Annotated in this window: 343 protein-coding genes and 7 pseudogenes (1 of these 350 only partly in view); 178 read left to right on the plus strand and 172 right to left on the minus strand. The window is 72.7% G+C overall.

The window, feature by feature from the left end; all coding sequences use genetic code 11:
- Positions 1-827, plus strand: the 3' portion of a protein-coding gene (locus ACZ6Q9_RS01800; protein WP_396826824.1) for an aminotransferase class I/II-fold pyridoxal phosphate-dependent enzyme. The gene continues 619 nt to the left of window position 1, outside the view; only the last 827 of its 1,446 coding nucleotides appear in the window; its start codon lies beyond the left edge, outside the window; the stop codon is at positions 825-827.
- Positions 828-917: 90 nt separating this feature from the next.
- Here the strand turns inward: ACZ6Q9_RS01800 and ACZ6Q9_RS01805 are convergent, their stop codons facing one another.
- Positions 918-1,265, minus strand: coding sequence for an alpha/beta hydrolase (locus ACZ6Q9_RS01805; RefSeq protein WP_396826822.1), 348 nt, complete (start codon positions 1,263-1,265; stop codon positions 918-920).
- A gap of 46 nt (positions 1,266-1,311) precedes the next feature.
- On the opposite strand from ACZ6Q9_RS01805, the pseudogene ACZ6Q9_RS01810 reads away from it, so the two are divergent.
- The 4 genes and pseudogenes from ACZ6Q9_RS01810 to ACZ6Q9_RS01825 all read left to right on the plus strand — a co-directional run.
- Positions 1,312-1,509: pseudogene (locus tag ACZ6Q9_RS01810) on the plus strand (helix-turn-helix domain-containing protein); the annotation flags it as partial.
- A 154-nt stretch (positions 1,510-1,663) separates the two neighbouring features.
- Positions 1,664-1,957: a hypothetical protein gene (locus tag ACZ6Q9_RS01815; RefSeq protein ID WP_466021387.1), complete on the plus strand. Its 294-nt coding sequence runs from the start codon at positions 1,664-1,666 to the stop codon at positions 1,955-1,957.
- A gap of 87 nt (positions 1,958-2,044) precedes the next feature.
- Positions 2,045-2,263, plus strand: a complete 219-nt coding sequence (locus ACZ6Q9_RS01820) for a hypothetical protein (RefSeq protein WP_393454437.1) — start codon at positions 2,045-2,047, stop codon at positions 2,261-2,263.
- 121 nt (positions 2,264-2,384) lie between these two features.
- Positions 2,385-2,708 carry a hypothetical protein gene (locus ACZ6Q9_RS01825; protein ID WP_393454018.1) on the plus strand — a complete coding sequence of 108 codons (324 nt, stop codon included), beginning with the start codon at positions 2,385-2,387 and terminating at the stop codon, positions 2,706-2,708.
- A gap of 112 nt (positions 2,709-2,820) precedes the next feature.
- Here the strand turns inward: ACZ6Q9_RS01825 and ACZ6Q9_RS01830 are convergent, their stop codons facing one another.
- The 10 genes from ACZ6Q9_RS01830 to ACZ6Q9_RS01875 all read right to left on the minus strand — a co-directional run bounded on the left by ACZ6Q9_RS01830 (position 2,821) and on the right by ACZ6Q9_RS01875 (position 13,784).
- Positions 2,821-3,240 carry an MmcQ/YjbR family DNA-binding protein gene (locus ACZ6Q9_RS01830; RefSeq protein ID WP_393454015.1) on the minus strand — a complete coding sequence of 140 codons (420 nt, stop codon included), beginning with the start codon at positions 3,238-3,240 and terminating at the stop codon, positions 2,821-2,823.
- A 97-nt stretch (positions 3,241-3,337) separates the two neighbouring features.
- Positions 3,338-4,003: an SMI1/KNR4 family protein gene (locus tag ACZ6Q9_RS01835; protein WP_396826819.1), complete on the minus strand. Its 666-nt coding sequence runs from the start codon at positions 4,001-4,003 to the stop codon at positions 3,338-3,340.
- An 85-nt stretch (positions 4,004-4,088) separates the two neighbouring features.
- Positions 4,089-5,018: an ROK family protein gene (locus ACZ6Q9_RS01840; RefSeq protein ID WP_393300040.1), complete on the minus strand. Its 930-nt coding sequence runs from the start codon at positions 5,016-5,018 to the stop codon at positions 4,089-4,091.
- Between the two features lie 37 nt (positions 5,019-5,055).
- Complete coding sequence (locus ACZ6Q9_RS01845; RefSeq protein ID WP_396826817.1) at positions 5,056-6,513, minus strand: argininosuccinate lyase; 1,458 nt, start codon at positions 6,511-6,513, stop codon at positions 5,056-5,058.
- A 65-nt stretch (positions 6,514-6,578) separates the two neighbouring features.
- Entirely contained in the window at positions 6,579-7,532 is a 954-nt protein-coding gene (locus ACZ6Q9_RS01850) for an amidohydrolase family protein (protein ID WP_393264255.1), read from the minus strand.
- Complete coding sequence (locus tag ACZ6Q9_RS01855; protein ID WP_396826815.1) at positions 7,529-8,485, minus strand: creatininase family protein; 957 nt, start codon at positions 8,483-8,485, stop codon at positions 7,529-7,531. The genes ACZ6Q9_RS01850 and ACZ6Q9_RS01855 overlap by 4 nt, the downstream gene beginning before the upstream one ends.
- Entirely contained in the window at positions 8,482-10,275 is a 1,794-nt protein-coding gene (locus ACZ6Q9_RS01860) for an ABC transporter permease (RefSeq protein ID WP_393264260.1), read from the minus strand. Before ACZ6Q9_RS01860 ends, ACZ6Q9_RS01855 begins: the two co-directional genes overlap by 4 nt.
- Positions 10,272-11,345, minus strand: coding sequence for an ABC transporter ATP-binding protein (locus ACZ6Q9_RS01865; protein WP_396826813.1), 1,074 nt, complete (start codon positions 11,343-11,345; stop codon positions 10,272-10,274). The genes ACZ6Q9_RS01860 and ACZ6Q9_RS01865 overlap by 4 nt, the downstream gene beginning before the upstream one ends.
- A gap of 181 nt (positions 11,346-11,526) precedes the next feature.
- The gene (locus ACZ6Q9_RS01870; protein ID WP_393264263.1) at positions 11,527-12,573 is read right to left on the minus strand and encodes an extracellular solute-binding protein; all 1,047 of its coding nucleotides are present in this window, start codon (positions 12,571-12,573) and stop codon (positions 11,527-11,529) included.
- 47 nt (positions 12,574-12,620) lie between these two features.
- Positions 12,621-13,784, minus strand: a complete 1,164-nt coding sequence (locus ACZ6Q9_RS01875) for an ROK family protein (RefSeq protein ID WP_350706160.1) — start codon at positions 13,782-13,784, stop codon at positions 12,621-12,623.
- Between the two features lie 425 nt (positions 13,785-14,209).
- On the opposite strand from ACZ6Q9_RS01875, the gene ACZ6Q9_RS01880 reads away from it, so the two are divergent.
- Positions 14,210-16,906: a sugar-binding protein gene (locus ACZ6Q9_RS01880; RefSeq protein WP_393454003.1), complete on the plus strand. Its 2,697-nt coding sequence runs from the start codon at positions 14,210-14,212 to the stop codon at positions 16,904-16,906.
- A 293-nt stretch (positions 16,907-17,199) separates the two neighbouring features.
- On the opposite strand, the gene ACZ6Q9_RS01885 is transcribed toward ACZ6Q9_RS01880, so the two are convergent.
- The gene (locus ACZ6Q9_RS01885; RefSeq protein ID WP_393454000.1) at positions 17,200-17,961 is read right to left on the minus strand and encodes a sulfite exporter TauE/SafE family protein; all 762 of its coding nucleotides are present in this window, start codon (positions 17,959-17,961) and stop codon (positions 17,200-17,202) included.
- Between the two features lie 218 nt (positions 17,962-18,179).
- On the opposite strand from ACZ6Q9_RS01885, the gene ACZ6Q9_RS01890 reads away from it, so the two are divergent.
- The 6 genes from ACZ6Q9_RS01890 to ACZ6Q9_RS01915 all read left to right on the plus strand — a co-directional run bounded on the left by ACZ6Q9_RS01890 (position 18,180) and on the right by ACZ6Q9_RS01915 (position 25,142).
- The gene (locus tag ACZ6Q9_RS01890; RefSeq protein ID WP_393453997.1) at positions 18,180-18,551 is read left to right on the plus strand and encodes a sterol-binding protein; all 372 of its coding nucleotides are present in this window, start codon (positions 18,180-18,182) and stop codon (positions 18,549-18,551) included.
- Positions 18,544-20,631 (plus strand): amylo-alpha-1,6-glucosidase, encoded by a 2,088-nt coding sequence (locus ACZ6Q9_RS01895; protein WP_393453994.1) that lies wholly within the window; start codon positions 18,544-18,546, stop codon positions 20,629-20,631. Before ACZ6Q9_RS01890 ends, ACZ6Q9_RS01895 begins: the two co-directional genes overlap by 8 nt.
- A gap of 11 nt (positions 20,632-20,642) precedes the next feature.
- Positions 20,643-21,245 (plus strand): cysteine hydrolase family protein, encoded by a 603-nt coding sequence (locus ACZ6Q9_RS01900; RefSeq protein WP_393453991.1) that lies wholly within the window; start codon positions 20,643-20,645, stop codon positions 21,243-21,245.
- A 179-nt stretch (positions 21,246-21,424) separates the two neighbouring features.
- Positions 21,425-21,922: a DUF523 domain-containing protein gene (locus ACZ6Q9_RS01905; protein WP_396826809.1), complete on the plus strand. Its 498-nt coding sequence runs from the start codon at positions 21,425-21,427 to the stop codon at positions 21,920-21,922.
- Positions 21,923-22,069: 147 nt separating this feature from the next.
- A complete protein-coding gene (locus ACZ6Q9_RS01910; RefSeq protein WP_393453986.1) occupies positions 22,070-22,624 on the plus strand; it encodes a DUF3592 domain-containing protein in 555 nt (184 codons plus the stop codon).
- Positions 22,625-23,588: 964 nt separating this feature from the next.
- A complete protein-coding gene (locus tag ACZ6Q9_RS01915) occupies positions 23,589-25,142 on the plus strand; it encodes a TROVE domain-containing protein (RefSeq protein WP_393453983.1) in 1,554 nt (517 codons plus the stop codon).
- 189 nt (positions 25,143-25,331) lie between these two features.
- On the opposite strand, the gene ACZ6Q9_RS01920 is transcribed toward ACZ6Q9_RS01915, so the two are convergent.
- The 3 genes from ACZ6Q9_RS01920 to ACZ6Q9_RS01930 all read right to left on the minus strand — a co-directional run bounded on the left by ACZ6Q9_RS01920 (position 25,332) and on the right by ACZ6Q9_RS01930 (position 31,145).
- The gene (locus ACZ6Q9_RS01920) at positions 25,332-27,497 is read right to left on the minus strand and encodes a peptidase domain-containing ABC transporter (protein WP_396826806.1); all 2,166 of its coding nucleotides are present in this window, start codon (positions 27,495-27,497) and stop codon (positions 25,332-25,334) included.
- A complete protein-coding gene (locus ACZ6Q9_RS01925) occupies positions 27,494-30,856 on the minus strand; it encodes a type 2 lanthipeptide synthetase LanM family protein (RefSeq protein ID WP_396826804.1) in 3,363 nt (1,120 codons plus the stop codon). The genes ACZ6Q9_RS01920 and ACZ6Q9_RS01925 overlap by 4 nt, the downstream gene beginning before the upstream one ends.
- Before the next feature lie 112 nt (positions 30,857-30,968).
- The gene (locus tag ACZ6Q9_RS01930; RefSeq protein WP_176737180.1) at positions 30,969-31,145 is read right to left on the minus strand and encodes a hypothetical protein; all 177 of its coding nucleotides are present in this window, start codon (positions 31,143-31,145) and stop codon (positions 30,969-30,971) included.
- 332 nt (positions 31,146-31,477) lie between these two features.
- On the opposite strand from ACZ6Q9_RS01930, the gene ACZ6Q9_RS01935 reads away from it, so the two are divergent.
- The 3 genes from ACZ6Q9_RS01935 to ACZ6Q9_RS01945 all read left to right on the plus strand — a co-directional run bounded on the left by ACZ6Q9_RS01935 (position 31,478) and on the right by ACZ6Q9_RS01945 (position 35,483).
- Positions 31,478-31,726: a mersacidin/lichenicidin family type 2 lantibiotic gene (locus ACZ6Q9_RS01935; RefSeq protein ID WP_393264291.1), complete on the plus strand. Its 249-nt coding sequence runs from the start codon at positions 31,478-31,480 to the stop codon at positions 31,724-31,726.
- On the plus strand, positions 31,726-31,974 hold the full coding sequence (locus ACZ6Q9_RS01940) for a mersacidin/lichenicidin family type 2 lantibiotic (protein WP_357464787.1): 249 nt from the start codon (positions 31,726-31,728) through the stop codon (positions 31,972-31,974). Before ACZ6Q9_RS01935 ends, ACZ6Q9_RS01940 begins: the two co-directional genes overlap by 1 nt.
- Before the next feature lie 152 nt (positions 31,975-32,126).
- A complete protein-coding gene (locus tag ACZ6Q9_RS01945; protein WP_393453974.1) occupies positions 32,127-35,483 on the plus strand; it encodes a type 2 lanthipeptide synthetase LanM family protein in 3,357 nt (1,118 codons plus the stop codon).
- A 79-nt stretch (positions 35,484-35,562) separates the two neighbouring features.
- On the opposite strand, the gene ACZ6Q9_RS01950 is transcribed toward ACZ6Q9_RS01945, so the two are convergent.
- Positions 35,563-36,369 carry an AfsR/SARP family transcriptional regulator gene (locus ACZ6Q9_RS01950; protein WP_393453971.1) on the minus strand — a complete coding sequence of 269 codons (807 nt, stop codon included), beginning with the start codon at positions 36,367-36,369 and terminating at the stop codon, positions 35,563-35,565.
- A 329-nt stretch (positions 36,370-36,698) separates the two neighbouring features.
- On the opposite strand from ACZ6Q9_RS01950, the gene ACZ6Q9_RS01955 reads away from it, so the two are divergent.
- From ACZ6Q9_RS01955 to ACZ6Q9_RS02000, 10 genes are all read left to right on the plus strand, one after another.
- Positions 36,699-37,691: an RICIN domain-containing protein gene (locus ACZ6Q9_RS01955; protein WP_393453968.1), complete on the plus strand. Its 993-nt coding sequence runs from the start codon at positions 36,699-36,701 to the stop codon at positions 37,689-37,691.
- A gap of 168 nt (positions 37,692-37,859) precedes the next feature.
- A complete protein-coding gene (locus tag ACZ6Q9_RS01960) occupies positions 37,860-39,197 on the plus strand; it encodes an SWIM zinc finger family protein (RefSeq protein ID WP_393264304.1) in 1,338 nt (445 codons plus the stop codon).
- Entirely contained in the window at positions 39,194-41,860 is a 2,667-nt protein-coding gene (locus ACZ6Q9_RS01965; protein ID WP_396826800.1) for a DUF6493 family protein, read from the plus strand. Before ACZ6Q9_RS01960 ends, ACZ6Q9_RS01965 begins: the two co-directional genes overlap by 4 nt.
- Positions 41,861-42,154: 294 nt before the next feature.
- Positions 42,155-42,727, plus strand: a complete 573-nt coding sequence (locus ACZ6Q9_RS01970) for a sigma-70 family RNA polymerase sigma factor (RefSeq protein WP_393264309.1) — start codon at positions 42,155-42,157, stop codon at positions 42,725-42,727.
- A gap of 90 nt (positions 42,728-42,817) precedes the next feature.
- Positions 42,818-43,594 (plus strand): zf-HC2 domain-containing protein, encoded by a 777-nt coding sequence (locus ACZ6Q9_RS01975; RefSeq protein ID WP_393453962.1) that lies wholly within the window; start codon positions 42,818-42,820, stop codon positions 43,592-43,594.
- Positions 43,595-43,689: 95 nt separating this feature from the next.
- Positions 43,690-44,292 (plus strand): copper chaperone PCu(A)C, encoded by a 603-nt coding sequence (locus ACZ6Q9_RS01980; RefSeq protein WP_396826798.1) that lies wholly within the window; start codon positions 43,690-43,692, stop codon positions 44,290-44,292.
- Positions 44,289-45,518, plus strand: a complete 1,230-nt coding sequence (locus ACZ6Q9_RS01985; RefSeq protein ID WP_396826796.1) for a Dyp-type peroxidase — start codon at positions 44,289-44,291, stop codon at positions 45,516-45,518. Before ACZ6Q9_RS01980 ends, ACZ6Q9_RS01985 begins: the two co-directional genes overlap by 4 nt.
- 28 nt (positions 45,519-45,546) lie before the next feature.
- Positions 45,547-46,143: a copper resistance CopC family protein gene (locus ACZ6Q9_RS01990; RefSeq protein ID WP_393453953.1), complete on the plus strand. Its 597-nt coding sequence runs from the start codon at positions 45,547-45,549 to the stop codon at positions 46,141-46,143.
- A 236-nt stretch (positions 46,144-46,379) separates the two neighbouring features.
- Complete coding sequence (locus tag ACZ6Q9_RS01995) at positions 46,380-48,359, plus strand: bifunctional copper resistance protein CopD/cytochrome c oxidase assembly protein (protein ID WP_396826794.1); 1,980 nt, start codon at positions 46,380-46,382, stop codon at positions 48,357-48,359.
- Between the two features lie 657 nt (positions 48,360-49,016).
- Positions 49,017-49,529, plus strand: coding sequence for a winged helix-turn-helix domain-containing protein (locus ACZ6Q9_RS02000; RefSeq protein WP_393453947.1), 513 nt, complete (start codon positions 49,017-49,019; stop codon positions 49,527-49,529).
- Positions 49,530-49,731: 202 nt separating this feature from the next.
- On the opposite strand, the gene ACZ6Q9_RS02005 is transcribed toward ACZ6Q9_RS02000, so the two are convergent.
- A complete protein-coding gene (locus ACZ6Q9_RS02005) occupies positions 49,732-54,099 on the minus strand; it encodes a S8 family serine peptidase (RefSeq protein WP_393453944.1) in 4,368 nt (1,455 codons plus the stop codon).
- A gap of 191 nt (positions 54,100-54,290) precedes the next feature.
- Between ACZ6Q9_RS02005 and ACZ6Q9_RS02010 the strand changes: the two genes are divergently transcribed.
- Positions 54,291-54,989: a winged helix-turn-helix domain-containing protein gene (locus ACZ6Q9_RS02010; protein WP_396826792.1), complete on the plus strand. Its 699-nt coding sequence runs from the start codon at positions 54,291-54,293 to the stop codon at positions 54,987-54,989.
- Between the two features lie 79 nt (positions 54,990-55,068).
- Here the strand turns inward: ACZ6Q9_RS02010 and ACZ6Q9_RS02015 are convergent.
- Positions 55,069-55,212, minus strand: a pseudogene (locus ACZ6Q9_RS02015) (IS5 family transposase); the annotation flags it as partial.
- Here ACZ6Q9_RS02015 and ACZ6Q9_RS02020 point away from each other — a divergent pair.
- The 4 genes from ACZ6Q9_RS02020 to ACZ6Q9_RS02035 all read left to right on the plus strand — a co-directional run bounded on the left by ACZ6Q9_RS02020 (position 55,186) and on the right by ACZ6Q9_RS02035 (position 59,233).
- Positions 55,186-56,124 carry an alpha/beta fold hydrolase gene (locus tag ACZ6Q9_RS02020; protein ID WP_396826790.1) on the plus strand — a complete coding sequence of 313 codons (939 nt, stop codon included), beginning with the start codon at positions 55,186-55,188 and terminating at the stop codon, positions 56,122-56,124. The pseudogene ACZ6Q9_RS02015 and the gene ACZ6Q9_RS02020 sit on opposite strands and share 27 nt — an antisense overlap.
- 9 nt (positions 56,125-56,133) lie before the next feature.
- The gene (locus ACZ6Q9_RS02025; protein ID WP_396826789.1) at positions 56,134-57,018 is read left to right on the plus strand and encodes a helix-turn-helix domain-containing protein; all 885 of its coding nucleotides are present in this window, start codon (positions 56,134-56,136) and stop codon (positions 57,016-57,018) included.
- 337 nt (positions 57,019-57,355) lie between these two features.
- Positions 57,356-58,231 (plus strand): alpha/beta fold hydrolase, encoded by an 876-nt coding sequence (locus tag ACZ6Q9_RS02030; protein ID WP_393264336.1) that lies wholly within the window; start codon positions 57,356-57,358, stop codon positions 58,229-58,231.
- Positions 58,232-58,642: 411 nt separating this feature from the next.
- Entirely contained in the window at positions 58,643-59,233 is a 591-nt protein-coding gene (locus ACZ6Q9_RS02035; protein ID WP_393453931.1) for a DinB family protein, read from the plus strand.
- A gap of 414 nt (positions 59,234-59,647) precedes the next feature.
- On the opposite strand, the gene ACZ6Q9_RS02040 is transcribed toward ACZ6Q9_RS02035, so the two are convergent.
- Positions 59,648-60,640 (minus strand): alpha/beta hydrolase, encoded by a 993-nt coding sequence (locus ACZ6Q9_RS02040; RefSeq protein ID WP_393264339.1) that lies wholly within the window; start codon positions 60,638-60,640, stop codon positions 59,648-59,650.
- Between the two features lie 77 nt (positions 60,641-60,717).
- Between ACZ6Q9_RS02040 and ACZ6Q9_RS02045 the strand changes: the two genes are divergently transcribed.
- Positions 60,718-61,311 (plus strand): TetR/AcrR family transcriptional regulator, encoded by a 594-nt coding sequence (locus tag ACZ6Q9_RS02045; RefSeq protein WP_393264342.1) that lies wholly within the window; start codon positions 60,718-60,720, stop codon positions 61,309-61,311.
- A 123-nt stretch (positions 61,312-61,434) separates the two neighbouring features.
- Here the strand turns inward: ACZ6Q9_RS02045 and ACZ6Q9_RS02050 are convergent, their stop codons facing one another.
- The 3 genes from ACZ6Q9_RS02050 to ACZ6Q9_RS02060 form a co-directional block, all read right to left on the minus strand.
- Positions 61,435-61,857, minus strand: coding sequence for a nitroreductase family deazaflavin-dependent oxidoreductase (locus ACZ6Q9_RS02050; RefSeq protein ID WP_393453922.1), 423 nt, complete (start codon positions 61,855-61,857; stop codon positions 61,435-61,437).
- Between the two features lie 242 nt (positions 61,858-62,099).
- On the minus strand, positions 62,100-63,029 hold the full coding sequence (locus tag ACZ6Q9_RS02055; protein ID WP_393453919.1) for a diacylglycerol/lipid kinase family protein: 930 nt from the start codon (positions 63,027-63,029) through the stop codon (positions 62,100-62,102).
- A gap of 122 nt (positions 63,030-63,151) precedes the next feature.
- Positions 63,152-63,895, minus strand: a complete 744-nt coding sequence (locus tag ACZ6Q9_RS02060) for a YqjF family protein (protein WP_393453916.1) — start codon at positions 63,893-63,895, stop codon at positions 63,152-63,154.
- 185 nt (positions 63,896-64,080) lie between these two features.
- Here ACZ6Q9_RS02060 and ACZ6Q9_RS02065 point away from each other — a divergent pair, with 185 nt between their 5' ends.
- The 4 genes from ACZ6Q9_RS02065 (at position 64,081) to ACZ6Q9_RS02080 (ending at position 68,902) form a co-directional block, all read left to right on the plus strand.
- Positions 64,081-65,052, plus strand: coding sequence for an SRPBCC family protein (locus ACZ6Q9_RS02065; RefSeq protein ID WP_393453913.1), 972 nt, complete (start codon positions 64,081-64,083; stop codon positions 65,050-65,052).
- 25 nt (positions 65,053-65,077) lie between these two features.
- Entirely contained in the window at positions 65,078-66,253 is a 1,176-nt protein-coding gene (locus ACZ6Q9_RS02070; RefSeq protein ID WP_393453910.1) for a zinc-dependent alcohol dehydrogenase, read from the plus strand.
- A gap of 448 nt (positions 66,254-66,701) precedes the next feature.
- On the plus strand, positions 66,702-67,277 hold the full coding sequence (locus ACZ6Q9_RS02075) for a TetR/AcrR family transcriptional regulator (RefSeq protein ID WP_396826785.1): 576 nt from the start codon (positions 66,702-66,704) through the stop codon (positions 67,275-67,277).
- Positions 67,274-68,902, plus strand: a complete 1,629-nt coding sequence (locus ACZ6Q9_RS02080) for an acyl-CoA dehydrogenase family protein (protein ID WP_393453904.1) — start codon at positions 67,274-67,276, stop codon at positions 68,900-68,902. The genes ACZ6Q9_RS02075 and ACZ6Q9_RS02080 overlap by 4 nt, the downstream gene beginning before the upstream one ends.
- Positions 68,903-68,941: 39 nt before the next feature.
- Here ACZ6Q9_RS02080 and ACZ6Q9_RS02085 read toward each other — a convergent pair whose 3' ends face one another.
- Both ACZ6Q9_RS02085 and ACZ6Q9_RS02090 read right to left on the minus strand, forming a co-directional pair.
- On the minus strand, positions 68,942-69,598 hold the full coding sequence (locus tag ACZ6Q9_RS02085) for a M23 family metallopeptidase (RefSeq protein ID WP_393453901.1): 657 nt from the start codon (positions 69,596-69,598) through the stop codon (positions 68,942-68,944).
- Positions 69,599-69,677: 79 nt separating this feature from the next.
- Entirely contained in the window at positions 69,678-70,241 is a 564-nt protein-coding gene (locus ACZ6Q9_RS02090) for a P-loop NTPase family protein (RefSeq protein WP_393264364.1), read from the minus strand.
- A gap of 105 nt (positions 70,242-70,346) precedes the next feature.
- On the opposite strand from ACZ6Q9_RS02090, the gene ACZ6Q9_RS02095 reads away from it, so the two are divergent.
- The 3 genes from ACZ6Q9_RS02095 to ACZ6Q9_RS02105 all read left to right on the plus strand — a co-directional run bounded on the left by ACZ6Q9_RS02095 (position 70,347) and on the right by ACZ6Q9_RS02105 (position 73,825).
- Complete coding sequence (locus ACZ6Q9_RS02095) at positions 70,347-71,624, plus strand: MFS transporter (protein WP_393453895.1); 1,278 nt, start codon at positions 70,347-70,349, stop codon at positions 71,622-71,624.
- A gap of 99 nt (positions 71,625-71,723) precedes the next feature.
- Positions 71,724-72,509 (plus strand): alpha/beta fold hydrolase, encoded by a 786-nt coding sequence (locus tag ACZ6Q9_RS02100; protein ID WP_393453892.1) that lies wholly within the window; start codon positions 71,724-71,726, stop codon positions 72,507-72,509.
- Positions 72,506-73,825 (plus strand): cytochrome P450, encoded by a 1,320-nt coding sequence (locus tag ACZ6Q9_RS02105; protein WP_396826781.1) that lies wholly within the window; start codon positions 72,506-72,508, stop codon positions 73,823-73,825. The genes ACZ6Q9_RS02100 and ACZ6Q9_RS02105 overlap by 4 nt, the downstream gene beginning before the upstream one ends.
- Before the next feature lie 71 nt (positions 73,826-73,896).
- Here ACZ6Q9_RS02105 and ACZ6Q9_RS02110 read toward each other — a convergent pair.
- From ACZ6Q9_RS02110 to ACZ6Q9_RS02140, 7 genes and pseudogenes are all read right to left on the minus strand, one after another.
- Positions 73,897-73,974, minus strand: a pseudogene (locus tag ACZ6Q9_RS02110) (GNAT family N-acetyltransferase); the annotation flags it as partial.
- A 22-nt stretch (positions 73,975-73,996) separates the two neighbouring features.
- Positions 73,997-74,866, minus strand: coding sequence for a MerR family transcriptional regulator (locus tag ACZ6Q9_RS02115; protein WP_393453886.1), 870 nt, complete (start codon positions 74,864-74,866; stop codon positions 73,997-73,999).
- 173 nt (positions 74,867-75,039) lie between these two features.
- The gene (locus tag ACZ6Q9_RS02120; RefSeq protein WP_393264375.1) at positions 75,040-75,228 is read right to left on the minus strand and encodes a hypothetical protein; all 189 of its coding nucleotides are present in this window, start codon (positions 75,226-75,228) and stop codon (positions 75,040-75,042) included.
- Positions 75,229-75,288: 60 nt separating this feature from the next.
- Positions 75,289-76,377, minus strand: a complete 1,089-nt coding sequence (locus tag ACZ6Q9_RS02125) for a hypothetical protein (protein ID WP_393453883.1) — start codon at positions 76,375-76,377, stop codon at positions 75,289-75,291.
- A complete protein-coding gene (locus ACZ6Q9_RS02130; RefSeq protein ID WP_350706191.1) occupies positions 76,347-76,676 on the minus strand; it encodes a PadR family transcriptional regulator in 330 nt (109 codons plus the stop codon). Before ACZ6Q9_RS02130 ends, ACZ6Q9_RS02125 begins: the two co-directional genes overlap by 31 nt.
- 139 nt (positions 76,677-76,815) lie before the next feature.
- Complete coding sequence (locus ACZ6Q9_RS02135; RefSeq protein WP_393453880.1) at positions 76,816-77,862, minus strand: NHL repeat-containing protein; 1,047 nt, start codon at positions 77,860-77,862, stop codon at positions 76,816-76,818.
- Between the two features lie 99 nt (positions 77,863-77,961).
- Positions 77,962-78,942: a DUF2804 domain-containing protein gene (locus ACZ6Q9_RS02140; protein WP_396826777.1), complete on the minus strand. Its 981-nt coding sequence runs from the start codon at positions 78,940-78,942 to the stop codon at positions 77,962-77,964.
- Positions 78,943-79,167: 225 nt separating this feature from the next.
- Here ACZ6Q9_RS02140 and ACZ6Q9_RS02145 point away from each other — a divergent pair, with 225 nt between their 5' ends.
- The 4 genes from ACZ6Q9_RS02145 to katG all read left to right on the plus strand — a co-directional run bounded on the left by ACZ6Q9_RS02145 (position 79,168) and on the right by katG (position 83,885).
- Positions 79,168-80,367 carry an RNA ligase RtcB family protein gene (locus ACZ6Q9_RS02145; protein ID WP_393453875.1) on the plus strand — a complete coding sequence of 400 codons (1,200 nt, stop codon included), beginning with the start codon at positions 79,168-79,170 and terminating at the stop codon, positions 80,365-80,367.
- On the plus strand, positions 80,364-81,059 hold the full coding sequence (gene prfH / locus ACZ6Q9_RS02150; protein ID WP_393264387.1) for a peptide chain release factor H: 696 nt from the start codon (positions 80,364-80,366) through the stop codon (positions 81,057-81,059). The genes ACZ6Q9_RS02145 and prfH overlap by 4 nt, the downstream gene beginning before the upstream one ends.
- Positions 81,060-81,156: 97 nt before the next feature.
- Entirely contained in the window at positions 81,157-81,585 is a 429-nt protein-coding gene (locus tag ACZ6Q9_RS02155; protein WP_393453872.1) for a Fur family transcriptional regulator, read from the plus strand.
- Between the two features lie 23 nt (positions 81,586-81,608).
- Entirely contained in the window at positions 81,609-83,885 is a 2,277-nt protein-coding gene (gene katG, locus ACZ6Q9_RS02160; RefSeq protein ID WP_393453870.1) for a catalase/peroxidase HPI, read from the plus strand.
- A 98-nt stretch (positions 83,886-83,983) separates the two neighbouring features.
- Here katG and ACZ6Q9_RS02165 read toward each other — a convergent pair whose 3' ends face one another.
- Complete coding sequence (locus ACZ6Q9_RS02165) at positions 83,984-84,898, minus strand: LysR family transcriptional regulator (protein WP_396826774.1); 915 nt, start codon at positions 84,896-84,898, stop codon at positions 83,984-83,986.
- A 116-nt stretch (positions 84,899-85,014) separates the two neighbouring features.
- Here ACZ6Q9_RS02165 and ACZ6Q9_RS02170 point away from each other — a divergent pair, with 116 nt between their 5' ends.
- Positions 85,015-86,097 carry a YeiH family protein gene (locus tag ACZ6Q9_RS02170; RefSeq protein ID WP_396826772.1) on the plus strand — a complete coding sequence of 361 codons (1,083 nt, stop codon included), beginning with the start codon at positions 85,015-85,017 and terminating at the stop codon, positions 86,095-86,097.
- Between the two features lie 218 nt (positions 86,098-86,315).
- The gene (locus ACZ6Q9_RS02175; RefSeq protein WP_393264462.1) at positions 86,316-87,143 is read left to right on the plus strand and encodes a DUF72 domain-containing protein; all 828 of its coding nucleotides are present in this window, start codon (positions 86,316-86,318) and stop codon (positions 87,141-87,143) included.
- 112 nt (positions 87,144-87,255) lie between these two features.
- Here the strand turns inward: ACZ6Q9_RS02175 and ACZ6Q9_RS02180 are convergent, their stop codons facing one another.
- Positions 87,256-87,441, minus strand: a complete 186-nt coding sequence (locus tag ACZ6Q9_RS02180; RefSeq protein ID WP_393453862.1) for a hypothetical protein — start codon at positions 87,439-87,441, stop codon at positions 87,256-87,258.
- A 251-nt stretch (positions 87,442-87,692) separates the two neighbouring features.
- Here ACZ6Q9_RS02180 and ACZ6Q9_RS02185 point away from each other — a divergent pair, with 251 nt between their 5' ends.
- The 3 genes from ACZ6Q9_RS02185 to ACZ6Q9_RS02195 all read left to right on the plus strand — a co-directional run bounded on the left by ACZ6Q9_RS02185 (position 87,693) and on the right by ACZ6Q9_RS02195 (position 90,821).
- Positions 87,693-88,466 carry an aminoglycoside adenylyltransferase domain-containing protein gene (locus tag ACZ6Q9_RS02185; protein ID WP_396826770.1) on the plus strand — a complete coding sequence of 258 codons (774 nt, stop codon included), beginning with the start codon at positions 87,693-87,695 and terminating at the stop codon, positions 88,464-88,466.
- A gap of 123 nt (positions 88,467-88,589) precedes the next feature.
- Complete coding sequence (locus ACZ6Q9_RS02190) at positions 88,590-89,855, plus strand: MFS transporter (RefSeq protein WP_393453856.1); 1,266 nt, start codon at positions 88,590-88,592, stop codon at positions 89,853-89,855.
- Positions 89,856-89,864: 9 nt separating this feature from the next.
- Complete coding sequence (locus ACZ6Q9_RS02195; RefSeq protein ID WP_396826767.1) at positions 89,865-90,821, plus strand: DUF1152 domain-containing protein; 957 nt, start codon at positions 89,865-89,867, stop codon at positions 90,819-90,821.
- 47 nt (positions 90,822-90,868) lie between these two features.
- Here ACZ6Q9_RS02195 and ACZ6Q9_RS02200 read toward each other — a convergent pair whose 3' ends face one another.
- Positions 90,869-91,228 carry a flavin reductase family protein gene (locus ACZ6Q9_RS02200; protein WP_393454409.1) on the minus strand — a complete coding sequence of 120 codons (360 nt, stop codon included), beginning with the start codon at positions 91,226-91,228 and terminating at the stop codon, positions 90,869-90,871.
- A gap of 453 nt (positions 91,229-91,681) precedes the next feature.
- Between ACZ6Q9_RS02200 and ACZ6Q9_RS02205 the strand changes: the two genes are divergently transcribed.
- Positions 91,682-92,164 carry a hypothetical protein gene (locus tag ACZ6Q9_RS02205; RefSeq protein ID WP_396826765.1) on the plus strand — a complete coding sequence of 161 codons (483 nt, stop codon included), beginning with the start codon at positions 91,682-91,684 and terminating at the stop codon, positions 92,162-92,164.
- A gap of 157 nt (positions 92,165-92,321) precedes the next feature.
- On the opposite strand, the gene ACZ6Q9_RS02210 is transcribed toward ACZ6Q9_RS02205, so the two are convergent.
- Positions 92,322-92,663, minus strand: a complete 342-nt coding sequence (locus tag ACZ6Q9_RS02210) for a hypothetical protein (RefSeq protein ID WP_393449349.1) — start codon at positions 92,661-92,663, stop codon at positions 92,322-92,324.
- Between the two features lie 335 nt (positions 92,664-92,998).
- On the opposite strand from ACZ6Q9_RS02210, the gene ACZ6Q9_RS02215 reads away from it, so the two are divergent.
- Genes ACZ6Q9_RS02215 through ACZ6Q9_RS02225 form a run of 3 tightly spaced genes read left to right on the plus strand, consistent with a single transcriptional unit; the run spans position 92,999 to position 96,100 of the window.
- A complete protein-coding gene (locus tag ACZ6Q9_RS02215; RefSeq protein ID WP_393265993.1) occupies positions 92,999-93,841 on the plus strand; it encodes a carbohydrate ABC transporter permease in 843 nt (280 codons plus the stop codon).
- Positions 93,838-94,668 (plus strand): carbohydrate ABC transporter permease, encoded by an 831-nt coding sequence (locus tag ACZ6Q9_RS02220; protein WP_393449343.1) that lies wholly within the window; start codon positions 93,838-93,840, stop codon positions 94,666-94,668. Before ACZ6Q9_RS02215 ends, ACZ6Q9_RS02220 begins: the two co-directional genes overlap by 4 nt.
- Before the next feature lie 22 nt (positions 94,669-94,690).
- Positions 94,691-96,100 (plus strand): ABC transporter substrate-binding protein, encoded by a 1,410-nt coding sequence (locus tag ACZ6Q9_RS02225; RefSeq protein WP_393449340.1) that lies wholly within the window; start codon positions 94,691-94,693, stop codon positions 96,098-96,100.
- Positions 96,101-96,245: 145 nt separating this feature from the next.
- Here ACZ6Q9_RS02225 and ACZ6Q9_RS02230 read toward each other — a convergent pair whose 3' ends face one another.
- Positions 96,246-96,947, minus strand: coding sequence for an N-acetylmannosamine-6-phosphate 2-epimerase (locus tag ACZ6Q9_RS02230; protein ID WP_393449337.1), 702 nt, complete (start codon positions 96,945-96,947; stop codon positions 96,246-96,248).
- The gene (locus tag ACZ6Q9_RS02235; protein WP_393265983.1) at positions 96,944-97,867 is read right to left on the minus strand and encodes an ROK family protein; all 924 of its coding nucleotides are present in this window, start codon (positions 97,865-97,867) and stop codon (positions 96,944-96,946) included. Before ACZ6Q9_RS02235 ends, ACZ6Q9_RS02230 begins: the two co-directional genes overlap by 4 nt.
- A 278-nt stretch (positions 97,868-98,145) precedes the next feature.
- On the opposite strand from ACZ6Q9_RS02235, the gene ACZ6Q9_RS02240 reads away from it, so the two are divergent.
- From ACZ6Q9_RS02240 to ACZ6Q9_RS02255, 4 genes are all read left to right on the plus strand, one after another.
- Entirely contained in the window at positions 98,146-100,593 is a 2,448-nt protein-coding gene (locus ACZ6Q9_RS02240; RefSeq protein ID WP_396826761.1) for a hypothetical protein, read from the plus strand.
- 231 nt (positions 100,594-100,824) lie between these two features.
- Positions 100,825-102,681 carry a GH39 family glycosyl hydrolase gene (locus tag ACZ6Q9_RS02245; RefSeq protein WP_393449328.1) on the plus strand — a complete coding sequence of 619 codons (1,857 nt, stop codon included), beginning with the start codon at positions 100,825-100,827 and terminating at the stop codon, positions 102,679-102,681.
- Between the two features lie 2 nt (positions 102,682-102,683).
- Positions 102,684-104,564, plus strand: coding sequence for a GH39 family glycosyl hydrolase (locus ACZ6Q9_RS02250; protein ID WP_396826759.1), 1,881 nt, complete (start codon positions 102,684-102,686; stop codon positions 104,562-104,564).
- Positions 104,561-106,099, plus strand: coding sequence for an alpha-amylase family glycosyl hydrolase (locus tag ACZ6Q9_RS02255; protein WP_396826757.1), 1,539 nt, complete (start codon positions 104,561-104,563; stop codon positions 106,097-106,099). Before ACZ6Q9_RS02250 ends, ACZ6Q9_RS02255 begins: the two co-directional genes overlap by 4 nt.
- An 82-nt stretch (positions 106,100-106,181) precedes the next feature.
- Here ACZ6Q9_RS02255 and ACZ6Q9_RS02260 read toward each other — a convergent pair whose 3' ends face one another.
- From ACZ6Q9_RS02260 to ACZ6Q9_RS02280, 5 genes are read right to left on the minus strand one after another with little or no spacing between them, the layout of a single operon-like run.
- Positions 106,182-108,068 carry an ABC transporter ATP-binding protein gene (locus tag ACZ6Q9_RS02260; protein ID WP_396826755.1) on the minus strand — a complete coding sequence of 629 codons (1,887 nt, stop codon included), beginning with the start codon at positions 108,066-108,068 and terminating at the stop codon, positions 106,182-106,184.
- Position 108,069: 1 nt separating this feature from the next.
- On the minus strand, positions 108,070-108,999 hold the full coding sequence (locus ACZ6Q9_RS02265) for an ABC transporter permease (RefSeq protein ID WP_393265968.1): 930 nt from the start codon (positions 108,997-108,999) through the stop codon (positions 108,070-108,072).
- A 31-nt stretch (positions 109,000-109,030) separates the two neighbouring features.
- Entirely contained in the window at positions 109,031-110,026 is a 996-nt protein-coding gene (locus tag ACZ6Q9_RS02270; RefSeq protein ID WP_396826753.1) for an ABC transporter permease, read from the minus strand.
- Positions 110,027-110,086: 60 nt separating this feature from the next.
- The gene (locus ACZ6Q9_RS02275) at positions 110,087-111,760 is read right to left on the minus strand and encodes an ABC transporter substrate-binding protein (RefSeq protein ID WP_396826751.1); all 1,674 of its coding nucleotides are present in this window, start codon (positions 111,758-111,760) and stop codon (positions 110,087-110,089) included.
- Complete coding sequence (locus tag ACZ6Q9_RS02280) at positions 111,757-112,788, minus strand: LacI family DNA-binding transcriptional regulator (RefSeq protein WP_393265962.1); 1,032 nt, start codon at positions 112,786-112,788, stop codon at positions 111,757-111,759. The genes ACZ6Q9_RS02275 and ACZ6Q9_RS02280 overlap by 4 nt, the downstream gene beginning before the upstream one ends.
- A 117-nt stretch (positions 112,789-112,905) precedes the next feature.
- Between ACZ6Q9_RS02280 and ACZ6Q9_RS02285 the strand changes: the two genes are divergently transcribed.
- From ACZ6Q9_RS02285 to ACZ6Q9_RS02305, 5 genes are all read left to right on the plus strand, one after another.
- The gene (locus tag ACZ6Q9_RS02285) at positions 112,906-115,305 is read left to right on the plus strand and encodes a beta-galactosidase (RefSeq protein ID WP_396826749.1); all 2,400 of its coding nucleotides are present in this window, start codon (positions 112,906-112,908) and stop codon (positions 115,303-115,305) included.
- Positions 115,306-115,477: 172 nt separating this feature from the next.
- The gene (locus tag ACZ6Q9_RS02290) at positions 115,478-116,410 is read left to right on the plus strand and encodes a hypothetical protein (protein WP_396826747.1); all 933 of its coding nucleotides are present in this window, start codon (positions 115,478-115,480) and stop codon (positions 116,408-116,410) included.
- Entirely contained in the window at positions 116,407-116,850 is a 444-nt protein-coding gene (locus tag ACZ6Q9_RS02295) for an ABA4-like family protein (RefSeq protein WP_393265954.1), read from the plus strand. The genes ACZ6Q9_RS02290 and ACZ6Q9_RS02295 overlap by 4 nt, the downstream gene beginning before the upstream one ends.
- A gap of 9 nt (positions 116,851-116,859) precedes the next feature.
- Positions 116,860-118,131 (plus strand): sensor histidine kinase, encoded by a 1,272-nt coding sequence (locus ACZ6Q9_RS02300; protein ID WP_396826745.1) that lies wholly within the window; start codon positions 116,860-116,862, stop codon positions 118,129-118,131.
- Complete coding sequence (locus ACZ6Q9_RS02305; RefSeq protein ID WP_393265949.1) at positions 118,128-118,754, plus strand: response regulator transcription factor; 627 nt, start codon at positions 118,128-118,130, stop codon at positions 118,752-118,754. The genes ACZ6Q9_RS02300 and ACZ6Q9_RS02305 overlap by 4 nt, the downstream gene beginning before the upstream one ends.
- A gap of 118 nt (positions 118,755-118,872) precedes the next feature.
- On the opposite strand, the gene ACZ6Q9_RS02310 is transcribed toward ACZ6Q9_RS02305, so the two are convergent.
- Entirely contained in the window at positions 118,873-119,856 is a 984-nt protein-coding gene (locus ACZ6Q9_RS02310) for an NAD(P)-dependent alcohol dehydrogenase (RefSeq protein WP_396826744.1), read from the minus strand.
- Positions 119,857-119,970: 114 nt separating this feature from the next.
- Here ACZ6Q9_RS02310 and ACZ6Q9_RS02315 point away from each other — a divergent pair, with 114 nt between their 5' ends.
- The 3 genes from ACZ6Q9_RS02315 (at position 119,971) to ACZ6Q9_RS02325 (ending at position 124,621) form a co-directional block, all read left to right on the plus strand.
- On the plus strand, positions 119,971-120,687 hold the full coding sequence (locus ACZ6Q9_RS02315; protein ID WP_396826743.1) for a TetR/AcrR family transcriptional regulator: 717 nt from the start codon (positions 119,971-119,973) through the stop codon (positions 120,685-120,687).
- Between the two features lie 185 nt (positions 120,688-120,872).
- On the plus strand, positions 120,873-122,198 hold the full coding sequence (locus ACZ6Q9_RS02320) for an alkaline phosphatase PhoX (RefSeq protein ID WP_396826740.1): 1,326 nt from the start codon (positions 120,873-120,875) through the stop codon (positions 122,196-122,198).
- 161 nt (positions 122,199-122,359) lie between these two features.
- On the plus strand, positions 122,360-124,621 hold the full coding sequence (locus tag ACZ6Q9_RS02325) for a hypothetical protein (protein WP_396826738.1): 2,262 nt from the start codon (positions 122,360-122,362) through the stop codon (positions 124,619-124,621).
- Positions 124,622-124,656: 35 nt separating this feature from the next.
- Here the strand turns inward: ACZ6Q9_RS02325 and ACZ6Q9_RS02330 are convergent, their stop codons facing one another.
- Both ACZ6Q9_RS02330 and ACZ6Q9_RS02335 read right to left on the minus strand, forming a co-directional pair.
- A complete protein-coding gene (locus ACZ6Q9_RS02330; RefSeq protein WP_396826736.1) occupies positions 124,657-125,136 on the minus strand; it encodes a cupin domain-containing protein in 480 nt (159 codons plus the stop codon).
- A 33-nt stretch (positions 125,137-125,169) separates the two neighbouring features.
- A complete protein-coding gene (locus tag ACZ6Q9_RS02335; RefSeq protein ID WP_396826735.1) occupies positions 125,170-125,760 on the minus strand; it encodes a dihydrofolate reductase family protein in 591 nt (196 codons plus the stop codon).
- Positions 125,761-125,929: 169 nt separating this feature from the next.
- On the opposite strand from ACZ6Q9_RS02335, the gene ACZ6Q9_RS02340 reads away from it, so the two are divergent.
- From ACZ6Q9_RS02340 to ACZ6Q9_RS02355, 4 genes are all read left to right on the plus strand, one after another.
- Positions 125,930-128,737: an ATP-binding protein gene (locus ACZ6Q9_RS02340; RefSeq protein ID WP_393265931.1), complete on the plus strand. Its 2,808-nt coding sequence runs from the start codon at positions 125,930-125,932 to the stop codon at positions 128,735-128,737.
- A gap of 296 nt (positions 128,738-129,033) precedes the next feature.
- The gene (locus tag ACZ6Q9_RS02345; protein ID WP_393265928.1) at positions 129,034-129,405 is read left to right on the plus strand and encodes an ArsR/SmtB family transcription factor; all 372 of its coding nucleotides are present in this window, start codon (positions 129,034-129,036) and stop codon (positions 129,403-129,405) included.
- Positions 129,406-129,605: 200 nt separating this feature from the next.
- The gene (locus tag ACZ6Q9_RS02350) at positions 129,606-129,764 is read left to right on the plus strand and encodes a hypothetical protein (protein ID WP_393265925.1); all 159 of its coding nucleotides are present in this window, start codon (positions 129,606-129,608) and stop codon (positions 129,762-129,764) included.
- A gap of 1,084 nt (positions 129,765-130,848) precedes the next feature.
- Positions 130,849-133,848: a 3-keto-alpha-glucoside-1,2-lyase-like domain-containing protein gene (locus ACZ6Q9_RS02355; protein WP_393449291.1), complete on the plus strand. Its 3,000-nt coding sequence runs from the start codon at positions 130,849-130,851 to the stop codon at positions 133,846-133,848.
- Positions 133,849-134,021: 173 nt separating this feature from the next.
- Here the strand turns inward: ACZ6Q9_RS02355 and ACZ6Q9_RS02360 are convergent, their stop codons facing one another.
- Entirely contained in the window at positions 134,022-135,584 is a 1,563-nt protein-coding gene (locus ACZ6Q9_RS02360; RefSeq protein ID WP_393265920.1) for an alkaline phosphatase D family protein, read from the minus strand.
- 333 nt (positions 135,585-135,917) lie between these two features.
- Between ACZ6Q9_RS02360 and ACZ6Q9_RS02365 the strand changes: the two genes are divergently transcribed.
- Both ACZ6Q9_RS02365 and ACZ6Q9_RS02370 read left to right on the plus strand, forming a co-directional pair.
- The gene (locus ACZ6Q9_RS02365; protein ID WP_393265918.1) at positions 135,918-136,289 is read left to right on the plus strand and encodes a hypothetical protein; all 372 of its coding nucleotides are present in this window, start codon (positions 135,918-135,920) and stop codon (positions 136,287-136,289) included.
- Positions 136,290-136,493: 204 nt separating this feature from the next.
- Positions 136,494-136,844, plus strand: a complete 351-nt coding sequence (locus ACZ6Q9_RS02370) for a hypothetical protein (RefSeq protein ID WP_393265916.1) — start codon at positions 136,494-136,496, stop codon at positions 136,842-136,844.
- Between the two features lie 38 nt (positions 136,845-136,882).
- Here the strand turns inward: ACZ6Q9_RS02370 and tnpA are convergent, their stop codons facing one another.
- The gene (gene tnpA / locus ACZ6Q9_RS02375) at positions 136,883-137,314 is read right to left on the minus strand and encodes an IS200/IS605 family transposase (protein ID WP_393265914.1); all 432 of its coding nucleotides are present in this window, start codon (positions 137,312-137,314) and stop codon (positions 136,883-136,885) included.
- A gap of 24 nt (positions 137,315-137,338) precedes the next feature.
- On the opposite strand from tnpA, the gene ACZ6Q9_RS02380 reads away from it, so the two are divergent.
- The gene (locus ACZ6Q9_RS02380; RefSeq protein ID WP_393265912.1) at positions 137,339-138,487 is read left to right on the plus strand and encodes an RNA-guided endonuclease InsQ/TnpB family protein; all 1,149 of its coding nucleotides are present in this window, start codon (positions 137,339-137,341) and stop codon (positions 138,485-138,487) included.
- 353 nt (positions 138,488-138,840) lie between these two features.
- On the opposite strand, the gene ACZ6Q9_RS02385 is transcribed toward ACZ6Q9_RS02380, so the two are convergent.
- Positions 138,841-139,185, minus strand: a complete 345-nt coding sequence (locus tag ACZ6Q9_RS02385) for an ArsR/SmtB family transcription factor (RefSeq protein WP_357458084.1) — start codon at positions 139,183-139,185, stop codon at positions 138,841-138,843.
- Between the two features lie 65 nt (positions 139,186-139,250).
- Between ACZ6Q9_RS02385 and ACZ6Q9_RS02390 the strand changes: the two genes are divergently transcribed.
- Positions 139,251-141,230 carry a heavy metal translocating P-type ATPase gene (locus tag ACZ6Q9_RS02390; RefSeq protein WP_393449285.1) on the plus strand — a complete coding sequence of 660 codons (1,980 nt, stop codon included), beginning with the start codon at positions 139,251-139,253 and terminating at the stop codon, positions 141,228-141,230.
- A 108-nt stretch (positions 141,231-141,338) separates the two neighbouring features.
- On the opposite strand, the gene ACZ6Q9_RS02395 is transcribed toward ACZ6Q9_RS02390, so the two are convergent.
- A complete protein-coding gene (locus tag ACZ6Q9_RS02395; RefSeq protein WP_357692942.1) occupies positions 141,339-141,989 on the minus strand; it encodes a response regulator transcription factor in 651 nt (216 codons plus the stop codon).
- Positions 141,986-143,428, minus strand: coding sequence for a type VII secretion protein EccB (eccB, locus tag ACZ6Q9_RS02400; protein WP_393449280.1), 1,443 nt, complete (start codon positions 143,426-143,428; stop codon positions 141,986-141,988). Before eccB ends, ACZ6Q9_RS02395 begins: the two co-directional genes overlap by 4 nt.
- A 164-nt stretch (positions 143,429-143,592) precedes the next feature.
- Here eccB and ACZ6Q9_RS02405 point away from each other — a divergent pair, with 164 nt between their 5' ends.
- Positions 143,593-144,633, plus strand: coding sequence for a type VII secretion protein EccE (locus ACZ6Q9_RS02405; RefSeq protein WP_396826729.1), 1,041 nt, complete (start codon positions 143,593-143,595; stop codon positions 144,631-144,633).
- Here the strand turns inward: ACZ6Q9_RS02405 and eccD are convergent.
- Genes eccD through ACZ6Q9_RS02430 form a run of 5 tightly spaced genes read right to left on the minus strand, consistent with a single transcriptional unit; the run spans position 144,630 to position 150,685 of the window.
- Positions 144,630-146,012, minus strand: coding sequence for a type VII secretion integral membrane protein EccD (gene eccD / locus ACZ6Q9_RS02410; RefSeq protein WP_466021378.1), 1,383 nt, complete (start codon positions 146,010-146,012; stop codon positions 144,630-144,632). The two genes, ACZ6Q9_RS02405 and eccD, sit on opposite strands and share 4 nt — an antisense overlap.
- Positions 146,009-146,311 carry a YbaB/EbfC family nucleoid-associated protein gene (locus ACZ6Q9_RS02415; protein ID WP_357692936.1) on the minus strand — a complete coding sequence of 101 codons (303 nt, stop codon included), beginning with the start codon at positions 146,309-146,311 and terminating at the stop codon, positions 146,009-146,011. Before ACZ6Q9_RS02415 ends, eccD begins: the two co-directional genes overlap by 4 nt.
- A 57-nt stretch (positions 146,312-146,368) precedes the next feature.
- Positions 146,369-148,777 carry a TPR repeat domain-containing protein gene (locus ACZ6Q9_RS02420; RefSeq protein WP_396826727.1) on the minus strand — a complete coding sequence of 803 codons (2,409 nt, stop codon included), beginning with the start codon at positions 148,775-148,777 and terminating at the stop codon, positions 146,369-146,371.
- Between the two features lie 3 nt (positions 148,778-148,780).
- Positions 148,781-149,899 carry a hypothetical protein gene (locus ACZ6Q9_RS02425; protein ID WP_393265898.1) on the minus strand — a complete coding sequence of 373 codons (1,119 nt, stop codon included), beginning with the start codon at positions 149,897-149,899 and terminating at the stop codon, positions 148,781-148,783.
- A 33-nt stretch (positions 149,900-149,932) separates the two neighbouring features.
- The gene (locus ACZ6Q9_RS02430; RefSeq protein WP_393265895.1) at positions 149,933-150,685 is read right to left on the minus strand and encodes a WXG100 family type VII secretion target; all 753 of its coding nucleotides are present in this window, start codon (positions 150,683-150,685) and stop codon (positions 149,933-149,935) included.
- Positions 150,686-150,873: 188 nt separating this feature from the next.
- On the opposite strand from ACZ6Q9_RS02430, the gene eccCa reads away from it, so the two are divergent.
- The 7 genes from eccCa (at position 150,874) to ACZ6Q9_RS02465 (ending at position 159,132) form a co-directional block, all read left to right on the plus strand.
- On the plus strand, positions 150,874-154,824 hold the full coding sequence (gene eccCa, locus ACZ6Q9_RS02435; protein ID WP_393449271.1) for a type VII secretion protein EccCa: 3,951 nt from the start codon (positions 150,874-150,876) through the stop codon (positions 154,822-154,824).
- A gap of 178 nt (positions 154,825-155,002) precedes the next feature.
- Complete coding sequence (locus ACZ6Q9_RS02440; RefSeq protein ID WP_393449268.1) at positions 155,003-155,353, plus strand: WXG100 family type VII secretion target; 351 nt, start codon at positions 155,003-155,005, stop codon at positions 155,351-155,353.
- 25 nt (positions 155,354-155,378) lie between these two features.
- The gene (locus ACZ6Q9_RS02445; RefSeq protein WP_350705957.1) at positions 155,379-155,681 is read left to right on the plus strand and encodes a WXG100 family type VII secretion target; all 303 of its coding nucleotides are present in this window, start codon (positions 155,379-155,381) and stop codon (positions 155,679-155,681) included.
- Positions 155,682-155,794: 113 nt separating this feature from the next.
- On the plus strand, positions 155,795-156,118 hold the full coding sequence (locus ACZ6Q9_RS02450; protein WP_393265888.1) for a hypothetical protein: 324 nt from the start codon (positions 155,795-155,797) through the stop codon (positions 156,116-156,118).
- Between the two features lie 64 nt (positions 156,119-156,182).
- Positions 156,183-157,421: a WXG100 family type VII secretion target gene (locus ACZ6Q9_RS02455; protein WP_396826724.1), complete on the plus strand. Its 1,239-nt coding sequence runs from the start codon at positions 156,183-156,185 to the stop codon at positions 157,419-157,421.
- Positions 157,412-158,731 (plus strand): alpha/beta hydrolase, encoded by a 1,320-nt coding sequence (locus ACZ6Q9_RS02460; protein WP_396826722.1) that lies wholly within the window; start codon positions 157,412-157,414, stop codon positions 158,729-158,731. Before ACZ6Q9_RS02455 ends, ACZ6Q9_RS02460 begins: the two co-directional genes overlap by 10 nt.
- Positions 158,728-159,132 (plus strand): hypothetical protein, encoded by a 405-nt coding sequence (locus tag ACZ6Q9_RS02465; RefSeq protein ID WP_393265880.1) that lies wholly within the window; start codon positions 158,728-158,730, stop codon positions 159,130-159,132. Before ACZ6Q9_RS02460 ends, ACZ6Q9_RS02465 begins: the two co-directional genes overlap by 4 nt.
- A gap of 27 nt (positions 159,133-159,159) precedes the next feature.
- Here ACZ6Q9_RS02465 and ACZ6Q9_RS02470 read toward each other — a convergent pair whose 3' ends face one another.
- The 3 genes from ACZ6Q9_RS02470 to ACZ6Q9_RS02480 form a co-directional block, all read right to left on the minus strand.
- Positions 159,160-160,404 (minus strand): S8 family serine peptidase, encoded by a 1,245-nt coding sequence (locus ACZ6Q9_RS02470; protein ID WP_396826720.1) that lies wholly within the window; start codon positions 160,402-160,404, stop codon positions 159,160-159,162.
- Positions 160,401-161,666, minus strand: a complete 1,266-nt coding sequence (locus ACZ6Q9_RS02475) for a sensor histidine kinase (RefSeq protein ID WP_393449256.1) — start codon at positions 161,664-161,666, stop codon at positions 160,401-160,403. The genes ACZ6Q9_RS02470 and ACZ6Q9_RS02475 overlap by 4 nt, the downstream gene beginning before the upstream one ends.
- 331 nt (positions 161,667-161,997) lie before the next feature.
- Entirely contained in the window at positions 161,998-162,804 is an 807-nt protein-coding gene (locus ACZ6Q9_RS02480) for a hypothetical protein (RefSeq protein WP_393265874.1), read from the minus strand.
- Positions 162,805-163,115: 311 nt separating this feature from the next.
- Between ACZ6Q9_RS02480 and ACZ6Q9_RS02485 the strand changes: the two genes are divergently transcribed.
- Positions 163,116-164,456, plus strand: a complete 1,341-nt coding sequence (locus ACZ6Q9_RS02485) for a sensor histidine kinase (RefSeq protein WP_396826717.1) — start codon at positions 163,116-163,118, stop codon at positions 164,454-164,456.
- A gap of 41 nt (positions 164,457-164,497) precedes the next feature.
- Positions 164,498-165,142, plus strand: coding sequence for a LuxR C-terminal-related transcriptional regulator (locus ACZ6Q9_RS02490; RefSeq protein ID WP_393450204.1), 645 nt, complete (start codon positions 164,498-164,500; stop codon positions 165,140-165,142).
- 79 nt (positions 165,143-165,221) lie between these two features.
- Here ACZ6Q9_RS02490 and ACZ6Q9_RS02495 read toward each other — a convergent pair whose 3' ends face one another.
- From ACZ6Q9_RS02495 to ACZ6Q9_RS02510, 4 genes are read right to left on the minus strand one after another with little or no spacing between them, the layout of a single operon-like run.
- Positions 165,222-166,046, minus strand: a complete 825-nt coding sequence (locus ACZ6Q9_RS02495) for an SDR family NAD(P)-dependent oxidoreductase (RefSeq protein ID WP_393265868.1) — start codon at positions 166,044-166,046, stop codon at positions 165,222-165,224.
- Entirely contained in the window at positions 166,043-166,885 is an 843-nt protein-coding gene (locus tag ACZ6Q9_RS02500) for an amidohydrolase family protein (protein ID WP_393265866.1), read from the minus strand. The genes ACZ6Q9_RS02495 and ACZ6Q9_RS02500 overlap by 4 nt, the downstream gene beginning before the upstream one ends.
- Positions 166,882-168,069, minus strand: coding sequence for a mandelate racemase/muconate lactonizing enzyme family protein (locus tag ACZ6Q9_RS02505; protein ID WP_396827108.1), 1,188 nt, complete (start codon positions 168,067-168,069; stop codon positions 166,882-166,884). Before ACZ6Q9_RS02505 ends, ACZ6Q9_RS02500 begins: the two co-directional genes overlap by 4 nt.
- Positions 168,069-169,451, minus strand: coding sequence for an aspartate aminotransferase family protein (locus tag ACZ6Q9_RS02510; protein ID WP_396826715.1), 1,383 nt, complete (start codon positions 169,449-169,451; stop codon positions 168,069-168,071). Before ACZ6Q9_RS02510 ends, ACZ6Q9_RS02505 begins: the two co-directional genes overlap by 1 nt.
- Before the next feature lie 240 nt (positions 169,452-169,691).
- Here ACZ6Q9_RS02510 and ACZ6Q9_RS02515 point away from each other — a divergent pair, with 240 nt between their 5' ends.
- From ACZ6Q9_RS02515 to ACZ6Q9_RS02575, 13 genes are all read left to right on the plus strand, one after another.
- Positions 169,692-170,507 (plus strand): IclR family transcriptional regulator, encoded by an 816-nt coding sequence (locus ACZ6Q9_RS02515; protein ID WP_393265863.1) that lies wholly within the window; start codon positions 169,692-169,694, stop codon positions 170,505-170,507.
- Positions 170,508-170,763: 256 nt separating this feature from the next.
- Positions 170,764-172,866: a hypothetical protein gene (locus ACZ6Q9_RS02520; protein WP_396826713.1), complete on the plus strand. Its 2,103-nt coding sequence runs from the start codon at positions 170,764-170,766 to the stop codon at positions 172,864-172,866.
- Between the two features lie 32 nt (positions 172,867-172,898).
- Positions 172,899-175,082: a hypothetical protein gene (locus ACZ6Q9_RS02525; protein ID WP_396826711.1), complete on the plus strand. Its 2,184-nt coding sequence runs from the start codon at positions 172,899-172,901 to the stop codon at positions 175,080-175,082.
- Between the two features lie 38 nt (positions 175,083-175,120).
- Positions 175,121-176,383 carry a Gfo/Idh/MocA family protein gene (locus ACZ6Q9_RS02530; RefSeq protein ID WP_396826709.1) on the plus strand — a complete coding sequence of 421 codons (1,263 nt, stop codon included), beginning with the start codon at positions 175,121-175,123 and terminating at the stop codon, positions 176,381-176,383.
- Between the two features lie 23 nt (positions 176,384-176,406).
- Positions 176,407-177,642, plus strand: coding sequence for an ABC transporter substrate-binding protein (locus tag ACZ6Q9_RS02535; protein WP_396826707.1), 1,236 nt, complete (start codon positions 176,407-176,409; stop codon positions 177,640-177,642).
- Between the two features lie 96 nt (positions 177,643-177,738).
- Positions 177,739-178,641, plus strand: a complete 903-nt coding sequence (locus ACZ6Q9_RS02540; RefSeq protein WP_396826705.1) for a carbohydrate ABC transporter permease — start codon at positions 177,739-177,741, stop codon at positions 178,639-178,641.
- Complete coding sequence (locus ACZ6Q9_RS02545) at positions 178,638-179,540, plus strand: carbohydrate ABC transporter permease (RefSeq protein WP_396826703.1); 903 nt, start codon at positions 178,638-178,640, stop codon at positions 179,538-179,540. The genes ACZ6Q9_RS02540 and ACZ6Q9_RS02545 overlap by 4 nt, the downstream gene beginning before the upstream one ends.
- Positions 179,537-180,571: an NAD-dependent epimerase/dehydratase family protein gene (locus tag ACZ6Q9_RS02550; protein WP_396826701.1), complete on the plus strand. Its 1,035-nt coding sequence runs from the start codon at positions 179,537-179,539 to the stop codon at positions 180,569-180,571. Before ACZ6Q9_RS02545 ends, ACZ6Q9_RS02550 begins: the two co-directional genes overlap by 4 nt.
- A gap of 2 nt (positions 180,572-180,573) precedes the next feature.
- A complete protein-coding gene (locus tag ACZ6Q9_RS02555; RefSeq protein ID WP_393449222.1) occupies positions 180,574-181,581 on the plus strand; it encodes a dihydrodipicolinate synthase family protein in 1,008 nt (335 codons plus the stop codon).
- The gene (locus tag ACZ6Q9_RS02560) at positions 181,565-182,653 is read left to right on the plus strand and encodes a hydroxyacid dehydrogenase (RefSeq protein ID WP_393449219.1); all 1,089 of its coding nucleotides are present in this window, start codon (positions 181,565-181,567) and stop codon (positions 182,651-182,653) included. The genes ACZ6Q9_RS02555 and ACZ6Q9_RS02560 overlap by 17 nt, the downstream gene beginning before the upstream one ends.
- A gap of 76 nt (positions 182,654-182,729) precedes the next feature.
- Positions 182,730-183,569: a fumarylacetoacetate hydrolase family protein gene (locus tag ACZ6Q9_RS02565; RefSeq protein ID WP_393449216.1), complete on the plus strand. Its 840-nt coding sequence runs from the start codon at positions 182,730-182,732 to the stop codon at positions 183,567-183,569.
- The gene (locus tag ACZ6Q9_RS02570; protein WP_396826698.1) at positions 183,566-184,504 is read left to right on the plus strand and encodes a GNAT family N-acetyltransferase; all 939 of its coding nucleotides are present in this window, start codon (positions 183,566-183,568) and stop codon (positions 184,502-184,504) included. The genes ACZ6Q9_RS02565 and ACZ6Q9_RS02570 overlap by 4 nt, the downstream gene beginning before the upstream one ends.
- 78 nt (positions 184,505-184,582) lie before the next feature.
- Entirely contained in the window at positions 184,583-185,437 is an 855-nt protein-coding gene (locus ACZ6Q9_RS02575) for an SMP-30/gluconolactonase/LRE family protein (protein ID WP_393449210.1), read from the plus strand.
- Positions 185,438-185,561: 124 nt separating this feature from the next.
- Here ACZ6Q9_RS02575 and ACZ6Q9_RS02580 read toward each other — a convergent pair whose 3' ends face one another.
- The 4 genes from ACZ6Q9_RS02580 to ACZ6Q9_RS02595 form a co-directional block, all read right to left on the minus strand.
- The gene (locus ACZ6Q9_RS02580; RefSeq protein WP_393265837.1) at positions 185,562-186,128 is read right to left on the minus strand and encodes a TetR family transcriptional regulator; all 567 of its coding nucleotides are present in this window, start codon (positions 186,126-186,128) and stop codon (positions 185,562-185,564) included.
- On the minus strand, positions 186,128-186,640 hold the full coding sequence (locus tag ACZ6Q9_RS02585) for an FBP domain-containing protein (RefSeq protein WP_393450201.1): 513 nt from the start codon (positions 186,638-186,640) through the stop codon (positions 186,128-186,130). Before ACZ6Q9_RS02585 ends, ACZ6Q9_RS02580 begins: the two co-directional genes overlap by 1 nt.
- A 293-nt stretch (positions 186,641-186,933) precedes the next feature.
- On the minus strand, positions 186,934-187,368 hold the full coding sequence (locus ACZ6Q9_RS02590; protein ID WP_393449207.1) for a hypothetical protein: 435 nt from the start codon (positions 187,366-187,368) through the stop codon (positions 186,934-186,936).
- Positions 187,361-188,701 carry a molybdopterin-dependent oxidoreductase gene (locus ACZ6Q9_RS02595; protein ID WP_393449204.1) on the minus strand — a complete coding sequence of 447 codons (1,341 nt, stop codon included), beginning with the start codon at positions 188,699-188,701 and terminating at the stop codon, positions 187,361-187,363. The genes ACZ6Q9_RS02590 and ACZ6Q9_RS02595 overlap by 8 nt, the downstream gene beginning before the upstream one ends.
- Positions 188,702-188,987: 286 nt before the next feature.
- Between ACZ6Q9_RS02595 and ACZ6Q9_RS02600 the strand changes: the two genes are divergently transcribed.
- Positions 188,988-190,049 (plus strand): NAD-dependent epimerase/dehydratase family protein, encoded by a 1,062-nt coding sequence (locus tag ACZ6Q9_RS02600; RefSeq protein ID WP_393449201.1) that lies wholly within the window; start codon positions 188,988-188,990, stop codon positions 190,047-190,049.
- 109 nt (positions 190,050-190,158) lie between these two features.
- Here the strand turns inward: ACZ6Q9_RS02600 and ACZ6Q9_RS02605 are convergent, their stop codons facing one another.
- Positions 190,159-191,628 (minus strand): hypothetical protein, encoded by a 1,470-nt coding sequence (locus ACZ6Q9_RS02605; protein WP_393449198.1) that lies wholly within the window; start codon positions 191,626-191,628, stop codon positions 190,159-190,161.
- 144 nt (positions 191,629-191,772) lie between these two features.
- Between ACZ6Q9_RS02605 and ACZ6Q9_RS02610 the strand changes: the two genes are divergently transcribed.
- From ACZ6Q9_RS02610 to ACZ6Q9_RS02620, 3 genes are read left to right on the plus strand one after another with little or no spacing between them, the layout of a single operon-like run.
- Positions 191,773-192,447, plus strand: coding sequence for a glycosyltransferase family 2 protein (locus ACZ6Q9_RS02610; protein ID WP_393265826.1), 675 nt, complete (start codon positions 191,773-191,775; stop codon positions 192,445-192,447).
- On the plus strand, positions 192,444-193,118 hold the full coding sequence (locus ACZ6Q9_RS02615; protein ID WP_393449195.1) for a TIGR04282 family arsenosugar biosynthesis glycosyltransferase: 675 nt from the start codon (positions 192,444-192,446) through the stop codon (positions 193,116-193,118). The genes ACZ6Q9_RS02610 and ACZ6Q9_RS02615 overlap by 4 nt, the downstream gene beginning before the upstream one ends.
- The gene (locus tag ACZ6Q9_RS02620) at positions 193,115-193,795 is read left to right on the plus strand and encodes a methyltransferase domain-containing protein (RefSeq protein WP_393265821.1); all 681 of its coding nucleotides are present in this window, start codon (positions 193,115-193,117) and stop codon (positions 193,793-193,795) included. Before ACZ6Q9_RS02615 ends, ACZ6Q9_RS02620 begins: the two co-directional genes overlap by 4 nt.
- A gap of 116 nt (positions 193,796-193,911) precedes the next feature.
- On the opposite strand, the gene ACZ6Q9_RS02625 is transcribed toward ACZ6Q9_RS02620, so the two are convergent.
- Both ACZ6Q9_RS02625 and ACZ6Q9_RS02630 read right to left on the minus strand, forming a co-directional pair.
- Positions 193,912-195,414, minus strand: a complete 1,503-nt coding sequence (locus ACZ6Q9_RS02625) for an IMP dehydrogenase (protein ID WP_466021379.1) — start codon at positions 195,412-195,414, stop codon at positions 193,912-193,914.
- A gap of 222 nt (positions 195,415-195,636) precedes the next feature.
- Positions 195,637-196,302: a maleylpyruvate isomerase family mycothiol-dependent enzyme gene (locus ACZ6Q9_RS02630; protein WP_396826694.1), complete on the minus strand. Its 666-nt coding sequence runs from the start codon at positions 196,300-196,302 to the stop codon at positions 195,637-195,639.
- Between the two features lie 171 nt (positions 196,303-196,473).
- On the opposite strand from ACZ6Q9_RS02630, the gene ACZ6Q9_RS02635 reads away from it, so the two are divergent.
- The gene (locus ACZ6Q9_RS02635) at positions 196,474-197,487 is read left to right on the plus strand and encodes a sigma-70 family RNA polymerase sigma factor (RefSeq protein ID WP_396826692.1); all 1,014 of its coding nucleotides are present in this window, start codon (positions 196,474-196,476) and stop codon (positions 197,485-197,487) included.
- Between the two features lie 399 nt (positions 197,488-197,886).
- On the opposite strand, the gene ACZ6Q9_RS02640 is transcribed toward ACZ6Q9_RS02635, so the two are convergent.
- Positions 197,887-198,555 (minus strand): TetR/AcrR family transcriptional regulator, encoded by a 669-nt coding sequence (locus tag ACZ6Q9_RS02640; protein WP_393449186.1) that lies wholly within the window; start codon positions 198,553-198,555, stop codon positions 197,887-197,889.
- Positions 198,556-198,645: 90 nt separating this feature from the next.
- On the opposite strand from ACZ6Q9_RS02640, the gene ACZ6Q9_RS02645 reads away from it, so the two are divergent.
- Positions 198,646-199,845, plus strand: coding sequence for an FAD-dependent oxidoreductase (locus ACZ6Q9_RS02645; protein WP_396826690.1), 1,200 nt, complete (start codon positions 198,646-198,648; stop codon positions 199,843-199,845).
- Positions 199,846-199,984: 139 nt separating this feature from the next.
- Here the strand turns inward: ACZ6Q9_RS02645 and ACZ6Q9_RS02650 are convergent, their stop codons facing one another.
- The 5 genes from ACZ6Q9_RS02650 to ACZ6Q9_RS02670 form a co-directional block, all read right to left on the minus strand.
- Positions 199,985-200,572, minus strand: coding sequence for a hypothetical protein (locus ACZ6Q9_RS02650; protein ID WP_396826688.1), 588 nt, complete (start codon positions 200,570-200,572; stop codon positions 199,985-199,987).
- 168 nt (positions 200,573-200,740) lie between these two features.
- Entirely contained in the window at positions 200,741-201,193 is a 453-nt protein-coding gene (locus ACZ6Q9_RS02655) for a hypothetical protein (RefSeq protein WP_393449177.1), read from the minus strand.
- 133 nt (positions 201,194-201,326) lie between these two features.
- A complete protein-coding gene (locus ACZ6Q9_RS02660) occupies positions 201,327-202,439 on the minus strand; it encodes a hypothetical protein (RefSeq protein WP_396826686.1) in 1,113 nt (370 codons plus the stop codon).
- A 289-nt stretch (positions 202,440-202,728) separates the two neighbouring features.
- On the minus strand, positions 202,729-203,553 hold the full coding sequence (locus tag ACZ6Q9_RS02665; RefSeq protein ID WP_396826684.1) for an ATP-grasp domain-containing protein: 825 nt from the start codon (positions 203,551-203,553) through the stop codon (positions 202,729-202,731).
- Between the two features lie 124 nt (positions 203,554-203,677).
- On the minus strand, positions 203,678-204,577 hold the full coding sequence (locus tag ACZ6Q9_RS02670) for a helix-turn-helix transcriptional regulator (protein ID WP_393449168.1): 900 nt from the start codon (positions 204,575-204,577) through the stop codon (positions 203,678-203,680).
- Between the two features lie 95 nt (positions 204,578-204,672).
- Between ACZ6Q9_RS02670 and ACZ6Q9_RS02675 the strand changes: the two genes are divergently transcribed.
- The 3 genes from ACZ6Q9_RS02675 (at position 204,673) to ACZ6Q9_RS02685 (ending at position 207,415) form a co-directional block, all read left to right on the plus strand.
- Positions 204,673-206,001, plus strand: coding sequence for an MFS transporter (locus ACZ6Q9_RS02675; protein ID WP_393265802.1), 1,329 nt, complete (start codon positions 204,673-204,675; stop codon positions 205,999-206,001).
- Between the two features lie 35 nt (positions 206,002-206,036).
- Positions 206,037-207,080, plus strand: a complete 1,044-nt coding sequence (locus tag ACZ6Q9_RS02680) for a zinc-dependent alcohol dehydrogenase family protein (RefSeq protein WP_393265799.1) — start codon at positions 206,037-206,039, stop codon at positions 207,078-207,080.
- A gap of 104 nt (positions 207,081-207,184) precedes the next feature.
- Entirely contained in the window at positions 207,185-207,415 is a 231-nt protein-coding gene (locus ACZ6Q9_RS02685) for a DUF6886 family protein (RefSeq protein ID WP_393265797.1), read from the plus strand.
- Here the strand turns inward: ACZ6Q9_RS02685 and ACZ6Q9_RS02690 are convergent.
- On the minus strand, positions 207,395-210,070 hold the full coding sequence (locus tag ACZ6Q9_RS02690; protein ID WP_393449159.1) for an AMP-binding protein: 2,676 nt from the start codon (positions 210,068-210,070) through the stop codon (positions 207,395-207,397). The genes ACZ6Q9_RS02685 and ACZ6Q9_RS02690 overlap by 21 nt on opposite strands.
- A 167-nt stretch (positions 210,071-210,237) precedes the next feature.
- Here ACZ6Q9_RS02690 and ACZ6Q9_RS02695 point away from each other — a divergent pair, with 167 nt between their 5' ends.
- The 3 genes from ACZ6Q9_RS02695 to ACZ6Q9_RS02705 all read left to right on the plus strand — a co-directional run bounded on the left by ACZ6Q9_RS02695 (position 210,238) and on the right by ACZ6Q9_RS02705 (position 213,904).
- Positions 210,238-211,260, plus strand: a complete 1,023-nt coding sequence (locus tag ACZ6Q9_RS02695; RefSeq protein ID WP_393265793.1) for an iron ABC transporter substrate-binding protein — start codon at positions 210,238-210,240, stop codon at positions 211,258-211,260.
- A gap of 86 nt (positions 211,261-211,346) precedes the next feature.
- Entirely contained in the window at positions 211,347-212,870 is a 1,524-nt protein-coding gene (locus tag ACZ6Q9_RS02700; protein ID WP_393450198.1) for an ABC transporter permease, read from the plus strand.
- Complete coding sequence (locus ACZ6Q9_RS02705; RefSeq protein ID WP_396826680.1) at positions 212,867-213,904, plus strand: ABC transporter ATP-binding protein; 1,038 nt, start codon at positions 212,867-212,869, stop codon at positions 213,902-213,904. The genes ACZ6Q9_RS02700 and ACZ6Q9_RS02705 overlap by 4 nt, the downstream gene beginning before the upstream one ends.
- A 105-nt stretch (positions 213,905-214,009) precedes the next feature.
- On the opposite strand, the gene ACZ6Q9_RS02710 is transcribed toward ACZ6Q9_RS02705, so the two are convergent.
- On the minus strand, positions 214,010-214,516 hold the full coding sequence (locus ACZ6Q9_RS02710; protein ID WP_396826678.1) for a MarR family winged helix-turn-helix transcriptional regulator: 507 nt from the start codon (positions 214,514-214,516) through the stop codon (positions 214,010-214,012).
- Positions 214,517-214,612: 96 nt separating this feature from the next.
- Here ACZ6Q9_RS02710 and ACZ6Q9_RS02715 point away from each other — a divergent pair, with 96 nt between their 5' ends.
- Genes ACZ6Q9_RS02715 through ACZ6Q9_RS02725 form a run of 3 tightly spaced genes read left to right on the plus strand, consistent with a single transcriptional unit; the run spans position 214,613 to position 216,122 of the window.
- Positions 214,613-215,251, plus strand: a complete 639-nt coding sequence (locus ACZ6Q9_RS02715) for an NADPH-dependent F420 reductase (protein WP_396826676.1) — start codon at positions 214,613-214,615, stop codon at positions 215,249-215,251.
- Complete coding sequence (locus tag ACZ6Q9_RS02720; protein WP_393449147.1) at positions 215,248-215,394, plus strand: hypothetical protein; 147 nt, start codon at positions 215,248-215,250, stop codon at positions 215,392-215,394. The genes ACZ6Q9_RS02715 and ACZ6Q9_RS02720 overlap by 4 nt, the downstream gene beginning before the upstream one ends.
- A complete protein-coding gene (locus ACZ6Q9_RS02725) occupies positions 215,391-216,122 on the plus strand; it encodes an alpha/beta hydrolase (RefSeq protein WP_393265781.1) in 732 nt (243 codons plus the stop codon). Before ACZ6Q9_RS02720 ends, ACZ6Q9_RS02725 begins: the two co-directional genes overlap by 4 nt.
- 358 nt (positions 216,123-216,480) lie before the next feature.
- Here ACZ6Q9_RS02725 and ACZ6Q9_RS02730 read toward each other — a convergent pair whose 3' ends face one another.
- From ACZ6Q9_RS02730 to ACZ6Q9_RS02760, 7 genes are all read right to left on the minus strand, one after another.
- A complete protein-coding gene (locus tag ACZ6Q9_RS02730) occupies positions 216,481-218,418 on the minus strand; it encodes a hypothetical protein (protein ID WP_396826674.1) in 1,938 nt (645 codons plus the stop codon).
- Positions 218,415-222,260, minus strand: a complete 3,846-nt coding sequence (locus ACZ6Q9_RS02735) for a vWA domain-containing protein (protein WP_396826672.1) — start codon at positions 222,258-222,260, stop codon at positions 218,415-218,417. The genes ACZ6Q9_RS02730 and ACZ6Q9_RS02735 overlap by 4 nt, the downstream gene beginning before the upstream one ends.
- The gene (locus tag ACZ6Q9_RS02740; protein WP_393449138.1) at positions 222,257-223,447 is read right to left on the minus strand and encodes an ATP-binding protein; all 1,191 of its coding nucleotides are present in this window, start codon (positions 223,445-223,447) and stop codon (positions 222,257-222,259) included. The genes ACZ6Q9_RS02735 and ACZ6Q9_RS02740 overlap by 4 nt, the downstream gene beginning before the upstream one ends.
- Positions 223,448-223,561: 114 nt before the next feature.
- Positions 223,562-228,595, minus strand: a complete 5,034-nt coding sequence (locus ACZ6Q9_RS02745; RefSeq protein ID WP_393449135.1) for a hypothetical protein — start codon at positions 228,593-228,595, stop codon at positions 223,562-223,564.
- A gap of 5 nt (positions 228,596-228,600) precedes the next feature.
- A complete protein-coding gene (locus ACZ6Q9_RS02750) occupies positions 228,601-229,458 on the minus strand; it encodes a DUF4132 domain-containing protein (protein WP_396826669.1) in 858 nt (285 codons plus the stop codon).
- Between the two features lie 525 nt (positions 229,459-229,983).
- Positions 229,984-230,484 carry a GyrI-like domain-containing protein gene (locus ACZ6Q9_RS02755; RefSeq protein ID WP_393265764.1) on the minus strand — a complete coding sequence of 167 codons (501 nt, stop codon included), beginning with the start codon at positions 230,482-230,484 and terminating at the stop codon, positions 229,984-229,986.
- Between the two features lie 30 nt (positions 230,485-230,514).
- Positions 230,515-231,114, minus strand: coding sequence for a TetR/AcrR family transcriptional regulator (locus ACZ6Q9_RS02760; RefSeq protein ID WP_393265761.1), 600 nt, complete (start codon positions 231,112-231,114; stop codon positions 230,515-230,517).
- A gap of 35 nt (positions 231,115-231,149) precedes the next feature.
- Here ACZ6Q9_RS02760 and ACZ6Q9_RS02765 point away from each other — a divergent pair, with 35 nt between their 5' ends.
- Both ACZ6Q9_RS02765 and ACZ6Q9_RS02770 read left to right on the plus strand, forming a co-directional pair.
- The gene (locus ACZ6Q9_RS02765) at positions 231,150-232,016 is read left to right on the plus strand and encodes a hypothetical protein (RefSeq protein ID WP_393265758.1); all 867 of its coding nucleotides are present in this window, start codon (positions 231,150-231,152) and stop codon (positions 232,014-232,016) included.
- A 163-nt stretch (positions 232,017-232,179) separates the two neighbouring features.
- Positions 232,180-233,232 carry a hypothetical protein gene (locus ACZ6Q9_RS02770; RefSeq protein ID WP_466021380.1) on the plus strand — a complete coding sequence of 351 codons (1,053 nt, stop codon included), beginning with the start codon at positions 232,180-232,182 and terminating at the stop codon, positions 233,230-233,232.
- A 152-nt stretch (positions 233,233-233,384) separates the two neighbouring features.
- Here ACZ6Q9_RS02770 and ACZ6Q9_RS02775 read toward each other — a convergent pair whose 3' ends face one another.
- Both ACZ6Q9_RS02775 and helR read right to left on the minus strand, forming a co-directional pair.
- Positions 233,385-234,176, minus strand: coding sequence for an SIR2 family NAD-dependent protein deacylase (locus ACZ6Q9_RS02775; RefSeq protein WP_393266048.1), 792 nt, complete (start codon positions 234,174-234,176; stop codon positions 233,385-233,387).
- 130 nt (positions 234,177-234,306) lie between these two features.
- Entirely contained in the window at positions 234,307-236,481 is a 2,175-nt protein-coding gene (gene helR / locus ACZ6Q9_RS02780) for an RNA polymerase recycling motor ATPase HelR (RefSeq protein WP_396827105.1), read from the minus strand.
- Positions 236,482-236,754: 273 nt separating this feature from the next.
- Between helR and ACZ6Q9_RS02785 the strand changes: the two genes are divergently transcribed.
- Together ACZ6Q9_RS02785 and ACZ6Q9_RS02790 are read left to right on the plus strand one after the other, a co-directional pair.
- Entirely contained in the window at positions 236,755-237,666 is a 912-nt protein-coding gene (locus ACZ6Q9_RS02785; RefSeq protein WP_393265752.1) for a GNAT family N-acetyltransferase, read from the plus strand.
- Positions 237,667-237,893: 227 nt separating this feature from the next.
- Positions 237,894-238,727: a DUF4328 domain-containing protein gene (locus ACZ6Q9_RS02790; protein ID WP_396826666.1), complete on the plus strand. Its 834-nt coding sequence runs from the start codon at positions 237,894-237,896 to the stop codon at positions 238,725-238,727.
- Positions 238,728-238,737: 10 nt separating this feature from the next.
- On the opposite strand, the gene ACZ6Q9_RS02795 is transcribed toward ACZ6Q9_RS02790, so the two are convergent.
- Entirely contained in the window at positions 238,738-239,736 is a 999-nt protein-coding gene (locus tag ACZ6Q9_RS02795; RefSeq protein ID WP_396826664.1) for an IS481 family transposase, read from the minus strand.
- A 183-nt stretch (positions 239,737-239,919) separates the two neighbouring features.
- On the opposite strand from ACZ6Q9_RS02795, the gene ACZ6Q9_RS02800 reads away from it, so the two are divergent.
- Positions 239,920-240,726 (plus strand): GNAT family N-acetyltransferase, encoded by an 807-nt coding sequence (locus ACZ6Q9_RS02800; RefSeq protein WP_396826662.1) that lies wholly within the window; start codon positions 239,920-239,922, stop codon positions 240,724-240,726.
- 60 nt (positions 240,727-240,786) lie between these two features.
- Here ACZ6Q9_RS02800 and ACZ6Q9_RS02805 read toward each other — a convergent pair whose 3' ends face one another.
- Positions 240,787-241,563: an alpha/beta fold hydrolase gene (locus ACZ6Q9_RS02805; protein ID WP_393449112.1), complete on the minus strand. Its 777-nt coding sequence runs from the start codon at positions 241,561-241,563 to the stop codon at positions 240,787-240,789.
- Positions 241,564-241,620: 57 nt separating this feature from the next.
- Between ACZ6Q9_RS02805 and ACZ6Q9_RS02810 the strand changes: the two genes are divergently transcribed.
- The gene (locus ACZ6Q9_RS02810; RefSeq protein ID WP_396826660.1) at positions 241,621-244,671 is read left to right on the plus strand and encodes an AfsR/SARP family transcriptional regulator; all 3,051 of its coding nucleotides are present in this window, start codon (positions 241,621-241,623) and stop codon (positions 244,669-244,671) included.
- Here ACZ6Q9_RS02810 and ACZ6Q9_RS02815 read toward each other — a convergent pair.
- Together ACZ6Q9_RS02815 and ACZ6Q9_RS02820 are read right to left on the minus strand one after the other, a co-directional pair.
- Positions 244,668-245,219 carry a dihydrofolate reductase family protein gene (locus ACZ6Q9_RS02815; RefSeq protein WP_396826658.1) on the minus strand — a complete coding sequence of 184 codons (552 nt, stop codon included), beginning with the start codon at positions 245,217-245,219 and terminating at the stop codon, positions 244,668-244,670. The two genes, ACZ6Q9_RS02810 and ACZ6Q9_RS02815, sit on opposite strands and share 4 nt — an antisense overlap.
- Positions 245,220-245,366: 147 nt before the next feature.
- Positions 245,367-245,699, minus strand: a complete 333-nt coding sequence (locus tag ACZ6Q9_RS02820; RefSeq protein WP_396826656.1) for a putative quinol monooxygenase — start codon at positions 245,697-245,699, stop codon at positions 245,367-245,369.
- A 113-nt stretch (positions 245,700-245,812) separates the two neighbouring features.
- Here ACZ6Q9_RS02820 and ACZ6Q9_RS02825 point away from each other — a divergent pair, with 113 nt between their 5' ends.
- Positions 245,813-246,274 (plus strand): hypothetical protein, encoded by a 462-nt coding sequence (locus ACZ6Q9_RS02825; protein WP_396826654.1) that lies wholly within the window; start codon positions 245,813-245,815, stop codon positions 246,272-246,274.
- Positions 246,271-249,132 (plus strand): M48 family metalloprotease, encoded by a 2,862-nt coding sequence (locus ACZ6Q9_RS02830; RefSeq protein ID WP_466021381.1) that lies wholly within the window; start codon positions 246,271-246,273, stop codon positions 249,130-249,132. Before ACZ6Q9_RS02825 ends, ACZ6Q9_RS02830 begins: the two co-directional genes overlap by 4 nt.
- Before the next feature lie 25 nt (positions 249,133-249,157).
- Here the strand turns inward: ACZ6Q9_RS02830 and ACZ6Q9_RS02835 are convergent, their stop codons facing one another.
- Complete coding sequence (locus tag ACZ6Q9_RS02835) at positions 249,158-250,264, minus strand: DUF418 domain-containing protein (protein WP_396826650.1); 1,107 nt, start codon at positions 250,262-250,264, stop codon at positions 249,158-249,160.
- Between the two features lie 82 nt (positions 250,265-250,346).
- Between ACZ6Q9_RS02835 and ACZ6Q9_RS02840 the strand changes: the two genes are divergently transcribed.
- The 3 genes from ACZ6Q9_RS02840 (at position 250,347) to ACZ6Q9_RS02850 (ending at position 253,192) form a co-directional block, all read left to right on the plus strand.
- On the plus strand, positions 250,347-251,483 hold the full coding sequence (locus ACZ6Q9_RS02840; RefSeq protein WP_393265730.1) for a sensor histidine kinase: 1,137 nt from the start codon (positions 250,347-250,349) through the stop codon (positions 251,481-251,483).
- Positions 251,480-252,169 (plus strand): response regulator, encoded by a 690-nt coding sequence (locus ACZ6Q9_RS02845; RefSeq protein ID WP_393265728.1) that lies wholly within the window; start codon positions 251,480-251,482, stop codon positions 252,167-252,169. The genes ACZ6Q9_RS02840 and ACZ6Q9_RS02845 overlap by 4 nt, the downstream gene beginning before the upstream one ends.
- Positions 252,170-252,562: 393 nt before the next feature.
- Positions 252,563-253,192, plus strand: a complete 630-nt coding sequence (locus ACZ6Q9_RS02850; protein ID WP_396826647.1) for a hypothetical protein — start codon at positions 252,563-252,565, stop codon at positions 253,190-253,192.
- A 117-nt stretch (positions 253,193-253,309) separates the two neighbouring features.
- Here ACZ6Q9_RS02850 and ACZ6Q9_RS02855 read toward each other — a convergent pair whose 3' ends face one another.
- From ACZ6Q9_RS02855 to ACZ6Q9_RS02885, 7 genes are read right to left on the minus strand one after another with little or no spacing between them, the layout of a single operon-like run.
- Positions 253,310-253,858, minus strand: coding sequence for an OsmC family protein (locus ACZ6Q9_RS02855; RefSeq protein ID WP_393449091.1), 549 nt, complete (start codon positions 253,856-253,858; stop codon positions 253,310-253,312).
- A gap of 37 nt (positions 253,859-253,895) precedes the next feature.
- Positions 253,896-254,522 (minus strand): VOC family protein, encoded by a 627-nt coding sequence (locus tag ACZ6Q9_RS02860; protein WP_393265721.1) that lies wholly within the window; start codon positions 254,520-254,522, stop codon positions 253,896-253,898.
- A 40-nt stretch (positions 254,523-254,562) separates the two neighbouring features.
- Complete coding sequence (locus ACZ6Q9_RS02865; RefSeq protein WP_393449088.1) at positions 254,563-255,171, minus strand: alkylhydroperoxidase domain protein; 609 nt, start codon at positions 255,169-255,171, stop codon at positions 254,563-254,565.
- Entirely contained in the window at positions 255,168-255,779 is a 612-nt protein-coding gene (locus ACZ6Q9_RS02870) for a CMD domain protein (protein ID WP_393265716.1), read from the minus strand. Before ACZ6Q9_RS02870 ends, ACZ6Q9_RS02865 begins: the two co-directional genes overlap by 4 nt.
- Complete coding sequence (locus tag ACZ6Q9_RS02875; protein ID WP_396826644.1) at positions 255,776-256,813, minus strand: putative FMN-dependent luciferase-like monooxygenase; 1,038 nt, start codon at positions 256,811-256,813, stop codon at positions 255,776-255,778. Before ACZ6Q9_RS02875 ends, ACZ6Q9_RS02870 begins: the two co-directional genes overlap by 4 nt.
- Positions 256,810-258,432, minus strand: a complete 1,623-nt coding sequence (locus tag ACZ6Q9_RS02880; RefSeq protein WP_393449082.1) for a dipeptide ABC transporter ATP-binding protein — start codon at positions 258,430-258,432, stop codon at positions 256,810-256,812. The genes ACZ6Q9_RS02875 and ACZ6Q9_RS02880 overlap by 4 nt, the downstream gene beginning before the upstream one ends.
- Positions 258,429-259,289: an ABC transporter permease gene (locus tag ACZ6Q9_RS02885; protein ID WP_393265711.1), complete on the minus strand. Its 861-nt coding sequence runs from the start codon at positions 259,287-259,289 to the stop codon at positions 258,429-258,431. Before ACZ6Q9_RS02885 ends, ACZ6Q9_RS02880 begins: the two co-directional genes overlap by 4 nt.
- Positions 259,290-259,390: 101 nt before the next feature.
- On the opposite strand from ACZ6Q9_RS02885, the gene ACZ6Q9_RS02890 reads away from it, so the two are divergent.
- Positions 259,391-260,500 (plus strand): RNA-guided endonuclease InsQ/TnpB family protein, encoded by a 1,110-nt coding sequence (locus ACZ6Q9_RS02890; protein WP_396826642.1) that lies wholly within the window; start codon positions 259,391-259,393, stop codon positions 260,498-260,500.
- Positions 260,501-260,620: 120 nt separating this feature from the next.
- Here ACZ6Q9_RS02890 and ACZ6Q9_RS02895 read toward each other — a convergent pair whose 3' ends face one another.
- Together ACZ6Q9_RS02895 and ACZ6Q9_RS02900 are read right to left on the minus strand one after the other, a co-directional pair.
- Entirely contained in the window at positions 260,621-261,565 is a 945-nt protein-coding gene (locus ACZ6Q9_RS02895) for an ABC transporter permease (RefSeq protein WP_396826640.1), read from the minus strand.
- Between the two features lie 15 nt (positions 261,566-261,580).
- Entirely contained in the window at positions 261,581-263,218 is a 1,638-nt protein-coding gene (locus ACZ6Q9_RS02900; RefSeq protein ID WP_396826638.1) for a TIGR04028 family ABC transporter substrate-binding protein, read from the minus strand.
- 480 nt (positions 263,219-263,698) lie between these two features.
- Between ACZ6Q9_RS02900 and ACZ6Q9_RS02905 the strand changes: the two genes are divergently transcribed.
- From ACZ6Q9_RS02905 to ACZ6Q9_RS02915, 3 genes are all read left to right on the plus strand, one after another.
- Positions 263,699-264,064 (plus strand): hypothetical protein, encoded by a 366-nt coding sequence (locus ACZ6Q9_RS02905; protein ID WP_393449070.1) that lies wholly within the window; start codon positions 263,699-263,701, stop codon positions 264,062-264,064.
- A gap of 285 nt (positions 264,065-264,349) precedes the next feature.
- Positions 264,350-264,817 (plus strand): hypothetical protein, encoded by a 468-nt coding sequence (locus ACZ6Q9_RS02910; RefSeq protein WP_393265702.1) that lies wholly within the window; start codon positions 264,350-264,352, stop codon positions 264,815-264,817.
- Complete coding sequence (locus ACZ6Q9_RS02915; protein ID WP_393449067.1) at positions 264,808-265,272, plus strand: hypothetical protein; 465 nt, start codon at positions 264,808-264,810, stop codon at positions 265,270-265,272. Before ACZ6Q9_RS02910 ends, ACZ6Q9_RS02915 begins: the two co-directional genes overlap by 10 nt.
- A 153-nt stretch (positions 265,273-265,425) precedes the next feature.
- Here the strand turns inward: ACZ6Q9_RS02915 and ACZ6Q9_RS02920 are convergent, their stop codons facing one another.
- The 3 genes from ACZ6Q9_RS02920 to ACZ6Q9_RS02930 form a co-directional block, all read right to left on the minus strand.
- Positions 265,426-267,393 carry a GTP-binding protein gene (locus ACZ6Q9_RS02920; protein WP_393449064.1) on the minus strand — a complete coding sequence of 656 codons (1,968 nt, stop codon included), beginning with the start codon at positions 267,391-267,393 and terminating at the stop codon, positions 265,426-265,428.
- Positions 267,394-267,552: 159 nt separating this feature from the next.
- The gene (locus ACZ6Q9_RS02925; RefSeq protein ID WP_393449061.1) at positions 267,553-268,227 is read right to left on the minus strand and encodes a dihydrofolate reductase family protein; all 675 of its coding nucleotides are present in this window, start codon (positions 268,225-268,227) and stop codon (positions 267,553-267,555) included.
- A 118-nt stretch (positions 268,228-268,345) separates the two neighbouring features.
- Positions 268,346-269,089: a GntR family transcriptional regulator gene (locus ACZ6Q9_RS02930; RefSeq protein WP_357703641.1), complete on the minus strand. Its 744-nt coding sequence runs from the start codon at positions 269,087-269,089 to the stop codon at positions 268,346-268,348.
- Between the two features lie 278 nt (positions 269,090-269,367).
- Here ACZ6Q9_RS02930 and ACZ6Q9_RS02935 point away from each other — a divergent pair, with 278 nt between their 5' ends.
- From ACZ6Q9_RS02935 to ACZ6Q9_RS02985, 11 genes are all read left to right on the plus strand, one after another.
- Entirely contained in the window at positions 269,368-270,468 is a 1,101-nt protein-coding gene (locus ACZ6Q9_RS02935) for an ABC transporter substrate-binding protein (RefSeq protein ID WP_393265692.1), read from the plus strand.
- 25 nt (positions 270,469-270,493) lie between these two features.
- Positions 270,494-272,029, plus strand: a complete 1,536-nt coding sequence (locus tag ACZ6Q9_RS02940; RefSeq protein WP_393449055.1) for a sugar ABC transporter ATP-binding protein — start codon at positions 270,494-270,496, stop codon at positions 272,027-272,029.
- The gene (locus tag ACZ6Q9_RS02945) at positions 272,026-272,985 is read left to right on the plus strand and encodes an ABC transporter permease (protein WP_357461172.1); all 960 of its coding nucleotides are present in this window, start codon (positions 272,026-272,028) and stop codon (positions 272,983-272,985) included. Before ACZ6Q9_RS02940 ends, ACZ6Q9_RS02945 begins: the two co-directional genes overlap by 4 nt.
- A complete protein-coding gene (locus ACZ6Q9_RS02950; protein WP_350705787.1) occupies positions 272,982-274,001 on the plus strand; it encodes an ABC transporter permease in 1,020 nt (339 codons plus the stop codon). Before ACZ6Q9_RS02945 ends, ACZ6Q9_RS02950 begins: the two co-directional genes overlap by 4 nt.
- Positions 273,994-274,878 carry a 3-hydroxy-5-phosphonooxypentane-2,4-dione thiolase gene (gene lsrF, locus ACZ6Q9_RS02955; RefSeq protein ID WP_393265683.1) on the plus strand — a complete coding sequence of 295 codons (885 nt, stop codon included), beginning with the start codon at positions 273,994-273,996 and terminating at the stop codon, positions 274,876-274,878. Before ACZ6Q9_RS02950 ends, lsrF begins: the two co-directional genes overlap by 8 nt.
- A 60-nt stretch (positions 274,879-274,938) precedes the next feature.
- Complete coding sequence (locus ACZ6Q9_RS02960; protein ID WP_393265682.1) at positions 274,939-276,600, plus strand: glycerol-3-phosphate dehydrogenase/oxidase; 1,662 nt, start codon at positions 274,939-274,941, stop codon at positions 276,598-276,600.
- Positions 276,597-278,126 carry an FGGY-family carbohydrate kinase gene (locus tag ACZ6Q9_RS02965; protein WP_393265680.1) on the plus strand — a complete coding sequence of 510 codons (1,530 nt, stop codon included), beginning with the start codon at positions 276,597-276,599 and terminating at the stop codon, positions 278,124-278,126. The genes ACZ6Q9_RS02960 and ACZ6Q9_RS02965 overlap by 4 nt, the downstream gene beginning before the upstream one ends.
- A gap of 238 nt (positions 278,127-278,364) precedes the next feature.
- A complete protein-coding gene (locus tag ACZ6Q9_RS02970; protein ID WP_393449052.1) occupies positions 278,365-279,207 on the plus strand; it encodes a PPOX class F420-dependent oxidoreductase in 843 nt (280 codons plus the stop codon).
- A 52-nt stretch (positions 279,208-279,259) separates the two neighbouring features.
- Positions 279,260-279,784: a PadR family transcriptional regulator gene (locus ACZ6Q9_RS02975; protein WP_363703329.1), complete on the plus strand. Its 525-nt coding sequence runs from the start codon at positions 279,260-279,262 to the stop codon at positions 279,782-279,784.
- Positions 279,781-280,452 (plus strand): ABC transporter ATP-binding protein, encoded by a 672-nt coding sequence (locus ACZ6Q9_RS02980; RefSeq protein ID WP_393449048.1) that lies wholly within the window; start codon positions 279,781-279,783, stop codon positions 280,450-280,452. Before ACZ6Q9_RS02975 ends, ACZ6Q9_RS02980 begins: the two co-directional genes overlap by 4 nt.
- Positions 280,449-282,647 carry an FtsX-like permease family protein gene (locus ACZ6Q9_RS02985; RefSeq protein WP_396826631.1) on the plus strand — a complete coding sequence of 733 codons (2,199 nt, stop codon included), beginning with the start codon at positions 280,449-280,451 and terminating at the stop codon, positions 282,645-282,647. The genes ACZ6Q9_RS02980 and ACZ6Q9_RS02985 overlap by 4 nt, the downstream gene beginning before the upstream one ends.
- A gap of 95 nt (positions 282,648-282,742) precedes the next feature.
- On the opposite strand, the gene ACZ6Q9_RS02990 is transcribed toward ACZ6Q9_RS02985, so the two are convergent.
- Both ACZ6Q9_RS02990 and ACZ6Q9_RS02995 read right to left on the minus strand, forming a co-directional pair.
- Positions 282,743-283,087: a nitroreductase/quinone reductase family protein gene (locus ACZ6Q9_RS02990; protein WP_393265669.1), complete on the minus strand. Its 345-nt coding sequence runs from the start codon at positions 283,085-283,087 to the stop codon at positions 282,743-282,745.
- Positions 283,088-283,346: 259 nt separating this feature from the next.
- Positions 283,347-284,309, minus strand: a complete 963-nt coding sequence (locus ACZ6Q9_RS02995) for an FAD-dependent oxidoreductase (protein ID WP_393449042.1) — start codon at positions 284,307-284,309, stop codon at positions 283,347-283,349.
- Positions 284,310-284,417: 108 nt separating this feature from the next.
- Here ACZ6Q9_RS02995 and ACZ6Q9_RS03000 point away from each other — a divergent pair, with 108 nt between their 5' ends.
- Entirely contained in the window at positions 284,418-285,320 is a 903-nt protein-coding gene (locus ACZ6Q9_RS03000) for a LysR family transcriptional regulator (RefSeq protein ID WP_393265664.1), read from the plus strand.
- Positions 285,321-285,387: 67 nt separating this feature from the next.
- Here ACZ6Q9_RS03000 and ACZ6Q9_RS03005 read toward each other — a convergent pair whose 3' ends face one another.
- The 7 genes from ACZ6Q9_RS03005 to ACZ6Q9_RS03035 form a co-directional block, all read right to left on the minus strand.
- Positions 285,388-286,353: a ribokinase gene (locus tag ACZ6Q9_RS03005; protein ID WP_393449039.1), complete on the minus strand. Its 966-nt coding sequence runs from the start codon at positions 286,351-286,353 to the stop codon at positions 285,388-285,390.
- On the minus strand, positions 286,320-287,222 hold the full coding sequence (locus ACZ6Q9_RS03010) for a nucleoside hydrolase (RefSeq protein ID WP_393449036.1): 903 nt from the start codon (positions 287,220-287,222) through the stop codon (positions 286,320-286,322). Before ACZ6Q9_RS03010 ends, ACZ6Q9_RS03005 begins: the two co-directional genes overlap by 34 nt.
- A 39-nt stretch (positions 287,223-287,261) precedes the next feature.
- Entirely contained in the window at positions 287,262-288,041 is a 780-nt protein-coding gene (locus tag ACZ6Q9_RS03015; RefSeq protein ID WP_393265660.1) for an ABC transporter permease, read from the minus strand.
- Positions 288,038-289,054 (minus strand): ABC transporter substrate-binding protein, encoded by a 1,017-nt coding sequence (locus ACZ6Q9_RS03020; RefSeq protein ID WP_393265658.1) that lies wholly within the window; start codon positions 289,052-289,054, stop codon positions 288,038-288,040. Before ACZ6Q9_RS03020 ends, ACZ6Q9_RS03015 begins: the two co-directional genes overlap by 4 nt.
- 67 nt (positions 289,055-289,121) lie before the next feature.
- Positions 289,122-289,877, minus strand: a complete 756-nt coding sequence (locus ACZ6Q9_RS03025) for an ABC transporter permease (RefSeq protein WP_396826627.1) — start codon at positions 289,875-289,877, stop codon at positions 289,122-289,124.
- 92 nt (positions 289,878-289,969) lie between these two features.
- Positions 289,970-290,770, minus strand: a complete 801-nt coding sequence (locus ACZ6Q9_RS03030; protein WP_396826625.1) for an ABC transporter ATP-binding protein — start codon at positions 290,768-290,770, stop codon at positions 289,970-289,972.
- A complete protein-coding gene (locus ACZ6Q9_RS03035; protein ID WP_396826623.1) occupies positions 290,767-291,774 on the minus strand; it encodes a LacI family DNA-binding transcriptional regulator in 1,008 nt (335 codons plus the stop codon). The genes ACZ6Q9_RS03030 and ACZ6Q9_RS03035 overlap by 4 nt, the downstream gene beginning before the upstream one ends.
- A 450-nt stretch (positions 291,775-292,224) precedes the next feature.
- Between ACZ6Q9_RS03035 and ACZ6Q9_RS03040 the strand changes: the two genes are divergently transcribed.
- From ACZ6Q9_RS03040 to ACZ6Q9_RS03070, 7 genes are all read left to right on the plus strand, one after another.
- Positions 292,225-293,235, plus strand: a complete 1,011-nt coding sequence (locus ACZ6Q9_RS03040) for a dihydroorotate dehydrogenase (protein WP_393449023.1) — start codon at positions 292,225-292,227, stop codon at positions 293,233-293,235.
- 29 nt (positions 293,236-293,264) lie between these two features.
- Positions 293,265-294,089, plus strand: coding sequence for an IclR family transcriptional regulator (locus tag ACZ6Q9_RS03045; protein ID WP_393449020.1), 825 nt, complete (start codon positions 293,265-293,267; stop codon positions 294,087-294,089).
- Positions 294,086-294,709 carry an orotate phosphoribosyltransferase gene (locus tag ACZ6Q9_RS03050; protein ID WP_393265644.1) on the plus strand — a complete coding sequence of 208 codons (624 nt, stop codon included), beginning with the start codon at positions 294,086-294,088 and terminating at the stop codon, positions 294,707-294,709. Before ACZ6Q9_RS03045 ends, ACZ6Q9_RS03050 begins: the two co-directional genes overlap by 4 nt.
- Before the next feature lie 79 nt (positions 294,710-294,788).
- Positions 294,789-295,298, plus strand: a complete 510-nt coding sequence (locus ACZ6Q9_RS03055) for a hypothetical protein (protein WP_393449017.1) — start codon at positions 294,789-294,791, stop codon at positions 295,296-295,298.
- Positions 295,295-296,593: a Zn-dependent hydrolase gene (locus tag ACZ6Q9_RS03060; protein WP_393449014.1), complete on the plus strand. Its 1,299-nt coding sequence runs from the start codon at positions 295,295-295,297 to the stop codon at positions 296,591-296,593. The genes ACZ6Q9_RS03055 and ACZ6Q9_RS03060 overlap by 4 nt, the downstream gene beginning before the upstream one ends.
- Entirely contained in the window at positions 296,587-297,438 is an 852-nt protein-coding gene (locus ACZ6Q9_RS03065; protein ID WP_396826619.1) for an iron-sulfur cluster-binding protein, read from the plus strand. The genes ACZ6Q9_RS03060 and ACZ6Q9_RS03065 overlap by 7 nt, the downstream gene beginning before the upstream one ends.
- Before the next feature lie 40 nt (positions 297,439-297,478).
- Positions 297,479-298,786 (plus strand): dihydroorotase, encoded by a 1,308-nt coding sequence (locus ACZ6Q9_RS03070; protein WP_396827103.1) that lies wholly within the window; start codon positions 297,479-297,481, stop codon positions 298,784-298,786.
- Between the two features lie 175 nt (positions 298,787-298,961).
- Here the strand turns inward: ACZ6Q9_RS03070 and ACZ6Q9_RS03075 are convergent, their stop codons facing one another.
- Together ACZ6Q9_RS03075 and ACZ6Q9_RS03080 are read right to left on the minus strand one after the other, a co-directional pair.
- The gene (locus ACZ6Q9_RS03075; RefSeq protein ID WP_393265636.1) at positions 298,962-299,636 is read right to left on the minus strand and encodes a DUF6891 domain-containing protein; all 675 of its coding nucleotides are present in this window, start codon (positions 299,634-299,636) and stop codon (positions 298,962-298,964) included.
- A 101-nt stretch (positions 299,637-299,737) separates the two neighbouring features.
- Positions 299,738-299,848 (minus strand): annotated as a pseudogene (locus tag ACZ6Q9_RS03080) (serine hydrolase); the annotation flags it as partial.
- A gap of 136 nt (positions 299,849-299,984) precedes the next feature.
- Between ACZ6Q9_RS03080 and ACZ6Q9_RS03085 the strand changes: the two are divergent.
- Positions 299,985-301,529: a hypothetical protein gene (locus tag ACZ6Q9_RS03085; protein WP_396826617.1), complete on the plus strand. Its 1,545-nt coding sequence runs from the start codon at positions 299,985-299,987 to the stop codon at positions 301,527-301,529.
- Positions 301,530-301,742: 213 nt separating this feature from the next.
- Here ACZ6Q9_RS03085 and ACZ6Q9_RS03090 read toward each other — a convergent pair whose 3' ends face one another.
- Positions 301,743-303,038 (minus strand): MFS transporter, encoded by a 1,296-nt coding sequence (locus ACZ6Q9_RS03090; protein WP_393449008.1) that lies wholly within the window; start codon positions 303,036-303,038, stop codon positions 301,743-301,745.
- Positions 303,039-303,554: 516 nt separating this feature from the next.
- Here ACZ6Q9_RS03090 and ACZ6Q9_RS03095 point away from each other — a divergent pair.
- Genes ACZ6Q9_RS03095 through ACZ6Q9_RS03105 form a run of 3 tightly spaced genes read left to right on the plus strand, consistent with a single transcriptional unit; the run spans position 303,555 to position 304,983 of the window.
- Complete coding sequence (locus tag ACZ6Q9_RS03095; RefSeq protein WP_393449005.1) at positions 303,555-303,929, plus strand: ArsR/SmtB family transcription factor; 375 nt, start codon at positions 303,555-303,557, stop codon at positions 303,927-303,929.
- Entirely contained in the window at positions 303,926-304,432 is a 507-nt protein-coding gene (locus ACZ6Q9_RS03100) for an SRPBCC domain-containing protein (RefSeq protein ID WP_396826615.1), read from the plus strand. The genes ACZ6Q9_RS03095 and ACZ6Q9_RS03100 overlap by 4 nt, the downstream gene beginning before the upstream one ends.
- Positions 304,420-304,983 (plus strand): dihydrofolate reductase family protein, encoded by a 564-nt coding sequence (locus ACZ6Q9_RS03105; RefSeq protein WP_393265625.1) that lies wholly within the window; start codon positions 304,420-304,422, stop codon positions 304,981-304,983. Before ACZ6Q9_RS03100 ends, ACZ6Q9_RS03105 begins: the two co-directional genes overlap by 13 nt.
- A gap of 447 nt (positions 304,984-305,430) precedes the next feature.
- Here ACZ6Q9_RS03105 and ACZ6Q9_RS03110 read toward each other — a convergent pair whose 3' ends face one another.
- From ACZ6Q9_RS03110 to ACZ6Q9_RS03125, 4 genes are all read right to left on the minus strand, one after another.
- On the minus strand, positions 305,431-305,925 hold the full coding sequence (locus ACZ6Q9_RS03110) for a DinB family protein (protein WP_396826613.1): 495 nt from the start codon (positions 305,923-305,925) through the stop codon (positions 305,431-305,433).
- A 286-nt stretch (positions 305,926-306,211) separates the two neighbouring features.
- Positions 306,212-307,402: a serine hydrolase domain-containing protein gene (locus ACZ6Q9_RS03115; protein WP_396826611.1), complete on the minus strand. Its 1,191-nt coding sequence runs from the start codon at positions 307,400-307,402 to the stop codon at positions 306,212-306,214.
- Positions 307,403-307,488: 86 nt separating this feature from the next.
- The gene (locus ACZ6Q9_RS03120; RefSeq protein WP_396826609.1) at positions 307,489-310,056 is read right to left on the minus strand and encodes an ABC transporter permease; all 2,568 of its coding nucleotides are present in this window, start codon (positions 310,054-310,056) and stop codon (positions 307,489-307,491) included.
- Positions 310,057-310,067: 11 nt separating this feature from the next.
- Positions 310,068-310,814: an ABC transporter ATP-binding protein gene (locus ACZ6Q9_RS03125; RefSeq protein ID WP_396826607.1), complete on the minus strand. Its 747-nt coding sequence runs from the start codon at positions 310,812-310,814 to the stop codon at positions 310,068-310,070.
- Positions 310,815-311,095: 281 nt separating this feature from the next.
- Here ACZ6Q9_RS03125 and ACZ6Q9_RS03130 point away from each other — a divergent pair, with 281 nt between their 5' ends.
- Complete coding sequence (locus ACZ6Q9_RS03130; RefSeq protein ID WP_396826605.1) at positions 311,096-312,256, plus strand: sensor histidine kinase; 1,161 nt, start codon at positions 311,096-311,098, stop codon at positions 312,254-312,256.
- Positions 312,244-312,903, plus strand: a complete 660-nt coding sequence (locus ACZ6Q9_RS03135) for a LuxR C-terminal-related transcriptional regulator (RefSeq protein WP_396826603.1) — start codon at positions 312,244-312,246, stop codon at positions 312,901-312,903. The genes ACZ6Q9_RS03130 and ACZ6Q9_RS03135 overlap by 13 nt, the downstream gene beginning before the upstream one ends.
- Before the next feature lie 200 nt (positions 312,904-313,103).
- Here the strand turns inward: ACZ6Q9_RS03135 and ACZ6Q9_RS03140 are convergent, their stop codons facing one another.
- Positions 313,104-313,829, minus strand: coding sequence for a TetR/AcrR family transcriptional regulator (locus ACZ6Q9_RS03140; protein ID WP_396826601.1), 726 nt, complete (start codon positions 313,827-313,829; stop codon positions 313,104-313,106).
- Between the two features lie 30 nt (positions 313,830-313,859).
- Between ACZ6Q9_RS03140 and ACZ6Q9_RS03145 the strand changes: the two genes are divergently transcribed.
- Entirely contained in the window at positions 313,860-314,984 is a 1,125-nt protein-coding gene (locus ACZ6Q9_RS03145; RefSeq protein ID WP_396826599.1) for an FAD-dependent oxidoreductase, read from the plus strand.
- A gap of 116 nt (positions 314,985-315,100) precedes the next feature.
- Here the strand turns inward: ACZ6Q9_RS03145 and ACZ6Q9_RS03150 are convergent, their stop codons facing one another.
- From ACZ6Q9_RS03150 to ACZ6Q9_RS03160, 3 genes are read right to left on the minus strand one after another with little or no spacing between them, the layout of a single operon-like run.
- Positions 315,101-315,700, minus strand: a complete 600-nt coding sequence (locus tag ACZ6Q9_RS03150; protein WP_396826597.1) for a winged helix-turn-helix domain-containing protein — start codon at positions 315,698-315,700, stop codon at positions 315,101-315,103.
- Positions 315,701-315,749: 49 nt separating this feature from the next.
- Positions 315,750-316,238: a rhodanese-like domain-containing protein gene (locus ACZ6Q9_RS03155; RefSeq protein ID WP_396826595.1), complete on the minus strand. Its 489-nt coding sequence runs from the start codon at positions 316,236-316,238 to the stop codon at positions 315,750-315,752.
- Positions 316,239-316,291: 53 nt separating this feature from the next.
- Positions 316,292-316,747: a cysteine dioxygenase gene (locus tag ACZ6Q9_RS03160; RefSeq protein ID WP_396826593.1), complete on the minus strand. Its 456-nt coding sequence runs from the start codon at positions 316,745-316,747 to the stop codon at positions 316,292-316,294.
- A gap of 399 nt (positions 316,748-317,146) precedes the next feature.
- On the opposite strand from ACZ6Q9_RS03160, the gene ACZ6Q9_RS03165 reads away from it, so the two are divergent.
- Entirely contained in the window at positions 317,147-317,302 is a 156-nt protein-coding gene (locus ACZ6Q9_RS03165) for a hypothetical protein (protein ID WP_466021388.1), read from the plus strand.
- 46 nt (positions 317,303-317,348) lie between these two features.
- The gene (locus ACZ6Q9_RS03170; RefSeq protein WP_393448966.1) at positions 317,349-318,305 is read left to right on the plus strand and encodes a DUF3500 domain-containing protein; all 957 of its coding nucleotides are present in this window, start codon (positions 317,349-317,351) and stop codon (positions 318,303-318,305) included.
- A gap of 206 nt (positions 318,306-318,511) precedes the next feature.
- Here the strand turns inward: ACZ6Q9_RS03170 and ACZ6Q9_RS03175 are convergent, their stop codons facing one another.
- From ACZ6Q9_RS03175 to ACZ6Q9_RS03200, 6 genes are all read right to left on the minus strand, one after another.
- Positions 318,512-319,015, minus strand: a complete 504-nt coding sequence (locus ACZ6Q9_RS03175) for a DUF2231 domain-containing protein (RefSeq protein WP_396826590.1) — start codon at positions 319,013-319,015, stop codon at positions 318,512-318,514.
- A 146-nt stretch (positions 319,016-319,161) separates the two neighbouring features.
- Positions 319,162-319,902 carry a GAF and ANTAR domain-containing protein gene (locus tag ACZ6Q9_RS03180; protein WP_393269930.1) on the minus strand — a complete coding sequence of 247 codons (741 nt, stop codon included), beginning with the start codon at positions 319,900-319,902 and terminating at the stop codon, positions 319,162-319,164.
- A gap of 184 nt (positions 319,903-320,086) precedes the next feature.
- Entirely contained in the window at positions 320,087-322,378 is a 2,292-nt protein-coding gene (gene secA2, locus ACZ6Q9_RS03185) for an accessory Sec system translocase SecA2 (RefSeq protein WP_393269927.1), read from the minus strand.
- 97 nt (positions 322,379-322,475) lie between these two features.
- Positions 322,476-324,308: an ABC transporter ATP-binding protein gene (locus ACZ6Q9_RS03190; RefSeq protein WP_396826587.1), complete on the minus strand. Its 1,833-nt coding sequence runs from the start codon at positions 324,306-324,308 to the stop codon at positions 322,476-322,478.
- Positions 324,309-324,378: 70 nt separating this feature from the next.
- Entirely contained in the window at positions 324,379-325,467 is a 1,089-nt protein-coding gene (locus tag ACZ6Q9_RS03195; protein WP_396826585.1) for a zinc-binding alcohol dehydrogenase, read from the minus strand.
- Positions 325,460-326,467 carry a Gfo/Idh/MocA family protein gene (locus ACZ6Q9_RS03200; RefSeq protein ID WP_396826583.1) on the minus strand — a complete coding sequence of 336 codons (1,008 nt, stop codon included), beginning with the start codon at positions 326,465-326,467 and terminating at the stop codon, positions 325,460-325,462. Before ACZ6Q9_RS03200 ends, ACZ6Q9_RS03195 begins: the two co-directional genes overlap by 8 nt.
- Positions 326,468-326,677: 210 nt before the next feature.
- Between ACZ6Q9_RS03200 and ACZ6Q9_RS03205 the strand changes: the two genes are divergently transcribed.
- A complete protein-coding gene (locus tag ACZ6Q9_RS03205) occupies positions 326,678-327,676 on the plus strand; it encodes a glucosyl-3-phosphoglycerate synthase (RefSeq protein WP_393269983.1) in 999 nt (332 codons plus the stop codon).
- A gap of 76 nt (positions 327,677-327,752) precedes the next feature.
- Entirely contained in the window at positions 327,753-328,910 is a 1,158-nt protein-coding gene (locus ACZ6Q9_RS03210) for a glycosyltransferase (RefSeq protein WP_396826581.1), read from the plus strand.
- Between the two features lie 205 nt (positions 328,911-329,115).
- Here the strand turns inward: ACZ6Q9_RS03210 and ACZ6Q9_RS03215 are convergent, their stop codons facing one another.
- Positions 329,116-330,402, minus strand: a complete 1,287-nt coding sequence (locus ACZ6Q9_RS03215) for an RNA-guided endonuclease InsQ/TnpB family protein (RefSeq protein ID WP_466021382.1) — start codon at positions 330,400-330,402, stop codon at positions 329,116-329,118.
- Between the two features lie 27 nt (positions 330,403-330,429).
- On the opposite strand from ACZ6Q9_RS03215, the gene ACZ6Q9_RS03220 reads away from it, so the two are divergent.
- From ACZ6Q9_RS03220 to ctaD, 3 genes are all read left to right on the plus strand, one after another.
- Positions 330,430-330,882: a DUF4383 domain-containing protein gene (locus ACZ6Q9_RS03220; protein WP_396827098.1), complete on the plus strand. Its 453-nt coding sequence runs from the start codon at positions 330,430-330,432 to the stop codon at positions 330,880-330,882.
- Between the two features lie 115 nt (positions 330,883-330,997).
- Positions 330,998-331,726, plus strand: a complete 729-nt coding sequence (locus ACZ6Q9_RS03225) for an ATP-binding protein (protein WP_396826577.1) — start codon at positions 330,998-331,000, stop codon at positions 331,724-331,726.
- Between the two features lie 106 nt (positions 331,727-331,832).
- Complete coding sequence (gene ctaD / locus ACZ6Q9_RS03230) at positions 331,833-333,836, plus strand: aa3-type cytochrome oxidase subunit I (RefSeq protein WP_393269910.1); 2,004 nt, start codon at positions 331,833-331,835, stop codon at positions 333,834-333,836.
- 78 nt (positions 333,837-333,914) lie between these two features.
- Here ctaD and ACZ6Q9_RS03235 read toward each other — a convergent pair whose 3' ends face one another.
- The gene (locus ACZ6Q9_RS03235; protein ID WP_393269908.1) at positions 333,915-335,054 is read right to left on the minus strand and encodes a SigB/SigF/SigG family RNA polymerase sigma factor; all 1,140 of its coding nucleotides are present in this window, start codon (positions 335,052-335,054) and stop codon (positions 333,915-333,917) included.
- Positions 335,055-335,282: 228 nt separating this feature from the next.
- Positions 335,283-336,704, minus strand: a complete 1,422-nt coding sequence (locus ACZ6Q9_RS03240) for a hypothetical protein (protein WP_396826575.1) — start codon at positions 336,702-336,704, stop codon at positions 335,283-335,285.
- Between the two features lie 179 nt (positions 336,705-336,883).
- On the opposite strand from ACZ6Q9_RS03240, the gene ACZ6Q9_RS03245 reads away from it, so the two are divergent.
- A complete protein-coding gene (locus tag ACZ6Q9_RS03245; RefSeq protein WP_396826573.1) occupies positions 336,884-337,114 on the plus strand; it encodes a CDGSH iron-sulfur domain-containing protein in 231 nt (76 codons plus the stop codon).
- 129 nt (positions 337,115-337,243) lie between these two features.
- On the opposite strand, the gene ACZ6Q9_RS03250 is transcribed toward ACZ6Q9_RS03245, so the two are convergent.
- From ACZ6Q9_RS03250 to ACZ6Q9_RS03260, 3 genes are read right to left on the minus strand one after another with little or no spacing between them, the layout of a single operon-like run.
- A complete protein-coding gene (locus tag ACZ6Q9_RS03250; RefSeq protein WP_396826571.1) occupies positions 337,244-338,341 on the minus strand; it encodes an iron-containing redox enzyme family protein in 1,098 nt (365 codons plus the stop codon).
- Between the two features lie 51 nt (positions 338,342-338,392).
- On the minus strand, positions 338,393-340,156 hold the full coding sequence (locus tag ACZ6Q9_RS03255; protein ID WP_393269898.1) for a thiamine pyrophosphate-binding protein: 1,764 nt from the start codon (positions 340,154-340,156) through the stop codon (positions 338,393-338,395).
- Positions 340,149-341,273, minus strand: coding sequence for a baeRF2 domain-containing protein (locus ACZ6Q9_RS03260; protein WP_393269896.1), 1,125 nt, complete (start codon positions 341,271-341,273; stop codon positions 340,149-340,151). Before ACZ6Q9_RS03260 ends, ACZ6Q9_RS03255 begins: the two co-directional genes overlap by 8 nt.
- 142 nt (positions 341,274-341,415) lie before the next feature.
- Between ACZ6Q9_RS03260 and ACZ6Q9_RS03265 the strand changes: the two genes are divergently transcribed.
- Together ACZ6Q9_RS03265 and ACZ6Q9_RS03270 are read left to right on the plus strand one after the other, a co-directional pair.
- Entirely contained in the window at positions 341,416-341,964 is a 549-nt protein-coding gene (locus tag ACZ6Q9_RS03265) for a hypothetical protein (protein ID WP_393269978.1), read from the plus strand.
- 110 nt (positions 341,965-342,074) lie between these two features.
- Positions 342,075-342,935, plus strand: a complete 861-nt coding sequence (locus ACZ6Q9_RS03270) for an alpha/beta fold hydrolase (RefSeq protein ID WP_393448949.1) — start codon at positions 342,075-342,077, stop codon at positions 342,933-342,935.
- A gap of 17 nt (positions 342,936-342,952) precedes the next feature.
- Here the strand turns inward: ACZ6Q9_RS03270 and ACZ6Q9_RS03275 are convergent, their stop codons facing one another.
- A complete protein-coding gene (locus ACZ6Q9_RS03275) occupies positions 342,953-343,291 on the minus strand; it encodes a DUF3817 domain-containing protein (RefSeq protein WP_393269890.1) in 339 nt (112 codons plus the stop codon).
- 183 nt (positions 343,292-343,474) lie between these two features.
- On the opposite strand from ACZ6Q9_RS03275, the gene ACZ6Q9_RS03280 reads away from it, so the two are divergent.
- Complete coding sequence (locus tag ACZ6Q9_RS03280) at positions 343,475-344,953, plus strand: glutamate-cysteine ligase family protein (RefSeq protein ID WP_393269888.1); 1,479 nt, start codon at positions 343,475-343,477, stop codon at positions 344,951-344,953.
- A gap of 272 nt (positions 344,954-345,225) precedes the next feature.
- Positions 345,226-346,224, plus strand: a complete 999-nt coding sequence (locus ACZ6Q9_RS03285; protein ID WP_393448946.1) for a hypothetical protein — start codon at positions 345,226-345,228, stop codon at positions 346,222-346,224.
- Between the two features lie 77 nt (positions 346,225-346,301).
- On the opposite strand, the gene ACZ6Q9_RS03290 is transcribed toward ACZ6Q9_RS03285, so the two are convergent.
- From ACZ6Q9_RS03290 to glgX, 9 genes are all read right to left on the minus strand, one after another.
- Entirely contained in the window at positions 346,302-347,852 is a 1,551-nt protein-coding gene (locus ACZ6Q9_RS03290; protein WP_393448943.1) for a pentapeptide repeat-containing protein, read from the minus strand.
- Between the two features lie 325 nt (positions 347,853-348,177).
- Positions 348,178-348,729 (minus strand): YciI family protein, encoded by a 552-nt coding sequence (locus tag ACZ6Q9_RS03295; RefSeq protein ID WP_393269973.1) that lies wholly within the window; start codon positions 348,727-348,729, stop codon positions 348,178-348,180.
- A gap of 150 nt (positions 348,730-348,879) precedes the next feature.
- A complete protein-coding gene (locus ACZ6Q9_RS03300) occupies positions 348,880-349,890 on the minus strand; it encodes a trypsin-like serine peptidase (protein ID WP_393448940.1) in 1,011 nt (336 codons plus the stop codon).
- 361 nt (positions 349,891-350,251) lie between these two features.
- Entirely contained in the window at positions 350,252-351,403 is a 1,152-nt protein-coding gene (locus ACZ6Q9_RS03305) for a helix-turn-helix domain-containing protein (protein WP_393448937.1), read from the minus strand.
- The gene (locus tag ACZ6Q9_RS03310; RefSeq protein WP_393296584.1) at positions 351,390-351,560 is read right to left on the minus strand and encodes a hypothetical protein; all 171 of its coding nucleotides are present in this window, start codon (positions 351,558-351,560) and stop codon (positions 351,390-351,392) included. The genes ACZ6Q9_RS03305 and ACZ6Q9_RS03310 overlap by 14 nt, the downstream gene beginning before the upstream one ends.
- A 114-nt stretch (positions 351,561-351,674) precedes the next feature.
- A complete protein-coding gene (locus tag ACZ6Q9_RS03315; protein WP_393448934.1) occupies positions 351,675-352,817 on the minus strand; it encodes a helix-turn-helix domain-containing protein in 1,143 nt (380 codons plus the stop codon).
- Between the two features lie 510 nt (positions 352,818-353,327).
- Positions 353,328-355,061, minus strand: a complete 1,734-nt coding sequence (gene treZ, locus ACZ6Q9_RS03320; protein WP_393448931.1) for a malto-oligosyltrehalose trehalohydrolase — start codon at positions 355,059-355,061, stop codon at positions 353,328-353,330.
- The gene (treY, locus tag ACZ6Q9_RS03325) at positions 355,058-357,382 is read right to left on the minus strand and encodes a malto-oligosyltrehalose synthase (protein WP_396826567.1); all 2,325 of its coding nucleotides are present in this window, start codon (positions 357,380-357,382) and stop codon (positions 355,058-355,060) included. Before treY ends, treZ begins: the two co-directional genes overlap by 4 nt.
- Before the next feature lies 1 nt (position 357,383).
- Positions 357,384-359,501: a glycogen debranching protein GlgX gene (glgX, locus tag ACZ6Q9_RS03330; RefSeq protein WP_393448925.1), complete on the minus strand. Its 2,118-nt coding sequence runs from the start codon at positions 359,499-359,501 to the stop codon at positions 357,384-357,386.
- A 271-nt stretch (positions 359,502-359,772) separates the two neighbouring features.
- On the opposite strand from glgX, the gene ACZ6Q9_RS03335 reads away from it, so the two are divergent.
- The 4 genes from ACZ6Q9_RS03335 to ACZ6Q9_RS03350 all read left to right on the plus strand — a co-directional run bounded on the left by ACZ6Q9_RS03335 (position 359,773) and on the right by ACZ6Q9_RS03350 (position 365,263).
- Positions 359,773-360,435, plus strand: a complete 663-nt coding sequence (locus tag ACZ6Q9_RS03335; RefSeq protein WP_393448922.1) for a response regulator transcription factor — start codon at positions 359,773-359,775, stop codon at positions 360,433-360,435.
- A gap of 165 nt (positions 360,436-360,600) precedes the next feature.
- Positions 360,601-362,712, plus strand: coding sequence for a M14 family metallopeptidase (locus tag ACZ6Q9_RS03340; RefSeq protein WP_466021383.1), 2,112 nt, complete (start codon positions 360,601-360,603; stop codon positions 362,710-362,712).
- A 92-nt stretch (positions 362,713-362,804) separates the two neighbouring features.
- A complete protein-coding gene (locus ACZ6Q9_RS03345) occupies positions 362,805-363,494 on the plus strand; it encodes a fasciclin domain-containing protein (RefSeq protein WP_396826562.1) in 690 nt (229 codons plus the stop codon).
- Between the two features lie 365 nt (positions 363,495-363,859).
- The gene (locus ACZ6Q9_RS03350; RefSeq protein ID WP_393269839.1) at positions 363,860-365,263 is read left to right on the plus strand and encodes a glycosyltransferase family 4 protein; all 1,404 of its coding nucleotides are present in this window, start codon (positions 363,860-363,862) and stop codon (positions 365,261-365,263) included.
- A gap of 151 nt (positions 365,264-365,414) precedes the next feature.
- On the opposite strand, the gene ACZ6Q9_RS03355 is transcribed toward ACZ6Q9_RS03350, so the two are convergent.
- The 4 genes from ACZ6Q9_RS03355 to ACZ6Q9_RS03370 form a co-directional block, all read right to left on the minus strand.
- Positions 365,415-366,698 (minus strand): citrate synthase, encoded by a 1,284-nt coding sequence (locus tag ACZ6Q9_RS03355; protein ID WP_393269835.1) that lies wholly within the window; start codon positions 366,696-366,698, stop codon positions 365,415-365,417.
- Between the two features lie 275 nt (positions 366,699-366,973).
- Entirely contained in the window at positions 366,974-368,977 is a 2,004-nt protein-coding gene (locus ACZ6Q9_RS03360) for a sulfatase-like hydrolase/transferase (protein ID WP_393450180.1), read from the minus strand.
- Positions 368,978-369,092: 115 nt separating this feature from the next.
- Positions 369,093-370,517 carry a class I SAM-dependent methyltransferase gene (locus tag ACZ6Q9_RS03365; RefSeq protein ID WP_393448913.1) on the minus strand — a complete coding sequence of 475 codons (1,425 nt, stop codon included), beginning with the start codon at positions 370,515-370,517 and terminating at the stop codon, positions 369,093-369,095.
- Positions 370,518-370,524: 7 nt separating this feature from the next.
- Positions 370,525-370,674 carry a hypothetical protein gene (locus ACZ6Q9_RS03370; protein ID WP_350685822.1) on the minus strand — a complete coding sequence of 50 codons (150 nt, stop codon included), beginning with the start codon at positions 370,672-370,674 and terminating at the stop codon, positions 370,525-370,527.
- 191 nt (positions 370,675-370,865) lie between these two features.
- Here ACZ6Q9_RS03370 and ACZ6Q9_RS03375 point away from each other — a divergent pair, with 191 nt between their 5' ends.
- Positions 370,866-371,261 carry a VOC family protein gene (locus tag ACZ6Q9_RS03375; protein ID WP_393448910.1) on the plus strand — a complete coding sequence of 132 codons (396 nt, stop codon included), beginning with the start codon at positions 370,866-370,868 and terminating at the stop codon, positions 371,259-371,261.
- Between the two features lie 72 nt (positions 371,262-371,333).
- Here ACZ6Q9_RS03375 and ACZ6Q9_RS03380 read toward each other — a convergent pair whose 3' ends face one another.
- On the minus strand, positions 371,334-372,020 hold the full coding sequence (locus ACZ6Q9_RS03380; RefSeq protein ID WP_393448907.1) for a helix-turn-helix domain-containing protein: 687 nt from the start codon (positions 372,018-372,020) through the stop codon (positions 371,334-371,336).
- Positions 372,021-372,057: 37 nt separating this feature from the next.
- Here ACZ6Q9_RS03380 and ACZ6Q9_RS03385 point away from each other — a divergent pair, with 37 nt between their 5' ends.
- Positions 372,058-372,912, plus strand: a complete 855-nt coding sequence (locus tag ACZ6Q9_RS03385; protein ID WP_393448904.1) for an arginase family protein — start codon at positions 372,058-372,060, stop codon at positions 372,910-372,912.
- 13 nt (positions 372,913-372,925) lie between these two features.
- Here the strand turns inward: ACZ6Q9_RS03385 and ACZ6Q9_RS03390 are convergent.
- The 3 genes and pseudogenes from ACZ6Q9_RS03390 to ACZ6Q9_RS03400 all read right to left on the minus strand — a co-directional run bounded on the left by ACZ6Q9_RS03390 (position 372,926) and on the right by ACZ6Q9_RS03400 (position 375,226).
- Positions 372,926-374,357 (minus strand): annotated as a pseudogene (locus tag ACZ6Q9_RS03390) (sensor histidine kinase).
- A 28-nt stretch (positions 374,358-374,385) separates the two neighbouring features.
- Positions 374,386-374,946: pseudogene (locus ACZ6Q9_RS03395) on the minus strand (response regulator transcription factor); the annotation flags it as partial.
- 52 nt (positions 374,947-374,998) lie between these two features.
- Positions 374,999-375,226 (minus strand): hypothetical protein, encoded by a 228-nt coding sequence (locus ACZ6Q9_RS03400; protein WP_393270934.1) that lies wholly within the window; start codon positions 375,224-375,226, stop codon positions 374,999-375,001.
- A 163-nt stretch (positions 375,227-375,389) separates the two neighbouring features.
- On the opposite strand from ACZ6Q9_RS03400, the gene ACZ6Q9_RS03405 reads away from it, so the two are divergent.
- From ACZ6Q9_RS03405 to ACZ6Q9_RS03415, 3 genes are all read left to right on the plus strand, one after another.
- Positions 375,390-376,337 carry a serine/threonine-protein kinase gene (locus tag ACZ6Q9_RS03405; protein ID WP_393270937.1) on the plus strand — a complete coding sequence of 316 codons (948 nt, stop codon included), beginning with the start codon at positions 375,390-375,392 and terminating at the stop codon, positions 376,335-376,337.
- Positions 376,338-376,509: 172 nt separating this feature from the next.
- On the plus strand, positions 376,510-376,938 hold the full coding sequence (locus ACZ6Q9_RS03410; protein ID WP_091106530.1) for an OsmC family protein: 429 nt from the start codon (positions 376,510-376,512) through the stop codon (positions 376,936-376,938).
- 391 nt (positions 376,939-377,329) lie between these two features.
- Positions 377,330-378,172 (plus strand): hypothetical protein, encoded by an 843-nt coding sequence (locus ACZ6Q9_RS03415; RefSeq protein ID WP_393270940.1) that lies wholly within the window; start codon positions 377,330-377,332, stop codon positions 378,170-378,172.
- Between the two features lie 14 nt (positions 378,173-378,186).
- On the opposite strand, the gene ACZ6Q9_RS03420 is transcribed toward ACZ6Q9_RS03415, so the two are convergent.
- The 5 genes from ACZ6Q9_RS03420 to ACZ6Q9_RS03440 form a co-directional block, all read right to left on the minus strand.
- Positions 378,187-378,735, minus strand: coding sequence for an ATPase (locus ACZ6Q9_RS03420; RefSeq protein WP_393270942.1), 549 nt, complete (start codon positions 378,733-378,735; stop codon positions 378,187-378,189).
- Positions 378,736-378,923: 188 nt separating this feature from the next.
- On the minus strand, positions 378,924-379,370 hold the full coding sequence (locus ACZ6Q9_RS03425) for a response regulator (protein WP_350712209.1): 447 nt from the start codon (positions 379,368-379,370) through the stop codon (positions 378,924-378,926).
- A 70-nt stretch (positions 379,371-379,440) separates the two neighbouring features.
- Entirely contained in the window at positions 379,441-379,788 is a 348-nt protein-coding gene (locus tag ACZ6Q9_RS03430; protein ID WP_396826555.1) for an STAS domain-containing protein, read from the minus strand.
- Positions 379,789-379,871: 83 nt separating this feature from the next.
- Positions 379,872-380,921: a B12-binding domain-containing protein gene (locus ACZ6Q9_RS03435; RefSeq protein ID WP_396826553.1), complete on the minus strand. Its 1,050-nt coding sequence runs from the start codon at positions 380,919-380,921 to the stop codon at positions 379,872-379,874.
- On the minus strand, positions 380,918-381,223 hold the full coding sequence (locus ACZ6Q9_RS03440; RefSeq protein ID WP_396826551.1) for a hypothetical protein: 306 nt from the start codon (positions 381,221-381,223) through the stop codon (positions 380,918-380,920). Before ACZ6Q9_RS03440 ends, ACZ6Q9_RS03435 begins: the two co-directional genes overlap by 4 nt.
- Before the next feature lie 244 nt (positions 381,224-381,467).
- On the opposite strand from ACZ6Q9_RS03440, the gene ACZ6Q9_RS03445 reads away from it, so the two are divergent.
- The gene (locus ACZ6Q9_RS03445; protein ID WP_393270991.1) at positions 381,468-381,824 is read left to right on the plus strand and encodes an STAS domain-containing protein; all 357 of its coding nucleotides are present in this window, start codon (positions 381,468-381,470) and stop codon (positions 381,822-381,824) included.
- A gap of 240 nt (positions 381,825-382,064) precedes the next feature.
- Here ACZ6Q9_RS03445 and ACZ6Q9_RS03450 read toward each other — a convergent pair whose 3' ends face one another.
- Positions 382,065-382,379 carry a hypothetical protein gene (locus ACZ6Q9_RS03450; protein WP_396826549.1) on the minus strand — a complete coding sequence of 105 codons (315 nt, stop codon included), beginning with the start codon at positions 382,377-382,379 and terminating at the stop codon, positions 382,065-382,067.
- 211 nt (positions 382,380-382,590) lie between these two features.
- Between ACZ6Q9_RS03450 and ACZ6Q9_RS03455 the strand changes: the two genes are divergently transcribed.
- Positions 382,591-383,583 (plus strand): DUF2267 domain-containing protein, encoded by a 993-nt coding sequence (locus ACZ6Q9_RS03455; protein WP_393270954.1) that lies wholly within the window; start codon positions 382,591-382,593, stop codon positions 383,581-383,583.
- A 65-nt stretch (positions 383,584-383,648) separates the two neighbouring features.
- On the plus strand, positions 383,649-384,464 hold the full coding sequence (locus ACZ6Q9_RS03460; protein ID WP_396826546.1) for a spermidine synthase: 816 nt from the start codon (positions 383,649-383,651) through the stop codon (positions 384,462-384,464).
- Between the two features lie 120 nt (positions 384,465-384,584).
- Here ACZ6Q9_RS03460 and ACZ6Q9_RS03465 read toward each other — a convergent pair whose 3' ends face one another.
- Positions 384,585-385,886, minus strand: coding sequence for an NAD(P)/FAD-dependent oxidoreductase (locus ACZ6Q9_RS03465; protein ID WP_393270959.1), 1,302 nt, complete (start codon positions 385,884-385,886; stop codon positions 384,585-384,587).
- 210 nt (positions 385,887-386,096) lie between these two features.
- Between ACZ6Q9_RS03465 and ACZ6Q9_RS03470 the strand changes: the two genes are divergently transcribed.
- Positions 386,097-386,258 carry a hypothetical protein gene (locus ACZ6Q9_RS03470; protein ID WP_350712201.1) on the plus strand — a complete coding sequence of 54 codons (162 nt, stop codon included), beginning with the start codon at positions 386,097-386,099 and terminating at the stop codon, positions 386,256-386,258.
- Positions 386,259-386,262: 4 nt separating this feature from the next.
- Here ACZ6Q9_RS03470 and ACZ6Q9_RS03475 read toward each other — a convergent pair whose 3' ends face one another.
- The 8 genes from ACZ6Q9_RS03475 to ACZ6Q9_RS03510 form a co-directional block, all read right to left on the minus strand.
- Positions 386,263-386,796: a GNAT family N-acetyltransferase gene (locus ACZ6Q9_RS03475; protein ID WP_396826544.1), complete on the minus strand. Its 534-nt coding sequence runs from the start codon at positions 386,794-386,796 to the stop codon at positions 386,263-386,265.
- A 67-nt stretch (positions 386,797-386,863) separates the two neighbouring features.
- Positions 386,864-387,235, minus strand: a complete 372-nt coding sequence (locus ACZ6Q9_RS03480) for a hypothetical protein (RefSeq protein WP_396826542.1) — start codon at positions 387,233-387,235, stop codon at positions 386,864-386,866.
- 62 nt (positions 387,236-387,297) lie between these two features.
- Positions 387,298-387,591, minus strand: a complete 294-nt coding sequence (locus ACZ6Q9_RS03485) for a DUF6510 family protein (RefSeq protein WP_393270967.1) — start codon at positions 387,589-387,591, stop codon at positions 387,298-387,300.
- A 20-nt stretch (positions 387,592-387,611) separates the two neighbouring features.
- The gene (locus tag ACZ6Q9_RS03490; protein WP_396826540.1) at positions 387,612-388,346 is read right to left on the minus strand and encodes a ferredoxin reductase; all 735 of its coding nucleotides are present in this window, start codon (positions 388,344-388,346) and stop codon (positions 387,612-387,614) included.
- A complete protein-coding gene (locus ACZ6Q9_RS03495) occupies positions 388,343-388,933 on the minus strand; it encodes a sulfite oxidase-like oxidoreductase (RefSeq protein WP_393270992.1) in 591 nt (196 codons plus the stop codon). Before ACZ6Q9_RS03495 ends, ACZ6Q9_RS03490 begins: the two co-directional genes overlap by 4 nt.
- An 80-nt stretch (positions 388,934-389,013) precedes the next feature.
- Positions 389,014-390,033, minus strand: a complete 1,020-nt coding sequence (locus ACZ6Q9_RS03500) for a TerC/Alx family metal homeostasis membrane protein (protein WP_393448883.1) — start codon at positions 390,031-390,033, stop codon at positions 389,014-389,016.
- Positions 390,034-390,223: 190 nt separating this feature from the next.
- Entirely contained in the window at positions 390,224-391,213 is a 990-nt protein-coding gene (locus ACZ6Q9_RS03505) for a glycosyltransferase family 9 protein (RefSeq protein ID WP_396826538.1), read from the minus strand.
- Entirely contained in the window at positions 391,206-392,384 is a 1,179-nt protein-coding gene (locus ACZ6Q9_RS03510; RefSeq protein ID WP_393448877.1) for a glycosyltransferase family 4 protein, read from the minus strand. The genes ACZ6Q9_RS03505 and ACZ6Q9_RS03510 overlap by 8 nt, the downstream gene beginning before the upstream one ends.
- Positions 392,385-392,457: 73 nt before the next feature.
- Here ACZ6Q9_RS03510 and ACZ6Q9_RS03515 point away from each other — a divergent pair, with 73 nt between their 5' ends.
- A complete protein-coding gene (locus tag ACZ6Q9_RS03515) occupies positions 392,458-393,624 on the plus strand; it encodes a CaiB/BaiF CoA transferase family protein (RefSeq protein WP_396826535.1) in 1,167 nt (388 codons plus the stop codon).
- A gap of 106 nt (positions 393,625-393,730) precedes the next feature.
- On the opposite strand, the gene ACZ6Q9_RS03520 is transcribed toward ACZ6Q9_RS03515, so the two are convergent.
- The gene (locus tag ACZ6Q9_RS03520; RefSeq protein ID WP_357704191.1) at positions 393,731-394,141 is read right to left on the minus strand and encodes a DUF2267 domain-containing protein; all 411 of its coding nucleotides are present in this window, start codon (positions 394,139-394,141) and stop codon (positions 393,731-393,733) included.
- 154 nt (positions 394,142-394,295) lie between these two features.
- Between ACZ6Q9_RS03520 and ACZ6Q9_RS03525 the strand changes: the two genes are divergently transcribed.
- Both ACZ6Q9_RS03525 and ACZ6Q9_RS03530 read left to right on the plus strand, forming a co-directional pair.
- The gene (locus tag ACZ6Q9_RS03525; protein WP_393270980.1) at positions 394,296-394,565 is read left to right on the plus strand and encodes a DUF2795 domain-containing protein; all 270 of its coding nucleotides are present in this window, start codon (positions 394,296-394,298) and stop codon (positions 394,563-394,565) included.
- Positions 394,566-394,618: 53 nt separating this feature from the next.
- Complete coding sequence (locus ACZ6Q9_RS03530) at positions 394,619-395,278, plus strand: DUF1345 domain-containing protein (protein ID WP_396826532.1); 660 nt, start codon at positions 394,619-394,621, stop codon at positions 395,276-395,278.
- 220 nt (positions 395,279-395,498) lie between these two features.
- On the opposite strand, the gene ACZ6Q9_RS03535 is transcribed toward ACZ6Q9_RS03530, so the two are convergent.
- The 3 genes and pseudogenes from ACZ6Q9_RS03535 to ACZ6Q9_RS03545 all read right to left on the minus strand — a co-directional run.
- Positions 395,499-396,158 (minus strand): hypothetical protein, encoded by a 660-nt coding sequence (locus tag ACZ6Q9_RS03535; protein WP_357463869.1) that lies wholly within the window; start codon positions 396,156-396,158, stop codon positions 395,499-395,501.
- A gap of 42 nt (positions 396,159-396,200) precedes the next feature.
- Positions 396,201-397,172, minus strand: coding sequence for a pirin family protein (locus tag ACZ6Q9_RS03540; RefSeq protein WP_350712187.1), 972 nt, complete (start codon positions 397,170-397,172; stop codon positions 396,201-396,203).
- Between the two features lie 225 nt (positions 397,173-397,397).
- A pseudogene (locus tag ACZ6Q9_RS03545) lies at positions 397,398-397,631 on the minus strand (hypothetical protein); the annotation flags it as partial.

The raw sequence follows: 397,631 nt of genomic DNA on the forward strand, positions 1-397,631 counted from the left end.
TCGGTGCCACCACGATCCCCATCGACTACCGACCAGGCGGCCCAGATCTTGATCAACTACGGGTTGCGCTGATCAGCAAACCAACCGCGATGATCTACCAGCCCAGCGGAAACGCGCCGTCCGGACTGACAGTCAGCGAAGCGTGGATCGACGGGGCGGCATCCCTGCTCCAGAATGAAGCATTTCCCATCTTCGAACTTTCGCAGACCGCCCTCATGCGGTCAGCACAGCGTTCTCTGGCGACCCACCTTCCGAGCCGTGTCGTGCACATGCAGGCCTACAACTTCTTCTTCGGCGCCGACCTGCGCGTCGCCGTGGTAGGCGGCTCGCCGGAGTACATCGACATGATGTGGCTGCGACTCACCTACTCATCACGCTGGGTCAGCCGCGTCCTGCAACTCGCGCTGGCGTTCCAGTTGACGGACGCGAATGCGATACGCCACACGAACGACTTCATCGCGGAGTGCAAGCGAAGGCATTCCGAATTCAGCCATGCCCTCACCAGACGCGGATTCAACCTCGAACCGACCGAAGGACCCCACATCTGGCTGCCGGTTCCCGACGAGCATTCGGTCTGCACCCGACTCAGTCGGCACGGCATCGTCGTTCATCCCGGCAGTTTCTTCCATGCCCACCCAGCCACACAACATCATGTGCACATCAACGGAACCGCACTGGTCCACGGCATCGACGAAATGGCCCAGACGATAGCCCAAGCCTGCCGGATGCCCACCAAGGCAAACGAAGACTCCCCCCTTCCTGCCAGATTCGATCCGAGTCGAGACCAGACCTCAACTCCCTGGGTGGCCGCCCGAACGCCGCGATGAGACACCCGCTGCTCCGCGCGAACGCCGGCAGCGCCAGGGTGGCCGCCGCAGTCCGGGCACGCAGCCAGCTCGTGGTCAGGATCAGCGGTGTCACCTCGGCAGAAGCTGGCTGACGAAGCCGTCGATGGCCTGCCGCATCTGGGAGAGGCCCGGTTCCTCGATCGGCAGGTGCCCGGCCTTGTCCAACAGCACAAGTCTCGTGCGTGCGGTGATACGTCCGAAGAAGGGCAGGCTCAGTTCCGGTGGGGTCCAGCGGTCGGCTGCCGGGTGGGCCATCAGCACCGGGCAGGCGGTGAACTGCTCTGGCTCCACCGGTGGTGCTGAGGACAGGAAGGTACGGAGGAACGTCAGCGAGACGCGATTGCCGCCGCCGGCGGGATCTGATGCGACCAGCGCCGTCAACGCGGAATCGTTGCTCATCGCGCCCATGTTCGCCACCCAGCACATGGGGATGTGAAGCCGGCCCAGCCAGCGCAGGTGGTGCTTGCCATCTCGGCCGTCACCGCATCAGCCCAGGAAAACGCCCCAACGGCAACGCTCCTGGCAGACCCGCCAGCGCATCCTCGACGCCGCGGCTCGCGTTTTCGCCGACTACGGGCATGCCGCGGGCACCACCGACCGCATCGCCGAGGCCGCAAGGCTCTCCGTCGGCTCGGTGTACCAGTACTTCCCGAACAAGGACTCGCTCCTGCTCACCCTCGCACTCGCACACATCGACGAGAGCGCCGCGACCGTGCGAGCGGCCCTCGCCGTCACCGCCACCCCTCCGACGCTGATGCATTGGCTACCCGCGACCGTCGCCGCGTACGCCGACCTGCACACACGCGACCCCACGCCTGCACAAGGTGCTGTTCGAGGAGTCCCCGCGCCCGCCCGAGCTGCTGGCCCGATTCCACCAGGCCGAACCCGACGCCGCCGACACCGTCGAGCAACTCCTGCGCCAGGACCCCGCCCTCGACCTCCCCGAACCGGCACGCAACGCCCGCATCGTGGTAGCGGTCATCGAGTCCCTGGTCCACCGGTACGTCAGCCAGCAACCAGACGACATCGACACCCCACAGCTGACCAACGAGATCGTCGACCTCCTGGTCGCCTACCTACGCGCCGCGCAGGGTCCCCCTCGGCCTTAGCCCCTCGGCGGTGCCTCGTCCCGACCAGCGTCACTCCCGCCACCGGCCCCGACCACTGGGCTGGCGGTGGACGGGCACGGTGTAGTGTTGACCAGCGTCCGGGACCACGACGGCCGTACCGAGGTGCGGATGGTCGCACAGACCGACCGCCACAACCCCGGTCGTCGGCACGGTGACGTCCGAGCAGCGTGGCGCGCGGACCGCCTCGGCCGACCCGGCGACCTGCTGACCACCGACGGTGACGGCGTGGTCCGACCGCCGATGCGGGCCTGGGAGACAGCCACCATGCGCCTCGACCTGAACTGACCGCGCGAGCCTCCCCGGGCGTCCGCCCGACACCTGCCACGCTGTGCCGGGGGTAGAGGTTTCACCGGCACGAAAAATGGAAAAGGTGGAAGTCGCACCTGCGCCCGAGGGGGGATCACTCGTGTCCGACACCAGCATCGACCGGTCCGACCGACAGGCCGACCGTCCTGACGAGGTGACCGATCCACTGCTGTGGAAGCTCGCCTTGGACGTGGCCGACGCCCACGAACCGGACGGGGAGGGCGGCTGCCGCAACCTGCTCTGCGCGGACCAGGCGTGGCCCTGCCCGGCCTGGAACAACGCCCAGCACGCGCTGCGCGTGGCCCGGGCCGACTCCGCCACGCAGCCGTCGTCGCCCGGCGTCCCGAGGCAGCCGGACCGTACCGACCGGCCGGCCGTGGCCGGGTCGGCGCGACGCCCCCGGCCGGCCGCGTCGGCCGCGTAGGGCGCCAACCTCGGGCCGAGCCGGACGTACGCGCCGGTCGGTGCCGAACGTCTTCGCCGCCGCACCCGCCCGCCGGGTGCGGCGGTCGTCGTGACCGGCGTGCTGCCGGGACTCAGGCCGGCCCAACCGGCCCGGTGATCCGGGCGGCCAGCTTCTTCGGGGCGAGCAGGCAGTAGCTCTCGGTGAGCAACTCGCCGACCTCGGCCCAGTCGACGCCGTCGTCGAGCACCATGCCCAGCACGTCGGCGCCCCAGTCCGGCTTGAAGAACGGGTGACCGCCGGCCACCAGCGCGTGGACCTCGTCGAGAGGCGAGCGGAACGTCAGCACGCAGGTTGGCTCGTCGGTCGCGGCGGCCCGGGCGTACGCCATCTGGTGGTCGGGGTCGACGGTGAGCACGTGGGCGAAGGTGCGCTTGCGGATCCGCCAGCGCACCCCCACCCAGGCCGGCTCCTCGTAGCTCTCCGGCAGCTCGCGACAGATCGGCCGCAGCCGGTCGAGGAACTCCGGCGGCACGTCTCCGGGGGCGGTCATGCCCCGCACCGTAGCCGGGCCCACCGACACTTCTGCCGCCCTCGCCGGCCGTCGGTTCGACGGAGCTGCCACGTGCGTACGCCGGCCGCGCTGACGGTCAGCCGACGGCGGCGTCGGCCTCGTCGAGCCAACGCCGGTACCAGCGGGCGAAGCCCAGCGGCGTGCCGTCGGCGTCGCGCAGCGGCCGGAATCCGCTCCCCTCGGCGGTGTCGTCGGCCCACATCTGGCCGCGCGCCGGGCCGCTGACCACCAGCGCCTCGCGCAGCGCGCAGCCGAGGTGGCACAGGTAGAGCAGCCCGATCGAGTGCTCGGGGGAGTAGACCAGCCTGTCGTGCCGTTCCCAGTAGGCGTCCTCGGCCTCGTTGAACGCCTCGACGGTGTCGTAGCCCTCCTCGTCGGGGGGCTCGGGCAGCCCGTCGGCCGGGTTGAAGGGCTCGGTGTGCGGGAACGGCTGGTGCAGCGTGTCCCGATCGGTGAGGTCGGCTCCGTCGCCCTCCCACGCCCAGCGGCCGTCCACCCTGCGCAGCGGGAACAGCCCGTAGGTCGGCCCGGCGCCGCCCCGGCCGGCGGCGAGCAGGAACGAGCGGTACTCCTCGGGGACCTCGACCCGCAGCTGCCCCTCCAGCTCGGTCATCTCCTCGGCGCGCAGCGGCGGCTCCAGCGTCCACCGGTGCGACTGGGCGCCGAAGACCTTGTCACCGTCGGGGTGGGCGGCCAGCCGGGCGAGCCGCCCGCGTACGTCTGACCAGTCGGTGTGCGTCACGGCCGGGACCCTATCGGCGGGCACCGACAAACGACGGGGCGGCCGGCCCCCGGTGCGGGAGCCGGCCGCCGGTCAGCGCCGGGTGTCACCGGGGTGTCGGGACCGCCTCGCGGGCGAGAATGACCGCGCCGAGCAGCGCGGCGTCGTCGGCGAACCGGGACAGGACCACCTCCGGCGGGTACGGCAGGACCGCGGCGAGCCGCTCCCCCAGCAGACCCCGGATCAGTCCGTTGCCGGCCACCCCGCCGACCAGCACCACCCGCTGCGGGTCGAGCAGCAGGCAGCAGGTGACCAGGTGTCGGGCCAGCTCGTCCACCCGGGCGGTCAGCGCGTCCCGGGCCGGGCCGGGGCGCTCGGCGGCGGCGGCCAGGGCAGGCGCGCCGCCCGGCAGCCCGAGCGAGTCCGCGAGCCCGTCCAGCGCCCGGCCGGAGAAGTCCAGCTCCAGCATGGTGCCCGGCCACGGGCCGCCGGCCACGGCGTAGCCGATCTCGCCGGCCGCCCCGTGGTGACCGGCCAGCACCGCCCCGCGGACCGTGGCCGCCGCCGCGACGCCCGTGCCGAGGCCGACCACCAGGCCGGGGTCGGCGTCGCGCAGCGCGCCGATCCGCAGCTCGGCCAGGGCGGCGGCGTTCAGGTCGTTGTCGACCGCCACCGCCGGCACCGCCAACCGGTCCCGGACCGCGTCGGCGAGCCGCAGCCGGTCCCAGCCGGGCACGTTCGGGGCCAGGTCGATCCCGTCCGGCCGCACCACGCCGGGCGAGGCGATGCCGGCCGCGACGACCGGCGAGCCGACCTCCCCCACCAGCTTCGCGGCCAGCTCCAACGCCCGGTCCAGGGCCTGCGGGGCGCCCCGTTCGGCGTACGTCGGGACCCGCTCGCGGGCCAGCAGCCGTCCCTGCCCGTCGGCCACCCCGACCGCCATCTTGGTGCCGCCGAAGTCGATGCCGAGCAGCACACCCGCGTCGCCGGCGGCCTCGGCGGCCTCGGCGGCCCGACCGGCCAACCGCACGCTCACCGTCCCGTCCCCGTGTCCACGACCTTCGCGCCGGCGCTCATCGGCCCGCCCGCTCGGCGGCGACCGCGTCCAACGCCTTTTCGGCGGCGGCCAGACGGTCCCGGACGGCGGCCAGCCGGCCGGCGACGGTGTCGAAGGTGCCGCGCAGCACCGCCACCTGGGCCCGGACGGCGTCCGCGCCGGGGCCGTCGACCTGGGCGCGGTCGAGCACCAGCTCGGGGCGTACGGCGGCGGCGATCAGGTCGGCGACGGCGGCGTCGGCCAGCCCGGCGGCGATCCCCTCGGCTGCCGCGCGGACGGTCTGCGCGGTCCAGGTGTCCGGGGCGCCGCCGCGCACCAGCCGGCCGACCACGGAATGGGCGGCCCGGAACGGCACCCCGTGCCGGGTCAGCGCGTCCGCCGCGGCGGTGGTGGTGGCGCCGGAGGCGACGATCTCCTCCCGCGACGGCGGCTCGAGCGGCTCGATCTCGGCGAGGAAGCCGCCGAGCAGGGCGAAGAACCGGTCGGTGCGGTCGTTGCTCTCCCAGAGCCGGACCTGCACGTCGGTGGTGGCGTTGTTGGAGTCCTCCCACCAGGCCGCGCCGACGTTGTTGAGCACGGAGGCGGCGTCGGCGGCGGTGGCGCCGGCCATCGAGACGAGGTGTTCCAGCACCACCGGGTTGCGCTTCTGCGGCATGATGCTGCTGCCCTGGGTGAAGTCGCCGGGGGTGGTCACCCAGCGCCAGCTCAGCCAGTCCATCAGGGTGCGGGCCAGCCGGGCGCCGGTCGCGAGGGCCTGGGCGTTGAGGGTGCCGACCCGGACGAGGTGGTCGGCGCCGGCCACCGCCTCGTAGGAGTTGGTGACCAGGCCACCGAAGCCGAGCAGCTCGGCCACGCGGGCCGGGGAGATGTCCAGGTCGGTGCCGGCGAACGCGCAGGAGCCCAGCGGCGAGGTGTTGAGGGTCTCGATCAGGTCGGCGTACGCGACGGCCTCGCCGGCGAGGGCCTCGGCGTAGCCGGCGAGGGCGTGCCCGATGGTGGTGGGCTGGGCCGGCCGGCGGTGGGTGTAGCCGGTGATGACCACGTCGGCGTACCGGTGCGCCGAGTCCAGGGCGGTCGCGCCGGCGGCCAGGACCCGGTCGAGGACCCCGAGCAGCTGGTCGCGCAGCAGCATCCGGAACACCCCGGCGTCGAGGTCGTTGCGGCTGCGGGCCATCTGCACGTCCAGCTCGGACGTGGGGATGCCGCACGCCTGCGCGAGCCGCTTCTCCATCAGGTAGTAGGTGTCCTCGAACGTGCCGTCGAACTCCGGCGCGCCGGCGGTGTCGGCGCGCAGTTCGGCCAGCCCGCGCAGCAGCCGGGCGCCCCGCTCGGCGGGGATGAGCCCCTGCTCGGTCAGCATCACCACGTGCGCCTGGCTGGCCCGCACCATGGCCGGGAACAGGTGCCCGACGTGGTGGTCGTAGGTCGGCCGGAGGTGGTGCCGCTGGTAGGTGGTCAGCGCGGGTGTGTTCATGACGGTTCTCTACTTCCTTCCGTGCCGGGCGCGCCGGTCACCCGCCGCGCCCGGTCGTCAGCCGGTCAGTGGTCGAGGCCGAGCAGACGCTCGGCGTTCCCGGCGAAGATCGCGCGCAGGTGGTCGTCGGGCAGGCCCAGCTCGCGGCAGATCCGCAGCTGGTCGTCGAGGTAGCGGGTGACGTAGCCGCGCGGGAACCACGACGAGTCGCTGCCGAACACGATCCGGTGCGGGCCGATGGTCTCGTAGCAGCGCCGGAACAGCTCGTCCAGCGTCAGCTTGTACGGCATCCAGCGCACCCACTGGTTCGAGCCGGAGGTGTCGACGTGGATGTTGGGGCAGCCCCAGGCGGCGAAGAGCAGGTCCTGCACGTGCTGGACGCCGAAGTGCGGCACCACCACGGCGAGTTCGGGGAAGCGGCGGGCCATCCGGGCCAGCTCGTCGGGGCCGCCGTACCGGCCGTGGGAGAGGCCGCCGGCGCTGCCGTAGTGACCGATGTGGATCAGCACCGGCACGCCGAGGCGCTGGGCGGTGCCCCAGAGCGGGTCGAGGGCCTCGTCGTCGAGCGGGCCGCGCAGCAGCGGGGCGAAGAGCTTCAGCCCGCGCAGGCCGCGTTCGACCACCGCGCGTTCCAGCTCGGCGGCGGCGTCCGGGCCGTACGGGTCGTGGTGGGCGAAGCCGAGCAGCAGGTCGGGGTGGCGGTCCACCACGTCGGCGACGGTGTCGTTGCCGCCGCCGGTGACGAAGACGGCCCGGCGGATGTCGACCGCGCGCAGCTCCTGCGCCCACCGGTCCGCCTCGTCCTGCCACCGCGGCGCGGGGGGCTCGGGGTCGGGGAAGCCCCACGCCTGCCGCCACTGCGCCGCGTACGGGGCGGAGCCGGCGGCGCGGACGGCGCGCTCGTGCTCGCCGCCGGGGTGCATGCCGGCGGCGTGCTCGCACGCCCGGATCGTCTCGTCGGCGCCGATGCGGAAATGCAGGTGGAAGTCGACGACGTCGAGTCCGCGGTCGACGGTCACGGTGCCTCCTCTGGCTCGGGTCCGCCGGCGGGCGGGGTGCCGGCGGGCGGAACGTCCGTGGGCGGCGGGGCGGCGCCGACCGGGGTGTCGGCGGGCAGCGGGGCGTCGGTGGGCGGGGCGGGAGGCGGGGCGGCCACCCAGGCGGCGACGACCTCCCGCAGCCGCGTCGCGGCCAGCTCCCGGACCCGCCGGCCGGTCTCCTCGCCGGCCAGCGAGACGTGCCCCGACCAGCCCTGCCACGGGTCGGGGCGGGACTCCACCAGCACGTACGGGTGGGTCACCGGCAGCTTCGGCCTCGGCGGCAGGTCGGCGACCGCGTCGAGGCGCACCGCGCCGGGGTCGAAGCCGAGCACCCCGTCGGTCTCGTACGCCCCGCCGTGGCCGCGCGCCGGCAGCGGCCCGTACAGCTCGGCGGTCTCGGCCGGGGTCACGAGCTGGAACCAGTTGACCAGCAGCAGGCTGGCCGTGCGCCGCCCGGAGACCCACTCCATGGCGGCCCGGACGGTGGACATGTTGGCGTCGTGCCCGTTGACGATCAGCAGCCGGGGGAACCCGGCCGCCACGATGCCCTCGATCACGTCGGCCAGGTAGCCGACCGCGATCTCCGGCCGGATCGCCACGGTGCCGGGCCACGGCCGGGTCTGGCCGGGGCACGCGGCGTACGGCACGGCGGGGAAGAGCACCCCGCGCGGACCCGCCGTCGTGCCGGGTGCGCCGGCCGGGGTCGCGGCGGCACCCGGGGTCCCGTCGCCGGCGCCGGGGACCGCGCTCTCGGCGGCGAAGCCCTGGGCGAGGATCAGGTCGGTGCCGAGCGGCAGGTGCGGGCCGTGCCACTCGACCGCGCCGACCGGCAGCACCGCGAAGTCCGCCGCCTCGGCCACCGCCGCCAGTTCCCCGCCGGGGATCCGGGCGGCGGGGACCAGCCCGCCGCCCGCCGGCCAGGCCTCGCTCACGCCGTCCACCGCGCCGCCTCGCGGCTGGAGCGCCGGCCGCCCTCCAGCCGGCCGGAGACCACCATCACCACGAAGATCAGGACCACCTGGAGCATGCCGTACGCGGCGGCGGTGCCGACCTCGAACGAGTACATCCGGTTGTTGATCTCCACGGAGATCGGCGCGGTGTCGGAGGTGTAGATGAGCACCGAGGCGACGAACTCGCCGACGCCGTGCACGAAGGCGAGCAGCGCGCCGGCCACCACGCCGGGCAGCATCAGCCGCAGGGTGACCGTGCCGAACGCCCGCCACCAGGACGCGCCCAGGTTGCGCGCGGCCTCCTCCAGCGACGGGTCGATCTGCGCCAGGGTGGCCGAGCTGGACCGGAACACCAGCGGCAGGAACCGCACGAAGTACGCCAGCGGCATGATCCAGAAGGTGCCGATCAGCACCTGCCCGAAGCTGAACGCGTTGCCGGTGCTGAACGCCGAGATCAGGTTGATCGCCACCACCGTGCCGGGCAGCGCCCAGGCCAGCATGACCGCCACGTCCAGCAGGCCCCGGCCGCGGAAGTCCAGCCGCCGCACCGCGTACGCGATGAGCACGCCGACCACGACGCAGCCGACGGTCGCGATCAGGCTCATCTGCAGCGAGTTGAGGATCGGCTGGAACGCCTCGGGGTCGGAGAAGATGGTGACGAAGTTCTGCGTGGTGTAGGCGGCCGGGATCACCTCGGTGGTCCAGGAGCCGTCGGCGGAGAACGCCACCAGGGCGATGGTCGCCACGGGGGCGAGCAGCACGGCGGTGGCCAGGATCGACGCGACCAGGGCCAGCCACTTGCCGAACGGGTTGGTGATCTCCCGCCGGTGCGCGGCGACCCCCTTCGACTGGGACCGGTAGCTGCGCCGCCCCTCGTACCAGCGCATGCCGAGCAGGAACAGCACCGACACCACGCCGAGCACCGAGGCGTACGTGGAGGCCATCGGCAGGTCGCCGTTGGTGCGGTTGATGTAGATCTGCATGGTCATGGTCTGGTCCACCCCGAACAGCAGCGGGGCGGTGTACGAGGCCAGCGAGGTCATGAAGACCAGCAGCGAGGCGGAGACCAGCGCCGGGGTGAGCATCGGCAGCAGCACCGTGCGCCACACCCGGACCCGACCGGCCCCCAGGTTGTACGCGGCCTCCTCCACCGAGGGGTCCATTCCGCCGAGCGCGGCGGAGGCGGACAGGTAGAAGTACGGGTACATGGTGAAGGTGTGCACCACCAGCACCCCGGCGATGCCGCTGAACGGCAGTACGGGGTTCTCGGTGCCGAAGAGCTGCTGGAGCCCGCGCGGGAGGATGCCCGTCTCGCTGTAGAGCAGCTGGAACGAGATCGCCCCGATCAGCGGCGGCAGGGCCGCCGGCACCAGGATGATCGCCTCGATCAGCCGGCGGCCGGGGAACGAGAACCGCTTGAGCAGGAAGGCCATCGCCACGCCGACGATGCCGCAGAGCAGCACACTGGCCGCGGAGATGATCAGCGAGGTGACCAGGGACGAGCGGGCCACCCCGTCGCCGGAGAGGAAGGCGCCGTAGTTCTCCACCCCGTCCACGCCGACGCTCTCGGCGAAGGTGGCGAACATCGGCTGCACCACGTACCCGAAGAGGATCAGCGCGAGCGGGAAGACCAGGACGTACGGGAACCAGCGGGAGCCGGTGCCGCCGGCGAACCGGTCGGCGAGCCGGCGGCGCGGCGCGCGCGGCGGCGTCGGCTCCTGGGTGACCGGGGCGACGGTGGCCGGGCTGGGGGTGGCGGGAATGGTGCTCACGGGCGCACCACCCACATCCGCTCGCGGTTGAGCCGCAGCCCGACCTGGTCGCCGGCGGCGATCCCGTCCGGCACGTCGATCGCGGCGACCTGCACCGACTCGCCGGCCACGTCGACCACGAGGTTGGTGGCCATCCCGGTGAACTCCACCTCGGTGACCCGGCCGGGCAGCGCGTCCGCGTCGGTGGCCGAGGTGAGGCCGATGTGCTCGGGGCGGACCGACACCAGCGCGGTGTCGCCCTGGCGCAGGCCGTGCCCGGTCGGGGCGGGGACGGCGATCTCGCCGCCGGCGGGCAGCTTCACCGTGACGGCCTGCTCGGAAGCGCCGGCCACCGGCAGGGAGAGCACGTTGCTGCGGCCGATGAAGCGGGCCACGAAGCTGGTCGCCGGGCGGTGGTAGATCTCCTGCGGGGCGCCGATCTGCTGCACCCGGCCGGACTGCATCACCGCGATCCGGTCCGACATGGCCATCGCCTCGGCCTGGTCGTGGGTGACGTAGATGGAGGTGGTGCCGGCCTCGCGCTGGATGCGGCGGATCTCCACCCGGGTCTCCTCGCGCAGCTTGGCGTCGAGGTTGGACAACGGCTCGTCGAGCAGCAGGGTGCGCGGCCGGATCACCAGGGCCCGGGCCAGGGCGACGCGCTGCTGCTGGCCGCCGGAGAGCTCGTCGATGCGGCGGTCGCCGTAGCCGGCGAGGTGCACCTGACCGAGCGCCTCCTCGACCCGGCGCCGCGACTCGGCCCGGCCGACCTTGCGGATCTTGAGTCCGTACGCGACGTTCTGCGCCACGCTCATGTGCGGGAAGAGCGCGTAGTTCTGGAACACCATGCCGGTGTCGCGCTTGTTCGGCGGTCGGCGGGTGACGTCCTCCGCGCCGAACCGGATCCGGCCGGAGGTGGGGAAGTAGAACCCGGCCACCATGCGCAGGGTCGTGGTCTTGCCGCAGCCGCTCGGGCCGAGCAGCGTGAAGAACTCCCCGGCGGCGATGGTGATGTCGACGTCGTCCACGGCCGCGGTGTCGCCGCCGCGCGCGAAGCGCTTGCTCACCGACTCCAGCGTGACATCGATCATGAGGTCCTCTCCTTCGTGCGGTACCGGACCTGTCGGTCGTGGGATGGGGGGCGGGAGACGGGAAGGGCACCTTCCTGACGCCTCCGGCGGAGAGGGGCTCCCCTCTCACACCTGCCGGCGCCCCGGGGGCGGGCGGCGGGGCGCCGGGGACGGGACGGGCCCGCCCCCGGCGCCCGGGCGATCAGCCCTTGTTCTTGATCTGGCTGTTCCAGTGGTTGATCCACTCGGTCTCGTTCTTGCCGATCACGTTCCAGTCGACGTCCAGCGGCTTGAGCTGGAGCTGGGCCAGCCACTCCGGCTTCTCGGCGATGTCCACGGCCGGGATCTGGTAGTAGTCCTTGGCCAGGTCGGCGCGGAGCTTGTCGTCGAAGAGGAACTCGATGAACTTCTGCGCGCCCTCGCTGTTGCCGCCCTTGACCGCGGCCAGGCCGTCGACCAGCACCGGGGCGCCGGAAGCCGGCATGACGTAGCCGAACGGCATGTTCGACTGGTGGGCCTGCAGCAGGATGTCCTGCAGGTTCCAGGCGCTGAGCGTGCCCTGCTGGCGGGACAGCTTCAGGTAGAGGTCGGTCGGGTTGGCCGCGTACGCGCCGGTGTTGGCGTCGAGCTTCTTGAGCCAGTCGTAGCCGGGCTGCGGGTTGCTGCCGTCCGCGGACTGGCGCACGATCATCGCGGCGTAGATCGACCGCATGGTGCCGGACGCGGCCACGTCCCGGATGATGATCTTGTCCTTCCACTCCGGCTTGAGCAGGTCGTCCCAGTCCTTCGGGGCCTGCTCCGGGGTGAGGGCCTTGTTGTTGTACATGATGACCTCGGGCAGCAGGATCTCCCCGAACCAGCGGCCCTCGGCGTCCTTGTACTTGGCGTCCATCTTGCTGGCGAAGGCCGGCTGCCAGGAGGTCAGCAGGTCCTCGGACGCGCCGGCCGCGAGGCCCTGCTGGGTGCCGCCCCACCAGACGTCGGCCTGCGGGTTGGCCTTCTCGGCCCGCACCCGCTCCAGGATCTCCTGGGCGCCGAGGTTGAGGATCTCGACCTTGCCCTTGTACTCGGGGTACTTGGCGGTGAACTGGTCCACGACGTAGTCGGAGACCTTCTTGTCGCGGGCGGTGTAGATGGTCAGCTTCTCGGCGCTGCCGCCGCTGGCCGTGTCGTCACCGCCGCCGCCACAGGCGGTGCCGGCGGCGAGCACGGTGGCGAGCGCGCCGGCGAGGAGAAGGCGACGTTTCATGGGGTACCTCCGAGGGTGAGGGGAACTACGTTGTTCGGGGTGTGAGGTCAGGGGGTCGGCAGCAGGGTGGGCAGGCCCGCGGCGGCCGCGGAGAGGGCGTAGCTGACGGCGCCGTGCAGCACCGCCCGGTCGCCGAGCACCGCCCGGCGGACGTCGGTGGCGCTCGGCGCGGCGGCGCTGACGAGCGCCTGGAGCCGGTCGACGGCGGCGTCGTCGAGCTGGGCGGCGGCGCCGCTGAGCAGCACCCGCCCGGGGTCGACGACGCAGACGCAGGAGACGATCAGCCGGGACCAGGCCGCGAGCAGCTCGTCGAGGTACGCGGCGGCCCGCCCGTCGGTGGCGGCCAGCTCCACCAGGGCGGCCACGGGCGAGTCCGGGCGCCGCCCGGGCGCCAGCGCCACCACCCGCTCGGCGATGGCGTTCTCCGACCAGCGGGCCTCGAACGGGCCGATCCCGTCGTGGCCCCGGTCGGCCGGGTCCAGCGGCAGGAAGCCGACCTCGCCGGCGGCCCCGCCGGCGCCCCGGCGGACCTGCCCGTCAAGCACGAGGCCGGCGCCGATGCCGTCGGCGACGTGCAGCAGCAGCAGGTCGGCGACGTCGCTGCCGGCGCCGACCGCGTGCTCACCGGCGGCCATCAGGTTCACGTCGTTGTCCACCAGCACGGGCACCCCGAGCCGGCGTTGCACCGACTCCCCCACCGGCCGCGCCTCGACGAGGCCGACCGAGGGGGCCAGGCGGACGGCGCCGCCGGTGGAGATGCCGGGCGCGGCGACGGCCACCCCGCGCAGCGCCGGCAGGCCGTCGCCGACCAGCTCGGGCACCGAGCGGCAGATGGTGTCGACGATGTCGCCGGCGAGTCGCACGGCACGGTGGGCGATCACGGTCCCGTCGCTGTCGGCGATCTCGCAGCTGAGCCGGGACGGCTCCAGCGAGACCGCGGCGACCAGCTCGGCCCGGGGGTTGAACTCCAGCATCGCCCGGGGACGGCCGGCGCGCGACGCGCCGGGACCACGCTCGATGAGGTAACCCTCGGCGATCAGCTCCCGCACGAGCGGGGTGAGCGTGGCGGGGCTCAGGCCGGTGAGCTCGGTCAGCTCGGCGCGGGAGAGCACCCGCACCTGGCGGGCGGTGGAGATCACGGAAAGCCGCTTGATCTCCTTCGACCGCTCCCGGCTCACCGGGCTCGTCGGTGGCGTCACCACGTCAGTCACACTTCCTTCCTACGGCGAACGAACTATTGAGTCAAGTAACGAAACCGTCTCGTTACCTTGTGGCCACCTTCACGAGCAGCAGAAACGCCCTTCGCGGGGTCCGCCGGGGCCGAGCACGCGCGCCGCCGACCGAGGCATGGAAGACCGCCTGACCCCTTGTTTGTTTCTTTCGCAAAGAAAGAAAGACCTTGCAAAGCATTGACGGGCCGCCGCGCCGGTCCCTAGCGTCACCGGGCGAAGGCCTTCCAGTGTGTACGGATCTCCGTGCCGCTGCGTACCCCGGTGCCGGGGCGCCCCCTCGCGCCCCGCACCCCTCACCCCCACCGCCGCCGTCTCGCCGTCCGACCACGACCCCGCGTCCGCGCCACCGCGCGCCCGACGTCGGTGGCCGCTGCGCGGACCTCGCGTGTCGCGAAAGGACCTGCATGCGACTCAAGTCGTTCCTGCTACCCACGGCGCTCGCCCTGGCCCTGTCCGGGGCGCCCGCCGCCGCCCTAGCCGCCCCCACCGACGCCCGGCCGACCGACACCGTCGACCTGGACGTCCTCTTCGTCAGCGCCCACCCCGACGACGAGGCCGGCAGCCTCGCCACCCTCGGCCAGTGGAAGGAGAAGCACGGCGCCAAGGCGGGCGTCGTGACCATCACCCGCGGCGAGGGCGGCGGCAACGCCGTCGGCCTCGAGGAGGGCCCGCCGCTGGGCATCATCCGCGAGCGCGAGGAGCGCACCGCGATCGGCCGGGCCGGCGTGGAGAACCTGTACAACCTCGACCGCGTCGACTTCTGGTACACCGCCTCCGCGCCGCTGTCCGAGCAGATCTGGGGGCACGACGACACCCTGGCCCAGATCGTCCGGGTGATCCGGCAGACCCGGCCCGAGATCGTCATGACGATGAACCCGTCGCCGACGCCCGGCAACCACGGCAACCACCAGCAGGCCGCCCGGTTCGCCGCCGAGGCGTTCCACGCCGCCGCCGACCCGGCCGCCTTCCCCGAGCAGCTCACCCAGGAGGGCCTGAAGCCGTTCCGGGCAGCGAAGTTCCTGCGTACCGGCGGGACCGGCAGCTCGGCAACCGGGGCGCAGTGCGCGTCCAGCTTCGTGCCGACCGTCCCGACCGACCAGGTGTTCGGCGTCTGGGAGGGCACCCCGAGCGCCGACGGCAGGACCTGGGCCGAGATCGAGGTCGACGCCCGCCGGGACTACGTCACCCAGGGCTGGGCCGGCACCGCCGCCGCCCCCACCGACCCCGCGAAGATCCGCTGCGACTTCTACACCCTGGTCGACAGCCGCGTCCCATACGACCCGGCGGACACCTCGCCGGAGGCCATCCTGCGCGGCTCGGTGCTGCCGACGACGGCCGGCGGGCTTCCCCAGGGCACCGAGCTCTACCTGACCGCCGACCGGTTCGATCTCGCCCCCGGCGAGACCGTCGAGGTCACCGCGCACGTCCGCGCCCCGCACAACCGGGCGCTCACCGCGCCGCGGGTCTCCCTGCGGCTGCCGCAGGGCTGGACCGCCACCGGCTCCGGCGCGCTGCCCGGCGCCGTCCCCGCCGGCACGGAGCGGACCGTCGCCTTCACCGTGACCGTTCCCGCCGGCGCCGACACCAACGAGCAGCACCTCGTCGGCGCGAGCCTGACCACCGGCCAGGGCACCGGCCGCACCGACCGCGCGGTCCGGGTGGTCGCCGACGTGCGCGGCACCCTGGAGCCACTGCCCGAGGTCGGGCTGTTCCGCACCTGGGCCGGCGACAGCGGCTACCCGCAGCTGGACACCCTGATCAAGCCGGTCCTCACCGTCGGCTCCGGCAAGAGCCGGACCGTCCGGGTCGACCTGCGCAACCACGGCGAGGCCCCCCAGGGCGGCACCGTCACCCTCGGCCTGCCGGCCGGCTTCACCGCCGACGCGGTGACCAAGAGCTACGCCGAGCTGGCGCCGGGCGCGACCGGGGCGGTCACCTTCACCGTCACCAACAGCGACGCCACCCTGCCGACCGCCAACGAGGGCGGCGACGGCGGCGACTACGGCATCACCATCACCACCACCAGCGCCGCCGGCAGCACCGTCGAGACCGGCGCACTGGAGATCGTGCCGACCAGCGAGGTGCCGCACGCCGGGCACGACCACGCCGTCGACGGGGTGGCCTCCCCGGACGAGTACCCCGGCGAGGCGCTGGACCTGTCCCGGATCTGGGAGGGGCAGGCCACCACGCCGCAGGACGCCTCGGCCACGGGTCGCGTCGCCTGGACCGAGGACGCGCTGAAGGTGTTCGTCCAGGTCACCGACGACGTGCTCGGCAAGAAGGTGGTGCCGCAGGACTGCAAGCGGCAGCGGCGTACCGACAGCGTCGAGATCATCGTCGACCCGAAGGGCAACTCGACGGACACCTCGACGGTGTTCAAGGCCGGCATCTTCCCGGTCACCGACGACCCCGCGGGCGGCGACCCGCCGTGCTGGCAGCGCGACGCCGACAACCGGCAGGGCCCGGGCGCCACGACCGCGCCGGGAATGACGGTGGTCAGCAAGGTCACCGCGCCGTACGCCGGCTACACCATCGAGGCGAGCATCCCGTTCGCGGTGCTGCCCGACGCCGTCGACCCGGCCCGGATGGGCTTCAACGTGCTGGTCTACGACTCGGACACCCAGGACCTGACCTCCCAGTCCCGGCTGGGCTGGTCCACCTTCACCGGCGTCCGTGCCGACCCGTACCGCTACGGCCTGGTGACCCTGCCCGGGTACACCCCGGCCCAGCGGCAGCCCAGCGCCCCGGTGTTCCCGGACACCGCCGCCCGCAGCGTGCACAGCCCGCAGACCATCGCGCAGTCCGCGGTCGACGGCGTCGCGCCGGCCGCCGTGGCCCGACTTCCCGAGCGGGCGCTGCGGCTGACCGGCCAGCGCCAGGTGGCCGGCGGGGTGCAGGTGACGGTCCTCGCCGACCGCGCGGGCACCGCGTACCTGCACGCCTGGGACGGTGACCGTTCGCTCGGTGAACGGTCCGTGCAGCTGAGCCCCGGCGACCCGGTGACCGTGCTGGTCCCGGTCACCGGCGGCACGGCCGACGGCCTGCTGGCCGCGTTCGAGGCCGGCGGCGCCGCGCTGGCCCGCCACGTTCCGCTGGCCTGACCGGCGACGGCCCGGCCCCGGTCATCCCATGGGATGACCGGGGCCGGGCCCGCCCGGCGGGTCCCCCGCGCCCGACGGACACCGGCCGCCGGGCCGTGCCGGTACGCGGTGGGCCGGCTCGCGGATCCACTGCTGCGTTCCCCGCACGCCGCCGGGGACATCGTTGCGGACGTGCGCGAACGCGGCGGGTGTCCCGGGTGCCGACCGGCCGGCCGCGGGTCCGGCCGGGTCATCGACCGGACCGGGACACCTCGCCGGCCGCCGAGCCGTCCCCGGCCGTCGACCGACCCGGTCTACCGCACGTTGCGCCAGAGCAGGACCAGGCCGAAGACCGCCCCGAACGTGACGATCACGGCTTTGAGGGGGGCAGCGGGGAGCCTGCGGAGCAGCCGCGCCCCGACGTAGCCGCCGACGACGGTCGCCGGGACCAGGATGGCCGCCCCCGCCCAGTTGACGGTGCCGAAGAAGACGTAGAGCGCCACCGCCGTGAACGAGATGACGGCCGACAGCAGGTTCTTCAGGGCGACCGTCCTGGTGAGCGGCTCGTGCTGCAGGAGAGCCAGGCTGGCGACCAGCACGATGCCGAACCCCGCGCCGATGTAGCCGCCGTAGACCCCGCCCAGGGCGACCAACGCCTGCAGCGTCGCCGGGTGTTTCTGTCGGCCACGCAGTGCGGAGCGCCTGACCAGCTCGTTCAGGCGGCCCTGAAGGCCGAGGACCGCGGAGGCGGCGAGCACCAGGAACGGCACGATCATGTCGAAGACGCGGCTGGGCGTCAGCAGCAGCAGCGCCGACCCGGCGACCCCGCCGAGCACGGCGGCGGGCAGGATCCGCCTGGTGTCTCGCCGGGGTGGCAGGTCCCGGTAGCCGCCCACGACGCTGGCCACGTTCCCGGGGAACACCGCGACCGTGCTGGTCAGCTTGGCGGTCAGCGGCGGTATGCCGGTGCCGAGCAGCGCCGAGAAGGCGATGAGGGAGCCGCCGCCCGCGACCGCGTTGAAGGCGCCCGTGGCGACACCGGCGGCGAGGAGCAGCGTTGCCTCGATGGGATCCATCGAGTCCCAGGCTAGTGGCGTCGCCCGCCGGTAGGGCCGGGGTCCGCCGGCCCGAGCCGGCGCGCCGCGACGCGGACGGCCTGACGGTGGCCGGCGGCGTGGCGGCGTCGAGGAGGCCGGGGTGGCAGCAGCGGCGGTTGGCGGTGGGGGAATTCACCTCTTTCGGGTGAGGCGGAAGCCGCGATTCGCGGGAATGGTGGCCCTGAGGAGGTGGCGCGATGGGGAATGCCACCCAGGATTTCTTCCGCAGCCTGGCGCAGCGTGGACACGACCGCCGTCTGACGGCGATCGACGAGGGCAGTGTCCGCTTCGAGATCAGCCGGGACGGGCGGGTCGACCGCTGGCTCGTCTCCATCGACAAGGGCGACATCAGGGTCTCGGAGCAGGCGACCGGCGGGGACGCGGTCGTCCAGGCGGACGGGGCGGTGTTCGACCGGATCGCCAGCGGCGAGGCGTACTTCCTGACCACCGTCCTGCGCGGCGAGGCGACCGTGGCGGGCAGCCCCCGGCTCTTCGCGAGCCTCCGTAGGTTGTTCCCGCCGCCACCCAGTTCGGCGGGGACGGAGCACCGAGGAGGTGACCATGAGTGAGAACCAGGTGGGCATCCTGGACGGCACCACCTTCATGGTGTGTAACCGCTCGGGCGACATCATCCCGTCACCCGACGCTCCCATGGGCCTGTTCGCCCACGACACCCGGCTGCTGTCGAAGTGGGTGCTGACGGTGAACGGGGAACGGCTGACCACCCTTTCCATCGACGACATCCACTACTTCGAGAACCGGTTCTTCCAGGTTCCCGGGCGTCAGGACGTCTACGTCAACAGCACTGTGGGGGTGCGTCGGCTGCACAGCCTGGACAGCGGCCTCCACGAGGACCTGACCGTCATCAACTACGCCAAAGAACCGGCCGACGTGACCCTCAGGATCGAGGCGGACGCCGACTTCGCGGACCTCTTCGAGGTCAAGGACGCGGCGGTGAGGAAGAAGGGCCGACACTACCGGCGGGTCGACGACGGGCGCCTCGTCCTCGGTTACGAACGGGAGCGGTTCCGACGGGAGACGATCATCACCGCGTCGGCGCCGGCCGCGTGGGACGACAACGGCCTGACGTTCGAGGTCCACCTCGAACCTCGCAGCCGATGGACCGTCAGACTCAGCGCCCTGCCGGACCTCCCGATGCCCAGAGGGCTGGAGCGCCTCGTGATCCCAGGGCGGGCAGCAGGCAAGGGCAGGGACAAGGCACAGGATCTCCTGGAGTGGTTGGACAACGCGCCGCGCCTGGAATCCGGCTGGGAGCCGCTGAGCGGCACGTACCGGCAGAGCCTGATCGACCTGGCCGCGCTGCGCTTCAGTCCCTTCCTCGCCGACGACAAGAGGGTCCCCGCCGCCGGCCTGCCCTGGTTCATGGCCATGTTCGGTCGGGACAGCATCTTCACCAGTCTGCAGGCGTTGCCGTTCACACCCGAACTCGCCGCCACCACCCTCCGGGTGCTCGCGCTCCGGCAGGGCAGCCGCGTCGACGACTTCCGGGAGGAGGAGCCCGGCCGGATCCTGCACGAGATGCGGTACGGCGAGATGAGCATCTTCGAGGAGACGCCACACACGCCCTACTTCGGCAGCGCCGACTCCACTCCCCTGTTCCTCGTGCTGCTCGACGAGTACGAGCGGTGGACCGGCGACGTCGACCTCGTGCGCTCGGTCGAGCACGAGGCGCGCGCGGCGATCGACTGGATCAACAACTACGCCGACCTGACCGGCATGGGCTACATCTCCTACGAGCGGCGAAACACCAGGAACGGTCTGGAGAACCAGTGCTGGAAGGACTCCTGGGACAGCATCTGCTACCGCGACGGTCGGCTGCCGGGCTTCCCCCGCGCGACCTGCGAGCTGCAGGGGTACGCGTACGACGCGAAGATGCGTACCGCGCGGCTCGCCCGCACCGTCTGGAACGACCCGCCGTACGCGGACCGACTGGAGCAGGAGGCCGCCGACCTCAAGGAGCGCTTCAACCGCGACTTCTGGGTGGCGGACGGCGAGTACATGGCGCTCGCCCTCGACGGCGACGGCCGCCAGGTGGACGCCCTGTCCTCCAACATCGGGCACCTGCTGTGGAGCGGCATCGTCGAGAAGCCGAAGGCGGAGGCCCTGGTGCGGCACCTGATGTCGCCCGCCCTGTTCAGCGGCTGGGGTGTCCGCACGCTGGCCGAGGGCCAGGGCCGCTACAACCCCATCGGCTACCACGTGGGCACCATCTGGCCGTTCGACAACTCCTTCATCGCCTGGGGGCTGCGGCGTTACGGGTACGCCGACGAGGCGGCGCGGATCGCCGCCGGGATCCTGGACGCCGCCGTCTTCTACGACGGCCGGCTGCCCGAAGCCTTCTCCGGATCCTTCCGCGCCGACACCAGGTATCCGGTCAACTATCCCACCGCCTGCAGCCCTCAGGCGTGGTCGGCCGGAGCGACCCTGCTCCTGCTGAGGACGATGCTCGGGCTCCACCCGGTGGGCGAAGACCTCGTCGTCAGGCCCGCCCTTCCCGCTAACCTCGACTTCGTGGCGTTGCACGGCATCCCCGGCCGGTGGGGGCGGTTCGACGCCTACGGCAGGGGGCCGGCCGCCGCAGGCAGGCAGGGCTACCAGGCGGCACCGCAGCAACTCTCCGCCCTGTGACGGGAGGAACAATGCGAGAGATCGACCCGGCGCGCACCGCGGTGGTCGGCGTCCACTGGCAGCACGAGGTCGTCAGCCCCGACGGGCTGTTCGGTCCCTTCTTCGCCGAGCAGGTCGCCCGCCACCGCGTCGCCTCGTACGCCGCCCAGGTCGCCGGGGCGGTACGCGCCAGCGGCGGGCTGGTCGTCTACACGCGGGTCGCCCACCGGCCCGGCTACCCCGACCTCATCCCCAACACGCCCAGCTTCGCCATGATCCCCGAGCGGCAGGCATTCCTGGAGGGCGCGCCGAAGTCCCGCATCATCGACGAGGTCGCGCCGGAGGCGGGCGACGTCGTCATCACCCACGTGCGGCTCACCGGCTTCTTCGGTACCGAACTCGACACGGTGCTGCGGCGCAGACAGGTCGAGACAATCCTGTTCACCGGCGTCGCCACCAACCTGTCCGTGGCGGGAACCGCCTTCGAGGCGGTCAACCACGGGTACCGACCCGTGATCGTCTCCGACGCCTGCACGGCCGCGACCGACGAGGCCCACCGGGCGAGCCTGGAGACGTGGGGCCAGCTCGGCGAGGTGGTCACGACCGCCGAGGTCGTCGAGCGGCTGTCGCGATGAGTCGCCCCTCGATCCGAGCTGGCTGCGTCGCGGTCTGGTCCGGCTGGTTCCGAGGTCACGGGCTCTGCTGACGTCGGTCTCGCTCTCGGTCCGGTACGGCCGGCGCGGTTGCCGTACTTCGCTGCCGTCCCGCCACCCCCGGCCCCGACGGCCCATCCGGCGGCGGTTACGGTGCTCCGGTGCGCAGGGTGCTGGTGAGCGGCTGTCTGGGGGGCAGTCCGGTCCGGTTCAACGCGACCGGGGTGGATGTCTGCTCGCCGATCTGGGACCGCTGGGCCGCCGAGGGTCGCCTGGTGTCGTTCTGTCCCGAACTGTCGGTGGGGTTGCCGGTGCCCCGGCCACCGGCCGAAATCGTCGGCGGCGTCGCGGCGGAGGTGCTCGACGGTGACGGCAGGGTGCGGGAGGTGACCGGGCGGGACGTCACAGACCTGTTCCGGGTGGCGGCGCGACGGGCCGTCGACCGGGCCCGGGCGGCCGGGGTGGTCCTCGCCGTTCTGGTGGACCGCAGTCCGACGTGCGGCACCAGCCAGGTGCACGACGGGTCGTTCACGGGCCGCACGATCCCCGGGCGCGGTCTGGCCGCCGAACTGCTGGTCCGCGCCGGGATCCCCGTCTTCCATCAAGGCCAGCTCACGCAGGCCGCCGCCCTGTTGGATGGGCTCGACCGGGACGGCTAGCCATCGGCCTTCTCCCACGCGGGAAACGGCGTTTGAGCTGCCTGGAGCTGAGCCATTTGAATGCCTGCCTCCCTCGATGCGAAGGAGGCGAAGAGGTCCCGCCGCCCGCTCCCGGTCGGGGTTGCGGGCGGCCGGCACGATGGCCGGGTGCGTACCGCGATCACACCGCGACGGTCCCCGGCCTGGGTGACCGCCGGCTGCGTGCTGCTGCTGGTGGTCGGCGGCGCGCTGCTCTGGCTGCCGTTCCACACCCAGTACGCGCTCGACGACTGGAAGACCGACCTGCGGGCGCAGGGTGTGCCGGCGCGGGCACTCGTCTACGACCGCGTGTCCAAGCGTGGCGGCACGTCGACCACGATGCACGTCCGGTACGAGCTGTCCGGCCGGACGTACACGCGGGAGGTCGCCTGCTTCGAGGTGTGCCGGTCCATCGGCGACGAGGTGCCGATCTGGGTCAACCGGCGCGATCCGAGCGACTTCGTCACCGACTTCGACCAGCTCAGCGGGCACCGGGGCCGCGTACAGGGAGGGCTGGGCGCCGTCGGGTTCGGGATCCTGGTCGTGGCGGTCCCCCTGACGCTGTCCCGCGCCCCGTTCGGGCGCTGGTTCCCCCGGCGTACGCCGCGGCGGTCGTCGGCCGCCCCGAAGCGGGACGGTGCCGCGTTCACAAGCCGTTCCAAGCACAAGCGCGGCGGCCGCTGACCTTCCGCCGTTCGGGCGGCAATTGCGGTTGGCTCACCTGTACGGGGTGGGTACCGTGGTCCGGCACCTCCCGGTGCGCAGGCAACGGCTACTTCCGCTTCCCACGGGGAGACGCGGGTTCGAATCCCGCCGCCGCCGATGCGCGGTGTCGACCAGCGGCCCAGGTCACCTTGGCCCGCGAGGGCCGGTCTCCGTTGCCGCTTCGACCTCGGGAGGCGCGTTCACGCCGCTTACCCGGTGCGATGGGGACGGTTACTTCTGGTAGAGGGCCCACAAAGAAGGGCCTTGCGGTTCGAACCCGCACACGCCGTGTCCGACCTCGATCTCGGGTGAGCGGCGTGAACGCCTACGGACGCGAAACCCCTTGCCGCTCCGGCGCCTCAGCCTGTACGTTCTCGTCGCACGTCCCGGTGCGAAGGTGACGGATACTTCTTTCCCGAACGAGCCCGTCGCCGTTGTCGGTCTCGGGACGTGCTCACGCCGCGTACCCGGTGCGCAGACGACGGATACTTCTAATCTATGGGTCGGGGGTTCGAGTCCCCTCCAGCCGTTGTGCTGGTAGCTCAGTCGGCAGAGCAATAGGCATTCCGTCGTCGACCTTCTGGTCTCGGGTACGCGGCGCGACCGTTCCAGCCACCCACCATCGTGGAACGGCAAACTCCGTTGCCCGGCCGCCGGTGCCGCCGCTACGGTCGGGTCCGCACTTCCCGGTGCGAAGGTGACGGTTACATCTGGAGGGGCGAACGCCCCGGCGAAGGACCCGTCCGTCGCCGGCTCCGATCTCGGGAGGCGCGACCACACCACACCCGGTGCGCAGGCGACGGTTACTTCACGGATCCGCAGGTTGGGGGTTCGAGTCCCCCCACGCCTTCGGGCGGGTAGCTCAATCGGACAGAGCGGCGGACAAGTCCGTCGCCGACTCTGGTCTCGGGTGTGCGTGTGGCCGCGTCCTCTCGTACGAAACATGGGGGACGTGATGGCCAAGTTCAACCTCAAGCTGCGCAGGAACCGGCACGAAGACGACTACGAGGTCGTCACCGCCGAGGGCGCCCCGGGTTTCGCCCGCGAGCCGCGGACGGAACTGTTCCTGCTCGGCGTGTCGAACATGGTCGGCGAGGACACCTTCTACGAGGGCGCCGCCGACCGGGACGCCCGGTTCCGTGAGCTGGTCGCCACCGTCGCCGTCGCCGACCCCGACTGGTTCGCCCGCTTCGTACCGTGGCTGCGCACCGGCGCGATGCTGCGTTCGGCGGCTGTCGTGGCCGCCCTCGAGGGCGCCCGCGCGCAGGTGGCGGCCGGCATTCCCGGATCGCGCTCCATCGTGGACTCGGCGTTGCAGCGCGCGGACGAACCGGGCGAGGCCCTCGCCTACTGGCTGGGTCGCCACGGCCGTGCGCTGCCGAAGCCGGTCAAGCGGGGCATCGCCGACGCGGCCGTGCGGCTGTACCACGAGCGGAGCCTGCTCAAGTACGACTCCGACCGCAACGCCGTCCGGTTCGGGGACGTCATCGACCTGACCCACCCGACGGCGAAGGACGAGCGGCAGGGTGACCTGTTCCGGCACGCGCTGGACCGGCGGCACCAGCGGGACAACCCGCTGCCGGCGTCGCTGACCGTGCTGGCGGCGCGGGCCGAGCTCATGGCGTTGCCGGTCGAGCGGCGTCAGGAGATCACCGACCCGGCGGTGCTGGGCGCGGCCGGAATGACGTGGGAGGCCCTCGCCGGCTGGCGGCAGACGGCGATGGACGCCCCGGCCTGGGAGGCGATCATCCCGACGATGGGCTACCTGGCGCTGCTGCGCAACCTGCGCAACTTCGACCAGGCCGGCGTCAGCGACGCCGTCGCCGAGACGGTGGCGGCCAAGCTGTCCGACCCGGGCGAGGTCGCCAGGTCGCGGGTGCTGCCGATGCGTTTCCTGTCGGCCTCCAACGCCGCGCCGAGCCTGCGGTGGGGGTACCCGCTGGAGAAGGCGTTGCAGCACGCGCTGGCGAACGTGCCCGCCCTGGACGGTCGGACGCTGGTCCTGATCGACACGTCGGGCTCGATGAACAGCGCCTTCAGCAAGGACGGCACGCTGCGCTGCTGGGACGCGGCCACCGTGTTCGGCCTGGCGCTGGCCGCCCGCGCGCAGGACGCGACGGTCGTGTCCTTCTCCCACGACGCCCGGGTGTTCCCGGCCGTCGCGGGCGAGTCGGTGCTGGCGGCGGTGCGCCGGTTCAAGGACGGCGGCTATTTCTACGGCGGCGGGACCGAGACCGAGAAGGCGGTGCGCCGGCACTACGCCGGGCACGACCGGGTGGTCATCCTCACCGACGAGCAGGCGCACTGGCACCGTTCGGTGGACGTGACGGCCGCGGTGCCCGGGCAGGTGCCGGTGTACACCTGGAACCTGGCCGGATACCGGGTCGGGCACGCCCCGACGGCCGGGAACCGGCACACGTTCGGCGGCCTGTCCGACGCGGCGTTCGCGATGATCCCGCTCATCGAGGCGGGGTCCCGCGGGCATTGGCCCTTCTGATCGCGCCACGGCGTCGGCCTCCCACCGGAGGCCGACGCCGCCGCTGATCTCGCCGTTGCCGCGCGGCACTCCCCGGGAGCGGGCCCACGACCGAGTGTCCGTGTCGGACACGGGCCGCTGGTTGAACATCAGCGCGGCGGTAGCAGAACGCGCTGACCGGATCGAAGCCACTGAGCAGGGGACCTTCGACTAGCCCCCGGCTGTCGCACGCTCCGTCAACCGACCCGTCTGCCGCCGCGCCAGCTCGGCGTACCGGCCGCCCAGTGTCATCAGCTCCTCGTGGGTGCCGCGCTCGACGATCTCGCCCTGATGCAGCACGACGATCTGGTCGGCGTCGCTGACCGTGCTGATCCGGTGTGCGATCACGATCCGGGTGCAGCCGAGCGCCGACAGTTCGGCGGCGATCGCCGCCTCGGTCAGGGTGTCCAGGTGGCTGGTCGCCTCGTCGAGCAGGAGCACGTTCGTCCTGGCCAGCAACGCCCGGGCGATCGCCAGCCGCTGCCGCTGGCCACCGGAGAGCGCGCCGCCGCCCTCACCGACGCCGGTGCTCAGGCCCATCGGCATGCGCTCCAGATCCGGCAGGAACTGCACCTTGCGCAACGCCTCGCGCAGCTCGTCGTCGGTGACGTCGAGCCGGCCGAGCGTCAGGTTGTCGCGGATGGAACCGCCGAAGATGTACGGGAACTGGGTGACCACGCCGAAGCGCTGGCGTAGCGGCTCCAGGTCGTACTCGTCGAGGGGCCGCCCGTCCACCAGGACGCTCCCGGCGCTCGCCCGCAGCAGCCCGGTGAGCAGCCGCACCAGGGTGGTCTTGCCGGAGCCGGTGGACCCGACGACCGCCACCTTCGACCCGGCCGCGACCCGCAGGTCGATGTTCTTGAGCACCAGCGGTGTGCCGAGGTCGTACCGGAAGTCGACCCCGCGCAGCTCGATCTCGCCGCGCAGCTCGACCGGCTGGTGGGCCTGCGGGCACGCCCGTTCCGGTTCCTCGTCCAGCACGTCGTAGATGCGCTCCAGGTGGGACCCGATCGTCTGGAGGTAACGCAACGCACCCATCACCTGCCCGACGGGTGCCAGCAGCAGCCCGGCGACGACGTTCAGGCCGAGCATCGTGCCGAGCGACATCCGGCCGGCCACCACCTGGACGACGCCGAACAGGAGGAGCACCAGCGGCGCCGCGACCTGGAACATCCCCATCGCCGACTCGTTGACGAGGTCCAGCCGCCGCCGCTCGAACCCGGCCCGCACCGACACGGTGAACCGGTCGGCCCACCGGCGCAACGCCCAGTTGGACAGCCCGGAACTCTTCAGGAACTCCGCCCCGGCCAGCGCGTCGATCGCGCTGCTCTGCGCCTTCGCGTCGGCGGCCAGCTCGCGCTGGGCACGCTCGTGGACCAGCCGGATGGTGCTCAGCACGATGCCGAACTGGGCAACCGCCAGGACCGCGACCACCGCCGCGTACGCCGGGCTCAGCGCCACCAGCAGGGCGGTGTAGATGAAGACGAAGACGGTGTCGAGCAGGAGCGTGGCCAGCTGCGAGGTCAGCATGTCCCGCACCGCCATGTTGCTGCTCAGCCGGCCCATCAGGTCGCCCGCGCCGCGGGTCTGGAAGTAGGCGTACGGCAGCCGCATCAGGTGGCCCATGAAACGCTCACCCAGGGTGCCGTCAAGCCGACGTTGGAGCACCAGCAGCGCCAGCCCCCGGGAGAGGGTGGCGAGGGTGTGCGTCACGATGTACGCGCCCACGCCGAGGGCGAAGAGGGACAGGGTGTCCGCCCGCTGCCCGATGAGGACGTCCACGCCGTACTTCGTCGCCCAGGCGGAGGCGAGCCCGAGCACCTGCACCACGGCCGAGAGCGCCACGGCCAACACCATGAGCAGCGGCGCCAGCCGGACCAGGTCGCGGAGGAACCGCAGGGCGAGGTGGTCGCGGATCGGGCGGCGCCGGCGCCGCATCGACTCTTCCGGCGTGAACTCCAGCACGGTGCCGGAGAACTCCGCGAAGAACTCCTCGTGCGTCAGCCGGCGCCGGCCGTGTCCGGGATCCACCATCCGGATCCGGCGCCGCCCGACCTTCTCCAGCACCGTGAAGTGGTCCTCGCCCCAGTGTGCGATGGCGGGCAGGCGGACGCCGGCCAGCCCGGCCTCGTTCACCCGCAGTCCCCGTGCGGCCAGCCCGTACTCGCGGGCCACCTCCAGGATGCGGCGGGCGCTGGTGCCGTCGCGTCCCACCCCGAAGTGGGCGCGCAACTCCCGGACCTCGGTGGCGCGTCCCAGCCCGCCGAGCACCATGGCCAGGCAGCTCGGCCCGCACTCGGTGCTGCTCATCTGGACGATCACCGGTACGCGGGTCACGCTTCCTCCTCGGCGACGGCACGGGCGGCGGTGGCCGGGCCGGGTGGTTGGCGGTCGCGGGGCGCCGCGCCGACCGGCGGAGCCAGCAACAGGACGTTCGGCGTGCGGTCGGGCCGAGCGGCCCGCAGCAGCCCGTAGCCGATGCCGGCGGCACCCATCAGCAGTCCCGGCACGTGCATCCCCTGCGGTACGCCGCAGAGCTCCTCGCCGGCGAGCACCGTCTCGGCGACCGCGCGCGTCGCCCTGCGCGCCGTCGCGACGAGAGTCCCGTCGCCGGTGGCCAGGCCGGCGGTGAGCAGGGCTTCCGCCAGGCCGAGGTCGCCGTGGCACAGGCAGTCGTTGCCGGTGCCGGTGAGCAGCTCGCCCGAGGTGAGGCTGCGCCGCACCGAGGCGACCGCCGCGTCGAGGTCGGCGCGCACCTCGGGGATGGGCACGGTGCCGAGCATGGCCGCGCGGGCCAACGCGACGCCGGCCGCACCGTGACACCACGCGTTCATGAACGTGCCCGGCGGGGTGACGTCACGGTGGTCGGGCCAGTTGCCCGCGGCGGCGTCGTACTGGAGGTGCTCGTACCGCACGGCACGCTCGGCCGCGTCGAGGTAGCGCTGCCCGCCCGTCACCCGGGCGATCTCGGCGAGTGCGTAGGCGATGCCGGACACCCCGTGCGAGAAGCCGAGCAGCGGCGATCGCGCGGGGATCGCGGACGGCCACGCCAACCCGGGGTCGTGGGCCGAGGCGGTGGCGAGCAGGTGGTCGCCGGCCGCCCGCAGCGCCACCGACGTCCGCTCGTCCGGATCGACCGAGTGCAGGGCGCGCAGCGCGAGCGCCGCCCCAGCGGTGCCCGCGACCACGTCGAGGTGGCGGTCGCCGTCGAACCGCCGGAGCAGTTCCGGGACGAGCCGACGTGCCTGGTCCAGCAGCGGTTGCGCTCGCCACAGCGCGCCGAGCTGGGTCAGCGCGTGGACGTAGCCGCCCAGTTCGCTGAAGCCCCCGATGCCAAGCAGGTCACGGTCGGTCTCCGGCCAGTCGAGCAGGGCGTCGACGTGTCCGCTGAGCATCGCGGCGATCGCCTCGGCCGCGGACCGGAACCGCGCCAGGCCGGTCCGCTCGCCGAGTTGGCCGAGGAACACCGCGATCCCGGACAGCCCGCTGTAGCTCTCGAACGCCGTGGGTACGACGCTCCAGTGCCGGTCGGTGACGAGCGCGAGGGTCAGCCACACCGGCCGGGCCGGGTCGCCGAGCGCGGTCTCGAGGAGTCGGTCGCCCAGGCGGACGGCGGCCCGCTCCGCGAGCGCCTGGTCGATCTCCTCGGCCGGCGCCGCGCGCGTCCGGGGTGCGATGGCCCCCTGGCCGTCGCCGAGTTGCAGCGCGGCCAGCGACGCCGACACGGCCCAGCTCTGTTGGCGCAGGTCGGCGGCGGAGAGCCCGGCGATCCGGTCCCGGACGAGGTCCAGTCCCCGGTGGGGGAAGAAGTCGCGTACGACGAGGCCGCGATCGTCGTACAAGTCCCGGGAGTCGGGTCGGGTCCGGAAGAACGGGATGTCCCGCCGGGCGAGCTGCCGGATCTCACTGGCGGCGACGGCTCGGTCAGCGACCAACTCGGGGTGGCGGGTGGCGAGGACCTCGAACAGGCACTCCCGGTCCAGGGCGTCGCCCAGCACCACCGGATGCCAGGATTCGCCGAGGATGCGGCCGTACACCATGGTGGGCAGCACGATGAACCGGATCTCGTCCGCGGCGAACGCGGCAACCGGCCCGTCGGGTGCGACCAGCTCGTCACGGTGCGCGAGCAGCAGCCGGTAGCAGGCTTCGAAGCCGGCGACCAGGTCAGCCTTGTACCGGGCGGGGTCCGCCGCGGTGCCGGCGACCGTGGGCAGGTTGTGCCCGCCGGGCATCTCCATGCGGGCCCGGGTCCGCCGCATCTGGTCGGTGCCGGTGTCCTGCCACCGCGGCACCTTCATCGGGCTCAGTTCTCCTCGCCCGCCGGCCATCCCGGACAGCTCGGTGGTCACCACCGCGTCGCCGTCCTGCTGGATCAGGCGCTGCGGCAGCAGGCCGATCGACAGCACGGACTCATCGATGCGCTGCATCGCCTCGGCGGGCAGCACCAGCGGCCGGGTGTCGGTGGTCGGCCGAGCCTGCTGGAAGATCGCTTCCAGGTCGACGATCACCGGGTGCTCGCCGGCGGCGATGACGTTCTCCAGGTGGATGTCCGAGGCGCGCAGCAGATACAGCAGGCTCAGGTACGCGCCCTGGCGCCAGTAGAAGCGGCGCAGCCCCTCCTCGTCGGCGCAGCTCTCGGGGTGGACGAACTCGACCCAGCCGTACCCCGTCCGCTCCACGATGGCCAGCCGGCGCAGTGAGCAGGCCATCCCCTTGGCGTTGAGCCAGTCGACCAGGGCGTAGAAGTGCGACTCGACGGCGAGCGGGCGCGGCTTGTAGACCACCTTGCCGCCGCCGGCGAAGGTGAGGATCGCGACGCTCCGCCCGCCGCGGTGCGTGTCGCCGGCACCGGTCTGCACCTCCACGAGATCGTCGAGCGAGGCGGCGGTCAGGCCGAACTCCGCGCGCAGCGCCGGCAGATCGGCCAGCACGCGTCGGGCCAGCTCGCTGCGTACCGTCAGCCACGTCTCCATCTCGTCGACGAGCTCCCGGGTGAGCGTCGGATACTCGGCGAGGATCCGCAGGGCGTACGCGGGCTGGCGAAGCTGCCGGGCGAAGTCGCCGAACCGTGCTGCCGGCGTGTCACCGGAGAGTGTCCCCGCGCTGCGTGCGCGCTGCAGGTGGACCGCGAGCACCGGACTGATCATCGCCAGGTGGACCTCGTGGTTCGGCCGCAGCAACGGATGGTGCGGCGGAACCTCGCCCCGGTGGCCGAGGTCACGGGCGAGCCGGCGCACCTCCTCGTGCAACCGCTGCTGATAGCGGTGCAACAACGGGTGCACCAGCGCGAGCAGGTCGGCGGTCGGTCCCAGGTCGGCCGTCGGCCCGGCGTCGAACGCGGGCAGGTCGGCGGGGTCGGTGGACCACGCCTGGGCCACGCTCGTCAGCCACGACGGTGGCTGCGGCACCCGGTCGCGCAGGCTGTCGGAGGACTCCCCGAGGAGCAGCTCCAACTCCTCCTCGCTGAGGCCCGCCTCGTGCCACCGGGCGAGGTTCGGCTCCAGTCCGCCGGTGGCGGCCCGGACGGTCCGCCAGGCGTCGAGCCGGCGCGCGCCCCGGCTGCGGGCGGCCTCGGTGTCGGGCACCGGCACACGCCGCCGTTCCTCCAGGGACAGGGCAGCCCACCAGGCTGGTCGGTCGAACACGTCGCTGCCGAGGTCGGCGCGATCGCTCGTTGCGGTGTTGCGTGGGGCCATCACGTCTCTCCGTTGCGGCTCGTCACGATGGAACGGGTTCCGGGTGGGCGGAGACGGCGGGCGTCTCCGCCCACCCGGTGACGCGACCGGAGTGCCGATCGCCGTCGCGAGATCAGCAGCAGCCGACGCTGAAGATGCCGCAGGTGCCACAGATGCTGTGCTTGAAGGTGGAGATCGTGACCGTGATGGTGAAGCACACCGCGCTGCTACCACCGTTGATCTCCTGGTCGAGGTCGGTCAGGTCCAGCTGACCGATCGGGTCCTCGACGAGTTCCGGTCGTTCCGTCATTTCTGTCACCTCCCCTCGTCAGATCGCGAACCGTCGCTGTTCTGGCCGAGCGGAATGAGCGTTTCAGACGCCGGTTGTTTTCCGGTCGACGCTCGGTTCGCTGCCGATTCAGTCGCGGTAGAGCCGGTCGCCGTCGGTCTTGACCGGTGAGCCGGCGGCGTCCAGTGTGGTTTCTGCCGCCATCGGGCGGCACCGGTTCCTGGCCGAGCCGAGTTTCCGATTCCGTCGCCTGTTCTGACCGCGGGCTCATCGCCGCCCGCCGCAATCTCCGCACCCGTCACCCGGGTGGAGTGGCAGGCGTGGCGACACTTCTTCTATCGATCGGAGAAATCATGGAAACTGCTGCGAGGGCGTGGAAGGACCCGGTTTTCCGGGCCACTCTCGACGACAGCGAGCTCGCCGTGCTGCCGGCCCACCCGGTCGGCCGGGTCGAGTTGGGTGAGATGGTCACGGACGGGACCCGGGGCGCCGGCACCGAGTCCACCGCGACGATGGGCTGCTGCAACGGGGAGCCCTACACCTTCCGCACCTGCCTCACCTGCTACCCGCTGTGGACCTGCCGCACCTGCTGGGGATGCTGATGAGCAACACGGTTGTGCGCGCATGGAAGGACCCCGCCTTCCGCACCACGCTCGACGACGCCGACATCGCCCTCCTGCCGGAGAGCCCGGTGGGCGCCGTCGGTGGCCTGGACTCGGATCTGGCGGACATCTTCGGCGGTGACCGGGCGTTCACCTTCTACACCTGCTTCACCTGCCAGTGGGGCAGCCTCGGCTGCACCAACACCTGCTGGATCATGACGGCCGGATGCACGTCGGGAAGCTGCTGACGGCGGTCGACAAACCGCATTCCAATACCGACGACTGACCGATTTCCACGCAGGCCGGGGTGGGCATCGTGGTGACGGTGTCCACCCCGGGCCGGAAGGCCGGGCCACGACAGCCGCGGCCGTTCCGGACGCGGATAGATGAGGGCGGAGACATGTTCGACGAGATTCTTCAGACGCCGAACTGGTGGCGTGGCCTGACCCGGTCCGAACGGGCCGGAGGCACGCCGTTGATCACGGAGGAGCAACGCGACTACGGTCGCCGCCGGCGGGACGCCTGGCGTGGCGGCCACATCCTGCGCGGCACCGACATCTCGCTCGACCGGTGGGAACGACTCGGGCTGGCCGAGGACGGGATCGTCGAGCTGCTGGCCGAACCGGCCGAGTCGCTCGCCGCCAGGATCCCCGACCGGCCGGCCTGGCTGGACGTGATCGCCGAGGCGTGGCGGCGGTTCGGGTCGACGCGCCTCGACGACCTCGCCGGTGGCGGCCCGGCGACCGGATGCGATCACGACGACCACGACCACGGGCACGACCAGGCCGGGAACGTGGTGTTCCTGAACCTGATCGCGCCGTTGCTGGCGTGGGGCCAGGAGGAGTTGGGCAGCCGGGTGGCCCGGCTGGCGGCCCGGCACGGCCACGGCGACACCCTGCCGGCGGACCACTCGCTGCTGCAACCGCCGCTCGACCGACTCCTGCAAATGATCATCTCCGTGATGATCCTCGAGGTGAACGTGGCCCGGGTGGAGGGCCGGCTGGCCGGGGCGACACCGGCCGAGCGGATGTCGTCGTTCATCGCGCAGATCCGTACGCCCGAGACGGCGCTCGGCATCCTGGCCGAGTACCCGGTGCTCGCCCGGGAGCTGGTCACCTGCCTGCGCACCACCGTCGACGTCCGGGCCCGGTTCGCCGAACGGCTCCTCACCGACCTGCCCGAGCTGCGGCAGACCTTCGGTGGGGACTGGCACGGACTGGCCGACCTGGCCCGGGTGAGCTTCGGCGCCGGGGACACCCACCGCGGCGGCCAGACCGTCGCGATCCTCACCTTCACCGACGGCCGCAAGCTGGTGTACAAGCCACGCAGCCTCAGCGTGGAGGTCCACTTCAACCAGGTCCTCGACTGGCTCAACGCCCACGGGCTCCGCCAACCGCTGCGGCCGCTGCTCGTCCTCGACCGGGGCGAGTACGGCTGGGTGGAGCACGTCGACGTCGCGTCGTGCGAGAACGAGGAGCAGGTGGACCGCTTCTTCTGGCGGCAGGGCGCGTTCCTGGCGCTGTTCCACGCCCTCTGCGGCTCGGACCTGCACCTGGAGAACGTCATCGCGGCCGGGGAGCACCCCGTCCCCGTGGACCTGGAGGCGATCTTCCAGGTGCTGCCCCGGGTCACCGGGGCGCAACTGGCGCCGCTCACCTTCGGCGAGGCGCCCCGCGTGGTGCGGGACTCGGTGCTCCGGGTCGGCCTCCTGCCCGAGCGCATCATCACCGCCGACGACGAGGGCATCTACGACGCGGAGGTGAGCGGCCTGGCCGGCTCCGGCGGCCAACTCTCACCCGCCCGCCTGCCCACCTTCGTCGCCGGCGGCACCGACGAGATGCGGGTCGTGCGGGACCGCCGGGAGATGCCGGAGACGCAGAACCGCGTACGGCTGGACGGCCGGCCCGTCAACGCGCTGGCCCACACCGACGCCCTCGCCGCCGGCTTCACCGACTGCTACCAGATCATCTCCGCCCACCGCGACGACCTGCTCGCCGCCGGCGGACCCGTCGCCCGGTTCCGCGACGACGAGGTGCGGTTCATCCCCCGCCCCACGATGACGTACGGCCGGGTCCAGTCGGAGTCCTGGCACCCGGACCTGCTGCGCGACTCGCTCGACCGGGAGATCTTCCACGAGGTGCTCTCCTCCGCGTTCGTCGACCTGCCGGACCGCGACGTGCTCTTCGGCAGCGAACATCGACAGCTCGCCGACCAGGACATCCCGGCGTTCCACACCACCCCCGGCTCGACGGACCTCTACGACGCGCAGGGAGTGGTGGCCCGCGATTTCCTGGAGACCAGCGGATTGGCGGCCGTGCGGGCGCGGATCGGCGCGATGTCCGAGGAGGACCTGCGGCGACAGCTCTGGTGCATCCGCGCCTCCATGTCCGGGCTCACGGTGGGTACGCCCCGCGCCGAGCGGGTCGACTCCAGGCCGCTGCCGGAGGCGCCGATCGACGTCGATCTCGCCGTGCGGGCCGCCCGGTCGATCGCGGACCTGCTGCTCGACGCCGCCCTGGCCGCCGACGGCGAGGCGCCGTCGTGGCTGTCGGTGAACTTCATCGGCGACCGGTACTGGAAGGTCGGCCACGCCGGCATCGACCTGTACAGCGGGGTCGCCGGAGTCGCCCTGTTCCTCGGCCAGCTCGGCGCGGCCACCGGCGACGCCCGGTTCCGCCGGCCCGCCGAACAGCTCGCCGCCCAGCTCGCCGAGGTGACCCGCCAACTCGCCGCCAGCCCGGACCGGGGGGCCGGGCTGCCGATCGGCGGCTTCGGCGAGCTGGGCGGCCTCGTCTACGTACTGGGCCAGCTCGCCGAGGTGTTGCGGGCGCCCGCGCTCGTCGACGCGGCCCGGCAGGCCGCGGCGCTGTGCCAGGAGCGGTTCGCCGAGGACAAGGTGCTCGACGTGATCAGCGGCACCGCCGGGGCGGCGCTGGCGATCCTCGCCCTGCACGACGCCCATCCCGACGAGCAGACCCTCGACGCCCTCAAGGCGGCCGGTAGGACGATCGCCGACCGCGCGATCGACGTGCCCGGCGGGACAGGATGGCAGGTCGAGTACGAGAACGCGCCGGCGCTGCTCGGGTTCTCCCACGGCGCCAGCGGCATCGGGTACGCACTGGCCCGGATCGCCCAGCTCACCGGCGACGACCAGCTCGCCGAGGTGTGCGGGCGGGCGTTGCGCTTCGAGCGGCACCACCTGTCGCCGGAACGCCGGAACTGGCCCGACCTGCGGGTGATCAGTGGTCCGGGCGCCTTCATGAACGCCTGGTGCCACGGCGCCGCCGGGATCGGACTGGCACGCGCGGCGATGCTGCGACTGCCCGTGCTGGCTCCCTGGCACGACCTGATCCGCGAGGACCTGCGCATCGCGACCGGCAAGGTCCGCGACGACCTGGTCGTCGACGGGCGGTACACGGGCATCGGCAACGACTCCATCTGCCACGGGGACCTCGGGTTGGTCGAGACCCTGCTGGCGGCCAGTTCGGCACTCGACGAGCCGGACGGCGCGGCGCTGGGTCTGCGGTGCGCGCGGGCGATCGCCGAGCAGGTCCTCGCCGGCACGCCCCGGGCCGGGGTCCCGGAGCAGGTCAGCACGCCCGGGCTGTTGATGGGGCTCGCCGGCATCGGCTACGGCCTGCTCCGGGTGGCGATGCCGCACCGGGTGGCGAACGTCCTGCTGCTGGACGCACCGGGGCACGGCGGCGATCCGGGTCGGCCGGCCGAGCGAGGGCACCACGTGGTGGTGGCCGCCTGAGCGTCCCGCCCCCGTCTGGACGGGGCGGTCCGGGGTGTCGGGCGGCGACACCCCGGATCGCCCCGTCGTGACCTGCCGGTCAGAAGTCGGTGGGCACGGCGAGCGGGCGCAGCAGCGACAGGTCCACGTCCTCCCCGAGCAGGATCGTCCGTTCCAGCCGCTGGATCTGGGCCCCCGGGTCGATGCCCAGCTCCTCCCTGAGCAGGCAGCGCAGGTGCCGGGCGACGCTGAGGGCGTCTGCCCGCCGGCCGGTCTCGTAGAGCGCGGTCATCAGCAGCTCCCGGAAGCGTTCCCGCAGCGGGTGCGCGACGACCAGGCATTCCAGCTCCGGTATCAGGACGTCGTGCCGGCCGCAGGCCAGCCCCGCGCGCAACCACAGCTCGGTCGCGGCGAGCCGGCGCTCGGTCATCCGGATCCGCTCGGCCGCGACCGCGGGGGCGTTCCCGACGTCCGCCATGGCCGTTCCGCGCCACAGCGCCATCGCCTGCCCGAAGTGCGCCATCGCCTCCTCGTACGCCGCCGTCGCGAGCGCCCGTCGGCCGTCCGCGCAGAGCGCGTCGAACCGGTCCACGTCCAGCTCGCCCGGGGACACCCGCAACTCGTACCCGGCGGGCCGCGTCCGCAGGACTTCGCCGTCGGGGTCGTCCAGGCTCCGGCGGAGCCGGTGGACGTACTGTTGCACCAGCTTGCGTTGGCTGCCCGGCGCCTCCTCCGGCCACAGCTGCCGCACCAACTCGCCGCAGGGCACGACGTGGTTCGACCGGACCAGCAGGACCGCGAGCAGCGTGCGCCACTTGTCCTGTCGAAAGTCCTGCCAGGTGCCGTCGGCCGACTTCGTCTGTACGGGACCGAGTATCCGGTATCGGATCGATTCGGGCAGGGCCACGCTTCCGCCTCCCACATCAGTGCGACATCCGTCTCGTTCACCGGGTCACCGCTCTCCGCCGTGCCCGAGCGGCGACGGGCGCACGAGCGGTGCCCGGACCGGCCGGACCGGGAGCGGTCTGCCGGGGCCTCCGCCGCCGCGCGCTCCTGCCGCGACGGGGAGGTCCCGTCAGCCTCGGGGGGACCGGGTGTGTCCGGCAAGGACAGTCGCCTGTCCCGGTCACGGCCGACATGTCCGGCCTGGTCAGCGCGGTGCCTCGGACCTGTCCGGACAGCTCACCGCCCGAACCCGGCCCCCGCCGATCGAGTTGTGGCGATAGCCTGTGGGCCATGTCGGCCGGGGCTACGGGGGACGAACGACCGGATGAGGCTGCCACCGTCGCTGAACTCGTCGCGCTCATGGCACGGCTCAAGCAGCGGTCCGGGTGCACGTACCGGCAGCTCGAACAACGGGCCGTCGCGGGCGGCGAAGCGCTGCCGCGCAGCACCATCGCCGACGTCCTGCGCCGGCCGGCGCTACCGCGCGCCGAGGTCCTCGCCGCGTTCGTCCGCGCCTGCGGAGGCGACCAGGAGGAAGTGGACGTCTGGCTGCGGGCACGGGATCGACTGGGCACCGCGACCGAGCCCACGGCACCGCCCCCGGACGCACCCGATCCGGGTGACGTCCCGGACGCACCCGATCCGGGTGACGCCCCACCGGTCCGACGCAGGTGGCCATGGCTGCGCCCTGCCTTCGCCCTGCTGGCTGCCACCGGCCTGGCGATCCCGCTTGCGGTGTGGGCGATGGACCAGCGTGACCAGCCAGACCGTCAGCCGGAGCGGCCCGTCGTCTCCGGCAGCCTGGACCTGCCCGAAGGGGGAGCGTGGGCACAGATCCATCCGGTCGGCTCGCCCACCTTGTGCCTCTCGGAAGGGCGCGAGCACACCGGCCGGTACCCGAGCTCGGTCGCGACCCTGCAGCCTTGCGACAAACCCGACCTGCCCCGCACCCGCATCGAACCCGTCCGGGACAACCTCGTCCACATCCAGTGGGATCATCCTCAGTTCGGCATCGGCTGCCTCACCGTCCTGAAGTCACCACCGGTCCAGGACATGCTCGAACCCTGGACGGACTGCAGCGCCAGCAGGAAGGAACAACTGTTCGCCGTCGAGCGGGTCGACGCGCCGGTCCCGGGTGGCTACCGGCTGCGGCCGGCGGCCAGCGGGCTGTGCGTCGGCATCCGGGACGACGCCCGCACGCCCATCGGCGCGGAGGCGATGCAGGGGCCGTGCACCGGCGAGGCCCACCAGGAGTTCCTCATCGAGCTGACCCCGGCGTCCTGACAAGGGCCGGGCGTCGCACGTCCAGCGCTCCTTGGCCCGCCTACCCGGTCCGGAGGCCACGCCCCGGACAGGTGGCCGCCACCGCGCGGGAGGCCGCACGGGTCCGGATCGCAGCCGACGGGAAACGAGCCTGGTTCCTGTCGGTGGGGTCCTCTACTGTCCGCGGACGTGAACGCAGTGCAGACGTACCGGTATCTGGGGTCCTCCGCGTTGGGACAGGATGGACTCGCCCTGCAGACGAGTGGGGGGCCCGCGCCGAACCCGCGGTTCTTCACCGGCTTCCTCACCACCCCGCACGCGGCGGCCGTCGGCCTGCTGGCGGTCGCGGAGGTGGCCCGGACCCGGTACCACCGGCCGGTCAGCCCGGCGAGCCTCGACCCCGTGGTGACCGGCAGTCGGGACCGGCTCCGGTTCGAGTCCTTCTCCGGCTGCTGCGGGGTCTACGCCCGCCTCGACGCCCTGCCCGACGGCCTGGACGGCGACGTGGTGGAGCACGGCACCACCAACGTCGACGTCAACAACCCGCTGCGGGAGGCCCTGGCCCGGGTCGGCGGCCTCGACCCGCTGCACCTGTCGGTCGGCCCGGAGGACCTGACCGTCTCCACCATGGACGGCGCGGTGGTGGAGAAGAAGGTCCCGCTGCCGGTGCGGTGGCTGCGCGGCTTCGCCGAGGTGCAGGTGCTGGCCGCGAGGTTCGAGCCCCGGGCGGAGGTCCCGGCGGCCGAGGCGGCGGCGTTCCTGCGCCGGCTGCCCACGACCGCCGACCGGTCGGTGCTCTGGGTGGTGCCGGCCGGGCGCTCGCTGCGGCTGACCTCCCGGCCCGTGCCCGGCGCGGTCTGCCTGGCCGGGGCGAGCCGGCTGGCCGCCCTGCGCCCGATGCTGCGGTTCGCCCGGACCCTGCGGGTGTACGGGCCGACCGTCGCGGCCGGGTCGGCACCCGTGCCGAGCACCTGGGAGCTGGACACGGGCGCGCTGCGCCTCTCCCTGACCCTCTCCCCCGAGCCGTACCGCGGGTTCTCCGGCGAAGGCGCGGCGCTCACCGCGCTGGCCGGGGACGAGGTCGTCGACGACGCCGACCTGGTCGCCGCCCTACTCTCCTGGGACCCGGCCATCGACGTGGATCGGCTGGCGGCGGAGGCCGGGATCGACGCGGCACGGGTCCGGGGCGCGCTGGCGCAGCTCGGCACCGCCGGGCGGGTCGGATACGACGTCTCCGAGGCCGCGTACTTCCACCGGGTGATGCCGTACGACGCGGGCCGGGCGGAGCGGGACAATCCGCGTCTGGTCGGCGCGCGGGCACTGCTCGACGCCGGGGCGGTCGAGTGGGACGGGACGTCCGCCACGATCCGCAGCGGCGACCAGGTGTACCGGGTCCGCCGGCTGCCGGACGGCGGGTTCACCTGCACCTGCCCATGGTGGGCGAAGCACCGGGGGCAGCGGGGACCGTGCCGGCACGCGCTGGCCGCCCGGATGCTGACCACCGACCAGGTCGAGGAGCGGGTGTGAGCCGGGCCCAGCAGACGCTGCTGATGAAGAGCACCGTACGGCGGCGCCGGGAGCTGGCCGCCGGCGGGACCAGCGATTTGTTCGACCTGGTCCAGAACGGCTCCGCCACGCTGGTCGCGGACGCCCTGGCCGGCCTGCCCGAGCAGCGCCGCAGGGAGATCGGCGTCGAGCTGACCGCCTGGTTCAAGGAGCGGAACCGGTCGACCTGGTGGCCGGTCGGATCGGGCACCGCCCTGGCGGTCGCCGTGGTGGGCTGCCTGCCCAGCGCGGCACAGGCGGCGGCGATCCTCGCCCGCAACTCGGTCAACCCGGACGGCGAGCGGGCCGCCGCCCTGCTGTCCGGCGTCGCCGAGGAGCGCGGCATCACCTGGCTGGGCGACCTGGCGCACCGGCTGGCCGCGAAGGTCAACCAGCAGACGTGGGTCGAGCGGTGGCGGTTCGTCGCCGCGCTCCTACGGGCGGAGGGGGTCGCCCCGCCGACCGACGACCGGTTCGTGGAGCTGTGGCTGGGGGCGGTGGAGCTGCCGGACCGACGCCGCTCCGGGCCGCCGACTCCCCTGGTGGACCGGTTGCGCAGCGACCCGTTCCTGGCCGCCATGCTGCCCCGCCTGTTCGAGGTGGACGGTCTCGGCTCGCGGATGATGTTCGACGAGGTCGCCACGACCTGGGAGGAGCGGGAGCGGCACGTCCTGCCGACCGCGCTGGCGCGGCTCGCCGCCGAGGGGGTCGTCGACCGGACGATGCTCATCGACGGCTCGCTCGGCCGGCTGCTGCGCGGCGACCGGGCGGCGGCGCTGCGCGCCTTCACCACCCTGCTCCACGAGCTGACCCCGACCACCGCCGAGGTCGCCGCCCGGGCCACCGACTACCTCCGCCTGCTCACCGACGCGCCGGCGCCGGTCGCCACGATGGCGCAGAAGGCGTTGCGGGATCTGCCCGACCTGGAGATCGAGGCGGTGCTCGACGCCTCGCGTGAGGTGCTGCTGCGGCCGGACAAGACGCTCGTACGGGCGCAACTGGCCTGGCTGGACCGGTTGGCCCGGCAACACCGGGACCGGGCGGTGGAGGTCGCCGAGGTGATCGGGGTGGCGCTCGGGCATCCCGCCGTCGAGCTGCGCGACCGGGCGAGCACGCTGGCCGCCCGGCACGGTCACGACCCGGCGACGGTCGGGACCGGCCCGGCGGTCAGCCGGCCGCGCGGGGACGACCTTCCCCCGCCCGCGCCGCCCGCGCCGGCGCCCGACCCGATCACCCACGTGGACGAGCTGGCCGAGGAGGTCGCCGCCCTGCTCGGCACGCCGTCGCACGGCGCACCGCTGGACCGGATCCTCGACGGGCTGGTCCGGGTCACCACGACCGAGGGTCCACGGGTGCACGCCGCCCTCGCCCCCGTCGTCGACCGCCGCCACTGGTCGTGGGGCAACGAGCACCGCTACGACCCGCTCTGCCTCTGCCAGGTGCTGGTCGACGTGCTCCTCACCGCTGGCTCCACCGAGCAGCAGCCCCGGCGCCGCAGCCGGTGGGCGGCGCTGCTGGCCGCCGTCCGCCGGACCGACCGGACGCCGTCGGCGCCGGAGCTGGCCACCACCGATCCCCGGGTGCCCCCGCCGCACCGGCTACTGCGGGCCCGGCTCGCCGAGATCGGCGCGCACGTCGACGAGCCGGGGCAGCCCGGTCTGCTGGCCGCCCCCACCTCCGCCAACGGCCTGCTCGACCCGCTGGCGCTGGTGGAACGGCTCGCGGCGTGGGGCGACCGGACGCCCTGGTACTGGGACCTGACCCAGGCCCTGCTGCGCCTGCCCGCCGACGCCGACGACGCGGTGGCGAACAAGGCGGCGGCGCTGGGCACGCCGGCCGGGGAGCGGCTCGCCGCCTGGCTGCGCGGCGGCGGACTGCCGCAGCCGGTCATGCGGGCCACAACCGTCACCCGGCGACCCCGCAAGGCCGGCTACGACTGGGAGTTCGACCAGCTGGCGCCGGAGCGGATCCTGGTCGAGCTGCGCCCGCCCGACGGGTACGAGGACCGGTACGGCCTGCTGACCGCCGACCCGGCACCGATCGGGGTCGAGTACTCCGGCTGGATGAAAATGTGGCCGTCGATCCTGCCGGGGCACCGGGGGGTGGTCGCCGCGTACACCCTCCCGTTGGTGGCCGGGGCGGCGGACATGGACCAGCGCGACGGCGCCGTGGTGCTGCCGCTACTCGCCGAGAGCAGCGGCACCGGCGGGGTGGCCCTCGACCTCGCCCTGGCCTACGGTCTCGGGGCCCGGCACGGCGCGGACCGGGTCGCCGCCCTGGACGCCCTGCTCGGGCTCGCCGGGGCGGGGCAGTTCGACGCCGGTGGGGCGGGTGAGCAGCTCGGCCGGCTGGTCGCCAGGCAGTTGGTGAAGCTGACCCGGGTGGTGGAGCCGCTGCGGGACGCCGCCCTGGCCGGGGCGCCGCTGACCGTGTGGCGGCTGGTCGCCGCCGCGTTGCCGGCGGTCCTCGCCGCACCCAGGCCGCCGCGCGGCCTGCCCGACCTGCTGACCCTGGCGACGGAGACGGCCACCGCGACCGGTGTCCGGATCGAGGTGCCCGGCCTGGGCGAGGTCGCCGGCCAGGGCGGGTCGTCCCGCCTGGTCACCGAGGCCCGACGCCTGCACCGGGCGCTCACCACGGCCTGACACCTGTCGATGGTCCGGCGGGTCTGCGATCCGCCGGACCATCCAGCGGTGGCCGTCGTGCGGCGCCAGGCCGATGATCCGACGCGGTCGCCGTGCCCGGGCCGCGCAGCGGCGTCGGCATGCCGACGTCCCTCGACCGCGGGGAGGCGGTCAACCGATCCGGTCCGGCGAACAACCGCAGGGAGAGATACGTCGCGTCGCCCGCGATACGGTACCGTCCGGTTACTACTACGACTTGTCGTGACCGCCGTGGGGGTGTCCGTCCTCCTCCGGTGGGCTGACGGGAGGTGCCGGATGGCCGACGACGACGCGGAGATCACCGCGTGGGCGCTGGCCGCCGGCCGGGGTGACCGGGACGCCGCCGCCCGGTTCGTCCGGGCGACGCAGCAGCAGGTCCGGCGCTTCCTCGCCGTGCTGGTCTCCCCCACGGAGGCGGACGACCTCGCGCAGGAGACCTTCCTGCGGGCGGTGCGGTCGTTGCGGTCGTTCGCCGGGCGGTCGTCGGCGCGGACGTGGCTGCTCGCGATCGCCCGCCGGGTCGCCGTCGACCACATCCGGAGCGCCACGTCCCGTCCGCGGACCGTGCCGCTGACCGACGGGCATGACACCGCTGACGCGTCGCGGAGCGCGTTCGATCGGCAGGTGGTGCTGGAGCAGCTGATCACGGCGCTGCCGGCGGACCGGCGTGAGGCGTTCGTCGCCACCCAGGTGCTCGGCCTGTCCTACGCCGAGGCGGCGGAGGTCTGCGGTTGCCCCGTCGGCACGATCCGCTCCCGGGTGGCCCGGGCCCGGGAGGACCTCGTGGCCGCCATGGACGGCGGCGGCCGGTCGACGGCCGCGCGGCCGGGCGGGAACGCGGCCGGCTGAGCGGGCCGCACCCCGGTTGAGCAGGGCCGCGGCGGCGGCCGGCGAAAAAACGTCGGGAACCGACGGCCGCATCGGAACGACTACCCGTGCATGGGGTGTGAGCAGTGGCGTGAGGTGCTGTCGGCGCAGCTGGACGGGGAGGAGTCCCCGGCCGAGCGGACGGCGGCCGAGGCGCACCTGGCCGGGTGCGGCGGCTGCCGGACGTGGTACGACCAGGCCGCGGCGGTGACCCGGCGGGCGCGGCTGTCGATCATGGCCGCCGGTGACGACCTCACGGACGTCGTCCTCGACGCACTGCCCGAGGTGCCGCCGCACCGGCGGCGGGGGCGGGCCGTGCTCAGCCTGCGGGGGCGGGCCGTGGTCAGCCTGCGGGCGGTGCTGGGGCTGATCGGGGCGCTGCAGCTGGTCTTGGGCCTGGCGCAGATCGGGCGGGGCGTCGCCGGCCCACACGTGCATCCGGCAGCCGACGGGCTGGCGGCGGGGCATCTGTGGCACGAGTCGGCGGCCTGGAACGTCGCGGTCGGCGCCGGGTTCCTCTTCGTCGCGGCCCGGCGCACTCCCCCGACGGGGCTGGTGCCGATGTTGAGCGCGTTCGTCGGCATGCTGGTGCTGCTGTCGGTCAACGACCTGGCGACGGGGCGGGTGGACACCACCCGGCTGGTCAGCCACGGTTTCCTGCTCGTGGGCTACGTGCTCGTCGTCGCGCTGTCCCGCCCCGGGCTGCGCCCCGACGGCCCGGTGCGGCGCAACCGCACCGACGAGCCTCGCTGGCACCTGCCCGCCGAGGAGCAGCCCGAGTCGCCGGGGCTACGGCTGCTGCCGCCGTACCCCGGTTCCGCCCGCGTCCCCGACCGCCGGGCGGCCTGATCAATTTCGGACAGGATCGGCTCCCGGTCGGAACTTTTCCGACTACCGAGCCGACCAACCGAACGTCGCGTCATCGTTCGAAGGGACCTGCCCGGATGCTCCACACCATGCTCGCCGGCTCGCGTCGCCGCCCGGCCGCACTCCTCGCCTGCGTCGCCCTCCTGCTCGGCGGAACGGTCGGCTGCGGCTCGTCCGACGGCTCGTCGGCCGGCGCGCCCAGCCCGTCACCGTCGGCCACGGCGAGCGCGGCGGGTGTGCTCGGCGTCCGCGACCCGTGGGTCAAGGCAGCCGACACGGGAATGACCGCGGCGTTCGGCAGCCTGGTCAACGACGGCGACACCGACGTCACGATCACCGGCGCCGCCAGCGACGTGTCGGCGATGGAACTGCACGAGATGGCCATGCGGGACGGCCAGATGGTCATGCGGGCCAAGCAGGGCGGCATCGTGGTCAAGGCCAGGAGCACGCACGTGCTGGAGCCCGGCGGCGACCACCTGATGCTGATGGACCTCAAACGGCCGGTGCGGGCCGGCGACCAGGTGAGCTTCACGCTGACCTTCGCCGACGGCCGGACCCAGACGTTCACCGCGGTGGCCAAGCCGTTCACCGGTGCGCAGGAGAGCTACGCCCCCGGCCACGGCGAACCCGCGCCCGACACGAGCGGCAGGCCCGCGACGACCACCGGCCCGGCGTCGTGACCGGAGTGCCCACCGCCCGCCCGGTAAGCAGGCGCGGCCTGCTCGCCGGCGGCGCCCTGGCCGCCGGAGGCACCCTGGCCGGCGCCGCCGCCGGCGCCGCCACCCGTTCGGACCCGGGAGTACGGCCCGTCGAGGCACTGCCCGTGGCCGAGGTCGGTGGTGCGGTCGAGCCGTTCCACGGGCCCCGGCAGGCTGGCGTCGCCACCGAGCCGCAGGCACACGCGTCGTTCGTGGCGTTCACCCTGAGGCCCGGCACCGACCGGGCGGCGCTGGGCCGGATGTTGCGGCTGCTCACCGACGACGCGGCCCGCCTCACCCAGGGGCGTCCCGCGCTGGCCGACACCGAGCCGGAACTCGGGCTGCTGCCCGCCCGGCTGACCGTCACCTTCGGCTTCGGCCCCGGCCTCTACGCCGCCGCCGGCCTGGCGGACCGGCGGCCGGCGTCGGTGGCGGCGCTGCCCTCGTTCCGCGTCGACCGGCTCCAGCCCCGCTGGTCGGGCGGGGACCTGCTGCTGCAGATCTGCGCCGACGACCCGGTCACCGTCGCCCACGCCCAACGGGTCCTGGTCAAGGACAGCCGGCCGTTCGCCGCCGTCCGGTGGGTGCAGCAGGGCTTCCGGCGCGGCGCCGGCGTCGAACCCGGCGGGCGTACCCAGCGCAACCTCTTCGGCCAACTCGACGGCACCGCCAACCCCAGGCCGGGTGGGCCGCTGGAGACCGCGGTGTGGGTGCCCGACGGGCCGGCGTGGCTGCGCGACAGCAGCACCCTGGTCGTCCGCCGGATCAGCATGAACCTGGAGACCTGGGACCTGCTCGGCCGCGCCGACCGGGAACTCGCCGTCGGCCGCCGCCTCGACACCGGCGCCCCGTTGACCGGAGCCGCCGAACACGACGTGCCCGACTTCGCCGCCACCGGCCCCGACGGGCTCGCCGTCATCCCCGACTTCTCCCACCTGACCCGCGCCCACGTCGGCGAGGACCGGCTGAAGATCCTGCGCCGCCCGTACAACTACGACGGGGTACCCACCGCCGACGGCACCGCCGACAGCGGATTGATCTTCGCCTCCTACCAGGCCGACATCGCCCGCCAGTTCCTCCCCATCCAGCGGCGCCTCGCCGAACGGGACCTGCTCAACGAGTGGACCACCCCGATCGGCTCCGCCGTCTTCGCCGTCCCGCCCGGCTGCCCCGACGGCGGCTGGATCGGCCAACAACTGCTCGGCTGACCACCACCCACCAGGAGAAGCACCAGAGATGCCCACCCGATTCCGCCGCCCGACCGCAGCCGGTCTCGTCACCGCCGCGCTGGCCGCCGCCGCGCTACTGCTCGTGCCGGCCGCTCCCGCCGCCGCGCACAACACGCTGCAGTCCGCCAGCCCCGCCAAGGAGGCCCAGCTGGCCACGGCGCCGACCCAGGTCAGGCTGACGTTCATGCAGAAGCTCGATCCGGCCTTCACCACCATCGCACTGACCGACGCCGCCCGAACGAAGGTCGCCACCGGCGAGCCCGTCGTCACCGGAACGACGGGGACGGTGACGATCGACCGCCCGCTGGCCAACGGCACCTACACCGTCGCCTACCGGGTCGTCTCCGCCGACGGGCACCCCGTGCAGGGTTCGTACCGGTTCACCGTCGCGGACCCCTCGGCGAGCGCCAGCCCGCAGGTGACCGCGGCGAGCAGCGCCCCACCGGCCGCCGGCCCGTCCACCCCGTCGGCCGGCCCCGCCGCCTCGGCGGGCGGCTCCGGCGGGGGGCCGGGCACCGCGACGCTGGTGGTGGCCGCCGGCGTCCTGGCCGCCGTCATCGGCGGTGCCGCCATGCTGTGGCGTCGTCGCCGCGCCGGCGCCTGACGAGGCCCAGCCGACCGGAAAGGTCGACGCCTTGTCGCGGCGGCCCCGCCGGGCAGCCCGACCGGGCGACCACCGCCCTCCCCACCAGCAAGGGAAGCGACGTGCCAGACACCAAGTCCCACCCGGCCCCCGTCCCGGACGCCGGGCGCGCGGCGGCGGATGCCGGCCCCACCGCAGGGGCGACCACCCGCGGGGTAGGTCCGGCGGCCAGCGGTCGCGGCGGGTGGCTCGTGCCGGTGGCAACCGTGGCGTCGGCGGTGGCCGTGCTCCTGCTCGGCCTGCGCGCCGGCGGCGCGCTCACCGCCGCGATCCCCGGCCTGCCCGATCCCGGGCCGGTCACGGCGTGGGCGCTGCCCGTGGTTCGGCTGCTCGCCGACGGCCTCGCCACCCTGACGGTGGGGATGGTGGTGACGGCCGCGTTCCTGCTGCCCGGCGACGGTCCGAGCGTGTCCCCGCACGGCTGGCTGCTGCTGCGCCGCGCCGGCGCGGCGGCCGCGGGCTGGGCCGTGGCCGCGTCCACGCTGATCGTGCTGACGGTCTCGGACCTGCTCGGCGTCCCCGTGGACGGGCTCAGCCTCGCCACCGTGGTCACCTTCGCCTCCTCGATCTCCCAGGGCCAGGCGCTGCTGCTGCAGGCGGGGCTCGCCCTGACGGCGGCGGTGCTGGCCCGGGCGGGGGTGTCACGCGGGCTCGCCGCCGTGGTGGCGTTGGTCGCCCTGGTCGCGGTGCTGCCGCCGGCGTTCACCGGGCACGCCGCCGGGGCGGGCAACCACCAGGTCGCGGTGACCAGCCTCGCCCTGCACGTGCTGGCCGCCGCGCTGTGGGTCGGCGGGCTGGCGGCGCTGCTGATGATCCGTCGCAGCCGGCAGCTCGCCGACACCGCCGGCCGGTACAGCCGCCTCGCCCTGGGCTGCTTCGCGGCCGTCGCCGTGAGCGGGGCGGCCAACGCCGCCGTGCGCCTCGGCTCCCTGGCGGAGCTGTGGCAGTCCCGCTACGGCTGGTTGGTCCTCGGCAAGCTCGTCACGCTGGCGATCCTGGGCGTCCTCGGCGCCCTGCACCGGTCGCGGACCCTGCCGGCCCTGCACGCGGGCCGCCCCGGCGCGTTCCGTCGGCTGGCCGCCGGCGAGCTGGTCGTGTTCGCCGCCACCGTCGGGCTGTCGGTGGCGTTGTCCCGCAGCCCCGCACCGGTGTCCGGGGACCCGCTCGACGCCGATCCGATCACCGAGCTGCTCGGCTTTCCGATGCCCGCCGCGCCGACCCCGGCACTCCTGGCGGGCCAGCCGCTGCCGGACATGTTCTTCCTGACCCTCACCGTCGCCGGGGTCGGCGGCTACCTGGCCGGCGTGTGGCGGCTGCACCGGGCCGGGCACCGCTGGCCGGTCGCCCGCACCGCGAGCTGGTTGGCCGGCATGCTGCTGCTGGCCGCGATCACCGACCTGGGCGTGGCCCGCTACGCGTACGTGCTGTTCAGCGCCCACATGGTGCAGCACATGGTGCTGTCGATGCTGGTGCCGATCCTGCTCGTCGGCGGCGCCCCGGTCACCCTCGCCCTCCGCACCCTGCGCCGGCCCACGGACCCGCAGGTCCGCGGCGCCCGGGAGTGGCTGCTGATGGCGCTGCACAGCCGACCGGCGAAGCTGCTCACCCATCCCGTGGTCGCGTTGGGCATCTACGCCGGCAGCCTCTTCGGCCTGTACTTCAGCGACCTGCTGGGCACGCTGATGCGGTCCCACGTCGGCCACCTGGCCATGCTCGTCCACTACGTGGCCGCCGGGTACCTGCTGTTCTGGGTGCTCATCGGGGTCGACCCCGGCCGGCCGAGGCTCGCCCCTCCCCTGCTGGTGATCCTCCACCTGGCCGCGATGATGGCCCACGGCTTCTTCGGCCTCGTCCTGATGCAGAGCACCACCGTCATCGCCCCGGACTGGTACTCCGCCGTCCACCCCGCGTGGGCGTCCTCCATGATCGACGACCAGAGGCTGGGCGCGGGGATCGCCTGGGCCTTCGGGGAGATACCGGCCGCGTTCGTCATGATCGTGCTGGTGCGCCAGTGGATCCGCGCCGACCAGCGCGAGCAGGGCCGGCTCGACCGGGCGGCCGACCGGGCCGAGGCCACCGGCGAGGAGGACGACCTCGCCCGGTACAACGCCTTCCTCGCCGCCGCCCGGCGTGCCGACACCGGCCCGCAGGACGGCCGCGACCCCGCGCGTCCGTGACCGGGCAGGCGGCCGGTACGGTGTCGCCATCTGCCTCGTCGGGGTGGCGGTCATGATGTACGCCCCGCTCAGCGGCTGACCCCGGCGGCACCGCCACCCGCCGGGCGGGGCAGCCCGGAGGCCCGTTCCAGCCCTGGCATGGTCATCCTGCCCGCCCACGCATGTCGAGCGCGGCAGTGTCATTGCGATACCGGAATTGTCCGCCAAGCAATTCAGGCCGATGCGTCGGGCGACGCGACATGGACCCGTGCCGAAATACCGTCGGCCCGTGACCGTAATTAGCATACGTGTGTTTCAGCAGGGTGTCGGCTGAAGCGGACAACGACCACGCCGCATACGAGACGTCGGCCGCCGCGACGCCCGAGCCGTCCGCCCGCGTCCCGCAACGACCAGCGGGCTGGACACGGCGGCCGGTACGCAGGCGTCGGGAGCCCTCGCCCGGTCGCCGGCGGAGCGCCCATGTCCGAAAGATCGGTCAACCCACCACCAAAGGCCTCGCCGCTTCCGTCCGGACCGGGAAGTCAACCCATTTATGGATGCCAAAATGTAACCGTCTTTGGCCGAGGCAGGATGACATCCTGTCAGGGTCACAAACCGATTGATCGGCGTCGTATAGCAACTGTCCCGGAACGGGTGGGGAGCCGGAAGGGGTGGGGCATGAGGAGGATCCCGGCCGTGTCCTTGGTCATCGGAATCGCTTCCTCGCCGGCCGAGCGCCGGCAGCTCGCGCGACTGCTCGGCGGGACGGAGGCGTTTCTGATCGTCTCGAGCGTCGACCAGGCACGGGAGTTCCTCGACGTGGTGGAGACCCCGCCGCCGGGGGCAGCGGCCCCAGCCGTCCAGACCGTGGTCACGGCGGCCGCCGGCGGCACCACTGCGCCACCACCCGACCTCAGCGTCGATTCCGACCGACGGGTGCTGCGCTGGCGGGACCGCGAGATCGAGCTGACCCGCCTGGAGCACGATCTCCTGCTGTGCCTGGTGGGAGCGCCCGGGCAGGTCTGGACGTACGAGCGGCTGCACCTCAAGGTCTGGGGCAACGAGCACCTCGGCCGCGGCTCCGACATGCATTCGGTCGTGCGGAGGGTGCGGCGCAAGCTGGCCGGGCTGAACGCCTCGGCGACGATCCACGCCGTCCGCGGGGTCGGCTTCCGCCTCGCCCCGGCCTGACCACGATCCGCCGCCGAGCGAGCCCGGAGACGCTGCCGGGCGACACCACGCACCGCTCGCACCCTCGGAACGCGCACCGCCAGCAGCCCTCGGACGCGCAATCCTGTGCCTTCGAACGCCGCACCGCCCGCCGCCCTCGAAACTGATCCGGCCCGCCTGGTCGATGACCAGGCGGGCCGGACTGTCAGCTAGCGGTCAACTGTCAACAACGGATGGGGGACAGAGCGAAGTCCTCCACCGTCGGGGTGGTGGTGTTGATCCTCGTCTGACGGGTCTGGGGCTTCCAGCCGTCCTTGGCGACGATCATCGTCATGGGGTTGTTCCGACGGTCCATCCAGTAGGCGTACTTGCCCTCGGCGTCGGTGGCGAACGTCCAGGACATCGCCCACGAGTCGATCTGGACGACGGCACCGGCAAGCGGCGAGCTGGCACCCTGGCAGCTCGTCCCGGTGACCGTACCCATCAACTTGCCCCAGGTGGTCGGCGGCTTCACGTTCATCGTCACGGCCACCGGCTCCACCGTGTACGGCGTGTTCTCCTTGATGGCGACCGAACCGGAGTAGGTGCCCGGCTGGTCGACGTTCGCCGTCATCCCGACGGTGACCGTGACCTGCTCGCCCGGCGCCAGCGTGACCGCCGTCTTGTCGATCGTCATCCAGCTGACGTCGGCGCCGCCCTCGGCGCACTCCTCGAACCCGGGCAGCGCCTCGCTGTCGGGCGTGGCGTTGAAGCTGCCGGAGGAGCCACCGACCTTGTAGAAGCCGCACGCCGCGGCACCGCGGTACCGCGGCGTGTTGGCGTTCGGCAGGTTGGACCACGAGTCGGTGGCCGGGTCGTAGGCGAAGCCGGCGTTCGTGATGGCCCCGCCCTGCACACCGCCGACGACCAGGAGCTTGCCGCTGGCGACAGCGAACGAGCTGGCCCAACTGTCGACCGGCGCGTCGGCGATCGCGGTCCAGGTGTTGGCCCCCGGGTCGAAGGCGTAGCTGGACTTCAGCACGGCGGAGCCGTCGTTGCCACCGGTGCAGTAGACGACGCCGTCGACCCCGCCGCAGGAGGCGAAGGCCACCGACTTCGGGTAGTCGGGCAGCGTCTCCCAGCTGTCGCTGCCCGGGTCGTACCGGACCACGTCGTTCGACATCGGCGTGCAGGACGACGTGGTGCAGCCACCGATGGCGTACAGCTTGCCGCCGACGACCGCCTGCCCGGCCGCGGAGCGCGGCGCGGGGTTGTCGGCCTTCTCCGTCCAGGTGTTGGCCGCCGGGTCGTACGACCAGGTGGTGCCGTCCGGGCCGGACGCCGCCCAGCCACCGGTCGCGACGATCTTCCCGTCCACGACGCCCACCGTCATGGCGTTGCGGGCGCCGGGAAGATCCGCGATCGGCGTCCAGATCTGCGCGATCGGGTCGTAGACGAAGTTCTTCGTCGTGGACGCCGACCCGTTGGTGCCGGCGATCGAGTACACCTTGCCGTCCAGGTTCACCACCCGGTTGTCCATCACGTTCGCCGGGTAGTCGGCGATGTCGGTCCAGGGCGCGGCCTGCGGCCCGACCGCAGCCGAGGCCGCCGTCGCCGCCTTGCCCGTCGCCGCCGCGGCGAACGACGTCGGGGCGGTGAGCCGCTGCTCCGGCGCGCCGGTGGAGCCGAGCACCTGCTGCTTGCTGATCCGGGAGCCGTCGGCACGCAGAAGGGTGAACCCGCCGTCGCGCTCGCTGAACTCCACGTCGACCGGGGCCCCGCCGGTGTTGGTCACCGTGAACGGCTTGTTGACCTTGCCGGTCGGCATCTGGACCGTTCCGCTCACCGCAGCCGGCGTGACCGACAGGCGGCCGGCCGCCAGCTGGAAGTTCGCGGCGGTCGCCCAGTCCTCCTGGACGTCGACCTGCTTGCTCTGGCTGACGTAGTTGCCGGCCTTCGCGGTGAACTTGTGGTTGCCCGTCAGCGACGAGAACAGCCAGTAGAAGCCGTCGGCCAGCCCGGCGTCGTCCGGCGTCGCCACGGTGGTGGCCTTCTCCGCCGGCCGCTCGTCGCTGGTGACGGTGGCACCGTTGACGTAGCCGTTGGTGTTCTTGTCACGGACGTGGCCGAGCACCAGGCCACCGTTGGTCGGCTCGCAGACGACCTGGCTGCCGATCAGCACGTTGTCGACCTGCCACCACCACTCGTACGAGGCGTCGTAGTAGTGGAACCGGACCCGGGTCTGCGCCTGGCCGGCGGCCTGCGGGATCGGAACCTCGGTCACCCGCGGCCCGCGGACGTCGGCTGCCTGCCGGAGCACGTTCGTCCAGGTGGTGCCGCCGTCGACGCTGAGGTCGACATCGGCGCGGTCGCTGCCCAACCAGTTGTAGTCCTGGTTGAACCGGATCACCGGAGCCGCGACGTCGGTCAGGTCGACGACCGGGCTGACGAGCGACGTGTCCTGCCGCCCACCGGAGCCGTACTCGTCACTGTCGACGATCGCGAAGTTGCCGGTGCCGCCGGTCAGGTTGCGGCGGCCGCCCTCGTCGGTGAACTTCCAGACCTGACCGGTGTTCGCGTGGTCCACCACGGACCAGCCAGCCGGCACGGTGGCGCCGTCGAACGTCTCGTACTCGCCGTCGGAGCCGAACCGGTAGCCGGGCGCCGTGGTGCACGAGTTGGTCTCCACCGGCACGGCGACGTTGGCGGTGACGTTGCCGCCGCCGACCACGACCTCCTTGGTGACGGCCTGGTAGCCCGGGTACTGCGACTCGACCTTGAGGTTGTACGTGGCCGAGGCCGGGAGCTTGATGCTGTATCGGCCGTTGACGGGCGTGGTGTAGTCGGACACACCGGACGGACCCTCGACGGTCACCTTGGCGTAGAGCGGCCAGCCGTGGCCCGACCCGTCGGTGACCGAGCCGCTGACGGTGACGCTGGGCACCGCCGTCAACGCGACGTTGATCGTCGTGGTCGCGTCGCGGGTGACGGTCGCCGGCGTCGTCTTGCCCTGGTAGCCGAACGCCGTCACGGCGACCTGGTAGTCACCGACCGGGAGCAGCGACGAGTACGTCCCGTTGGCGGCGGTGGTCAGCTCGCGGTCCGCCGCGCCCGTCAGGGCCACCTTGGCGCCCGCGATCGGGTCGCCGGTGGTCGCGTCCGTGACCGTGCCGGCCAGGGTGCCGGTGTCGCCGATCGGGGCCGCGTTGAGCAGCGCGAGCGCGTCCAGCCGACCCTCGCCGTACACGTTGTTGTCGTCGGTGGTGCCACCGCACTGGGTGTCGGCCTTGTCGACCGCCGCGTTGTCCAGCAGCGCGCGGGTCGGGTTGACCTCGCCGACCAGCGCCGGTGCCGCGGACCACAACAGCGCGATCGCGCCCGCGAGGTGCGGGGCGGCCATCGAGGTGCCGTTGTAGCTGGCGTAGCTGCCGCCCGGAACGCTCGACCGGACGTTCACGCCCGGCGCCGCGATGTTGGGTTTGATCTCGCCGTTCTGGCCTACGCCACGCGACGAGAAACCGGCGATGTTGTTGTTGATGTCGTAGGCGCCGGCCGAGTAGTTGCTGACCAGGCTGCCCGGGGAGCCGCTGGTCTGGCACGCCGACCCGTTGTTGCCGTTGGACCAGACACCGAAGATGCCCGACGCGGTCCAGGCCAGCGTCACGTCCTCCATGAACGGTTCGTTGGAGGGGCTCGTGGTCCCCCACGAGTTGTTGATGATGTTCGGCCGCTTGCTGACGTCCGGGTTCTGGCCGTTGAGGTCGGTCGGCTCGAGCATCCACTGGCCGGAGTTGACCAGCGCGGCGTCGCTGGGGCAGCAGCCGTTCGCGGCGATCCACTTGACCTCGGGTGCCACGCCGATCTGGTTCGCGCCCGCGGAGCCGGCCATCGTGCCCATGGTGTGGGTCCCGTGGCCGTTGCTGTCACAGGGCGCCGCGGCGCAGGTCCCGGCGGCGTTGTACCAGTTGTAGTTGTGGTCGAACGTGCCGTCGCCGTTGTTGCCGCGGTAGGAGTTCACCAGCGCCGGGTGGTCGAACTGGACCCCGGTGTCGATGTTCGCCACCGTGATGCCGGCGCCCTTGACGCCGTACTGGGACCAGACGTCGTCGGCGTTGATGTTGGCGATGCCCCACTCGAGGGCGTTGACCGTCTTCTCGTCGGTGCCCTTGGTGACCTCGGGCACCTGGTAGGCGACCGGGGCGTACAGGCCCTCGACCTCCGCGTGGGAGGCAATGCTCTCCGCCATCGCCAGCGAGCCGCCGCTGACCTTGATCGCGTTGGTGGCCCAGAAGGTCTCGTACTTCGCGCCCGCGCCGTCGAGCTCGGCACGGATCTTGGTCTGGCTCTCGGCGGCGGTTTTCTTCAACGCCGCCACGACCGCGGCGCCGCGCTTGTCCCAGTCCTTGATCGCTGCGGCCTGGTTCAGGTCCGCCCGGTCCTTGAAGCGGATCCAGAAGTCCCCTTCGGTCTTGCCCTGGAGCTGCTTGCTGAGCTCCGGCCGGATCTTGCCGTCTGCGGAGGCTGCTCCTGCCCCGGCCAGCGCGGCCTGTGCGCCGGAACCGAATGCGGCCAGGCCTGTCGCGGCGAGGACCAAGGCCGCGCCGGCACTCACCAGGGATCTGGCTGTGCGTCTCGTGAATGGACGTCTGAACATAGGTGGCGCCTCCTCCAGAACGACCCAGAGTGGAACGAGCCATGGTGGAGGGTGCGGGGAACACGCCTCCCCAAGTGGACGAAGCGGAACGCACCCTCCATGGCCCCCAGGCAACCGCGCGGGTCACGCCGGCTGCCCGTCTGGACACTATGATCGACATGAAAGGACGATCAAGAACTTGCCGTAAGCAATCTGTCACTAACAGTTGGCCAGCCGTCGGGAAGCTTGCCAATTTTTGTCACGATCATGACGAGGCTGGGCAGAAACTTGCCCATCGTTTCGGGGTGGGTGCTGTGGGGGCACACGACGAAGGCACGGCGTCGGACGGGCGCGATCCGGCCGAGGAACAATTTCCGCTGGTGATCGCGGTGGCACCGTCGCGGGCCGAGCGGATCCGACTCGCGGAGCGCCTCGAGGGCGTCGCACCGCTGCTGCTGGTCTCCGATCTCGACGAGCTGCGCAGGCTGATCGCGGCCCCGCAGCGGCTCCCCCCGGCGTCGTCCGGGCCGGCCCCTGCCGCCGCGCCCGAGGCGGCCGACGGCATGCTGCTGATCGACTCGGCCCGGTCGACCGCTCGCTGCCGGGATCGCGAGGTCGGCCTGACGCGGCTTGAGCACGACCTGCTGATCAGCCTGACCACCGAGCCGATCCGGGTGTGGAGCTACGCCGAGTTGCACCGGACGGTCTGGCGTGACGAGGGGCTGGAGCGCAGGGCCGACGTGCAGTCGCTGGTGAAGCGGCTGCGGCGCAAGCTCGCCGGGCTCGGCACCGGCGTGACCATCGACGCGGTACGCGGCGTCGGGTTCCGGCTGACCGACCACCAGCAGCCGCGGGTCAGCGGTTCCTGATGCCTGCCTGACTTGGGCAGCCCGCATCGTGGTCCATCACCTGCAGCCCGGCGCGAGGTGGGGTAATGAGGTGCGGGTCCGACGCGTACGCCGTGTCGGCCAGGACCCGGCCGGGGCGAGTTCTCGGGCGTCCGGTCGTCGGCCGTGGGACACGGATGGCGTCCAGGACCGGGATGAACCGCGGACTGTCGCCGCGGTGTCCGGCGGTCAGCACGATGGCGAGCAGCTCAGGGTCGGCCCCGGCCCCTTCCACGACGACATTTGTCCAAGACTGATAGCCGGCAGCCCATGCATCATCCCCCGCATGAGTCAGTACGACGTTGAGCACTCGCATGGGATGCACGTGGTCCACGACGGCCCGCTGCAGGCGCCGCCGTTGCTGCTCATCCACGGATCGGGAGCCTCGGGCGCTTCCTGGAGCCCGATGATCCCGACACTCGCCGCCAACCATCACGTCATCCGGGTCGATCTCCCCGGCTGTGGCCAGTCCCCGCCCGCGCTGTCGTACGACGTGCCCGCGCAGGCGGGCAGGGTGGCGGCGCTGCTCGACGACCTCGGCCTTCGGCACGTCGCCGTGGTCGGGCACTCCAGCGGCGGCTACGTCGCCACCGCGCTTGCCGAACAGCGCCCCAGCCTGGTGCGGTCGCTCGCCCTGGTCAGCACCGGCCCGAGTCCCGAGGCGCTCCTCCCACAGCCGGCCATCCTTCGGGTCCTGCTGGGCCCGATTTTCGGCCCGGTCGTCTGGTCGAGGCGTTCGGACGCAATGATCGGCAAGGGGATCAGGGCTACAACCGCACGGCCGGTGGACATCCCGGACGACGCGATCGCCGATCTCAAGGGCATCACCTACCGCGTGTTCAGGACGGTGCTGCGCCGCAACACCGAGTACATCGCCGAGCGGAGCGTGCCCGAGCGTCTCGCCGCCCTCGAGGTCCCTGTGCTGGTGATCTTCGGCGCCGCCGATCCCCGCTGGGACCCGTCGTCGGCGCACCAGTACGACGCGGCGCCGACCGCGCGGGTCGAACTGCTGCCCGGCGTCGGGCACATCCCCATGTTCGAGGCGCCCGAGGCGACCAGCGAACTGCTGCTGGGCTTCACGGCGACACCAACCCCGCCCGTGATCCCTCAGGCATAGGCTGGTCACGTGCTGTCGACCGGGACACAACCCGACTGGGCGTCGCTGGAGGTTGCAGTGCCGCGCCTGTCAGGTCGACTGCCGGGGATCAGCATGGCCGGGTTCCGCCAACGTGTCCCCACACCCGTGGACATCGCCATGGTGGCACACCCATCCGTAACCCTGCTCGTCGATCTGAGCGAGGGAGAAGGCCTCGTCTACGACACCCCTGGCCGGCACGAGCGCGGTAGCGTCGTCATCGGGCTTCTCCCCGGCGATCTTCGGGCAACTGGCCGGGGGGTCGGCGAGTGCCTCCAGATCCGGCTGGAGCCGTCCGTGGCGGCAGCGGTGCTCGGCACATCGACCGAGTTCAGCGGGACAGTCGTGTCCCTCGACGATGTCTGGGGCCACGACGCCGTGCGAGCCGAGCGCAGGCTGCGCGCCGCCGCCTCGTGGGACGAACGGTTCACGATCGCGGTGGAAATCCTCGGCCGACGGCTCGGCGCCCGCCCACCGATCGATCCGGAAGTCGCCTACACCTGGCGGCGGACGCTCACCAGCCGGGGGCGAGTGCGGGTCGATGGCCTGGCGGACGAGGTCGGCTGGAGCCGCAAGCGCCTGTGGTCCCGCTTCCGGTCCCAACTCGGCATCACACCCAAGCGCGCCGCCCAACTGGTTCGGTTCGACCACGCCGCCCACCTTCTCGCGGCGGGCCACTCCCCCGCCAGCGTTGCCATCGAGAGCGGCTACGTCGACCAGTCCCACCTTCACCGTGAGGTCAGGGCGTTTGCCGGGCTTACGCCCACGGCCGTGGCCGCCGCGCCGTGGCTCGCGATTGACGACGTTGCGTGGCCGGCTTCATCGCCAACCTCGAGCCCGATGACGGATGGCGAACGCATCCCCGAGCATCGTTGAACAACCTGCCCACCACGATCTGGCTTCCCCACGACGCGCGGATTGAGAAACACGCCGTGTCAGGGCAGTTTCCGTCCACGGCCGCTGCAACAGCGACCGCACAGCGCACTTCCATCGGCAGTTCAGGATGCCCCCTCGACTCAGGCCACCTACCGACCGCGACCGCTCTTGATCAGTCAGCACGCGGACGGCGGCAGATCCGGATGCGGGGTGTCGAAGCGAGTCGGGCGGTACGGGTTCGAGTTCCGGCACGATGGGCTGGTGAGTGATCTGGTCGACGGCGTACTGGCTGGCCCATCCGATCACGGCGGCGTGGACGTAGAGGGAGGAGGACGCAATGCAGGCGATCCAGAAGGTCCGCCATCGACAGGCTGACGTCAACGGTCTGGAGGTGTTTTTTCGCGAGGCCGGGCGTCCCGGCCGGTCGACGGTACTGCTGCTGCACGGGTTTCCGAGCTCGTCGCACACATTTCGGGAGGTCATGCCGACGCTGGCCGACGTCGCGTACGTGATCGCGCCTGATCTTCCCGGCTTCGGCATGTCCTCGTCGCCAACCCTCGACAAGTACGACTACACCTTCGAGAACCTCTCACGGACGATCGAGAACCTACTCGACCAGCTTGGGGTCGAGCGCTTCTTCGTCTACCTGCACGACTTCGGCGCAGCGGTGGGATACCACCTGGCCACTCGCGCCCCGAATCGCATCCGCGGCCTTGTTGTCCAGAGTGGCAACGCGCACGAGGACGGCCTCGGCGAGCAGTGGGACAGCGCCAAGGCGTACTGGGCCGACCCGACCGACGCCAGGCGCGCCGAACTGCCGGACTGGTTGAACTTCGCCGGCACCCGTGACCAGTACCTCGCCGGGCTGCCCGAGTACCTGCGCACGCTGCACTCTCCCGAGTCGTGGCACCTCGACTGGGAGCGCATGAGCCGCCCCGGCAACCTCGACGCGCAGTTCGCGCTGTTCAGTGACTACGCCAGCCACGTCGCGCGTTTCGGTGAGATCGCCGAGTACCACCGGGCTCACCAGCCGCCGGCGCTCGTGCTGTGGGGACGGCGCGACCCGTACTTCGACGTTGACGAGGTCCTCGCCTACCACCGCGCCCTCGATCGCATGGATGCGCACATCTACGACGGCGGGCACTTCTTGTTGGAGACGCACGCGGCCGAGTGCGCCAAGCTCATGCGGGCGTTCGTGCTCGACCACGCTTGAGCTTGCTTTGGCAGGGGCAGGGGCCAGGACGCGCTCTCCCTGTCGGTCGGCGCGCGTGACGAGAGCGGCGTTCCGCTGATCGGTTCGTCGATCCCCATCTGAGCCACGGCCCGGTCCCGCGCGGGCCGCCGGACCGCCAGCCACTCGCTGCGGAGGTCGCCGAAGCCAGCCTCGGCCCCAACAACCAGACCCAGGTCGGAGAGATCGACTGCGTACGCCAGCCAGCAGTAGCTCCCATGCCAGGATCGAACGCGCTGTCATCGGCACGAGCGGGTGGCGCCGCCCGCCTGGCGACCGTACGTAGCGCCCACTCGGCGGCTACGGACGAGGATGCCCGACCGCTCCAGCCGAGCGCTGATCTCGCAGGCGACACCTCGCACGATGCCCGGCGCATACGGAACACTGGCGGGCATGGCTGACTTGGGCGATGCGAAGGCTGCGCTACACCACTACCTGCAGGCGGCTCGCGAAGACCTGATCTGGAAGCTCGACGGGCTGAGCGAACGCGAGGCCAGACTGCCCCGCACCGCGACCGGCAACAACCTGCTGGGAGTCGTCAAGCATTGCCTCAATGTCGAAGCCGGCTACTTCGGGCCTACCTTCGGGCGCGAATTCCCGACGCCTGAGGAACTGGTCCCCATGCAGGCGTTCGAGGAGGACCCGCAGGCAGACTGGTACGCGCGGGAGGAGGAGACGAAGGATGGGCTGATCGATCTGTATCGCCGTGTCGGGGTGTTCGCGGATCAGACGATCGAACAGCTACCGCTCGACGCGCCGGGGCGGGTGTCGTGGTGGCGGCCAGGTGGACAGGACGTGACGCTTCAAAAAATCATCGTCCACGTAACCTGCGACCTCGCTCGTCACGCCGGTCACGCCGACATCATGCGCGAGCAGCACGACACGGCGATCGGCCTGCGGCGGGAGAACACCAACATCCCTCACGACTATGACTGGCCGGCGTACGTCACCAGGCTGACGAAGCTGGCTGACCGCTTCGGATAGCCGCCCGGTCCCGTCGGTGCAGTCGGTGACTTCAGCATCCGCTCTTCGGCGGGTGAGGACGCCACGGCTGGCCAGCGCGACAAGGAGCGGACCACCAACCCATCCGCCACGGCGGCTCAGCGGAGCCGACAAGCTGGCGGCGAAACTCCAGAGGTGCGGACGCAGCAGCCGCGTCACGGTCTGTTCCGCCGCGGGCTCGGCGTCCCTCATTGGTGGTGGGGCAGACCGCTCCCCCACCGGGGCAAGGTCCGAGGCGTTCATCGTTCTCCCGTCTTCATCGATCTCTCCTCACGACCAGGCCGGCGGTCGCGCCGATGGCCGTACCCCGGGTCGGCCAGCCGGTTGTGTCGATCGCCCGGGCCATGTGGGCCATGGCGGCGGTGACGTGGAACAGAAACCGGCCGGCCGAGGCGATCACCCGGTGAGGCCCCCGCGGAGGAACTCGGTGATCTCCGCTCGTGCGGCCTTGGCCTGGGGTACCACGCCCGGCATGCTGAGGAACGCGTGCGTGGCTCCGGGGTACTCGGTGAGCCGTGCGGCGGTCCCGGCCGCCCGCAGTCGTTCGGCGTAACGGCGGCCGTGATCGGCCACCGGATCCAGGGTCGGCACCACGACGAGCGCGGGGGCCAGCCCGCTCAGGTCGTCGGCATACAGCGGCGACAACGCGCGAGGATCCGTTCCCGGCGGCACGGCGAGCCGCTGGAACAGCCGCATCTGCGGCATGGTGAGGGTCGGGCTGTTGGCGTGTTCGTGCATCGAAGCGTGCTCGAACCCCGCCGCGGTGAGGTCAACGGCCGGGTTGACCAGCACCTGTGCCCGCAGGAGCGGGCCGGACTTCTTGGCCCGTATCGCGGCCAGGGCGGTGACCATCGAGCCGGTGCTCTCGCCGAAGACGGCGATCCGGGCCGGGTCGATGCCCCACTGCGCGGCGTGCTGTACCACGTGCAGAAGCACGTCCCAGCCGTCGTCGACGGCCGCCTGCAGCGGAGTCTGAGGATCGAGGAGCCGATGCTCGACCGACACGACGAGCCCGGGTAGCCGCGCGGCGAGGTGGCTGTTCACCCAGTCGCTCTGCACCGCCGTGCCCACGAATCCGCCTCCGTGAACATGGAGCACGAGTGGCAGGCCGGCCCGGGCGGCGCCTTCGCCCTCGCGCCCGGGCGACGGCCGGTACGTCCGGACGCGGAGCCTGCGTCCGGGAAGTGCGACCTCCTGCCACTGGATCGTGACGCCGCGGTCCGGGAACCCGGTGATCAGCCGCGCCAGGCGGGACGACCGCTTACGGTTCACCGCCTCCCGCAGCACCACCAGTTCCTCGGCCGTCATCGCCGACCAGTCCGGCTCCTTGCCCAGGGCCTGCATCAGCCGGATGCCCAGCGGCGCCCGCTCCGCGGTGACCTCGCTCATGGTTCTCCTCGACACTTTGTGGTTTCGATACCGAGAGTATCGATACCTAAGGTAGCGTAATCGGCTACCGTGTCAACATGACCCCTGGGACCACATCCGCCAGGCCGCCCGGCCGTCCGCGCACCGGCGTCAACGCCGCCGTCTTCACCGCGACGCTGAGCACCGTCCACGAGCTGGGCTACGCGCGCGCCACCGTCGACCGCATCGCCGCCACGGCCGGCGTCGCGAAGACGACGATCTACCGTCGCTGGCCGTCCAAGGGCGCGCTGGTCGTGGACTGCCTCCTCGACGCGTTCGGCCCGGTGCCGGTGGCGAGCGGCAGTCGAGCTCAGCTCGTTTCCTCGGCCATCCATTGGATCGCGGCGAAGATCGGCGAGCCCGGGGTGGGCGACGCGTTCGCCGGCGTGTTCAGTGACGCCGTCAGCGATCCGACCCTGCGCGAGATCCTGTCCGCGCGGCTGCAGGAGCCGTACCGGCTCGCGCTCCAGGAAGCCCTCGGCGAGCCGGAGAACCGGGTCCTGCTCCTCATCGACGTCGTCGTCGGGACCCTGCTCCACCGGATGGGCATGACCGGCGAGCCGATGACCGACGCTGACGTCGCGGCACTGGTCGAGATGGTCCTGCCGCACTTTGCCGACGACGGCGGTCGGCCCAGACCTGCCGTCGACTGACGGCGGCACCGGAAAGGAGACGCCGGCCGCCGACCGCGCCTGTGGACCGAGCAGGCGTAGGCCGCGCTCGACCGGCTGACAGGCGACGAGGCCGCGAGGCGCTGTCGCTCACTCGTCCACCTCTCACGTGGGGGCACGAACGGGGCATTCACGGATTCGGAACACGGGGTGACGAGGCGCGATCCGGCGGGACTCCGGCAAGGGGGCTGCCGGCCCCAGCCCCAGGTGCGCCCGTGCGCCAGGCGCGGCGGCGAGGTAGCGGCGCAGGATCTCGGCGCGACGCTCGGACGCGATCTCCTCGATCAGGATCGGGGTCTCGCGACCCCGACGGCGGAGCGCGGCCCTACCGCCCGCCGCCTGGACGTTCCGCACCCAGTTCGCATCCGGCCCGAGCATCGACACGAGGTATTCGGCACGGCGGTAGGCCGTGACGCGACCGGAAGCGAGGTGACGTTGCCGCTGTGATGCCCCAGCACCTTCAGCACGGCAGCGTGGCGCGGCGACAACCACCGAGCCCTCGTACACCAGGACATCGAGCTGGTTCATCAGCCGCATGAGCCCGTTCGGCCGTCCTCCCCGATACATCGCGCGCTTGACTGACGCGACCGCGCGTACGACAGCTCGCCCGAGGCTCCGCGCCCGCACGGCGCGTTCGGTCGCGACTGCTTGTTCACTTGCCCTATGACCGGTGTCTGGCGAGGCTCGGTCCAGGCGCCCGGGCTGTCGCTCTCTCATCGGCTGCCCACGCTGGTCGTGTGGTGTTTGGCCTGCGCGGTCCCGGGCGTCGCCTAGCGGTCCGGGCTGTCGGCGGCGGCCATGACGCGCAGCGCGTTGGGGTCCAGGCCGATCCGGATCGGGGTCTCGCCGTACGGCTCCCCGTCCACCTCCACGGGCGCCGGCCGGTCGGTCTCCAGCCAGAGTTCGCGTACGGCGAGGAACGGCTCGTCGACGAGGGTGCGGCGATGGCCGGTGGCCGCGTTACGCGCCGTGTCCCGCAGCAGTCCGCGGCGGGTCGGGCCACCCACCGGGTACGCGACCAACAGCCGGTCGTCGGCGTCCGCGTCCGCGGTGATGGGCCGCCCCGCGTGGAAGCCGCCGTTCGCGACGTACAGCTGGTGGGTGAGGAACTCGTGCCGCCGTCCCTCGGCGCGTACGGCGGCGCGCAACGGCCGGTGCCGGGTCAGCAGCGCCAGGGCGGTCATCGGGTACGCGATCCGGCCGATGACCCGCTTGAGCCGGGGCGGTGTCCTGAGCATCACGTCGGCGGAGAGGCCGATGCCGATGTGGTTGGTGAACCGCATGTTGCCCACGAGTCCGAGGTCGACGTCGATCACCTTGCCGTCGGTGAGGACCGCGACCGCCGCGTCGAGGTCGAGCGGGATGCCCACCGTACGCGCGAAGTTGTTGGTGGTGCCCAGCGGCAGCAGGCCGAGCGCGATGTCGCGGTGGGCGAGCAGGCGCGCGGCGGTGCCGATCGTGCCGTCGCCACCGCCGGCGACCAGGAGGTCCGGCCCGAGGTCGGCGGCGGCGGCGAGGCTCTGCTCGAGTTCGGCGGGCCGGTCGACCGGATAGGTGCCCAGCAGGGTGAAGCCGGCCGCGACCAGCCGCGACCGGGTCTCCTCGTAGAGCTGGCGGCCCCGGCGGGAGTGGGCGTTGACGACCAGCACCGCCCGCCGCTCCCGCCGGATGGCCGCGCTCAGCTCCTGCTTCGTCCGCATAGGGCCCGACCCTAGCGCCGGACGGCCGGCGGACGGCGCACGCCCGCCGGGTGTTCGGGTCGGCGGTGCCGTTCGCCACCCGGTTGATGGTGCGCGCCGCCCACAGCGATTCGGGCCGGTGATCAGCGAGACGGGCGCAGGGTGACTGGTGGGCCGAACCGGACCGGCACGCCGGGGGAATACAGCACGCTGGCCGGCGGTCCGGTCGGCGCCGGCAGCCCGGCGGCGGTGACCAGCTCGTCGTCCAGGTGCAGCAGTTCGGCCCGGTGCAGCGGCCAGCGGGGATGCCAGTTCGGCAGGTGCCGCGTGCGACCGTACGCCCGGGTGTGCAGCCCCCACCGGGCGGTGACGAAATGCTCCAGCGGGGTCGGCTCGGCGATCGCCCCACCCACCCGGACCACCATCCGGCTCGCCGCACAGGGCGGGCCGGGCCAGCGACGCCGGCACCGGTAGGTGCGGCGGTCGCCGTCCCGGTCCAGCCGCATCGCCGACCACATGTACGGCAGCCGCAGGGTCGCCCGGGCGACCAGCACCGGGACCAGCCGGGACGCGTCGAGCGAGCGGAACACCACGGCCCGCCGGCCGGCGCCGTCGACCGAGTAGAGCCGGACGTTGGTCTCCCAGAAGCTGCCGAGGTACGGCACCCCCGGCCCACGGCCGAGGCCCAGCCCCACCATGCGGAAGCCGACCAGGCCCACATAGCTGAGCCCGTCGAGGGTGTCCGGGCGGGTGCCGGCCGGCAGCAGCGGCGCGACGAGCTCCGGAGCGACCGCCCAGTGCAGGAAGGCGAGGTCCTCCCAGCGCTGCCGCAGGATCGCTCGCGGGAACGCCTGCTCGGGCGCGCAGTCGACCGGCTCGATGTACACGTGCCCATCCTGCCCGGCGGCACCGGGTGACGCTCCCCTCCCGGGCGTGATCTCGACATTTCCGGGAAGACGGGCGCGGCAGGGCGCTGCCCCGGGCGCCCGGGTGCGAGGCGAGCGGACATGACCCGTGCGCGGGCAGCGGGCTTATCGCCGCCTGGGACCGATCCGGAAGTGGAGCGAGGTAGATGGCAGGAAGAACCACCTTTGGCGTCCGATCGCTGACGGACAGCCTCGGCATCGAACGGGCGAGCCAGGGCCGCAGGTCCGAAAGGCTGGCGCGGCTCCTCGGCTGGGCCAGTGTCGGCCTCGGAGCAGCGGCGCTCGGCGCCCGGCCGCAGGTCAGCCGGATGTGCGGCATCGACGATTCGCGCACCGCCCGGACGGTGCTGCGGATCGCCGGCGTGCGGGAGTTCGGGCACGCCGCCGCGCTGCTGATTCCGCGCCGGGCGGGGTGGGGAGCGTGGACGCGGGTCGCCGGCGACATCATGGACCTCGCCGCCAGCGGCCGGGCGCTGCGGAACCGCCACGACGAGCGGCGACGGCGGCTGCGCTACACGACCTGGGCGCTCGCCGGCATCACCGCTGTCGACCTCTACACCGCGGTACGGGTCACCCGGGGCCGACGGATGACGGGCGACAACCAGGTGGAGGCGTCGATCACGGTCAACCGCAGCGTCGAGGACACCTACCGGTTCTGGCACGACTTCGAGAACCTGCCACGGTTCATGTACCACCTGAAGTCGGTGCGGATAGCCGGCAACCGGCGTTCCCGCTGGACGGCGAAGGCCCCGGCCGGCGGCAGCGTCGAGTGGGAGGCGGAGGTCGTCGACGACCGCCCCGGCGAGCTGATCAGGTGGCGCTCCGTGGCGGGGGCACAGGTGCCCAACTCCGGGTGTGTGCGGTTCAGGCCGACGGCGGGCGGACGCGGCACGGAGGTCCATGTCGAGCTGACGTACTCGGTGCCGGGCCGGCGGTTCGGCGCGATGGTGGCCAAGATGTTCGGCGAAAGCCCGCAGCAGCAGACCTGCGACGACCTGCGGCGGTTCAAGCAGGTCATCGAGACCGGCGAGATCACGAAGTCCGACGGCAGCCCGCAGGGCAGCAGCGTCCAGCAACAGGTGAAACAGCGCCCCGCCCAGCCGCTGCCGACCCGCTGACCGGTCGAGAGAAGGCAGGAAGCACATGAGAGCCACCTGTTGGGTCGCCCCGAACAAGGTATCCGTCGACGACGTGCCCGACCCGCAGATCATCAACCCCCGGGACGCGATCGTGCAGATCACGTCGTCCGCGATCTGCGGCTCGGACCTGCACCTGCTCCAGGGATATCTCCCGGCGATGAGGAAGGGCGACGTGCTCGGCCACGAGTTCATGGGCGAGATCGTGGAACTGGGCCACGGCGTCCGGGACGGGCTGGGTGTCGGCGACCGGGTCGTGGTGGCCTTCCCGATCGCCTGTGGCAACTGCGTCGCCTGCGCGAACGGCCTCTACTCCATCTGCGAGAACTCCAACCCCAACGCGGCCGTCGCCGAACTGGCGATGGGTCACTCGCCCGCGGGTGTCTTCGGCTACTCCCACCTGCTCGGCGGCTACGCCGGCGGTCAGGCGCAGTACGTACGCGTGCCGTACGCCGACGTCGGGGCGCTCAAGGTCGAGGACGACCTGCCGGACGAGAAGGTGCTGTTCCTGTCCGACGTCCTGCCGACCGGCTACATGGCCGCCGAGATGTGCGACATCGAGCGCGGCGACGTCATCGCCATCTGGGGGGCGGGGCCGGTCGGTCAGCTCGCCGCCGCCAGCGCCTTCCTCCTCGGCGCGGAACGGGTGATCGTCATCGACCGCTTCCCGTACCGCCTCGCGATGGCGCGGGAGAAGACGGGCGCGGAGACGATCAACTACGAGGAGACCGACGTCCTCGACGCCCTGCGGGACATGACCGCCGGGCGCGGGCCCGACGCCTGCATCGACGCGGTCGGCGTGGAGGGGCATCACGCCTCGGCGGCGCTGCACGCGTACGACAAGGCCAAGCAGGCGCTCAAGATGGAGACGGACCGACCGCACGCGCTTCGGGAAGCCGTCCTGAGCTGCCGCAACGGCGGCACGATCTCGGTGATCGGCGCGTACGGCGGCTTCATCGACAAGTTCCCGATGGGCTCGTTCACGAACCGGTCGCTGACCATGCGGTCGGGCCAGACCCACGTGCAGCGCTACATGCGGCCGCTGCTGGAACGCATCCGTAAGGGCGAGATCGACCCGAGCTTCATCATCACCCACACCATGCGGCTCGACGACACGCCCCACGGCTACGACATCTTCAAGAACAAGCAGGAGGACTGCGTGAAGGTCGTCCTCAAACCCTGACCCTCGCGGTCGTGCCGGTCTAGGACGACGGCGCTCCGGTCCTGCTCCTCGCTGCGGCCCGTCTCCCGCCGCGACATCGCCTTCGCCACCTCGATGGAGAACGGTGACCCCGGCGGCCCGCATCAGGACCGGCGGCCCCTCGGCGGTCAGCTCGCCGACGCCAGCCGCCCGCCGTCGGCCAGCACGTCCCGGGCCTGACGGGCGAGCAGGAGGTGCTCGGAGCGCCGGGCGAGTTCCTCGCCGAGGCGGGCGTGCCGCGCCGCCTCCGCCTCCCGCCCGGTGCGCCGTGGCCAGACCGATGTGGGCGCAGACCTCCGCGCGGCGGTAGCCGATCTCCCGGCTCAGCCGCAGGGCCCGGTGCAGGAGGTCCTCCACGCCTGCCGCCACCTTGTGACCAAGGTTTGAATGATGGTTCAATTCTTGCGTGGTCTACCGGAGCACCGACCGTGTGAAGGCTCGGCTGAGCGCGTCCCGCGACCGGATCATCGTCGCCGCCCTGGAGATCATGGCCGGGCACGGGTACGCCGGCTGTTCCGTCGCCGCCGTCGCCGAGCGGGCCGGCATGGCCACCGGCAGCGTCTACCGCCACTTCCCCACCAAGGCCGACCTGTTCGCCGAGGTGTTCCGCACCGCCTCCCAGCGGGAGGTGGACGCGGTCGCGCGCGCGGCAGCGCTGGAGCCCACGGTCGCCGCGCAGGTGTCCGCCGTCATCGAGACGTTCTCCGGCCGCGCGCTGCAGTCCCCGCGGTTGGCGTACGCCCTGCTCGTCGAGCCGGTCGACCCGGCGGTCGACGCCGAGCGGCTCGTCTTCCGCCGGGCGTACGCCGAACTGATCGCCGGCTACGTCGCGGCCGGCGTGGCGAGCGGTGAGCTGCCCCCGCAGGACCCGGAGCTGACCGCGACCGCTCTCGTCGGTGCCCTGGCCGAAGCGATGGTCGGCCCGCTGGCGGCCGGGGTCGCCGGCCCGAGCACCATCCCCAGCCTGATCACGTTCATCCACCGTGCGATTGGAGTGTCGCCTTGACGACGCACGAGGTTCGCAACCAGGTCCCCCCGCTGGCCGGCTACGACGCGGCGGACGACCCGGCGCTGCTCGACGGGCTCGCCCGGGAGGGTGCCGGGTGGGCCACCGCGGAGCTGCACGAGCTCGGCCGGATCGGCGGCGCCGAGCAGGCGATCGAGTACGGGCGGCTGGCGAACGAACACCCGCCGGTCCTGCGCACCCACGACCGCTACGGCCACCGGATCGACGAGGTGGAATTCCACCCGGCCTGGCACGAGCTGATGCGCACCGCGGTCACGCACGGGCTGCACGCCGCGCCGTGGGCGGACGACCGGCCCGGCGCGCACGTGGCCCGGGCCGCCAAGTTCTACACCTGGCGCCCCGACGCCGGGCACGGCTGCCCCATCTCCATGACGTACGCGGCGGTGCCGGCGCTGCGGCACGACCCGGAGCTGGCCGCACGGTACGAGCCGCTGCTCACCGCCGCGACGTACGACTTCGGGCTGCGCGCGCCGCTCGGCAAGCGGGGGCTGCTGGCCGGCATGTCGATGACGGAGAAGCAGGGCGGCTCGGACGTACGCGCCAACGCCACCACCGCCCGCCCGGAGCCGGACGGCACCTACCGGCTCCTCGGGCACAAGTGGTTCACCTCGGCGCCGATGTGCGACGTCTTCCTCACCCTCGCCCAGGCGCCGGGCGGGCTCACCTGCTTCCTCGTGCCGCGGGTCCTCCCGGACGGCACGCGCAACCCGATGCGGCTGATGCGCCTGAAGGACAAGCTCGGCAACCGGTCCAACGCCTCGGCGGAGGTCGAGTACGAGCACGCGCTGGCCTGGCGCGTCGGTGACGAGGGCCGTGGCGTGCGCACCATCATCGACATGGTCAACCTGACCCGCCTCGACTGCGTCATCGGCGCGGCGGCCGGGATGCGCCAGGGCGTGCTCACCGCCGTCCACCACGCCACCCACCGGCAGGCCTTCGGCCGGTACCTCGCCGACCAGCCGCTGATGCGCAACGTCCTCGCCGACCTCGCGGTCGAGTCCGAGGCCGCCACCGTCCTGATGATGCGGCTCGCCGGGGCGACCGACCGCTCCGCGCGCGGTGACGCCGGCGAGACCGCGTTCAAGCGGCTCGCCCTCGCCATCGGCAAGTACTGGGTCTGCAAGCGCTGGCCGACGCACGCCGCCGAGGCCCTGGAATGCCTGGGCGGCAACGGCTACGTCGAGGAGTCCGGCATGCCGCGGCTGTTCCGCGAGTCGCCCCTGAACTCGATCTGGGAGGGCTCCGGCAACGTCGCCGCGCTGGACGTCCTGCGCGCCCTCGCCAAGGAACCGCAGGTCATGGAGGCTTTCCAGGCCGAGGTGGCCACCGCCGCCGGCGCCGACCCGCGGCTCGACGCCGCCGTACGAGGGGTGCGGGCCGACCTGGCCGACCACGGCGACCTCGAGCTGCGGGCCCGCCGCGTCGTCGAACGGCTGGCGCTCGTCCTGCAGGGCTCGCTGTTGGTGCAGCACGGCCACCCCGCCGTCGCCGACGCCTTCTGCGCCTCGCGCCTCGGCGGGGACCACGGCCACGCGTTCGGCACCCTGCCGCCCGGAGTCGACTTCGCCACGATCATCTCCCGCGCCGTGCCCAAGGTGGGCTGAGGCCACCGCGGCACTCCCCCACGATCCGGACCCGGCGCGTCACACCGATTCGACGATCTCCGACTCGCGGGGGATGCCCTGCTCGACCACCACCGGCGGCCCGCCGGGTCGACGCCACGCCCGGTAGTCCCGGAAGGACATGGGGAGGCCGCGCGCGGCGAACGGATCCGCGGAGTCCATGACCTGGATGTGCAGGTGCGGCTGCGTGGAGTTGCCCGAGTTGCCGCAGTCGGCCAACTCCCGGCCGGCCGCCACGGGCTCGCCCTCGCCCACCCGGATCGAGCCGGCGCGCAGGTGGGCGAGCACGACGTACCCGCGACGGCCCGCCAGCTCGAGGATCACGTGGTTGCCGGCGAGCGCGCCCGCGCCCCCGCGAGCCCGGGACGCCTGGGTCAGGGCGTAGGGCACCCGCGCGAGCGGTGACCGCCGCGCCACGTGGTCCACCTCGCCGTCGTGGACCGACACCACCCTGCCGGCGGCGGGCGCGAGGATGGGCTGACCGAACGCGAAGAACCGCTCCGCCGGCTCCGTGGCCAACAGCGCGCGCCAGTCCCGCGTGGTCGCCGTGCGCCGGCCCCGCACCGCGACGAAGTCCATGGCGTACGTCGTGGCGAACAGGTGGGTGCCGTGGCTCGGCACGCGCCGGGCCGGGCTGTTGCGCGCGAGCCACGTGCCGCGAAACGGTAGCGTGAGCACGACGTGGTCGAGAGCGGAGATCGTGAACCTCCCGTGTCACCTGCTCGTCCCCGCCACGAACTCTACCGGTGGACCGCCGTCAACGACGTGAGCCGGGCGTGCCGGCCCCGTCTCCCAGGCGGGGCAGGCCGGCCAACCAGCGGTCCAGGGCTGCCGGCGAGCGGAACAGCAGCACCGGCGGCCCGGTCGGGTCGGCCTGCCAGGCCCGCATCCGTCGCCGGGCCCGGCCGAAGGCGGTGAGGTGCCACACCAGGATCGAGTCCCGGGACAGCACGCTGCCCAGCGACTCGCGGTTGCCGTTGCAGATCTCCTCCCCCGTCCGCAACCGGCGGACGGTGCGACGCAACAGGCGCCCGAAGGAGCACCAGCGCGGGTAGTCCAGGCCGACGACCAGGTCGGCGCGGGTCAGCACCACGTCCCGCCACCCGTGGTATGCGCCGTCGAGGATCCATCGGTCGCGTCGGCAGATCGCCTCGATCCGGCTGCGCTGCTGCGCGACCGGCACCTCGACCCAGCCGGGCTCCCAGAGCAGGTCGTCGACGGGGTACCACGGCAACCCCAGGTGCCGGGCCAGCCGCGCCGCCAGGGTGGACTTGCCGGCGCCGTACACCGCGTAGATGAGGATGCGCGAGGGAGCGCTCATCGCGGCAGCGTACGCCGGTGGCGCCACACCGCCCGGTCCACCGTGTCCCACCCCGCCGTCAGGCTCGCCAGCCTGGCCGGGGTGGCGGGACTATCCTCGCCGGGTATGAGCCAACGCGTCGGTCCGGCCCAGCCTCCCTTGTGGCGTGACCGCAACTTCGGCGCGTACTGGGCGGCGCAGTCGCTCTCCGCCGCCGGTGACTCGTTCGCCTACATCGCGGTGCCGCTGCTGGTGCTGCACGCGACCGGGTCGGTCGCCCAGATGGGCCTGCTCACGGCCGTGGCCGGCGCCGCCTCCGTCGGCGCGGGGGTCTTCGGCGGCGTCCTGGTCGACCGGTACGACCGGCGGACACTCATGGTCGCCGCAGACCTGGCCCGCCTGGTGCTCTACGCCCTCGTTCCCCTGGCCTGGCTCGCCGGCCCACAGATCTGGCTGCTCTTCGTCGTCCTGCCCATCTGCGAGGCGGCCGGCATGGTGTTCCAGGTCGCCGCGGTGACCGCGGTACGCAACCTCGTCGACCGACACCGGATCACCGAAGCCAACGGGCGGCTGCAGGCGACCTACGCGACGGCGGCCGTGGGCGGGCCACTGCTCGCGGGTGTGGTGTCCGCCCGATTCGGTCCCACGGCGGCCATCGCCATCAACGCGGCCAGTTTCGCCCTGTCAGCCGCCGGCCTCTGGCTGGTCCGGCTCCGGCAGCCCGCCGAGGGTGAAGGGACCGGCGGCGGGCTGGGGCGGGAGACGCGACTGGCCGAGTTCCTGGCCGGCGCCCGGTTCCTCTGGCGTCAGCCCGTGCTCCGCTCGCTGACCATCCTGCTGTCGGTCTTCATCTTCCTGACGTACGGATTCACCGACGTGCTCATCTACCACGTCAAGTACGACCTCGGCGGCTCCGACGGCACCGTCGGCACGGTGCTCGGGCTGGCGGCGCTGGGCACGATCGCCGGAGCGCTGCTGGCGGCGCCGTTACGCCGCAGGCGTGGCTTCGGAGTCACCTGGATCGGCGCGGTGTCGATGTGCGGTCTCGCCATCGCCGGCATCGGCGTCGTCGGAGACGTGCACGGCGTCACCGTGCTGACCGCGGTATACCTGTGCGGCGTCAGCGTGGGCGGGATCTGCTCGATGTCGCTGCGCCAGGAGATCACGCCCGATCACCTGCTCGGGCGGGTCACGTCGGCTTTCTGGAGCACGCACTACTCGCTCGGCCCGGCCGGTGCCGCGGTGCTGACCTGGGCCGCCGGCCGGTACGGCGTCACCGCGGTGGCTCTCGTCGCCGGAACAGGGTGTCTCCTGGTCGCGGTCGGCGGACTGTTCACGCCCATCCGCCGGGCCGGCGCCGAGCCGGTCGCCCACGAGCCGGAGCTTCAGCGGGCCACCACCTGAGGCGGGCTACGGTCGCCTTCACGACGACAGCCTTCACCTTGTCGGCTCCAGGTTGTTCACTTCGGTCGCAGCGCCGCAACAGCGAAAGGGGTCGCCGTCATGTCGATCAGCCACACCAGTGTCGGTGACTCCGACGCGAGCCCGGTCACCGTCGGGCACGGGCCGCGCAGGGTGCTGGCGCTACACGGCTGGTTCGGGTCGGCGCGGGGCTGGGGCTGGCTGCCGGAACTGATCGACGTCGAGCGCTTCACCTGGGCTTTCCTGGACTACCGGGGCTACGGTGCGCGCACCAGCGTCGCGGGCGACCACAGCATCGCCGAGATCTCCCGTGACGCCCTGGCCCTCGCCGACTCCCTCGGCTGGGACACGTTCTCGGTGGTCGGGCACTCCATGGGCGGCAGCGCCGCCCAGCGGGTGCTCGCCGACGCGCCGGAGCGGGTGGACCGGCTCGTCGGCATCAGCCCGGTCCCGGCCGGTGGTGTGCCCTTCGACCTGCAGGGCTGGGCCCTGTTCGACGGCGCCGCCGCCAACCCGGGCAACCGGCGCGCCATCATCGACCTCACCACCGGCAACCGGCTCTCCGGCCGCTGGCTGGACGAGATGGTGCGGTTCTCCCTCGACCACTGCACCCGGGAGGCGTTCGGCGCCTACCTCACGGCCTGGGCGCGTACCGACTTCACGGACGACGTGAAGGGCAACCAGGTGCCGGCGCTCGCCGTCGTCGGCGAGCACGACCCGGCGCTGGGCGCCGACACGATGCGCGAGACCTGGATGCGCCACTACCCGAACGCCCGGCTGGAGGTACTCGCCAACGCGGGGCACTACGCGATGTACGAGACCCCGGTGCGGTTGGTCACGGTGCTCGAGGAGTTCCTCGGGCAGTGAGCGTCGATCCGGCGCCCCTGGTCGATCCCCGCACCTACGTCGACGGCGTTCCGTACGACCTGCTCGCCACGCTGCGCGCGACCAGCCCGGTGGTGTGGGTCGAGGAGCCCCCGCTGCTCGGGCTGCCCGGCGGTCCGGGCTTCTGGCTGGTGCTCCGACACTCCGACGTGACGGCCGTGCTCAGGCAGCCAGGGCTCTTCTCGTCGGCGCTCGGCGCCACCCAGATCCGCGACCCGGCGACCCCGGAGGACCTGGGTTACGTCCGGCGGATGATGCTCAACATGGATCCGCCGGAGCACGGCCGGCTGCGCCGGCCGGTCGCCCGCTCGTTCACCCCGCGCGCGGTGGCCGCGCTGGAGGCGTCGATCCGCGCGAACGCGGCGGCGCTCGTCGAACGCGCGCTCGGCGACGCGGACGAGGGCAACTGCGACTTCGTCCGCGACCTCGCCGCCGACCTGCCGCTGCTCACCCTCGCGGACGTGCTCGGGGTGCCGGAGCGCGACCGCTGGCTGCTGTACGACTGGTCGAACCGGGTGATCGGCTTCCAGGATCCGGACTACGCCGTGTCCGCCGCCTTCGACCCGCAGGCCGGCACCGCCGCGGCCCGCGAGGCGCTGCGGCACCGGCCGGTGCCGGACGCCGACAGCCGGATGCCGGATCCGCGCGCCCGGGCCGGCATGGCCGACCTCTACGCGTACGCGCACCTGCTGGCCGGGTCGAAGCGCCGCAACCCGGGACAGGACGTCATGTCCATCCTGCTGGCGCACCGCGGCGACGACCGGCTCTCGGTGGACGAGTTCGAGAACATGTTCTGGCTGTTCGCCGTGGCCGGCAACGAGACCGTCCGCAACGGCCTGCCCGGCGCGATGATCGCCCTGCTGGAGCATCCGGCGGAGATGGCGCGGCTACGCCGGGACCCAACGCTGTTCGACACCGCCGTCGACGAGCTGCTGCGCTGGTGGACGCCGGTGATGGTGTTCCGGCGTACCGCCACGGTGGACACCGCCGTCGCCGGGGTGTCGGTGCGGGCCGGGGACAAGGTGGTGGTCTCGTTCGCGTCGGCCAACCGCGACGAACGGGTCTTCGCCGAGCCCGACCGACTCGACCTCGCCCGTCACCCCAACCCGCACCTCGTCTTCGGTCACGGGCCGCACTTCTGCCTCGGCGCGCACCTGGCCAGGTGCCAGCTCCGTGCGCTGCTCCAGGAACTGCTTGCCCGCACCGCCAGCGTCGCGTACGCGGGCCCACCCGACTACCTGCGCTCGAACTTCCAGCGCGGCGTCAAGCGCCTGCCGATCCGCTGGCGGCGCCGCTGATCACGCCCCCGACCCCGCCGAATCACCGGTGTGCCGTGCGGCCCAGGCAGGCGGAACCGGCCGGTTCCGGTGATGACGGGGCTGCGGCGCTCCAGCAGGACCACGTCGCGCCAGCGGCCGTGGTGGCGGCCGACCCGCTCGCGGATGCTATCCGCTCGGCGTCCTGTGGCGTCATGGGTCGGACGGTGATGCCGGCCATGTCGCGGCCTGTCGGGGTGTTGCCGGTTCGCAGGGGAAGGCGACGTCGACGCACGGTTCAGTGTCGGTCGCGGTGTCCCAGTTCTGGTAGTAGATCTCCCGCGCGGACGCACTCAGCCGCTGGTCGTGATCTCGGAGCCACGTGTCCAGCGCGTCGTAGGCCCGCAGGATCGCCGGATAGACCGCCTCCGCCTTCGTCAGCGACACGTACGCCTGCCGGTGGGCTCGCTCGATCCGGACCCCCACCGACCCCTCGGGCTCTACCGGATCACCCGTCGGGGCACACACCTCGACAGGCCCGTCGGAGTCCTCGGTGACCAGGCCGTGGTAGGCGACGAACACGGGCCCGGACAGCGTGCCGCCGGCGGCGGTCAGGTGGTCGAACAGCAGGCGCGTCGCTTCGGGCAGGAAGGACGGAAGGCGATCGGCGGTCACGTGTCGCTGGATGAAGATCACCTTCTGGGTGGGCACGTCGCGGCACCGGACCCCGGACGCGACCCCCGAGGCCGCTCGATCGTCGAGGAGATCCAGCAGGTGACGCACCAGCGGCCGACGGGCGTGGTGCGCGGCCTCGGCGTCCCGCCAGTACGCCTCCACCCTGTCGACCGCCTGCGGGCCGGGAAGGCCGAGCACCTCCGCGATGGCCGCCATGGGCATGCCGATCGCGCGCAGCAGGGTGACGCGGCGGGCCCGTTCCAGTTCCGCGTCGCCGTAGTACCGGTAGCCGGTCCGGGCGTCGACGTGGGCCGGGCACAGCAGTTGACGCTCCTCGTAGAGGCGCAACGCCTTCGCGCTCAGTCGGGACCGATTCAGGAACTCACCGCTCGTCAACCACCGTGGCATGGTCGCGAGTCTGCCCTCCGCCCCAGGGGCAGGGTCAAACAGGCAGGTGTCGATCATCGGCCGGCATGACGCACCGGTCGCGCCAGCCATCGCCCGCCGCCACCTACCGCAACGGCGGCTCCGGCCACTCTCCCGCCCAGGCACCACCGGCGCGATCGTGAGGAGGCTTCGCCTCAGTCACCGTCGCCGTCGCCGCCGCCACACCCCCCGGTGTCACCCGAGGTCGCCAGCCACAACAGGCCGGCCGGGGTCGCGGCCTGGGTGGTCACGACCTGGTCGAGGCGTACGCGTGCCGGCAACCGCCGGTACTTCTCCGCGCCGCCGGGATCCTGCGTCCTGCGCGGCTTGTCAGGCTCCGACATGAGGGGATCTCCTCTCGCACAACTCGATGGGTCGCTGGCCATCTGATGGCCCGTATCACGTCATCCCGACACGTCGGCGGGGTTCACGGAGAGTTCCCGGGTGGCCCGCAGCGCCAGCATCGCCAGCGGCGCGCACACCAGCAGCAGGATCGCTGCCTCGGCAGCGCACACCGCTGTCACGGCAGCAGATACGCCGCCCCGCAGGACGTAGTCGGCGACGGACACGCCGCGCAGCGCGAGGGCAGCAATCCCCAGGAACAGGAGAGTCAGCGGCCAGTGGGCTGCCCGGGCCACTGCCGACGCGCGCAGGACGAGGTAGCCGACACCCGCTGCGGACACCGACAACGCACACAGGCCCGGCCAGTCGAGTGCGGCGAGTCGCAGCTCCTGCTCCACGGGAAGTGTCCACATCCCGATGACGTACAGGGGGCTCAGGAGGACACCGGCGACGAAGGCACGGATCCAGGTCCGGGTGCGCACGGGCGGAGCCTCCCGATGGAACGCCACCAACGCCAGCACCAGGCCGGTGTTGACGAGCACGATGAGCCAGGTGGTGGGGGGCGTGCCGCCAGGCAGGAACATCGCCTCGTAGGTCCTGGCGACCCAGTCCGCGACGAGGGGCACCGCCGCCAGCCAGCGGGCCGGCCTGGGCTGATTCACCGCGAGCGCGACGAACGCGGCGATCGCGAACAGACCAAGGGGATTGAACGCCAGGCGCCACGGTGCACCGGGCAGGTCGAACACCGGCTCGGTGGGCGGCGTCGGCAGCGGCGGAAAGTCGCCGGCGAGCCAGGGCATGACGCCGATCTCCACCGCCGCCGTGACGGCATGGAAGAGCAGGCCGAGCAGCGCCACCGCGCGGATCGCATCGCCCCGGAGCCGCGGCCTCGGCTCGGCGCCGACGCCGCCGAGCCGAAGCCGCGTAGCAAGCGCCAGGACGCTGAGGACTTCGTCTCTGTCCGGCCGGCCGTGGTCCCGGAGGTACGCGGCGTCCTCGGTGTCTTCCTCAGCGCCGACGCACTCCAGGAAGGTGCGGACCATGTCGTCCTCCCACCTCCGGCGATAGGAGGCTGGCAGAAGCGTCAGCAGCCGGCGGTACCGCTGCTCCAGACTGCTCGTCATGCCGCACCGCCGGCGGCCGGCCGCCACACACCGAGTCTTTCAGCGGCCGCACGGGCATTGGCGGCTTGGCGGTCAGCTTCCTCCGCCAACGCCCGCCCGCCGGAGTTGGTCAGCCGGTAGTACCGCCGGAGCCGACCCTGCTGCACCTCCTCGCGGTCCAGTTCCACCAGACCGTCGGTGACGAGCCGGTCGAGCACGCCGTAGAGCGTGCCCACCCTCAGGTGCACCCGCCCCCGCGACAACTCCTTCACCTCGTTGACGACGCCGTAGCCGTGGCAGGGCCCACCGGCCAGCGCTGTCAGGACGAAGAACGCCGCCTCGGTCATCGGTCGAGTCACCATGGCCACAATATATCGGGAGACAGGATATGCGTCCAGGCGGACATATCTGGAGGAGCGCTGACGCGGCCGGCGAACGCCGGGTGAGGTCCGGGGTCCGCCGCCTCGACCGACCGGGCCAGGACGGTTAGCGCGACCTGGCCCGCCGGGAACGGGCCACCACGACCCCCGCCACGACGACCAGACCCAGCCCGAGTGCTCCGGCCGCCACGATCAACGTGGCCACGTCGTCGGGGTGGTCCGCCCTGTCGTCGTCCGCGGCGCGCGCGGTCGGCGCGGGGGTGGCAACCGGCGCTGTCGACGGGTCGGCCGCGGCCAGGGCGTAGCGGAGGAGGTCCGCCCTTGTTCCCGGCGGCCGGCCGGCGGTCTCGGACACGGTGAGCAGGGACCGCCCGTCGCGGCTGTAGGTGATCGACTCGCCCTGCGGCTCGTCGGGCAGCGGGATGACCCGTGGGGTCCCGCTGGTCAGCGCGGTGACCACGTCGCCGTCGGCGACGTCGAACTCGTACGCGTCGGCGTAGGTGCGCAGCACTATCCTGCGCCCGTCCGTCGCGGTGGCAGCGCCGGTGACCGCTGTCCGGCCGAGCACCGAGAACGGGTTGCTCGTCGTGGAGGCCGGCAACCGGACCTGTCCCACCTTCGCCAGTGGCACGGTCGTGCCCGGTCGCAGTGGGCCGCTCGGGGCGTACAGGTTGGCCGAGTACTTGGTCACGATCACCGGCCGGCCGTCGCCGGTCACGAGCATGGCCTCGGCGTCGTGCGGGCCGTCCGGATACGCCATGCGGTGCAGCACCGGACGGTCGGCGCCCGGCGGCAGCTTCCACACCGCGACCGTCTGCCGGGAGCGGTCGTTGTCGCCGATGTCCGCCACCCAGACCGTGCCGTCCACGCCGACGGCGAGGTCCTCGGTGTCGCGGGGCCGCGACGGATACGGCACCGTCCGCGTGACGGCGCACTCGTGATCGAGGAAGAAGATCCGGCGGCGGGCCTCGTCGTCCGCGCCGTCGTTGACCACCACGTACCCGTCGTCCGTGGCGGCCAGGCCGGAGATCTCGGTCAGCCGGTCGTCACGCACCTCGCACAGCGGCGTCCCCCGGACCGGAGCGGGCGACGGGTTCGCCACCGCGGCACCCGGCACCAGCAGGACGGCGAGGATGACGACCGCTCCCGCCACGCGCGGCAACCTCCGCGCGGTTCCCTTACTGCGTCGCATCACCGGCAATCCTCCCATTGCGGCACGCCGGCAGGTCCGCCGACGCCGGTCCGTGTCGGACTACCAGCGGTTGCGTGCTTCCTCCGCCCAGCCGACGAGGCCGTCGAGGTCCGTGCGCTCGCCGTCGTCGGTCTGCGCCCAGCCGGTAAAGTGCCCGAAGCACTGGTGGGTCTCGTTGGCCAGCACGCCGAGGTTGATGCGGGCGACCCGCTCGTGGAACGGATGGAACTCCACGTCCACCCGGTCGCCGGTGATCCGCCAGGGCCGTAGCCAGTCGGTGCGGTCGTAGCGCCAGGTCAGGTCGGCGCCGATCTTGTGCAGCCGCCCGTCGACGAAGAGGGCGTTCTCGGTGGAGCCGGTGCCGTCGGTCCATCGGCCGCCGAGTTGGATGGATCGGCCCGGGGCGCTGCCGGCCGCCCAGTTCCACCGGATGGCGTACGGCCATCTGCCACGGCCGTGGTCGAGCACGGCGAACGAGTCCTTCTCGCTGATCGGGTACGCCGTGTCGCCCACCCACAGGGTGCCGCGCACGGGCCGCCCGAGGTCCTTGACGGTGTACTGGAACCGGCGGGTGTCCCACGGCACCACGACGCCGAGCGATTCGTGTTCCGCGGGCAGCGGCGCCTCCAGGTCGACCTGGACGCCGGGCGTGGTGGCGCGGATCGTGCTGCCGTCCGGGCGCTGGTCGATGTCGATCGACAGGCCGCCGCCGACGGCGCGTACCCGGCCCGCGCCGCTGGCCGCCGGGAACAGCGCGCGGCGGGCGAACGGGACCACCGTCTCCTTGGTGGTCTCGACGCCGCTGCGGCGGTCGAGGACGTAGACGCTGTGCACGCCCGCGTAGTCCAGCGACGACGCGACGAGGCCGACGACGTGCGTGGGGGTGACGATTCCCCAGTACTCCCACCGCTTGGTCCGTCCCCAGCCGCGCAGGTTGGCCCGGTGCAGCGGTCTGCGGCTCCAGCCGACCGCCGCCGGGTTGAGCCGCCCGTCGGGCAGGCACAGGTCGACCGGTTCGGTGATCTCCCGCTCGCGCGTCACCGGGGCAGGGTACCGGTCGGCCGGCGGCCCGGTCGGCGGTCGGGCATGACGTCCAGCGGAGCACCGCCCGCGCCGCCAAAAGTCGCTTGCCGCCAACCGCGGGCTCCGGGAGGCTGGGTCCATGACGTTCTGACGGACAGCACCCCCGTTGCTCCCAGGCCCCACGGCGCCGACCGGTGCCGTCGTGCCGTCCGCCCGTCCCCTTTCAGCGAAAAGCGAGCGTCCTTGTCTCCGCACCAGTCGCGGCGGGAGTCCCTGCCGCAGTCCAACCCTGCCCCTGCCCCTGCCACCGTCACCGTGTTCGCCTCCCCCACGAGCTGGATCGAGTCCGACGCCCTGGCGCAGTGCCGGCAGGTGGCCGCCCTCGACGGCATGATCCACGTCGCCGCCATGCCGGACCTGCACCCGGGCAAGGGCGCCCCGATCGGCGCCGCCATGGCGTCGACCGTGCTGTACCCGTTCCTGGTGGGCTCCGACATCGGTTGCGGCATCGCCGTGTTTCCCATCAGGCTCAAGCGCCCCGTACCCGAGAGGCTCGCCGCCCGGTTCCCCGACCTCGACCGCGCGCTGGACCCCGAGCAGGACGCCGACGACCCGGCCTGGGCCGTCGTGGAGGGCGACGTTCCCGCCGGTCACGTCGAGGGCCTCGGCACGGTCGGCCGGGGTAACCACTTCGTCGAGCTGTCGCGGATCGAGACCGTCCTCGAGCCGGGCCACGCGAGCCGTCTCGGGCTCGCCGCCGGCGACCTCGTGCTCATCGTCCACAGCGGTTCCCGAGGGCTGGGCGAACGGATCCTGCGGGCGCACACCGAGGTCCACGGCGCGGGCCCCGCCCCTGACGCCGCCACCTACCTGGCCATGCACGACGACGCCGTACGCTGGGGATCACTCAACCGGCGGCTGTTGGCCGCCCGGGTCGCCCACGCGCTGGGGGCCGAGCCCACCGAGCCGATCGTCGACCAGTGCCACAACCTGGTCGAGGTCCGCGACGGCATCTACCTGCACCGCAAGGGCGCGGCGCCGGGCGACGGCCGCGACGTGCTCGTCGCCGGCACGCGCGGCACCCCCTCCTACCTCGTCGCCGGCCACGCCGGCCCGGAGGCCAACCATTCCGTGGCGCACGGCGCGGGCCGCAAGATGTCCCGCGCCGACGCCCTGCGCCGGGGCCGGGCCAAGCACACCGTCGAGGAACTGCGCCGCACCCCGGTCGGGTCGCTGGTGGTGTGCGGCGACCGCCAGTTGCTCTTCGAGGAGGCCCCGACGGCCTACAAGCGCATCGAGCAGGTCGTCAGCGACCTCGTCGACCACGGCCTGGCCACCCCCGTGGCCACCACGGTCCCGCTGGTCACCTACAAGACACCCGACGTCGGGCCCGCCTCCCGACCGGACCGGCGGGACAACCGCCGCAGGCGAGGCCGGCCATGAGCGTCCACCTGCTCGTCTCCGCCGGGCGCGGCCCGCAGGAGTGCGCCTGGGCGCTGGCCCGGCTGCTGCGTCGCCTGGAGGCCGACGCCACCCGGCACGGTCTGCCGACCCGCCGGGTGCAGACCGTGCCGGGTGATCGGCCCGACACCTACCGGTCGGTGCTGATCCGGATCTCCGGTGCCGGCGCCGAGGCGTTCGCCGCCTCGTGGACCGGGACCCTGTGCTGGCAGGCGCCCAGCCCCTACCGGGCGAGCACCGGCCGGAAGAACTGGTACGTCACCGCCCGACCGTGCCAGGTCGACACCCCGACCACGACGTTCGCGGAGGCGGACGTCGACATCGTCGCCTGCCGTACCGGCGGCCCCGGCGGTCAGCACCGGAACAAGGCCAGCACGGCCGTACGGGCGACCCACCGCCCCACGGGCCTCGTCGTCGTGGTCGACACCGAACGGCAGTTCAGCCTCAACCGCCGCATCGCCGTCCAACTGCTGCGGCAACGCGTCGAGCACGGCGACGAGACAGCGCGTAACGCCGCCACCACCGCCCGCTGGCGCGTCCACGACGAACTCGTCCGCGGCAACCCCACCCGCGTCGAACGCCCGAGCCCCTCGGGACAGGAGACGGTCCCACCGCAGCGGGCGCACCAGCGACGGGGACGGTCCACCGGGCCACGCCCGCCCCGCTCGTTGTAGTGCCACCGCCGCTGGGCGCCCAGGTCTGCGTCGAAGGTGTGCGGGTTGAGCCGAGCAAAACTAGATTCATTCCAAAAGAATGGACTATGTTCATCACATGGCGTCCGACTTCGAGACTCAGCTGCGGGCGGTCTCGTTGCGCGTGACGCGGCCCCGGTTGGCGGTGCTCGCAGCGCTGCGCGACCATCCGCACGTCGACACCGACACGGTGATCGCCCTGGTACGGGCGGATCAGCCCACGGTCTCCCACCAGGCGGTGTACGACGTGCTGCGCGCGCTCACCGACGCCGGTCTGGTGCGGCGCATCCAGCCTGCCGGTGCGACCGCCCGGTACGAGTCCCGGGTGGGCGACAACCACCACCATGTCGTGTGCCGCTCCTGCGGCGCGATCGCCGACGTCGACTGCGCTGTCGGCCACGCTCCCTGTCTCACCGCCTCCGACGACCACGGCTTCACAGTCGACGAGGCGGAGGTCGTCTACTGGGGCACCTGCCCCGACTGTGCGACCGAACGCACCTCCCAGTGATTCGCCAGTTCGGAAGGAAGCAGATGAGCGACAACCAGGACAACGGCCCCTCCAGCGCGCAGGGCGTGGACAAGAAGGCGGCGGCCGGCTGCCCGGTCGCGCACGACTCCGTGACCGCGCACGGCAGTGAGAGCGAGAACCCGGCGATCGACTCGCCGGCCCCGAAGACCGGAGGTCGTCCGCGCACCAACCGGGACTGGTGGCCCAACCAGCTCGACCTCTCGGTGTTGCGTGCCCACTCGTCCAAGAGCAACCCGTTGGGCGAGAGCTTCAGCTACGCCAAGGAGTTCGCCAAGCTCGACGTCGAGGCCCTCAAGCAGGACATCATCAAGGTCCTCACCACCTCGCAGGACTGGTGGCCGGCCGACTTCGGCCACTACGGCGGCCTGATGATCCGGATGAGTTGGCACGCCGCGGGCACCTACCGCATCCACGACGGTCGCGGTGGCGCCGGCGACGGTGGTCAGCGGTTCGCTCCGCTCAACAGCTGGCCGGACAACGCCAACCTCGACAAGGCCCGCCGGCTGCTGTGGCCGGTCAAGCAGAAGTACGGCCAGAAGATCTCGTGGGCCGACCTGCTCGTGCTCGCCGGCAACGTCGCCCTGGAGTCGATGGGCTTCAAGACCTTCGGATTCGGCTTCGGCCGGGAGGACGTCTGGGAGCCCGAGGAGATCTTCTGGGGTCCGGAGGACGCCTGGCTCGGCGACGAACGCTACGTCTCCGAGAAGGAGATGGCGGCCGGCGTCGGGGCGACCGAGATGGGGCTCATCTACGTCAACCCGGAGGGCCCCCGCGGCAACGCGGACCCGGCTGCGGCGGCGCATTTCATCCGGGAGACCTTCGCCCGGATGGCGATGAACGACGAGGAGACCGTCGCCCTCATCGCCGGTGGCCACACCTTCGGCAAGACCCACGGCGCCGGCGTCGCCGACGACCACGTGGGTCCCGAGCCCGAGGCCGCCCCGCTGGAGGCGCAGGGCCTGGGCTGGCTGAGCACCTACGGCAGCGGCAAGGGCGCGGACACGATCACCAGCGGTCTCGAGGTGACGTGGACCGACCGGCCGACGCAGTGGAGCAACCGCTTCTTCGAGATCCTCTTCGGCTACGAGTGGGAACTCACCACGAGCCCGGGCGGCGCGAAGCAGTGGGTCGCCAAGGACGCCGAGGCGATCATCCCGGACGCCCACGACCCGTCGAAGAAACACAAGCCGACGATGCTCACCACCGACCTGTCGCTGCGCGTCGACCCGACGTACGAGAAGATCTCGCGCCGCTTCCTGGAGAACCCCGACGAGTTCGCGCTGGCGTTCGCCAAGGCCTGGTACAAGCTGCTGCACCGCGACATGGGTCCGGTCAGCCGCTTCCTCGGACCGTGGGTCCCCGAGGCGCAGCTGTGGCAGGATCCGGTGCCGGCCGTCGACCACGAGCTCGTGGGTGACGCCGACGTCGCCGCCCTCAAGGCGAAGGTCCTGGAATCCGGCCTCACGACCGCCCAACTGGTCTCCACCGCCTGGGCCTCAGCCGCCAGCTTCCGGTCCACCGACAAGCGCGGCGGCGCCAACGGCGCACGGATCCGTCTCGAGCCGCAGCGCAGCTGGGCGGTCAACCAGCCGGAGCAGCTCGCGACGGTCCTCGAGACCCTCGAGGGCATCCAGCGCGAGTTCAACGAGGCCGGCGGCGCGAAGATCTCGCTCGCGGACCTCATCGTGCTGGCCGGCTCGGCCGCCGTCGAGAAGGCGGCGCGCGACGCCGGCGTCGAGGTGACCGTGCCGTTCCACCCGGGCCGCACCGACGCCACTGCCGAGCAGACCGACGTCGAGTCGTTCCGGGTCCTCGAGCCGCGCGCCGACGGGTTCCGCAACTACCTGCGCCCCGGCGAGAAGACCCAGCCGGAGGTACTGCTCCTCGACCGTGCCTACATGCTCAACCTGACCGCGCCCGAGATGACCGTCCTCATCGGCGGCCTGCGCTCCCTCGGGGCCAACGTCGGCGGTACGCGGCATGGCGTCCTCACCGACCAGCCCGGCGTGCTCACCAACGACTTCTTCACCAACCTGCTCTCCCCGGGCATCCGGTGGAAGGCATCGGAGTCCGACGAGCACGTGTACGAGATCCGGGACCTGGCCACCGATGAGGTGAAGTGGACCGCCACCGCGGTTGACCTCATCTTCGGCTCCAACTCCCAGCTGCGGGCACTCGCGGAGGTCTACGCCAGCCAGGACGCGCACGACAAGTTCGTGGCCGACTTCGTCGCGGCGTGGGTCAAGGTCATGAACCTGGACCGGTACGACATCGCCTGATGTGCAGAGGGCCCGGGTCACCGAGGACGTGACCCGGGCCCTCTGCGTCCCGCGGGGTGGCCGGCCGTGGCCCGCGTCATCGATGCGCCCGTGCCGGATCAGCCGGGCCCTCGACCGCGTCGAGCCGCGATGGCGAGCAGGTCCCGGGCCGGTCCGGTGGGTCGCTGACCGGCCGGCCAGACCGCGCGGAGCGGCCGGCTGAGATCCACGCCGGTCACCGGGACCCGGACGAGACGTCCGGCGGCCAGCTCGTCGTCGATGGCCAGGTTGCTCAGGACGGCGGGGCCGGCGCCGGCGGCGACCGCCGCTCGCATCGCGCTCGTGGTGGACAGCTCCAGCAGTGGCGGAGCGAGCGGCGCGTGGCTGCGCAGGGCTGTTTCCAGGGCATGCCGGGTGCCGGAGGTGGGCTCCCGCTGCACCAGTCGGGTCGCGGCGAGTTCGGCGGCGTCGACCGGCCGGCGCCGCCGTGCCCACGGGTGGCGGGGATGCGTCACGACGGTGAGTTCGTCGCGGGCGACGATGCGTGAGTCCAGCCCGGTGGGTACGCGCGGCCCCTCCACGAAGCCGAGGTCCGCCGTGCCGTCGCCGACCGCCCGTGCGACGTCCGTGGAGTTCATCGCGTGCAGGCTGACGGCGGTCTGCGGCCGCTGCGCGGCGAGCCGGACGAGCCACGTCGGCAACAGGTGCTCCGCCACGGTGAGACTCGCCGCGACCCGCAGCCGTACGTCCCGCTCCGCGCGCAACGAGCGGATGCCGGCGTCGAGTGTCGCGGCCGCCTGCAGCACGTCGCGTGCCCAGTCAGCCACCAGCCGCCCCTCAGGCGTGAGCGTGGATCCACGAGGACCCCGCTCGACCAGGGGGAAACCGACGAGCCGCTCCATGGTGCGGACCCGAGCCGTGACGGCCGGCTGCCCGATCCCCCGTGCCTGTGCCGCCCGGCCGAGGCTTCCGGTGGCATCCACCAGCAGCAACAGCTCGAGCGCGTCCAGATCCGGCACCCGCGACAACTCCACGCCCAGACACTACGCCGACCCATCAGCCGCCCTGATGAGCCCATCACACTGAGCCACCTACCGGCCCGACCGCCGCTGCTGCACTGTCAAGGAGATCTCACTTTTCGGGAGGCACGGTGGTCGACGAAGACCCGAGCAGACCCACCCTCACGGCACCCGGCGCTGGCCGTCGGTGCGGGAAGGGTCGAGCGCATCCACCCGGGTCGGAACCACGCCGGCCGCCGGGCGCCGTCCCCGGACTGCTCCTGGTCGCCGCGGCCACCGCGGTGGCGTTCGCCGTCACGCGCATGCTGCCGGCCGTGCCCGCGTCGACGGTCGCCGTGGCGCTCGGGATGGTCGTGGTCAATCTCGGCGTGCACCGCCCGATGTTTCATGCCGGCACCCGGGTCGCCGCCGGACCCCTGCTGCGGCTCGCGGTGGTGCTCCTCGGCCTGCAACTGAGCCTCGGCGACCTGGCGCAGATCGGCGTCCCCGGCCTCGCCGTGGTGGTGGGCACCGTCGCGGTCACCTTCGCCGGCACCCGGCTGCTCGGACGACTGCTCGGCGTGTCCCGCGCCCGCTCGCTGCTGGTCGCCACCGGCTTCAGCATCTGCGGCGCCTCCGCGATCGCGGCGATGGAGAAGGTGACGGACACCGAGGACGACGACGTCCCCGCCGCGGTGGCGCTGGTCACACTGTGCGGCACCCTCGCGATCGCCCTGCTGCCGCTGCTGCGCGGCCCGCTGGCCCTGGACCCGGTCGCGTTCGGCGAATGGGTCGGCGCCAGCGTCCACGACGTCGGGCAGACGGTAGCCACCGCCAACCAGGTGCCCGGTGCGCTCACCACCGCCGTCACGGTGAAGCTGGCGCGGGTCGCGCTCCTCGCGCCTCTCGTGGCCGCGGTGGCCGTCGCCGCGCGCCGCGCCGCGGGAGGGGCACTGGGCGGGTCGGGCCGCCGGCCACCCGCGGTGCCGCTGTTCGTCGTCGGGTTCCTGGTCGCGGTCGGCCTCGCCAGCACCCCACTGGTCCCGGACCCGCTGGCGGACGCCGCGCGTCACGTGCAGCACGTGCTCCTCGTCGCCGCGCTGTTCGGGCTCGGCACCGGCATCCACCTGCCGACCCTCCGGCGCACCGGCGGCCGCACCCTGGCACTGGGACTGGCGAGCTGGGTCCTGGTGGCCGCCGCCGCCTACGTCGGCGTGCGACTCCTCGGCCGCTGACGGCCGACCGCCCCCATACCGCTGCCCGGGGCGGCCGAGGGCGGGTCGGGGAACACGCGAGGGGCGGACGGCCCGACGTCGGGCGCGAGCCGAAGGCCGAGCCGGCGGGTGTGCGCGGAGCCGGGTCGCCCGGCCGGATACCGTACCCGGGCGCGGGCCTGCCCGCGCGGGCCGTCGAGCGGTGGGAGGATCGGATGCGCCTGCACGTGGGGTGCGCGATGTGGACGCACAAGTCCTGGCAGGGACGCTTTCTGGCGCATCCGCTGCCGGCCCACGAGCGGCTGCGCGCGTACGCCGGCTGGTGCACCGCGGTCGAGGGGAACACCACCTTCTACGCGACCCCGGCCCGGGAGACGGTGGCGTCCTGGGCGCGGCAGACCGACCCCGACTTCCGGTTCGTGCTCAAGCTGCCCAAGACGGTCACGCACGAACGCCGGCTCACCGGCGCCGACGAGGAACTCCGGGTCTTCCTGGACGCGATCGAACCCCTCGGCCCACGGGCCCACGCCCTCTGGATCCAGTTACCCGGCTCGTTCGGCCCCGCCGACGTGCCGGCGCTCGCCCGCTTCCTGCGTGGGCTGCCCACCACCCACCGGTACGCCGTGGAGGTCCGCCACCCCGCGTTCTTCGACGACCCGCGGGCGGCGCTGACCCTGGAGGACACGCTCGTCACGGTCGGCGCGGAGTGGATCCCGTTCGACACCACCGCGTTCTTCCGCCAGCCGCCAACCAGCGACGCGGAACGGGAGGCGTGGACCAGGAAGCCACGTACGCCGCTGCGCACCCGCGCGCTGACCGACCGGCCGATCGTCCGGTACCTCGGCCGGGACGACCCCGCCCGGACGGTCGAGGGCTGGCAACCGTGGCTCGACGTCGTGACCGGCTGGCTGCGCGAGGGCCGCTCCCCGACCATGTTCGTGCACACCCCGGACAACGCCGACGCGCCCGACCTCGCCCGCAGGTTCCACGACGAGATCCGGGCGCGCCTGCCGGAGGTCGAACCGCTGCCCGAGCCGATCCCGGTCGGACCGTCGACCCTGTTCTGAGCCGAGGCGGGCTGGTCGGGCGGCAGCGGCACCATGGCAACGGCTCGTGCCCGGTCGCCCGCGCCGGGCATGGCGACGCACCGACGATGCCGAGTGGGGCGCAGGACCCCGACTACATGTGGTCCAGGCGGATGAACACCCGGTCGTGGACCTCCCAGGTCGCCCGCACGTCCGGGTGACGCTCGTCGTACGTGTCGCCCCGCATGATGCCCTGGCCGAAGGTCGTGAAGGGTCCGTCCTCCAGGTGGAGACGACTGGTGTAGATGCCTCGGGTGCCGTTGTTCCACGCGATGGTCATCGAGAGTTGCTCGCCCGCGACGGTGCCCGTGACGTCGTCGCACCGGACATTTCCCGAGTGGTTCGCGGTCCATCCCCTCGGGGGGCGACAGCCGCATCGGGTGTCCGGCGCCAGGTAACCGCCGCCCAATACGGCGGACGGTATTGAACCGGCATTGCCGGGCCCAGCGTTCTGTCGTATCCCCGGCTCCGGCCGAAGCGGACGTACGCCGAGGCGATCGAGTTCCGTGCGGCACTGCTACGGTCGCCGGCATGATCCAGGATCTGACGCGGGCCTACCTGGCAAAGGTCGATCATGAGTTGCCGGGCTATGTGCGGGGCCTCTACGTCGTCGGCTCCGCCGCGCTCGGCGCCTGGCAGCCGCGCGCCAGTGACGTGGACACCGTGATCCTGACGTCGCGGCCGGCCACCGGTGACGATCTGACCCAGCTCGCGAGGATCCACCGCGAGATGCCGGGGTCGCCACGCCTGGACGGCGTCTACCTCGCGCCGGCCCTGGCGCAGGTCTGGCCGATCGACAACCGGATCGTGCCGTTCGTGGTGAACGGCCACTTCACGCCCGACCGGCCGTGCGGCGAGCTCACTCCGGTGCTGTGGTTGACGTTGCGGCGGTACGGCATCCCGGTGCGTGGACCGGCCGTCGCAGACCTGGGGATACGGGTCGACCCGGAGCAACTGCGCCGGTACAACCTCGACAACCTGCGGGAGTACTGGAAGGCGACGGCGGCGAGGATCCCGGCCGCGTTGGCCGACGTGCCACCCGACCAGGTCGTGGACGCCGACACCGTCGGCTGGTTCGTGCTCGGCCCCGCACGACTGCACTACACGCTGGCCCACCAGGACGTCATCTCGAAGGCGGCCGCCGCCGAGTACCTCGCGGAACTGTTCCCCGCGTACGCCGATCTCGCGCGACGAGCGGTTCGCCGGCGTGCGGGTGAGCCGGAACAGTTCACCGCAGCGGACCTGGCCTCGGCGGGCCGCAGCGTCGACGCGGTGGCCGACGACGCGTGGCGCCGCTTCGCATGACCAGGGGTCCGCGTGCGCCGCGAACGCCTGCACGGCGGCCAGCCGCCCGACGGCCAGCCGCGCAGGATCCGGTCCCCTAATCCGGTCGGAGAGAACCGGCAGCCGCTGGTAGGTTCGCTCGCCGTGACGGCGACCAGAAGCGAACGACTCGGCGGGCGCTTCGCCCGGCTCTTGGCGGCCAGCACCACGTCGGCGCTGGGCAGCGGGATGGCGACGGTGGCGGCTCCGCTGTACGTGGCGGCGCAGACCGACGACCCGTTGGTCGTGTCGGCGGGCGCCGCGGTGGCGTGGCTGCCGTGGTTGCTCTTCTCGCTGCCCGGCGGGGTCCTCGCGGACCGGGTCGACCGGCGCCGGCTGATGATCGCCGTCGACTGGGTACGGGTCGCCGCCCTGGCGGTGCTGGCCGCCGCGATCGTCACCGGTCGGGCCGGGGTGGCGCTGCTGTACGCGGTGCTGTTCGTGGTGAACGCCGGTGAGGTGGTGTTCCGCACGGCCGCCCAGGCGGTGCTGCCGGCGGTGGTGCCGCGGTCGCGGCTGGAACGGGCCAACGGCTGGCTGGGCGCGGGCACCACAGTCATGCACAACATGGTCGCCGGGCCGCTCGGCGGGTTCCTCTTCGTGGTGGCGGCCGCCATCCCGTTCGGTGTCAACGCCGGCACGTACGCCCTCAGCGCCCTCCTCGTGGGCCTGATGGCCGGGTCGTACCGCGGGACGGCGGAGACGGGCGGACGCCGCTCGGTGCGCGCGGAGGTCGCCGAGGGGTTCCGCTGGCTGCTCTCCCACCGGCTGCTGCGCACCATGACCCTGCTGATCGGGCTGCTCAACCTCACCCTCACCGCGGCCCTCGCGGTGCTGGTGCTGCTCGCCACGCAACGGCTGGGCCTCGGTTCGGTCGGGTACGGCGCCCTCTTCACCTGCCTCGCGGTCGGTGGGCTGCTCGGCTCGGTCGTCGGGGACCGGCTCGTCGCCGCGGTCACCGCGACGTGGACCATCCGGATCGGCCTGCTGATCGAGGCGGGGCTGCACCTGGCGCTGGCCGCGTCCCGCAGCGCGGTGGTCGTCGGGGTGGCGCTGTTCGCGTTCGGGGTGCACGGCGCGTTGTGGAACATGGTGGCCAACTCGCTGCGTCAGCGGTTGACCCCGTCCGCCCTGCAGGGCCGGGTGGGCAGCACGACGCTGTTCATCGCCGCCGGCGGCAACTGCCTCGGCGCGCTGCTCGGCGGGGTGGTCGCCGCCCGGTTCGGGCTGACCGCGCCGTACTGGGTGGGGCTCGTGGTGGCCCTGGCGGTCATCGCGGTGACCTGGCGGGTCTTCGACCGGGCCACGGTCGCCGCCGCGTACGCCGATCCTGCCCCGGCGGCCCCGGACGCTCCCGCCACGATCGCCTGAGGAGGCCCGATGCCGTCGCTGTGCGTACCACCGCTGTTCGCCGCGCTGGAGCCCGCCCGCACCGTGCTGATCGCCGGCGCGGGTGGCGGTTTCGACGTGTACGCCGCGATCCCGCTGGCCGTCGCGTTACGCGACACCGGCCGGACCGTGCACCTGGCCAACCTCTCCTTCACCCAGCTCGAACTGCTCGACCTGGACGCCTGGCAGGCGGAGAACGTCGCCGCCGTCACCCCGGACACCGCCGGCCCGGACGACTACTTCCCGGAACGCGCGCTGGCCCGCTGGCTCGCCGCCAGCGACCAACCGTGCACCGTGTACGCCTTCGCGAGGGTGGGCGTGCGTCCGCTGCGCGCCGCCTACCGACACCTGGTCGACACGCTCGGCGTGGACGCGGTGGTGCTGGTCGACGGCGGCACCGACATCCTGATGCGCGGCGACGAGGCCGGCCTCGGCACCCCCGTCGAGGACATGACCAGTCTCGCCGCGGTCGCCGGGCTCGACGTGCCGGTGAAGGTGGTGGTCTGCCTCGGGTTCGGCATCGACGCCTATCACGGGGTGAACCACACCCAGGTGCTGGAGAACATCGCCGCCCTCGACCGCGACGGCGCGTACCTGGGCGCACTGTCCATCCCGGGCACCAGCCGGGAGGCGGAGCTGTACCGGGACGCGGTGGCGTACGGGCAGGCGGCCACGCCGCTGCGGCCCAGCATCGTGCACGGACAGATCGCCGCCGCCACCCGTGGCGCTGACGGGGACGTACACGGGACCCGCCGCACCCGGGGCAGCACACTGTTCGTCAACCCGCTGATGGCGATCTACTTCAGCTTCGACCTCGACGGTCTGGCCCGCCGTTCGCTCTACCTCGACCGCCTGGAGCACACCGTGGGCATGCGGCAGGTGGCGTCTCGGATCGAGGAGTTCCGCGACGAGATCGAGCGGCGCGCGCCCCGGGTCTTCCCGCACTGACCCGAGTCCGCGATGTCGCGAGGGTCCAGGCCGGCGTCGGCAGCGACTCAAGCTGACGCTGCCGTAACGGACCCACGGTGGAACTGTCCGCAGTAGAACGGCAGCGGGGGCGGTCGTGGGGCGAAGTGCCGCGCGACCGCGTCCTGGTCAGCGGCGAGGACCGAGACCGCGAAGGTCCCGGCCGCCACGACGCCGTCAAGGGTGCGGGTGCTCTTCTCGAGGCAGATCAGGATGAGGGGCGGGTCGAGCGAGACGGAGGTGAAGGAGTTGGCTGTCATCCCGTGCGGGTCAGTCCCGCCGACGGTGACGATGGTGACCCCGGTGGCGAAGGTGCCCAGGACAGGACGCAGTTGCGGGGTGTCCAGCGGGGACACCTCGGCGCCGGGAGGCGGTGACGGCGGCGGCATCAGCACGGCAGGAGCGTGCCTTCACCGGTTCGGCGCGCGAGGTCGAGAAGGGCCAGCTCGGAGGGCGGTTTCTCGGGGTCGTCGCACCACGTGGTCGTGTTGATCAGGCGGCGAGTGGTTTCCGCAGGCGCTCGGCTGGGGTTTCCCCGCCGAGCGTTTTGCGTGGGCGGAAGGCGACCGAGGCGCGGCAGCGAGCTCCGTAAGGGGGCGGCACACAAGATCCAACCGGTCGGACCGTGGCGCCGGCGGATGAGTCGGTTGCCGCACTTCGGACTGCACGGCTCACCGCAACGGCCAGATTGGTGAGGACGGTGTAACAGGTACTCACGTTCGTTGCGCTTGTGCTGGCAGGGGTGGAAGTCGCGCCGGCCACGTAGCCGGGGGCCAGACCTGTGTACCAGGCGGGATCTTCATCACGCGCCAGAGCGGCACTCCGGGTGGAAGGGGCCAATTGTGCATGATCTTTCTGCGATCGCCCGAGAGCGGGAGGTGCTTTCCGCCGTCGCCGATGCGATCGCAGCCGCGGCGGCCGGCAGGAGTTTGCGTGTGGCGGTCACATGCCCCGATTCGCACCTCACCTTCGTCGGTCAGCTCACGCGGGCGCTGCACGCTCGTGGCCTGGCATGCCGCTGCGTGGTTTCGAAGCCGAATCCGTCCGTCGCCGGCTTGCCGTCCCAAGACGGAGAACCTGAGTCGGCGCTTGCCGTGATCACCAGCGAACCGTTCGCGCAGACCGACGCTGACGTGCAGCGCGTGAACATCGACGTGATCGCTGGCGCGTCGCCGGCACCCCGACGGGTCGTCGGTCACGGCCAGGCAGGTGGCGGGACCCCGGATGCCGACACGCAGCCCGACGTCGTTCTCGAATATCACGAGCCAGCTCGGCTGATCCTCCGCCACATGGCGCCCCACCTGTCTCGTGCCGTGGCCGCATAGGTTCGCCGGGTTAGGCGAAGCCCCTTCACCACACAGGCCGATGGAGCCCGGAGCGCATACGCAGGGTGCCTGGGTGGCGGCCATTCACCAAGGGCCGGGCGAAGGACCGCTGTGTCGGGGACGGATCGGGCACGAGCCTCGGCCTGCCTGACCACGCTCAATCGCTGTCGGCGCCTCCTGACCGTCGCCGCTCCTCGCGCCACAACTCGTGTCCTCGCATCAGCCACCCAACCCAGAAGACCGCGAACAGGATCAGGAAACACGCGAACGGCACGATGGCGAGCACTGCCGCGATCGGCTGGATGCGGCCTCCGTCACCGTTCCATCCGCTCGCGGCGACCGTGCCGAGACCAGCGCACACGATCATGAGGAGGACAGGACCCGGCCGGTCAACCGGGTGCGGCTCACGGGGCAGGCGCAACTCCGACTCCTTCGTGGCACAAGAGGCGTCCATCACCGGCTTTCGCCAGCAGTGTTGCAGCACGAAGGCAGAGATCAAAGACCAAGAATTCGGCGTACGGGTCGACTCATCCGTCGCTTACCACGTCAGGCGTCGCGGCCAGCGGAACGCCAACTCCCGGACACCGGCAACCGCTGGCGGGGTCCGCTGTAGCCCTCAACTTAAACCGCCGAGCGGGTGTGGGCCGACGAGGTCGCGGACATGGCTCAGCACTAATTTCCATCTTTCGATGATGTTGGTACTGTGCTGCGGTGTCTCCCCCTCGCACCGTCAGCACGCCACCGGGCGACCGCTCCCTGACCGTCGAATCCACGCGTTCCACATTCCGGCGATGGCAGCTCGCACGCTTCGGCGAACCCGGTCTCGCGTGGCTGATGCTGTTGCCTTCGGTGGCGATATTCGCCCTGTTCGTGTTCTGGCCACTCGGGCGAACCCTCTATCTGTCCGTGCACGGGAACGACATCTTCGGCGCCCCGTCCGAGTACGTCGGCGGGGAGCACTACCGGGAGATGCTGTCCGGGGAGTTCGGCAAGGTGCTGGCCACGACGGCGCTGTTCACGCTGTTCTCCGTGGTGCCGGCCGTCCTGGGCGCGCTCTTCGTGGTGCTGCTACTGGAGGCGCGCATACGCGGGGTACGGGTGCTGCGCACCGCGTTCGCGCTGCCGTTCGCGTTCTCGGTGGCGACCGCGTCGGTTGTCTTCGCCGTCATCTACAACCCGGCGATCGGAGTGGCGAACGGCCTGCTCGGATACCTCGGGATCGACCGGGTCAACTGGCTCACCGACCCGTCGATCGCGCTGCCCGCCGTCTGCGTCGCCACGGTGTGGATGAACTTCGGTTACAACATCCTCGTGCTCTCCGCCGGGGTATCGGCCATCTCGCCCGAGGTGGTCGAGGCGGCGCGGCTGGATGGCGCGACCGGTTGGCGGCTGGCGTCGCGGATAACCGTGCCGCTGCTCTCCCCGCAACTGTTCTTCCTCGTCGTGGTGTCCACGATCCACGCGTTGCAGAGCTTCGGGCAGATCCACATCCTGACCAAGGGCGGACCGGACCAGGCCACGACGACGCTGGTCTACTCGATCTACGAGAAGGCGTTCGCCTTCGGTTCCGCCGACTTCGGCGCGGCCAGCGCGCAGGCCGTCGTACTGCTGGTCATCATGCTCGGCTGCACGGCCGTCCAATTCGGCATCCTCGAACGGCGGGTCCACTACCGATGAAGAAGCCCAGCCTCGGGCAGGCCGCCGTCTACGTCGTGCTCGGCCTGGCCGCGATCCCCGTTCTGTTCCCGGTCTACTACGGCTTCGTCGGCGCCGTCATGGGCCCCGGTGACCTGGCGACCTACCCGCCCGCGCTGGTGCCGCAGGAGCTGCACTGGCAGAACATCAGGGACGTGTTCCGCTCGGTGCCGCTCGGCCGTTTCTACGTGAACTCCGCCGTCCAGGCCGGGGTCATCACGGTGGCACAGGTCGTCACCAGCATCTTCGCCGCGTACGCCTTCGCGTTTCTTCGCCTGCCCGCGAAGGCGGCGACCTTCGGCCTGTTCCTTGCCACCCTCATGGTGCCGTGGGAAGCGATCATCATTCCCAACTACCTGGCCATCTCCGGCTGGGGCCTGACGCGGGGTGGGCTGACGTACCTCGGCCTGGTGCTGCCCTTCCTCGCCTCGGCGTTCGGCACGTTCCTGCTGCGTCAGGCGTTCCTGCAGTTCCCGACCGAGCTGCGGGACGCCGCAGTGATCGACGGGTGCGGTCACTGGCGCCTGTTGTGGCGGGTCGTCGTGCCCCTCTCCAAGCCCTCGATCGCGGCGGTCGGGGTCTACGTCTTCCTCTCGGCGTGGAACCAGTACTTCTGGCCGCTGATCCTGATCCGCGACACCGAATTCCAGACGCTTCAGATCGGCATCTCCCAGCTCAACGACGCCGAGGCGGCGCAGCCGGGTCTCGTCCTCGCCGGCGTCGCGCTCTCCCTGCTCCCCACGCTGGCCGTCGTGATTCTCGGTCAGCGCCACATCGTCCGCGGCCTGACCGCCGGCGCGCTGCGTTGAACCTTCGAGAAGGAGAGAACCAATGAGAAGACCTCGGCTCCGCCGGACCACAGCGGCGCTCGTCGCCCTCGTGGCCGCCGCCGCGCTCACGGCCTGCGGCGACTCCGGATCCGGCACCGACAGCGGCAGTGACGCGCTCGACGCCCCCGGTGCCGAGGTGCTGGAGAAGGCCACGGAGAAGACCACGATCGAGTTCTGGCATGCGATGAAGGGGGCCAACGCCACCGCCGTCGACCAGCTCATCGCCGACTTCAACGCGCAGAGCGGGGGCAAGGTCGAGGTCAAGGCGGTCTTCCAGGGAAGCTACGACGAGACGATCGCGAAGTACAAGGCCTCGGTCCAGCAGAAGAGCACACCGGCCCTGGTGCAGATCTACGACATCGGCAGCCGCTTCATGGTCGACTCCAAGCAGGTCGTGCCGATGCACAAGTTCATCGAGAAGGACGGCTTCAACGCGGCCGACATCGAGCCGAACATCGCCAGCTACTACTCCGTCGACGGCAAGATGTGGTCGATGCCGTTCAACTCCTCGACGCCCCTGCTCTACCTCAACAAGGAGGCGTTCGAGCGCGTCGGCCTCGACCCGACGAAGCCACCGAGCAACCTCACCGAGATCGGCGACCTGGCGAAGAAGCTGACCGTCAAGGACGCCAGTGGCAAGACGGTCCAGTACGGCTTCGGCGCCGCCATCTACGGGTGGCTGCTGGAGCAGTTGCTCGCCACCGACGGCAAGGAGTACTGCGACAACGGCAACGGGCGTACGGGCCTGGCCTCGAAGGTGCAGTTCGACCAGGAGACGGCCGTGCGTGTCGCGCAGTGGTGGACGGACCTGGTGAAGGGCGGCTACGCGACGAACACCGGCCGCAAGACCGACGACGCCCAGGCGGCGTTCAAGGCGGGCACGGTCGCCATGCACCTGGAGTCCACCAGCGTGTTGCGCGGCTACGTCGACGCCGCGAAGGGCAGGTTCACCGTCCTCACGGCCCCGTACCCGAAGGTGAGCAGTTCGTCCACGGGTGGACCGATCATCGGTGGCGCCTCCCTGTGGATCAACGGCGTCGGTCACGGCGCCAAGGAGAAGCGCGCCGCGTGGGAGTTCGTGAAGTTCGCCTCCACCCCGGCCCAGCAGGCCAAGTGGCACACCAGCACCGGGTACGTGCCGATCAACGCCAAGGCGCTCGACGAACAGATCGACAAGGACTGGATGGCGAAGTTCCCCCAGTTCCGCACCGCGGTCGACCAGCTGCACGCGCTGCCGCCGTCGGTCGCGTCGGCCGGTTGCCTGCTGGGCGTGATGCCGCAGGCCCGCAAGGCGTCCGAGGACGGCCTGGAGGCGGCGATCGTCGGTAGCAAGCCGGCCGACCAGGCCATGAAGGACGCCGCGACGAGCGTGCAGGGCGCCATCGACAGTTACAACAGGTCGGTCAGCTGATCATCGCGTCACGACCGGGCCGGTCCGGTCACGGGGAAGGGCCAGCTCCGAGGGCACTGGCCCTTCTCGGTGCCGGTCGCCTGCGCGGCGGGGGGACGCTGGTGCCTCGCCGGGGCGGCACACCTGCTGCCGTCACCCGGCTGCGTTACCGCCCACGGCGCTCGGACGCAGGGGGCGTCGCCTCGACCAGACGCCGCGTGATCCACAGTGGTGAGGTGACGGCGTTGCCCATGACGACGGCGTGGGCCCCGGCCGCAAAGGCCTGCCGGACCTGCTGCGCCGTGCGGTAGCGACCCTCCGCTATCACCGGCACCTCCAGCCGCTCGGCGAGCTGGGCGACGAGTCGTAGGTCGGGGCCCTCCGTCGGCGGGCTGGTCGGCGTGTAGCCGGAGAGTGTCGTGGCCACCGCGTCGGCACCGGCGTCGACCGCGGCCAGGGCCTCGGCCAGGGTGGAGATGTCGGCCAGCACCAGGGCGGCGGTGCGCGAGTGCACCGCGCGTACCGTGTCGGCGAAGCTGCCCGCGTCCGGGCGGGGCCGGTCGGTGGCGTCGACGGCCACGACGTGCGCCCCGGCCGTGGCGGCCCGCACCGCGTGTGCCGGGGTCGGGGTGATCATCACTCCGGTGGTGCCGTGTTTGACCAGGCCGATCACGGGCACGTCGACGGCGGCGCGGATCGCCGCGATGTCGTCCGGCCCGTTGGCGCGGATCGCCACCGCACCGCCCGCCGCGGCCGAGGCGGCCACCCGGGCCTGCACGTAGGCGTCCCGCATCGGGTCGTCGGGCTCGTCGGGCAGCGGCTGGCAGGACACCACCAGACCACCCCGCATGACGTCGAAGACCGTCACCTGTCCTCCATCGCCATTCGGGCCGCGCCGATCGCCACGGCGTTGTCACCGAGCGCCGACGGCAGCAGCGGTACGTGGGACCAGGCCGGGAGCACTTCCGCCTGGTAGGCGCGGGTCGCCGCGGACAGCACCGCCGGCGCCGCGCCGCCGGCCAGGACGACCGCCGCCGGGTCGAGCAACGCGACGAGTCCGGCCAGGGCCGCGCCCAGCGTCTCGCCGGCATGATCCAGCACGCGCTGGGCGGCGGCTTCGCCGGCTGCGGCCCGGGCGGCGACCTCCCGCCCGCTCACCTGCTCACCGGCGGCCAGGGCGTAGGCGGCGGCGATCCCGCTGCCGGACGCCACGGCCTCCAGGTGCCCCCGGTGCCCACAGCCGCAGCGCAGCTGCCCCGCGCCGGGAACCGGCAGGTGGGCGACCTCGCCCGCCGCCCCCCGGGCGCCGCGTTCGAGGCCGCCGCGCCAGACCAGAGCCCCGCCGAGGCCGGTCCCGACGGCGAGCAGGAGCAGGTGCTCCCGGCCGCGCCCCGCGCCCGTCCACGCTTCCGCGAGCGCGGCGGCGTTCACGTCGTTGTCGACGTGCACCCGGCGGCCCAGTCGGGCGCCCAACTCGTCGGCGATCCTGGTGCCGGCCCAGCCGGGCAGGCTGTCCGTGGCGTACCGGACGGTGCCGGTGGCCGGATCCAGCGTGCCGGCGGCACCCACCCCGATGCCCGCGACCCGGCCGCCGTCCAGGAGCCGCCCGGCCAGTTCGGCGGCCGTGTCGAGCACCATCGCCGGCCCGTGTCGGGCGGGTGTGGGGGCCTGGACCCGGGCGGCCACCCGCCCGTCGGGGGTGAGCAGCAGGGCGATCGTCTTCGTGCCCCCGATGTCGATGCCGAGATACGCGACGTCCGCGTTCCCCGTGGCGAAGCTGTCGATCATGGTTCCGTTTCTCGGGGTGACCGGTGATTGTCGTGTAGTCCTGGTCGAACTCTCGCAGGCCTGGTTTCGGCCCAGACCGCAAGTTACGCTACGGCGGATCAGCGGCGTGTACCGGGATCGGGTGCCCGCCGCCCGCCCGCTGCAATCCGTCCGCGTCCGCCAGGGCGTCGCGTCGCCGCCGGCGCTGGTCGAGGTTCTTGGTCCGGGGCGACTCTGGGCAAGTTACGGCCCCGGCCGCAACAATCGAGCCACACTCCATCGATCAGTGAAGGAGACCGATGAAACGGACAGGACTGCGGTCCGCCGCCCTGCTCACCGCCGGCGGGCTGCTCGCCGGCTTGCTCGTCGCCACCGCCGGCGGCGCGGTGAACGCCGCCCCGCCGCCGGCTCCCGCCCCGATCGTCGGCGCGGAACAGGACCTGGGCCACGCCATCAATTCGCGGGTGCTCTCGCAGTACCAGGCGCAGGGCGTCGACCAGCAGGGGCGCCCACAGGCCTACTGGGTGACCGCCGGCAACAGCGAGGTCACGGCGATGTTCCAGGTCACGGACATCCGGTCGGGGAAGGTGGTCTTCGGCCAGCGACTGCCCTCCGGTACCGGTAGCTGGGCGGTCACCTTCGCCAGGCCGCAAGGTGCCGTCTACTTCGGCATGACCAACGGCGCCGTCTACACCTGGTCCCCCGGGGACACCTCGGTCACGTCCCTGGGCGTGCCGTACCCGGACGAGCAGATCTGGCGGATGGCCGCGGCGCCGGACGGTGTCGTCTACGGCGGGACGTACCCCAGCGGAAAGCTCTTCTCCTACGACCCCGCCACGAAGCGGTTCACCGATCACGGTCAGATCGTTCCCGGGGAGACCTACGGCCAGGCGCTCGCGATCGACGACCGGTACGTCTACTTCGGCACCAAGCCGAACGCGAAGCTGGCCCGCTTCGACCGCGCCACCGGCGAGGTGCGGCCGATCACGCTGCCCGCCCAGTACGCGGACGAGGAGGCCGTCTACGACCTCACCCTCGCCGGGGGATACCTGTTCATCCGGCTCGACCACTCCAGTGACCTGCTCGTCTACCGCCTCAGCGACGGGGTCGTCGTGAACATCGTCCCCGCGATCTCCGGTCGGATGGTCTCCGAAACCGATGCCACGGGCCGGTACGTCTACTTCCGCATGGTGGCCGACGGCATCGTCCGGTACGACCTCCAGACCCACACCTACACGCCGGTCGGCTGGAAGCCGAACGCGCTGCCGGGCAGTTGGGAATGGGTCGACCTGGCCGACCCGGCGTGGCCCGGACCGACCCTGTCGATGACGTACTACTACGGCCGCGTCTACCTGTGGAACCCGCAGACTCGGCTGACCCGGTACATCGGCGAGCAGGACCTGGAGGGCGCCCCCAACCCGATCCAGGCGATGGGGACCGGGCCGGACGGATCGGTCTACATCGGCGGGTTCCTGTCCCCACCCGGCATGGCGCGCTTCGACCCGGCCGACGACTCCATGACCCTGCTGTCCGGCGCCGGGCAGGTGGAGGGTTTCGGAACCCGCGGCGACCACCTGCTCTACGGTCGCTACCCGGACGGCAACCTGCTCTCCTACGACACCACCAGGCCGTGGGCGTACGGGTCCAACCCGGCTCCCAGGACAGTCCTGGGCGACGAACAGCAGCGGGCGCAGGCCTTCGTCGACCTGGGTGAGACGGTCGCCGTCGGCAGCATCCCCCGCGCGGGTCGCCTCGGCGGCGCCCTGAGCTTCTGGACGCCGTCGACCGGTGCCGTGCAGACCTACCGGGACATCGTGCCGCAGCAGAGCGTCGTCAGCCTGGTCGAGCACGACGGACTGCTCTACGGCGGCACCTCCGTCAACGGCGGGTACGGCATCGAGCCGACCGCCACCGAGGCCGAACTGTTCGTGTTCGATCCGCAGACCCGGCAGGTGGTCGAGCGCGTGGTCCCCGCGCCCGGCGGCTCGGCCGTGAACGCGCTGGTCGTCGACCCGTCCGGCACCATCTGGGGCCTGTCCGACGGCACGTTGTTCACCTTCGATCCGGCGACCCGCGCGGTCACCAGGTCGGAACGGCTCTTCCCGAACGAGACGACGATGTACGGCCACGAGCGGGGTCTCGTCCGCGCCGACGACGGCTTCTTCTACGCGTCGGTGTCCGACAGCCTCTGGCGGATCGACCCGGCGACGTGGGACGCCGTCGAGCTGGCCGCCGGCCGGGTGGCGTTCCTCACCAAGGGCGGCGACGGCAACCTCTACTACGGTCGGGTGTCCCGCCTGTACCGGTGGAACTTCACGCTCCCGGCGGTGTGCAGCCGCGTCGTCAGTGGCAGTTACGCGGGGCCGCTCGACATCACGACGGGGACCACCTGCCTGCGGGATGCCACGGTGTCCGGGCAGGTGTCGGTGGGCGACGGGGCGACGCTGGTGGTCCGGGACAGCACCGTCGAGGGACCGGTCGTGGCCCGACGGGCCGCCGGCGTGACCGTACGGGACAGCTCGGTGGTCGGGCCGCTCTCCGCCACCGGCACCACCGGTGACTTCAGGCTGGTCGACTCGTCGGTGGCGGGGCCGGTGACCGTGGTCGACGGACGAGGGCCGTCGGTTCTGGCGGGCAACGTCATCGAGGGCCCCCTGCGCTGCACCGGCAACGAGCCGGCGCCGCAGGACGACGGTCAGCCGAACGCGGTGACCGGCCCCGTGCAGGGGCAGTGCGCCACGCTCTGACCTCACATGCCCACGGCCGGCGCTCAGGATGCCATCCGGAGCGCCGGCCGCAGCGCGCCGGGCCAGGTGCGGAGGTCGGGGCTCGTCCCGCTCACCGCGCCGGGGCACCGGGGTGCGTCCGACGGAGCGAACCCGATCAGAGTCCGCAAGGGTGCGGGCGGAGGGGAGCGACTCGCACAGAAACCGGTTACAGTGCTCGGACCGGACCACACGACGACAGGAGGTGCCCCGGTGACGAGCATCAGCGACCACCAGCCGGCAGACGCCCGATCCGACTGGGAGTCACGGATCGCGTTGCGCAGCGACGAGGCGGGCACGACCGACGGCACGCCCGTCCTCGCCCCGCCGGAAGGTCTGGCGGCGGTCGCCGGAGTCCACCACGTCCGTCTCTCGTGGTCCCCGGTGCCCGGCGCGGTGGGTTACCTGGTGCACCGCGCGCCGGTGCGCGACGGCGCCGCCGACGGCGAGCTGACCCCGATCGACCACCTCGGCGGTGACGTCCTCGCCATCCCCGACACCTGGTACGTCGACACCACCGGCGAGCCCGGCCAGTCGTACGCCTACGCGGTCGCCGCCGTCCCCGAGGTCACCGTCACCGGCCCGCTCGGGGCACGGGTGACCTGCGCGTCACTGCCCGCCACCGGCGTCGCCCCGACCGTCGTCCTCCAGGTCGACGCGGCCGCGCACGGCGCCGCGCTGGCCCGGCCGTGGCAACCGATGATCGGTAGCGAGCGGCTGTCCCAGCTACTCTGCACGGACACCTCCGGCGGCCGGCAGATCGGCGGCGAACTGCTCGCCGCGCTGCGCCGCATCCGCGACGAGATCGGCGTCGAGACGGTGCGCGCGCACTCGATCCTCCACGACGACCTCGGCGTCTACCGGGAGGTCGACGGCGAGCCGGTGATCGACTTCTCCGGCGTCGACCGGGTCTACGACCTGCTCCTGTCCGTCGGGCTGCGACCGGTCGTCGAGATCGGCTTCATGCCCCGCGACCTGGCCAGCGACCCGGAGCGGACGGTCTTCGAGTACCGGGGGGTCATCTCCCCACCGAAGGACTGGGACCGCTGGGGCGAGTTGGTCCGCGCCCTCGTCGCGCACCTGCTCGACCGGTACGGCGAGGAGGTGCTGGGCTGGGACTTCGAGGTGTGGAACGAGGCCAACCTGGAGGTGTTCTGGTCGGGCACCCGTGAGGAGTGGATGCGGCTCTACGACGTGACCGCCAAGGCGGTCAAGGACGTCGACCCCCGGATCCCCGTCGGTGGGCCGTCGTCCGCCGCCGCCGGCTGGGTCGACGCGCTGCTGGAGCACGTCCGGCGCTCCGGCGCTCCGGTCGACTTCGTCTCCACACACACCTACGGCAGCCCGCCGCTGGACCTGCGCCCCACCCTGGAACGGCTCGGCTTCGGGCACGCCCGCATCCTGTGGACCGAGTGGGGCGTGACGCCCACCCACTTCCACCCGGTCAACGACGGCACCTCCGCGGCAACGTTCCTGCTCACCGGCATGCGCTCGGCAGCGGGCCGGGTGGACGCCCTGTCCTACTGGGTGGCCAGCGACCACTTCGAGGAGTTGGGCCGACCGCCGCGGCTGCTGCACGGCGGCTTCGGCCTGATCACCGTCGGCGGGATCGCCAAGCCCCGCTACCACGCGCTACGGATGCTCAGCCGGCTCGGCGAGACCGAGCTGCCGGTGCGCGCCGGCGGGGACGGCGCCGGCGGCCTCGTCCAGACCTGGGCCAGCCGGCGCGCGGACGGCAGCCTGGCCGTCCTCGTGTGGTCGTCCACGCTGGACCAGTCCAAGCGCGACGGCGACCCGGCGCTCGCCCGCCGGATCCGCCTGGTCGTCGACGGCGCGGCCGGCCGGGCCGTGACCGCCACCCGGCTCGACCGCGAGCACGGCGACATCACCACCCTGGCCGAGCAGCTCGGCATCACCGAGTGGCCGGTCGGGGAGCAGTGGGACGCGCTGCGCGCCGTCGACGCGCTACCGATCGAGGAGGTCGCCACCGCCGTCGAGGGCACGGCGGCGGTGGTGGAGCTGCACCTGCCGCAGCCGGGCGCGGTGCTCGTCGAGGTGGCCGGAGGCTGACCGTGCGGCCGAACCCTCCGCCGCCCGACGCCACGACGTCCGGCGCGGCCACGCCCACGGCCGGCGGCTCCACGTCCGCCGGCCTTCGGGCGGGCCGCGAGCCCCCGGGCCTGCCGGCGCGGGGACACGGTCACGGCATCCGGGTACGGGCAGGTCGCGGGCAGGTCGACGTCGACTGGGATCCGGTGCCCGGCGCCGCCGGCTACCTGGTGCACCGGGCCGACGGCGACGGCCCGTACCGGGTGGTCGACCATCGCGGCGGTGACCTGCTCGCGGTGCCCGGCCCGCCGTACGCCGACACGACCGTCGAGCCCGGGCGGCGCGTACGGTACGCGGTGCGCCCGGTGCTCGACCCGGACCGGCCCGGCGACGGTCCGCTGGGGCCGGGATCGGCGCCGGTCACGGCCCGCGACGGCGGTGACGCGGTGGTCGGGGTGACCGTCGACGCCGCCCGCCCGGTCGGGCCGGTGCCCCGCCCGTGGCGGGACATGGTCGGCTCGGAGCACCTGAGCCTGCTGCTCTGCACCGACCGGGTGGGCGGCGAGGAGATGGGGGCCGGGCTGGCCGCCGCGCTCGGCCGGGTGCGCCGCGAGCTGAGCGTCGAACGGGTCCGCGCGCACGGCATCCTCGGCGACGACCTGGGCGTCTACCAGGAGGTCGACGGCCGCGCGGTGCACGACTTCACCGGCGTCGACGCCGTGCTCGACGCACTCGCCCCGACCGGCCTACGGCCGGTGCTGGAGCTGTCGTTCGTGCCGCGGGCGCTGGCCCGCGACCCGTCCCGCGAGGTCACCGCGGCGGGCGTGTCCAGCCCGCCCCGCGACTGGGACCGGTGGGCGGCGTTGGTCGGCGGCCTCATCCGGCACCTGCGGGCCCGAGTCGGCGACGCAGAGCTGCGGCGGTGGGCGGTCGAGGTGTGGAACGAACCGGACCTGGACTGCTTCTGGACCGGCACCCGCGAGGACTACCTGCGGATGTACGACGTGACGGCCAGGGCGGTGCACGAGGCCTGCCCCGGCCTGCCGGTCGGCGGGCCGGCGACCGCCGCGACGAGATGGATAGAGCCGTTCCTCGACCACGTCGACGCCTCGGGCGCGCCGCTGGATTTCCTCTCCACCCATGTCTACGGCAGCCCGCCGCTGGACCTGCGACCGGCCCTGGAGCGGCACGGTCGGGCCGGCACCCCACTGCTCTGGACGGAGTGGGGCCCCTCCCCCACCCACTTCGCGCCGGTCAACGACTCGGTGCTCTCGGCCGCCTTCGTGGCCACCGGGATGCAGGAGGCGGCCGGCCGGGTCGCGGCGCTGGCCTGCTGGGTGGCGAGCGACCACTTCGAGGAACTGGGCCGTCCGCCCGCGCTGCTGCACGGCGGGTTCGGGCTGCTGTCGGTAGGCAACCTGGCCAAGCCCCGGTTCTGGGCACTGTGGATGCTGGAACAGCTCGCGCCCGTGCAGCTCGCCGCCCGGCTCGACGGGGACGGCGCGGGAACGCTGGTGCGGGCCTGGCCGTCCGTCGACCCGGACAGCGGGCGGGTCGCCGTGGTGCTCTGGAACGGCACGCTGGACCAGGGCGTGCTGGGCCGGCCCGACCAGCGCCGCCGGCTGAGCCGTACGGTGCGGCTGCGCATCGACGGGCTGCCCGCAGCTGGGTACGAACTCCGGCACCGCCGGCTGGACGAGCGGACGTCGAACCTCGCCGCGACCGCGCGCCGGCTCGGCGTCGACGGCTGGCCCACCGAGGAGCAGTGGGCCGGGCTGCGGGCCGCCGACACCCTCGCCGACGCGGGACCGCCGGTCACCGTCGCGCCGGACGGCGGCTGCCTGCGGCTGCCGCTGACCCTGCCCCTGCCGTCCCTCGCCCTGGTGGAGCTGACCCCGCGATGACCCACACCGGACCATGGTGGCGGGAAGCCGTCACCTACGAGGTGTATCTGCGTTCCTTCGCCGACGCCGACGGCGACGGCCTCGGGGACCTGCCCGGTCTGCGTTCCCGGCTGCCCTACCTGGCCGCGCTCGGCGTGGACGCCGTCTGGGTCACCCCGTTCTATCCCAGCCCCGACCGCGACGCCGGGTACGACGTCACCGACCACCGCGATGTCGACCCCCGGCTCGGCACCCTCGCGGACGTGGACCGCCTCGTCGCCGACGCGCACCGGCTCGGCCTGCGGGTGCTGGTCGACCTGGTGCTCAACCACGTCTCCTCGGCCCATCCGTGGTTCGTCACCGCCCGCGCCGCCGGCCCCGGCTCGCCGGAGCGGGCCCGGTTCCACGTCCGGCCCGGCCGCGGCCCGGCCGGTGCTGAGCCGCCGAACAACTGGCGGTCCATCTTCGGCGGCTCGGCGTGGACGCCGTTCGGCGACGGCGAGTGGTACCTGCACCTGTTCGACACCGAGCAGCCCGATCTGCGCCACGAGCACCCGGAGGTGGCGGCCGACGCGCTGGCCACGCTGCGGTTCTGGCTGGACCGCGGGGTCGACGGCGTCCGCTTCGACGCGGCCGGCTCGCTGTGGAAGGACCCCGACTACCCGGAGCTGCCGCCCGGCTGGCAGCCCGGTGACCCGGCGCCGTACAGCGACCGGGACGAGGTGCACGAGATCTACCGCCGGTGGGCGCGGGAGCTGGGGTCCTACCCGGGTGACCGGCTCGGCGTGGCGGAGACCTGGGGCGGGCCGGAGGTGCTCTCGCCCTACCTGCGCCCCGACGAGCTGGGGCAGGCGTTCGCGATGGACCCGCTCTACTGGCCGTTGCGGCCGCAGCCGTGGCGCGAGGGCGTCGAGGCGCTCCTGGCCGCCACCACCCGGCACGGGCGGCTGCCCACGTGGGTGCACGGCAGCCACGACGTACGGCGAGCGGCCGACCGGTGGGGACCGGACGGCGCGCGGGCGGTGCTGCTGATGATGCTGGCGCTGCCCGGCGCGGTCTACCTGTACGCCGGGGACGAACTCGGCCTGCCCGACGTCGCGCTGCCCGACGACGCGATCCGCGACCCGGTGTTCCGCCGCTCCGGCGGCGTGGACCGGGGACGCGACGGCGCCCGGGTGCCGCTGCCGTGGACCGCAGGCCCGGCGCCGTACGGTTTCGGCCCGGCCGGGTCCAGGCCGTGGCTGCCCCAGCCGTCGGGCTGGGGAGCGCGCTCGGTGGCCCGCCAACGCCACGACCGGACGTCGACGCTGGCCCTGGCCCGGGCGGCGCTGCCGCTGCGCGGTACCTGCTGGCGGGGTCGACCGGCGCGGCTGTCCTGGCGCGAGGCGCCGGCCGGCTGTCTCGCCTTCCGGCGCGGCGCCGGCGGGCCGACCTGCCTGGTGAACCTCGGTGACGGGCCGGTCGACTGGCGGCCCTACGGGGACCGGGTCCTACTCGCCAGCGGCGCGGCGGGGGCCGACAAGCTGCCGGCCCGCTCGACCGCCTGGCTGGCCTGACCGGCCGGCCTCCCCTCCCCCGTCACCGTGGGGAGGCCGGTCGGGGCCCGGGGGCCGCCGGGCAATGGCGGGCGCCCTGATGTCAGGCCGACGGCGTGCTCTCCCTGCCGGTGGCTTCCGCGAACGGGTTGGGGATCGAGTCGAGCAGCAACCTGGTGTAGTCGTCCCGGGGGGCGCCGATCACCTCGCGGGTCGGGCCGCGCTCCACCAGGATCCCCTGGTGGAGCACCAGCACCTCGTCGGCGAGCAGCCGGGCGCTGAGCAGGTCGTGGGTGATGTAGAGCATCGCCAGCCGCCGCTCTCGGACCAGCTCGCCGAGCAGCTCCAGGATCTCGGCGCGGATCGACACGTCCAGCATGGAGATCGGCTCGTCGGCGATCAGCACCTGCGGGTCGGGGGCGAGGGCCCGGGCGGTCACCACCCGCTGCCGCTGCCCGCCGGAGAGCTGGTGCGGCAGCTTGTCGAGGAACTGCCCGGCCGGGGCGAGCCCCACCCGCTCCAGCAGCTGGGCCGCGCGCTCCCGGACGGCGTCGCCGCGCAGCCCGGCGAAGTTGACCAGCGGCCGGGACAGGGCGTACGCCACCGTGCGGGTCGGGTTCAGCGCGCTGAACGGGTCCTGGAAGACCATCTGCACGTGCCGCCGGTAGTCACGCAGGGCCCGGCCGCGCAGCCGGTCCACCCGGATCCCGTTTCCGGAGCCGCCGGTGAACCGCACCTCGCCGGCGCTGGGGCGTTCCACCCCGGTGATGATCCGGGCGATCGTCGACTTGCCGCTGCCGCTCTGCCCGACCAGGGCGGTCACCGCGCCGGGGCGCAGCGCGAAGGACACCTCGCGGACGGCCTCGACGGTGCTGGTGCGCAACCCGCGCCGGCTCGGGTAGCGCTTGCTCACGTTCTCCACGGACAGCACCGCGTCGCCCTCGCCCGCGGGAGTGTCGGCCTGCCGGGTCAGGGTGCCGGCGGCCGGGAAGTGGCTGTCGAGGGTGGCGGCGGCGCCGAGGGTGACGACCGGCAGCCGGTCCTCCTGGGCGACCAGGCAGCGGACCAGCCCGCCGTGGTCGGGGAGCAGCTGCGGGTGCGTCGCCCGGCAGGCGTCCTCGGCGTGCGGACAGCGCGGGGTGAAGAGGCAGCCGGTGTGCGGCCGGGACAGGTCCGGTGGCCGGCCGGGAATGTAGGTGACCCGCACGTCCGGCAGCCGGGGGTCGGCGTACGAGCCGAGCAGGCCGCGCGTGTAGGGGTGCCGTGGCTCGTGGAGCATGTCGGCGGCCCGCCGGTCCTCCACGATCTCGCCGCCGTACATCACCATCACCCGGTCGGCCATGTCGAGGACGGTGCCCAGGTCGTGGCTGATGAACAGCACCGCGAAGCCGAGCTCGCGGCGCAGCTCGGCCAGCCGGGTGAGGATCTCGCGCTGCACCACCACGTCCAGCCCGGTGGTGGGCTCGTCGAGCAGCACCAGCTTGGGACGCAACGCGAGCGCGAGGGCCAGCGCCACGCGCTGTTTCATGCCGCCGGAGAGCTCGTGCGGGTACGCCCGGAGCACCCGCCGGTCCAGGGCCACCAGCTCGAGCAGCTCGATGGCCCGTTCAGTGACGTCGCCGGGCACCTTGTGCGCGGCGAAGGTGTCGGCGAACTGCGCCTGGACCCGGATCACCGGGTTGAGCGAGTTCATGCTGCTCTGGAAGACGGTGGACAGGTCCGCCCAGCGCAGCTCCCGCAACTGCTCCTCGCCGGCGGTGGTCAACTCGACGCCGTCGAAGGTGACCCGGCCACCGGTGATGCGGGCCGGCGGGGAGAGCAGCCGCAGCACGGCGTTGCCGAGCGTCGACTTGCCGCAGCCGGACTCGCCGAGCAGGCCGACGAACTCGCCCTCGGCGACGGTGAACGAGACGTCGTGCACGGCCCGGTTCGCCGGCAGGTCGCGGGGCGTGTACGTGACGGTGAGGTGGTCCACCTCGAGCAGGGTCATGTCAGTCCTCCCGCAGGTGGGGGTTGCTCAGCGCGTCGATGCCGAAGTTGATCAGCGTGAAGGAGGTGATCAGCAGGGACAGGGCCAGGCCGGGGGCGACCAGCCAGGCCCACTGGCCGGTGAGCAGGGCGCCGCCGAGGCTCGCCTGGTTGAGCATGGTGCCCCAGCTGACCGTCTGCGGGTCGCCGAGCCCGAGGAAGGCCAGACCCGCCTCGCCGCCGATCGCGCCGAGCGCCGCGCCCATGAAGCCGACCACGATCAGCGAGGTCATGTTCGGCACGATCTCCCGGGCGATGATGCGCGCGGTGCCGTCGCCGGCGAACCGGGCCGCGGTGATGTAGTCGCGGGTGCGCAGCGTGATGATCTGGGACCGCTTGATCCGGGCGCCGTACGCCCAGCCGGTCACGCTGATCACGAAGATGATCAGCCACAGCCCGCGGACCGGGGCGTACGCGGCGAGCGTCACCATCAGCGGCAGCGCGGGCACGACCAGCCCGAGGTTGATCAGGAAGGACAGCACCTCGTCGACCCAGCCCCGCAGGTAGCCGGCGGTCAACCCGATGACCAGCCCGATCAGGGTGGACAGGGCACCGGCCGCGAGGCCGACGACGAGCGAGGTGCGGGCGCCGACGACCAGTTGGGACAGGACGTCCTCGCCCTGGGCGGTGGTGCCGAGCCAGTGGCTGCCGGTCGGGCCGAGCGAGGTGGGGAAGGCGTCGTCGCGCGGGTCGTACGGCGCGACGAGCGGCGCGAAGACCGCGACCGCGATGAAGGCGGTCAGCATCAGCAGCCCGATGCGGCACTTGCGGTTGCGCCAGAGGATGACGAACCAGCCGGGCAGCCGGCTGTGGCGGGCGAGTTCGGTGGCGGCGGCCTGGACGCCTTCGGTGTCCGTGCCCCGGGCGGGTACGGCGGGGGCCGGCGTGCTCACGCGACCTCACCCCGCTCGTCGCGGGCGATTCTCATGCCGACTCCACCTTTCGCACCCGTGGGTCGAGGAAGCCGTACAGCAGGTCGGCCAGGAAGTTCGCCACCAGCACACCGATCGTGGTGAACAGGAAGATCGCCTGCATCAGCGGGTAGTCCCGGCTGGACACCGACTCGAGGAGCAGCCGGCCCATGCCGGGATAGTTGAAGACCGTCTCGACCAGCACGGTGCCGCCGAGTACGCTGCCCAGCGCGATGGCGAAGCCGGTGACGTTGGGCAGGATCGCGATGCGCGCACCGTAGGTGATGGCGACGCGTCGCCGGGGCAGGCCACGGGCGACGGCGAGGCGGGTGTGGTCCTCGCCCAGGCTCTGCACCATGTTGTTACGCATGCCGATGATCCAGCCGATCGGGCCGGTGATGAGCAGCGCCACGGCGGGCAGCACGCTGTGCTGGAAGGCGTCGGAGATGAAGATCCAGCTCCAACCGGGTGAGCTGCCGCCGCCGTACCCGCCGCGCTCGGGGAACCAGCGCAGGGTGATCGCGAACACGTAGATGAGCAGCAGGGCGAGCCAGAAGAACGGCAGCGTCCCGAGGAACGTCGAACCGAGGGTGATGACCGAGTCGACGCGGCTGTTGCGGCGGTACGCGGCCCAGGTGCCCAGCAGTGTGCCGACGACGAACGAGATGATCTGGGTGACCCCGACGAGGATCACGGTCCACGGCAGCGCCTGCCCGATCATGTGGGTCACGCTGTAGGGGAAGTAGGTGTACGACACCCCGAAGTCGCCCTGCACCACCGCGCCGAGGTACTGCAGGTACTGCTCGAAGAGATTGCCGTCGGGGGTGCCCAACATGATCCGGATGGCCTGCAGTTGGGCCGGGTCGACGCTCTCGCTCTGCCCGGCCAGCCGGGACACGATGGCCTCGGCCGGGTCCCCGGGCTGCAGTCGGGGGATCAGGAAGTTGAGGGTGACGGCGGCCCACAGGGTGCCGAGGAAGAAAGCGAAGCGTCTGGCGAAGTAGGCCACGGGAGCCATCCCTTCTCGGGGACGGGCCGGCCGGCGCGCGGGGCGCCGGCCGGCCATCGGCTACTTGGCGTCGGTCCCGGCGGGCTGCAGGTTGGTGATGATCAGCAGGTTGTCACTGGGCGCGGCGTACGGGTTCTGTTCGTTGGGCCAGCCGGTCGCCTTCGCGGTGCGGTACTGGAACCACTTGGCGCCGTACCAGAGCGGGATCATCGGCACCTGCTCGGTCATCACCTTGGTCAGGTCGGCGACCGCGGCCTTCTGCGCCGCCTCGTCGGTGGCGGTGCGCAGCCTGTCGATGAGTTCGTCGGTGCGCGGGTCGTTCCAGCGGACGAAGTTGCTGACCGCCTTCTTGCCCACCGGCGCGGACTGGTCGCTGGCCAGCGGCTCCTGGAAGTTGCGGAACATGTTGCAGCTGCCGCCGTGCACGCCGAGCAGCATGTCGTAGTTGCCGATCGCGCGGTCGTTCTCGTACGCCTCGGGGGTGGGGGTCTCGGCCCGGACGGCGAAGCCGAGCGCGGTCAGGTTCGCCACGATGATCCGCTGCGCCTGCACCCAGTCGGTCCAGGAGCCGGGCACCCGGAAGCTGAAGGAGATCGGCTTGCCGTCCTTGCCGACGCGCTTGCCGTCGCCGTTGCGGGGATAGCCGGCGGCGGTCAGGTCGGCGTCGGCCTTGGCCGCGTCGTAGCCGACCACGCCCTGGTTAGGGATGTCCTTGGGCAGCCAGTCGGCCTGGCCGGGCATCACGAGACCGGTCTGGCTCGCCGGCTTGACGTAGCCGAGCTGCGCCTTGTCGACGATCTCCTGCCGGTTGAACGCGGGCACCAGGGCCTTGCGGAAGGCGGTGTCGTTGAACGGCGCCCTGGTGAGGTTCATGTACACGCTGATCGAGCTGCCGGAGGGGTACCAGTACTTGTTGTGCTCCGGGTCCCGGTCGACGTACGCCTTCCTGACGTCCGGCACGAACATGGCGTTGGTGTCGTACTCGCCTCGGCTGAGCTTGAGTTGGTCGATCTGCCCGCCCCCGTCGGCCTTGTGGAACCGCAGCTCGTCGACCTTGACCTTGTCGGCCTGCCAGTAGTCGGCGTTGCGGCCGAGCGTCAACTGCTGCGGGTTGAACGCCTTGACGGTGAACGGTCCGGTGCCGACCGGCCGCTCGGCGTTGGTGAAGGTCACCGGGTCGCCGACGGTGGACCAGACGTGCTTCGGCACGACCTTGATCTCGCTGAACAGCGTGAACGCCGCCGCGCCGGGCTGGGTGAACCGCATGGTGACGGTGTCCGGGTCGGTCGCCTCGACCGCGCTGAGGTACCGCCAGATGCCCTTGACGTCCAGCGCCTTGTGCGCCTTGAGCATGTCGTAGGTGAAGGTGACGTCGTCGGCGGAGAACGGTTTGCCGTCGTTCCACTTCACCCCGTCGCGCAGCTTCCAGACGAGCGTCTGCGGGTCGGTCCACTTCCATTCGGTGGCGAGCCAGGGCTTGGCCTGGCACCCGTAGTTGTCGTAGGTGATCAGCTGCTCGAAGACGTACTCGGTGGCGCCGAGCCGGCTGGCCTCCAGGTACGGGTTGTAGTTGGCCTGCGGGTTGCTGCCGCCGCCGAAGTCACCGTAGTCGAGGAACGCGACCCGCCCGTCGGTGCCGGGGCCGGACTTCTGTTCGGTGCCGGTGCAGCCGCTGGCCGCGAGGGTGACGGCGGCCGCGATCGCGGCGATCCGGGCGAGCTTCGATCTCTTCATTGACCGATACCTCCAAGGGGGGCGCCCGTCGGGCAGCCGCAGCTGCGGCGCACGACGAGCTCGGTGGGGAGGACGATGCTGTCGGGAGCCGCCGCGCCCGGGGCTTCGACGGCGTTCAGGATCAGCCGGGCGGCCTCCGCGGCCAGGTCCCGCACCGGCTGCCGGACGGTGGTGAGCGGGGGCGAGACGAGCGCGGCCATGGGCGCGTCGTCGAACCCGGTGATCACGAGGTCCTCGGGCACCCGCAGGCCCCGGCCGAGGGCGCCGACGAGGACGCCGAGAGCGATCTCGTCGTTGGCGCAGACGACCGCCTGCGGCGCGGCCCCGTCACGCAGCAGCTGCTCGGCGGCGAGGACGCCGTCGGGCTGCTGCATGGCGACCCGGACCGGCTCGGCGGGCGGGGTGAGCGCCAGCTCCCGGTGGGCGGCGAGGAAACCGGCCCACCGCTCGCTGATGTCGGGCGACCCGTCCGGGTTGCCGACGAAGGCCAGGTCGCGCAGGCCGTGGTCGAGGAGCAGGTGCCGGGTCAGCCGGGTCATGGCGGGCGCGTTGTCGACGCTGACCGAGGGAACCGTCCCCGTCCCCCGGCCGGCCAGCACGACGACCTGGACCATCTCGGCGAGCCGGAGCAGGACCGGTTCGGAGATGGTGCCACCGATGACCGCGATTCCGTCGACCCGGCGGGCCATCTCCAGCACCTGCGCGTCGGAGTCCTCACGCATGTGCGTGCAGAGGATGTGCACGCTGGCCCGGGCCGGCACCGCCTCCGACTCGAAGCCCTGGATCAGCTCGGTGAAGTAGGGGCCGGACAGACCGGGGAAGACCAGGCCGAGCGCGCCGTGCCGGCCGGCGGCCAACGCTCGCCCGAGGTGGTCCGGTCGGTATCCGTGCTCCTCGATGGCTTCGAGGACGCGCCGGCGCATCTCCTCCGACACCTGGCCGGTGCCGTTCCAGACCCGGGACACCGTGGCGACGGAGACGCCGGCCAACCGGGCGATCTCCCGAACCGTGACCCGACTGTTGCCCATGGCCCCCTCGATCCGTAACGTGCGGTTAACAGAAACCGGTTTCAGGCACCATAAGCAGGTGCGAGCCAGATCACAAGTGGACGCCTGGGAAGTCCGGCGAGAGGAAGAGGGAAACTCATGTCGCGAGTTCTTCTCCACGACCGCAGGATCGTCGTCGACGGTCGACCCCGACTGCTGCTCGCCGGGGAGGTGCACTACTTCCGGCTGCCCCGGGCCCAGTGGACAGACCGGCTCGACCGGCTCCGCGAGTGCGGCGGCGACACCGTGGCGACCTACGTGCCGTGGCTCTGGCACGAACTACCGGACGGCACAGTGGACCTCACCGGCCGCACCCACGAACAGCGCGACCTCGGCGGCTTCCTGGACCTGGCCAACGCGCGGGGCCTGCGGGCGATCGTCCGGCCCGGCCCGTTCATCATGGCCGAGGTCAAGAACGAGGGCATCCCCTACCGGCTGTACGACGAGCACCCGCACCTGCTGCCGACCACCTGGGACGGCGCGCCGATCGACACCCGCACCATCGACTACCTGGCGCCGGAGTTCCTCGCCGCCGCCGACGGCTGGTACGCCGAGGTGATGCCGGTGATCGCCGAGCGGCTCGCCGACCGGGGCGGGCCGGTGGTCGCGGTCCAGTTGGACAACGAGATCGGGATGCTCTCCTGGGTGACGAACTCCCCCGACCTGACCGACGGGGTCTGCGAGGACCTGCGCCGGTGGGCGGTCGACCGATACGGCAAGGACGGCGCCGCCGAGCGGACCGGCGTCGACCCGGGCGACCCGATTGCCTGGTCGGCGGCGTTGCGGACGCCGGCCGAGCCGTGGTCCCTGGCGGTGCACGACGCCCTGGGTCGCTACATGCGCGACCGCTACCGGCGCTACGTCGCGGCGCTGCGCGCCTCCGCCGAGCGGCACGGAGTGACCGGGGTGCCCTTCCTGGTCAACGTCCACGGCACCGGCGGCGGGCGCGGGCGCACCTTCCCGATCGGAATCAGCCAGCTCTTCGAGGCCTACCGGGGCCAGCCGCAGCTCACCTCCGGCTCCGACTACTACCTGGGCGACCTGACCGTCACCAACGTCGCCGACCTGTACGTCGGCAACGCCTTCCTGGCCGCCGTGCACGACGCCGACCAGCCACTGACCTCGCTGGAGTTCGAGGCCGGCAACGGCGACTACGGGCAGGACCTGTCCACCCTCTACCCGCCAGAGGCGGTCGAGCTGAAGACCCGGCTCTGCGTGGCCCAGGGCAACCGGCTGCTCAACCTCTACCTCTTCGCCGGCGGCTACAACCCGCCGCTGGCCGAGCCGGTGGGCGACGGAAACGACCGGATCGCGTTCACCGGAGAGCGGCACGGGTTCGCCGCGCCGGTCGACCCCGAGGGGCGACTCAACCCGACCTTCGACGCGGCCCGGCGCGCGCTGCACGCCATCGGCGGGATCGCCGACCTGCTGGCCGACTCCGACGAGGAGCACGACGGGCTGGCGCTCGGCTTCGTGCCCGACCACTACCTGACCGAGTACCACCACCCGGCCTCGGCGTCCCGCGCCGAGCAGGTCGCCGACCTGGAACGGTTCCGCGGCATGGGCCCGCGCGACGTGCTGGCCCGGGCGTTGCTGCTCGCCGGCTTCTCGTTCCCCGCCGTCGACCTCCAGTCGGCCGACCCGGCGACCACTCCGCCGGTGATCGCCCTGGCCAGCGCCGCCACCCTCGGCCGAGACGTCCAGCAGCGGCTGGTCGCGCACCTGCGCCGCGGCGGCCGGCTGCTGCTGCACGGGGTGCTGCCGGACCGGGACCACGACGGCACCCCGTGCACCCTGCTGGCCGACGCGCTCGGGCTCACCGTCACCGGACGGTCCGACGGCGGACCGCACTACTTCCCCTCGGTCGTCGGGGTCGGCTGGACGGCCGAGGTCCGGGTCGGCTACGCCCAACGGCTCGCCGGCGCGACCGCCGAGCCGCTGCTGACCGAGGTGGGCTCCGGCGAGCCGTGCGCGGTGGAGGTCAGCGTCGGCGCCGGCCGGGCCCTGGTGGTCACCGCCGACGTCCCCTGCGACCTGGGCTTCTGGCGTACCGCCCTGGACCGGCTCGGGGTGCGTCCCCGACTCGCCCCCGACCCGGACGGCCCCGGGCTGGTGCTCACCTCGACCGTGGACCGCGCCGGGCAGCGGCTGTTGCACCTGGTCAACGTGGCCCCGTCGGCGGTGACCGTCGCGCTGGGCTGGCACGGTGAGCCGTTGCTGGCCGGCCGACGGCTGCGGGTGCCCGCGCGGACCGGGCTGGTCCTGCCGTACGGAATCAGGGTCGGCGCCGCGACGCTGGTGGAAACGACCTGCGACCTGGTCGCCCAGCACGGCGACGAGGTGCTGCTGCGCCCGACGCAGGGCGACGACGAGGTGGTGCTGACCACCGACCGGCCGGTCCACGCGAGCCGAGGCATCGTGACGGCGGCGGACGGGCGGGTGGTCGTCCGGCTGCCCGGCGGACCCGACGGCGAGCCGGTCCGCATCGGCGTGGGCTGACGGCGGCGCTCGACGGCAGCCGCCACGACGTCACCGAACGGGCTGCCGGGATGGGCCGGAGGCTCGGGAGGCGCGTCTCCTCCCCAGGGAGGAGACGCGCTCCGACCGTCGGCCGCAACCCGGGCTTGAGGTCGGGCGAAGTCAGCCAGGCCTCGCACCAGCATCTGCAGGTATGACAACCACACTTCGTCGGGCTGCACAGTGGAACCGCCCACTGATGATCTTCGTCTGGGCGATGGCCGTCCTCGCCGTCGTCTCCGCGGTCGGCATCGTCGCCGATCCGCGGGTCCTCACCGGCGTGCCGATCTGGCTCAAGCCGTTCAAGTTCTCGGTGTCCTTCGTGCTCTACGGCACCACCCTGGCCTGGATGCTCTCCCTGCTGCCGCGCCGCAGCCACATCGCGGAGTGGGCGGCCACCGTCGTCGTCGCCATGGGCGTGGTGGAGATGGCGATCATCGTCGGGCAGGTGCTGCGCGGCACGACCAGCCACTTCAACGAGACCAGTCCGCTGAGCGCCACCCTGTGGCAGCTGATGGGTGTGACGATCATGGTGCTGTTCGCCGCCCACGTCGTCATCGGGATCGTGCTGCTCCGGCAGCCGATCGCGAACCGGGCCGGCAAAACCGCGATCGGGTGGGCACTCGGCCTTACGCTGCTCGGCATGCTGGTGGCGATACCGATGGCGCTGCCCGACCAGGCCCAGAGCATCGAGGGGGTCGCCGGGGCGCACAGCGTGGGCGTGCCGGACGGCGGGCCGGGGCTGCCGCTGGTCGGGTGGAGCACCACCGGTGGGGACCTGCGGATCGGGCACTTCGTGGGGCTGCACGCCTTGCAGGCGCTGCCGATCCTGGCCATGCTGCTGGCCCGGTTCGCCGACACGCGACTCGACGAGCGCACCCGGGCGCGGCTGCTGGTCGTCGCCGGCGGCGCGTACGGCGCGCTCACGCTCCTGCTCACCTGGCAGGCGCTGCGCGGGCAGCCGCTGCTGCGGCCGGACGCGCTCACCCTGACCGCCGCGGCGGCCCTGGTGGTGGCCACCGCCGTGGCCAGCGCCGGCGTGGTGGCGGCCCGTCGGCGCCGACCGGAGCTGGTGCTGGCCGCATGACCGGGACGCTGTTCACCCTGACGTTCGCGGTGGCCGCGCCGTTCTGGGCGCTGATGATCCTGCTGCCGCACTGGTCCGTGACCGGCCGGGTCGTCAGGTCGCCGCTGATCGTGGCGCCGGTCCTGGCGATCTACGCGATCCTGGTGATCCCGGCGCTCGCCGAGGTGCTGCCGGCCGTCGCGTCCCCGACCCTGACCGGCATACGCGACCTGCTGGGCACCGACGACGGCGCGGCGGCGGCCTGGGCGCACATGATCGCATTCGACCTGTTCGTCGGCCGGTGGGCGTGGCTCGACAGCCGGGAACGCGGCGTCCCGTCACTGGTCATGGCGCCGGTGCTGGTGCTGACGATCCTGCTCGGGCCGCTCGGCCTGGCCGCCTACCTGGGCATCCGGACCAGGTGGACGAGCAATGTTCCCGCCCCGAGCCGCAGCGCCTAGGCTGACGCCGTGAGGTGGGTGGGGCGGCTGTTCGACGCGCGCGACACGCTCGTGCGGATGCTGCTACTCGACCTGAGCGGCGTCGGCTACCTGCTCCTCGGCAACCCGGCCAGCGGAAACACGCCCGCCATGCAGTGGGTCCTGGCCGTGGCCGCGTTCGCCGTCGCGCCGGTGCTGCACCGCCGGCCCCTGGTGAACCTGGTGGTGCAGACGGCGCTGCTGGCGGTGGCGATCGGCCTGATCGACGACGTTGTGATCAACCAGGTGGGCGCCAGCTGGGCGTTGCTCGAGCTGACCATGCGGGCGCGCCGACCGCGGACCATCTGGCTGGCCGCCGGGCTGCTGACCGTGGTCGACCTGACCGACTCGATCGGCGACCCGTTCCTACGGGTCCTCTCCGGCGTCTTCGGGCTGCTGGTGGAGGTCGGCGTGCCGCTGCTGCTCGGTCTGGTCATCCGGACCACCCGGGAGCTCGCCCGGCAGGCGCAGGAACGGGCGGCGGCGGAGCAGCGCCGGCGCGAGTCGGAGAGCCGCGCCGCGCGCGCCGACGAACGCAGCGCCATCGCCCGGGAACTGCACGACGTGGTCGCGCACCACGTGGCGTCGATGGTGCTGCGGGTCGGCGTCGCGCGGCACGTGCTGACCGATCTGGACCCACGGGTGCACGAGGTGTTCGACGACGTGCACGGCACGGGGAGCGCGGCCCTGGCCGACCTGCGCCGGCTGGTCGCGGTCCTGCGCGACCCCGAGGGCGTACGCGGCGATGCGGCCCTGACCGCGATCGAGCCGTCGGCGCTTCCGGCCGCCCTCGGCGCGGCCGTCGACCGGGCCCGCCAGGCCGGCGTCACCGTGGAGGCCGACATCGACCCGGCGATCGGTTCGCTCGACGCGGTTCGGGGTCTGGCGGTGTTGCGCCTGACCCAGGAGGCGCTGACCAACGTGGCCAAGCACGCCGGCACGTCCGCGCTGGCCCGGCTGTCGGTCGGCGTGGTCGACGGGGCCGTCCACTGGGAGGTGTCGGACGACGGTGGCGGGTGGGTGCCGGCGCCGGTGCCCTCCATCGGTGGCCACGGCATCACCGGCATGCGCGAACGCGTCGAGGTCCTCGGCGGCCAACTGGAGGCCGGGCCGGCGGGCGCGGGTTGGCGGGTGCGTACCATCCTCCCGGCCGCAGCCACCGCGCCGGCGCCCGCTCTCCACTCCCCCGCCGCCACGCCGGCCTCGTCGGTGCCGCACGAACGCGAGGCCCCGGCGGGGCCGCGCGCGGCGGAGCCGGCATGATCCGCGTCCTGCTGGTCGACGACCAGCACCTCATCCGCGCGGGTCTGCGCATGCTCTGCGACGCCCAGACCGACATCGAGGTCGTCGGCGAGGCCGACAACGGCCGCGACGCGATCCTCCTCGCCGCGCGGCTCATACCCGACGTCGTCGTCATGGACCTGCGCATGCCCGGCGTCGACGGGATCACCGCGACCAGCCGCATCCTCGCCGACCGCCCCGCCACCCGCGTCGTGGTACTGACCACGTTCGGCGACGACGACCACCTCTACCCGGCCCTGACCGCTGGCGCCTGCGGATTCCTGCTCAAGGACGCACCCCCGGCCGACCTGCTGGACGGCGTCCGCCGGGCCGCCGCCGGGGACAGCCCGTTCAGCCAGGAGGTGCTGCGGCGCCTCGTGCAACGCGCGGTGCACGCCCGCGCCGAGACGCCTCGGCCGGTCGACGGGCTGACCACCCGGGAGCAGGACGTGCTGAACCTGGTCGCCGAAGGTTTCTCCAACACGGAGATCGCCGAACGGCTCCACATCGGCGTCACCACGGTCAAGACCCACATCACCAGCCTGATGACCAAGACCGGCAGCCCCAACCGGGTACGCCTGGCCCTGTTCGCCCGCGACGCCTGAGTCAGGGCCGGCGCGCCTGACCTGCATGCGACGCCTGCGGCCCGAGGGCCCACTACGGCGTGGACGACCTCATTCCCTGGTGAGGGTCACAACCTGAAGCGACTCACCAGCCATCGAGTCAGATGGTGATGACCACTTTCGCCCGCGCGTGTTCACCTTCGAGGTACCGGATGGCTCGGGGCACCTCGTGGAGCGGATAGGTCCGGTCGATGACCGGGGTGAGGCGGCCGGTCTCGGCGTGGGCGCGGAGCGTGTCGAGGTGCTGCCGGCTGGGTGCCGTGGTGAGGGTGACGATGCGGTGTCGAACGAAGGGTGCCAGCAGCCGCCCGCGCGCGAGGAGCCAGACCGGTCCGATGAGACTGCCGCCGCGGTACACGCCGCCGCCGGAGAGCACCAGCGTCCCGGTCGGGGTCAGCGCCCGCCGGAGCGCGGTGAGTGAGCGGTTGCCGACCAGGTCGAACACGACCTCGTGGCGGCGAGCGTCGCGGGTGAAGTCGTCGCGGGTGTAGTCGACGACGTGGTCGGCACCGAGGGAGCGGACCAGGTCGGCATTGCGGGTGCTGCACACCCCGGTCACGGTCGCGCCGAGCGCCTTGGCCAGTTGGACGGCCAGGGTGCCGACGCCGCCGGAGGCGCCGTTGATGAGAACGCGGTGGCCGGGCTCGACCTGCCCGACGTCGCACAGTCCCATGAGCGCGGTGACACCGGCCAGCGGCAGGGCGGCTGCCTGCTGCGGCGTCAGGTTCGCCGGCTTCGGCGCGACCAGGGTCTCGGGCACGCACACGTACTCGGCGAACGCGCCGTTGGCGTCGCCGAGGTCACCGAAGACGGCGTCACCCGGGCGCACCTGTCGAACGTGGGCGCCAACGGCCTCGACCCGGCCGGCGAAGTCGCGGCCACGGATGCGCGCCCGGGGCCCCGGTCGGCCCATGGCCAACCGCGCCATCCGTGGATCGCCACGCATGACATGCCAGTCGTACGCGTTGAGCGCGGCAGCCTCGACCCGCACGAGCACCTCGTCGGCGGCAGGCACCGGCGCGTTGACGTCCGCGAGCGTGAGCGTCTCCGGCGGGCCGTATCGGTCCTGGACGATCGCCTTCATCTTCCCTCCCCTCCCGGTGTACGGCGTACACCCTTATGGAAGCAGCGTAGGTGTACGCCGTACACCCGTCAAGGCGGTTATGGTTTCAACCGTCGCCGGAAGACGAGGACCGAGATGGCTGAGCAGGCTGACACGCTGCGCCGGACGCCGCTGAGCAGGACCCGCGTCCTGCGCGCCGCCGTCGCGCTCGCCGACGAGGCCGGGATCGAGTCCCTCAGCATGCGCAACCTCGCCCAAGATCTGGGCGTCGTGCCGATGGCCCTCTACAAGCACGTGGCCAACAAAGACGAACTGCTCGACGGCATGATCGACGTGGTCGTCGGCGAGATCGATCCGCCGGTGCCCGACGGCGACTGGAAGCACGTGGTCCGCGGGCGCATCCTCTCGGCGCGGCAGGCGCTGCGGCGCCACCCCTGGGCGCCGCTCGCGATCGAGTCGCGGAACATGGCGACACCAGCCATCCTCGCCTACCTCGACTCGGTGGTCGGGACGTTGCGGGCCGGCGGGTTCTCCGCCGACCTCGCCCACCACGTGATGCACGCGATGGGCAGCCGGATCCTGGGGTTCAGCCAGGAACTGTTCGACGCCTCCCGGCGCGCCGGGCGGTCCGGCATCACCGACCCAGACCCGCCGGCGGGCCTACCACCGGAGGTCGCGGCCCGATTCCCGCACCTGGCCGAAATCGCCGGGGCGGCATCCCACGACGACGCGTCGGTCGTGGGGCAGGGCTGCGACGACCAGTTCGAGTTCGAGTTCGCGCTGGACCTGCTGCTGGACGGCATCGAACGGCTGCACCAGCAGGGCTGGACGTCGTCGCGCCGACCCCGGTGAGACGGTCAGCGGTTCTGGCTCGGCTGGCAGGGCCAGCAATTCACGCATGGTTCTCGACTTGTTGGGCGTGGGCGTGACCCGCCATCGATAGCGTGCTCGCGACTTGACCTGAGAGGGAGAGAACATCCATGACAGAGCACATCGATCCGGGTCTGGCCCGTCGCGGCCTTCTCAAGCGTAGCCTCGTGACCGCAGCCGCACTCGCCGCGCTCGGTCCCCTGGAGGCTCTCGGTGCGCGCACCGCCGGCGCGGCACCGATGAGCAAGCGCCCGTCCAGCCCCGACTACGGTCCGCTCTACCCGACCAAGGACCACACCACGGGGCTGGAGTTGCTGGCCCTGCCCAAGGGCTTCGAGTACATCAGCTACGGCTGGACCGGCGACCTGATGTCGGACGGCGTGGCAACCCCGGGTTCGCACGACGGGATGGCCGCATTCCGCCGCCCGGACGGCAAGATCGCGCTGGTCCGCAACCACGAGCGTGGCAGCTACACCGGTGCGTTCACCACACCGGCGTACAACCCGGCGGCTGGTGGCGGCACCTCCAACCTGGTGTTCGACCCGGACCAGGGCAAGTTCCTCGAGTCCTGGGGCAGCCTGTCCGGCACGATCCGCAACTGCGCCGGCGGGCCGACACCCTGGGGCACCTGGCTGACCTGCGAGGAGACCACCGAGATCGCCCCGGACGGCACTCGCCACGGGTACGTCTTCGAGGTCCCCTACGACCGCAAGGGTGACCCCCGTCCCATCAAGGCGATGGGGCGGTTCAGCCACGAGGCGGTCGCGGTCGACCCGAGGACCGGGATCGTGTACCTGACCGAGGACGCCACCCCGTCCGGGTTCTACCGCTACCTGCCCAACAAGGCGGGCGAACTGTCCGCCGGCGGCGAACTGCAGATGCTCGTCGTGCGGACCCCGGACGGATCGTCCTACTCGACCTACGCCGACGGCACCGGCGTGGAGTACCGGACCTCCTGGGTCACGGTGCCCAACCCCGACTACGCCCCGGGCGAGACCCGCCCCGCGGTGCAGGGCGCCGCACTCGGCGCCGCCGTGTTCAAGCGGCTCGAGGGCGCCTGGTACGGCAACGACCGGGTCTACATCGTGTCCACCAGTGGCGGGCCGAAGGGCCAGGGCCAGGTCTTCGAGTACGACCCGCAGGCCGAGACGATGCGAGTGCTCTTCGCGTCGCCGGATGCCAGCGTGTTGAACAACCCCGACAACATCTGCGTCAGCCCGCGCGGTGGCATCGTGCTCTGCGAGGACGGCAGCAAGGGCGAATACCTGCACGGCCTGACCACCGACGGCGAGATCTTCCCGTTCGCGCTGAACCAGGTCGTGATCCCGGCCGGCGGAGTCCCCGGCAAGTCGGTCGCCCCCGGCGACTACGCCGGTTCCGAGTGGGCCGGGTCGACCTTCGATCCGAAGAACGGCAACTGGATGTTCGTCAACGCGCAGAGTCCCGGTATCACGTTCGCCATCACGGGCCCCTGGCGCAACGGTTCGCTCTGATGCGCTGATCGCGCCGGAAGGGCGGGTAGCCGCACGGGGGTTGTCCGGGAACATCCCGGGCAACCCCCGCACGGATCTCCCAAGCCCGGAATCGTGGCCACCACCTTCCGGTGATCGATGTTCGGCAGCGGGCGGCGTCACTTTTTGTGACCCTGAACGGCGTGGGCACAGCACCCGGACACGAGACCGTTGAGCTGCGCGTGCACGGGGTGTCCGGCGCGTCGGCGGAGCAGATTCTCGACCACCCGATCGTGGTGCGCGTCGCCGGGGATCGGCACGCGGGGTTCTACCGGCCCCGGCCGGGAGCCGGCGCGGCCGGCGGCGCCACCGCCGGGGTTGCCGTCGAGGCGTACCGCTGGGGCACGCTGACGGCCGGCGCCGCGGTGCGCACGGCGTCCATGCTGCTGCTGTTGCCGTTCATGCTGTGCAACCTCGCGATCTGGCTGCGCCCGACGCCAACCGACCGGTTCGGTCTGCTCGGCGCGCTGTGCCGCCTGCTCGCCGGCACCCTCACCGCCGCCTTCACGCTCTCGATCATCGGCGTCACGCTGAACCTCGTCGGCTGGCAGTGCGTGCCGTACGTCGAGTGCCGGACCGGCCGGCCCTATCTGTCCTGGCTCGCCACGCTGCCGATGGGCCCGCGCCTGGCCGTGCTGTCGCTCATCCCACTGCTCGCACTCCGCCTGGTCTGGGCGATCGGCGCGCGCTCCGCCCGGGCGTTCGAGGGCTTCGGCCCGGCCTCGGCCGAGCCACCGGCCTCGGAGATGACCGAGAGCCTCACCACCCGCGGGTTCTGGGACGACGAGCGCGTCACCGCCTGGCTTCGCCAGATCCACGTCGGGATCAGCGCCGGCACGCTCGACGCCAGCCTGCTCGCCTCCCTGCCGGACGGCGGGCGGAATCGGCTGGGTCTGCTGCTGTTTGCCGCCGCCGCGGCCCTGGTGGCGTTCTGCGCGGTGCTGCTCTGCCTGCCCGTGCCGACCAGCCCCGCGCAGGCCCGTCGCCTCCTGCGCCCGCTGTGGGCAGCCATCGCCGGGGTGACCGTCCTGAGCCTCGGCTACGCCGCCCTCACCCGCACGGCCCAGCCCGTGATCAGGCAGTTGCCGGGCTACGAGGGCAGCACCGGCGGCCTGGTCGCGGCACAGGGCATCCTGCTCGTGGCGATCGCCGTCGTCACGTTCGCACGCCAGTGGACGCAGCCGACCGGGACCCGCCCGTTCCTGCGCGGACTCGGCACGCCCGTCGTGGCGGCATTGTCGGTCAGCGTCGCCGCAGCCTTCACCGCCACCCTGGTCTTCCGGGTCGCCGACTACCTCGACCGCGGTCACATGCCCAATCCGGTCCGGCCGAACCCACCCGTCCTCGGCCCCCTGGAGCCGCCCGTCGCGTACTGGTGGGCCGCCCTCGCCGGACTCACCGCGCTGCTGATCATCACCGGAATCACCACAGCTACGCTCCTGCTCAGTCGCCGCCGGCGGCGGGCCCTGGCCGAGCGCGTCGTCGCACAGGACTACCCGCAGGTGCCCCTCGACGCGGCGCCCCGGCTACGCCTCGTGCGGGAGACCGTCGCCAAGTCGCACGTGACCGAGGAACTGGCCCCGATACTGGTCACGTTCTTCCTGATCTCCTCGCTGGGCCTGGCCACCATCGCGCTGGACCTGATCGGGATCGGTCCCACCCAGCTTGCGGCAAAGCTCAGCGGCCAACGCGACGGAACCGGCCTGCTCGTCGCCCACGTCACCGACGTGGCGATCTGGGTCATCAGCCTGCTCGTGATCAGCCTCATGGTCCTCGGCTTCCGCTCGTACCGGTCGGCCGAGACCCGACGCCTCGTGGCGGTCCTATGGGATCTGGGCACCTTCTGGCCCCGCACCGTCCACCCCTTCGCGCCCCCCTGCTACGCCGCCCGGGCAGTACCCGAACTGACCAAGCGGGTCGCCGCGCTCGCCGCGCACGGCCCCGTGGTCATCTCCGGACACAGCCACGGCTCGGTCCTGGCCGCAGCCACCGTCCTGCAACTGCCGCCGGCCGCCCTGCCCAGGGTCTCCCTGCTGACCCACGGCTCCCCGCTGCGCCGCATCTACGCCCGCCTCTACCCGGCCTATCTCGGTCAGCAGGCGCTATGCGACCTGGGCGAGCGACTCGACTGGCGGTGGCGCAACCTCTGGCGGGACACTGACCCGATCGGTGGACCCATCTTCGACCGCGGGGGCACAGAGCCGCCATGCGACACCCCGGCAGCCGAATCGGTGGACCTGCGGCTCCGCGACCCCCACGCCGTGACCATCGACCCGGCCGACACCGTGCCACCGCCCGTCGAGCGCCACTGGCCGTACCACACGCAACCGCAATACCAGGCGGCCGTACGTGACCTCACCGATCGATCGGCCAGCAGCAGTCCCTCGCTACCAACATCCCCGTGAACGGAGTTTCGGGTGCATCGTGGAACTCTCTCCTCTCAGATCCAGTAGGTGTCGTGGCGCAGGAAGAACTCGGTCTGTTCCTCCTCACTCAGCGCCGCCAGCCCGGGCAGCCCCTCGAAGTAGCCCTCCCGGGGGGCGCCCGGCGCGAAGTGCAGCAACATCGACGCGGGCGAGCCGGACTCGTTGCGGAAGGCGTGCACCCCGCCCTCCGGCACGTGGACGAAATCGCCCGGCTCGGTGTCGATCCAGCGGCTGCCGTCGTAGATCCGTACCGAGCCGGCGAGGATGTAGAACGACTCGGAGATGCAGCGGTGGAAGTGCGGGGCCGGGCCGCTCGGTGTCGGGCCCATGTCCCAGCGGTAGAGGCCGAACTGACCGTTCGTCGTGGCGCCGGTAGCCAGGTAGTGCGCCGAGCCGCCGTTGGCGTAGCGCAGCTCTGGTGGGGCGTCGGCCGTGCGGTACGTCGCGCTGGCCTCACCCGTGGCGCCGAGGTACCGCGGTGGGGGGTGCGTCATGTCTCTCCTTCAACCGGTGGTGTGCGATGGGCGCTACCGCTTCTCCGCCGGCTGGTAGCGCAAGATGACGACGCCCGAGCTGAGCTCGGTCTGTCCGGCGAGCCTCAGGTTCGCCGCACCGCCGTCGCGGAACAGCAGGTCCCCGTTCTCCACCCGCCCGTCGCCCACGAAGACCGGGTGCAGCCAGAACCGCAGTTCGTCGAGCAGGTCGTTGTCGAGCAGGGTGCGGGCGAGCCGGCCGCACCCGTACATCAGGATGTCCTTGCCGGGCTGCCGCTTGAGCTCCGCGACCTCCTTGGCGACGTCGCCGGCGATGATGGTGGAGTTGTGCCAGTCGAGGCGTTGCAGGGTCGTCGAGACGACGTACTTCGGCAGGCTGTTCATCCGATCGGCGAAGCCGGCCTCGTCGCGCGGCATGCTCGGCCAGGCCTGGGCGAACCCCTCGTACGTGGCGCGCCCCAGCAGCAGGGCGTCGCTGCCGAACAGTTGCTCCAGGGCGTACCGCTGCCCCTCCTCGGTCATGTACGAAAGCATCCACAGGTGCGGGTTCGCGATGACCCCGTCGAGGGAGAGGTACGTCGAGGCGATCACCTTCCTCATGGGCGCGGCGCTCGTGTCAGTCATTGTTCCGGTCCTTCCGCTCGTTCCGGCCGGGCCTCTCGGCACCGGCTCGCTGTTTCCGGGGACCAGCGTGCGCCCGGCCCGGGCCGCCGGACATCCGTGGCGGCCACGGATTCGGGTACCGAAAGCCGGCACGGACGCCCCCGTGCCCGGGTGTGCGGGACAATGGCGCGTGTCCTCGACCGCAATCGACCGACCGTCCAAGCGCGAGGCGGAGGTACTCGCCCTGCTGAGGCTCCGCCTGTCGAACGCCGAGATCGCCGAGAGGCTGTTCATCTCGGTACGCACGGTGGAGAGCCACGTGTCGTCGCTGCTGCGCAAGTACGGCGTCGCCGACCGGTTCGACCTCGCGGCACTCGCCGAGCCGCCGCCGGGCGGCGCCGCGCCGACCGGCCCGCTCGCCGGGCTACCCGACCCGCGTACGGCGTTCGTCGGGCGCGGTCCCGAGCGGGACACGATCCTCGCCGCCCTCCAACACCACCGGCTGGTGACCCTGGTCGGCCCGGGCGGGGTCGGCAAGACCCGGCTGGCGTGCGTGGTGGCCGCGGCGGCGGCGCGGTCGTTCCCGCTCGGCACGGCGTTCGTCGATCTCGTACCGGTCCGGGACGACTTCGTGGCCCAGGCCGTGGCGACCGCGCTCGGGGTCACCGAACGGGCGCAGCAGCCACTGCTGGCCGCGATCGCGGAGCGCCTCGGCCAAGGCCGCACCCTGCTCGTGCTGGACAACTGCGAGCACCTGCTCGACCCGGTGGCCGGCTTCGTCGAGCGGATCCTCTCGGCCTGCCCGGACACGACCGTCCTGGCCACCAGTCGGGAGCGGCTCGCCGTACCCGGCGAACAGGTCGTCCCGGTGGCCCCGCTGCCGCCGGCGACCGACGCGGTGGCCCTGTTCCACGACCGGGCTCGGGCGGTCGACCCGGACTTCAGCGCGGACCCGGCGCTCGTCGCCGAACTCTGCACCCGGCTCGACGGGATGCCGCTGGCGATCGAGTTGGCCGCCGCTCGCAGCGCGTCGCTGGGCGCGGCGGGCCTGCTGGCCGCCCTGGACGACGTGCTGCGCCTGCTGGCCGGCGGGCGCGGGGCCGACGGGCGGCATCGCTCGCTGCGCGCGGTGATCGGCTGGAGCCACGACCTGCTGGACGACGAGGAACGTGCCCTGTTCCGGCGCCTGGCGGTGTTCGTCGGGAGCTTCGACCTGGCCGCTACGGCGGCGGTCAGCCAGACCGCCGAGCACAGTGCGGTCGCCGACCTGCTCGGCCGGCTGGTGGAAAAGAGCCTCGTCGTCCACCAGCGGGGGGCGGTGAGCAGGTGGCGGCTGCTGGAGATCGTCCGGGCTTTCGCCGCCGAGCGGCTCGCCGGGGCCGGCGAGGAGCCGGCGCTGCGCGAGCGGCACCTGCGTTGGGCCGCGGCGACGGCGGCGGGCCTGGAGCGGCGGCTGGCCGATCGGCCGCGTGGGCACCCACGAACGGGGGACCGGCCGCAGGCCCCGTCGGCGGGCCGGCCGGTCGGCGACTGGCGGGACGACTTCCACGCCGTCGCCGACGACCTCCGGGCCGCCCTGGCGAACTGCCCGCCGGGGCCGAGCCCGCTCGCCCACCAACTGGCCCGCGCACTCGGGCGCCTCGCGTACGCGCACCGGTTTCTGCTGGAAGCCGCCCGCCATTTCGAGCGCGCGGCCGCCCACGCTCCCTCTCCGGACGCCGCCGCGCGGGACCTGCGCAGCGCGGCCGACTGCGTCGTGATCGTCACCAACTCCAGCCCACGGGCCTTCCGACAGTTGCTGGCCGCGGCCGAACGGGCCGGCGCGGCCGGCGACGGCGACGCCCGGGCCGTCGCGCTGGCCCGGGCGGTGGAGTTGGCCAACCGGTTCAGCTCGGAGCCGGCCGCCGAGATACCCCAGCAGCGGCTACGCGACCTGCTCAACGAGGCGTCCGCCGACGGGGCACCGCACCGGCCGGCGGTGGCGGCCTGCCTCGCGCTGGCGACGGCATGGGCCGCTGGCGGGCAGTGGCGCGACCCGGATCCGGACCTCGCCGCGGCCGCGGTCGCGGCCGCCCGGGCCGTCGGCGACCCTGTGCTGGTCAGCGCCGGCCTGGAGGCGGTGAGCGCGGCCGCCACCAAGGCCCGACGGCTGCGCGAGGCGCATCGGGTGGCTGGTGAGCGGATCGCCCTGCTGCCCACGCTGCCGCGCGACGACCCGTACGCCGGTCCGGAGATCGTCGACGCGCTGCACATGGCGGCGACCTACGCGATCGCGGCCGGAGACCTGCGGGCCGCGCTGGCCGCGGCCCACCGCGTGCAGCAGGACGACCTGGTGAGCAACCACCCGTACGCCTCGGCGAGCAAGCTGATCCCGGCTCTCGCCCTCACCGGGCAGTTCGCGGCGGCGGTGCGACATGCCGGCGCGATGTGGGCCGGTTGGGAACGGGCGGGCAGCCCGCCCGCGCCCTGGCTGTCGCCGGTCATCCTGGCGGCCGCGCTCGCGCACGGTCTGCTCGGCGACGGCGAGAGCTTCAGCCGGTGGCGGGGCCGCGCGCTTCAGGTCACCGGCCTCGCCGACGCCGAGCACCTGCCCAGCCTGGTCCCGTTCCTCGCCTTCGTGGACGCGCGCGTCGCCGTGCACACCGGTCGGCTGGGCGAGGCGGCGGCGCTGACCGAGCGCGCCTTCGGCGACTACCCGCAGAGCAGGTACGAGCCGTACGCGCGGGCCGCCGCGGCCGAACTCGCCGTCGTCGCCGGACTGCCGGACGCGGCCGAACGCCTCGCCACGGCGGCAGCGGTGTGCGCGGAGAACGACTGGGCGGTGGCCTGCCTCACCCGTGCGGCGGGGCGGCTGCACCACGACGAGGACGTGCTGGCCGCCTCGGTCGAGGCCTGGGAGCGCAACGGCGCCCGGTTCGAACGCGCCTGCACCCTGCTGTTGCTGCCCGCCCGCGTGGCTGAGGGGCGTGCGGAACTGGCCGAGCTGACCCGCCGGTGAGCACGGCGCCGGCGCCGGCGATTCGCCGCCGACGAGATCGGCCAGGCGGTGGCGAGTCGAACAGGCCGATCAGCTCGGGCTGCTCCGCCCCGACGACGCGGACGCCGACGTCCGGGTCCGGCCGGATGGCCGCCCCGTCCAGGGGTTCGGCCAGCCCGGCAGCAGCGGCCCTTTCGCGCGGCTCCAGGACGGCACGCTCGCTGCCCCGCCCCCAGCTTCCCTCCCAACCGGTCTCGCGACCGCCATCGGGGTACTGATCGCGATTCCACCAGCCTATCGATGGTGTTGGTGGAACGATGGAAGGCGTGGGAACTGCGAAAACTGCCATGCCTGCTGTCTCGCCGCTTGCTGGTGAGCCGATCAAGCGTGCCGATGCCGAGCGGCTCGCGGGAGTGCTGAAGGCGTTCGCCGACCCGGCCCGACTGCGACTGCTCAGCCTGATCCAGTCCGCTCCGGAGGGCGAGGCGTCCGTCAGCGACCTCACCGCGCCGCTTGATCTCTCCCAGCCGACCGTGAGTCATCACCTTCGGATCCTCACCGAGGCCGGCCTGCTCGAGCGCGAGAAGCGCGGCGTCTGGGCGTACTACCGCCTGGTGCCGTCCGCGATCGCGGCGATAGCCGACCTGTTGACGCCGCCCCGCAAGCGGGCGACGAAGAAGGCCCGCTGACGGCACTGTCGAGGACCGTGCCGTCGTAGAACGCTGGCAGGACGATCCGGTGGGCATCACCCGCAGTGCCGTCGCAAGGCACCGGAGCATCCCGGCGGGCAGGGCACCGACTGAGGCCGTTTGCGCACGGCCGGCCCGGGAAGACGACGAGCGGAGTGGCGCGCGGAGCCGCCCGCGCCACGCACCACGGGGAGGCCGACATGGGTGACCGGGAACGGCTGCACGAACTCCGTCAGCAGGCGCACAACGCGGGCATCGAGGGTAACTCCAAGATGACCGAGGAGCAGCTGCGCGAGGCACTGCGGAAAGTCGGCAGGGGCGAACAGCCCCAGATGGCCAAACACCAGGCCAAGCGGTGACAGACGCGAGCGGTGCCGGCACCCGCTGAAAGGCGGGCCGGCACCGCTCGCGGTTCTCGACTGATCGTTTTCCGGATTCCCTACCGCCCCACCGAAGACTCCCGACACACACCTCACCGGCCACCCTCGGGCATGGTGCGGGCACGAGGGGGTACCGCCCCCGCGCGGTCAGTACGGGCGTCCGAACAGACGTGACCCGCCCGGCGGGGCCATGACCCAGCACCCGCCCCCGACGGCGCCCATCCGTCGCGGCAGGAACGTGAAGACGACGCCCGGCTCAACACCCGGCCCGCCCTGCGTGCCGCCCGCGGCACCGGCGTGGTCGCCGCCGCCGTCCGTGGCTCCCGTCCGGCCGGCGCCGTGGCGATCTTCGGCACCTCCGCCGACGCGGTCGGCGCGTTCTTCCTCAGCCGAACGCGACGAGGATCAGCCCGAACTTCCCGGTACGGTCCCGCCATGGACCTTCGATCTCGGCGGGCTGCCACCACGCGAGTGGTAGGCACTACCGCACTGCTGTCGGGCCTGCTGATCTCCGTGCTCACGATCTCCAGCGACTCAGGAATGGCCGAGCCGCACTTCCTCGCCGGGCTCCTTGTCCTCACAGGCATCGGACTGCGCATAGAGGCCGCGATCATGGCTCCCGGGGCGTAGCCGGAGCCCCGTTAGCCGCGAGCGGCCGGTGCCCGCCGGAGGCCGCCAGCGGGCCGAGCGCGGGCAGCTGGCGCCGCGCTTGTGCGGTGCCTTGATCCCGAAAAGACCGTTTCGGCGGCGGTGGGTGTGGACCTCCTGTCGGCGTCCGGGACGCCGGGAAAGTTCCGTTGCACGAGTGGGGCCGCGCTCCTGCGCGCGGCCCTGCGGCAACTCTGCGGCACCCAGATCATGACCACCCCGTTGAGCCGCAACCACGACCCGACGATCACGCCTGAGGCCGACTTTCACATCCTCCATTCAAAAGTTCCGATAAATCGATGGAAAGTGCTAACGTCACCCATCGATCTTCTGTCTCGCGGGAGCGCATCGACCGGCCCAGGGGAGAAAGTTGACCGCTCTTCCGGCAGGGGAGCCGCACCCACCAGGAGGAACCATGACCGCACCGAAACAACGGCGGCGTCGAGCCGCGCTCGCGGCCGCAGCTGCCGCGGTGGCGACCCTGCTCGCCGCGGCCCCCGTCACTCCGGCCACCGCCGCACCCGCCACCGCCGATCTCCCGCCGCAGGAACCCGGCGTCACCCTGCGCTCGTACGACATGGGTGTCCCGCTGTCGGCGCTGTGCACCCTGAAGCCCGCGCAGACGCCGAACGTCGACAAGCTCATGCCGCAGATCAACTGGACCGCTACGGACGAGTTCGGCCTGTCCGACCGGTTCATCAGCCACGTGATCGCCAACCTCGCCGTGCCCACCGACGGTGACTACACGTTCCGGCTCACCAGCGACGACGGGTCACGCCTGACGATCGGCGACCAGCTCGTCGTCGACCACGACGGCCTGCACGGCGAGACCTCCCAAGAGGGATCGATCAACTTGAGCGCCGGCCTGCACCCGTTGCTCGTCGAGTTCTTCGACAACGGCGGCGGGCAGGTGTTGCGGCTCGAGTGGCGGCGCCCCGGCGCCGACGGCTTCGAACTCGTGCCGACCTCCGCGCTGAGCACCGACGCAGGCGTCGTACGCGTCACCGCCCCTGGCTGGAAGTACTGCGAGGGGGCAACCGACTCGGCCGGCGACGGCCTGCCCCTCGACCGGGTGCACCCGGGGTACACCCTCACCGACCTGCGCCCCGAGGGCTTCCAGCCGCAGGTCACCGGCATGGACTTCATGCCCGACGGGGACCTGGTCATCTCCACCTGGGGCGGCACCGACAACACGACCGGCGAGGTCTACGTGGTCGAGGGCGTCACCGGGAAGAGCGGCCCGGAGCAGGTGACCTACCGCAAGTTCGCGGCGGGACTGCGCGAACCCCAGGGGGTGGCGGTGGTCGACGGGACCGTCTACGTCAGCCAGAAGCACGAGCTGACGGCCCTGCGCGACACCGACGGCGACGGCGTCGCGGATGACCACCGGACGGTTGCGACCTGGCCGTGGGGCCGCAACTTCCACGAGTTCGCGTTCGGCCTGCTCCACCGGGACGGGTACTTCTATCTCAACCTGTCGGTTGCCATCAACTATGGCGGCGCCACCACCGTGCCCCAGCCCGCGCCGGACCGCGGCACCTCGATCAAGGTGAACGCCGCGACGGGCGAGATCACGTATGTCGCCGGGGGGCTGCGCACTCCGAACGGGATCGGTTGGGGTCCACGCGGGGAGGTCTTCGTCACAGACAACCAGGGGGGCTGGCTGCCGGCGTCCAAGCTGGTCGAAATCCAGCAGGGAGCGTTCTACAACCACTACACGACGCCCACGGGTCGGTTCGACGACAAGCCGGTGACGCGTCCCGTCGTCTGGCTTCCGCAGAACGAGATCGGAAACTCGCCCTCCACTCCCGTACTGCTGAAGCAGGGCCCGTACGCGGGGCAACTGGTCGTCGGCGACGTGACCTACGGCGGCCTGCAGCGAGTGTTCCTCGAGAAGGTCGAGGGGCAGTACCAGGGTGCGGTGTTCCGGCACACGCAGGGACTGGAGTCCGGCATCAACGAGGTCACCCTCGGCCCCGACGGCGCGCTCTACGTGGGAGGCCTGGGCGCCGGCGGCAACTGGGGTCAGGAGGGCAAGCTGACGTACGGCCTGCAGAAGCTCACGCCCAACGGCACCTCGGTCTTCGAGGTCAAGCAGATGCGCGCGTCGCATGTCGGGTTCGAGCTGGAGTACACCAAGCCGCTGTCGGCCGAGACCGCGCAGAAGCTCGCCGACGCGTACCAGGTGACGCAGTGGCGCTACGGCGCGACGAGCCAGTACGGCGGGCCCAAGCTCGAGCTGGAGACGCTCAGGGTGGCCAAGGCCGAGCTGTCGGCCGACGGTCGCACCGTCAAGCTGCGGATCCCGGGCCTGAAGGAGGACCGCGTGGTGCACGTGCGCTCCCCGCGTCCGTTCTCCTCCGCCGGCGGCGAGGAGCTGTGGAACACTGAGGCCTGGTACACGCTCAACGAGATCCCGGGACGCGTGGTGCAGCCACAGACCTTCTTCGAGGCCGAGGAGGGCCGCACGGTCGCTGTCGCCATGGCGACCGACCACGCCGCCTACTCCGGCGCCGGCTTCGCTGCCGGGTTCGCCCAGAACGGCTCGTCGACCAGCATCTCCGCGGACGTGCGGGAGAGCGGGACGTACGACCTGGCGATGCGCTACAGCAACGGCCCGAACCCCTACTCCGGCGAGAAGCAGCTGAGCCTGTACGTCAACGGTGAACGGGTGGAGCAGACGGTCTTTCCCTCCACGGTGACCTGGAAGGAGTGGGGCACCGTCACCACCACCGTGCGCCTGGACAAGGGGCGCAACCTGGTCGAGTACCGCAAGGAGGCCGCGGACTCCGGGCACGTGAACCTCGACGTGCTCGCCGTCCGGCCGCACGGCGAGCGCATCACGCTGTTCAACGGCGGCGAGCTCACCGAGTGGCAACACAGCGACGGGCGCGAACCCGGATGGACGGTTGCCGACGGCGCCATGACGGTGCGCAACGGGGACCTGCGCACCTTGCAGGCCTTCGGCGACTTCCGCCTGCACGTCGAGTTCAACCTGCCGCTGTACCCGCCGGACGTGACCGGCCAGGCGCGCGCCAACAGCGGCGTGTACCTACAGGACCGCTACGAGATCCAGGTGCTGGACTCGTTCGGCATCGACCCGCCGAAGAACAACGACGCAGCGGCCATCTACAACCAGAAGGCCCCCGACGTGAACGCGGCGCTGCCGCCCCAGACCTGGCAGACGTACGACATCGTCTACCGGCAGGCCCGCTACGACGCGGCCGGCAACAAGGTCCAGAACGCGCGCGTCACCGTCGTGTGGAACGGCGTCACGGTGCACGACGACGTCGAGATTCTCGGACCGACAGGTGGCAACCGGCCGGAGGGCCCGGCGACGGGCGCGATCCGGTTGCAGGACCACGGCAACCCCGTCCAATACCGCAACATCTGGATCGAGCCGCTCGACCTGTAGTTCCAGCGGCCAGAATGCGGACGGCCGGGACCGGTTCGCCGGCCCGGCCGCCCGCCTGGCGGCCGCAGCAGCCACCTCGACGGCGCGGGTCGCCGTTCGCGTTGAAGCCCAGCGGCAGGCCGGTCCGACGACCCCGAGCCGTCGGCCCGGCCCGCCACGCTCGGATCACACCGTCACGCGGACACGTGCGCCACCCCGGGCCGTCCGCTCTGCACGTAGACGCTCGCCCGCGTCGACACCGGCGCGCCCGGCGCGTTGACGAACGGCACCACCCGGTAGTCGGTGCGCATCTCGTCACGGCCCAGGTGGCACATCTGGTACCCACGCTGGGAGTTGTGGAACTTCATGTGCGGGTTCTCGGCCAGCCAGGTCACGCCGAGGCTGTCGTGGTCGGTCCCGTTGCCGCCCGAGCTGATCGACGTGCCGAGGAACTCGGTGCCGATCGTCCGCGACCCCGGGTCGGAGAAGTCCAGCTTGAGATCGGCGGCCACGCTGCGGTGGGCGTCACCGGTGACGACGAGGAAGTTCTCGACGTTCCGCTCCGCCACGCCGTCGAAGAGCCGCTGGCGTGCGGCGGCGTACCCGTCCCAGGTGTCCATGCCGTACCGCTCGTCCGGGCCTGCGGTGTGGTCGGCCTCCATGGCGAAGATCTGGTTGCCGAGCACGTTCCACCGTGCGGTGGACGCGGCGAGCCCGGCCAGCAGCCATGCCTCCTGCTCGGCGCCGAGCATCTGCCGCTTCGGGTCCCAGCGCAGCGACGCGTCGGTGAGCTGCCGGTCACGGAACCGCCGGGTGTCGAGCACGTCGAGCTGCAGCAGGTCGCCGAACCGCAGGCGCCGGTAGACCTGCATCTCCGGGCCCTGCGGCATCGACGACGCCCGCAGGGGAAGGTTCTCGTAGTACGCCTGGTACGCGGCGGCCCGGCGGAGCCGGAACACGGCTGGGTCCTGGTCCGGCTCGGTGTCCGGCTGGGAGTGGTCGCCGGCCCAGTTGTTCTCCACGTCGTGGTCGTCCGGCGCCACCACCCAGGGCGCGGCGGCGTGCGCGGCCTGCAACGACGGGTCGAGCTTGTACTGGGCGTACCGGATCCGGTAGTCGGTCAGGGAGAACGTCTCGACGGCCGGGTAGTGGGCGCGGCCGATCGAGCCGGCGCCGCCGCCCTCATAGATGTAGTCGCCGAGATGGACAACGAGGTCCATGTTCTCGCGGGCCATGTGCTCGAACGCGGTGAAGTAGCCATCGGTGTAGGCCTGGCAGCTCGCGAACGCGAAGCTCAGCGACTGGAGCGCGGTCCCGGGGCGCGGTGCGGTGCGGGTACGGCCCACCGGGCTGACCTGGTCGGCGATCCGGAACCGGTACCAGTACCCGCGGTCCGGCCGCAGGCCGTGCACCTCGGCGTGCACCGAGTACCCCCAGTCGGCCGTGGCGCGTTCGACGCCGCGACGCACCACCCGGTGGAAGTTCTCGTCCTCCGCCATCTCCCACCGCACCAGGACGGGGCGATCAGGCATCCCGCCGAGCCCGTCGAGGGCGAGCGGGTCCGGTGCCAGGCGGGTCCAGAGCACAACACCGTCGGACGTCGGGTCGCCGGACGCCACACCGAGCGTGAACACGTAGCCCGGCAGGGCGACCCGGCTGTCCGAGGCGGTGGACGTCGCGGAAGCCGGCTCGGCGGCGAGGACCGCCGCGCCCGCGGCGATACCGCCCAGAGCGAGAAAGCGACGTCGGGGCAGCATGAGTGGGGACTGTGACATGAGGCGTTGCCTTCCGGACAGGTCGGGCATCTGTTCCTCGACATCCCAACGGCCCGGCCTGACGCTCCCGGGAACGAGTGGTGAACGGAACGCATTCTGATGTGGGGATTTCTGGTCACGTCGCTCGCCAAGCGGTGACAGCCGACAACGGTCGCGCAACGTTCTCGTGTCGGTGGTCGGTCGCCGCTGGAGGATCGAGGAATCGCTCCAAGCCGCGAAGACCTGCCCTCGGACGGGATTCGGGTCCGCCGTTCGGCTAGTGGGGCGCGCCGAGAGGGCCAGCGATCCTCGGCCGATTTCTGTATGGTGCCCGCCATGATCCGCACGCCCACACTTACCGCCGCCGCTGTCGTACTGCTCGTCCTGACCGGATGCGGCGAAGACGGAGACAGCAGCACCTCTCCTGCGTCGGCACCGAACACGCCCGCCCTGCTTGCGTGCAGCGACCTCTTCAAACCAGGTCAGAAGATCGAACAAGCGGAGGCCGAACGCGGATGTGTCGACCGTGCTGGCGGCGTCCACGTCGTCGGGGGATTCCGTTGCGACGACGGCCGCGACCTGTGGGTGACGGACTCCTCGACGGGCGCGCCGGCCGGGTGGGGGTTCGGTGACGGCGAGTTCGTTGCGGTGCAGGACGCGGCGAGCGAATCCGGCTTCCGGAAGGCATACCAAAGCTGCAAGCCGTAGCACCGCAAGCAACACCATGCATCCGCTGACCGAGGGCGTCACCGTCATGGTGACGCCCTCGGCACCCTGGTGGCGGTACGTGCCGCTGTCCATCGACCAACAGCTGGGGCCCGGCCGGGCCGGCCGGGCGGACTGCGCGGAGCTGAAGCTCTGGCGCCTTCGCGGTTACCGTGAGGGCTGTCGCCAAGAGAAGGAGGCACGGACATGACGGAGCGGCATCCCGCGCTCGCGCGACTCGACGCGCTCGTCGGCCGGTGGACGGTGCAGCCGAAGGTCCACGGCCTCGGTGCCGGGTGGACGAACTTCTCCTGGGTCGAGGACGGCAAGTTCCTGCGGCAGTTCTCCGACGCCGAGCCGCCGCCGGCCAGCGCACCGCAAGCCTGGCGAGAGAACAACCCGTTGCCCACGACGTCGCTGATCGGGCTCGACGACGCGGGCGAGGAGTTCACCATGCTGTACACCGACGCGCGCGGCGTGCATCGGGTCTACCGGATGTCCTTCGCCGACGGCGTCTGGCGGCTGACGCGGGACGCCCCCGGCTTCAACGTGGCCTAGCGAGGAATCCCGGTCCTTCAGGGCCAGGAGGAATCGCGTCACGAGCCTGGACGTTTCTGGTTTTCGATGTACTCGCGGATGACGGCTATGGGTGCCCCACCGCACGATCCAGCGAAGTACGACGGCGACCACAGGTGGCCGTGCATGATGTGCCGGTTGATCCGGCCGGTGAACTCCTGCCGAAGGTAGTGCGCGGAGACGCCCTTGAGCCTGTTGACCAGGGTCGATATCGGTAGCTTCGGCGGGTAGTGGACGAGGAGGTGGACGTGGTCGTCTTCGCCGTTGAACTCCCGCAGTTCCGCACCGAGCTTGGCGCACACGTCAGCCATGATGTGCCCGCACCGGGTGAGCATGGCGTCATCGAGCACGTCCCGCCGATACTTGGTGACGAAGACAAGATGCACGTGCAGGTTGTGCACGACGCTCCGACCGCGGCGGACATTCGGATCTGGGGTCCATCGGGGTGACATAGACAAGAATGCTAGGTTGTGGACGTGAAAATTGTTGTGCAGGTCCGCCTGTTCCCCAACGCTGGCCAGGAGGCGGCGTTGCGGAACACGCTGAGCCTGTGCAACAAGGCCGCCAATTTCGCCTCGATGGAGGCGTTCCAGCGGCGAATCCACGCGAAGCAGGCGCTCCAGCGGCTTACCTACGGCCGCTTGAAGGCCCTGGGCTTGTCGGCTCAGCCGGCGATCCATGTTGCCCGTAAGGTCGCCGGCGCGTACGCCACCCTGAACGCCAACATTCGTGCCGGTAATCTCGGTAAGCCCGGGTCGAAACGCCGCCGCAACGCCGAGGCGAAGCCGATCGGATTCCGTCGGGACGCCGCGCAGCCGTTCGACGACCGCTGTCTGTCCTGGCAGATGCGCTCCCGCACGGTCTCCATCTGGACCATCGCGGGGCGGCAGGCCGGTATCCGATTCGGCTGCTCCGCGCAGCAGTACGCGGTGCTGTCCGCCCACCGCAAGGGCGAATCCGATCTGGTGCACCGTGACGGCAAGTGGTACCTGTACGCCACCTGCGACATCCCTGATGTTGAGGTGAAGGAGCCTGACGGGTTCCTCGGCGTCGACCTGGGCATCGCGAACATCGCCACCACCAACGACGGGACCCGGCACTGCGGCAAGGGTTTGAACCGGGTGCGTCACCGTAACCAGCGGCTACGGGCCAAACTCCAGCGCATCGGCACCAAATCGGCCAAACGGCTGTTGAAGGCCCGCCGCCGCAAGGAAGCCCGGTTCGCGGCCGACACCAACCATCGCATCGCCAAGCAGATCGTGACCGAGGCCGAACGCACCGACCGCGGCATCGCCCTGGAGAACCTCACGGGCATCCGCGACCGGGTACGGCTCCGACGGCCCCAGCGGGTCACACTGCACACGTGGGCGTTCCACCAACTCGGCCAGTTCATCGCCTACAAAGCAGCCCGGGTCGGGCTGGCCCTCGTCCACGTCGACCCGGCGTACACCTCGCAGGGCTGCTCCACCTGCGGGCACACCACCAAAGCCAACCGCCCCAACCAATCCACCTTCCGATGCACGTCCTGCGGCTTCGCTGAGCACGCCGACGTGAACGCAGCCCGCAACATCGCCACACGCGGTGCTACGGACTGGGCAGCAGTCAGCCTGCCGAACGCGGCGTGACCGATACAGCCAGCATCGAACACGATCTGCAAGCTCGGCCCCTTCAAGGCCGAGAAGCTGACCCAACGCTTCACCTGCACGCTCAGCCCGGATGGCGACACCATCGACGGGCAATGGGAGACGTCCGAGAACGGTGTCGACTGGCGGCTCGACTTCGAGCTGACCTATCGCCGCTGACCGAGCCAGCCGAGCCCCCTCGCCTCCTGGCTCGGTTCGCCTCGACCTCGACCGACCGGGCTTCGTCAAGCTGGTCTTGTGCAGGTAGAGCGGTTCGCCGGCGTCCGAAGCCATCCGGCGGAAGCCACCGCCTCGGCTACTCGCGTGGCTACTCGGCTACTCGCGTGGCTACTCGGCTACGCGGTCGGCGCTTCGGACAGGTTGCGGTCGATGTGGTCGGCGTGGAACAGGGCCTGCCGAAGTAGCCGCCGAACGTGCTCGTCGGCGGCGGAGTAGTAGACGAACGTTCCCTCGCGACGTCCCTTGACCAGCCCGGCGAGGCGGAGCTTGGCCAGGTGCTGACTGACTGCCGTGGGGGCCGCTCCGGCCAGTTCAGCGAGGCAGGCGACGGACGATTCGCCCTGCAAGAGCGCCCAGAGGACCTTGATCCGGGTGGGGTCGGCCAGGAGCCGGAACGTCTCGGCCGCCAGATGCACCTGCTCCTCGTTGGGCATGTCGAAGTCGGGCAGCGACGTGTGCATGGCCTGAGCATACCGACCATCCCACTGCTTGCGTATCTGCGTAACTGCGCACATAAGATGCCTGGGTGACGACGAGCGTTGAGAACCCGTCTACCGCCCAGCCCGTGCATCCGGTCCCGACGCGTCGAGCTGGCCAGCGGCGGACTGCCCTGTGGTCGCTGCCGGAGGTCCGCTCGGCTGTCGCAGCGACCGGCCTGTTCGGGCTGGGTCTGCTGACCCAACTGTCCCCCGCTCCGAGCTGGGCGTGGTGGGCGTTGTACCTGGCCTGCTACGTCGCTGGCGGGTGGGAGCCGGGCTGGGCGGCCCTGCGGGCGCTGCGCGAGCGCAAGCTCGACGTTGACCTGCTGATGGTCCTGGCGGCGGTCGGCGCGGCGTCCATCGGGCAGGTTCTCGACGGGGCGTTGCTCATCGTCATCTTCGCCATCTCCGGCGCGCTGGAAGCTGTCGCCACCAAACGCACAGAGGACTCCGTCAGCGGCCTGCTCGACCTCGCGCCCGACACAGCCACCCGCCTCACCGCGACCGGTCAGGAGACCGTCGAAGCCGCCGACCTGCAGGTGGGAGACGTCATCCTGGTTCGCCCCGGCGAGCGGATCGGCGCCGACGGCGACGTCACCCACGGCGCGAGCGAGGTCGACCAGGCCACCATTACCGGCGAGCCGCTGCCCGTGGACAAGCATCCCGGTGACGAGGTGTTCGCCGGCACCCTCAACGGCACGGGTGCGCTCCGCGTCCGCGTGACCCGTCCGGCCGGCGACACGGTCATCGCCCGGATCGTCGCCATGGTCGCCGAGGCCAGCGCGACGAAAGCCCGCGTGCAGCTGTTCATCGAAAAGATCGAACAGCGCTACTCCGTGGGCATGGTCGCCGCCACGATCGCCCTGTTCGTGATCCCGTTGGCGCTGGGTGCCGAGCTCCAACCGACGCTGCTGCGCGCAATGACCTTCATGATCGTCGCCTCCCCGTGCGCGGTGGTGCTGGCCACCATGCCGCCGCTGCTGTCCGCGATCGCCAACGCCGGCCGGCACGGCGTGCTGGTCAAGTCCGCCGTGGTGATGGAACAACTCGCCACCGCCACGCGGATCGCTTTCGACAAGACCGGCACCCTCACCGAAGGCACCCCGCACCTGACCGACATCCGGCTCCTGCCCCACGCCAGCCTCACCGAAGACCAACTGCTGGCCCTGACCGCCGCTGCCGAAAGCTCGTCTGAGCATCCCCTCGCCCGCGCTGTGGTCGCAGCCGCCCGCGATGCGCAGCTCCCGCTACCCCCGTCGGACGCCTTCACCTCGACTCCCGGGCGCGGCGTCACCGCCCACGTCGATGGCTACCAGGTCGACGTCGGCAGCCCCGTCGGACTCCTCAAGAGCCATGACGACCCACTACGCGCCATCGTCGACGAGCTGGAGCAGGCGGGTCGAACAGCGGTCGTGGTCCAGGTCGATGGCGAACCGGTCGGCGTGTTGGGCCTCGCCGACAAGCTCCGCGCAGACGCCGCCGCAACGGTCGCGCAACTCACCGTTGTGACCGGGGCGCGCCCGCTGCTCCTGACCGGCGACAACGAACGCGCCGCCCGACGGCTCGCCGGCGAGGTCGGCATCACCGACGTTCGCGCCGGCCTGCTCCCCCAGGACAAGGTCACCGCGGTGCGCGAACTGGAAAACCACGGGGCCCGCGTGATCCTGGTGGGCGACGGCGTCAACGACGCCCCCGCCCTGGCCGCCGCCCACGCCGGCATCGCCATGGGACGCGCCGGCGCCGACCTCGCGCTCGACACCGCCGACACCGTCATCACCCGCGACGAACTCGCCACCCTGCCCGCCGTCATCCAACTGGCCCGCCGCGCCCGCCGGCTCGTCATCGCGAACCTCGCCATCGCCGGAACCTTCATCGCCGTCCTGGTCGCCTGGGACCTCATCGGCGCCCTGCCCCTGCCGCTCGGCGTGGCCGGCCATGAAGGCTCCACCATCATCGTCGGCCTCAACGGACTCCGCCTGCTCCGCCGCGCCGCCTGGGATCGGGCAGCAACCCCAGCAGCACCATGAGGAGAGGCATGTGGCCGGGACCGGAGGACGCCCACCGCCCGACACGCCGCAGCGTCAGGCGGGACGTCCGCCACCGATCACCCACCGCGCGGATGGTCAACCGCACCGTCAGCGGTTCTGTGCCGGTGCGGCGATACCCTCCTCGATGGCCAGCCGGGTCAGCTCCGGCCGCCGACGGCGCCCCGTCTTCTCCCGGATCCGGTCGAGGTGGGATCGGACGGTACGGACGCTGATCGCCAACGCCTCCGCGATGTCCTGGTCCCGTTCGCCGGCTGCCAGCAGCGACAGCACCTGACGTTCCCGGTCGGACAACGGCACCCGGTACAGCGGCTGCCGTCCCCGGGACGAGTCCAGCAGGATCGAGGCCAGGGTCGGCGACACGTAGGTGTTGCCGGCGGCGATCTCCCGTACCGCCCGGAGGATCTCGTCGGCGTCGGCGTCCTTGGTCAGGTAGCCACGGGCCCCGGCGGCGATCGCCCCGAGCACGTCGGACTGGTCACCGTGCGCGGACACCACCAGCACCCGGTGGCCCATCCCGGTGACCGCGACCACCGCCGCCGCGTCGCGTACCCCCGGCAGCCGCAGATCGAGGATCGCCACTCCCCCGCCGGGCTGCCGGTACGCCGCGAACTCCTCCACCGACTTGGCGGTCACCCTGACCTGGACATCCGGTGCGTCCCCGAGCGCCCGGACCAGCGCGGCCCGATAGAGGGGGTGGTCCTCCACCACCGACACCTCGATCGTCGGCACGCCGGTCACCGGGGCTCCCCCGCGCCGGCGGCCGGGGTGGTGACGCCCGGCGTGGCTGGCCGTCGGGCGGCGGCCGGGTCCAGCACGGGGCCGACGGGGAACAGCGCCAGCACGGTCGGTGGCACCGGCGTGGGCCGAACCGTCCCGTACCCGAGCGCCTTGAGCGCGTCGCCGTCCGGAACCGGATACCGTACGCCCTGGTCGGTGAGGAGGAAGACGGTGCCGAGGGCGGCCTGCGGCGTCGGTCGCTCGCGCACCACCGCGGCCCGGCCGGCCGGTACGAACACTCTGTCGGCCCGCGTGCCACCGCCGGCTGCCAACGGCTCCGCCCCGGCCGGCACGCCGGTGGTGGCGCCCAGCCTGACCATCGCCCGATCGCCGTCCACCGTCGCGCACACCGCGGCCCCTTCCTGGGGCGCCTCGGCGGGCGGGGCGAGTCGGGCCGGATAGTCGGCGGCCTTACCGGCCACCGCCCGCGACTGCGCCACGTCGGCCGGCGTCACCGGAATCTCGCGCGCCGCGCCACCCGGGTACGCCGCGCGGTTGGCCGGATTGCCGAGCACCAGCGCCGCCTCGGTCTGCCCGATCGGCAGCAGTCCGTCGGCGTGGACCAGGTAGTAGCGGGGTTCGGTGCCGACGGTCGTGGCGGCGAGCACCTGGCCGACCCGGGTGCTCCGGTCGCCGATCCGGGGCCCCGCGGCGCCTACCCCCGCCACCGTGATCAGTCGCAGGTCCGGGCCAGCGATCACCGCGCTCAGCCAGGCCGCGCTGACCGGCAGCGGGCGTACCGCGTCGTAGCCGAGGGCTACCGCCGTGGCCGGGTCGGTGATCCGGTGCCGGCGACCGGCCACCAACGCGTGCTCGGTGCCGTCCGGGCCAGCGACCAGCAACGCGGTCGCCGCGTCCACCTCGACGCCCACCGGCGGAACCCCGGCCAGCGCCGTGGTGACCGGCGCGGTGCCCGCCGGCCGGCCGTCGGCGGTCTGCGCACAGACGGTGAACGGCCCCGTCGTCAGCCGATCCCGGCCCGGCAACGACGGCGGCGCGCCGGGTATCCCGAGCGGGACGCCGCGCGGGGCACGCGCCAGCGACTTGCTCGACACCCGGCTGGTGGCGGTGCCGTCACCGCCCGCGAGCAGCCGCGCGGAGGCGTAGTTGAGCATCGGGTGCAGCAGCCCGTCGGTGCCCATCACGTACGCAGCTCCGGTGTCCTTGTCGAGCACCACCTGGCCGGGCTTGCGCCAGTCGGTGTTCGCCCCGGGCCGCAGAAAGCCGTACACACCGAAGCCGGCGGTCACCAACAGGGCGACCGCCGCGCCGAGCGCGCACCCGATGACCAGACGGCGACTCGGCGACACCGGGTGGTTGGCGTCACCGACCTGCAGCGCCGAGACGAGCCGGCGGCGAAGGAACTGGTACGCCTGTAGTTGGTCCCGCTGTGTCCACATCAGTTCGTCCCCGCCATGGTGCGGTGCACGCCCGGTGCACTAGAACTACGGATAGAAGGTACGGATCGCCGACGAGATCGAGCCCAAGGAGCCGAGCCATGCCGCCAGCCGCACCGGCCACCGCACCGCCCCTCGATTCCACACGGCAGCGGAGTGCGCCGCCGATGCCCGTACCACCGGTGGGACCGCGCACACTGCGCGGGCTCGGCGTCGGCCGGCTGATGCTCTGGCAGACCGCGGTGCTGGGTGCGGTCGCGGCCGGCGGGCCGTCCGACGCGGCCGGCGGCACGCTCACCGGGGTGGCGGCGGGCGTGGTGCTCGCTACCGGGGTGCGCTGGCGCGGCCGGTGGCTGTCCGACTGGGTGGTGGTCCGGCACCGGTTCCGGCGCCGCGCCGGAAGTGCCCTGCCGGCCCTGCCCGGCCTGCGGACCCGGACCGACGCGGACCGGGCGGGTAACCGGATCGGGTTGGCCGGTGACGGCACTTCGTGGAGCGCGCTGCTGCGCGTCGAACCCGACGGTGACCTCGACGACCTGCTGCGCCGGCTGCTGTCCCGCTACGACGACCCCGATCTGCCGCTGGCCGGCGCGCAACTGGTCGACTGGACCTCGCCCGGCACCGGCAACGCGGCGCGCTGGATCGCCATCCGGCTCGACCCCGAGACGGCCACCCGGGCGGTACGGGCCCGCGGTGGCGGCCGAATCGGCGCGGTACGTGCCGCGGGCACCGCCGCGCTGCGGCTCGCCGCCGAGCTGCGCGCCGGCGGGCACCAGGTCACCGCGCTCGACGGCGGTCAACTGCGCGACGCGTGGGCCGCCGTGCTCGGTGTCGATCCGCGGCGCGCGGACGATCCGGGCACCGAGACCTGGCACTACTGGTCGCTGGGCATGCTGCACCAGGTCTGCTTCCGGCCACGCCGAGCCGCCCGGAGCCTGAGCGAGACAGCCGCGCTGCTTCGCCGGCACGCCGCCACACCGGCGCTGGTCAGTGCCGTGTCGGTACGGTGGGACCGGCAACGCGGCGGCGGCACCCGCAGCACGGCGCTGATCCGGCTCGGGGTGCCCGCCGGACCAGCCCGGGAGGCGGTCGCCGAGGCGGTCGGGAAGGCCACCGCCGGCTTCGACCGGGATCTGGTCCCACTGGACGGGGCGCATGCCGAGGCGGCCTGGGCCACGCTGCCGCTGGCTGGCCTGCCAGTGGGTTAGCCGCCCCATGCGCGTGCCGCGCCGTAGATGTCGAGCACCGCGCCCGCCACCGGCACCAGACTGAGCAGCGCCAGGAACTCGACCACGTCGAGCAGCCGGCCCCAGTACGGCGACGGTGTCTTGGCGGCGGCCCGGACCGCGTACGTCCCGCAGACCACTCCGGTCACCAGGAGCAGCCCGGCGAGGAGCAACCGCGTTCCGGGCCCGCCGGCCAGGCTGGCCCGTGCCGTCAGGCCGAGCACCGACGCGGCACCGGCCAGCAACAGGGCGGCCCGCTGGCCGACGCCGACGTAGGCTCGGGCGCGGAGCAACAGCGCTACGCCGGCCAGACCGGCCAGCGCCCACGCCCAGCGACCACCGCTCCACAGGAGTATCCCGGCGCAACCGGCCACGATGACCGCCAAGCCGCAGAGCAGACCGGTCAGGATCCGTTCGGCGGCCTCGGTGTCCGCGACCACCTCGGGCCCGAGCGTGGGCCGCTCGTCCCCGCGGAACGCCTCCATGTCGGTGGGGACCCCGGGCAGCGGCAGCCGGCCGAGCCGAAGCGCGAGCATCGGCAGCGCCGGACTGGCCACCACGGCCACGCAACAGGTGACCGCCGCGACCGAAGCGGGCGAGGAGGCGGTGAGCAGGTCGGCGAGCGCGCCGAGACTACCCACCGCGGCAGCCACCGCGGCGGCGGCGAACCGCTGCTCCGCCACCACCACGGCGGCCACCGCCGTGTAGAGAGTGGCCGCCGCGCCGGCCAGCGCCAGTCGACTCGCGGTCAGCTCCATTGCCGTGCCCAGGCCACCGATCGCCGCCAGCCCGCCGATCATCGCGGCCGGTACGCCACCGGCGGCCACCGCCGCGCCCAGACCTCGCTCGCCGAACGCCCGCGACAACGCTCCGCTGGCGAGCAGCAGTATCAGGGCCAGGATGCCGGAGAGCAGCGCGACGGTCGACGCGGCGAGCCCGCTGAAGCCGACCGCGACCGCGACCGCGGTGAAGGCCAGCGTGGCGACCGCACCGCCGACCTTTCGGGACGCCGCCGCCCGCCACACTCCGGGCCGGTCCGCGGCGGCGCTCGCGATGGCGTCCACCACGTCGTCGAAGAGCATCGGGGTGGCCCGTCGGTCGACCGTGTCCAGGTAGAGCACCTCGCCGTCGCGCACCCCGGCGCCGCTGACGGTGACCGCACCGTCCAACGGCGGCGCGCCGAAACGACGCAGCTCCCAGCCGACCCCGCCGGCCCGATCGGCCCGGTCGGCGTTGGTCGCCAGCAGCCGGACCAGTTGCGGAAGCAGCTCCGCCACCGTGCTCTGGATCGGCAACGACACGTCGAGACGGGCGTGGGGAGCTACCACGGTGACCCGTCGAGGGGCAACCGCAGTGGTCACTGCTGCGCCTCGCCGAGCAGCGGAGCGTACCTCGCCTCGTTGGCCGCCGCCAGCTTGGCCAGGCCGTCGTTCACCGCCTCCAGCACGAGTTGACCGAGGGTGTGCGCGTCGTAGCGACGCAGCACCTGCGGGTCGATGGTCACCTCGGTGAACCGGCCGTCACCCTTGAGCTTCACGGTGACGTCGCCGTTGCCCGCGTACGCGGTCAGCTCCATCGTCGCCACCGAGCGCTGGATCTCCTCGATCCGCTGTTGCTGCTCACGCACCTGGGCGAGCAGATCCTCGATCGCCGGTTCCATCTGTCGTCTTCCCTCCGGTGTCACCGCTACCCGCCCGTGCCGTGGCCCGCCAGTGGACTACGGCCGCCGCCCCTGCACGTCGTATTGGATCGACTCACGGGTATGAGTCGCAAGGTTTGCGAGATACACGTACTGCGCGGCGGTGGTGTAGGCGTCCATGTAGTCGGCCCGGCCCGGGTCGGCCCGGGCCCACCGTACGGCCTCCTCCGCGGCCGCGCCATGCAGCGCGCCAACCGGTACGGTCGGGGCCGATCCGCCGTTGCGTAGCTCGAAACTGGCGAGGTCGCCGGCCGCCGTGTAGACGGTCCCGTTGCCGGTGAACTGCGGGTGGTGGAACACGTCGGTGGGCACGCTCTGTGGATGCACCGGGGCGGGTGCCTGCAGGGCACCGGTGACGACGTCGGCCGCCTGCCCGAAGGCGAAGCCGGCGAACTCGCCGACCTCCGGCAACTTGCCGACACCGAACCCGACCACGTCCTTGACCGCGTTGGCGATCGCCACCTGCCGGGCGTACGCCTCCTGCGCCGTACGGGTGGCCTGCTCGGCGTCCTGCACGTTGGCGTACCAGATCGCGTTGGCGGCCGCGGCGTTGGTCAGGCCGTCGACGTTGCCGGCGTACCGGCCCGCCTGTTCCATCGGGATCGTGCCGGCGTCGGCCTGGCGCAGCAGGTACTCCTGGTACAGGTCCGCCGCCGCGCTGATCTCGTCACGACCGTCCTGGGTGACCTGACCGAGCATCAGCATGTGCCGGGCGTCGGTGCTGCCCAGGCGCTGCGCCGCCGGATCGGTGTCCAACCCGTCGAGCGGCTGGGCGTACAGATCCAGGTTCGGCACGGTGGCTCGGGCGACCGCCTCGGCGAAGTGCGGGTTCTCCCGCATCGCGGCCAGGGTCTGCGGGTACGACGCCGGGTCGGTCATCGTCTGCGTGAGGTTGACGTAGGCACCGCGGGCCAGGTCGTGCTCGGCGGGATCGGCGGTTCCGGCGCCGATCCAGTCGACGACCCGGCCCGCGGTGCTGCCGTCGTCCGCCCACCCGAAGCCGGCCAGTCGGCGCAGTGTCTCGCCGTCGCTGGCCAGCGCCGCGTCGGCGACGTGGTTCCGGGTGGACACGTCGAGCAGCGTGGTCATCGTCGCATCCACCCGGGGCTTGTCCCAGAGCACCGCGTCGTCGGTCGACACGTAGTACCCAGGCTGGTCGGGGCTGTGCCGGGAGAGGTCGTCCAGCCGCTGGGTGACGTCGGCCATCTCGCCGACCCGACGGGTCACCGCGGCGGAGTAGTCGGCTCCGGCGACGAGATCCCGGTCGGCCGCGCCGGTCAGCTGCGACAGCGCCTCCCACTGGGCGTAGCGGGGCACGTCGAGCCGGTTGGTGTAGACCGTCTCGCCGAGCACCCCGGTCAACGGTGCGCGGCCCGGCGTCGCCGGCACCTCGTGCGTGAAGCCGAACGAGTTGGTGCCGATGTTGGTCTCGGTGGCCGCCGGGGTGTGCACGAGGTCGCGGACCGCGGCAGGCAGGTCGGCCGGGTCCTGCGACAGGGTGAGGATGCCGTTGCCGACGGTCCGCAGCATCTCCTGCCGGTCGGCGGGGGCGAAGCCCGGGGCGGTCTCGCCGAAAATGCCGAACAGACTGGTCTGGTAGCGGTGCTCCGTGGCGGTGACGTAGCCCGGGAGGTCGAACACCCGGTCGCCGAGCGCGCCGTAGAACGAGGTCAGGAAGGCCTTGTCCGCGGCGGACGGTGGTTGGCCGGTGCGTACCCGGTCGGTGATCACGGCGAGTTGCGCCATGCTCTGGCGGAACTGCGTTGGCGAGGCGTCTCCGGCGAGCGCGGCCCGCACCTTCTCTCCCGCCAGACGTCCGTCGGCGCCGGCCGCGGCGGCCGGACCGGCGGCCCCGACCGGGTGCGACCCGCCGAGCTCGGTGGCGACCTGCGCCAGCACCACGCCAAGCCGGTCCCACACCCCGCGCATCGCACCCAACGCCTGCTCACCGATGTTCCGGGCGTGCCCGAGCAGAACGGAGACCTGGCTGCTCGGCACCGCCCCGGCGGCGGCCACCAGAAGCTGGGCGTTGGCTCGGAACCGGGCGATGACCGTGTCGGCGGTGCTCGCGGCGGCCTCCAGGCCGCCGGCTGCGCGTTCCAGCGCGGCGGCGTGCCGGCGCAGCCGCGCCTCGGTGCCGTCGAGCCCGGTGGTGACCCGGCCGGCGGCGGCGCCGAACGCGTCGTACGCCGAGCCGTGCCACTGCGCCGAGAGCCCGGTCCGGCGCCGGACCAGCTCGCCGGAGACGCCCGCCGCCTGGTCGGCGATCGCCAGATATGAGTGGGCCACGGCCCGCAGCCCGGCCGGGTCGCCGGTCATCTGCCGGCGGTATTCGGCGAGCACCGTGGCGTACCGGGAGAGCAGCCAGGACAGCGCGCCCGACAGATTGACGGTGTGGCCGACCAGGGCGGGAGAGACGCCGGTCATCGGTCAGTCCACCTTGATCGAGCCGTCGGCGCCGACGCTGATGTCGGCGTTGACGCTCTGCCCACCGGAGCTGGCGGTGACCTCGATGTCGAACGCGCGTCCGGTGTCCACCGGCACCTCGACGGTCAACGTCATGTCACCCTTGCTGGCCGTGATCGTCACGTCGTCGTCGCCGTCGTCGTCGGGCCCGGACGGGGCGGACGACGCCGGCCCGTCAACCGGCGCGGCCGGTGGGATCGGCAGGGTCTGCACCGGGCCCTGTGGGGTCATCGTCACCGGCGCCGCACCGTTGGGGAGCGAGGGCTGACCGGGTTGGACCGCGATCCACTGGTCGGTGCCGAGCGCCGGCGGCAGGTAGTTGCTCATCGAACCGCCGGCCGGGTAGCCCGCGCCGGTGAACGACGGCATGCCGTAGCCGCTGGTGCCGTAGCTGCCGCCCAGGGCCACCTGTCCCGCGCCGGTGGCGACGCTGGCCATCGGTGGTGGCGCGAGCACGGGGTTGCCCGCGCTCCCGGCCGGCAGCGCCGGAGCGGGCACCGAGCCGCCGTCGTTGTTCTTCGAGAACAACTGCTCGACCTGGCCGACGATGGTGGCCAGACCGGTCAGGATCTGGCCGAGGTTGGTCACCCCGATGGCGGTGAGGATGCCACCGATACCGGTGAGGAACGCCTTGAGGATCCCGGTGGTGCTGACCGCCAGGGCCCGGCCGGCCGCCCGGGTGTACGGATTGGACATCAGCGCGGCCACCGTCGGGTTGACCGCGCTGACCACTGCCCGGTAGGCCGTCTGCGCGGTGGTCAACTGCGCGGCGGCACCCTCGAGTTCCCGAACGCCGGCGTACACGGTCTCGATGATCTGCTGGAAGCTGGCGAAGGACTTGTTCAGCTTCTGCACCACGGAGTCGCTCGCCGACCCGGCGGACCACACCTCACGCAGTTGCTCGCGGGCCCGCTCCAGGTCGGCCAACAGAGTGACCAGCCGGGCCACCCGCGCGGTCAACGCCGCGGAGTGGGCAAGGATGGCTTGCGGGTTACCGCCCACGATCGTGGGCAGTGCGACGGTGCCGGGCCCGCGACCGCCGGCGGCGGCGTCCATCGCGCCCGAGTTGGGGATGTCAAACACGACGCACCTCTCTCGGCTTCAGGCCGTCGGGGTTCACCACAGCGAGGTCGCATCCGTCATCGGACGGTAGACCCGGACGCGTCCGAACTCCGCCGCCGAGCCGACCGCTCCGTGGTTGTAGAGCTGGCCGCCCGCGCCGGCGACACCGATGACCGGGCCACCGTCACCGACGACGGGCTGAACGACCACCACGTCGCCGGGGTGCACCAGACCGGACACGTCCCGCCCACTGCCGGAGTAGACCGCCAACAGGCCGACCCGTTCCTGGTTGGCCGGGCTACGGTCGAGCCAGTCGGCGAAGTCCCGCGCGTCGCGGAAGGTCACCTCGGTCAGGGGCCGGGCCGAAAGCTCACCGAGCCCCGCCCGGCCCAGGTAGTCCAGGATGTTGCCGACCGACCCGGGCTCCCCCGCCGCGCCCGCGCTGTCGTTGATCGCGTAGCCGGCGAGGGCGGCGCTGGGCGCCGCACCGGTGCCGGAGGGCGCCCCGCCCAACGCGGCGGCGACCGCCCGGTCCGCGTCGTCGTAGTCGTTGGCGCTGCGGTGCACCAGGTCGTTGATCTCCTGCAGCAGTTGCAGCAGCGTCCGCATGGTGCCGACGACCTGCCCCTGCATCGCGATGTTCGCCGACGCGACCGGCGAGCCCAGCTTCGCGAATGACGTCGGCGCGAGGGTGAGCCGCTCCAACTCCATCACCGTGCTGTACGCCTGGAGCAGAATGCCGACGACGTTGCCGACCACTCCACGTACGGCATCCGGCCGCACGTTGTACGACGAGCCTGTCGTCATCGTTCGCACCTTCCCGCCAGATCGCCCACGCCGGGCCGGGCAACTCGGCCGCGCTGAGGCGGTTCCCGGATCGTTGCGGGTCATCGTAGGTTGGTGCGCGCGAGCCCTTAAACGGCAAAACTACCCACTACCTGCTCTGTCAAAGTGACCACGGGTCCTGATCCTTCGGGCCGAGGAGGCACCGCCGGATGTCCGCCGACACCTTCCGCCGCCGGGCTGTACTGCCCGAACCACCACGCGGCGAGATCATGCTGCAGTCCCCGCCCGCCCTGCCCCGCGGGTCCGGCCAGGCCGGCATGCAACTGATGTTCATGCTGCCGATGATGCTCGGCATGGGCGCCATGTCGTTCGTCTACATCGGGCGGTCCGGCGGGGCGATGACCTGGGTTTTCGGCGCCCTGTACATCAGCGCCATGGCCGGCATGCTGATCATGAGCCTGTCCCGTGGCGGAGCCTCGAAGAAGGCGCAGATCAACGACGAGCGACGCGACTACCTGCGCTACCTCGGCGGCCTGCGCGGCCAGGTCCGTGAGGTGGCGGTCCGCCAACGGGAGACGGCCCTGGCGGCGCTGCCCGACCCGGCCGACCTGTGGTCGTTCGCCGGCACCGAGCGGCTCTGGGAACGGGCCCGCACCGATCCCGACTTCGGCCGGGTCCGGGTCGGCACCGGGCCGCAGCGGCTGGCCACCGCGCTGCGGGCGCCGCAGACCGCCCCGCTGGAGGACCTCGATCCGGTGGCGTCCACCTCGCTGCGGCACTTCATCCGCACCTACGCGACCGTCGGCGGGCTGCCGGTGGCGGTGTCCCTACGTTCCTTCCAGCGGGTCACCCTGGCCGGCGACCGCCCCGAGATCCTGGCCCTCGCCCGGGCCCTGCTGGCCCACCTGGTCACCTTCCACTCCCCGGACAACCTGCGCGTCGCCGCCTGCGTCGGGCCGGACCGGCAGGACGGCTGGGACTGGCTGAAGTGGCTGCCCCACGCGGTGCATCCGGGCCGGGCCGACGCGAGTGGACCGACCCGGTTGGTCGCGCCCACCCTCAGTGAGTTGGCCGCGCTACTGGCCGACGATCCGGCCGACCCGGCGGCCCGCGGCCCGTTCAGACCCGGCGCCCGGCCCGAGGCACCGCACCTGCTGATCGTGCTCGACGGGGCCGGCACGCTGCCCGATGCCGGGCTGGCCCCACCCGACGGCCTGGCCGGCACCACCCTGCTGGAGATCGGCGGCGGGTCCGGTGGTGGCGCTGACGCGCTCGATCTGGTGATCTCCGAAGGTCGGCTCGGCATGCGCACCCCGGACGGCGTCTCGCTGGTCGGTGTGCCCGACCGGCTCAGCGTCGCCGGCGCCGAGGTGGTCGCGCGGCAGCTCACCGCGCTGCACACCGGCACGGCGGCGGCCAGCGAGCAACCGCTGTCCACCACCTTCGGCCTGGCCGACCTGCTCGGCATCGGCGACCCGCGCCGGCTCGACCCGACGGTCACCTGGCGCCCCCGGTCGGCCCGGGACCGGCTGCGCATCCCGATCGGGGTGGATCCCGACGGGCGCCCGGTCGACCTGGACCTCAAGGAGTCGGCCGAGGGGGGCATGGGCCCGCACGGGCTGGTCATCGGGGCCACCGGGTCCGGCAAGAGCGAGCTGCTGCGCACCCTGGTCACCGGGCTCGCCGCGACCCACTCCTCGGAGACGCTCAACCTCGCGTTGATCGACTTCAAGGGTGGCGCCACCTTCGCCGGCATGACCGGCCTGCCGCACACCTGCGCGGTGATCACCAACCTGGCGGCCGACCTGACCCTGGTCGACCGGATGGCCGACGCGCTCCGCGGCGAGCTGGTCCGCCGCCAGGAACTACTGCGGGCCGCCGGGAACTACGCCTCGGTACGCGACTACGAGCGGGCCCGAACCGAGGGCACGCCGCTGCAACCGCTGCCCTCGCTGCTGGTGATCATCGACGAGTTCAGCGAGCTGCTGTCCAGCCGGCCCGAGTTCATCGACCTGTTCGTGATGATCGGTCGGCTCGGCCGCAGTCTCGGCGTGCACCTGATGCTCGCCTCGCAACGGCTCGAGGAGGGGCGGCTACGCGGCCTGGACAGCCACCTGAGCTACCGGATCGGGCTGCGCACCTTCTCCGCGGCGGAGAGCCGGGCGGTGCTCGGGGTGTCCGACGCGTACGAGCTGCCGCCGGTACCGGGCTCGGCGTACCTGAAGTGGGACACCACCACCCTGCAACGGTTCAAGGCCGCGTACGTCTCCGGCGAACTGCCGCCCGAGCAGACCGCCGCCGTGGCCGAGGAGATCCCGTACGAGCGGCGGGTGCTGCCGTTCGGGCTCGCCCCGCTGGCGCTGGCCGAGCCGGTACGCGCACCGGCACCGGCGAACGGCCTCGACACCGCGGCGACCAAGGGCGAGACCGTGCTGAGCGCCATGGTCGGCCGGCTGCTCGGCAACGGGCCCGCCGCGCACCAGATCTGGCTGCCGCCGCTGGCCGAACCGCCCGCCCTGGACCAGCTGCTGCCGCCGCTGGGCGTCGATCCGCAGCGTGGTCTGACCCCGGTGGGCTGGGCCGGCAACGGGCAGCTCACCGTGCCACTGGCCATCGTGGACAAGCCGTTCGAGCAGCGTCGGGACCTGCTGTGGGCGGAGCTGTCCGGGGCGGCCGGGCACGCGCTCGTGCTCGGCGCACCGCAGAGCGGCAAGAGCACCCTGCTGCGTACCCTGGTGACCGCGCTGGCACTCACCCACACCCCGACCGAGGCGCAGTTCTTCCTGCTCGACTTCGGTGGCGGCGGCCTGGCCACCCTCGCCGGCCTGCCGCATGTCAGCGGCTACGCCAACCGGATGGACACCGAACGGGTCCGCCGGATCGTCGCCGAGCTGACCGGCCTGCTGTCCGAGCGGGAGCAGTCGTTCGCCGCGCACGGCATCGACTCGATCTCCGACTTCCGGCGCCGCCCACCGCCCAGCCCGGACGGGCGGACGTTCGGCGACGTGTTCCTCGTCGTCGACGGCTGGATGACCCTGCGCCAGGAGTTCGAGCCGCTGGACGAGTCGGTCACCACGCTCGCCGCCCGCGGCCTCGGGTTCGGCCTGCACGTCGTACTGTCGGCCAACCGGGCGATGGAGATCCGACCGGCCCTGCGCGACCTGATCGGCACCCACGTCGAGCTGCGCCTCGGCGACCCGGCCGACTCGGCGTACGACCGGCGGGCCGCGGCCGACGTGCCGAAGGGGGCTCCGGGACGCGGGCTCACCGCCGACAAGCTGCACTTCCTCGGCGGGCTGCCGCGCATCGACGGCCGTAACACGGTCAGCGACCTGCCCGACGGCGCGAGCGACCTGGTCAAGCAGGTGGACGCGAGCTGGCACGGCCCACGCGCTCCGCAGGTGCGGTTGCTGCCCAGGCTGGTGCCGGCCGCCGACCTGCCCGGGCCGGTTCCCGGTGACCGGCGGATCCCGATCGGGCTGGCCGAGGCGGACCTGGGACCGGCCTACGTGGACTTCGACGCCGACCCGCACTTCATCGCCTTCGGCGACGTGGAGTCCGGCAAGACCGGGCTGCTGCGGGTGCTCGCCCAGCAGATCGCGGCCCGCTATCCGGTGGCCGAGGCCGCGGTCATCGTCGCCGACTACCGGCGCGGGCTGGTGGACGCCCTCACCGGCCCGCACCTGCTCGGCTACGCCGGCAGTGAGCCGGTGCTCGAGCAGCTCGTCGCCGAGGCCGCGGAGGGACTGCGGCGACGCCTGCCCGGTCCGGAGGTGACCGCCACCGAGTTGCGCGAGCGCAGCTGGTGGAGCGGCCCCGAGCTGTTCGTCCTCGTCGACGACTACGACCTGGTGGTGTCACCGAGCCGCAACCCACTCGCGCCCCTACTGGACTTCCTGCCCCAGGCCAAGGACGTCGGCCTGCATCTGGTGCTCACCCGCCGGTCCGGCGGCGCCAGCCGAAGCCTGTTCGAGCCGGTCGTGCAGCGGCTACGCGACCTGGGCACACCGGGCCTGCTGCTCTCCGGTTCCCGCGACGAGGGCGCGCTGCTGGGCGACGTCAAGCCCAGCAAACAGCCGCCCGGACGTGGGCAGTTGGTGGACCGGCGGACCGGGGTGTCGCTGGTGCAGCTCGCCTGGGCGCAGACCGACCCGGCCTGATCCGAACCGGTCGACGCAGGGACCCGGCGGCCCCGGCCGCCGGGTTCCTGTGGGTAATAGTGCCGTGTCGGCGACGGGTACTTGTGCCGTACTACCAAGGGTGACGGATGCATAGCATCCCCAGCGTGTACGGCGCCGCGAGTCGGCGCGCGACCCTGCCAAGAGGAGGTGACCCGACGTGGCCAGTCCCGGATACCAGAGTGATGCCGCCGCGATGACGCGAGCGGTCAGCGGGTTCGACGAAGCCGCCACCAACACGGCTCGGAGCATGGCACAACTCGAGAGCGAACTCGTGTCGGTACTGAGCCGGTACGCCGGTAACCAGGCCACCGCTTTCTGGCAGCTGCAAGGCCGGCTGCAGGAGAGCATGCGGGTTGCGTCACGGGAGCTGCAGACCATGTCCGGTCTGGTCAACGAGAGTTTCCGCAACTACAACACCGGTGACACGGCGGCCGCCGACTCCCTGCGGGGCCTCACCGGCGCCGTGGGCGAGGGCAGCCCCGTACTCAGCCGGCTGGCCGGTGCCTAACCTGCCCGGAAAGGGGTGATGTGAGATGACCGCCGATGTAATCAATGTGGAATTTGGCGCGCTGCGGGCCGCCGCCGACTCGCTGCAGGTGAAGGCCCAGGCGTTGAACGGCCACGTGGAACAGCTGCAGAGCAGCCTGGCCCCGATCAAGCAGACCTGGTACGCCTCCGGCAGTGCCGCCGGTCAGGCCGCGGAGCAGTCCGAGACGCGGCTGCGCGCGGCCCTGGCCGACATCATCGCGGTGATCGGTCAGTTCTCCGGCAAGGTGAACGAGGCGCACGACACCCAGTTGGCGCTGGAGAACAGGAACACCAGCTTCTTCGCCTGAGCCGGTGCGATCAGCGGCGGCGTGGGGTGGGGCGGAATCCGCCTCCACCCGACGCCGCCGCCCCGCTGGCCGGCGTTGTTCTCAGCCGAGCTCCGAGACAGGAGAGCGCGACGATGTCCCACGAGGAGTCGTTCCGGGTCCACCTCGAATCGCTGCTGGCGTTCGCCCGCGAGCTGGAGGACCAACTGGAGGCGATGCGCAGACCGACGGACGGCCTCGGCCAGTTGCGCATCCGGCCGGTCCGGCTCGGCGATTTCGGCGAGGCGGCGTCGCTGGCCGAGCGGCACCGGGCCGCCGCCGAACAGATGCACGAACTGCTGCACACCGTGCGGGAGGCGATCGCCTTCGCCAACGACGTGACCCGCATGATCGCGGACGGGTACGCCGACTACGACATCGGCGTCGCCACGTCCTTCCGGGCACACGGAAGGGACTGACACGATGCCGCGTGGACACGGTCGGGCACGTAGCGACTTCAGCCAGTACAGCCATCACGAACTCATGCGAATGCTGCACGCCGGCGAACCGAAGTCGGTGACCGAGGCGGCGGAGGGCTGGGGAGCCGCCGGCACCGCGCTGCACGAGCGCGCCGGCGACATCGAGCGCCAGCTCCGCGAGTTCGAGCAGTGGTGGGACGGCGGCGCCGCCCGACAGTACAAGTTGATGATCAATGATCTGACCTCGGGTATCCGGCAGGTGGCCAGCACCGCCTTCACGGTGCGTGACCTGGCCTACTCCTCCGCCGAGGCGCTCACGACGGCCCAGAAGTCGATGCCCGCCCCGGTCGCCGTACCCGATCTCGCCCCCTCCGTGGTCGCCGCCGCGACCACGCCCCTGGTCGTACCCGCGGACACTCCGGCCAGCACGGTCGAAACGCTGCGCCAGCACCAGGCCGAGGCGGTCGCCGAGGTCCAGGCCCAGCAGCGGGCACAGGCCGCCTCGAACGCGGCCCACCAGCAGGCGGTGCAGGTGATGTCCACCCTCGCCACCGAGTACGTCACCACCGAGGACGCGATGCCGGTCACCCCGAGCGCCGCGTCCCGGCCGGCCACCGGCACACCGATCGAGGAGCCACCGCCGGTCACGCCAGCCCCACCGCTGGATCCGCAGACCGGCGGCGGCCTGCCGTCCGTACCGGCCGAGACACCGGTCGACCCGGACAAGACACCCGTCGACCCGGACGCGACACCACCGGCGACCCAACCCCGGCCGCTGTTCGGCACGATGTTCACCGCCGGGTTGGCCGCGGCCGCCGCCGCGCTCGGCGGGCGGTTCGCCACCGTGCCGCCTGGGCTGGGGGCCAAGCCGAAGGACGAGAAGAAGGACACCGCCCCCGCGGCCACGGCCAACGACAGGGCCGCCGGCAGCGGCGCCCGGATCTCCGCCGGCGGCGCGGGTGGCGGTGTGGGTGGCGGTGTGGGTGGCGGCGGAGGCGGCGTCGACATGTCGCCGGTGGCGAACCAGTCCTTGGCCGGTCAGGCCGGCGGCCCGACGGCGAGTGGACTCGCCGGAGCCGCCGGGGCCGCCGCCGGGGTAGCCGCGGCGAAGGGCATGGCCGGCGGCTTCATGCCGGCGATGCCCTTCGCCCCGATGGGCACGGGCGACGCCGCCGGCGGCCGACGCATCCCACCCTGGCTGGTCGAGACCGAAGACGTGTGGGGCGAGCAGTCGGTGGTGACGCCGGCGGTGATCGGCGAGGAGCCTGAGTCGGACCAGCCTGGGACCCGGTCATGGAGGTAACCAGCGCCGGATTCCGAGCCGTCCCGACCGCACTGGACGCCGCGGCGACCGAGCTCACCGGAAGCGCCGACCGGTTGAACACCATCCGCGGGCAGCTCACCGCGCAAGCCATCGACGGCCAGGCGTTCGGGTTGGTGCCGCAGTCGCAACGCGCCATGCAGGCACACGGCAACAGCCTGCAGCTCAGCAGCACCGAGCTGGAGTCGGCGGCGACGCAGACCCGGCGGTTGGCCACCGGGGTGACCGCCGCGGTGACCAACTACCGGCAGGGCGACACCCAGGTCAGCCAGGCATTCCGACAGCTACTGGGCGGTCTGGCCGGTGGCACCACCCTGGCCGCCGCCGGGGCCGCCGCGCCCGCCGGCACTGCCCCGTTCGGCACCCGGATCGCGGCCAACCGGTCGGCGATCACCGCCGAGTTGGCCGCCGAACGGCAGCGCCTCGCCGGCTATCAGGCCCAGCTCACCGGGGACCCGGTCGTCGACCACCGTCTACAGGAGACCATCACCCGGTCGCAGGCGCGCATCGAACTGTACGAGAACGTCATCGCCGAGAACCGCAAGATCCTCTCGTTCGACCCGTCCGGTGACGGATCGATGGTCGAGCTGGTCGGCGACATCGACGCCGGCACCCGCAACGTCGCCGTGTTCGTTCCGGGCACCTTCTCCGAGCTGGCCAACTTCGAGCGGTACCGCGACGCGGCGGCCGGTTTCGTCGACGCCGCCCCCCGGCGGGACCTGGCCATGGTCACCTGGATGGACGGCGACCTGCCCTCCAACCTGTTCCCGCAGGCCCCGTCGGCCAGCTACGCCGACGACCTCGGGCCCCGGCTCGCCGACTTCTCCCGTGAGCTGCGTGCCGAGATCGCCGGCTCCGCCGCGGCCGGCAACGACGTGCAGGTCACCTTCGCCGGCCACTCGTACGGCGGCGCCGTGGTCGGCACCGCCGAGCAGCACGGGTTGGACGCCAACCGGGTCCTGCACATCGAGTCGGCGGGCATGGGTCACCGCGTGGACGGCCCGGAGGACCTGCGCCCCGCCCAGCCCGATGTGCAGCGCTACTCGATGACCGCCCCGGGCGACCCGATCGCCTGGGTCCGGGACATCAACATCTTCAACTGGGGGCACGGGGCCGACCCCGACGAGTTCCCCGGTGTGGTCCGGCTGGAGACCGGCAACTACCCCGACGGCCGACCGCTGGAGGGCACCTCCGCGCACTCCGACGTGCTGACCTACCACAGTGACGCGTGGTGGAACATGTACCAGGTGTTCACCGGCGGCCCGGTGGTGACGGTACCGTCGACGCCATGACCAGCCCGATCGACTACGAGCCGCTGGCCGCCGTGGCGGGGCCGCTGCGGGCCGTGCTGCACGCGGTCGCCGCGCGGTTCGGCGCCGACGCCCGGATCAGCCGCGACGAGCAGCTCGACTGCGACCCGTTCCGGCCGGCCGGCGTACCGAGCGAGTCGGTGCGCTGGGAATACAACCTCCGGGTTCCCGTCCCGCCCGGCGCCGTCGAGATCCTCTTGACCGAGGTGGTGCCGGAGCTGAGCGCGGACGGTTGGCGAGCCACCGACCGCAGCGGCGAGTCCGAGGTGGCCTACCAGTTCCAGCGGGACGGGGCGAACCTCGGCGTACACATCTCCCGGGACGGCACCGGCGACGTGGTGGTCGGCGGCTCCAGCCGCTGCGTACCGACCGAGATGCCGTAGCGCCAGCCGCACCACGGGTGGGGCCGGTCAGTCGCCGGGACGCCAACCGCGGGCCCGGCCTCGACGCGCCACGGCCGTGCCGACCCCGAGCAGCAGCGCCGCCCCGAGTCCCGCCGACGCCAGCGGCAGCACCAACGGATCCACGCGGGGACCAGGGTTCGCACGGGCCGCGGCGACCGGCTGCGCGCTCGCGCCCACGGCTCCCGGCGGATCCTCGACACCCTCGGCGGCCACCGCCCGGTACGGGTCCACCATTCCCCAGCCGAGCTGCGGGTGTTGCCCGTCAACCGCGGTCCGGTGCGCGGTCGACTCGATCCGCCGCACCACCTCGGCGGCGCTGAGTTCCGGCCGGTAGGACCGCAGCAGCGCCGCCGTGCCCGCCACGTACGCCGCCGCGTAGGCCGGATCGTCGACCGTGGGTGAGTGTCCCAGCCGACCGTCCGCCCCGGCGGAGAGGCTCACCAGTTGTCTTCCCGGGGCGGCCACCCCGATGTGGTCACCGGATTCGGTAGAGGCCACCGCTCCGTCCGGCCCGAAGGCACCGACCGCCAGCACCCCGGGCAGGGCGGTCGGGTAGCTGGTCGCACCCTGGTTCCGCGCGCCGGAGGCGGCCGGCGACACCACCACGATGTCGGCCGCGATCGCCCGTGCGGTGGCGTCCCGCAACTGGGCGCTGTTCCTGGTCGCCGGCAGTACCACGTAGATCACTCGGGCGCGGGCGGTGACCGCGAAGTCGATGGCGGCGGCGAGCCGGCCGGGGTCGACGGCCCCGTCGCCATGCCTGGTGGTCTGGGTGTAGCGAACCGGGAGCACGGACACGCCGGGAGCCAGACCGGCGAAGGTGGTCTTGTCGTGTGGCCGGGCGGCGATCAGGCCGGCGGCGAAGGTACCTCGGCCGTCACAGTCGTCGGTGGCCCCGTCACGGTTGGCCAGGACGTCCCGACCTTCCTCGACCTGACCTGGGCGAAACTGTGCGTTACGGGCGTCGACGCCGGTCCCGAGCACCGCGACCCGGACCCCGGAACCCGTGCTCAGAGGCCACACCCGGCGCGGGCCGAGCAGTTCCATCGCCCACGGGGTGCCGGCGGTGTGCACTCCCACCGGGCTGGCGCAGCCGGCCGGCGCCCCGTAGCTGGCCGGTGCGGCTACCGGCAGCGCCCCGACCAGCGCGCCGACGACGCCCGCCAGCGCGCCGAGAGCGGGTCGCGAGCCAGCCGACCCCGGCCTGGCCGCCGTGCCGGCGCCGCGCCTGGGACCGCCCAACCGGATCATGCCGGCACCCGCAGGGTCACCCGGGTGCCGCGACCGGGCCAGGACTCCACGGTCGCCTTGCCGCCGACCTCGCGCAACCGGCCCACGATCGATTCCCGGATGCCGAACCCGGGTCGGCCGGCGACATCGAAGCCACAGCCGTGGTCACGGACCACCACGACCAGGGCGCTGCTCTCCTCGTCGGCGCGGACCACCGCGTCACTGATCCCGGCGTGCTTGGCCACGTTGCCCAGAGCCTCCCGCACCCCACCGAGGACCGCGTCCCGGTACGGGCCGGACATCCGGCTGCCGGCGCCGGCGGCCACCGCCAACTCCACCCGCAGCCCGCGCCCCGCGAGTTCCTCCACCAGTTCGGCCAACCCGTCGGCGAGCGGGTTGTCTCTGCCGCCACCGGGATCGTCGAGCGTCCTGCGCAGCCGAGCGGCCTGGACCCGGGCGGTGGCCCGCACCTGGGCGAGCTGCACCGCTGACGCCGTCTCATCCGCCGCGCTGTGCAGGGCGATCGCCTCCAGGGTCTGCAACACCGTGTCGTGCAGCGACCGCAGCCACCGGGCCTGCTCGGCCTCCCGACCGGCTTGGATCCCGTACGACATGGTCAGGTGCAGACTCAGCCCACAGATCACGAGCGCCGCCAACGCGACCACCACCGCCAATCCGAGCCACCCGGCCCGGCCGGCGAGCGCTTCCCTGCCCGCGGCGGCGCCGAACGCGGCCGTCGCCAACTGGACCGGCATCGACAGCAGCACCGCGAGCACGCCACCGACCAGCCCGTACGCGCCGGTCACCAGGACCACGGCACCGGCCAGGTACGACCAGAACACCTCGGTGTGGGGCACCACCGCACTTCCCACCACGTTCACCCCGTACGCCACGGCGAGGTCGACCAGCACGGCCCCGCGTACCCGTTCGAGGTCCACCGTCGACCGCCGGTGGACCGTGACGATCGCCGCGACGTTGGCGGCCAGCAGCAGGGCCGCAATCGGCAGCAGAGCAACCAGTGCCACCGGCTCCCCGCGCACCACGAGCAGGCCCATGGCGACGGGCAGGACGCACACCCGGTATGCCAGAGCACCGAGCAGCAGGCAACGCGAGGTCTGGCGATGCAGCACGGCAGCGGCGGTGCCGTCGACCGGGCCGAAACCCTCCGCTACGGTCGCCGGCGTCCACATCGGAGGCCGGCGCGGGAATGCGACCCCCGCCACGGCGGCGCGGGTCAGCAGCGTGAACACCATGGCCGGCATGGCGACACTGTCGACTGTCACGGACCCTCCCGCGCTGCGCCGACCAATGCCCACGTGTCAGCTCCTTGTCCACATCACGGACCGCGCGTCGCGACTGGCCCACGAGGATCATGGCCAGTTTTCCCGACATTTGACCTTCGGGGCAAGAGTTGGCCGCGCATTGATCCGGGCCGACCTCGAATGGCGCCCGGGCCCGTGATCGGACGAGATCAGCGAGCCGCGTTCGCCCCCCAGCCAAGGGCAGCTGAGCCGTGTAGTGGCAGAACTCCGACACCAGCCGAACCACCCGGCCAGCACACCCGAATCTCCACTTCTCGCGGAAGAGCGTGCGGCTGATCGCCCACGAGGTGCATCACCATCCGCCGTCGAAGAAGGCCAGGAGCGCCGGCGCCGGGTCCGCCGCGGTGGTCGTGTTCGCCACAATGACAACGATCACGACCAGCGACAACAACGCCGAGAGAACCCCGAAGGACCCCAACACACGCCTCGTTCGCCTGTCGGACGGCCCTGTTCTCGCAAACCTCCTCCACGACACCACGCTCGTGCCGACGAGGACGGCCGCCACGATCCCAGCAACCACGGCCATCGCCACGTGATATCGAGAAAAGTCGCTGATCATCACCTCGAGGGCCGGCGGGGTCCGATCACCCGCGCTCAGGGAGTCCGCCAGTCGCTGCCTGACCTGATCGAGCGTATCGGCGAGCTCTCCGTCGGTTCCGCCGGACGCCAGCATCGGCAACAGCGAGGCGTAGGGCGCTACCGCACCCTGCACGTTGGCCATCACCATCGCCAACGAGAACAGCGCGAGCATCGTGACAAGGACGCCGCCGGACGCGAGGGCGGCCCTCCTTCCCGCCCCGATACCGCCGGCCCTCAGGAATGCCTTCCAGAGAAGCAGGCCGAGTGCGACGAGCACGATCAGCAAGATCGCAGCGATCACGGCCTTGGCCAGGTGGTAACGGAACCAGTAATCGACAACCCTCTGCAAACCCGGGGAAAGGTCCCGTTCGCCGGAACGCCAATACTTGACGAATTCTTCGCCCAGGGCTTCGACGAGGTCGCGCCTCTCGGCGAAGCCGCCGCCCGACCCGCTCGCCGCCAGCGTGCGCGGGGCGACGACGAACGCGGCGACGAGCGCCACAGCGAGGGCGACGAGCACAGCGAGGGTGCGACCGGAGACGCCTACGGATCGCGACGGGTATGCGGGACTACGCAAGGAGATTCCTTCGGCTCGATTCATTGCGATCACCATTTCGCACCGGCGGTCGCCCGGTCACGGGGGCACGCCGGACACTTGGGGGTGGGGCCTGCCCCACCTCTCCGGGCAGGGCGGGACGGCCCCACACCGGTGCTCTGCGTCCTGGTCTTCGAGGACCACAGCCAGACCGGCACCGGGTCACCTCCATCGGGAAGATGGTCGACCTGAAGGCGGATCGGCGTGCGCTCGATGGTGGGGAATAGGCTGGGGCTATGACCGCGTCGTTCCCCTCCGCGGTCTGGCGTCGGTGGCGGTCGGGTGTCAGGTTCGTCTTCCGGATGGGGCATCGCACGGTCGTGGAGTCGCTGTACCTGCTCACCGCGCCGGTGACCGCCGCGGCTGGCCTGTTGCTGGTGCTCACTGGTCTGTGTGTCGGAGCGGTCGGCTTGCTGTTGCCGGGCCGGTCACCGGTCGTGGCCGGCGGTTTGGCGCTGGTGCGGTGGTTCGCCGACGTGGAACGGTGGCGGATCGCCAAGGTGCGTTCCCCGGCCGTCGGCGTGAAGGGCGTGGGCCAGCGGCGGAGACCGAAGGAGACAGCCACCGCCTCCGGCCCGGGGCTGTGGCTCGGCGTGGCGCACGCGGTGGCGGTGCTCCCTGTCGCCCTGGTCACCTCAGTGGTGACGGTGCTGTGGTGGTTCGTCGGACTCGGTGCCGGCACCTCCGCCCTGCGCAGCCCCTACTCGTCCGCCGGGCCGATGCGGCCCACGACCCTGACCGTGGGCAGCCCCCGGTCCCACATCGCCTTGACCCTGGGACTGACGTCGCCGACCGAGCGGCTCGCCTTCGGGACCGCGGTCGGCCTGCTGTTGCTGTTCACCCTGCCGCTGGTGACCCGGGCGTGCGTCGCCGCCCAGGCCGGACTGGGGCAGACGCTGCTGTCTGACGCGTCCGCGTCGCACCGCCGGATCAGCGGCCTGGAGCAGGAGCGGGACATCGCCCGCGCGCGGACCGTCGCCGCGGTGACGGCCGAGGCGACCGCGCTGCGACGGCTCGAACGCGACATCCACGACGGGCCCCAGCAGCGGCTGGTCCGCCTGGCGATGGAACTGGGTCGCGCCCAGCACCACCTCGACAGCAGGCCGGAGGCCGTCCGCGCGGCGCTCGCCGACGCGATCGTCCAGACCGAGGAGGCGCTGGACGAGCTACGGGCCCTGTCGCGTGGCATCGCCCCGCCGATCCTCGTCGACCGCGGCCTGCGCGCGGCGCTCACCGCCCTGGCCGCGCGCTCGACCGTACCGGTCGAGCTCGATGCCGACCCCCTGAACGACCGGCTGGCCGCTGCGGTCGAGACGGCCGCGTATTTCGTGATCGCCGAGGCCCTGACCAACGTGGCCAAGCACAGCCACGCCGACCGGTGTGCGATCGGACTGCGCCACAGTGCGGGAACCCTGCGGGTCTGGGTGACGGACGACGGGGTGGGCGGCGCCGCGCTGGACAAGGGACACGGGCTGTGCGGGTTGGAAGACCGGCTGCACGCGGTCGGCGGCCGGCTGTGGGTCACCAGTCCCTACGGCGGCCCGACGGCGATCACCGCGGAACTGCCGTGCTGCTGAACCCGCACGAACCACCACCGGGCCGCGCGGCCCGCGGTCCGCTGCGGATCGTCCTGGCCGACGACGCGGTACTGCTGCGCGAGGGCCTGGTCCGCCTGCTCGCCGAGGACGGTCACCAGGTGGTGGCCGCGATCGGTGATGGCCCGGCCCTGGTCGAGGCGGTGCTCAGACACCGCCCGGACGTGTCGATCGTCGATGTGCGGATGCCGCCGACCTACACGGACGAGGGCCTGCGCGCCGCGATCACCGCCCGCTCACAGTTGCCCGGCGCCCCCATGCTGGTGCTCAGCCAGTACGTGGAGGCGTCCTACGCCGGCGATCTGCTCGCGGACGGCTCCGGTGCGGTCGGGTACCTGCTGAAGAACCGGGTCGCCAGGGTCGAGGAGTTCCTGGATGCCCTGGATCGCGTCGCCCGGGGCGCGACGGTGCTCGACCCGCAGGTCGTTGCGCAGTTGCTGGCCGGGCAGCGCCGGAACGACGCCCTGGGGGCGCTGACCACGCGGGAACGGCAGCTCCTGGCGCTGATGGCCGAAGGTCATTCCAACACGGCCATCGCCGAGCGGCTGGTGGTCTCCGCCAGCACGGTGGAAAAGCACATCGGCAATGTCTTCGCCAAGCTCGGCCTGCCGCCTGACGACGCCCACCACCGCCGGGTGCTCGCTGTCCTCGCCTACCTCAGGGCCTGACGGCGGCCCGTCCGCACCCTCCTCGGTGCGGCCTGCCCCACCCCGTACGCCGGCCGGGCCCGCGAGCGTCTCGGCGCCCTCAGAGGGTGCTGCGGTACGGCGGCATGAACCGCAGTCGGGGCATCTGGTCAGCGAGCACTCCCCCGTCGACGACCAGGTGGGTGCCGTTGATGTAACGGCCGGCCTCGGAGGCGAGCAACAGGAGCGCGCCGACGCAGTCGGCCGGCGTACCGTAGCCGCCGCGCAGGGGGATCCGCTCCTCCCAGGCGGCCTCGAACGCCTGCCGGTCCAGGGAGAACTCACCGTCGATCGGGGTGGCGATCATCCCGGGAGCGATCGTGTTGGCGGTGATGCCGTGCGACCCCAGCTCGGCGGCGAGCGACCGGGTGAGCAGCTCGACGGCGCCCTTGGAGGCGTTGTAGTGGGCCAGTCCGGCCTCGGCCATCAGCCCGTTCTTCGAGGAGACGTTGACGATGCGGCCAGCCACCCCGTCGGCGATCATGTGCTCGGCGACCCGTTGCGCGAGGAAGAAGACGGCGTCCACGTTCACCCGCATCACCTCCCGCCAGTTGGCGACGGTGATCTCGTTGAAGTGCTCCAGCCGGGCCACCCCGGCGTTGTTGACCAGGACGTGCACCGGCCCGTGGGCGCGCCGCAGGTCGTCCACCCAGGGTGCGATCGCCTCGGTGTCGGCCAGGTCGAAGGCGTACGGGTGGCAGGCGCGGCCGCGGTCGGTGATCGCGGCGGCGACCGCGCCGAGGTCGACGCCGGGCCGGTCGACGACCACGACGTCGGCGCCGGCGGCGGCGAGCCCGGTGGCGAAGGCCGCCCCGAGCCCGCGCGCCGCACCGGTCACCACGGCCAGCCGGCCGGACAGGTCGAAGGAGGGCGGGACAGCGGTCATGTCAACCCCAGCAGGTCGAGCGACGGGCGGTGGATCAGCTGCTCGATCTGCTCGGTGTCGAGCGGGTCGAGGCCGGGGATGCCGGGCACCCGACCCACCGCCCGCAGCCCCTCGATCGAGGCGTCGACGGTGGTGAAGGGATAGTCGCTGCCGAACAGCAACTTGTGCCACACCCCGTAGTCCTGGACGAGCCGGAGGCTGTGCCAGAGCTGGAAGGGTCGGTAGTGCAGCGCGGAGACGTCGGCGTAGACGTGCCGGTGCTTGCGGATGACCGCGATGCACTCCCCCTCGTACGGGTGGCCGAGGTGGGCCAGCACCATCCGCAGCTCCGGATGGCGGATCGCCACCTCGTCGAGGTGCACCGGCAGGGCGAAGCGCAGCGGTGCGGTGGAGACGAAGGTGGTCCCGGTGTGCACGAGCAGCGGCAGTCCGTGCCGGACGGCGTACGTGTACAGGTCGTCGTAGGCCGGGTCGGCGGGGTCGAACCCGGCGTACATCGGCATCAGCTTGATGCCGCGCAGGCCGAGGTCGCGGTGCCCGTGCTCCAGCTCGTCGCGCCAGCCGGGCTGGGTGGGGTCCAGGGCGAGGTAGCCGAGCAGCCGGTCGGGCTGGGCGGCGACGTACGCGGCCACGGCGGCGTCGTCGACCCAGAGCCCGGAGCGGCGGGCCTTGCCGCCGACCACGATCGTCTTCGTGTCCTCCGGTGCGGTGGCCGCGTACTCCGACCACCGCACCGTCAGGTCGACCTCGCCGCCGTGCGCCCGGGCCGCCTCGGCGGCGAACGGGTCGCCGACGTGGTCCGGGCAGTCGAACAGGTGCGAGTGCACGTCGACGATCATCGGCGGTCCCGTTTCTCCCAACCCTCGGCGAACATGTTCCAGAAGCCGTGGCTCGGCGGGTGCTCGACGAACACCTCGTCGACCAGCTCGACGCCGAGGCCGGGCGCGGTGGGCAGGTCGATGTGCCCGTCGACCACGGGCAGGGCACCGCGCACGGCGTCGAAGACGTACTCCTCCAACAGGCCGTCGAACGTCTCGAGGATCTTGAAGTTCGGCATCCCGAGGACGGCGTGCACCGAGGCGGTGGTGCACAGCGGCGAGTTGGAGTTGTGCGGGGCGACCACCATGGCGTGCTGGTCGGCGATGGCGGCGAGCTTGCGCACCTCGGTGAACCCGCCGGCCATGGACAGGTCGGGTTGGATGATGTCGACCGCGTTGGTGGCGAACAGCCGGGCGTACTCGTAGCGGTTGTGGAAGTGCTCGCCGCCGGAGATCGGCATGGTGGCGCGGGCGCGCAGCTCGGCGTACCGCTCGATGTGGGTCCACGGCAGCGGTTCCTCGAACCAGCCGAGGTCGAACGGCTCCAGCTCCCGGACGAGCCGGGCGGCGGTGTGCATGGCGAAACGGGCGTGGCCCTCGACGAACAGCTCGGTCTCGGGCCCGACGGCGTCGCGGACGGCGGCGACGATGTCGACCGAGCGGCGCAGCTCGGCGCGGGACAGCTCGCCGAGACCGGCGCCGAACGGGTCGAACTTCAGCGCGGTGTACCCCTTGGCGACGGTGGCGACGGCCCGTTCGGCGAAGGCGGCGGGCTCCCGGTCGCCGGTGTACCAGCCGTTGGCGTAGACCCGGACGCGGTCGCGACAGGCCCCGCCGGTCAGCCGGTACGCGGGCACGCCGAGGGCCTTGCCCATGATGTCGTAGAGGGCCTGGTCGACACCGGAGACGACGATCCCGCCGACGTCGCCGCCGCGCAGGAAGTCGCCCTGGTACATACGCAGCCAGATCTCCTCGACGTCGAACGGGTCGGCGCCGATCAGGTGCCGCCCGGCCATCGCCTCGGCGAGCTGGCAGGTCTCCTGGGCCCGGTACGGGTGGGTGATCTCGCCGACGCCGGAGAGCCCGGCGTCGGTGTGCACCCGTACGTAGGAGAAGTCCCGCCAGGCGGTGCCGAGGGTGAGCGTCTCCACCCGGCTGATCCGCCCGGCCGGGCCGACCGGGCGCGTCTTGTCGACGGTCAGCATCACCGCCGCCCTCCCCCGGTGGGGGTCGCGCCACCCATGGTGGCGGTGCCGGCCAGCTCGGTCACCCCGCCGGCGGCGAGGGTGTCGCGGACGGCCGCCCGGGTGGCGTCGACGAGGTGGTCGATGTCGGCGTCGGTGTGGGCGTACGAGATGTGGTTGCGCTTGAGGTTCAGCGGCAGCTCGAAGATGCCGTGCTCGGGCATCCGCCGACGGTAGCCGATGAACATGCCGGCATCGTTGCGCAGCAGGTCGTCGTAGCTGCGCGGTGCCGGGCCGGGCATGAAGTACGTCACGAAGACGGAGCCGTGGCCGGTGACCACGGCGGGGATGCCGAGGTCGGCGAGGACCTCGGTGATGCCGGCGCGGGCCCGTTCGCCGAGCCGGTAGACGTGCTCGTGCACGGGCTCGGCGCGCAGCTTGCCGAGGGTGGCGATGGCGGCGGCGACCACGGCCGGGTGGCCGTTGTAGGTGCCGGCGAAGAACGCGGGCGCGCCGGGGTGGGTGCTGAACAGGTCCATCAGGTCGGCCCGGCCGCCTAGGGCGCCGATCGGGTAGCCGTTGGCGATGGCCTTGCCGAGGGTGGTCAGGTCCGGGGTGATCCCGCTGATCTTCTGCCAGCCGCCGAGGTCGTGCCGGAAGCCGGTGATCACCTCGTCGAAGACGAGCACGCTGCCGGCCCGGGTGCACTCCTCGCGCAGGGTGCGCAGGAACTCCTGGTCGGGCAGGAGGCAGCCGACGTTGTGCGGCACCGGCTCGACGATGACGGCGGCGATGTCGTCGCCGTGCGCGGAGAAGGCGGCCCGGACGGCGGCCACGTCGTTGAAGCGCAGCACGAGGGTGGCGTCGAGGACCTCGGGCAGGATGCCGGTGGAGATCGGGTCGGCCACGCCCACCTTGTCCGGGGCGGAGATGACGTTGAGGCTGACCGAGTCGTGCCAGCCGTGGTAGCAGCCCTGGAACTTGACCACCAGGCGCCGGCCGGTGGCGGCGCGGGCGACCCGCAGGGCGTGGAAGGTGGCCTCGCTGCCGGTGCTGGTGAGCAGCACCTTCTCGATGCTGGGCACCAGCTCGGCGAGGGTCTCGGCGAGCTGGACCTCCCCGTCTGTGACGGCCACGCCGCACAGGTCCAGCCGCCTGCCGGCCTCGGTGACGGCGGCGTTGACGTCGGGGTCGTTGTGACCGAGCAGGGGTGGCCCGAAGGCCGCGTGGTAGTCGGTGTACTGGCGCCCGTCGGCGTCCCAGAAGTGCGCTCCGGAGGCCCGGGCGATCACCAGCTCGGTGAGGCCGGGGATGCTGCGCTGTCCGCTGTTGACGCCGCCGGGGATGACCCGGCGCGCCCGCTCGGCGAGCGTGGCACCGGTCGGGGCCGATCGTGAATTCACACCTTCTCCTCATCGGTGCGGCGCGGCGACCCAGCCCGGTCGCGGCGCCGCGGGGTGTCCGCCGCAGGAGGAACATTTCGAAGTTTCTGAACACTGTTCGGCATTGCCAAACGATGTTCGGCATACTAAGCACGCTTGTTCGCCACGGTCAACACGCCGGGATGCCAAATCTCGAACAGCTTTGTTACGCTGTTCGGCCTTGGCGAACAGTTCGGCTTCCCCCTGCCCGAAAGAAGGACCATGACCACCACCGAAGACGGGGACAGCTCCCGCTACCTGGTGCGCAGCGTCAGCCGCGCGGCCGAGGTGCTGGAGGCGCTGTCCGCCGCCACCCCGGGCGACGGGCTCAGCGTCACCGACGTCGCCCGCGCCTGCGGCCTGTCCAAGAGCGCCGCGTTCGCCACCCTGCACACCCTGTGCCACCACGGCCTGGCCGCCGACGACGGCGAGGGGATGAATCGGCGCTACCGGCTCGGGATGTCCCTGGCGCGCCTCGGCGTCCGCGCCCAGGAGCAGCTCTCGCTGCGCGACATCGCCCGCCCGGTGCTGACCCGGCTGACCCGCGACACCGGGCTCAGCTCCCGGCTGGCCGTCCCCGAGGGGGCGCACGCGGTCGTCGTCGACCAGGTCAGCAACGGCGAGCGGATCCAGATCGAGTTGCGGATGGGCACGCGCGAGCTGCCGCACTGCACCGGGCTGGGCAAGGCCCTGCTGGCCGAGATGACCCCACCGCAGGTCGCCGAGCTGATCGGCCGCGTCGGGCTGCCCCGGCGCACCGACCACACCATCTGCGACCTGGACTCCCTGCTGGCCCACCTGGCCGACGTCCGCCGCGCCGGGTACGCCCTCGACGACGAGGAGGACGCCGAGGGGGTGTTCTGCATCGGCAGCGCCCTGCGCGACCACACCGGCGCGTGCTGCGGAGCCATCAGCGTGACCGGGCTGAAGCTCGGCCTGCCCAGCTGGCGATACCAGGAGCTGGGACGACAGGTGCGCCAGGCCGCCGACGCCATCTCCGTCCGGCTCGGCCACGTCCCGGCGGAGCAGACCCCTTGACAGCGGGTTCACCTGCTGTTTAACGTTCCGCCAGCGTCGCGGCCCGGCCGCGACCGTATCGGGCGAACCAGCTGGCTCCCGTCGTGCCGCAGCCCCGGCACCGGGCGTTCCGGTCAGCAGCTCCGCCGCCTGCGCGCCTCGCGCGTTTGCCCGACCTTCCCCCCGTCCTGCGGCGCCTCACGGCGGCCGCAGACCCCCCAGCACCGCCGTCCGGCGCACCCGCCGGCCGGCGGGACCGCGAAGGTTGAGGCTCTCCATGGGTCTACTTGGCACGTCCGTTCCCACCCCCCACGACCAGGTCCTGCGCGTCGACACTGTCGCCGACCTGGCCGACCTCACCCCCGCCGCGCTGACGGCCCGCACGCTGGTACGGGTCGCCGGCTACCACACCCCCGGCGACGGCGGCGGCATGCTGCTGCGCTGGGACCCCACCAGCACCGCCGCCGGCAACGGCGGCACCGTGCACGACCCGTACCCGGGCGGGCGCGGCGACCGGCGCGGCCGGTGGTCGGCCGTGCACGACGGGGTCGGCGACTTCCGGATGTTCGGGATCTTCGGCCGGGACACCCCCGCCGACGCCGCGCTGGACGCGATGGTCGCCGACCCGGCGATCCATCGGATCGAGGCCCACACCGACCTGCGCTTCGTCAAGCGGCACACCTTCGGCCGAAGCGACATCGAGCTGGACTTCGGCGGGCACACGGTGCACACCGACGGCATCGAGCGCAACACCCACGACAACCCGTTCGGCGCGGTGCTCTACTTCCGGGGTGCGGTGACCGACACGACGATCACCCACACCCTCACCGAGACCGTGCCCGAGCTGACCGACGTGTTCCCGGTGCCCGACTCGGGGCGCTTCACCGTCGGCCAGTGGTGGACCGCCACCAGCAATGCCCTCACCGGCGCCGACGAGCGCGAACTGCAGAAGATGGTCCAGGTAACCCAGATCGTCGACGGCACCCACATCCGGGTGGGCTACCTCAACGGCTGGGCGCTGGAGCCCGGACGCACGATCACCTGGCGGCGGGTCGAGCCGGTCCAGCGCGCCCACGTGCGCAACATGGTCTTCCTCGGCCACGTCGCCTTCACCGGCGAGTACCCCGGGTCCGGGCCGGACGACCGCGAGTACAGCGGCTCCCACCCGGTCGCCTACGAGTACGCGGTGCGCTGCGACGTCTCCGGCATCGACGCCACCGGCACCTGGTGGCCGGTGATCATGCGCCGCTGGTGCACCCACTTCACCACCGCCGACTGCACCCTGAAGAACCCGCCGACCGTGATGTACGGCGGTGCCGGCTACCTCACCCAGCAGATCTACTGCCTGTACGGGCACGTCGTGGACTGCCGCAGCTCCAACGCCCGGCACCTCAACGACCTCACCGCCTCGGCGTACTGCACCGTGGAGAACTGCCACGGCGACGGCGACGACGCCGGGGGCAACCCGTTCACCACCCACGGCCAGTACGAGCACGACCTCGTCTTCACCGGCAACTCCGGCCTGATGGACATCGCCAACAGCGGTGGCCAGTGGGGCATCAGCGCCAAGCGGATCACCGTCCGCCGGCACGTCTGCTCCTGGTTCGTCGCCGGCACCAAGATCACCGACCTGACCCTGGAGGACGTGCGGGTCGTCGCCCGCTCCACCTTCGACCCGGCCGGCACGCTCCAGGTCAACGCCGACGGCACGCAGCTGCGCGGCTGCTCGGCGCGGACGCTGAGCATCGCCCAGCGCTCGACCCGTTCCCGCCGGCCCACGGTCGTCGCCGACTGCGACTTCGACCAGCCCGCCGGCACGGTGATCGTGCAGACCCCGGTGAGCAACCCGGTGCACTTCGTCCGAACCACCTTCCGCGGCCTGGACGGCGCGATCATGCGCGGCGCTGGCCCCGTCCACTTCACCGACTGCACGCTGACCGGGGCGCCGGGCGCGGCGCCGCTGCTGATCGGCGCGGCCGAGGTGGTGGTACGCGGCGGCACCCTGACCGACACCGGCATCGAGCTGTCGGCCGTCCGCGACCAGCGCCTCGTCGTCGACGGCGGCGCGGTGGTCACCGGCAGCAACGCCCGCCGGGCGCTGCTGACCCGGGCCGCCGGCACCGGCGCGGTCCGGATCGAGCTGGGCGACTACCGCAGCGCGGCGGCCGACGCGGAGACCGCGCACGTGCGCATCGACACCGGCGTCAACCGGTACCGCGCCGTCGGCGCCCGCTTCTCCGGCGGGCGGCTGGCGCTCGCCGACGCGGCCTTCGGCGCCGCCTCCACCCTGCTGCACACCGGGTGCGTCGAGGAGGGGGTCGCCCGCGAACTGCCCGCCGACTCCGCCCGCGTCGCCACCGGCGACAACCTCACCCTCTGATCGCCTCGGCCCCTGCAAGAGGAGACACCCCCATGGACCGTTCCGAACCGACCTCCCGCCGCACCCTGCTGCGCGCCACCGGGGTCGGCGGGCTCGCCCTCGCCGGCGCCGCCCTCACCCTCGCCCCCGCCACCGCCGCGTCCGCCGCCCCCGAGCCCGACAGCACGGCGAACCCCCTGGCCCCCGGCCTCGACGCGGTCCTGCACGTCGGCACCGTCGCCGCCCTGCTCGCCCTGAATCCCGGCACCCTGCAGGACGGGCGGGTCGTGCACGTCGACGGGCACTACGCCGCCGGCGACGGCGGCGCCCGTTTCGTCCGCTGGAACGCGGCCAGCACCGCTGCGGGCAACGGCGGCACCGTGCTCGACCCGCACGGCGACCGGCCCGGGCCCGGCCGCTGGCTCCAGCTGCACGACGGCGTCGTCGAGTTCCGGCACTTCGGCGTCTTCGACGCCAAGACCCCCGCCGACGCCGCGCTGGACGCCATGGTGAACGACCCGTCGGTGCACCGCATCGAGGCCCACTCCGACCTGCGCTTCGTCAAGCGGCACCGGTTCACCCGCAGCGACCTCGTGCTCGACTTCGGCGGGCACACCATGTCCACCGACGGGATCGAGGACGCCGGCCGCGACGACCCGTTCGCCGCCGTGCTGTTCTTCCGTGGCAAGGTCACCGACGAGGTGCGCACCCACACCCTGACCGAGACGGTCCGGGAGGGCTGGGACTCCTTCCAGGTCGCCGACTCCGGTGCGTTCGCCGTCGGCCAGTGGTACGCCGTCGAGGTCAACCAGCTCGCCGGCCGCTGGGAGAAGGAGCTGCAGAAGCTCGTCCAGGTCACCCAGATCGTCGACGGCACCCACATCCGGGTCAACTACAAGAACGGCTGGGAGCTGGCCCCCGGGCGCACCCTCACCTGGACCCGGGTCGAGCCGGTCAGCCGGGTGCACGTACGCGACCTGGTGTTCACCGGCAACGGCGCCGACCAGTACACCGGCTCCCACCCGATCGCCTACGAGTACGCCGTGCACTGCGACGTCGCCGACGTCGACGCCACCGGCACGTTCTGGCCGGTGATCATGCGCCGCTGGTGCACGTACTTCCACACCACCCGGTGCACCCTGAAGAACCCCACCTCGGTCACCTGGGGCGGCGCGGGCTACCTGACCCAGCAGATCTACTGCCTGTACGGGCACGTCGAGGACTGCCGCACCTCCAACGCCCGGCACCTCAACGACTGGACCGCCTCGGCGTACTGCTACGTCACCAACTGTCACGGCGACGGCGACGACCAGGGTCCGTTCGTCACCCACGGCCAGTACGAGCACGACCTCGTCTACACCGGCAACTCCGGGCTGATGACCTTCGCCAACTCCGGAGCGGCCTGGGGCTCGGCGGCCAAGCGGATCACCGTGCGCAAGCACGTCTGCTCCTGGTTCGTGGCCCGGGTGAAGGTCACCGACCTGACCCTGGAGGACGTGCAGGTCATCCGCAAGACCGGACTGGCCGGCTCCGGGATGATGTGGGTCAACGCCGACGGCGTGCAACTGCGCGGCTGCTCCGCCGACGACACGCTGATCATCTCCCAGCAGTCCACCCGGTCGCAGCGGCCGAACGTCATCGAGGGCTGCTCCTTCACCCTCGCCACGGCCGGCACCGACGTGGTGCAGGCCAGCGTCACCACCCCGGTGCACCTGGTCCGCACCACCCTCCGGGGGGTCAACGGCCACACCTTCAGCGGCACCGGGCGGCTGCACCTGACCGACGTGACGTTCGTCGGCGCCCCCGACGCCGCGCCGGTCACCGTGAAGTCCGCCGACCTGCGCCTCTCCGGCGGCACGTTCACCGACACCGGCATCCGCCTCGCCGGCGCCGCCGACCAGCGGATCAGCGTCGGATCCGGGGCGGTGTTCAGCGGGACGAACGCGGCGAAGGCGCTGCTGTCCCGCGCCGCGGCCACCGGCGTCGTGCGGTGGGAACTGGGCGGCTACCGCAGCAGCACCGTCGACGCCGGCACCGCCCACGTCAGCGTCGACGCCGGCACCAACCGGTACTCCGCCGTCGGGGCGCAGTTCACCGGCGGGAAGCTGCGGCTGGCCGACGCCGGCTTCGGCGAGGGGTCGCACCTGCACCACACCGGGTGCGTCGAGGAGGGCGTGGCCCGGGAACTGCCCGCCGCCTCGCCCCGGGTGCGCGACGCCGGAAACCTGACGGTCTGAGCGCGGCGACGACGAGCGAGAGAGAAAGCGAGGAACAGGTGGAACAGCAGGACCGGCCGGTGCGGGTGGCGCTGGTGGGCGCCGGGAACCGGGGACAGACGTACGCCCGGTGGGTGGCCGCCAACCCCGCACGCGCGCGGCTCGTCGCGGTCGCCGACCCGCGCCCCCACCAGCGGGGGCTGATCACCGCCGCCCACCCCGGCGCGGCGGCGTACGCCGACTGGCGGGACCTGCTGGCGGCGGACGCGCCGGCCGACGCGGTCGTCGTGGCCACCCAGGACCGGATGCACGTGGAGCCGGCCGTCGCGTTCGCCAAGGCGGGCCGGCACCTGCTGGTGGAGAAACCGCTCGCGCCGACGGCGGACCAGTGCCGGGAGATCGTCGACGCGGTCCGCGCCACCGGGGTGCTGTTCGCCGTCTGCCACGTGCTGCGCTACACCCCCTACACCGACCTGGTGAAGCGGGTGGTGGACAGCGGGGTGCTGGGCGAGATCGTCAGCGTCCAGCACCTCGAACCGGTCGGCTGGTGGCACTACGCCCACTCCTACGTGCGCGGCCCGTGGCGGCGGGAGGACCTGGCCACCCCGATGCTGCTGGCCAAGTCCAGCCACGACCTGGACTGGCTCGGCTACGTCACCGGCCGGCGCATCGAACGCGTCGCCAGCTTCGGCGGACTGCGCCACTTCCGACCCGACCAGGCCCCGGCCCGCGCCGCGCAGCGGTGCCTGGACTGCCCGGTCGAGCCGGACTGCCCGTACTCGGCGCCGAAGCTGTACCTGCCGGTGCTGCGCGAGCACGGGCCGATCTGGCCGGTCAGCGTGGTCACCGACGGCACCGACGAGGCCGCGCTGGTCGAGGCGCTGCGCACCGGCCCGTACGGACGCTGCGTCTACGCCGGCGACAACGACGTCGTCGACCACCAGGTCGTGGCGATGGAGCTGACCGGCGGGGTCACCGCCACCTTCACCATGGCCGCCTTCACCGAACAGACCCACCGCCAGACCCAACTGTTCGGCACCCACGGCTCGCTCTCCGGCGACGGCGAACGGGTCCGGGTGCACGACTTCCGCACCGACCAGATCGAGGTCCTCGACGCCGGCACGGTCGGCGGGTCCACCGCCGCCGACGACCACGGCGGCGGCGACACCGGGCTGATGGACGCCTTCGTGCGCGCCGTCGCCACCGGCGACGGCGGGCACATCCGGTCCGGACTGGACGAGACCCTCGCCAGCCACCTCGCGGTCTTCGCCGCCGAGGCGGCCCGGCACACCGGCACGGTCGTCACCGTGCCCGCGCAGTGAACCATTCAGAGAGGAACGGACAGATGCGAGTTCGTAGGTTCGCGCCGGTCGCGGTCGCCGCGCTGGCGGCCGGGCTGCTCACCGCGTGCGGCGGCGGGTCCGACGCCGGCGGCGACAAGCAGAACGTCACCATGTGGATCTACCCGGTGATCCCCGACGAGGCCACCCACCGGGGCTTCTGGGACAAGCAGGTCGCCGCGTTCGAGGCCGACCACCCGAACGTCGACGTGAAGGTCGAGATCTTCCCGTGGGCCAAGCGGGAGGAGTCACTGACCACCGCGATCGCCGGCGGCAAGGGCCCCGACGTGGTCTACCTGATCCCCGACCAGCTCGGGAAGTTCGGCAAGATGATCGAGCCGGTCGACGAGTACCTGCCGGCCGACGCGAAGGCCGACTACCTGGACAACCTCCGCGAGGCGGTCACCCAGGACGGCAAGATGCTCGGCGCGCCCATCCTGACCAGTGCCAACCCGCTGATGTGCAACGCGAAGGTGTTCGCCGCCGCCGGCGTCACCGATTACCCGAAGACCTGGGCGGACCTGCTCGCCCTCGCGCCGACGTTCAAGGCCAAGGGCTTCGACGTGACCAACTACTACGCCGACCCGAACGCCACCCTGAACCAGTCCTTCTACCCCCTGCTGTGGCAGGCCGGCGGGGACGTGTTCGGCGCCGACGGCAAGTCGGTGGCGTTCGACGGCCCCGAGGGCGTCAAGGCGCTGACCTTCCTCAAGCAGCTCGTCGACGGCGGCTACGTGGAGAAGGACCTGCTCACCAACATCCCCGCCTTCGAGCAGACCAACGTCGCCAAGAACAAGGTGGCCTGCACCTGGCAGCACGTCCCGGCCGACGTCGAGACGTTCTGGGGCAAGGAGAACATCAAGATCTTCCCGCCGCTGACCGACGTCAAGAGCGTCGGCTACGGCGCGGTGGGCAGCCTGTCGATGCTCAAGGGCAGCAAGGCCAAGAAGGCCGCCGGCGAGTGGATCACCTTCGCCACCCAGCCGTCCGTGGCCACCGCGTACGACACGGCGGGCGGCTACTTCTCCACGAAGAAGTCCGCCGGCTCGCTCTACGCCCAGGACCCGGTCAACGGCGAGCTGGAGAAGACCCTGCCGAGCATGACCGTCGGCTCGCTGAACGAGAAGAGCCGCGAGGTGATGGGCGTGCTCGGCCCCGAGATCCAGGCCGCGCTGATCGGCAAGAAGACCCCCGAGCAGGCCCTCGCCGACGCGGCCAAGGCCGCCGACGCGCTGCTCTGACCCACACCGGCCCGCCGTCGCCGCGTCGCGACGGCGGGCCGGGCACCACTCGACCGGCCACGTCGGCCGGTCCGTACCCGCGAAGAGGATGGCGAGATGGCCGTACCTGCTCAGCTGCCGGCCCGCAGGGCCCGGCGGGTGATCGCCCGGCGCGAGGCACGATGGGGTCTGCTCTTCGTCCTCCCCGCGTTCCTGCTGTTCCTGGCGTTCCGCTTCGGCCCGGCCATCGCCGGGCTGGTGCTCGGCTTCATGGAGTACACGATCGGCGGCAACGCCGAATGGACCGGGCTGGACAACGCCCGCCACCTGGTCGACGACCCGGTGTTCTGGCAGTCGCTGCGGGTCACCGTCGTCTACACCCTGCTGTACGTGCCGCTGACCGTGGCCGTGTCGGTCGGGCTGGCACTGCTGGTCCGGCGCGGCTTCCGCGGCGTCGGCTTCTTCCGGTCGGTGTTCTTCCTGCCCGTGGTCACCAGCCTGGTCCTGGTCGCCACCGTCTTCTCCTGGGTGTTCTCCTCCGACGGCCCGTGGTCGCGGATCATGGGCTGGCTCGGCCTGCCCGACGACTCGTGGCTGGCCTCCAGCGCGCTGGTGGTGCCGGCGCTGGCGCTGGTCGGCGTGTGGTCACACTTCGGGTACGGCATGCTGATCGTGCTGGCCCGGCTCCAGGACCTGCCCAGAGAGCAGGAGGAGGCGGCGCTCACCGACGGCGCCGGCCCGTGGCAGCGGTTCCGCTGGATCGTGCTGCCCCAGCTCAAGCCGGTCCTGTTCTTCCTGCTGGTGATCGAGACCACCGCCTCCTTCCAGGTCTTCGACCTCGTGTACGCGATGACCGGCGGCGGCCCGGCCCGCGCCAGCTACACCCTCGTCATGGCCCTGTACGACCAGGGCTTCAAGTACTTCGACCTCGGCTACGCCAGCGCGATCGGGGTGGCCCTGTTCGTGATGACCCTGGTCGTCGCCCTGGTGCAGCGGCTGGCCCTCGGGAGGAACAAGTGACCGCCACGAGCACCGCCCCCACGCCCGCGCCCACCACGCCACCCCCGCCGGCGAAGCGGCGGCGTCGGTCGTACCGGGCGTTGCAGCCCGGACCGGCCGGCACCGCGCTGCGGTACGTGCTGCTCGCCGTCGCCAGCGTGGTCACCCTGTTCCCGTTCTACGCGATGGTCGTGTTGAGCCTGAAGCCGATCGCTGCCGTCGAGTTCCCCGGCAGCCTGCTGCCCTGGCCGATCGACCTCGACGCGTACGCCACCGTGCTCGACTCGCGGGACATCCTGCGGTGGCTGCTGAACACCACGATCTACTCGGTGGTCAGCGTCGTCGCGGTGCTCCTGCTCGCCGCGATGGCCGGGTACGCGTTCGCGAAGAAGCGCTTTCCCGGCCGGGAGACGATGTTCTGGTCGTTCCTGGCGATGGTGATGGTGCCCTACCACGTCACCCTCATCCCGACCTTCATCCTGATCGCGAAGGTCGGCGGGGTGGACACCTACTGGGGGCTGATCCTGCCGACGCTCGCGAACGCGCAGGCGGTCTTCCTCATGCGGCAGTTCATCCAGGGCCTGCCGGACGAACTGTTCGAGGCGGCGCGCATCGACGGCGCGTCGGAGTGGCGGATGTTCGTGCGGATCGTGCTGCCGCTGTGCAAGCCGATCCTGGCCACCCTCGGCGTGTTCGTCTTCCTGTGGCACTGGAACGACCTGCTCTGGCCGCTGATCATCGGGCAGAGCGGGGACATGCGCACGCTCACCGTCGGCATCGCCTCCCTCCAGCAGGAGAACGTGCCGCTCAACGTCATGCTCGCCGGCTCGGTCGTCGCGTTCGTGCCGATCTTCGCCGCCTACCTCGTCGGCCAGCGGTACTTCACCGAGGGCGTCACGATGTCCGGAATCAAGGGATGAGTAGACCAGTGTTCAACAGTGAGTCCGAGTTGGAGGACCGGCTGGCCCGGCCGTCGGCGGCGCTCGTCGCCGACCTGGCCGGCGACTCCGGCGACCTGGTGGTGCTCGGCGCCGGGGGCAAGATGGGCCCGTCGCTGTGCCGGCTGGCCCGCCGGGGGCTCGACGCCGCCGGCCGCACCGGCGACCGGGTGTACGCGGTGTCGCGCTGGTCGGACCGGGCGGCGGCCGACGCGCTGGCCGCCGACGGGGTGGAGCCGGTGTCGTTCGACCTGCTGGGCGACAGCGACCTGGGCGGCCTGCCCGACGCCCGCGACGTGATCTTCATGGTGGGCGCGAAGTTCGGCACCGCCACCGCCCCCTACCTGGCCTGGATGGTGAACGCGGTGCTGCCCGCCGCGGTGGCCCGCCGCTACTCGGCCGCCCGGATCGCCGCGTTCTCCACCGGCAACGTCTACCCGATGGTGCCGGTGACCTCGGGCGGCTGCGTGGAGACCGACCCGACCGGCCCGGTCGGCGACTACGCGATGAGTTGCCTCGGCCGGGAGCAGGTCTTCGCGCACGCCGCCGCGACCCGGGGCACCCCGGTCGCGGTGCTGCGGCTCAACTACGCCGTCGACCTGCGCTACGGGGTGCTCGCCGACATCGGGCAGGCGGTGCTGGCCGGCGACCCGGTCGACGTCACCACCGGCCACGTCAACGCGGTCTGGCAGGGCTACGCCAACGAGGTCGCCCTGCGGGCGCTGCGGCACGCCTCCGCCGACGTGTGCACCCTGAACCTGACCGGCCCGGAGACCGCGCCGGTGCGCCGGATCGCCGCCCGGTTCGGCGCGCGCCTGGGCAAGCCGGTGACGTACGCCGGCACCGAGGCGCCCACGGCGCTGCTCAACGACGCCACCCGCTGCCACGCGCTGTTCGGCTACCCGGACGTCCCGCTGGGCACCCTGATCGACTGGCAGGCCGACTGGCTGGCCGCCGGGCTGCCCACCTCCGGCAAGCCCACCAAGTTCGCCGTCCGCGACGGGAGGTTCTGACCGTGTCCCTGGAACTGCTGCGCGAAGGCACCGTCATCCCGGCGCACCCGCTGGCGCTGACCGCCGACCGTCGCCTCGACGAGCGACGGCAGCGAGCGCTGACCCGCTACTACCTGGCCGCCGGGGCGGGCGGACTCGCCGTCGGCGTGCACACCACCCAGTTCGCCGTCCGGGAGGCCGGGCTGCTGCGGCCGGTGCTCGCCATGGCCGCGGAGACGGTCGACGCCGAGGCCGGCCGGCCGGTGGTGAAGGTCGCCGGGGCGTGCGGACCCACCGTCCAGGCCGTCGCCGAGGCCGAACTGGCGGCCGGGCTGGGCTACCACGCCGTGCTGCTGTCCCCCGTCGTGCCGGGCGCCGACGAGGCGTACCTGCTCCAGCGGGCGCGCGCGGTCGGCGAGGTGCTGCCGGTGATCGGCTTCTACCTCCAGCCGGCCATCGGCGGCCCGCGCCTGTCCCCGGCGTTCTGGCGGGCGTTCGCCGACCTGCCGTCGGTGGTCGCGGTGAAGCTGGCCCCGTTCGACAGGTACCGCACGCTGGAGGCGGTGCGCGGGATCGCCGCCGCCGACCGGGGCGCGGAGGTGGCCCTGTACACCGGCAACGACGACCACATCCTCGGCGACCTGCTCGGCGAGTTCGCCGGCCGCCGGTTCGTCGGCGGGTTGCTCGGCCAGTGGGCGGTGTGGACCCGGGCGGCGGTGGCGATGTTCGACCGGGTGCGGGCGGCCCGCTCGGGCGACGCGGCGGCGCTGGCGGAGCTGACCGTCCGCGCGGCGGCGCTCACGGACGCGAACGCGGCGGTGTTCGACGCGGCGAACGACTTCGACGGCTGCATCGCCGGGGTCCACGAGGTGCTGCGCCGGCAGGGGCTGCTCGACGGGGTCTGGTGCCTCGACCCGGCCGAGGGGCTGTCGCCCGGCCAGGCCGAGGAGCTGACCCGGGTGACCACCGCCTACCCGTGGCTGACGGACGACGACTTCGTCGCGGAGCGTCGCGATGACTGGCTCCGGTGAGCCCTCCGGGGCGGCCGGCAGGCCAGAGGCGCCGGACGGCCGGCCCGTGACCACGCTCCCCGGCGGGCACCGCCCGGTCACCGTGGTGTCCGTACCGGCCACCCTGCGCGCCCAGTTCTTCCCGGACCGGGTCGGCGACCGGCTGACCGCCGTCACCGACGCCACGCTGGTCGACGATCACGCGGCACTCACCCGCACCGACCTGGCGCCGCTGCTGGCCCGGGCCGAGGTGCTGGTGACCTCCTGGAGCGTTCCTCGGCTCGACGCGGCCCTGCTGGACCGCTCCCCCGCGCTCCGGCTGATCGCGCACACCGGCGCGTCGGTCAAGCCGTTCGTGACCCCCGAGGTGTTCGCCCGCGGCATCACGGTCACCCAGGCGGGGCAGGGCATGGCCCGGTCGGTGGCCGAGGTCGCGCTCGCGTTCACCCTGGCCCTGCTGCACCAGACGCCCCGCTTCGACCACGCGCTGCGCGGCGGCACGAGCTGGAGCCGGGCGGAACAGGCGCCACCCCGGCACGAGATCCTCGGCTGCCCGGTCGGCGTCGTCGGCGCGTCCCGCACCGGGCGGGCGTACCTGGAGCTGGTCCGGGCCCTGGGGGCGGAGGTCAGCGTGTACGACCCGACCCTGACCGCGGCGGACGTCGCGGCGCTCGGCGCCCGGCTGGTCGGCCTGGACGAGTTGCTCGCCGGCAGCCGGATCGTCGCGCTGCACGCGCCGACCCTGCCGGAGACCCGACACCTGCTCGGTGCCCGCGAGCTGGCGCTGCTGCCCGACGGCGCCGGTCTGGTCAACACCGCCCGGTCCTGGCTGGTCGACGAGGCGGCGCTCGTCGCGGAGCTGTCCCGCGGCCGGATCGACGCCGCGCTGGACGTCTTCGACGAGGAGCCGCTGCCCACCGGCCACCCGCTGCGGGCGCTGCCCAACGTGCTGCTCACCCCGCACCAGGCCGCCGGGACGGTGCAGGGTCGCCGCCGGCAGGGCGAGATCGTCGTCGACGAGATCATCCGGCATGTGACCGGTCTGCCCCTCGCCCACGCGGTGACGCCCGAGATGCTGGCCCGCACGGGCTGACCCGCCGTCCCCCACCCGACCCGTACGCGCTGGACCCGGGCCCGCCCGCGGCCCTGCCGTCGCCAGAAAGGACATCATGAAGTTCATGCGAATCGGCCCGGTCGGCGCCGAGCGGCCGGTGCTGTTCGACGGTGCCAACCACTTCGACCTGAGCGGGATCACCGCCGACATCGACGCGGCGTTCCTCGCCGCGGACCCCGTCGGGCGCGTCCGAGCGGCTGGGCCGCTGCCGCTGCTCGACGTGACCGGGGAGCGGATCGGCGCCCCGATCGCCCGGCCCGGGGCGGTGCTCTGCATCGGGCAGAACTACAGCGCGCACGCCGCCGAGTCCGGAGTCGCCCCGCCCGACGAGCCGATCCTGTTCCACAAGTCACCGAACACCGTGGTGGGCCCGTACGACCAAGTGCTGGTTCCGCGTGGCTCGACGAGGACCGACTGGGAGGTGGAACTGGCCGTGGTGATCGGAAGACGCGCCCGCTACCTGGACTCCCCGGCTGAGGCGCTGGCCCACGTGGCGGGGTACGCGGTCACCAACGACGTGTCCGAACGGGACTACCAGTTCGCGGACCCCGGCGGCCAGTGGTCCAAGGGCAAGTCGTGCGAGACCTTCAACCCGCTCGGCCCGTGGCTGGTCACGCCGGACGAGGTGGGCGACCCGCAGGCGCTGCGGCTGCGTTCGTGGGTCAACGGCGAGCCTCGGCAGGACTCCCGCACCGTCGACATGATCTTCGACGTGGCGTACCTGATCTGGCACCTGTCCCAGTTCACCGTGCTGGAACCGGGCGACGTCCTCAACACCGGCACCCCGCAGGGGGTGGCGCTGTCCGGCCGGTTCCCCTACCTGGCGGCCGGCGACGTGATGGAGACGGAGATCGACGGGCTCGGCCGGCAGCGCAACGTGCTCGCGCCCGCGTGACCGCCCCCGTCGAGTACCGTTCGGCCACGCCGGCGGACGTACCGTCGCTCTACGCCACGTGGGCCGAGGCGTTCACGGACGCGCACGTGACCCGGCTCTACGCCCACGACCGCGACCGCTTCCGACGCACGTTCGTCGCGGTGGAGGCCGGAGCGGTCGTCGCCGCCGTCTACTACCTGCCCCGCCGGGTACGCAACGCCGCCGGCGGCGCCGACCTGGTCGGCGGGATCGCCAACGTCGCCACCCGGGTCCAGGCACGCGGGCGGGGTCACATCCGCCGCCTGCTCGACCTGGCCATCGCGGCGATGGCGGCGGACGGCTGCGCCTGGTCGTTGCTGTTCACCGGCACACCGGGCGTCTACCTGAGCAGCGGCTACCGCACGTTCACCCTGCGCCACCCGAGCGGTCGACCGGCGGCGGGCGTCCCCCTGCCACCGGACTGGACCGTGCGGGCACAGTCCCCGGTGGACTGGGCGGAACTCGCCCCGGTGCACGAGTCGTTCAACGCCCACCGGCCGCTGAGCACCGTGCGGGACGCCGACGACTGGCGGCTCCGGGTGCCCGTCTGGTACGCCCCACCCACCGAGATGCTGGTGGCCCGGCACCGCGGCCGGACGGCGGGTTACCTGGCCGCGCAGTGGTCTCCCGGGCGCGTCCGAGTGGTCGAGGCCGCTGCCTGGCCTGACCGGCCGGAGGCCCTGCGCGCCCTGTTCAGCGCCGTCGCCCGCACCGCCGCCGAACGCGGCGTAGGGCACTGTGTGGCCCGGCTGCCGGCCGACCCGGCGATCGAGGCGGCACTACCGTGTCTCCTGGCCGATCCGGTGACCGAGGCCGACACCACCGGCATGGTCCGGCCGATCCACGCGGCGCCCGATCACCTGGCCGCGATCACCGGCGCGCCCGGGGCCTTCCACTGGCCGGCCGACTACCTGTGAACACCGGACGAGCCGCACCCCGTCGGCGACGGTGACATGGGGCAGCCCACGCCACGTACGGCACACCAGGGAGGTTCGATGGTCGTCGCGGAACAGGTCACCCCGGCGGTCGCGGGACACGGCGAAGGGCCGGTGTGGTGCCCCGACGACCAGCGGCTGCGCTGGGTCGACATGCTGGTCGGGGACATCCTGGCGCTGGACCCGGTCACCGGGGCGGTCAGCCGCCGGCACGTCGCCCCGGTGGTCGCGGCCCTGCGCCCGCGATCCGGCGGTGGCCTCGTCGCCGCCGTCGAGCGGGGCTTCGCGCTGCTCGGGGACGACTCGGTGGAGTTGCTGCCCGAGCTCTGGTCGGACCCGTCGATCCGGATGAACGACGGCGGATGTGACCCGCTCGGGCGCTTCTACTGCGGCTCGATGGCGTACGACGCCGCGCCGGGTCGGGCCGCGCTGTACCGGCTCAGCCCGAGCGGTGCCGTCGAGACGGTGCTCACCGGGCTCACCGTTTCCAACGGCCTGGCCTGGACCCGGGACGGCGGGACCGCCTGGTATGTCGACTCGGCCACCCACCGGATGGACGCCTTCGCCTTCGACCTGGCCACCGGCGAGCTGCACGGCCGACGGCCGATGGTCGCGGTGCCGCCCGACGCGGGCACGCCGGACGGGCTCTGCCTCGACGTCGAGGGCGGTGTCTGGGTCGCCCTGTGGGATGGGGGCGTCGTCCACCGGTACGCCCCGGACGGCCGCCTCACCGCCGTCGTGGAGCTGCCGGTTCGGCGCCCCACCGCGTGCGCGTTCGGCGGCCCCGACCACGCTGACCTCTACATCACCACCTCCCGCCAGGGCCTGTCGGCCGACGACCGTTCCCCGGCGGGGGCACTGTTCCGGATCCGACCCGAGGTGCCGGGGTTCCCCGAGCACACCTTCGCGGGCTGACAGCGGCGCCGAGCCCCGATCGCGCGCCACGTCTCGCGGTACAGGTGACCACCCGCCGCTGATCGCCAGGGGGCGCTCGTCGGCGACCAGCGCGTCACGGTCGCCGGCAAGGAACGGGTGTGGTTCAGCGTCGGCCCGTCTCTGCTCCGATCGCCGACAGCATGACGTCACGAGCCGGCACGGGTGAGTCCTCGGTGATGCGGGTGAGCCCGGCGAGCCCGACTCCGAGCATGAGGATCCGCCAGGCGGCCGTTCGCGCCTGCGCGGCCTCGGAGTCCCCGGCCAGGACCGAGGCGAGGACGTCGGTCAGCCGGGAGAGCGTCTCGACGTAGCTCCTCGCGACGAGGGGACGCTGCTGCGCGTGTGCGCCCGCCTCGGCCCACCGCGCCAGCGCGTGCCCGTCCCCGTCGGTGCTCACGAGGTCGGCGAAGAAGAGCACGAGCGCGTCGTACGCGTCGAGGCCGTCGACGTCGCGCTCGTACTCGTCGATCTGCTGCGCGGCGTAGTGCCGCCAGGCCTCGGCGGCGAGTTCGTCGGTTGACGCGAAGTGGTGATGGATCTGGCCCGGTGACCCGCCAAGTTCGTCCGCCACGATTCTCGCCGTCACCGCACTCAGGCCGTCGCGCTCGACCACGGCGGCCGCCGCCTCGACGATCGAGCGGCGCCGCTCCGCACGCGCCAGGTACGCCATCATCGCCTCCCTCGTACGGTTCTCGGAGTGCTCGACACCGAGCGTAGGAACGCGACGGTACGCATCCGCAGCCCCTCCCTGCGCGCCCGGATGATTTCGTCAACCGGTGGGTCGAGCGGTCCGAGGACGGGCGCGCTGTGCACCTTCGTGGCGCAGTCGAGGTCGGTGCACACGAGGATGCCGAGCGTGCTCAGCCGCTGGCGCTTGTCCGCGGAGGGGCGCGGCGCGGAGAAGAGGGCGACCTCGTTGAAGCGCCGCATGAAGTGGCACAGCGAGCACATGACCGCTCGCCCGCCGAGTTCGGCCCGGCTCGGACTCTGGCGGAGCAGGGCGCCCGACGCCGTGCCGTCGATGTCGGTGACCAGGTAGGCCCGCAATGGCGCTCGGGGATCTCGCCACCCGAGGTAGTCGAGCTTGCCCCACGCGACCTCGTCGAACCAGGCCGGCAGACGCACCTTGCTCTCGACCGCGTCCAGGTTCGCGATCGCACCGCGCACCTCGTCCCGGCTCATGACCCGCACGACGTCACCTCCCAGTAAATCTGTACATGCTTACAACTTGTAACTCGATACAAGTTCCCTGTCCACTCGATTTCCGGTGCGATCCGCCGTCCGAACTCCTTCGCCAGCAGCCGGAGCGCCCGCCTCATCGACCCCCCGCGCCGAGTCCCCGTCCACCTGCCGCGTCCCCGAGCACCACCGAGGTCGCAGGGCGTCGCGAGCCCAGTCGTCAGACGCCGGCGAAGCCTGGCCTGGCGTCGCGAGCCCAGTCGCCAGAGGTCGGCGAAGCCTGGCCTGCGGAACGGTCAGCGCCGCCGCAACGCGTAGAGCGCCGCGCTGGCGGCGAAGAGCGCCCCGCTGATCGCCAGCCAGCGGACCAGCAGCGGTCGCGGGGCCAGGCCGGTCGCCGCCGTGTATGTCTCGTCGCCGAGACCGAGGATGCCGGGAAGGTAGACGAGTAGCAGCAGCCCGGCAGCAAGCGCGGGCACCCGCACGTGGTTCAGCGCCGACGGTGTGCCTCGGTGCCCCGGGGCGGCGCGCAGCCCCCGGTCGATCAACGCGTAGACCGGGAACAGGAGCAGGTCGTGGGCGATGACCGCGCCGAGGAACCAGAGCAGCATCCCGCCTGCGGCCGGTTCCCCGGACAGCCGCAACGCGATCCAGCCCGTCACTGCGAAACAGCCGAGCAGGAGCAGCAGGTGCCAGGGCGCGGCGCCGTAGCCGCGCCGGAACTCAACCATCGGCACGTTCCTCGAAGGTGATCTCCCGGACCCACTTGGTGCAGTGCACGCCGGGCAGTGCCGGCACGATGATCCGCGCCGGGTAGCCGTGGTCGAGGGACAGGTCGACGCCGTTGACCCGCAGGGCGAGCAACGATTCCGGGTCGCGGACCTGGTTGGGCTGCAACCGGGTCTGACGGAACAGGCCGCTCCGTTCCAGCGATCGGACCCGTGCCGGGGCGGACTCGGGCACGCCGACCAGGGCGGCGAGGTCGCGCAGCCGCACCCCGGTCCAGGTCTGCGCCGTCGACCAGCCCTCGACGCAGGCGATCGGCAGGTCCGCGGTGTGCTGGGCCATCGCGAGCAGGCCGACACGGTCCAACTCCACGGTGCGGCCGCCGCCCCGCACGCTGAGCCGCCAGTTCGCCCCGGTGTCGACGGGCTGGATGCCGGCTGCGGCAGCGCTGCGGTTCACCGGGAAGCCGTTCGGCCCGTCGCCGTGCCGCCGCCCCCGAGGCAGCAGCAGCGCGGTGCGGCGCGGCACGCCGTCCAGGCTCTGCCCGACGGTCAGCGCCGCGAGCAGCAGCGCGCCGCCCCCGGTCAGGGCCAGGACTCCGCGTCGGCTCATCGTCGCCGCACCGGGGCGCCGGGCAACCAGACCGTCCGGGTCCGCCGGCTCCGGTCGGGTCCCGGCCGGCGGGGTACGCGCGAAGCCCGGACCGCGCAGCGCGGAGACCATCCGGGGCAACTTGATCGCCACGTGCGTGACCAGGGCGGCGGTGAAGACCCAGGCGCCGTACCAGTGCGCGGTGTAGAAGTCGAACCCGAACAGGTAGGCGTACTGGATGTCGAGCAGGCCGGTGGCCATCTCGAAGAGGATCCCGCCGACCAGCAGCAACAGCGACAGTCGCTCCAACGCCTGAGCCGTCGATCGAGCCGGCGGCCAGTCGAACAGCTTCGGCACCACCGACCAGAGTTTGGCCAGCACCACCGGCACCAGCACGATGCCGAGTGTCACGTGCAGGCCCTGGGTGACCCGGAACAGCCAGGCCGGGCGGGTCGGCCAGTCGAAGACGGGCGGGTGCAGCCAGCCCACGTCGCGGGGAAAGGCCTGGCCGAGGCGGGGACCGTAGGCGATCCAGTCCAACAGCCCGGTGATGATCACCAGCGGTAGCGCGGCAAGCAGGACGGCACCGAACACCGAGGTCAGCCACGGGCCGCGTACCGGGCTGCGCCAGGCGCCGGCGGCCGCCTCGGCACCCGGTGGGCGGTGCCGGTCCAGCGCCCGCCACAGCCGCGCCGGGTAGGCGTACCCCTGGCTGTCTGTTGTCCCGGCGGACGGCCGGGGTGGCACGGCGGAGGGCTCGGGCCGGCCGGACGCCCGCGTCGGCCCGCCAGGGTCGGGCCCCGGAGGCGGGTCTGGCGGCGGGTCGGCGGGCACGTTTCTCCTGGCGGCGAGTCGTCGAGCCCGGCGCGGCGGGCCCTCGTGCAGCACGCTAACCGGCAGCACCACCCGCCGGCGGGCTTTGCCGCATTACCGAAGCTCACCGCCGGTCCGCATCACCGAGGGCCCTTACGGAAGGCTGACGTCCGACCGGAACCGGCCCGCGGGGCCACCGGTCTGACCTAGCGTGACGGGAATGCGCGTACTCGTCACCGGCGCCGCCGGATTCATCGGATCGCAGGTCGCGGACCTGCTCGTCGCCGAGGGGCACCACGTGGTGTGCCTGGATGCGCTGCTGCCGCAGGCACACGGGGGCGCCCTTCCCGAATGGTCCCGCCGGCACGACCCGGTGGTCGGCGACATCCGGGACCCGGGGCTGCTCGACGACCTGCTGAGCGGCGTCGACGCCGTCTGTCACCAGGCGGCGATGGTCGGACACGGGCTGGACCCGTCGGACGCCCCCGACTACGTCAGCCACAACGACTACGGCACGGCGGTGCTGCTCGCCGCGATGCACCGGGCCGGTGTGTCCCGCCTGGTGCTGGCCAGCTCGATGGTGGTGTACGGCGAGGGGCGCTACGTGTGCGCCCGGCACGGCGTCGTCCGGCCCGCCCTGCGGCGCCCGACCGACCTGGCCGCCGGCCGGTACGACCCCACCTGCCCGGAGTGCACCGGCACCCTCACCCCGGCACTCGTGCCCGAGGATGCCCCGCTGGAGCCGCACAGCACGTACGCGGCCAGCAAGCTGGCGCAGGAGCACCTCGCCGCCGCCTGGGGTCGGCAGACCGGGGGCGGGGTGTGGGCGTTGCGTTACCACAACGTCTACGGTCCCCGGATGCCCCGCGACACCCCGTACGCCGGGGTCGCGTCGATCTTCCGGTCGGCGCTGGCGGACGGCCGGCCGCCGCGCGTCTACGAGGACGGCCGGCAGCGGCGCGACTTCGTGCACGTCACCGACGTGGCGCGGGCGAACCTGCTGGCCCTGACCGCGCCGACCCCGGACGGCCTGGTGCCGGTGAACGTCTGCTCCGGCGAGCCGCACACCGTCGGCGACCTGGCCGCCACCCTGGCCTCGGCGATGGGTGGGCCGGCGCCGGTGGTGGTCGGCGGGGCCCGGGCCGCGGACGTGCGGCACGTGGTGGCCGACCCCGCTCGCGCACGCGAACTGCTCGGCTATGCCGCCCGGGTCGGTTTCGTCGACGGGGTGACTGCCTTCGCCACCGACCCGCTGCGCGAGCCCGCCGCCGTGGCGGTCTGACCACACCACCGCACCCGCCGCCCGCTGGCCCGCCCGGCGACCCCGCCGGCGACCGCCCCGGCCGTCCCGGGTCGCGGCCCCACCCGCCCCCGGCGAGGTCGGCGTTCGGTCAGGAGACGGTGAACAGCAGGTGGTTCACGGCGAGGGCGGTCAGCGCCTGCCCCGCCAGCCACCAACGCCGGGCCGGCGCGGGCAGGTGCGCGACGGCGACCAGCAGCCAGACCGCGAACGGCAGCCAGATCCGCTCCACCTCGGCCTTGCTCATCCCGGACAGGTCGGCGGCGGCCACCGCCAGCGCGGCGGCGGCCGGCAGCAGCATGGTCGGTTCGCGGGCCCGCCACGCGAGTGCGACGAGCCGGTGGTGCCGCACGAGGCCGCGCACCGCCGAACCACCCGGTTCCGGGCCGCTGGCCAACGGGACCGACGGACCACTTCCGACCCGTGTCACCGCCCCTCGGCCCGCCCGAGCCGCGAGCAGTGCGCGGCGCAGCGCCGGCCCGGCCACCGGTCCGGCGGCGAGCAGCAGGGCCGCCAGGTTCGCCCAGACCCAGTAGCCGTACGGGCGGTCGGCCGCCCAGCCCTGGTAGTAGCGCTCCACCACCAGGTCGTACCCCCGCCACCACTGAAAGCCGGCGACGGTGAACACCACCACCACCGCGGCCACCCCGGCCGCACCGGCGAACATCGCGCCGCGCCGGCGCGCCGGCCGCAACGCCAGCACCGCGAGGGCCAGTGGCGCAACCAGCACGAAGCCATACGACAGGTACAGCGCGAAGCCGAGCAGCAGCCCGCCGGCCAGCGCGATCGCGGGCCCGCGTACCGCCAGCAGGGCCAAACCGGCGGCGACCACACCGGTGAAGACACCGTCGGCGGAGGCGCCCACCCAGACCGCCCCCGGCAGCAGCACCAGGAACGGCAGCACCGCCCGACCCGCCTCGCCCGCGCCCAGCGCCCGCAGCGTGACCGGCACGGACACCGCCACGGTCGCCCCGACCAGGACGCAGGCCAACGCCGCCGCCGTCCCGCCGCCAAGGCCGATCCGGTCCAGCCCGACGAAGAGCAGCAGGGCTCCCGGCGGATGGCCGGCCGTGTGGGTGGACCACGAGTCCGGTTGGAAGTCGAGGATCCGGTCGGTGAAACCGACCAGCATCCGCCCGACATCGGTGACCCGCGGCACCTCGTGCAGGTACTCCGCCTGCGGAGTGAGCCGCCGGGCGAGCCCGGCCGACCAGCCGTCCACCAGCGCCAGGGCGAGCGTCCAGGCCACCGCCGCCAGGTAGCCGGCGAACAGCAGCGGGCCCCACCGGGCCGCTCGGGCCCACCGCAGCCCCGGCCCGAGCACGGCCGCGGCCACCAGCAGCGCGACTGGGGTGCCCCAGCCCAGGTGCGGCCGCCAGGTGGCGTAGAGCGGCGCGGCCTCGGCGTGCAGGTCCACACCCCGATGGTTCAGCACCGCGCCGATCACCACGGCCGTGGCCAGCAGCGCCGCCTCGACGCCCAGCACGACCAGGTCGCCCCCGTCGCGCGCCGGGACGCGGTCGGAAACGGGCGAGCGGGAAAGTGTGGCACCGGGTCTCATGTCGACCGGACGGTACGGTCTGCCCCGCCCCCTGTCAGCCGAGTCGTCGGTACGTCACCGGATGGTAAGAAGTGCCTGTTCGGTAGGCGTTCCGTAAGGCCGAACGCGGAACGGGTGGCCCCGCGCGGACTTAGCGTCGGGGGTATGCCGACACCGATCGACGTGGTGCTGCCGTGCCTGGACGAGGCCGCCGCGCTGCCCGCCGTGCTGACCGCGCTGCCGCCCGGATACCGGGCGATCGTGGTGGACAACGGGTCTCGAGACGCCTCGGCCGAGGTGGCCGCCCGGCACGGCGCCCGGGTGGTCCATGAGCGCCGTCGGGGGTACGGCGCGGCCGTGCACGCCGGGATCGAGGCCGCCGAGACCGAACTGGTGTGCGTCCTGGACGCCGACGGCTCGTTCTCCCCTCGGGAGCTGCCCGCCCTGGTCGCCCCGGTCGCCGGGGGGAGCGCCGACCTGGCCGTCGGCCGTCGCCGGCCGGTCCGTGTCGGGGTCTGGCCCTGGCACGCCCGGGCCGGAACGGCGCTGGTCGCCGCGCTGCTGCGGCACCGGGGGGTGCCGCTGCGTGACCTCAGCCCGATGCGGGTGGCCCGTCGGGAGGCGTTGCTCGGTCTCGGCGTCACCGACCGGGCCTTCGGCTACCCGCTGGAGCTGCTGATCCGGGCCGCCGCCGCGGGCTGGCGCATCCACGAACTCGACGTCGCGTACGCCCCGCGTGCCACAGGCACCCGCTCCAAGGTCTCCGGCTCGTTCCGCGGCACCCTGCGTGCCACCCGGGACTTCGCGGCCGTGCTGCGCACCGTGGAGCGCCCCCGGTGACCGTGCTGCTGGTGGTCGCCAAGGCCCCCGTGCCGGGCAGGGTCAAGACCCGGCTCTGCCCACCGGCGACCCCGGTCCAGGCCGCCCAGCTGGCCGCCGCCGCGCTGCGCGACACCCTGGACGCCGTGCGGGACACTCCCGGGGTGACGCCGGTGCTGGCGTTGGCCGGGCGCCTCGCCGACGCCGAGGACGCCGCCGACCTGACCGCCGCCGTCGCCGGTTGGCCGGTCCTGCCGCAGCGGGGCGTGGATTTCGCGGCCCGACTCGCGAACGCCCACGGCGACGTCGCCGACGCCTTCCCCGGCCGTCGGGTGCTTCAGATCGGGATGGACACCCCGCAGCTGACGCCGGCGCGGCTGTCCGCCGCCGTACGCCGGCTGGCGGACGCCGAGGCGGTGCTGGGACGGGCCGCCGACGGCGGCTGGTGGGGGCTGGGGCTGCGCGACCCGCGGCAGGCGGTGGCGCTGCGCGGGGTGCCGATGTCGACTCCGCGCACCGGCCGGTCGACGTGGTCCGCGCTGACCGGGCGAGGGCTGCGCACGATGCCGCTGCCGGTGCTGCGGGACGTGGACGACTGGTCGGACGCGCGGGCGGTGGCCGTGGCGACCCCGGGTGGCCGCTTCGCCCGCCAGGTCGCGGCGGTGCGCCGCGCCATGGTGGTGCGGGCGTGACCGGGGACGGTTTCGCCGCCGCCCTGCGCGACCGGGGCGACAACGCGCACTGGCTGGTGCCCGCCGACGGACTGCGCCGCCGCCTGCCGGTGCACCGGTGGCACCGGCCCGCCGGGACGGCAGAGGCGGCGGTGGTCACCCGCTGCACCGGTCCCACCCTCGACCTGGGTTGCGGCCCGGGCCGGGTGACCCTGGCCCTGACAGTGGCCGGGCTGACCACCCTCGGGGTGGACGTGTCGGCCCGGGCGGTGGCGCTGACCCGGGCCCGGGGCGCGGTCGCCGTGCGGGCCGACCTGTTCGGCCCGTTGCCGGCGGAGGGACGCTGGGCACACGCGGTCCTGCTGGACGGGAACATCGGCATCGGGGGCGACCCGATCGCGCTGCTGCGCCGGTGCCGGGCGTTGCTGCGGCCGGCGGGAACAGTGCTGGTCGAGCTGGAGCCGCCCGGCTCCGGCGCCTGGCAGGGACAGGTCCACGTGGCATCCGGCCGGCACCGGGGCCCGACCTTCCGCTGGGCATGGCTCGACACGTGCGCGGTGGCGGGCACGGCGGGGGCGGCCGGGTTGGCGGTCGGCGAGGTCTTCCGCTCCGGCCGCCGCTGGTTCGCCGAGCTGACCCGCTCGGAGCGTCCGGGCCCGCACCGACGCGCGCCCGTCGTGGCACTGCCACAGTTGTGATCTTCGTCAGTAGTTGGCGCGACGTGATGCGTTGCCGGGACGGGGACGAAGCGCGGTGCCGTGCCCCGGGGACGCGGATGTAGAGGTCAGGCCGCCCGTGATGACGAAGCGGCCGTCTACTGTCCGCTGCCGCCTGAGCCGCTGCGCAACCGGACCTCGGCGCCATTCTGTTCGTAGCTCTGCTGCGACACCTGGACGAGCACCGCGTCGCGGTGAAAGTCCGGCAATGTGATGGCGCCGCAGCTGACCATGGTGGCGCGCAGTTTCGCAACCGTACGGGCAATGTTGGGGTAGAGGCTGCCGGCATACGGCACATAGCCGTCGACGCCTTCCTCGAACGGCAGCTCGGTCTCGCCCTGGTCGTAGCGGGCGACGTTCCGGGCCCGTTGGGAGCCCTCACCCCAGTATTCCTTGAACAGCTGCCCGTCGAGATTGACGAGGTTGGAGGGGCTTTCGTCGAATCGGGCGAAGTAACGCCCGAGCATGATGAAGTCGGCGCCGAGGGCGAGGGCGATCGCCATGTGGTAGTCGGCGAGGAGACCGCCGTCGCAGCAGATCGGCACGTAGATGCCGGTTTCGTCCGCGTAGCGGTCGCGTTCGGCCACCACGTCGATGAGTGCGGAAGCCTGCCCGCGGCCGATGCCTTTCTGGTCGCGGGTGATGCAGATCGACCCGCCGCCGATACCGACCTTGACGAACGCGGCACCGGCATCGGCGAGATAGCGGAACCCGCGGCCGTCGACGACGTTCCCCGCGCCGACCGGGACAGCGCCGTTCAACTCACCAACGGCGTACTGCAACGTCTTCTGCTGCCAGACCGAGTGGCCGTCGGAGGAGTCGATGCACAGCACGTCCGCGCCGGCCTCGACGAGGGCGGGGATCCGGTCGCGGTAGTCGCGGGTGTTGATCCCGGCGCCGACCCGGAACCGCTTGTCGTCGTCGATAGACTCGCTGCGGAACTGTTTGTGCAGCTCGTAGTCGCGGCGCAGCACAATCGAGGCGAGGCGACCGTCGGCGGTGACGATCGGCAGCAGGTCGAGGCGGTGGTCCCAGATGAGGGTGTTCGCGTCGGACAGCGAGATCGTCGGTGGCGCGGTGACCAGACCGTCGGCCGGGCGCATCCGGGACTCGACCGTGCCGTTGAGGTCGTGACGCTGGGGATGGAAGTCGGCGGTGGAGATCAGGCCGATGAACAGGCCACTCGAGGTGCCGTCGTCGGTGACGACCGCGACGTCCCGTTCGGCGGCCTTGAGCAGGCGGCTGACCTCGCCGAGCGTCGCGGATGGCTTCGTGTTGATGTCGGAGTGCCGGAAGCCCGCCTTGTGGCGCTTGACCGCGCTGACCGACTCGGCCTGCGCCTCGACGGTCTGGTTCTGGTGGATGAAGCTCAGCCCGCCGGTCTGCGCGAGCGAGATGGCGAGGCGGGGCGAGGAGACCGCTTGCATGATCGCGCTGACGAGCGGTACGGCGATGCGCAGTGGCGAGGACCCGCCGACCGGGTGCCGCACGATGGGCGTGGAGAGGTCGACGTTGTCCGGGGTGCAGTCCTCGGTGGTGAGGTTCGGCACGAGTAGGTACTCGTTGAGGGTGCGGGAGACCTCGGGGAGGATCACGACCACGCGCTGCTCCTAAACACTCCGCCGCGGCGGGCTGGCTGGAATGCAGACACACGCTACCAGCGCCGCAGCAGCCACTGCGGTCGGTCCCATGGCCCGGCAGGTCGGCGCCGCAGGTGAGGCCGGACCTGCCGGGACACAACCCGCCTCTCGCGGCTTCGCCGATGAGCGGTCGGTGCGCAATGGCTGTGGGGCGCTTCAGGGGTTGCCGCGTACGGATGTCGATCAGGCAGGGGTGCAGCGGTCGCGCAGGGTTGCGACACCGTCGCCTTCGAGTTCGTCGCAGTACGTGGTACGCCCAGTCATCGCCATGGTCAGTGCCAGGGTGGTGCCGGACACGAGTGGCCCGGAGCCGGTGGTGAAGGGGCCGTCGTTCGCGACGAGTCGCAGGCCGCGGATGCGGCCTTTGGCCAGGACCACCTGGTCGGAGCCCTGGTAGTACCGGGCGACCTGCGTGATGGTCTCGATCGGGTAGGGCCGGCGGATGTCCAGGGGGCGCCGGATGTCCTCCCCGTGCACGATCGTTTCGCCGAGCATCGCCATGGTCGGCAGCGGCGGTTTGGTCCTGCTCATGACGATGCCGCGGAACCTTTCCAGTGTCTCGGCGGCAGTTGCGCCCAACTGCTCGTTCAGCCGCATGGTCACCTGCTTGTCGAAGTCGAATCTGCATCGGATGACCCCTGCCAGCCATTGCCAGGAGTTCAGGCTTGCCCCTGCGATGAGGTGAGCGAGCACCTCTCGTACCGCCAACCCGGTGCACAACGACGGCGTCGCGAACTGCTGATCAGTCAGGCCCGCGAGGTCGGCCGCCAGTGCCGCGCGTTCTGCGTGGATCCGAGACCAGGTGTCGCTTCCACGATCGATGCGGGCTCCTGCTTCCTTCTCGGTCATGTCGAGGTCTCCTGTCGTGGTCGAGTGTCGGTTCATCAGGGCGAGATGACGCCGGTCCAGCGGTAACTGGCTCCGGTGGTGAGGGTCTGCCGGAGTGGAGACCGCCGCTGCGGGGCAGAATCGTCGCTCGTGAGCAAAGATCCTTCTGGGTTGGCTGGAGACTCGGCTGCGGTGCGCGACGAGCATGCCGATCTTGGCCGGGCGCGCGAGGGTGACGACGAGGCCTTCACCCGCTTGGTCCAGCCACTGCGCCGGGAGTTGCACGCCCACTGCTACCGCATGCTCGGCTCAACCCATGACGCCGATGATGCGGTGCAGGAAACCCTGCTGCGGGCATGGCGAGGACTCGCGCGATTCGAGGAACGCAGCTCTCTGCGCTCGTGGCTCTACACCATCGCAACCCGGGTCTGTCTGAATATCGTGGAGTCCCGTGGTAGGCGGCCGCTACCCGTCGACCTTGGTCCCTCCAGTGACCGTGCGGTGCTCGATGACCGGCCGCTGACGGAGTTCGCCTGGCTGGGCCCCTACCCTGACGCCGGCCTCGGCGACGGTCCATCAGCTCCCAGCGCAAGGTATGAACAGCGTGAAGCCGTCGAACTTGCCTTCGCCTCCGCGTTGCAACATCTACCGGGCAACCAGCGGGCGGCGCTGCTGCTCTTCGACGTCCTCGGCTTCTCTGCGGCCGAGATAGCCAACACGATGAACACCTCGACCACCTCGGTGAACTCGGCCCTCGCCCGCGCCCGCCGGGTGATCGCGGAGAAGGTCCCACCGCAGTCCCAGCAGCAGACCCTACGGAAGATCGACGACGCTCGCGTACGGCAGATCGTCGCCCGATTCTCCACCGCGTTCGAGCGCGGTGACGCCGATGCGCTCGTTGCCCTGCTCACCAGCGACGTCACGTGGTCGATGCCCCCGATGGCGCACTGGTACCGCGGGATCGAGGCGGTCACCGACTTCGCCGTTCGGGTCCCGCTGACCGGTTGCGGGAGTTGGCGGTATCGTCCGACGACTGCGAACGGTCAGCCTGCCGTCGGGTTCTACCTCGGCAACGACCAGGCGGGCCCGCACCTTGGTTGGTCGATCACCGTGTTGACCTTGAGGGATGAGCGCATCGCGGAGATCACGTCGTTCCTCGGCGCGGAGCACTTCCCGGCTTTCGCACTGCCGACGTCACTACCGTGATCCGGACAGCGGCCCAACGTACGTTGACCGACCGCACGCTCATGGCACCAAGGTGCTCGGCAACCCGCGCGTGGATCATCCCGGCGTTGGAGCGGAATTGGAGTACGTCCATGGCCTGGGGTAGCAGGATCGGCGGATCGCTTCTCGCATCGCGAGGAGACCAGGTATCGCCAGCCCATTCGAGAAGCTCGACCGCCTCAAGCCGCTGCCCGCGCCGGGCAGCCAACACGGCTGATGCCCGGCGATCCCGAAGTCGAACACCGGCCAAGTATGCCGACCCCAACGCCTCCGGCGCCCCACATGCTGCTTTCCACGTTGTCGCCGGCCACAACCCCGGCTCCCACGGCACCGTCACAACCGGGGCTCTTGCCTCGCGGTTCGACGTGCATGTCGAGGTCGTCACCGACGGGGACCGGGCTGCCGACCGGGACGGCTGGCGGGAGGCACTGCACTCGCGCCCATGACGGGACGAGGTTCTCGCGCCGGACCGAAGACGCCGGCGCGGAGGGCTGCGGCGGCCGCGGCGGCGGCACGTCGGGCGAACTCCTCGTCGATGGGTTCGTCGATGACGAGCAGCCGCAGGAAGAAGGGCGCGCCCAGGATCTCGATCGCGGCCCGGACATCGGTGCCATCAGCCAGTTCGCCGCGGGCGACGGCGTGGTCGACGACGGCCTCGGCCAGGCCGAACCGTTCGGCGAAGAAGCCGCGGACGATCTGCGCGGCGCGCGGGTTGCGGGGCGCGGCCGCGGCAAGGGCCGTGATCAGCTCACCGGGTTCGCCGGCCATGCCGCGCCGGATCAGCAACGCCAGTTCCTCGAGGTCGGTGTCGAGGTCGCCGGTGTCCGGGATCGGGACGACCTCACTGGCGTACTCGCTGAGCAGGTCGCCGAGGACGCCTTCCAGGTCGGTCCACCGGCGGTAGACCGACGTCTTGTTGACGCCGGCCGCCTGGGCGATCCGTTCGACGGTCAGTTCGGCGTACCCGTCGGCGAGGAGGCCACGGGCGGCCGTGAGGACCGCCGCCCGGACGCGGGCGCTGCGCCCGCCCGGACGCTGGCCGACAGACATCGGACACCTCCTTTGACGCACCGGCTGTTGCGTTACACCATCCCACTCGGCAAACTCAAAAGGCAACACGAGTTGCGATTGGAGGCAACCATGAAGGCCACTGTCTGCGTCGTCGGCGGCGGGCCCGCGGGGCTCGTCCTGGGGCTGCTGCTCGCCCGGCAGGGAGTGCAGGTCACCGTGCTGGAGAAGCACGCCGACTTCCTCCGGGACTTCCGCGGCGACACGGTGCATCCCTCCACACTGAACATGCTCGACGAGATCGGGCTCGGCGAACGGATGGCGGTGCTGCCCGGGCGTAAGGCCGGCGCGTTGCGCGTCACCTTCGACGACGGCACCTACGCCGTCGCGGACTTCACGCGCCTGCCGACGCCACACAACTACCTGTACTTCGTCCCCCAGTGGGACTTCCTGGAGATGCTCGCCACCGAGGCGGCGAGGTTCCCCACCTTCACGCTGCTTCGCTCCACCACCGTGACGGGCCTGCTCCGCGACCCGTCAGGCGCCGTCACCGGCGTGCGCGCCGTGAGCCCGGAGGGCGAACTGGAGATCGAGGCGTCGCTCACTGTCGCCTGCGACGGCCGTGATTCGGTGGTACGCCGGGAACTCGGCCTGCGGCCGGTCGACTACGGCGCACCCATGGACGTGCTGTGGTTCCGGATCTCACGCCGCGCAGGCGACGGCGACGGCCTGACAATGCGGGTCGGCGCCGGCGGGCTGATGCTCGCCATCGACCGCGGCGACTACTACCAGTGCGCGTACGTCATCGCCAAGGGCGGCTACGACGAGATCCGCACGGCCGGGCTGGAGGCGCTGCGGGAACAGGTGACCCGGCGGCACCCCGTCCTCGCCGACCGAGTCGGTGAACTCGCCACCTGGAACGACGTCAAACTGCTGACGGTGAAGGTCAACCGGCTGCAGCGCTGGCACGCGCCCGGCACGCTGCTCATCGGCGACGCCGCACACGCCATGTCCCCGATCGGCGGCGTCGGCATCAACCTGGCGGTGCAGGACGCCGCGGCCACCGCCCGGATGCTGGGCCCGAGCCTCGCCGCCGGGCAGCCGGTCACCGAAGCCGACCTCGCCGCGGTGCAGAAGCGCCGGCACCTCCCGACGGTGCTGACGCAGAACCTCCAGCGCGCCGCGCAGCGGCGCGTCGTCGACCCGCTGCTGCACGCCACCGGCCGGATCGACGCCCCGGCCCCGATACGCCTGGCGAACCGGTTCCCGGCACTGCAAGCCCTCCCCGCCCGGCTGGTCGGCATCGGCGTACGCCCCGAACACGTGCGTTGACCCACCGTTCCGACAGACGGATGGAGACGCGATCCGCAGGGACGGACTCTCGGGGCAAAAGGTCGGCTGGCGTGGTGGTCGTCGGACGTGTCAGGGGTTCGGGGCGGTCGATACGCTCACAGCCAAGAGCTCTGCGGGCTCAGCCCGCCGATACCTGCCGAGGCGAACGCCCCAGCGGCAGCAGTGCCACCAGCATCAACAGCCCGGCCAACGGCATCAGATCCAAGTTCACCGGCGGCAGCAACACCCCGACGAGCATGACCACCGGGCTCCACCACGGCAGCCGGCCCGCCCTGGCGGCCAGCACGGCGACCGCCACGATCCCGACGAAGAAGAACAGTGGCCCGACGTCGTAGATTGCGGGTCGCACGCCGGGTAGGCCGGAGAAGTCGTGCTGCAGGCTCCGCAGCTCTTCCTTGTCGGCAGCCATGAATGCCTGCACGATGTCTGCTCCGAACTGGACCACGGATGCCGCCAGACCGAGCAGAGTGGCGCCGACCACCACTTCGCGCACCGCCCCGGCGGGCAGTAGCGTCCGCAGCCCCAGGACCAGCGGCACGAACAGGAGGAAGCCGGCCAAGCCGAGGAAATGGGCGAGTTGCCAGTCGAACCCCGGCCCGTACATGTTGTCGAGTCTGCCGACGATACGGGCCACGCCGTAGCCGCCCAACGCGAGCGGCCCGGCGATCAGAGTGGACTTCGCTGCCTTCGTCATGCTGAAGATCATGGTCGCGCACCGGATCATGGTGCCTCCGGCGGAACCCCCGCCCGCGACCCTGAGAACCCCCGCAGAAGTCGACCCTGACCATCTACAGGCGGCCGAGCAAGGCAAGGTCGCGAGCCCAGCAGTACGAACCACGAGCATGCCGAATCGTGTGCACCCGCCGAACGGACCTCAGGTGTCGTACTCGCCGCTGTCCCATGGCTCAGTAAAGGCCATGTAGTCGCCGGGCTCGACGGTGACCCACCACGTGTCGTCGTCGTCCTCCGGCTCCCGGGGAATCAGGCCGAAGGTTGTACCGAACCGATCGATCGCGAAGGGCTCGACCTCGATACGGGTGAACGTAACCTCTCCAAGCTCCTTCAGCCGAGCGTCACATGCCGCCCGCCGCGCCATACGGTCCATCCGGGCTCTGGGACCGAAGGCGTCGATCCTGGCCTCCAGGAACCGGCCCTCGGAGTCGAAGAGGTACAGAGCGACAAACTCCTGACCGTCGTCGTCGCCTCGGATGGCTGGTTCGAAGGGAGTGGTGAGGAAGAACTGCCTGCCGTCAGCGGTGCGCCCCACATGCTCGGCATGATAGTCGTCATGATCGATGGCGAGACAGCGCGGCGGTCCGGCCCTCATCCCGCTCGTCCTCTCCTCGCGCCGACGGCGGGAGCCGTCGCGATCGCTACGCCAGCATCATGCCGTCCGGGTACGACAGGATCGTGTCCCAGCGATCTCACCACCGTGCACCGACGTGTCACTCGTCGTCGTGTCATCCTTCGGGATCGTGCAGTGAGGTCGGGGAGAGCAGCGGCTGAAGTAGAGCGGGGTTGATGATCGCCGGCAACCGCCGGGCTACCCCAGCGAGGAGGTCGGCGACCTGGACCCGGGGATCGTCGCGGGAGTCGACCATCACCAGCCCGGCCAGGGGCGATACGCCGGCCGGCAACGCCCCAGCCTTCTCGGCGTCTGCCGCCGACGGTCCGCCGCCGTTGGCCAGCACCTGCTGGAGGCGGGTCAACCGGTCGGCCGTGAGGGCGCTCTGCTCATCGTGGATCACCAGCACCTGCCGCCGTCCGGCGCTCCAGGACAAGACCGTTTCCGCCAGCGCCGGCAGCATCGGTTCCAGCGGCGGCGGGATCGACCGGTCGTCGTTGTCGAGCCTGGTCGCCACCGCCCACACGTGGCTCGGACTGAGCCCGTTGAGGACAGCATCGGCCGGTGTGCCGAGCCCGTGTCGTACCAGCGCATCCCGGGCCTGGAAGAACCGCTCCACGGTCCGGCGATCCGGACGCCGCCGTTTGATCCGGACCAGGTCGACGAAGGCTGCCAGGAAGACACCCCAGTCGCTTCCGGCTGAGCGCCTGGCCCGGTACAGGGCGAGAGCGGTCGGACGGTCGCCCTGAGTCAGGCGGGTACCGGCCGCGTACGACGGCTCGGTCAGCAGCAGGTCGACGATCCGGGTTACGAGGAAGAACTCCTTGTCGACCAGATGGACGTGCGCGCGGCCCTTCAGCGCCGCCAGGAACCACTCCAGCGCTTCACCCGCGCCCGGGCCGCGAAGGAACTGCCCGGACTTGAACTCGTGCGGCGAGAACCGGAACCCGGACCGCAGCGCTGTGATCAGCCCGATGGCCTCGTCCGCGCCCAGGTCGACACTCGCGTGCGTGATCACCGGGGTGGTCGAACGGAGCAGATTGGTGCCCGAGAATCCGGACTCGTCACAGGCGATCTCCACCACGGCGCCAACCACCGCGTCCACCGGCGGTAGCCCGCCCTGAAACGGCGATCTCACCACCGATCCCCCCACCATGCCGACCATGGTCACCCGTACGCCCTCGTCGAACAATCCAATTGCGGCCGGGAGGCCCGCGACGGAGAACATGCTCCTGCTGGTGCTGAGGCACTGGACGACGGACCACAGATCACCGCCGAACACGGCCGCGGGTCGTTACGAGCAGCGACGCGGGACACAGCACCAGGGTCGGGCCTGCGGTGGCGGGGTCGGCCCGCCGTGGCCGCGCGAGTCGGCCCATCCGCTTGTGCCGCCGAGCGGGTGCGCCCTGCCGGGCGTTCGGCACTGCCCGAGGCGCTGTCCGGGTGCCTCCTCCGTGGTGACGTCTCGGCTGGCGTCGAGGCGGGCGTTGTTGGCAACGTCGGTCATCGTGGAGCTGCTATCCGAAGAGGGTGGGCGGTCTTGTGAACGCGTGGTCGCGGGGAGCCAGGCGGTGGCGTGGTCCGGCCGCCCGAAGCACCACGTCGAGGACCTGGTCGGGGTTGGCGGCGTAGCTTGTGCTGAACCAGGCCATGTTCGCCTCCACCACGGCCCAGTGTTCGTCGCCGCGGTCGGCGTTGCTGGCGAGGCCGACGTCGACAACGACGGCGCTGGGCAGGCTGTCAGCGCAGGCGTCGAGCAGGCTGACGGCGAAGTCGAGCACGGCGGCGCGGTGTGGGCAGGCGGCGAGGGGAGCCGGGTCGAGCCGGCCGTTGGTGGCGTAGCGGCTGGCGGCGTGCACTGCGGCGTCGAGGACGAACAACCGATACTCCACCAGGAACGTCACGATCTCGCTGACCAGCACCGGAGTGTCGGCGGGGTGGCGCTCGGCACGGGGCAGGCGGGAGCCGTCGGCGTAGACGCCGGCCGTCAGGGTCTTGTCTCGGGGCGGCTTGACGAACATTGGCGTACGGGACCAGCGTGCGTCGCCGAGAGTGGTGAGGGTGATGTCGCGGCGGGTGTACTCGTACGGCAGCTGCACCAGCCAGTCGTCGGCCGGTTCGAGCATCGCCAGGTCGAGGTCCGCGGCGACGGCAGCGGCGAAGACCGGTCCTCCGTAGAGGTGCCCGCCCCGGGCCCGCCGCAGCTGAGCCGGTGCTGACGGGTGGGGCAGTTGCTCCACTGCCAGGCCCCGTCGCCGGGCCGATTCAGCAAGCAGCTCGGCGGTCCTGTCGAGGCGCGGCGGCAGCACCAGGAAGTCACCGACCGGGACGGCGATGGTCATGACTGACGATTCTGAGGACCCGCCACGTTGCCGTCGCCTGATTATCCTCGCCGCACCCGCTGGGAGGGTTGTGGCCAGAGAACGGATCCCTCTCCGGCGCCCTTGTGGCCGGAGTTCTACGTCGTCAGTCAGAGCGTTGGGCGGCTTCTACGATGGCGGTCGCCGACCAGGTGGCGAGGATCTTCAGCCGCTCTTCGTGGATGGTTCCGGGTTCGGCGGTGTACACAGTCAGTTCGTGGACGGCGCGCGATGGTGTCGGCAGCGCGAGGGGCTGATAGGTCAACTCCAGCGCGCCGACGACAGGGTGCTGCAGACGTTTGACTCCTTCGTGCCGGATGCGGATGTCGTGTGATGCCCACATCTTCCGGAATTCGGTGCTGAGGGTGCAGAGCTCGCCGACGAGTTCCCGCAGTAGCCGGTCTTCGGGGTTTCGACCCGCCTCGGCGCGCAGCAGGGCGACGGTCGAGGCAGCGCCGGCCTCCCAGTCTGCGAAGAAGTCTTGTGATGCCGGGTCGAGGAAATGGTAGCGGGCGAAGTTCGCTCTGCCGTTGGCTGTGGTGGTGTCGCTGCTGAACATGGGTGCGTGCAGTGCACGGGCGAGCGCGTTGCTGGCGACCACGTCGAGACGTCCGTTGCGCAGGAATGCTGCCGACATCGTGATGGAATCGATCAGCCACTGCAGGTGGGGTTCGACCTTCACCTCGGTGCGTCGGGGATTTCGGCGGGCTTTCGGCCGGGCGGCGTAGGCCAGGTCGAACAGGTAGGTGCGTTCTTCGTCGTCGAGGTGCAGTGCTCGGGCCACGGCGTCGAGAACGTCTTCGGAGATTCCGCTGATGTGGCCCTTCTCCAGTCTTGTGTACCACTCGGTGCTGACGCCGGCGAGGACGGCGACCTCTTCCCGCCGCAGGCCGGGCACACGGCGCCGGACACCGGCGGGCAGCCCGGCCTGCTCGGGGCTGATCTTGGCGCGGCGGCTGGTCAGGAAGTCACGAATGGTGGTGCGATGGTCGGCCGGGTCGGGCATGTTCCCACGGTAAGCCCGAATGAACCTGGCAGAGGGGGGAGAGCTTGTACCCCCTATGAACGCCACCTTTCTCACGCCCCCGGTGCGGCGCTCAAATGGATGCGAAGACGTTTCCGAAGCTGCACAGGAGTTCATGCATGCAGGGAGAAGCCACTCCCCTGAACGGCGGTTCCCGGTCCGGCGCGAGCGCGGCCCGTTCCGCTGCGCTGCCCATGTTGATCTACGTCCTCGCTCTGGGGACGTTCCTGATGGGCACGACCGAGTTCATCGTGGCAGGTGTGTTGCCGGAGATCGCAGGTGACCTGCAGGTCAGTGTCGCCCACGCGGGTCTGCTGATCACGGTGTTCGCGATCGGGATGATCATCGGTGCGCCGCTGATGGCGATGCTCACGCTGCGGCTGCCGCAACGCGTGGCCCTCATCCTCGCGCTGGCGGTGTTCGCGATCGGCCATCTCGTGGTGGCACTCGGTGACAGCTTCGCGGTGCTTCTGCTGGCGCGGTTGATCACCGCGTTCGCCACGGGCGCGTTCTGGGCCCTGTCCGCCGTGGTCGCGACCCGCGTCGCCGGGCCGGCGCGCGGAGCGCGGGCCATGGGTCTGGTGAACGCCGGAGGCATGCTCGCCACGGCGCTGGGCGTCCCGCTCGGCGCGTTCGCCGGACAGCTCATCGGGTGGCGGGGCACGTTCTGGGCGCTCGCCGTCCTGGCGCTGGCCGCCACCGCGCTGATTTCCCGTCACGTCCCCCACGAGAAGGGACGGGCCCAGTCGGCGTCGGTGCGTTCCGAACTGTCCGGGCTGCGTTCCGGGCGGCTGTGGCTGGCCCTTGCCGGCTGCGCGGCGACCACCGGTGGTGTGCTTGCCGCGTACTCCTACATCGCGCCGTTGCTCACCGACCAGGCCGGTGTTCCGGCACGGCTGGTGCCGTTGGCGCTGGTCGGGTTCGGCGTCGGCGCCCTGGTGGGGTCACTGGTCGCCGGCCGTCTCGGCGACGCTCACCCGCACGTGGTCACGCTCGTGGCGCCCGTCGTCACCGCGATCCTGCTTGGGATGATCTGCCTGGCATCGGGAATGCCGTGGCTGACAGCGGGTGTGGTCGTGCTGCTCGGGTTCTTCGGGCTGGGCGCGAACCCGGTGCTGATCGCACTGGCCGTGCGTTTCGCCGGGCGGGCGCCCACGCTGGCGTCCTCGCTGACCGTGTCGGCGTTCAATGCCGGTACCGCCGTCGGCTCCTGGATCGCGGGCCTGGCGCTGGCCTCCACGCTCGGCGCCACCGGCCCCGCCGCCGTCGGCGCGGCCATCGTCGTCCTGGCGGTGGTCCCCGCGGTGGCGTTGGCCCTCATCGCGCGCCGCCGCGCCGCGAGTCCGCCCAGATCGGGCGACGCCACGACAACCAGCGCAGCGGTCGAGACCTACGCCGCCGTCTGACAACCCCCACAAAACATCGAAGGAAGAGGAAGACCATGCGCGCAACGCTCATGTACGGTGCCGGCGACGTCCGCGTCGAGAACGTGCCGGACTCCACGATCAAGCTGCCCACCGACGCGCTGGTGCGGATCACGGCGTCCTGTATCTGCGGCAGCGACCTGCACCCGTACCACTCGATGTCCCGTGAAACCGGCCCGGCCCGGATGGGACACGAACTGATCGGCATCGTCGAGGACACCGGCTCGGAGGTGACCACCCTCAAGCGCGGTGACCTGGTCGTCGCCCCGTTCGCCATCTCCGACAACACCTGCCAGTTCTGCCGCGAGAACCTGCAGACCTCCTGCTCCCACCCCCAGGCCAACTTCTTGGACGGCATCCCCGACGAAGGCGGGCAGGCCGAAGCGATCCGTATCCCCCTCGCCGACGGCACCCTCGTCAAGCTGCCCGTCGCCGCGGACTCCGCGCTCATCCCGTCGCTGCTCACCCTCGCCGACGTCCTCGGCACCGGCTACCACGCCGCCATCAAGGGCGGCGTGCGCAAGGGCAGCTCCGTCACCGTCGTCGGCGACGGCGCCGTCGGGCTCCTGGCCGTGCTGTCGGCCAAGCGCCTCGGCGCCGAGCAGATCATCCTCATGGGCCGCCACCAGGCCCGCACCGACCTGGGCACCGAATTCGGCGCCACCGACGTGGTTACCGAGCGCGGCGACGAGGGCATCGCCAAGGTCCGGGAACTGACCGGCGGCCACGGCACCGACGCCGTGCTCGAAGCCGTCGGCCACATGTCCGCCTACGAGCAGGCCGTCGGCGTCGTCCGCCCCGGCGGCGTGATCAGCCGCGTCGGCGTCCCCCAGTACGAGAACGCGCCCATCGGCTTCGGCAGCCTCTTCCGCCACAACCTCATCCTCGCCGGCGGCCCCGCTCCCGTGCGCGCGTACATCGAGGAGCTGATGCCCGACATCCTCGACGGCACCATCGAGCCCGGCAAGGTGTTCGACGCCACCACCGACCTCGACGGCGTGCCCGCCGGCTACCAGGACATGGACGACCGCAAGAGCCTCAAGGTCCTCATCAAGCCCTGACCCCGTGCACGGCCCCGCCCTCGCTGCCGACGTAACGGCACGAGGTCGGGGCCTTCACGCACAGGCACCACGGAGACCGACCGCGCCAGCATCGTCGGCGCGGGATGCGGCGACCGCGTCCGTGCCATCGAGTACGGCTGGCTGGACGCGATGCGAACGGCCCGCTGTTCGCCTACCGGCTGCCGGCCGATCGGTTCCGGCCCTTCGGTGTCCCTGAACCCCGTGCCCACGTCGCGGTCGAGCCGATCGAGCCACTCGGCCCGCCCGAGCCCGTAGGCGACCTCCTCGACTGCCATGCCGAGGCCGGCATCCAGCTACGCGTCCTGAACGTCTAGGTGCGTACCGGGAAGACGCCTGCCGGATCGGCGGGGACGTGCCGATGAACCCGGCGGCGACGATCGGCGCTGCGAGACGCGGTGAGCGGCTCGGGTGTACCACCGCACCGCCACGGTCCCCGCCTTGCCGGCCAGGCGAGGGACGAGCATGGCGTACGCGACGCCGAACGCCAGGCTGGCCAGCAGCGCCAGGAGCAGCGAGATGTCATCGACGGGCCGGAAGATCTGCCAGTGGGTGAGGTAGATGTAGATCGAACTCGCGGCCAGGGCCGCGGCGGCCCGGTTGAGCAGGGGCAGGCTGGGGAGGTCGGCCACCCAGATCATGAGGAGCAGGCCGCCGATGATGACGGCCTCGCGCCCGGGGTCCCCGAAGAACGTCGGCACGGTCGCGACGATCGCGAGCGTCACGCACAGTTTCTGGCCGGCGGTGGAGGCCTTGGCCGCCGCCCAACCGAGGGCGAACAGCCAGAACACGACGACCGGGGTGGGCAGTTCCACGTCGGGCACGAGTTGGTAACGCGAGATGAGCCCGAGAGCGGCCAGCGTCAGCGGCAGAGCGAACGGGCGGCGGCGTTCCAGCCGGTCGACGAACGGCAGGCTGAGCGCGGCGAGAAGGATGAGCAGGTAGTAGACCAGCGCCTCGATGAACCAGAAGTGCCACCAGTAGTTCGTGCCGTCCGCGGGAGCGGTGAGGTACCCGGCGAGGAAGACGCTGCCGAGGGTGTAGTCGTCGGTGAGCAGGTACATCGCGCCGATCCAGGTCGTGGCGGCCAGCACGATGCGGGAGGTGCTGCGGGCGAGCTTGGCGATGCGTTGGCGTCGTGGCGCCGCGGTGAGCTGGAATCGGGCGAAGTTGTAGCCGGCCACCCCGAGGAGGAGGTGCGCGCCGCCGGGCAGGTCGTACACCTGGATGTGGCTGCCGACGATGAGGACGATGGCGATGGCGCGCAGCGCCACGGTGGTGTCGAGGCGACTGCGCGAACTGCGCCGGCTATCAGGCACGGCCGGAGTCGGCCCCTCCTTCTGAGCCGGCGTCGGCGGAGGGGCGGGCGCGGGCCGCAGGTCACGGATCGGTGTGGTGTGCCAGTTCGGTGGCAGGTGGCCGAGGGCCTGCTCGAGGCGGATCGACATCTCGACGTACGACAGGGAGTCGCCGCCCAGGTCCACGAAGCTGTGTTCGGCGGTGGCCTCCTTCCGACCGAGGACCTCCGCGAACAGCGCGGTCAGGTCCGGAGAAGCGGCTGCCGGAGTGGGCTGCGGCGGGGTCGCGGCGAGGGCTCGGATGGCCGGGTAGTCGGGTTTGCCCGATGCGAGCCGGGGCAGGCGGTCGAACAGGTGGACGTCCACGACGTGGCGCGGCAGCCCGTGGTGGCGGCTGACGAGGGTGTGCAGGTGGTCGCGGTCGGCGTCGCCCTCGACGGCGATCAGCAGCCGTTCGTCGTCGCCGGTGACGAAGGCGGCGTACCCGTTCGTCCGCAGCATGGTTTCGATCTGCCGTAGGTCGAGCCGGAGACCGAAGATCTTGAGGAAGTCCGTGCGGCGGCCGACGATCTCGTAGAGGCCCTCGGGTGTGCGGCGAGCGATGTCGCCGGTGCGCAGCTCGGTGATGGTGCGGCCACGACCGAGGTCGGCGGGGCGCTCGGCGTAGCCGAGCATGACGTTGCGGCCGCGGTACACCAGTTCCCCGGTGTCCGGGGCACCCTCGTCGTCGGGCAGGGGATGCAGGTGGAGGCTTCCACCGGGCACGGCGACACCGATGGTGTGCGGGTGCCGCTCCGCCAGGTCCGGGGGCAGGTAGGCGATGCGGGCAGTGGCCTCGGTCTGGCCGTACATGACGACCAGGTCGAAGCCCTTGCTGCGGCCGAGTTCCGCGTAGCGGCGTACGCGCTCGGGCGCGAGTCGTCCGCCGGCCTGGGTCACGTAGCGCAGCGTGGGCAGGGTCATGTCGGCGAAGCCGACCCGGTCGAGCAGGTCGAAGGTGTACGGGACGCCGGCGAAGCTGGTGGCACCCGTGTCGCGCACCCGCTGCCAGAAGGCGGCATCGGCCACCGACAGGTCGTTGAGGATCAGGCAGGCACCGCGCAGCAGGTGACTGTTGATCACGGAGAGTCCGTAGCAGTAGTGCATCGGCAGGGTCGTGACCGGCCGATCCGCCGACGTGATCCCCAGGTAGTCCGCGATCGACTCCGCGTTCGCCTGCAGGTTGTCGTGGGACAGGCGGACCAGGCGCGGCGACCCGGTCGAACCGGAGGTACTGAGCAGCAGCGCCAGATCGGGGTGCAGGTCGTGGGCGCTGCGCCGGCGGCGCCGGCTCGGGTGTGCGTGGTCGTCCGTGAACGTGACGTCGGGGTCGTAGGTCGCCGTCAGCCGTGCGAGCGCGGCGGGATTGTCCGCCGGCGCCAACAGCAGCGGGTGACCGGCGGCGAGCGCGGCGAGGTAGGTGACGATCGTGTCGACCTGGTTGGCTCCCGCCAGCAGGACGAGACGACGTCCGGGGCCAAGCATCGCGGCTCGGTCACGGACCCGGTCGGCGAGGTCACGGTACGACACGGCTCCCGCGGGCGTGAGCAGGGCAGGCCGGTCACCGTGCCGCGCCAGGCCGCGTGCGAAGGGCACGCCCGGGGCAGTGAGTGGATGGTCGACGAGGAGGGACACGGCGCACCTTAGGATGAACTAAGTTAGGGTGGCCTACCCTAACCTATCCGCAGATTGCCCCACCCCACCCTCGGCGCCGACCCCACCGAGAGCCGGGGTGCCGCCCAGACGAAATCAGGGTGCCCTAAATTAGGTTAGGCACACCTGCCCTACTGCTAGGAGCCTTCATGCTCAGCCTGCGCGCCGCGGCAGCACTCGTCGCCGCGGCCACCCTCGCCACCGGGCTCACCGCGTGCAGCGGCGAGCCGGACAAGGACATCACGGTCTACAGCGGCCGCACCCAGTCGCTGGTGCAGCCGCTGATCGACGAGTTCACCAAGAAGACGGGCATCACCGTCGATGTGCGCTACGGCACGACCGCGCAGATGGCCGCGCAGTTGCAGGAGGAGGGTGCCAAGTCCCCGGCAGACGTGTTCCTCTCGCAGGACGCCGGGGCCCTGGGGGCCGTGAGCAAGGCGGGACTGCTGACCGCGCTGCCCGACGAGGTGTTGCAGAAGGTTCCCGCGGCGTACCGGTCGCGCAGCGGACACTGGGTGGGGGTCACCGGCCGGTTGCGGGTCCTGGCGTACAACGCCGACCAGGTCAAGCCGGCCGACCTGCCGGCCACCGTGCTGGAGATGACCGACCCGAAGTGGAAGGGCAAGCTCGGCGTCGCCCCGACCAACGCCTCGTTCCAGTCGTTCGTCACCGCTCTGCGGGTGCAGCACGGCGACGACAAGGCCCGCGAGTTCCTGGCCGGCGTCGCTGCCAACTCCCCCCAGATCCGCGACAACAACATCGTGATCGTCGGCGAGATTCAGGACGGCAAGCTCGCCGCGGGCCTGGTCAACCACTACTACCTCTTCGAGAAGGCCAAGGAACTCGGGGTCAGCCCGGAGCAGCTCAAGGTGAAGCTTCACTACTTCCGTGACGGCGACACCGGGGGCCTGCTCAACGTCTCCGGCGTCGGCGTGCTGTCCGGCTCCGCCGGAAACAGCAAGGTCCGCTCGTTCGTCGACCACCTGCTCGGCACCGAGGGCCAGACCTACTTCGCGGCGAAGACGTTCGAGTACCCGCTGGTCGCCGGTGTGCCGACCGCCCCGGGCCTGCCCGCGCTGGCCGACCTGCACGCCCCGAAGATCGACCTGAACGATCTGGACACCCTGACCGCGTCGGTCGAGATGATCCAGGCCTCGGGGCTGACGTCCTGACCACCACCGCTCAGGCTGGGCGGGCGCAGCCGGTCGCGCCCGCCCAGCCCTCCCCTCGCAACCGGTGGCGGCGCCGCTGGCATCGACTGGCGCCCCGCCCGGCACTGCTCGCGACCGCGACAGCCGCCGTCGCGGTCGCGCTCATCCCGCTGGTCTACCTCGGCGTACGCACCGCCGAGGCGGGCTGGGACCGGGTACGCGCCGAACTGTTCACCACCGAGATGCTGCGCCTGGCCGCGACCAGCCTGGCCCTGACCGCCGTCACCACCGGCGCCTGCCTGATCCTCGGCGCCGGCGCCGCGCTGCTGGTCACCCGCACGAACCTGCCTGCCCGACGGTTCTTCGGGGTGCTCGCGGCCCTACCGCTGGCGATCCCCACCTATGTCGGCAGCTACGGCTGGATCTCGATGCTGGACGGCTTCTACGGTTTCTGGCCGGCCGTCGTCGTGCTCACGTCCTGCTGCTACCCGTACGTCTACCTGCCGACCGCCGCCGCCCTGATCGGCACCGACCCCGCGGTCGAGGAGGCTTCGCAGGCGCTGGGCCGCAACCAGTGGCAGACCTTCACCGGAGTCACGCTGCGCCAGATCCGCCCCGCGCTCGTCGCCGGTGGCCTCCTGGTCGCGCTGTACGTGCTGTCGGACTTCGGCGCGGTCGCGATGCTCCGCGTCACGACCTTCACCAGCGCCGTCTTCACCTCGTTCAACCTCGGCTTCGACCGCACGGGCGCGCTCGTGCTATCGACCGCCCTGGTGGCCGTCACGCTGCTCATCCTCGGCGCCGAACTCGCGACCCGGCGGCGCGACGCACGCTACGCCAAGATCGGCAGCGGGGTACGCCGCCCGGCCGCCGTGCTGCCACTCGGCGCATGGCGGATCCCGGCCGTCCTCGCGCTGCTCGCCGTCGCCGCCGGGAGCTTCGCGGTGCCCACCGCAGCGCTGCTGCACTGGATGGGCGAGGGCGTCTCCCGGCCCGGGTCGCTGACGGACATCGCCACGGCTGCCGGCAACTCCCTCACCGTGTCCGCGCTCGGCACCGCCCTGACAATGCTCCTCGCCCTGCCGATCGGCCTGCTGTCGGCCCGCGCTCCCGGACCGCTGGCCATCCTCATCGACCGGCTCACCTACCTCACGCACGCGCTGCCCGGGCTGGTGATCGGCCTGTCCCTGGTGTTCTTCGGCATCCAGGTGGCGTACCCGCTCTACCAGACCACCTGGCTGCTGGCGCTGGCCTACGCCGCCCTCTTCCTCCCCCTCGCCGTCGGTGCCGTCGCGACAGCCGCCGCCCAGGCCCCGCCAAGCCTCGAGGAGGCCGCACGGTCACTGGGACGCGGGCCGCTGACAGTGCTGCGGACCGTCACCGTGCCACTCACCCTGCCCGGAATCGGCGCCGGCGCGGCACTGGTGTTCCTGACCTGCATGAAGGAACTACCGGCGACGCTGCTGCTACGCCCCACCGACACCGACACCCTGGCCACCGAGCTGTGGACGCACACCTCCGTGGCCGCCTACGCCGGCGGGGCACCGTACGCGGCGCTGCTGGTGCTGCTGTCCACCGGCCCCGCCCTGATCCTGGCCCGGCGCACCCTCAACCCGAAAGACCGACCATGACCACACTCACCGTCCGAGGCGCCAGCAAGAGCTACGGGGCGGTCCACGCACTCCGCGCGGCCGACCTGACCGTGGCGGCCGGCACCCTGACCGCGGTGCTCGGCCCGTCCGGCTGCGGCAAGACCACGCTGCTGCGCTGCATCGCCGGGTTCGAGCGCCTCGACGGCGGGGAGGTCCGTGTCGGTGACACGCCGGTGGCCGGGCCAGGCCTGCACGTCGCCCCACACCGGCGACGGGTCGCTGTGGTCGCCCAGGACGGCGCGCTCTTCCCGCACATGGACGTAGCCGGCAACGTCGGCTACGGCCTCGACCGCGCCGCCCGGCGCAGCGGCCGCGTCGAGGAGGTGCTCGGCCTCGTCGGTCTCGCCGGGTACGGCAAGCGGATGCCCCACCAGCTGTCCGGCGGGCAACAGCAGCGGGTGGCCGTTGCCCGAGCCCTGGCACCACGTCCACCGCTGATCCTGCTCGACGAACCGTTCACCGCGCTCGACGCCAGCCTCCGCACGGAACTACGCGCCGACCTGCGCGCCGCGCTCCACGCCGACGACGCCACCGCCGTCCTCGTCACGCACGACCAGGCCGAAGCCCTTTCCATCGCCGACCAGGTCGTCGTCATGCACGACGGCAGGGTGCGGCAGGAGGCCAGCCCCTCCGACCTCTACCGCAGCCCGGCGGACCCGTGGGTGGCAACCTTCATCGGCGATGCCAACCTCCTCAGGGCCAGCGCCAGCGGCGGGACTGCGGAAACCGGACTCGGCACCCTCCCGCTCTCCAGCCCACACCGCGGGGACGTCACGGTCCTGATCCGGCCGGAGCAGCTGCGGCTGAACGACGCCGACGCACCGGGGGTGCCCGCGACCGTCCGCCACCATCTGTTCCAAGGCCACGACGCCCTCATCGACGTCCAACTGGATGACGGCACCCGGATCACCGCACGGATCCTCGGCCAGCCGACCCACTACTCCTCGGGCACCAACGTCCGCCTCACCGTCCAGGGAAGCGTCTACGTGCTGCCGGAGCCCGCCACGTCCTGATCGCCCGCAGGACTGCGCTCGGCCTGTCGAACAGAACGGAGGCTGGGCCACTTCGGTCTCCCCGAAGTGGTCCCCCGCCGAAGGGACTGGTCAGGGCATTGTCGGTCAGCCGGCCGGGGCTGCGGCGTCGCCGGGCGTGGGGCACGGTGCGGCCTCGTGGGCCGGCCGTTCGCGGTCGCGCCGCAGGAGACGGTCGAGCAGGTCGTCCAGGGTCTTGATCTCGTCGCCGGTGTAGTCGGCGAAGACGCACTCGAGGTTGCGCACGTGAATCTTGGCCGCCTCCTCGAGTTTCTGCCGTCCGGCCGGGGTGAGGGCGGCGAAGCTGACCCGCCGATCGGTAGGGCAGGGAACGCGTTCCACGAGACCGGCGGTGACCATCCGGTCGAGGAGCCGGGTCATCCCTCCCGTGGTGAGCGCGATCTGGCTCGCCAGGGCGCTCATCGTCAGTTTGTCCGGCGAGCGGGCGATGCGCAGCATAGCCTCGAACCAGGTATGCGGGATGCCGCACTCGCGCTCCAGCGCCTCGCCGAGCTGCCGCTCGAGCGCGCTGTATGCCTCCACGAGCCGCCCGAACGTCGTCACCAGCCCGTGGTCGACCGCGCTCTTTACCATGCCAGAAACCTTACACCACAGATGTTGACGGATCAAATAGCCGGTCGTACAGTCGTTGAGTGGACAACATCTGACCGGTCAGAGAAGGAGTGGGACATGCGTATCGCGATCCTGGGTGCCGGCAATGTCGGTGGGGCGGTGGCGACCGCCGCCGTGCGCGCCGGTCACGACGTCGTCATCGCGGCGACCAGCGCCGAGCACGCCCAGAAGGCGGCCGGCAGCGCCGGTGCGAGCGCCGCCGCGTCGAACGCCGAGGCGGTGCGGGGAGCAGATCTCGTGCTGCTCGCCGTCCCGCACGCCGCCGTCACCGGCATCGCCACCGAGCTGGGCGAGGCACTGACCGGCAAGGTCCTCGTCGACGTGACGAACCCGCTCAACGACACCTACAGCGACCTGGTCACCGGCGGCGTCTCGGCTGCGGAGCAGCTTCAGGCCCAGGTGACCGGGGCATCCGTGGTCAAGGCCTTCAACACCATCCTCGCGAGCCGCCACAGCAACCCGGTGGAGAGCGGCGCGCCCCTGGACGCCTTCATCGCCGGCGACGACGGTGCCGCCAAGGACACGGTCGCCGAGCTGGCCTCCTCTCTGGGCTACCGGGTGATCGACGCGGGCGGGCTGCGGATGGCCCGGTCGCTGGAGGAGATGGCACTGCTGAACATCTCGCTCAACGCCCGTAACGGGTGGAGCTGGCAGAGCGGCTGGAAGCTGGTCGGGCCGGTGGGCGGCGCAGCATGAGCGTCAGCCCCAACGCGGCGCCCGTCGAGCACCCCGACCTGTTGGCGAAGGTGCGACGCTGGAGCGGCGTCGGCACGGCGGGCCGGCTGCTGCCAGGCCCGGTTGACGCCACGGCGCCCGCGCGGACGAAGGTGCGGCGATGAGCGCGATGCAGACGTTCGCGCCGCCGGTCGTGGCCACCGCGGGCAGCACCGACGCGGATGCCCCGCTGGTGGTGCTGCTGCATGGCCGTGGCTCGCACGAGCGGGAGATCCTTCGCCTGGCCGACCACCTGCCCGTGGGCCCCACGTACGCGGCGGTGCGGGCGCCGATCGCCGAGGGCGGCGGGTACGCGTGGTTCGCCAACCGCGGCATCGGGCGGCCGGTCGCCGAGTCGTTGCGCGCGACGATGGACTGGTTCCGCGACTGGCTCGACGGTGTCGCTCCCGCGGGCCGGCCGGTGGTGCTGATCGGGTTCAGTGGCGGGGCCGCGTTCGCCGGTGGGCTGCTGCTCGACGATCCGGGCCGCTACGCCGGAGCCGCGATCCTGTACGGGACGCTGCCGTTCGACGCCGGCGTCCCGACCACGCCCGCCCGGCTGGCCGGTGTGCCCGTCGTCGTGGCCCAGGGCGAGCAGGACAGCGTCATCCCACGGGAACTGCTCGACCGTACCTGGAACTACCTGCTCTCCGAGGCCGGTGCCGCGACCCTCGCCCGCCGCGATCCGGTCGGACACGGCATCGCCGCGCCGGCGCTGGCGACCGTAGCCGGTTGGCTGCGGGAACGCTTGGCATTCCTCGCCGACCGGGTCCGCCCGACGCCGTCTCCGAGGACGTCGACAAGGCCGCCCGGCGGCCAACTCCCGCCGCCTGTGGGGCCCGCCCGACGGTGAGCAGTCAGATTCCGCAGCAGCGGCGCAGCGACAACGCGCCGGTCGAGCTGCGGAAACAGCTGTTCGCGCGTATCGCCGCGCTGCCACCCGCGCTCGCCGCGGGCCTGGCCGCCAAGGGCTGGGGCGTCGCTTCGCCCTCCCTGCCCGGCCAGCCGCCGGTGATACTGAGCCGGATCCGAACCCGGATGTTTGTTGCCCTCGGCGACGAGGGGCTGGACCTGCCGCCTTTCGCCGAGCCTCGGCGCCCGCCCAGGGTTCGGGCGGGCGCCGAGGCGCAGGCGGTCCGGGTCAGATTTCGCCATCACCTGGCCTGCCACCCACCGGCCCGGGAGCGCGATCGCCCCCGGATTCCGGCAGGTCAGCCAACCGGTGGGCCGATCCAGGAGGACCGGATCAGCTCCCGCTCGGTGGCGGCGAGGTGGGCGGTCGCGGCGAGCCAGGCCCAGGCGTACCGGTCCGGGTCGGGATCGGTGAGCCGGCCGAACGCGTCCCGGCCGCGCCGGTCGGACTCGTCGGCGAGCGCGGCGGCCACCGCGGCGGCGGTGGTGAAGCCGGCGCGGCGCAGCGGACCCGCCAGCCCGGCGCCCTCGCCGCGGGCCGCCTCGCCGACGGCGCGGCGACCGCCGGACACGGCCAGCTCCACCAACCGGCGGACCCGCCACAGCGGGGACTCCGCAACCGCGTCGGCACCGACGGCGAAAACCGGTTCGGTCATCGCGGCCGGGTCGCGCGGCGGCAGGTGGCCGCCCTGGATCTGGTCGTAGCCGAGGTCCGCCCGGCCGTGCCAGTCCGCCGGCAGCCGCAGCGTCGTGGCGGCACCGGGCACCGGGCCGACCGCGAGCGGGTGCAGCGTGCTGGCCCGGTCCGGGTCCAGCCGGCCGACCACCCGGATCCGCAGGCCCGGCCTGGAGGCGAGCCGCCGCAGATTCGCCACGTGGGCCAGCACCGGGTGGGAGTTGACCGGCACCAGCCGGATCACCGGCCCGTCCGGCACCGGCGCGCGGTCCGGTCCGGCGTCGGTGGCGGGGGCCAGCTCCCGGGCCAGCACCTGGTCACCGGCGGCACCGACCACCATCAGGTCACAGCCGACCAGCGCGGTCCCGGCCCGGGCCGGGTCCTCCGGATCGTCGGCGGCGAGTTGAGCGGTCACCACCTCGGCGAGCGGGCGGGCGAACAGTTCCGCCAGGGGCCCGGTGGACCAGTCGGTCCCGGTGATCGGGGTGGCTCGGACCCCCTTGCCGGCACCGAGCCGGCCGTCCGGGGAGACGGTGGTGCCGGTGATCCGCAGGCCGCCGCGAGCCAGCACCGCGTGGTTGACCGCGACCGCGCCCATCTCGGTGACCGCCCGGGCGCAGTCCTGCGCCCGGTCCGGGCCGCCTGGCTTCACGTCGCCGAAGGAGAGCTGGCGCCCGTCGGCGGCGACCAGGTGGGTGACCACCCCGGCGTACCCGGTCGCGCTGATCACCGGTTCCCGGCAGACGCCGTACACCTCCAGCGTGCCGTCCGGCTGGTAGGCCCGCCGGAGGATGCCGACCAGTGCCGGGTCGGGATCGCCGGCGGCCAGCCGACCGGCCACGTACAGCAGGTCGTGCAGCACCTCGACCAGCTCCGCCAGCCGGTGGCCGGTCTGTCGTCCCCGGTGCGCGCGCAGGCCACGTACCGCGCGCAGCGCGGCGCTCTCGGCCCGCGGCAGGCCGGCCAGCCGGGCGCTGTGGGCGGCCCGCAGCAGTTCGGCCTGCGGGACCGCGCCGGCGGCCGGGACACCGGCCGCGAGCACCGCGGCGGCTGCCCGCCACAGCGCGCCGGCGGCGGCCCGTTGCGCCTTCGTCGGTGCCGCGCTCCGCCCGGCACGACCGGCGGCCGCGCCATCCGCTTTCCCGGTGCGCCCGGCTCTCCCGGCACGCCCGGTGGCCGCGCCGACGTCGTCCGACGTGGACGACGCGGCGGTGGCGGACACCGGATCGGGGTGGGTGGCCGGGTCCGCGACCGGGCAGGCGACCAGGACCGCGGTCCGGTGCAGGCAGCGGGGCGACAGCAGGCAGCTGCACCTTGCCTGGTGCGGGTCGGTGACCGCGCCGGTCGGTCCGGGCGTCAGGGTGACCAGGGCCTCGGCGCCGCAGTCGACCGACACGCCGCCGTCGACCCGGCCGACCGGTACACCGGCCAGCCGTTCGACAGTGGCGTCCAGCCGCTTGTGCAGCCGGGGCGGCAGGGCCGCCACCGCCGCGGCGGCGACCCCCGGCAGCACCGGCGGCAGCCGGTCGGTGTCCACGGCGGTGGATGTGCGGTCCGTCAACGTGATCCTCCGCGTACACGGTCGCCCACCCAGCGGGCGAGTTCGAGCGGGCTGAGAGCGGCGACCGGCATCCCCGCCGCGACGAGCTGCTCGGCGACCGGTACCGAGTAGCAGGGCACTCCCCTGTCGTTCAGCGCGGCACAGCCGAGCAGATGCACGCCGGAACTGGCCAGCGTCCGGACCTCACCGAGCAGCCCGGCCAGCGGGTAGCCCTCCTCGAAGTCGCTGACCACCGCGACGATGGTGCGGCTCGGCACGGTCACCAGCGAGCGGGCGTGGGCCAGCCCGGCGGCGATGTGCGTACCGCCGCCGACGCGCACCTCCAGCAGCAGCGACAGCGGGTCGTCGACCCGGTCGGTCAGGTCGACCACCTCGGTGGAGAAGGCGAGGAAGTGGGTGGACAGGGTGGGCACCCCGGCCAGCACGGCGGCGGTCAACGCCGACCACACCACCGACGCCTCCATCGAGCCGGACACGTCGACCACCAGCACCAGCCGCCAGTCGGCCTCCTTGCGGGTCCGGGTGTTGAAGACCGGGCGTTCCGGCACCACCACCGTCCGGCCGTCGCCGAGCCGCTGGGTGTGCGCCAGGTTCGCCCGCAGCGTACGGGCGAGGTTGATCCGGCCGCCGGGACGGCGGGACGGACGCGGGTTGGTCAGCCCGGTCAGCGCCGGACGCACCTGAGTGGCCAACTGCTTCGTCAGCTCCTCCACCAGCCGCCGGACCAGTGGCCGTAGCTTGGCCAACTGCCCCTCGGGCAGGCCACCGGCCAGCGACAGCACCGAGGTCAGCAGCTCCATCGAGGGGCGTACCGCGGCCGGGTCGAGTTCGGTGAGCACGTCGGTACGGCCGCTCTCGGCCGCCCGGGCGATGACCTCCTCGCGTACCGCGGTGCCGAACAGCGCCTCGAGTTCGTCGGCCCACTCGCGGGCGGTCGGGAAGGAGGCCTCCTGGCCGCCGCCGGCCGCCTGGCCGAGGTCGGTGGCGCCCTCGCCCTGACCCGCCCCGTACAGCTCGTCCAGGGCGCGGGCGTAGCGGCGGGCGTCCGTCGGCAACCGGTCGGGTTGGCGGCCGAGCAGCAGCCGCCACCGGTCCGTGGCGGTGAGCCAGGCGGCCGGCGTGCCCGCCCCGGGTTCGGGGTCGGCGGAGCCGGTCACCGTGCCCGGCCCGGCTTCGACGTCGGCGGCGCCGGTCGGCGTGCCCGGGATCGGGATGTCGCGGGCGACCAGGGCGGCCCGGCCGGCCGCGTCGGCGGCGGCCCAGCGGGCCAGCAGCTCGGGCGCGGCGGACAGGGCCAGATCGAGCCGGTCGCCCAGCCGTTCGGCGACGGTGTGCAGCAGCCGCTCCCGGGCCGCCGGGGTGAGCACGTCGAACCCGCCACGCAGCGCCGGAAGCCGGTCCAGGAACTCGGTGTCGGTGAGCCGCTCGATCCGCTCCAGCAGCGGGTCCAGCGCGGCCGGGGCGGACTGCAGCAGCGGATGCGCCGCGGTGAGCAGACCACCGAGCAGCCGGTGCAGGTGTCGACGGGTGTCCGGCCCGGTCGCCGCGTCGATCCAGCCGGCCACCCGCGTGCCCAGGGTCTCCAGGTCGGTCAGGTCGAGCAGCACCCGGGCGGCCAGGGCGGCACCCTGGATCAGCGACGAACCGGCCCGGGCCAGGTAGCCGAGAGCCTCGTCCAGGCGCAGGCCGATCCGGTCCTCGCCGGCCCGGACCGCGAGGTCCACCAGCGCGGCGGCATCGGCTGCGGCGTCGCTGCCGGCCAGGCCGGGCAGCCCGCGGACCGCCGCGTCCAGCAGCACGACGGCCAGCTCGGCCGCCCGGGCCCGACCGTCGGCGGTGGTGCCGGGCAGGTGTTCCCGGCGCAGCGCCTCCAGCAGGTCCAGCGCGGCCAGCAGCTCGGGCAGCGTGCCGGTGCCCGGCAGCACCGCGGCGGCCAGTTCGAGCCGATCCGTGACCAGTTCGGGCAGGTCGCACCGGGCGGCGTCGCGTAGCCCGGTGAGCAGCTGCGCGGCGGTGGGGCCGCCGTCGGCGGCCTCCCGGCGGAACCGCTCCCGCAGGGTGCCGGCCGCGGCCAGCGCCGCGGTCACCCCGCGTACGCCGACCAGGTCCAGCCGGGCCGCCACGGACGGCGTCCAGGCCAGTTGCCAGCGGGTGGTCAGGGCGGCACCGTCGCCGGTGCCGGACACCGCGATCGGCTCGCCGTAGCCGACGCCGCAGACCTGGAGGCGTTGCAGCAGGATCTCCCGCCGCCCGTCCAGCTCGGTGCGCAGCGGGTCCAGCCGCACCTCGCGGGACTTCGGGCTGTCCGGGTTGGGCATCCGCAGCGCGGTGAGTTCCGCCTCGACCGCGGGGCCGAGCCCGGACCGCGGCGTACCGGGGGCGACCCGGCCCCGCTCGGCACCGACCAGCACGGTCTCCAGCGCCTTCGCCAGCGCCCGGCCGCGGCCGAGCAGTTCACCCTGACCGAGCACGGTGGTCACCGCCTCCAGCACCTCGCCCCGGCCGGGGGCGGGCAGGTCCCGCAGCCGGGCCAGGTCGCCGGCCAGCCGTACCGTCTCGGCGGCCTCGCCGGTACCAGCGGTGTGCCCGGCCGAGCGGAGTTCCCGGCACAGGTCGGTGACCGCCCGGGCGGCGGCGGCCCGGATCCGTTCCGGGTCGCCGCCAGCGGTGAAGACGGACTGCTGCCAGCGCGGGTCGCGGATCCCGGCCGGGTAGCCGGACCGGGAGTCGAGCAGGTCGAACGCGTACGGCACCAGCGAGGTGATCGCCGTGCCGCCGCCGTCGGTGGTGGCCGACCCGGGTCGGGTCGGCACGGACCGGACCGGACCGGTCGGGGCGGCGACGGGCCGGGTGGACGCGGCGGCGACACCGGCGGTCGACACCGTTTCTCCGCCGACCGGGTACGTCCGGTCCCCGCCGTCGTCCACGGCGGACGTCGGGGCGGCGCCGGCCGTGCCGGCCGTCCGGGCCGAGCCGTCGTCGGCGTCGGCATCGGCCGACGGGGCGGTGAGCAGGGCCGGGGCATGGAAGGCGCCGATGACGGCGGCGACCCGCCGGCCGGCTGCGCCGGCCTCGGCCAGCACCCGGCGCATGTGCCGCTCACGGGCCAGGTCCCGGGCCGGTACGCCGTCGCCGCTGGCGCTGTCGGTACGCATCGCCCAGCCGACACCGAGGGCGGCCCGGCGGACCGCCTCGGGCGGGCAGCCCGGGGCACGTACCTCGACCACCCGGTCCCACAGGTCGTCGCCGTCCCGGCCGGTGCCGCTGGCGCCGAGTGCGACGGCGTAGCCGGACCGGCGCAGGCCGGGCACCGGCTCACCGGCGTCCGGGTCGGGATCGGCGGTCGGCGCGGTACCGGCGGTCGGGCCGGAGTCGGTGGCCGGGTCGGTGGTGTCGGCGGTCCAGCCGGGGTCGGCCAGCGGCAGGTCGCAGCAGACCACCTCGACGCCGCGCTGCCGGGCCCAACGGATCGCGGCCAGTTCCGGGGAGAAGTCGGCGAACGGGTAGAAGCCCATCGGCCCGTCCGTGCCGTGGCTGCCGACCAGGGCCAGCGGGGCCCGGGCGGCCGGGTCGGACAGGTACGGCAGCCAGCGCTGGAAGTCGGCCGGCAGCTCGATGCAGACCACCTCGGCGCCGGCGGCGTCCAGCAGTGCCGGAACCACCGCCGCGAGGGCCGGGCTGTGATGCCGCACCCCGATCAGGTACGGCCGGACCGAACCGGCGAGCGCGTCGACCACGGCTCGCGGGTCGGCCGTCGTCGGGTCGACCGTCGACGGGCCGGCCGCCACCGGGGCGGCGGTCGGCGGCGCCGCACCGGTCGACGTGCTGGAGAGGGTCGTCACCGCAGGCTCTCCCGCAGGTCCCAGAGCCGGCGCCACATCGCCGAGCCGTCCTCGGCGCGGCGGCGGACCGGGCCGTCCCAGTAGCCGAGCAGCCGGGCGTGGTCGTTCTGGTCGTCCTTGCGGACCACGCCGAGCAGGTGCCCGGGCACCAGGTCGAGCGCGTCCCCGCCGGGCAGGTACGCGGCGGCCAGGCCGAGCGACGCCGCCACCTGCACCGCCTCGGCGGTGGACATCACCGTGCCGGGCCGTTCCACGTCCCAGCCCTCGCCCGACCGGCCGGTACGCAGGTCGCGGAAGACGGTGACCAGGGCGTCCAGCACCGCGTCGTCCACCGTGTACGCCGCGCCGGCGCGCTGCACGGCGGCGGTGGCCTGCCGGCGGACCAGGTCGGTCTCGGTGTCCGCGTCCGAGATCGGGTGGACGGTCTCGAAGTTGAACCGGCGCTTGAGGGCCGAGGACATCTCCGACACGCCCCGGTCCCGCAGGTTGGCGGTGGCGATCACGGTGAACCCGGGCACGGCGCGGATCAGGCCGTCCTCGGTGCCGGCCAGCTCCGGCACGTTCATCCGCCGGTCGGACAGGATGGACACCAGCGCGTCCTGCACCTCGGGCAGGCAGCGGGTGACCTCCTCGATCCGGACCACCCGGCCGGTGCGCATCGCGGTCAGCACCGGCGAGTCGACCAGCGCCTGCGGGGTCGGGCCCTGGGCGAGCAGCAGGGCGTAGTTCCAGCCGTACCGGAAGGCGTCCTCGGTGGTGCCGGCGGTGCCCTGCACGGTCAGCGCGCTGGTGCCGCAGACCGCGGCGGCCAGCAGCTCGGACAGCATGGACTTGGCGGTACCGGGCTCGCCGACCAGCAGCAGGCCCCGCTCACCGGCCAGGGTGACCACGCACCGCTCGACCAGGCTCCGCTCACCGACGAACTTCGGCGGGATGGTCATGCTGGCCGGCAGTTCGGTGCCGTCCGGACCGGTGCGCCGTTCGGCGGGCAGCTTCAACGCCTCGCCGTCGCTGCCCCGGATGAAGGTGACCACGGCGCGCGGGGTCAGCGCCCAGCCCGGCGGCCGGGCGCCGTCGTCGTACGCGGCCAGGAAGGCCAGCTCGTCGGCGTACCGCTGTTCGGCGGAGAGGACCTGGGCTGCGGTCTCCGGCGCCGCGGTGGGGCGGACGTGTTCCGTCACGGTCACGGGTGTTCCTCGATCTCTCTGGTTCGGATGGGTGTGCGGGACAGGGGTCGGCGGCGGGGTGGTGCCGCGACGGCCTGGTCGGTCGTCGCGGGCACCACCCCCCTCCGGGTCGGGTCAGCGGCGGGTGGGCAGGTTGTCGAACCGGGGCCGGTCGCCGTCGCGGAGACGTTGCCAGGCCCGCCGGTAGAGGTCGGCGACCGGTTCGAACGGCACGGTCACACCGAGGCCGGCCGTGCCGTCGGGCGCGAGGTCGAACAGGGCGACCTTCCAGCCCTCGATCGGTGCCTGCCCGCTGCCGCGCTCCAGCCACGGGCCGGGCAGGAACAGCGACCGGCCGGCCCGGGACCGGCTGGCCTCGATGACCAGGTCGGTGCCGGCCAGTTCGGCGCGGGCCGTCTTCAGCCGGGTCGGCTTCCAACCGGTCCACTTCGCCGTGTTGCGGTCGGTCGGGTCCGGCATGGCCAGCAGCATCAGGTACACCGCCGCCGCGTCGGCGCCCAGGCCGTGTTCCCCGGCCGCCTCGGCGACCAGGTCGGGCACCGACCGGGTCGGATCCTGCGGCCACCAGGCCCCGTCCGCCGCCCGCGCGCCGCCGCCCGGCTCCCCCGGATCGCCGAGCAGCGCGGCGAACCGCGGGTCACGGACCAGGCGCAGCGCCACCTCCATCGGGTACGGCTTGGCCGCGTCCCGCCGCAGCGCGGGCAGGTAGGGGTCCGTCCCGTCGGCGTCGAGCAGGTCCGGCCGCAACGCGGGCGACGGTTGGCTGTCGTAGGTGGCCAGGACGATGGCGCCGTACCGTTCCCAGCCAGGGCCGGTCTCCGACGGGGTGCCCGCCACCTGTTGGAAGTCCGGCAGGGAGACGTACTGGTCGAGGTCGAGCAGCAGGCCGGGGTTGGCCAGCCGGTCCCGGATTGCGGCGAGCGCGGCCGGCAGCGCGGCCCGGCACGGGTCGCCGGCCGGCGTGTGGTGGGCGACCCAGGCCGCCAGGGCGATCGTGGAGCGCAGCACCTCACCGGTGAAGCCCACTGCCCGGCCGTCGACCTGCCGGGCCCGGTCGCCCTTGATCTGGAAGGCCAGGTCGGTGCTCAGCTCGACCGAACGGGCCGGGTCGAGCAGCGCCGGCAACGCCTTCGCGGGTCCCCAGCCGTGTCGGATGGCGCGCACCGCTTCGGCGAGCAACTGTTCGGGCACCACCACCCGGCGCCCCAGGGCGGCGTTCCAGACCGCCGCGGCGGCGGCCACGTCCGGACCGTCGGCCCACAGCCGGGCCGGGTCGTCCGGCAGCAGCGCCGAGACCACGGCTCGCCGGACCTCCGGGCTGGCCTCGTCCAGCACCCCGAAGGCCAGCTTGACCTCGCCGACCTGCTTGACCCCGAGCGCCTTGCGCAGCTCGGTCGGCACGGTGGTCGACGAGTCCAGGTACGGCAGGCCGGCCAGCACCAGCTTCGCGGCGGTGGGGGTGACACCCGTCAGCTCGGCGAACCGCTCGGCCGCTTCCGGCCGCCAGGGCAGCGGGCCGCGCGCGGCCCACTCGGTGAGGAAACCGCCCAGCCAGCCGGCCGCCCGTTCGTCCCCGACCGGCGCCGAGAACATCACGGTGTACGGCTCGGGCACGGCGAACGCGCCGGCCGGGTCGTGGTACAGCGCGTCGAAGTGGTAGCCGGTGGTCGTGCCGCTGTAGTTGAGGACGGCGATGAAGGCCCCGTCGGGCAGCGGCAGGATGCCCGGCCGGGGGGAACGGCGCGTGCCGTCCGGATTGTTCAGGTCGTCGTCCAGCAGGTGCAGCCTGAACCGGCGCCACCGGGCCGGCTCGGCCACCGTGCTCAGGTCGAGCCGGTCCAGCTCCGTGAGCAGGGCGCGCAGCGTCTCCCGGTGTTCGTCCGGGGTGACCGCGGCGACGGCCCGGTAGGCGACGGCCGCGACACCGCCGAGCAGGGACCACCAGTCCAGCGCGGCCGGCAGCGACGGTCCGTCGAGATGCAGCCGTACGGCGGGTTCGCTCCCGGTGGTGGCGGACCGCTGGGCGGCGAACGCCTGGAACTGGGTGAAGGCGCGGGCCAAGCGGGTCACCCCGTAGGTTGAGCCACGCAGACCGTCCAGCGCCATGTTGAGCTGCTCGTCGGTGGGTCCGGTCGCGGTGGCCACCGGCGCCACCGCCTTCGGCGCGGACAACGACCTGGTGAGGCGCTCGGTCACCCCGTCCAGGTCGGTGCGCACCCGGGCGGCCAGCCGCAGCACCCCGGCCACCCCGGCCAGCACCGCGTCGTGGCTGACCGCCGGCAACGTCGAGCGGACCAGCTCGACCAGCGCGTCCTTGTCCGCGTCGGCGGTGGACGGTCCGGTGCTGGAGGTGCCGGCCGGTGTGCCGACCATGGACGCCGGGACGGCGACGGGAAGGCCGGTGATGGCCTGCGTGGCAGCGGTCAACCGGGGTCCGGTTGCCGCGCGGGCTGCGGCCCGCGCGGCCTTCTCGGCCAGGGCGGCGCGGCGTTCGTCGAGGGCGACCTTGAGCAGCATGGTGGCGGTGTCCCGGTCCACCCGGCGCAGGGCGGTGGAGCCGGCCGGATCCCGGGGCAGCATGTTGCCGAGGAACTTCCGTTCCGGCAGCGGGAGCGCGGCGGGGTTGTAGCCCCCGCTGCCGGCGGCCGACACCACCCCGTCCGGGTCGACCAGGACGAAACCGTCGAGGACGGCCCGCGGCCGGTCGTCGCCGGGCAGCACCAGCGCCGCGACCGGCTCCTGTCCCGAGGCCACGGTGACCGTACGACCGGCCAGGTCCTCGCCGCGTACCGAGCCGTCGGGCAGGGTGACCACCCGCCAGCCGAGCAGACCGTCCACCGGAACGGCGGCCGGGGTGGCCCGGTCGGACAGGGCTGGCCGCAGCCAGCTCGCCGACTCCTGGAGGTGGCTTCCGTGGACCGGAAGGTCGGCCAGGAACCGCGGCAGGCTGCGCCGGCCGTGGGAGTTGCTGACCGCGTCGTACTCGCGCCAGCCGTAGGTGCCGTCATCCTCGCTGCGGCGGTAGACCCAGTGGGAGGTGCCGTCGGTGATGACCGGCAGTTCCTCCGGGACAACGGTGTCACCGACGTGCAGCACGCCGCCGCCGGTGGTCCGCCCGCCGCCGGCCAGCGGCAGGGTGATCTCGTTCGTGCGGGGCTGGCTGCCGTGACGACGGCCCTGGATGGGCTGCGGCTCGCCGGGCGACGAGTGCCAGTAGCCGCGCAGCTCGTAGCCGAGCGCCTCGGAACGCCAGTAGACCAGCAACTGGCCGTCGACGTAGTGGTAGCCGGGCTGACCCCACATGTCGCCGGCCGGGATGCGCAGGTCGTGGCGGAGCACGATGCCCTCGGCGCCGAGCACCCGCACCGTCGTAGGCCCGCCCAGGATCACGTACGGCCAGGCTTCCTGCCGAATCACCTCGACCTTGCGGTCCCCACTGGTCACCTCCTGCCAGGCCAGCTCCCAGTCCGGCCAGCCCAGCTCGTCGATGATCCCGCCGCGCAGGCTGCGGGCGACGTGTTCGGCGAGGTCAACGTCCAGGGCCTGCCTGAGGCCGCCGCCCTGACCGGGGTCACCGGGTCGGTCGAGGTCGTCGGACACCAGGCGCAGCGCCTCGACCGGGAGGCTGCCCAACCAGTCCACCGACTTTGGCAGGTACGGCAGTCCGGTCGCGAACCGGTCGCGGATCCGGGCCCGCAGCCAGTCGGTCAGCAACGGCCGGATGCCCGGCGTCCCGGCCAGCCGGCGCAGGGCGGCCTGCTGGTCGTCGAGCTGGTCGAGGCCGCGGCGCAGGGCCCGGCTGAACCGGTCGTCGCCGGCCACGGCGAGCAGATCCCGCTCTCCCCCAACCCTGACCCACTGCGCCAGGTCCAAGGCTTCGCGCTCCTTCGGCGGGGCCACCGGCACGTCGAGGGCGAGCAGCAGGTCGAGCAGGTCCAGGTCGCCGTCGGCGGCGAGGGTCTCGCCGCTGTCGGCGAGTTCGGCGCGCAGCCGGTCGGCCATCCGCTCGACGAGTGGGTACAGCTCCGGCACCCGTCGGCGGTGGTACCCGGAGCCGGCCCGGCTCACGAAGCGGCGCAGCCAGCCGACGGAGCCGTCCTGCGGGCGGGCCGTGTCCGGCACGTCCGGTTCGGACAGCCCGGCGAGCGCACCGGTGTCGGTCAGCACAGCCAGCCACGCGACCAGGTTGTCCCGGTCGGCGGGCATCAGGTCGAGCAGGCTGCCGCGGATCGCCGGGTCTCGGCCGGCCAGCGCCGTCACCGCCGGCAGGTGCGCCTTCCACCAGCCGGCCGGCGCCTCGGCTGCCACCGGCAGCCGGAGCAGCTCGGCCAGGTAGGCCGCCTCACGGTCGGCGACGGCGGCGCTGGCCTTGCCGGCGGCCTTGGTGGCGGTGCGGACCAGCCGGTTCACCGCGGTGGCCGACTGCGCGGACGGAACCACGCCGGCAGCCGCGGCCCGCAGCGCCAGCCGGCAGAACCGGTCCAGCGCCTCGTCGGCCGGCAACTGGGCGGACAGCTCTTTCGCGTAGCCGGCCAACGCGGTCGCGGACACCACCTTGGCCGACGCGAACTCCAGGTAGACCTCGTCCAGCCGGTGCAGGTCGACCGGCAGGCCGTGCTGCGCCTCCGCCTTGCGCGCCTTGTTGAACAGCTGCGTCGCGTAGGTGTCCTGCCCGGCGGCCAGGAACACCCGTGCCGCCTGCTCGAAGAACGTCGGCAGGAAGTGCGGCAGCGTACGGGCGAACCGGTCGGCGAGGGTCTGGTGCCCGTCCAGGGCGGCCTTCGGCCGCGACCGCACCTGCTTGGCCAGCTTCTGCAACTCCGGCACCACCGCCAGCGCGTGCCGGCCGTCCGCCGCGTGGTGCACCAGCACCCACTCCGGGAAGGCCAACGGGCGGCGCGGGCCCAGCCCGACGACGGCCGGCTCGGCACCCGGTGCCAGGCCGAGGAACCCGACAGCAATGTCCTCGCCCTCGCCGAGGGCGGCGTCGACCAGGCGGACCACCGGCCGGTCGTCGAGGGCCGGGTGCCGGTAGGTGCGGGCGGTGAGGGGCACCGCCCGGTCGCCGGCCCCGGCGGTGTCGATCGGCAGCACCGCGCCGGCGGTGAGCAGGCTCTCGGCCGAGTCCTCGCCCGACATGGTCGTCATCCCGGTCACGCCTTCTTCCCCGTTCCGGTCACGGCGCCGGACAGGGCCGTCGCCATCCGCATTCCTTCCGACCAGGCCACGGGCCCGACGTCGGTCAACCGCAGCGTCGGTCCGTCCACGACCGACCAGGAGAGGTTGCCCAGAGTCGCCTCGGAGTCCCAGTAGTCCTCGTCGAACCACATGGCAGCCTCGACCGTGCGTCCGGCCTCCCAGACCCGGCACTTGACCTGCGAGCCGGAGACCCGGAAGCCGAGCGTGGCGGCCCGGGCGGCCAGCCGGTTGGGGACCGTGGTGCCGCGGAAGTCGGTGATCGTGGTGTCACGGTCCTTCAGGTCGGCGGGCTTGCCCCAGGTGCCCCGGTGCAGTTGCTCGACCCGCTGGGCGACGTCCAGTTCGTCGGCGAACTCCCGCAGGTCTGCCAGGTCGGGCAGGCGCACCGGGTGGGGCAGCGTGGCGCTGACCGGCGAGAGCCGGACGGTCTCCCCGTCGAGGTTGACCACGCGCAGGTCACCGGTGTCGGTGACGTCCCGCAGGAAGCCCGGCTCGGCCGGGTCGTCCCCGAGCACCACGAGGTCGCGCAGCGCCTCCCGCCAGGCCGGGTCCGGCCAGACCCGGGCCAGCAGCCCGGTCGGCACCGGCAGCGAGGAGACCACCCAGGCGTCGACCCGGGTCAGGCATTCCGCGGTGTGCCGGTCCAGCCACTGGGCGAGCTGGCGCAACCGGTCCACCTCGGGGGTGTCCCGCAGCACCTTCGGCAGAGTCTTCAGTGGACGGCCGGTGGATCGCGGGCCTATGGCCCGCGCCGTCACCTTTCCGTCCAGGAGGGAGATCTCGTACGAGTCTCCCACCGGTAGCCAGCCCATCAGGAATACCCTCCGCAGTGGCAAATTAGCCAGATTTCGTGAGGAATCGGCCACGATTGTCAACGCAGGGCACGCTAACAGTAGTGACCGACACGACATCGGTCCGGCGGCGGGGTGCTGGGGGCCAGGGCCGGGTGGGACCTCCAAGGCGAACCTGCGGGAGTCGCAGGTCCGGCCCGTCCGAGGGCACTGCGGAGGGTCAGGCGCGTCCGAATAAAAGGCGAAACGGTGACTTGGGTCACAGCAGAGCATCGGCGGCCGGGTGGCCGGGGTCCCGCCGCCGAGGGCGGCGGCGGTTGATCGAAGCAGGTCGAATTGTCAGCCGAGGCCGGCCCGATCATGGCGGTCGGGCAGGCTTCGGCCTACGGACATGCCGCTCCTCAACGCGGCGATCCAGGAAGACCGGCTAACCGACGGCGGCCTGCCCTGTCCATGCGACGCGCCCATCACGAGCAGGTCGCACACCGGTCCGTGGCCGCAACCCCGCCCGGTCGCGCCCGCGTGGTGCAGAGATCAGGCCGTCGGTCACGCCGGCCGGACCGGCTGCACGATCTCGGTACTCCACTCGGTCGGGCTCGGCCAGGCGGACGGGTCCAGCGGTTCGGTCGGGTCGATCCACGTGTAGACCTCCCATGCCGGACCGGCCGGCGTGCGCTGGTGCTCGCCGAGCCACGCCTCCAGCCGCGCGTACGCCTCGGCGAGTCGGTCGTGCGCACCGAGGTGCCACGTGCTGATGGCGGTGCCGCCGGGCAGCTCGGTGACGGCGATGCGATCCGTGCCGTCGGCATCGTCACCGACCGGAATGCCGGTCTCCAGGTCGGCCTTGTCGTCGCCGAACGTGTGGTAGCGGACGAAGGGCGCGCCCGCCGGTGCGACGCCGGAAGCGCGGAGGTGGCTGATCAGCGACGTGAGCTGCTCGCCCTGGGCCTCGGTCAACCGAGCCACCGGCACGGTGGCACGGATACTCAGGGAGCGTTTCGGGTCGCGCCGGTGCTCGACAACGTCGGCGGGCTGTTCGGTGGTCATGGGTTCTTCCTCTCCTGGGATGTTCACCGGTCAGGCGGTGGTGCCCGATGGCGTGGTCGAGGTGGCTGCGAGTGCGGCGAGATGCGCCTTGACGACCGCCCGGGCGCGGCGAGGGCTTTCGCCGTGCAGCACCGTGTGCAGGATGAGCCCGTCGACGAGCGCGTACAGCCGTCGCGCTTCCAAGGAACGGTCGACGTCCGGTCCCGCGATCCGTGTGACGAGATTGGTAAAGGCCTGGCGGAGCAGGCGGTGCATCTCGACGCTGAGGGGCCGCAGCGCCGGATCCACCAGCGACTGCGCGGAGAACGCGAGCCACACCTGACACTCAGCCAATCGGTCGGCATCCAGCGGCAACATCTCGGCGATCGAGCGTTCCACGACCCGGAGCTGGTCACCGGTCACGTCGATCGCCTCGATCCGGGTCTGGATCCGTTCCGCCACGAGCCGCATGGCGAAGACCGTCAACGCCGTCTGCGACGGGAACGAGTGGCGCAATGATCCGGCTGACAGACCGGCCTCCCGCGCGACGTTGCGGACCGATGCGTGCGCCAGGCCGGCGCGCCGGACGACCCGCCAGACCGCCTCGGCCAGCTCGGCACGGCGGGCCTCAACGTCGACGATCTTTGGCATGGCTCTTTTTAACACAGTCGTGTTAACTTGCCAACGTGACACAGTCGTACCAGAACGCGCTCGGCCAGATCGGTGTCAGTGCGGCCGTGGAGGTCGTGGTGCTCGCGGCAATCGTCTGGCTGCTCACCCGGCGTGCCGCCGTCGACGTGGCCGCCCGCGCGCCCACGGCACCGACCGCGCGCCGCGAGCTCCTCGGGCTGATGGGGTACGGGCTGATGGCCCAACTGCTCGGCGCGGCACTCGGCCACGCGCTGGGGTGGCACGCCATCAGCTTTCACCTCGCCGGCACGCTCATCGGCGGCGAGGACCATCTCGGCCCGGCCGAAGTGCTCGGCTGGGCCGCGTACAACGCCACCGTCTACGCCGCACTGCCGTACCTGTGGTTCCGTCGCCGATACGACACGACCGCGCTGTGTCTGCGAAGCGCGAACCGCCGCCGCGACCTGACCGTCATCGGTGTCGTCCTGGCGATCGAGTCGGTCACCCAACTGCTCGGCCTCAGCTCGGCCATCCTCACGCTGACGGCGGGACAGGTAGCGTCGGGCGTGCCGTTGACCTTCGTCCTCTACCTGTTGGGCACCGGCCTTCCGACACTCGTCTTCGTGCAGGCGCTGGTCGTGCCCAGACTCGCCCGGCTCACCGGACGGGTCGGCGCGGTGGCGCTCGGCGGCCTCACCTACGCCGCCCTGCACCTCGGTGACGCGTGGACCAGCTACGCGTCCGCCGAGGACACCGCCGCCTCGATCGGCCTGGTGCTGCTCGTGTACACGCTGCCCGGGATGTTCAAGGCGTTCCTCACCGTGCGGACCGGCAACGCCTGGGTGCACCTGTGGGCCTATCACGCCATCGCGCCGCACACCCTGATCGACACCCCACTCGTCGTACGCGTCTTCCGCCTGTGACGGCTGCCGTTTCCCGGCGATCTCGGCTGGGTGCGGGCCAGGGTCACGTCGACACCGGCTACCCGCCAGGCGGCACAAGCTCGCACCTGGCCTTGCCGGTGGACGGCGATCCGAAATGGGCCGCGCCGCGGGATAGTGTGGCGGCGAGCACTCGGGAGGCGCGATGACGGTGTTCTCGTGTGCGGCTTGTGGTGCCACGCTGACCGTGCCGGTGTCGCGGGTAGCGCTTCCTGTGCACGCGGGCCAGTCGTACGGCCACGGGTTGCTCGGCGTGCTGATGGAACCCGGGACGTACGCGGTGAACCCCGAGCCTCTCGGGCCGCCGTGGCGCCCCTGGGCCGACGTCGGTGCAGATGAGGCGGAAGCCCGTGGCGTGTACGCGCCGGTGTACGCCCTGTCGTCGGGGCCACGAGGAGCTGTTGTGGTCGCGCCGGGCGACGTCCGGGGCACCGTTTTCATTCCGGAACGGTCCGGCGGCTACTGCTGCGGCCTGGACGGCCGAGACGGCCCCAATCTGGCGTGTGCGCGGTGCGGACGGCCGGTGGCGACCCGCATCGACGACTGCTCATTCTGGCAGGAGGTGTGGCTGGACCCGAGGGCGATCCGCCGGGTTACCGCCGATGCCTCCCCACGTCGGCCAGCCGGCTGGGAGGACCTTCGAGAGGGACGGCCCGGTGTTCCACCGGTCGAGCCGCCGGGGCAGTGGAGCCCGCTGTGGGCCGCCGCCGTCGGGTCAGCGCTGGCCCGCCTGCTGGCCGTGTCGGCCGGTACCCGGGTAACTGTCCCCGACGGCCTGGTCGCCGACACCTTCCGCCGAGCCCTCGACGCTCTGCTCCCGCCCGGACCGCAGACCCGGGCACTGACCCTGGTCGGACCGGGCCTGCCTGCCATCGCCACCGACATCGCCCTCGTCCCGCAAAACCCGCAGACCGGCGAGCACTGGGCGCCGTCCGGGGCAGCAGACGTCGTGCCGCTGTCCTGGGACGTCTGGGCGCATCTGGCCTTCCACCGCGACCGGCGGCCCGTTCCGGGAGCCGGCACGATGCCCGACGAGGCCCGTCGCGACGACCCTCCGGCACTGACGCCGTTCGGGCCGTTCCGACCCGACTCCGACGTGTTCCTTTCCACGTTGGCGCGACTGCCCGAGGTCCGTCAGCCGTGCTTGCGCGAGATCTACGACCACGTGAGAGAGCATCGGTACGCTGATCCGTTCTGACACCGAGACTGGGCGCTCGCCCGGACCGCCGGCCTGCGGCTGGACCCGCACACCGCCGCTGGCAAGTGGAAGTGCGCGAGACACGGCGGTGGTGAGGTGGCACACCGGCCGCTTGCGACTGCGGAGGTGAGCCGGCATCTGGCCCGCCGCCGCTATTCCTCGTCGGTCTCCTCCCACGCGGCCGCGACCAGGGCCGGGAGGACGTGTGCCGCGGTGCCGCGCAGGTTGATGGCGCAGACCCGGTCGAGTGGGGTCGGCTGCGGGTTGACCTGAATCACGACAGCGCCCGAGCGTGCCGCGACCCGGGGGATCTCGGCGGCCGGGTGCACGACACCGGAGGTGCCGACCGTCAGCAGCACGTCGCAGGCAACGGCCGCTTCGACCGACGCGGTCAACGCCGCCTCGGGCAGTGGCTCACCGAACCACACCACTCCCGGGCGGACGAGCGCTGTGCAGGACGCGCACCGCGGCGGTGGAATCCGGCGACCTTCGTGCGGCCGCGCGGGCTCGCCGTCCGATGTGCCCTCGAAGGTCGCCGGATGGGCGGCCGCCGCGATGCAGCGGGGTGCGAACAGGCTGCCGTGCAGATGGATCGGCGCCCGGGTCCCGGCCCGTTCGTGCAGGTCATCGACATTCTGGGTGATGACGGTGCTGTCGAGGACCCGGGTCTGGATGGTGGCGATCGCCAGATGACCGGGGTTGGGCTCGGCTCGGGACACCCGCGCGCGCCGCCACTCGTACCAGCCCCAGACCAGGTCTGGATCGGCATGGAACGCCTCCGCGGTAGCGAGCCGCTGAGCGTCGAAGCGCGCCCACAGGCCGGTGAGACCGTCACGAAAGGTGGGCACACCGCTCTCGGCGGAGATACCGGCGCCGGTGAGGACGACGACACGGCGGGCGCTGCCGAGGAGTTGGGCAGCTCGACGGAGCAGAACACCTTCCATATGTGGAGATCCTGCCACCACGCCACGACGGCCGGCGGGCAACCGCCTCGCGGCAAATGACTGCATCGGGCGGACCACAGGTCCGATCCGGCCCTACCGCCCACCGGTCAGCGCTTGGCGCCACCGCCCGTTAGTCGACGACTTCCGCTCCGGGATGCCCGACAGGGCTCGTGAGGATGACGAGTTGCTGGGTGGCTCGGGTCATCGCGACATAGCGGTCGACCGCTCCTTCGATGCCCTCGCCGAACGCCTCCGGGTCGATGAGGACCACCAGGTCGAACTCGAGCCCCTTCGACAGCTCCGGGGTCAGCGACCGGACGCGGGACGTCGCCCGGAACGTGGGATCGCCGATGACGCAGGCGGTCCCCTCGGCGTGCGCGGCGAGCCAGGTGGCGAGGACCGAGTCCAGATCCGCAGCGGATCCGTGTACGACGGGGACGCCGCTGCTGCGGACGGAGGTCGGCACGTTGGCGTCCGGAAGCGCGGCCCGGATGATCGGCTCGGCTTCCACCATGACCTCTTCCGGCGTCCGGTAGTTGATGGTCAGGGAGGCCACGTTGATCCGGTCGAGCCCGATCCGCTCGAGCCGTTCCTGCCAGGACTCGGTGAATCCGTGCCGGGCCTGGGCGCGGTCCCCGACGATGGTGAAGCTGCGCGACGGGCAGCGCAGCAGCAGCATCTGCCACTCGGCGTCGGTCAGTTCCTGAGCCTCGTCGACGACGATGTGCGCGAACGGGCCGGCGAGCGGGTCCCGATCAGCGCCGGGCAGGCCGGTCTCGTCGACCAGGGCGTCCCGCAGGTCCTGCTGGTGCAGCATCGTCATCAGGCCTTCGCCGTCGTCGTACGCGGCGGATGCGATCAGGTCGTCGACGACCCTGGCCATGTGCTCGCGCTGGGCGGCGACGGCGGTGTCGCGCCGATGCCGACGCCGGGACGCCTCCGGGTCGCCGAGCCGCTGCCGCGCCGCGTCCAGGAGCGGCAGGTCGGACACCGTCCAGGCCCGCGCGTCGCCGCGCTGCAGCTTCCGTACGTCGTCGGGGCCGAGCCAGGGAGCGCACCTGCGCAGGTAGGCGGGGACTGAGAACAGGTCCGCGACGAGGTCGGCCGGGTCGAGCAGCGGCCAGGCACGGTGGAAGGTCGTGCGCAACTCCCTGTTCCGCAGCAGCGACCTGCGGACCACGTCATCCGGCTCGTCGCCGTCGTACCTGTCCACCAGGACGGTGAGCAACTCCGCCCAGATCTCGTCACGTGCCTCGTTGTGCGGGGTACCGGGCCCCGGCGCCTCGAACGCCTCGGCCCAGTCGTCGGCGCTCAGCCAGATGTCGGACTCGTCGGTCGTGACCGTCATTCCCTTGGCCGGCGGCTCCTCGTAGAACCTGACGGCCGCCTCGATCGCCTTCACCAGGTCCGCGGACGACTTCAGCCGGGCCACTTCCGGGTCGGTCTCGACGGTTGCCGCGGCACCCTCGGGGACGAGGTCCCGCAGGGTGCAGGTCTGCACGTCCTCCTCGCCGAGGCTGGGAAGGACGTCGGCGACGTAGGCCAGGTAGGGCTCGTGCGGACCGACGAACAGCACGCCGCCCCGGCGGTGACCGAGGCGGGGGTCGGCGTAGAGGAGGTAGGCGGTGCGGTGCAGAGCGACGACGGTCTTCCCGGTGCCCGGACCGCCGTCGACGACGAGCGCGCCGCTCGACCCCGCGCGGATGATGGCGTCCTGGTCGGCCTGGATGGTGCCGAGCACGTCGCGCATCCGGGGCGACCGGGTGCCGCCCAGGCTGGCGATGAAGGCGGACTGGTCGTCGAGCGCGGCGTGCCCGTCGAGCCCGTCCGAGGTGAACACCTCGTCCCAGTAGTCGCTGATCCGGCCACGGGTCCAGCGATACCTGCGGCGGCTTGCCAGACCCATCGGGTTGGCATGGGTCGCCCCGAAGAACGGCTCCGCCGCCGGGGAACGCCAGTCGAGCAGCAGCCGGCGACCCGCGCCGTCCGTGAGGCCGAATCGCCCGACGTACACGGGCTCGGAGTTGTCCGCGCCGACCATGCGTCCGAGGCACAGGTCCAGACCGAAGCGACGCAGGGCGCGCAGGCGAGCGGTCAGCCGGTAGATCTCCTCGTCCCGGTCCATCGCCCGCCGGCCCATCCCGCCGGGCGCCTTGCGTGCGGCATCGAGGCGGCCGGACAGGTCGGCGATCGACTGCTCGAGGCTTTCCGCGATGGCCGCGAAATGCTGCTCGTCGGCGGCGATCAGCTTGGGATCGGCCTTGGCAGAGAGGCTGTCGGGAAGATCAAACGCGCTGGTAGTCAGCGGGTTCACGTATAGCTCCGATCTGAGGCCGCTTGCTGGCCTCGGCCGGCAATTCTGCGCCACGACCCGGGTCTTGCCACAAGCCCCCGGGTGCGATATACGTTGAGAGTGGCAGGGAGTGGATGCTCTCCTCCTGGATCGCCGCTGTGGACGGACAAGCCCCTCGTGAAGCGCCGGCTCGCCACGTACGGCGGCACGGTCGCTCAACAGTCACGTTCTCGACGGCGCAGAATCCAGGTGCCGCTGGGGCGAGGCGGCGGATAGCTTACGAAAATGAGCGCAATCCCGATCACCGGACCGCACCTACAGTTCCACACCGATCCAGGTGAGTTTCTTGCCGCGGCCGGCGACTACCTGGCCGCCGACCCGGTGGTCAGCACGGTCGTGACCACCGTTGCGCACCGACTGTTGTCGCAGCGCGCCGCCGGGATCGCGCAGCCCGACCGCAACTGGTGGCTGGTGATCAGGGACGAGTCCGGCGCCGTGGTCGGTGCCGGGATGCGGACGGCGCCGTTCGCACCCTATCCGCCCTTCCTATTGCCGATGCCTGACGAGGCGGCCGTGGCCTTGGCCCACACGTTGCACGAGCGCGGGGAGCAGGTGCTCGCGGTCAACGGCGCCCTTCCTGCCGCTGAGCTGTGCGCCGCCGAGCTGGCCCGACTCGGCGGGGGCCGAGTCCGGGTCAATCTGCACACGCGGCTGCACGAGCTCGGTGAGCTGGTGTGGCCGGCGCGTGCGCCCGGTGGCTTGGAGGCGGCGACCGAGGACGACTTGGAACTGGTCACGGAGTGGTTCGGCGCGTTCACGGGCGACGCCGACGAACAGGCCGGCCGTCAGCGCGGTGCCAGTGCCAACGAAGTACCCGACCGTGCGGAGATGCTGCGCCGGCTACAAGGCAGACAGTTCTGGTTCTGGGTCGACGAGACTGGGCAGCGGGTGCACCTCACCGGCGCCAACCCACCGTCGTTCGGGGTCGCGCGCGTGGGCCCGGTGTACACGCCGCCGGCCCAGCGCGGGCGCGGTTGGGCCAGCAACGCGGTCGCTGAGGTTTCCCGGCGGATCCAGGCCGAGGGTGCGCGGGTGTGCCTGTTCACCGACCAGGCAAACCCGACCTCCAACAAGATCTACGCCACTCTCGGCTACCGGCCTGTGGTCGACATGGCCAATCTGGTCATCGTTCACTGACGTCGAACGCATCGCGGTGTGCACCAGCATCCGGTACGCCCCCTCCACGCCGCGCGACGCGGGGTCACCGTCCACCGCGTGATCGTCTAGTCTGCGCCCGTCGCCTCTCACCGCCTTCCTGGACGGTCAACATGCAATGCCAGACCTGCGGGGACGCCACGTCCCCGGCTTTCAACGAATGCCAGCGCTGCGGCACACCGCTCGGTCAGCCGGCAATCACTCCAGGAGTGCCCACGTACCCCGTCCGGCGCCTGGGCACGGCCGCCGCGACAGCGGTCGGCGCGGCCAGCCTGCTCTACCTGCCGAGCGGGCTGTTCCCCGTGCTCGGCGTACGGATGGCCCGCACGGCCGCCGAGCGGGGTGACCGCGACCTGCTGCTGGGCGCGGCCGTCGCCGAGGGGCTACTCACCCTGGTCTACGCGCTGGCGCTCCTGACCGCCGCGGTGCTGGTGATCATCTGGACGTGGCGGGTGCGGACGAACCTGGCGGCATTCCCGGGAGCCCTGCCGACGCTGAGCCCGGCCTGGGCCATCGCCGGTTGGCTGGTCCCGTTCGCCAACCTCGTCGTGCCGGCCCGTGTCGTGGCCAACGTGGCCCGGGACAGCCTCTGGCGGCGGAACACGCCGGTGCTGGTCGGGGTCTGGTGGACGACGTGGTTGGTGTTCACCGCCGGGGACCGGATCCTCGGTCTCCGCGACGAACAGCGGTACGGCCGGCTGACCGAGTGGCCCCGCAGCGAGACGGAGTTCGCCACGTACGTCCGCTACTACCAGGAGGCGCTGGGCCCTCGGGTGATCCCCACAGTCGCCTGTCTGGTCGCTGGCGCATCCTTCATCGTGCTGATCCGCCGGATCTCCGCCGCCCAGCAGGACCGGATCGCGAAAACAGCTCCGCTCTGGCCCGGGTACCCAGGCGGGGTCGTGCCGGGCGCGCCCTACCCGCTGCCCCGGAGTGCGTCGGCGAACCCGGCGGGGTCGATGTCCGACATGCCGGCCGTGCCGGGTCCGGCCTCAGCGTCGCCGCCGGCCCCGCCGGTGGCGGGTGGCACGATCGGGGCATGACGGGACTGGTTTAGGTGTACTGCCCAGGGAGGTTGGTCAACCTGGTGATAGGTGGCCGGCCGCTGGTGGCGGTGTGGGGTCGGTGGTGATTGTAGTGATGCAGCCAGGCGGGTAGAGCGGCTCGGCGGGCGTGCTCTGAGCTGTAGAAGCGTCGTATCGCCCAGCCATCGGTCATGGTGCGGTGGAAGCGTTCGACCTTGCCGTTGGTTTGGGGGCGGTAAGGGCGGGTCTTCTTCGGGCGGATGCCGAGTTGGTGGCAGGCGTCGCGCCAGGCGTGTGACTTGTAGGCCGAGCCGTTGTCGGACAGGACGCGTTCGATGGTGACGCCACGGTCGGCGAACCAGGTGACGGCGTTGCGGAGCACGTCGATGGCGGTGTTGGCGGTTTCGTCGTCGCGGATCTCGGCATAGGCGACGCGGGAATGATCGTCGATGACGGTGTGCACGAACGCCGTGCCGATGCGTGGGTCATAGCGGGTGTTGCGGGTGCCGGTGCGTCGGGCGGTGGCTTGGCGGTGGCGCCCGCCCTGGGCGCGGCCGACGTAGCGCCAGCCGCCGCCGTCGGGGATGTTGCCGTACTTCTTGACGTCGACGTGCAGCATCGCGCCGGGCCGGTCGTGTTCGTAGCGGCGGATCGGCTCGCCGGTGGCGCGGTCGATGTGTGACAGCCGGTTGATCCGGCAACGGGTCAGCACGGCGTGCACGGTCGAGGCTGGCATCCCCAGCAGGCCGGCGATCTGCACGGGACCGAGCCGTTGTTTCCACCGCAGGTGCACGATCTTGCGCACCACCGGCTGGGCAGTCCTTGCAGGGCTGTGGTGCGGACGTGACGACCGGTCAACCATGGCCGTCGGCCCCTGCTCGGCATACCGCACGGCCCACCGCTTCGCCGTCGGCCAGGACACGTCATAGCGCTCGGCTGCCCGGGCGACCGGCCAGCCCTCGTCCACGATCAGACGCGCCAAGCGAAGACGCGCACGAGGGGCCAAAGCGGCGTTAGCGTGGGACACGAAGGCCTCCTGTTGCCGGAGCGGTTCCTAGACAGCTCCACTCCACAACCGGAGGCCTTCACCTGCCTACGACATCAGACATTTAGGACGTGTCTCGAATGTGCTTATCGCCGGCGTGACACTGTCGGCGAGCGATTCAAAATCACGTGCAATCTACGCCCAGTCATGCTGGGATAATTCGTTATGGATGTCCATTTTCTCAATGACGCCGACTTGACGGACAGGATGGAGCAGAATCTGGCGGAACATGCCTGTCACCTGCATCGGAGCATGAGCGGTGCGACCGTTACGGAGACTGATGACCTCCTGGTCGCCGACAGCAGCCTGGACGACGACACTTTCAACATCGTCGCCGCGGCCCGCTTCACCACCACCACTGCTACGGCACGTATCACTGAGACCGCCCGGACACTGGCTCGCACCGGCCGCCGTTTCTCCTGGTGGGTGGGGCCCGCCTCGAGGCCACCGGACCTCACCGCCCGCCTGACGGCGGCTGGTCTGCCAGCATCCGAACGCGAGACGGCGATGTGGGCCGAGCTGGACGACACCCTGCCGCTGCCCGCTGCCCCAGGACTGGACATCCAGACGGTGGCCACGCCCGAACAGCTCGCCGACTACGCCGCGGTTCTCGCCGCGAACTGGACCCCGCCCGCTGACACCGTCCGCCGCTTCTTCACCCAGGCCGCCCCGCAGGCCCTGGCCGGGCACTGTCCGGCCCGTTACCTGGTCGGCTACGTAGACGGCCGTCCGGTCTGCTCGGCCGAAGTGTTTCATCACGCGGGCGTTGCCGGGATCTACAACATCTCCACCCTGGCCGCCCACCGCCGACGCGGCTACGGCGGTGCCATCACACTCGCCGCACTCCACACGGCCCGCGACCGAAACCACCACATCGCGGTCCTGCAGGCGTCCACCGACGGCGAGCCCGTCTACCGCCGCCTGGGATTCCGCTCCTGCGGCCAGTTCACCGAACACACCATCAACCCCTGACACCCCGAACTCCACAAGCCACCTGCCCACTTTCACAACGATCCTGGTCACGGGCTGCCGTTACGCGTCGAGGAACTCGTCGATCATCGGGGCCAACCATTCCGCGCGCTGCGGCACCGTGGTGTGGGTGGTGCCGGGCAGGACCGCCAGCCGGCCGGCCGGCAGGCCCGTCAGGTCGCCGACCACCCCGCCGCCGAGCAGCCGGAACATCTCCACCGCGTGCTCGGGCCGGACGATGTCCGAGTCGGCCAGGACCAGCAGCGTCGGCGCGGCCAGCTCCCTGATCGCCGAGGGCGGCCACCGGGGCGGGTCCGCGTCCAGTTTCTTGATCTTGCGTACGAGGGTGGGCCAGGCCGCCGGGTCGGGGGCGGTGCGCACGTACTCGTCGTGGAACTCCGAGCCGTGCAGGTGCTCCGGTTCGAGGTGCTGGATGCCGTCCAGCAGCCCCGGATGCAGGCCGGTGGCGTCGAAGCTCACCGAGGCCAGCACCAGACGGCCGACGCGGTGTGCGTGATCGGTGCCCAGCCGCAGCGCCACGGCCGCGCCCAGGCTCCACCCGAACACGTCCGCCACGGCGACGTCGAGATGGTCGAGCAGGGCGACGACGTCGATCGCGAAACCGTCGACCGACAGCGGGCCATCGCTGTCCGCCGTGCGTGCGTGGGCCCGCAACTCGACCGCGACCACGCGCCGGGTCTTCGCCAGCAGCGGCAGGATCGCGCCGAACGAGGTGCCGATGCCGGAGAGGGCGCCGTGTAGCAGCACGAGCGGCCGGCCGGGCCCGTCGCCGTGCGACTCGTAGTACATGGACAGACCGTTCACGGGTGCGTACGCCATGGCGTCAGCCTGCGCCACGCCGCTTACGACCCGCTTACCGCAGGTAGGGTGGCCGGCATGCGTTTCGGCGTCCTCGGGCCGCTCGCCGTTGCCACGGACGCTGGCGCGCCGGTCACGGTGCCAGGCGCCAAGGTGCGGGCGCTGCTGGCCGACCTGCTCGCGCACCGCAACCAGGTGGTCTCCGCCGGCCGGCTCGTCGACGACCTCTGGGGTGACGCCCCGCCCGCCAACGCGGCGGGCGCTCTCCAGGTGCGCGTGTCGCAGCTGCGCAAGGCCCTCGACGACGCCGAACCCGGTGCCCGGGACCTGGTCGAGTCCCGCGCGCCCGGGTACGTGCTGCGAACCGACGCGGTGGACGCCGACCGGTTCGTCGCGCTGGCCGCCGAGGACGACGTGGAGAGCCTCACCGAGGCGCTGGGGTTGTGGCGGGGCGAGCCGTACGCGGACGTGGCGGACGAGGAGTGGGTGCGCGCCGAGGTCACCCGGCTCGCCGAAGCCCGGCTGGTGGTGCACGAGAAGCTGGCGTCGGCGCGGTTGACCCGGGGCGAGCACGCGCTGGTCGCCGCCGACCTGGCCGAGCTGGTCACCCGGCACCCGCTGCGGGAGGGGCTGCGGGCGCTGCACATGCGGGCCCTGTACGCGTCAGGCCGGCAGTCCGAGGCCCTGGACAGCTACGCCGACCTGCGCCGCCGGCTCGCCGACGAGCTGGGCCTGGACCCCGGCCCGGACCTGACCGCGCTGCACCGGCGGATCCTGGAGCAGGACACCGCGTTGCGTCCGCCGCCGGCCGCCGCGCGGATCCGCAACAGCATGCCGGCCCGGCTGGACGAGCTGGTCGGCCGCGCCGAGGCGCTCGCCGAGCTGCGTGCCCTCGTGCCGGGACAGCGGCTGGTCACGCTGGTCGGTCCCGGTGGGGTCGGCAAGACCCGGCTGGCCACCGAGGTCGCCCGTGAGCAGGCGTTCCCCGACGGGGTGCACCTGGTCGACCTGACCGCGTTGCGCCCCGGTGAGACCGGCGTCGCCGACCTGGTGCTGGCCGCGCTCGACGTCCACGAGATCGCGGGAAGCCGCGTCACCGCCGACGACCATCTGGTGGCGGCGCTGCGGCATCGGCGGACCCTGCTGGTGCTGGACAACTGCGAGCACGTGGTCGAGCCGGCCGCCGCGCTGGTCGCCCGGCTGCTGCGGCAGGCACCGGAGGTGACGGTGCTGGCGACCAGCCGGGAACCGCTCGGCCTCGCCGGTGAGCTGCTGTGGGAGGTGCGGCCGCTGCCCGTACCCGGCGAGGAGTCGGACCTCGACGCGGTCCGCCGGTCCGCGGCGGCCCGGCTGTTCGCGGCCCGGGCCGCCGCGCAGCAGCGCGGCTTCCACCTGGACGAACGGACCGCGCCGGCCGTCGCGCAGCTCTGCCGCCGCCTGGACGGCCTGCCGCTCGCGCTGGAGCTGGCCGCGAAGCGGGTACGCGCGTTCGGTCTGGCCGGTGTCGTCGAGCGGCTGGACGACCGGTTCCGGCTGCTCGGTACGACGCAGCGGGACGTCCCCGCCCGGCAGCGCACCCTGACCGCGGTGATCGGCTGGAGCTGGGACCTGCTCACCGACCACGAGCGGGCGGTCCTGTCCCGGCTCGCCGTGCACGCGGACGGCTGCCCGGCGGAGGCCGCCGAGGCGGTCTGCGACGCCGACGTCGACGTCCTGTCCGGGCTGGTCGACCGGTCGCTGCTGGTGCTGGACGAGTCCGGCGTGGTGCCGCGCTACCGCCTGCTGGAGTCGGTCGCCGCGTACGCCCTCCAGCGCCTGGACCCCGCCGACCCGGTGCGGGCGCGGCATGCCGCGTACTGGACGCGGTGGGCCGAGCGCGCCGACCTGCTGCTGCGTGGCCCCGGCCAGCGCGAGTGGCTGGCCCGCCTGGACGCCGAGACCGGCAACCTTCGTGCGGCCCTCGCCCACGGCGGTGGCCTGCGCCTGGCCAACGCCCTGACCTGGTACTGGTTCCTCCGTGGACGGCTCACCGAGGCCCACCGGGCCCTGACGCTCGACGGCGACGCCGCGGCGCGCGCCGAGGCGGCCGTGTGGCGGGTCGGGTTCGCGCTGCTGAAGGGTGAGCCGGTCCCGCCCACCGAGGTCGACGCCGCTCTCGCCGGGCACGCCGACGGCCGCGCCACCTGGTTCGTGGCTGCCGCGCTCCTGGAGAACAGCAACCGGACGCGGAGCGCCGACCTGCTGGACCGGGCCGTCGCGGCCGGAGACGACCCCTGGGTCGAGGCGGCCGTGTGTCTGACCCGGGCCATGCTCGCCCACGCCGCCAGCGACGTCGCCGCGCTGGAGAGCGCCGGTACCCGTGCCGCCACGCTCTTCGCCGAGCTGGGTGACGACTGGGGCCGGCTGCAGGCGACCGACTGGCTGGGCGGGCTGGCCGAGTTGACCGGCGACCACGAGCGGGCCGCCGCCCTGCACCGCCAGGGCCTGCGGTGGGCCGAGGAACTGGGGCTGTGGCCGGAGGTGGGGTCCAAGCTGTCCTGGCTGGCCTGGCTCGCCGTGCAGACCCGGGACCACAGCGCGGCGCGGGAGTTGGCGGAGCGCGCGTACCGGCTGGCGGTCGAGCAGGACTCGCCGTCCGCGCAGGTCTTCGCCGAGCTCAGCCTCGGCATCGCCGCCCGCCGCGACGGCAAGCTCGACGTCGCCACCACCCACCTGGAACGCCTGGTCGCGCAGGGCGGAGAGGACGCGCTGTTCCTGCCGATGGTGCTCGCCGAGCTGGCGTACGCCGTCGCGGAGGAGGGCGACGGCGACCGCGCGCTGGCGCTGCACGCCCGGGCGTTCGACGTGTCCGTCGCCATCGACGCGCCGCGCGACGCCTGCGGTGCGTTGGAAGGGCTCGCGTCGGCGGCCCCGACCCCGCAGGTCGGGGCGCGGATCCTCGGGGCCGCGCACGCCGCCCGGGTCGCGGCGCAGGCGCCGGTCGCCCCGGCGGAGCAGGACGAGATCGACCGTACGACGGCGCGGCTGGTCGCGGCGCTCGGTGCGGACGGATTCGCCGCGGCGTACCGGGCCGGGCGCGACCTGGGCCCGGGTCAGGCCCGGGCCCTGGTCCAGCCGCTTCCTGCCTAGGCGGCGGCCGGCGTGTAGGTCGCGATGATCACGCCGCTCTTCATGACCTTCGTGTCGGTGAGGGTCAGCGTGGTCCGCGCGTCGGACAGCGGCGCCGACACCGAGGGGCCACCCACGAGGACCGGGTGGATCCAGAACCGCACCTCGTCCACCAGGCCGGCCTTGACCAGGGCGTCGGTGACCACGCCGTAGCCGTACATCAGGATGTCCTTGCCGTCCTGGGCCTTCAGGGCGGTGACCGCCTCGATCAGGTCCCCCCGCAGCACCTCGCTGTTCTTCCACTCCGGGTCGGTGAGGGTGGTCGAGGCGACGTACTTCTTGACGTTGTTGAAGTAGGCGGCGCCGGTGCTCGGGTCGCTCTCGTCCATGTTCGGCCAGGCCGCCGCGAAGCCGTCGTAGGTGCGCCGGCCCATGAGCAGGGCGTCGGCCGCCTCGGTCTGCGCACCGGCGAAGGCGGCGGCCTCGTCGTCGAAGTACGGCATGGTCCACGCCGGGTCCTCGATGACGCCGTCGAGGGTGAGGTAGGTCGAGTTGATGATCCTGCGCATGTCGGGTTCCTCCTGGTTGTTGCGTGCCCCGTTCGACAACCAGGACTCTGCCCGAGGCGCCTTACGGTTCGCTTCACGTGCCCTTACGGACCACCTCCCCGCCGCGTATCGGCGACGACCGAGCGGTCGCGCGCTCGCGACTGGTGGTCAGCTACGGTCGGGAACGGCCATCTCGCCGAGCAGGGACCAGTCGTCCTGCGGGATCGTCACGTTGACGATGCGGGGCGTCTCGGCGAGGTGTGGCGGCAGGGCCTGCTGCGCCGCCCTGAAGTGCGCGGACTGGACGTGCGCCGCGCCGGCGCTCTCGTCGCGGAACGCCTCGACCAGGACGTACTCCGTCGGGTCGTCGACGCTGCGGGACCAGTCGAACCACAGGCATCCCGGCTCACGGCGAGTGGCCTGGGTGAACTCGTCGGCGATCTCGGGCCACCGGTCGGCGTGCTCTGGCAGTACCCGGAACTTGGCGGTAATGAAGATCATTGACGTCTCCCGTCCGTAGGCGTCGTGGTGGAGAGACCGGCGTCGGCCGGGTGCCCTGCCGGAAACCTTACTGTCGGGTTCCCGGGCTGGTGCCGTACCGGCACGATGGCCGTGTGACCGAGCCTCAGAACGCCGCCGCCGATCTGGTCGTGGATACGGCCCGCGCGGGGGTCCGCCGGATCGCCGCCGAGGAACTTCCGATCTTCGACGAGGTCGCCGCCGGCTGGCGACGGCAGATGTCGAAGGGACGGGTGAGCTGGTCCGTCCCACAAGGTGGGGTTGGCTTCGGCATCGACACCACCCTGCTCACCGAACTCGTGCTCCAGGTGGTGGCCGCCGCCGTGGGCGAGGTGCTCGTCCTCGGTGCCACCACCGCCCGGGTCGGCCTGTTGCGTCGCCGCCGCCGTGAGCTGCCCGCCCCACCCGATGCCCGACCCGGGCTGGATTCCGCACAGGCACGCCGGCTGCGGGAGGCGTGCCACCGGCACGCGGTGGCGCTGGGCCTCGATCCCAACCGGGCGGAGCTGCTCGCCGACGCGGCCGTCGGCGCGATGGTCGATCCACCGGACGAATGACCTGGCCCGGTGCCGGCGCGACCCGCGACGACCGTGGTACGGGTGCGGACGGCATGACCGACGGCGGTCGTGGTGTCGGCGACGGAGGTCCCGGTGCCGGCTCACGCGTCCCTCCGGACCGGCTCGCATGGCTCTACGCACTCGTGCTCGCGTCCCTGGTCAGCGTCGGGATCAGCGCCGGTGGCCTCTACTTCGTCGCCGACCGCTCGCTGTCCCGACCCTGGGCGGCAGCCGTCGACGTCTGCACCCGGGCCCATTCGGGGAGGGCGGCGCAACAGACGACTGTCCGCGACCGCTGCATGGCCGGGCAGTTCCGCCGGCGTGGAGTGGTCATGGTCGCCGGGGCGGGGATCGCGCTGGGCGGGGCGGCGGTGCTCGTCCTGGTGCCGCCGCTGGCCGACCGGCGTCGGCTTCGCCGCCGACTCACCGTGCCCGGCGCGCAGGAACGCTTCGCCGATCTCTGCGATCGGAACCAGCTGGCCGCACGACACCGGCCGAGACTGGTCGTCGCCGCCCCGCCGGTACGGCAGGCGTACACCACCGGTGGCGTGCTCGGCAGACCGACGGTGGTGCTCCCGGCGGCCGTCGCGGTGGCCCACGCCGAGCCGGCGCGCTTCGATCCCGTGGTCGAGCACGAACTCGCGCACGTCCTCGCCCGGGACGTAGCCTGGGCGTCGGCTCTCCGTGGCCTGGTATGGCTGCCGGTGCCGGCGGTGCTCGCCGCCGGCCTGCTCGAGGTGGCCTTCTTCGGGCTGAACGCGACCTACCTGACGGCGCTCGGCCGGGCGGCGGCCATCGCGGTGCTGACCGCGCTGCTGGCGGCCGGTCTGCTGCGGCGACGCGAGCGGGAGGCCGACCGGTACGCCGCCGAGGCCGGCCACGCCGTGCACCTTGCCGCGCTGCTCCGCGCCGGGGCCGGTCGTCCGACGCGACGGCGTCGACTGCTCGCCCGGCATCCGGATCCGGTGGCTCGGGCGACGGCGCTGGGCCGGCCGGCTGACCCGCCGGGGAGCTGGACGCACGGCCTGGCGGTCGGCGCGGTCGCGATGCTGGCGATGAGCTCCGCCGACGCCCTCGCACGTGACCTCTTCCTGACCGTGCAGGCGACCGTCGGCCCGCCCGTCGCGGTCTGTGTCGGCTCCGTCCTGCTGACCGTGGGACTGCTGCCCGCGCTGGTTCGCCGGGCTGCCGCCGGCGCGGGCGGATGGTGGCGGCCGGTTCTCGGCGCGGGCACCGGCTTCGCGGTGACGGCGTTCATCGCCATCGCGCTGCCAGTTCCGGGAAGTTCGGGCGTGTCGGCCTGGACGGACCTGCCGGCCGCGATGCTCACCGCCGCCCTGGCGGGAGCACTCGCCGCCGCGGTGGCCGGGCTCTGCGTGCTGCTGGCGCGGCTGGTGGTCGCCCTCCAGCCCGGGTCGGTCGGCTGGCGTTCGGCCACGTACCTGGTCGCGGCGGCCGCCGGTGTCGCGGTGCTCTGGCCGTTGCCGGCGGTGGCCTCCGTGCTGGCCGATGGCGAGGTGGTCCGCGGCTGGCTGGTCTTCGCGCTGCCCCGCACCGGCTGGCCGCTGCTCGCGTTGCTGGTCCCGGTGCTGGTCGGCCTGCTACTCCACAGTGCCGGCGACGGGCACCGGCGTCCGGAGCGCCGGTGGGACCGGGCGGTCGTGGCTGCGGTCCTGATTGCCGTGCTGATCGGCGCCGGGTCCGCCGTCTGGTGGACCCGGCTGTCCCCGCCGGGCACTCTGGCCGAGGCGAACCGGCTGGCCCAACAGCGCTGGCTGCTCTGCGCGCTCACCGGCTGGGCGGTCCTGCTGGTACTCGCGGTCCGCCGTCGTACCGGTGTCGGCCGGGCGCTGACCGCAGGCTGGGTGGCCGGCGTGGCGGCGGCGCTGCTGCAGTACCTGCACGCCCTGGTCACCGGACGGGCAGACGGGCTGGGTACCGCCGAGGCGCACCTACTGGCGCCGCTGGTCTGGCTGGGCTACCTCGTCGCGTTCACCCTCCCGTTCCTGGTGTCCCGGCCGCCCGTCACCGCTCCGGTCCCGTCGTCCTCGGGCGACACTCGGTCACCCGTACCAGCGGTCGCGCTGCTGGCGGCCCTGCTCGCCGCGGTGGTGCTCGGACCGGGGATACCCGGTGCGTACGCCCCGCTTCCGGTGGCGGATCCGACCAGAGCCGCGGCGCCGTCGGCGGCTGCGGTCGTCCCGCCGGCGCCCGACGTCACCGCCGGGTCCGCGCGGCCCGGTCCGGGGCCGCCCGACCCGGGTCGGCTGCTCACCCGTGCGGAGGCCCGCCGGGCTGCCGGTGCGGTTCGGGCGGTGCTACCGCGGGGCTGGCGGGTCCGACCCGACCGGGGTGACAGCGGCGGCGGCTCCCGGATAGAGCCGTCGGCCTGCCGGCCACTGGCCGAGGACTCCTACCTGGACCGGCTCGGCGGAGTCGAACGGGTTCGGGAGCGGGCCCGCTACGCGACGGTGCCCGGCCCCGCCGCAACCGCATCGACCGAACTGGTGATCGAGATCAGGTCCCATGCCGTTCCGTTGCCCGCGTCGGTGCTTGCCGAGGCGGAGCTGGCGCGCCGGGCCTGCCCCGGCTTCACCGCCCGGGGCGGGGACGGCTCGGCCGTGCGGTTCGCGGTCGACACGCGGCCGCCGCCCGTGCTCGGTGAGCATTCCTGGCGGGTGGACTACCGGCTGTCCGCCGGCAGCGGGCAGACGCGGATCACCGGACGATCAGCCTTCGTGATCGTCCAGGCAGGGCACAACCTGGTGACCGTCTACGCCAGCGCCATCTCGGAACCCCTGAACGAGCGGCTACTCGGTGCGGCGGTCGAGGCCGCCGTGGCGGGGCTGACCGGCTGACGGAAGCTCTCCCGGGCGGCGACCGTCAGGCGCCTGGTCGATCCGATGACGCGGCGCCCCGCAGGGGCGGACGGCGAGCCCAGGTGGCCCACCGCCAGAGCCACTCGAGCGGGCCGTTGCGGTACCGGGTCAGCCAGAGGGTGGACCACAGCCACTGGACGACGAGGACAGGGCCGGCGATCAGGAGGACCGTCGTCACGGGCCAGTCCTCCGGCCGGCCGCCGACGACCCTGGCGGCCACCAGCACCAGGATCGTGGCGGTCAGGTAGTTGGTCAGTGCCATCCGACCCAACGGCGCGAAGACGGCCCGCAGGGCCGGGCGGAGCGGCGTCCTGAGCAAAACCAGCAGGGCACACACGTAGGCCCCGGCGAGCAACAACCCGCCCAGGGACATCGAGAGGCTGGCGTCGCCGTCCTGGTCACCGCTCAGCGACTTGACCTGCGACCACAGGAACGGCGCGGCCGCTACCGCGAAGACCAGGCCGAGCACGGCCGGCACCGTCGCAGACTGCCCCATTCGGCCGATCACGCCGTACCGGGTGAGGGCTGAGCCCGCCAGAAACAGCCCGGCGATCAGGACGAAGTGGCTGTCTCCGATGATCAGCGCGGTGACGATGAGGAGGGTGCCGAGGATCGCCACCGTCCACCGGGGCAGCCAGGTCGAGGGGAGCAGGACCAACAGGCCGACGATGGCGTAGGCGTGCAGGATGTCGCCTTGCCACAGCAGCAGATGCGCCACACCGATCGCGAGCAACACCAGAAGCCGGCGTAGCAGGAGCAGCCGTGGACGGGCAGCGCGCCCCTCGGCGGAGGCCAGCAGCAGCGAGAACCCGATGCCGAACAGGAAAGCGAAGATCGGAAAGAAGCGCTGCTCGACAAGGAGCCCCATCCACGCGTGCCCGTCGCCCAGGCCTGCCGACGGTCTCGCCTCGACGACGACCCGACCGGCGTTGGCTATCGGCTGGACGTTGGCCAGCAGGATGCCACACAGCGCGAAGCCGCGAATCACGTCGAGCGCGGCGATACGTCGTCGGCCCCCGGGGCGCGTCGGTGGGCGCTCGGCTTCGAGCGTCAGGCGAGAGTCGTGATGTGACATGGGGTTCATCCTGCGGACACCGCCGGCCGCCGGCATCGGGCCAAAGCACACTCCGCCCTGTCGACGACCGTACTTTTGACCGGTTCGGTGCGGATGGAGATTTCGTATTCTGAGCAGAATGGGTCTTCACGATCGGCTGAGCCGGCCGGCCGATGTCGGCCTCGGCGTCCTCTCCGCCGCCTTACTCGCCCTCCAGGCAGTCGCGATCGCGCAGACCTGGGGTGGCGGCTACTGGCAGTTCGACTGCGCCGCCGGCGCGGTGACGTACGGAATTGTCCTGCTGCGCCGGCGTCACCCGGCCGGGGCAGCCGTCGCGGGCCTCGCCGTCGCGGCGACCGCCATCCTGGTCGCCCGACTTGCCCACCTGCCCGCCGAGCCCAGCCCCGCCATGGTTCTCATCCTGTCCGTGCTCGTCGGCTCGGCGGTCAGGGCGCTCCCCCTGCCGTTGGCCGGCGCCGTCGCGGCCGCCGGGCTCGCAGTGGTCGCCGGTACCCGGCTCGCCTTTCCCGGCGACCCGGGAAGCCGGGCCGTGACGTCGTGGAACGCGGCCGGATGGCTCGCGGCTGCCGCGCTCGGGCTGGGTCTACGGTTGCTCGACGCCCGTGGCCGGGCCGTCGCCGAGCAGGTGCGCCGGGACGAGCGCATGAGTCTGGCCCGGGAGCTGCACGACGTCGTCGCCCACCACGTCACCGGCATCGTGCTCCAGGCCCAGGCCGCCCAACTCGTCGCCGGCAAGCGCCCGGAGGCGCTGGCCGGCGTGCTGTCCGGCATCGAGCAGGCCGGCTCCGACGCGTTGGCCGCGATGCGGCGCGTCGTCACCCTGCTGCGCGACAGCGACGACGCGCCGCCAGTCGCCGTCGTTCCCGAGCGGCTCAGCGAGTTGGTCAACCGCTTCGGCGGCCACGGACCCACGGTGCGACTGCGGATGCCCGACGGCGAACCCGAATGGCCACCCGAGGTGACCAGCACCGTCTACCGGATCGTCCAGGAATCGCTGACCAACATCTCCCGCCACGCCGCCCACGCCCACTCGGTCATGGTCACCGTCACCCAGGATCGGTCGGCCATCACTGTCGAGGTCGCCGACGACGGCAGACCGGTCCGACCCCGACCCCACCACCTCGGCGGGTACGGCCTCGTCGGGATGCGCGAACGCGTCGAAGCCCTCGGCGGCACGCTGCGGGCCGGCCCGCGAGAGGGCTCCGGCTGGTGCGTACACGCCACCCTGCCCGTCCCCACCCCGGAGCCGCGATGACCATCACCGTCCTGCTCGCCGACGACCAGGCGATGGTACGCAGCGGCCTGCGGCTCATCCTGGAGAATGAGCCCGACATCAGCGTGGTCGCGGAGGCCGCGGACGGTGTCGAGGCGCTCGCCGCGGCCCGGCGACTCCGCCCGGACGTATGCCTCGTCGACATTCGGATGCCCCGCCTCGACGGCATCGAGGTGACCCGCGCGCTGGCGGGTCCCGGCGTCGTCGACCCGCTGCGGGTGGTCGTGGTCACCACCTTCGACCTCGACGAGTACGTCTACGGCGCGCTGCGTGGCGGGGCCGTCGGTTTCGTCCTCAAGGACGCCGGCCCCACACTGCTCGTCGAGGCCGTTCGGGCCGCCAGCGTCGGCGACGCGCTGATCTCCCCGTCGGTCACCCTGCGGCTGCTGCGCCACCTGGCGGTCACCGCGTCACCCGCCGGGAGGTCGGGACGTCAACCGCTCCGGCCACTGTCCGAACGGGAGACCGAGGTGGTCAGGGCCATCGCCGCAGGCCGTACGAATCAGGAGATCGCCGCCCAGCTGTTCATCTCCCTCAGCACCGTCAAGAGCCACGTGTCCGGCATCCAGACCAAGCTCGGCGTCCGCAACCGGGTGGAGATCGCCGCCTGGGCCTGGGAGAACCGCATCGTGGGCGGCGGGCGGCAATCGGATCTCGGGTCAGGGTGACCGGACGGGAACCGAGGCGGGCGACCCGGCGCACACCTCTGGGCGGCCAGGCGAACGGTCCGTGTCGACCTCACGACGGGACAGGGCTGCCGGACGCTTCGTCCGGCGCCTCGACCCGCTCACCGAAAACCGCGGAGATTTGGCGCGCGCTCACTACCCTGTTGCATGATCCTGGGCACAAGTCGACAGCGATAAGGGCTTCACATGACCGACAGTCACCCTCCGCACGGAGGGCAGCCGGATCCGAACGTCACCCCCCGGAGCGGGCCGCCGACCCCGCAGGGCAGGCGCCCCGGAGACGGCCAGCCACGGCAGACACCGCGGTTCGAGGCCCCGGCCCCGCCGCCGCAGAAGTCGAAAAGGGCTCTGGTCATCGGTCTGTCCGCCGCCGTGGTGGCCCTGCTCGTACTCGCCGGCGTCGGGTTGGCCCTCGTCGACAACGACGATCACACCCCGAGCGCAACCAGCGGCGAGCCGGGCGCGGACGCCACCTCCACCCCACGTGGGTCCGAGTCGCAGGAGCCCGGCGACAACGCGGTGACCGCCCGCGCCGACAGCGACCTGGGCAACGTCTGCGAGGGCAGTCAGATCCTCAACGCGGCGCCCTACAACGGGCCGGCGGGCGCGAAGGCCTACACGTTCGCGAACTCCCCCGACCAGCCGGCGCGCTGGTCGTCGACGTCGATTCCCTCGAACAAGCCGTACTACGCCGGGAGCACCGACTTCGAGTCGGTGTCGGTGGTCGGCTGCCTGGAGTTCGTGGGGGGCGAGGGCACGCCCCGCGAGTGCGAGTACCAGGACACCCTCCTCAAGCAGTTCACCGTCGACTACGTCTCGTCGCGCTACAAGCTGACCTTCTACGCGGCGAAGACCGCCGAGAAGATCGGCGACGGCGGCATCGTGAGCACCCCGGCGGACCGGTGCCCGAACTTCCTCTCGCAATACAACAAGAACACCATGAGGGCGTACGCGTCGCCGGACGCCGACACCATCGAGGCGGCCCTGGACAAGTTGCTGTCCTGAGGCCGAACGGTCGACTTCGGGGAGGGACGGTCACCCGTCCCTCCCCGACGCCCACAGGCCGCCTCTGCCGACCCGCACCCGCCACCGACCGCACCGGCGCGCGCCGGGTTCGCCGAGTCAGGCGGCGCGGCCCCGCTCGTCCCCGTCGGCCGAGGTCACCCGAGCCAGCGAGCCGCTGATCTCCTGCGGATTGCGCAGCAGGTTGAGGATCGGGCACACCCGCTGCACCTCAGCGTGCAGCCGGGCCAGGTCCTCGTCGGGGGCGGGCGAGGCGACCTGCACCTCGTATCGGAAGTCGTACGGGTGGACGGGCACCTCGCTGTTGCCGGGCTCCTGGGCACGTGGGTCGTACTCGGCCTGCACGTCCACCGTGAGGGAGTCGAGCGGAATCTCCAGTTCCGCCGCCTTGATCAGGAAGATGTGCGTCACGCAGCTGCCGAGCACGCCGGCCTGCAGCTCCGGGGAGCCGGGCCCGAGGTCGTAGCCGGCGAAGTCCGGACCGCTGTCGCTGATGACCTGGAAGTCACGGATCCGGATGCGCCGTACGCCGCTGCGTCCCTCGGCGGTGACCCGGGCGCGCAACGGAACGGGGCCGCGGTCCGGGGCGGCACGGCGCGCGGTCAGTGCCGCCCGCTTCTGGGACAGGTATTCACGAAGGTTACTCACAGCATCGCTCTCTTCTGGTTCTTACCGGGTCGGCCGCTCAGCGCAGGGTCACCGAGCCGCGCGGGGTGTCGAGTACCGCCTCCAGCGCGGTCGCCGGTCCGGCGGTCACGTCGAGTTCGACGCCGAGCGCGGCGAGGTCGCGGCGGACCACCGACGGGTCCGGGTGCGTCGCGGTGAACGAGGCGAGCCGCACCTGCGGCAAGCCTGAGCGCGCGGGATGTTCCGTGCCGCCCCAGTCGATGAGGAACGGCACCAGCCCGCCCGCCGCGCGTTCCTCCCGTCGGGTCAGTCGCCAGGACAGCAGCACCCCGTCGGGTCGACGGCGGGACAACGGCCGGATCTCGCCCGGGTCGTACCCGCGTTCGCGGGCGAGGCCGACCGTCTTCTCGATGTCGTCGGGGTGCACCGCCCAGGTGGCGAGGCGAGGCTCGGTCAGGGCGTCCAGGCCGAAGGCGCTCGGGCGGACGGCGGGATCGGCCTCCGGATCCGGACCGATGATCTCGAGGTACGAGGTCGGGCCGAACCCGACGAGGTAGTTGGCGGTGCCGCCAGGGTGCCGGCCCCCGGGAACGGGGGTGACGCCGGTGCGCGCCGCGAAGTCGGCGACACCGGCGGCGAGGTCGGGCACCGCGTGGACAAGGTGGTCGAGTCGGGGTTCGGTCATGTCACTGCCACTTTCTAGGAGGACTGGCGGCTGGCGGTGCTCACGCGGCCGGTGGTGGAGTCGGCTCCCCGAGGGAGAGCATGAGTCGGTTGGCCCAGTTGAAGAAGGCGGCCGCATGCAGCAGGTCGCTGATCGCCAGGTCGTCGAGACCGACCGCGCGCAGCGCGTGGATGTGCTCGGCGGTCAGCGCGGCCGGCGTGGCCGTGAGGGCCACCGCGGCGTCGACGATGGCCCGCCAGCGCTCGTCCTGGGGTGCGTCGACCCCCTCGTCGAGCAGCCGCTGCACGTCGTCGGGGCGCTTGGAGTGGTGCGAGGCGAACCGGGCATGGACGGAGGCGCAGAAGACGCAGCCGTTGCGGCGCGAGGTTGCCGCCGCCGCGAGTTCCCGCTCCGCCCGCGGTAGGCCCCCGTCCGGGTTGTAGAAGATGTCCTTGTCGGTCTTCGTCCGCGCGCGCAGGGTCTCCGGGTCCCGGGCGAGCAGCAGGAAGTAGGGAGAGTTGGCGCGCGCCTTGTCGACGAGCGCCTCCCAGTGGACGTCGGTGAGTTCCGCCTCGCTCAGCGGTGCGAGCCAGGGCTCCCAGCCGAGCTGGTCCTGGGTGAAGGCGAGCGGCCGCGCGGCGGCGGGACGGTCGAGCACGGTGTCGGTCACGACGGGGATCCCTTTCTGGGCGGCACGGCCAGGAGGCGGAGGCTCGTGACGAGGCGCACCTGGAAGCTGAGGAAGGCGACGAGCTGCGACAGGGTCACCACGTCGGTGGTGCTCCAGCCGGCGTCGAGGAGGGCCTGCAACGCCTCGCGGCTCGACTCGCGTGGACGGAACACCAGGAGGTGGGCGTGTTCCAGGGCGGCGGCGAGCCGCGTTCCCAGCTCGTCGCGGTCGTTCGTCCGGTACGCCGGCCCCGCCACGCTCTCCGCGGCAAGCGGACCGGGTGCCGGGTAGGCGCCGTAGGGGCCGGTGGTCCTGCCGGCCTCGGCCTCCTTCGCGATCAGCGCGGCCAGCTGCGGTGCGTGCTCGGCCAGCCGGGCGGCGTAGAAGTCGGCGGTCGCGGCGTCCCGGTGCAGTGCGGTCACGAACGCGGCGACGGCGAGCCGCTCGGCCGTGGTGACCTCCCCGGCAGGGCGCGGCGAGAAGAGCGCCTCGTAGCTCGCCTGTGCGTTCCTCCTGGCCTCCGGTCGCCGGTGGCGGATCTGGTCGAGGCGGGAGGCGGGCTCGATGCCGACCAGGTGGTCGATGACGTCGGCGATGGATGTGCTCATGCGCTGCTCAGTTCGGTTGACGGGTCGGCGGTGGGGTGCGGCGCCCAGCCGAGCGCGGGCGCGACCTCGGTCGCGAGCAGCTCGATCGAGCGGAGGACGAACGGATGCGGGGGGTCGACCGAGTGCACCTGGAAGACCAGGTCGGTCGAGCGCTGGAGGATCGGGTCGGCCTTCAGGCTGGCGATGACGTCGTCCGGCGTTCCGACGTGCACGTCGAACGCGGCGATGAGCTGGGCGAGGCCCCCGTCGGGCACGGGGTGGCCCTTCTCCCTGAACTGCCGGGCGGCGCGACCGAGCCCCGCCTCGGCGAAGCGCAGCGCCTCGGCGCGGCTGTCGGCGACGAACGCCGTACGCGACGCCATGATCCGCGGCGGCACGCCCTCCGGCAGGTTGTCGTGGTAGGCGTCCACGATGGGACGCTGGATCTCCGCCAGCGTGGCGTGCGGGGCGTCCTCGGTGCGCGGCTGGGTACGCGAGAGCATCAGTCCGTTGCCGGCCTTCCCGGCGCGGACTCCCCCGCTCACCGAGAAGGTCGCCTCCCAGATGGCGTCGAGCAGGCGCGGCGCCGCCGGGTAGAGGTGGTTGCCGTCGTCGCCGAGGGCGCGGCCCGACCAGGCGTCGACGAGCACCGCGAGGTGCTGGGCGTAGATGGCCGAGCGGTTCGCGCTGTCCTGACCGAACGCGCTGAACGACGAGGGGGTGCCGCCGTTGCCGACGCCGACTTCGAGTCGGCCGCCGCTGAGCAGGTCGAGCACCGCGGCGTCCTCGGCGACGCGAACCGGGTTCTCCAGCGGCAACGTGATGATGCCGGTGCCGAGGCGGATCCGACTGGTCCGCGCGGCGACGTGCCCGAGGAACACCAGGGGTGCCGGCAGCCCGCCCTCGGCGCCGTGGAAGTGGTGCTGAGCGACCCAGGCGGAGTCGAACCCGTACGCCTCGGCGTGCCGGATCTGCTCGGCGGCCAGCCGGTAGCGCGCCTCCGCCGGCCCGTCGTCGAGCAGCCGGGTGAAGAACCCGAGTCGCGGACGGCTCATGCCGCCAGCTCCGCGACGGCGCCGGGTACGGCGGCGAGCAACTCGCGGGTGTATTCGTGCTGCGGCGTCTCGAATACCTGCCGCGTGGTTCCGGTCTCCACGATGCGTCCCTTTCTCATGACCGACACGGTGTCGGAGATCTGCCGCACCACCGAGAGGTCGTGCGAGATGAACAGGTAGGTGAGCCCGAGTTCGCGCTGCAGCCCGTCGAACAGGTCGAGGATCTGCGCCTGCACGGTCACGTCGAGCGCGGAGACCGCTTCGTCGAGCACGAGCACCTCCGGGTCCACGGCCAGCGCGCGGGCGATCGCGACGCGCTGGCGCTGACCGCCGGAGAGCTCACGCGGCTTGCGGTCGAGCACCGTCTGCGGCAGGGCCACCCGGTCGACCAGGTCCCGCACCCGCTTGCCACGGCCGGCCCGGTCACCGAGCCGGAAGTTGCGCAGCGGTTCGGCCACGATGTCGCCGACGGACTGCCGGGGATCGAGCGAGCCGGCCGGGTTCTGGTAGACCAGTTGCACCCGGCGGCGCAGCTGGCGCAGTTCCTCGCCACGCAGCCGGGCCACGTCGGTGCCGCCGATCGTCACGGAACCGGAGGTCGGCGCGGCGAAGCGGACGACCATCCGCGCGGTCGTCGTCTTGCCGGACCCCGACTCGCCGACGAGGGCATGGGTCGTCCCCCGCCGTACGTCGAACGAGACCCCGTCGACCGCCCGGAACGGCTTGCGCCCGACCCGGAACTCCTTGACCAGGTCGCGGGCGACGATCGCGGGCGGCTGCCCGACGGCGGAGCTTCCGCTGCGCGCCGGAGGGAGGACGTCGCGGAACTGTCGTGGCGCCAGCGACGGGGCGTCCCGCAGCAGTCGCCGGGTGTACTCGGCTTCCGGTCGGGCCAGCACCGCCGCTGTCGCCCCCTGCTCCTCGACCCGCCCGTCGCGCATCACGACGAGCCGGTTCGACCGGTCGGCGGCGACGCCGAGGTCGTGGGTCACGAGGATCACGGCGGTGCCGAACTCCGTACGGAGGTCGTCGATGAGGTCGAGGATGCGCCGCTGCACGGTGACGTCGAGCGCGCTCGTCGGCTCGTCGGCGATGACGAGCTGTGGTTCGAGGGCGATCGCGCTGGCGATGAGGACGCGCTGACGCATCCCGCCGGAGAGTTCGTGCGGATACTGCCGGGCGCGCAGCTCGGGGTCGGACAGGCCGACCCGGTCGAGCAGTTCGATCACGCGGCGCGAGATGGTGCGTCGGTCGCCACGCTTGTGGATGCGCAGCGTCTCGCCGATCTGCGCGCCGATCGTCATGACCGGGTTCAGCGAACTCGTCGGGTCCTGCGGGATCAGGCCGATCTGCGCGCCGCGCACCGCCTCCAGACGCTTCGACGACCAGCCGGCGACATCCGTGCCGTCGAGCAGGATCTGGCCGGAGTCGACGGACCCGTTCGCGGGCAGCAGGCCGATGATCGCGTGTGCCGTGGTCGACTTGCCGGAGCCGGATTCACCGACGACCGCGACGACCTCGCCGCGGTCGACGGCGAACGAGATGCCGCCGACCGCGGGGTGGACGTGGTCGCGGGTCCGGTAGGAGACGGTCAGGTCGCGTACCTCGAGCAGGCTCATCCGTCCTCCCTGCTGATCGAGCGGCTGATGCGGCTGGCGGCGAGCACGACGAGGACCACGACCACCCCCGGCAGGGTGGTCAGCCACCACGAGGTGGCCAGGTAGTTGCGTCCTTCCGAGATGAGCAGCCCCCACTCGGGAGTGGGCGGCTTCGCGCCGTAGCCGAGGAAGCTGAACGTGGAGATGGCCAGGATCGCGGCGCCGAACTGCACCGCGGCGAGCGCCACGACGGGGCCGAGCGAGTTGGGCAGCACGTGCCGCCGGAGCACCGTGGTGAACCGGCCTCCGCTGCCGAACGCGGCCTCCACGTAGTCGGCGCGCCGGACCCGTACCACCTCTGATCTTGCCAGCCGGGCGAAGGCCGCCACCGAGCCGATGCCGACGGCGATCGCCACGTTGATGGTGCCGGGGCCGAGCAGGATGATGGCCGTCAGCGCCAGCAGCAGTCCCGGGACGGCCAGGAGCACGTCGACCACCCGCATCACCAGCTCGTCGAGCAGGCCGCCGACCGATCCGGCGAGCAGCCCGAGCAGTGTGCCCAGCACGAGCCCGACCGCCACGGCGACGAACGCGCCGGACAGCGAGCGGGCGGAGCCGTGCACGACGCGGGCGAAGAGGTCCCGGCCCAGGGCGTCCGTGCCGAAGAAATGCTCGGCGCTCGGTGCCTGGAGCTTCTGCACCGGTACGCCGTTGATCGGGTCGTGGCCGGTGAACAGGCCCGGCGCGACCGCCCACAGCACGACGACGGCGATCGCGAGCCAGGCGAGCACGAGCGCGACGGGTGGCCGCCGCAGCGGCAGCCGGGCCGGGGCCGGCCGCGCGGGCCGGAGGACGTCGATACCGGATTGGGCGGTCATCAGAGTTGCGGCGTGGAAACCCGGCCGTTCAGGGCCGGGAGGAAACGCCGCTGCCTCCCCTCAATGATCGTGTAACACAGTGGACTGATAGCTTGTGAAATGTGGGCGGGGTGGTGAAGCGGGCGTACAAGTACCGCTTCTATCCCACCGGTGAGCAGGCCGAACAACTCCACCGCACTTTCGGGTGCGTGCGTCTGGTCTACAACAAAGCCCTCGACGAACGGACCCGCGCATACGCCACGGAACGCCGCTCGATCGGCTACGCCGAATCGTCGGCGGCCCTGACCGAATGGAAACGCACAGAGGAGTTGGCGTTCCTCAACGAGGTGTCCAGCGTTCCGCTGCAACAAGCGTTGCGGCATCTGCACGCCGCCTACACGGCGTTCTTCGCCAAACGCGCCCGATACCCCCGTTTCAAGTCCAAGAGGAAGTCCCGGGCCAGCGCCGAGTACACCCGGTCGGCGTTCCGCTGGCGGGACGGGCAACTGACTCTGGCGAAGATGGACGCCCCGCTGGACATTGTGTGGTCGCGTCCGCTGCCCGAGGGCGCCGTACCGTCCACCGTCACCGTGTCCCGAGACGCGGCCGGCCGCTGGTTCGTGTCCCTGCTTGTCGAGGACCCGACCGTCCGGCCGCTTCCACCGGTGGATACGGCGGTTGGCGTCGACGCGGGGCTGACCAGCCTGGTGACCTTGTCCACCGGGGAGAAGGTCACCAACCCCCGTCACGAGCGGGCCGACCGGCGGAAACTCGCCAGGGCCCAGCGGGACCTGGCCCGCAAGGAGGAAGGCTCGGCCAACCGGGCCAAAGCTCGACTCAAGGTCGCCAAAATTCACGCCCGGATCGCCGACCGGCGACGGGACCACCTGCACAAACTGTCGACTCGACTCGTCCGCGAGAACCAAACGGTCGTGATCGAAGACCTCACGGTACGCAACCTGCTGCGCAACCACCGGCTCGCCCGCGCCATCTCCGACGCGGCATGGTCCGACCTGCAGGCAATGCTGGAGTACAAGGCCGCCTGGTACGGGCGCACCCTGGTGACGGTGGACCGCTGGTTCCCGTCGTCCAAGCTGTGCTCGGACTGCGGGCAACTGACCGAATCCCTGCCGTTGAACATCCGTACGTGGGAATGCCCGTGTGGCGCGATCCATGACCGGGACATCAACGCAGCGAGAAACCTCCTGGCCGCCGGGCTGGCGGACAGGTAAAACGCCTGTGGAGCTGATGTAAGACCTCAACGGAGTCCCTCCGGGCGGGCAGTCGGCGACGAAGCAGGAAACCCCACGGGCGACCAGGGGGAATCCCGGCCCTTCAGGGCCGGGCGGATGTCAAGCGGTGACACCGACCTTCGTCGTCAGTCGCGGGTCGAGGACGGGACAGAGCAGATCGACCACGAGGTTGACCAGCACGAACACGGCTGCGGCGAGCACCACGATGGCCAGCATCACCGGCGTGTCCTGGGCGGTGACCGCCTGCTCGGTCAGCCGGCCGATGCCGTTGCGGCCGAAGACCGTCTCGGTCACGACCGACCCCGCGATGAGCTCGCCGAAGGTCACCCCGGCGATCGTCAGCGTGGGTAGCAGCGCGTTGCGGGCGACGTGCCGCCAGAGGATCCAGCGGCGCGAGGCGCCCTTGGCGGCCACCACCGCGACGAACGGCTGCGCGTAGACCCGGTCGAGGCTGCGGGCCAGGACCTGCGCCAGCGGCGCCGAGATCGGTACGGCGAGGGTCAGCACGGGCAGGACGAGCTGCTCGAACCGGGTGCCGCCGATGACGGGCACCAGTCCGAGCTGGAACGAGAACACCTGGATCAGCAGGATGCCCAGCCAGAAGGTGGGGACCGAGATGAACAGCGACGGCACCGCCAGCAGCGCACCCCGGATCCAGGCGAACCGGCTGTAGCTCGACACGAAGGCGATGGTCACGGCGATCAGCACGGCGACTCCGAAGCCGAGGCCGGCGAGCTCGGCGGTCGCCGGCAGGCCCTCGGCCAGTCGCTCGATCACCGGCGTGCCGGTGTCGATCGAATAGCCGAAGTCACCCCGCAGGAAGCCCAGCAGCGTGTGGACGTACCGGACGATGCCCGGCTCGTCGCCGCCGTACAGTTGGCGGATCTCCGCGATCTGCTCGGGCGAGAGCCCGAGCTCTGGGTTCTGGAACTTGATCAGAATGGAGTCGCCCGGCAGCAGTTGCAGCAGCACGAAACCGGCGGTGAAGGCGGCCCACAGCACGAGTACGGCCTGCCCGACACGGAGCGCGAGATACCTGGTCATGAGCCGCCCGCCCGCCTACTTGTCCTTCTTGGACAGCCACACGTCGTAGAAGCTGGGGCGTGCGACCGCCTCGAAGCCGACGCCGTGCACGTACGGCGCGGCGCCGTACACCTGCGGCTCCTCGAACAGCGGGATCGCGTAGCCCTGCTCGATCACGTACCGCTGGATCTCGACGACTTTCGCGTTGCGCGCGTTCTCGTCGACGAGCGCGGACTGCTCCTCCAGCAGGCGATCGAGCTTCGGGTCGTTGGAGAGCAGCACGTCCCGGTTCTTGGTATGGAAGTGGCTCTTGATCACGTCCTGGTCCGCCCGTCCCACCATCGAGTGCGTGATGGCGGTCCGCTCGGCGTTCTTGATGTCCACGGCCTGGGTGCCGGAGTCCGCGGGGCGGACGTCGAGCCGCACACCGATCCTGGTCCACTGCTGGGCGACCAGTTCGAGGGTCTGCTTCGACAGCGGCTGCGGGCCGGAGACGAAGACGCTCAGTTCGAGCTTGCGGCCACCCTTCTCCCGGATGCCGTCGCCGCCGCGTACCCAGCCGGCCTGGTCGAGCAGGGCGTTGGCCCGGTCGGGGTCGTAGGCGAGTTGCGCGGACAGGTCGGTGTACCCCTCTGCCAGGTGGCTGAGCACCGAGGTCGCCACCGGGTAGCTGCCGGTGAAGAGGGTTTCGACGACCTCCTTGGCGTTGGTGCCCGCCTGCAGCGCCTTACGGACGTTGATGTCCTGCAGGATGCTGTTCGCCGGTCGCAGGTAGAGCCCGTTGTTGACGCCGCGGGTCGGCTCGGCGTAGATGCGGTGGCCGGCGGAGGTCACGGTCGCCTCGTCGTACGCCTGCACGTAGCGCACGTAGTCGGCCTGCCCCGAGGTCAACGCGCCGACCCGGACGCTGTCCTCCGGAGTCACGATGATCTTGATCCGGTCGAGGTAGGCGCGCCCCTGGTGGGCGAAGGACGGCGGGGCCCAGTTGTAGTCCTCGCGGGCCACCAGTTCGATCTCCTTGTCGACGACCTGGTTCGCGACGGTGAACGGGCCGGACCCGACGACGTTCTTGAGCTGGCACTGCTCCTCGTACGGCAGCGAGATGGTCTTCTTGGACACGAGGCCCGCCCCGATCACCGACGTGCCCTGCAGGAAGCCGGGCGACGGCTTGTCGAAGTGGAACTTCACCGTGTCCTTGTCGACGACCTCGCTGCGTTCGTAGTTGTTGACGAACTCGGCCACCGGGAGCTTCAGGTCCTTGTTGCCGAGGCCGTACACGTCGTAGTTCGCCGCCACGGTCTCCGCGTCGAGCGGGCTGCCGTCGCTGAAGGTCACCCCGTCGCGCAGGTGGAAGGTGTACTCGGTCGCGTCGGCGTTGACCTCCCAGGACTTGGCGACCCAGGGCTCGACCTTGAGTGTCTTCGGGTCCTGCCAGGTGAGTTTGTCGGTGAGCTGGTTGAGCACCCCGCCGTTCGGGTAGAAGCCCGCGGCCGGTAGGTAGAGGCAGCTCGGCGGCTGGTGCTCGAGGTAGACGAGCGTGCCGCCGTAGACGGGGTCGCCGGCGTCCTGCCCGGCAGCGGGCGAGCCGCCGCCCGAGCAGGAGGCGAGCAACCCGGCCACGGCGAGGGCGGCAGCCCCCGCCAACGCGGTGGACCGGAACCTGGATCGTGACATGCGTGATGGCCTTTCGTACCGGCAAGGAACTTGCGTGGAGGGGGCGACGGGATTCAGGCGCAGGGCGACGTGCTCGTGCCGGAGCTGCTCCGCGACCGGGTGTCAGGGCCGCCGGGCAGGCCGGCGAAAGGGTGGGAGGTGACAGGGCCGGAAGCGCCGCGACGAACGCGCATGTGCTCGTCGCGGGAGCAGTTGCCCGCCGCCGCGGAAGCGCCTCGCCTACTCGATCAGCGCGGACAGAGCGCGCTGCAGGTGCGCTGGTGGTCGACGTAGCGCCGCACGACCAGGGAAGTGACGATGCGCTTCCCGGTCGGCGAGTGGCTGCTACGGATCATGGCTGGGAAGTTATCCCATCGGTTTGGTAGGTAACAAACCCCTGCTCGCATCGTGGGATGCGCCGGAAGCCAAGGTGGCCGCGGTGTAACGGCCTGTCGCGAATTCCGCTACCGCCGTGAAGGCACGCCCGCCTACGCTCGCACCGTGGCCAGGATTCGCAAGCGGGGGATTCGCGTCGACGGCCTCGATTACCGATGGATGGTCAGTCACGTCGACCCCGGTCACGTCGTGGTCAGGGTCTGGCACATCGCAACCAGGGGCAGTCAACTGGAGGTCCAGGTGGCCTTCGACGACCCGTGGCTCAACTTCGGGCCGATCATCACCGCACCTGCGGACCGGGTGGCCGAGGTGTTCGCCCTGGCCCCGGTCACGCCACGGTTGGTCGCGGAACTGATCCAGGCGGCACTCGCCGCAGGCTGGCCGGTTCACGGTGACGGCGGGCCGCTGCGCTTCACGCTTACTCGGGACCGTGAGCGGCTGGAGCCTGCGTCCGGGCGACTACCCACCTGACAGGCACGTGACGCGACCACGCGGAACGCGGCATGACCGGTCAGGCAGGTGCCCGGTGGCCACCTGCCCGACAACCGCGACGGGGCACAGCACCGTTCGGTCGGAGATTCGAGCCAGTTCGAATCACTTGGCCGGCGGGTGCGACAGATGTTGACTGTGCCGGTCCTGCACCGCCCCCGACATCGGCGTACGCGGCCACGTCGCCACCCGCCGAGGTGCCGCGGGCTGTCAGGTGACCGTTCCCGCCGCTCGCCGCGGTGTGGCACCGAGAGAACGGAGGCACCTTTGACCACCTCACGATCGCGAATCCTGGCGATGCTCGCCGCGCTCGTCCTCATCACGACCGGCAGTACGTTTCTCGCCAGCCCGCCGGCGCAGGCCGCGACCGGCACCTGTTCGGGTTCCAGGGTCGGCGGCTTCGACCTATACGGAGACGTAGCCATCAACGGCTCGACGAAGTACGGATACGTCGAGGTCTACTACAGCGGCGGCTACAACTGCGCCCGGACCGTGTCGAGTGCCAACACCTGGGGCGTCAGCAAGGTCATGTCGGTCGAGCTGTGGGTCTGTTCATCCGGCACCAGCAACTGCCGGTTGCTGTCGGCGGACGACCGGGACCACGGCACCTACAGGTACTACGCCGGACCGGTGACCGCCTACGCCAGCGGTAAGTGCATCTGGGTCATCGGGAACATCTACTATCCCCCGACGGACTCCAACGCCGGGAACAACAAGGTGGGTTGGTGCGGCTGATGTCCACGTGGCGACGCTCGGTGTTGGTTCACGTCGTGGCCGCGGTTGTCGCGGCGGGCGCCCCGGTTGTCGGCCCGGCGCCGGCCAGCGCCTCCACCGCACGGTACGGCGAGCAGTGCGGATCCACCTACTACGAACTCGACGACAAGGTGCTGCTCACCAGCGGTGGGCAGGCCTTCGGACACGTCTACCTGATGTACAGCACACAGACCAAGATGAACTGCGTCGTCGCGGAGAAGTCCAGCTTCGTCGGCACCGCGACCTGGATGAACGCCAAGGTGGAGACGAGGAGCGGGCGGGTGGCCCAGGACCCGGGCAACTACCGCTACTACGCCGGGCCCGTATATCTCTACGCGCCGGGCGAGTGCGTCCGCTACTCCGGCGTCGCGTACAGCGGGCCGAACAAGACCGGCACGCTCAGCTCGTACACGTCCGGCTTCGGCTGGTGTGGCTGACGATCCGGGGAATCATCGGGGGGCAGGGACTCGTCGATCATCGGGCTGGCCAGTCGGCCCGCGGCGGGATCGTGGTGTGCGTCGTGCCGGGTAGGAACCGCTGCCCGGCACGACGGTCGCGCCGCCGGCCCGCTGGTACGCGGCCCGGGTCGGTCACACCGTCACTCGGCGGGTCACGGCGAGCAGGTACTCCTTGCGGTGCAGGGGGTCGTGGTCGCTGCGTGGTCGCTCGGGCGCCGGTCCCCGTACCGGCTGGTAGTGGGAGAACCTCGACTCGAGCGTTCCCTCGCCCCGGGTCAGCGCCGGCAGCCGCCGCTCCAGGTCGTGCACCCGGGCCGCGGGCACCTCGCCCTCGACCACGTACGCCGTGCCCCGTGGCTCGGTCCGCGTCGGCACCGCCCCGTACCGGGCCAGCACCGGCAGCACGGTTCCGAGCAGGTCGGCCGGCACGTCGACCCGGAACGCGTGCACCGGCTCATGCACTCGGGTGCCGGCTCGGCGCAGCGCGTCCATCAGCACCAGCGGGGTGAGGCCCCGGAAGTCCGCGCCGGTCGAGGAGATGCTCTTGTCGAACCGCGCGTGCATCGCGCTCTGCCGGGGGCAGTAGCCGCTGTGCGTCATGGTGACCACGCAGTCCGGCACCTTCCAGCCGTGCACGCCCTGCCGCAGCGTCTCCCGCACCGTGGCCTCGACGGCGGCGAAGAACGCGTACGGCATCGCTCCCGGCTCGACGGCGAGCCGGAACGTCACCCCGGCGTCGACCGGCGCCGGCTCCACCCGCAGGCCGACGGTGGCCAGGAACGGGTGCCCGGTGGAGACGAACTCGACGGCCTCGCCGGTGCCGACCAGCCGCTCCACGCAGATCACGGTGGACGGCTCGAAGGCGACGTCGAGCCCGTACCCCTCGGCGAGGGTGGCCTGGACGACTTCCTTCTGCACCTCGCCGTAGAGCGACACCGACAGCTCCTGCCGCAGCTCGTCCACCCGCAGATTGATCAGCGGGTCCTGCTCGGCCAGCTCGGTCAGCGCCGCGTGCAGCGCGCCCCGATCGCCTGCCCGAACCGGCACCACCACCGTCTCCAGCGTGGGTGGCGGGAACCGGTGCCGGGTGCCGGCCGGCGGCGTCCCGACCGGATCGCCGATCCGGACGCCGGACAGCCCGGCGACCCGCCCGATCCGGCCCGCAAGGAGGGCGTCCACGCGCTCGCACCCGCCGTGGTCGAACACGGCGAGGCCGCTGACCCGCCCCTCGCCGCCGCCCGGCAGCCGTAGCCGGTCCCGTACGCGGAGGGTGCCGGCGACCATCCGGACGTACGCGACGCGCTCCCCTGCCGGGCCGCGTTCCACCTTGAACACGGTGCCCGAGAGGGGGGCGGTCGGGTCGGCGGCAGTCGCCGGCAGCAGCCGGGGCAGGACCGTGAGCAACTCGTCCACGCCGGCGCCGGTGACGGCCGAGCCGAAGAGCACCGGGTGGATGCGCCCCCGCCGGGTCAGCGCGACCAGCGCCCGCCGGCGGCGGGCCCGGGACACGCGCCGCCCCTCGACGTACGCGGCGAGCAGGCCGTCGTCGTGGTCGGCGAGCCGGAGCAGGTCCGGCCCCTGCGGGTACGGGACGAAGCAGGCGGCCCGGGTGCCGAGCCCCGTCACCGACCCGGTCGGCACGACGGCCGGGGTGAGCCGGTCGGCCAGTTCGGTGATCAACGCCTCGCCGCGGGCGCCGGTACGGTCGATCTTGTTGACGAACACCAGGGTGGGGATGCCGAGACGACGCAGCGTACGCATCAGCACCCGCGTCTGTGCCTGGACTCCCTCCACGGCGGAGACCACCAGCACCGCGCCGTCGAGTACGGCGAGGGCGCGTTCCACCTCGGCGATGAAGTCCGGGTGGCCCGGTGTGTCGATCAGGTTGACGGTGACGCCACCGACCTCGAACGACACGACGGCCGATCGGATGGTGATGCCGCGCCGGCGTTCCAGCTCGAGGGTGTCGGTCTGGGTGCTGCCCGCGTCGACGCTGCCGACGGTGTCGATGATCCCGGCCGCGTACAGCAGTCGTTCGGTCAGGCTCGTCTTACCGGCGTCGACATGCGCCACAATCCCCAGGTTGAGAGTCCGCTCCACGCGTCAGGTCCTTCGGGTCGATGGTCACTGCCAACTGAGCGATCCCGAAAGCTGCGCGCATGACCTCTCCCTGTCTCCCGACGTGTCCTCTCGTTCCCCGCACTACACCAGATGCCTGACGCGTCCACAACCGGATTGAACTGGCTGCGCGACGCACCGTCAGGTGGCGAGGTTGCCGTAGCTCGGTGTGCCTGCCGTCCGGTAGGTCAGTTGCAGTGCGCCGTTGGCGTGGGTGATCGACCCGGAGAGCCGGAAGGCCGTGGGCACGGTGCCTCCCGCGAACAGCCGCTTGCCGCTACCGAGCACCAGCGGATAGAGCCACAGGTGCAGCCGGTCGACGAGGCCGAGGCGCAACAGCGACTGCACCAGGTCGAGGCTGCCGATCACGTGGAGCTCGTCGTGGCGATCCTTCAGCCCGGCGACGCCCTCGGCGAGATCACCGCTGACGAACGTCGATCCCTCCCACCCCAGCGGCTCGGCGAGCGTACGGCTCGCCACGTACTTGGGCACCCGGTTGAGCAGGCCGGTGAAGGGGATCCTCACGGAGGCCTTCGGCCAGTAGGCGGCGAAGATCTCGTACGTCTTCCGGCCCAGCAGCAGCGCGTCCATGCTCGTGGCCTGCTCGAACATGGCACTGCCGGACTCTTGGTCCACCAGCGGCGCCTGCCACCCGCCATGCGCGAAGCCGCCGTCGCGGTCCTCGTCGGGTGCACCCGGCGCCTGCGCCACACCGTCCAGCGTCACGAACTCCGTCACGACGAGCTTGCCCATCTGACGCTCCCTTCGCTCTCCGATCCGTCCCTCGGCCAGACCGCGCGACGGATCGAGAATCATCGGCCTGATCCGTGGTCGGCAGCCAGCGCTACCGCCCACCGGCCGCTCCTGGGAGCAACGAGCTGACGCGCGGTCGGTTTCCGGAAGGCGGGCACCCACCGCTCGGGTGCTGCCGAGGTCAGCGGATGCCGACGAAGAAGCGGGTCTGGTCGCTGCGGTGCAATGCGTAGTAGGCCTCGAACCGGGTGCCGTCCGGCAGCCAGGCCACGGACTCGATGCCGAGCAGGGGCGTCGAGGTGGTGACCTCGAGCAGGGCAGCGTCCTCGGGTTCGGGGAAGACGGCTTCGATCCAGCGGTCGGCCCCGACAGGTTCGAGCCCGTACCGGCGGCGCAGCACGTCGTAGAGGGACTGGTTCTCCAGGACGGCCCGGTCCAGGCCGGGCACCAGCCGGGCCGGCAGCGCGGTGTCGACGAGCAGCCAGGGCTGGCCGTCGACACCGCGGAGCCGACGCATCCGCACGACCGACTCGCCGACCGGAATCTGCAACAGGTCCGCCTCGCGCTGGTCCGCCGGGCTGAGGCTCTGGCTGATCGTGTGGGTGGTGACCCGGCGTCCCGACTCCCGCAGGTCGTCGGCGGAGCCGGACACGGAGCCGACGAAACGCAGCTCGGTCTTGCGGGGAGCGACGAAGGCGCCCCGCCCCTTGACCTTGTAGATCATCCGTTGCTGGACGAGTTCACGCAGCGCCTCGCGGACGACGGTGCGGGAGACGCCATAGAGGTCGGTCAGCTCCGCCTCCGACGGCAACGGCTGGTCCGGGGCTATCTCACCGGCCTCGATCTGGCCGCGCAGCTCCCGCATCAGCTGCATCCACAGCGGCTCGCTCCCGTCGCGGGTGAGCCGCCGGTACGTCATCGTCATGGACTTCCTTCCCCATCGACCGGATACAGCATGCCATGACCGCGCAGTCCTGTCATGACAGGAAGCGTGGGTCGTTTGCCAGCCCAATCACCGATTTGGCACGTGAACGTAACCCCCATCACTGTGACTTGAAACACGTTTGTCATCAAGCTCTAGCCAACCTGTCACTACAGGTCTGTAATGACTGGACCTCATCGCAGCCCCTCAGCTGCGGTCGGCTGACTGAGCACGTCCACTCCCGCTCCGGCGGGTTTTCGCTCTCTCTGGAGGCCCCCACCATGCGTACCCATCCCTCGTCCCGACGGCGGCGGACCGCCGTCGTGGCCGCGCTCGTCGCGACCGTCGCGGTCACCGCGACCGGCTGCGGCTCCGGCGCGAGCGGCGGCAACGCCAAGGACGGCGACAAGCCGTTCATCGCGCTGAGCAACGGCTTCATCGGCAACGGCTGGCGGCAGACCATGATCGCCAAGTTCGAGGCCGCCGCCACCAAGGCGCAGAGCGACGGGCTGATCGGCAAGTTCAAGGTCGTCAACGCCCCCGGCGAGAACTCGGCCACCGAGCAGGTCGCCCAGATCAAGAGCCTGCTGCTGCAGAAGCCGGACGCCCTCCTGATCGACCCGGCCTCGCCGACCGCGCTCAAGCCGGTCATCCAGCAGGCCTGCGACGCCGGCATCAAGGTCGTGGTCTTCGACTCGGCGATCGACGCCCCCTGCGCCCACGTGCTGCTCAACAGCTTCAAGGACTGGGCGACGGCCGCCGCCGAGCCGCTGGTGAAGGGCATCGGCGGCAAGGGCACGGTGATCGTCAGCCGGGGCGTCGTCGGCTCCCAGCCCGAGGCGGAGATGTACCAGACCACGCAGGACATCCTGGCCAAGAACCCGGACGTCAAGGTCGCCGCGACCGTCAACGGCATGTGCGACGGCGCCAAGGCGCAGAAGGCCGTGCTCGGTGTGCTGTCGAGCGTGCCGAAGGTCGACGGGGTCATCGGCTGTGGTGACGGCTACGGCGTCGCCCAGGCCTTCACCAGCGCGGGCAAGCCGGTCCCGGCGGTCACCTTCGAGACCAACGGCCGCGCGCTGAAGTACTGGCAGGACAGCAAGCTCGACAACGGCTCGGTCGCGGTCATGTCCGACCCGGGCCAGTCGGTCGCCGCCCTGTGGCAGGCGATCGACCTGCTCGACGGCAAGGACATCCCGAAGGAGATGACCTTCCCGATCGTGCTGGTGGAGCAGAAGGACGTCGCCGCGTGGGCCGGCGTCCTGAAGCCCGACGAGTACGCCGCCTGGCCGTGGACCCAGGAGCTCTTCCGCAAGCAGGTCGAGGCCGTGAAGAGCGGCGGCGCCCCGGTGCAGCCGCCGATCCCGACGGCCGCCGGCTGACCACACAGCAACAGAGGAGCGCATCATGCACGTCGACAACCTGCCGGTGGGGTCGCACGCGGCCCCGCCGCAGGGCGACCGGACGCCGTCCGCGGCGCCACCGGTCGTCACCGCGCGGCGGGTGACCAGGACGTACGGGCGCACCCGAGCCCTCACCGGGGTGGACCTCGACGTCCGCGCCGGTGAGGTGCTCGGCCTCGTCGGCCACAACGGCGCAGGCAAGAGCACGCTGATGCGCATCCTTGCCGGCCTGGAAGCGTGCGACGAGGGCACGGTCACCGTGGGTGGGCAGGAGGCGCCGCGCGTCGTCGCGCCGGGCTCCGAGCCGTTCCGTGCGGTCCGGATGGCCTACCAGGAAACGTCGCTCTGCCCCGACCTCACCGTCGCGGAGAACATCTGGGTCTCCTCCCGGCACTGCCTGCCCCGACTGCGCTGGCGGCGGGCGGCCAGCGCCAAGGTCGCCCGCCGGCTGGACGAGATGTTCCCGGGCCACGGGGTGTCGCCGCGGGACCGGGTCGAGGACCTGTCGCTGGCGCAGCGGCAGATGGTGGAGATCGCCCGGGCGAGCCTCGTCGATCGGCTCGACCTGCTGATCCTGGACGAGCCGACCGAGTCGCTCGGCCCGGACGCCGCGCGGTCGCTCTACGCGTACGTCCGGCGGCTCACCGCCCAGGGCACGGCCGTCCTGCTCATCTCGCACCGGATCCGTGAGGTGCTCTCCGTGGCCGACCGGGTCGCGGTGATGCGCGACGGGGCGGTCGTCGAGGAGCGGCCCGCGGCCGGCCTCAGCGAACAGGACGTGCTCACCCTGATGGGTGCGGAGGTGGCCGAGCCCGCCGCCGCGCCCGCCCCCGCCCGCGTGGCCGGCGACCGGCCGGTCGTCGGCGAACTGCGCGGCGCCACCGGCCACGGCCTGCACGACGTGTCGATCACGGTCGGCCGGGGCGAGGTCGTCGGGCTGGCCGGCCTCGCCGGCCAGGGCCAGCAGCAGGTGCTCGAACGGCTGTGGCGCCCCGTCCGGCGGGACACCACCGTCGAGGGCACCCGCGCCTACGTGCCCGGTGACCGGCAGCGCTCCGGCATCCTGCCGCTGTGGTCCGTGGCGGAGAACCTCATCGTCACCGCCATGCGCGGCCTGGCCCGGTACGGCGTACGCCGTACCGGCGCGGAGGACGCCGCGGTCCGCGACTGGGTGGACCGGTTGGCCATCCGCGGCGGCGGCGACGCGGGCATGACCGAGCTCAGCGGCGGCAACCAGCAGAAGGTCATCGTGGCCCGGGCGTTCGCCTCCACGGCGGAGCTGGTCCTGCTCGACGACCCGTTCCGCGGGGTCGACGTGCACACGAAGACCGACCTCTACACGCTCATCCGGCAGGAGGCGGCGGGCGGCCGCAGCGTGGTCTGGTACTCGAGCGAGAACGCCGAGATGGCGCACTGCGACCGGGTCTACGTGCTGCGCGCCGGCCGGGTCGTCGCCGAGCTGACCGGCGCGGAAATCTCCGAGGAACGGATCATCGCCGTCTCCTTCGCCGAATCCGAGCCCACGGGAGCACAGCGATGACGAATCTCGTCGCGACGGCGATGCCGTCGCGGGCCCTGCTGCGCCGCACCGGCCCCGCCATGGTCAGCGCGGTCGCCATGGTGGCCATGATCGCGGTCTGCGCGTCGCTGCAGTCCGACGTGCTGACCGTCCCCGGTCTCACCCTGGTCCTCTCGGCCACCGTGCCCCTGGTCATCGCGGCCCAGGCCCAGATGGTGCTCATGTCCGTGGGCGACATCGACCTCGGCATCGGCAACTTCGTCGGCCTGGTCACCGTCATCACCGCCACGAAGCTGGTCTCCTCCCCCGGCACCGGCGCGCTGATGCTGCTCGGCCTCGTGGCGGCCTACGCGGTGCTCGGCGCGCTGATCCACCTGCGCCGGGTGCCGTCGCTGATCGCCACCCTCGGCGCCTCGTTCGTCTGGCTGGGGCTGGGGATGTTCGTCCTGCCCACGCCGGGCGGCAGCACCCCCGAGTGGTTGGCGACCTTCGGCTCCTGGCAGCCGGGCGGCTTCCCCGCCCCGCTGCTGCCGATCCTCGTCGTCGCCGCGGTGGTCTGGCTGCTCTCCGCCCGCAGCTCCGTCGGGGTGCGGGTCCGCGCGCTGGGCAGCAACCCGGTCGCGCTGCAACGGGCCGGCCTGCGACCGCTGACCGCGCGGATCATCGCGTACGTCGTGGCCGGGGCGCTCGGCGTGCTCTCCGGGCTCGCCCTCGCGTCGCAGACCGGCGGCGGCGACGTCTCGTCCGCCACCAGCTACACCCTGATCACGGTCGCCGCGGTGATCCTCGGCGGCGGATCCTTCGCCGGCGGCACCGCCGTGCCGTGGGGCGTCGCCATCGGCGGCATCACCCTCGGCCTGGTCAGTGTCGTCCTCAGCCTGCTCGACGTGCCGTCGAACATGCAGTCGGCCGTACAGGGCGTGATCGTGCTGGCCGTGCTGGCCGGCCGCGCCGTGGTCGGAAAGGTGCTCCGATGACCCTCCGTACGCTCGCCCGCCCCTGGATCTGGGGCTTCGTCGCCGCCACGCTGGTCTGGGTCACCATCCTCGCCATCTCCAGTCAGGGCAGCGGGCAGACCGTCTCGCTCGCGCTGTCCCTGGCCCCGTACCTGGTCATCGTCGGCCTCGGCCAGATGCTGGTGATCACCGCGGGGCCGGGCAACATCGACGTGTCGGTGGCGCCGATCATCTCCCTCGCCGGCTTCGTCGCGGTCCAGGTGACCGCGTCGACCGGTTCGGTGCCGGTCGGCATCCTGGCCGGCATCGGGACCGGGCTGGCCGTCGCGGTGATCAGCGTGGTGGCGATCCTCGGGCTGTCCGTCCCGCCGATCATCGCCACCCTGGCCGCCGGGCTGATCGCCTCGTCGCTGACGCTGTCGCTGGCCGACGGCTTCACCGCGGTGCCCGACGACGGGCTGCGCAAGCTGCTCAACCTGCGCCCGGCCGGCGTGCCCGTGCTCGCCGTCGCGGTGGCCGCGCTGACCGCGCTGGTCGTCGTCCTGCTCCGCCGCACGACGTACGGTCGCTCGCTGCTCGCGGTCGGGCAGAGCCGGCCAGCCGCGGAACGGGCCGGCATCCCCGTCACCCGGATCATCGGCACGACCTACCTGGCCAGTGGCGCCCTCGCCGGACTGGCGGGCGCGCTGCTCGCCGCCTACATCGCGCCGTCGCCCGACCTGGGCACGCGCTACCTGCTCGACTCGGTCGCCGTCGTCGTCATCGGCGGCACGCTCATCTCGGGCGGCCGGGCCGTGCCGGTCGGCATCTGGGGCAGCGCGCTCTTCTTCATCCTGCTCGACGGTCTCGTCAACCTCGTGGGCTGGAGCACGGCCGCGCAGAACCTGCTCAAGGGCGGCCTGGTGCTGTTCGTCCTCTTCCTCGCCGGTGGCGGAGCGCTCCGCAACGCCGGCGGGACCACCCGAACCCGTCGACGGCTGCGACCCGCGGCCGCGACAACCGCTGGAACTAGCACAGGAGAAAACAGCAATGGCTGACACCGACGGTCTGCTCGACGCCCGCGACTTCGGCGGGGCCGCCGCCACCGCCGCCGGCTTCCATGTCAAGGGAGCCCACGCCCAGGACTGGGGCCTGCAGAACCGGCTGTCCCGGATCTTCCGACCCGACAACGGCCGTACGGTGATGCTGGCCTTCGACCACGGCTACTTCCTCGGGCCGATGGCCGGCCTGGAGCGGCTGGACACCAACATCGCCCCGCTCGTGCCGGACGCCGACGCGATCATGATGACCCGCGGTGCCCTGCGCACCAGCATCCCGTCGCACAGCAACGCCGGTATCGTGCTGCGGGCCAGCGGCGGGCCCAGCGTGCTGCGGGACCTGTCGGACGAGCACATCGCCCTGGACATCGAGGACGCGGTCCGGCTCAACGCCGCGGCGCTGGCGATCCAGGTGTTCATCGGCGGCGAGCACGAGTCCCGGTCGGTGGCGAACCTGGCGGCCCTGGTGGACGCCGGGCAGCGGCACGGCATCGCCGTGCTCGGCGTGACCGCCGTGGGCAAGGACATGGTCCGCGACGCGCGCTACTTCCGGCTCGCCACCCGGATCAGCGCGGAGATGGGCGCCCACATCGTCAAGACGTACTACGTCAACGAGGGCTTCGAGACCGTGACCGCGGCCTGCCCGGTGCCGATCATCGTCGCCGGCGGCAAGAAGCTGCCCGAGCTCGACGCGCTGACCATGGCGTACCGGGCGATGCAGGAGGGCGCGGCGGGCGTCGACATGGGCCGCAACATCTTCCAGAGCGAGTACCCGGCCGCGATGCTGGCCGCGGTCCGCGCCGTGGTGCACGACGACGCCAAGCCCGAGGACGCCTACGAGCTCTTCCGGGAGCGGTCGGCCTCTTCCGCGTCCTGATCATCGCCAGGGGTGCGGGTCTCCCACCCGGCCCGCACCCCTCATCTCCGGGAGCTCCTCATGCCACACCCACAGACCGGCGCCGATGACATCGTCGACCTCGTGGTCATCGGCGCCGGCATCAACGGCCTCGCCATCGCCCGAGACGCCGCCAGCCGGGGCCTCAGCGTCGTCGTGGTCGACCGCGGTGACGTCGGCGCCGGCACCACCGCCACCTCCAGCCGGCTCATCCACGGCGGCCTGAAGTACCTCGAGCGCTACGACTTCGCCCTGGTGCACGAGTCGATCCGGGAACGGCACCTGCTGTTCCGCACCGCGCCGCACCTGGTCCACGACTACCCCATGCTGATCCCGTTCTACGCCGGTGACAGCCGGCCGGGACCCCTGATCCGCCTCGGCCTGGCCGCGTTCGACGTCCTGGCCGCGGGCCGTGGGCGCGGACGCAGCCGGGGCATGTCCCCCCGGGCGATCGGCCGGCGCTGGCCCCACCTCTCGCGCAAGGGGCTGCGCGGCGGGGTGCTCTTCAACGACGCCCAGGTGCCGTGGGCCGAGCGGCTCTGCGTCGAGCTGCTGGTCGACGCCGAGCGGCTGGGCGCGCGGGTGCTGACCTACACGACGGTGACCGGTCTGCTCGTGACGGGCGGGCGGGTGGACGGGGTCCGGACCCGGGACAACCAGTCGGGGCGCGAGGGGGAGATCCGGGGACGCCTCACGATCAACGCGGCCGGGCCGTGGATCGACCGGATCCTCGACGGCCAGGTGGCGAGCGGGCGCCTCAACGGCGGCACCAAGGGCAGCCACGTCATCATCGACCCGTTCCCGGGCGCCCCGGACACCTGCATCTTCTTCGAGGCCGCCGCCGACCGGCGACCGATCTTCATCTTCCCCTGGGAGGGCCGCTACGTCCTCGGCAGCACCGACCTCACGTACGAGGGTGACCTGGACGAGGTCGTCGCCAGCGACGCCGAGATCGACTACCTGCTCACCGAGGCCAACCGGTTGTTCCCCCAGGCCGGCCTCACCCCGGACGACGTGCTCTACAGCATCGCCGGAATCCGCCCGCTGCCCTACACGGCCGGCGTGTCGGACAACGCCAAGATCAGTCGTGGGCACACGGTGCTCAACCACGCGCCCGCGTACGAGGGGCTGCTCACGATCATCGGCGGCAAGCTGACCACCCACCGGGCCCTCGCCGAGGACGCCACCGACGAGGCGCTGAAGGTGCTCGGCCGGCCGGCGCAACGGTGCACCACCCGTACCCGGCCGCTGCCCGGCGCCGACACGCCGGACTGGTACGCCTTCCGCGCGGACTTCGCGCGTTCGGCCACTCCGTTCACTCCGGCGCAGTCCGCCCGGCTGCTGGACATCTACGGCGTCCGGGCCCGCCGGGTCCTCGAACTCGCCGTGGCCGACCCGACACTGGCCGAAGTCGTCGACGAGCGGACCGGGGCGGTCGCCGCCGAGGTTGTCATGGCCTTCCGCGAGGAACGGGCCGTGACCTTGGCGGACGTGCTGCTGCGCCGTACGCTGATCGGCCTCGGCCCGGACATGGCGGTGTCGGCGGCCGTGACCTGCGCGGACGTCGCCGTACGGCATCTCGGCTGGGACACCGAACGGGCCGACGCCGAGGTTGCCGCCTACCGGGCGGAGCTGCGGCGCTTCCGCCCGCGCGGGCTGAGCCTCGCCCCGGCGACCGGAACGAGCGACAGGAGGACGTCGTGACGACCCCGCACACCTGCTATCTCGGGGTCGACGTCGGCCTCACCGCCACCAAGGTGGCCGCCTTCGACGTCGTCGGCAACGAGCTGGCCGTCGTGCACGCCCGCACTCCGCGCACCAGCGTCACCGCCCACCGCCACGACGTCGACATGACCGCCCTCGCCGACACGGTGCTGTCGCTGCTGGCGGACGTCGGCGGCAAGCTGGCCGCCGAGGGGTACGCCCCGGCGGGCATCGGCGTGGCCGCACACGGCAACGGCATCTACCCGGTCGACGCGTCCCTGCGCCCGATCGGGCCGGCCATCGCCTCGTCGGACAGCCGGGCGCAGCACATCGTCCAGGCGATCCCGCCGGAGGGGGCCCGCCGGCTGGCCCGGGAGACCGGCTCGATCCCGTGGGCCGCCCAGCCCGCGGTCCTGCTGCGCTGGCTGCGGGACGCCGAACCGGCGACCTACGCCGCCACCCGGTGGGTGCTGTCCTGCAAAGACTGGGTCACCGCGCAGCTCACCGGCGTGGCCAGCGCGGACTACAGCGACGCCAGCGCGTTCGGCATGGTCGGGCTCGACACCCGCGCGTACACGCCGACGGCGCTCGAACTGGTGGGCCTGCCCGCCGCCGACCTGGACCGGTTCCCACCGCTGCGCAGGTCCGACGAGGTGGTCGCCGGTCTGAGCGCGGCGACGGCGGCCCGCACGGGGCTGCCCGAGGGCCTGCCGGTCATCGCCGGGTGCATGGACTGCGTGGCCGCCACACTCGGCGCCGGAGGTCGGGAGCTCGGGGACGGGACGATCATCGTCGGCACCTGGGCGATCAACGGCGTGGTGGTGCCCGCCCGCACCCCCGCCCCGGAGGTCACGCTCAGCGCCTTCATGCCCGATCCGGCCACGATGCTGGCCATGGAGGTGGCGCCCACGTCAGCCGCCAACCTCGACTGGCTCGCCTGCGCCGGGGTGCCCCACCAGCAGACCGGCGGCGTCGCCGCGGCGGAACTGCTGGAGGAGGCCGCCGCGGTGCCGCCCGGCGCCGACGGCCTGCTGTTCCTGCCCTTCGTCAACGGCTCGCCCGAGCATCCGTCGGCGTCCGGCACCTTCCTCGGCATCTCCAGCAACCACCGCCGGGGCCACCTCACCCGGGCCGTCATCGAAGGCGTCGCGCAGTACCACCGGGTGCAGCTCGACCGGGTGCTGGCCAGCGGCGCGGACGTCGGTGACCGGCCCTGGCGGCTGGCTGGCGGCGGCGCGCGGTCGACGGTGTGGGCGCAGATCTTCGCCGACGTGCTCGGCCGCCCGGTCCGGCGGCAGCTCACCAGCGAACTCGGTGCCCGGGGCGTCGCCTCCCTGCTGCCCGGCGCCCTCGGCCACGACGTGCCGCCGTGGACCGTCAACGACGAGGACGACCTTTGCGTGCACCCGGGGCCGAACCGCGCCGCCTACCGGGAACACGCCCAGGCGTTCGACCGCTGCCTCGCCGGGATGTCCGCCGTGTGGTCGGAGGTTGAGCGCTACCGCAGCGCTGGAGGGAACTCCTGACCTCGGGTGGCGGGTGACATCCCGGCGGACCTGAGGAGCGTCCCGCCGGGATGTGCGGAGGGTGAGCAGCCGCGGTGGATCGCCTCGGACGATTCGTGGGCCGCGATCGCGCCGCTGCTGCCGCCCGGCCGCCCACCGAGCCCCGCCGTCGCTACCCCGACGTGCGGGGCGTGGTCGAGTTGGCGGTCCCCGACCGGGCCGCGGGTCACACCGCGGGCGGCCGGCCCGTCTCAGGGGCATGAGAAGCCTTGGACGTGGGGTGGCCGCGCTGCTCGGCGCGGCGTCGGTGATCATCGGGGTGTGGGCCCTGCTGCGGCCCTTCTCCTTCAGTTCGGCGGTGGACTTCCCACCGCACGAGCACTTCGTGCACGACGTGGGGGCGTTCCAGCTCGGCATCGGGGTGACCCTGCTGCTGGCGCTGATCTGGGCCGACGCCCTGGCCGTCGCCCTCGCCGGGTACCTGGTCGGCGGGGCGGCGCACACGGTCTCGCACCTGGTCGACGCGGACGCCGGCGGCAGCGCCGGGCAGACCTGGCTGGTCGGCCTGTCCGCCGTACTCGCCCTGGTCGCGCTGGTGGCCCGGCTGCGGCAGCTGGGCTGGGTGGTCGGGTACGTCGATCCCGCCCCGTCCGCCGCCTGGGCACCGCTGGCCCGCCAGAAGACGGTGGCACTGACGACGTACAGGCGCGACGGCACGGCCGTGGCCGCGGCGGTGAGCATCGCGGTGGCGGGGGATCGGGCGTACGTGCGCAGTTTCGAGAAGGCGTGGAAGACCAGGCGGATCCGCAACAACCCGCGGGTGGCCGTGGCCCCGTCGACCGGGCTGGGAAAGCCGACCGGGGCGGCGGTCGAGGCCGAGGCGCGGCGGTTGACCGGGGCCGAGTACCGGGCGGCCAGCCGGGCGCTGGTGCGCAAGCAACCGCTGTTGCAAGGGGTGGTGGTGCCGTTGACGCACTGGCTCGGGCGGGCGAAGACCGGGCGTACGGTCCACTTCGCACTGACCCCGGTGGCGTCGGCCGGGCACGTCAGCCCCACCGCCGTGGCAGGTCTGCCGCCCACGCCCGCGACCGACGAACGCTGATATACGCGCGGGATATATACGCGAGGTATACGCTCGGGGTATGGTGTCCGCCATGAGCGTTCCCATGACCCTCCTCGGCCTGCTCGAACGCGAGCCCAGCCACGGCTACGACCTGAAGCGCGACTACGACTCCTTCTTCAGCCGCGGCAAGCCGCTGCCGTTCGGCCAGGTCTACGCGACCCTCGGCCGGCTCGTCCGCGACGGCAAGATCGTGGTCGGCGAGGTCGAGCCGGGCGTCGGCCCCGAACGCAAGCGCTACGTCATCACCGACCGGGGCGCGACCGAGTTCGAGTCGTGGCTGACCGAGCCGGTCGAGGCCGAGCCCAACCTGCAGACCGTGCTGTTCACCAAGGTCGTGCTGGCGCTCATGCTCGACCGCCCCGCCGAGGAATACCTCGACACGCAGCGCGCCACGCACCTGCGGCGGATGACGGAACTCACCGAGATCAAGCGCAACGGCAACCTGGTCGACACCATGCTGGCCGACCACGGCCTGTTCCACCTGGAGGCCGACCTGCACTGGATCGACACCACGGTCGCCCGGCTGGACGCCCTCCGGACGGTGGTACGCGGATGAAGGCGATCGAGGCGCGAGACGTCCACCTGTCCTTCGGCGAGACGCCGGCGCTGCGCGGCGCCAGCGTCTCGGTGGCCCCGGGCGAGATCGTCGCCATCATGGGCCCGAGCGGCTCCGGCAAGTCCACCCTGCTGCACTGCCTGGCCGGGATCCTCGTGCCGGACGCCGGCGAAATTTACTTCGACGGCCGCCGGATCGACACCCTGGGCGAGCAGGAGCGCAGCATCCTGCGCCGGGACCAGTTCGGGTTCGTGTTCCAGTTCGGACAGCTCGTACCCGAGCTGACCGCGGAGGAGAACGTCGCGCTGCCGCTGCTGCTGAGCGGCGTCAAACGGGCCGCGGCGCTCGCGGAGGCGCGGCCCTGGTTCGAGCGGCTCGGCCTGGCCGGGCTCGAGCGGCGCCGCTCCGGTGAACTCTCCGGCGGTCAGGCGCAGCGGGTCGCGCTGGCCCGCGGCCTGGTCGCCCGGCCCGGGGCGCTGTTCGCCGACGAGCCGACCGGGGCGCTCGACTCGCTGACCGGCGAGCAGGTCATGAACCTCCTGGTCACCTCCGCCCGGGAGCAGGGCACGACCGTCGTGCTCGTCACCCACGAGGCCCGCGTCGCCGCGTACGCCGACCGGCAGGTCATCGTGCGCGACGGCAAGGTGAACGCGTTGGTGCCCGCATGATCCGGTTCGCGGTACGGCTGTCCGTGGCCGGCGGGCGGGAAGCCGCCACCCGGCTCGTTGTCATCGCCGCCGCGGTGGCGCTCGGCGTCGGCATGCTCCTGGCGACAGTCGCCGGCATGAACGCGGTCGGCGCACAGAACCAACGGAACGCCTGGCTCAACACCGCCGTCGCCCCGGCCTCCTCCGATCCCTCGGTCGACCCGCTGTGGTGGCTCATCCGGGAGGACTACTACCACGGCACGTCCATCGGCCGGGTCGAGGTCGCGGCGACCGGCCCGGACGCGCCCCTGCCGCCGGGCATCCCACGCCTGCCCGGGCCTGGCGAGTACTACGTCTCACCCGCCCTCGGCGAGCTGTTGCGGGCCACCCCGGCCGCGGAACTCGGTGACCGCTTCCCCGGCCACGAGGTCGGCACGATCGGCCGGGAGGCGTTGCCCTCTCCGGACTCGCTGCTGATCGTCATCGGCCGCCCGCCCGCCGACCTGGAGCACCTGGGTGCCCGCCAGGTCACCCAGATCATGACCACTTCTCCGGACGGCTGCGCCAACGGCTGCTATGTCGGCATCAACGGCGACGGCATGGCGCTCGTGCTGTCCGTGGTCGCGGCCGCACTGCTCTTCCCGGTGCTCATCTTCATCGGCACCGCAACCCGGCTGGCCGCCACCCGCCGGGAGCAGCGCTTCGCCGCGATGCGGCTGGTCGGTGCCACGCCACGGCAGATCTCGCTGATCTCGGCGGTCGAGTCGACACTCGCCGCCGTCGCCGGGACCGCCGCCGGGTTCGGCCTGTTCTTCGCGTTCCGGCCCGGCCTCGCGGCGATCCCGTTCACCGGCGAGCCGTTCTTCGCCGCCGACCTCTCTCTCACGATCGTCGACGTCCTGCTGGTCGCGCTCGGCATCCCGGTCGGTGCCGTCGTGGCCTCCTGGCTGGCCCTGCGGCGGGTGCAGATCTCGCCGCTGGGCGTGAGTCGACGGGTGACGCCGAAGCCGCCGCGCGCCTGGCGGCTCGTCCCGCTGGTCGCCGGCCTCGCCGAACTGACGTACTTCATCGGCCGGCGTCCCGCCACGACCAACGGCCAGCTCACCGCGTACCTCTCGGGGTTTCTGCTGATCCTGGTCGGGCTGGTGCTGGCCGGGCCGTGGTTGACCATGATCGCCGCGCGGCTGCTGGCCGGGCGGGCGAGCCGGCCCGCCACGCTCATCGCCGCACGCCGCCTGTCGGACAACCCGCAGGCGGGGTTCCGGTCCGTGAGTGGGCTGATCGTGGCGCTGTTCGTGACCAGCGTGGCGACCGGCACGATCACCACGTACATCGCCAACCGCGGCGAGCCGCGCACCGACTCGGTGGCCGCCACGTCACTGTCGAAGATCTTCTGGCCCGAGGACGGTCCCGCGCCGACCCCGGACCAGATCCCGGCCGGCCTCGCGGCGATCCCCGGGGTGCGCAGCGTGACCGTGGTGCACCGCAACCCCGACCCGGACGGGTGGCACGGCATCATCACCTGTGCCGAGCTGGACCGCCTGGCGGCGTACGGCAGCTGCCCCGCGGGCGCAAAGGTCGCGACCGTGACCCCCGACCTCGTCGGCCTGCGCGCGTTCGACCTGACCGACGACACGTACGTCTGGGAGGCCGTCGACGTCGATCCCGCGCAGGTCGACCGGCAGCCGATCGTGTCGGTGGTCGTCGACACGACCAGCCGCTCCGCGTTCAAGCGGGCCCGGACGATGCTGATCGACGCGTTCCCGAAGGATCGCTTCCCGACCAGCACCGCCGAATGGGAGTCGAGTTCCGCGCGGCTGCTGAGGCAGTTCCAGCAGCTGGCCAACGTGGTGATGCTGGCCAGCCTGCCGATCGCGGGATGCAGCCTGGCGGTGAGCGTGGCCGGCGGGCTGAGCGACCGGCGGCGGCCGTTCAGCATGCTGCGGCTCACCGGGGTGCAACTGCGCACCCTGCGCCGGGTGGTCGCGCTGGAGACCGCCGCGCCACTGCTGATCGTCGCGGCGGTGGCGATCGGAATCGGGTTCCTGGCCGCGCATCTGTTCCTGCGGGCGCAGCTGGGCTACACGCTGCTGGCACCGAAACCGTCGTTCTACCTCATGGTGGTCGGTGGGTTGGCGGTGTCGCTGGGCATCGTCGCCTCTACGCTGCCGCTGCTGCGGCGGATCACCGGCCCGGAGACCGCCCGCAACGAGTGAGCCGTCCTCCGGCAGCGCGGTTGCATCTCAAGCCGACGGCGCTCGGTTCATGAGGTGCGACCGCGCTGCGGGAAGGTCGTCGATGTGGTTTCGGATCAGCCGAGTGGGACCTGGACGGCGACGTCGTGCTTGGGGTAATGCGCCTCGACCTGGTCGGCGCCGTACTTCTGGCAGAACATCTCGACGACGTGGTTGACCCGGTCGGCGTCGGTGACGGGGGTGGCGCTCGAGCTCAGGGCCGTGCCGTTCGCGGCCAGCTGGATGAACGGGGTCCGCCGGACGTTCTTGTACCAGTCGCTGTCCGAGCCGGTGATCGGCACCAGGAAGACGCTGTCGTCCTCCTGCACGAACCACACCGGGTGCGAGATCTGCCGGCCGGTCTTCCGGCCGGTCACGGTGATCTCGACCTCCTGGACGCCCTGCAGAGCGTCACTGATCACGTTGTCCACGATGCCCCTCCGACAGCCTCCCGACGTGCTCCCGCTCGCCAGCCTATGAACCGGCGCGCATGCTCGTCCCGGATTCCGGCATCCGGTGGTGGACGGGGCCGTGGGCTCCGGCCTGGTGTGCGAGCCGGATCGGGGCGCTCCCACCCCCTCCCCCGAACGGAGCCCGACTTCCACACCACCTGGCGGGACGCACCCGGGCCCCGCCCCAGCCGCTTGACGCGGCACAAGAGCGTCGCCCGGGTGCGCCCGGTCAGCCGCCCAGGGCGAGGTCCGCCACCTCGGCGGCGCACCCCCAGGACAGGGTGACCCCCGCCCCGCCGTGGCCGTACGCGTGCACGAGCCGGCTGCCGCGCGGGCCGGCCGGCTCCGGATCCGTCTCGACCCGCGGGCCGCCGTGCCGGGCCGGCCGCAGCCCGATCCGCTCGCCGAGCACCGGTGCCTCGGCCAACTCCGGCACCAGCGCGACGCAGCGGCGCCGGATCGCCGCCGCCGTGTCCGGGTCGGGCGCGGTGTGCCCCACCCCCGGCTGGTATGTGCCGCCGAGCACCACGTCGTGCCGGCGCGGGTGCACGTACGTGATCCCGGCCGGGTCGTCCTCGTCGCGCACCGAGACGGTCAGGCCCGGGTTCGCCACCAGCACCAGGTGCCCGCGCACCGGGTGCACGGCCGGGTCGGCGGCGAGCTGACCGGCGGCCAGACCCGTCGCGTTGACGACCGTCGGCGCGGTGTCGAACGCGTCGGCGAGCCGCCGCACCCGGCGACGCAGCACCCGCCCGCCGCCGGCCTCCAACCGCTGCCGTAGCCAGGCCAGGTATGGCGTCATCTCCACCGTCGGCGCGGTGAACCGCAGCAGCGTCGTGTACGGCGGCCCCGCCGGCTCCGCCACCAGGTCCCCGCACGCCTCCGCCCACCACGGCGGGCCGGCGTACGGCTGGCGCAGCAGCATCCGGGTCGGCCGCTCGACCACCCCCGGCACACCGTCCGCGGCCTGGCGGCCCAGCTCCGTGTGGGTCTCCCGCGCCCAGCGCAGCACCCGCGGGTCCTGGTCGGTGTGGCTCGGGTACCAGACGGCGGCGGCCACGGTGGACACCGTGTCCGCCGGGTCGTCGGCGGCCAGCACGGTCACCCGCGCCCCCCGCTGCTGAAGGGTGACCGCCGCCGTCATCCCGACGACCCCACCCCCGACCACCACCACGTCCGTCGCTGCCGTCATCGTCCGCTCCCTCGCTCGTGCCGTTGGCCTCGGATCGTCGCCGTCCCGGCGGGCCGCCGTCCAAGACGGATCGGACAGCCGGCGATAAGCGGGGCTTATGATCGATCCATGTCCGACGCGCCGACCCTGGACGCCTGGTTGGACCTGCGGCGGCTGCGCTACTTCGCCGTGCTCGCCGAAGAACTGCACTTCACCCGGGCCGCCGCCCGGCTGCGCGTCGCCCAGCCCGCGCTCAGCCAGCAGATCCGGGCCCTGGAACGCCAGCTCGGCGTGCCGCTCGTGCACCGCACCAGCCGGGGCTGCAGGCTGACGGAGGTGGGGGCGCGGGTCGCCGACGAGGCCGCCCGGTTGCTCGCCGAGGTGGACGCGGGGACCACCCGCATCCGGGACCTGGTACGCGGGCGGGGCGGCCGACTCCGGCTCGCGTACACGCGGTCGGCGCGGGGCGGCCGGGTCGACGCGCTGGTCGCCCGGTTCCGGGCCGCCCACCCGGACGTCGAGGTGGTCCCGGAGACGGCCTGGACGGCGCCGAACGTGGCCGGCCTGCTCGCCGGCCGGCTCGACGTGGCGTTCGTCCGCCCGCCCGTCGACGAACCGGCGTTGGCCTGCCGGACGGTCGACACCGAGGAGCTGCTGCTGGCCCTGCCCGCAGGTCACCCCCTCGCCGCCAGCCGTCGCCGGGTCAGCCGGGCCGAGGTGGTCGACCTACCAGCCGTGATGTGGCCGCGCGAGAACGGCCCCGGCATGTTCGACCGTACGATTGCCCAGGTCTGGCCGCAGGGCGGGTTCCGGCTCGTCCGGCAGGAGCCGGACGACGAGCAACTGCTGCGGGCGGTGGCGCAGGGAGACGTGGTCGCGGCCGTTCCGGCCGGCCGCGCCCGCGCGCTGCGGCTGCGCGAGGTACGGCTGCGCCGGTTCACCGCCCCGACACCCACCGTGGACGTCGCCCTGGCCTGGCCGCGCGACAGCACGAACCCCGCCCTCCGCCGGTTCCTCGCCCTGCTCGACTGAGCTAACCGCAACGGCACGATCCCGGCTCACGTTCGCAGCCACAGCGAGCGGGAGCTGCGGAGGCCTGCTACGAGAACGGACGGTCGGTGGCACTCATCGCCCTGGACACCTCATCCAGGGTCGGCAGCGCGCCTTGTGCGCCCCGGCCACGTGTCGACAGCGCCGCCGCGACGGCCGCCCAGCGGGCGGCTTCCGCCACGGCCCGGCCGGGCCGCGCCACCAGGGCGGTCGCGAGGGCTCCGCAGAAGCAGTCGCCGGCGCCGGTCGTGTCCACGGCCTCGGTACGGAGCGCCGGAACGTGATCAACTCGGCCGTCCGGCTCTATCACGGCCGCGCCCTGCGACCCGAGGGTCACCACGACGGTCGCCGCGAGCCCGAGCTTGCCGACGGCGCTCGCCACGTCGTCCAGGCTCTCCGGCAGGGACGTGCCGGCCAGGACCGCCAACTCGGCCCGGTTGGGCACCAGCACATCCACCCGGCGTACGAGGACGTCGGGAAGCGGAGTCGCGGGCGCGGGATTCAGCACCAGGAGGCCCCCGGCCAGCGCTGCGGCCCGCTCCAGGGCGGGCGCCGCGACCTCGCACTGCATCAGGGTGAGCGCTGCCGTCGCGATCATGTCCCGGTGCCGGTCGACGCGGGCCGCGTTCAGTGCGCCGTTCGCCCCTGGGTGTACCACGATCACGTTCTCGCCGGCGCCGTCCACCGTGATCAGTGCTGTCCCTGTGGGGACGTCGTGGACGACCGCCAGCCCCGACACGTCCACGCCCCGGCCGGCGAGCCGCTGCCGCACCTGCTCACCAGCGGCGTCGGCGCCGACGCATCCGACGAAGCCGACGGGCGTACCGAGGGTGGCGATGGTCATCGCCTGGTTCGCGCCCTTACCGCCGACACCCTCCCGGTACTCCCGGGCGGTCAGCGTCTCTCCCGGCCCGGGGAGCCGGTCGGTCACCACCATGCGGTCAAGGTTGGCGCTGCCCACCACCGCGATCTTCGGGCCGTTCAACGCACCGTCGCCTCTCTGTCGGTCGCCCATGCCAGGACGATCTCGCGCCACGCCGTGTCGTCGAGGCGGCTCACCACCGTCACGGCCACGTTCTCCTCGGGGGTTATGTCCGACCGGCCGTACGCGTCGACGGCCACCGTGGCGGGCGTCTCGACCGCCACCACCTCCGGGCGCGCCACGACAGCTGCGGCCACCAGGTCGTGGCAGTATCGGCTGGCTGTGTCGGACCAGTACCGCGCCAGCATTTGCGCGCGCACCCCGGGCCAGCCGTTGCCGCCGGCGAGCACCCGCCGGACGGCCTCCGGCGGGCAGCTCGCCCGGGTGGTCGCGTCCGTCGGCACGACCCGCACCCCCCGGCCGGGCGGCTCGGCGAACAGTTGCCGAGCGGCCCGGGGGTCGCGGGCGAAGTTCGGCTCGGCGCCCCGCACCACGCCGGGCAGGGAGAATGCCCCACCCATCACGGTCAACCGGACGTGCGCGGGCCAGTGGCTCACCTGCCCGGCGAGGCGCTCGGCGGTGGTCAACGGGCCGAGCACCAGGTAGTCGGTGTGCGCCGGCAGTGACGGGTCGACGCGTACGTCGCCGTCGAACTCGGCGCCGTGCGTGGGGACGAACGGCCCGAGGCCGTACTCGCCGTGCAGCCGCGCGCCCGACGGGACCGCGGCCCGCGCGGCGGGGTCGATCTCGGCGCCCCGCAGCAGCAGCGGCCGCCGGGCCGGAGCGAGCGCGCGAAGCGCATGGGTGACCGCCGCCCCGACGACATCGGCGGGCCGTGCCCCGCCGGTGGCGATGATCGCCGGTATCTCCACATCCGGCAGGCGCAGCAACCAGGCGAGTGCCACCAGGTCGTCCACGCCTCCGTCGGTGTCGACCACGATGCGCCGGGGTGGCCCGGTCATCGTCCCGGCCTCCGCCGGCAACGGCGGCTCCGCGGCGGCTCAGCCATCGGTCACACCGAACCGGGAGCGGAGCCAGCCGGCGACGGCGCCGATACCGGACCAGGAGGCCAGCCCGAGCAGGCTCAGCAGCAGCAGCCCGACCATTGCCTGCGGGATGTTGTCGGTCTCCTGGCTCTGCGCGACCAGGTATCCGAGCCCACCCTGGGCGCCGATCAACTCGCCGATCACGGCGGCGGTGACCCCGGCCAGCGCACCGAGGCGTAGCCCGACCACGATGTGCGGCAGGGTCATCGGCAGTTCGAGCCGGAAGAACCGCCGTGGGCCGGAGAGCGCGAGCACCTGACACAGGTGGCGGTAGTTCGTACCGATGCCGCGCAGCCCGGCCAGCGTGTTGACCAGCACCGGGAAGAACGTGACCAGTGCGACCAGGGTGATCTTGCTGGTCACGCCGAGCCCGAGCCACAGCACCAGGAGCGGTGCGATCGCGATCTTCGGGGTGATCTGGATGAACACCAGCAGCGGCATGGCCGCTCGTTCCAGCCAGCGCCATCGGGACATCGCCACCCCGGCGAGCACGCCGACCGTCAATCCGATCGCCACCCCCTGCAGCAGTTCGGCACCGGTCACCCGGAGGTGGACGAGCAACTGCTCGCCGGTGAGCATCCGCCAGGTGTGCGTCACGATCTCGATCGGGCCGGGGAGGGTGTATGTGGGCACGTGCGCGAGGTGGACGTAGCCCTGCCAGGCCAGCAGGAAGGCCGCTACCGACGCCGTGCCGAGCACGGCGCGCGGTAGCCTGCCGAGTCGCTGCTCGGTCACGAGGTGGCCTTCACGAAGTCGGACGCCCGCACGTCGCCCTGGATCAGGCCGTACTTCTTCTGCGCGTCCACGGCGTTCTGCCAGGCCACCGGGTCGCCGTAGCCGAGCCCGTGCGCCCTGGTGGCGTCGCTCTGCCACAGGTCCTTGACGAAGACTTCCTGCATCACCTGGGTGACCGACTTTTCCTGGCCGGCGAAGCTGGTGGCGTACTTCTGGACGGACATCTCGACGGCCTGCGGCAGCTTGCCGTCGATGAGGTCCTGCAGCGCGGCGTTCAGCGCGGTGGTGAATCCGGTGACGGCCTTCGGGTTCTCCTTGGCGAACTGCTGGCCGGTGATCACGACGTTGCCGAACGACGGGAGGTACTGGTTGGACAGGATCTGGGTGACCTGCACCCCGGCGGCCTGCAGGGTGTAGTAGCGCAGCCGCGAGAAGACGATCGCGTCGACCTGCTTGTTCTGCAGTGCCGAGACGATGGCGCCGGTACCGACGACCTTGACCGTCAGGTCCTTCTTCACGTCCAGGCCCGCCGAGGCGGCGATCGCCGTCAGCTGGACGTAGTTCGGGGAGCCGAGGCTGGTCACCGCGACCGTCTTGCCCTTCAGGTCGGCCGGGTTGGTGATGCCGGAGTCGGCGAGGGTGAGCAGCGCGCCGATGCCCTGCTGGTACGTGGTGTGCACGACGAGGTCCGGCACGCCGTTGGCCACCGCCTGGATCACACTGTCGGCGTTCGGGAAGCCGAACTGGACGTTGTTGGCGGCCACGTTCTTGGTGATGGTCGCGGCGTCGGCGTACAGGAATTCGACGTCGAGGTTCTGCTTGGTGAAGTAGCCCTGTTCCTTGGCCCAGTACAGCGGCGCGTAGTAGGGGGCGGCGGCGCCGTCGATCTGGATGCTGACCTTGGTCGTGCCACCGTCGCTGCCGCCGCTGGAGGCATCGACGCCGCCGCAGCCGGCGGTGAGGGCGATGACGGTGCTGGCGGCGATACCGGCAAGGAGGGATCTACGGGTCATGGAGCGCATGGGTGTACCTCGTATTCCAGTTCGATGGGGGTCGGCCTACGACGGACAGGTCGTGTGGTCAGGCCGTGACGGGATCGCGCCACCGCAGGGCGCGGGCCTCCACGAAGGAGACCAGTTGGTAGAGGGCGAGTCCGACAGCCACGATCACCACGATCGAGGCCATCAGCATGGGGACCTGGTAGGAGGAGTTGGCCTCGACCAGGAGGTAGCCGAGTCCCTGGCTTGAAGAGATCCACTCGGCGAGGACCGCTCCGGTCATGGCGTCGACGGCGGCCACCCGGGCGGCGGCGAAGATCGACGGTGACGCTGCCCGGATGTCGATGCGAAACAGTCGGGCTACCGGGTTCAGCCCGACGATGGTGGCGAGGTCCCGGTAGCCCGGGTTCACCTGCCGCAGCCCCGTGGCGGTACCGACCAGGATCGGGAAGAAGGACAGGCTCACGATGAGCACGAACTGGCTGGTCAGGCCGAGGCCGAACCAGAGCACGAACATGGGCGCGAGCGCGATCTTCGGCATCGCCTGGAACACGATCAGGAACGGGGAGAGCATCGCGTCGACGACCTGGGACCGGGAGACGGCCACTCCCAGCGCGACGCCGATCACCGCCCCGATCGCGAAGCCGACACCGATGTTACGGACCGTGTACACCAGGTGGGTCCACAGCGTTCCGGTCTGCGCGAGGTCCAGCAGCTGCGATCCGACCTCGGTCGGGCTGGCGAGCAGATACCGTGGGACGTCCGCCACCGCCTGGTACGCGCCCCAGGCACCGACGATCACGAGGACGTACAGCACCGCTGCGAAGGGCTTGACCATGAGTCGCAGGCGGCCCCGTCGCGACGTACCAACCGGTGCCGGCGGCGGCGCGACGGGCGGTGCCGCCGGCTCGGGTGTCGAGGTCTGAACCGTCACAGTTCCCCCCGCAGCATGGCCTGGAACTCCGCGAAGCGCGGATCGAGCTTCGTCCGCGCGTCCCGGGGGCGGGGCAGGGGCACGTCGTGGATCGCGCGTACCCGACCGGGGCGGGGCGAGAGCACGACCACCCGGTCGGCGAGGTAGGTGGCCTCGTCGACGCTGTGCGTCACGAACACGATGGTCTTGCCGGTCGCGGTCCAGATGTTGAGCAGATCGTCGTGCAGCTTCTCCCGGGTGATCTGGTCGAGTGCGCCGAAGGGCTCATCCATCAGCAACAGCATCGGGTCGTGGGCCAGCGCCCGCACGATCGAGGTCCGCTGCCGCATCCCGCCGGAGAGTTCGCGCGGCAGCGCGTCGGCGAAGTCGGTCAGTCCCACCAGGCTCAGCAGTTCGCGCACCCGGGGCTCGTACCGCTGCCGCGGTTCCTTCAACGTCTCCGGCGCGATGCAGGCGTTACGCAAGACGCTGCGCCAGGGCAGCAGGACGGGCTCCTGGAAGACGTAACCGATGTCCCGGCCGGGTGTCGGCCGGCGTGACCACTCCGTCTGCCCGGAGGTGATGGTGTCGAGGCCCGCCATGATCCGCAGCAGGGTGGACTTGCCGCAGCCGGACGCGCCGATGATGGCGAGGATCTCGCCCTGCCGCACGTCGAGCGACACCTCGTGGAGCGCGCGCACCACCTTGCCCCGGTCGGACCGGTACTCCTTGGTGATCTGCGACAGCCGCAGCAGGGTTCCCTGCGCGGCCTGTGGGGAACCGCGTTCGGCGGTGGGGTTTCCGGTTGGCACACTCATGGCTGTCCACATCCACAACTTGTTCGGAAGACGGGCTCGGCGGGCAGGGCGATGTGCCGCGCCGGTCGGTACGGGTCGCGTATTCGCTCCTCGAGAAGCGTCAGAGCGCCGGCCGCGAGCGCCGGCAGGGGCTGCCGCATGGTGGACAGCGGTGGCGTGGTGTAGGCGCTGACGTCCGTACCGTCGAAGGACACGATGGCGATGTCCCGCGGGACGTCGAGCCCCCGTTCGCGCACGGCGCGCAGCAGGCCGAGCGCCTGCCGGTCCGAGGCGACGAAGACGGCGGCCGGGAAGGTCAACCGGTCGAGCAGTTCGTTCCCGGCCGCCCGTCCGCCCTCCGGCGTGAAGTCCGCCGGTACCTCCCACACACCTTCGGTGATGCCGTGGTCGGCCAGCGCCTGCCGCCAACCGGACGTCCGGTCGCGGCCGACGATGGTCTCGCTCGGGCCGGACAGGCACGACACCTGCCGGAAGCCGTGCTCGACCAGATGGCTGGTGGCCAGCCGGGCGCCCTGATGGTGATCCACCGCGACCGAGTCGTACCCGGTCGCCGCATCGGCCGGCACCCGGTCGAGGACCACCACCGGGCAGGGCGAGTTGGCCAGGGCGGATGCGGTCGACGGGCTCTCGTGGTGCGGCACCCACAGCACCCCCTCGGCCCGGACGTCCCCCATGGCGGCGAGTCGCTCGCCCTCCTCGCCGCCGTCGGAGTGCAGCAGGAACAGCAGCTTTCCGCGGCGTGCCGCCTCGGTCTCGATGGCGTTGGCCAGCTCGGCGAAGAAGGGGTTGCCGCCGTCCGGCATCAACAGGCCGAGGAAGCCGCTGCGGGTACGGCGGAGCGCCTGGGCCACGCGGTTCGGGCGGTACCCGAGGTCCCGGATGGCTGCCTCGACCCGGGCCCGGGTGGCCGGTGCGACCGGGCGTGGACCGCCGTTGAGCACATAGCTGACCACCGACGGCGAGGTCTGCGCCCGCCTGGCCACATCGGCTCGAGTCACCTTCATGAACACCTCCGGGGGAAGGAGAGCCGAAGATACGTCCATCACATGGGGTAGTCAATACGTGTTGATAACCTCGGCCCCCGCCAACGCTCGCTGGCGCCACCGGCACGCGTGGCCGTCGCCCGGCGAAACAGAAACGTAACTTCGGCCAGTCGGAAGCCGCCCCGGCCGCCTGGGCACTCCCGGCACTCTGGAGCGCGCCCTCCAGGCCTGGTCAGCGGTCCCGGAAACTGCGCTGAGTAGCCGGAGCGCGGAAGCCCTCCGACGGGAAGCTCGCCTCACGGCTAGCGGACAGCGCTTGACCACACCGCCTTCCACATGCTGAAACACGCCGCCTCTCAGAGCGATGCGAGAGCTCTGGCGCTTCCCGGGACAGCGGTTTCCACCCCTTGACGAACCACGACCGGTGACGCATAGTCGACTCTTCCCAGACGGAAGAGGTACATCCGCGTCGTGGAAACGAGACTGCATGCCTCAACCGACAACTCGGGTGTTTCAGTCGCCATCCCGGGCGGCGAGATCGACTCGAGAGCTCGGTTCTGGACCCAGGAACAACGAACCAGCATCGATTTATCCGTCACTCTCGGTGACATCAGGCTGAGCAACCCGGTCATGCCCGCGTCCGGCTGTTTCGGCCCGGAGCTCGGCACCCTGGTGCCGCTGGACGAGCTGGGCGCCCTGGTCACGAAGACCGTCTTCGCCGCGGTGCGCTCCGGCAATCCCGCACACCGCATCACCGAGACTCCAGACGGAATGCTCAACAGCGTCGGCATCCCCAGCCCTGGTGTCGACGAGTTCCGCTCCCGCGTACTCCCCCGGTACCTCGCCACCGACGTGCCCACCATCATCAGCGTCGGCGGGCTGACCGTGGCGGAGTACTGGACGGCGGCGGAGCAACTTGCCGGCCACGGCGCCGCAGCGCTCGAGGTGAACGTCTCCTGCCCCAACCTCGAACACGGCGGCCTGGCCATCGGCACCGACGCGGCCACGGTCGAACGGGTCGTGTCCGGTGTGGTGGCCCGCTCGCACGTACCGGTGTTCGTCAAACTCACCCCGAACGTGACGTCGATCGCGGACATCGCCCGCGCCGCGGAGCGCGCCGGCGCCACGGCCATCACGGTGGCCAACACCTTCCCGGCAATGAGCGTGGACGCCACCCGCCGTACGGCCGTACTCGGCAACGGCGTCGGTGGACTGTCCGGGCCCGCGGTGAAACCGATCGCGCTGCGCCTGGTCTGGCAGGCCGCCCGCGCGGTCGACATCCCGGTCATCGGCTGCGGCGGCATCAGCTCGGCGCGGGACGTCCTGGAATTCCTCCTCGCTGGGGCGAGCGCAGTCCAGGTCGGGACGGCCAACTTCGCCCGCCCGTACGCCATGGCGGAGATCGTGCGGGAGCTCGGGCCGCTGCTGGCCGCGTCGGGCACCATGTCCGTCTCGGAAGTCGTCGGCTCACTACGGGTCTGAACCCGCCGAGCCAATTCGAAGGAGACAGCGTGCAACCGGTCGTCAGAGCGCTGGAGATACTGCGGACCCTCGCCCGTCACGGCGACGGGATGAGCATGAAGGACCTACACGAGACGCTCGACATCCCGCTCGGCAGCGCGCACCGGCTACTGGCGGTCCTGGCCGAACAGGAGTTCGTCACCCGATCGCCGGTCAACCGCCGTTACTTCCTCGGCCCCGCCGCCCGTCAACTGGCAGAGCAGAACAGCCGCCGTACCTCCACACTGGTCGCCCCGCACCCTGCGGTGCTCGCCGCAGCCGCCGAGTCCGGGGAGACGGTGTTCCTCGCCGAACTGGTCGGCAACCGGGTGGTCTGCATCGCTCTCATCGAGAGCGTGCACCCGCTGCGGCTGTTCGTCCGGATCGGCCAGGAGATGCCGCTGCACGCGGCGGCGTCCGCCCGCGCTCTCCTCGCCGACATGGACACCGACATCGTCCGCGCGCTGCTCGCGGAACGGCCGCTCACCGCGTTCACCCCGGACACCCCGGCCACCCCGGACGCCGTGATCGAACACCTCGCGGTCGTCCGGGCCCGAGGCTACGACGTCTGCGACGACGAACTGGACCGAGGCGTGTGGGCGGTGGCCGCGCCCGTTCGCTCGTCCACCGGCGCGACCTGCGCGAGCATCACGCTCGCCGCGGCCGCCGACCGGATGCGTGATCCAGTCGCCCGGGCCCGGGCGACTCATCTGGTGCTCGCCACGGCGGCCCGGCTCAGCGCCGAACTCGGCTACAGCAACGAGTTCACCCCGTCACCGCCGCTCACCGAAGCCCACCAGACGGACAACACCGCGACCTTTCGAGGGACCCCATGACCAGAGCCGCACCCAGCACCATCGGCACCGGCGACACGACCGCCTTCCAGAACCGTCACCAACGTTGGCTGGAGCTTGCCCGCGATCTGCGCGCCGCGGCGTGCCTGCCCGGCGAGTTCACCCTCGCACCGGCCGGCCCGGTCGACGTGTACATAGATGTCTTCTTGTTCGAAACCCGCCCGACGATCCTGCGGCGGATGGCCGCCCTGATGGCCGACCTGTTGGACGCCACAACGGACCGGCTGGCCGGCCGGGCAGAGGTGGCACCGCTCGTCACCGCCCTGTCCCTGGAGACCGGTCTGCCCTTCGCGGTGGTCCCCACCCCTGCTGCCGGCGACCACCCGACGCAGATCGAGGGAGAACTGCACGCGGGCGAGCGTGTCGTCCTCGTCGAGGACGTGATCATGTCCGGCTCACGCGCCACCACCGCCGTCCACGCGCTTCGGGACCACGGCGCGGTGGTGCCCGCCGTACTGGCGGCCGTCGACCGCAGCGGCGGCCAGGGCGAGGCCGCGGCCCGCTGCCCCGTCCGGGCCCTGTTCACCCCGGCGGACCTGCACATCCCCGATCAGCCACGAGTCCGGGACCGCCAGGGCGCAGTCGACGTACAACCAGCGTGACCCAGGTTCCACCGCTTCGCCCGAACTCCGACCGCTGTCAGTCCACTGGTTCCTGAAAGGGGGACGGCGCCTCCTCCCCATGGCCAACGCCGAGGGTCACCGCGCCACGAACGCCATGAACACACACCCAACACCGGCAAGCCAGCTCGCCGCCGCTGTCGACGAACTCCACCAGGCGGTCACCGCCGACCGTGCCGGTGCCGCGGCGGCCGTCGAACTCGTCAGCACGGCGATCGCCGACGCGCTGCGGCCGTACGCCCCGACGGTGGTGGTCGTGCGGGACAACCTCGACGACGGCGTGCTGGCCCACGTCGTCTCCCGGGAGCTGGACCTCCCCACCGTACGCATCTACGAAGACTCCGGGCTGCTCTCGCTGAGCCCGCCCCCGGCCCCCGGAGCACGCGTCGCGCTGCTCGCCGCCTCCTGGCACGACATGTCGGCGCTGCCGGCGCTCCGGCTCCTGCTCGCCCACGCCCACGCCGAGGTGGTGGCGGTCGCGGCGGCGCTACCCGTCACCGACGCGGTCCTGGCAGCGGTCGACGGCACCCCGGTCGTCACCGCCGCAGCCATCTCGCGGACACACCGATGAGCCTGGACACCGTCGACGTCGCCCTGCCCCTGGCCGACGCCAGCCGGTTGGCCGACCTGCTGGCGAAGTTCGCCGAGATCAGCGAGAGCACCGACGGCGTGACGCGACTCGCGTACACCCCGTTGGAACGCACGGCGCACCGGATGTTCACCGACCAGCTCTCCGCGCTGGGCCTGCGAACCTGGACCGACGCGGCGGGCAACAGCTACGCCGAACGGCCCGGCGATGCCGGACCCGCCCCCGCCGTCGGCACCGGCTCCCACCTGGACAGCGTGCCGCGGGCCGGACGGTTCGACGGCATCGCCGGGGTGGTGGCCGCCATGGAGGTCGCCCGGCTTCTCGTCGAGGCGGACGTACGGCACAGCCACCCGATCAGGTTCGTGGCGTTCGCCGGTGAGGAGGGCGCGCGGTTCGGCCAGGCGTGCACCGGTAGCCGGATCGCGGCGGGCCTGCTGAACTCGCCCGATCTGGCCGACCGGCGGGACGTCCACGGAGTGAGTCTCGCCGAGGCCATGCAGGCTGTCGGTCTCGACCCGAGCCGCGTCGAGGAAGCGCGCTGGCGCGCGGACGACTGGGCAGCGTTCGTGGAGCTGCACATCGAGCAGGGTGGCGTGCTCGAGGCCCAGGGCGTGCCGATCGGCATCGTCGACCTCATCTCCGGCAGCACCCGGTTCCGCCTCGACCTGCACGGCCGCGCCTCGCACACCGGCGGGACGCCGATGCACCAGCGGGCCGACGCCATGACGGCCGCGGCGGAGATCACCCTCCTCGCCGAGAGCATCGCAACCGACCCCAGGCACCACGGCACCCGGGCCACGGTCGGCCGGCTGGAACTCGAACCGGGCTCGATCACCACGATCCCCGGCGAGGCTCGGCTCTACGTGGACATCCGCGACGTGGACAGCGACCGGCAGCGGTCGACAGCGACCGAGCTGATCCACGGCGCCCGCGCCATCTGCGAGCGACGCGGGGTGAGCCTGGACATCGAGTTGCTCGGCGACGCCTCCCCGGTGGTGCTGCCGATCTGGCTGCGCCGCCGGATCGCCGAGACCTGCACCGCCACGGGGACGGCGTACCGGGTCCTGCCCAGCGGCGCCAGCCACGACAGCCAGATGATCAACAAGGTGGTGCCCGCAGGAATGATCTTCGTGCCGAGCCGGGCCGGGCTGAGTCACGTCCCCGAGGAGTGGACAAGCAGCGCGGATCTCGCCGCCGGAACCGACCTGCTCGCCCGCAGCCTGCTCGCCCTCGATCACGAACTGACCAGAACATCCCCGGCGGAGGAGGCATGCTGAACACGACCAGCGGACGGCTCGTCCCGCTCGACCTGCCGCCGGCACACCGGCCCCCACCCACCTGGCACCACGCGCCAGTCCTGCGCCACGAACCGGTCGGCGACCGGTACCGGTTCCTCCGCCTGCACGCCCCGACCATCGCCACCCGCGCCCAACCCGGCCAGTTCGTGATGCTCACGGCGGCGCGCGCCGACGAAACCGCCCCCGTCCTGCCCCGGCCGATGGCGATCTACGACACCGCACCCGAACACGGCACGTTCGACGTGGTGTACGGCGTCGTCGGCGGCGGCACGCGCCGGCTCGCCACCTTCACCGTCGGCGAGACCATGCTCGCGACCGGTCCGCTCGGGCAGGGGTTTCACCTCTCCCCCGCGACCAGCCGGGTACTGCTGCTCGGCCGGGGCATCGGCACCTGTTCGCTCACCACGGTCGCCGCGGTCAACGCCCGCCGTGGCGGTACGACCGTCGCCGTCATCAGTGCCCGCCATCCCGGTGTGCTGATCGGCGCCGACGTCCTGCGCCGGGGCGGTGTCGAGCACCTGCACCAGGTCACCGACGCGGACGGGACCAGCGAGCCGGACTTCCTGTCCACGCTGCTCACCTCGACGCTGGACGCCGATTCTCCGCAGCTCGTCCTCACCTGCGGCTCGCAACGGCTGACCGATCTCGCCGCCGACCTCGGGAAACGGTGGAATGCGGAGGTGCAGGTGTCCGTCGAGGCGCACATGGCGTGCGGCCTCGGATACTGCCACGGTTGCTCCTCCGGGCAGCGGAGCACGGGGACTGAGGCTCCCCTGGTGTGCCTGGACGGGCCGGTGTTCAGGTGGGGATCCGCGGATGACTGAGCCCGGCTGGAACCCGCGGCCGCTGTCCCGGCAACCGCTGCTGCCACCCACCGTGCTGCGAGGCGTACGACCCTACGGCGAGGAACCGGTGGACCTGCTGATCGACAACGGCCGGATCGCCGCGCTCGATTCCGCCGGGCAGGGACCCGCCGTCCACAGCATCGACTGCCACGGCCTGATCGCTCTGCCAGCGTTCACCGACCTGCACACCCACCTGCGTCAACCCGGCGCGGAGGACGCGGAGACGATCGCCACCGGCACGCTCGCGGCGGCCAAGGGCGGCTACGCGACGGTGTTCGCCATGGCGAACACCCAGCCGGTGGCGGACGATCCGCGACGCGTGGAGTACGTCGCCGAGGTGGCCGAACGCACCGCACACTGCCAGGTACGGCCCGTGGGCGCGGTCACCGTCGGCCTCGACGGCACCACGCTGGCACCGATCGAGGCGATGGCCGCCTCGGCCGCCCGCACCCGGATGTTCTCCGACGACGGCCGGTGTGTGGAGGACCCCGCGTTGATGCGGCAGGCGCTGCGCCGGGCGGCCGACGTCGGCGGGTTCGTCGCCCAGCACGCCCAGTCCTCGCCGCTGAGCCCGAACGCCCAGGCCAACGACGGCGCGGTCGCCCACGAGTTGGGCCTGCCCGGATGGCCCGCCGTCGCCGAAGAGTCGATTATCGCCCGGGACTGCGTGCTGGCGGGCGCGGACGACACCCCGCTGCACATCTGCCATGTCTCGACGCGAGGCAGCGTGGAGATAATCCGCTGGGCCAAGTCGCGGGGCTGGCCAGTCACCGCGGAGGTCACCCCGCACCATCTCCTCCTCACCGACGAACTGGTACGCACCGGTGACACCCGCTACAAGGTCAACCCGCCGCTGCGGAGCGCCCAGGACGTGACGGCCCTGCGGGAAGCGCTCGCCGAGGGAGTCATCGACGTGGTCGCCACCGATCACGCGCCACACCCTGCCGCCACCAAGAACCGTCCCTGGTGCGAGGCGCCACCCGGCATGCTGGGACTGGAGACCGCGCTGCCGGTCGTCGCGGAGACCATGGTGCGCACGGGCCTCATGTCATGGCGTCGCCTGGCCGAGGCGATGGCCATCCGACCCGCGGCGATCGGCCGAACAGCTGTCGGCGGCGGGAATCCGCTCCAGGTGGGCATGCCCGCCACGCTGTGCCTGGTCTCCACCGACGCCGACTGGACGGTCGACGCGGCCCGGCTGGCCAGCCTGGCCCGGAACACACCGTTCTCCGGTCATCGGTTCTCGACTCGGGTTGCCGCCACGATCATCGGCGGCAGGCTCGCCTGGTCAGCCATCCCCGGTGCGGGCGGCCCGACCCGCGCCTGACCGGTAAAGATCGGATGGTGGTGGTCAGGGTATGCCAGCAGGGTGGCGATGACCGCCGCCACGGCCGCGAGGGTTCGTTGCGTGGCCGTGGCGAGCGCCTGCCGGCGCGCCCACCATCGGCGATCACCACCGCCGGTTCGACCAGCACCCAGCCAAGAACGCGAGCGGGTGGGTCTCAGATCAATGGCGCATACCACTGGGCGCCGGTCACCCGTATCCGCCTCGACTGCTTGCGGTTCCACTCCACCCGCATGCCGTACTTGCGAAGCACCGGAAAGGCGATCTCGTCCAGTAGCCGTTCCAGGTCGGCCTGGTAGCGGGCCTGCTGTTCGGCCTCCGACAGGGCCGAATAGGCGACCTCGTCGAAGTCCGCCGGCGGATAGGCGCCGTAGCCGAGGTAGACCTCGCCGTCCTCGCTCGCGAGCAGCGACTCCGTGTCCTGCTGGTGGTACCAGAGGTACCCGTGCCAGTGCCGGGAACCATCACGCTCGTCGTGGATCTCAGCGGCCGCGCAGGTGCCACAGCAGCTGAAGTTCTCCCTGGCCAACACGCCGAGCTCGTTGAGATCGGCAAAGGCGCGGGTGAGGTTGCTCCGCACCTCGCCCCACCCACGCTGCTGCTCCCGCCGAGCGGCCAGAGCCTTTTCGTACGCCGCCCTGAGTTCCTCGTCGGTGGCGCCGTGGCGCTGCTCGTCCTCGTCAAAGAAATCCACGAACTCGTCGGCGTCATCCTGGCCACGCACGACCCAGTCCCAGATCTCGGCCTCGATCTCCCCACGGCCCGGCTCCGCAATCCGCTCGGCCAGGAACCTGACGCCCTCAGGGCGATCGTTGTACACCCATCCAGTCACGGCGGCGATCTTTACACGGGCCTATGACAGGTCTGAGCCAAACCGGCACGCGGCAAGCACCACCGGCCGGACGATCGCCTGAGTCCAACCGGATCAGGACGGCCGCTGTGATGCCACCAGCGCCGGCCGTTGAGCTCACCAACGAAGACGCCGTAGCCGTAGCCGCTTCCATTCGGGCCCTTGCCGGTCCGCGCCCGTTCGGTCAACATCAACGGCTGCGCCAGCAGGATGCTGTCACGGACGCTGTGCGCACCGGCGGGGCCGCCCGGCCTGTCGGACAGCGCCGGCAGGGACTTCCATCGATGTCGTGCATCGTGGGTCCGATGACGACGGCCGTAGGATCTGGGAGTGGACGATTTGCATGACGCAGATCATCGAACTCCGGCATTCGCGACCGACTGGGCGCGGCTGTTCGTCAGCTACCGCCAATACGAGGTGTCCGCCGTGCCGGGCGCGTCCGGCGTGGAGATCTACACCCTCGGCGACGACCTGCTGCACGTCGGCGGGCCGAACCGGTTCACCGGCTTCTGCGGCATACACACCGGCTGGATCGAGGCACGCGTGCGTGTCTTGCCCGGGCCTCCCACGGAGACCGACATCGGCTGGGACGCGATCAGCGAGGCGACCCTCTGGAGTCCCAGCGGCCGGCTGTCGGTCATCGGCCTGATGGGCGGCACCGCGGAGGCCCTTACCGACGTCGCCGTCCCGCGCGGGCTGATCCGGGTGCGGGTGCACGCGCGCGACCGCCTGCACGAGACCGTACGCACCGACGGCGACCCACCCGAGCGGCACGAACTGCACATCTGGGCGGTGTCCGAGGAGACGCCATGGCGCACCGTGCTGGCCGACCCGGGAGGCCGCGACTGGGAGCAGAAACCGGCGAAGGCCGCCGAGCGGGCGATGCTGTCACTGCTACCGCGCCCGTCCGACCGTCCGGCCATCCTGCCACCGCTCCCACCTGACCCGTACGAGGACGACACCGGCCTGTCCCGGGTGGCGGTGGTCCGCTACCGGCCCGCGCCGGTCGAGGTCTCGGTGGGAGTGCTGCCCGCCGGCGACCTGGAGGTCCGGCTGGAGCGGGTCGACGGCGAGACTCTCACATGGTCGTGGGCCACCGCCGACGAGCCGATCTTCCCTCGTCCGCTGGCCACGCTGCCGGACGACGAGCCGAGTACCGTACGGCTGACGTCCGGCCCCGACGGCTTCACCCTCCGGCACGAGGGAGTGCTGGGCCGGCACGCCTGCGCCCTCGGCCTGATCTGGGACCATCTGCTCGACACCGCCGGGTCGTATCCGTGGATGGAGACGTTGCGTGGGCAGGCCGCCGAGGCGACCGCGCTGGCCGAGAAGACCCGCCGCCTGCAGGCCGAGCGCGACGCCGAGAAGTGGGAAGGTGCTCCGCCGTCGGACCGGGTCCGCGGGCTCCTCAGCCAGGCGCGGTCCCTGGCCCGGATCGACCGCCCGATGCTCGACCGCATCGACGCGCTGCCCGCCGCCCGCCAGCGGGAGGCAGCCTGCTGGGCGGCCCGCCGCGCGATGCGTGCGGCCGGGCTGGAGCAGATCGGATGGATCGCCGACGCGCTCGCCGACGCCGAGGCCGGCCGCCCACTGCCCCGAACCTTCACAGAGCAGAGCGGCACCGCCGCGTTCAGACGGCTCTTGTCCGATCCCGAGGTGCCGCACACCACCGTCCCGCTCCGCCTAGACCCGAGAGCGTGCGGCACACGCGGCGTCACCGAGATGCTCCAGCAGGCCGCGGCGTTCCCCGCCCTGATCGCTCTGGCGGATGACGATCCGCTGGTCGCCGCGATCAACGCCGTATACAACGCGGCAATCGCCCACGGCGACGACCGCGACCGCTTCCTCGCCGAAGCCCACATCGCCCTGCACTGAGCCTCCGATCCGGCAAGCGACGTCAACTCCGTCAGCCATGCTGCACGACCGCGCACCAACATCGACACGACCGGGCGCGGGGCTTGATCCGGCTGTCGTGACGCTGCGGAGCACGCGGTCGGCGGCAGGAGAGTGAGCCGCAGTGTATGGCGTCGGCGAATCCTGCCCTTCGAACTGAGGGTGCGGCTGGCATCGAGGAAGTCCACCGCCGGGTCAGGCGCGGGCGGCTGGTTCGGTGGGCTTCGTGGTAGGGCTGTCGCTCGGCCCACCGTCGGCGGGCTCGGTCTGTGCTGCGTCGGCAGCGCGGGCGGGGGCTACCGCCTGCAGCCGGCGAACGTCCCGGCTGGCCAGCATGCCGAGGACCGAGAGGACCACCGATGCCGCCAGGATCAGCAGCGTGTCGCGGGTGCCGATCGCCGCTGCGACCGGTCCGACCGCGATCTGGCCGAGTGGGACGGCGACCCAGGACCCCAACATGTCGTAGGAGTAGACCCGGGCCAGTCGGTCGGCCGGGATGTGCTGCGCAATCGACGTGTCCCAGGCCACCGCGAACTGTTCGACGGCGATCCCGACCGCCACGCCGGCCGACACCAGCACGACGACGGTGGGCGCCAGGGCCAGCCCCAACAGCAGAAACGACTCGGCGAACATGCAGGCCACCCCGAGCAGCAACAGCCGACGCACCCGGATCCGCAGGGCGATCAACCCGCCCACGACCATTCCGGCGGTTTCCGCCGCCAGCACCACGCCCCAGGCGCTACGGCCGATCGTCTCGTCCGCGACGGCCGGGCCGAGCACGTTCACGCCGCCAGCGAGAGCCGCGTTGAGGATCATGAAGCCCAGCACGACCACCCAGACCCAGGTCCGCGCGGTGAATTCCGTCCAGCCCTCCCGGAGGTCAGCGACGATGCTCCTGCGGGTGCTCTTCGCCGGCGAGGCAGCGACCCGGACTCCGGTAAACGCGAGAGCCGCGACAGCGAAGGTGAGCGCGTCGATGGCGAGGCCCCACCCCGGCCCGACGGCGGCCACCAGGAGGCCACCGAGCGCCGCGCCGCCGATCATGCCCGCGTTGATGCCGAGGCGGATGAGCGCGTTGGCCGCCTGAATCAGCTCCGGCGGCACGGTCTGCGGCGTCGCGGCGGCCGACGCTGGCTGGGACAGCGCGCTGACGATGCCGTTGGCCGCACCGAGCGCCAGCAACAGCGGGATCGTCGCCGTGCCGGTGAGCACCAGGGCGGCCACTGCCGCCTGGGTCAGCGCACCAAGCACATTGGATCCGACCAGCACCAGCCGGCGCGGAATCCGGTCGGCCACCACCCCACCGAAGAGCACGAACAGCACGGTCATCAGCGATCTCGCGCCGACCACCAGGCCCAGGTCGCGCACCGAGCCGGTCAGATCGAGCACGGCGAAGGCCAGCGCGATGGGAGCGACACCGTTGCCCAGCATGTTGACCAGCCGGCCAGCAGCGAGGTATCGGAACGCGCCATACCGCAGCGGAGCCAGCATCGGTCCCCCATCCGGAAGAGGTCAACATCAACGTGGAGCAGTTCGAGGACGCCAAGCCGTTCGGCCCCACGACGCCCTCGGATGAGGTGTCCGAGCCCGCAGGGTCGAACGCGGCGGTGGCTCACGCGCGAATGGCGCAAGGACACCGTAATGATCGGCTTTCAGTGCGCCTCGATCGAACCATTCTCTCAAGAGCAGAAGGCGGCGTGGCAGACGACCACGGTCGGGCTGCGGAGCGGACTTCGGCGCACTCGTCTAGGCACGACCGAGACGTGAACGCCCGCACATCGGCACGACAGGGTGCCTATCCCGAATGGACCGGCTACAGGCGGTTGCGGTTGCGCCGCCGGGCGGCGCGCACGATCGGCGGCAGCTGCGGACACCGTCTTGCCGCAGGTTGTTCGCCCACACGTCAGCGCTGGTGGCGGGACCGAGCCGGACCGGCGACCCATCCGTTGACAACATCACTCGCGTCCCAATACGTTTAACACGGTGGTTAAGTGAAGGGAGCCTCCGATGGCTGGCACCGATCAGCTCAGCGCGGTGTTCTCGGCGCTCGCCGACCCGACTCGACGGGCGATCATCGCCGAGCTGGCCGAACGCGACGCCACGGTCACAGAGCTCACCGCTCCTCTGTCCATCTCGATGCCGGCGGTGTCACGGCACCTGAAGGTGCTCGAGCGCGCCGCACTCATCTCGCGGTCGCGGTCGGGCAAGTGGCGCGCGAGCCGCCTCGAGGCTGCCCCGCTGCGCGAGGCGGCCGACTGGATCGAGCGCTACCGGCGGCTCTGGGACTCGTCCCTCACCCGCCTCGATGCCCACCTCGTCGCGGTGCAGGCCGCCGGACGGGCAACGGACCGGATGGTCGACGACCCCAGGGAGCTCGAATGAAAACGGAAACTCCGCAGCTCGTCATCTCGCGTGTGTTCGACGCGCCGCGGGAGCTCGTCTACCGAGCCTTCACCGATCCCGACCACTTGGCGGCGTGGTGGGGCCCGATCGGCAACTCACTGCCGCGCGATGAGATTGAGTTCGACGTGCGCCCCGGCGGCTTTCAACGGTGGACGGAGGTCAATGCAGCCGAACCCGAGCTTCGCGTGCACATCCACGTCGACCTCACCGACGTCGCCGACGGCGAACTACTCGAAGGCGTCATGCACGTCAGTGGCCGGCTGCAGGAGGACATCGAGCCGTTCGAGACGAGACTGCGGGTCGACTTCTACGACGAGGCTGACGGACGGACACGACTGGAGATCCGCCAGTGGCTCCCCGAACATCTGGCGCACCCCAGCGAGGAGGGTTGGCGCCAAGCGTTCACCAAGCTGGACGCCACGCTGACGAATGTCCAGGCTGTTGCAGCTGATCATCGAGAGGTAGAGGCATGGGAAAGCTGATTTACGTGACGAACGTGTCGCTTGACGGCTACATCGAGGACGAACGCGGCGCGTTCGCCTGGCTCCCAGTCGACGACGAGGTATTCGCGTTCACCACCGACCTCCTGCGGTCTGTGGGCACGTTTCTCTACGGGCGGCGCCTGTACGAGTCGATGGCCGTCTGGGAGACCGACGCCACTCTGGCCGCGCGGTCCGACCTCATGGCCGACTTCGCGAACGCCTGGCAGGCGGCGAGCAAAGTCGTCTACTCCACGACCCTCGCCGCGGTGTCAACTGCCGACACTCGACTCGAACGCCGTTTCGACCCCGCCGCGGTACACGAACTGAAGGCCACGGCCAGCAGCGATCTCACCGTCGGAGGCGCCGACCTCGCGACGCAGGCTTTCAAGGCCGGGCTGGTCGACGAGTGCCAGCTGTTCATCCTGCCCATCGTCGTCGGCGGGGGCAAGCCAGGACTGCCGACCAGCATGCGCGCCGACCTTGAGCTCCTCGATGAGCGCCGATTCCGAAACGGCGTCGTGCACCTCCGCTACCGCCCTCTCGGGCAGTGAACGACAGCCCTGTCCGATCGCCGGCGGCGCTTGCATGACAGGCGGAGCGCTGACGACTGATTCGGCCGGATGAGGTCGCCCATCACGAACTCGGGTTGCGTCAAGTCGCAGTGTGCGGAGACGTCAACCGCCGCGTCGGGACGACGGTGGCGACAGCGAACCTCAGCCCGGGGAACGCCCCGAGAACTACCCGCCTTCGTCTATCCGTCGGCATGCCGGCCGCACGCTCGTCGACCGCTCCCGACGCAACCGCTCATCGGCACGTCCGGACGTCCTCGCAGCCGGGCAGGCCGAGGTCAAGGCTACCGGGAGCAAGCTGCAGGTTAAGGCACCGCTCGGGCCTTGGCGGCCCTCCCAGCGCGGGCCTTCACCCCCGCCCTGAAGGGCGGAGCACTGGCCCGCATTCCGGTAGCACCGGACGGCGTACGACCCCGAGTCGCCGACCTCTCACCGTCCAGTGGCACCGTCGACAAGCTCCCGCAGGATGTCGGCGTGACCGGCATGCCGGACGGTCTCACTCGTCATGTGGGCAAGCACCCAGCGAAGCGTACGAGGCGCGTCACCGACCGGCTGCGCGGTGAGAACGTCGAGGCCAGCGGCTGCGCTGATGCGGGCATCGCTTTCGGCGATCGCAGCCCGGTAGCCGGCGATGATCTGGTCCTGGGATCGGTCCGGCTCGACCACCATGTCGAAGTCGACGTCGGCGTGGCGCGGGTCGCCGGCGAACGTGTAGCCGAACCAGTACCGTTCGGCGTCCGTCAGATGTTGGACCAGGCCCAGCAGTGTGGTGTCGGAGACGACGAGGCGCCGCCGCAACTGCTCCTCAGTCAAGCCCGCGACTTTCTTCAGCACGCATGCTCGAGCGAAGGACAAGAACGCGAGGGCGGTGTCGAGCTCGCCACCGTCGTTGCGCGGCACGGCTTCGCGTTGGGATTCGATCATGGGGCGACTCTACGCCCTTGTCCTGGCGGAAGGCAGGCGCGGAGGTCGTCCGAGCGGTTCCGGCCAGAACGCCCGCTCATCGGCACGTCCGGATGCATACACCCGTGAGCCGGTTACCTTGAGGCCCAGCCAACAGCAGGTCAAGCGTGACCAGCACGGCCTGGGGCACCCGACCTCTGGCGGGTTGGGCAACTCGCGTTCTGTCGGGCTCCGCCTCTGGACCGGCCCTGACCGGCGTGACCATCGCCGGTCAGGGCTCTCGTTCACGACACGCCGCGCGGTTCGGTTACACCCGGCCGCACAGGGCGCTCTGGATCAGCGTGTCGGCACCGCGTTGCTGCTGGAGGAGGCTGTCCAGCGAATCGCCGAGCGAGGCGGACATGGACACCACGGCGCTGCGCCGGCCGTCGTCGGTGACGCCGGTGACCGTGATGTAGCCGCCGTCGCCGCCGTCGTGGCCCCAGTAGACGCCGCCGCAGGGCAGCGGGCGGCTGACCAGGCCGAGCCCGTAGAGACCGCCCGGCCAGATCGCGTTGACGTCCTCGTTGATCTCGACCGTCCGCTTCATCTCGGCCAGTTGTGCGGGGCGCAGCAGCCGGCCGCCCAGCAGCGCACGGAAGAACCGGTCGAGGTCCCGGGCGCTGGAGGCCATGGAGTCCGGGTCCACCAGAACCTGCTCGGTGACGTCCACCAGCTCACCGGTCTCGAACAGTTGGTATGCCTGGGCGTGCGGCTGGGGTAGGAACGGCGAGGTCCCGGGCCAGGTGGTGTGGTGCAGCCCGAGCGGACCGACGATCCGGTCGGTGACCTCCTGTTGCAGAGAACGGCCGGTGACCCGCTCGACGATCATCCCGACCAGGACGAAGCCGGTGTTGGAGTAGGCCCAGCCCGCTTCGGGTTCGAAGTCCGGCCGGTGGTTCATCGCCCGCGCCACGAGTTGCTCGCGGGTGTACACGTCGTATCGCTGCTGGAGGTACTCCTCGGGCGTGGTGTAGCCGGGCAGGTCGTCGTGGATGCCGCTGGTGTTCTGCAGGAGGTGACGCACGGTGATCCGGCGGCCGTCGTTGTCGTTGCCGCGGACCACGCCGGGTAGCCACCGCTCGACGGTGTCGTCGAGGGACAGTCGGTGTTCCTCGACCAGTTGCAGGACGACGGTGGCTTCGAACGCCTTGCGGGTACTCGCGATCCGGAAGCGTCCGTTGGGTGGCACCGGGCGCCCGGTGACCCGGTCGGCGACGCCGCTGGTGGCGACGAGGTGCCGGCCGTCGGAGGTGGTCACCCGGGCTTGAACGCCGGTCACCCCGAGGGCGTGGATCGCGTCGGTGTCCCGTTGCAACCGGCCGCCGGCGTGGCCCGAACCGGTCACCGATCCTTCGGCCGGTTCGAGCCCGGTGACCGTGAACGTGAGGGCGACAAGTCCCGCCGCCGCACCCAGCGCGACCCGCCGCCTCGATGGTTTCCTGCTGTTCAATCTCATGCCGTCGACGTTAGGAGCCGCGCCGACGCGGACCGATACCTCGTACCACCGGATATGTGGTACAGCTGGCTGTAGTGCCGCCGGCGTCACTCGCGTACGCCAATCGCGTCGACCGGCTGCGACCGCATGACGATCCGAGTCGAGCTCATGATGGCGGCCCAGCCGAGCAGCGCGGCGACCGCGACGATTCCCAGGTAGATGAGCGGTGGAATGGACGGAATCAGCGTCCTGGTCAGTCCGATGCTCGTGCCGATCAATGACGGGATCGCGGCCAGGGTACCGATGAGCACGGCCGCGACGACGATGATCCTCGTCTCGCTGCGCATCATCGCGAACACCTGGCGACGGGTGGCGCCGACCAGTTGGAGCAGGGCGAATTCGCGGAAGCGTGCGGCGGTCGCCATCACCAGGGTGTTCACCACGGCGATCGCGAGGTAGCCGAGCAGGACCGCGTTGAGGATGAGGCCGACCGCCGACTCGCCGGCGGCCGCAGCGCTCTGCGCGGCGACGAACGACTCGCGGTTGTTGACCTGGACGGTCGGGAGGTGTCGGACGGCGGATCGCAACGCATCGCCGAGTGCCCCGACGCCGGTTCCCGTGGCCGCCGTGACCAGCACCGCGAAGTCCAGGCGGTCGGTGGTGTGTTCGAGGACGAGGTCGTGCGGCAGCGTGACGTCGCCGAGGCCGAGTCCTCTCTCGTAGAGCGCGACCACGGTGGGTCTGATCGGCGTGCCGTCACCGAGACGGAGGTCGACGGTGTCGCCGAGAGCAGCGCCGAGGGTGCCCGCCGCGATCCGGCTCAACGCCACCGTGTTGCCCTGCACATCCGCGACATCGCCCTCGAGAACGGCGAGATCCATGGTCTCGGCGAGCTGGTCACCGGTGACCCCCTGGGCCGAGTAGGTCCTGATCTGAGGGCTGTCCCTCGAGCCGAAGGTCGCCAGCGTCCGCGTACGGACGACCGGGGTCACCGCCGAGACGCCGGGCACGTCCCGGAGCACGTCCGCTACCTCGGGCGACACGCCGGCGGACGTGGACGTGACGACGTAGTCCGCGCGCAGTCCGTCTGCGGCCTGATCCCGCGCGGCCGAACTCGCGGTCGTCCCGCTGAAGAGCTGCGCGGTGGCCAGGGTGATACCCATGATCAGAGGAGTGGTCGCCGCGGCGAGCCGCCGCGAGTTGGCGTGCGCGTTCGCGGTCGCGAGGAACCCGCTGGCGCCCGACCTGCGGTTCAGCCCGGGGCCCAGCACGGTGACGGCACCGCCGAGCAACCGCGGCCCCAGCAGCACGACGGCGAAGACGAGCAGGAACGCCGAGAAGGCCGCGCTTTCAGCGGCCCCTTCACCGGGTAGCACCCACGGCAGCACGACCGCCATGGCGATACCGGCGGGGACCAGCAGCAAACCGACGGTCAACCGGAGCCAGCCGAGTTTGGGTGGCTCCACCGCGGCCTCGCCGAGCGCGTCCACCGGCCTGAGCTTGGCCGCGCGCCGGGCGGCTATCCAGCCGCCCAAACGGGCGCCGATCAGGCACAGCACCATCGCCGCGAGTACCGGCAGCGGGCTGATCGACAGTTCGAAGTCGTCCGGAACCGCGCCGACCAGGGTGAAGGTTTCGCGGAAGAGGAAGCTCAGCCCGACGCCCGGAATCACCCCGAGCACTGCTCCGAGCGTGCCCACCACCATGGTCTCGGCGGCGATCATGCCGAGCACCTGCTTCGGGGTCGCGCCGATCGCCCTCAGCAGCGCCAGTTCCCGCAGCCGCTGCCGAACGGAGAGCGCGAGTGTGCTCGCCACGACGATCATGATCACCAGAACCATGCTGCCGCCGAACGCCAGGGAGAGCCCGCTGATGAACGAACGCGTGCTGCCGATGTCGAGGAACTCGGCCTCGCTCCGGTCACTGCCGGTGTAGACGACCACACCGGTGACTGCCGCCTCGATGGCGCTTGCCAGCTCGTCGGCACTGACACCGGGTGCGGCCAGCACGCCGATCGCGTCCACCCGGTCCGGTTGGCCGGTCAGTTCCCGGGCCCGGTCATCGGTGAAGAACAGTGCGGACTGCCGGGCGAGGGTGCCTCCTGGCAGACTCACGATGCCTGTCACCCGGTAGGTCGACGTGTTTGAGCCGACCGCGAGTCGAACCGACGCGCCGACGGTGACGCTGGCCCGCTCGGCCAGCGCGGAGTCCAGCACCACGTCGTCCGGCCCGGTCGGGGCCTGGCCGGCGCTCGTGGTGAACGGGCCGAGCGCGGCCGACTGCCAGCCATGCCCGAGCGCGGGGGTGCTGTCCGGCCCGGCGAGCACGTCGGCGTCCGCCGTCACGAGGCTGACCGGGACGTTGACGTCGGCGATCGCCGCGCGGACGCCGGGGACTCGCGCGATGTCGCCGACCCGGCCGGCCGGCAGGGTGGCCCGCTCGCCGAACCGGGGATCCACGTCGTCGGCCATCGGCAGTGTCTGCGGGGCGCCCACCACCAGGTCGGCAGCTTGGTAGCGCTCGGTGGGCACGCCCGAGCGTTCGCTGCTCTCCAGCAGGATCCCGCAGGCCGTGATCACCGCCGAGCCGAACAGCACCGCGACGAATGCCGCGACGAACCCGCCCTTGCGTCCCTTGACCGTGCTCCAGGCCAGCGCCAGCATGCGCTTCGACATCACGCGGCGGTTCACGGCTCCCCCAGGTGGGTCATCCGCTCGGCGATCTGCTCGGCGGACGGTCGGGTCATCTCGCCGGCCAATCGGCCGTCGGCGAGGAACACCACGGTGTCGGCCTGCGCGGCCGCGACCGGATCGTGCGTGACCATCAGCACGGTCTGTCCCAGGTCGTCGACGATCTTCCTGAGCAGTGCCAGGACCTGGCGGCCGCTGCGGCTGTCCAGCGCGCCGGTCGGCTCGTCGGCGCACACCAGGTCGGGCCGGTTGATGAGCGCCCGGGCGATCGCCACCCGCTGCTGCTGGCCACCGGAGAGCTGGCTCGGTCGGCGGTCGTGATGCTCGGCGAGCCCGACCGCGGCGAGGACACTCGCCAGTTGCTCGGGATCGACCGGTCTCTCGGCCAACCGGACAGGCAACGTGACGTTGTCCGCCACGGTCAGCGCACCGAGCAGGTTGTACGCCTGGAAGACGAACCCGATCCGGTCCCGCCGGAGCTCGGTCAACTCGGTCTCCGACAGGCTGGACAGCTCCGTGTCACCCAGCACGGCCCGGCCCGATGTCGGCCGGTCCAGACCGGCCGCACAGTTCAGGAAGGTGCTCTTGCCGGACCCGGACGGGCCCATGACGGCGGTGAACGTACCGCGCGGGAACCCGGCTGTCACCCGGTCGAGAGCGCGTACCGTGGTCTTCCCCGACCCGTACTCCTTCGACACCGAATCCAGTTGCACTGCGTACGACTGTGTCGCAAATGTCGGCATTGCACCCCGGTGCAGCGAGTCGGTCACGGTGGCCTCGACCGGCGCAACGCGTCGTCTCAATGGGTTTCTGCTGGTCAACCTCATGCGTTCGACGCTAGATTTCCGCGTCGTCGGATAGCGATACCGCGTACCACCGGATGCGAGGTACAGCTGGCTGTAGTGCCGCGGGCGGCGGCCACCGGGCAGACTCGACGCCGTGCCGGGAACGCGAAGGGACGCTGCCCTCGAGGAGGGTACGCAGAAAGGGCAATCCTGTGACGTCGGGTCGACGGTGGGTACAGGTGTGGCGGGGCGGGGCCTACCTCCTGGGATCGCTGGCCACCGGGATCGCCACGCTGCTCGCGCTGCCGCTGCTGTGCCATCCGAGGCTCGCCCGGCGTTGGGCGAACTGGCACCGTGACCGCGCCGGCCGGCTGCTCGGGACGCCGTTGGCATCGCGCCCTGCCCTGCGCACGACGGGACGCCGCCCATGGGCCGATCCGGCCACCCCTCGCGACCTGCTCTGGCTGCCGGTGAACGCCATCACCGGGGTAGCGCTCGGCCTGCTCACGCTGCTGTGCGTGGGCAACCTCCTGCCCGCCGCGGTCGCCACGCCACTGTGGTGGGCGTTCGCACCGGAGGATCGGCCCCGGCTGTTCATCGACATTCCGGTGACCGGCTGGGCGACAGCCCTCACCCTCGGTCCACTGCAGATCCTCCTGCTCACCGCGCTGGCGTACCTGGCCTTCCCGCCGATCGCTCGCGCACACGCCCGGATCTGCCTGGTAGTGCTGTCGCACTCGACGGCCGAACGGCTCGCCGACCGGGTCGCCGTGTTGACCCGCACCCGGGCAGACGTGCTCGACGCACACGGCGCAGAGCTGCGCCGGATCGAACGCGACCTGCACGACGGCACCCAGGCCCGGCTGGTGGCCATCGCGATGCGGCTGGCCGTGGCCCGACAGGCGTTAACCAACAATCCGCGAAACGAGCAGTTCCTGGAAGACCTTCTTCGGGACGCACACGAAGGAACCGAAGAGGCGATGACCGAGCTCCGCGAGGTGATCCGGACCGTCTACCCGCCGATCCTCGCCGACCGCGGCCTCACCGGCGCACTGACCGCGGTGACGGCCCGCTGCGGCGTGCCAACCCGACTGGAGATCGGCAACCTCGAAAAGGTACCGGCGGCCGTGGAGGCCGTCGTCTACTTCGCCGTCGCCGAGGCACTCACCAACGTCGCCAAGCACAGCCAGGCGACCACGGCCGGCGTACGGGTGAGCCGAACGGCAGACCGGTTGTCGGTGGCGATCACCGACAACGGCACTGGCGGCGCCGACGATCGGCGGGGCACCGGCCTTGCCGGGATCCGTCGCCGGGTGCTCGCGCTCGACGGCACCGTCGACATCGACAGCCCGGCCGGCGGGCCGACGACGATCACCATGGAGCTGCCGTGCGGGTGGTAATCGCCGAAGACAACGTCCTGCTGGCCAGCGGGCTGGAACTCCTGCTCAACAGCGTGGGGTTCGACATCGCCGCCATCGCGGGCGACGCGGCGGGCTTCCTCACCGCCGTCCGGGACCATCGGCCCGACGTCACCATCGTCGATGTCCGGCTGCCGCCGTCATTTCGCGACGAGGGCATCCGAGCCGCCCTGCGGGCCCGTCGAGAGCACCCTGGCCTACCGGTCCTGGTGCTGTCGCAGTACGTCGAGCAGCAGTACGCCGCCGAACTACTCGCCACCACCGGCGGCGGCGTCGGCTACCTCCTCAAGGATCGCGTCAGCCGGGTGGATGAGTTCGTCGACGCGCTGCGCCGGGTGGCCGCCGGTGGCACCGCCATGGACACCGAGGTCATCGCCCAACTCCTCGCCCACCGCAGGGACCCGATCGCCGTCCTCACCCCCCGCGAACGCGAGGTACTCGCGCAAATGGCCCAGGGACACGACAACAACACCATCGCTGACCGGCTTGTCATCACCGCCAACGCCGTACACAAGCACATCGGCAACATCTTCAACAAGCTGGGCCTCGCCGTCACCGACAGCGGCCACCGCCGCGTCCTCGCCGTTCTCACCTACCTCAACGGCGCGGGCCAGATCGGCGGCGACTGAGTACGCCGGTGACTCGGTCAACCGCGGCGACCGCCAACGACGTCCGCCCGACGCCGGCCAGGACGTCACCACCGAGGAGACACCCGGACAGCGTCGGGGCAGTGACGAACGCCCGGCAGGGCGCACCCGCTCGGCGACAGATCCGGATCTCTGATCGAGGTGTATCAGTGTTCAGCCGGCACTGGCCTGCGAGCAGTAGGTCACGTGTGGGGATGGCCGGTGATGCCGTCCAGGATGGCGGTCAGGTTGTGGTGGAAGGTCTCCTCGGCGTTGAGGTGCGCGCCGTCGATGACGAGCCGGGCGACGGTGGGGTAGCGGCCCGTTTCGAGCATGCGTGTCAGGTAGGGCCCGAGGGCGGCCTGCCAAGCGGACACGTCGGTGCCGGTTGAACGGGCGGTGCGTCGCTCGGTGATCTCCCTGCGGAGTGCCCCGACGATGAACGCGTTGAGGGCACCCACAGCCCGCTGAAGATCGTCGATGCCGCGCACGCCGGGAGCCTGGCTGAGCGCCGCCGCGGTCGATTCGCCCACGGCGAGCGCGTGCGGTCCTAGGTGTGGCCTTCCGCCGAGCAGGTCGGCGAACCACTCATGGTCAAGGGCGGCTTCGCGGGTCGCTTGGGCGAGGGCCAGCACCGTGGCGCGCCACTCGGCGTGCTGGCCGGCCTCGGCGATCTGGGCATACACGGTGTCGACCATCAGATCGAGCAGCTCGGATCTGTTGCTCACGTAGTCGTAGAGCCGCATCGGACCGACGCCGAGTTCTTTGGCGATCTTGCGTACCGACAGCCCCTCGAGGCCGTGCGCGTCGGCGAGCCGGATCGCCGTGGCGGCGATCTTCGCTCGGCTCAGCGGCACCGGCGCCGCCCGCGGCTGGGGCTCGGGCCGTTCCCAGACGGGCACCGGTGCATTACCGTACGGCGTATCCATGAGGTACAGCGTACGGTAACGGAGACGATGATGCGAATCGCGATCGCCGGTGGTGGCCTTGGCGGCCTGACGCTGGCCCGAATCCTGCACCGGCACGGCATCGACGCGGTCGTGTACGAACGCGAGGCAAGCCGATCCGCGCGATCACAAGGCGGATCGCTCGACCTGCACCCGGAGTCCGGGCAACAGGCCCTGGCCGATGCGGGCCTCGCCGGCCGATTCCGGTCCGAGGCACGGCCGGAGGGCGAGGAGCATCGCATCCTCGACCCGGCCGGACGCACCCTCGTACACCACAAGCCACAACCCGGCTCATTCTCCGGACGCCCCGAGATCGACCGCAGCGCACTGCGTGATCTTCTGCTCGATTCACTCCCCGGCGACGCGGTGGCCTGGCAGCACCGGCTCGTCGCGGCGACGCCACGACCCGACGGAGGCTTCGGGCTGACGTTCGATGGCCGCCACAGCGCCGACTGCGACGTCCTCATCGGCGCGGACGGCGCACGCTCGGTCGTCCGGTCGCTGCTGACCGACGCGGCACTGTCCTCCGTGGCCACCCTGGTCGAACTCACCATCGGCGACGCCGACCGGCGCCACCCGGATCTCGCCGATCTGGTCGGCCCCGGAAACCTCTGGTGCATCGGCGTGAACCAGATCCTGGCAGCACAACGCCTCGGCGACGGCAGCATCCGAGTCGGCATCTCCCTACCCGCGGACGACCGCCACCTGGACGCCTACCGCAGCAAGCGCGCTCTGCTGGACATGTTCGATGGCTGGAACCCCAGCCTCACCGCACTCATCGAAGCCGGCGACAGCCCGCCGACCCCACGCAGGATCGAGGCGATGCCCACTGGTACACGCTGGGCCCACCAACCGGGCATCACCCTCATCGGTGACGCCGCGCACCTCATGCCGCCGGTCGGCGAGGGCGCCAACCAAGCCATGCTCGACGCCGCCGAACTCGCCGCCGAACTCGCCACCAACCCCGCCGACCCCGACTCGGCGATCCAGACGTACGAGGAGGCGATGTTCACCAGAACCCACCCGATCGCCGAAATGTCCGCACGAGTCCAGGCAATGATGCTGTCCCCCACCGCAGCCGACGACATCATCCGCTTCTTCACGCCACGGCCCACCGAGCCGGCACCCGCAGCTTGACGACACGCGACGCAGCCGGCCCCGCCCTTGCAGACGCTCCTGCCCTGGAAGAGGATGCGCCGCGCGGGGGGTGCGGGCTCGTCAGGAGCCGCCGTCGAACCCGGTTCCGGTGCCCGTCATTGGCTCCGGTCGACCTCGATCCGGGCCTCGTCGGCCAGGCGGTAGCCGACACCGTGGACGGTGGTCACCAGCGGCGTGTCGGCGCCGAACTTGGCGCGCAGCCGGCGGACGTGCACGTCGACGGTGCGGGCCACCGCGTGTTCGTAGCCCCAGACGTTGGCGAGCAACTGGAGGCGGGTGAAGACCTGGCGGGGCCGCTCGGCCAGGAACAGCAGCAGGTCGTACTCGATGCGGGTCAGCGCCACGGCCCGGGAACCGTGGTGGACGACCCGGGGCCCGGCGAGGATCCGGACCCCGTCGGGACGCCCGGCGTCCGGGGCCGGGCCGGGGTCCACGACGGCCGCGGCTCCGCCGGGGTGCGCGACGGCCTGGGCCGGGCGGGGCGCCGCCGGCGGGCCCTCGGCGGCGGCCGGGCGCACGCGGCCCTCCCCCGACTCGGCGAGTTCGCCGATCAGCTCCAGCAGCCGGGCCAGGCGGGGGCTCAGCGGCCCGGGAGCGACGTCGAGGGTGATGGTGAGGGTCGGTGCGGAGCGCGGGCGGACCGGCCCGGGACGGCCGGCCGGCTGGGGCCGGGGGGTGAGGGCGACGACGGACATGGAGCCTCCTGGGGACGGCGGTGCCGCCACGCCCGGTGGGGCGGGACGGTCAGGACGGCGCCCGGCCGGCGGTCACCGGGGGCGCGGGAGTGGACGGACGGGGTGGCGGGGTGGGGCCGAGGACGGGCAGGCCGGCGAGCCGCCAGGCGACGAAGCCGCCGACCACGTCCGTGGCGCGGTGCAGCCCGAGGTCCTGCAGGGCGGCGGCGGCCAGCGAGGAGGTGTAACCCTCCTGGCAGATGACCACCACCGGCAGGTCGTAGCCGACAGCCTGCGGCAGCCGTGCGGGACAGCGCGGGTCGAAGCGCCACTCCAGCACGTTGCGTTCGACCACCAGCGAGCCCGGCACGGCGCCGTGCGCGGCGCGCTGGGCGGCCGGGCGGATGTCGACCAGCAGCGCTCCGCCACGACAGGCCAGGTGCGCCCGCTCGGGATCCAGCCGATCGAGCCGCGCGCGGGCGGCGGCCAGGATCTCGTCGATGCCCCGGGAGCCCGGCGGCGCCGGGGCCGGACAGGCGTGCGGGTCGGTCTGCGGCATGGTCGTTTCCTCCGGTGGGTGCTGGCGGCCGGTGGCGCGGGACGGTGGGGCGTTCACCAGGCGACCCCGGCCTCGGCCACCTCGGCGGCGCGGAGCCGGCCGTCGGCGAGCAGGTAGCGGGTCATCCGGCGCAGGGCGGGGCGGTAGACGTGGACGCTCACGGCCGGCTCGCCGCCCCGGTTGGTCACCTGGTGCACGTGCCGGGGTCCGAAGCGACGGCCGGAACCGGCGGCAAGGTAATGCGGGCGCAGCCGGCCCCCGCTGACGGTCTCCTCGGTGAGTGCGCCGGCCACGACGAGGAACGCGCCGCCCGAGCCGCCGTGGTCGTGCAGGTCGGTGCCCTGCCCGGGCAGCCAGCTCAGCGCCCAGACCTCGTGGTCGGCGGTCCGGTCGAGCCGGGCGTACCACCGGGAGGCCGGGTCGAAGCGCAGCGGCACCGGCCATCCGGCCGGGTCGGCGGCCCATGCTCCGGCGATGGCGAGCGGGTCGGGCTGGCGACGGTCGGTCATGGTGGTCCTTCGGGGTACGGCGACGTGCGGAGCCTCAGCTTAGCCTGTAAATCCTATGGGTTTAATAGGTAATTCCGCATGCCGGGACACGAGCGACCCTCCCCAGCGCGCCGGCCGAGCAACCTACCGGGCTGCCGCGCGACTAACCTGGACCGGTGAGTGAGGAACTCGACGCCGAGACGCTGGCGTTCGCACACCGGATGTTCGACCTGGCGCGCGACGGCGGCACCGACGAGCTGGCCGACTACGTCGACGCGGGGCTGCCGGTCGACCTGACCAACGACAAGGGCGACACCCTGCTGATCCTGGCGGCGTACCACGCCCACCCGGAGACCGGTCGCCGCGCTGCTCGCCCGGGGTGCCGACCACGGCCCCACCAACGACCGGGGGCAGACGGCGCTGGCCGCCGCGACGTTCCGCAGCAGCGCCGACGCGGTCCGGGCGCTGCTCGCCGCCGGGGCCGACCCGCACCACGGCAACCCGTCGGCGGTGGAGACGGCCCGCTTCTTCGACCTGCCCGAGATGCTCGCACTGCTGACGACGCCGGCCGGCTGACGGCGACGGCCCCCCGCGCCCGGGTCCCGGCCGGTATACAGAGGCGGTGGAAGATCCGCTGCCCGAGCAGATGCGCACCGCCGGCACGGCGCTGCTGGCCGCGCTGGACGAGCCCGCCCGCGCCCGCGCCGCCCTCCGGTTCGACGACGAGCAGGCCCGGCGCTGGCTGGAGTACCGGCCACGACCCCGGCCCGGGGTGTGCCTGGCCGACCTGGACCGCGCCGGGCGCAAGGCCGCGCACCGGCTGCTGGCCACCGCGCTGAGCCCACCGGCGTACGCCCAGGCGATGGCGATCGTCGCGCTGGAGGAGGTGCTGGACCGGGCGGAGGGATGGCACCGGGGCCGGCACAGCGGCGACTACTGGGTGGCCGTCTTCGGCGACCCGGCCCGGGACGACGCGTGGGCGTGGCGGCTGGAGGGGCACCACCTCTCGGTGAGCATGACCGTGGTGGCCGACCAGGTCTCCCCCGCGCCGATCTTCCTCGGCGCCAACCCGGCCGCCGTCCGGTACGCCGGCCGCCCCGTCTCCCGGCCCCTGGGCGTCGAGGAGGACCTGGGCCGCGCCCTGCTGGACGCCATCGGCCCGGCCGGCCGAGCCGCCGCGATCGTCGCCGACGAGGCGCCCGGCGACATCATCAGCGCCACCCGCGCCCACGTCGACGCGCCGCTGGAGCCGCTCGGGGTGCCCGCCGACCGGCTCGGCCCCACCGGGCGGGCGCTGCTGGACCAGCTCGTCGCGCTCTACCTGGACCGGCTCCCGCCCGAGCTGGCGATCCGGGAGGCACGCCGGCTGGCCTCGGGGCAGCTGCACTTCGCCTGGGCCGGCCCGACCCGCCCCGGCCAACGCCACTACTACCGTGTGCAGGGCGACGACCTGCTGATCGAGTACGACAACACCACCGACGACGGCAACCACGCGCACACCGTGCTGCGCCGCCCGGCCAGCGACTTCGGCGCGGACGTCCTGGCCGCCCACCACGCCGAATCCCACCCGACCCGCTGACCCCTCCCCCGCCACCCTTTCCGCCCCCCGCGATCTTGCACTCTCAGCCCCCGGATCGGGCGGAATTGCCACCTTCGTCCGGGCGCCAAGTGCAAGATCGCGGGGGCCGGGGGCGGGGGCAGGGGCGGGGGCAGGGGCAGAGGCAGAGGCAGAGGCAGGGGCAGGGGCAGGGGCAGGGGCAGGGGCAGGGGCAGGGGCGGGGTGGGTCAGGGGCGGGAGCGGGCCAGGTCGACGGTGGAGCCGGAGACGCCGCCCAGCGCGTCGAAGGTGGTCGCCTCGGCCCGGCGGCCCACGTCGAACAGCCGCACCAGCCGGGCACCCAGCCGGACGCCGACCGCACCGACGGCCAGGGCCACGACCTCGGTGAGCAGCAGCACGACGCTGGCGCCGCGCCGCGGCGCGTCCGCGCGGACGAGGCAGGACACCAGAAACAGCGCGGCCATCGCCACGTTCACCAGGTTGAAGGTCACCGCCGTGCGTCGGGTCCGGCCGCCCGGCACGTCCCACAGGTCGATCATGCCGGCCACGGCGGCCAGCGCGGCGGCGAACAGGGCCGCCACCGAGCTCCAGTAGCCCACCTCGCCGAGGAAGGCCGGTCCCCCGAGCACGTCGGTCAGGTCGAACACGGTCGCGCTCACGAAGAGCCCGAACGGGAACGTCACCAGCATCGGTTGGATCGGGTGCCCCTGCACCCGAAGCCGGCTCTGCATCGTTCCTCCCCCAGGTCGGCTCACCCCACGAATACAGAGTGCTACCCGGGCGCTCCCAGGGCGAAACGACACGCGCCCATCGGCCCAGATGTCACGGCGCCGGGAGGGACGGCGGGCGGGGCGGCGAACGGGGTGGCAGCCGGGACTCAGGTGTCCCTGGGGCGTGACACGGTGCTGACCAGCCGGTCGGCCACCTCGCGCAGCGGGATGTCCAGCGACGACGCGGCGCTGCGCAGCACGTCGAGAGCCTCCTCGGCCGGGCAGCCGCGCTGGGTCATGATGACCCCGATCGCCTGCCCCACCACCCCGTCGCCGAGCAGCGACGAGTCCAGCTCCCCGGCCCGGGCCGCCCGGCGCGCCCGGTCGCGGACCGCCGCGAGGAGCAGCCCGGCGTGCTCGGCGAGCAGCATCGCGGTGAGCTGGTGCCCGGGGGTGAGCAGGTCGGCGGCGCCGGCGTAGAGGTTGATCGCCCCGATCACCTGCTCGTCGACGTCGACAGGGGCGGAGATCACCCCGTGCACGCCCAGCTCCCGCGCGCGGGGCGTCCAGGTCGGCCAGCGCGGCTCGCGGCCCAGGTGCTCGGAGAGGATCATCTCCCGCCGCCGGATCGCGTCCATCGCCGGCGAGTCCGGACCGTGCCGCAGGTCGTCCAGCCCCGCCAGCCGCTCGTCGGAGGCGGCCACGCCGGCCGGCTCCCCGGCCCGCAGCGCGGTGAAGCCGCACCAGCTCACGCCGTCCACCGCGTCCCGGCCGATGCGCACCAGCGCCGCCAGCGCCTCGTCGAAGTCGTCGACGGCGATCAGCCCGGCCGTCAGCTCCCGCAGCAGGGCGGCCGTCTCCAGGACGCCCAGCCGCTCCACCGCCGGGTCCCGCATCTCCAGGTTCACCGCGGCACAGCCTCCACCGACCCCGCGCGTGCCCCCGCACGCCCGACCGGCGCCGTCACCCGTTCCATCTTCTGATCTCTCCCGACTCTTCGGACCCGCCCTACTACCCTCGCAAACCGGGGTCGAAACGGCGCAAAAGGGGGCCCCTTTCGGCGCCGCGTGGCGCGAAAGGGGCCCCGACGCGTCAGCGGGAGCCGGCGCTGAGCCGTCGACCCACGGAAGCGATCAACCGGTCCAGCTCGGAGCCGAACGGGTTGTCGTGCACCAGGTACGTCCAGGTGGCGCTCGGCCGCACCAGCTTCGCCTCGTCCGGCTCCCAGTCCTCGCCGAACTCCGTCTCCTCGAAGGTCGCGATGGTCCGCGTCTCGATCTCCGGGATCAGGTTGTTGAACGCCGGCACCGCCGCCCGGTGGAACTCGTCCAGCGGGTCGAGGCGGCCGAGCGCGCGCAGGTGCACGCCCTCGCGCACCTCGGACAGCTCGGCGAGGTGCTCCGCCCAGAGCCGGTCGAGGTGGTAGAGGGCGATCGACCGGGCGACCCGGGCGAGCAGGTCCTCGTCCATCTCCTCGGCCTTCTCCGGCACCCGGTCCAGCAGCATCAGCGCCGCCACGTCGCTGGTCAGCAGCCGCTCCCGCCGCTCGGCGAGGGCCTTGCGCTGCTGCTCGATGACCACGCTGTAGCGCCAGGTGTTGCGGTGGATCTCGTGGTTGACGCCCTCGGCGACCCGCTGGGCGTGCTCGACGGCGTAGTCGACCTGCTCGTCGGTGACCAGGCCGTCGGCGTTCATCCGGGGTGACGCCGGGACGGCGTCGCCGGCGTGCCGGACGACCAGGTCGTCCTCGAGGCTGACGAAGAAGACCGAGCCACCCGGGTCGCCCTGGCGGCCGGCCCGGCCGCGGAGCTGGTCGTCGACCCGCCGGCTGTCGTGCCGGCCACTGCCGATCACGTAGAGGCCGCCCAACTCGGCGACCCGCTCCCGGTCGGCCTGGTCGCTGCCGCCGAGCCGGATGTCCACGCCCCGGCCGGCCATCTGGGTGGAGACGGTCACCGCGCCGTACGCGCCGGCCTCGGCGATGATCGCCGCCTCCTCGTCGTCGTTCTTGGCGTTGAGCACCACGCAGGGCACCCCGGCGGCGTTCAGGCCGGCCGCCAGCCCCTCGGACTCCTTCACGTCCAGCGTGCCGACCAGCACCGGCCGCCCCGCCGAGTGGCAGCGCGTGATCTCGTCGATCAGCGCCTCCTCCTTCTCGGCGCGGGTGGCGTAGATCCGGTCCGGCTCGTCCTCACGGACGCACGGGGTGTTCGGCGGGATCACCGCCACCTCGAGGCCGAAGAACTCCCGGAGCTGGTCGCCCACCAGCACCGCGGTCGCCGTCATGCCGCACACCGTCGGGTAGAGGCCGACGTACGCCTGCACGGCGATGGTGCCGAGCACCTCGCCCTCGGCGGTGGCGTCCAGGCCCTCCTTGGCCTCCACCGCCGCCTGGAGCCCGTCCGGCCAGCGGCGGCGCTGGGCCACCCGGCCGCGCATCTCGTCGATCAGCTCGACGGTGCCGTCACGGACGATGTAGTCGACGTCGCGGTGCAGCAGGGCGTGCGCGTGCAGTGCCACGTTCACCGCCGAGAGCTGCGCGACGTGCTCCTCGTCGTACAGGTCGATGCCGAGCTTGGCCTCGACGGCGGCCAGGCCGGCGGCGGTGAAGGCCACGCTGCGGCCATCCTCGGCGACCGTGTAGTGCTTGCCCTTGCGCAGGCCGCGCACCAGGGCGGCGGCCGCGTGCACCGGGTCCTGCTCGCCGGCGACCGCGCCGGCGAGGACCATCGGCACCCGGGCCTCGTCGATGAGGATCGAGTCGGCCTCGTCGACGATCGCCGTGCGCAGCGGCGGCTGCACCCGGTCGTCGATGTCGGTCACGAGCTGGTCGCGCAGGTAGTCGAAGCCGGCCTCGCTGACGGAGACGTAGGTGACGTCGCAGGCGTACGCGTCGCGCCGCTCCTGGGGGGTGGATGCCTCGTTGACCCAGCCGACGGTCAGGCCGAGCAGGGTGTAGACGGGCTCCATCCACTGGGCGTCGCGGCGGGCCAGGTAGTCGTTGACGGTGAGCACGTGCACCGGGCCGTTGCCGAGCCGGACGTGCCCGTACGCGGCGACGGTGGCGGTGAGCGTCTTGCCCTCACCGGTGGCCATCTCGGCGACTTTGCCCGAGAGCAGGGCCATGGCGCCGAGCAGCTGCACGTCGTACGGCCGCTGGTCGATGCCGCGGCGGGCGGCCTCCCGGCCGATCGCGCAGATCTCCTCGTAGCCCGTGGCCGTGCCGGCGGCCTCGGTCAGCTCGGCGTCGTCGAGGGCCGACAGCTTCTCCTCGCGCGCCTCGATGGCCGGCAGCAGCTTCTCCAGCGGCCCCAGGTCGACCGTCGTCCCCGGGCGCTGGAGGAACCGGCGGAACCTGCTCTTCAAGCGTTGCGACACACCCATGAGCGGCAACGGTACGCGACCGGGCCGGGTAGCGGCGGCCCGCCCGGCGCGGCGCCGCGCGGGGTGTCGCCGCCGGGCGGGTCGGGCCGCCCGCCGCTCAGGTCACCAGGAGCTGGTGGGCGGCCAGCTCGCGGTAGAGGGGGCTGGTCACGGTCAGCTCGTCGTGGGTGCCGGTGGCGGCCACCCGCCCGCCGTCGAGCACCACGATCTGGTCGGCGTCGACGACCGTGGAGAGCCGGTGCGCCACGATCAACAAGGTCCGCCGGACGGCCACCGCGTCGATGGCCCGGCGCAGCGCGGCCTCGTTGCGGGCGTCGAGGTTGCTGGTCGGCTCGTCGAGCAGCAGCACCGGCGGCCCGGCCAGCAGGGCCCGGGCGATCGCCAGCCGCTGCCGCTCGCCGCCGGAGAGCAGCACCCCGCCCTCGCCCACCTGCACGGCCAGCCCCTCCGGGGCCCGCTCGGCGAGATGACCGAGGTTGACCTCGTCGAGCACCGCGCGCAGCCGGTCGTCGGTGGCGTCCGGCGCGCTGATCAGCAGGTTCTCCCGGAGCGTGCCGGCCAGCACCGGCGCGGACTGCTCGACGTAGCCGAGGCGGGCGCGCAGCGCGTCGCGGGGCAGGTCGCACACGTCCACCCCGTCCAGCCGCAGGGTGCCCCCGGTCACGTCGTAGAAGCGCTCGACCAGGGCCAGCAGCGTCGACTTGCCGGCGCCGGAGGGGCCGACGAGTGCCGTGCGGGTGCCGGCCGGCACGGTGAAGCTGACCTCGCGCAGCACCGGCGGGCCACCCGGGTAGTGGAAGTCGACCCGGTCGAACTCGACGGCCGCCGGTGCCCCGTCGGCGGTGTTCGGCCAGGTCGGGGCGGCGGTGTGACGGACGGGCGCGGGGCGGTCGGCCGCGCCCTCCACCGGCACCGCGAGCACCTCCTCGATCCGCTGCAACGCGCCCAGCCCGGTCTGCAACTGGGCGTAGGCGTGCACCGCCTGGCCGAGCGGCAGCACCAGGAAGAACAGCAGCATCACGAACGCGACCAGGTCACCCACGGTGATCACGCCGGCCGCCACCCGCGCCCCGCCCACGCCCAGCACCAGCAGGAACGCGCCCTGGATCGTGACCGTGCTCACCGGGCCGACGAACGCCTGCACCCGGGCCACCCGCAGCCCCGCCGCGTACGCCTGCGCCGCGCTGGCGCCGACCGTGTCGGCCTCGCGCCGCTCCGCCCGGGCCGCGCGGATCGTCCGGACGGCGGAGATCGCCCGCTCCACCGCCGAGGTCATCTCCCCGATGCGCTCCTGGGCGGCCCGGGCCAGGTTGCGCATCCGGTGCGCGAAGGCGACCGCGAAGCCGACCCCGGCGGCCACCCCGAGCAGGGTCACCCCGAACAGCACCGGGTCGAGCAGCACCATCGCGCCGGCCGCGCCCAGCACCATCACCGCGCCGGTGACCACCTCGAACAGCCCGGAGGTGACCACCGCCCGCAGCAGCGTGGTGTCCGAGCCGACCCGGGACAGCAGGTCGCCGGTGCGGCGGCGGTCGTACTCGGCGATCGGCAGCCGCAGCAGGTGCCCGGCCAGCCGCCGCCGGGTGCCCAGCACGACCCCCTCGGCGGTGCGTTGCAGCAGGTAGTCCCGCAGCCCGCCGAGCGCCGCGGCCCCCAGCACCAGGGCGACCAGCACCGCCACCAGGCCGGCCACCGGCCGGGCCGCCGACACGCCGTCGAGCACCGCGCGGGTGAGGAGCGGCTGCGCCAGCGACGCCGCCGCCCCGGCCAGCGACAGCGCGGCCACCACGGCGAGGGTGCCGCGGTGGGCGCGCAGGTACGGCAGCAGGGCGGCGAGGCCGACCCGGTGCTCCCCCGGGGCGGTCGCGGGGTCGCCGGCGGGAGCCTCGGCGGGGGCGGGAGCGGCGGCTGCGGGGGCGTCGGCGGTCACGACGCGGTCCTGGCGGTCATGCCCGCCAACGGTAACCGGCCCCGGCATCCGCCCTGGCCGGACGCGGATGTCAGACGGTCAGCACCACCTGGAGCTCCTGCCGGCGCCGCTCGGCCAGGTCGGTCAGCAGCGTCGGCGCCTCCTCGAACGGCACCACCGCCGACACCAGGTGCTTGCGGACCACGTCCCCGTACGCCCGCAGCAGGTCGATCGTCTCGGCGGAGAGGCGCTCGCGGTCCCAGGTGGGGGCGAGCCCGCGCGGCACCCGGCCGATCTGCGCGCAGCGCAGCGACAGTCCGTTGTGGTGGAACTCCTCGCCGAACCGCACCGCGTCCGCGCCGGCCTGGTAGAAGGCCAGGTCGACGACCGTGCCCTGGGGGCGCAGCAGGCGCAGCGCGAGCTGCAACGCCCACGCCTGCCCCCGGCACTGGAACACCACGTCGGCGCCCCGGTCGCCGGGGCCGTGTGCCCAGCGGGTCTTGAGGACCACCGCCGGGTCGTCGGCCTCCGGGTCGAGGGTCTCCAGGCCGAGCGCCTCGGCGACGGCCCGCCGCTGCGGGGTCGGGTCGAGCACCACCACCGAGGCGGCGCCGTGCCGCTTGGCGAACAGGGCGGTGAGCAGGGCCACCACCCCGCTGCCGACGACGGCCACGCGGCGGCCCCGGACGCCGTCGCCCAGCGACCGCACGTCGGCGCCGTGCAGGTCGGCGGCGGCGTGCAGCACCCCGTTGGCGCAGATCGGCCCCATGTGCGCCACGTAGACGCCGAGCACCGGGTCGATGTCGTCGGGCAGCGGCACGAACCGCTCGGCGACCGGGTCGGCGACCCAGCCGGTGCGGTGGCCGTACGTCATCGCGCCGACGGTGCCCACGGCGACGGCCGGGGTGCGGCTCTCCACCACCCGGCCGACCTGCATGTAGCCCAGCCGGGTCACCGGGTAGGGAGTGCTCGCCCCGCCCGGCTGGAACAGGCCGAGGTCGGCGTTCCAGGTGACGTGCAGGTAGGGGTTGGTGCCCTTGACGTAGCTCAGCTCGGTGCCGGCGGAGACGCCGCTGAACAACGTCTCGACCCGGAACGTGCCGTCGGTCAGCTCGACGGCGTCCTGCTCGACGAGTTCCACCCGGCCCGGGCCGCTGACCACCACCACCTTGTCACGCATCGACGGTCACCCCCGTGGCGAGCGGCGCGGCGGCCGGGCGGTCCAGGCGTACGGTCCGGCCGGTGCGGGCGGAGTCGGCCACCGCGAGGGCGAGCCGCTGGGTGCCGAGCGCCTCGGCGTACGGGACGCGGACGTCGTCGCCGACCCCGCGGACCGCGTCGACGAAGGCCCGGTCGACGGCCACCCGGGCGGCGTCGGGGTCGGCGCCGAAGCGACGTTCGCCGTCGGCGTCGCGGACCACCAGGCTGTCCTCGGTCAGCGACAGGGCCAGCCCGTCGGCGAGGATCTCCACGCCGGCGCGGTGTTTCCAGCCGAGCACGCAGGCGGCGGTCAGCGTGCCGACCGCCCCGCCGGCGAACCGCAGCGCCGCGGTGGTCACCGAGTCGATGTCGGCGCCGTCGACCGGCGGCGGCGTCCCGTTGCCGTACGCGGTGACCTCGGTCGCCTCCCCGACCAGCGTCCGCACCAGGTCCAGCACGTGGGCGGCCTGCTCCACCACCGGTCCCCCGGAGCGGTCCCGCCTGGACCACCAGGCGACCGGGGGCACCTTGTCCCACCACGCGCCGCTGACCATCCGCACCGGACGGCCGGCGAGCAGCTCCCGCGCCTGCTGCACCACCGGCAGGTACCGCCAGTGGTGTCCGACGCCGGTGAGCAGCCCCCGCCGGGCGACCAGGTCGGCGATCCGCTCGGCCGTGGCCAGGTCGACCGCGACGGGCTTCTCCACGAACATCGGCACCCCGGCCGCGATCACCGCCTCCTCCGCCGGGCCGTGCGCGAACGGCGGCACGCAGACGTACACCGCGTCCGGCCCGGCGGCCAGCAACTCCTCCACGCCGTCGAACGTCCGGGCGCCGTGCCCGCCGGCCAGTTCCGCCGCCGCCGCCGGGACCACGTCGGTCACCCCGAGCAGTTCCACGTCCGCGAAGCCACCCAGCACCCGGGCGTGGCGTTGCGCCACCCCGCCGGCCCCTACCAGTCCCACCCGGCACGTGCGCATGTAAGAGCCCTTCCGCCACGGTTTCACGTTCCGTCGAGTGCACTCCCCCCGCGTGGGCGCAATCAAACGTTCACCAGGGGGGAACCCGGCCGCGTGACCTCCGTGATCAAGCTGTTAGGCATGCTGCGGTTAGCGCGAGCGCAGTAGTGGGAAAAACAGAACGGGTTTTTCCGCCACGATCAGGGGGTGCCTGTGCGGAATACGGAGACGATGGTTTCACCGGTGGTGGAGGCCTGGGCCACCTACCGCACCACGTCCGCGGCCGACTGGCCGGCGCGGCGGCTGCTGCGCGCGAAGGGCGGCAGCAGGGTCAGCGTGGTCCTGCCGGCCCACAACGAGGAGGCGACGGTCGGCGCGATCGTGTCGACCATCCGGGAGCACCTGATGGACCGGGTGGCCCTGGTGGACGAACTGATCGTGGTGGACTCGCGCTCCACCGACCGCACGGCGCAGGTGGCTCGCGCCGCCGGCGCGGAGGTGGTCGGCCAGGACGCGATGACCCGGGGGCTGCCCCGGCTGACCGGCAAGGGCGACGCGCTCTGGGCCGGGCTGGCCGCGGCCGAGGGGGACGTCGTCGCGTTCGTCGACGCCGACCTGCGGGAGTTCCGCCCCCACTTCGTGACGGGGCTGATCGGCCCGCTGCTGACCGACCCGTCGGTCGACTTCGTCAAGGGCTTCTACCACCGCCCGCTGGTCGGGACGACCGGGGTGGAGGCCGACGGCGGGGGCCGGGTGACGGAGCTGATGGCCCGGCCGCTGCTCAACCTGTTCTGGCCGGAGCTGGCGGGCTTCGTCCAGCCGCTCGCCGGTGAGTACGCCGGCCGCCGGGAGGTGCTGGAGCGGGTGCCGTTCGTCTCCGGCTACGGGGTGGAGACGGCGATGCTGATCGACCTGCTCGACCTCGTCGGGCTGGACGCGCTGGCCCAGGTGGACCTGGGCGAGCGCAAGCACCGCCACCAGGACACCGCCGCGCTGGGCCGGATGTCGGCCCAGATCATGCTCACCGCCTGGTCGCGGTTGCAGCGACGCGGCTGGGCTGCCCCGGGCGCGATGCCCGCCGCCCTGCTGACCCAGTTCCGGCGCGGCGGCTCCGACGCGCTGCCCAACCTGGACCGGGAGATCGTCGTCAGCGACGTATCCATCGAGGAACGACCGCCCCTGGCGGAGCTGCGGCACCGGATCCCCCGCCGACGGGTGGCCGCGGCGTGACCGCCCGGCCGCACCAGAACGCAGGTGACCGGTCGCGGACGGCCCAGGGCCCCGCCGAGGGAAGGAACCCCGCACGATGAGCCTCACCGTCCTGATGAACGCCGGTCCGTGGCTGTCCGTGCCGCCGCCCGGCTACGGCGGCATCGAGAACGTGATCGCGACGCTGGTGCCGGAGCTGCGCCGCCTCGGCGTACGGGTGGTGCTCGCGTCGGTCGACAGCAGCACCCTGCCGGTCGACGAGAAGCTGTCCGTCTTTCCCGACGGGCAGTTCCACGCGCTGCAACGGCCGTACAACCAGGTCTGCGGCATCTCCCAGGCGCACCTGAACGGGGTGGTGCGCGCGCTGCACTCCCGCGACGACATCGACCTGGTGCACGACCACGTGGAGGCGGTGGGCCTGGCCACCCTCGCCGCGATGGGCCCGGACGCCCCGCCGGCGCTGCACACGCTGCACTGGGACCTGGCCAAGCACCCGGCGCTCTACGGCAACCTGGACGGCGGCGAACGGGTCCGGGTCAACGGGGTGTCCGCCTCGCAACTGGCCCGCGCGCCCCGGGCGCTGCGGGAGCACTCCGTGGGGCATGTGCACCTGTCGACCCCCCTCGCCGTCGACGCCGACCGGCGGCCGGGCGCGGACAAGGGCGACTACCTGGTCATCCTGGGCCGGATCAACCCCGGCAAGGGCCAGGACCTGGGGGCCCGCCTCGCGCACCGGGTGGGGGTACCGCTGGTGCTCGCCGGGCCCGTCGGGCCGTACCACCGGCCGGAGGACCTGGCCGCCGCCGGGGACGAGACACGACAGAACCCGGACGTCCGGTTCTTCTACGACGAGGTGGCGCCGCACGTCGACGGCGACCTGGTCCGCTGGGTGGGCACCGTGGCCGGGCAGGAGCGCGACGACCTGCTGGCGGGCGCCCGCGCCTCGCTGTTCCCGCTGCGCTGGGAGGAGCCGGGCGGCACGGCGGTGGTCGAGTCGCTGGCCCTGGGCACGCCCGTGGTGGCGACGGCGCGGGGCTGTCTGCCCGAGCTGATCGAGCACGGCCGCACGGGCCTGCTCACCACCGACGAGGACGAGCTGGCCGACCTGCTGCTGGCCGCCAGCCTCCTCGACCCCGACGAGTGCCGACGCGAGGCCGCGGCGCGTTTCACCCCCGCCGTGATGGCGGAGCAGTACGTGGGCCTCTACGAACGGGTCCGCCAGCTGGCCGCCGCACCGCGGCTGCAACCGGTCTGATCCCACGCTCCCGGCCGGGGTCGGTCCGCCTGGCAGGGCGGGACGGCCCCGGCCGTCGCGTGGCCGCCGGAGCGGCACGAGGAAATCCGCCGGCCGCGGGTTTGGCGGGACGGGGAGCGGGAAGGCGCGGACGGCCCAGCATTCCCACGCACAGTGAGGAGACCGCGTTGACATCCTCCCCCGTCTAGTTGACATCCTCCCCCGTCTAGAGGCGGGGGATTCCCACCCTCGCGGGTTGGGGTTCCTGGTTCACCGCAGACCGCACGGAAGGAGTTCCTTCGTGTCTGACGTCCGCTCCGCAGGCGTTTTGCGTCTCGACCAGCCCGGCCGCGACGGCGATGTTCTGGGCGGCGTTGACGTCCCGGTCATGCCGGGTGCCGCAACCCGGACACGTCCAGTGGCGTGTGCCGAGGGAAAGCTGGGCGAGCAGGTGCCCGCACGCCGAACACGTCTTCGACGACGGGTACCAGCGGTCCACCACCGCGAGGATACGGCCGTCGCGGTGCGCCTTGTAGGTCAGCAACGTACGGAACTCGGCCCAGCCGGTACGCGAGATCGCTTTGGCCAGGCAGCGGTTGCGGGCCATGTTCGCCACCGCCAGGTCCTCCACGGCGATGGCCGCGAACCGGCGGACCAGGGTGGTGGACTGCTGGTGGAGGAAGTCCCGGCGGGCGTCACGTACCCGCGAATGCGCCCGGGCGACTTTCCGTTTGGCTTTGGCGCGGTTGGCGGAGCCCTTCTGCCGGCGGGCCATCATCCGCTGGTACCGCTTGAGTCGGCGTTCGCGCCGCTCCATGTGCCTCGGGTGGGGGATGCGCTCGCCGGTCGACAGCACCGCGAAGTCGGTCAGGCCGAGGTCCACGCCCACCACCCCGCCCGCCGGTTCTGGTGCGGCGGGTGTCTCGATGTCGACGGCGAACGTCACGAACCAGCGGCCGTCCGGGTCACGCGACACCGTCACCATCGTCGGATCCAGTGCCGTCACGTCCACGTTCGGCCACGACCACACGAACCGCAGCACACCCGGTGTCTTCCCCAACGACAGGTTCCCGTCACGCAGCCGGAACGCCGACCGGGTGAAACTGGCGGACTGGCGGCCGTGCCGGGACTTGTAGCGCGGGTACCGGGCCCGCTTGGCGAAGAACGCGGTCATGGCGGTGTGCTGGTGCCGCAGGGTCTGCTGCAACGGCACCGACGACACCTCACCCAGAAACGCCAGATCGGGCTGCTTCTTCATCTCCGTCAACGCCCGATCCGTCTCCGCATAGGAGGTGGACTTCCGTTCGGTGTGCCAGCGGGCGTGACGGGCGGCGAGGGTGCGGTTCCAGACGACGCGTACACACCCGAACGTGCGGTTCAGCACCGCCACCTCCTCCGGGGTCGGGTACGCCCGACACCTGTACGCCGTCCGCACAGGACCAGTCCTACCAGAAAGGACGATCATGGTTGACAGCGCATCCGCCATTCCTCCCCGCCCTGAAGGACGGGGCATCCTGGCGGTGACCCGGTGACCGGTCCCATGGCGCACTCCCGCGCCCGGCGCAACCCGGCCGACGGCAAGGCGCCCGTCCGGCGGGCCGCCACCGTCGTGGCGGTGGTCTTCCTCCTGGTCGGCGTGCTCGGCTTCGTGCCGGGGGTCACCAGCGATTTCGGTGACCTGCGGTTCGCCGGGCACGAGTCCGACGCCAAGCTGCTCGGCCTCTTCCAGGTCTCGGTGCTGCACAACATCGTCCACCTGCTCTTCGGGGTGGCGGGGCTGGTGCTGGCCCGGACGGTCTCCGGCGCCCGCACGTTCCTGGTCGGCGGCGGAGCGATCTATCTGGTGCTCTGGCTCTACGGCCTGGTGGTCGACCACGACAGCGGGGCCAACTTCGTCCCGGTCAACAACGCCGACAACTGGCTGCACCTGTTCCTCGGCGTCGGCATGATCGCGCTCGGCGTGCTGACCACGCGCGGGCAGCCCCGCCGGTGACGCAGCGGAGCGGCGGGCGGCCGTGACCACCGTCGCGGTCGCCCCGTTCCGGTTTGACCCCCCTGGTGCCCGGGTAGTTCGCAGGTCCCCGACCACGCGAAGCGAGGGCGCACACATGTCGAGCCGGATCACCTGCGAGCTGCGCGACGCGTCGCCCGTGACCGTCGTACGGCTCCGCGGCGGCCTCGATGTCGGCACCATGCGCGCGGTGCACACCGTGCTGGCGGACTGCCTGGCCGCCCAGCCCGACGCCCTCGTGGTCGACCTGACCGACGTCACCGTCCGCGACCGGCTCGCGCTCTCGGTCTTCGCGGCCGCCGCCCGGCGCGCCGCCGACTGGCCGGCGGTGCCGGTCGTGCTCTGCGCCCCGCCGCCCGAGGCGGCGGGCTGGCTGGCGGAGTCGACCGCCTGCCGGGTGGTGCCGGTGCGCCGCGACTGCGAGGAGGCCACCCGGGTGGCGAACGCGGCGGTGGTGCCCCGGCTGCGGGCCCGGCTCGAACCGGTGGCGGAGGCCTGCCGGCGGGCCCGCGAGCTGGTCGCCGACGCGTGTGCCCGGTGGAACCTGCCGCAGGCGGCCGGCCCGGCCTCGCTGGTGCTCAGCGAGCTGGTCGGCAACGTGGTCCGCCACGCCGGGACCCCGATGCAGGTGACGCTCACCCTGCGTCAGCCGTACCTGCACCTCGCAGTGGTGGACGGCTGCCGGGCCTCGGCCCGGGCCGGCTCCCCCGAGCTGCTGGCGGAGGGCGGCCGTGGCCTGATGCTGGTCCGCGAGCTGGCGCAGCGCTGGGGCAGCGTGCCGGCCGGCGACGGGAAGGCCGTCTGGGCCGTACTGCCCGCCAATTGACCGAAATTACCGCTCTAGCCTGAATAGCCGCTGTCGCCTGGTTACATGGGCAGAGGGGCGGGTAGGCACGCCGTCCTTTCTGTCGTCATGGCGGGGTGAGAGTCACATGCCCAAGCGGGTAACCACGGAACCTCCACGCGACCGGGGCCCGGCGATCCTGGCACCGGCACGCTTCGGCGGCTTCCCCGGGCCGCTGCGCAAGTCGGTCCCCGGCGGAACCCTGATCCGGTTCCTGGCCACCACCGACCACAAGCAGATCGGCCTGCTCTACCTGCTCACCTCGTTCGGCTTCTTCCTGGTCGCCGGGGTCGAGGCGATGCTGATGCGGGCCGAGCTGGCCCGACCGGGTCTGCAGTTCCTCGCCCCCGAGCAGTACAACCAGCTGTTCACCTCACACGGCGCGGTGATGCTGCTGCTCTTCGCCACCCCGGCGGCGTTCGGGTTCGCCAACTACATCGTGCCGATCCAGATCGGCGCGCCGGACGTGTCGTTCCCCCGGCTCAACGCCCTCGCGTACTGGCTCTACCTGTTCGGCGGCCTGATGGTGATCGGCGGCTTCGCCCTCCCCGGCGGCTCCGCCGACTTCGGCTGGACCGCGTACACGCCGCTGAGCAGCCAGGAGCACTCCCCGGGCGTCGGCGCGAACATGTGGGTGGTGGGCCTGGTCGTCTCCGGGCTGGGCACCATCCTCGGCGCGGTCAACCTGATCACCACGATCCTGACCCTGCGCGCGCCCGGCATGACCATGTTCCGGATGCCGATCTTCACCTGGAACATGCTGTTCACCAGCGTGCTGGTGCTCCTGGTCTTCCCGCTGCTCGCCGCGGCGCTGCTGGCGCTGGCGGCGGACCGACTGCTCAACGCGCAGGTCTTCACCCCGGAGAACAACGGGTCGATGCTCTTCCAGCACCTGTTCTGGTTCTTCGGCCATCCCGAGGTCTACATCATCGCGCTGCCGTTCTTCGGCATCATCACCGAGATCATCCCGGTCTTCGCCCGCAAGCCGATCTTCGGGTACACCGGTCTGGTGCTGGCCACCATGGCGATCACCGTGCTGTCGATGACCGTGTGGGCGCACCACATGTTCGCCACGGGCCAGGTGCTGCTGCCGTTCTTCAGCATCCTGAGCTACCTGATCGCCGTGCCCACCGGGGTGAAGTTCTTCAACTGGATCGGCACGATGTGGAAGGGACAGCTCACCTTCGAGACGCCGATGCTGTTCGCGATCGGCTTCCTGGTCACCTTCCTCTTCGGCGGCCTCACCGGGGTGCTGCTGGCCAGCCCGCCGGCGGACTGGCACACCCACGACACGTACTTCGCCGTCGGGCACTTCCACTACGTGCTCTTCGGCACCGTGGTCTTCGCCCTCTTCGGCGGCTTCTACTTCTGGTGGCCGAAGATGACCGGGCGGCTGCTCGACGAGCGGCTCGGCAAGGCGCACTTCTGGACCATGTTCCTCGGCTTCCACGGCACCTTCCTCGTCCAGCACTGGCTGGGCAACGAGGGCTTCCCCCGCCGGTACGTCGACTACCTGCCGACCGACGGCTTCACCGCGCTGAACACCTTCTCCAGCATCTCCGCGTTCGTGCTCGGCGCGTCCACCCTCTTCTTCATCTGGAACGCGTGGAAAACCTGGCGGTACGGCGCCATGGTGGCGGTCGACGACCCGTGGGGCTACGGCAACTCCCTGGAGTGGGCCACCACCTGCCCGCCGCCGCTGCGCAACTTCGACCGGATGCCGCGGATCCGCTCCGAGCGCCCCGCGTTCGACGCCAAGTACGGCCCGCTGGTCGCCGACCTCGGCCGGGACCTGCCCCAGCGCACCACCAAGCCGCCGCAGCAGTTCCGCGAAGAGCTGCACCGCGAGAAGCACCTGCCCGAGGCGCCGGCCGCCGAGGGGGCGCACGGCGCACGGGAAGCGGCCGGCTACCACCCCGCGCCACAGTCCGGGGCCCGGCCGGTGGACGTGCCGGCGCCCGAGGAGGTGCGCCGGCCCAGCTTCGAGTACACCGAGCCGGAGGAGGAGACCCGGCCCGGCGCCCAGCCGGAACCGCCGGAGAAGGACCGCTGGCGGCACCCCCGCGAGCCCGACGACACCCCGGAGCGCTGAGCGGGTACGCGAAAGGGGTCGGCGCACCGTGCGCCGACCCCTTTTCGTCGTCTGGCCGCAGGCAGACGCCAGCGCGCGTCAGTTGTCGCGCGTCGGAGACAGTCCCGCCGCGCTGAGCGAGCGGCGCACAGCCGGCTGGACCCGGGTCAGCCGCAGCGGCACCCCGGTGCGGGCGGCGGCCTCGCGGCCGGCCATCAGCGCGGCGATGCCGCCGGCGTCGAAGCCGCCCGCGCCGACCAGATCCACCACCACCTCGGCGGGCTGGCCGGTCACCGCCTCCAGCATGGCCCTGCGGAGCTGGTCCGCGCCGTCCCGGTCGACCTCCCCACCGACCTCCACGACCACCCGGTCGCCGTTCTGCTTCACGGAGATGCGGGTCTTCGTGCTGTCCGACTCGGCCGCGCCGTTCTGCCACGGCGGCGGGGCGTCGGCGAGCATCGCCTGGCGCAGCCAGGTCAGCGCCCGCGACAGCAGCCGCGAGACGTGCATCTGGGAGATGCCGAACCGGGCGGCGATCTCCGCCTGGGTCTGGTTGCCGTAGAAGCGCATGGCCAGGATGCGCCGCTCCCGCCAGGGCAGCCGGTGCAGCAGCCCGCTGACGGTCACCCGGTCGTCGACGGACTCCAGCGCGTTGTCGGACTCGCCGACCAGGTCGCCGAACTCGGCCGAGCTCTCCCCGCCGACGGGGGCGTTGAGCGAGGCCGGGCTGTAGCCGGCCGCCGACTCCAGCGCGGCCAGGATCTCCTCCTCCGGCGTCTCCAGCCGCGCCGCCAGCTCGGCGACCGACGGGGCCCGGGACAGCTCGCTGGTCAGCGCGGCGGTCGCCTGCCCCACCTCCAGGATCAGGTCGCGCAGCCGGCGGGGCACGTGCACGCCCCAGGTGCGGTCGCGGAAGTGGCGCTTGATCTCGCCGACGATGGTGATCGCGGCGTACGCGGTGAAGGATCCCCGCTCGGGGTCGTACCGGTCGACGGCGTTGACCAGGCCGAGGCGGGCGACCTGCTCCAGGTCCTCCAGCGGCTCCCCCCGCCCCCGGTACCGGCGGGCGAGTCGGCCGGCGAACGGCAGGGCGAACCGGACCAGGTCGTCACGCGCCTCCTGGCGCCGTTCGGGCGGAAGACCCTCGATCCGGGCCGCGTACGCCAGCGCGGCCGCGTCCAGGTCCTCCAGGCCCCGATCGGTCGGAGGTGGTGTGGTTGTGGTGCTCTGTCCGAACATCCGCGCCTCCCTCAGGAAGGTCCCCCGCCCGGATTCAGGAAACCGGTCGTGCGCGCGCGTGGTCGCACCACGCACCGGGCCGGAAGTGGGTCACATGACTGGGATGCCAGCGGGCGACGACGCCGCGCCGGACGGCGTGATCAGGCCGTCGCAGCCAGCGGTGTTCCCGCTCCGTAGGTACTCAATCACGGGACCCCGGTTTCGCGAGGATGTTTCGACAGGGCTGGTTCAACAGATCAGCAACCCCTGGTGGGCGCCGCTGTCCCGCAGTGCCGCGAGTGCCTCGGCGACGGTCATCGGCGGCGGCGTCGGCAGGTCGTACGGCTGGGCCCGCAGCACCTCGGTGGCCCGGCGGGTGGGCACGGAGGTGACCGGGTAGCCGCGCGCCGAGGTGCGGTCCAGCGCCCGCCGGCGGCGGCCGAAGCCGGCGACGGCCAGCCACTGCGGCAACCCGGCCAGCGCCGGCGACCGCAGGCCGGGCGGCTCGGGCAGGACGTCCACCGAGCTGAACGGCTCGCTGCCGGCGAGCCACCACTCCACCCCCTCCACGCTGCGCCGGGTGGCGTTCTCGCACCAGTACGGCACCATCCCGGCCCGCACCACCTGCCACGGGTCGAGCAGCCGGCCGCACTCCACCACCAGCCGGTTGCCGGTCTTGCCGGCCGCGCGCAGCCAGCGCCGGTACAGGTCGGCGGTCGCGGCGCTCAGCGCGCCCGGCCGCGGGACGAGCACGCGGTGCAGCGGATGCCGGTGCCGGGCGGTCCACTCCCGGGCACTGTCCTCGAAACCGGACTCCACGCCGTGTTCGGCCGGGGCGGGTGGCGCGCAGACCTCCGGCGGCTGCCAGTGCGCGCCGTCCCCGCCGGCGGAGCGGAGCACCTGGCGCAGGGCGTGGCTGTCCGGGTGGAAGTCCACCGGGTCCAGGCCGCTGCCCGGGCAGCCGACCTGGAAGCTGTGGCCGGGCGCGGAGTCGAACACCGGCCAGGTGCGGACGTCGCGCAGCAGCAGCACCGGTGCGCCCGGCTCCAGCAGGTCGGCCAGGAACCGCGCGTACGCGGCCGGCAGGGACCGCCACCGGGCCCCGAGCGACACCGTGGCGCCGGCCAGCGCGCCCCGGCTGGCGGGGCAGTGCACCTGGCGTACGTGCAGGTCGGGGTTGTCGGCGAGCAGGCGGGCCGTCAGCGCCGCTCCGTGGTCGAGGGCGGCCTGCGGCCTGTCCACGGCGCCCTGGGCCCAGTGCACGCTCATCTCGAACCCGGCGGGCAGCCAGGGCACGCCGAGCGCCATCGCCAGGTGCGCGGCGGCCCCGTGCGGGGAGCCGAGCAGGGCGCCCGGGTAGCGGCGGCGGGGGTACTGGTCGGCGAACCAGCGGGCGATCCGCTCGGCGTCGACCTCGGCCGTCTGGCCGGGGGTGAGCGCCACCCGGCCGGCGGCCCGGACCACCGCCGCCCGCCGGACCGGCTCGGGCGCGCCGGTGAACCGCGACAGCGGGCCGGGGTGTCCGGGGTGTCCCAGGTCGGCGCAGTCGGTGCCGCGCAGCGCCCGCGCGGTGGCGGCCACCAGGACCCGGGCCGCGCTGCCGGCGGCCACCACCCGGTCGCCCGCCAGTCCGGCACCGTCGGCCGTGAGCCCCTTGCGCACCTTGTGCACCGGCCCCACCTTGCCTCGTTCGCTCACCACGCGGCCCGGCTTCCCGTCCCGATGGGGTTCAAACGGGGCATCCCCCACCGGGCGGGAGTAATCAGAAGATCCGGGCGGTTGCCGCCGAGCCCAGCACCCGAGCCGTGACCAGGGGTTTCGGCGCCGGGACGGCGGGCACATGAGCGCCCATGCGCGCAGACGACGACACGCCCGCCGCGGCGGCCACCATCACCCCGTACCAGGACGGCCCGCTGCTGGTCCGGGGCGACTTCGTCCTGCTCACCCCGGACGGCGAGACCATCGACGCGCGGCGGGGCACGGTGGCGCTGTGCCGGTGCGGCAAGTCCGCGCTCAAGCCCTTCTGCGACGGCACGCACAAGGCGATCGGCTTCCGCGCCGGCACCGACCGCCAAACCTGACCCCGCCCCCACCCCGCGATCTTGCATTTGGTGCCCCGACGAATCGGGGATGAACAACCCGTGACGGGGGCCGAAGTGCAAGATCGACGAGCGGTGGATCGGGGAGACGCGGAGGGCGGGCCGCGCGGGTCAGGCCACGGCGGTGACCGGCGCGGCCATCCCGCCGGCCCGCGGGGACTCCCGAAGCGTGACCCGGGGCGGGCCGGGGGTCGGGCGCAGCGAGGTGCGGCCGGCGGCCCAGGCGTCGAGCAGGTGCGCGGCGAAGAGTCGGTCCACCGCCAGCGCGGCGGCGGCGCCGAGGAGCACGTCGGGGGCGAGGCCCGGCTCCACCCGGACCAGGCCGCCGCACAGGTCGTGCGCGGCGATCTGCTCGTGCACCGCGTCGGCTTCCACGTGCTCGTCGTAGAAGCGGGTGGCCGCCTCGTCCAGGCCGAGCCGGCGCAGCCCGTTGCCGTACCGGCGGTTCGGCAGCGACGAGGTCATCTCGTACGCGGCGAGGTGCCCCAGCAGCGCCCCGCGCAGCCGTCGGTGCAACCCGAACAGCGACATCAGGTTGTTGGTGGCCAGGGTGACCGCCGGCACCGCGTCCAGGTGGGCGGCGTATCCGGTGTCCAGCCCCAGGCGGTCCAGGGTCACCCGGAACAGCTCGGCGTGCATCCGGTCCAGCCGCCCGTTGCCGTACTCGTCCGTCTGGATCTCCACCAGGGCGGCCTTCGCCGGTCCGCCGAGGCGCGGCAGGGCCCAGCTGTGCGGGTCCGCCTCCCGCAGGTGGTAGATCGAGCGGTGGGTGACGAACTCCCGGAACTGCGCCAGCGACGCCCGGCGCTGGAGGTGCCCGGCGAGCGACGGCCCGGCGTCCGCGGCGACCATGTCGGCGAGGGCCGCCGGCACGCCGCCGGGCAGCACCGCCGGCAGCGGCCCCACGAGCGCCCGCACCGCCGCCTCGAAGACCCGTTCGGCGTACGCGCGCAGTGCGAGCAGGGACGGCTGCCACTCCCAGTCGTCGTCGACGCCCCGCCAGCCCCGGTAGTGCAGCTCGTAGCAGCAGAAGAGGGTGAGCTGGAGGTCCTCGTCGGTGAGCGGGTCGACCGGGTCGAGCCGAGCACCGAGCCCGGCCGGCAGGTCGTGCGGCTCCTGCCGCAGCGCGTCCAGCACCGCCGCCGAGACCGGTCCGCGGGGCTCCGGCAGACGCGCGGGCCCGTACCGGCGATCGGTGGGCTCGGACAAGGCGACCTCCCGCGTCTGACTGCCGGTCCTCAGTGCCCGCCCGCCGGGCGGCTAAACGAGGTCTTCGGCCTCCACGGCCACCCCGGTGGTCAGCATCCGGTCGCGGACCCGCCGGGCGGCGTCGCCATCGGCGAAGACGCCGCGCAGGTCCGCGAACGCGGGCTCGGGGGGCGCCAAACGTACCGCCGGGTCGACCACCGCCTCCACCACGCACGGGCGGTCGGCGGCGAGCGCCTCGTCCCAGGCCGCCCCCACCAGCTCCGGCCGGTCGACCCGCACCCCGTGCAGCCCGAGCAGGCGGGCCCAGCCGGCGTACGGGACGTCGGGGCGGCGGCGCGTCGGGTCGGTGGACGGCGGGCGGCCGCCGCCCATGCCGGACTGGTCCCGGTTGTTGAGCACCAGCACGACCAGCCGGGGATCGCGCCACTCCCGCCAGTGGTGCGCCACGGTGATCAGCTCCGCCAGCCCGTTGAGCTGCATGGCGCCGTCGCCGAGCAGGGCGATCACCGGCTCGTCCGGAGCGGCGAGCTTGGCCGCCACCGCGTACGGCAGGGCGCAGCCCATCGAGCCGAGGGTGCCGCAGAGCTGGGCGTTCACCCCGGGGGGCAGTTCCAGGTGCCGGGCGTACCAGTAGATGACCGAGCCGACGTCCACCGCGACCGCCCCGCGCCGGGGCAACCGGCTGGCGAGTTCCTGCACCACGAGCTGCGGGTTCACCGGCTCGGCGGGGGCGGCGGCCCGGTCGGCGCGCTCGGCCCGCCAGCGGTCGACCGAGCCCTCCACGGTCTCCCGCCAGCGGGCGTTGGGCCGCTCCGGCACCCTGGCCAGCAGCGCCCGCAGCGTCTCCGCGGCGTCCCCCACCAGCGGCACGTCCACCGGGTAGCGGGTGCCGATCCGGCGCCCGTCGATGTCGATCTGCACGGTGCGGGCCTGCCCCGGCATCGGGAAGTAGTCAGTCCACGGGTCGTTCGTGCCGACCAGCAGCAGGGTGTCGCAGCCGCCCATCAGCTCGGCGGCGGCCGGGGTGCCGACCTCGCCGAGCACGCCCGCGTGGAAGGACAGCCGCTCGTCGAGCACCGGCTTGCCGAGCAGCGAGGCCGCCACCCCGGCGCCGAGCCGGTCGGCGAGGGCGACGATGTCCTCCGCCGCGCCCCGGGCACCCTGCCCGACCAGGATGGCGGTGCGCTTGCCGTTGGCGAGCAGTTGGGCGGCCGCCTCCAGGTCGACGTCGTGCGGCAGCACCCGGGCCAGTGGTTCCCCGGGCATCGCCGCGAACACGCCTGCCGCCTGGGGTTGCAGGTCGGGCACGGCGGTCTCCTGCAACTGGCGCGGCAGCACCACGCAGACCGGGCTGCGGGTGGCCGCGGCGGTGCGGAACGCCTGGTCGAGCAGGGCCGGCACCCCGGCGGGGGTGCGGCCGTACCGGACGAACTGGTTGCACACGTCGCCGAACAGCCGGCTCAACCCGATCTCCTGGTGGGCGCCGCCGAGCGGGCCGGAGACGTCCTCGCCGACGATGGCCACCACCGGCTTGCTGTCCAGCTTGGCGTCGTAGAGCCCGTTGAGCAGCTGAACGGCGCTCGGCCCCTGGGTGGCCAGGCAAACCCCGATCCCGCCGGTGAACTTGGCGTGCCCGGTGGCCATGTAGGAGGCGGTCTCCTCGTGCCGGGCGGGGACGAACGCCGGGTCCCCGCCCGAGGCGTCGAGCGCCTCGACCACGGGGGCGATGGCCTCCCCGGGATAGCCGAAGACCCGCGGCACCCGCCAGGCACGGAGCCGCTCGACCACCAGGTCGGCCACCGTCCGCTCAGGCACTGCCACGCCCCGGTGTGGCGGCGTCGACGTACCGCAGCACCGCCCCGACGCCGTCGGCCAGCTCCGGCGCCTCGTCGGGGCCGAGCACGGTCAGCTCGGCCTCGGTGCCGACCAGGGCGCGCACGAGCGCGGCGTCGGCACGGACCTTCTCCGGGTCGCGCACCGACATGTCGGCGAGCTGCCGCGGGTCGGTGGCGATCGCCGTCGGGTCGGGCCCGATCCACAACTCCCCGGTCGCCGACGGGTCGTCAACGATGAGCATGGTGTCGACCTGGTTGCGTTGCAGCGCGGAGACCACCGCTTCCAGCCCGGCGCCGACGTCCTCCTGCATGCCGAACCGGTCCAGCGCGGCGGTGATCCGCTGGTCGGCCACCTCGGCGATGGTCTGCACGGTGAGGTCGTCCAGGAGCGTCTGGTCGGCGCCGCCGGCCCGGGAGCCGGCGTCGGTGCGGACCACGACGTCCTGCCAGCGTTGCGGCATCTGGGCGGCGATCACGCCGGTGGCCCGCACGTCGCCGGCGACCACCACCACGTCCGCGCCGACCTTCTCGGCCAGCTCCACCGTCGCCGCGGTGACGTCGCCGGCGTTGTGGTGCCAGGCCTCCATGGCGGCGCGCTGGTACCGCGACTGGGACCAGCCGCCGGGCTTCACCCGGCGCAACTGGAAGTCCTCCCGGCCGGTCACGTGGGCGCGGCGCGGCACGCCGCCGGCGCTGATCGCCATGGCGTCGGCCCCGGTCCGGTCGGCCAGCACCCGCACCCACGCCACCTGCTCGCCGCGCTGCGCCAGCAGCGGCATCACGTGCGGCAGGGGGGTGAAAGCGGCGAGGTCCCGCAGCGGCGGGGCGGAGAGGTACTCCGACAGCACCACCCGGCCCCGGGTGCCGAAGATCGCCAGGCCGTAGTCCCCCGGCATCGGGTCGTGCCCGCGGACGACCCGTTCGACCGCGTCGATCGTGTCCACGTCGGCGCGCTGTTCCTGGAGTTGGTTGCGCAGGCCCCGCCACCGCAGATCGAGCGCCGGGTGGGCGTCATGGGTGTTGGCGGAGGCGTCCAGGTACACCGAGACCCACGGCCCCGGCCGGTCGTAGAGCGGGCGCAGGAAGGACAGCTGCATGCTCGACCCCTTTCCAGCTCGGCCCCCCGCTTACCCGCGCCGGTCCGGTTGTCACCTGGCCGCCGTGAGCGCGTGACCAGGATTCATTCACGTCGTTCAGGCCGGATGGCCGATACCATCGGTGAACGCAACCGGACTCTGGGTGGTGACCATGGACAGCGACCTCCATATCCGGCGGATCGTCCACCCCACCGGCCGGATCGTCACCGGCCGGGTCGTCCGCCTGCTCGACGGCTACCCGCGCGAGGTGCGGATCGGCCAGCCGGTGCTGGTCGCGGTGCTCGCGGCGGCCGGGGTGGCCGGGCTGCTGGCGGCGGTGGTCCGGTCCCTGTTCTCCGCCGGCTCCGGCGCGGCCCGCCGGCGGTTCAAGGACCTGAAGAAGGGCCCGGAATACCTGGTCACCCCGGTGCGGCTGCGCGACTCCGCCGGGCAGCTCTGCGAGGTCGAGCTGCACGGGCACCTGCCGCAGAGCGCCCTGCACCCCGCCGACCACGTGCAGCTCACGCTACGCCGGCAGGGCGACCCCGACCTGCCGCCGAAGATCGAGCGGATCGTCAACCTGACGACCGGGCAGCTGCTCACCCCGCGCACCGCCACGCTGTGGTCGCACCTCGGGCCGCCGCTGCTGCTCCAGGCGGCACTGGGCGGGCTGCTGGTCGCCGCCCTGCTGGCCTGGGCCGCGCTCACCTGAGTCACGCGCCCGGCGCCGACCCGACGTCTCGCCCCCCGGCGCCGGCCTGGCTCGCGCGCCGGCGCCGATCTGACGTTTCGCGCCCCGCGCGCCCGGGCACCGCAGGCGCCATGTTCGCCGGATTCACGCTCGACGAGATCGACCTCGGGCCGGTACGCCTGCGCGTACGCCACGGCGGGTCCGGGTCGCCGGTGGTGCTGCTGCACGGCCATCCCCGCACCCACGCCACCTGGCACCGGGTGGCGCCGCTGCTCGCCGAGCGGCACACGGTCATCTGCCCGGACCTGCGCGGCTACGGCGGCTCGTCGACGCCGCCGAGCACCCCCGACCACGCGCCGTACTCGAAGCGGGCGATGGCGGGCGACGTCGTGGCGCTGCTCGACGCCCTCGGCCACGACCGCGCGGCCGTGGTGGGGCACGACCGGGGCTGCTACGTGGCGATGCGCACCGCGCTGGACCACCCCGACCGGGTCAGCCGCCTCGGGGTGCTCGACGGGGTGCCGATCGGGGAGGCCCTGGCCCGCGCCGACGCCCGGTTCGCCGCCCGATGGTGGCACTGGTTCTTCCTCGGCCAGCTCGACAAGCCGGCCGAGCAGGTGATCAACGCCGACCCGGACGCCTGGTACGGCGGCTCCCCCGCCGAGATGGGCGAGGAGGCGTACGCCGACTACCGCCGGGCCATCCACGACCCGGCGACCGTGCACGCCATGTGCGAGGACTACCGGGCGGGCCTCGGCCCGGACCGGGCGGCCGACGACGCCGACCGGGCCGCCGGCCGGCGGATCAGCGGCCCGGTGCTCTTCCTGTGGTCCACCCGGGACGACATGGTGGACCTCTACGGCGACCCCGCCGCGATCTGGCGGGAGTGGGCCGACGACGTGCGGGCCGCACCGGTCGAGTCGGGCCACCACATGGCCGAGGAGGCGCCGGAACAGCTCGCCGCCGAACTGTCCGCCTTCCTCGCCGGGTAGCCGCCCGCTCGGGCGGGTCAGCCGACCGGGGCGGCCTCGCGGGCGGGCTCGCGGGCGGCGTCGAGCATGCCGCGCCGCCGCGCCCAACGCTCGAAGGCGAGCGTGGCGAAGGGCGGCACGGCACAGGCCAGGGCCACCCCGGTGGCCAGCAGACTCCACCGGCGCAGGCGGGCCACCGCGAGCACCAGCACGCCGTACGCGATGAACAGGCCGCCGTGGATCGGCCCGAAGACCTGCACGCCCAGCTCGTTGGCGGGCGGGCCGTACTTCACCGCCATGCCGGCCAGCAGGGCGGCCCAGGAGATCGCCTCGGCGATCGCCGCCACCACGAACAACCGGGTCACCTTCTCGCGCATCAGCATCTCCACCTCTCGCCGCCGGCCATGCTATCGGTGGCCCCGGTCGCGCCCGGGCGCGACCGGGGCACGGGCGACGGGGATCACCGGGAGCCCCTCTGGGTAGAGAAGAGGTCTCAGGTCTTCCCCGGCCCCGACGCGGCGTGCGAGGTTTAGGGGACCAGCGGTGACAGGGTGGTGACCATGGGCGAGGAAGTCGGCGTGCGGACCTTCAGTCGCGAGGATCGGGCCCGCTACCGGGAGAAGGTGCGCCGTTGCCTCGACGTGTTCGCCGAGATGCTGCGCGAGTCGCGGTTCGACGTCGACCGGCCGATGACCGGGTTGGAGATCGAACTCAACCTGGTCGACGGGGACTCGATGCCCGCCATGCGCAACGCCGACGTGCTGGCCGCCGTCGCCGACCCGAGCTTCCAGACCGAGCTGGGCCAGTTCAACGTGGAGATCAACGTGGCACCCCGCCGGCTGACCGGCACCGGCACCGCCGAGTTCGAGGAGCACGTGCGGGCCAGCCTGAACGCCGCCGAGCAGAAGGCCCGCGCGATCGGCGCCCACATGGTCATGATCGGTATCCTGCCGACGCTGCGCCCGGAGCACCTGACCGCGGCGGCACTGTCGGCCAACCCCCGCTACGAGCTGCTCAACGAGCAGATCTTCGCGGCCCGGGGCGAGGACCTACGGATCGCGATCAACGGAGTGGAGCGGCTCGCCGTCACCGCCGACACGATCACCCCGGAGGCCGCCTGCACCAGCACCCAGTTCCACCTGCAGGTCAGCCCCGCCCAGTTCGCCGACTACTGGAACGCCGCCCAGGCGATCGCCGGCATCCAGGTGGCGCTCGGCGCCAACGCGCCGCTGTTCTTCGGCCGCGAGCTGTGGCGGGAGACCCGCATCCCGCTGTTCCAGCAGGCCACGGACACCCGCGCCGAGGAGATCAAGGCGCAGGGCGTACGCCCCCGGGTCTGGTTCGGGGAACGCTGGATCACCACCGTGTTCGACCTGTTCGAGGAGAACGTCCGCTACTTCCCGGCGCTGCTGCCGGTCTGCGACCCGGAGGACCCGGCCGAGGCCCTCGCCGCCGGCGGCGTGCCCAAGCTCGCCGAGCTGCGCCTGCACAACGGCACCGTCTACCGGTGGAACCGGCCCGTCTACGACGTGCTCAAGGGTCGCCCGCACCTGCGGGTGGAGAACCGGGTGCTGCCGGCCGGGCCGACCGTCCTCGACACCATCGCCAACGGCGCCTTCTACTTCGGCCTGGTCCGGGCGCTCGCCGAGGCCGACCGGCCGCTGTGGTCGCAGATGTCCTTCAGCGCCGCCGAGGAGAACTTCACCAGCTGCGCCCGTCACGGCATCGACGCCCAGGTCTTCTGGCCCGGCCTGGGCTACCTCCCCGTCACCGAGCTGGTGCTGCGGCGACTGCTGCCGCTGGCCCACCACGGGCTGGACCGGTGGGGCCTGGACCCGGGCGAGCGCGACCGGCTGCTCGGCATCATCGAGCAGCGCTGCCTGACGGGGCGCAACGGCGCGAGCTGGCAGGTGGAGACCCTGCACCGGCTGGAGTCCACCGACCACCTCGACCGGCCGGAGGCGCTGCGCGAGGTGGTGCGGCACTACGTGACGCTGATGCACAGCAACCGGCCGGTCCACGAGTGGCCGCTGCCCTGACCAGGGCGGGCCGGGCGACCGGCGGGATCGGCGCGGGCACTCTGGGGCCCAGGTCGATCACCCAGCGCAATTGCGCAGGGCGGAAGAACCCCCGGGACCGGAAGCGCCCCATGATGAGACGCGGACATCGATCCCGCACGATTCGTTGCTGGTAGGAGGGGGTCGGGCGGGTGCGTCCAGGCCGACCGGTGGCTCCCGTACGCCGGTCGCGGGCGGCGTCGCCAACATCGGCGGTCGCGCCCGGGTTCCACCCCCCACCCTGAGGAGCGCACGTGACGCAGACCCAGCGGTCCCCCCAGCAACCCGACGTACCCGTCCGGATCCGACCCGACACCGCGCAGACCGGCACGTCCGCGTTCGTCACCGGGCACTTCCCCCGGCGGCGCGGGCTGATCATCCTGCTCAGCGTCCTCGGCGGCTTCCTGCTGACCGTGATCTGGTCGGCGGAGTTCGTCGACCGGACCATCGGCGACAACGTCGCCAACACCCTGCTCGGCCACGACGCCAAGGAGACCCCCATCCAGGGCGTCGCGGCCGGCGTGCTGTTCGCCTTCGTCTCCGGGATCGCCGGCACGTTCACCGCCTGCAACATCGCCGCGTTCGGCGCCCTCGCCCCGCTGACCGGCACCACCGGCAGCAGGCTCAGCAGGTTCGTGCAGCCGCTGAAGCCACTGGGCTGGATGTCGGTCGGCATGATCGCGGTGTCGGCCACGTACGGCGCGATCGTGGGCTTCGTCGGAACGTCGATGCCGCAGTTCTCCACCGCCAGCAACAGCCCCGGCAGCCTGTCGCCGCGGAGCATCCAGTCGATGGTGGTCTTCGGCCTGATCGGGCTCATCATGATCTACCTCGGCCTGGCCGCGCTCGGCGTGGTGCCGGATCCGTTCGCCCGGATCGCCCAGCGGCATCCCAACGTGCCGATGGTCTTCATGGGGGCGCTGATCGCCGGCTTCCTCATCGGCCGGCCGTTCGCGCTGTTCCGGCAGATGTTCCGCGACGCCGCCGAGAGCGGCAACCCGCTCTACGGGGCCGCGGCGTTCACCCTCCAGTCGATCGGCAACATCGTCATCATGGCGGTGCTGTTCCTGCTGCTGGCCTGGCTCGCCGGTTCCCGCCTGCAACGGTGGTTCAGCGCCCGGCCGACCCGACTGGCGACCCTGACCGCGGTCGCGTTCATCGTGGCCGGCGCCTTCACGTTCCTCTACTGGGACGTGCGGATCCTCGCCCGCCGCGAGATCATCCCCTGGTATCCGACGGCTCCCTGGTCCTGACCGACCCGGGCTCGGGACCGGGGCGGCGCCGCCCCGGTCCCGGGCCGCCGGCACAGATCGATCCCGGCCGCGCCCGCTCAGCTCTGTCCCGCCGGTGCCCGATCCTCGGCAGGGTCGACGACGACGCCGGCATGGAACACGACGCCGTCGAGCACCTCCCGGACCCCGCGCCACCGGTCCAGCCGCGCCCCGGCGAACGTGGCCTCGCCGTGGAACGACGCACGCCCCTCGGACCCACCCAGCCGGAAGGCGGCACCGTCGAACGTACTGTCGTCGAACCGGGTGGCGCCGTGGAACTGGGCGGCCGTGAAGTCCGCGTACCCCGCGTGGCAGCCGTGCAGGTCGAGGTCGAGCAGCGTCGCGCCGCACAGCGACAGGTTCATGCCCGGCCAGTGCCTCGGCCCGTCGGGGGTGGCGGACACCGGGCGCAGCCGCTCGGCGAGCAGCCGCTGCGCGTCGCGTCGCAGCGCCGACTCCCCGGCCTCGGCGGGGCCCAGGTCGCCGCGCACGTCGAACGGCAACGGCGCGCGCAGGTATCCGCAGACGGCGTCGACCACCCGCTGGCGCAGCTCCGGTCGCGCGTCGCCCAGCTCGCCGAGGGCGCGCAGCCCGGCGTGGCGGACGGCGGGGTCGCCGTCGCCGAGCTGCCGCGCGTACGGCGACACGGATTCGTCCGGCACGAGCACGCCCGTGCCGTCCGGCCCCGGCCGGGACGTCCAGCCGAGGGGCCAGCTCACCGGCTCACCGGCCGCGCCGGCCCACTGTGCGCCGCTGAGGTCCACCGTGGGCTGGTCGAGTCGCACCGCCGCGCCGAACCGGGCGTCCCGGAACGTCGCCTCCCCACCGAACCGGGCCTTGCAGAACCAGGCCGGGCCGGCGAAGCCGGCCTGCCGGAACGACGCGGTCCCGGCGAAGCGTGCCCCGTCCCCGCCTTCCTCCCAGCTCTGGTAGTCCCCCATAAGCACCGCGACGGGCCAGCCCGGGTCGTCCTCGTTCGGCTCGTCCCACGGCGCGGGCCGGACGTCCTCGATCGCGTCCCAGGCCGGATCGTCCTCCCACAGCTCGTCCTCGCCCCGCCCGAACCACGCCATGCCGGCGAACTCCACCCGGTCGAAGCCGGCCCGTCCCCGGAACCGGGCACGCCCGAACGCCGCGTCGGCGGCGAACACCGCCCCGTCGAACCGGGCCTCGCCGTGGAAGAGCGCGCGGGTGAAGTCCGCGTCGCCGGTGAACCGGGCGCCGGCGAACGAGGTCGTGCCGAGGAACCGCGTGTCGGCGAACCGGGCCCCGGCCAGCTCGCAACCGCCGAGGTCCGCGTCCACCAGGGACGCCCCGGACAGGTCCACGGCGAGCCCCGGCGGCGTCGCCTCGCCCGCCCCGGCCGGGCGCAACAGCCCGGACAGCACCCGCAGCGCCGCCCGCCGCGCGTGGCCGTCCCCGCCGTCGGCGGCGCCGGGCGTCCGCAGCCAGGCGCAGACCGCGTCAGCCACGTCCTGGCGCAGCGTCGGGTCGGTCGCGCCGAGGTCGGCCAGCCGCTGCAGGGCTTCCTCGCGCGCCGCGCCCGGCCCCTCCGCCACCTGCCGTGCGGCGACCCGGCACGCCTCGACACCGGCCTCCTCGGTTGCCACGCGAGCCTCCCAGCGGGGTGGCTTTTTCCCGCCACCCGGTACCCGCCGCCGGGACCGTCCCGGGGCGCGGGCGCAGGATAGCCGGGGATGGCGACAAGTCGCCGTGGTCGGCTTCGAAGCCGCCGTGCATGTCGCCGCGACGCCCGGGAGGGTCCTGGCCGGATGCCCCGCCCGCCAGCATCGAACCTCGGCCGGCATCGAATCTCGGCCGGCGCGACGCTGTCACCGGCGCGCTCCGGTCGAGCTCGAACCGCATGGCTGTCGGAACCTCAGCTCGTCCGCTCGCCCGAGCAGTGCCAGGTGGCAAGTACCCGCCGCTCGTGGATCATGACGGACGGCCGCCAAACCTCCAGTCGTGCACCTCGATCTCGGCATACCGGTCCGGGGTCAGCACGGCGCGCGCCTCGTCCGGGTCCGTCGCCCTGATCAGCACCGCCGTGCCCAGCCAGGTGGCGCCGTCGTCGGACAGCAGCGGCCCGTACGCGATCAGGTCGTCCCGGTCGGGCGGCACGTCCCGGTCGGCGGCCTGCCCCGCGCCGAGGCCGAGCACCAGGTACCGGTTGCCACCGGTCCGGCCACCGGGAAAGTCCCACATGGTGCGCCCCAGCGTGTTGTGCCAGCGGCGCAGCAGCACGTCCCGGTACGCACCGGCCTGGTGGTTGGGCTCGTCGAAGGCGAATGCCCGGGCGGCGGCGGCATCGGGCAGGTCGACGATGTGCACGCTGCCGGTCGGCGTTTCCCCGTCGGGGGCGAAGGTCGGGCCTCGGGCGACCATCTCCGCCGCGTACCGGTCCATGTAGGACCAGTGCTCCTCCAGCAACTCGGTGCGCAGTGCGAGGGAATCACGCCGGTCGCGGTGGTAGCAGAAGAACTCCATGCCGCAGATCTTGATCTCCGTTTCGGACCGGTGCAAGTGTCAGCACCTTCGCCGCATGCCCACCGAGGGCGGCGCCCCGACGCCGGCTACGGGAACGGAGCACACGCGCAGAGCCCCGGCCACGGGCCGGGGCTCTGCTGTCAGGTGTCTTTACGCCGGGGAGAGACCTTCCGCGAAGTCGTAGAGGCTCTTGATGTCATTGTCGAAGTACGGGCCGTCGAATTGTCCGTTGCCCGGATTGTCGCCGTGACTCACGACGCTGTTGACGTATCCGAGGCCGTTCTGGTCGTTGTATTCCTGAAGCCAAGGGCCGCCGCTGGAGCCGTAGGTCATGTTGCACCACATCCGGATCTGCTGGCCGCCGGCGTACCACGTGCCACTCTGGCAGTAGTACTGGCTCTCCCCGCCGCCGAGGTTCGACGGGTAGCCGAGGGCGGTCATCAGGGAGATGTTGTAGCCCCAGTTCCAGCGCAGACCGTGGCCACCGACCGTGTCGACGACCTTCAGGCCCCAGTTACCGCCGTTGTGCATGATGGCGATGCCCATGTCCTCGTCGTAGCTGCTGTTGTTGATCCACGCGGTGCGGGCCGTGAGCTGGTAGGCCACGAACGTCCCGAACGGCCGCACTCCGTCGCGGTACCGCGGCACGAACTGCCAGTTGCTGTACCACTGCCCGCCGCTGCCCTGGTGCACGCAGTGACCGGCGGTCATGACCAGCCGGCGCTTGCCGCTGGCGACGGCGCTCGCCGAGCAGGAGGCGGTACCGCCGCCGGGCATGGTGAAGTAGACCTTGCCGACGACCGCTGATTCGTTGAGCTGGATGCTGACGTCGTCGCCGCTGGCGACGCTCGGCGCCAGGGGCGCGACCGTGCCCGCCGGTCCGTCGGGCTTCGGCGCCCGGTTGGTCGACTCGCTGGCGCCTGGGCGCTTCGCGATGTCCAGGTCGACGGCGCTCGCCATCCGCTCCGGCGTCCAGAAGGCGGCGACCTCCTTGGCGATCGCCGCGTTGGTGATCGCACGACCGTCGCTGGTGCGGGCGGTGGTGGTGGTGTTGCCGTTCCTCTCGACTGTGGTCGGCTTCGCCTCGGCGGCCGCCGGGGCGGTCACGACCAGCGCGAGCGCCAGGCTGGCCGCTGCGGACCAGCGTAGGGTTGTTTTCAAGAGTTCCCCCTTGTCCTGGGTGCTCCATTCGGGCCAGGGAAACGTATCGAGTGATTTGCATTGATCACAAGATAATGGAATGGCAGGTAATTGACACTGACTCGACAAGATGGAGGTGCCCACGCCCTCGGCCCTTTTCTCGACCGACCGATAACGTCAACAACACGACTGCGGCAGACAAACCGCCTCCAGCTTGAACAGAAACCTCGGTATTGCCCGCGCAAATCCCAGCGCCGCGAATCCGCGCTCTCCGCTTGAGGGGGCGCGCCGTTATCTATGGAATAGTGGGACCTGCGATTCCGGCAACCAATAGCACCCGTCCGCGAGCCGCGACGGCCGCACAACGTGCCGGCCGGTGGGGTCAGCGGGTCAGGCCGACCAGCGCCGCCAGGCGCGCCACGCCGGCCGGCGCCGGGTGACCCCGGGCAAGTTCGGCGATCACCGTACGCGCCAGCGGCCGGCACCGGACCTCGGCCGGCGCGACGCCGTCCGCCTCGACCAGCACCCGTCCGGCCCCGCGCAGGTCGCCGATCTGGAGGTACGCCCGCGCAACGTCCACCAGGTACGCGGCCCGGTACTCGGCCGGCAGCCACCGCCATCCCTCCCGCCGGATCGCCTGCTCGTGCCGGTGCACCGCCTCCCCGGCGTCCCCCGACTCGACCGCCGCGACCACCCGGGCCAACTCGACCGCGACCGGCCCGAAGCTGGTCCGGTACGGGTCGTCGCCGGCCCCGACCCGGGCGGCGATGTCGGCGGCCCGAGCGGTCAACTCCCCGACCCGGCGGGTGTCACCGCATCCGGCGGCAGCCAGAGCGGCCTGGATCAGCAGGGCCCCGTGGACCGTCTCCGATCCGGGTGTGACGCGGCGCGCGGCGGCGACCGTCGCGGCCAGCGCCAACCGGTCCCGACCCAGGGAGCGCAATGCCTGCCCGACCGATACCGCCGCCACCCCCGCGAGCACCGGGTCACCGCCCGCCACGGCCACCGCCCGGTCGGCGACCAGCCAACCCAGGTCGGCCTCGCCGAGCTTCACCAGCACCGACGAGGTGATCCGATACGCCTGCACCAGCAGCCCCGGCGCGTCCGCACGCACCCCCTGGGCAGCGTCGAGCAGCCCCGGCAGCAACCGCACCACCTGGGGGTAGTGCGCGTGCTGGTAGGTCAGCCAGGCGTGCGCCACATGCCGCTCGATCTCCGTTGCCCGCACCGGGCGGCCGGGCTCGCGGTCGTAGCGGGCGAGAGCGGCCCGTATCCCGTCCACCCCGTCCGGCGGGCCGGCGCCCGCCGACGGCGGCGTGCGATCCTCGCCGAGCAGCACCAGCGGATCGACCCGCAGCACCTCGGCGATCTCCTGGATGACCGGGTACCGGTCCAACGCGCGGACGCCCCGCTCGACCTTGTCCATCCAGCTCTTGGACCTGCCGAGCCGGTCCGCGAGCATCTGCTGGGTCATCCGCCGCCGCACCCGCCAGCGCGCCACCCGACGACCGATCGGCTCGTCACCGCTGGTCACGCCGCCACCGCCGGTCCGGGACCGCCCGGGTGGTCTCCTCCACCGGTACGCGCTCCGCCTCGGCCTGCGCGAGCAGCCGCTTCTTGGCAGCCTCCCGCTCGGCCGCCTCGACCTGCTCGCCCCGGCTCATCGCTGGCTCGTCGCCTTGGCCCTGCATCCGCACCTCCGTCGACCGAGGGCGCGGCGGTGGATCGGGAACACCGTCCTGTCGCCATCACCCACGATCATCGTGCGGGCGGCGGTGGGTGGCTGAGCAGTCAGAACGCGTCCGCTACGGCATCGCGGACAGGCCGAGTCGGTGGGCCGTCTCCGTCACTTCACGGGTGAGTTGTCGTGAGGCGGTGGCAACCGCGATGCTGTCGGCCGTCGCCAAAGTTTCACGAGAAGCCGTCGTGTCTCCGGCCTGCGCCTGCGCCATGGCCAGATGCACCAGGTCGCGGCCGTGCCAATCGGCGCCGCCCGCCTCCTCGTTCACCCCCTCGACACCGACCGTCAGCAACTCCAGTGCCCGGTCGTTGGCGCGGCTGTCGGTCGCGCCGAGATACCGCCACACGATGCCCTGCTGGACGGCAAAGAACGACGGCGTGTACCAGTAGCCCCATGGGGACAACGGTTCCTCCGCTGCCTGGGCCGACACGTCCGACGCCTCGGACAGGCAGGCGAGCACATCGGCAGCATCCGCTCCGGCCATGGCAAGACCTCTGGCCTCCTGCCCTGCGCAGTAGGCTCGCAATGCCGCGTTCACGGTCTCGTCTCGGCGCGCAGCCCGGGAAAGCCCGATCATCGCGCGCAGATCACGCCGCACTTCCGCCTGATGGCCCTGGAAGGACAGCACGGTGGCGACGAGATCCTTGTTGCCGGCCTCGGTCGCCCAGTGCAGAGCCCTCGCCTGCCACACCGTGGCCGCACGGTCCTCGCCCCGCGCGATGCTCAGCCAGCCCGCGAACTGTGCCCACTGCGCGGCCACGTCCACGACTCCGGGCCGCACGTCGTACGGGGCGTCCCGCAGCAGGCAGGTAACGGTGTCGAGGTGGGCACGGACCGGTGCCATGATCGGCCCGGATCCGATGGCGTCCTCCAGCCGGCGGTAACCAGCGAGCAGGCCGGCGAGCGCTTGCGCAGCGGCAGCATCGACCCGCCGGGGATGCGCCGTCACGTACGCAAGGCGTTCACCGCCATCGGGGGCATCGACGACCAGCCCCGCCAGCGCGCCCTGCGCCGCGAGCGCGTCATCGAGCCGGAGCGCCACGTCCACGGTGGGCTTGGTCTGCCCGATCTCCAACTGGTGGACGAGGCTCTTGCCGTAGTTGACGGTGGCGGCGAGCTGCCGCAGCGACATGCCGCGCGCCTCACGAAGTCGTCGCAACTCAGCGGCGAACCGTGGGTCGACGATCGTCCTTGCACGTGGGGGCACTGTCGCACTCCTACACCCTCAGGTTGGCGATCACTACAGTCAGCAGCCCTGCAGTCATCGACCGTACTCCTACCCGCGAGGAGAGGTACCGATGGTGAATCGCCCGGCCGCAGCACCACCGACCGGAACCGGACCACCGCAGGAATCGACTTTCGGCTGGTCGACACGAGTGCTGGTCTGTTACAGGGCGTCGAACTCAGCCGATGCCTGCACCACCATCCTCCTCGCTAGCCTGCTGCGCTCGGCACGAGCGTCTCAGGCCGGATTCCCTGTCTAGCGCGGCCCGACTTCATCGGAGCGACCAGCGGGCGGCAGTCGGGCCGCCACCGTTCGCAGCAGGCGCATCGGCCGGAGTAGGTCCTCGAAACCGGCGGCGTACGCCTGCCCACCGCTGGTCTGGTCCTGACCACCACCTGGCGCAAGCCGAGCAACCGTTGCTGGTTCGACGCCAGAGCGTGGCCGGCTTTCGGGGCGGCGCATCCGCGTGACGTCTCCGAGGTCGCGCGATCCTCAGAGCGCCACGACCGCCGCCGTCTCGGCCGGCAGTTCGATCCGGTCCCGCATCACCGTGACCCCCTCCCCCGTGGCCAGCAGCACCCGCCGCGCCACCCCCGGCAGCGTGATCCGCTGCGGCTTCGCGGCCAGGTTCGCCACCACCAGCGTCTCCCCCCGGCGCATCACCAGGAAGTGGTCGCCGTGGCGCGCCTCCACCCGGTTCAGCCGCGGGTCGGACAGGTCGGGGCGGCTCTTGCGCAGTGCGATGAGCCGCCGGTGGAAGTCGTACATCTCGCGGTGTTCGGGCTTGTCCAGCTCGGCCCAGTCGAGCCGGGAGCGGACGAACGTATGCGGGTCCTGCGGGTCCGGCACGTCCCCCTCCGGCCAGCCGTGCGCGGCGAACTCCCGCTTACGGCCGGTGGCCACGGCGGTCGCCAGCTCGGGCTCGGGGTGGCTGGTGAAGAACTGCCACGGGGTGCTGGCCGCCCACTCCTCCCCCATGAACAGCATCGGCGTGAAGGGCGCGGTGAACAGCAGCGTCGCGCCCACCCGCAGCAGCCCCGGGGAGAGCGTGGCGGAGATCCGGTCGCCGGTGGCCCGGTTGCCGATCTGGTCGTGGTTCTGCAGGTACGCCACGAACCGGTGCCCCGGGGTGCGCTGCCGGTCCACCGGCCGCCCGTGGTGCCGGTTGCGGAAGCTGGACCAGGTGCCGGCGTGGAAGAAGCCGCCGGTCAGCACGTCGGTGAGGCATTCCAGGGAGCCGAAGTCGCCGTAGTAGCCCTGCCGCTCGCCCGTGAGCAGGGTGTGCAGGGCGTGGTGGGCGTCGTCGTTCCACTGGGCGTGCAGGCCGTAGCCGCCGGCCTCCCGTGGGGTGATGAGCCGTGGGTCGTTGAGGTCGGACTCGGCGATCAGCGACAGCGGCCGGCCGAGGTGGGTGGCCAGCGACTCCACCTCCACGGCCACCTGCTCCAGCAGGTGGGTGGCGCGGCTGTCGGGCATGGCGTGCACGGCGTCGAGCCGCAGCCCGTCGACGTGGTAGTCACGCAGCCACATCAGCACGCTGTCGACGATGTAGCGGCGGACGCCGTCGGAGTGTGGGCCGTCGAGGTTGACCGTGCGGCCCCAGGTGTTGCTCTGCTCGGTGAGGTACGGCGCGAACATCGGCGCGTAGGCCCCGGAGGGCCCGAAATGGTTGTAGACGACGTCGAGGATCACCCCCAGACCCTTGCCGTGGGCGGCGTCGACCAGCCGTTTCAGGCCGTCCGGGCCGCCGTACGGCTGGTGCGGGGCATACCAGCAGACGCCGTCGTAGCCCCAGTTGTGCTCGCCGTTGAAGGCGTTGACCGGGAGCAGCTCGATCATGTCGACGCCGAGGTCGACCAGGTGGTCGAGGCGGCCGATGGCGGCGTCGAAGGTGCCCTCCGGGGTGAAGGTGCCGACGTGCAGCTCGTAGAGGACGCTGCCGGGCAGTTGCCGGCCGGTCCAGGCGCGGTCGGTCCACTCGAACGCCGCGTGGTCGTAGAGCCGGCTCGGCCCGTGCACCCCCGCCGGCTGCCAGGCCGACCGGGGGTCGGGCAGCGCCCGCTCGTCGTCGTCGAGGAGGAAGGCGTAGTCGGTGCCGGGGCCGGTGGCGGGCACCTCGACCCGCCACCAGCCGCCGGGACCGGAACGCATCTCGTGGTCGGCGACGCCCGGCAGGCGCAGCCGGACCCGGGCGGCCTGCGGCGCCCACACCGCGAATTCGGTCATGACGCAGCCTCCACGGACTCGGGGGTGGGAGCCAGCAGCGCGACGGGATAGGTGGCCAGCAGGTCGGCCAGACGGGTCTCCCCGCCACTGTAGACCCGGCCGGTGAACAGGTCGGTCAGCTCGTGAACGGGAAGTGACAGGACCGTGTCGTCCCAGCCGCCGGCGCGGGCCAGTCCGAGCGGCAGCCGGGTGGCGACCGCGACCGCGCCGCCCCGGTCGAAGGCCACCGCGTGCCGCCCGGCGCGCCCGTGCGCCGGCACCGGCCGATAGCCGGTGAACAGCTCCGGGCGGTCGCAGCGCAGCCGCAGGGTCCGCGACACCACCAGCAGCTTCGCCGCCCCGCCGGCGTCGACCGGCGGAAGCGGGCCGCCGTCGAGGTCGGCGAGCAGTTGCCGGCGTACGGCGAAGTCGACCGGGCGGCGGTTGTCGGGGTCGACCAGGGAGTTGTCCCACAGCTCGGTGCCCTGGTAGGTGTCCGGCACCCCGGGCATGGCGAGCTGCACCAGCTTCTGCCCGAGGGAGTTGGACCAGCCGGCCGGGGTGATCTCGGCGGCGAACGCGGTCAGCTCGGCGTGCAGCTCCGGGTCGTCGTACATCGTGTCGACCACGGCGTGCATGGCCCGCTCGAAGACGGGGTCGGGGTCGGCCCAGCTCGTCGACACCGACGCCTCCCGGGCGGCCTTCTCGGCGTACGCGTGCAGCCGCTCCCGCCCGATCGGCCAGGCGCCGACGGCGGTCTGCCAGAGCAGGTGCGCGAAGGCCGGGTCGGGCAGCGGCGCGCGGGCCGTCCACCGCGCGACCAGGTCGGCCCAGCGCCCCGGCAGTTCGCTGAGCACCGCGAGCCGGGCACGGACATCCTCGGAGCGCTTGGTGTCGTGGGTGGAGAGGGTGGTCATGCTCGCCGGCCAGCGCACCTGCCGGGCGGCGGCGAAGCGGTGGAACTCCGCCGGCGGCGTGCCGAAGTGGGCGGGGCTGCCGCCGACCTCGTTGCGCGCGACGAAGCGGCTCCAGCGGTAGAAGGCGGTGTCCTCCACCCCCTTGGCCATCACCGCGCCGGTGAACTGCGGGAAGCGCCTCGCCAACTCGTCGTCCGGATCGCGCAGTCGGCGGGTGACCGCGTCGAGCGCGCCGGCCAGGTCGGGGCGGCGGCGGCCGGCCTCGGCGCGGGCAGCGGCCAGGTGCCGGGCGCCCTCGGGCGGATAGCCCCGGTAGACGGGGAACGCGGCAGCCAGCTCGGCCAGCGCCGCGCGGGCCGCCTCGCGGTCGACGTCGGGGGCGAGCGCGGCCAGCCGGGTCAGCTCGGCCGACAGCAGCCGGGTGGCGGCGGCGAGCTTCGTGTCGTGGGTGAGGTCCTCCCAGGAGGTGCGCCGGCCGGTCAACCGGGTGTCCAGCGCGGTGAAGTCGGCCTCCGCGTCGGGATCGACGAAGAGCCCGCAGACGGCGGCGAGGGCGTCGTAGCCGGTGGTGCCGTCCACCGGCCAGGATGGCAGCTCCTCGCCGTACTCCAGGATCTTCTCCACCACCAGCCAGGCCGCGGGGGCGGCGGCGCGCAACCGGGCCAGGTAGCCGGCCGGGTCGCGCAGCCCGTCCGGGTGGTCGACGCGGATGCCGTCGACCTCCCCGGCCGACACCCAGCGCAGGACCAGCTCGTGGGTGGCGGCGAAGACCGCCGGGTCCTCCACCCGCAGCCCGGCGAGGTCGGAGACGGCGAAGAACCGGCGGTACGTCAGCTCGGCGTCGCCGCGCCGCCAGGAGACCAGCTCGTAGTGCTGCCGGTCGTGCACCTCGCGGACGCTGCCGTCGCCGGTGCCCTCGACGACCGGGAAGCGGTGCTCGTGGTAGCGCAGCTCCCCGTCGGCGAGCTTGAGGTCGTCGAGGGCGTCCGGGGCGTCGGCCAGCACCGGCAGCAGCAGCCGGCCGGCGTCCCAGTCGATGTCGAACCAGCCGGCGTACGCCGACTCGCGGCCCCGGCGCAGCACGTCCCACCAGGCGGGGTTGGCGGCGGGCACGGCCACCCCGGCGTGGTTGGGCACGATGTCCACGACCAGGCCGAGGCCGGCCGCCCGCAGGGCGCGCAGCAGCCGCCGCCGGCCCGCCTCGCCGCCCAGCTCCGGGTTGACCGCCCGGTGGTCGACCACGTCGTAGCCGTGCGCGGAGCCCGGGGTGGCGGTCAGCAGGGGCGCGCTGTAGAGGTGGGTGACGCCCAGGTCGGCCAGGTAGTCGGCGAGGCCGGCGGTGGCGTCCAGGTCGAAGCCGGGGCGGACCTGCACCCGGTAGGTGGCGCCGACCCGGGACGCGACCGGTCGAGGGGTGGTCGACATGTCAGGCCGTCCTCTCCAGCACCACCACGCAGCGGTCCGGCACGCCCAAGATGCCGCCCGCCTCGACCACGGTGGTCTTCTCCGGTTCCGGTTCGACCGTGCTGATCACCAGCTCCCAGCGTCGGCCGAACTCGGGCCCGGGCACGGTGAAGTCCAGCGGCGCGTCGTGGGCGTTGAAGCAGAGCAGGAAGGAGCTGTCCACGTGGCGCTGGCCGTACTGGCCGCGCTCGCGGATGCCCTCGCCGTTGACGAAGAGCGCGACGGAGCGGCCGAAGTCGTTGCCCCAGTCCTCGCCGGTCATCTCCCGCCCGTCGGGGGTGTACCAGGCCAGGTCGGGCAGGGGCTCGTCGACCAGCCGGGAACGCACCGGCAGGCCGGTGAAGAAGCGGCGGCGGCGGAACACCTGGTGGCGACGGCGGAAGGCGACCAGCTTGCGGGTGAACTCCAGCAGGTCGGCGTCGGCGTGCTCCCAGTCGACCCACGCCAGCTCGCTGTCCTGGCAGTACGCGTTGTTGTTGCCGCGCTGGGTGCGGCCCAGCTCGTCGCCGTGGCCGATCATCGGCACGCCCTGGGAGAGCACCAGGGTGGCCAGGAAGTTGCGCCGCTGCCGTGCCCGCAGGGCCAGCACCGCCGGGTCGTCGGTGTCCCCCTCGACCCCGCAGTTCCACGACCGGTTGTGGCTCTCGCCGTCCCGGTTCTCCTCCCCGTTGGCCTCGTTGTGCTTGTCGTCGTACGAGACCAGGTCGGTGAGGGTGAACCCGTCGTGGCAGGTGACGAAGTTGATGCTGTGGAACGGTCGACGCCCGTCGTCCTGGTAGAGGTCGGCGGAGCCGGAGATGCGGGACGCGAACTCGGCCAGGGTGGCCGGCTCGCCGCGCCAGAAGTCGCGCACGGTGTCGCGGTACTTGCCGTTCCACTCGGTCCACACCGGCGGGAAGTTGCCCACCTGGTAGCCGCCGGGGCCGACGTCCCACGGCTCGGCGATGAGCTTGACCTGGCTGACCACCGGGTCCTGCTGCACCACCTCGAAGAAGGTGGAGAGGCGGTCGACCTCGTAGAACTCGCGGGCCAGGGTCGCCGCGAGGTCGAAGCGGAAGCCGTCGACGTGCATCTCGGTCACCCAGTAGCGCAGCGAATCCATGATCAGCTGGAGCGAGTGCGGGCTGCGCACGTTGAGGCTGTTCCCGGTGCCGGTGTAGTCGACGTAGCGGCGTCGATCCTCCTCGCTCAGCCGGTAGTAGCTGGGGTTGTCGACGCCCTTGAAGCTCAGCGTCGGGCCGAGGTGGTTGCCCTCGGCGGTGTGGTTGTAGACCACGTCGAGGATGACCTCGATCCCGGCGGCGTGCAGCGCCTTGACCATGCCCCGGAACTCCTGCACCTGCTGGCCCAGGCGACCCCACGCGGAGTAGCCGTGGTGCGGGGCGAAGAAGCCGATGGTGTTGTAGCCCCAGTAGTTGCGCAGCCCCAGGTCCGCGAGGCGGTGGTCGTGCACGAACTGGTGCACGGGCATCAGCTCGACGGCGGTCACCCCGAGCGTCGTCAGGTGCTCGATCATCGGCGGGGAGGCCAGGCCGGCGTACGTGCCGCGCAGCTCCTCGGGGATGTCGGGGTGGCGCATGGTCAGGCCGCGCACGTGCGCCTCGTAGATCACCGAGTGGTGGTACGGGGTGCGCGGCGGCCTGTCGTTGCCCCAGTCGAAGTACGGGTTCACCACCACCGACCTCGGCACGAACGGCGCCGAATCGGTGGTGTTCATCCGCTCCGGGTCGCCGTGCTCGTAGTCGTAGACCGCCGGGTCCCACCGCACGTCGCCGTCGACCGCCTTGGCGTACGGGTCGAGCAGCAGCTTGTGCGGGTTGCAGCGCAGCCCGTTCGCGGGGTCGTACGGCCCGTGCACGCGGTAGCCGTACCGCTGCCCCGGCTCGACGCCCGGGATGTACGCGTGCCAGACGTAGGCGTCGACCTCGCGCAGCTCGACGCGCCGTTCCGCCCCGGTCTCCCCCTCGTCGAACAGGCACAGCTCGACCCGCTCGGCCACCTCGGAGAAGATCGCGAAGTTGGTGCCCATCCCGTCGTAGGCGGCCCCCAGGGGATACCGCTCACCCGGCCAGACCTGCATGTCGCTCCTTCGGCCCAAGATCATGAGCGCGCACCGCACCATGAGCGCACCACACGGCGGGGGCCGGGCGACACGCGTGCCGGTATTGCCCCGCGGGTTCGGCCGCCAATCCACCCGATCGGCGGATGACCGGAATCCACCCGACCGATACCCGCCGGCGCACCCCACCGCACGGACCGAGCGCCGCGGTTACGATCTTGCATCCGCACTGGTCAGGGTGTTGATCATCGGACAGACTCGCAGGACCCGGCTGGGACGAGGTCCGAGGGGGATGTACGTGCGGATTCTCCTGGTGGAAGACGACCTACGCGTGGCGTCTGCCCTCACCAAGGCCCTGCGCCGCCGGGGATACGAGGTGGTGCCGGCGCTGACGGCCGCCGAAGCGATCCGGGCTGACCCGGTCGACCTGGTCCTGCTGGACCTCAACCTGCCCGACCGGGACGGCCTGGAGGTGTGCCGGCGGCTTCGTCAGGCCGACGAGGACGTCGCCATCATCGCGGTCAGCGCCCGTGCCGAGGAGTACGACCTGGTGGCCGGCCTGCGGGCCGGCGCCGACGACTACGTCGTCAAGCCGTTCTCGATGGTGGAGTTGCAGGCCCGCATCGAGGCGGTGATGCGGCGTACCGTCCGCAGCGCCCGGACCACGAGCCAGTTGCGGGTCGGCACGCTGCGCATCGACGTCAACGCCCGGCGGGTCTGGGTGGGCGACCGGGAGGTCAGCCTGGCCCGCAAGGAGTTCGACCTGCTGGTGGCGCTGGCCCGGCAGGCCGGCGCGGTGGTGCCCCGGGACCGGTTGCAGTTGGACGTCTGGCAGACCACCTGGGGGACCCGGCACAACCTCGACGTGCACGTCGCGGCCCTGCGGGGCAAGCTCGACGACGCCGGCCTGGTCGAGACGGTCCGGGGCGTCGGCTACCGGCTGCGCGCGGGATGACGACGGCCGGTGAGCGACCCGGGTGTCCGCGACCGCCCGCCGACGGCGGTGAACAGGTCGGAAACCTCAGATGATCCTCAAGAAACGCAGGGGGCGGGCCAACGGTGGGCCGAGTGCGGGTGTGCTGGGCGCACCCCAGCCATCCCTCCTGTTTGGAGATCCCTTTTGAGATACAGACGGACAACGGCCGGTGTGTTCTCCGCCCTGCTCGCCGCCACCCTCGTGGCGACGGCGGTGCCCGGGCAGGCGCACGGGCAGCCGAGCGCGGCCCTTCAGCAGGCGGAGCCGAACCAGGTGCAGGGCCTCACGGTCGTGCAGGGCGACGGGTACGCCACGCTGGCGTGGACCCGGGTAGAAGGGGCCACCGACTACCAGATCGAGCGGACCCCGCTGACCGGGGACGGCACGCCCGTCATCGTCGGCGTCTGGCGCCCGAACCGCCAGGTCAACAACACCGCGCCGACCTTCGCCGACGCCGGCTTCGTACCGGGCAACGGCTTCCAGTGGCGGGTCCGGGCCCGGTTCGGCACCGAGGCCCAGCCCTACTCGACGCCGGTCAGCGGCACCACCAGGGCCCACTGGGGCGACCCGGCCGCCCCGGGTGAGAACCTCCGCACCCAGTGGGAGGACACGCTGGGCGCCCAGTACACCAGCGACGTCAACGAGTACGCGTACACCGCCGCCATCGACGCGGCCAGCGACCGCGTTCGCGTGGTGGAGATCGGCCGCACCGTCCAGGACCGGCCGATCAACATGCTGGTCATCGGCTACCCCAAGCCGCCGGCGACCCCGGAGGCCGTGGCCGCGACCAACCCCCTGATGGTCAACTGCAACGTGCACGGCAACGAGCCGGGCGACCGCGAGGCCTGCCTGATCATGGCCCGGCAGTTGGCCTTCACCAAGGACAGCAAGACCCTCGACCTGCTGTCGAAGACCACCATGCTGATCGTGCCGACGCTCAACGGCGACGGGCGGGCCGCCAACACCCGGGGCAACTCCACCGGTCAGGACCTGAACCGGGACCACTCGCTGATCCGCCAGCCGGAGACCCACTCCCTCGCCGAGATGGTCCGCGACTACCGGCCGGTCGCCGGCTACGACGGCCACGAGTACGGCAACACCAACGCCGGTGACCTGCCGATGCTGCCGCCCCGGCACCAGAACGTGGCGCAGGGAATCTTCGACGAGTCGCAGGAGATGATCGAAGGCCACATGTACGCCCAGGGCGCCCAGGACGGCTGGTGGGCGTGCCCGTACGGCTGCACCTCCAACGCCACGGTGGGCCTGAGCGAAGAGACCATCCTGCGTAACACCCTCGGCCTGAAGAACGTCGTCAACTCCCTGCTGGAGCTGCGCAGCTCCGGTGGCCCGACGCGGCCCGACGAGAGCAACACCGCGAACAACCGCCGACGCAAGACGTACTCCGCGCTGTGGACGTTCAACGAGTTCTTCAAGTACCACGGCGCCAACGTCAAGGACATCACCAAGGCCCGCGCCGAGGCGATCACGTTCCAGTCCGCCAACGAGGGACGGATCGTGTTCCGGGGCTCCCGGGCGATCGAGGCCTACCCCGCCCCGCACCCGGGTGAGGCCCCGCCGCCCGTGGACGCCCCCACCCCGGAGCGGATCCTCGACCAGCCGCCGTGCGCGTACAAGCTGACCGAGGAGCAGTACCACGGTGAGCGTACCGACGGCCCGGCCGGCAAGCGCACCACGGCGGCCCAGCGCATCGCCGCCCACGGCTGGAAGGTGATCAAGGTCGCCGACGGCTACCTGGTGCCGCTGTCCCAGCCGCAGCGGGGCCTGATCCCGCTGCTGCTCGACGAGCAGGCCGTCGAGGGCCTGGTCGCCGGCGAGCGGATCGCGCCCACCCTGACCGGCACCCACGACGGCACGCTGGTCGTCTCCGGCGTCGCCTGCCTGGACGGGGCCACCGTCCGGGGTTCGATCCAGGTGCGGCCCGGCGCCACGCTGATCGTCAACGGCAGCTCGATCGACGGTCCGGTGAACGCCACCGGCGCCGCCGGGGTCGTCATGACCGACAGCACGGTCGAGGGTCCGGTGCGCGCCACCGGCACCAGCGGCCCGGTCGTCCTGGTCGGCAACGAGGTGACCGGGCCGGTCAGCGTGACCGACAGCAAGGGCGTGGCGCCGCTGGTGGCCGGCAACACCGTCAACGGTCCGCTGGCCTGCGCCGGCAACTCCCCCGAGCCGACGAACATGGAGGTCACCAACTCCGTACGGGGTCCGAACTTCGGCCAGTGCGCGCGTCTGTGACCTGCTGAGTTCCGCCCGAACGCGGTGCCGGCAGGTCGGCCGCCCGCCGACCTGCCGGCACCACCCGCACCCGTTCCGAAGTGGAGAAGACCGTGCCCGACACCCTCACCCCGGGGCCGTGCTCCGGAAACCGGTCCCGGGTCGCCCGCCGCCGGCGGGCGGTGGCCGGGGCTGCGCTGGCCCTCCTGGTCGCGGTGACCGGGTGCACCAGCTCGCAGGAGGAGACGCCCGCCGCGACGGACCGCACCGGCGACGCCACACCGGTCGCGGTCACCGGACCGCTGTGCGACGTGCTGCCCTCGGGGGCCGAGCCGGGTAGCCCGGGCTCGCTGGTGGGCCAGTCGCCCGACCAGGCCCTCACCTGGATTCCCGTGCTCACCACGTTCGAGGCGGCGGTCCGGGCCACCGGGATGGCCGAGGAGTTGTCGGCCGCCGGTGGGCTGACCATCCTCGCCCCGACCGACGACGCCTTCCGGGCCAAGTTCTCCACCGCCAACCTGGACCACCTGCTGCTCAAGGACACCGACACGCTGCGGGGGCTGCTGAAGGAGCACCTGGTCGGCGGGGCGCGCTCGGCCGCCGAACTGGTGGCCGCCGGCTCCGTCACCACCCTCGCGGGCAGCACCCTCGCCGTCACCGCGGCCGAGCCGGGGGCCCGGCTGGCCGACCGGGCCGAGACGGTCTGCGCGGACTACCGGGCCGCCGGCGCCCGGATCCACGTGATCAACAAGGTGCTCGGAAGCCTGCCGGACACCGCCCGCGAGGAGGACGACTACCACTGAGCGGCCCGACGGCTCCCCAACCGGCCCACGACACCGGCCGCCGACCCCGCACCCGTGGTCGGCGGCCGGTGTCGTCGGTGGCGCCCGCGTCGGGGCTCGCCGCACGGGCTCGGCGCCCCGTCCACCGTTCGGCGGTTGCGGTCCACCCTTCGGTGGCTGCCCGGAATCCACCCGACCGATTCGGGTTGGAGCTGCGGGTGTCTTCCGTCACCTTGTCCCTTTTCGAGATGCGGGATCGACCGCGATGCCCTTTGCTTGTTCACGGGACGCGCCCGCGCGTCTTCCCTCGGCCCCTCGGCCACCCCCACCACTGTCTCGCCGCCACCGCTGCCGGCGCGCACCTTCATGCATGGACGGAGATTGATGTGACGACCCTGCGGGTCGGCGAGCAGCCCACCACCTCCCCGGGTCGGGTCCACCGGCCCACCCTCACCTCCCGGCCCCAGGTCCCGGCGCACGCCGGGCCGGGCACGCCCCCGCAGACCCGCCGCATCCTGATGCTCTCCTGGGAGTACCCGCCCGTGCTCGTGGGCGGGCTCGGCCGGCACGTGCACGCCCTGTCGGTGGCCCTGGCCGCCGCCGGGCACGAGGTCACCGTCGTCACCCGGCACGCCGACGGCGCGCCCCTGGAGGAGTACGCCGACGGCGTCCGCATCGTGCGCGCCGCCGAGGATCCGGTCACCTTCCCGCTGGCCACCTCCTCCCTGCTCGCCTGGACCATGGCGTTCAACCACACCCTCACCCGGGCCGCCCTGCGCGCCACCGAGGCCGGCACGTACGACGTCATCCACGCCCACGACTGGCTCGTCGCGCACACCGCGATGACCCTGCGCGAGCACCTGGACATCCCGCTGGTCAGCACCATCCACGCCACCGAGGCCGGCCGGCACCAGGGCTGGCTGCCGGAGGAGATGAACCGCACCATCCACGGCGTCGAGCACTGGTTGGCCGGCGAGTCCGGACGGGTGATCGTCTGCTCCGGCTACATGCGCGACGAGGTGACCGGGCTGTTCGGCGTGCCGGCCGGCCGGGTCGACGTGGTGCCCAACGGCGTGGAGCCGCACCGCTGGCGGGCGCCGGCGGCCGCGGTGGCGCAGGCCCGCGCCCGGTTCGCCGGGGACGGCCCACTGGTCACCTTCGCCGGCCGGCTGGTCTACGAGAAGGGCGTGCAGCACCTGATCGCCGGGCTCCCCCGGCTGCGCGAGCGGCACCCCGGGCTGCGCGCGGTCATCGTCGGCGACGGCCCGTACCGCGGCGAGCTGGAGGCGGAGGTGCACCGTCTCGGCCTGGCCGGCACGGTCAGCCTCCCGGGCTTCCTCGGCGGCACCGACCTGCCCGCGGTGATGGCCGCGTCGGACTGCTTCGCGGTGCCGAGCATCTACGAGCCGTTCGGCATGGTGGCCCTGGAGGGCGCCGCCGCCGGCGCGCCCCTGGCGGTCGCCGCGACCGGCGGGCTGGCCGAGATCGTCGAGCCGGGCGTCACCGGGATGACCTTCCGGCCACACGATCCGGACGGGCTGACCGACGCCGTGCACGCCCTGCTGTCGGACCGGGAGCGGGCCCGCGAGCTGGCCCGCCGCGCCCACGCCATGGTCCACGAGCGGTACGGCTGGACGGCGATCGCGCACCGCACGGCCGCTGCCTACGCCGCGGCGATCGCCACGGCGCCGGCATTCACCGCCGCGCGGGCCGCCGAGCGGATGGCCCGGGGCCGCGCCCTGCCGGCCATCGCGGAGGGCAACCTGCTGGCCGCCGCCGGCCTGCGCTGAGAAGTAAGGAAGGGCACCTTCCTAACGCTTTCGGTAGAGGAAGGGGCCCTTCCTAACCGGCGGGCGACGCGGCGGGGCCCGATGGGCGTGGAGACGGCGAAGGCCGCCGACCCGGTGCGGGTCGGCGGCCTTCGGCGTGGTACGGCGGAGGTCAGCGCTCCGAGAACGGGGCGTACGCCCGCTCCGGGGAGCCGGTGTAGATCTGCCGCGGGCGGCCGATCTTGGTCTCCGGGTCGTTGATCATCTCGCGCCACTGGGCGATCCAGCCGGGAAGCCGGCCCAGCGCGAAGAGCACCGTGAACATCTTGGTCGGGAAGCCCATGGCCTTGTAGATCAGGCCGGTGTAGAAGTCCACGTTCGGGTAGAGCTTGCGGGATACGAAGAAGTCGTCGGCCAGCGCGATCTCCTCGAGCTGCATCGCGATGTCCAGCAGCGGGTCCGGCTTGGCCATCCGGCCGAGCACGTCCTGGGCCGCGTTCTTCACGATCGCCGCGCGCGGGTCGTAGTTCTTGTAGACCCGGTGGCCGAAGCCCATCAGCTTCACGCCGTCCTGCTTGTCCTTCACCTTGCGGACGAAGGACGCGACGTCGCCGCCGTCGGCCTGGATCTTCTCCAGCATCTCCAGCACGGCCTGGTTGGCGCCGCCGTGCAGCGGGCCGAAGAGCGCGTTCACGCCCGCCGAGACCGAGGCGAAGAGGTTGGCGTTGCTGGAGCCGACCAGCCGCACGGTCGAGGTGGAGCAGTTCTGCTCGTGGTCGGCGTGCAGGATGAACAGCATGTCCAGCACCTTGGCCACCACCGGGTCGACCTCGTACGGCTCCGCCGGCACGCCGAAGGTCATCCGCAGGAAGTTCTCCACGTAGCCCAGCGAGTTGTCCGGGTACAGCAGCGGCTGGCCGATCGACTTCTTGTAGGCGTACGAGGCGATGGTGGGGACCTTCGCCATCAGCCGGACCGTGGACATCTCGACGTGCGAGGCGTCGAACGGGTCCAGGCTGTCCTGGTAGAAGGTCGAGATGGCGCTCACGGCCGAGGAGAGCACCGCCATCGGGTGCGCGTCGCGCGGGAAGCCGTCGAAGAAGCGGCGCATCTCCTCGTGCAGCAGGGAGTGCCGCCGGATCCGCTCGGAGAACTCGGTCAGCTGCTGCTGGCTCGGCAGCTCACCGTAGATCAGCAGGTAGGAGACCTCCAGGAACGAGGACTTCTCCGCGAGCTGCTCGATCGGGTACCCGCGGTAACGCAGGATCCCCGCGTCGCCGTCGATGTAGGTGATCGCGGACGAGCAGGCCGCGGTGTTGACGAAACCGGGGTCGTACGTCGTCATCCCGGTTTCCTTGAGCAGCTTGCCCACCCCGATGCCGGCGGGGCCCTCGACCGCGGATTGCACCGGCATCGAAAGCTGCCCACCGGGGTGATCGAGCTTGACTTCCGTCATGTGGTTCCTCGCTTCGCCGGCAGATCTGCGTTGAATTGCCTTCGCTTTTACCGTAATCGCGGTCGCGGGGATACCGCCCGCCGTGGTTCGGCGGTGAGGTCTGCGTCACCCGATTCCCGACCAGCGGGCCGGGAAACCCCATCCATTTCGGGCACGTCGGGGCCGCCGGTGCCGCGTGAGCATGGGAACGCTACCGATGGGCCGGCCGCCCGGCGCAGGCGGGAGGGCGCGCGTCGCGGAGGGCAGGGCGCCCGTCGCGGGCGGGCCGCGGCGGCTCAGGACAGGTCGAGGCGGTGCAGCGTCCCGTCGGCGGCGACGCGGTAGACGTCCAGCCGGTTCGCCCCGGCGTGGAAGAGCCGGTCGTCGGCGACCAGGGCGGCGAAGCGGCGGCCACCGGCGTCCCGGGGGACCACCGGGACGACGGCGCCGACCCGGCCGTTGACGGCGACCGCCAGCAGGGTGCCGTCGGGCACCTCGTCCGGCACGTCGCCCCAGACCGCCGCCGGCAGCCGCCCGGTGTCCGGGTCGACGGCCCGGAACGCGGACAGGTCGGCGACGCGGGCGGTGCCGCCGTTCGGACGGTCGCCGACGGCGGTGCCCACGAGCGGGTGGGGCGCGGGCGGCGCGGGCGGGGCCGGCACGCCGCCGGGGATGGGCGTCGGTTCCCCGGGGCGGTCGTAGAAGACCTTGCCCGTCTCGGCGCGCGGGGCCTCGCGGGCGGACCGGCCGTCGACCCGCCACGGCAGCCGGATGGCGGCCTCGTCGGCGATCGTGGGCAGCAGGTCGACGTGCTGCCAGTTCCGGTCGTCGACCCGCCCGGCGCGCTGCCCCGGGGTCTTGACGAACATCGGCACCCAGGCAACCTCGTCCGGGGCGGCCCGGAGGGCGTCCATCCCGCGCCCCTGGGCGCCCTTGGTGAAGCTGACCCCGTGGTCGGCGGTGACCACCAGCAGGGCCTCGTCGTAGAGGCCGCGCGCCCGCAGGGTGCGCAGGGTCTCCCCGATCAGCCGGTCGGTGTAGCCGAGCTGCGCGAGGTGGCGCCGGTGGGCCAGCTCCACCCAGCCGTCGCCGTCGTTCGGCAGGTCCTCCGGGGCGTCGTAGCGCGTTCCGGACGGCAGGTACGTCCACGGGGGGTGCGGCATCAGCAGGTGCAGGAAGTGCAGCGTCGGCCGGGACGCCGGCCGCAGTCCGGCCAGGAAACTGGTGAACCGGGCCGGCTGGTTGGCGTTCAGGCTGTCCCAGCGGAACTTCGGGTCCGCCGGCACCGGCTCGGCGTCGTCGATGCCCGCCTCGGCTCGGGTGCGCTCCCGGTAGGAGTCCTCCGGGTCGACCCGGCTGTCCACGGGGCCGGCGAGGCGGCGCAGCAGTCCGCCGGTCTCCCGGACGAGCACGCCCATCCCCTGCTCCGGGGTGACCGGCGACTCGCACCGGCTGGGCGGGCAGAGCCGGGTGATGCTCTCCTCCGCGCGGATGTCGTACAGGCCGCCGAAGGCGGTGAAGAGGTTGTCCGGGTACTGCGAGTAGTGCGGCGCCGCCGCGCGCTGCGGGTACCGGCCGGTGAGCATCGCCGGCAGCGCGTACGGCGTCCAGCCGGCGACGCCGGTGGCGTTGCGGTACCAGGTGGAGCCGGCGGCCAACTCGGCGAAGTGCGGATACCGGGTGGCGTCGACCCGCCCGTCCGGTCCGAGCAGGGAGACCAGCGGCAGCTCGTCGAGGACCAGCACCACGACCGGCGGGTGGTTGCCGGGCCCGGCCGTCCCGGCCGCGCCGCCCTCGCCGCCGGGCAACACCACCGTGGAGGTGGGCGAGGCGAACAGGAACAACCCCACGAAGAGCAGCGGGCCGGCGGCGGCCAGCCGCAGCACCCGCCCGGGCGCGCGCCACCGCCGGTGCGCGACCGCCCCGGCGGCGCCGGCCACCGCCGCCACCAGCAGCAGCGGTACGCCCCGCAGCGGCGTACCGTGCCGGCCCACCTGCACGGCCAGGGCGGCGAGCAGGAGCCCGACCAGCAGGGTGTGCGTCACCGAGCGGGCGGCCCGCCCGGCCAGCCGGGACAGCGCGCCGAGCAGCGCCACGGCCGCCGTGGGCACCAGCACGACCAGCGCGACCAGCAGCAGGATCTCGCGCCGGTCCGCCCGGTGGAACAGGAAGAAGTCCGGGCTGCGGCCGAGGACGTCCAGCAGCGGCTGAGTCACCACGAGGCCGACGAGGGCGGCGACCTCCGCCAGCCGGCCGAGTTCCGCCCGCCGGCCCGACGACCGGCCGGCCCGCTCGGACACCGGCGGCGGGTCGGCCGGGGCGACGTGGCCCGCCGGGGCGGTGTCGTCGGCCCGGGCGGTCGGGGCCGCCGGTGCCGTGTGGGCCGCCGGGTCGGGCGGTGGGCCGCCTGCCGGCTCAGCCACCCGAGACCGCCGCGTAGAGGGTCCGGGTGCCTGAGGGCAGGTCGAGGCGGCGCGCGATCCGGCACCGGGCTCCCAGCAGCCGTTCGAACTCGGCGCGCCGGTAGCTCGGAAAGAGTCCCTCGGGCTTGTTGGCCAGCAGCCGGCGGGCCATCGGGTCCTCGGGGTGGACGAACTCCACCACTATCCGGCCACCGGGGGCGGCGAGGCCGACGAGCCAGTCCAGCACCTCGGTCAGCGGCACGTTGCGCCCGATCGCCAGGTGGTGCACCACGGCCAGGGCGAGCACCACGTCCGCCCGGGCGCGGTCCGCGAACGAGGCCCGCTCGACGCCCCGCCAGCCGCCGCCGGGGGACGGGTCGGCGAGGTCCATCACCAGCGGCAGGATCCGCCGTTCGCCCTCGGCGCGCAGCGCCCGGTAGAGCCCGTCCACGACGGCCGGGTCCTGCTCCACCGCGACGACGTAGTCGGCCTGCCGGGCGGCGAGCCGGGCGTACCGGCCGTCGTTGGCGCCGAGGTCGAGCGCCAGGCGGGGACGCGGCGGGTCGGCCAGCGCCTCGGCGACGAAGCGTTCCTTCGCGGCCCGGTCGTCGGCGGTGTACGCGCAGGTGCGCTGGTAGTCGACCCAGTGGCTGGCGGCCGGGCGGTGCTCCAGCCGGCGGACGAGCTTCTCGATCCCGCGTACGGTGGCCAGCGCCAACTCGCGGGAGTAGCCGGCCGCCCGTAGCTGCGACCGGACGTCGGCGGTGCTGGCCCGGGCGTTGCGGCGCTGCATCGCGTCGTGCAGGTGCACGTGGGTGGGCACGCCGGGCAGTAGCCGGCGCGCCCCGCCGAACAGTCGGCGCATCTGGTCGGGCTCGATCCCGTCGACCCGGGCGCGCAGCCACGGCTGGAAGTCCAGCCCGAGGTGGGCGCCGAGCAGGAGCGGGTAGAGCAGGGTCTGGCAGAACTGCCGGTAGCCGGCCCAGGGCTCGCCGTCGCGCGCCGGGGTGAACGAGCCGACGTCGATGAAGACCGGCTCCGCCCCCCGCCACTGGAGGTTGTACGCCGAGCCGTCCTTGGTGGTGAACCCGGCCGGCAGCGCCGCCCGCAGGATCTCCAGGTGCAGCAGCGCCGCGTCCCGCAGCATGGCGAAGGACCACTCGTACGGGTGCGAGACGAACGGGATGCGCTCGTGGCGGAGCACGGCCGCCCACCGGGCGGCCGTGGGCACCCGCGCCGGCTCGACCGGCTCGGTGCCGCAGACCTTGCCGGCGGCGAGCAGCGGCGGGAAGAATTCGGCGGCGGCCAGTGCGCGCCACTCCCGGGCGGCCCGCTCGTCCAGCCCGCGCAGCACGTCGTCGCCGAGGTGGAAGACCCTGTTGGCCGGGTCGCGGAACGACCCGGGGTCGGCGCGCACGCCGGTGTGGGGGGTCACCATCGCCGGGTCAGCGGTGGTCGGTGGGCTGGCGGCGGAAGCGGTCGACCAGCCGCCGCCAGTAGAGCTTGGCCGCCACCGCGGCGCCGGCCACCCCGCCGACTACCGCCTGCACGATCAGGCTGCCGGACCCCGCGTCCAGGTAGGCCAGGTGTTCCACCGACCGCTCCTTCCCTCGCCGTCTCGACCGCCGGCGCGCCCGGTCGCACCCTATGAGGGATATGGCCGGAAAGCCGGACTTGTCCCACACCGTACGCTGATCGTCCCCGCCGTGAAGGCCACACCGGGCACTCCACCCGGCGTCCGTTTCGTTCAAGACGCCCGCCCTGGGCGGCCCCTATCGTGGCAGCCATGGCACCGACACTGGACCTCATCGGCATGGTCGCCAGCGACCTGCCACGCTCGCTCGCCTTCTACCGCCGGCTCGGCCTCGACATCCCGGCCGAGGCCGACACCGAGCCGCACGTGGAGGTCACCCTGCCGGGGGGCCTCCGGCTGGCCTGGGACACCGCCGACACCGTCCGCTCGTTCGACCCGCACTGGAAGCCCGGGGGCGGCGGCGGTGCCGGGCTCGCGTTCCGGTGCGCCGACCCGGCCGAGGTGGACCGGCTCTACGCCGAACTGGTGGCCGAGGGCCACCCGGGCCACCTGCCCCCGTGGGACGCCTACTGGGGCCAGCGGTACGCGGTGGTGCTCGACCCGGACGGCAACCGCGTGGACCTGTTCGCCCCGCTCACCCAGGGGTGAGCGCGGTCCGCCCGCGCAGACCGGACCGGCCCGCCCGAGCAGGCCCGGACCGCAGGGCTGGACCGGGTTCGCTCAGCGCGACAGCAGGACGGTCGGCGGCACCCCGGCCAGGTCCCGCACGTCGCGGGTGAGGTGGGCCTGGTCGGCGTACCCACAGCGGGCCGCCACCTCGGCCAGCGGGGTGCCGGCGCGGGCCAGCGCCAGGGCGCGCCCCATCCGCAGGATCCGGGCCAGGGTCTTCGGGCCGTACCCGAACAGGTGCCGGCTGCGGCGATGCAGGGCGCGCGGGTCGAGGCCGACCTCGGCGGCGGCCGCCGCCACGGTCGTGCCGGCGGCCAGCGCGGCGGCGACCCGGACGCCGAGCGGGTCCGGGCCCCCGACCGCCCGCAGCCGCGCCGCGGCGGTCTCCGTCAGCACGGCGGCCGGGGCGGCCCCGGCCCGCTCGGCCAGCCGGTCGACGTCGCGGTCGCCCCACAGGTCGGCCAGGGGGACCCGTCGGTCGCGCAGCTCGACGGCGGGCACGCCGAGCACCGCCGGGCCGACGCCGGGCGGCAGCCGCAGCCCCACCCAGCGCTGCGCCGGCCCGCCGCCGCTCAGGTGCGCGGTGCGGTCCGGCCCGGCCACCAGCAGGCCACCACGGCTCGTCCAGATCAGGTCGACGCAGCCGTCGGGGAGCACCCGGGTCGGCGCGGCATCCACCCTCGTCGTGCTGGTCCAGAGCACCGCGCCGGCAAACCCGGCGGGACGTTCCCGGTACATGGCGCCCAGCCTGCCACGACCGGACTAGCCTTCGATTGTGCGATGGTCGGTGCTGGACGCTCCGCTCGACTCCTCCGGCCGCGGCCGGGGCGAGCGGCGGGCGCCCGCGGCGCTGCGGTCGGCGGGGCTGCTGGGCCGACTGGGCGCGGCGGACGCCGGTGCGGTCGACACCCTGGTGACCGATCCCGCCCGGGACCCGGAGACCGGCGTGATCGGCGTCGAACACCTGCGGCGGGCCACCCGGGCGATCGCCGCCCAGGTGACGGAGCTGCTCGACGCCGGGCACAGCCCTCTCGTGCTCGGGGGCGACTGCGCGATCCTGCCGGGCACGCTACAGGGGCTGCCGGCCGGCTTCGACCTGTGGTTCCTCGACGCCCACCTCGACTTCGAGGACGGGCGTACCTCGCCCACCGGTGAGGCGGCGGACATGGAGCTGTCGATCGTCACCGACCACGGCCCGGCCGGCGTCCTCGACCGGGAGGGGCCGCTGGTCGACCCCGACCAGGTGCACGTGCTCGGCCACCGCCCGCCGGACCCGGACGTGGCGGAGGGCATGGAAGCCTTCCGGGTCGACCGCGCCGTGCACCTGGTGCCGGCCGACCGGCTGCGCGGGCCCGACGCGGCGGCCGTGGGCCGGGACCTGGCCACCGGCATCACGCCGGCCTGGCTGCACCTCGACCTCGACGTGCTCGACCCGGTCGTGCTGCCGGCGGTCAGCTACCCCGAGCCGGGCGGCCTGGACTGGGCCGACCTCGCGGCGCTGGTCCGGCCGCTGGTGCGCTCGGGTCGGCTGATCGGGATGAGCGTCGCGGACTTCAACGCCGACGAGGACCCCGACGGGCGGCACGCGGAGCGGATCGCGGCGGCCCTCGCCGAGCTGCTGTCCGACTGACCGGGGACCGGCGCTACGTCCCGGTCCCGGCGTGCGGCAGCCGGACGGTGAACACCGTCCGGCCCGGCCGACTGTCCACCGTGGTGGGCCTCCACCACGGCGGCCACGATGGCCAGTCCCAGGCCGGTGCTGCCGTGCGCCCGGGAACGGGAGCTGTCGCCCCGCGAGAAGCGTTCGAACACCTCGCCGCGCAGCTCCGCCGGCACGCCGGGACCGTCGTCGGCGACGCTGAGCACGGCGGCGTCCCCGGCCACCCGCAGGGTGGTGGTGACGGTGGTCCCGGGCGGGGTGTGCACCCGGGCGTTGGCCAGCAGGTTCGCCAGCACCTGGTGCAGCCGGGCCGGGTCGCCGGCGACCCGGATGAGGGCGTCGGGCAGGTCGAGCTGCCAGCGGTGCTCCGGTCCGGCGACGCGGGCGTCGCTGACCGCGTCCACCACCAGCGCCGGGAGGTCCACCGGCCCGACCGCGAGCGGACGGCCCGAATCCAGCCGGGCCAGCAGCAGCAGGTCGTCGACGAGGCTGGTCATCCGGGCGCTCTCCGACTCGACCCGGCGCAGCGCGTGGGCCACGTCGGGCGGCACGCCCTCCCGGCCACGCCGGGCGAGTTCGGCGTACCCGCGGATGGCGGCCAGCGGGGTGCGCAGCTCGTGGCTGGCGTCGGCGACGAACTGGCGTACCCGGGTCTCGCTGGCCTGGCGAGCGGCGAGGGCGGCGGCGACGTGCCCGAGCATCCGGTTCAGCGCCGCGCCCACCTGGCCGACCTCCGTACGCGGGTCGGTGTCGGCGGCCGGGACGCGCACCGAGAGCGCCACCTCGCCCCGGTCCAGGGGCAGCTCGCTGACCCGGCCGGCGGTGGCGGCCACCCGGCGCAGCGGGCGCAGGGTGGCCCGCACGATCAGGGCGCCGGCGCCACCGGCGAGCAGCAGCCCGACGGCGGCCACGCCGGCCTGCGCGGCGACCAGCCACCAGACGGTCTCCGACACGCCCGACAGGGGCAGCCCGAGCACGCGCACCGTGCCGTCCGGGAACTGGCGCGCCACCACCCGGTAGTCACCGCGCTCCCCCAGGTCGCGGGTGCGGGGCCGGCCGTCCGTGGGCAGGTCGGCGAGGCCCGCCACCTCGTCGACGCCGACGGCCCGGTCCTGCCGGTCCGACAGCGTCCACGCCCGGGTGACCCGGCCGTCGACCACCTCGGCGGTGACGGTGCCGGGCGGGAAGCCGCGCGGGATCCGCACGTCGGGCCGGACGTCCGCGCCGGGCGGCTCGAACGGGGACGGCGTGCCACGACCGGGACCGCCGCGCATCGGCGCCAACTGCTCGTCCACCCGGTCGATCAGGAACTGCCGCAGCGCGACCGTGGTGATCCCACCGATGGCGACGCTGACCAGGGCCAGCAGGGCGACCAGGATGACCACCAGCCGGGTGCGCAGCGACAGGCCGGCCAGCCGGCCCCGGAGCCGGGCAGCGGGCCGCTCAGTCCGCCGGGCGGAGGACATAACCCGCGCCGCGCAGCGTGTGGATCATCGGCTCCCGGCCGGCGTCGATCTTCTTCCGCAGGTACGAGATGTAGAGCTCGACCACGTTGGCCTGGCCGCCGAAGTCGTAGTTCCAGACCCGGTCGAGGATCTGCGCCTTGCTCAGCACCCGGCGCGGGTTGCGCATGAGGTAGCGCAGCAGTTCGAACTCGGTGGCGGTGAGCGTGATCGACTCGCCGTCACGGCGCACCTCGTGGCTGTCCTCGTCCAGGCTGAGGTCGCCGACCGTGAGCACCGCGTCCGCGCGGGCGGCGACGGCGAAGCCCGACCGGCGCAGCAGCGCCCGCAGCCGGGCGATCACCTCCTCCAGGCTGAACGGCTTGGTCACGTAGTCGTCACCGCCGACGGTCAGGCCGGCGATCCGCTCCTCCACCGCGTCCCGGGCGGTCAGGAACAGCACCGGCACCGTCGGGGCATGCTCGCGCAGCCGGCGCAGCACCTGGAAACCGTCCAGGTCCGGCAGCATCACGTCGAGCACCACCGCGTCCGGCCGGAACTGCCCGCTGTGGGCGGCGGTTACCGCCGGTCAGCCGCCGCGCTGGTGGGACGGGTCATTCCGTCATGCCCACGGGATAGGTGTGCACGAAGCGCATCGTCCACGTGCCGCCGGCGGCGTGCTCGCGCTCGTAGAGGTGGTCCGGCCCGCCGCCGGCCGCCCCCGCCCCGTCGGGATGGCGCAGGACCCAGCGCGCCGGCGGAGACCCGTCGGGCCCGGCGGGAAGCACCCGGACCAGGTCGTGGGCCGGCCCGCCGACGAAGCGTACGGTCACCTCGCCCATCCGCGCACCTCCCGGTCCGGGCCGACAGCGGCCCCGGCTCGCAAGCTACCGCAGCGCGGACGGAACGACCGCGGTTTGCCCTGATCGGAGGCCGGGTAACGGCAGCGAAGGCGACACGGCGGACGCCCGGGGACGGGCGGTGGCGGCAGACGAGGAGCGGTCGATGAGGACGCTGGGCGGGCGGTACCGGCTCGAACAGCGCATCGGCATCGGCGGCATGTCTGAGGTCTGGCGGGCCCACGACGCCGTGCTCGACCGGCCGGTGGCGGTGAAGGTGATGTCCCCCGGGCAGGAGGAACCGGACACCTCGGTGGAGCGGATCCGCGCCGAGGCGCGCTCCGCGGCCCGACTGGTGCACCCGAACGTGGCCAGCGTGCACGACTTCGGCACCTGCGCGACGCTGCCCGGCGGCCAGGTGCCCTACATCGTCATGGAGCTGGCCGAGGGCGAGACGCTCGCGGCGCACCTGCGGGCCGGGCCGCTGGACTGGCGCATAGCCGTCCGGGTCTGCGCCGAGGTCAGCGCCGCCCTGGCCGCGGCCCACGCGCACGGCATCGTGCACCGCGACGTCAAGCCGGCCAACGTCATCCTGGCCCCGTCCGGCGTCAAGGTGCTCGACTTCGGCATCGCCACCCCCTCGGGCACCCCGGACCGGTCGCCGGAGGGGATCGTGGTGGGCACGCCGGCGTACCTCGCGCCCGAGCAGTTGGAGCGGGCACCCGCCACCCCGGCCGCCGACATGTACGCCCTCGGCGTGCTGCTCTACTACTGCCTCACCGGGCGGCTGCCGTACCAGGCGGGCACGACGACGCAGCTGTTCGGCGTGCGGCGGCGGCAACCCCCACAGCCGCTGCCCGAGATCGACGGGCTGCCCCCGGAGGTGGCCGACCTGTGCGCACGCTGCCTGGCCGACGACCCGGCCGACCGGCCGACCAGCCTGGTGGCCGCGCTGCTGCTGGCCGAGGCGGTGGACGCCCGGGTGTACGTGCCGATGCGGCAGCCGATGGCGCCCCGCCAGCGCGGCGGCCAGGTGTCCCCGTGGACGGAACGGGCGGCGGCCGAGGTGACCGAGGCGGCGGTCGTCCCCGACCGGTCCACCCGCGCCGGCTGAGCCGCCCGGGCACGGCCGCCTGCCACGCCGGCCGAGCCGTCCGGGGCGGCCACCTCCGCACCGGGCCGCGCCGTCCGCCGGCGCCGTCACGCCCGCAGTCCCGGCCACCACCTGCGGTTTCACGGCTCGGGGGCCGGGTAGCCGGGCGGGTGAGTGAAACGGGAGGAACGCGATGCCGGAATCGAGCTCCTGGCTGAACGAGACGGCCACCGCGACCGCCGAGGGCGGCCACGTACGCACCGACGACGGGGGGCTCTCCACGGCCCTCGCGTCCCCGCTGGCGCCGCACTGCTCGGGCCTGACTCCGGAGCAGTTGCTCGCCGCCGCCTTCGCGTCCTGCCTGCACCACGCGGCGGTGGAGGCAGCCGGTGAGATCACCGACGAGGCGCACACCGTGCAGGTGCGGGCGGAGGCGAAGCTCGGGCGCGACGACGACGGCCGGTATCGGGCCGACGTGCACGCGTCCATCTCGTCGGCCGGGCTCACCCGCCAGCAACTGGCCGAGCTCGTCGAGCACGCCGATCGGCTGTGGCCGTTCTCCAGCGGCGACGCCAGCCGGCACCGGCTCACCGTCACGCCCGCGGAGAACGGCCGGCACTGACCTCACCGTCACCGGGCGAACCAGACCGCGAGGCCACCGGCGCGTCATGGGCCCCGGCGGCACGCGCCGGGCGCACGGCGACCGAGGCCGGCTCTGGCCCGTCCCGGCCGACGTACGGGTCGCCCTCGCAGTCGACCGACGGGGGGCCGAACGGGTGACCGCCGCATCGGTCCTTCTGCGGAGGGCGAGCCGACGCCGCAACCCATGCCCCAAGATCGACTATTCGCCCCTTTCCTGCGCCTTTATCGGGCATAAGCGAAAGAACCGACAGGCGAGTAAGACGCGCTTGATGACTGGGCGGGCGTAATGGGAAAGCGGATTGCCGCAAATTGTGGCGCATGCCACCAACCAGGCCGATGGCAACTCGCGCTCGTCTTTCTAGCCTCGGCGGGTGAGTCCCGACGACCCCCTCGACCAGAAGCTGACCCAGGATCGACCGGCCACCGCTGCGGCCGATCCCGCCTCAACCGAACGGACGATCGGCCGTCATCGCGCCCCGGAACGGCAGCGCCGCGGCGGCCGAGCCCTGCTCGCCTCGACCCCCGTCCGGGTGGCCCTCGCCACCGGCGTGACCTGCTGCCTCGGCGCCGCCGCGTTCGCCGGCACCCGCGGCGACACCGACACCCCTCCGGAGCCCGTGGCCGAGGCGGTGGCCGAGCGGGCCGCCACCGACGAGCGCGCCTCCCGCGCCCTGGACCGGGCCGCCTCCCCCGCCCCCGTGGTCAGCGCCAGCCCGACGCCCAAGCCGACCCCCTCGGCCACCCGCAAGGCCCCGGCCAAACCGGCCAAGCCGGCCCGCCCCCGTCCCGTCGCCGGGCTCACCCAGGCGCAGATGGACAACGCCAAGATCATCGTTGACGTGGGCGAGGACCTGAAGATGCCCCGGCGGGCCCTGGTGGTCGCCGTGGCCACCGCCATGCAGGAGAGCAACCTCTACAACCTGGCCAGCGACGTGCTCCCGGAGTCCCGGCAGTACCCGCACCAGGGCAGCGGCTCAGACCACGACTCGGTCGGCCTGTTCCAGCAGCGCCCGAGCAGCGGCTGGGGCACGGTGCGGGAGCTGATGCGCCCCGCGTACGCCGCCCGGGCGTTCTACGAGGCGCTGCGCGAGATCCCGGGCTGGCAGGAGATGAGCGTGGCCGGCGCGGCCCAGGCCGTGCAGGTGTCGGCCTTCCCCGACGCGTACGCCCAGCACGAGGAGCGGGCCACGACGATCGTCGCCGCGCTAACCTGACGCGGCGCGCGGGGTCAGCGGATCCCGGCGCGACCGCCCGGCGGCTCGCTGGACGCGTCGGCGCCACCACGCGCGGCGATCCGCGTCGCCGGCACGCCGCCGCCGGCCAGCCCGGCCGCGGCGGTCGGGGTGTCGGCCGGCACCGGCTCGCCCGCGAGCCCGCCGAGGATCTGGTCCGCCCGGGCCTCGCGCCGCCGCCGGGCGTACAGCGCCGCCTCGAAGTCCCGGCGGGCCTGCACCGCCTCGGCGTAGACCCGCTCGCGGACCTGCCGGGCCTCCTCGCGGGCCGCGTCGAGCTCGAAGCGCGCCTGGGCCAGGATGTCGGCCGCCTCCCGCTCGGCGCCCCCGACCCCGAACCGGCCCACCCCCCGGTCCCCGAGGTCCAGCCGCTGGAGCAGGCCGCACAGCGCCGACGCCTCGTCACGGATCTCGTCCCACTCCCGACCGGCCCCGGCGGCACCCTCGGCCCGGGCCGCGAGCCGGGTCAACCGGATGCCGAGCTGGTCGAGGCAGGAATCGACCTGCCGCTGGTCGTAACCGGTCTCAACGACGGAGAACCTCATACTGTCGCCCCCCAGGCAGCTGGTATTTCTTTCCCACCTGGATCCTCGGCGCTGGCGGCGACCCCCGAGGGGGTTCCGGAAAAATGTTCAGCATGCGAGCGCCGACGCGGGTCGAGCGCCTCGCGGGGTGTCGACGGGCGGCCCGGCGTGGACAATGCGGCGGGCACCCCCGGGCGGGCGGTACGGCGTCAGGTGCGCTTCGGCAGCACGACCACCCGGCCGAAGAACTCGTCGATGCGGCGCACCACGTCGTTGAAGTCGTCCAGGTCGATCGGCTTGGTCACGTAGGCGTTGGCCTGGAGCGTGTAGCTGCCCACGATGTCCGTGTCGGCGTTGGAGGTGGTCAGCACCACGATCGGGATCGTACGCAGGTCCTCGTCGCCCTTGACCGCGCCGAGCACCTGCCGCCCGTCCATCCGCGGCATGTTCAGGTCGAGCAGGATGACGTCGGGGCGCCGGGCCTCGGTGTGCCGCCCCTCCTGACGCAGGAACTCCATCGCCTCCTGGCCGTCGCCGACGACGTCGATGACCTTGTCGACGTCGGAGTCCGCGAGGGCCTCCTCGATCATCAGCACGTCGCCCGGGTCGTCGTCCACCACCAGGATGCGAACGGGACCCGGCCTGTCTGCGCGCATCGTTACCTGCTTCGTGTCAGTGGTACGGAAGACCGTGCGGTCCTCGATGCTGGCGGGGAAATGTAGCCCATCAACCGGCGGTCTGCGCGGCCGGGTCGGCCGTGTCGGGTTCATATCTCAGCACGTCGGCCAGCCCGGTCACCTGGAGCACCCGGTCAACCCGGCCGCTGGCGCCGGTCACCCGCAGCCAGCCGCCGTCAGCGGCGACGCGGTTGTCGCCCCGGACGAAGGCGGCGATCCCGGTCGAGTCGCAGAAGACCAGCTCGGTCAGGTCGACCAGCAGCTGCCGCTCACCGCCGTCGACCAGCCGGTCGATCGCGGCGTTCAGCTCGGGTGCGGTGCTCAGGTCGAGTTCGCCGGCCAGGCGCAGGCAGGCCCCGCCGCCCTGGCGATCGGCGTACGTGACCGTGAACGTCACCGTGGTCCCCCTCGCTCCACCGCAGCCGGATGCTTGCAGTGCAGCAAGTATAAGCAGGGGGGTCGGCCGGGGCCGCAGCGCGCTCAGCGCGACCCTGCGCCGCCCCGCGTGGCCACGGCCGAGCGGGCCGCCTCGAGGAACCGCGCGGCGCGAGGGAAGTTGTGCAGGACCCGCCCGTAGTGTTCCAGAGCCGACCCCAGCGCGGGGGCCGGCACGCCGCGACTGGTGAGGATGTCCACCAGCCAGTCGACGAACTCGGTGAACAGCGAGCCGTCGTCGACGTAGAGCGCGGCGGCCAGGAAGTCCACTATGTACTCGAGGTCGCTGACCGTCGAGTCCACCTGCGCGGGCGTGTAGTCGCGCGTGGCCGGGGCACGTTCCCGCAGGTCGGCCAGCGCCCCGTCGATCAGTTCGCCGCGCCGCCGCACCAGGCTGGCGTACTCGTCGTCGGCCAGGCGGGACAGCTCCGCGGGCGGGGTGCGACGCAGGGCCCGCTCGTCGGCGACCAGGTCGGCGGCGGCCGGGGCGTCGGGCGCCCAGGCCACGCCGAGCCGGCGGGCCCAGCGCCCATCCGCGCCGAAGCCGCGACCCCCGACCACCACCGGCACGTCCGAGCGGCGGCACGCCTCGATCATGCGGTGCGCGTGCGGCAGTCGCATCGGCAGCGCGCAGGCCAGCGCGACCGCGTCCGCGTCGTGCCGGTGCAGGTACGACACCAGGTGCGCGGCGGGAACGCTCGCGCCGAGGAAGGTGACGTGCCAGCCCCGCAGCCGCAGCACCTCCGCGACCAGCCGGGGCGGCAGGGCGTGCCACTCGCCGTCCATGCACGCCACCACGATCCGGCCCCGGGTCGGGCGCGGGTTGGCGTACCCGGCGACCGCCGCCACCACCCGCTCGCTGATGTGCGTCGCGGCGTGCTCCTGGGCGACGCTCCACTCGTTGCGCGCCCACCGCTCCCCCACCTCGGCCTGCGCCGGGGCGACCAGGTCGAGCAGGACGCGCTCGGCCGGAACCTCGGCCTCGAGCAGCCCGGTGGCCACCTCGATCGCGGCGTACTCGTCCGCCTCCTCGATGCAGTGCAGGTATCCGGGCCAGGCGCCCGCCGGGTTGGCCCGGGCGGTCAGGGTGGTCACGGTCGGGTCTCCCCGGCGTCGGCGCTGCCGGTCGGGACGGGCACCGCGTGCAGGTGCCGGGGCGTACGCTCGCCCGGGCCCGCCGCGCGCAGCGCGAGCACCGCGATGTCGTCGTGGTCGCCGTGGGCCAGCCAGTCGCAGGTCACCTGCTCGACGCGCTCCGCCAGCGCGGGCGCGGGCATCCGGTGGCAGCCGGTGAGCGCGTGGACCAGCCGCTCGGTGCCGAACTGCTCGTCGGGCAGCGGCACCACCCGGGCGCAGGCCTCGGCGGCGGTCAGGCCGGGCAGCCAGCCGGCCGACACCGCCTGCTCGACCAGACATCCGTGCCGCGCCGGACGCGGCGCTCGTGGTCACGTCTTTCCCGCCCACCCTACGCCGGTGTGCCCGCACCGCCACTCCACGCCCGTTTGCCCCGGCAGCAGTTGCGTGCCCGGCGGGAGCGGGCGGGGATTGTTACGATCCCCTCGACCCTGCCGGACCGGCAGCCTGCGGAAAGGCGTGATCGTGCTGTCCCATGGGAGGCAACCGGCGGCGGCCCCGTTGAGCATGACCGTCGACCGGTCGGATCCGGGGGCGCCGCTCATCCGGGTCGGCGGGGACCTCGCCTACACGACCGCCGCGCCCCTGCGGGCCGAGATCGACCGGGTGCTCGCGGACGCCCCGCCCGCGGTCGTGCTGGACTTCGGCGACCTGCTCTTCATCGACAGCACCGGCCTCGGGGTGATCGTGCACGCCTGGCGGGAGGGGCAGCAGGGCGGCACCGCCCTCCAGTTGCGCGGGGTGCCCCGCTTCCTGGAGTCGATCCTCGACATGACCGGCGTCATGGGCCTGCTCGCCCGACCGCTCGGCGACCACCTGGCCGCGCACCCCGGCGCCGCCGACAGTCCCGCCGGCCCGGTCTGACGCCGACCCGCCCGGCCCCGGGCCAGCAGCTGCTGGACCGCACCGGGCTGGCCGAGCTGCTGGCCATGGACCGCCCCGCCGACGGCGACATCCGCCAGGCGGGCTGAGGTCGCCCCGGGCGCGGCCGACCCCCTCACCGGGTGCAGGGGTCCTTCACGTCGCGTCCGGCGTCGGTTGTCCGCACGGCGCGGGGCTGGCCCCCCGACCCTGGGACCAGGGGTCGGGGGGCCGGAGTAAGGCTCAGGGCGCGGTGACCGGCTGGAGGCGGGGGCCGGCCGACCGCCGCTGCCGGGCCCCTGGCGGCTCGGCGTCCTCTGGCGGTCCGGAATCGGGAGTCTGGAAGAGATAGCGGACGAACTCCCCACCCGCCTCGTTGTCGTCCGCTCCGGGCCACTGCCCGATGCAGTCCACTCCGACGACCTCACGGCCCGAGCCGTCGGCCTCCTCCAGCAGCGCCCACAGGCTCACGGGGTAGCAGCGGGTGTCCTCGGGCGAGAGACGCCAGCGGGCGTACCAGCCGGGTCGGGCGGGGACGATCTCGACGATCCTCTTCATCACGACCTGTCCTTCCGCGTCCGATCGGAAGTGCTCCGGTCCGCTGCGATCGTCGGGCCCCGCCGGGTGATCGCCCCTCACCCCCGCCGGATGAAGCTCCCGCCGCTGCCCGGGGGTCACCGGCCCGGCCGCCGACGTCCGTTTCGGTGGCGGCGGCGACGGGAAGGCGACCGGCGGAAGCGAGGCACACCAGCGGAAGCGAGGTGTCACCATGCGCAAGCAGATGGAGGGCGACAACCAGCGCCGCCGCACGCTGGCCCGCCAGGCCCGCGAGCGCGGCATGCAGGCCAGCGAGACGGGGGCCAGCCTGAGCGCCTCCAAGCAGCTCACCCACCTGGACCGGGGCAAGCGCGCCGGGCCGCCGCCGGCCGGCAGGCGGCACAAGCCCGACACCACCCGCGGCGGGCCGGCGCCGCCGCCGGCCGGCGTCCCCGAGTCGCCCCGGCCCACCCCGGATCCGGGCCTCGCCGCGCCAGGCGTGACCCCGATGGGGTACCGCGCGCTGGTCGACGACGTCGTCCGCCGCACCGGGGCCGACTTCCGGACCGCCAAGGTGGGGGTCGAGTCGACGGTGCTGGTGCTGGCCTGGGCCCTGGACGAGGCGGAACGCCGGCGGCTGCTCGCGGCGGTGCCGACGAAGTTGCACGACGTGGTACCCGTGGACGGCATCAGGCGGCGCCAGGACCTGCCCGGCTTCCTGGCCGAGGTGGGCCGGATCAGTGGGCGCACCCCGGAGCAGGCCCGCTACCAGGCCGAGGCGACCGTGGCGGCGCTCGCCGACCACGACGGCGACCTGGTCGAATCGCTGCACGTGCCCGACGGACTGCGCGAGCTGCTGCAACCGCCGCCGCCGGTCGGCGGCGGGGTGGTCGGCGCGACCACCGCCACGCCCCCGCTGAGCGACGCGGACCTGCGGGAGGCGCTCGCCGGGCTGCCGTACTGGTCCGGCGACGGCAACGCGCTGTCGCGCACGATCCAGCTTCCGGCCGACAACCTCGACCGGGTGCTGGACCTGATCGACCAACTGCGGCAGGAGACCGGGCGCGGACCGCGGATCGGCCGCCCCGACGCGACCACCGCCGTGGTGACCGTACGGTCCCGGCGGGCCGGCGCGGTGACCGTGGTGACCGCGACGGACGTGGACCTCGCCCACGCCGTGGACGACGCGATCGAGGAGGCGGGCGCCGGGATGGCCACCGGCTGACCCGCCGCGGGCCGGCGGGCGACCGCCCCGCCGGCCCGCCCCCGAGGCTCGGCTAGCGTGCCGGCATGGACGTCGACGCGCACCGGCCGGAGCTGGTCGTGGACCCGGCCAGACCGACCGGGCGCACACTGCTCGCCGCGGGCGTGGAACAGTCCTACGTGGACGTCGCCGACCCCCGCCACCTCCACTTCGAGTACGTACGGCGAATGGCCGCCGTCGCGGACCTGGCAGCGCCACCCGGCCGGCCGCTGGACGCGCTGCACCTCGGCGGCGGCGCGCTGACCCTGCCCCGCTATCTGGCCGCCACCCGGCCCGGCTCGGCGCAACTGGTCGTCGAGCGGGACGCGGCCGTGGTCGACCTGGTGGCGCGCGAGCTGCCGGCCCTGCCCGACGACGTCCGGGTGCGGGTGGCCGACGCCCGGGACGCGCTGACCGACGCCCCGCGCGGCGGGTACGACCTGGTGCTCGCCGACATCTACCGGGCCGCCCGGATGCCCGGCCACGTGACGACCGTCGAGTTCGCCGCCGGGGTGGCCCGGGCCCTGCGCCCGGACGGTCTCTACCTGGTCAACGTGACGGACCTGCCGCCGCTGGTCTTCACCCGGGTGCAGGCGGCCACCCTGCGGGCCGTCTTCGCCGACGTCTGCCTCGTCGCCGACCGGCGGATGCTGCGCGGCCGGCGGTACGGCAACCTCGTCCTCGTCGCCGCGCCGCGCGCCGGACGGCTGCCGGTGGCCCGGCTGGCGGCCCGCGCGGCGCGCGATCCGGTGCCCGGCGGGGTGCTGCACGCGGCGGCCCTGGACGCGTTCGTCGCCGGCGCCCGGCCCGCCACCGACGCCGCCCTGGCCGCCACCGACGCACCACCACCCGGCCCGGCCTGACCGCCGAGGGCGCGCAGGCTGCACCGCAACGGCCACGGGCTTACCCGCCCCGTGCCCGGGACGCGGTCGAGTCACCCGGCGGACCCGGGCAACGGCGGATCCGGCGAGGTGCGGCGCTGGTCAGCGGGCCCGGACGGCCACCTCGGGCGAGGAGCTCTCCAGGGGCACCGCGTTGGCCGGAACCAGGCCGAGCTGCACCGCCGGGCGGGGCAGCGCCGCGTCCAGCATCCAGTCGGCGCCCACCCGGGCCCGGTTGCCCGGCATCGCCAGCAGGTGGTAGCCCCGGGTGACCACCTTGGCGGGCAGCCCCGACAGCGACACCTTCAACGGGTTAGCCGCCGCGTCCTTGCCGCCCAGGTCGACGACCCAGCCCAGGTCGTAGTGCTTGTACGGCTTGCGCCGCCCCTGCCCGTAGGAGGCGGCGATGTTGTGCGCGGCCAGCTTGCCCTGCCGCTGGGCGTGCTGCGCGGTCATCGCGCAGATCTGCCCGGGCCGGGTCGGGTCCGGCACCGCGGCGGCGTCGCCGCAGGCGTACACCTCGGGGAAGCCGGGGACGTTGAGGTACTCGTCGACGACCAGGCGGCCCTTCTCGGTGCGCAGCCCCAGCTCGGCGACGAACGGGTCGGGGCGCACGCCGACGCACCAGACGAGGGTGCAGGTGGGGACGTACTCGCCGTCGGTGAGCTTCACCCCGTCGGCGGTGGCCTCGGCCACGGACGTGCCCATCCGCACGTCGACGCCGCGCCGGCGCAGCACCCGGTCGGCGGTGTCGGACATCCGCTTGTCCAGCTCCGGCAGGACCCGGGGCGCGACGTCCAGCAGCATCCACCTCGGGCGGATCTTGAGTCGGGGGCGCTGGGAGACCAGCTCGTCGGTGAAGAGCTGGCCGTGCGCGGCCACCTCCGTGCCGGTGTAGCCGGCGCCGACGACCACGAAGGTGGCGCGGGCCTGCTGCTCGGCGGGGTCCTCGGCCTGCTCGGCCAGCTCGATCTGCCGGACCACGTGGTCGTGCAAAAAGAGCGCCTCGGGCAGGCCACGGAAGCCGTGCGCGTACTCGGTGACGCCGGGGATCGGCAACAGCTTGTTGACGCTGCCGACGGCGAGGACCAGCCGGTCGTACGCGAGCCGGTTGCGGTCCCCCTCCGGCTGGGTGAAGCCGACCCAGCGGTTCTGCAGGTCGACGTGGTCGGCCTCGCCGATGACCACCCGCACCCCGTCGAGGGTCCCGGTCAGCGGCACGGAGATCCGGGTCGGCCCCACCACGCCGGCGGCCACCTCGGGCAGCAGCGGGAGGTAGAGGAAGTAGTCGGTGGAGTTCAGCAGCACGATCTCGGCCCGGTCCCTGGCCAACCGGCTCAACGTCTTCGCCGCGTGGTATCCGGCGAACCCGGCCCCCACGATCACCACACGAGGTTTCGTCATTTCGGCCCCGTTCCCACCCGAGGGCCAGACAAACGTGCCGGAGCGGGCCGTCAGCCGGGCGTGCGTCCTCGTGCGGCCAGACCGCAGTGGTAGCCGAGCGCGTCGTAGCAGCACCCGCACGCGTACGTCGGATCACCCGGCCCGGGTGGGTTCGTCTCACCCGGCCCGGATGCACGGTGGTGGTCACCACGGCGACGGGAGGACTGCGCCATGAGCATGCCGATGTCCAACGACCAGCGGCAGCCGATCTACCTGCGGCAGAGCGGCCGGAAGCACCTCACGCCCCGGCAGCGGCGGCGCGTCGAGCACAAGCAGGGGCGGATCGAGCGCCTCGGCGGTCAGCGCCCCGAGGCGCGCCGGCCGGGGCGCTGACCGCCTACGGCCCGGCCGGGGCCGGGGCGGTGATCGCCCACCGCTCGTGGTCGCGCCACGCCCCGTCGATGAACAGGTACTCGGGTGAGTAGCCCTCCAGCCGGAAGCCGAGCCGGCGGGCCACCCGGCGGGACGGCTCGTTGCCCGGCTGGATGTTCGCCTCCAGCCGGTGCAGGCCGAGCGTGTCGAAGGCGTGCGCGACCACCAGGCCGAGGCGTGCCGAGGCGTGCCCGGTGCCGCTGTACGGCAGGAAGGCGGCGTAGCCCAGGTACCCGCCCCGCAGCGCGCCCATGAGGATCCCGCTGATGTTCACGTACCCGGCGATGGCGCCGGAGGCCCGGTCGCAGATCAGGTAGCCGGCGTGGTCCCGCCGCCGGATCTTGGCCAGGTACGCGGCGTACCTCGTCGGGTCGTCGGGGGCGGAGAGCCAGGGGTGGTGCAGGTCCCGGCTGCGCCGGGCCGCCGCGACGAACTCGGCCTCGTCGGCGGGCCGGGGCCGGCGGATGCCGACCGGCCCGGCGGTACGCAGGTATCTCACGGCGGAAAACTGTCGCCGCCCCCGCCGACGATGTCCAGCGGATTGTGACCTATCACGCCGCGAGCCGTCACCCGCCGCCGGTGCGCTCGACGGTGTAGTGGATGGTCTGGGCGACGATCCAGCCCTGCTCGATCAGGAACGAGTCCGCCCCGTCGCGGACCCGCACGCCCTCGGCGTCCGCCGTCCACTCCAGGAACGCCATCCGGCCCTCGACCAGCTTGTTCGTGTACGCGTACCCGCCGCCGGGCAGCTCCTCCTCCAGCCAGCGCGCCAACTCCCGGACCCCGGCGTGCCCCCGGAACACGCCCCGGCGCTCCAGCACCACACAGGACGGCGACACGTTGCGCGCCAGGTCCTCCGCGAACCGGTGCTCGGCGGCCAGCCGCAGGTGGTCCTCGAACACCTCCTGCGCCGACCGCGCCCGCAGGTCCTCGTCCACCGCCCCACCTCCGCCCGTCCCGGCTGCCGAGCCGGCCGCGCCCCCGTCCGGGCGGCCCGCCGTCACAGCGGGCCCGGGTGCGGCTGGTCCAGCGGCATCGGCACCTGGAGGAAGGTGGCCCCGCGCAGATCCAGCCAGGCCCGGTCGGGCGAGCGGACCAGCCGCAACATCACCTCGGCGCAGTTCGGGCAGCGGGCCACCAGCCCGGGCGCGTGCGAGTAGACGCGCAGGCCGGCCAGCGGGCCGAGCGTGCCGCAGTGCGCGCACCGCCCGCTGGCGGCGCTCAGGTCGACGGCGAACAGCTCCCGCAGCGGGCCGTCGAGCATGTTGCCGTCCAGGTACGACAGCTCGGTCATCGGACACTCCTCCTCGACGCTCAGCCGGTCGGGCCGAACCGCTCGGTCTTCACCCGCCGGCTCTCGTGGCCGAGCCCGACGAGCAGGTCCGCCACGGTCTCCACGAAGCCGGTCGGGCCGCAGACGTAGCAGAGCGGCTCCAGCTCGGGCGGCCAGCCGTGGCTGCTGACGTCGGCCAGGCCGATCCGGTGCGGCTCCCCCCGCCAGCCCTCCGGCGCCTGGCGGGTGTACACGTACGTCACGTCCAGGCCCCGGTCGTCGCGGACGCGGGCGCGCAGCTCGTCGGCGTAGAACACGTCGGCGGGGGTGCGCACCGAGTAGAGCAGCCGGAACGGCGCGCGACTGTCGGCGGCGCGGCGCGCCCGCACCATCGCCATCAGCGGCACCACGCCCGAGCCGCCGGCCACCAGCAGCACCGGCGCGGCCTCCTCCGGCCGCCAGACGAACCAGCCGCCGACCGGGCCGCGCACCTCCACCGGGTCGCCCTGGGCGTACACGTCGACGAGGTACGGCGACACCTCGCCGTCGGGCATTCGCTGCACGGTCAGGGCGATCCGGTCCCCGTCGGCCGGTCCGGCCAGCGAGTACGACCGCGCCGCCTGGTACCCGTCGGGGGCGGTCAGCCGCACGTCGACGTGCTGCCCGGGCAGGTGCCCCGGCCAGCCGGGCACCTCCAGCACCAGCGTGTGCGCGGTCGGCGTCTCCAACCGGCGCTCGGCGAGCCGGGCCACCCGCCACCGCAGTGGGGCGGTCAATCGCCCTGGTACCGCTGCTCACGCCACGGGTCACCGTAGTCGTGGTAGCCGGCGGTCTCCCAGAATCCGGGCTGGTCCTCCGTGGTGAGCCGGATGCCGCGCACCCACTTGGCGGACTTCCAGAAGTACAGGTGCGGCACGAGCAGCCGGGCCGGGCCGCCGTGCTCGGCCGGCAGGGGGCCGCCGTCGTACGAGTGCGCCACCCAGGCCCGCCCGCCGCGCAGGTCGGCCAGCGGCAGGTTCGTGGTGTAGCCGCCGTACGAGTGGGCCTGCGCGTAGTGCGCGCCGGTGTCGATGCCCTCCAGCAGCGTGTCCAGGGAGACGCCCTGCCAGTCGGTGTCGCGCTTCGACCAGCGGGTGACGCAGTGGATGTCCACCGTCGGGGTCTCCTGGGGCAGCGCCATCAGCTCGTCCCAGGTCCAGCGGAACTCCGCGCCGGACTCGGTGGAGATGAGGAACTCCCAGGTCTCCAGCGGCACCTTGGGCGTCGGGCCGGCGGAGAGGACCGGGAAGTCCTCCGTCAGGTACTGCCCCGGCGGCAGGGCCGGCTCCGCGGAGCGGGGCCGGCCCTGGAAGCCCGGTGACACGATTCCCACCCGTCAGTCGTACCACCCGGGGTGGGTCGGGCAGGCGCGGTCGGCCGGAACGGCACCGCGGCGGGTGACGCTCAGCGCCGCTCGACCACCACTTCCTTCCTGCCCGGCGCGGTGCCGCGGGTGGCCCGGAGGCTGGTGAGCGTGACGACCACCAGGACGCCGATGATGACGCCCAGCGAGGCGAGGGTGGGGATCTCCGGCACGCCCGCCCAGATGCCGTGCGCCCAGTGCAGGCCCAGCTTGACGCCGATGAACGCCAGGATGATCGCCAGACCGTAGCTGAGGTGGACCAGCCGGCTGAGCGCGGCGTGCAGCACGAAGTAGAGCGCGCGCAGCCCCAGCAGGGCGAACGCGTTGGTGGCGAAGACCAGGTACGGGTCCTCGGTGATGCCGTAGACGGCGGGCACCGAGTCGACGGCGAAGACCACGTCGGTGACGAGCAGGGCGACCACCACGAGGGCGAACGGGGTGAGCGTCCGCCGTCCGGCGAGGCGCACGGTCATCTTCGTGCCGTGGTACTCCTCGGTGACCGGCATGAACCTGCGCAGCAGCTGCACCGAGCGCATCTTGTTGATGTCGACTTCCTGCTCGTGCCCGGAGAGGGCGTCACGCAGCAGCTTCACGGCGGTGACGATCAGGATGACCGCGAAGAGCAGGAAGGCGAAGTCCAGGGTCTGCAGGGCTGCCGCGCCGAGGGCGATGAAGACCGCGCGCAGCACCAGCGCCCCGACGATGCCGTAGAGCAGTACCCGCTGGGCGAGCACCGCCGGCACCGCGAACGCGGCCAGCAGCAGCATGAAGACGAACAGGTTGTCGACCGAGAGCGACTTCTCCACCAGGTAACCGGTGAGGTACTCCACGCCCTGCTCGGAGCCGTAGCGGGACCAGACCCACGCGCCGAAGGCGAGCGGCAGGGCGATGTAGAACGCCGACCAGCCCAGCGCCTCCCGGATCGACACCTCGTGCGGCCGGCGGGTGACCAGGAAGTCCAGCGCCAGCAGGGCGAGCACGGCGGCGATGGTGACGCCCCACAGCGTGGGGGTGCCGATCGAGTGGATCTCGGCAACGGCAAGGTACGACAAATCGGACATGGAGCCTCCTCGAACACCGTGTCATGTTCGAGGTCTCCTTCACCCACCGTTCTGTGGGCAACCACCCGAGGCGCGCTCCGGGCACGCCGTACTGACCGGGATGGTTCGTGGGAAGTACTCCCCTCGTGGCGACAAGGTTATGGCAGGCTCGGCGGGCGCGGCAAACGGGGCACACGGGATCACCCGCCGGTCAGCGGGCGGCAACGGCGGCGAGCACGGCGTCCACGTCGAGGTCGGCCATGCACGCCGGGCCCACCGAGTCGAGCGGGCAACGCGCCTCCCACCAGCACGGCTGCTCCGTGATGGCGGTGGGGCGCCGGTGCGGGCACCGCGGCAACCCCTGGAGATCCGTGCCGCCCATCCCGTACCGCCGGGCGTCGGTGGGGCCGAACAACGCGACCGTCGTGGCGCCGGCGGCGGCGGCAAGCCGCACCGGCCCGGTGTCGGGCCCGGCCACCACCCCACCGCGCCGGCCCACCGCGGCGAACTGGCCGGCGAGGGTGGGCAGGTCGGACCGGGGCAACGGCACCCCGAGCGGCGCGTCGGGGTCGACGGGGCCGACCGTGAGCACCGGGTGACCGCGCCGGGCCAGCTTCCCGGCCAGGGCCCGCCAGTGCCGCCCGGGCCACCGCTTCACCGCCATCCCGACGTCGGTCACCAGCACCACGGGCGGCGCGAGCGGCTCCCCCACCAACCGGGCCACCGCCCGCTCCCCGGCGCGACGCGCGTCGTCGTCGACGTGCACCCGCGGGCGGGCGGACCGGTCGGCGGCGTCCAGCAGCCCCTCGGCGTGCAGGATCTCCAGGTAGCGCGCGCCCACCGGCTGGTGCGGTGGCGGGCCACGCCACAGGTTCGTCACCGCCCGCGCGGTGCCGGCCTCCAGCAGCTCCGCGATGCCGTCGTAGCGGGTGGTGCTGACCGCCAGGTCCGGCCGCGCCGCCGCGAGCGCCTCGACCACCGCCTCCCGTTCCGCGCCCGGCCGGCCGTGGCGGGGGGTGCGCACCTCGGTGACCGCCGGGTCGCCGCGCACCAGCTCCGCCCCCGGGTCGTGGGTGAGCACCCGCAGCCGCGCGCCCGGGTTGCGGCGGGCCAGGCCGTGCACCGCCGGCAGCAGCATCAGCAGGTCGCCGATCCCGCCGAGCAGGTCCACCACCAGGATGTCCGCGTACGCCTCAGGCACCGGCCCGCCCCAGCGTCCGCGCGTAGAGGTCGCGGTGCGCGGCGGCGACCCTCGGCCAGGAGTACGCGGCGGCGAAGGCCCGCCCCCGCTCGGCGAGCCGGCGGCGCAACACCGGATCGGCCAGCAGCCTGCCCACGGTGCGCGCGATCGCGGCGCTGTCCCGGCGCCGCCCGATCACCGCCACCGCCCCGCCCCGGCGCAGCTCGTCGTCGGCGGAGTCGGGCACCGTCACCGCCGTCGGCACGCCGTGCGCCAGCGCGGCGAGCAGGGCGCCGCTCTTCGTGCTCACCCCGGCGGTGAACGGCAGCACCGCCACGTCGGCGGCGTGCAGCGCGGCGGAGACCCGCTCGGCGGGCAGGTGCCCGGTGAACGTCACCGCCTCGGCCACCCCGCACCGGCGGGCCAGCCCGGTCAGCTCGGCGCGGAACGCCCGCGCCTCCTGCTCCGGCAACGCCTGCGAGGTGAACCCGCCGACCACCAGCAGCCGCAGTTCGGGGTGGTCGCGCCGCAGGTCGGGCAGCGCCTCGACCAGGTGCCGCAGCCCCTTCACGGGGTGCACGAAGCCGAAGAAGGCCAGCAGCGGGGCGCCCTCGGGCAGACCCAGCTCGGCCCGCAGGCACCGCCCGGCGGTGGCCGCGCCGACGTGGTCGGCGACGTTCGGGGCGATCGGGATGTGCGTCGGGGCGCGACCGGTGCGCGCGCGGACCACGTCCCCGTGGCCGGGGTTCGTGACGATGACCGCCGCGCTGGCCGGCACCAGCCGGCCCGACTCCCGGTCCCAGCAGCGGGCCCGCTCCGCCACCGACCAGAGCCGGCCCGGCAGCCAGCCGGGGCAGGCCCACCACCCGTACTCGTGCAGGGTGGTGACCAGCGGCACCCGCCGGGGCAGCCGCCACGGCAGCAGGCCGGGCTGACCGGAGAACCGGTAGGCCGACGGCGCGAACTGCACGTGCACCACGTCGGGGGCCAGCTCGCGGACCCGGCGCGCGGCCCGGACGGTGGCGGCCCGCCAACGGCCCCCGTCCCCGTCGGGACGCACCGGCACCGGGGTCACCTCGACGCCCACGTCGTCCAGCGCCTCGACCAGGTGTGCCACGTAGTCGCTGACGCCGTCGGCGTCGGGCCGGCCGGGACCGTGCAGCATGGCCACCCTGATCCGGTCGTCGACCACGCCACCTCCCGCCTCTCGCCCGGCGGGTTCCCGACCCCTTCCGGCGCAAACGCGCAGCGCCTATCGTTTGCCGATGACCGAGGACGTGCCGGCCGGCCCGCTGGCCGGCGTACGGGTGATCGAGCTGGCCGGCATCGGGCCCGGCCCGTTCGCCGCGATGATGCTGGCCGATCTGGGCGCGGACGTGGTCCGGGTGGACCGGGCCACCGACGTGGACCCGGGCGCGTTCGGCAGCCCGCACCCGGACCTGCTCAACCGGGGGCGCCGCTCGATCGGGGTGGACCTGAAGTCCCCCGGCGGCCGGGAGGTGGTGCTGGCCCTGGCCGGCGGCGCCGACGCGCTGATCGAGGGCTTCCGGCCGGGGGTGACCGAGCGGCTCGGTGTCGGCCCGGCGGACTGCCTGGCGGTGAACCCGCGACTGGTCTACGGGCGGATGACCGGCTGGGGGCAGGACGGCCCGGCCGCCCCGTACGCCGGGCACGACATCGGCTACGTGGCGCTGACCGGGGCGCTGCACGGGATCGGGCGGCCCGGGGAGCGCCCGGTGCCGCCGATGAACCTGCTCGGCGACTTCGGCGGCGGCGGGATGATGCTCGCCCTGGGCCTGGTCTCGGCCCTGTACGCGGTGCGCGGCGGCGCGCGCGGCCAGGTGGTCGACGCGGCCATCGTGGACGGCGTGGCGGTGCTCAGCACCCAGATCCACGCGCTGCGCCGGCTGGGCATGTGGCAGGACCCGCGTGGGGTGAACCTGCTCGACGGCGGCGCCCCGTTCTACGACACGTACGAGTGCGCCGACGGCCGCTATCTGGCCGTCGGCGCGCTGGAGCCGCAGTTCTACGACGAGCTGGTCCGGCGCAGCGGGTTCCCGCTGCACCCGGACGAGGCGCTGGACCGCACCGACCCGGCGAACTGGCCGGCGCTGCGCCGGGCGTGGGCGCGTCTGTTCCGCACCCGGTCCCGGGACGAGTGGACGGCGCTGCTGGGCCAGTCGGACGCCTGCGTGGCACCGGTGCTGGACTGGCGGGAGGCGCCCGAGCACCCGCACCTGGCCTCCCGGCGCACCTTCGTGGAGCAGGGCGGGATCACCCAGCCGGCCCCGGCGCCCCGCTTCTCCGGCACGCCGACGGCGCTGCGCCGCCCGCCGCCGCAGCCCGGCGAGCACACCGACGAGCTGCTGGCCGAAGCGGGCTTCGACCCGGGCAGCGTCGCCGCCCTGCGCGCCGCCGGCGCGGTCGCCTGACCGCCGCCGGTCGCGCCGGGTCGGTCGGGGATGGGTCGCACCCCGACGTCCGACCGCCGTGCCGGGTCGCGGGACGGACGGTCGGCGGGCAGGTCGGCCGGCCCGGTCAGGAGCGGCGCAGGGTGGCGCCGGGAGCCATCGCGGGTTCCACCAGCATCCGGTAGTCGCGCGGCAGCTGGGTGGCCACGTCGTCGAACTCGCCGCCGGTGATCGCCTCGCGGAGCGTGATGAAGACCGCGCGGGCGGCGTCCCTGGCCGCCGACTCGTCGATCCCGGCCCGCACCGCGATCCGCGCGACGAACTCGGCCGCACCGAACCGGTCCGCCGACTCCGTGCGCGGCCTCGGCTTCATCACCACCTGCAACGGCTTGGGCAGCTGCGCCGCCAGGTCCAGCACCTCCCCGCCGGTCAGCCGCTCGGCGAGGGTCTCCAGCGTCGCCCGGGTCAGCGCCACCGCCTGCTCGGAGGACATGTGGGTGCGCCGGGCGACCTGGTCGACGAAGGTGTCGTAGTTCATCCGTGGCTCCTTCCGCGCCTGCGTCGGCTGCGCGTACCCGGTGCCCCGTCCACAAAACGGCGGCGGATTTCCCCGCCGGACGGCGCGTGACGGGCCGCCGGGCGGGTAACCGCCGCCGGTCGTGACCGGATCGATGCCCGGAGGAGCCGACACCATGGCGAGTTACGCCGACGTGCTGCAGTACCTGTCGAGCCTGGACTACCCGGCCGGGAAGGACGACGTGGTACGCGAGGCCGAACGCGAGGGCGCCCCGCCGGACGTGTTGCGGGCCCTGCGGGCCCTGCCACCGGTCGACTACGCCAACGGCAACGAGGTGGCCCGCTCCGCACACATCGACGCCGCGCCCGAGGTCGGCCCGTCCCAGCGGGCGGCGCAGGCCCGGGAGCGGCACCAGCGCGTCTCGCAGCACCTGCGCGGCATCTGAGCCTTGCCCGCGCCTCGGCTGACCGGCGGCGGTGCCTGCGCAGGGCGGGACCGATGACGGATGACGGTGCGCGGCCGTACGGGCACACCCCGGCCGCCCTCCAGCTCACCGTGATGGGCGTGGTCGGGCTGCTGGCCGGCGGCCTCACCGCGCTGACGGCCTCGCTGGAGCTCGCCCCCCTGGTCGGCTGGGACGCCGCCGCGCTGAGCTGGCTGCTGCTGGTCTGGCACAAGGTGTGGCCGATGGACGCGGACCGGACGGCCCGGCTGGCGGTGTACGAGGACCCGAACCGGGCGGCCCGCGACTCCCTGCTGCTCGTCGCCTGCCTGACCAGCCTGCTGGCGGTCGGCGTCGTGGTGACCCGCGCCCACCAGGGGCCCACGACGACCCTCTGGAACGTCTACAGCGGGCTGAGCGTGCTCAGCGTGCTGCTGTCCTGGCTGGTGGTGCACACCGTGTTCGCCGCCCGGTACGCGCGGATCTACTACACCGGGCCGGACGGCGGGGTGGACTTCAACCAGCCGGAGCCGCCGCGCTACTCCGACTTCGCCTACCTGGCGTTCACCGTGGGGGCGACCTTCCAGGTCTCCGACACCGCGCTCACCAGCAACGAGATGCGCCGGACGGTGCTGCGGCACTCGATGCTGTCGTACCTGTTCGGGGCGTTCGTCATCGCGGTGACGGTGAACCTGCTGGCCGGCCTGGCCAGGTGAGCGGGTAGCGGCCGGACAGGCGGGCGCCCCCGCCGCGAACCGCGACCGGGGCGCCACGCAGAACCTGACCGACGGTCGACGAGGCCCGAACCGGGCCGCGACCACCAGGCGATTGATGTACGCCCGAACCGGGCGGGCATCACTGCCGAGATCATCATACGATGCGCCATCCCCCGTTTGGAGGAATACCGGCGAACTGTGGGCCACCGCACCCCGCGCGTCAGGGGGTCAGCTCCGCGTACCGCTGCTCCAGGTCGACCCGGGCCAGCGCCCCGACCAGCCAGGCGAGCCGCTCGGACTCGCCGCTGCCGGCCAACCCGGCGAGGTCGTCGGCCGAGCGTCCCAGCCCCAGCCGGCGCGCCGCGACCAGCGCCCTGCGGTCGGCCACCGGCGCCACCTCCCGCCACAGCGCCTGCGCCTCGCGCAGGAACAGGTCGGCCACGGCGGCGTCCACGCCAGGCAGCTCGGTGAGCAGCTCGCGCTCCCGGGCCGGGTCGTGGTGCGCCACCGCGCGCAGCCGGCGCAGGTCGCCCCGGTAGCGCTCGACGACGGCCCGGGCCAGGTCGCCCAGGGTGTCGGCGAGCGCGTCGACGTCGCCGCGCTGGCCGCTGTCGCGCAGCACGCGCACCCGGTCGGCATGCAGCGAGCGGGCCAGCCGGGCGGCGCTGTCCCAGCCCGCCTCGGGCAGCGCGTGCGCGGTGTCCAGGGCGCGCCGGAAGTCGCCGCGCCGGGCCAACAGCACGGCGAGGCAGAGCACCTGGAACAGGCTCGACGGGTTGTTCGTGACCCGGAAGCCGTACTGCTCCGCGAAGCCCCGCCCGCTGCCGGCGAGCCGGCGCACCAGTCGCTTCTTGTCCTCAATGCGGGAGATGGTCGGCATGCCGGCGACTACCCATGTCGGGCCCGGCCACGCCTGCCCGAGTCAGCCGAGGACGCCGCCACTGCGGTCGCGCGCCTTGAGCCGGGTGGTGGGCAGTGCCGGGGCGGGCAACGGCGGAGCCGGGTCGTCGGCGACGACGCCGAAGCGCCGCCCGGCCATCCAGTCCTCCCGGGCGGCGGCGACCTCCTCGTGCGAGCGGCCGACGAAGTTCCACCACATCACCAGCGGCTCCTCGAAGGGTGCCCCGCCGAGCAGCAGGAGGCGGCTGCCCACCTCGCCGGTCAGGGTGAGCCCGTCCCGGCCGGTGCCGAGGTAGAGCAGCGCTCCGGGGGCGAGCGACACACCGTCGACCTCGGCGGCGCCGGACATGGCCAGCAGCGCGTACTCGAAGTCGCGGCGCAGCGGCAGCGTGGCCGGCGCGGCCCCGCGCACCTCGAGCTGCGCGCCGAGCAGCGGGGTGTGCGTCACGGCCGGCGACCGCTCGCCCTCCAGCTCGCCGACCAGCAGCGTGACGTCCAGCTCGCCGTCGCGCCAGCGGGGCAGGTCGGCGTGGTGGGCGAAATCGGCCGCGCCGGCGCGGGCCGGGTCCGGCAGCGCCACCCAGAGCTGCACGCCGTGCATCAGCGGCGGATGCCGATCAGGCGACCGTTCGGAGTGCGCGATGCCGTGCCCGGAGGTCATCACGTTGAGCTGGCCGGGGCGGATCGGCTGCACGTTGCCGAGGCTGTCCCGGTGCAGGATCTCCCCGTCCAGCAGCCACGTCACCGTCTGGAGGCCGGTGTGTGGGTGCGGAGGCACCTCCATGCCGGGCCGCTCGGCCACGTCGTCCGGGCCGAAGTGGTCCACGAAGCACCAGGCCCCGACCATCCGCCGCTGGCGCTGCGGCAGCAGCCGCCGCACCGTCGTGTAGCGGCCCAGCGGCACGTCGTGGCCCGGCAGCAGGACGCTGCCGGGATCGGCCGTGGCCACGCCGGGCGGGCGGGTCTGCGCGGGCATTCTCTCGGTACGCTCCACCAGCCCGACTGTACGCCGGGCACCGTGCCGGCTCCGGACGGCCACTCCCCGGCCTCGACGCGACGATGTCCTGCCGCGACGCCTTGCCCGTCACCTGCCGGGGCCGACGAGGGAGTCCGCGTCCGGCCCCACCCGATCACCGCCCCGCTGGCGGCAGAGATGCCGAAACGCCGCTGGCCGGCACCCCCGATCGGGGTACCGGTCAGCGGCATCATGCAACTGTCGTCAGCTGTTCCAGTGCTTGGCGACCAGGTCGGCGGCCTGCTGCTCCCACTGGGCGTAGTGGTCCGGGTACGCCGACACCTGCACCGTCTGCGCGGCCTCGGTCAGCGGCATGTCCTGCCACCCGTCGACCTGCTTCAGACCCTTCAGGAACGCCGTGGTCGAGTACTCCGGGTCGGTGATCTGCTCGACCGTGCCCCAACCGCTCGACGGGCGCTGCTGGAACAGGCCCAGCGA

The sequence above is a fragment of the Micromonospora sp. NPDC049139 genome, assembly GCF_055586845.1.

What these genes read in the sequence shown, in the direction of transcription:
- ACZ6Q9_RS01830 (WP_393454015.1), bottom strand. Translation starts at nt 3,240, where the DNA reads ATGACCGCCCCCGGAGACGTGCCGCCGGAGTTCCTCGACCGGCTGCGG.
- ACZ6Q9_RS01845 (WP_396826817.1), bottom strand. Translation starts at nt 6,513, where the DNA reads ATGAACACACCCGCGCTGACCACCTACCAGCGGCACCACCTCCGGCCG.
- ACZ6Q9_RS01865 (WP_396826813.1), bottom strand. Translation starts at nt 11,345, where the DNA reads ATGATCGATGTCACGCTGGAGTCGGTGAGCAAGCGCTTCGCGCGCGGC.
- ACZ6Q9_RS01870 (WP_393264263.1), bottom strand. Translation starts at nt 12,573, where the DNA reads ATGAAACGTCGCCTTCTCCTCGCCGGCGCGCTCGCCACCGTGCTCGCC.
- ACZ6Q9_RS01880 (WP_393454003.1), top strand. Translation starts at nt 14,210, where the DNA reads ATGCGACTCAAGTCGTTCCTGCTACCCACGGCGCTCGCCCTGGCCCTG.
- ACZ6Q9_RS01885 (WP_393454000.1), bottom strand. Translation starts at nt 17,961, where the DNA reads ATGGATCCCATCGAGGCAACGCTGCTCCTCGCCGCCGGTGTCGCCACG.
- ACZ6Q9_RS01890 (WP_393453997.1), top strand. Translation starts at nt 18,180, where the DNA reads ATGGGGAATGCCACCCAGGATTTCTTCCGCAGCCTGGCGCAGCGTGGA.
- ACZ6Q9_RS01895 (WP_393453994.1), top strand. Translation starts at nt 18,544, where the DNA reads ATGAGTGAGAACCAGGTGGGCATCCTGGACGGCACCACCTTCATGGTG.
- ACZ6Q9_RS01900 (WP_393453991.1), top strand. Translation starts at nt 20,643, where the DNA reads ATGCGAGAGATCGACCCGGCGCGCACCGCGGTGGTCGGCGTCCACTGG.
- ACZ6Q9_RS01915 (WP_393453983.1), top strand. Translation starts at nt 23,589, where the DNA reads ATGGGGGACGTGATGGCCAAGTTCAACCTCAAGCTGCGCAGGAACCGG.
- ACZ6Q9_RS01925 (WP_396826804.1), bottom strand. Translation starts at nt 30,856, where the DNA reads ATGGCCCCACGCAACACCGCAACGAGCGATCGCGCCGACCTCGGCAGC.
- ACZ6Q9_RS01930 (WP_176737180.1), bottom strand. Translation starts at nt 31,145, where the DNA reads ATGACGGAACGACCGGAACTCGTCGAGGACCCGATCGGTCAGCTGGAC.
- ACZ6Q9_RS01935 (WP_393264291.1), top strand. Translation starts at nt 31,478, where the DNA reads ATGGAAACTGCTGCGAGGGCGTGGAAGGACCCGGTTTTCCGGGCCACT.
- ACZ6Q9_RS01940 (WP_357464787.1), top strand. Translation starts at nt 31,726, where the DNA reads ATGAGCAACACGGTTGTGCGCGCATGGAAGGACCCCGCCTTCCGCACC.
- ACZ6Q9_RS01945 (WP_393453974.1), top strand. Translation starts at nt 32,127, where the DNA reads ATGTTCGACGAGATTCTTCAGACGCCGAACTGGTGGCGTGGCCTGACC.
- ACZ6Q9_RS01955 (WP_393453968.1), top strand. Translation starts at nt 36,699, where the DNA reads ATGTCGGCCGGGGCTACGGGGGACGAACGACCGGATGAGGCTGCCACC.
- ACZ6Q9_RS01970 (WP_393264309.1), top strand. Translation starts at nt 42,155, where the DNA reads ATGGCCGACGACGACGCGGAGATCACCGCGTGGGCGCTGGCCGCCGGC.
- ACZ6Q9_RS01975 (WP_393453962.1), top strand. Translation starts at nt 42,818, where the DNA reads ATGGGGTGTGAGCAGTGGCGTGAGGTGCTGTCGGCGCAGCTGGACGGG.
- ACZ6Q9_RS01980 (WP_396826798.1), top strand. Translation starts at nt 43,690, where the DNA reads ATGCTCCACACCATGCTCGCCGGCTCGCGTCGCCGCCCGGCCGCACTC.
- ACZ6Q9_RS01990 (WP_393453953.1), top strand. Translation starts at nt 45,547, where the DNA reads ATGCCCACCCGATTCCGCCGCCCGACCGCAGCCGGTCTCGTCACCGCC.
- ACZ6Q9_RS02000 (WP_393453947.1), top strand. Translation starts at nt 49,017, where the DNA reads ATGAGGAGGATCCCGGCCGTGTCCTTGGTCATCGGAATCGCTTCCTCG.
- ACZ6Q9_RS02010 (WP_396826792.1), top strand. Translation starts at nt 54,291, where the DNA reads ATGATCGACATGAAAGGACGATCAAGAACTTGCCGTAAGCAATCTGTC.
- ACZ6Q9_RS02030 (WP_393264336.1), top strand. Translation starts at nt 57,356, where the DNA reads ATGCAGGCGATCCAGAAGGTCCGCCATCGACAGGCTGACGTCAACGGT.
- ACZ6Q9_RS02035 (WP_393453931.1), top strand. Translation starts at nt 58,643, where the DNA reads ATGGCTGACTTGGGCGATGCGAAGGCTGCGCTACACCACTACCTGCAG.
- ACZ6Q9_RS02040 (WP_393264339.1), bottom strand. Translation starts at nt 60,640, where the DNA reads ATGAGCGAGGTCACCGCGGAGCGGGCGCCGCTGGGCATCCGGCTGATG.
- ACZ6Q9_RS02045 (WP_393264342.1), top strand. Translation starts at nt 60,718, where the DNA reads ATGACCCCTGGGACCACATCCGCCAGGCCGCCCGGCCGTCCGCGCACC.
- ACZ6Q9_RS02050 (WP_393453922.1), bottom strand. Translation starts at nt 61,857, where the DNA reads ATGAACCAGCTCGATGTCCTGGTGTACGAGGGCTCGGTGGTTGTCGCC.
- ACZ6Q9_RS02055 (WP_393453919.1), bottom strand. Translation starts at nt 63,029, where the DNA reads ATGCGGACGAAGCAGGAGCTGAGCGCGGCCATCCGGCGGGAGCGGCGG.
- ACZ6Q9_RS02065 (WP_393453913.1), top strand. Translation starts at nt 64,081, where the DNA reads ATGGCAGGAAGAACCACCTTTGGCGTCCGATCGCTGACGGACAGCCTC.
- ACZ6Q9_RS02070 (WP_393453910.1), top strand. Translation starts at nt 65,078, where the DNA reads ATGAGAGCCACCTGTTGGGTCGCCCCGAACAAGGTATCCGTCGACGAC.
- ACZ6Q9_RS02090 (WP_393264364.1), bottom strand. Translation starts at nt 70,241, where the DNA reads ATGAGCGCTCCCTCGCGCATCCTCATCTACGCGGTGTACGGCGCCGGC.
- ACZ6Q9_RS02095 (WP_393453895.1), top strand. Translation starts at nt 70,347, where the DNA reads ATGAGCCAACGCGTCGGTCCGGCCCAGCCTCCCTTGTGGCGTGACCGC.
- ACZ6Q9_RS02100 (WP_393453892.1), top strand. Translation starts at nt 71,724, where the DNA reads ATGTCGATCAGCCACACCAGTGTCGGTGACTCCGACGCGAGCCCGGTC.
- ACZ6Q9_RS02115 (WP_393453886.1), bottom strand. Translation starts at nt 74,866, where the DNA reads ATGCCACGGTGGTTGACGAGCGGTGAGTTCCTGAATCGGTCCCGACTG.
- ACZ6Q9_RS02120 (WP_393264375.1), bottom strand. Translation starts at nt 75,228, where the DNA reads ATGTCGGAGCCTGACAAGCCGCGCAGGACGCAGGATCCCGGCGGCGCG.
- ACZ6Q9_RS02130 (WP_350706191.1), bottom strand. Translation starts at nt 76,676, where the DNA reads ATGACCGAGGCGGCGTTCTTCGTCCTGACAGCGCTGGCCGGTGGGCCC.
- prfH (WP_393264387.1), top strand. Translation starts at nt 80,364, where the DNA reads ATGAGCGTCCACCTGCTCGTCTCCGCCGGGCGCGGCCCGCAGGAGTGC.
- ACZ6Q9_RS02155 (WP_393453872.1), top strand. Translation starts at nt 81,157, where the DNA reads ATGGCGTCCGACTTCGAGACTCAGCTGCGGGCGGTCTCGTTGCGCGTG.
- katG (WP_393453870.1), top strand. Translation starts at nt 81,609, where the DNA reads ATGAGCGACAACCAGGACAACGGCCCCTCCAGCGCGCAGGGCGTGGAC.
- ACZ6Q9_RS02175 (WP_393264462.1), top strand. Translation starts at nt 86,316, where the DNA reads ATGTGGACGCACAAGTCCTGGCAGGGACGCTTTCTGGCGCATCCGCTG.
- ACZ6Q9_RS02180 (WP_393453862.1), bottom strand. Translation starts at nt 87,441, where the DNA reads ATGACCATCGCGTGGAACAACGGCACCCGAGGCATCTACACCAGTCGT.
- ACZ6Q9_RS02185 (WP_396826770.1), top strand. Translation starts at nt 87,693, where the DNA reads ATGATCCAGGATCTGACGCGGGCCTACCTGGCAAAGGTCGATCATGAG.
- ACZ6Q9_RS02195 (WP_396826767.1), top strand. Translation starts at nt 89,865, where the DNA reads ATGCCGTCGCTGTGCGTACCACCGCTGTTCGCCGCGCTGGAGCCCGCC.
- ACZ6Q9_RS02200 (WP_393454409.1), bottom strand. Translation starts at nt 91,228, where the DNA reads ATGCCGCCGCCGTCACCGCCTCCCGGCGCCGAGGTGTCCCCGCTGGAC.
- ACZ6Q9_RS02215 (WP_393265993.1), top strand. Translation starts at nt 92,999, where the DNA reads ATGCTGTTGCCTTCGGTGGCGATATTCGCCCTGTTCGTGTTCTGGCCA.
- ACZ6Q9_RS02220 (WP_393449343.1), top strand. Translation starts at nt 93,838, where the DNA reads ATGAAGAAGCCCAGCCTCGGGCAGGCCGCCGTCTACGTCGTGCTCGGC.
- ACZ6Q9_RS02225 (WP_393449340.1), top strand. Translation starts at nt 94,691, where the DNA reads ATGAGAAGACCTCGGCTCCGCCGGACCACAGCGGCGCTCGTCGCCCTC.
- ACZ6Q9_RS02235 (WP_393265983.1), bottom strand. Translation starts at nt 97,867, where the DNA reads ATGATCGACAGCTTCGCCACGGGGAACGCGGACGTCGCGTATCTCGGC.
- ACZ6Q9_RS02240 (WP_396826761.1), top strand. Translation starts at nt 98,146, where the DNA reads ATGAAACGGACAGGACTGCGGTCCGCCGCCCTGCTCACCGCCGGCGGG.
- ACZ6Q9_RS02255 (WP_396826757.1), top strand. Translation starts at nt 104,561, where the DNA reads ATGACCCACACCGGACCATGGTGGCGGGAAGCCGTCACCTACGAGGTG.
- ACZ6Q9_RS02260 (WP_396826755.1), bottom strand. Translation starts at nt 108,068, where the DNA reads ATGACCCTGCTCGAGGTGGACCACCTCACCGTCACGTACACGCCCCGC.
- ACZ6Q9_RS02275 (WP_396826751.1), bottom strand. Translation starts at nt 111,760, where the DNA reads ATGAAGAGATCGAAGCTCGCCCGGATCGCCGCGATCGCGGCCGCCGTC.
- ACZ6Q9_RS02280 (WP_393265962.1), bottom strand. Translation starts at nt 112,788, where the DNA reads ATGGGCAACAGTCGGGTCACGGTTCGGGAGATCGCCCGGTTGGCCGGC.
- ACZ6Q9_RS02285 (WP_396826749.1), top strand. Translation starts at nt 112,906, where the DNA reads ATGTCGCGAGTTCTTCTCCACGACCGCAGGATCGTCGTCGACGGTCGA.
- ACZ6Q9_RS02290 (WP_396826747.1), top strand. Translation starts at nt 115,478, where the DNA reads ATGACAACCACACTTCGTCGGGCTGCACAGTGGAACCGCCCACTGATG.
- ACZ6Q9_RS02295 (WP_393265954.1), top strand. Translation starts at nt 116,407, where the DNA reads ATGACCGGGACGCTGTTCACCCTGACGTTCGCGGTGGCCGCGCCGTTC.
- ACZ6Q9_RS02305 (WP_393265949.1), top strand. Translation starts at nt 118,128, where the DNA reads ATGATCCGCGTCCTGCTGGTCGACGACCAGCACCTCATCCGCGCGGGT.
- ACZ6Q9_RS02310 (WP_396826744.1), bottom strand. Translation starts at nt 119,856, where the DNA reads ATGAAGGCGATCGTCCAGGACCGATACGGCCCGCCGGAGACGCTCACG.
- ACZ6Q9_RS02315 (WP_396826743.1), top strand. Translation starts at nt 119,971, where the DNA reads ATGGCTGAGCAGGCTGACACGCTGCGCCGGACGCCGCTGAGCAGGACC.
- ACZ6Q9_RS02330 (WP_396826736.1), bottom strand. Translation starts at nt 125,136, where the DNA reads ATGACGCACCCCCCACCGCGGTACCTCGGCGCCACGGGTGAGGCCAGC.
- ACZ6Q9_RS02335 (WP_396826735.1), bottom strand. Translation starts at nt 125,760, where the DNA reads ATGACTGACACGAGCGCCGCGCCCATGAGGAAGGTGATCGCCTCGACG.
- ACZ6Q9_RS02345 (WP_393265928.1), top strand. Translation starts at nt 129,034, where the DNA reads ATGGAAGGCGTGGGAACTGCGAAAACTGCCATGCCTGCTGTCTCGCCG.
- ACZ6Q9_RS02350 (WP_393265925.1), top strand. Translation starts at nt 129,606, where the DNA reads ATGGGTGACCGGGAACGGCTGCACGAACTCCGTCAGCAGGCGCACAAC.
- ACZ6Q9_RS02355 (WP_393449291.1), top strand. Translation starts at nt 130,849, where the DNA reads ATGACCGCACCGAAACAACGGCGGCGTCGAGCCGCGCTCGCGGCCGCA.
- ACZ6Q9_RS02360 (WP_393265920.1), bottom strand. Translation starts at nt 135,584, where the DNA reads ATGCTGCCCCGACGTCGCTTTCTCGCTCTGGGCGGTATCGCCGCGGGC.
- ACZ6Q9_RS02365 (WP_393265918.1), top strand. Translation starts at nt 135,918, where the DNA reads ATGATCCGCACGCCCACACTTACCGCCGCCGCTGTCGTACTGCTCGTC.
- ACZ6Q9_RS02370 (WP_393265916.1), top strand. Translation starts at nt 136,494, where the DNA reads ATGACGGAGCGGCATCCCGCGCTCGCGCGACTCGACGCGCTCGTCGGC.
- tnpA (WP_393265914.1), bottom strand. Translation starts at nt 137,314, where the DNA reads ATGTCACCCCGATGGACCCCAGATCCGAATGTCCGCCGCGGTCGGAGC.
- ACZ6Q9_RS02385 (WP_357458084.1), bottom strand. Translation starts at nt 139,185, where the DNA reads ATGCACACGTCGCTGCCCGACTTCGACATGCCCAACGAGGAGCAGGTG.
- eccB (WP_393449280.1), bottom strand. Translation starts at nt 143,428, where the DNA reads ATGTGGACACAGCGGGACCAACTACAGGCGTACCAGTTCCTTCGCCGC.
- ACZ6Q9_RS02405 (WP_396826729.1), top strand. Translation starts at nt 143,593, where the DNA reads ATGCCCGTACCACCGGTGGGACCGCGCACACTGCGCGGGCTCGGCGTC.
- ACZ6Q9_RS02415 (WP_357692936.1), bottom strand. Translation starts at nt 146,311, where the DNA reads ATGGAACCGGCGATCGAGGATCTGCTCGCCCAGGTGCGTGAGCAGCAA.
- ACZ6Q9_RS02420 (WP_396826727.1), bottom strand. Translation starts at nt 148,777, where the DNA reads ATGACCGGCGTCTCTCCCGCCCTGGTCGGCCACACCGTCAATCTGTCG.
- ACZ6Q9_RS02430 (WP_393265895.1), bottom strand. Translation starts at nt 150,685, where the DNA reads ATGACGACAGGCTCGTCGTACAACGTGCGGCCGGATGCCGTACGTGGA.
- eccCa (WP_393449271.1), top strand. Translation starts at nt 150,874, where the DNA reads ATGTCCGCCGACACCTTCCGCCGCCGGGCTGTACTGCCCGAACCACCA.
- ACZ6Q9_RS02445 (WP_350705957.1), top strand. Translation starts at nt 155,379, where the DNA reads ATGACCGCCGATGTAATCAATGTGGAATTTGGCGCGCTGCGGGCCGCC.
- ACZ6Q9_RS02450 (WP_393265888.1), top strand. Translation starts at nt 155,795, where the DNA reads ATGTCCCACGAGGAGTCGTTCCGGGTCCACCTCGAATCGCTGCTGGCG.
- ACZ6Q9_RS02455 (WP_396826724.1), top strand. Translation starts at nt 156,183, where the DNA reads ATGCGAATGCTGCACGCCGGCGAACCGAAGTCGGTGACCGAGGCGGCG.
- ACZ6Q9_RS02460 (WP_396826722.1), top strand. Translation starts at nt 157,412, where the DNA reads ATGGAGGTAACCAGCGCCGGATTCCGAGCCGTCCCGACCGCACTGGAC.
- ACZ6Q9_RS02465 (WP_393265880.1), top strand. Translation starts at nt 158,728, where the DNA reads ATGACCAGCCCGATCGACTACGAGCCGCTGGCCGCCGTGGCGGGGCCG.
- ACZ6Q9_RS02470 (WP_396826720.1), bottom strand. Translation starts at nt 160,404, where the DNA reads ATGATCCGGTTGGGCGGTCCCAGGCGCGGCGCCGGCACGGCGGCCAGG.
- ACZ6Q9_RS02485 (WP_396826717.1), top strand. Translation starts at nt 163,116, where the DNA reads ATGACCGCGTCGTTCCCCTCCGCGGTCTGGCGTCGGTGGCGGTCGGGT.
- ACZ6Q9_RS02495 (WP_393265868.1), bottom strand. Translation starts at nt 166,046, where the DNA reads ATGACCGCTGTCCCGCCCTCCTTCGACCTGTCCGGCCGGCTGGCCGTG.
- ACZ6Q9_RS02500 (WP_393265866.1), bottom strand. Translation starts at nt 166,885, where the DNA reads ATGATCGTCGACGTGCACTCGCACCTGTTCGACTGCCCGGACCACGTC.
- ACZ6Q9_RS02505 (WP_396827108.1), bottom strand. Translation starts at nt 168,069, where the DNA reads ATGCTGACCGTCGACAAGACGCGCCCGGTCGGCCCGGCCGGGCGGATC.
- ACZ6Q9_RS02515 (WP_393265863.1), top strand. Translation starts at nt 169,692, where the DNA reads ATGACCACCACCGAAGACGGGGACAGCTCCCGCTACCTGGTGCGCAGC.
- ACZ6Q9_RS02520 (WP_396826713.1), top strand. Translation starts at nt 170,764, where the DNA reads ATGGGTCTACTTGGCACGTCCGTTCCCACCCCCCACGACCAGGTCCTG.
- ACZ6Q9_RS02525 (WP_396826711.1), top strand. Translation starts at nt 172,899, where the DNA reads ATGGACCGTTCCGAACCGACCTCCCGCCGCACCCTGCTGCGCGCCACC.
- ACZ6Q9_RS02535 (WP_396826707.1), top strand. Translation starts at nt 176,407, where the DNA reads ATGCGAGTTCGTAGGTTCGCGCCGGTCGCGGTCGCCGCGCTGGCGGCC.
- ACZ6Q9_RS02540 (WP_396826705.1), top strand. Translation starts at nt 177,739, where the DNA reads ATGGCCGTACCTGCTCAGCTGCCGGCCCGCAGGGCCCGGCGGGTGATC.
- ACZ6Q9_RS02550 (WP_396826701.1), top strand. Translation starts at nt 179,537, where the DNA reads ATGAGTAGACCAGTGTTCAACAGTGAGTCCGAGTTGGAGGACCGGCTG.
- ACZ6Q9_RS02560 (WP_393449219.1), top strand. Translation starts at nt 181,565, where the DNA reads ATGACTGGCTCCGGTGAGCCCTCCGGGGCGGCCGGCAGGCCAGAGGCG.
- ACZ6Q9_RS02565 (WP_393449216.1), top strand. Translation starts at nt 182,730, where the DNA reads ATGAAGTTCATGCGAATCGGCCCGGTCGGCGCCGAGCGGCCGGTGCTG.
- ACZ6Q9_RS02575 (WP_393449210.1), top strand. Translation starts at nt 184,583, where the DNA reads ATGGTCGTCGCGGAACAGGTCACCCCGGCGGTCGCGGGACACGGCGAA.
- ACZ6Q9_RS02580 (WP_393265837.1), bottom strand. Translation starts at nt 186,128, where the DNA reads ATGGCGTACCTGGCGCGTGCGGAGCGGCGCCGCTCGATCGTCGAGGCG.
- ACZ6Q9_RS02585 (WP_393450201.1), bottom strand. Translation starts at nt 186,640, where the DNA reads ATGAGCCGGGACGAGGTGCGCGGTGCGATCGCGAACCTGGACGCGGTC.
- ACZ6Q9_RS02590 (WP_393449207.1), bottom strand. Translation starts at nt 187,368, where the DNA reads ATGGTTGAGTTCCGGCGCGGCTACGGCGCCGCGCCCTGGCACCTGCTG.
- ACZ6Q9_RS02600 (WP_393449201.1), top strand. Translation starts at nt 188,988, where the DNA reads ATGCGCGTACTCGTCACCGGCGCCGCCGGATTCATCGGATCGCAGGTC.
- ACZ6Q9_RS02605 (WP_393449198.1), bottom strand. Translation starts at nt 191,628, where the DNA reads ATGAGACCCGGTGCCACACTTTCCCGCTCGCCCGTTTCCGACCGCGTC.
- ACZ6Q9_RS02610 (WP_393265826.1), top strand. Translation starts at nt 191,773, where the DNA reads ATGCCGACACCGATCGACGTGGTGCTGCCGTGCCTGGACGAGGCCGCC.
- ACZ6Q9_RS02630 (WP_396826694.1), bottom strand. Translation starts at nt 196,302, where the DNA reads ATGACCGAGAAGGAAGCAGGAGCCCGCATCGATCGTGGAAGCGACACC.
- ACZ6Q9_RS02640 (WP_393449186.1), bottom strand. Translation starts at nt 198,555, where the DNA reads ATGTCTGTCGGCCAGCGTCCGGGCGGGCGCAGCGCCCGCGTCCGGGCG.
- ACZ6Q9_RS02645 (WP_396826690.1), top strand. Translation starts at nt 198,646, where the DNA reads ATGAAGGCCACTGTCTGCGTCGTCGGCGGCGGGCCCGCGGGGCTCGTC.
- ACZ6Q9_RS02650 (WP_396826688.1), bottom strand. Translation starts at nt 200,572, where the DNA reads ATGATCTTCAGCATGACGAAGGCAGCGAAGTCCACTCTGATCGCCGGG.
- ACZ6Q9_RS02655 (WP_393449177.1), bottom strand. Translation starts at nt 201,193, where the DNA reads ATGAGGGCCGGACCGCCGCGCTGTCTCGCCATCGATCATGACGACTAT.
- ACZ6Q9_RS02660 (WP_396826686.1), bottom strand. Translation starts at nt 202,439, where the DNA reads ATGTTCTCCGTCGCGGGCCTCCCGGCCGCAATTGGATTGTTCGACGAG.
- ACZ6Q9_RS02665 (WP_396826684.1), bottom strand. Translation starts at nt 203,553, where the DNA reads ATGACCATCGCCGTCCCGGTCGGTGACTTCCTGGTGCTGCCGCCGCGC.
- ACZ6Q9_RS02670 (WP_393449168.1), bottom strand. Translation starts at nt 204,577, where the DNA reads ATGCCCGACCCGGCCGACCATCGCACCACCATTCGTGACTTCCTGACC.
- ACZ6Q9_RS02675 (WP_393265802.1), top strand. Translation starts at nt 204,673, where the DNA reads ATGGATGCGAAGACGTTTCCGAAGCTGCACAGGAGTTCATGCATGCAG.
- ACZ6Q9_RS02680 (WP_393265799.1), top strand. Translation starts at nt 206,037, where the DNA reads ATGCGCGCAACGCTCATGTACGGTGCCGGCGACGTCCGCGTCGAGAAC.
- ACZ6Q9_RS02685 (WP_393265797.1), top strand. Translation starts at nt 207,185, where the DNA reads ATGCGGCGACCGCGTCCGTGCCATCGAGTACGGCTGGCTGGACGCGAT.
- ACZ6Q9_RS02695 (WP_393265793.1), top strand. Translation starts at nt 210,238, where the DNA reads ATGCTCAGCCTGCGCGCCGCGGCAGCACTCGTCGCCGCGGCCACCCTC.
- ACZ6Q9_RS02705 (WP_396826680.1), top strand. Translation starts at nt 212,867, where the DNA reads ATGACCACACTCACCGTCCGAGGCGCCAGCAAGAGCTACGGGGCGGTC.
- ACZ6Q9_RS02710 (WP_396826678.1), bottom strand. Translation starts at nt 214,516, where the DNA reads ATGGTAAAGAGCGCGGTCGACCACGGGCTGGTGACGACGTTCGGGCGG.
- ACZ6Q9_RS02715 (WP_396826676.1), top strand. Translation starts at nt 214,613, where the DNA reads ATGCGTATCGCGATCCTGGGTGCCGGCAATGTCGGTGGGGCGGTGGCG.
- ACZ6Q9_RS02720 (WP_393449147.1), top strand. Translation starts at nt 215,248, where the DNA reads ATGAGCGTCAGCCCCAACGCGGCGCCCGTCGAGCACCCCGACCTGTTG.
- ACZ6Q9_RS02725 (WP_393265781.1), top strand. Translation starts at nt 215,391, where the DNA reads ATGAGCGCGATGCAGACGTTCGCGCCGCCGGTCGTGGCCACCGCGGGC.
- ACZ6Q9_RS02745 (WP_393449135.1), bottom strand. Translation starts at nt 228,595, where the DNA reads ATGACGACCATGTCGGGCGAGGACTCGGCCGAGAGCCTGCTCACCGCC.
- ACZ6Q9_RS02750 (WP_396826669.1), bottom strand. Translation starts at nt 229,458, where the DNA reads ATGGGCTGGCTACCGGTGGGAGACTCGTACGAGATCTCCCTCCTGGAC.
- ACZ6Q9_RS02755 (WP_393265764.1), bottom strand. Translation starts at nt 230,484, where the DNA reads ATGACCACCGAACAGCCCGCCGACGTTGTCGAGCACCGGCGCGACCCG.
- ACZ6Q9_RS02760 (WP_393265761.1), bottom strand. Translation starts at nt 231,114, where the DNA reads ATGCCAAAGATCGTCGACGTTGAGGCCCGCCGTGCCGAGCTGGCCGAG.
- ACZ6Q9_RS02770 (WP_466021380.1), top strand. Translation starts at nt 232,180, where the DNA reads ATGACGGTGTTCTCGTGTGCGGCTTGTGGTGCCACGCTGACCGTGCCG.
- ACZ6Q9_RS02775 (WP_393266048.1), bottom strand. Translation starts at nt 234,176, where the DNA reads ATGGAAGGTGTTCTGCTCCGTCGAGCTGCCCAACTCCTCGGCAGCGCC.
- ACZ6Q9_RS02785 (WP_393265752.1), top strand. Translation starts at nt 236,755, where the DNA reads ATGAGCGCAATCCCGATCACCGGACCGCACCTACAGTTCCACACCGAT.
- ACZ6Q9_RS02800 (WP_396826662.1), top strand. Translation starts at nt 239,920, where the DNA reads ATGGATGTCCATTTTCTCAATGACGCCGACTTGACGGACAGGATGGAG.
- ACZ6Q9_RS02805 (WP_393449112.1), bottom strand. Translation starts at nt 241,563, where the DNA reads ATGGCGTACGCACCCGTGAACGGTCTGTCCATGTACTACGAGTCGCAC.
- ACZ6Q9_RS02810 (WP_396826660.1), top strand. Translation starts at nt 241,621, where the DNA reads ATGCGTTTCGGCGTCCTCGGGCCGCTCGCCGTTGCCACGGACGCTGGC.
- ACZ6Q9_RS02815 (WP_396826658.1), bottom strand. Translation starts at nt 245,219, where the DNA reads ATGCGCAGGATCATCAACTCGACCTACCTCACCCTCGACGGCGTCATC.
- ACZ6Q9_RS02820 (WP_396826656.1), bottom strand. Translation starts at nt 245,699, where the DNA reads ATGATCTTCATTACCGCCAAGTTCCGGGTACTGCCAGAGCACGCCGAC.
- ACZ6Q9_RS02830 (WP_466021381.1), top strand. Translation starts at nt 246,271, where the DNA reads ATGACCTGGCCCGGTGCCGGCGCGACCCGCGACGACCGTGGTACGGGT.
- ACZ6Q9_RS02835 (WP_396826650.1), bottom strand. Translation starts at nt 250,264, where the DNA reads ATGCCGGCGGCCGGCGGTGTCCGCAGGATGAACCCCATGTCACATCAC.
- ACZ6Q9_RS02840 (WP_393265730.1), top strand. Translation starts at nt 250,347, where the DNA reads ATGGGTCTTCACGATCGGCTGAGCCGGCCGGCCGATGTCGGCCTCGGC.
- ACZ6Q9_RS02845 (WP_393265728.1), top strand. Translation starts at nt 251,480, where the DNA reads ATGACCATCACCGTCCTGCTCGCCGACGACCAGGCGATGGTACGCAGC.
- ACZ6Q9_RS02860 (WP_393265721.1), bottom strand. Translation starts at nt 254,522, where the DNA reads ATGACCGAACCCCGACTCGACCACCTTGTCCACGCGGTGCCCGACCTC.
- ACZ6Q9_RS02870 (WP_393265716.1), bottom strand. Translation starts at nt 255,779, where the DNA reads ATGAGCACATCCATCGCCGACGTCATCGACCACCTGGTCGGCATCGAG.
- ACZ6Q9_RS02875 (WP_396826644.1), bottom strand. Translation starts at nt 256,813, where the DNA reads ATGAGCCGTCCGCGACTCGGGTTCTTCACCCGGCTGCTCGACGACGGG.
- ACZ6Q9_RS02880 (WP_393449082.1), bottom strand. Translation starts at nt 258,432, where the DNA reads ATGAGCCTGCTCGAGGTACGCGACCTGACCGTCTCCTACCGGACCCGC.
- ACZ6Q9_RS02885 (WP_393265711.1), bottom strand. Translation starts at nt 259,289, where the DNA reads ATGACCGCCCAATCCGGTATCGACGTCCTCCGGCCCGCGCGGCCGGCC.
- ACZ6Q9_RS02895 (WP_396826640.1), bottom strand. Translation starts at nt 261,565, where the DNA reads ATGACCAGGTATCTCGCGCTCCGTGTCGGGCAGGCCGTACTCGTGCTG.
- ACZ6Q9_RS02900 (WP_396826638.1), bottom strand. Translation starts at nt 263,218, where the DNA reads ATGTCACGATCCAGGTTCCGGTCCACCGCGTTGGCGGGGGCTGCCGCC.
- ACZ6Q9_RS02925 (WP_393449061.1), bottom strand. Translation starts at nt 268,227, where the DNA reads ATGATTCTCGATCCGTCGCGCGGTCTGGCCGAGGGACGGATCGGAGAG.
- ACZ6Q9_RS02930 (WP_357703641.1), bottom strand. Translation starts at nt 269,089, where the DNA reads ATGACGATGACGTACCGGCGGCTCACCCGCGACGGGAGCGAGCCGCTG.
- ACZ6Q9_RS02935 (WP_393265692.1), top strand. Translation starts at nt 269,368, where the DNA reads ATGCGTACCCATCCCTCGTCCCGACGGCGGCGGACCGCCGTCGTGGCC.
- ACZ6Q9_RS02940 (WP_393449055.1), top strand. Translation starts at nt 270,494, where the DNA reads ATGCACGTCGACAACCTGCCGGTGGGGTCGCACGCGGCCCCGCCGCAG.
- ACZ6Q9_RS02945 (WP_357461172.1), top strand. Translation starts at nt 272,026, where the DNA reads ATGACGAATCTCGTCGCGACGGCGATGCCGTCGCGGGCCCTGCTGCGC.
- ACZ6Q9_RS02950 (WP_350705787.1), top strand. Translation starts at nt 272,982, where the DNA reads ATGACCCTCCGTACGCTCGCCCGCCCCTGGATCTGGGGCTTCGTCGCC.
- lsrF (WP_393265683.1), top strand. Translation starts at nt 273,994, where the DNA reads ATGGCTGACACCGACGGTCTGCTCGACGCCCGCGACTTCGGCGGGGCC.
- ACZ6Q9_RS02960 (WP_393265682.1), top strand. Translation starts at nt 274,939, where the DNA reads ATGCCACACCCACAGACCGGCGCCGATGACATCGTCGACCTCGTGGTC.
- ACZ6Q9_RS02970 (WP_393449052.1), top strand. Translation starts at nt 278,365, where the DNA reads ATGAGAAGCCTTGGACGTGGGGTGGCCGCGCTGCTCGGCGCGGCGTCG.
- ACZ6Q9_RS02975 (WP_363703329.1), top strand. Translation starts at nt 279,260, where the DNA reads ATGAGCGTTCCCATGACCCTCCTCGGCCTGCTCGAACGCGAGCCCAGC.
- ACZ6Q9_RS02980 (WP_393449048.1), top strand. Translation starts at nt 279,781, where the DNA reads ATGAAGGCGATCGAGGCGCGAGACGTCCACCTGTCCTTCGGCGAGACG.
- ACZ6Q9_RS02985 (WP_396826631.1), top strand. Translation starts at nt 280,449, where the DNA reads ATGATCCGGTTCGCGGTACGGCTGTCCGTGGCCGGCGGGCGGGAAGCC.
- ACZ6Q9_RS02995 (WP_393449042.1), bottom strand. Translation starts at nt 284,309, where the DNA reads ATGACGGCAGCGACGGACGTGGTGGTGGTCGGGGGTGGGGTCGTCGGG.
- ACZ6Q9_RS03000 (WP_393265664.1), top strand. Translation starts at nt 284,418, where the DNA reads ATGTCCGACGCGCCGACCCTGGACGCCTGGTTGGACCTGCGGCGGCTG.
- ACZ6Q9_RS03005 (WP_393449039.1), bottom strand. Translation starts at nt 286,353, where the DNA reads ATGGGCGACCGACAGAGAGGCGACGGTGCGTTGAACGGCCCGAAGATC.
- ACZ6Q9_RS03010 (WP_393449036.1), bottom strand. Translation starts at nt 287,222, where the DNA reads ATGACCGGGCCACCCCGGCGCATCGTGGTCGACACCGACGGAGGCGTG.
- ACZ6Q9_RS03020 (WP_393265658.1), bottom strand. Translation starts at nt 289,054, where the DNA reads ATGACCCGTAGATCCCTCCTTGCCGGTATCGCCGCCAGCACCGTCATC.
- ACZ6Q9_RS03025 (WP_396826627.1), bottom strand. Translation starts at nt 289,877, where the DNA reads ATGGTCAAGCCCTTCGCAGCGGTGCTGTACGTCCTCGTGATCGTCGGT.
- ACZ6Q9_RS03030 (WP_396826625.1), bottom strand. Translation starts at nt 290,770, where the DNA reads ATGAGTGTGCCAACCGGAAACCCCACCGCCGAACGCGGTTCCCCACAG.
- ACZ6Q9_RS03035 (WP_396826623.1), bottom strand. Translation starts at nt 291,774, where the DNA reads ATGAAGGTGACTCGAGCCGATGTGGCCAGGCGGGCGCAGACCTCGCCG.
- ACZ6Q9_RS03050 (WP_393265644.1), top strand. Translation starts at nt 294,086, where the DNA reads ATGACCAGAGCCGCACCCAGCACCATCGGCACCGGCGACACGACCGCC.
- ACZ6Q9_RS03055 (WP_393449017.1), top strand. Translation starts at nt 294,789, where the DNA reads ATGGCCAACGCCGAGGGTCACCGCGCCACGAACGCCATGAACACACAC.
- ACZ6Q9_RS03060 (WP_393449014.1), top strand. Translation starts at nt 295,295, where the DNA reads ATGAGCCTGGACACCGTCGACGTCGCCCTGCCCCTGGCCGACGCCAGC.
- ACZ6Q9_RS03065 (WP_396826619.1), top strand. Translation starts at nt 296,587, where the DNA reads ATGCTGAACACGACCAGCGGACGGCTCGTCCCGCTCGACCTGCCGCCG.
- ACZ6Q9_RS03090 (WP_393449008.1), bottom strand. Translation starts at nt 303,038, where the DNA reads ATGCTGGCTCCGCTGCGGTATGGCGCGTTCCGATACCTCGCTGCTGGC.
- ACZ6Q9_RS03095 (WP_393449005.1), top strand. Translation starts at nt 303,555, where the DNA reads ATGGCTGGCACCGATCAGCTCAGCGCGGTGTTCTCGGCGCTCGCCGAC.
- ACZ6Q9_RS03100 (WP_396826615.1), top strand. Translation starts at nt 303,926, where the DNA reads ATGAAAACGGAAACTCCGCAGCTCGTCATCTCGCGTGTGTTCGACGCG.
- ACZ6Q9_RS03105 (WP_393265625.1), top strand. Translation starts at nt 304,420, where the DNA reads ATGGGAAAGCTGATTTACGTGACGAACGTGTCGCTTGACGGCTACATC.
- ACZ6Q9_RS03110 (WP_396826613.1), bottom strand. Translation starts at nt 305,925, where the DNA reads ATGATCGAATCCCAACGCGAAGCCGTGCCGCGCAACGACGGTGGCGAG.
- ACZ6Q9_RS03115 (WP_396826611.1), bottom strand. Translation starts at nt 307,402, where the DNA reads ATGAGATTGAACAGCAGGAAACCATCGAGGCGGCGGGTCGCGCTGGGT.
- ACZ6Q9_RS03120 (WP_396826609.1), bottom strand. Translation starts at nt 310,056, where the DNA reads ATGTCGAAGCGCATGCTGGCGCTGGCCTGGAGCACGGTCAAGGGACGC.
- ACZ6Q9_RS03125 (WP_396826607.1), bottom strand. Translation starts at nt 310,814, where the DNA reads ATGCCGACATTTGCGACACAGTCGTACGCAGTGCAACTGGATTCGGTG.
- ACZ6Q9_RS03140 (WP_396826601.1), bottom strand. Translation starts at nt 313,829, where the DNA reads ATGGATACGCCGTACGGTAATGCACCGGTGCCCGTCTGGGAACGGCCC.
- ACZ6Q9_RS03145 (WP_396826599.1), top strand. Translation starts at nt 313,860, where the DNA reads ATGCGAATCGCGATCGCCGGTGGTGGCCTTGGCGGCCTGACGCTGGCC.
- ACZ6Q9_RS03150 (WP_396826597.1), bottom strand. Translation starts at nt 315,700, where the DNA reads ATGTCCGTCGTCGCCCTCACCCCCCGGCCCCAGCCGGCCGGCCGTCCC.
- ACZ6Q9_RS03155 (WP_396826595.1), bottom strand. Translation starts at nt 316,238, where the DNA reads ATGCCGCAGACCGACCCGCACGCCTGTCCGGCCCCGGCGCCGCCGGGC.
- ACZ6Q9_RS03160 (WP_396826593.1), bottom strand. Translation starts at nt 316,747, where the DNA reads ATGACCGACCGTCGCCAGCCCGACCCGCTCGCCATCGCCGGAGCATGG.
- ACZ6Q9_RS03175 (WP_396826590.1), bottom strand. Translation starts at nt 319,015, where the DNA reads ATGCAGAGCCGGCTTCGGGTGCAGGGGCACCCGATCCAACCGATGCTG.
- secA2 (WP_393269927.1), bottom strand. Translation starts at nt 322,378, where the DNA reads ATGGGTGTGTCGCAACGCTTGAAGAGCAGGTTCCGCCGGTTCCTCCAG.
- ACZ6Q9_RS03195 (WP_396826585.1), bottom strand. Translation starts at nt 325,467, where the DNA reads ATGCGTGACAAGGTGGTGGTGGTCAGCGGCCCGGGCCGGGTGGAACTC.
- ACZ6Q9_RS03200 (WP_396826583.1), bottom strand. Translation starts at nt 326,467, where the DNA reads ATGCGCACGTGCCGGGTGGGACTGGTAGGGGCCGGCGGGGTGGCGCAA.
- ACZ6Q9_RS03205 (WP_393269983.1), top strand. Translation starts at nt 326,678, where the DNA reads ATGGTTTCACCGGTGGTGGAGGCCTGGGCCACCTACCGCACCACGTCC.
- ACZ6Q9_RS03210 (WP_396826581.1), top strand. Translation starts at nt 327,753, where the DNA reads ATGAGCCTCACCGTCCTGATGAACGCCGGTCCGTGGCTGTCCGTGCCG.
- ACZ6Q9_RS03215 (WP_466021382.1), bottom strand. Translation starts at nt 330,402, where the DNA reads ATGCCCCGTCCTTCAGGGCGGGGAGGAATGGCGGATGCGCTGTCAACC.
- ACZ6Q9_RS03220 (WP_396827098.1), top strand. Translation starts at nt 330,430, where the DNA reads ATGGCGCACTCCCGCGCCCGGCGCAACCCGGCCGACGGCAAGGCGCCC.
- ACZ6Q9_RS03225 (WP_396826577.1), top strand. Translation starts at nt 330,998, where the DNA reads ATGTCGAGCCGGATCACCTGCGAGCTGCGCGACGCGTCGCCCGTGACC.
- ctaD (WP_393269910.1), top strand. Translation starts at nt 331,833, where the DNA reads ATGCCCAAGCGGGTAACCACGGAACCTCCACGCGACCGGGGCCCGGCG.
- ACZ6Q9_RS03235 (WP_393269908.1), bottom strand. Translation starts at nt 335,054, where the DNA reads ATGTTCGGACAGAGCACCACAACCACACCACCTCCGACCGATCGGGGC.
- ACZ6Q9_RS03245 (WP_396826573.1), top strand. Translation starts at nt 336,884, where the DNA reads ATGCGCGCAGACGACGACACGCCCGCCGCGGCGGCCACCATCACCCCG.
- ACZ6Q9_RS03260 (WP_393269896.1), bottom strand. Translation starts at nt 341,273, where the DNA reads ATGCAGCTGTCCTTCCTGCGCCCGCTCTACGACCGGCCGGGGCCGTGG.
- ACZ6Q9_RS03270 (WP_393448949.1), top strand. Translation starts at nt 342,075, where the DNA reads ATGTTCGCCGGATTCACGCTCGACGAGATCGACCTCGGGCCGGTACGC.
- ACZ6Q9_RS03275 (WP_393269890.1), bottom strand. Translation starts at nt 343,291, where the DNA reads ATGCGCGAGAAGGTGACCCGGTTGTTCGTGGTGGCGGCGATCGCCGAG.
- ACZ6Q9_RS03280 (WP_393269888.1), top strand. Translation starts at nt 343,475, where the DNA reads ATGGGCGAGGAAGTCGGCGTGCGGACCTTCAGTCGCGAGGATCGGGCC.
- ACZ6Q9_RS03295 (WP_393269973.1), bottom strand. Translation starts at nt 348,729, where the DNA reads ATGGAGTTCTTCTGCTACCACCGCGACCGGCGTGATTCCCTCGCACTG.
- ACZ6Q9_RS03310 (WP_393296584.1), bottom strand. Translation starts at nt 351,560, where the DNA reads ATGCAGGGCCAAGGCGACGAGCCAGCGATGAGCCGGGGCGAGCAGGTC.
- treZ (WP_393448931.1), bottom strand. Translation starts at nt 355,061, where the DNA reads ATGACCGAATTCGCGGTGTGGGCGCCGCAGGCCGCCCGGGTCCGGCTG.
- treY (WP_396826567.1), bottom strand. Translation starts at nt 357,382, where the DNA reads ATGTCGACCACCCCTCGACCGGTCGCGTCCCGGGTCGGCGCCACCTAC.
- glgX (WP_393448925.1), bottom strand. Translation starts at nt 359,501, where the DNA reads ATGCAGGTCTGGCCGGGTGAGCGGTATCCCCTGGGGGCCGCCTACGAC.
- ACZ6Q9_RS03335 (WP_393448922.1), top strand. Translation starts at nt 359,773, where the DNA reads ATGTACGTGCGGATTCTCCTGGTGGAAGACGACCTACGCGTGGCGTCT.
- ACZ6Q9_RS03355 (WP_393269835.1), bottom strand. Translation starts at nt 366,698, where the DNA reads ATGACGGAAGTCAAGCTCGATCACCCCGGTGGGCAGCTTTCGATGCCG.
- ACZ6Q9_RS03365 (WP_393448913.1), bottom strand. Translation starts at nt 370,517, where the DNA reads ATGGTGACCCCCCACACCGGCGTGCGCGCCGACCCCGGGTCGTTCCGC.
- ACZ6Q9_RS03375 (WP_393448910.1), top strand. Translation starts at nt 370,866, where the DNA reads ATGGCACCGACACTGGACCTCATCGGCATGGTCGCCAGCGACCTGCCA.
- ACZ6Q9_RS03380 (WP_393448907.1), bottom strand. Translation starts at nt 372,020, where the DNA reads ATGTACCGGGAACGTCCCGCCGGGTTTGCCGGCGCGGTGCTCTGGACC.
- ACZ6Q9_RS03400 (WP_393270934.1), bottom strand. Translation starts at nt 375,226, where the DNA reads ATGGGCGAGGTGACCGTACGCTTCGTCGGCGGGCCGGCCCACGACCTG.
- ACZ6Q9_RS03405 (WP_393270937.1), top strand. Translation starts at nt 375,390, where the DNA reads ATGAGGACGCTGGGCGGGCGGTACCGGCTCGAACAGCGCATCGGCATC.
- ACZ6Q9_RS03410 (WP_091106530.1), top strand. Translation starts at nt 376,510, where the DNA reads ATGCCGGAATCGAGCTCCTGGCTGAACGAGACGGCCACCGCGACCGCC.
- ACZ6Q9_RS03420 (WP_393270942.1), bottom strand. Translation starts at nt 378,735, where the DNA reads ATGAGGTTCTCCGTCGTTGAGACCGGTTACGACCAGCGGCAGGTCGAT.
- ACZ6Q9_RS03425 (WP_350712209.1), bottom strand. Translation starts at nt 379,370, where the DNA reads ATGCGCGCAGACAGGCCGGGTCCCGTTCGCATCCTGGTGGTGGACGAC.
- ACZ6Q9_RS03445 (WP_393270991.1), top strand. Translation starts at nt 381,468, where the DNA reads ATGACCGTCGACCGGTCGGATCCGGGGGCGCCGCTCATCCGGGTCGGC.
- ACZ6Q9_RS03450 (WP_396826549.1), bottom strand. Translation starts at nt 382,379, where the DNA reads ATGAAGAGGATCGTCGAGATCGTCCCCGCCCGACCCGGCTGGTACGCC.
- ACZ6Q9_RS03455 (WP_393270954.1), top strand. Translation starts at nt 382,591, where the DNA reads ATGCGCAAGCAGATGGAGGGCGACAACCAGCGCCGCCGCACGCTGGCC.
- ACZ6Q9_RS03460 (WP_396826546.1), top strand. Translation starts at nt 383,649, where the DNA reads ATGGACGTCGACGCGCACCGGCCGGAGCTGGTCGTGGACCCGGCCAGA.
- ACZ6Q9_RS03465 (WP_393270959.1), bottom strand. Translation starts at nt 385,886, where the DNA reads ATGACGAAACCTCGTGTGGTGATCGTGGGGGCCGGGTTCGCCGGATAC.
- ACZ6Q9_RS03470 (WP_350712201.1), top strand. Translation starts at nt 386,097, where the DNA reads ATGAGCATGCCGATGTCCAACGACCAGCGGCAGCCGATCTACCTGCGG.
- ACZ6Q9_RS03485 (WP_393270967.1), bottom strand. Translation starts at nt 387,591, where the DNA reads ATGACCGAGCTGTCGTACCTGGACGGCAACATGCTCGACGGCCCGCTG.
- ACZ6Q9_RS03500 (WP_393448883.1), bottom strand. Translation starts at nt 390,033, where the DNA reads ATGTCCGATTTGTCGTACCTTGCCGTTGCCGAGATCCACTCGATCGGC.
- ACZ6Q9_RS03515 (WP_396826535.1), top strand. Translation starts at nt 392,458, where the DNA reads ATGACCGAGGACGTGCCGGCCGGCCCGCTGGCCGGCGTACGGGTGATC.
- ACZ6Q9_RS03520 (WP_357704191.1), bottom strand. Translation starts at nt 394,141, where the DNA reads ATGAACTACGACACCTTCGTCGACCAGGTCGCCCGGCGCACCCACATG.
- ACZ6Q9_RS03525 (WP_393270980.1), top strand. Translation starts at nt 394,296, where the DNA reads ATGGCGAGTTACGCCGACGTGCTGCAGTACCTGTCGAGCCTGGACTAC.
- ACZ6Q9_RS03530 (WP_396826532.1), top strand. Translation starts at nt 394,619, where the DNA reads ATGACGGATGACGGTGCGCGGCCGTACGGGCACACCCCGGCCGCCCTC.
- ACZ6Q9_RS03535 (WP_357463869.1), bottom strand. Translation starts at nt 396,158, where the DNA reads ATGCCGACCATCTCCCGCATTGAGGACAAGAAGCGACTGGTGCGCCGG.